Genomic DNA, 444,526 nt, shown 5'->3' on the forward strand with positions numbered 1-444,526 from the left:
CGGCGCTTCTCGATTTCGGCGAGGCGGTGATTGAGCGCCTCGATCAGCAGCGCGCGGCGCTTCGGGTTGTCGAGCAGATCGTCCTGCAGATACGGATTGCGGCGCACGACCCAGATGTCGCCGAGCAACGCATGCAGAATTCGCAAAGACTGCCCTAGTCCCGGTTCGATGCGCAAGCGAACGAGTGCGTCCCACACGGCCTCACTCAGGAGGCGAATCACGATCTCACGATCAGAAAAAGACGTGTAGTTGTACGGGATGTCTCGATACCTTGCTTTCGCGTCGACGGGCATTCTCGTGTCAGCGCACAGGCGCGCCGCGGGCACATGGACATTCATCGGGTTGAGCCAATATAGGTTTCCGGGTGCGCATGGCCTGTTCTTTTTGCCGGGTTCAATCGACGCAAGCGCATTGATTCGGATTACGCAAGAAAGGTGGTACGAATCAGATCCAGCGCAGTCTTGAGCATCATCAGTGTCGCGCCCCCGATGAACGGCGGCGCGATGATCGCCGTAGCCCCCAGGAACAGGCGGCCCGCGATTGGCAGATCGGGTTTCTTCCAGGCGATGTACACGCCAGCGGGCGGAAGAAACAGGATCGAGAGTACATAGCTGCGATAGGTAAAACCGTGCTTCGCAACGAACGCCTTGATCTTGTCCTTGAACGACATTGCCATGCCCCTTTCAGATCAGACCGAGACGGCTGACTTTTGCAACCGCCTGAGCCCGGTTCGAGACTTTCAGCTTTTCATAGACATTGGTCAGGTGGAACTTCACGGTCCGCTCCGAGACACACAGAATCTTGCCGATCTCCCAGGCGGTTTTCCCTTCGATGACCCACTTGATGACGTCCCGCTCTTTCCTGGTCAACCGGATGCCGCTCAGATCGAGCGAAGGATTGGCGACCGTTTCGCCGAGGTTGAAACCGGCATCGGACTGATCCACTTCCATGATTTTCATCGCCAGAGTTGCATGCAGATGCATCGCGATGAAGCTGACCAGTAACGCGAGATGCACCGTGACATCCGCGCATTCGAGCTGCAGCACCGTGCCGACATCTTCCGCGCTCGACACGCTGGAACGCACGCAGGCCGCGACGCCCTCGCCGCCGCGCATATGGGACGCGACGTCATCGGTAATATGACCGAGTTCGTTGAATTCGCCACGGCAATCCTGCCATTGAAAAGCATGGTCGAGCGGATTCGATATCGTGAAACAGTTCAGGTATTGCTCAAGATCGACAGCGGGGCCGCACAATGTACGGCCAGGAGAGCAATCTGCCTGATCAGTGCGCACGCCATATCGATATACCAGGCCATGCGAAATCGCCGTACTCTTGCGCTCATGCAAGATCACGCATCGGTCGAATTCAACCACCTCCCTGACTTTCTCCGTAAATCGGTCGAGCTGATCGGCCAGATCCGTCGGTCGAAGGATTTCGCTAATGATGCATGAAAGTGTTTTCAATTGATCGGTGCATTGAAGGCAAATCAAGTCACCACCTCCGGAAATTATCGTTCCGCTCCGTGTTTGTCATGATGGACCCATCCCCTCCTGTGCCGCTATCGGCGATCACTGGATCTATCGACTCATTGGAAACAGCGTCATTCTCTCGCTTTCCGCTACGACGCTGTGCAAGAGGAGGTCTTGCTGGAGACGGCACAGTATCAATCCTTACAATGACAGAACTATGTATATTGGGTCTTTCACGACGCTTCACCAATTCAGTTTGAATAAAAAAATATATCGATTATTCCACTATATGCTTTATGGATACGGTTTTCCCACTCATGACTGCGAGAAATACCGAAAAATCGAATGACTGTTCAAAAATCGGAATAGATTTCGCAATGATTACATTGAGACCGGTAATTTCGCGACGTTCATCACACGTGTAGCACAAGACAAACGAATATCTTCTTCTTATTTTTTAAATTTATTTGCCGATTCAAATAACGTGCCAGAAATCCCCTATTCAGTATCATGAAACGCGCAACGCCATCTCATTACACGTTAAATTTAATGTGCGAACCAGCAACGAATTAAGCACATATTCATATAGCGAAAATCGTTGCGACTTTGGGCCCGGTAATTACCATGCAACTCCGCCGCACGCGTCACATCGTTCAGACACTGGTGGTCAGATTGCGTGGCGATGCGCTACCGCCCGGTGGCAATTGCCGCTCGTTACCGGCAGGACGGGCCAAATAGCCGGTCGCGTAAAAGTAGTCGAAATAGACGCGCAACCAGTCGTTGGTCGGCCTGATTCCCTCACTGAGTACATCGCCCGCGAGTTGCCGCAAATGAGCGATTGCGATAGGAAGCTGGCGCCCCACGGATGGATCGGCGACCGGATTCAACTTCCTGAGAACCGGAATCAGCATCGTCAACGGATGAGTCTGATCGCGCCGTACGTGAGCGGTCAATGCCTCAAGCCAGGATTCGTAATCCATACGTTCGATGGCGAAGCCCTCGCCCTCGATGAAATCGACCAACGCATCCATCGAATTCCATTGCGGGTTGACGACATGAATGGCCTTGCCATGCACAGCTGGATGCATCGATGTCCTGACGATGAGACGGCTCACGACATCGACAGGCAGCATGTTGTCGAACCCCGTATCGCGCGGTGCCTTGCCGAACAACACGATGCCCTTGATGAGACGGCAGAACAGGTCATCCACATTCATCCGGCCGGAACGTGAATGCCCAACGATACGCGATGGTCGATAGACCGAGACAGGTAAGCCCCTTTGTGCGGCAATGGCAAGCATCTGCTCGGCCACCCACTTGCTTTGTTCATAGCCACTAGTCAGCCTGTCGTGCAATGGAACCGCCAGGACCTCGGGAATCGTCTCGGCGAAACGGTTCAACGTGCCGACTGTCGACACGTAGTGCACCGGCTTCGTCTTGTGCAGGCTGGCAAGACGCAGGACGTCCTGGGTTGCCATCACGTTGACCTGTTTAAGTGAACTGTACGGGTAAACGAAATTGACGAGTGCGCCGTTGTGATAGATCGCGTCGATATCACTCGCCAGATTCGAGAACACCTGATCGGACATGCCGAGGCGCGGCAACGCCAGGTCCCCCGGCACGGCAACGATACGCGACGTCCATGATTCGTTCCATATTCCGTGCCCTTTGAGCGCATCGACGATTCTGCGATGTCCCGACGCGGCGTCGGCCGCACGCACGACGCAATGCACGTCGGCCTGTGTGTCTTGTAGCAGTTCCTCTAGCAGATGAACGCCAAGGAAACCCGTCGCTCCGGTAAGCAGCACTTGCTGATAGGGGCAAGGACGATACGTACTCGCGAGCACGATGTCTTCGTCCAACCTGGCGTCCGCAGACAGATCGATTCCTGCTCGCCCGGTTTCCCCGCCTCCGTTCAGAATCACCGCGGCGAGTCCTGCGATGGTGGGTCTGGCCAGTAGTGTTTCCATATCGATCTTGCAGCCCAGCTTTTCCTCGATCTGGTAAAGCATCACCGTCGCTTGCAACGAGTCACCGCCAAGATCGAAGTAACTGTCCTCAACGCCAATCCTGTCGCTCTTCAGCAACGCGGACCAGATGTCGAATATCGCGGTTTCGACAGCATTGCGCGGTGCCTGCTGATCCTTGCTGACAAGCGGCGTGATCTCGCCGCGCAACAGGGACAGACGATCAAGCCCGCCCTCGCTGCGAGGCAATCTGTCGAGTTCGACGAATTCCGCAACACCAAGCCCATACAACTCACTCGCCTCACGTATACGTTCGGCATGGCCGTCAGCCCGCGCGCCGTCGTTCACGCTATAGAAGACGCTGTACTCCCAATCGCCCATGTCTGAAACACGCTCGACGATGGCCGCCTCCGACACGCCAGCGCGAGCCGCCAGTTCGCTTTCGCGTTTCACCCATTGTCCGGTCAACGTGTCGAGCGCGGCCTCGGCATTCGGCAGTTCGGTATGGCACGCCGCATCGGTCATCCATGCACGCAGTGCGGTGCGCAGTCGAATGCCATCGCGTGTCGCAATCCATGCATGGCGGTCCGGCTTGCCGTTGCTCAGCAGCAGATCGGGGACGGTGTCCCCCGCGATCGTCAGCCGACCTTGTGCGTCGATGGCGGCACGGTGCAACCGGTTGTCGAGCACTTCGACCGTCGCGCCGGCAGCAGGCACACCGGCATCGGTCGACCACCGATACCCCGAGTCGTCCTCTGCGTGTGCTATCAACGTCGAATGAACCAGCGAGTGTGCGGGCCAGCGTAGTTCGCGCATCAGCCGTGCCTTCGGTGCCAGTGCCTGAAGACGATGCGCATCGCGCCGCGTAAGCCCACATGCATCGACGATCCAGTAATCGGACTCGATCGTGCCCGCCGGGAGCACTGCAGCCGCCCGGCCAATGGATCGCGTATGCGTCGCGCTCAACGCGACGCTGTGCCAATGCCTGCCCGACGATGCCAGCGTTCCGATGAACGCCTCTTCTCTCGCGCATGTGACGTAATGCAGCGAGAGGCCCGCGCACAGGCCAGCCAGCCCTGTCCAGATCGTCGAATGGGCGAGTGGGGAATCGCACAATGCCATGTCGAACGCGGCTTGCACGGGATACGTCCGCTCAAACGATTGCGCTGCGCGGAACAACTGCGACTGGCGGTAGCGCGTCAGCCTCCATGCACCCGTATCGATCCTGACGAGCAACGCGCAGGCGCCGCACGCCGGGTTGGCTGTGGCAGGCCCAGACAGGACGTCGGGTTGATCCCGGCGATGGCCGAACGCAGGATCACGCTCATCGAACACGTTGCACTGCATGCCCTGGATTGACTCGGATCGCACGGTACTCACGCAGCCACGCACCGGTTCCGGCCCCCACGCAGATTCCGCCGCCGACACCAGCGCATCGACATCCGATTCCTGATCGGGAACGATGCATTCGATTCCATAGGCAAGACCCGATAACAGCATCACCAGACCCGCCACCGGCTCATTGCTCCGGATCAGAACGCGGTCGCCGGGAAGATAACCGAGCCCCTGCCATTGCCACATCGCGCGCACGATCCGCGAGCGCAGTGCCGCGTAACTCAGACTGGCCGACAGAGTCAATGTCGAACTGCGTGTGCACCTGATTGCCGATGCGGAAAAGGCCAGCCGGTCGGGCGTGCTGTCGGCGTGCCGCATCACCATGGCGAGCAGCGTTTCCGCGCCAGCGGGCATCTCCGCTGCCGGATCACGCCGCGGCGCGGTTTGCAGATGCAGATCGCCAACACGTTGATGCCTGGCCAGTACCATCGTTTCGAGGAGAGAGCGATACTGATCGGCCATCCGTGCGATCGCGGGGCCGTCGAAGCGCGCGGTATCGTAGGTCAGCTGGAACGTCAGCGGCTCTTGCGGCAACACGATCAGCGCGAGCGGATAGCTGGTTTCCTCGACCGCGCGCAGGTCCTCGACAGCCAGCCCGCAAGCGGCGACCATCGCCCTGAAAGCATCCTGACCGGGATAGTTCTCGAAGACATACAATGATTCGAACAGCGCGCGCCGCTCAGTGAGTTCGCTACATTGCAGCACGTCGGTCAGCGACCCATACGCATAGCGCTCGGCACGTTGCGTATCGGACTGGATTCGCCGAAGCCACTCCATCGTATCGAGTTCATCATCGAGCCGCACCCGCACGGGCAACGTGTTGATGAACAGACCGGCAGTTTTTTCCACGCCGTCTATCTCGGTCGAACGGCCCGACATCACCATGCCGTAGACGACATCATCGCTATCGCCATAAAGTCCCAGTAGAGCCGACCATGTGCCCTGGCACAGCGTGTTCAAGGTCAGACGGTTGGCGCGGCACAGCTTCGTCGCGACCGATGTCCAGTCGGCCGGCATCGCCGAAGTGATGCTTGCAAGGCGTCGCCTGCCGTCGTTTGCGGGCGCTATACGGGGCGCCATCGACGCCGCAAAACGCAACGGCGCGCGAAACCCCTTCAACGTCTCCTTCCAGTATTCGCGCGCCTGCGCCGCGTCCTGCCCGCGATGCCACGCCACGTAGTGCCGGAAGTCCGTCGACAAAGCGGGCAGTATGGTGTTCGGTTGCGCGTAAAACTGGAAGACTTCGTCGAGAAGAATCGGCATGGACCAGCCATCGAGAATCGCATGATGGTAGGTCCACAGAAAGCGAAACCCGTCGTGTCCCTGCGTCACGACAGTAAGCCGCATCAGCGGCGCCACGCTCCAGTCGAATCCCCTTCTTCGATCTTCCGCCAGCAGCGTGTCGAAACATCGTTGCTGCTCTTCAGGATTCCGGCCGCTCCAGTTCAGTGTCTCGAACGGCAACATCACGGTCCTTCTCACGACCTGCATGGGCTTTTCTTCGTTCAGTCGAATGAATAGCGTCTTCAGGACATCGTGACGATGAGTGACGGTCTCCCATGCGTGCCTGAAGCGCTCAATGTCGAGCGGGCCCTTGAGTACGCACGAGAACTGCTCGACATACACGCCCGATTCGGGATCGAGCCGCGAATGGTGCAGCATGCCGCGTTGCAGCGGCGTGAGGTAATAAATTGTATCGACGTTTTTGCTCATCGTGGATTCCTGCGTTCGGCATGCTTTCCCATGCCGCGCGCCGGGACGTTTGGCAACGGTGACCGGGATGAATCGCCGCCCTTCCTGTTAGCGCTCGAGCGCTTCGATCTCGTCCAGCAGTTCGTCCAGCCCGTCCTGGTTCACATCGAGCTGCGGCACATCGGACGGCGTCAGCCCGCCTGCACCTTCGGTACAGCAATGTCGAATCAGCATGGTCAATGCATCGCTAACCCTGCACATCAGGCAGCCGATGCTCTCGTCGATGCCGGGTGCGCCGTGAAAGCCGGATTCGATCGTGAGCCGGCCATCAGCGATATAGGCGGTCACGTCGAGCAGATGCGTACGGCGTTGCCGCGCGCTTCGGATGCCAGGCGCCGGCTTGAGCACTTCGCCATAAAATGCCGACGATCCGGCGATCTGATCCAGTTGACCAAGATAGGTGAACAGTATCGGTGAGTTCGGCAACGAAGCCAGCAATGCCTCGTCCGTACCCTGAGACTCGGACCGCGGGGCTTCGAGATAGCGCAGCGCCCCAAAGCTCGCGCCTTTGCGTGGAATCTGCCGCAGCCGCTCCTTGACGTGCTTGATGAGGCGGCCGGGATCGTCATATGGCGTCGCCTCGATGAACACCGGATAGATCGATGTGAACCAGCCGATGCTGCGGCTCAGATCGACGACATCGGCCAATGCGTCGCGCCCGTGTCCTTCCAGATCGACGAGCAGCGCATCGCTGCCGCTCCACGAACGAAAGCCCGCGTGCAAGGCGGCGATCAGCAGATCGTTGGCATCCGTACCATAGGCCTGATGGGCGGTCGTGCGGAACGCTTCCGTCAGTTCAGCGTCGAGCGTGGCGGTACAGCCTCCCGACGGCTCGTTATACGTGTGATGCACGATAGGCGCGAGACCATGACGCATCAGCGTGACTCTGGCGGGTCCCGCCAGCGCGCCGCGCACATGAGTCACGAAGCGCTGCCAGTACTGGCGATCGCTGTCCAGCACGGCACCTTTGACGAGCGCGTCCCACTGCTCGACCCACGCTTTGGTCGAACTCGTCTTCAAAGGCAGTTTCACCGCCGACTGCGCGCGCAACTGCAGGTAAATATCGCCGATATCCTGCAGCAGGATATTCCACGACACGCCGTCGATGGCGAGATGGTGTACGACGATCAGAAGGCGGCTCGCCGTCAGCGTTGCACTCTCGAGCCAGCGCACGCTCAACAGTCGGCCGCGTTCGATGTCGAGTCCCGCCTGGGCGTCGGCGATCGCCTGACTCCAGATTTCCGCACAGGGCTCGCCCTCGTTCGTCGTACACGACACGATGGCCCAATCGGGCGAGTGCGCAGGGTCATCGTCGGGGACGAACACCTGACGCCAGCCGCCTTCGCGCTCTTCGAAACGCGAGCGCAGCACGTCATGATGACGCACTACGAGCCGCAGCGCCTCCTGCATGATGGTAGGGTCCGGCGCCTCGCGCAGAGAGAGGAGCAGCGCCTGATTGAAATGTGACCGGTCCACGTCAACCTTGTCGAAGAACCATTGCGACGCGGGCCCCGGCATGACCTCACCCGTAACGCTCCCTTGCTCCGCCAGGATGCCGGGCACGGCGCTCACCACCCTCGCAAGACCGGCGATCGTCGTCTGCTCGAAGATATCCTTCGGCTTCAGATACATCCCTTCGAGCGACGCCTTCGAGACGATCACGGCCGCCAGAATCGAATCGCCGCCGAGCACGAAGAAGTCGTCGTCGATACTCACCGACGACTTGCCGAGTACTTCACACCAGATCGCCGCGAGTTTGCGTTCGATGTCGGTAGCCGCGGCGCGGTTCGCCGTAAGCGTGCGCTGCGGCGGTGGCAGCCGGCTGACATCGAGTGCGCCGTCGCGATCGAGGGGTAGCGCCTCCAGCATCACGAACGCTTCGGGATGAGTGTAGTCGGGCAGCCCCCTCTTCAAGCTGCCGCGCAGCGCACTTTCAAGCTCACCACGCACGTCATCGTCGATGGGCACCACATACGCCGTGAGCATGATCGCGTCGTCCGACTCGACCACGTGACAGACTGCTTCGCGCACTCCCTGCTGCGATGCGATGAAGCGCTCGACATCTCCGATGGCGAATGGCGCCAGCCGGTGCGTGACTACACGCCCGGACGGGTCGGCGCATACCATGTGTCCAGCGCGCCACGTGACCGTCAAGGACGTCGGGACGATGCCGGTATGCGCCAGCAGGTGTGAGAGATCGTCGTCTGTCGCGACTGAGGACCGCAGCGCGCATACCTCGCGGCTGACCAGACATAGGCGTCCGCGCTGCCGCTCGTCGGCGAGGTCCATGAACGGACCGAGTGCGACCGGCACATGAAAGGCGCCTTGTAACGACGCCAGTTGCCATTCGTCGCGAACCGGGGCGAACGCGACGGGTCCCTTCCAGGCGTCGCAATCGCACACCGGCGCAAAATACCGTGCCTTAGGTGCCGATTGGCACCGAGCCACCCATTCGAGCGTATGTGGATGATTGCCGTACGCGATTAACGCGTTCACACTCGCACGACTGTCGATGGTAAGTGACGGCAGCAGGAGCGCCGGAAACGCGAGCGCTGAAATACGGTCGTGTGCGATCAATTCGCTCAATTCCAGACGCGCCCATTCGGCTCGATCATCGCTGTCGCCGACAAGCGCGCCGATCGACACGCTTTCGGACACGCGAGCCCACCCACCCCGGCGTACGGCCCCGACCATGATCGATAGCGCGAACTGCACGGGCATGCCACGAAGCACCAGTGCGCGGCTTTGTTCGTCCATCTGAAGAAGCTGGCTCATTCCGTCGATGAAAGCGCCGACGCGGGCGGCTTCATACACGCCGCGAGCTTCGACACGCGACTGCGGCTTGACTACGTCGAGCTCATACGGATTCCAATCCGACCATCCATCGCTCGCACTGCGGCAGATTGCCTCGAAGCGCATGTGCAACGCATCGGCATCATGAGGCGACCCATCCGGCAAATGGCACGAGGCCCCTACCTCGAGCACGGCGAGCAAAGCGGCGGCAAGCTCGGCGATACTGCGCAATTGCAGGGAAACCGTACTGCCCGCTCCAATACCAAGCGTCTGCAGCCGCGACCGTACGGCATGTACCGCTTCGGATAGCTCAGCATAGGTGATCGCACGCCGGTCGAACCGCCAGGCGATCTGTTCACCTTTGCGCGATGCGTGGGTAAAGAACGACCCACATTGAAGCGACGGCGGTTTCGCCAACACGTGTGCATCCGCGATGCGCCAGCACGCCGCGTCGCGCACGGGCGGTGCCGTCATCCGGTAGTCGACAGTCCGACGCGCCGGGTCGGCGAGAATCTGCTCGACGAGACGGGCATACTGGCTCGCGAAGCGATCGATCGTCTCGTGATCGAACAGATCGGTGTTGAACGTCCACGCGGCAACGTACTCCGTGCCCATGTCCTGGACGTTCAGCGTCAGGTCGTGCGTCGCGCCGCGCGTACCTGTGCTGGATGCAGCGAGCAGTTCGCGGTAGAACGGCGCCTGGTCCCGCCGCCCGGTGTTCGCCTCGTTGCGTGCCTGGTTCCAGTTGTACATCACCTGATAGACAGGGGACCGGCTCGGATCGCGTGGCGGCCGCAACGTTTCGACCAGTAGCGGAAACGGATAGTCCTGGTGATCGAGCACGCGTAGCATCATCTCGCGCGTACGTTTGACCAGATCGCCAAACGAGTCGTCGGGGCGAACCTCGCAGGCGAGGACCACCGTGTTGACAAAATGGCCGAGCACGCTTTCGCTGCCGGGCGCGCTGCGGCCCGACGTCGGTGCGCCGATCATCAGGCGCGACTGTCCCGTGTGCAGGAACAGGAACAATTGATACACGGCAAGCAGCAGCATATAGGGCGTGACGTGCAGGCTGCGCGCGGTTTCCCTGATTTGCCTCGATACCTCCACGCTCAACGCAACGCTATGCACGCGGCCATGCTCGGTTTTGAGCGGGGTCCGGATGCGATCGGTCGCGAGATTCAGCACCGGCAGCTCGCCTTGCAGCTCGCGTTGCCAGAATCCGGCAAGCGCAGCGCCTTCATCGCCCTGCAGACGGTCGGTCTCGTGCTGCACGCAGTCCTTGTATTGCAACGCAAGGCGCGGCAGTTTCAGCGGCTGCTCCGCCGCCGGCTGCGCAATCGCCATCTGGTACAGCGTGTGCAGTTCACGGATGAGAATCTCGAGCGACCAGAAATCCGCCGCGATATGGTGGACGTTGAGCAGCAGCACGTACCGGATCGACTGCACGTCCGCGTTCGCGTCGCCATGCTCGTTGACGAGCAGCTTCATGCGGATCGGCGACACGGACAGATCGAACGGCAAGTTTGCCTCCTGGTCGATCCAGCGATGGATCGCCATGGTATCGGCGTCGAATACACGGTCGATCATGAACCGCGTGCCCGGCGCAGCGCTTACCTGCTGACGCGGTTGTCCGTCGCTCACCCGATAGACGGTACGCAGAATCGGATGCCGGGCAATCAGATAGTCGATGCAGCGTTGCAGGATCGGCAGATCGACGGCGTCATCGAGCCGCGTCGCGTACGTCACGTTATACGCGGCGCTGCCGGGATCGAGCTGATGCAACGACCACAGTGACTTCTGTGCATACGAGAGCGGGTAGCTACCCGCCGTTCCGGCGAACTGTTCGAGCAACGCAATCAGCGTCGCCTTGTGCTGTTTGAGTTCGGCGAGCAGTCCGGGCGTGACGGCGTCTCTCGGCGCCTTGTATTGCAGCTTGCCGTCCTGCGTCCATAGCTCGATGCCGCGACCGGCGAGTTCGTTGATGAAGTCGATCGAACTCATAGTTCGCCACCCTCCATTTCCACGCCAAAGGTCACTTCGCCCGATACGATATCGAGACCATCGGCCGCGGCCCGCCGCACGCGTGGCGCTTCCGGCGCGGGCGAGCCGCCGCTCATCGTGCCGATGATCGTGCGCACGATGTCGTTGAGCGTCGCGCCTTCCAGCAGCCGTCCGAACGGAATGTCGACACCGAGTTCATTGCGCAGCGCGTTACGGAATTCCGCCGCCATCAGCGAGTCGAGGCCGAGTTCGATCAACGCGATTCCAGGACTGACACGATCGCGCGCGACCTGCAACGTAGCCGCGATTTCGCCAATCAGGTGATCGCGCAACGCCGCTTCACGGTCCCCCTCGGGCAACCCTGCCAGCCGTTGAGCGAGGCTCGATGTGCCCGCCGCCGGCACTGCAGCATGGGACGGAGCATCCGCGATTTCCTTCAGTAGCGGACGCAGCGAACGGCTCGTACTACGCTTGAGCAAGGTGTCGACATCGACGCTCCAGATCTGGCTCTGGCCCTGGCGCTCGGCCATCAGCGCGTCGAGTGCCTGGAGCGCCGCGTCGGGGTCCAGCGCCTTGAGACCATAGGCTTCGATGCGCCGTAACTGCTGCGCGTCGAGTTGTTCGGCCATGCCTTTGCCGCCCCATAGCCCCCAGTTCATCACATGGCCCGACAGGCCCTCTTCGTTGCGTCCGAGACTCAGCGCATCGAGATACGCATTGGCGGCAGCGTAGGCGCATTGCCCCGGCGATCCGATACACGACACGATCGACGAGAACGACACGAAGTGATGCACAGAAAGATGGGCCGTCGCCCGATGCAGGTTTTGCGTGCCTGCGATTTTCGGCGTCAGCACTTTCATGACCGACGACATCGGCTGTGTTAATAGCAAGCCGTCTTCGAGCGCGCCGGCTGCGTGCAGGATGCCCTTGAGCGGACGAGCGGCGTCCGCTTCGATGGACTTGATCAGTTCCTCCACGTCCGCTGACGACGCGATATCCGCCGTCCGGAATTCGAGCGTCGCATCGCGCGTCTGCGCCAATTTGGCCAGCCGGCCGCGCTCCGCCTCGGCGGGCAATTGCCTGCTCACCGAGATGATCTTCGGCATCCCCTTCGCGATCAGCCATTCGATCAACCGTGTGCCAATCGCTCCACGTCCGCCCGTCACAAGCCAGGCACCGCGGGCAAGCGGTTTCATGGCCGGCGCGTTGCGCCGCACGAGACGCGGGACGAAGACCTCGTGGCCGCGCACGGCGAACTGCGTTTCGCCTGTACTGGCCGACTCGCTGATCACCGACAGCATCGCCTCGCACGATGCGGCATCCGCACCGGGCAAATCGGCGACGAGCACGCGGATGTCGCCGCTTTCGTGCATCAGACTGCGCGCCACGCCCCATGCCGCCGCCTGGGCCGGCACGACGAGCCGGTCGTGCCCCTGGATGCATTGAGCCGACTTCGTGACGAGGCACACCGTCAACGGGCGGCCCGCCCAGTCGGTGGCCTGCACCGCGCGCCAGAAATTCGCGAAACGGCGATACGCACCGGCAACCTGATCCAGTTCCTCCTCGCTCGTCGGCGTGTTCGCCGTGTCCTGGTCCGCTGACCCGTGTGGCCAGACATACAGGATGACGACGGGAGCGGGCGAACCCGCGCTCGATACGCCCTCGGAAAACGCCTTGCGAAAGCGCCGCACGGATTCGTCGTCGCCATCGGACGCGTCGGCGGACTGCCGCACGACGTGGCAATCCGCATCGACGGCGCGTAGTTGTGCGGCAATCTCATCGTCGAGCGTCTCAGCGCCGCCGACCAGCAGACAGGCCGGCAATGACAACGGGCGCGCGCGTTCAACCGCCATTGGCCGCCATGCAAGGCTATAAAGGCTCGCCTGTGAAGGCGCCGTGTTGAACTTGCGCGAATCGACGGCAATCAGTTGCAGATGCGCGATCGACGCGACGCATTGCCCCGCATCGTCGTAGAGCCAGAGGTCCGCGCTGATCAGATGACGGCGCGACTTGACGCGCACCGCGCACCAGACGGCACGCGTATCGGGTATCGGCTGACAGGCGATGCGATTGATGCCGATTGGCACATACGCGGACTTGAGCCCGGCGTCCCACAGCGAAGCCGCCACGGTCTGAAAGCAACTGTCGAGCAAGGCGGGATGGATCGAGCGCGCCGCTTTACACGCATGCGATGCATCGAGTTCGATGCGGGCCAGCGCGGCATCGTCGCCGCGCCACAGGCCGCGGATCGACCGGAAGGCGCCGTCATAGGCGAGCCCGGAACCGCGCAGCCGCTCATAGAACCGGTCCACAGGCAACACGTCCGCGCAATCGTGCTGGAATGCCGGGAGCGACGGTGTGTCGTGGTCGGCCCGTGCACTGTCCGCGACCGCCGGCAGCCAGGCCGAACAATGGTTGACCCAGTGTGGCTCCAGGTCGGCATCGATATCGTTCCGCGCGAAGATTTCGAGCTGCGCGCGCGCTGCCTTCACTGCGCCCCTCACGTTTTCCGCCGCGTGCACGACCGTGCCCAGCAGAACCGGCCGCTGACGTTCGAGCACCAGCGGATTGTCGAATGACAACTCCTGCACATGGAGCCACGGCGCCGGCGTCCCGTCGGCATCGCTGCCGGCCATGCCGCGCCGCGCCGCGTCGAGCACGATCTCGATGAACCCTGCGGCCGGAAAGACGAAACCGCCATGTACGACGTGTCCTTCAAGGAAAGGCAGATCGCTGACCGCAAGCCGATTCTCATAGCGCCGTCCATCGAGCGCCGGCAGCAACAATTGCTGACCGAGCAGGCTGTTGGGCGCCTGCGTCACCGCCGCGCGCGCGCTGCTCAATGGCCTCGCGCGATCCGCCGCCTGCCGCGAGCCGATCCAGTAGCTGCCCGACTCCAGTGGATAAGGCGGCAACGCAATCCGGCGCGGCCCGATACTCTGCGCACGCGAGCATTCGAAGGCGGCCCAATCGACACGCCGCCCCGCGGTGTACACGTGTCCGAGCGCACCGAGCAACTGCTCGCATTCGACCTCCGCATCGCCGAAACTTTGCAGCGCGCTGACCGCGCGTGCGTTTCCCTGCGCAGCACAACAGGCCTTGGCGAGACGGGTGAGCGTCTTGCCGGGTCCGATCTCGATGAAGGTCTGAACGCCATCGGCCGACAGCGTGCCGACCCCCTGGCGGAAATTCACCGTCGCGCGCACATGCTCGACCCAATACGCCGGATCGCAGTAGCGCTCAGCCTCGAAGATGCCCGACACGTTGGACACGATGCGGATACGCGGCGGCCGATAGTCGATCGAGGCTGTGATCTCGCCGAACGCGTCGAGCATCGGTTCCATCAGCGGCGAATGGAAAGCGCGCGAGATGATGAGCGCGCGTGTCGGAATGCCGTCGCGTTCGAGTTGCCGCGAGAGTTCGTCAATACCAGCGGGATCGCCCGAGACGACCACGCTGCTCGGCCCGTTGTCGGCCGCGATCTCGACGCGGCCCGTGAAAGCGCCCAGATAGCCGGCCAGCCTGGCAGCCGGTGTCAGCACGGCCAGCATCTTTCCGGGCGGCGTCATCGTCTCCATCAAATGACCGCGCACCACGACGAGCCGGCAGGCATCCGCGAGCGAAAACACGCCCGCGAGACAGGCTGCCGCGTACTCGCCGACACTATGGCCCATCAGCACGTCCGGCACGATCCCCCAATCCATCCACAGACGCGCCAGCGCCATCTCGACCGCGAACATCGCCGGCTGCGTATAGCGGGTTTCGTGAATCAACGTCTGCCTGTCGCCCCACAACACGTCGATCAGCGAGTGTTCGCCGAGCGCCTCGAAATGAGCGTCACATTCGTCGAGTACTTCGCGAAAGAGTGGGAACGTCTGATAGAGCTGCCGCGCCATGCCCGCGTACTGCGCGCCCTGCCCGGTGAACAGAAAGGCCAGCTTGCCGGGTTCGTCCGTTTGCGCGGAGCGTTCGATGACGCTTGCGTGTTCGGCCTTCGCCAATGCGTCGAGCAGTTGCTCGCGGGTGCCGGCGACGAGCGCGATACGATGCCGTTGCGTGTCGCGCCCGGCTCGCAGCGAGTGAGCGAAGTCGCCCGGCTCGACGGACGGATTCGCGCGCAGATAGGCGGTGCAACCGGCAACGGCACGAGACAACGTGTCGGACGTATGCGCCGAGATCGGAAAAATCTCCGGACACCCAGGCAACTGCTGTGCGAACGTGGCGATGCCGGGATCACGCGGGGCCGTGGCCTCGTCCGCCTCATCGTCTCGCCAGGCTTCGATGATCAGATGCGCATTGGTGCCGCTCATGCCAAACGAGCTGATCGCCGCGACACGTTTGCCCGGACGGCTCGACGGCCATACCATGTGCTGCGTGACGACCTTGATGCCGTTGCTTTGCCAGTCGACATGCGGCGTCGGCGTGTCCATGTGAAGATGCTTCGGAATCTCGCCCTTCTGCAGCGAACAGATCACCTTCATCAGCCCCGACACGGAAGCGGCTGCTTCGAGGTGCCCCATGTTCGTCTTGATGCTGCCGACGTAGAGGTCCTGCTTGCGGTTCGCATCGCGGCAATAGATATCCTGCAATGCGCGCAGTTCGATCGGATCGCCGAGCAGCGTGCCCGTGCCATGCGCCTCGACATAATCGACTTCGTCGGGCGCGACACCGGCATGGATCAGCGCGTCGCGGATCACGTCGCGCTGCGCGCGGCCATTCGGCGCCGTCATGCCATTGCTCCGGCCGTCATGATTGACCGCCGAACCGCGAATCACCGCGTGAATCGGCCGCCGCTGCGCACGCGCGTCGGACAGGCGCATCAGTGCGACGATCCCGCAGCCCTCGCCGCGCACATAACCGTTGGCCGCCGCGTCGAAGGTCTTGCAGCGGCCATCCGGCGAGAGCGCCTGAAGCTCGCACAACGCGATCGTCATTTCGGGCGACAGCATCAGGTTGACGCCACCCGCCAGCGCCACGTCGGCTTCGCGGTTGCGCAGACTCTGACAGGCCAGATGTACCGTGACGAGCGACGACGAACAGGCCGTGTCAAGTTGCAGCGTCGGGCCATGAAAGCCGAATAGATATGAAATACGCCCCGCCGCGAACGGACGCGCCGTCCCGAGCGACGTCTGCGCATAGCTGAGATCGGCGTGCGGCACCAGTTCGCTGATTCGCGCATAGTCGTCGAGCGACGAGCCGACGAACACGCCCGTCCTGTAAGCGCCAATCGCCTCGCGTGTGAAACCCGCGTCTTCGATGGCGCGCCACGAGCATTCGAGCAGCAGGCGTTGCTGCGGATCGATATGGCGCGCTTCCCGGCCGGAGATACCGAAGAACTCGGGATCGAAACGGTCGACGTCGTCGATGAAAGCGCCGTGCAGGCTGTAGCTGGTATCGTGCCGGCCGGGGCGCGGGTCGAACAGCGCGTCGGTCCAGCGCTCGGCGGGCACTTCGCTGACGGCATCGGTGCCGGCGGCGAGCACCTCCCATAGCCTGGCAGCCGAGTCGGCACCACCAGGCAGACGGCAACCCATGCCGACCACCGCGATCGGCTCATTGGCCGCTTCGCGGACCTCGTTCAGTTCGCGCCGCAACGCATCGATCTTCAGCAAGGCCTGCTTGACGGGCGTCAGTTTCGCGGCTGTAGGCTCGGTCATGATCGCACTCCCGGAATGGCGTTTCGACTTGCGCCGCGTCTAGCGGTCCAGTTCTTTCAGCAACAACGCCTCGGCCTCGGCGTCCGACAACTCCATCAGCTGTTCGGCGCTACGCCGCTCGTCCTCGCCGGTGGCGGCTGTCGCTTGCGTCGCGGGCGGCGGCGCGGGTTCGGCCGTCGCCGACGCGCCGCTTCCCGCTCCCCGCATATCCGCAAGATGCGCCGCCAGCTGTTCGACGTTCGCGCAATCCCAAAGTGCGGCGGCGTCGAATGCGACGCCCGTCGCGTGCTGCACCTTCAGCGCGAACTGCAGCGCGCTCATCGAATCGAATCCCATCTCGACCCAAGGGGTCGTGCGAGACACCTGCTCCTCGCCAATCTTCAGATGCGCGGCAACGATGCGCGCAATGCACCTCTCCAGATCACGTTTGACGAGCAGTGCTGCCGCTGCCTTGTCTTCACGACCCGTGCGCGGCGTAGGCGCTTCTCCCGGTTCGCCGCCGTCATAGCGGCCTTCAGTCCAGCTCGCGACCGTACGCAACTCGCCCTGCACGTAAGCACGGCGGCATAGAGCACGGGCGATCTTGCCGCTCGAGGTCTTTTCGATGGTCGCGGGTTCAACCAGCACGACGGCATGCGGCGTGATACCGAAGTCTTCGCCCACCACCACGATCATCTGGCGCAGCGTCGCGCGGGCATCCATCGCACGTCGCTGGGCGCGCCCAACCTCCTGCACGATGACAAGCTTCTCCTCGCCATCCACCGTCACCGACACCGCCGCGCCGCAACCGCGCCGCAACTCCGGCACCGCGTCCTGCACGCACTCCTCGACGTCCTGCGGATAGAGATTGCGGCCCCGGATGATCAGCATGTCCTTCACGCGACCGGTCACGAACAGTTCGCCATCGATAAACGCACCGAGATCGCCCGTGCGCATGAACGGCAAGCCGCCGGCCCCGGGCGGCTCATCCGGGAGCGTGGCGCGGAAGGTGTCCTGGGTGGCCTGCTGATTGCCGTAGTAGCCGATGCCGATGCCATCGCCTCGCGCCCAGATCTCGCCGACGCGGTACTGATCGGCGACGGCTGCGCCCGCGGAGTCGACGATGCGAATCTCCGTGCCTCGTCCCGTCGAGCCGCACGACACGAGGCTCTTGATATCCGCCTGTCCTGCCTGCGCACGCTCGATGACGCCCGCCGACAATTGCCTGTTGTCGACTTCAAGGTAGCGGACACCTTCGCCGTGTTTCACGCCGGTGATGAGCAGCGTGGCTTCGGCCATGCCGTAGCACGGATAGAACGCTTGCGGTGCGAAACCGTGCGGCGCAGCCGCCTCGAGAAACGTGGCCACGGTATTGCGGTTGATCGGCTCCGCGCCGCAAAAGGCCACCTTCCATGCAGAGAGGTCGAGTTGCGGCTGGGTGTCTTCCGGCAACTGCAACGCCAACGCGGCAAGCTGATAGGCGAAGTTCGGACCGCCCGACGTGTTTGCCCGATGCGCTGCGATCGCCCTCAGCCAGCGCCCCGGCTGCTGGATAAACGCGAACGGCGACATCAGGATCACGCTGGTGCCGATCGACGCGAGATGCAGCATCATCGACAGACCCATATCGTGATAGAGCGGCAGCCACGACAGCATGCGCGTCTCGCTGCTGTGCCCCATCAGGTCCGCAATCACACGCTGGTTATCGACGATGTTCGCATGCGTGATCATCACGCCCTTCGGCGTACCCGTCGAACCGGACGTGTATTGCAGAAACGCGAGATCGGAACCCGTCGGCAACGGCAATGGCGCATCCGCCGCGGGCGCGCCGGCCGTACACAGCTCCTCATAGGTAGCGAAATCGCAACCGGCGAACAGATCTTCCTTTTCGCGCAGCATCCGCAGCTTATCGATCGAGCCGACAGGAGCTACTACGAGCGATGCGCCGCTGTTTTCAACGATGGCCTGCAGCTTCTTCCACTGCGCTATCTTGCGCGGCTGCTGCGGATGGAATGCGGGCACTGCGATCATGCCCGCGGCAAGACAGCCGTAGAATGTGCAAACAAACTCGAAGCTCGTCGGAAGCAGCAGAATGACGCGCGCGCCGGCAGCGACACGGCTGCGCAAACCTGCTGCGATACACCGCATCCCCGCATTCAGATCGCTGAACGTGCTTTCGCTTTCGATCGTCTCCCCGTCGCGCAGGATCGTCAGCGCGGTGCGATCCGGTTCGCGCTCGCTCCATGCGGCGAGCGTCTCGATGATGGACGCGGGCTCGTGTGTCGTCGGAAACGGATGTGAGGTCATGAACAGTCTCTTGAATGTTGCGGGTCAGGTCTGTCGGCGTGTTGCGTTCTCGCGTTGCGCGCTCACGGCGTGGCGGCCCCGATTCATGCCTGCCGCAGAAAGGCTGCGGCGATGGCCCGCCTGTTGAGCTTCAGATTCTTCGTGCGCAAGCCGTTCTCGACGGTGAACTCGCTGCCGGTGAACACGATGTGCGTCAGTTGCCGTTGCGCCGGAAGCGTCTCGTTGACCGAAGCGACATGCGCGCGCAATGTCTGCGTGACCTCGGCATCGTCATGCCGGCGCGTCGAAATGACGACGTTCAGACCCGCGCCCTGGCCCGCCAGTACGACAGCGACCTCGACGCGCGGATCGCGGTGCAGCAGCGCCTCGATCGGCTCCGGATGAAACTTCTCGCCATTGCTCGTGACGATCGCGTCCTTCTTGCGGCCTATGACACGCAGAAAGCCCTCGTCGTCGAACTCTCCGATATCGCCCGTCGCTACCGAATTCGGCCCGACGAACGTCGTGCGCGCGTCCTCCTCCGACGCTTCGAAGTACCCCAGCGACAGCAGCGCACTGCGCGTGACGATCACCTCGCCCTCGTCCGACAGCGAGACGGAGCCTGCTTCGGCGGGTTGCCCCACGGTCCCGACGCGCACGCAGCCCGGCTTGTTCCACGCGACCATACCGGCCTCCGTGACGCCGAAGGCCTCGTAGAGTGGAATGCCGCATTCCCAGAAGAAATCGAGCGCCGTGCGCTTGATGGGGGCCATGCCGGTGATCATGTAGCGCATGTTGCCGCCCGTCAGTTCCTTCAGCCGGCGAGAAAGTGCGTCACCCTCGGCTTGCTGCGCGCCGGCACCGGCGCGTGCGAGGTTTTGCAGCGTCTCGTAGAGAATCGGCGGTGCGATCACGAACGTAGGCCGCTGCTGCTTCAGGCCGCCGAACAACAATTTGAACGGCACGGCGACGAAATCGATGCCGTGATAGAGGCAGAAGTAGTAGATCATCCGTTGCTGATAATTCGCGAACGGAAGGAACGTCAGAAAGCGATCGCCGGGCTCGACACCGAACGCTTCGAAATAGAGATTGAGCAGATTTTCCGTACCGCACCGGCCGACGATCAGGCCTTTGTTCTTGCCCGTCGTGCCCGAGCTGAACACCATCGAATGCGTGTGAGGCAAATGCTGGATCACAATAGGCGACACGCGTGGCAGGCGGCGAACCTGGTTTGCCTGACTACCCTCTGTGTCGGGCACGAAGCCGATATCAATCACACGATCGGAGCGTGGCGCATCGGCATCGAGCCAGCCAGGATCGACGGCCATGAGGGTCAACTGATACTGATCGATCGACGCCTCGCAGGATTGCGCAAGCCTGTCGTTCGGAAACGTGACGGACACGCATCCCAGTTCGATACATGCCAGATCCCAGACCATCCATGCGTAGCTACTCGGCGCCGCGATGCCGACACGGCACCCGGGGACAAGTCCCCGCGCCTTGCCGTGCTCGACCATCGCGAGCACGTCGACGAACAGATCGTGAAATGTCCTGGTGGTCTGTCCGCCCTTGTCGTCGACGAAGGTCAACGTATGGGGCTTGCCGCACAGACGACCGATAATTTCGTCGAGCCTCATGGCGTACGCTCCTCGATGAATGTCACGCGTCCAGCCGCGACGTTTCGGCCCCGGCATCGGCACCGAGCGCGTAGTATTTCTGCGCGGCGCTCTCATACATGTTCCAGAACAGACGGCAGGTGTGGCGCACCGCGAAGAGTGCTTCTTCCTGCGCCTGCGGCGTCCTGCACAGTTCCGATACGAGCTGGATGCCTTCGGCGACGTGTCCGATGTCCTCCTTCTGGTGAACCGAGAAGAACCGCGTGTCCTCCTCCGTGAGGCCATAGCAGTTCGCGAGAATCGTGTGGCGCGCGTCGCCCGCACGCGTTTCGAGGCTCTGACCCTCACTAGCGATCATCACAGCCGCCGCGCCGATGTGGTACGTGGCCTCGCCCTTGCAGTTCTCGAGGCGATAGTCGATCAGTTCGCGTGTGGCGTCCGACGGCGTCCATGCATCGCGCTCTTCGTCGCTGATGCCTTGCGCGCGAATGAAGTCTTCCATGAGTTCGACATGGTTCTTGGTCTTCGAAAAACGCCCTGTCTCTTCTTCGAACAGGTTGTATAGGAGACGCCGCTTGTGCTCCGGATACGGGCAGAGAAAATACAGATTCTCGATATATTCGAGAAAATATTTCGTGATCTGATAGCCCTCGAGCGTGATGATTTTCAGCAGGTTCCAGTTCCGCTCAGGCGTGAACAGCTCCCTGAAAATCGGATGATCGAGTGTGAGTTGTTCTTCGAGCGTCGAGCGCAATGCGCGTGCAAACGTATCCTTGTCCAATGCAACGGCTTCAGCGGCTGGCGTCATGATCGTCGTTCCCTGTCGGTTGGGGGTAATCAGACTGTAAAGCCCAATGACTGTCACCGAAACCTGTCCGTTCGGACGGTCCCGCCTCACCCTGTACGGCAGTTCAGGTTTTCAGGGCCCGGCGCAGCGGTTATAAAACAGAACGCCTGTGACCAATGGAGAAGCACATGGAAGATCACGTCAACGTGTTCGACGCGCTCACCGGATTGATCCCGCAGATCGTCGCAATCGACATAGCGCCGGCATCGATTACGCGCGACACGACGCTGACCGGCGATCTAATGCTCGATTCCATTTCGCTGCTATCGCTGATGGCTCTGACGGAAGAACGCTTCGACATCAGTTTCGCCGAGCACACGGAAGCCGTCGCGAATCTGGCGACTGTCGGCGATGCCGTCGATCTTGTCGAAACACTGCTTGCCGTCAAGGTCTGAGGTGCCTATGCCTATGTCTACCGGTATGGCAGAAGATCGCGTGCATCCGCTCGCATTTCAATTCGCACGTTATTGCGAACGCATGGCGGGCGGTGGTCGTGTGGCGGAAGGTGGCGAATCGACTGTATTCCTGACGAAGCGGGACGTCAGTGCCTTGTGCGCGCTTGCTAACGGCGCTTGCGCGGTGCAGTCCCCAACAATTCAGGCATTGTTGCGTCGAGGGCGAGCGGAACGTCTGCGGTTGGTTGTCGATGATCCCCTGCTGGCGATGCATGAAGAGTACGGGCGCTTTTTACAGATACTCGGCGTTGTATTCGGCTATGCCCCAGATACGCTTGCCGAAGCCTGTATTGTCGTACTGGCTAACGCGGTAGCGGATTGCAAGGCCACAGACTCCGACGCCGCGGATTCCAACGCGGTATGCATGCCGCTCGATGCGCTCACCGATAGCATCGCTAACCCGATCTTCGAAGTCCGCCGTCGCGCCGATGCATACTTTGAATGTGAGCCGCTCGCGCTTCCGGCGGATGACACCGGCGACATGCACCTGCTAACGGTCGAATCCGTCATGGCATGGCTCGCATCCGACGATGCATCGACACGCGTGTCTGGCGTCCACGTGCTTCGGGCGGATGCGTCGTTCACATGGCGCGCGTTGGTACAGACCGTTGCGAACGCGGCGAACGTCCCCGTGCGCGACGCCGGCAGCGAGTCCGGAACCGCAACGATCGACGCGCTCATCGAGCAGGAACGGCGCCATGTAGCCGAAACTCTTGCCCTCGACGATGGGCCGCACGAGGCACAGACCAGCAACGCGATACATGTGCACCGTCTCTCACCAGGCGGATTCGATTGGCGTAGTCTCGTGACGTATCGTGTGGCGACTCGACTCGGCTCGCATTGCCGGCGAACCGCACCGTGCTTTGGAAAACTTGCGGGGGTGCAGCGCAAATCGACTCGTACAGGTCTCAGCTATCTGCGCGTCGGAAATGGCCATTCCGCCATTCTGCTGGTCAACGCGTTTGGCCTGTCCAACGATGTCTGGCACGACTTTGCCCATGCGTTGCTCGATCGCTTCACCGTGTTTGCGATCGACGACGAAACGGAACACGAAGGCGCTTCCTTACCGCGAATCTACTATTCGACGCACGACGCCTTGCCACGCTTCACCGAAGCGGTCTCGGCCATGCTCTCCGAGGAAGGCTACGAGACCTGTCATGTGGCAAGCTGGTGCGGCGGTGCGAAGTACGCGATCGAACTGGCGCGTGCGTTACCGGACACCATCGCGTCGTTGAGTCTCTTCGCCCCCTCGTTCGCCGGCGCGGAAGATCATGTGGGCTCCGACTCGGTCTATGAGAAGAACCTGCATACGATGTGCAAACTGGTCGACCGAACGCCACAGGCCGCGCAAAGCATGGCGAAGTCGATGATCGCGCTGCTCGAGCGGCAAGCAAACGCACAAGGCGGCGACCCCCAGCCGTCCGTGTTCGAACTCGCCGATAGCGCGACCGTTCACTGGCTGCACGCGCCGTTTCTCTCCGCGTCGAACATGGTGGAATACAGCAGACAGTTGCTGAACTTTCGCACGCATCACATCGTGGCGCGTCATCCGAACGAACTTGGTGATCTGCCCGTCATGCTCGTCACCGGGAAGAACGACAGCATGACATGCTCGATTCGTGCGCATGCTATTTGCGCTGACTTGTGCCGGCCTCTGCACTTTGAACTGCACCACGCCAGTCATCACCTGATCAACCAGAACAGCGATTTGCTCGCACACCTGATGCGGGCATTCGTCGCCGATGGTCCCGCAACCGCTTCGCCGCACCCGCGGCTCTCGCGCGCGTCCACATTGAAAGCAGCACACCCGGAACACAACGAAACCGTCGTGCATGGAGAAATATGACGTGCGGGATCGTCGCTCCACACTGCCCTAACGGACAGCTACACGCAGGTTCTGCATCTCACTAGAGTGACACTATCAACCACGCCTTTGGCCGAAGCGCGACACGTTGGCGAATGGTTAGCGAATAGCACGCGCCTCGCGGTCTCTGGATTGGCGAGGAAAAAACTGCTGGCTGGAGGATTTCCCATGTACGCAAACAGTCTCGTCGAACTGATCGGTAATACGCCTTTGCTTCATCTCAGGAGCCTCTCGAACGAGCAACGGAATATTCGCGTTTTCGGCAAGCTCGAGTGCCACAACCCAGGCTATAGCGTAAAGGACCGCAGCGCGCTGCAATTGCTGCGCCAGGCCGAGCGCGATTACGGTCTGAAGCCGGGCTGGTCGATTGTCGAATCGACCTCGGGCAATATGGGCCATGCGCTCGCGATGCTGTGCGCGATTCACGGATACCGCTTTATCTGCGTGCTCGACCCGAAGACGCCGAAGGCGAATGCCAACGTCGTGCGCGCGTTTGGCGGCCAGGTCGAAATGGTGAATCAGCCCGACGAAACGGGCAGCTACCAGAAAAAGCGCATCGCCGTAGCGAAGTCGCTTGCGGCGACCACGCCGAATTGCATCAACCTCGATCAATACAACAACCCCGCAGCCATCGACGCACACTACTACTCGACGGGTCCCGAGATCGTCAACCAGTTGTCGGGCAAGGTCGACGCAGTCGTCGTGTCCGCGAGCACGGGAAGCCATCTGAGCGGCATCGCGCGTTACCTGAAGGAGCGCGATTCGGGCACCCACGTGATCGGCGTCGAACCGGAAGGCTCGGTGGTATTCGGCGGGGTGTACGTGCCGCATCTGCAGAACGGCTCGGGGCTCAGCTTCAAGCCCGGCAACATCCTCACGGATCTGGTGGACGAAACAGTCAAGGTATCGGACCGTCACGCCTTCGCCGGCTGCCATCGACTGGCGCTGGACGAAGGGCTGCTGCTGGGCGGCTCGTCGGGATCGATTGCGCACGCGGCGCGGTGCTATGTGGAACGGCTGAACGATCCGGCGAACATCGTGCTCGTGCTGCCGGACAGCGGCGTCAAATACCTCGAAACCATCTACGACGACGAGTGGCTGAGCGCACACGGACTGCATGACATTCTGCGCGATCTCGACACCGCGACGGAAGCGACCGAGGCTCACGCGCTCGCGCTCGAATCTCTCTAACACGATCCTGGCAGCCATGAACGACTCCCTGAGAACCGTCGCGGCGGATGGCGCGCATTACGCCATCGTCTTCGAAAAGGCGCGAGTGTCGCATGTCATCTACCGCTGGCCGCCGGACGTCGATGCGCGGCTCGGCGAGCAGATCGTCGAACTGATGCGCCATACGAGCCAGTCGGCACCGATCATCGGTTTTGCCGAAGCGATCAGCGATACGGAAGCCGAGCACTATCTTGTCGAATTGCGGGCGAACCTCGCCGCGCAGAAGTGCCGCCTGCTCGCGATCCTCGCGGATAACGGCACGCTGATCGGTCTGTGCACGCTGCGCCGTAATCTCAATCCGAACAATCGCCATATCACCGATCTCGCCAAAGGCATGATCCACGAAGCATTTCGCGGCGGCGGCGTCCTGCCCGCCGCCTTCGTCGAGATTGCGTTGCAATGCGAGGCTGATGGCGTGGAACTGGTCACGCTCGATGTGCGCGCCGACACGCCCGCCTATCGCGTGTGGGACCACTTCGGCTTCCAGACCTACGGTGTGCTGCCCGACTACGCTCGCGCGCAAGGCAAGACGCATGCGGGACACTTCATGATGCAGAAAGTCGCCGACCTCAAGGCACGCTCGCTCGGCATGCTTCAGGCACGCGTCGCCGATTCCCCGCGGTCCGGCGCGCAAGCGGCGTGAGCAGCATGAGCGGCACGACCTACGACGGGCTCGTCATCGATGCTCACTGTCACATCGCATCGACGCGATTCATCCCGCCTGCTTTCTTCGAAGGACTGTGCCGCAACGTCAAGGTGCGACTCGCGGCGACGGGCGTAAAGAAATCGCTGGGCGAACTGCTCGACATGTATGTGAAGCTGAGCCAGGACCATCAGGGCGATGCGCTCGTCAAGGAGATGGATTCGGCCGGCATCGCCCAAGCCGTGCTGCTGCTGCCCGACTTCACGTACGTGATGAAGAGCGAGCTGACCATCGACGAGATGTTCGCCGAGCATCACCAGATTCTCGCGCGCCACGCCGGGCGCTTTTTCGTGTTCGGCGGTGTCGATCCGCGTTGGGGCCCGGATGGGCTGGCGCTCTTCGAGAAAGGCGTCGACCGCTATGGCGTTGCCGGCCTGAAGCTGTATCCGCCTTGCGGATATAGTCCGAGCGATCGCCTGCTCTACCCCTTTTACGAGCTTTGCAACGCGCGACAGTTGCCGGTGTTGATGCACATCGGCCCGACCAGTCCGACGCTTGACTTTTCGTACTCGCATCCGGACCTGCTCGAGCGCGCCGCGATGGATTTCCCTGACGTCAATTTCATTCTCGCTCACGGCGCGATCCATCACGTCGAAGCATGCGTCAACCTGTGTGCGTACCGGCCTAACGTGTATCTCGACATCAGCGCGTTTCTCGCCTCGATGCATCCGCAAGGCTGGCGCGCCGCGCTCACCGACCTGTTCAGGATGGGCATCAATCACAAGATCCTGTTCGGCACCGACTGGCCGGTGTTCCGGAACTCGGGTGGACACCGAAAGGTCATGGACATGTTCACCGCGCAGGACGGCCCGTTGTCGGCCGTGTCGCCGCATCAGCGCGCGTGGCTGATGTCGCGTAATGCGATGCGCCTGCTTCCGGAGAAACAGCTTGCGACGATGGCGGCGTAATCGCGAAAGGCGGCGTTCAGCATCGGGAGAACACGTACGCGCTCTGGCTGCGCGGCTTGCGATCGTCCTCGCATACGGTTGGATCGCGTGCCTCGCTCACGCGCAAGACGGCCGGAACAGCGGCACTGGCACGGTGGACCTCGATCACTGGACGCCCGATGAAAAGGCACAACTGGCTGCGATGCGCTTGACGCCCGTCGCCACCATCAATATCGACCCGTCGAACCGGGTCGCCGCATTGCCCGAAGCAGCTCAACTCGGCAAACTGCTGTTCAACGATCCACGCTTTAGCCGGAACGGCGCTGTTTCGTGCGCAAGCTGTCATCACCCGGACCGGCAATTCCAGGACGGCCTGCCGCGCGCGCAGGGATTGAGCGAAGGGGTGCGCAGGACAATGCCCGTCGTCGATGTGACAGCCGGGCCGTGGTTCTTCTGGGACGGTCGCAAGGACAGCTTGTGGGCGCAGGCGCTCGGTCCACTGGAGGACCAGAAGGAGCATGGCAGCAATCGCCTGCACGACGCGCATCTGGTACAGGAGCACTATCGAACCGGCTACGAGGCCCTCTTCGGCCCGGTACCGGACCTGGGTAAGCTCCCGCAAAACGCGAGTCCACTCGGCACCGAGGCCGAAAAGGCCGCGTGGCAAAAGCTCGATAGCCAAGCGCGCACCGACATATCGCGCGTGTTCGCGAACATGGGCAAAGCGCTCGCGGCCTATGAAGCAACGTTGCGGTTTGGAGATTCGCGCGTCGATCAGTACATCGACGGAATTTCGAAGAACGATCCTAAACTGCTCGCGGCGCTCACTCCTGCCGAAAAAACCGGTCTGCATCTTTTCCTCGGCAAGGCGCAATGCGCTACCTGCCATACCGGCCCGCTACTTACCGACCATCAGTTCCACAACGCAGCCGTTCCGCCCTCCGACCCGAGACATGCAGATCAGGGTAGAGCCGCCGCGATTCAAAAAGTGCTTACCGATGAGTTCAACTGCATGGGTCCGTTCAGTGACACCAAACCCGACCAGTGCGGCGAATTGCGCTTCATTGCCAAAGACGACCCTCACATGTTAGGCGCGTTCAAGACACCGGGGCTGCGCAATGTCGCACTCCGTCCACCGTATATGCACGCCGGCCAGTTCGCAACGCTCGCAGACGTGATGCGCCACTATTCCAAACCGCCGAACGCCGTGGTTGGGACAAGCGAGCTGAAAACACTGGATCTTTCGGAGACCGAGCAACAGGATCTTATCGCCCTGCTACATGCGCTCTCCGGTCCCATCATCGAGATGCCGCCCGCGCAGTGATGCGCGGGCGGCACGCTTACGCCGCATTGGACGACCGGCGCTCCCTGATCGCGACACCCATCACCTTGACCTGTCCGCCAAACGGCAGCGCGGCGACCTGATAGATCGTGCGTGCGGGGCGTCGGCCGGCTTCGAACCGTCCGGCGAAAACTTCGTTGACCTCTGGCAGCGCACCGAGATCCGTGAATGCGATATCGACGAACACCAGATTCGCGGGCTCGAAGCCAGCAGCGTCCAGCGCGCGAAACAGATTGTCGAAGGCAAGCTGTGCTTCCTGCGCCGGCGTACCGGCGACGTAGTGGCCATCGCTATCGATCGACAACTGGCCGCTCAGATAGCACATGTCGTCGACGACGACCGCATGACTGATCGGCGAGGACCATTGCGGCAGACCTTCGCCGGACGTAACGAAATGCCTCATAGTGCGTCACTCCTTTGAGTTTGGGATTGCGATGCCTTCCAGGACATCTCGGTCCAGTACAGTTCGCCGACACCCGATGCGCCGTCGATGCAAAACAGCCGTGCACGTGCAACCGCACAATCGGCGCTCGCGACCACGGCCAGCGTCGCGCATCCGATCTTCCTGCTCAGCCCTGTCCATTGACGGCCTTCGTACCACGCACCCGGCTGCGTTTCGTCGAGGTCTTGCCAGCACGCATCCCGTGGAGGGCGACTAAAGCCTGTGCCTGCCGCCTTGAGCAGCGCTTCCTTCAAAGTCCATAGACGAAAGAATGCATCGTCGAAACACGGCTGCCGCTCGAGCCAGCGGCGCTCCCGTACATTGAATACCAACCGCGCAAGCGATGCCGCACCCAAGATCGGTCGATGCCACTCCACGTCGACGCCCACCTCGACCGCCGACACCGCAATCGCTACGCAGTCCCCGCTGTGACTCAGGTTGAAACGATAGGGAAACGGCTCAACGACTTGCGGTTTGCCGCAATTGTTGCTCGTGAAAGCAAGATCAAGCGGTGAGTCTGCGTTGCCATATCGCGCAAGCACCAGGCGCTTCAACGAATGCGCGCGTTCGTAGCGCTTGCGCGCGACAGCGGCGCTGAACCGGTCGCGCCGTTGCCGCTCGTCGTCGCTCAGGCATGACACAAGTGCCGGCGCGGACAGCGAACACCAGATGTCGAGCATGACAGTCACCTCAGAAGTAATGCTTGACGAGCACTTGCCACAGTGTCTGCTGAGGCATCGCGCCGTATTCGCTGAGGCTGCTGCCGCCATTCAGTTGCCACTGAAGCGCGACGTCGGTGCGATTGAGGTGATAGCGTGCTTCGAGCCATGTCAAACTGCTGTGATCGGCGAGATTCATACGGATGAAGCCGCTCAGATCGAGCCGCGGTATGAACGCATCCTGCCAGCGCAGCATCGCAAACACATCGTCACGCGTCGCCGGATCCTGCTGTGCGTTGGCGAGATTACGGTAAGCGAGGTACTGCTGCTGCGGGCCTTTCTGAAGCGATTCCCAGCCTGCCTTGTCGAGTGCCGCGCCGTCTCGCTGGTATTCGAGCGTCAACGACAGATTCCGCGACGTCGTACACGTCAAGCCCGTCGACATGCTCCAGCGGAACGCGACATCGCTTTCCGGCTGCCCCAGCGCACGCGCGAGGGTCGATGGGCTGCGGCCGCCGGTCCACTCGACATACCCCACACACGCGTTGTTGATCAGATGTGTGAGGTTCACACCGAACTGCGGCGAGCTCCCGGGCTTGCCGTCGCCGTAGAGCAGAAACTGCGGCGACAGATCGGCAACCATGTGCTGGCTCACGGCCATCAGCCAGCGCGTATTCTGGTTGGTTGCGCCAAGGTCGACGGAAAAGTCCGCATCATTCGGCCCGCTCGCGAGCTTCGGCGCAACCAGGGCAGTCAGCGAACCACCCGTCCACACTCGCTGGCCCCGCAGCATCACGGTGCCGAGGCGGTTCTCGCGCAGGCTGGCCGGGTCCACGGACGCGACGGAGCGCACGGCGTTGTCACGGAAATAGTCGGTCGGATTGTAGCCGGTCGCCACACCCAGGCGCATGTTGATCCGGCCGATATCGACGAGGTTCTGTCCCTCGCGTCCGACGCTTCCGCTAACGTAAAACTCCTTGACTGTATTGATCGCGCCGGGGTCACCGCTGAAGCGTTGCGGGCCATTCAGATCGAGGCGGTCCGCGAAGTTGAAGCGCCAGCCTGTCGCGAAGGCCTTTTGCACCGCCAGCTCGATGGCGAGACGCTCGGCCGTTTGCACCTGGTCGTCCGGCCGCACGGTCGCAAGACGCAAGGCCGGTTCGAGGCTGAACTGATAGTCCGCCTTGTCCACCTTCTGCGTCGGCGTGGCATCGGCCAGCTTCAGTCCGGCTTCTTCCGCATCATCCGCATGACACGTGCCGGCCAGCAGCGATAGCACGGCGAAGACGACGCACCCACGCATCATTCGGGCTGGAAGCTCGGCAGATAGTCATGCTGGAACCAGCTGTCGGGGATCTCCCGCGCGGTGAAGTCCGAGTAGCGCATAACCGTGACCAGATTCGGATTGAGCCCGTCGATGATGACGATTTCAGTCGGCCTCAGCGCGCCGAGTTGCTCCTGATAGCGTCGATAGAACGCGGTTTTCAGCAGCTTGCCGCTGTCGCTGAAAAAGCGCGCCTTGATGGGCCGCTGGCTTTCCTTGTCGATCCACATCTCGACGGAGTTGTACGTCATGTCCGGCACGCTTTCTGTGAGCGCCAGCTTGTAGGCGCGGCGCGTCTGCCGGTCGCCGTCCTGCACGTCCTCTTCGTCTTCGATGCGCGCCTTGTAGCCCTGCGCGAAATTCACTGTCACCACGTCGCCATTCGATGCCTGGCCAAGCAGGCGCTGTTGCGGCGAGATGCGGATGCTGGCCTTGCTGGTCGGATCGAAAAACCACAGGTCGTTGCCCGTCTTGAGCATCAACTTGTTCACATCGCGTGCGGGTGCCTCGAAGCGGATCAGGCTACGGAACTGGCCGCTGTTCAGATCGACGCGTGAATACGCCTGCAACGCGTTCGAATCCGTCTGCTTGCCGTCCGTGTATTGGGTCAGCGTCACGTTCAGCGAGAACGGCTGGGCGGGATTGCGGATGGCGTCGCTGGCGGCAAGGATGCCCTGCGCATCGCCCGCCACCGAGGCCGCCTGCACCGCGGACCAGACCACGGCGGCCACCGTCATGGCGACCGCGCCACGGATCACGAAACGAATCGACAACATGGGAGACTCCCTTGCGATGTGGCTTGTCAAAGGGTGTGCGGGACCGGCCCGTCCCTGAAAGGAAGGCAACGAAACAATCGGTTGAGCGCCGCGCATGCAGCGCGCGGCAAGGTTTGCGCGGCGGCTAGTAGCCCGGGTATTGCATCTGCAATGCAACCCACGCGGCGGTGCGTTTGCCGAAATCGTCGGCAACCGCCTTCAGCGATTCGTCCAGCGCCCGCAACGGCCGGCTGGAATCAGGCGCGGGCAGCATGCGGCTCGGCGCATCGATGCCCGCCACCCTGTCCGGCACGATCATGAGTCCGCGCTTCGTGCGTATCGGGTCGCGGCTTTGCGCAACCGTATAGGCGGTAGAACGAAAAGTGGTGGAATAGACGTCGGCTTGCAGCACGAGCGCAATTTCATCGACGCCCGGCTCGATCGGAATGCCGAAGTCGTCGTGCGACCAGAAGGACACGTAGTTGCCCGCGATCGTCATCATCGACGGCAAGCCGAGGTGAAAGCTCGCACTCGGAATTTCCGACGACCACGACTGCCGGCCCAGCGATTCCGCCAGTTCATCCGCGCGTTCGCGCCCCGCAATGGCCTCCACCAGCGCGAGCGATGCCGGAATCGTCGCCGTCACGCCCGTCGTGGTGACGACCTTGCCGTCGGCGATATAGCGCTTGCCCTCGACCCAGTTCGTCTTCGGGAACTTCTTGCGCAGATCGCCCATGGAGTACCAGTGCCCCGTCGCGCGACGGCCATCGAGCAGCCCCGCTCTCGCCACGACCCACACGCCGTCGCACACGCCGACGATCGTCGCCCCCTTCTTCGCCTGCTCCGCAACCCAGGATACCAACGTCGCATCGCTATCGCGGTGCACGGCCGGAACGATCACGTAGTCCGCGCCCTCGGGGACGCGCTGATCGAATTCCGCCGTCGTTTCCTTCGGTATCACGTTCATCGGCGCGGGGAACATGCGAATCGGACCGGGTTGCGTCGCAAGCGGGATGACGTCTGCCGCCCCCGAAGCCATCAGTATTCCGTACGGAACCACATAGTCCGTGAGCTCGGTGTAGTAGTTCTCGCCCACCACGACCACGACCGGACGCGAACGACCGAAGCGCGGCTGATAAGGCGGCAAACGGTCGGGCCTGGCACTCGTCGGCTTCGCCGATGCCGCAACGGCCGGATGCACGGCGGCAAACGGAGTGACGGCGATCAGCAGCATCAGCCAGAACATAACAATTCTTCGCATGGAGACCTCTTGAAAATTGCGTCACCAGGTACTTCAACCTGCATCCATCTGCTTCGACCTGGCAGGACCATCGTGCCGGGTTATCACGACGATGGCGGCAACACGACATTGAATGTCACCGCATCCGTACCCATTGGCGATCTGACCTTCAGATTGATCACCCACCATCCCGGCATGCTGAATTTCATGCCTTCCAGAAGGTAGTGCCCGGCATCGCCCTGCTGCACCACCTGAGGTTGCGTCGGCAGTCCATGTCCGTGCTGCGGCATGCCGCCGCCGACGTCGATCACCGCTCCTTGCACCAGTTGACCGGAGGGTGCGCGCAGCGTCATGCTCCACGTCTGGATCTGGTTGAGACGCACGTTCCGTTCCGGCGGTTCGAGCGCAATCACGTACTTGCCCGCGTTCGTCTGCTGCGTCAGTGCAAGATTCAGATTGGCAGGCACCTGCTGACCATACGCATTGCAAAGCAACAATGAGAGGACGAACGCCGCCAGTAACAATTTGAGCATCTTCTGCACGATTGTCCCGTCCATAAAAGAACGATTGATGAATTAAATTCCACATGCATAAAACATCCGCATCAAAACATTCGCTACGCATAACGAAGCGCATCGACGATGTTCATGCGCGACGCACGCCGTGCCGGCAGCAAGGCAGACAGTACCGACACCGCGAGCAGCCCGACTGCCGTTCCCGCAATCAGGTCGTTCTCGCCCCACACCCGGATGATCAGCGGTACGGGCGAGCGTCCCGGGGGCGTCCACGTGAGCCCGTTGTGATTGATGATGGCTGCAAGCGCGGCCGCACTCAGCACACCCAGCGATGCGCCCAGTATCCCCAGTAGTAATCCTTCGCAAAGGAACAGCCGGCGCACGCCCTCACGACGCAGTCCCATCGCCCGCAGCGTCCCGATTTCGACGGTACGCTCGAAGACTGCCATGCTCATCGTATTGCCGACGGTGAAGAGGACGATCGCGGCGATCAGCAGCGCAATGAAGCCGAACAGCGTGGCAAACATGGCAAGCGCCTGCCCATAGAACGGATTGAGTGTCATGTAGTCGACGACTTCCGTTTCTTCACCCTTGAATCTGGTGCCCAGCAGTTCTTCGATGCGTGCCTTGGCGGCAGGCAGTTCGGCTGTGTGCTTCAGTTGCACGACGATGGCCGTCGCCTTCGGTTGATCGCTACCATAGACGAGGCGCTGCGCCTGGGCCAGATGCAGGCCCACGTACATGTCGTCGTATTCTTTCACGCCCTGCTGTTCCGCCTTGACGACATGCAGTTCCGAGACGTTCGGCGCGCCGAGCGCCGTCGCGGCGAGCAGTTCGATGGTCGGATATTGCGCGGCCTTCTCCGGCACGGGTTCGGTCGCGCTGGCGAGCTGAGCGACATCCGCAGGCAGATCAGGGCCCGTGTTGTCGTGCGGCCTCGTCTGCGGCGCGCAGTTCTTGACCTCCAGCTGGCCGCACAGTTGCAACACGCGTGCGAGCCCCGTGCCGACGATCGCCGCGTCCGTATCCGTTCCCGTCAGCGCAAGCGGCGGGATAGTCACCGGAAATCGATAATCGTTCCACGCCCGCATCCGGTTCTGATCGTCGACGAGCACGCCCAGCGCGAGAGCCGTACGCGACACCCCTTCCCTGAAGTTGCCGGCGATCCCCTGCAGCTGCAACGTCGGCGTCACGACAGTCACCATCGACGCCAGCACGGGGTCGGCCTTCAGCGTATCGGCGATCTCGCGATAGTTCGCAATGCCATACGCGGCCGGATCGCCACTGCCGAACTCGTAATAGCCCTTCCGTTCGATCTGCAGGTGGCCGCCATACTTCACGTAGTCGGTCTGCAGTCCATAGGTGATGTTGCGTGTGTATCCGCCGAACAGCAGCACCGCATGCGCACCGACGATCATCGCGAGCAGGGTCGTGATCGACCGTCGCCGGTTGCGCAGCAGATTGCGCAGAGCGAGCGAAAGCGTCTTCATGCCACTGCCTCCTCTTCTTTTGCCCGCGAGACGCTGACCACGCGCCCATCGCCGATGCCGATCACGTCGTCCCCTTCGGCCAGCACCTTCGGATCGTGCGACGAGATCACGAACGAGACCTGTCGCTCGCGTTGCAGGCGGCGCATCAGACCGATGATCGCATCCCCCGTACCGCTGTCGAGATTGGCGGTAGGCTCGTCGGCCAGCACGAGATTCGGCGACGCGACCAGCGCTCGCGCAATCGCAACACGTTGCCGCTGACCGCCCGACAGTTGCCCTGGCCGGTGGCCCGCCTTGTCGGCAAGGCCCACCGCCTCGAGCAACTCCCTCACGCGCTGCGCCCGCTGCGCATCCGTCAGGCGAATGCCGGCGAGCAGCAGCGGATATTCGATGTTCTCGTGCGCCGTCAGCACCGGCAGCAGATTGAAGTTCTGGAAGACGAAGCCGAGATGCCGCGCACGAAAATCCGACAACGCATCGTCCGGCAATCTGGAGACGTCTTCATCCGCGACGACGATGCGACCGCGGTCGGGACGATCGATGCATCCAATCAGATTCAGCAGCGTCGATTTACCGCTCCCCGATGCGCCCGCTATCACCGTAAGAAGACCCGTTCGAATTTCGAGGTTGATGTCCTGCAACGCGGCGACTTTGACGGCGCCCATGAGATAGCTCTTCTCAACGGCTTCGAGTTTGACGGCGTTCATGGTCTTGGCGAATGGAAAAATTCCCAGCTCGAATGGAGTTCATCGCAGACGGATGGCGGCGACGGCCTTTACGCAGAATATCAACTTGTCCGCGAGGAAAAACCTGTTCGATGGGGCAGGCCTTTGGCGCGTCAAGTAGATTCCTTCGTCATCAAAATGTTGGAAAAAACATGTCATCGTTGCCCCATCCTCTCTACAACATGCGCATCGACGATGACAATCCGCCTCGCCACACCCGCTCCCGAAGCATATCTTCAGCCGCTTCTTATCCATCACATTCTCTATGGCGCGATCACCGCGCATGCGGATCAGCAGATCGTCTATCGCTCACATCACCGGCAGACCTATTCGGATCTTTTCAAGCGCGTTCATCGACTTGCGAACGTGCTTGCTTCGCTAGGCGTCGACGAAGGCCATACGGTCGCTTTCATGGACTGGGACAGTCATCGCTACCTCGAAGCCTATTTCGCGGTGCCAATGATGGGTGCGGTACTCCAGACGGTCAATGTCCGCCTGCCGCAGGAGCAACTGATCTGGTGTCTGCAGGATGCGAAAGCATCCGTGCTCGTAGTTCATCGGGACTTTCTGACACTCGTCAATGCGATCGCGCCTCATTTGCCGGATCTTCGTCGCTGCATCGTAATCGCGGACGGTGAAGCGTTCTCAGGGCAGAACGATGTGGGCGAATACGAGACCATGTTGGCGGCGTCCGGCACGAAATTCGACTTCCGCGAGTTTAATGAAAATGCAATCGCCACGACATTTCACACGACGGGAACGACGGGCCACCCGAAGCCTGTCAGTTTCACTCATCGCCAACTCGTGTTGCACACGCTCGCCCTCGCGACCACGCTCGCTGCGCAACCCGACAATCAGGGATTGCGACGCAATGACGTCTACATGCCGTTGACGCCGATGTTTCATGTTCACGCGTGGGGCGTACCCTTTGTCGCGACAATGCTAGGCATCAAACAGGTGTTTCCGGGTCGATACGACCCAGCACTTATGCTGAAGCTCAGACGCGATGAGAATGTGAGCTTTTCACACTGCGTACCAACGGTCCTGCAGATGATTCTTGCGGCCGCGCGGTCGGAGCAAGCCTCCGATCTTGCACCATGGACAATGCTGATTGGTGGCTCAGCGCTTACACGTGCACTACGTCAGCAAGCCGCTGACTTTGGCATCGATACGCTTGCAGGGTATGGGATGTCAGAAACTGGACCCGCAATCGCCATTGCGAGAAATGTGGAAGAACACCCAGACAAGCTGGATGCGGCGCTCCGCCGTGCCGGCTGGCCGCTACCGCTGGTGCAGGTCGATATTGTCGATCCAGAGATGAACAGTCTTCCGCATGACGGACGCAGCCAGGGCGAACTGGTGCTTCGCGCCCCCTGGCTGACGCAAAGCTATGGCACCGATGCAGCCGCAAATAAAGCGCTCTGGCTTGGTGGCTGGATGCATACGCAGGATCTGGCTTCGATCGACCTGCGTGGCACGCTCACCCTCCGCGATCGCATGAAAGATGTCATCAAGAGCGGTGGTGAATGGGTATCGTCCGTGCAACTCGAGGAGTTGATCGTCTCGCATGAGGGCGTTGCCGAGGCTGCAGTCATTGCCGTCGAGGACGAAAAGTGGGGAGAACGCCCGCTCGCTTATGTTGTGCCGAAAGTCGAGTTTTCCGGCAATGTAACGTCGGACGCCATTCAACAGCATCTCACTGCTTTCGTCGAAAATGGCACGATCAGCCGTATCGCTGTTCCCCACGACATTCGCGTCGTTGAAAGTCTCCCCAAGACCAGCGTCGGGAAAGTTGACAAGAAGGCATTGCAAAAAAATACGCTGGCAAGTGCACGCCCTGATAGACATGTAGTGGTCAACCCATCCCGGACACTGCGTTAAGTTTTTCTTCCGCGACTGCCGGCGCCAGTCCGTCGTTGAACTGATGCGGCCGTATCCAGTTGTACCGGTGCATCAGGTAGTGGCTGATATCCCGGTGTGCTTCCTGCACCGACATGTACCCCACTGACGGTAGCCATTCCGTCTTGAAGCTGCGGAACAGCCTTTCCATCGGAGAGTTGACGCTCCTATGTCAAGAAGTGCGGGCTGAATCCGCCAGGTCGGCCAGAATGAGCGGATACAGCTCTCTGACGATATAGCGCTTCAGGCAGCGGTGAATTTCCTTGTGGGACATTCCTTCCCTGGTTCGTCGCTCGACGTACGCCCGGGTCCTCGGGTCGCTGCGCATTCGCACCATGGCAATGGTCCATAGGGCGTTGTTCGCAGCACGGTCTCCAATGCATGAACGACCAGATCAACATCCGGACGTGCTGAGAACGCCCAGCCAACAACCCGACGCGTGAACAGATCGAGTACTACGGCCGGATAATGCCAACGGCCCCGCGCCCAGACATATGTGATGTCACAACACCAGACCTGATTCGGCGTACCAACATCGAATTCACGATTGAGATGGTTCGGGATATCAATCCGCTCGACCGTAGCCCGCCTGTAGTCATGGCGACCCGGCTGCTTGCAAATCAGCTCGAGCTCTTCTATCAAGCGGCTGGCCAGCGCGCTCCAGGTGGCACCGCAGATTCAGGCCATGCGTGATGACCGCTGCGCCTCGGGCTCGCCGTCACGGACGCATTGCGGTGAAGAAGTTCGCGCGAAGCAGGCACTCATCGGGCTGAAGAGACAGCGAGCAATTGACGTTACCGACATCAATCATGCTGTTCTGGAAGTCAGTGCTAAAGCAATGCAGGAACGTGGGGCGGCTGCGCCGCCCCGCCCCAAAACCATAAAAAGAAGCAAGACTAAAACCGCTCTGAACCCCGACATTTCTATTTAGCTGGAGGTACGGCATTTGAACTTAGCGGGGACAAAGGTGGTATCGTCTCCAGAGCTTCACGATCGCCACGTAGGCCAGAATCGTGACGATCAGTTCGATGACGACCATGGTCGGAATATAGAGATCGTCAGGGTCACGAATGCCAAACCAGTCCGAGGCGGCAAACCAGAATGCCAGCTGGCTTTCAGGCATTGGCATCGGGTACGTATGGACATAACGAACGGAAAGCAGAAACAGTCCGATAAATAGCGCCACTTTAAAAATGCTACGGACAAGTCGTACCATTGGCCACTACCTCGATAGTTCCATACGCGCGAATTCCTGAATTGCGGGCCGGGATAGTGAACGTGTGCAGAAGTGCGCGCCGTATCTTTTCAAAATCGGCGTAACTCGGCAAGGTGATACAGCCGAGTGAAATACCTCGACCGCCGGCCGGATGCAGCCGGAATTGACCTCGCTCTATGCCATTGATCCAGGTGAGGTCATCGATAACACCGTCGTCCCGATAGAGCGCAAACCACTCAATATGATGAGACGCCGGACCGACCCTCCCGCTCCACCAATCTTTGGCCTGTGCCACAGATCTGGATCTTAACCCGCCAGTCGGTCGATCCACGATCCAATACAACCCTGCCGGAATCGGACCTTTATCGGGAACAGCGGTACACCCACCCTTGTTCTTATAGACGTTGTCACCTGAAAACGCTTTAAATGTACCAATTTCGGGAATAGTCAATGAAGAATTATCCCCATCGATTATGAATTTTCCATAATAAGACAATTGCCGCACTCCTCTTATGTCGACAGATTCCTTAATCAGGATGCCACACAAGAGAAAGCGCAGGGCATCTTAATAATACCTTGTTGCCGATTAACATCAGACAATACGAAATTATTAAAAATCAGAAAATTCCTAATCCAACAGACAGAAAATTCCCGTATCGACCCCGCCGGTTACTCGATCGACTTTAGATTTTCAGGCAGTGGAGAGTACGTACAGAATCACCATAGGACTCGTCGGTAGCCGTGGCTGTCGAGTACCTGCTGCATGTTGGAGCCTTCCCACGAACCGGGACGGCTGTTCGTCATGGCAGCGTCCTCGGCCAGCATGGCAAGCATGCCTCGGCACAGTCATCGGACCGTGCGTCGTCTTGTCTGGGGCAGTCCGATCATGTTCTGGTGTAGTCCAGCGCAACGCCGTCAAGCTGACGTTCGGTGTTCTGCTCGAAGGTGCTGACACGTATATAGCCGACCCGTTGACCGTTCATGGACGGACGTCGGGTGAAATGTCAGCTTGAAATCCATGACGTTCCGAGTCCGGTGTCAAAGAATTGCGGAACCAGCCCCATCCTGATGTGCCCGACAGCATTTCCCTGACATCAGGATAGGTTATGCTCCAATCGGACACAGTCTGCCAGCCTGTCGTTGAGGGCGGATCACTGATGTGGGTCGGTTATTGATTGGCACGCACAGCAGCAAACTGACCTGATCGGCAGTTATCGGCGCCGCGTTACTCTTCTAAAAACTGTATCAACTCCGCTGCGAATTTTTCCGGTTCCTCGATCCAAGGCATGTGGCCACTTTCCTCGAACATCACCAGTCGAGCGTTGCCAATGCCCGCATGCAAGCGCTCCGCGACCGGCACGGGACAGATCCAGTCATGCCTACCCACCATAACCAGTGTCGGGGCGCGCACCTGATCAAGCAGGGCTGTCTGATCGCTGCCAGCCTCTTTGTCTGCTGCGTTCTGCGCCTCGAATGCATAAAGCGAGATCTGCTCGACCAGTAACTGTTCCCGAGCTAACGCAAGATTTTTTTCCGGACTCTGAAGGTATAACGGCAAAAGCTCTGCGACAAACGCTGATAGTTCAGCATCGCTCGCAAGGGGTTTGGCTTTGCCGGAAAAATGTCCGATCGCCGCCTGAACTGCGGTCTTATACCGGGGGTCCTCAGCTCTCGCTTCCAGGAATGCCTGCGTATCATTGCCCGAACTGAAGCCAAGCATTTGACTGTCAATCAGCACCAGTTTGCTGACGTGATTCTTATACCTTTCAGCGTACGAGAGTGCGATGGCTCCGGAGTTCGAATGACCCAAAAGTTGAAGAGTAGAAAGTCCTAGATACTCGCGTAGTGCCTCAAGATCATCCGCCATATCGTTGCTGCTCATCTTCATGCGATCGGCCGGGCGTCCAGACTGGCCGCTTCCCCGCGTGTCGATGAAAACCAAGCGAAATCTCTCTCGCAGGAAGTTGAAGCCCCTTTGCAAATAACCGCTACCTACTCCCCAACCCGGAGAAATCAAAAATAACAGAGGCCCTTCGCCGCACACGCGGTAGTGGAGATCGACACCGTTCAGATTGACGGTGTGGTCGCCCGAACCTAGCAAGTCTTTCAAATTGTCAGATCTTGTGTTCTGCGATGCTGTACTCATGTGTCGCTGTTCCTTGCATTTTCGATAGAGTGGTCAACTTGAGAGATTCCCAGCTGATAAATGGTTCACCTTGAACCGCTCAGAAATATCTCATTCGGAAGCCAGTTTTTGAGCGCGCACTCGTTATAACAGAAAAAAGTGCCCATCGTTGGTAGACAGGCAAGTCAACCATTTTATTCCTTGCACCAGCTAATCACGGAGGTAAAGAATTGGTGCGTTCGCCTGCTGCTGATCACCCACGCCGCGGCACTGCGCCGGCATCCTGAAAATCCGTTTCACACGTTTTTGTTTGCCCTGAGCGACGGTCGCTACTGCATCGATGCGCGCAACGGTGGCAATGCGGCACGCTGGATCAATCACCGCTGTGCCCCCAACTGCGAAGCGATCGAGGAACGTGACCGTGAGGGTGTCCTTGAGCGTGTGGACCAGATCGCTGCGAATCGTGCAGCAGAGGCAGCCGCTGCTCATCTCGACCACGATGTCTTCACGACTGTGCGCGACGAGCAGGTGGTCGAGCCCGATCTCACCGAACTCGTTGATCAGCACCAGTGCATCCGCCATTTCCGGCTGCTGCACCATCCGGTTCAGCACCGTCGTCTTGCCGCTGCCGAGAAACCCCGTCAGCAGGGTGACAGGTATCATGTCCATCGCACACTCCCCGTTTCGTTGATCCAGCGTCCCCGAATCCGGCCGTTGCGCGTTCTCCTTGGCGCCCGCGCCGGGCTGCGGGCTCATGCCGTACCTTCCGCCTCGGTTAGCAGACAGGCGTCACGGCGCTGGCGCCATGCTGGCTCGTCCATATCAACGCCGATCAGTACCTGGTCCTGATGTGTGTCGCCGACAGGCAGGCCGACGAGCCACTTCTGTTGCGCCTGGTAGCCGGAATCACGCTTCACGCCGGGAATCGATTTGGCCTTGATCTGGTTAGAAATCCCCAAAAAGTCAATCTTCGCCTTTTAGGACTGTGTGTCGTGGATTGCGCCGGCTGCTACTTGAACGTGCGCTTAAATGATGCCTTTCGATGGCATGGGGAGTTAAATATGGGTGGCAATATCGGGGTTGGAAGGATGCCTGGTTTGGTTCCCCTGCCAGAGAGCGAGACCCCGAGGACGGAGAATCCGTCCCGCTCATCCGGTATGCCGTTACCCGACACTCGGTTCATCGGGTTGAAACCGAAACCGGTGTCGGTTTCACCGATTGGCAGGGCCGGAACCTCAGGCATCGGGAGTACGCAAAGTTCCATTCGCAGCGGAGGAAAAAGCCTGAAACAACTTGATCTGCCGCTCAGCGATGTAGTGGCGTCAAGCACGCTCGTGGGACCCAAAAATGGCAGGAGCGATTGGACGATGTTTGACGGAGGGCAAGTTCAGGCGAGGTACGAGCCTGAATACAAGCTGATCCGGACTTATGTTGGGCATGCTCAAGAGGTGGTGAATATCAACCTGTCTGACGATGGGCAGAGGGTTCGTAGTATCACCGGCTATCCGCAGGTCTCTCCGGATAAATTGCAGCGCTTGGTAACCGCCGGCCTTCTGCGTCCAGATCTATTGGCTACCGTAGGCGTCTCGCAGGAACAGGTGAAAATTGCGATGGAGCGTACCGCCCATGACCAGCAAATGACCCTGCGCCTACAAACGCATAGTGTCGAAAAATTACCATCTATCGAAAAGTATTCCGGCACGAATCACAATACGAAATTTGTCGGGCAAGGCGAGGCCCATTTTCTTTCGAGTGCGAAAGCCGACGTCAACGGTTTGTACACGGCAGGCGCTACTTCTTGCGTTATTTTAATTGCCGTTTTCAAAAATGCTCTGGGAAAATCGGAGAACGTTGCGATGGCGCATGTGGATGGATACGTCACAGATCAGGCGCTTGACCAATTCTTCGGATCACTGTCTGCGTCCGGGAAAGCGGAGGTCACCCTGCTTGCCAGGAACGAGGAAGAATCTGCTAAACGTGCCATGAAGGCGGCGGACAAAGCGGGAGCAACTGTGGTCTTTGCCCATGCGGGGCACGAGTCAGGCGGCGGCTATGGTGCGGCCGTAGACCGAGACGGCCGCATTTACTTCGGTAGCAGGCTTTCTTTAAGCAAGCAGATTGCTACAAATAAGACGGAAAGAAGAATCATGAAAGGCATGATGTCCGGAGAGAAACTGCCAATTCATGAACAGTTGCCTGCCCAATTTCATGTTTAAAAGGAAATCAGAAAGCGCTCGTTTCTGTCATTTTCCGAAGTCGCTGCACTACGTACCCACACTTGCGTGCGAGTCGGAGAATGTCAGGCTGAAGCGGCCCTGTTTCGAAGTTGCATGATGGACTGCCGTGCCGTGCCATAGTCGCGTGCCAATTGCGAGACCGATTCGCCCGCTATTTTTTCAACCATCCGTGTGAATCTCAACCCGCCTTGAACACGGAAATCCTGCCCTCCCCCCGTGCGGACTTAAGGATCGTATTCCCACTGCCATAGTCTATCAAACGATACTGCAACGCTTTCCGGCTCCGCTGCAGATCTCAAGAAAAGACTAGAAACTCTGGTGGTTCGATACCGGCAATGCGGTCGAATACATGACCTGCTTTAAGGCAAAGCTCGACCGAATGTTTCGAATATTAGGTAGCCGCGATATCTCATCGATGATCAAGCGCTCCAATGCCTGAGTGTCCCGGACCAGCACACGCAGGAGGTAGTCCGCGTCTCCGGACATCAAGTAGCATTCCATCACGTTTGGTATCGCAACTACCGCCCGTTCGAATTCATCGAGCCCGTCACGACGCTGATTTTCCAGGCTTAAATGAATGAAGACATTCACATTCAGTCCCAGACTCGCGGGATCGAGCAGCGTCACACGCTGCCGGATTACGCCATGACGCTCTAGCGCTCGAACACGAGTCAGACACGGCGACGGCGAGAGGTTCACGCGGGCAGCTAACTCGACGTTAGTCAAACGTGCGTCGCGCTGTAGTTCCGCCAGAATCTTCTGATCAATTGCATCAAGTTGCATATGCACCCTATGAGACACCATTCGGACGAAAACTGGCCGGCATTCGGCGAAGTTCATTGCGCATCCAGGCAGCACGTCCGTCTGCTTGCGAGTTTCAGCTGCGTTCGGCAAGGACTGCAAGAACGTGTCAGCGCCGCAAGGAGTGACTTTCCACTCACCTGCGTATTTCATTCTAGTGTTTGGCGTTGTCCAAACTTGCAGACGATTTAACAGAACTCCGAAGGAGTGAGCTATTCGGCTCAGGCATACCTAAGGCACACATTACCGAGGGAGCAAAGAGAAGCGCGACAGTCCTAAATCCGTCGCGTCCGGGGAAATGCGTGATCGGCGCACTGCAACTGGCGATCGACGTACTTTTCAACGCTATCGACTGGCCGGGATGCGTCAGTCGTGTACCACGTCACCCGACTCCATGAGCATATCCGACAATCCCGCTCCCGCTGGCACCATCGGCCATACGTTCTCGGTCGGATCCGTAATGAAGTCCATAAAGACGGTTCGGTCCTTCATAGCCATCGATTCACGCAAAACCGGTTCGACGTCGCTCGGCCGCTCGACCCGGAATCCGACATGGCCGTAAGCGCGCGCAAGCGCTACAAAGTCAGGAAGCGCGTCAAGATACGATTGCGCGTACCGTCCCTCGTAGTACACGTGCTGGAGTTGCTTTACCATTCCAAGGTAACCGTTGTTCAAAGAGGCTACCTTTACGTTCAAACCATATTGCTTGCAGGTCGACAGCTCCTGGATGCACATCTGTATCGATCCATCTCCCGTTACGGCCACAACATCGCTCTCCGGGAAGGCTCGCTTCACACCCATCGCATAAGGGAGACCAACTCCCATGGTTCCAAGCCCGCCAGAATTAATCCAGCGTCTGGACTTGTCGAAGCCGTAAAGCTGCGCGGCCCACATTTGATGCTGACCGACGTCCGAGCACAGAAACGCGTCGCCTCCGGTGACTTCCCAAAGTTTCTCTATAACGTACTGCGGTTTGATAATCTTCGGGCCCTGTTCAAAGGCAAGACAACGCCTCGAACGCCACGTCTCCACCTGTTTCCACCATGAATCGCGCGACGTCCGGTTTACCGGCTGCCGGGTCAGAAGCTCATTGAGCGTGCGCAGGACACACTTCACGTCCCCGACGATTGGAACATCAACCTTGACTCGTTTGTCGATACTCGCCGGGTCGATATCCACATGAATGATCGTCCGCTCACCTTTAGCAAAGTCTTCCGTATTGCCGATGACGCGGTCGTCGAAGCGAGTTCCCAATGCGATCAGCACATCGCAATGCTCCATCGCCATGTTTGCCTCGTAGGTCCCATGCATCCCCGGCATGCCAACGTAGCGCCGGTCGGTTGCGGGGAAAACACCAAGCCCCATGAGCGTGGTCGTTACAGGCGCGTCTACGAGTTCAGAGAGTATGCGCAACTCCGCCTCGGCCTGCGCCGCGACGGCACCGCCACCTACATAGATGTACGGTCTGCGGGCAGAAGCAATGGCCTTAGCCGCCCGCCCAATTTGGGCCGCATGGCCCTCGGTAGCCGGCCTATACGAGCGAATCGAGACAGACTCGGGATAGACAAACGCCCCTTGCGCCAGCAGGATATCCTTCGGAATGTCGACCACGACGGGCCCTGGCCGTCCTGTTCTCGCGATGTAGAACGCCTTCTTCATCACCAGCGGAAGCTGATTCACATCCCGAACCAGAAAGTTATGCTTAACGATAGAACGGGTGATACCGACCGTGTCACACTCCTGGAATGCATCCTGCCCGATTGAGTCCGTAGGCACATTTGCGGAGACAACGACAATCGGAATCGAATCGAAGTAAGCGGTTGCGATTCCAGTCACCGCGTTTGTCACCCCCGGACCGGACGTGACAAGCGCAACCCCGACTCTCCCGGTTGCGCGAGAGAAACCATCCGCGGCATGAACCGCTGCCTGCTCGTGCCTAACAAGCAGATGGTCGATCCCGGTCGTCTCCTCGAGCGCATCATAGATCGGCAGCACCGCGCCTCCGGGGTATCCCCACACTGTATCTACCCCCTCAGCGACTAGCGCTCGAACGACCATTTTCGCGCCCGAAATGACGACGCTCTCCTCCCCTTCCGGCTTGCTTGCCTCTTCGATAAACTCCATTTCTGCTGATGCGATTTTCAAGGTGTACTCCCCTACGTAAACGACGTCACTTGAGCGTTGCTGGTCGAACAGGTTTCTCCTGAGTCGAGCGAGCAGTCGACCGGATCTGCACAGTCGCAAGCGACTGCCTCCGAAGGCCGAAGCGGCCACGAAATATCCGGAAGTTCTGGTAATCCTAGCGCAGCTGCTGCGCTCAGAAATTCCGAATTTCGTCTTCCCGGACGGCATTTTCAGCACAAACCACTGCTCATTGGGTATGTGGATTAGCACTTGTGCCGCACACTCGCGCAGCCGCACATCAAGTCTGTCCTTCGATAGCGGCAAAGCCGGCCGTAACCGACACAGACATCATTAGCCTGCCGCCAGGAAGAGGGAGTGCGAGAACCGCGTTAGATCAGCGCCTCGATCAGTCGAGGACCTCGTTTCCGCATTGCGTCCGCGAATGCATCTTCAAATGCGCGGGGTGAATCTACGCTTACCGCTTCAACACCCATACCGGTTGCGAGCCTCACCCAATCCAGTGAAGGGTTTTGCAAATCAAACATCGAAGCTGCAAGCGCCCCCTCGTTCGTTGCGCCCACTCGCTTGAGTTCGTTGCTGAGAATCTTGTAGCCACGGTTTGCGTAAATGACCGTAGTAACGTCGACCTTCTCCCGCGCCTGCGTCCAAAGCGACTGGAGGATGTACATCGCGCTGCCGTCGCCCTGAAGCGTTACGACTTTTCGGTCAGGGCACGCTATACCCGCACCTGTCGACACGGCCATCATGCTGCCGATCGCACCGCCTGTCAGATTCAGATAGTCGTGAGGCAACGCTGACGCGGTAACGCCGTAGTGCATAAACCCGGACGACAGTGACTCGTCTGCAACGATTGCGTTTTCCGGCAGATGCTTGGCCACAGCCTGCATAATCGCCTGCGCATCAAGCACATTTGCATTCTTGACGCCGATCGGCTTACGTTCCAGCACGCGTGCTGTTTCGTTGTGCGCGCCCAAGGCATGCAGAAGCGCCTCGAGTGAGGCGGGACCATCCTCGTGGGGATGCGCGAGTACCGCAAGCTGGCATCCGGCAGGCGTCAGCCAGCTCGGCTTGTCCAGATATGCAAAGAAACTGACGGGGGGTGGCGCTCCAACGAGAATCATTTGCTCCGTACCAGCAAGAACGTCGACAACTTGCTCAGCAAAGTACGGAAGACGTTCGAGCTCAATTCGTCCGGCACCGCGCTGCAGACGCGGGAAGAACGTGTCACACATAATTCGGCATCCGGTCTGCGCCGCGATCTTGCCAAGTGCTCGAAGCCCGCGATCCTGAAGAGCCTCGCCTCTGGTCAGTATTACTGTCTTCTTTCCGTTACGAAGCAGACGCGCAGCATGATCCACTGCGTTTTGAGTTGCCAATTGTCGAACCGGAGCAGGCAACGGCGGAGCGACGAAATCCGCTTCTTCCCACGCAGTATCAGCCGGAAGAATCAGCGTCGCAATTTGCCCCGCTCCTGAGCGCGCAGCGTGAACCGCGCGCGCGGCGTCGGCACCGGCCGTGCGCGAACTCGATGACGAATGTACCCAGTGGGAGACCGGCCTCGCGAAACCGATCACGTCTGATGACAGCGGCGCGTCATAACGGGCATGGGTCGCTGCATGGTCGCCGACGATATTGACGATCGGAGTCGACGCCTTACGCGCGTTGTGCAAGTTTGCCAGGCCATTTGCAAGACCGGGACCGAGATGCAGAAGCGTGCACGCCGGTTTTCCGGCCATGCGGCCGTATCCATCCGCAGCGCCTGTCACCACGCCCTCGTACAGACCAAGTACAGGATGCATGCCCTCCACTGCGTCGAGAGCTGCCACGAAGTGCATCTCAGAAGTGCCAGGATTAGCAAAGCAAACATCCACTCCGCTGGCAATGAGCGAACGCAAAAGACTTTCAGCACCATTCATATCTACTTACCCCTTGATTATCCTCGGATCTGACGGCCTACGCTGGGCGACGAAAGTGTCGCGGCGTAGTCATGGCCGGATCGTATCGACCGGGGTAAGATATAAAAATATAGTCCTACTACAATCATCTTTGTATCATGCGCAAGAATCTGGAAAACGGCGTCTTCCACGCGATGAACGCCTTTATTCGCGTGGTGCATTCCGGAAGCTTTACGGCGGCTGCAGCGCAACTGGATGTTACGACGCCGCAAATCTCGCGACTGGTTACCGAACTCGAATCGCGGCTTCAGACCAAGCTCCTGCAACGCACTACTCGCAAGCTGGTGCTTACCAGTGCGGGTGAAAAGTACTTCAAACAGGCAGAGCTGATCATGGAACTCCTGGCCGAGGCCGAGCAGATGGCTGCGGGCGCTGCGGCTCAGCCGGCGGGGCGCCTGCGCGTTCTATGCATGGCAAGCTTCGGAAATCGATATGTTGTACCGTTGGTGACGAAGTACTCCGCGCGACACCCGCTGGTGTCGATTGAATACAGTACTTCGCAGTACATGCCGGACCTGCTCTCGGAAGGTATCGACGTTAGCGTCTATCTTTCCCAGCATCTGCCCGACTCGGGCTTGATCGCCCAGCGCCTCGGCACGATCTCTGCGGTCCTGTGCGCCTCTCCAAAGTATCTGGCGACTCATGGGGTGCCCGAACATCCGCGAGACCTCGTCAATCACGCGTGCCTGCGCCTGGTCAATCCATCGCTCACCACTCACTGGAAGCTTATCAATGGAAGCGAATCATTCACCATTGATCCTGTTGGACCGATTATTGGTGATCTCCCAGAGCCCGTTGTTCACGCTGCCATTCACGGCCTCGGGATCGCTTTGCTCATGAGCCACAACATCGTGGATGCGCTGCGCAGAGGCACATTGGTACACGTTCTTCCTCAGTGGAAATCGCCTGAGATTGGAATCTATCTACTCTTTCCATCGAGAAAGTTCGTCGACGCAAAGACCCGGGAGTGGGCAGAACTTCTGAAAACCGAAATTCCGATCCTGCTTGAAAAGGATGCCGAACATATGAGCCAGGTGATGCAGTCAAACGGAACCCGTACTCAGTAATTTTTCTCCGACGTTCTATTTTTCTGGAGAACTTCTCCACAGAATTGCGATTTCGCTCTCTATTTCTCCGAGAGTCGCTCACACAAGGCACCAACCCAGACCCGTGCCGCCTTACTGAGGCACAGAGAAAAAAGCGATCCACACCCGGATCGCTTTTTTCATTCCGGATGAGCCGTTATGCCACGACAATGCGGCGGGGATCAGCGAGGGCAAGCGCCTCTGCACGATCCGCGCTGGGCGGGTAGATCCACTCCGTATTGATCTTGGTCTTCAGGGCTTTGGCTTCGGCGCCAACCAGTTTGACCTCACGTTCCCAGCCCTCGGTGTACACCGCTCCCCATGGGCCCAGGTCCAGGCACGTCACGTACTTGGGCTGGCTATACGGAATCGATGGCTCGCCAAGCAGATCGGCCGCTACGTTGTGGCCGGCGGAGCGACCCAGATTCATGGCGTGCTGGCAGGACATCTTCGCGTAATTGCCGTCGTCGTCCGTGGCGGCATAGGCGCAGTCGCCGGTGGCAAACACCCCGTCCAGGCCCTTGACCTTCAGGTTGCGGTCCACGTGCAGGCGACCGAAGTTGTCGCGTTCGGCGGGGATTTGCTGAGTCAGTTCGCTGGCTCGCGCTCCGGCGGTCCAGATCACCGTGCCGGCATCGATGCGTTCGCCGTTTTCCAGCGTGACGCCCGTGGCGTCGACAGCCGCAACACTCGAGCCCAACTTCCACGTCACGCCCAGTTCGGTCAACGCCTCAATGATTACCGGACGCGGACCGGGGCCCAGATCGGGACCGACTTCGGCGTTGCGCTCGACCATGATTACCGTGACCGCCTCATCCGCGCCCAAGACTTCACGCAGACGCGCGGGCATTTCCGCCGCGGTCTCGATTCCCGTGAAACCGGCCCCAGCCACCACGACCGTATTGCGAGCCACGCTGGCCGGACGCTCGGCCAGACTGTGCAAGTGGGTTTCAAGCACAGCCGCGTCGGCGATCTGATCGACGTTGAAGGCATGTTCTTTCAGGCCGGAAATGGGCGGGCAGAATAGACGGCTGCCGGCGGCTAGCACGAGGCGGTCATAACGGATGGTGTGATGCGAAGTGTCGGCCCCCACGCCGATGACGTTGACCTCTTGCCTGGCAACGTCGATGTTCTGCACTTTGCCCTGAACGAACTGGACGCCGACGGCTTTGAAAATCTCTTGCAGCGGCGCCTTCATTCCCAGCGGATTTTGCTCATACAGACGCGGGCGGACATGAAGTTCAGGCTCGGGCGCGACCAGCGTGATCTCTACGTCGGTACGTCCGACCTGATCGAGCAAGCGGGCCGAAGCCAGCGCGCTCCACATACCGGCGAAGCCGGCTCCAATAACAAGAATGCGTTGCGACATCTGTCGTGCTCCTGAGAAGAGTCTGCGGTGCGGGTGACCGAGAACCCGCATGGCACAAAGGTCCCAGCCATCAGGACGACATGTTCATTACCATGCCGTTAACTTAGACTATATCAGTCGCAGTTAAGGCATGCAACTGCCCGTGATCGGCTTGCCAGGGCTTCCGCGCGAAGCCCCTTACAAATAGAGAGCAGACGATCCCGCTCTCACTGAACAGGTACAAAAATGTCTTTCACCTCAATTACATCAAATTTTAGGTGAATAACCTTCAGATGCCGTTCAAACGTCCGCGAAATTCCCCCCCGGAGCCTGTCGGCAATTCGGCCTGGACGACAGTCGCATAAGACTCCGCGAGCCGGCAATGACGGACCCACTTTGCGTTGATCCTCTCCGGTTCGGGTCAGCTAGAAATATCGGGTTCCGCGAAGGTTGAGCGCCGGATAGCCTGCTTCGTCTATCAAACACAAAGTTCGTCTGGTGCACGACCGCGTTACGCCGGATCACTAGAGTGTCGTTGTGCAATGCATCGGGATCGGGATACAGCCATGAAAAGCGTGCTAACGAGATTCATCGCCTCCACCAGCGGGAGCACCCCGCCATCGGACGGCGTTCAGGAGAATCAGGACGCAGTCCGAAACAGAGTGAAAGACCGTTCCATGTCCGGGCCGCTGGCAAGTCTCTCCGGTCTTCGCAATCTGCCGACAGGTAATACGAAGACGGCTAATCGAACCAGGCTGGTGGGTGCAGACCAGGCGACGCAAAGTCCGAACCTGCCGGTGGAGTTGCTTCGTGAAATCGTCGAGAACGGTGACTCCGCAACACGAGACGCGATACGCTTTGCCAACCGTCGACTCAATGATATTGCCGAGGTTTATACCGACAGCCGCAGAATCACAGACCGCGAGCACCTCAGAAACGTTCGGGATGCGATGAACAATGGGCGTTATCCGCATACCACACACCTCGATGCGAGTGGCCTGGATATTCAGCCACCGGTGTGGACCAAGCTCAAGCCGTTTTCCAAACTTGGGACGCTACCGGCGTTCGGCATGGCCGAGAAGCTCGACGTGCAGGAAAATTCTGCTCTCGGCAGTATCGGGCTCAGGCAACTGTTGGGCAAGGGTAAAAAGATTCGCGAACTGAATGCATCCGGCACTCGCTCAGGCGACGCTGGAGCAATGAAGATTGCGAAGCTCCCTCTGTTGCAGAAGCTGATGTTTTGCAACGAAAACCTTACCCTGACCGGCGTAAAAGCGCTCGCTGCCGCCCCACAGCTGGTGGAACTCGATCTTAGCGATAGTCACGGTATCGATGACGACTGCGCGGCAGCGCTGGCCGAGAATAAGAATCTGCGAGAGTTGCTGTTGAACGGTTGCAGCATCAGTAATCTCGGCGTACAGGAACTGATGAAGAACCGTGCATTGCGAAAACTCGGCCTTGCGGAGAGCGAGCTCGACGAAAATGGATTTGCCATGCTGGCGGAGCATCCCTCGCTGGAGGAGCTTGATGTCAGCAATTCGCTGGAATCCAGCGACGCCTGTGCGATCGCGCTATCGCTCAACCCACGACTGAAAGTACTGGCGATGAGTCACGCGAATATTCAGGCCGACGGCGCCATCGCGCTGTCAGGAATGTCGGGGCTGAGCAAGGTCACCCTTTCGTCCAATATGATCGACGATCGTGGAGCACGTGCGCTGGCAGCGAACACGCAACTTCGCTACATCGATCTGCGGAACAATCCGAAAATCAGCGAGAAGGCGAAGCGCGAGATTAATGAGCAAGCCGAGACATCGGGGCGGACGATTCTGTTCTGAGTGTGGGCTGGTTCTGGTTGCGACAGGCACGATTAGAGATTTACCGTGTGCGTGTGATAAACACGGCCGCGCAGCACGACACCCTGCCAATGAATTGCTCAAAGGACGGCGCGGTGTCGCGCACCTCCGGCATCACGATGAGACACGGCCGGAATCCGCAAAAAAACTCCGCCGGATTCCGGCCCAACACTTTGACTTCAAGGTGAAGTTATTGGCCAAATCGATGCCCTTCCGCGCGTCAATATGACGCTGGTGGGACTAGCGCTGAGAGCAATAGCGATGCCTTGACCCGCCGAACCCCAGGCTGATGAGTTCGGCAAAAGGCCCATTCAACTAGACATGCTTGCAAAACCAGTCGATCTGCCTGGCAACGCTGCTTTCGAAGTGTTGCCCATCGTACATGTCGTAGTGGCCGGCAGTTTGCTCGACGTGAAGCTGCTTCGTGGTCGCCGCAACTGCGTCAAAAAGCTCGATACCGTGATTCGGCGGATTCACATCATCTTCGCCGGCGATAACAACTAGCACCGGACATGTAACGCGCACGGCATAGTCCTTTGGCTTGTAGTTCAATATCTCACGAACGGTCAGGAAGGGAATCTTGATATCCATTGCTGGATAGTTCTTCCGGTTCTCCTCGAAAAATGTTTTCGATTGCGGGTCTGTGAGTACTTTCGTAATCGGGACAAACATTTCCCTGCCGGTGCTCTGTTTCTTCTCGTGCATCCGTTCGAGCGTCGCAACGAATGCCTGCTTTTCGGCTTCGGTCATATTGCGAGTCGTCGCTTGTTCGCCGTCAGCAAAGCCAAGCTGACTAACAACGGCCTTGATGGACGGATCACTTGCGGCTGCGGCAAGCACATGGCCGCCGCCGAGCGACGTCCCCCACAGCCCGACGCGCTCGGCGTCGACATAAGGCAGTTCCCTGACAAACGCGATAACAGTACGGATATCCTCAATCTGCATCGCCGGGATAAGCCGGCCCTGTTCTCCCCCACTCGCGCCAAAGCCGCGATAGTCGAACGTAACAGCCGCATAGCCGGCGCGGGCAAAAGCTTCGGCAAATTTTGGAAGCAGCAACTCCTGGATGCCGCAAAACCCATGACACAAGATGACGACGGGTGCGGGAGTCTGCGTGTCGGGCCGACGTACGGTCACTGCAATGTCGTTAGCCGCTCGATATGAAGTAGTTTCCATATAACCTGGAAGTAGATAATGAAATAGACCAAAGCCGGAATCGTTCATGTCCGTCATGTGCGATCACATGCGAATTTCGCATTGTCGCACGTTGCCGATATAACAGCATTGACGATGACCAGATCACATTCCGCACATGTCATTTCGTGGCGGTTTTCGGGCAATTGAAATAGGAAACATGCACGCACGGTCGTCGACAAACGTGACGTCTATAAAGCCGGAGCATTCGAGTTATTCGCGGGTTAGAGCATGCGTACGGAAAGTACTCCATTCAGCATCGATCGCCGATGAAAGAAGTAATACCGGTTGCGGCATCAGGTAGACCGGCCCCTGATCTGTGCGGCGCTTGACCCTGAGCATGCCCCCAACGAGCAACGGCACATCGCCGTTTCGAACGTCTGGCTCAAGGATGGAAACCTCTCCCTGGCAAAGTCCGACATGCGTCGTCCCTGGCCAGCAGTGCGGTCCCGCGCATCAATGCTCATGTCCGAATCCGACCAGAATACGCACGCCTTTGCTTTAAAGTTCAGGCATGCGCCTCGGCCCAGACACCTGCTACCAGACGATGCTCTCGCGAGACCGCCGTTTCGACGGCTGGTTGACACGATCACGCGACGATGCACAGTTTGTCTCGTTGCAACCACGTACGAAACCGGCCGCGACCCAAGCATCGCACGCGCGTACTCGTGCCGGATTGCCTGCGAATCAGAATCCCTTTGCAACAAGAGCAACACCAACCGCAAGCCACTGTATGCCAGCCACAACCACACTCGCCCGCAGCAGCCCGACCGCGCCTTGCACCCGCTCTCCCAGCAAACGGCCTGCCTTCGCCGGAGCGATCCAGCCAAGTTCCAGCATGGCGTGATCCAATCCTCTCAGGATCGCGTCGAGGTCCGCGTCCGGCACCGCGGTTTGCTCTGCCAACGCCGCGAACAACCGGCGGTCGATCCCGATACGTATCGCGTACCACAGCGCCGCGATCCCCGACCCCGTGCTGACAACGGCCAGCAGCACGCGCACCGTCGCCGCCGGCGGCCATCCCGATGCGACCCACCAGCCCGCACCCGCCGCGCACAGCGCCGCCGCGACCGCCCACACGCCCGCATCGAGCGCGCCACGCGCGGCGGCAATCCGGAACGCCGAGGACAGGTCGCGCATCACGCCGCCCCCATCGCGCGCCGGAGATCGATCCAGTCCTGCAGCACGGCCACCCCGTCGTCCGACCATACGGCATGCGAATGAACGGCGCGCACCGCCACCAGCGCGTCGCGAGCATCGTGCAAACCGCGCCGCAGCGCGAGCCATGCAGCCGCGCACAGCACACTGCGGCCATAGCCGAGCGCGCAGCAGACAAGCACGTCGCGGCCTTCGCCATGCAGCCTTTCGAGCGCCGCGACTGCCTGCTGCAATTGCCGCGCGGTCGGGGCGACGAGATCGAGTTGCGGCGCGGCCGCATACGCGAGCGATGCGTCGGCCGCGACCCAGCCCGGCATCTCGGCCGTCAAATCGACGAGTCCTGTCAAGCCGCGCCGCCGCGCCTCGCGCGTCGTCGGCGTTCGGCCGATCGACACACGCTCGTCGATCCGCACCGGGGCCGGTTGCCGGAATGTCCACAGCCGCGAATTGACGAACGCGCCGGCAATCGTCGGCGCCAGCAGCCAGCGGATGAAAACCGGGAAACGCCCCCGCGCGTCCTTCTGGAACGCACCCGGCGCGCCGCGCCAATAAATCCATGCGACACAGGCGAGCGCCAGCGCAACCCACCCCGCGACCAAGGCCCAGCCCGGCGCACGCGGCACACAGACCATCGCAATCACAGCGACGAGGATTGCCGCAAGCGCATAGCGGCGCGCGAGCTTGCGGCTCGCCCTGTGCCGCCGGACCTCGGCCTCGGGCAGCCGGCCTGCGGCATCGCGCAGAGGAAACAGGAACAGCGCGAGGCAGCCGACGGCCGCACCGGTCGGCACGTCGATCGCGTGATGCTGATAGGTCGTCAGCACCGACACGCCGATCGCCAGGAACCACAGATGTAGCGCGCAACGCGCAAGCCTGCCGCGCAGATGCCTGGCGTAGACGGCCCACAGCACGACAAGCAGACCGATATGCAACGACGGCGCCTGGTTGTACGGCTTGTCGAAGCCCATCAGCAGCGTGAACAGCGCGCCGGCCAGGCCGCCCGCGTCGGGCCGCTCGAAACCGAAGCGCAACGGCCACGCGATAAAGCACGCGACGGAGATCAGTTGCACGGTCAGCAGCCGCTTGACGTGATCGAACAGATCGTCGCGGCGTGTCCAGAAGAAGAACGACAGCGCATACAGCAGGTCGATCGACCAGTACGGCACGATCGTCCAGGGTACGAATGGAATCGCGTGTTCCCAGCCGAACGCGAAGGTCGGCACCGACGCGCGGCGCGCGGCCAGCCAGTTCGCGAAACCGTACGTGGAAAAGAACACCGCGCCCATCGCCGCCAGCCAGCCGAGGCGCAACGCGAATGACGCGTCGCGCGGGCGGCTGGCTTGCGCGACGAGACCGCTTGCGTCGCCGCCGAGTTCGCTCATGATGCACTCATGGCGCATCGACCCGCTGCGCGAGGCTCACCGTGAAAATGCCCATCGCGTCGATTCGCTGGTCGAGCTTGCGGAAGCCCGCACGCGCGACCAGTTCGTCCATCTCGGCCTGCGAGCGGCGGCGCATGACCCACGTCGCCTCGCCACGGTGATTGTTCAATACGCGCGCGATGAATTCGAGCTGCGGATGCCACGGCTGCCCCGTATAGACGAGATAGCCGCCTGGCGGCACGGCCCGCGCCAGCCCGCGCAGCGAGCGCTCGATCATCTCGTTCGCGCCGAACAGCTCGTAGAGGCCCGACACGATCGCTAGCGTCGGGCGCGGCTCGAGCGCCGCGAGCGATGCCTCGTCGAATGCGTCGCCCGGTTCGAAACGCGCGATCGGAGCGAGGCCGCGCTGCGCGATCAGCGCGCGGCCGGCCTCGACATTCGGCGGACTGTAGTCGCGCAGCAGAATGCCGTCGGGCAGCGCGCCGTCACGTTCGGCGGCCATGGCGATCGCATCGAGCACATAACGCCCGTGTCCGGCCGCGATGTCGACGATCCGTACCGGCGTGCCATTGCCGCGTAGGCGGCCGATCGCCGCGCCGATCAGTTCCTGCAGATGCACCTTGCGCTGCCGGATACCGGCCCAGCCCGGCGAATCGAGGTACGTGCGGTCGATCAGCGCGCCGACGCCGAGCCGCCCTTGCGCGCGGTTGCGATACACGTAGTCGAGCGTCGAGCCCGAATCGAAACCGAGCCGCAGACCGAGCGCGATGCCGTCCGACAACGCGCCGCCGACCTTCAGCCCCATGCGCGTGATGGCCCAGTACGCGCGGGAGAGCGGATTCGCGGGCGGCTGGCCGAGCGCCACGTATTCGTCGTGGAATGCGCCGCGCCGGTCGGCGTCGGCGAGCGACACGCGCGGGCCCGGCGCATCGAACTCGCGCAACATGAACGCGCGTAGCGGCGAGAGCGCCTGCGCGCGATCGCGCTCGCCGAGCGTGTCGTGATAGAAGCCCGGCAGCACGATGCGTTCTTTGCACGCCGAGCCGAGCCGCTCGAAGAAACGGTCCTGCGGATCGCGATGCACGACCCAGTCGGCGCCGGAAATCAGCAGTTGCGTCGGCACGGTGATCGCCGCTGCATCGGCGACGATCCGCTTCGCGGTGTCGTGCAGATCGAGCAGCATGTTGACCGCGATCGGCCGCGTAATCAGCGGATCGGCCGTATAGCTCGCGATCCGCTCAGGATCGTGCGTGAGGAATTTCGGCTTCACGTAGCTGTTCACGTAGAACAGTCCGCGCAGCCTGTACATCAGCCGCAGACCCGGCCGTGCGAACGGCACGTAAAGCTTGATGCGAAACGCCGGCGACGCGACAGCGAGGCAGCGGATCGGCGGTGCATAGTCGTGCACCCATGTGGCCGCGAGCACGGCGCCGACGCTCTGGCCGATCACGGCCATGTCCTCGACGGCAATGCCGTACGTGTCGCGGATATGCTCGACAAACGCTTGCAGGTCGCGCACCGACGCGGCCGCGCTCGGGCTGTAGCCGCGCGCGCCGGGCGAGCGGCCGTGACCGCGTGCATCCCAGGCAAAAAAGGCGAAATCCGCCAGATCGAGTTCGTCGACGAGATGCGCGACGCGCGCCGAATGTTCGTGGCCGCGGTGCAGCAGGACGATTGCGCCGCGACAGCGCGGGCCCGTTGCGGGCCAGTGACGATAGAACAGCGTCGTGCCGTCATGAGTGGTGAAGTTGGCCTCGCGGGCAGTACGTGCGCTCATCCGCTCTCTCGTTTCGTTATTCGAATCATGTCGTGCCCCCGTTCCGGTGTCCGCGACGTCAGCCACTCAGTCGGCCGCCCACTTCGACAACCCCCGCCCGTACGCGCCGCACCGCCGTTGCGATCGACAGCACGATCAGCAGACGCCACAGCCACGCACCGACGACACCGATCGGCAAACCGACACCGAACCACAGTGCGAACGCGCCGAGCGCGAGCGCGCGGTCGCTCTTGCCGAACGGACCGTCATAGCGGCGGCTCGCGCCAACGAGCGGACCGGCGAGCCCCGCGCTTTCGACGATGACCGCCGTCAGCGCGAATAACCAGACGTCCGCGGGCGCGAATGCCGGGATCGCGAGAAAAGGCAGCACGAGCGCGACGTCGGACACGATATCGCCGAGTTCGTTAAGGTACGCACCGAGCGTGCTCTTCTGCCCGTGCTCGCGAGCGAGCATCCCGTCAATCGCATTGAGCGCCATGCGCGCGAACAGCCATAGCGGAATCAGCAGGAACAGCGCGCGGGCGAAGACGCCGAGCCCGGCAATCGCCCCGACTACAATCGAGCCGCCGGCCGCGAACAGCGTGACCTGATTGGCGGTGACGCCCCGTTCGGCGAGCGAGTCCGCGAACGGACGCAGACAGTTCTGGAATTTGGGCTTGAGTGCGTAAAGGCTCATTGGTTTTAATTCGCGGCTTTAATTGGCACGACATAATCGGAATCTGGCGCTTTTCGCGGAAACACCCGATAATCCGCTGGCCCGACCGCGTGATTCATTCGAACTGCAAACAAGCATTCATGCGCTGATGCAATGAGCCCTTATCATGCCATCGACCCGTGCATTCGCCAATCCGCCCTATGCGCGAGTCGATTCGAATCATTTTCGCAGAGCCGCGACAGGCCGCCACTCATTTGAAGAAAATTAAACCCCCGCCATTTCCCCTATTGCGCCGCATCGGCATGCCGGGATGCCGCCGGCCGCGTGGAGACCGCGGCTCCGGCCACGCACATGAACAGGGGATGCGCCGCCTATGAACATCCTGAACGTGTGGCAGCGCGATTTCCTGCTGACCCTCGTGCGACTCGTCGCAGGTGCCTATCCGGTCTGGTATCAGGCACCGCCGTCGCCAACCCAGACGATCTATTTCTCGAACCATACGAGCCACATCGATACGCTTGCGATCCTCGCCGCGCTGCCGCACGAGGTGCGCGCCGTCGTGCGGCCGGTCGCCGCGCGCGACTACTGGGACAGCGGTACGCTCAAGCGCCACATCGCGCAGAAGCTGCTGAACGTCGTGCTGATCGACCGTCACCGCGAATCGGGCGGCGACCCGCTCGATCCTGTACGCGACGCGCTCGCACAGGGGCACTCGATCATCATCTTCCCCGAGGGCACCCGCAGTGCCGACGCACTGCCGCAGCCGTTCAGGAGCGGACTGTTCCATCTCGCGAGGCAATTCCCGCATGTGGCACTTGCGCCCGTCTATCTCGAGAACCTGCAGCGCATCATGCCGAAAGGCGCGATCTGGCCTGTACCGCTGATCTGCAAGGTGCATTTTGGCGCCCGCGAGGCGCTAGCCGCTGAGGAAGACAAGGCATCCTTCCTCGCCCGCATGCGCGACGCGATCGTCGCGCTCGCGCCGCATCGGCCGGCCGGCTGAGCGCCCTTCTCCTCTTCATCCGGACTTTGAGCATGCGAACACTTTTCTGGGAACTGGTCGCGGGCGTGACAGGGCTGCTCGCCATCGCGACCTTGATCGGCGCGATACTCGGCGCGCGCGCCGGCGGCACGAGCGACACTATCGTCAACCTCAATCAGCGCATCCGCGCATGGTGGGCGATGATCGCGGTGATGGTGGTCGCGATCGGCCTCGGCAACAACGTCACCTACTTCGTGTTCGCGCTGCTGTCATACCTGACGCTGCGCGAATTCATCACGCTCACGCCGACGACCGCGAGCGACCACACGACGCTGTGCATCGCGTTCTTCGTCGCGATCCCGGTGCAGTATCTGCTGCTCGCGATCAACTGGTATGGGATGTATTCGATTTTCGTGCCGGTGCATCTGTTCTTCGCGATGTCGCTCGTCTCGGCGCTCACGCAGGACACGAGCGAATTCCTGAGCCGCAACGCGAAGATCAACTGGGCGCTAATGGTTTGCGTGTACGGCCTGAGCCACGCGCCCGCCGTGCTGATCCTCGACATTCCGCATTACGCGGGAGAGAACGCGCTGCTGCTGTTCTACTTCCTGCTCGTCGTGCAGATCAGCGACGTGCTGCAATACGTGGTCGGCAAGCTGTTCGGACGGCGCAAGATCGCACCACAGCTGTCGCCCTCGAAGACGGTCGAAGGCTTCATCGGCGGCGGCCTGCTCGCCACGCTGTGCGGCGCGGTGCTGTATCGCGTGACGCCGTTCAGCTTCGGCGCGGCGTTCGGCATCTCGCTCGCGATCGTGATCTCGGGCTTCGTCGGCGGGCTCGTGCTGTCGGCCGTCAAGCGCTCGCTCGGCACGAAGGACTGGGGCTCGATGATCGCCGGCCACGGCGGTATGCTCGATCGCGTCGATTCGATCTGCTTCGCCGCGCCGGTGTTCTTTCATCTCGTACGCTATGCCTACGCGTGACAGGCTGGGCAAGGCACTTTACCCGGCTTCCCAGAACGTCCGCCCGATGACCTCGCGTTACCCGGCCGAATGGCAGCGCTGGAAATAATCGCCGAGGCGGGAACGGTTCCGCTCCCGCCTCGACGCGGCAGTTGCACTGCGCGCAGCGGACGCGGCCTACCACCCCGCGCGTTTGAACAGACCCAGTTGGTCGACCCGAAACAGCCGCGCCGGCCGCTGGTTGCCGAGCTGGTAATCGTCGGTCGCGATCAGCACGCCCGCGTCGTCGACCGCTTCGCCGGGCTGCACGTCGCCGACCTTGATCCCGAGTCGCGAACGGAATGTCGCCCGCGTTACCGTCTCGCCGAACACCGCTTCGTAGGTATGCTGCAGCTGGGTCAGCGTGAATTTCTCCGGCAACAGCCAGCATGGCAGCGTCGAATAGCTCGACTTGTTGCGCACGCGCAGCACGGCGGCGCGGATCTGCTCCGCATGGTCGAAGGCCAGCGCGGGAAGCCGGTCCACCGGATAGAGCCCGAACACGCCCGATTCAGCCCCCGTCAGACTCTCCAGCGGCACGAGCGCGACGTAGCTGATCGCGACCGACCACCCGCGCGGGTCCCGTCCCGGGCCGGCGAACGTCTGAAGCTGCTCGATGTAGCGCGGTTCAAGCTGCGTTTTCTCGCGCAGCATGCGATACACCGCGTCTTCGAGCGAACCGTCCTCGTTCGTGTGGATATAGCCGCCCGGCAGCGCCAACGCCCCGCGGCACGGTTGCTGGCGGCGCTCGTGCAGCGCCACCAGCAATCCCTCTTCCGACAACGTCAGCAGCACCACATCGACGCTCACGTCCGGTTTTTCGTAGCCCTTTTTCATGCCCTACCCCTTGCCCTGTCCAACCTGAAAAAAGTTTAGCAAACATAGTTGCAGAAAGCGACTATGTCGGTCTATGTCTATACTTCGCAGCAAGTTAGTCGCACTTTCCAACTATGTAAGAGGCAGCGATGTTGAACATCACCGCGGTGACCACGATGCAGCACGACGCCGAGTCGTCGCTGAAGGCGCGTAATCCGGTCGGCCTGAAAGTTCTGAAATTCCCGGGCGGAGAAATGCATGTCACGGTCCAGACCGGCGTGCCGGCCGGGCAGCTCGAACTCAACGCGCATCTTCCGGATGCCGCCGCCGTCATGACGCTGCTGATGACCACCGACGCGCTGCGCCGGGCCTATCCGGACACGCCGCTCGATCTGCACCTGCCCTACGTGCCGTACGCGCGCCAGGATCGCGTGGCGAATCCCGGTGAATCGCTCAGCGCCAAGGTGTTCTGCGACCTGATCAACGCCCAGCACTATCGCCGGGTCGTCATCCAGGACCCGCACAGCGACGTGACGGCCGCGCTGCTGGACCGTGTCGTGATCGACGATCCGTTGCCGGCCCTGCGCCGTGTCGTCGAACAGGTTCTCAGGAGTCGTTCGAGCCTCGCGCTGGTCGCGCCAGACGCGGGTGCCCGCAAGCGCGTGCTGAAGCTGGCTTCACAACTCAATTCGCAGCTCGACCCGCAACTCGACCTGCCCGTCGTGTTCGCCGACAAGGTCCGCGACACCCGCACGGGCGCCATCACCGGAACCGCGATTCAGGGCGACCTGCCCGAATGCGCGCTGCTGGTGATCGACGACATCTGCGACGGCGGCCGCACCTTCACCGAACTTGCGCAGGCGCTCGATGCAAAGCAGGCCCGCAGTGCCGCGCGCAACCCGCTGTACCTGTACGTGACGCACGGCATCTTCAGCAAGGGCCTCGACGCGCTGCTGGAGCACTACGCCGCCGTCTTCACTCGCAATAACTGGACGGACGACGCCCGCGCCGTCCTGGCCTGAACCCGCACGCCATCACCCCGACCGGAGAACGATCATGAACGGACTGATTCCCTTCAATCTCGCCGACTTCTACAAGACGGGCCATCCGTCGATGTACCCGGCAGCCACGACGAAGCTCGTCGCGAACTTCACGCCGCGCTCGGCGAAGTACGCCCCCGTGCTCGAACAGTTCTACGACAACAAGGTGGTGTGGTTCGGTCTCCAGGGCTTCATCAAGGAGTTCTTTCTCGGCGTGTTCCAGCGCGAGTTCTTCGAGGCGCCGAAGGACGCGGCCATTCGCCGGTACAAGCGCCGCATGGACACCGCGCTCGGCCAGGATGCGGTGCCGGTCGAGCGCCTCGGCGCGCTGCACGATCTCGGCTATCTGCCGCTCGAACTGCGCGCGCTGCCCGAGGGCGTGCGCGTGAACATCAAGGTGCCGCCGGTGATCTTCGTCAACACGCATCCGGCGTTTCCGTGGGTCTCGACTTACTTCGAGACGCTGTTCAGTGCCGAGATCTGGAAACCGTCGACAGTCGCGACCATCGCCTTCGAATTCCGCAAGCTGCTGAGCCACTTCGCGAAGCTGACCGGAGCGCCGGAAGACTTCGTGGACTGGCAGGGCCACGACTTCTCGATGCGCGGCATGAGCGGCGTGCACGACGCCATGCGCTGCGGCGTCGGCCACCTGCTGTCGTTCACGGGCACCGACACGATCCCGGCCATCGACTATGCCGAAGACTACTACGGCGCCGACGCGGACAAGGAGCTGGTGGGCGGTTCGATCCCGGCTTCCGAGCACAGCGTCATGACGCTGCGGATTCTGGCCACGCTCAAGCGCCTGCAACGCGATCCGGCACATGCCGGACTCGACGAAAAAGCGCTGCGCCCGTTGGCCGAACGCGAGGTCATCCGCGAATTCGTCACACAGGACTATCCGGCCGGCATGGTCTCGCTGGTGAGCGATTCGTTCGACTACTGGAACGTCATGACGGTTATCGCGAAGGAGCTGAAGGAAGCGATTCTCGCCCGCCAACCGAATGCGCTCGGCCAGAGCCGCGTGGTGTTTCGCCCGGACTCCGGCGATCCGGTGCGGATCCTGGCAGGCTATCGCGACAACGAACTCGCGCGCGATGCCGACGGCGCATTCCGCAAAGCCGGCGACCGTTACATCGTGGCGGCCAACGGTCTGCACATCACGGAAGCCGAGCGCAAGGGATCGGTCGAATGCCTGTGGGACATCTACGGCGGCACGTCGACGCACAGCGGCTACCGGATGCTCAACGACAAGGTCGGCCTGATCTACGGCGACTCGATCTCGCTGACGCGCGCCTGGGACATTCTGACCCGCCTGGCCGAGAAGGGCTTCGCGTCGAGCAACGTGGTATTCGGCATCGGCTCCTACACCTACAATATGCTGTCGCGAGACACGTTCGGCTGGGCCATGAAAGCGATCTACGCCGAAGTCGGCGACGAACAGGTCGACATCTACAAGGACCCGGCCACCGACGACGGCACGAAGAAGTCGGCTCGCGGCCTGTTGCGCGTCGAGAAGGAAGGCTACGACTACGTGCTGTACGAACAGCAGACGCCCGAGCAGTTCGCCACCGGCGCGCTGACACCGGTCTTCCGGAACGGGCAACTGCTGGTGACGACCACGCTCGCCGACATCCGCGCGCGTCTCAAGGCGTCATGGACATGCGCGGAAGCGGCAGACGCGGCAGCGTAACCGTGTGACCATCTGGCGCCCGCTCTCACGGCGGGCGCCAATAGATGCGCGGGCAAAAACTGCGCAGACGGCGTCATGACGGATAGGTGTCCAACACCCTCGAACACCCGGCTCGCAGCATTGACGAGTTCATTTCAGCGCGTGTCCGGAGATGCAGAGGCAAATCCCGTTTTCCTTTAAATCTTGTATGGGACACGTACGCCAGGTTCGTCAGCAGGAAAATCCTTGGTATTGCGAGAAACCAGCAGCATTACATTCACCTGGGCCGAGGCCCATACAATTGCATCGGGCAGTCGAATCCGCCTCTGTTTACGAATCTCGACCGCCCGATTTGCGATGGCTGCGTCGAGCGCAATGACATCGAACGAGCCAAGCCATGCACGAATAGCCGCTTCATCGTCCGGTGTTGCACCAACCAGGACTTCCATCCAGGTGATCGTGCTAATCGCACGATACTCATAGCGCGCGAGTTCTTTCTTCGCCACACCTACGCCGTTGAGGTAGTCGATCAGAACGTTTGTGTCGAAAAGTGCCCTTACCATTCTGAGCGCAGTTCCTGCTGGTATTCCAGACCATCGACTTTCCTGCTTTTCCACAGACCAAAAACGTCAGCCCCGACAGCGCGCTTGTGCTGCGTGATATAGGCCTCAATCGCGTCGCGAATGACGGCGGCGCGAGGACGTTGCTCAGCGGCCACAAGCACCGCTAACTCTTCGACCTGCGCATCGGGCAAGTCAATCAGGATTCGGCTCATTACCCCCCCCGATTATTGATATACATATCATATATCAATTGAGCCTTCGCAGCAAGCGGCTTTCGCGGCTACCGAACCTCTCACCGGCACAGCAATGCCGAACACGCCGACGTACGCGGCCGCGTAAAACACAGCCACGCCCTGCCGGCAAAATTGCCCTAATCGTTGACCGACAGCACCAGTGTCGGCGCCGGAATGTCCTTGGGCGCGATTTCCTCGTTGAGCGGCACGACGGCCGTGCCGATCGCGAAGAACTCGATCACATGGCTTTCCCAACGATACGACTTCTCCTGCACGATCGTGCCGACAACGCCTTCGGCCTTCGCGTCCTGCGCTTCCTTCTGCATACGCTCGATGGCGAGTTCGCGCGCGCTGTAAAGCGCCTGGGTGAACTGTTCGAGTTCGACGTTGCGCCCGGCCTGGCGGAACGCCTGCAATACGCCCCGGTGCGCGACGTGATACACGCACGAGCCCATGACCATCTCGACCGGGCGATAGCCTGCGCCGAGCAGCGTATAGAAGTCCTGGCCGGACAGATCGGACGTGAACGGCCCGCCGTCGTGCGCCTTGAAGCCCTTCGTGTCGTGGTTATGAACCACGCCCGTGCCGATCGCGATGAATTCGAGAAGATTTTCGTCCCATTCGACATGCTTGATTTCGAGCCGCACGCCGACAATACCGTCCGCGTCCATCTCGCGCGCTTCCTCGCGCATGCGCGACATCGCGAGCTCGCGGGCGTGGTACATCGCCTGCGACAGGACCGTCATTTCCTGGTTCTGATTCCACGACGAATACTGGATGCCGACGTGGTAGATGCAGCTACCGACACACAGGCCGATAGGCTCGAAACCCGCCTTGCGCACGAGAAGAAATTCGTTGACCGAAAGATCGGACGTGAAGACGCCGGACGGATGTGCGGCAGTGCGAAGGCCCTGCAGGCGCTCCCTCACGCTCGAGGGAAGTTGGTGGCTGTAGTCGGCGACCGTGGTATTCGACATGCGCTGGCTCCTTGGTAAGGAAGACGGTGTAAAGGCGATCCGGGGCGATCCGGGACAATCAGATGCCGTCGTTGAACGAGTTGTGATGCACCGACGTCGTGCGGATCAGATCCGGGCGGTCGCTCAGGTCGAGCACCCATTCGACCGGGTGAGGGATCGTGCCGGCCGGCTCGCCGTCCACGACCGTTCCCATGACGATGTGACGCCCGAGGTAGTTGTAGCGGGTCGGGTTCTCGTACTCGCGCCGGAAGATCTGGCTGAAATTCAGTTGCGCGAGCACGCCGCGCCCCTGCCGCGCCGTGTCTTCGCGCAGGTCGCGGTGGGCATCGCGGCGGATGCGTTCCCAGAAAGACGTGGTTTGGCTCATCACGGCGTTGCGCCAGGACTGGTCGGATCGCCAGTCGAGGTTGTCGTTGCTCCATGCAAAGCGTGCGCCGACGGCAAGGCCAACGGGCACGATGCCCGCTTCGAGCAGTTGCACGAACTCGAGCGCGGGCACGGTCGAGAGGATCGGCGCGGGACTCGCCGGCAGGCCCGCGATCCGCACCGCCGTGCCGACGAGCGAGTAGTCCATGCTGCTCTCGATCGCAAGATCGAGCGAGACCATCTTCACGTCGATGACGGCGTTCGCGCCGAGCGCGGCGGCCTCGGCCTGAAGCCGATGCTGGGCGGTATTCCAGCCCTGCTTGTGCCCCTCGGTCCACGAATAGCCGTAATGCATCCAGCAGGTGGCCGCGATCGGCGCGATCATCCGGACGCCATGCGAGCGGGCCAGTGCGAGTTCGGGCGCCGTCAGCGTGGAGATCCACGGCAGCGTGCCCGCCCGGGCCTGTTCGAGACGCTCGTGCAGCAGGTTCGGCACACCTTGCGCGTCGAAGAAGGGCCGATCGTCGGGAGGTGCCTGCGTTGGGGAATTGCTGCTACCACCGCCGAACAACGAAGACCAGATTCCCATGAATAGCCTCGGTAGAAAATGGGGTAGCCGATGCGTCAGAGCGAGCGCAGCAGGTCGGCAATGCCTCGCGCCTTTTCCGTGCGCTCGTGTACCTTGGCGAGCAGGCCGGAGATCCACGTGTGCGCCTGCACCTGTCGGGTCGAAAGCGTGATGCCGCGCACGCGCTTTTCGACTTCGGTCACGATCTGCTGATTGCCGGAAAGGCGCATGCGGTAGGTTTCGTCCTCGAACGCTACGGCGAGTCCGACGACTTCCTCGGTTTTGCGGAAGAGTCCGCGACGCACGATGTCGAGCGTCGCGTGCTGCGGCAAAGCCTCGCTGACGATGCGCGCGAACCGGGACAGGAAGCCCGCGCCGTCGGCTTCGGCCCGGCGCAGCCAGGCCGCGTCGAGATCGAACGAAGTCAGGTCCGGCGCAACGGCGGCGGCAGGTGCCGCGGAGATCGCCGTGCCAGCGCCTGGCGCCGTGTCGGCCAGGCTGCGCGTGATCGCGCCGAGGTCGAGCGGTTGCGTGGCCGGGTCGATCCCGGCGCCGTCCTGGGAATCCGGGGGCTGCGCGGTCATTCGCGATGTTCCTGTAGAGAGTGGGGGCCGAGGCGATCAGGCGCCGCGGACCGGCCTCGCGAGTGCGGCTTGCTGCACGCCGCGCATGCCGGATACGAGGCGATCGCGCACGCGCACGAGTTCCTGCTCGCGCTTGCGGTCTTCATCGGCGGCATCCTGTTCGATCTTGAGCACTTCCTGCATGGTCGAAATCGTTTGCTCGGCGAGCGCGGACAGCGCCTCGAGGTTGCGATTGTCGCCCTGCAAGCTGCGGGCCGCGGAAATGGCGGCGTCGTGCGCGGCACGACCGGCGATCTCCGTGATCCGGCGATTCGCTTCGTCCAGCTTTTCCTTTTCCTGCCCACCGCGCTGCACGTCCGCCTCGACAGCCGCTTGCGAAGCGACCGCCATCAGACGCGGCAGGGTCAGCAGGATACCGCTGTTCAGTTGCGAGACGCGTGTCACTGCCGCCTTGCGATTCGAGGCGATCAGCGGAATCAGGGTCGCGGCCGACACCATGGCTTCACGCATGTCGGCCGTCTGGGCCCGGAAATTCGCGAGCGTATTGCGACGATCCATCGCGATCGCTGCGTCGCCCGACGTGTTCGAGCGCAGCGCGATCTGGCGCAGTTCCTCGGCTTCCTGCACGCCGCGATCCAGTGCGATCTGCGCGGCGGCAATGGCGATCGTCAGATTGCCCACGCCCTGGCGCACAGTCTGACTCTGATCGTCGAGCAGTTGCACGGTGGTCATCAGGTCGGCTTTCGCCTTGCGTGCCCGCGCTTCCTCGGCGTCCATCAGCGTCAGGAATTTCTTGCGGTTCTCCGCGAAGGACTGGACCGCATCGTGCGCGAGCTTGCCGAGGCCCATCACCCGGCCGAGCAAGCCGGTCGCTTTCGGCGCGATCTTGTGCGCTTCGGCCTGGAGTTCGTCGATACGCAGGATCTTGATGCCGTCGATCACGGCCGCGGCGATCTGGCCGACTTCGCCCGCATTGCCGACCGTGGTATCGGCGAGCAGTTGCCGGGAGACCTGGGCAATCGGCTGCAGCGTATGCTCGATGAAAGTCAGCGTCGAGGCCGTGTCCTCGAAACGGATCGAATCGGCAAGCTGGTGCGCGCGGGTTTGCAGTTCGGCCGGCAGGGTGCTCAGTTCGACGAGACGCTCGAAAGCCAGCATGGGCGCCGCGATTTCGGTCGACTCCGCAGTGTCGACAGGGAGACGGGATGAATCCGAACCGGATGCCGGATTCCCGGCCTCATCCGGTGTCGCGAGTGAGGCGAACGCGCTCAGATCGAGCGGCTGGGTGGTCGGCTGCTGAGGATCGCTCATGGCGAAAGTTCCTTTTGCACTGAGGCGTGGGGTCGGGATTCGCAATACCCGGCATGGTCGGTCGGCGCAGGGCGACTGTTCGCTCTGCGCCGCGCCACTGCTGCCGGCATTGCCTGCCCTGCTTCGTCTGTGCCGAACAATACACCGATTCGCCAGACTAAAGCCACTCGATGTACTCAGGAACGCGCAACCCTCATCGGTTGGGGAATAACGCCTGCTTTCTGCTTGTAAGTTGCCGACTCGCTGACATAGCGGAAATCTGCCCCGCGACAGATCGACCGCCGATAGGAAATCGCTTCTGGCACAGCCCGTTCGCCCGGTCAGACGAAGCGTAGCGTTCGCACGCGGCAAACGCTCAAACGCGCGTCAACCGAAGCCGCGCATGAGGCAAGCCTATGCCCGGCCTTCCGCGCACTCTCCGCATTGTCGAACTGGAGATGGAAAAATGCGCTAACCGGCTGGGGCGGTTCCATGCCGGGCTTGGCGATCAGATCGGCCACATCGTCGCGGATCAGCACGGCCCGTTGTTGCAGCACCTGGCATCGTGCTTCGATCGCATCCAGCGCCGCCGCACCGCCGATGGCCGCAACGATCAGCTTGCCGCCCGCGCTCTCGCGTAACGGCGAAGCCTTCCTGATCGCATACCCCGAACCGTGGCCGAGAAAGTTCGGCTCGTCTTCCACCATCGGTCGCGCGGCGGCACTGGCAAAGGCTGCCGCCATATCTTCCGGACGGTCCCACAGCAGCTCCACGAAACCGTCCACCTCGATCGCCGAACCGCCCGGGACCGTGAAGTCTTCCTCTACGTGATTCTGGATATAGCCGCGCACTTTCGGCAATCGAGCCACGGGCGCCGCGTGACGTTCCCAGTTTCGCGAGAAGCGTTCCCGGTTATCGCCAGTGCGCCGGACCAGCACCGACATGCGTTTGAACATGACGACGGCTTCCGGTCAGGCAATCGAGGCGCCGCCATCGAGCGTCACGATGGTGCCCGTCGCATAAGGCGTGCAGGCAAGCAGCAAAAGCTGGCGTGCAATATCGTCCGGTTGCGCGTGGCACCCTGCCGGATACGACGCGGCAACCTTCTCGAACATGGCGGCGCGAGCGCTTTCCGTCATTGCACTCCACATTTCCGTTGCCACGACGGCCGGCGACACAGCGTTCACTCTCACGGGCTTGAGTTCCAGCGCCAGACCCTGAACCAGGCTTTCCAGCGCTCCATTTATCGCCCCCATGAGTGCTCGTCCCGCCGCCGGGCGAGTGGCAAGAAAGCCGGCAATCACGCCGAGCGACCCGCCCGCGTGAATCCGCGCATGACGCGCGACACGATAGAAGCCCCAGAACTTCGAGTTCATCGCGGCATAGGCGGACTCCATCGGCAACTCGCGAACGGCGGCCATCGATACTTCCGACCCGGTGACGATAACGTGGTGCCAGGCTTCCTCGTTGTCGAAGAACGCGGCGACTGCCTCGTCGGCGGTGAGATCGAGCTCGCGGCCTTGAGTGCCCTCGCCGATTTTTTGCGCGGCCGCGGCAAGCTTTTCCGGCGAACGCGACGCGATGGTAACCCGCGCGCCGAGCGATCTGGCCAGCTTCGCCGTGGCGAAGCCAATACCCGACGAGCCGCCGATGACCAAAACGCGCTGCTCAGACATATCGAACATGATTGGCGATCCTATGTGTTTTGAAGTGATGCCCTTACTCCGCGAGTGTCGAAGCCACGACCCATCCTCTCGCTCGACGATTCGGTGTCGGACAGACTATACGGAAGTTACTTCCAGATTGGAAGAATATTCAAAAACTACAGGAAAGGGTTTTCCCTATCATGATCTCGCCGGGCCGGCTGGCCAGCCACTCAACCGGCAGAGATTCAGGTTTTCGCCCGCCGTGACGGATGAGGCGGTAGTCCGTTGATAACTTTACAAATTTCTGAACGCGGACAGATCGGCCAGACAAGCTCGCTACTGGGAAAACCCTGGTCGTTTTTTTACGAAAGTAACTTCCAATTTGGAAGTTACTTCCACATAATCTACCCCGAGGCTTGACGAGTGAACAAGGGGTTTTGTCGCAGGCGCGCCGATCCGGAATGGAGGCGCTTGCGGCACGCCGGCTCGCTGACGCAGCGCCATGTGGCAACCGCTCTGGCAGCACGCCGGACGATATGAGCGTCTCGCCGCCGGATCAACCGGCCTTGCAACGCATCGCTCGCGTACCCGGGCAGTGACGACGCAGCGATCCTCAAGTGTGGGTAAACCGGCTGGGCGACACCGCCATATCGCGTTGTGATCGTGACAAGCGCATCCAGGACGTCTGCGCTTTCATTACTGGAGACAAACAAGGCATGAAGACAGAGACAACACTTTCCACCGCCGCGAATCCGGCACGACGATCGCGAGCCCGCTTCGCGATTCTCGCGCTGCTCGCGATCGGCACCGTCATCAACTACCTCGATCGCACGGTGCTCGGCATCGCCGCACCGAGCCTCACGAAGGAACTTGGCCTGTCGGCCGGCGTGATGGGCATCGTGTTCTCCGCTTTCTCGTGGACCTACACGCTCTCGCAGATTCCGGCCGGCCTGCTGCTCGACCGGATCGGCGCGAAAAAGACCTATTTCCTCGCGGTCTCGGGCTGGTCGGCCTTCATCATCCTGAACGGACTCTCAGGAGGACTGATTTCGCTGATGATCTATCGCCTCGGACTCGGCGTGGCGGAATCGCCCTGCTTCTCCGCGAATAGCCGCGTGGTGGGCCACTGGTTTCCGCAGCGCGAACGCGCACGGGCAACCAGTATTTATCAGGTGGGGCAGTACATCGGCCTTGCCGTGTTCAGCCCGCTGCTGTTCTGGATCATCGAGTCATTCGGCTGGCGCGCGATGTTCGTGATCGTCGGCGCGGTCGGCCTCGCGTTCTCGGTCGTGTGGTGGCTGCGCTATCACGAGCCGCACGAGTCGCGCACGATGAACGACGCGGAGCGCGAGTACATCGGCGCGGGCGGCGGCCTGTCGACGGCTACCGACGCACAGCGGCCGTTTTCGTGGCACGACGTCGGCCGCCTGCTGCGTCGCCGTGAAATCTGGGGTGCCGCGATCGGCCAGTTCGCCGGCAACTCGACCGTGGTGTTCTTTCTCACGTGGTTTCCGACCTATCTGGTCACCGAGCGTCATATGGCGTGGCTCAAGATCGGCTTCTTCGCGATCCTGCCGTTCCTCGGCGCTTCGGCCGGCGTGCTGTTCGGCGGCTGGGTGTCCGATCTGCTGCTGCGCCGTACCGGCAACGTGAACCTCTCGCGCAAGCTGCCGATCATCACCGGCCTGCTGCTGTCGGCGTGCATCGTGGTCGCGCTCTATGTGCAGAGCGATACCGCCGTGATCGCGGTGCTGTCGCTCGCGTTTTTCGGTCAGGGCATGGGCGGGCTCGGCTGGTCGATCATTCCCGATATCGCACCGAAGCGCCTGATGGGACTTACCGGCGGCATTTTCAATTTCACTGCGAACATCGCCGGCATCGTTACGCCGATCGTGATTGGCGCGATCGTCTCACTGACCGGTTCGTTCTACTGGGGGCTGATGTTTATCGGCGCGGTGGCGATACTGGGCGCGGCGTCGTACATCTTCATTCTCGGCGATATCAAGCGGATCGAATTGCCGGACGACCATAACGTAGCAAGAAAGGCAGCATGAGTCATGGATGCGTCGAACGTCGAGACGCATCCTGATTGAATGCATTCGTATTCCGCTTGTTACTTATCGTTCCCATCTTCCGAGGGCCATGCAATGAATCGCTTTGATTACGCGCGTGAGGACACCGGCAATCTCGTGCTGCTGGAGCATCTCAACCTCACGATACCGGACCAGCGCGCCGCGACCGCGTTCTATGTCAGCGGACTTGGACTGACGCGCGATCCCTATCTGATGACCGGCGTCACCAATATGTGGATCAACGTCGGCCGCTCGCAGATTCATCTGCCGCACGGCGACGCGCAGCGTCTGCGCGGGCATGTCGGACTGATCGTGGGCGAACGCCAATCGCTCGTCGAACGCCTGAGAGCCGTGCAACCCCTGCTCGACGGCACGGCGTTCGGATGGACCGAGCGGGACGACCGCGTAGAGGTGAATTGTCCGTGGGGAAACCGCTATGACTGCCTCGACCCGGAGACGTATCGGCAGAACGCCGCCGGGCCGGCCATCGATCTCGGCATGGCCTATGTGCAACTCGATGTACCGGCGGGTTGCGCGCGCCCGATTGCAGCTTTTTATCGCGAGATGTTCAACACCCCTGTCGAGCTTCTCGATGGCGGCGGGTTGCAGCAGGCGGTCATCGCGATCGGCACGCATCAGCAACTCATCTATGCCGAAACGCTCGAGGCCAACCCCGAATACGACGGTCATCATATCCAGGTCTATGTGAGCAACTTCTCCGGGCCGTACGCACGACTTGCCGAACGCGGGCTGGTCTATGGCGAGGAACCGCATCAGTATCGCTTCGCGACGCTGATCGATCCCGAGAGCGGTGCGGACTGCTTCAAGCTCGAACATGAAGTGCGTAGCCTGCATCATCCGCTTTATGCAAGACCGCTTGTGAACCGCAATCCGGATCAAGGCAACCGGAATTATCGAAAAGGCGGCGACCGGCGCAACGGCGTGTTTTAGTAAGCGCCGCTGCCGCAGTGACCAACTGCTCTTCGCAACCGTGACCGTATCCGGCACGATCGACGCAAGTTCATCCAATACCACCGGCTCGGCTCAAACAGGCTCATCCTGCACGACATGCCGTGGCTGTCGTGCAAACCCACGGCGCCGCAAGAACGCCCTCATCGGCGCCGGCGTGTCGCCATCCTCCCCACCCTCTCGACTCCTCCCTCACCCAGCTTGGCGCCGATTCGCCGGCGCTTCAGGCGCAGACCGCCGCCACTCGCCGAAATCACGAATTCCTCTTACAAAACATCAGCTTAAATTCGCCCCGACGAAATTTCACGGATCCCCGACACCCGTCAAAAAGTCTTCTTGCGCGAAAACTTATATTTAGTATAATCGTTTTCAAGGGATGAGAAGCGCGCCGCTGGCGCGACGAAGTGCGGGTCTGCCTATCCCTATCTACATGAGGGAATGAGCGTCCATGCCGATATCGTCGTCATCCATCACCCTGGTTCGTCCGCCGGTCATCGAGTTCGGGCCGGGCTCCGTCTCGAAGGTCGGGACATGGAACGGTAGCCGTTTCAAGCGCATCCTCGTCGTCGCCGACGCCTTCAATGCCCAGCGCGTCGACGTGCTCGGTCTGAGCGGCGCGGTCACGGTTTTTGCGGATGTCCGCCCCGAGCCCGATGTCGTCAATCTGGAAGCGCTGCTGGCCGTCGCGGAAGAGGTGCGGCCGGACCTGGTGGTCGGCTTCGGCGGCGGCAGCGCCATGGACCTCGCCAAGCTCGCCGCGGTTTTGCCGGGCAGCGGTCAAGGCATCGCCGACGTAGTGGGTGTCGAGCGGGTTCCGGGCAAGCGCGCCGCGCTCGTTCAGGTGCCGACCACCGCCGGGACCGGTAGCGAGACGGGAACGCGTTCGCTGGTGACGGACCCGCTCACGCAGAACAAGCTGGCCGTGCAAAGCAACCACATGCTGGCCGACCTCGCGGTCATCGATCCCGCCTTGACCCTGACCCTTCCCCCGCAAGTGACGGCAGTGACCGGCGTCGACGCCATGGCGCATTGCGTCGAGGCATTCACGAGCCGGCGCGCGCACGTCACCATCGACATGTATGCGCTCGAAGGCGTGCGGCTCGTCGGGCGCTATCTCAAGCGGGCGGTGGCAGACGGCGCCGACATGGAGGCACGTTGCGGCCTGTCGCTGGCGTCGCTTTACGGCGGCTACTGTCTCGGTCCGGTCAATACGACTGCCGGGCACGCTGTCGCCTATCCGCTGGGGACGCGTTATCACGTCGCTCACGGCGCGGCGAACGCGCTGATCTTCCCGCACACGCTGGCCTTCAATGCCGACGCGGCGCCCGAAAAAACGGCCGCGGTCCTTGCCGCGCTAAACGCGCCGGAACGCGCCTCGGTCTTCGAGGCCGCCTATGAATTCTGCGTGGAACTCGGCTGCGAGATGAAGCTTTCGGGCTTCGCCGTGCCGCGCGACGATCTGCCCGCCATGGCGGAAGAAGCACACGCCATCCGGCGTCTGCTCGACAACAATCCACGCGACATCTCGCGTGACGACATCCTCGCCATCTACGAGGCGGCTTACTGACCAGGCTTGCTGAGCATTGCGCCACTGCGGCAAAACGCGGGGGCATATCGGCCATTTTTTAATACTTATACTAAATATAAGTAAAATATCCGTTGGAGGCGACGAAGCCGTGACGAGAACGACAGAAAAGAAACCATCCTTTATTGGCGAAATGCGCGCCGGCCGCCAGCAGATCGGCCTGCGCTCGCAGCTGTGCAGCCCGATCGCCGCCGAGGCGCTCGGCTTCAGCGGTTGCGACTACGTCTATATCGACATGGAGCATTCCCCCAACGATCTGATGTCGGTGCTGCAGCAGGCACAGGCCCTTGCGGGCACGCCAGCGCATGTCCTCGTGCGGCTTCCCAAGCTGGATTCGCTGCTGATCCAGCAGCTGCTCGATTTCGGCATCGAAAACATCGTCGTGCCGATGGTGGAGACCGTCGAGGAAGCGCAAATGGCCGTCGCGGCAACGCGCTATCCGCCGCATGGCGTGCGTAGCGTCGCCAAGGTCCATCGCGGCAACCACTACGCGGGCGGCAGCGATTATTTCGATGAAATCGATGCGCGCGTCTGCCTGATCGTCATGATCGAGACGCGGGCGGCCTTGGGCCGTATCGAAGAGATCGCAGCCGTGGACGGCGTGCACGGCGTGCTGATCGGCCCGGCCGATCTCGCCGCCGATCTCGGCCATGCGCGCGCATCCGGCCATGCCGATGTCATCGCGGCTATCACCGGCGCAATTCCGAAGATTCGCGCCGCCGGTGCGTTCGCTGGCATGTCCGCGGGCGACGGCGCCACCGGCCGGAAATGGCTGGCGGCCGGCTGCCAGTTCGTCTCGGTCGCGGGCGATATCCAGATGCTCGCCAGCCAGGCGCGGGCGATGGTCGAAGAGGCGTCGGCATGAAAGGCGCCCCCTCGCATCCGGCCGCGCCCCTGACCCTGTTCGAGAAGCTCTGGAACAGTCATGTGGTGGTCGTCTCGCCGCACGGCGAGGACCTGCTCTACGTCGATTTCAACATGATCAACGAGGGCGGCGCGTTCCTCGCGTTCGACCAGCTCCGGCTGGAAGGACGCAAGGCACGCCGGCCGACGCAGCAGATGGCCGTCACCGACCACTATCTGCCGACCATCAACCGGGCGGCCGGAACGGCCGGCATCGCCAATCCGGAAATCCGCCGCGTCGTCGAAATGCAGGCGGAAAACGCCCGAGACTTCGCCTTGCCGCATATCGACATGCATCACCGCATGCAGGGCATCATCCACGTGATCGCGCCGGAACTCGGCATCGCCCAGCCCGGCATGATGATTACCTGCAACGATTCCCACACGGCGACCAACGGCGCCTTCGGCCTGCTGGCATCGCCGATCGGCGCGTCGAACCAGTTGCGGCACGTCATCGCCACCCAGACGGTGTGGATGAGCCGCCCGAAGCCGATGCGCATCGTGATCGACGGCGAACTGCCGGACGGCGTGACGCCGAAGGACATCATTCTCAGCATCATTGCGCGCATCGGTGTGGGCGGCGCGGTCGGCCATGCCATCGAATATGCCGGCTCGACGATCCGCGCGATGTCGATGGAAGGCCGCATGACGATCTGCAACATGTCGGTCGAGGCTGGCGCCAAGATCGGACTGATCGCGCCCGACGACACCACCTTCGCCTATCTCGCAGGCCGCCCCAAGAGCCCGCAGGGTGACGCCTGGGACAAGGCGCTGGCGCACTGGCGCACGCTGCACAGCGACGAAGGCGCCGTCTTCGCCCGCGAACTGCACATCGACGTCTCGACGCTCGCACCGATGGTCAGCTGGGGAACGAGCCCGGAAGACTGTGCACCGATCGACGGGACCGTGCCCGATCCGGCGGCCATCGCCGATGCCGACCGCCGCCGCCATGTCGAGCGCGCGCTCGAATATCTCGGTCTCGCGCCGCTGACGCCGCTACAGCAGATCCGCATCGATCGCGTTTTCATCGGCTCCTGCACCAACAGCCGCATCGAGGACCTGCGCAGCGCCGCCGCGGTTCTGAAGGGCCGCCGCTGCGTCGTTCCCGGCATGGTTTCGCCCGGCTCGTCGTCGGTCAAGCGCCAGGCCGAAGCCGAGGGGCTCGACCTCATTTTCAAGGCCGCCGGCCTGGAGTGGCGCGATTCCGGCTGCTCCATGTGCAACGGCTCCAACGGCGAACTGGTCGCGCCCGGCGAACGCTCGGCCTCGACCACCAACCGCAATTTCGAAGGCCGCCAGGGCCGCGATTCCCGAACCCATATCATGAGCCCCGCGATGGTTGCCGCCGCCGCCGTCGCCGGGCACCTGGCCGATGTCCGCAGCATGGCCGTCAAGGAGATAGCGTCATGAAGCCGTTCGTGACATTGACCGCAATCGCGGCGCCCGTGGAGATCGCCAAGATCGACACCGGCATGATCCTGCCGGGACGCTACATGCGCCGGCATCGCCGCCCCGGTCACGACTACAGTGAAGCCTTCCTGCACGATCTTCGCTTCGACGAAAAAGAGCAGCCGCGGGCCGACTTTTCGCTCAACCAGCCCGCCTATCAGCACTGCGAGATTCTCGTCACGGACGCCGATTTCGGCTGCGGCTCGTCGCGCGAGGGCGCCGCTTACGCGGTGCTCGATTTCGGCCTGCGCGCGCTCATCGGACCGAGCTTCGGCGATATCTTCTACGCAAACTGTCTGCAGAACGGCGTGCTGCCGATCGTGCTGCCCTACCCGGCGATCCATGCCCTGTGGCGGCAACTGCGCGCGACGCCGGGCGCGACGATCACCATCGACCTGCCCGCGCAATCGGTCATCGCGCCGGACGGATCGACGTTCGATTTCGAGATCAACGCCCTGCGCAAGCAGCGGCTGATCGACGGCGTCGACGATATCGACGTCACCCTCGGCCATATCGAGGCCATCAGAGCCTTCGAGGAGGCACGCCAGGCCGATATGCCATGGCTGCCGACATCCGGGTGACACCGGGCGTATCGCTCATATTCAATATCAGTCCCGCGACGACGTAACACGGTCGTCTCCGGGACGAAGAGAAGGAGGAGATTCCTTTGCTTACCAATCTTGACAATTCCGCTTCCGCGTCGACGCATCCCGCCATCGTGCGGCTGAACGACGTCAGCCAGGTTTTTCCGTCGCGCGGCGGTGCCCCTGCCGTCCACGCGATGGGTCCGATCACGCTCGATCTGCGCCAGGGCGAATTCTTCTCGATCGTCGGCCCGTCCGGCTGCGGCAAGTCCACGTTTCTGGAAGTGCTGGCTGGCCTCGCGACACCGACGGGCGGCGAAGTGCTGATGGACGGCAAGCGGGTCCAGGGCAGCATTCCCGACGGCGTGGGCGTGGTCTTCCAGGAAGACGCGAGCTTCCCCTGGCTGACGGTCTGGAAGAACATCACCTTCGGCCTGAAGCGCAACGGCGTCGATCCGAAGATCGCAGCGGAACGCGCCGAGCGGGCGCTGGCGCTGACCGGTCTCACCGCATTCCGCGATTCCTATCCGGCGCAGCTGTCCGGCGGCATGCGCCAGCGCGTCTGCATCGCGCGCACGCTGGTGATGGAGCCGCGCCTCATTCTCCTCGACGAACCCTTCGCCGCCCTCGACCAGCAGACGCGATTGCTGATGGGCGACGAGGTCCTCAACCTGTGGCGGGCGACCGGGGCGACCGTCGTCCTCATCACCCATGCGCTCGACGAGGCGGCCATGCTGTCCGACCGCGTCGGCGTGATGTCGGCGCGGCCCGGCCGGTTTATCGAAATCATCGAAACGGGCTGGAGCCGCGAGCGCGACAGCCGGATCGCCTCGTCGGACAAGTTCGGCACCTTGACGGCACATCTCTGGTCGTTGCTGCGCGAGGAATCGATCCGCGCCAGCCAGTATGCGAAGGCGAAATCATGACACTCGGACGCATCAGACTACTTGTCGTCGTGCTGTGCGTCATCGCGCTCGAGATCGTCTGCCGTACGGGCCTGATCGACAGCTATACGCTCATTCCACCGAGCAAGATGGCGGTGGCGCTGTTTCACCTGCTGCGCGACGGCAGCCTGACCGCGGAGATCGTCGCGACCTTGGGCGCCGTTCTCATCGCCATCGTCGGCGCGGTGATCTTCGGCATTCTCGGGGCGGTGATCCTGCATGCCCTGCCCCGCCTGCGGCGCGCGATCGACCCGGTTCTGTCGATCTACTATTCGATCCCGATGTTCGTGTTCTATCCGTTGTTCATCGCCCTCTTCGGCCTGACGGATACGCCGAAAGTGCTGCTGGGCTTCCTGCTTGCCGTCGTTACCATGATCGCCAGCACGCTCAACGGGCTCGACCGCGTTCCCAAGGTGATGCGCAAGACGGCCAGGGTGTTTCGCCTGAGCAAATGGAGCACGGTGCGCGAGGTCATTCTTCCCTCGGCCGCCCCGCACATATTCAACGGCGTCAAGCTGGCGATCGCGCAGGCGTTCGTCGGCGTGCTCGGCGCCGAATTCATCCTGTCGACTGGCGGCCTCGGCTACCAGATCTTTTACGCGTTCCACGACTTCGACAACAACAAGATGTACGCGATCGTTCTGCTGGTGCTGATCATCGTGTCGATCGTCAATACGATCCTTCTTGGCTGGGAACGTCGCTTGCGCCAACGCAGAGGGCTCGCATGAACATCATCGGCAACTTCAATACGATCGACGGCACGGCCAGGCCCTCGATGTGGAAACAGCATCAACGTTCCTTCGACCTGCTGATGATCGCCGTGGCGTTCGTCGTGCTCTGGCAGGTTTTCTTCCAGATCGGCGGATCGGTCGCGCTTGCCTCGCCGTGGCAGGCGACGCGCACCGCCATCGCCATGCTCGGCTCGGCGGATTTCTGGGGCGACATCCGTACGACGTTCTCCGCCTTCGGCTTCTCGGTCGTCATCGAGGCGGTGCTCGGAATACTGCTCGGCGCGATCCTCGGTCTGCGGCGGCTGACCGGCGATGTGGTGGAGCCGATGATCGCCGGCCTCTATTCGATTCCGAAGCTGATGTTCTTCCCGATGATTACGCTGTTCTTCGGCATCGGCATCAGCTCGGAAGTCGCCTTCGGGGTCCTGCACGGCATCATCCCGATCATTCTTTTCACGATGAGCGCCGTGCGCAACATCAAGCCCGTCTATCTGAAAAGCGCCCGCACGATGGGCCTGTCGACGACGCAGACCCTGTTTTCCATCGCCTTGCCGGCAGCCATCCCGGAAATCTTCACGGGTTTGCGCATCGGCATTTCGGGCGCCCTGATCGGCGTGATCCTTTGCGAGATGTTCGGCTCCAGCAAGGGCGTCGGTTTTCGCCTGATGAACGCCGTGGCGAACAATGTCGTGACCGACATTTCCGCGATCACGCTGATCCTGATCGTGTTCGCCGCGGTTCTCAGCGGCGTGTTGATGAAGCTGGACGAGCGTTTGCATCACCGGATCTGAGCTAACCCAAACAGCAGAATGGAGAAGTGACAATGAAAGCAAATACAAGGAGACGCGGACTGTGGTCCGTCGTGGTCGCCGCGGCACTGACGTGCGGCGTGATGAGCACACCGGCGTCGAGCGTCGAGATCGCCGCCACGAATTACGGCAGCTCCGTCATCGGCATGCCGTGGGCGATCGCGCTGGCGAAGGGTTATTTCAAGGACGCCGGCGTCGACGTTTCAGCCGTGATCGGCTCGCCCGGCGGCAGCACCGAGGTGCGTAACCTGATCGCCGGCGATCTGCCCTACGCCGACAGCGCGCTGATTCCGACGCTGAAGGCGATCAAGAACGGCTCCGATCTCCGGATCATCAGCGACAACACCCAGACCTCGGCGCAGTTCGTCTGGCTGGTCAAGCCCAATTCCCCGATCAAGACCCTGGCCGATCTGAAGGGCAAGCGCATCTCCTTCACGACCCCGCTGAGCACGAGCCAGTCGCTGGACTTCCTGCTGGTCGAGAAAGCCGGTCTGAAGCCCTCGGATGTCAAGCTGATTTCGACGGGCGCATACGGCGCGGCGCTGACCGCGCTGCAAAACGGCGGCATCGACCTCGCGCTCGTGTCGGAGCCGACGTACACGATGAACAAAAACACGTTCAAGCCGCTCTTCTGGTCGCGCGATCTTTTTTCGGCGGTCAACACCTCGGTCGGCGTGACCTCCGTCAAGACGATCAAGGAGCATCCGGACATGCTCAGGGGCATCATCGCGGCGCGCCGGCGGGCGGTGAATTTCATCAAGACCAATCGCGATGAATCGGTAGCCATCATCGCCAAGGTCTACAAGATGGACCCCAACGTCGTGAGAGCGATGCTCGCCGAACTGGTCGACCGTCCGTCTGCCGACGGCTCGGTCTTCTTCGGCCAGGGCGACATCAACCCGAAGGGTCTCGACGCGCTTGTCGACCTCTCGCAGAAGACCGGCGACCTGAAGGAGAAAGTCGACTGGCGCGACTACGTCGACCAGAGTTTTCTGCCCGCCGACCTGCAGCGCAAGCTGAAGTAGGCCACGGCTCGACGCATCCTGAGCAGTTGAAAACATGAGAAAATCCCGGCGCGGCGGGCGACCCCGGCGCGCGGGTCCAACTGGAAGTGGAGAGCCTCGACATTGAACACCCCGAAAGTGCCGCGTTCTTCATCGACGGACGGATTGTTTGGCGACAAGATCAATTTGCATCGGCTTGCGATCTTCGTTTCGGTTGCCGAAACGGGCAGCATGAGTGCGGCGGCCGAGAAATTCGGCCTTTCGCAGCCGGCCGTTTCGCAAGCCATCGTCAAGCTCGAGGAAGCAAGCGGCATCGATCTGTTCGATCGCTCGATCCGGCCGCCGGTCCTGACACTGCGAGGGGCCGCCTTCCTCAAGCAGGCTTCCGCGGTCGTGGAAAGCATCCGGCGGCTGCAAAGCAGTTTGCGCCTCGACAACGCGGCGCAACTGCCTATCCTGCGCGTCGGCATGCTCAACAGCTTCGCCACGACCCTCGGCCCGTTCATGCTCAAGAGCCTGCAGGAAACGGCGGTGCAGTGGTTCGTGGACACCGGCTACGAAGCTTCGCGAATCATCGCGCTCCTCGATCGCCGCTGCGATTTCGTGATTACGGCCGACGATGCGCCGCCTCCGCAAGGGTTGATCGCGTTGCCGGTCTTCTCCGAGTCCTACCGCATCATCCTGCCCGACGAACCTGAGAAGGCGGACATACCGGTTCTCGAACGCATCGCCGGCATGAGCATGATCCGCTTCGGCCGCGATCCCCATATGCTGTCCAGCATCGATCGCTGGCTGGCCGCAGCCGGTATCGAGACCTCGACCCGCTATCACCTGGATACGGTCGAAGGAGCGGCGCAGATGGTCGTCTCGGGGCTCGGCTGGAGCCTGCTGCCGCCGCTCGCGTTCTTCCGTCTGATCGAGCGCGGCGACCGCATAACCTCCGTGCGCTTTCCGGGCGTTCCGATCCGCCGTACGATCGTGGTCGTCGCGCGCGAAGACGAAGGCGCAAGCATTGCCAAGCGGATACAGCAGACTGCGCTCAGTCTGATCAACGACATCTTCCTGCCGAGCCTGCGGCAAAATCAGCCTGACGCGCTCGAGGATATCGAGGTCTACGACGGCAAATGAGCGAGTCGCGCGCCGTGGTGTACGGCCCCGGCGAGGCATTGGATCGCGCGCCCGCCGCCATTGCCATTCCATCGGCCGGCCAGCGTCGCGCGAACTTCCGCGATTGAGCCGCGACCGCGCTGCCCGGCAACCTGCCCCGCTCCGGTAACTGGACCGCACGCTGTTTGTCTCTCCACAGCAAACGTGCAAACGCCCGTCAAAATCCCCTCAAATTGATCGATTCAATCATTCAAAGGGTTTTCCCTCGGTTGATTTGAGCATTTCGATCAAATAAGATGACTTAAACGGTCAATATTCGACCAGACAGGGGCCGCAACGCAACCCGAACTGACCGAATCAATCAGGCAATCTCGCTGGAAGCGATCAGGACAGGCAGGAGCATCGCGATGCCTCGTCCGTTGCACACCGCGATCGGCGCGCATGCCTGACGCAGCGTCGCCCTGCACGGTTTGCCCGACACCTCGCCCGTGTCCGCGAACAGCCGGAAGGGCTCGGCACCGAACGCACTCCGCAAGACCGCAATCGAAACTCACGACATGAACACCGCCGCCCCCCGCAACGAGCGCCTGCTGATACTCGGAGACGACCTCTCCGGCACGGCCGACTGCGCCGTGAAGTGCACGCATCATGGCCTCGCGAGCGTGGTCTGTCTGAACGCCGCGGCGACGCCCGGCATCGCGGCCACAACCGACGTACTCGCGATCGACACCGACACCCGCCGCGCCTCGCCCGCCGAGGCGGCGAGTGCAAATGCGCAGGCGTGGCGCGCACACGGCGCCGGGCGACGGCTCTACAAGAAAATCGATTCGACGCTGCGCGGCAACGTTGCGGCGGAAGTGGCCGCGCTCGCGGCCCACGCGGGCATGGCGATCGTCGCGCCCGCGCTGCCCGAGGCTGGGCGCACCACGCGCAACGGCTGTCTCCTCGTGCACGGCGTGCCCGTCGAAGCAACGGAAGTCTGGCGCAACGAAGGCATCGGCGGCACCGGCCATCTACCGTCGATGCTCACGGACGCCGGCCTGAAAGTCGCGCACATCGATCTGCAAGCCATGCGCGAAGGAGCGGCGCCGTTGCGCGCGCGTCTCGAAGCCTTGCGCGCCGCGCAGTGTCAAGCCGTGGTCTGCGACAGCGAAACCGATGCGGACCTCGCCGTGCTCGCGCAGGCCTCGGCCGCGCTCGATGGCGTGTTCTGGGTCGGCTCGGCCGGACTCGCACAAACTTTGATCGCCACGCTGGCCGACGGGAACGGGCAGCGCAGCGTCATGCCCACCACGCCCGCTGTGCCCGTCACGACCGCGCAACACCCGCGTGGTGTGCTGGTGGTCGTCGGCAGCATGTCGGGCGTCTCGCACAAACAGGTCGCCACACTGCGTGCAAACACAGGCGATACCTTCGATGTCTTCGATGTCGACGTCGTTGCGCTGCTCGATCCGCTGCACGCCGAATCGCTGACGCTGGGCACGCGCGTGGCGCACACGCTCACGCACGGCCGCCACGCGGTGATCGCATTGAGCCAGGCCGAGCGCGTGCCGGTTGCCGATGGCGAACTGCTCGCGCGCCGGCTCGCGGCGCACCTCGCCCCCGCCGCTGCACATGCCGCGGCGCTGATCGCCACGGGCGGCGAAACGGCACGCGCGCTGCTCGCCGCCATGGGCATCGCGAAGCTGCGCGTGATCGAAGAAATCGAAAACGGCGTGCCGCTCATGGCCGCCGCCGAAGCGGCTCACACGCTGCCCGTCGTCACCAAGGCGGGCGGCTTCGGGGGCCCCGATACCCTTTATCGCGCATGGCAGCGGCTCGCCGCCATGACGCAAGCGGACGCGCAAGCGCCGCGCCAACCCTGCGAAGAGGAAACCATGGACTATCGTCCCGTAATCGGCATCACGATGGGCGATGCCGCCGGCGTGGGCCCGGAAATCATCATGAAGAGCCTCGCGCACCAGTCGGTGTACGACGGCTGCCGCCCGCTCGTGATCGGCGACGCCAGGCGGCTCGTCGACGCCGGACGGCGCACGAACGTCACGCTCGAAGTGCGCCCGATCAAGGCGCCCGCCGAAGCGCGCTTCCAGCCCGGCGTGGTCGATTGCATCGACCTCGGCCTGATTCCCGAATCGATGCCCTATGGCCAGCTTTCCGCCGTCGCCGGCGACGCCGCCTATCAGTACATCGCGCGCGCGGCCGAGCTGACCTCGGCGGGCGAGCTCGACGCGATCTGCACCGCGCCGCTCAACAAGGAAGCGCTCCATGCGGGCGGCCACATCTTCCCCGGTCACACGGAAATGCTCGCGCACCTCACGGGCATCCCCGAAGTCTCGATGATGCTCGTCGCCCCCAAGCTGCGCGTGATTCACGTAACGACGCATATCGGCCTGCTCGACGCGATCCGCAAGATCGAGCCGGGCCTCGTGCAACGCACGATCGAGCGCGCGCACGAAACGCTGCTGCGCGCGGGCATCGAACAGCCGCGCATCGGCGTATGCGGCATCAACCCGCATGCCGGCGAAAACGGCCTGTTCGGCTATGGCGAGGAAGAGGAAAAGATCATGCCGGCGGTGGCCGTGCTGCGCGAGCGCGGCTGGGACGTGGAAGGCCCGCTGCCCGCCGACACGCTGTTCTTCCGCGCGGGCCGCGGCGACTTCGACGTGGTCGTGGCGATGTATCACGACCAGGGCCACGGCCCCGTGAAGGTGATGGGCCTCGAAGCCGGCGTGAACGTGACCGTGGGGCTGCCGGTGATCCGCACCTCGGTCGATCACGGCACGGCATTCGATATCGCCGGCAAGGGCGTCGCCGACGAACGCAGCATGCTCGAAGCGCTGAAGCAGGCACAAGACCTCGCCACGCGCCGCGCGGACCGCCAGTAACGGCCAGTAACGAACGGTTCGCGAACGCCGGCTTCCGGGTGTCCGGTCGATGACCGGAGTCGGCGCAACGGCAATCGGTAGAGCCGGTTTCGTGAGATCGGGCAAGGCATCAAACGGATGATCTGCCTGGGAGCGGCGCGAATTTTCGCCGCTCTCAGGGTATTTCAATTTGCATCCCTAACCGTATGGGAGGAAGCCGAAGCAATCCCCTGATGATGGTGTTGGCGTTTCAATTCTGGCGATACATGGCATCGCACTAATTAGAAATACTGGAGGAATGGAGATGAAGCAATACAACCCGCTCAAGCTCGCTGTCGCCGCCGTGGCGGTGATGACCGCAGTGCCGGCATTCGCGCAAAGCAGCGTGACGCTGTACGGTGTCGTCGATACAGGGATCGGCTATTTGAGCAACTCGAGCAGTCTGGGCGCAGTAAGCGGCGGCCGCTCGAAGGTCTACATGAATCAGGGCGTCTGGTCAGGCAGTCTGTTCGGCTTGACGGGCTCCGAAGATCTGGGCGATGGCACGAAGACCATCTTCAAGCTGGAAGGCGGCTACAACAGCGCAACGGGCGCCCAGCAGTTTGCGAACACGCTCTTCGGCCGCCAGGCCTATGTGGGACTGACGAACAATCGCTACGGTACGTTGACCGCCGGCCGTCAGTACACGTCGTATTTCCAGCTGCTTCAGCCGTACAGCTCGCCCAACTGGCTGAGCGGCGGATTCGGCGCACACCCCGGGGATATCGACGGGCTCGATAAAAGCTTCCGCATCAACAACAATTTTGTCTATACGTCGCCGAGCTTCGCGGGCCTGAAGGTGAGCGGCTCGTACGGGCTCGGCGGTGTCGCGGGTGCCACGGGCAGCGGGCAGACCTGGAGCGTCGCGGCTCAGTACGCACAGGGGCCGTTCGGCATCGCGACCGGATTCATGCGCGTCAACAATTCGACCGTGAACGGCGGTGCATGGGGCGCCAACTCCACTGCGCTCAGCGGTGGCGCGCAACCGGCGGTGTCGGCGATCAACTATGGCTATGCGACCGCGGCCAATCAGCAGCGCTTCGCCGTGACGAGCGGCTACACCTTCAGCCCGGTGTTCGATATCTCGGCTTCGTACTCCAACGTGCAGTACCTGCCCGGTATCGCGTCCGCCTTCCACGACAAGGCCATCTTCAATACGGGTGGCATCGTGCTGCACTGGAAGGCACTTCCGGCCCTCGATCTCGCAGCGGGCTATAGCTATACGGCGGCGACCAAGGCGAACGGCATCAGCGACGCGGCCAGTTATCAGCAGTTCAATCTGACGCAGTTCTATTCGTTGTCCAAGCGAACCGGTCTCTATGCGCTCGAGGCTTATCAGCGTGCGGGTGGCAAGACATTGACGCCGAATGCCGCCGGCACGAAGACCAGCATCATCGACGCGACGGCCTCGATTGGGGACGGTCAGAACAACACGCCGTCGTCGTCACGCAATCAGATAGCGATCATCCTCGGTATCGATATGAAATTCTGACGCACGATTCAGGCAGGCAGCAGGCATCCGGTCATACGCATCGCGGGATGCCTGCCTCGCAAGCCACCGGCATTCCATGCGTTAGCGACACGAGCAGCGCCGGAATGGGGATAAAGGACAAGGTAAACTACGTGCGCATCGTATTGCCCACGCCGTCTGCCTCGCCGCGCGGCGACGTCCCGAACCCAACGCCGAACATCTCATGAAAGTAGCCCGTCGCCGCGAAGCCATGCTCAAGGCCGTTCTCTCCGGCATGACCGAAGTGTCCGAGCTCTGCGAACACTTCGACATGTCGGAGGCCACCGTGCGCCGCGACCTGCGTGCGCTCGCCGACGAACGGCTCATTCTGCGCACCTATGGCGGCGCGGCTTCGGTCGGCAAGCATGCCCCCGAGGAGTCGCTCGAACAGCGCCGCCAGAGCTTTCAGGCGGAGAAGGATGCGATCGGCCACGCGGCAATGGCCCACGTGCGCCCCGGCGACACCATCTTCCTCGACAGCGGCACCACCACTGCCGCGCTCGCGCGCGCGCTCGCGCAGGCGGGCCAGCACGACATCCGCGTAGTGACGAACAACCTGCTCGCGGTTCAGGCGCTGGCGGGCAGCAGCGTGCCGCTCACGCTGATCGGCGGCGAGGTGCGCGAGCCGAGCATGAGCACCCTCGGGCCGATCGCGCAGCTCGCGCTCACGCGCGTGACAGTCGACAAGGCGTTCCTTGGCGCCGATGGCGTGGTGCCGGGTCGCGGCCTGTGCGAAGCGACGGCCGACCAGGCCTATCTCAAGGAATGCCTGATGCGCCAGGCGGCCAGCCTCTTCGTGCTCGTCACCGCCGACAAGCTCAACCGCGACAGCCAGCAACACTGGGCGCCCATCGACAAGCCGTGGACACTCATCACCAACGCGAGCGCCTCGCACGCCGGGCTGCAAGCGTTCCGCAGTCTCGCGGGGCTCACGATCGAGACGATCTCGGTGCCCGGGGAAAGCGCGCATTGAAAGACGGAGCGTTCGGCAAACTCCCGAACTGATCAATTGGTATCGGACGCGATGGGAAATCGAAATCTATTTCCACGTGCTCAAGAATAGCTGCGAAGTCGAGACGCTGCAATCGGCCGCCGTCGACCGGATTGAGCATGCGCTGGCCTTGTTCATGGTAGTGGCGTGGCGTGCGACCTACCCGATGCGTAAAGGTCGCACCTGTCCGGATCTGGACGCCACTTTGTTCTTCGATCCAGATGAAATTCGCGGCGCCCATCTGCTGGCAAAAAAGAAGATGCCGGCGACGACGCCCACCGTGAACGAGGTCGTGCGGCTGATCGCGCAAATCGGCGAGCGCCCTGGCCGAAAGAGCGACGGCGATCCCGGCGCCAAAACCATCCGGCGCGGCCTCGACAAAGTTCTCACTGCCGCTGACACGTTACGTGCGCTACGCGAAGGACTCGACTGACTTATGTATAACGCTATGCCTCTAATCCCACACAGATCGACAGCACGGATTAAGAATCGTCTGATTGCCCGCCGCCCGTCCTTGTCACTACCGTGGGCGTTTCACCAACGGAAGTAGTTGAGTAATGGCTTTTACTGGCAAGTTTGTAGTAGATAACCCGGATATATGTAAGCTTGCTATTGTGGGACTCGGCACGTTTAAAGCTTACTCCGGGAACGATCAATACAAGAATCGCGGCGGCTGTACGGATGTTCCAGACAATGGACCGATTCCGGCCGGAAAGTATTGGATCGTTGACCGACCTACAGGCGGATTCAGGTCGCAAGCATGGGCCACAGCAAAGGATATAGGAAACTCCATAATCGGGTCGCCGGTAGACCATCGGGAATGGTTCGCGCTCTATCGCGATGATGGTGTGATTGATGACGTGACCTGGATAAACGTGTAGAGCGGGGTAATTTCAGGTTGCATCCGTTTGGAGGTCGCGGTATTTCGCCAGGATGCATTACTCTGCTAAACCATGCCGATTTTATGTTTATCCGGCGCGCCCTTCTGGGAACCACTACCGTCTCCGTCCGTAATTCTGGGCTTCGTGCATATGGAGCAATTGAGGTAGTGACCTATGGCAACACTTGCCCGTAAGCTTTTCAAGGTTGCACTATTCTGCGTGCTGTTCCGCATCTCATTGGCCTACGTCCACACATACCCGATGCCTATGCCAGAAAGCCAGGGTATTGCTTGGTTGCATGCGGCAAATCGGCTCGGGATTCGCGACCCGGACGATTTATACATACCCGTTATCCTGGTAGTCAATCTGTTCGTTGCCGCATTGCTCTATATGGCGATCATGAAGCTATGGCGGCGGTATCGCTCAAAGTAGAGCCACATCATGCAAAAGCCCGGACGCTACACACCGTCCAGGCTGGTGCGGCCCTCCGTAGCGGGTGCGGTTGGCGTTACGCGGTAACTTCAAAAATGTTTTCGTTGATGTAGCGGCTAATTGCAGGTTTCAGGGTTCCGAATCCGGTACGCTTGCAAAGCGCCTCAAATTCCGTAATGTTCGCAGTCGCTATATATCGGGTGTCCAGATAGGCGCGCGCGATGATGACGGCGCAATCCTCGCCTACCTTGTCGCCGTTCGACATTTCATAACCCTTGATGATGCACAATCCGCAGCAGGCGCAAATTTTCCAGGTGTTGCGCGGAGGCGAAACCTTTTTACCCGAAAGAAAATCAACAGCGCGATCATCAAACATCCTGAGTTGGCGAATCAATTGCATGTCGTTCCCCTTGCCCGCGTACCAGTGGGCAGAATTGGAGGCGCTGGGTGGTCTGAAGCATGTCGTTATACGCAACGTGCCCGTCGTTCGGCGACGGCGGAGATAACGGCAATGACGACAACCCAAAGTCCGGCGGCACCCAGCCCTATTCGGTCGCCTACACGGATCTCAATGCAGGCGCGGGCATTAGCGGAACGCCGTGGGCCGGCGCCTCGTTCGTCGACAACATGCCGACCAAAACCAATGCGCAGACGCTGACGCAAAGCGGCTGGACAGGCCAGATCACCTACGGCGTTTCCGGTAGCCCCAAAACCTTGCAGGTCAACAATACGGCCAGCGCCAACCTGAGCCCGATCGGCATCGTCGGCAATACGTCGGTCCGCCTCTTCGATCCTGACGACGCGACCGGCACGCCGCTCGGCACGACCACCGAGCCGAATCTCGACGGCGCGTTCGAAATCTGCGCTCCGGCTCCCGCAGGCAGCATCAGCGACAACGGCTATGCGGCCACGGACATCCTGATTACCGGCAGTGCAAGCCAGGTCACGAACGTCGCCGAGCTGGCGGGCAAGAGCTTCGTGTTCAACCAGTACTGCGACCCGATCAATCAGGCCGCGCCGCAAACGCTGACGTTCGACTCCGCCGGCAATGCCAGTTTCGAGCTGTACGGGCTCGACCAATTCCGGGCCGCTGACTGCCGTGCCGATTCCCGCCGCAGCGTTCCAGAGCGCCATGACCGGCACACCCTATGGCGACGCGCAACAGGGACAGACGCTCTGGACGGTCTACCGCTTCGTGACCGCGACACAGACCGTGAAATACGTCGTTGTGGAGCGGGGATCCGCGGACGGCAACTACATCGGCATGTGGTACTGAGCCCGGGCGCATCGACGTGCCGTGCAGCCCCAGCCGGCACGACACGCCGATGCGAGCCGCTACCGCTCTGGCGCTACGCGCAGGCTGTCGTGATACTCCCGCATGTCCTGCGGCGCGAGGCCGTAAGCACGCCGGAATGCCCGCGTGAAATCCGATGCGCTTCTGAAGCCGTGCGCATAGGCGACGTCCCGCACCTGTACACCAGGCCACGCGACGAGTTCCGCGGCGGCGGCACGCAGGCGCACATGGCGGATATAGGCGCCCAGTCCCCCGTCGTGCTCAAACAGGCGATAGACCGTGGGCCGCGAAAGGCCCAGCGACTCCACGACCCGCTCGGGCGAAAGATCGTCGTCGTGCAGGTTCGTCTGCACGTAGCGGCGCGCCTGGTCGAACGCCATGGCCCGCGCGAGCGCAACCTTGCTGCCCTTCAGCCCCGCCTGTTCGCCGAACGTATCCGCGATCTGCAGCACGATCTCGCGCAGAACGCGGTAGGCGTCCCAAGGCGCCATGCGGCGTATCTGCGCGGCAAACGACAACACGCGGCCCGTCAGATAACGCACCGCGGGCAGGTGCGGCGAGAGCGCGCGTCCATGCAGGGCCGAGGGGTCGGGAAACACGTCTTGCAGCAGTTCGCCCGGCAGAAAAATCGTGACGTGCCGGCAAGGCGCGCGCCGGCACTGCACCGGCTGGTCGAGATCGACAGCGAAGATGCCGCCTTCGAGCACCGCGTCCTTGCGCTTGCCCAGATAAACGAGCTCGCTGCCGTGCGTGTCGCCCAGGAACACATGGAAGACGATACTGCGCGCGTTGTCCCGCGAGATTCGCGCGATCGTGCGGTCTTGCGTGATGCGGTCCGTGTAGCAATCGGCAAACAGGAATTCGCCCACGACGTAGCGGTCGATCCAGCCTCGAAACGGCTGCCTGTGCTCATCGCGCGTCGTCAGGAGATCGACCACGCCGATCATGCGCTCGCACCACGCCAGAAGCTGCTGCGAGGCGGGCAGCGCGGCAACGTCGAAATGCTGGTGCACGATTTCGAGCTGCCGGGCCGGGTCGAGGGTGACGGGTAGATCCTGAAAGTGTGTCTTGACGGCGGACATGGCGAAAATTCAGTGGATCAGCCGGACAAGCGGAAAAACCGCTTTGCCTGCTCATGCGTGGCAAAGCAGTCATGATAGACGCATCTGCTTTTTCAAGCGGCGGCAATCATCGCGGCGCTCGAACCCGATTACTCGCCCACCTTGAAGATCGACACCGCCGCCCGTGGCGTTTCGGCCTGATTGGCCGTCGCCGGCGCCGCGAACGCGATTTCTCCCATGATGTCTGTGCCCCCTTGAAGCGTGCCTTGTGCGGGCTTTTTGGGATGACGTTAATTCTCGTCAATTCATATTCTTCTTGGCCCCGGATCACGGCCTCATCTTCCATCATTATGCAACGCCTATCCCTGCCCGCAATTCAGGGCTTAACGCCGACGGAATAATTGAGGTTATGACGCATGACAACACTTGCCCATAGGGTATTCAAGATCGCCCTGTTCATCGGGCTCTTTCTTATTTCAGTTCGTTATATCCCGCTATCGAACGAGTGGTCGACAAGCGAAACGCGTGCATGGTTTGCCGCTTCGGATTTGCTCGGTGTCCGCGATCCCGATGACCTGTATTTCGCGGTGTGGCTGACCGTCGAACTGATCGCGGCAGTGCTTGCCTATGCGGCGATCATGAAGCTATGGCGGTGGTATCGCACGAAGTAGAAAAAGCCCCGGCAACGGGGCTTTCTTTTTGTTTTGGATAGTGCCTACGCGAGCCCCACCGCGTAGCGCGCGGGTCCACTGCCGAAGTGCACGCTCAACACCTGCCCTGTCCACTCGTACCCGGGGCCGCGATCTTCAGACCCGATGAATATGAAGACCGCCGTCGATATGAAAAGAATCGCCCGTGCTGAACGGGAAACAGCCCGACGCCAATGACGCAACGGCCTTGCCGATCTCGTCCACGGCTCCCCAGCGCGGGATCGGCGAAAAACCTTGCCGCAGCTTCTCGTCGTAATCGGCCTGCGCCACTTCCGTCATTCTGGTCTGAAAGATGCCCGGCCGCACCTCGTACACCGGTACGCCAAGCTCGCCGAGCCGCGCGGCGAACAGCTTCGTTACCGTGGTCAATGCCGACTTCGAGATGCAGTACTCCGCTCTGTTCGGCGCGATCAAAAATGCGTTCGCCGAGGAGATATTGATGATCGAACGGGCGCGCCCTTCGGCATCGGCGTCCGCCGCAAAACGGCGAGCGAGGCGTTGCGTCAGAAAGAACGTGCCACGCAGGTTGATGTTCAGCAGCCGGTCAAAGCTCTCGGGCGTGACATCGAGCAGGTCGCCGCGTTTCTCCACGCTCACGCCCGCATTGTTCACGAGGCAATCCACGCTCCCCAACGACGCCTGCACTTCGTCGAGCAGCGCGTCATGTCTGCCGAGGTCGGCGATGTTCGCCTCGAAGAAAGCCGCGCGCCGCCCCGCTGCCCGTATCGCGTTCAGCGTTTCGTCGGCGTCGCCATCGTGCTCCAGATCCGCGATGGCGATATCGAATCCGCTTGCGCAAAGCGCTCTCGCGATTGCGGCGCCGAGCCCGCGCCGGCCACCCGTAACCAGCGCAACCGGAGTCGATGAAACTTTCTTTTCGAGGGTAGGGTTCATATGCACATTGCCGGGGAAAGGATGTCTGTTCGGTACTTACGCGCTCAAGCCTTCATCGGCCAGGTACGCGCGAATGACGTCGGCGAAGTTCTCGTCACCGGCGAGACCGAGCGCATGCGCACGCGCGACGTCCCACTGGCCCGGCCAGCTCCCCACGATCTTTTCGACGCGCTCGTCGCGTTGCCAGTCGATGCGCGCCACGGCTTCGTCGCCCGCTACTTCGCGCAGCGCCGCGATCATCTCGTTCACGCTCACGGACAGGCCCGGCAGATTGATGACCGGCCGGTTGCCGAACTTCGCGCGATCGATCTCGCAACCGGCGATCAGCGCCTTGACCGCGCTCTTCGGCGACAACAGCCACAGGCGCGTTGCGCCGTCGACGGGGCACACCGAGCGCTCGCCGTTCAGCGGCTCGCGGATGATGCCGCTCGCGAACGAAGAGGCCGCCGCGTTGGGCTTGCCCGGCCGCACGCTGATGGTCGGCAGGCGCAGCACGCGGCCGTCGACGAACCCGCGACGCGAGTAATCGCACAGCAGCAACTCGGCAATCGCTTTCTGCGCGCCATACGACGACTGGGGATTGAGCGCGGTGTCGTCCTGCACTACATCGGGCAACGCGCCGCCGTACACCGCAACCGAACTCGTGAACAAGACGCGCGGTGCATGACCCGCGGCACGACACACTTCGAGCAATGCGCGCGAGGCGTCGAGGTTGATCCTCATGCCGAGATCGAAGTCCGCCTCTGCCTGGCCGCTCACGATCGCGGCGAGGTGGAAGACGGCTTCCGTGCCCGTGTCGATGTAGCGCTCCAGCACCGCGCGATCGGAGATGTCGCCGGTCACGGCTCGCACGCGCGCATCGCCGAGCAGACGGTCGTTGGTCGGGCGGGCCACGTCGAGCAGCACGACTTCCGTGATGGTCTTGCCGTTCAGCGTGTTGCCCGCGAGCAGCTGGCTCGCGAGACGCTGGCCGAGAAAGCCGGCGCCACCGGTGATAAGGATCTTCATGGGGTTCGTTCCAGGTGTGTTCGGAGGTAGGGTTGGCCGGCCAGGGCCTTCGGATACGCGGGCTTTCGTGACCGGGCGAATCAATCAGAATCAGGCGAATTCAAAAGCGGATGTAAGCATGGCGCAGAGGCGCGCAATCACAACGCGCTCAACGCTTTCGCGAAGAAATCGATCGCGCCGAAATTGCCGGACTTGAGTGCAAGCGCGAGCGGCGCATCGCCGGTATTCGCATCGATGGACTGCGTCGCCGGTACGCCGGGATCGATCTGCGGCCCGATGCGCAATGAACGCACGCCGAGCGCCTGCACGACCGCGCCCGACGTCTCGCCGCCCGCGACGACGAACTTTCGCACGCCTTCGTCGCGCAATGTGCGCGCGATGGACGCGAGTGCGTCTTCGACGAGATACCCCGCCTTCTCGACGCCGAGTTCCTTCTGTACCGCCTTCACTTCGTCCGGCGACGACGTCGCGTAGATCAGGACGGTTTCATCGTTTTTCATATGAGCACGCGCGAATTCGACGGCCTGTTCGACCACCGCCTCACCGCGCGACAACGCCAGCGGATCGATGCGAAAGCCCGGCTTCGACGCACGCCACTGCGCAACCTGTGCGTTCGTCGCTTTCGACGCACTGCCTGCCAGCACCACCGACTTGCCTTCGATCTTCGGCAGATCGGCCGCATGCTCCGCGTGCTCCAGCAGATTCGCCGCGCGGAAGTTGGCCGGCAAGCCAAGCGCGATGCCCGAACCGCCCGTAATGAGCGAAAGATCGCGGCATGCTTCTCCGAGCACGAACAGATCTTCGTCGCAAATGGCATCCGCAATCGCAACACGTACGCCGTCTTTTTTCAGCGCTTCGATGCGTGCGCGAATCGCCTCGGCACCCTGCGCGATCGTGTCGTAGCGGATCAGTCCGACCTTCGAGCGGGTCTGCCGCTGCAAGACGCGCACGAGGTTCGCATCGCCCATCGGCGTGAGCGGATGATTTTCCATTCCCGACTCGTTCAGCAGCACGTCGCCGACGAACAGATTGCCGCGAAAGATCGTGCGACCATTTTCTGGAAACGCGGGGCAAGCGATCGTGAAATCGTCTTTCAACGCATCGAGCAACGCGTCCGCGACCGGACCGATGTTGCCTTTGTCCGTCGAATCGAAGGTTGAGCAATACTTGAAGAAGAACTGCCGGCAGCCTTGAGCGCGCAGCCATTCGAGCGCTTCGAGCGACTGGCTGACCGCGGCGTCGGCCGCGATCGTACGGGACTTGAGGGCGACCACGAGCGCATCGGCCTCAAGCGGCGCGCCGCTCGCCGGCACGCCGATGGTCTGAACGGTGCGCATGCCGCCGCGCACGAGCATATTGGCGAGATCGGTCGCGCCGGTGAAATCATCGGCGATACAGCCGAGCAGTGCCTGCGCCATTATTTCGCTCCCTTCGGGACTTCCATGTCCGCAAAAATCCTGATAACCGCAAGAACCATCCTGGCCTCCAAGGCCAGCGGCAACCGCCGCGCCTCGCTGCAAACCTGTCTGCACCAAGCGAACCGACCCGGCCGGTCGTGTCGTTCGACTCATGCCGCCGGGTCGATGATGCCACTACTGATGATTACTGCTCGCCCCAACGGCCGACGACCTGCTCCTGCACGCCGAGACCCTCGACGCTCAGACGCATCACATCGCCGGGCTTGAGATACTTTTCCGGCTTCATGCCGAGCCCGACGCCCGGCGGCGTGCCCGTGGTGATGACGTCGCCCGGCTCCAGCATCACGAACTCGCTGATGTACGACACGAGCTTGCGGATCGGGAAGATCATGTCGGACGTCGACGAGTTCTGGATACGCTCGCCGTTCAATTCCAGCCACAGCGACAGGTTCTGCACGTCGCCGGCTTCGTCGCCGGTCACGAGCCACGGGCCGAGCGGGCCGAACGTCGGCGCCATCTTGCCCTTGACCCACTGCCCGCCCTGTTCGAGCTGGAACGCGCGCTCCGAGACGTCGTTGCACACACAATACCCTGCGACGTAATCGAGCGCATCCTGCTCGCTGACGTTGTGCGCGCGCTTGCCGATCACCAGTGCGATTTCCACTTCCCAGTCGGCCTTCGTCGACTTCAGCGGCAGCAGCACGCGGTCATTCGGGCCGCAGATGCAGGACGGCGCCTTGTTGAAGAGGATCGGCTCCGCGGGAATCGGCGCATTCGTTTCGATGGCGTGCTGTACGTAGTTCAGACCCACGGCAATGAAGTTGCCCGGACGCGAAATGCACGCGCCAATGCGAGGATTGCCCTCGACGACGGGCAGCGTCGCGAGATCCAGCGCGCGGATTGTCTCGACGCCGTTGTCGGCGAAGAACGCCGGATTGAAGTCGCTCACATGCGCCGACAGGTCGCGAATCTTGCCTTCCTGATCGACCAGACCGGGCTTTTCCTGCCCCGCGTTACCAAAACGTACCAGTTTCATGATGGATTTCCGTTATGCAAGGATGAACACCGATCAGCGCGACTGCCCCAGTCTGCTGATCTCGAGGGTATAGATCTGACAGGGGTCGCCTGCCGCCGAGTACTGCTGCCAGTCGACGTCGCCCAGCGCGCGCGCCGTTTCGCTCGCACCGTGTTCCGTCGTGCATTCGATCAGAAGCACACGCGATGGCACCGCGAACGCGCCGCCGCGATGTTGCGCCTCCGTCGTTTTGACGTTGCTCGCATCCGTGTCGGCGGCGAACAGGTGGGCGGCCACCACATCCGGCCGCTTCAGGATGCGCGGAAACAGCTCCTGCGCGACGAATTCGATCAGCCGCTTCGCCGCGCCCTCTTCCACGCGCAGTTGCAGCGTGATCGCATAGGCGCCGGTGCTATCGCCAGTGGAATGCTCGATCTGGCAGATCGAGCGCGCGGTATTGCGGAAATGCTTGACGTTGGCCTGCGTCGACGGCGCCGGATTGTTCAAGCGTTCGAGATAGGCGGGCCCCGTCAGCGTATCCAGATCGACGGCCTCGTAGACCGTCAGCCATTCGGGCGACGCACTCGCGCCGCGATAACGGCGGCCGCGCAGGAACCCGTCGATCGACAGGCGTTCAGGAATATGGTCCTTGTTGTGCCATTCGTAGAAGTCCGCTCGCGCCTCTTCAACGATATCGTTCCAGATGAGAACGAAGGCGGAACCCAGCAACGACATGATGGATGTCTCCGGTTGTGATGACGACGGTTAGCGGATATGGAAGAACTCGAGGATCGCGTCGATCTGTCCGGTGTGCATGTCGACACCCGTCGCGGTCGGACAGCCGTACCGGCGCGCATGAGCGATCAGCGCACTCGGGCGATCGGCCGGGCGCAGCACCACGTCGCCGACAATCACCTGACTGTCGAGCGGACCGAGGTCGACCGGCATGCCGTCGTCATCGCGCATCCCGACGATCGACGCATTGACGATCAGATCGTGGCCGGCCGCGCTCGCGTCCGCGCTGCGCACGTCGCATCCATTCGCGTCCCGCGCAAGCAGGTTCGCGAGATTCGCCGCACGCGCCGTGTCCTTGTCATAGACGGTGAGCGCCTTCACGCCCGCGTCCAGCAGTGCGCCCGCTATCGCGCTGCCCGCCCCGCCGCAGCCGATCACGAGCGCGCGCTTGCCGGCCAGCTCGTGTCCATGCGCGATCAGCCCGCGCACAAAACCCTCGCCGTCGAACATGTCGCCGAACCAGCCGCCGTCCGCTTCGCGGCGCAATGCATTGACCGCGCCCACGCGCTGCGCACGCGGATGCACACGATCGGCGATCGCGAGCGCGTCGGCCTTGAACGGCGCCGTCACGAGCACGCCGTCGAGATTGCGCAGCTTCAGCAGCGCCGGCAGCACCTCGTGAATCTCGGAAGCGGCGATGTGCACCGGCACGAGCACGGCGTCGATGCCCGCCTTCGCCAGTTCCCCGCAATAGACTTCCGGCGAGCGCACCTGCACGACCGGATCGCCGACGATGGCATAGAGGCGCGTCTTTCCTGTGATCGAAGGTAGCGTGCTCATGCGTGGCTCCCGTACCATTCGGCGACGCGCTGCGAGCGATAGCGGCGCGCCTTGCCCGACGTTTCCGCGGCGAGGCCCATGAGACCCGGCGCGAAGATGCGTGCGTCCATTTCGCGCAGATCCGTTGCCACGGGCGTGCGGAAATCCATCTGCGAGAAGATGTCGCGTTCGAGATCGACGCCCGGCGCGACTTCGATCAGCTCCAGGCCCGCTGCGCCGACCCGGAACACCGCGCGCTCGGTCACGAAGAGCGCGGTATTGCCGCGTTGATGTGCGAGCGCCGCGTTGTAGCAGATCTGTTCGAGAGAACCGACGAATTTGCGGTGCCGCCCTTCCTGCACGATCGTCGTGCGGCCGCCGTTCCACTGCACGTCGAGACCGCCCGCGGTCAGCGTGCCGCTGAAAATCACCCGCTTCGCGTTCTGGCTGATATTGATGAACCCGCCGACGCCGACGATCTTGTCGCCGAAGCGGCTGATATTGACGTTGCCATGCGCGTCGACTTCTGCGAAAGACAGGAACGCCAGATCGAGGCCGCCGCCGTCATAGAAGTCGAACTGCGAGGGCTGCTCGATCATCGCCGCGAAGTTCTGCGCGCCGCCGGAGTCGCGCCCCGTGATCGGCGCGCCGCCGATCAGCCCCTGCTCGTTCGTCAGGATGACCGAATCGAGCAGACCTTCCTCGGCCGCGACGGTCGAGAGTCCGGTCGAAATGCCCGCGCCGAGATTGCAGACCGCCGCCGGATACAGTTCCATGGCCGCGCGCCTCACAATCACCTTACGCGGCCCGAACGGCAGCGGCTTGATTTCGCTCAGCGGCACGCGCAGCTCGCCCGCGTAGCTCGGGTCGTAGTCGGTCGCGTAGGTTTGCCGCTGTTCGGATTCGACCACCACGAAGTCGACGAGAATGCCGGGAATCTTGACCTGCTTCGGCGGCAGCGTGCCGCTACGCGCCATGCGCTTCACCTGCACGATCGTGATGCCGCCCGCGCGGCGCGTGGCCTGCGCCATCGCGATCATTTCGCCGAGCACCGCTTCCTGCTCCATCGTGATGTTGCCGTCCTCGTCGGCCGTCGTGCCGCGCAGGAAAGCGACGTCGATCGGGAACGGCTTGAAGCGCAGCCACTCTTCGTTGTCGAGCGTAATCAGTTCGACGAGTTGCTCCTCGGTGCGCGGACTTTGCCGGGCGCCCTGCTGGCGCGGATCGACGAACGTGTTCAGGCCGGTCTTCGTGATCAGGCCGGGGCGGCCGCCCGCCATTTCCCGCATCAACTGGGACAGCACGCCCTGCGGCAGCGTATAGGCCTCGATGCGGTCCTGAGCGGCCATCTCCAGCAGCCCCGGCGAGTCGATCAGCGCGCTGGTGATCGCCCGCTTGAGCAGACCGTCGTGAGCGAGGTGGCTCGCGCCGAGCGCGGCGCGGTCGCCGATGCCGACGACGCTGATCGACGTGAGATCGCGCGGCTGCTGCTCGGCGAGAAAACGCCGCTCGACGGCCGCGAGCAGCGCCTCGGGGACCGCATGCCCGCCGCCCGATCCGCTGATCAGGACCGAGTCGCCTGTACGCACCAGGCTTGCCGCTTCGTCAGAAGTAATTCGTTGCATGAGAGTGTCTGCGTCCGGTTGAATTTGGAAGGCCGCCCGCGCGGCCCGGCAATCTCAATGTAACCGGTCTCATAAATATCCGCAAGAACGACCGCATTATTCCAGGGAAGACCCCTATGTTTTGCGTATTAGACGCATATTTCACTGGATAGACGTTGCGAAAAACAAAATGTAACCGGTATTATTTCTGCACCACGGCGGGTTTCCCTACCGTGCCGGCAACCCGACCGGGTGCCGCCGGCGCGCGGCACCGCCGCCCCCAGCCACGTCACAGGAGAGATCAGATGGCAATCAAAGGTGTAGAAATTGGCGACGAATACCGTTTCGCGAAGACCGTCGGCGAGACCGACGTCACATTGTTCGCGGGCCTGACGGGCGATTTCAGCGATACCCACATCAACGAGCAGTACATGCAGGAGAAATCCGCGATCGGCCGGCGCATCGCGCACGGCGCCCTGCTGGTGGGCTATATGTCGACCGCGTCCACGATCAGCATCGCGCACATCATCCACCGCACCGATCTCGACGAATTCCCCGTGTCGGCCGGCTACGACCGCATCCGCTTCATCAAGCCGGTGCTGCTCGGCGACACCGTGACCGTCATCTACCGGGTCGCGGAAATCGACGAGGTGAAGCGCCGCAGCACGGCGGACATGGAAGTCGTCAACCAGCACGGCGAGGTCGTGGCGGCGGGCCGCCACCTGATGAAGTGGGCCAGCAAGCTGTCCAACAAGAGCTAGCCCGGGGGCGCGCTGCCGCACCGCTATAATTCGGACAGACAGCGCAAACGGACCGGGAACCGGCCACGCATGGTGAAGACGAAAACGACAATGGAAGATACGGCCACCGCCCGCAAGACCCGCGTGACGAGTGTCACCCTGCGTGACGTAGCGAAATTCGCCGGCGTGTCCTCGGCTACCGTCTCGCGGATGATGAACGCACCGGAGCTCGTCTCGGACGAACTCCGGGCCCGCATCACCGCCGCGATCAATCACCTGGGGTGGGTGCCCCACGCCGCCGCGCGTGCGCTCGCCACCCAGCGCACGGCGACGATCGGCGCGGTGTTCCCGACCGTCTCCAACGAGCACTTCGCCACCGCGATCCAGGAGTTGCAGGAAGCGCTGGAATCCGCAGGCTATACGCTGCTGCTCGGCTGCTCCCAGTACGACGTCAAGCGCGAACTCAATCAGGTTCGCAACATGCTCGAGCGCGGCGTCGATGCGGTCGTGCTGGTCGGCGAATCGCATCACCCCGATCTCTACTCGCTGCTTGCGCAGCGCAAGGTCCCGTTCGTCAATACGTTTACCTTTCACAGGAACAGCGAGCACCTGTGCGTCGGCGTGGACAATCACCGGGCGTTTTTCGAATTCACCACGTATCTGCTCGGCCTCGGCCATCGGCGCTTCGCGATGCTGTCCCAAACGGCGGATTCGAACGATCGTGCGCTCGCGCGCCGGGAAGGCGTGCGCGATGCGCTCGCGGAACACGGCCTCGGCATTTCGGCGGCACATATGGTCGAAGGATTCTGGGGCGTGCGCGTCGGCCGCGAGCTGTTCTCGCGCGTGATGAGCACGCCGCAGCCGCCGACCGCCGTCATCTGCGGAAACGGCTCGTTCGCGATCGGCGCAATGCTCGAAGCGATGCAGGCCGGCTACGAGATACCGAAGCAGCTGAGCCTCGCGGGCTTCGACGACTTCGAGGTCATGTCCGAACTCCCCATTCCGATCACCACCGTGAGCGTGCCCAGCGCGCAGATCGGCCGCAGCGCCGCGCAGATGATCCTCGCAGAGCTGTCGGGCGGCGAACGCGCGCAGAGCATCGAATGCGAGGCGGAGATCATCATCCGCACCTCGTCGGGGCCGCCGCCGCGCAGCCGAAGCCCGAAGTAAGGCTTCAGGGAACGGGCCGGCCGCGGGCGGCCTCGAGAATCGCGTACCAGTCCTGCCGGTCCAGTGCGATCCGCAGCCCGTCGACGGCGGCCTGCACCGAGTCGAGCCGGCGGCTGCCGACGATCACGTACGGCGCGCCGGGCACGCGGAAAATCCACGCGTAGGCGATCGCCAGCCAGCTCGCGGCGCCATATTTCTGCTGCAAGCCGGCCATGACGCCGCGCACGCGCCGGGCCGCCTCGTCCGTCGCCGAGAACAGGCGTCCACCGCCGAGCGGCGACCAGATCATCGGCGACACCTTCGCCTGCGCGAGGACGGCGAGCATATCGCTATCCAGCGCACCGGTGGCGAACGGGGAGAATTCGATCTGGTTGGTGGCGAGCGCCGTCCTCGCGTGCAGCAGCTCGAATTGCCGCACCGAAAAATTCGACACGCCGAATGCGCGAATCTTCCCCTGCTCGACGAGCGACTGGGCGGCGAGCGCGATGTCATCCATGTTCATCAACGAATCGGGCCGATGGATCAGGAACAGGTCCAGATGGTCGGTCCCGAGCCGCCGCAACGATTGTTCGACGGCTTCGCGCAGATAGGCGGGGCTGGAATCGTAGTACTTGAGCGGGCCTTCGCCGGCCGGCGATGCGGCCGATGACGCGCCCAGCCGGATTCCCGCCTTGCTGACGATCTGCATCCGGCCGCGCAGCGACGGGTCCAGCGCCAAGGCCTCCCCAAAAAGGGACTCGACCGCCCCGCGGCCGTAGATGTCCGCATGATCGAAAGCCGTGACGCCGAGCTCGATGCAGCGGTGCATAAAATCGACGAGTTCGCCGGCGGACATGCGCCAATCGCAAACACGCCACATCCCCGCCACCACGCGTGGCATGCCGAGTTTCGCGAGTGCGTCAGTCGATTCGCCGGGCAACCGGTCTTCACTGGATTTTTCCATTTCTGTAAACGGTCTCATAAATCGGATTCAGAGTATCGGTGCGCCTTATTGTCACGTATATACCCCATGAATTCCAATGATTTAGGTGTATTCCCTGGATTCGTTGAATCGTCGTTGCCTCCTTTAATGAGACCGGTTACATTACCGACTCGATCATAGAATCCGGTTGGGTGGAGACAACATGCAATCTGAAGTTACCTTGCCCCGAAAGACCTCCAAGCGCTGGTACCGTGAAATCACGGCGTCCCAGTGGCGTGTGCTGATTGCCGCATGGGGCGTCTGGGTCAACGATGCGCTGGACTTTCTCGCCATCACCTTCGTGCTGCGCGACATCGCGCGCACCTTTGGCGTCTCTCTCGACACCGCCTCGCTGCTGCTTCTGGCAACGTACGGCGTGCGCTGGATCGGCGGCCTGCTCTTCGGCGGCCTGAGCGACCGGATCGGACGCAAAATCCCGCTTCTCATCACGCTGACATGGTTCACGGCCGGGGCCATCGCCACCGGCCTCTCGTGGAACTTCACCTCGCTGGTGGTGTTCCGGCTGCTGCTCGGCTTCGGCATGGCACCCGGCTTCTCGCTGGGCGCGGCGATGGTCGCGGAATCGTGGCCGGAGCGCTACCGGGCAATCGGCATCGGCATTCTCGATACGGGCTGGGGTGTGGGCGCGATCGGCGCCGCGCTCGCCTACGAGTTCATCTACCCGGCCTTCGGCTGGCGCGGCATGTTCTTCGTCGGCTTGCCGCCGGCGCTGCTGCTCGCGCTCTTCATCATCTTTTTCGTCCCCGAATCCGCGGCGTGGAAGGAAGGCCGGACCAAGTCCAGCACGCAGGGCCAGAAGAATCCTGTTGCCCAGCTCTTCAAACGCTATCCGGGCCGCGTCGCCTATCTCGCGCTGCTGATGTTCGTGCTGTGCTTCGGGTCGTGGCCGTTCCAGGCGCTGCTGCCCACGTATCTGCGTTCGCTGGATTTCCCCGCCGGCTTCGTCAGTTCGGTGGCCATGGCCTCCGCCGTCGGTCAGATCTTCGGCTTCGTGGCATCGGGCTTCATCGCCGAACGAGTCGGCCGGCGCCTCGCGATTGCGCTGATGATCGGCCTCGGTTCGCTATGCGTGGCCGGCGTGGTCATGACCGCCTCCAACACGCTGCTTGCGCTGGCGTGCGCCTTCCTCAGCGGATTCTTCCTCATCGGCTCGTCGGGCATCTGGGGCACGATCCTGACGGAAAACCTGCCGCGCGACGTCCGTGCCTCGGGGGTGGGCTTTCTCTACAACTTCGGCGTGATCGGCGGCGGTCTCGCACCGTTCATCGTTCTCTCGACCATGCATCGCCTGTCCCTGTCCATGGCTAACGGCATCATCGCGTTCACGATCGGCGCCGCGATTCTGGGGATGATCCTGCTGCGTTTCGCACGCGAAACGAAGGGTATCGATCTCGCGCAAATCGATATGGAAAGCTGATGAGCGTCTGGCCGACATAAGTCCCGGCCGATCCGACAGGTATCGCCACACGACAGCACACCGGGGGGAACCCAATGGCAACCTTGGAGAGCAAGGCAGGAATCCGGATCAACACCGACAGCACCGGTGCCGGCATCGTTCTCATGATTGTCACGACGGCAGTATTCGCGGCCAGCGATACGACCGTGAAAGTCATCGGCTCCACGGTTCCCCTTCTGGCGCTGCTCTGCGTGCGCTATCTGTTTCAGGTGATCGCGTTGGGCATCTGGCAGGTGCGGCGCGATCTCTCGGGACTCTTCCGCACCGGAAGCCTGCCCCTGCAGATGGCGCGCTCGTTGCTGCTGCTCAGCAATACCGCCTGCACATTCGCGGGCCTGAGGCATCTGCCGCTGCCCGTCACCACCTCGCTCGCCATGCTCGCACCGCTGATCTCCACGCTGCTGGCGGCGCTCGTCCTGAAAGACGACGTGCCGCTGCGCAAATGGGCGATGGTCGTGCTCGGCTTCATCGGCATGTTGCTGGTCGTGCGGCCGGGGAGCAGCCAGTTCACGTGGACCGTCCTGTTCCCGATCGGCGCGGCCACGAGCTTCGCCTGCTATCAGGTCGTATCGAGCCATCTGTCGCGCATCGACGATCTCAACACGACGAACTTCCTGACCGCGCTCGGCGCGACCGTGGTACTCGGCGTGTTCCTGTGGCTGGGCCGGCATGACATGCTCCCGGCGCTGGCTCGCGTGCAGCCGAAGAGCTGGCTGCTGGTCGCGCTCATGTCGAGCGTGGCGACGGCGGGTCATCTGCTCATGTTGCAGGCGCTCAAGCGCGCGCCGCTCTCGCTGCTGACGCCCTTCGCTTACGGGCAGCTGGCATTCGCGGCGGTTTTTAGCTGGCTGATATTCGGTCAGACACCGGACCTGTGGACGGCCATCGGCATGTGCGTGATCGCGGCGAGCGGCATGGGCACCGTGCTCATGCGCAAACAGAGCGCCGCGCGATGACTGCCGATCTGTTCGATGCTTCGTTTAATGCGTCGCTTAATGCTTCGTTTGACGGCAGGTTCGAGAGCCTATGCGGCAACCATTCGGCTGGTCGAGGCGACCTGACTGGAACGAATCCGCAACGGCCAGAAGGAAGCGAGTTCGGTAGCGGTTTGCAGCACCAGCGGCGCCATTTCGCCGACCCGGTCCTCCGTCATGCGCGCACTCGGCCCTGCGATGCTGACGACGCCGAGCGCCGCGCCACCGCCAGCGGGACGAATCGCCGCCGCGATCGCGCTGACCCCGGGCTCCCCTTCGTTGACCGCGAGGCCATAACCGCGGCGCTTGGTGGCCTCCAGTTCCTTCAACAAGGCATCCAGCGAGCGGATGACGTTCGGGCCATATTTTTCGGCTTCCCCGAAGCCGACACGCAGCACGTTTTCCACGGCCTGCTCGAGAGGCAATGTGGCGAGCCACACCTTGCCGGTGGCCGTCGCATGCAATGGCACCGTGTTGCTGCCGAGGGTCGGCTGATAGAGAAGCCCGCCCGTTGCGCCTTGCGCGTGCGCGACCCAGGTCAACGAAGCGCCGTCGACCACGGCCAGCCGGACGAACTCGCGCGACTGGCCGGCGAGGCGATCCACCAGCGGCTGGCAAATATCGGGGATACCTGTCGCGACGAAAAACTGCTGCCCGAGGATCGCGAGGCGCATCGTCAGCCGATAGAAGCCGGTCTCCGCATCCTGCTCGGCCCAACCCAGGTCGACCAGCGTCGCGAGCAATCGATGCGCGCCGCTTTTGGCCAACTGCAACCGCGCTGCGATTTCGCCGAGCGGCATCGCAACGGCACCATCGGCGAGCAGTTCAATGATGTCCAGGCAGCGCTCTGCGGGTATGTGAGACATATGAGTACCGGTCAAAAAGATGAATGACGCGCGGCGTGCTGACTGATGTCGATGAAGCCGACGCCTCCAACGACGGGGCCATCGGAACGGCCGATATTAACATTGCCTCGCGCACGGCCCCCGGCGAACGGGAGCCTGCGAAGCCCTGTCGAATACGGCCGACGGGTTCAGCGTTCCGCCGCCGGCGAAGGTAGTCGGCAAATCTCCAGCGAATAAACCGCGCCATCCGGGCGCACCGTTGCGCCCAGGTCTGCGAGCTTGCGTACGTCGACGAGATCGCGGGCGCTTGCAGCGGCCTGCGGCGTGGTCGTCTCGATCAGCACGACCCACGCCGGCACGTCGAATTCACGCGTGTCGGACTCGGCCGTGTTCAGGTAGCTGCCCGGCTGGTCGGCCATATACAGATGACAGGCGACCACGCTGGTCAGCGTGGCGATGCGCGGAAACACGTCCGCGCAGAAGTACTCTTTCATTGCATCCGCTTGGGCCGCGGCGACGTCCACGCGCAGCGCAAGGGCGTAGCCGCCGCTGCTCGAACCGAGCGAATGCGCGATCCGGCACACGGCTCGCGACGTGTTGCGGAAATAGCGCAGCGTATCGACCGTGGCCGGCGTCGGATTGTTGAGCCGCTCCAGATAGGTCGGCGAGACGACCACATCGAGGTCCGCCGCTTCGTACAAGGTCAGCCATTCGGGCGAATGGCCGGGGCAAATGTAGCGCCGTCCGCGACGAAATCCCGGAATGGAGAGACGCTCCGGAATATGCTCCCGGTCATGCCACGCATAGAACGGGTCGAGTCCCGACGGGTCGACGTCGTTCCAGATAAAAACAGCGCCGTCGCCGAGCATTGCGCCGCTCGTGGTTTGAACGTCCCCAAGGGGCAAGGCTGCATGCTTCAGTTCGCTCATGATGTCAACCTAGTTCAGTGATTGTTTCAGTGGCCGCTTCAGTGCCCACCGCTTCAGTGCCCACCGCTTCAGTGCCCACCGCTTCAGTGCCCAATAAAGGACGGCGAACGCTTCGCGAAAAATGCCGCGACGCCCTCATGCAAATCGTTGCTGTCGAATATCTTCTGCTGGGCTACGGTCGACATCGACAGGCTCGCATCCAGCGGCAAATCCTGCGCGGCATCGACCAGTTCCTTGGCGAGCCGGTTCGATACCGGGCCTCGGACGACGATCGTCCGCGCCATGTCATACGCGAGGTCCAGCGCCGAACCGTCGCGCGCAACGCGGTTCACAATGCCCCAGGCGAGTGCCTGATCGCAGTCGATGGTCTCGCCGCTGAACAGCATTTCCTTCGCGCGCGCCGGGCCGATCAGGCGCGTCAGCCTCACCGACCCGCTGCCGGCCAGTCCGCCCAGCCGCGACTCGGTCAGACCCATGGCGATCCCATGTCGCGCTACGCGCAGATCGCAGGCGAGAGCAAGCTCGAGCCCGCCGCCGAGGGCCGCGCCGTCGAGCGCCGCGATGGTCGGCATAGGCAAGCGCGCCAGCCGCCGCAGCACCATGTCCTCGAAAAGGATTTTGAATTCGCTGGCGTTCTCACGAAGATGAGCGAATTCCTTGATGTCGCTGCCCGCGCAAAAGGCACGTGCCTGGCCGCCGTGCAAGATCAGGCAGTGAATGTCGTGACGAGCCGAGATTTCCGACAACGCGTGGTTCAGCGCACGCAACAGTTCGTTGGTAACCAGGTTGAGCGGTCCGTGGTGAATCCCGAGCGCGGCGATCGCCCCATCCACGTCGAGAGTGACCAGTCGACTCGCGTTTTCCGTTGCAGTGTTCATGTTGTTCCGCTCATGTTGCCCTGCTCATGTTGCCCATTGAGGTGCGCAGGTTCAGGAAGCGTGCGTGCCGGCCTTCGGAACCCCAATGCCGTGCAGCACGCCCATGCGTTCGAAGTGCCCATAGATGCGGTCCACGTAGGCGGCGAATTCCGGCGCATCGCCAAGCACGATCGGTCGCGGACGCGGCAGATCCACCACGATCTCGTCCACCACTTCGCCCGGGCTCGGACTCATGACGAAGATGCGGTCCGACAGGCCGACCGCCTCTTCCACGCTATGCGTGATGAAAAGAACGGTAGGCCGGCGGCGCAGCCACAGCGCCTCCAGATCCATCCGCACCTGGAGTCTCGTCAATGCATCGAGTGCGCCGAACGGTTCATCCATGAAGATCACGGACGGGTCGTGAACCAGGGTTCTGACCAGCGAGACACGCTGACGCATGCCGCCCGACAACTGGCGCGGATACTTCTGCATCGCATGCGTCAGGCGCAACTGCTCGAAAAGCTCCTTCGCGCGCGCCTCGATTTTTTTCTTCGGCAGTCCGCGTATATCGGCCTGCAACATCACGTTCTCGAGGGCGGTGCGGAATTCGAGCAGCAGGTGATCCTGAAACGCAATGCCGACGTCGGTGATCGGTTTGGTCACGGCTTTCCCGTTGACCAGAATCTCTCCCCGGCTTTGCTTGAGCAGCCCCGCGACCATCAACATCAAGGTACTTTTTCCGCAACCCGACGGCCCCACGATCGAGATGAACTCTCCCGGGTTGACGTCGATGTTGACTTCTTTCAACGCATGAAACGGCTTGTCGCTTTCTTCGCCAAATGTTTTCGCTACTTGCCGAATGCTAATAGGCACGCCCGATTGGGCATCCGCCTCCTGCCTGTCCGCGACTTGCCTGTTCATCACGTTTGCTCCTGACTGGCCGAGGGCGACGCCGTACTGGCCGCAACGGCGGAGAGGGGAACCCTGGACACCAGCAAGGCCTTTTTGCCCTTCTGGACCACGCGGCCGTCCTGATCCACGATCTCGACGTCGAAGGTCGCGATCGCTTGCGTGGGCCGCGACTTGCTCTCGCGAAGTTCGCAGATCTGATAGTTCACGAAGATGGTGTCGCCGACGAAGATGGGATTGAGGAACTTCCATTCGCTAATGCCGAGGAAGGCAATCGCCGTTTCGCGCAGCTCGCCCGTGCGTGCCCACATCAAACCGTGCGCATAGGCGAGTCCGAGCATGCCGTGAGCGACACGGCGGCCGAACTGGCTGTTCTTTGCGTACACGTCGCTGGTGTGAAGCTCGGAGAAGTCGCCGGTGAGACCCGCGAATCCCACGAGGTCCGCATCCGTGATCGTTCGTCCGGGGCTGCGGAAATTCATGCCGACGTAGAGATCGGTGTAACGCAGTCCAATGTTCCGTTGTTCAGTCATAGTAGCCTCTGGTTTATTTGCAGGGACGCAGCGCCGAATCCGGCGGCAGGTAGTCGTTCGTGTAATAGCTCTTCGGGTCGCGTCCCTGCGGCAACAGCCCCACCTGAGACAACTGATCCTGTGTCTTCACCCACAGCGCGTCTTCCGCCTTGCCCACGTACTTCGCGCCGCCGCTGCAGAACAGCGGAGCGACGGCGGCCATCTCGGCGGTTGCCGTCTTCTCGCTCATGTTGGGAAATACCTTCTTCAACGACTTGACTGCCTTCGCCGGATCGTTGAGCGCGGTGCTCCAGCCCTTCAGGCTGGCCGCAATGAACTTCTTGACGACGTCCGGGTTTTCTTTCAGATACGTGTTATTGGCGAATATCGACGTGCTCACGGTCGGAACGCCGTAGTCGGCAAAGCGGAAGTTGTTCAATTGCGCACCCTGCGCTTCCAGTTGAATCTGGTATGAGTCGACCGAGCCCAGAATGGCGTCGACCTGGCCCTGCAGCAGAGTCGGCACCAGCGACGTAAGCGGCATGTTGACGAGATTGACATCGGATTCCTTGAGTCCGTTGGCTTTCAGGAACAACGGGAGCATCGTCGTCTGCGACGAGCCGGACGGCACGCCGACCCGTTTGCCGACCAGATCCTTGATCGATTTGATGCCCGACTTTTTCAGTGCTGACACTTCATTCGGATTGGACTGATAGAGCGTGGCGACCACTTTCATCGGCGCCCCCTTGGCAATGAGCTGGCTGACGGCGACCGCGTCGGCATAGGCGATCTGCGCCCGATTGGCGGCGACCAGTTGAGCCGTGGTGGCCGAGCCGTTGCCCTCCACCAGCGTGACGTCGAGGCCGGCGTCCTTGTAATAGCCTTCCGTCAGCGCGACCGCGAAGCCGGCGTTCGGACCGCCCGCCACCCAGTTCAACTGAAAAGTAACGGGCGTAGCTGCGGCTGCGGTGCCGGTGCTACCCATGACCAGGGCCGAGGTTACGGCTCCGGCAGCGACCAGATTGCGAATAAATCGGTTCATCGTTGTGTCTCCTTATTTTTGGATCGAACTCGGACCGTGTCCGGTTGTTGAGTCGTACTGGCTTGTGCGCCTGCTTGTGTGCCGGCTTCTGCGCTTTATTGCTTGCTGCGTTGCCACGGCGTCATGGCCCACTCCGCAACCTCGACGATGTAGTTGATGGCAATACCGATCACTGTCAGCACGGCGATGACCGCGAACGTCAAACCGATATCCATCGTGCTGGTACCGCGCAGCAGCACGTAACCCAGGCCCTTGTTCGCGCCGACGAACTCGGCGACGATGGCGGCCGTGGCGGCGATGGTCGCCGAGGTCTTGATGCCGGAGAAGATGACCGGCAGCGCGGCGGGAAGACGCAGATAGCGGAAGGTTTGCCACGAGCTGGCGCCCATCGACTTCGTCAGATACAGCAGACGGTTATCGAGAATCTGAAAACCGCTCATGCTCGCCAGCAGCAACGGGAAGAAAGTCATCAGCACGGTCAGCAGAATCTTCGATTCGATACCGAAACCGAGCCATACGAGGAACAACGGAGCAACGGCGATTTTCGGCACGAGTTGCAGGAACATCAGCGGCGGATAAACCACCTGCTTCGCGATCGGAGACAAGGCGATGACCAGCCCGAGCGGAATGGCGGTCAGAATCGTCAGTCCAAAACCCCACACGATTTCGGCAACCGTGACGAGGGAGTTGTCCCACAGCTGAGGCACTTCCTCGATCAGACGCGAGAACACCAGACCCGGCCCGGGCAAAACATAGGACGGAATATCGAAGAGCCGCACCACTGCGGCCCAGAACGCGACGATGGCGACAAACGTCAGCGGCGGCAGCAAATTCCAGCAGATGCGCTTCAGCTTGCGCATCCCTCGCGACGGCCCGGCAGTCGAATTGCCGGCGCGGGCGGATGGGTCTTCGCTGGTGCTGCTTACGCCATCGACCTGGCGCGACGATACCTTGAGTGACATGCCGTCTCCTCTCTGATGGATAGAGTGCGATGCAGGTTTAGCCGATCCCTAACCAGAGCAGCGCGACAGTTGGGATTCATGCCTGAAACATTGCGGTGTTGCGGTGCCGTGTCAGCCCATGAACAAAGATGCTATGACGTTCTTTGATTGAACTCTATTCCATCTTGAGAAAAACACATCTAGGGAATTCCACCTAAGGGAAGCCGCCGACTGTCCTGGCGGGGTGTTCAGGCGAATGTCCAGGCAGAGGTGCAGGCGGATAGACAGGCCGGTTGGGGTCTGATTTCAGGCAATTGGGGCGGGATTGTGATGGGGCGCGAGCACGCTTTGACTTTGGCGGGATATTGAGGACGGCCTCGCCTAGTATCTGATTTGTACGTAGCAAATAACGGAAATCTTCTAAAGCCGCATGCCGGATTTGCCGACATCGAACACAGGCGGCTGCATTCGAACCCCGCACGCACAGGCAATCGCGAGCTTGAATGCCAAGGGCATCGAATTTGCAACGAGCTCTTTCACGATGCCCAATGGGATAACCGATAAGGCGGAACTGATCAATACGATCGCCAATGAATTCCGTCCAACCCTCACGCGCACTGAAGACTAGGCTGCACACAAAATTGCGACCACACGCGCAACCTGGTGCCCTGTTTTTTTAAAGTGTGGAATAAATAAGAACGACCGCCGATGGTGCCGCGTCATCACACAGAAAGTCCCGCATCACCATCAGTCAGCTGCATGAAACGCGAAATAGCGGAATCCGCTCGTGGCGCCGTCTTCCGATGGTGTGATCTTCGCGCCGATTTCATCGAGAACCTGACGCGTCGAAGAGCGGTTGCTCACGAACGACCATTGCATCGGGTCGACAGATTCGCTGCCGGTCGATTCGCGCGCAGCGGACAGTGCACGGAGCATCGAGTCGCGATCGGGTGAATGGATGGCGAAACCTTCATTCGCCAACGCCGCCGTCGAGATGCCGAGAGCGGCGCATGCTCTCGCTTTCGTGTCCACGTCCTGCGCGTCGACTCTTCTTGACTGTGCCGCAAGCTCCGCGATTTCCGCATCGACAATGACGCCGTGACGCGCGAGAACACGGTTGTCCTGACTCCATGCCTCGGGCGGACAGGCCTTGCTGCCGGGATCGAGCTCGATGAATGGATTGACTTCGGCGGGATAGATCCGGCAGACGCGTGGACGCTTCGTGTACGCACCGCATCGCATGTCCGTCTGCAGAAACGGACACGCCCCTTCGAACGAAGCCACCAGGTTGACGACAATCCGGACCGGAAGCTCGCCACTGGCTGTGGCAAACGATCGCTGCCGCTTATGACGGGCGAGCAGATTATCTTCGGGTGGCTCCTCCGGCCACGGAATCGCCTCGCAGAAGAACTCGACCTCGCCACCATCGCGAAGCCAGACGATCGCTTCATCGACACTCAGTGGTAATCGCAGGTCGTGGCAACACTTTCCGCACATCGTGCAGGCGAAATGGATGGTTTGGCTCATGGCAGGGACGTTGTCGAATTCGGGCTTGTGTGTGCCATGGTAACGTTAGTTCGTTTTTTTCGCGTTTTCTGGAAGACAGGAATCTGCAGAGACGGCTTATGCAATGTGCGTAAACCGTCATGTTGTTTTGGATTGGGTAGCGAACAGATCGGCTCGGTGTCCAAATACGCAGTCACTTTCTGGTTTTGCGACCCGAGATACGTGGAGACATAAACGGCTCAACGGCTGGGCAAGCAACCTGACACGCAAGACGGTACCTGGAACCAGGCGCACTGCAACGACCGCCATCTCCCCGGCGGTTTTTTGCGATGGCGTTAATTCTCGTCAATTCGCATTTTTCTTTGCCTTGGGTCACTTCCCGATTCTCCGTTATTGAGGCAGTGTAGCGAAGGCGTCGCCCAGGCCACGCGCGCCTTGACTGAAACGCCTCTCTCAATATTAGGATGTCTTACTTGTTATGATCGAATCACGTGGCATTACTTTGATTGCAATATCAAATACACAAACTCGTGCAATGAACGCGGATAAGGGTGCGTGAAAGATGGCTTATACAGGGAAGTTTGTGGTCAATAACGAGCCTCTATCACCGCTCACTATTGTCGGCCTCGGCACATTTAAAGCGTATTCGGGCGACCATCAATATAAAAATCGCGGCGGATGTACGGCGGTACCTAACGACGGACCCATACCAGCGGGCAAATACTGGATCGTTGATCGCCCTACGGGTGGCATGCGCTCCCAGACTTACACGTGGGCTAAAGACACCTTCAATTCCGCATTCGGCACGCCATCGAATCACAATGAATGGTTCGCGCTGTATCGAGATGATGGCATCATTGATGACGTAACCTGGGTCAATGGTGTCAAACGCGGGCAGTTCCGGTTGCACCCGGCAGGCGGTCAAGGTGTTTCACTTGGCTGCATCACTCTGCCACGCCATACTGATTTTATGTTTATCCGGCAAGCACTTCTGGGCACCACTACTGTCCCCGTCCGTAATTCGGGGCTTCACGCATATGGAACGATCGAGGTAGTGACATATGGCAACACTTGTCCGTAGGGTGTTCAAGGTCGCGCTGTTTGTCAGCTTGTTCTGTCTCGCCGTGCCCTATGTTCACACGTACCCTTGGCCGATGCCGGAAAGCCAGTCGGCGATATGGTGGTGTGTGTCGCGCTGGCTTGATATCCGTGATCCCGAAGATTTGTATTTCGTGGTGTGGGTCACCATTGATCTGCTTGTAGCTGCGCTCGTGTATCTCGCGCTCATGAGGCTATGGCGGCACTATCGGGCGAAGCAGTAATCACAGCGCATGTTTCGCCCTGTATCGGAATGACGGAGTAATCGATGATGTGACATGGATCAATGGTGTCAAGCGCGGGCAGTTCCGGTTGCATCCGGCTGACGGTCAAGATGTTTTACTTGGCTGCATCACTCTGCCCGCCATACCGATTTTCTACGTGTCTGGCGCGCACTTCTGCACACCGTCACTATGCCGTCCGCAATTTTGGGTTTCATGCGTATAGAGCGATCGAGGTAATGACACATGGCAACACTTGCCCGTAGGATGTTCAAGATCGCATTGTTTTTCTGTCTATTCGTTCTTTCGGTTCGCTATGTCCGCCCGTCTCCCTATCCAATGACGGAAAGCCAGCTAGACGTCTGGTGGCGTGCTTCGGATTGGCTCGGCATCCGGGACCCCGAAGATCTTATTTTCGTGGTGTGGGTGACGATAGAACTGATCGTGGCAGTGCTTGCCTATGTGGCGATCATCAGGTTATGGCGGCACTATCGGGAAAAGCAGTAATCACAGCGCATGGTTCGCCCTGTATCGGAATAATGTGGCAATCGATGATGTGACATGGATCAATAGTGTCAAGCGCGGGCAGTTCCGGTTGCATCCGGCTGACGGTCAAGGTGTCTTACTTGGCTGTGTCACTCTGCACGCCATACCAATTTTCTGCGTGTCCGGCGCGCACTTCTGCACACCGTCACTATGCCGTCCGCAATTTTGGGTTTCATGCGTATAGAGCGATCGAGGTAATGACACATGGCAACACTTGCCCGTAGGATGTTCAAGATCGCATTGTTTTTCTGTCTATTCGTTCTTTCGGTTCGCTATGTCCGCCCGTCTCCCTATCCAATGACGGAAAGCCAGCTAGACGTCTGGTGGCGTGCTTCGGATTGGCTCGGCATCCGGGACCCCGAAGATCTTATTTTCGTGGTGTGGGTGACGATAGAACTGATCGTGGCAATGCTTACCTATGCGGCAATCATCAGGTTATGGCAACAATTTCCTCACATCCTGACCGCGCGGCGCACTACCAGCCGCCGCGCGGCCCCCATCATCAAGGCTTGAACGTATCGCCAAGCGCAACGCCTTCGCGGCGCGGATCAGTGCCGCCTTGCAGCACGGCGGACTGGCCCAGCGTGACACGCATCACCGTGTTGATGCCGCTTGCCTGCGCGGCCGTCGACACCTTATGTCCGAGCGCAGTCAGGCCTGCGATCAGCGGATCGTGCACGCCGTTATCCGACAGATCGAGATCCGGGTGTTCGCCGCCGATCGTCGTAGTCGGACTGTTGCTCGCGCCGAAGTCCATCAGGCCGGACGACTGCTGCGCGTCGAGCCCCCAGTCGAGCGTACCGACGAGCGTCTTCACCACGTATTGCGGAATCGTGCCGCCGCCCGGCGAACCGGTCGCCATCACGAAGTCGCCCCTGGAGCCGTCCGGCGCGATCTTGAACACCAGCGTCGGCGCCATCGAACTGCGCGGACGCTTGCCCGGCTGCACGCGGTTCGCGATCAGATTGCCGGCACTGTCCGTCGGGGCCGCGGAGAAGTCGGTCAACTGGTTGTTCAGCAGGAAGCCGTGCGTCATGTGGAACGAACCCATGCTCGACTCGACCGTCGTCGTCGCGGTAAGCACGCTGCCGTCGCCGTCGACGATCGTGAACTGGTTCGTGCCGTGCTCGATCTGATTGGCCGCGACACCGACCGGCACCGCGCCGAGATCGCCCGGCTGTGCGGTGCCCATACTCTTCGACATGCTGATCAATGCCGAGCGGCTCTTCAGATAGGGCTTGTTGAGCAGCGTATCCCAGGTGCCGCCCGGTAGCGGGACGAAATCGGTATCGGCAACGTACTTGTCGCGGTCGGCATACGCGAGCCGCTCGGCTTCCGTGATCAGATGCACGGCGGCAACGGTCGGCTTGCCGCCTTCGAGATCGAGCGCGGTCGGCGGCATCGATTTCAGATCGAAGTTCTCGAGAATCCCGAGCGCCGACGCAACCGCGATCCCGCCCGACGACGGCGGCGGCATCCCGCAGACCCAGTAGGCGCGATACGTCGTGCAGACAGGTTCGCGGACTTTCGCCTGATATCCGGCGAGGTCGGAGAGCGTCGTCTTGCCGGGCGTCAGCGTCGAACCGTCGGCGCCCTTCGCGACCGCGATCTTCGCGACGATATCCTGCGCGATCGGACCGGTATAGAGCGCGTTCGCGCCTGATTGCGACATCTGCGTCAGTGCGTCCGCATACGCCGGGTTCTTCAGGATCGTGCCGAGCGCCTTCGGCGAGCCGTCCGCATTCATGAAATACGCGGTCGCTTCGGCATCGCGCTTCAGGCTCGATGCGTTCGACGCGATTGCCGCGGCAAGGCGCCCGCCGATCGGAAAACCGTTCGTGGCAAGCGAAATCGCGTCGTCGAACAGGCCTTTCCACGGCAGCTTGCCATGATCGCGTTGCAGCGCTTCGATCAGGCGCGGCACGCCGATTGTGCCGATCGAGCGACCGCTCGCGCGCGCGTTGGGTTGCGGCGTCGAGTGATCGCTCGTGTCGTCGACATATTGCAGATAGTTTTCCGTCGCGGCAGCGGGCGCCGTTTCGCGGCCGTCGTAGGCCTGTAGTGTCTTGTTGCGGCCGTCGTAGTACAGCAGCACGCCGCCGGAACCGAGGCCCGTCGCCTCGGGTACCGTGAGGCCGAGCACCGCCTGCACGGCGACGGCCGCATCGGCTGCCGTGCCGCCCCGTTTCAGCACGGCGCAACCGGCCGCGCTGGCGTAAGCGTTCGAGGTCACGACCATATAGGTTTTTGCGTAGCTCGGTTTGAGTCCTGTCCGGTATCCGGACGCGGCTTCGGGAAGCGACGGATCGCCGGGCTGGTTCGAGCCGACCACGACGGTCGAGCCGTTGTTGTCGACCGCGAGGCAGCTTGTGTCGGCGGTAGGCGGCGACGTCGGAGACGGAGAGGTCGACGGCTGAGACTTCAGGTTATCGGAATCGCCGTTGCAGGCGCTCATCAAGGCAGCGGCGAACAGCACGGAAGCGTAAGGCCGGATCGTGTTGATTTTCATTGTCGAGGTTCGGCGTTGTCGTTCAGGAGATCGGAATCGAGGTGGGGCCTGCCGCTGAATGGTTTATTAAAATATTCGGAAAGGCAATTGGAATAAATCCCACTTACGGAGGGATTACAGCAATCGCCCGCGGTACCGGCCACAACCCGCCGATATCTCGTCGCCGTCCGCATCGCGGCCCTTGCCGATACCCAACGCGACCACACGCTCTGCCGGAAACAGAGGCCCGGCTACCCCGGCCTCGCGTTAACACGGACATTTCCACAAGGAATGGTTCTATTCCCGACGCTTGATGGCCGAGGGCGTTCTCCTGCTCCACACTATCCGAAGGCGGCGACGAATCTGTCGGGACGAATCTGTCATCCCCCATCACTTCGCAGGCCTTATCGAATAACAACGAACGAAGGAGACACATGAAAAAGATCGTTTTATCCGCGCTGATTGCCGGTCTGTCACCCTGTCTGTCCCATGCGCAATCCAGCGTCACGCTGTATGGCGACATCGGCGCAGGCGTGCGCTGGGTCAATAATCAGAAGGGCGGTAGCGCAGTCATGTTCAACAACAACATCCTCGCCGTGAATCGTTTCGGCCTTTACGGCAAGGAAGACCTCGGTAATGGCCTCTCTGCGATCTTCAAGCTCGAAAACGCCTTCAACAGCGGAACCGGCGCCTTGAAGAACGCCGGCGTGCTCTTCTCGCAGGCAGCGTTCGTCGGTCTTTCAAACGACTTCGGGCGGCTGACCTTCGGCCGCCAGGTCAGCGCGAGCGAGTACTTCGCCACGCTCGTCGATCCCACCGGCGGTCAGGCACAGTCGCTCGCCATCCAGCCCAACGCGCTCTACTTCTTCAACTACTTCACCGACGACACGCGCTTTAACAACACGATCAGCTATATCGGCCACGCGGGCGGCTTCCACTTTGGCGGCAGCTATTCGCCGGGCGGCGTCGCCGGCAATCTGCGCTCGGGCACCAATGTCTCCGGAACCGCCATGTACCAATGGGGGCCGGCACTCGCCGGCTTCGGCTATCAGAAGACCTGGAGCGCGACCGCGACGCAATGGGCTCAGACCTTCCACACCGGCGGCTCGCTGCAACTCGGTCCTGCGCGCCTCTACATGAGCTACGCCGATTTCAGCGTAAGCGCCGCCACCGAAGGCCAGCCCACCCGGCGCGATCATATTCCGAGCATCGGCGTCATGGTCGTGGCCACCCCCGAGCTGCAATTCACGGCGGCCGCGTACTACGACAGCGCCCGTCATCTCGCCAACGCCCAGGACGGCAGCGGGCACAAGGTCACGACCTTTGCCATCGCCGAGTACTACCTCTCGAAGCGCACCGAGCTTTACGCCGAAGCCGACTACAACGGCTTCTCCGGCGCCTATCGAACCGATGCCCTGAACATCGCGGGGCTCGGCATGCGCAGCGGCGCAAGCTCGACGACCGGCGTCACGCTCGGCCTCATGACACGGTTCTAGGTAGTTTTGCCGCGCCTTTCCTTACTCTGCACTCACACGTCACAACATGAAGATATCCACTCGCATCCCATGCATCGCCGTCGCGGTGATGCTCGCCGTGCTCAGCGACTGCGCGAGCGCCCAACCGGCTGCCGCTGAGGCCGCGCCCTCGTCCGCGACCGGCACGAAGGCCGCCGCAAGCGACGCCAAAGCCGCCAGGGCCGCGAACCGCAAGCTCGCGCACCGCGTGGAAAACGCGCTGGCGCGCACGCGCGGCCTGAACTCCGCGCGCATCATCGTGACAGTACGCGACGGACACGTCACGCTCTCCGGCGCCGTGAACTACAACGAGCAGATTACGTTCGCGGTCGAGGCCGCGCGCAAGGTTGAAGGCGTCATCGACGTCGATAACCGCATTCGCGTATCGGGCGCCTCGCTCTGACGGTCGCATCCGGCTGCGCGCCGGATGCGCCTGCACGACATCACGGCTCGACGACGTTAAAACGTCCGTCGGGCTTTTCCAGCGTCTTGAGGAACGCGCCGAACAGCGCCTTGGTGCCTTCGAGCACGATCTCGCCTTCCGCCAGAGCGGCACCGAACTGCGTCTGGCCGAGCAGAATGCGGTCGAGCGTGGCACGCGTCATGGCGATATCCAGGTCGTGGCCTTCGCGATGCGGCGTAGCCGACCAGGTCAGCGCGCCATGCTTCAGATACAGCGCATAGCACGCATCGCGGTCGGTGAAACGCCACGTCATGCGAATGTCGAGCGTCTGCGCCTTGAGGCCGTCGACCATCACGGCCAGGTAGTCGAAAAAAGCTCCATCGCTCAGCACGCGCACGAGGTCCTGGCTGCGCATGATCTGCCCAGCCCCCGCTCCCGCGCCTTCGCGCAACTCGCGCGCGCCAAGCAGGTAGGCATTGCGCCACGTCGCGGATTCCGCCTGAAAGCCCATCTGTTCGAGCGCCGCCGCGCCCAGTTCGCGCGCCTCGCGCAGCGTCGGCTGCGCGAACACGAGGCGGTTCATCACCTCGGCGACCCAGCGATACTCGCCGCGCTCGAAATCGCGGCGCGCGCGTTCGAGCATCGCCTCGGCACCCCCCATGTACTCCACGTAGCGCGGCGCGGAAAGCTCGTCCGGCAAGGCGTGCAGATGCGCCGGATTGCCGTCGTACCAGCTCAGGTAGCGCTGATAGATCGCCTTCACATTGTGCGACACCGTGCCGTAATAGCCGCGCGTATGCCATTGCGCGGCAAGCGTATCGGGCAGCGTCATCCGTTCGGCGATTTCGGCGGCGGTTCCGCCGCGATTCATCATGCGCAGCGTCTGGTCGTGCAGATACTTGTAGAGGTCGCGCTGCTGTTCGAGAAAGCGCGTGAGGCGCGCGGTGCCCCACGTGGGCCAGTGATGCTGCGCGAACACGACGTCCGCGCCGCCCGCGTAGCGTTCGAGCGCCTGATGCAGATATCGCGACCAGGCCTTCGCGTTGCGCACCTGCGCGCCGCGCAGCGGACACAGGTTGTGCAGCGTGCGCGTGCCGTTCTCCGCCACGTTCAGCGCCCGCAGTTGCGGAAAGAAGAAGTGCATTTCGGCAGGCGCCTCGCTATCGGGCGTGAGCTGGAACACGATCTCGATGCCGTCGATCGTATGTGTTTCGCTTTCCTGATGAATCAGTTGGGTCGGCTCGATGAGCGTAACGGTGCCGTTCGGCATCGTCTTGCCGAGCCCCGCGTCGATCTGGCAGCAGGCATTGCGCGCGAGCGTCTGGCCGAACTGGAATTGCGAGCGCCGCTCCATGGCCGTGCCCGCCATCACGTTTTCCGCGACGGCCTCTTCCATGAAACCCGCCGGTGCGATCACGGCGACCTCGCCCGCGCGCACGCGTGCCTCGTCGACCACGCCTTTCACGCCGCCAAAGTGATCGGTATGGCTATGGCTGTAGATCACGGCCAGAACAGGCCGGCGCGGCCGGTGCGCGTAGAAGAGTTCGAGTGCCGCCTGCGCCGTTTCGCGGCACGTGAGCGGATCGATGATGATGAGCCCCGTATCGCCTTCGATCAGCGTCATGTTCGCGAGATCGAAGCCGCGTACCTGATAAATGCGCGGCGTGACCTCGAACAGCCCATGCAGGCGATTGAGCCGCGCCTGACGCCATAGCGCGGGATGCGCCGTGGGCGGCGCGGTTGCTTCGTCGAGAAACGCATAGTCGGCCATGCTCCAGACGAGCCGGCCATAGGCATCGCGAATCTCGGCGTCGGCAAGCGTGCCGATAAAGCCGCGTTGCGCTTCTTCCATGTCGAGATCGTCGTTCGCGGGCAGAGCCTGCAACGCATTGCGATGAGCTTGCCGGGTCGCCTCGGTCGCGCGCTGCACGGGCAGATCGGCAAGCGCCGATGAAGTCGGAGTGTTTTGCATGGCGTGATGAAATGAGAGACGCGCAGGACCAGCGGCCCTGCGCCGGGGAATAACCGCGAAAGCGCCGCCGCGCTCAGGACAAAACGGCTTCGGCTTCGCGCACGGTTTGCATGGCGGCGCGCGAGCGCTGCGGGTCGAGCCAGCGCGCGCACAGCACGCCGCAGCCGATCAGCACGAGGCCGCACAGTACGCACGATTGCTCGAAACCTTGCGCCGTGGCCGTCACGCCGTGCGCGTGCTGGATCAGCACGCCCGTGAGCACGGGCGCGGCGAGTCCGGCCAGCGAGCCAATCGCGTTGCTCAACGCGAGGACCGCGCCGCGCTGACCATCCGGTGCGACTTCGCTGAGCATGGCGGGGCCGACCGAATACATCGCGAGCGTGAGCCCGCTGCTCAGCGTGAGCATCAGTACCTTCACGAGCGGCCCGAGCGCGGGCAGATACACCGCGAAGCGCAGAACACCGGCCGCCACCAGCGCAATGGCGATAAAAACGCCGCGCGACTTGCGCGACGGCACCCCCGCGCCCAGCAGATGCTGCGAGAACCACGCGAGCCCAAGGCCCATCGGCGTAGTGATCGCGACGAACAGCGCGAAAAGCCGCCCCGAATTCGCCGCGCTGAAGCCCAGTCCGGCCTGGAGATAGTGCGGCATCCACGTGAGGCTCGTGGCGAGCACCCAGTTGGCTGCGAAATGCCCGCAGAAATTGCCGGCCACGGTACGGTCGGCCAGCAGCGTGCGCCAGGGCACGCGCCGCTCGTCACGCAGGGCGCGCGGCCGTTCGAGCGGACCCTCGGCGCCGAAGAAAAACCAGCACACGCACCACACGAAGCCGAGCGCGGCCAGCACGGCGAAGTTGGCACGCCAGCCCCAGCGCGCGGTGATGACCGGTATCGCGAGGCCGGCAACGAACAGGCCCAGCGCGCTGCCCTGATAGAGCACGGCAGCGGGCAGCCCACGCTTCTGGTCCGGAAACCACTTGTAGAGCGCGTGCAGCGAAACGGGCGACGCCGGACCTTCACCGGCACCGAGCAGCACGCGCGTGACGAGCGCGACCGTCATCGAACCCGCGAAGAGCATCGGCAATTGCAGCAGCGACCACGAAAGCGCCATCAGCAGCAGGATGGCGCGCGTGGCAACGCGGTCCGCCAGCACGCCGCCCACCACGGCGGCAATCGCGAAGAGCCAGTTGAGGCTGCCGCCGATCAGCCCGAACTGCGTGGGCGTGAGGTCGAGGTCGCGCATCATCGGCACGGAGATCATGCCGAACACCACCTTGTCGAGGAAGTTCACCGTCATCAGCAACGCGAGCATGATGGCGATCGACCACGCGCGTGCGGGCCGATAGTTGTGGTTGTCTCTGCCGTATGCGGACATCCTTGTCTCCAGTCTTTTTCTCTTGCTCGCCGCCAGGCGGCAGCGCGAACCCCACGGGTTCATCCAGCCTGCTCTTTACCGCTTACGAGCCCTGCGCGCCGCCGGTATCGAGAATCGCGCGCGCAATCGTGTTGCGCTGAATCTCGCTCGTCCCTGTGAAAATGCGGAACATCCTCAGCTTGCGGAACGCCTGCTCCACCGGGTGATGACGCGTCACGCCCACGTTGCCGTGAATCTGCACTGCCTTGTCGGCAATCTCGAAGCAGCGTTCGGAAACGAACACCTTGCACGCGGCCGCCTTCATACGCAGGTCGCCGCCGGCATCCGCGAGCATGGCCGTCTGCGCAATCATGCTTTCGCAGGCCCACAGCGCGGCCGCCATATCGGCCAGCATGTGCTGGATCGCCTGAAACCTCGCAATCGGACCGCCGAACTGCCGCCGGCTGCGCGCGTAATCGAGCGACGCTTCGTACACCGAGGTCGCGAGCCCGAGCATGGTCGGGCAATGTAGCAGACGGTTCACGTTGATGCGCGACATGCCGAGCTTGAAGCCGTTACCCGCGCCGCCGAACAGGTTGGCGCGCGGCACGCGCACGTTCTCGAAGCGGATGTCCGCGTCGATATGCTGGCCCGACATCGGCACGTACGCCTGTTCGACCGTCACGCCCGGCAGATCGAGATCGACGAGTACCGCACTGATGGCGGGCGGCGTGGCCGTGGCGTCGGTCACGCACATCACGATTGCGAAGTCCGCGAACGGCGCCCCGCTGATGTAGTGCTTATGGCCGTTCACGATCAGATCGTCGCCGTCCGCCACGGCGCTCGTCGCGATGCTCTGCGCGTCCGAGCCCGAATGCGGCTCGGTCAACGCGAAGCAGGTCGACTTCTCGCCGCGGATCACCGGCATGAAGTAACGCTGCAACTGGTCCGGCGTCGCGTACTTGAGCATGTTGCCCACACGCGGCGGCCCGCCCAGATCGCCGAGCACGTGCATCGCGAGCGAGCAGCCGCTCGCCGCGAGATCGGCTTTCAGCGCGCACTGCTGCAGAATCGAAAAGCCCTTGCCGCCCAGTTGCACCGGCAGGCACGCCGAGTAATAGCCGAGTTCGGCGGAACGCCGCCACACGCGCCGCAACACGTCCTTCGGCCAGACGCTCTCCGAATCGAGACCGAGTTCGCGCTCCATCGGCTTGAGTTCATCGGTCACGAAATGGCGAATGCCCTCGCGCGTGGCGTCGAATACCGCGTCGCCTACCTGTTCGAACATCATGGGGAATCCTCAGTTGATGCGCCGCTCCGCGCCTTGCCAATACTGTTCGCGCACGATCTTGCGCGCGATCTTGCCGCTCGCGTTGCGCGGCAGTTCCGCGACGAAACTGATCGAGCGCGGCAGCTTGTAGTCGGCGAGCAGGCTGCGGCAATGCTCGACCAGCGCGTCCTGATTCGCCGTACGTTGCGGCTTGAGCACCACCGCCGCTTTCACGCCCTCGCCCCAACGCTCGTCGGGCACGCTGAACACACAGGCTTCGAGCACGTCGGGATGCTGATAGAGCACGGCCTCGACCTCGGTCGGATAAACGTTGAAGCCGCCCGAAACGATCATGTCTTTCTTGCGGTCGACCAGATACAGGTAACCGTCTTCATCGGTGCGCGCGAGATCGCCCGTCATCAGCCAGCCGTTCACGAGCACTTCGGCCGTGAGGTCGGGCGCGCCCCAGTAGCCCTTGAAAACGTCCTCGCCGCGCACCGCAATCTCGCCGACTTCGCCCGCCGCCAGCGGCCGCCCGTCTTCGCCCAGCACGCACACTTCGGTCTCGCCCATCGGCCGCCCGCACGAGGCGAGACGTTCCGGCCGCTGCGCAATCGCATACGCGTGGTCCGCAATCGTGAGACGCGTGACGCCCGAGGTCGATTCGCTCGCGCCATAGCCTTGCGAGAGAATCGGCCCGAAGCGCGCCCACGCTTCCTGAATGCGCGCGGGAGCCATCGGCGCGGCGCCATACGAGAGCGACTTCAGCGCGCTCAGGTCGGTGTGCGCGAGCGCGGGCTCGTTGAGCAGCATGTTGATCATCGCCGGCACCATGAAGACGTGCGTGACGCGTAGCCGTTCGAGATCGGCGAGAAATTGCGCGGTCTCGAATGCGTCGAACAGCACGAGCGTGGCGCCGCAATAGAGAAACGGCTGCATGAGCATGCCCGACGCGTGCGTGATCGGCCCGACGAGCGCGAGCCGGTCACCGGGGCGCGGCTGCGTGTCCATGCCAATCAGCAGCTTGCGCAGCGACGCCATGCGGTTGCCGTAGCTTTGCATCGCGGCCTTGATCTTGCCGGTCGAACCCGACGAGAAATGCAGCACGGCGAGATCGTTCGCGTGACTGGCGAAATCGGGCGCGTGCGAGGCGGCCCGGCCCAACAGCGCTTCGTAATCGACATAGCCTTCGGCGCCGCCGATGGCGATGAACGTCTCGACGCTCGCAAAGCCCAGTGTGGCGCGCGTATAGCCCGTATAACCGCGGCCCGCGATCAGCACGCGCGGCGTGCAGTTTTCCACCACGTCCGACGCTTCGGCCGTCGTAAAGCGCGGATTGAGCGCCGCTTTCACGAGACCCGTCTTGTACAGCGCGCTTTCGATCTCGACCAGTTCCGTGCAGTTGCGCGACTGCACCGCCACGCGGTCGCCGCGTCGCAGACCAAGGGCGATAAGCGCGTGCGCAAGCTGGTTCGAGCGCGCCTCGAGTTGCCGGTAAGTGAGCGGGCGGTCGCGATGGATCACGGCGGGCACGTCACCCCAGAAGGCCGCCGCGCGCCGCAGAAAATACGGAAAGCTCATTCAGGTCTCCAATGAATGTCGAGCCAGTGTGTAAGATATCGCTCATTCCCGCAATGAAGCGGTGGCTATAAACCCATAACCAAGGGGAATGGCATGGAGACACGCGATCTGGACTATCTACTGGAAGTCCGTCGCTGCGGCAGCATCGGCAAGGCCGCGGAAGCACTCGGCATGAGTCAGCCCGCGCTGACCAAAGCGATCAAGCGCATCGAGAATGAAGTGGGCCAGGCGGTGTTTCATCGCGGCCCGAACGGCGTCGCGCTCACGCCTGGCGGCGCGGTGTTCGTCGAGCGCGCGCAGCGTATCGCGCTCGAATACGAAGACGCGCTCAAGGAACTGCGCGCGATCCAGACCGGCGAGCAAGGCATTCTGCGCGTGGGCTATTCGCCCACGGTGCCCGACTCGATCGTGCTGCGCGCCTGCCGGCAGTTGATGAACGAGCGCCCGGCCGCGCGGCTGCGTCTGCGGCGGCGGCTCGCGAACGACCTGTTCACGCTGATGAAGGCCGGCGAACTGGACATGGCCGTCGCGCCCGAGCCGCCGGACATGAGCAAGGAGTTCGACACGCTGCCGCTCTTTCGCGATCGTCTGCATGTGATGGCCGACGAATCGCACCCGCTGCACCGCAAGACGCGGCTCAGGCTGCACGATCTGGCGAATGAGGAATGGTTGCTGCCGGGCATGAACATCCCGCTGCGCCGCCAGGTGAACGACGCTTTTCGCCACCAGGGATTGCCTGAACCGGCGTTGCGGGTCGAAACGGACTTCGCGATTCCCGCGCTGCTCGAACTGGTGCGCGGCTCGCGCATGCTCTGCATCGCGGGCAATGCGACGGCCAACTCGCAGAGCGGAATCTTGCCTCTGAATGTCGACGAGACCGAGTTGAATCTCGCGCGCAACGTCGGCGCGGTGTTACGCACGGGCGGCTATGTCTCGCCGCTCGCGCAGCGGCTCGTGGAGTTGCTGCAACGCGCGCGGCCGCACGCGGGCCGGCTTGTGCCGATGGAGTGAGGTTGCGCGGTCGATTGCAAGCGGATATGCGATGGCAATGCGATCGGAAAACTAGCGGTGGTCTCGTGAACTGATTGAACAGGCTGAACTGACCGGGTTGGCTGCAATACCCCCGTTATTCGCTACCCGCCCCCGGTGGCCGTGGAAGTACCAGAACCACCGAGAATCCACCAGACGGGGGCAACGCGAAATGCACGCTTCCCCCGTGAGCCTTCATCACCTCGTCGACGATCGCCAGCCCAAGCCCGGAACCCGCGCGCGTTCCCTGCCCCGTTTCGCCGAGCCGCGAAAACGGGCGCAGCGCGGCATCCCAGTTTTCCGGCGCAATGCCCGGCCCGTTATCGGTAACGGTGACGTGGAGCGTGTCACCCTGAGCGCTTATCGATACGTCGATGGTATCGGCCTTCCCGTGGAGCAAGGCATTGTGCAGCACGTTGGAGATCGCTTCCTGCAGACTGATCGCGTCCGCGGACAGCCAGATCTGCTTGCAGCCGCTCTCGAACGACACTCTCACATCGCGCTCGCCGGCCAGAGGAATGGAGCGCCCCAGTACCTCCTTGACGAGACTCACGAGTTCCACGGGCTGAAAGGGAATGACTTCGTTGCGATGAATCACCATCGCGTGATTGAGCAATTGGCCCGTGAGCCGGCCGACATCCGAGCTGGTCTTGCGCAATGCCGCGAGGCGCGCGGCAACCTGCGCGGGATTCGTTTCGCTGTCGAGCAGTTCGATCTGCGCGTCGAGTCGAGCCAGCGGCGTACGCATCTGGTGCGCCGCGTCGGCGATAAACCGCTGCATGGCGGTAATCCGCTCCGCCAGGCGCGCGATCAGCCCGTTGATCGCGCCGATGATCGCCTGCATCTCGCTCGGCGTTTCGACCGCGACGGGACGCAGGTCGGCCGGGTCCCGCGCGGCGATGATGCTCTCGATCTGCGCGAGGGGCCGCAAACCGCGCCGTATAGCAAGCGCGCTCGCCACGATGGCGAGCGCGCTCATCAGCAGGATCAGTGTCCAGACCTTGAAGCTCATTTCGTTCGTCAGTTGCTGACGCGCGTTGGTTGTCTGCGCGACGGTGACCGATGCCCAGCCCGGCGTCCGTTCTTCCGGCATATAGCGGGCTATCGTCGCGATGCGAACAGGCTTGTTCTGGTATGAGCCGTTCGCGAATACCGGACCCTGCTTCGCCGCCGCGAGATTCGCCGCGCTGTCGAGGTCCGGGTAACCGGCGACCACCATGCCGCGCGAATCGATCACCTTGTAGTACACGCTGTCGTAGCGGGACAGCGTGGACAGTGCCGCGACCGGCGGGCTCAGCGCAAGGACGCCGCCCTGAACGTAAAGGTTCTCGGCAACCTGAATCGTCGCGCCGGCGAGCAGTTGATCGTAGGCGCGCTCGGCCGCGACGCCCGCATAAAACCGGGCGATGATGGCGAGGGCCGCCGCGCCCGTCGCCACGACCAGTGCGATGAAGAGCAACGTGCGGCCGAACAGGGTCCCGGCAAACCGGTCAAAGCGTCGCAATTTGATATCCCACGCCGCGTACGGTGCGAATCTCGACGCCCGCGCCCTGGAGCTTCTTGCGCACACGGGTCACGTACTGCTCCACGGCGTTCGCACTCGGCTCCTTATCGAAGTTGAACAGCAGCGTCAGCAACTCTTCCTTGGAAAACACGCGTTGAGGACGGCTCGCGAGAATCTCGAGCAGTGCGAATTCCTGGCGCGACAAAGGGAACGGCTTTCTGTCGCACTCGGCCAGCCGGTTGGTGCGGTCGATCACGAGACTGCCGAGCCTGATGAGGTCATGCGCCTGGCCGCTACCGCGACGCAGCAGTGCCTGGACACGCGCTTCGAATTCGCGGTAGTCGAATGGCTTGACGAGGTAGTCGTCGGCCCCGAGTGCCAAACCGCTCACGCGATCGTCGATTGCCGACCTCGCGGTCAGAAGCAGCAGCGGCGTTGTATTGCCGGCCGCGCGCAGGTTGCGCAGAATCGCGAAGCCGTCGAGCGTCGGCAGCATGACGTCCAGCACGACGAGGTCGAAGGTCTCGACAGCGAGCAGGTTATTTGCGACGCCCCCGTCCATCTCAAGGTCGACCGCGTGACCCAGCCGGCTTAGCCGGCCCCGGATTGCAGCACCGATCTCCGCATCGTCTTCGACGACAAGAATGCGCATGTTGTCTTTCCGGCGCTTAGGTTCAGATTCCGGTTTTCCCGTGATTCATGGCAATTTTTCGAGCGCGGCGCCGGTATTCGACGATGACCGCACTGCCCCTTCCATGACGCGAAGACTCATATTGACGCCTTCGGCCCCGTGTCGGATCACGGGTTTTCCCCAAGGCTCGATGTCAGCATTTTCTCAGATTCAGCCGATAACCTGTACTGACCAGATAAGAATCCGATGGAGGAGACAGTTCGATGAAGCCGTCGTTGCGACGCCGTGCGCTCATCGCCGGGGGGCTTGCCGCGTCGATTGCGCCAGCGCTCGCTTTTGCGCGTCCCCGCACGGTTCGCATCTCGAAGGGTTACGGCCTGCTTTATCTGCCGCTCCTGGTGATGGAGAAGCAACGCCTTTTCGAGCGGAATGCCGCACGCCACGGTCAGCAGGCCGTCAACGTCGAATGGGTGCTGCTCGACGGCGGGAACTCGGTCGACGACGCGATGATGGCCGGCACGCTGGACTTCGCGAGCGCCGGTGCACCCGGCTTCATCGAGTTGTGGGCCCGCGCACGCGGCATACCGAATGTGGAAGTGATCGGCATATCTGGGCTATCGACAACCGCGTTGTCGCTCAACACGAACCGGCAACAGATCGTCTCATTGGGCGACTTCACCCAGGCTGACCGGATCGCCGTGCCGGGAATTCGCACGTCGCTGTCCGCAGTCGTGTTGCAGATGCTGGCGGCCAGGTTGCTCGGGGCGCAGCACTTCGCCCGGCTCGATTCCATCACCGTGAACCTGCCTCATCCCGAGGCCATGCATGCGCTGTTGCAACACGAACAGGGCATTACCGCGCACTTCACGTCGCCGCCGTTTTCGACGCTCGAACTGCGTCAGCCCGGTATTCACCAGGTCGCGGACTCGGTCGATGTGCTGGGGCCGCTGACGCTGGACGTCGTATTTTCGCCGAAGCGCCTGGTGGACGACGAACCCGCGATGGTATCGGCCTTCCTCGACGCACTGGCCGAGGCGAACCGGCTCATCCGTCAGGACCCCGGCGCTGCCGCCGCGATCTACGTCGCGGCATCGGGCCTGAAGGTGTCGAAGGAAGATGTCGTGCAAATGCTCGGTACGCCGCACACGCGCTTCTCGCTACAGCCGGATCAATTGATGGATTACGTCCAATTCCTGTCGATGGCGGGCACGATCAAGAACAAGCCTCGCGCGTGGCAGGACATGTTCGTCGCGGAGCTCGGCCAATACCCGGCCTAGCGCCCCGGCTGGCGGAGAGTCATTCGATTGCTTGTCCGCGATTTTTCGTCGATACGCGCGACATCCTTTAAGGATGCCGTATCAGTTCATCAACATGAATATCTGGAGGAATACGCGATGAACGCCAATCCGGTCACAGAACAGCGCAATACGGAGGAACAGCAGGTCATGGCAAAGATGTCCCGACATCTTCTGCCGATCCTCGTCGTCATGTTTCTGATTTCATTTATCGACAGACAGAACGTCGGGTTCGCGAAGCTGCAGATGGTTCATAGCCTCGGCATGACCGAAGCCGCATTCGGCCTCGCCTCTTCGCTGTTTTTTATCGGCTACCTGATTTTCGAAGTACCGAGCACGCTGGCGCTGCATCGTTACGGCGCCCGTATCTGGCTTGCCCGCATCATGCTGACGTGGGGCCTCATTACCGTGTTGATGGGCTTCACCACGTCCGTGCCGGTTTTTTACGGCCTGCGCTTCGTGCTCGGCATCGCCGAGGCGGGCTTCTATCCCGGCGTCATTTATTACCTGACGCTCTGGTTTCCGCAAAGCTACCGTGCCCGCGTTCTCGGTGTCTTCACGCTCGGCAGCGCGCTTGCGAACATGCTCGGCTCGCTCGTGGGCGGCCTGCTTCTGAGCCTCGACGGTGCCGCCGGCCTCGCGGGCTGGCAATGGGTATTCATCGCGACCGGGTTGCCTGCCGTGCTCGTCGGGGTTCTCGTGTTTCGCATCCTGCCCGCGTCGTATCGCGAAGCGCGCTTCCTGAACGAGCGGGAAAAGCAGGTAGTCGCCGCGGCACTCGAGCGCGAAAAGCCCGCGAACGCCGTGCACTCGCAACCGTGGAAGGCACTGCTGGACCCGCGCGTCATGCTGTTCGCCGGTACGTACATGCTGATGTCGACGTCCCTGTATGGCGTGACCTACTGGCTGCCGACAATCGTGAAATCGTTCGGCGTGTCGAACACCACGAACGGTCTTCTGAGCATGCTGCCGTGGGCGCTCGCGGTCCTGTTGCTGCTGTATCTGCCGAAGCGGCTGCGTCATGGCAAAAGTATCCTGCGCACGATCGCAATCGTCGCCGCACTCGGCTCGCTCGGTTTTCTTCTCAGCCTGCTGCTGCCCACTACACCGTTGCGCTTTATTGCGCTGGTTCTTGGCGGTGCGTGCATTCCGCTGCTTTACCCGTGCTTCTGGTCGATGCCGCCGCGCTATTTCACGGGTGCCCGCGCAGCCGCGAGCGTCGCGGCAATCAATTCGATCGGCAATCTGGGCGGCTTCTTCAGCCAGAACCTCATGCCGCTCGCCGGCAAGCTCACGGGAACAGCGTTCGGTCCGATGATCGTGCCTATCGCCTGTCTCGCGCTGCTGGGGCTCGGCGCCATCGTGGCCTGGATGCGCGCGGGTGAAGAGCAACTGGCCGTTGCAAGAGCCTGAACGAGGTTCGATGTCGAACCACGAAGCCGATACGAGCGACGACGTTGTGTCGCCTGCCATGCCGCCTCGATTTGCACGCTCGGTCCGGATACGGTGAGCGCATGCGAATCGAGGCACAATGATCGAACCCACGGGCGCCTGTGTTCCTGGTGTGACCCAGGCGTGCCCCAGGTGTGAAGGTGCGCACCACTCGCCAGCGTACGGTCGGAAAATCGCCCGACACAGTGCTGCGCACATAGCAGCCGGCGTAACGTCCGGCCGCCCGTGGCCGCTTATTCTCCCCTTCTCTCCACGCCCTGCTCTGCGCGCACGATGACGCACGCGGCGAGTCCCGTCGCTCATACCACTCGGCATCCGACGTTCACAAACGATGGTGTGCTTACTGACTGAGTGGCGCGATGAAATCCGTCCTGTGGCAGCGCATCCATATCGTCCCATGAACCGAACGTCGAGGATCGTTCTCGCGAAAGAACTTCGACAAGTTTCGGCATGCCTGGAAACATTTCAAACAGTAACCCGTAAGCATCAGGCCGATGCACCGCACCGGCCGGTGCACGTCTCGAATCTACCCTGCATAACCAAATCCCCAGCCGACGTGCCATCACATCGATCTCTTGACTGTCTCTTTATTCTGACTATGATTCACGCACTCGCATCGTGTTAAACAAGTTCAATCGAATACTTGATGCGCATGCGAGGCCGACATACGGGGGATCACTTTGACCACAGACCAGCGCAACGCAATCCACTCCCTATAGTCAGGATGGCAGATCAACTTGCCATTTCCTTACCGGATTTTTTTGACCGGCTGATGACAGCTCGCGCGTAGCCGATCCGGCGTTTGCCGATCGACGCACGACAGAACGATTCGACTGGATTTATCTGCACATAACCGTTGCGCCAATGGCTAGCCAGGCCGTCGGCTGGCTGTACGCACCTCTATGCAATAGACAGATTTTTCCCTGAACAGTGGGAGAAAGGCGTAGTAGACGTAGCTCGATCAGCATGGATTTTCGAATGGGTCATTTACTTCGCATACCTTATGGAATGAAAGCATGGCCCGAGTTCCATTCAGCGCAAGACTCTTTGGAGAAGAGAATCATGACGGACAAAGTCTTATCGTGGTTGACCCTGCACGACCCGGTATTGTTCACGGGCCCGAATGGCATTCATACGCCTGAAGTCAAGGACACGCTGCGCATGGTCGCAGCGGCAAATGGCTCCACCGAAAAGGCGCCGTCACAAGCGACGCTGACGGGTGCGGGCGCATCGGCCGCCATCGCCACGGACAAACAGGCGCAAGCGCTTCTCAAGGCGAAGGGTCCGAGCGATCCCGGCTTCCTCGACCTATGGAACCAGGACCTCGTCGGCGGCGCAATGACGCTCTCGGAAATGGCGCGCAACGCGGCCGGCTATCAGCCGCAAACGCTGACCAACGACTCGGCATCGGCCGCCGCCTATCAGGAATATCTGCGCCGGATCGGCAGCTGCCCGCTGTTCGTGCTGAAAATGTCGGACCGGCTGACCATCACGAAGCAGACCTCGGACTGGAACACACTGATCGACGCGATCGCCGACACGTTCACAGGCATCGCCAACGAAGACAAGAACTCGATCGTGTCCGGCCTCAAGCAGTTGGCGCAGGCTGCTTCGAGCACGATGGAAACGACCGAGACCGAAAACGTGTTCGTGCAGAACGCGATGAACGTCGACGGCGTCATCAGCTTCTACCTGTACAACAGTACCGTCAGCTTCTACGAGAAAAAAGGTAAGGGCTACGACACGAAGCAGAGTTCCTACGACGTGACACGCCTGCGCCTCGAGTTCCAGAGCAAGCTGTGGCCGCAATATGCAGCAGCGGTTGCAGCCAAGTACACGTCGAGCATCGACGATTGGCTCAACAGCAACGCGACCAGCACGGCCGGCACGCAGCCGATCCCGGCGCTCAACGGCTAACCGCGCGGGTCGAGCTGGCCGGATGAGTGCCTGACAGCAGCCGTTTTGCTTCATCCGGCCGGATTGCATCAAGGCGCGCGGCAGCGCGCGTACGTGAGGTTCCGTTCAGTTTCATGACGGAATCTCGCGCATTGCCCTGCCGCGCCAGCGCGATCCTCATCGAATGTTCGCGCTGTTTTCCACGCCCTCGTCGTGAAGGTGAAAACTGATGGCTGAGATCAATACCGGTATCGCCGCGTTCGAACAATGGGTCGCTCGCAACGCCCACCCTCATGCGCCCGATACGGTTCGCGACGTCGCCCGCAAAATCGCCGTGGTGTCCAGCAGCGTGTTGGCCACCCTGCCTCACATCGAGTCGCTGGTGGCGACTGCGAACGGACAGCCGGTGGTGTCGAACGGCAAGCTGGTCGGGCCGAACGCGCAGCAGGTATTGAACGCCGACCAGGCGGTTGCGCGCGCCCGCGCGTCGGGCCAGCCGCAACAACTGCAAGCCAGTCTCGCGGCCAGCCCCGCGACCGGCTGCGCGATGGCGATGAGCCTCGCGCAACGCGCCTCGGGTTTCAACCCGTCGAGTCCCGCGGCGGCCGGCAATCTCAACGGCTTTCTCGCCTACGTCGGTCAACTCCTGCAATGCCCGCTATTTTCCGCGCAACTCAAGGACGAAGTGACGCCGAACATGTCGGGTGACTGGAACTCGGTCATCAACCAGATCGTCGGGTATTACGTCGGCATCGCCGCTCAGGACCTGCAGGACATTCGCGCCGGACTCTGGTCTCTCGCACAGGCCGCGTCGAGCACGCCGTCGACCAACGAAACGCAGAACCTCTTCACGCAGAACACGCTGAATGCCGGTGCCGATTTGCAGGTGTACCTGTATCAGAGCTTCATCGACATGAGAACCGATGTTCAGCACGGCGGCAAGCATTCGCCCGATACCGTGACCAACAACGCATCGCTGCAGTTATGGCGCACCATCCTGCGCTTCGACAGCCAGCATTGGCCCGCGTACGCGCCGGTCATCATGAGCCAGACCGACGCCACGCTGCAAAGCTGGCTGAACGATACGACCACGCCGCAAGGCCCCGTTAAAGTTAACTGGAATATCTGATGAACCGTCGCCTCGAAGACTGGCGTAGCGCCGACGCGTTGCGGCCAGATGAATCCGTTTCCGCGCGCGATGCGCGCATCGCGATCGTCGGCATAGGCTGCCGGTTTCCGGGGCCCGCCATCTCGCCCGACGCCTACTGGCGCATGCTGCTGGAAAGCACGAGCGCGGTTGGCGAAGTGCCCGCCGGGCGCTGGAGCCTCGAACGCTTTTTCAACCCGGACCCGAACGTGCCGGGACGCGCCTATGTACGGCGCGCGGCGTTCCTGCAGCAACCGCTCGACCGCTTCGACGCGGCCTTCTTCGGCATCTCGCCGCGCGAGGCGATGCTGCTCGACCCGCAGCAGCGTCTGCTGCTCGAAGTCGCGGCCGAAGCACTCGACGACGGCGGCATTCCGCTCGACCGGCTGCGCGGCTCGCAGACCGGCGTCTATGTCGGCGGCTTCATGCTCGACAACCAGACGCATCTGCTCAACACCTACAACCGCGACACGATCACGACCCACACGGCGATCGGCTCGACGATGGTGATGCTGTCGAATCGCCTCTCGTATACGTTCGATCTGCGCGGTCCCAGCATGTCGATCGACACCGCGTGTTCGTCGTCGCTCGTCGCATTGCACGTCGCTTGCAGCGCGCTGCTCGCGGGCGAATGCGAAATGGCGCTGTGCGGTGGCGTCAACGTGATGCTGCGGCCCGAGTATATGGTCGCGATGTGCAAGGGCGGCTTTCTCGCGCCGGACGGCCTCAGCAAGGCGTTCGATGCAAGCGGCGACGGCTACGGCCGCGGCGAAGGCGCCGGCCTGCTGATCCTGAAGCCCTTGCATGCAGCGTTGCGCGACGGCGATCCGATCCGCGCGGTGATCGCCGGAACCGGCATCAATCAGGACGGCCGCACCGAAGGCATCACGACGCCCAACGCCGCGGCGCAAAGCGCATTGATCCGCCAGGTGCAGGCAAGCGCGGGCGTGAGTCCCGATGCGATTCAATACGTCGAGGCGCACGGCACCGGCACGCGCGCCGGCGATCGCGCCGAAAGCGGCTCGATCGGCGCGAGCATTGCGACACAACGCAACGGTCACGACGCGCTGCGCATCGGCTCGGCCAAGACCCATATCGGCCACCTCGAAGCAGCGGCCGGCATGGCCGGCGTCATCAAGACCGTGCTCGCGCTCGAACATCGGGTGATCCCGCCGAACCTGCACTTCAGCACACCGAACCCCGACATCGACTTCGCTGCGCTGCGCCTGCACGTTCCGGTCACGCCGGAACCGTGGCCCGCGCACGATGGGCCGGCCGGTGCCGCGATCAACGGCTTCGGCTACGGCGGCACCAACGCGCACGCGATTCTCTTCGAAGCGCCGCAGCGCCCGTGCGCCGTGCCGGAAGAACGGACTCGCCCCGCCGTGTTTCCGCTATCGGCCGCGAGCGAATCCGCGCTCATCGCACGAGCCCGTCAGTTCGCCGATCTGCTCGACGGTAATCCCGCCATGACGCTCAACGACATCGGCTACACCGTCGCGCGCCATCGGACGCAATACCCGCACCGCGTCGGCATCGTTGCGGATTCGCCGGACAGGCTCGCGCAGCAGTTGCGCCTGCTCGCCGACAAACAGGCCGTGGATTCGCTGACCGTCAGCGGCCCCTATACGGCACACACGCAACGCAAGGTCGCTTTCGTCTTCACGGGCATGGGCCCGCAGTTCTATGGCATGGGCGTCGAATTGCTCAAACAGGAGCCCGTCGCGCGCAGCCTGTTCGAACGTTGTGACGCAATCTGGCAGCCGCTCGCCGGCTGGTCGCTCGGCGAACTGTTCACGCACGCGAGCGGCGAGCCGATGACGGCGCCCGAGCATGCGCAAATCGGCAACCTCGTCTTGCAGTTGATGCTCACGGAAGTCGCGCGCAGCTATGGCCTGCACCCCGAGGCCGTGGTCGGCCATAGCGTCGGCGAAATCGCGGCGGCTTATGCGAGCGGCGCACTCAGCCTCGCCGATGTACTGCTGCTGACCTATCATCGCAGCCGGCTCATGCAGCGCACGGCCGGGCTCGGCAAGATGCTGGCGGTCGACCTCGGCGCGCACGAGATCGCGCCGTTCCTCAAAAGCGTCGAGGGCCGCGCGACGATCGCGGCGGTGAACAGTCCCACGTCGGTCACGGTCGCGGGCGATGCGGACGCCATCGTTCAGCTTAACGAAGTACTGACGGTCGAGCATATTTTCAGCCGCATTCTCAAGGTCGAAGTCGCGTATCACAGCCATCACATCGATCCGTTCGAGGCCGAATTCAATGCCTCGCTCGCGTCGCTCGTCGCGCATGTCCCGAGCTTGCCCGCGTATTCGACCGTGAGCGGCACGCTGCTCGACACGGCGGCTCAAACCACTGCGTACTGGTGGCAAAACGCGCGTCAGCCAGTGCGCCTCGCCGACGCGCTCGCCACGATGATTGCCGACGGCTACGACACTTTCGTCGAAGTCGGTCCGCATCCGGTTCTTGCTGTCGCGATCAATGCGTGTCTCCGGCATGCCGGCGCCGAAGGTATCAGCGTGCCGTTGCAGCGGCGCGATCAGGACAGCCGCGACACGCTGCTCGGCTGCGTCGCGCAACTCTATTGCCGTGGCGCCGCGATCGACTGGCGCGCGCATTATCCGGCGGGACAGCGCGTGGCGTTGCCCAACTATCCGTGGGATCGCGACGTGCTCTGGAGCGAGACCGAACTCTCGCGCGCGGACCGGCTCGGCAGCAACAAGGTACATCCCCTGCTCGCGCAGCGGCTGGACGAACCGCACGCGGCATGGGACGGCGAACTGGCCGCGCATCTCTACCCCTATATGCAGGACCACCAGGTTCAGGGCGAAGCGATTCTGCCGGCCGCCGCCTTCATCGAAATGGCGCTCGTTGCCAAGCGTTCGAAGGGCGAGCCCATTGCCATCGACGCATTGACGATTCATCGCTCGCTGAGCCTCGCGCATACGCCCATCGTGCGGCTGCAACTCGACGACGAAGGCTCGCGCTTCACGATTCACAGCCGTGCGCGCGACGCCGCATCGCCGTGGTCGCTCGGCGCGTCGGGACGGCTCTCGGCGATACCCGCGCCCGCGCGCAGTGCCGCGCTCGACCACACTGCGCTGGCGACCCGTTGCTCGCTGCCGGTCGATCTCGACTCGTTCTATCGCACCTTTGCCGGTCTCGGTCTGCAATACGGCCCCGCGTTTCGCTGCCTGCAAACGGTCCGCACGAATCCCGGCCGCGACGAAGCGCAAGCCAGCATCGAGATCCCCGTCGAGCATGCGGCCGATGCGATCGACTACTACGTGCATCCCGTGCTGCTAGACGGCGCACTGCAAACCCTGCTCGCGCTGAAAACGGCGGATGCGCCGACGGATCGCTCGATCTACCTGCCCGTTTCGATCGATCAGGTTCGCTTCCAGCACAAGCCGGGCACGATGGCGATCTGCCATGCGCGGCTGACGCGCGAGCCCAGCGGAGAAGCCGACGAAGTCTCCGGCGATCTGGTTCTCTACGATGCGCACGGTCAGGTGGCGGTCGAACTCTTCGGCGTGCGCGCCCGAGCCGTAAAAGTCGTGGCCGAGGCGGAATCGTCACGCGATGCGCTTCTGTACAAGACCGACTGGCGCAAGCAGACCGCCAAAACCGGCAAGGCATTTCTCACGCAACAATGGCTCATATTCAACGATGCCGGCGGAATGGGCGACGAACTGGCCGCACGGGCGCACGAACAACGCATCGCCTGCATCACCGTGACACCGGGCGAGGGTTTCCGTCAGACCGGCGACGCCAGCTATGAGGTGGCGCGCGAGTCGCGCGACGACATGGCGCGCCTGATGGCCGCACTCGCCGACCGTAAGCTCGACGCGGCAATCTATCTATGGGGACTCGACGCCGCCACCAACATGTCGGCAAGCGAATCGCGCGTCGCGACCGGCATCGTCGATACGATCGACCTGCTGCATATCGTGCAGGAATTCGAGCGCGCCCGTCCCACCGACGATCTCGCGCTCAGTATCGCCACGCTGCGCACTCAGCATGTCGTGCGCGACGAACTTCACGACGCACCGGGCCAGCACGCGCTGCTCGGCGTCGGCCGCGTTCTGACGCTTGAGCGGCCGCAGTCGCGCGTGCGCATGATCGATCTGAACAGCGCGCAGCCGCTGAGCGCGGCCGGAACGCTGCTCGGCGAACTCGTGAGCGGCAGCGACGAAACCGAAGTGGCGTTCCGCGACGGCGAACGCTACGTCGCGCGCATCGTACCCTGGCGCGAACCGCGCCGCGAACCGGCGCGCTCCACGCCGGCCACCGGCTACGCGATGCAGGCTGTCGCGCCGGCTCCGAACGCGAGCATCGTCTTCCATGAGATCGCGCGCTGCGCGCCACGCGACGGCGAAGTCGAGATTGCGTTGCAGGACTATGCAATCGACGTCTCCGATACCGGCGAACTCGACGGCCGCGCGAGCGGCATCGTCGTGACGGCGGGCCGCGAGGCCGGCGGCCTGCAAGTTGGCGACCGCGTCGCAGTGCTTGCGCCCACCTCGTCTCTCGTATCGCACGTCACAGTGCCTCATGCGTATGCGGTCCCATGCCGACCGGCGGTTGCCGCGCATCCCGCCGCGACCCGGCTCGACTGGGCGCTCGCGTGGCACGCGCTCTTCGACATCGCGCAGTTGCGTCACGGCGAGTCGGTGCTGATTCATCGCGCTGAAAGCGGCTTCGGGATCGCCGCGGCACAACTGGCGCGCTGGAAAGGCGCGACCGTGTTCGCGACTGCAGGCACGGCGGAACAATGCGACCTGCTGCGCGATTTCGGCATCGCCCATGTTTCCGATGGCCGCTCGCTGCGCTTCGTCGATGAAGTCAGCGCATGGACCTCGAACGCCGGAGTCGACGTGGTGCTGAACCGTGCATCGGGCAATCTGCGCGATCGATGCTTCGGACTGCTCGCCTCGCGCGGCAGGTTTGTCGACATCGCGAAAGCATCCAGCGCGCGGCAGCGTGCAAGCGTGCCGCCGGAGGTCTTCGAACGCGGCTTCGTCTATGTGCCGCTCGATCCCGAGCGCGTCCGCCGCGAGCAGGCCGACACATTACGCCGCGCGCTCGATACGCTGACACCGCTGCTCGACGACGCAACGTTCAAGCCTCTGCCGACCTCGGCGTTTCTTCTCACGCACGTCGACGAGGCCTGGCAGATGCTGGCCAAAGACACGCACAGCGGCAACGTCAGCATCGATTTGCGGGATCAGGTCGTCGAACTGGAAACGTGCCTGCCGCGCCCACTCGCGCATGAACAAGCCTGCTATCTCGTGACGGGCGGCTTCACCGGCCTCGGTCTCGAAACCGTCAGATGGCTCGCGATGAACGGTGCGCGCCATATCGCGGTATTGAGCCGCAGCGGTCCGCGCACGGAAGAGGCACAACGTGTGCTCGATTCGCTGCGCGATGAACAGGTACAGGTGTGGAGCGAACAACTCGACATCGCGGATGCGGCCGCCGTGCAACAGGCGATTGCGAAGATCGAACGGAATATGCCGCCGATACGCGGGGTGATCCATTCCGCCGGACTCGCCGAAGATGCCGGCATCGCCACGTTGCAGGCCGCGGCGGTCGAACGTGTGATGCAGGCCAAGGCGGTCGGCGCATGGAACCTGCATTGCGCGCTCGCGCAGTCGAAGCTCGATTTCTTCGTCTGCTATTCGTCGGTGAGCGCGGCGCTCGGCAATGCCGGCCAGCTCAACTATGCGGCGGCCAATGCGTTCCTCGACGGACTCGCGCTGTACCGGCGCGCGCAGGGTCAAGCGGGCACGAGCATCGGCTGGGGCGTCATCGGCGATGTCGGCATGGTCGCGCGCGATGCGTCGCTCGCCGGCCACCTCGACCTGCTCGGCTTGCGCGGCATGGCGTCGGCGCAGGCGCTCGCGGTTCTCGAAAGCGCGTTGCAGGAGCACTGGGGCCAGTTCGGCGCGTTCGACATCGACTGGCAACGCTGGCAGGAACGCCTCGCGGGACCACCGGCGCGGCGCCTGTCGGAAATGCTGTCGGTATCGGCCGACAATAGCCATCCCGCTGCGCCGTTCCGCCAGAACGTCGCGACGGCGGCATCGGAAGAGCGCTGGCAGAAGGTCTACGCCGAAGTCGCGGAGCGAATTTGCGGCGTGCTCAAGCTGCCCGCGAGCCGCGTCGATGCGCTCAGCAACCTGACCGATCTCGGCGTCGATTCGCTGATGGCGACCGAGATCGCACTCGTGCTCGAACGCTGCACCGGATACCGGTTCCGCGCGCTCTTTCTCGTGCGCGGCCCGACCATCGCCGAACTGTCCACGCAGATTCTCGATGACATCCTGCAAGCCTAAAGGCGTGACTCGCGACGGTGCGAATGCCGAAACACCGTCGTCGCGAGTCATGCAGACCCGGCGATGATTCACGGTCGCGTGACCGCTGAAATCGAGGGCGACTTCGTCGTGTTCATGATCGGCATGCGCATCAACCGGCTCTGGAAAATTCACCGCTGGTTACCGGTGGTGCGCGCGCTGCCGCGCATGCTGCGCGAGCTGAAGACGATGCCGGACGCAGGTCTGCTGTCGTACGAAATGTGGCCCGGACGCACTACCATCGCCGTGCAGTACTGGCGCTCGCTCGAACAACTGCGCGCCTATGCCGCGAATCCCGCAGCGAAACATCTGCCCGCGTGGCGCGCGTTCAGCCGTTTGAGCGGCACTCGCGGTGACGTCGGCATCTGGCACGAAACCTATCTCGTGACTGCCGGTTCGTTCGAGAACGTTTATGTGAACATGCCTCGGTTCGGGTTGGGGAGAGCCGGGGTGTTGAGGTCGTCGCGCAATACGTGAGGCGGGATGTGAACGTGCTTCGTGTGGTGGTCGGGCCGGGTGGGGCGCACTCGCCAGCAACTTAAGGTGCCTGAGTGTCCGAGGTTACAGGCTCAACTCCAATTCCTACGCAATTCGAGAGAAGTCGGTATGCCGCACAGCGACAACAGGCGACATACCGAACACTCGGTTAACGGATTCGAGATTCGCAGGAAACTTCAATGCCTCCTATGAGTTTCCAACGCCGCTCGATGGATGGTCATGAAATTCAGTGCACGCGTTATTGCCTATTCAGGAAGCACGACTATCAATCGGAGCCCCAATAGCCGGGGCGTTTACATTTTGCTTAAGCAGAGCCATAAACTGCTCCGGAGTGTGAGTGCCTTTGTGTGGAAGAATGCTAGCGAACGCGGCACCAAAAAACTCGTGCTTCAACGCGTCAGAATCAGATTCGAACAAGCGAATCGCAGATGCCAGGGAAGTCTCATCAATCAATTTGATCGAATCGTTTTCGGATAGATCGATGACCGCATTTAATCCCAGACTGACGCCGTCCTGGGTGTCATAATTCGAGTCATCGAAGCATTTTTCCAGATCGGAGGTAATCACATCTGAGCACTCGCTCTTAAATTTTCTGATGAGATCTGCTGCACGGTCGCGAACTTCCCGATTTCCCAGGTCTGCCGGCTCGAGGCCGTTGCTCTTATCGCCGAATACAAGCTCTACCGCTGCGGCATAGAAAGGTTTCGCTCTTGAGAGTTTTTCATTCAAGACAGATACCTCACGATTCAATTGGTCTGCCGGGACAATCTCTCTATTTACATAGAGCCCTGTAACATTAAGGAATAGATTTCCGGGTTTGGCCTGCACATCAACGATCCGCTTGGCGATCTCAGCAGCCGACGTTCCGATCTGATTACGCCCGTTTATAGCTCTCAAATTGCGCTCGTCAAGCGTATTGAACAGAGGACCACCGGGAGTGGGATTGCCGAGTTCTTCGAAAAATTCTCGCTTGGCGGTTTGTCCGATCGATTCATTCTTTTCGCACGCACCGTTAGTCTGGACAACCAGTTTTCTCCGTTGACTGTTTGCCGCGACCAGGAGTAAACCCGATTCAGTGTGCACCATCATCATGACAGCACCACTCGCATTCACGGAGTGGTTCATTGCATGTTCCAGCAGCCCTCGATTCTGTTGCGTCTGCCTCCCCGTCGGTAGAGCATCGAAGAGCGAGTCAATCACGCGCCATGTTGGGATTTTCAGCTGTCTCGCTGTGTAGTCCAGGATCGAACTGGATACAAAATCCGGGTTTTCATACACGTCACCTGGAAGCCACCCATCCTTGAGACCGACTTTCGGAAGCTCGTCGAATTTAATCGGACTGACAGGTCGAGTGGTGTGCTGGATTGCGTTCATATTTGGTACCGTGACAAGGTTCTTGTCCTTGACCAAACCGGCGAGTGGGCCATCGACGTTACGACGCGCCCGAGTCAGACTTGCCGTGGGAGGACCGCTCCGCTCAAGTGGGTCTGATAGGGCAGGGGAAACCGTAGTGCGGTTGGAAATGGAGGGTAATCTGGACATAAACGGGTAAGTTCGAGTTAAAAACGTTTTTGTACGGAAAAAATGAGTTCCGTACTCGGTGTAGGAATGCCGGCGACCAGCGGACTATCTGGGAAATGTTACATACACATCGTTTTTGCCTGAGTCGCTTTGCGAATACCGTGCACACGGCACGAAGTTAGTCCCGATGGTCGATCACATGGACCGTTTAACAGCAGGTAAACCTCGCAGGCCATTTCCGCCATGACCGCTTCGCATTTAATGAGCGGACTTCGCTTCTGTCGGGACTTTTCCAGTAGAAAGAATGAACCTAGCAGACAGTTGAAATAGCTCCTGCCATCATCATTGGAACGGAAGTGGTAAGTGTCGAAAAAAGAACGGACAACACTGAGATCGAAACTATGCGCAAAGCTGACGGCTACGGATCATGCAAAGACGGTGCTCTTCTTGCATCGCAGTTGAAGGACGGACATCTACAGGCAACACTTTGCCTACATCGAACACGGCACTTCGCGGTTCCACGCGTTGATGATGGTCGGCATGAGAATGCTTCGGCCGTGTGCCAACGCGCCAGCAATAAAGTCCAACGGCCTGCTTTCGTCCGTGACATTGGACGTCGGCATAATCACACGCAGATGACTCGGACTATTTTTACGCCGTTTCAGAGACAACAAAAGACCTCTTGTGCTGTACAGCCGTTCAACCAGCATGCGGGTTGATCGATTTTTTCATCTATGCACTCGATTGTGATTTTCCGTGAATGCTATTTATAGGTTCTCAACCTCTACTTTTAGGTTTTCAAAATGCAACGAATTACCGATCAAGTTCGCCATCTTTGGGATCATGTAAAGGGCAAGTCGTCAAATATTAATGCAAACCCGACTACCTATTCCAATCGACCTGCACGAAGCGCCTCACTAGATGGCCTGAACAATTTGCCAACGGAATTGAAATCTCACATCGCGAGCCTCGCACAACCTGAAATTCGAAATAACTTGAGACTACTCAACCACGAATGGTCGGCCATCGCGAATTATGCAACGCAAGCAGTCGTCCTCCGGGACGTCGAACATCTGACAGATGTTCTGAATAAGTATCCGATGTTGCGTGATATTGAGGCGGTTGGTCACAGGCTGGAAGAAGCGAAAGATGATGTAAAACAGGAAAGATTGACCGACAAGGAAGCGCAAGAAATTGCGAATTCAGCCGTCAACGTCACCCACCTTGATCTAGGACACAATCGGATCGGTGACGCGGGCGCGCAAGCACTGGCGACGAATCGTACGTTTACCCGTGTGAATCTTGAACGCAACGCCATCGGGAATAGCGGCGCGCAGACCTTGGCAGAAAATGACACGCTCATTGCGCTTGATTTGAGCTTCAACAACATCAAAGATGCTGGCGCGAAGGCACTAGTGAACAGTACCTCCCTCGTCTATCTTGATCTGCGTCACAACCCCATCACCCCTGAAGCAAAGGAATGGATTCGGGATAAGGCAGCTGAAAATGAGATGGAGGTCCATCTGTCGGACTAGACCTGAAAGCCGTGGCGAAATTAAATTTCGGGTCTGTCTGTGCGGGACGAACCTGTACAGCGGCAAAACGTGAGGAAAGTGTCGCGTTGCTGCTTTCCCGCCATGTAATCGTTTGCCAGGCGTTAAGGGGTAATTGCGTGGCCAGTTCCTTGACCGCGAACGGTTCATGGCCGGGCGCACGCCGCAACAATGTCGGCGGCTTGCTGCGGACCTGGATGGAAGTGGTGCCGTACCAAGCGCCCACACAGAGGTGCCCGACTGCCCCCTACCGCGTAGAACAAACCCAGTCCCGTTACGCCATCCCGGAAAACGGTTTCGTCGCCGCATCCGGCATCGGCCAGCACGATCCCCGGCGCAACGCCGGATGCTATAGCCTCGCGAAGCTGGGCCAGCGCAATCTATGGCCTGCTTTCGAAGGCCAGATCGTCTGGGGAATGCCAGCGCAGCGGGCACGTTCCCGGCCGTCAATCCATTCCCTGGAAACATACGTGTGACGTCAGGACCTCATCCACCAACAACTGTTTGAATTTCCGGCAAGTACTTTGCCATGTACTCCCCCAAAGAGAGCGGACGGGCGTCCAACATTTAATGGCATCGAGTTCACTCGCGGGGCTTTCCCTCCTGCATCCAGCAGGACTCGCGGCATCACACCGCGAGTCCCGCACCTTCAAGAGAACAATCTTTACTTCACATTCGGAAACACCGGCCAGGACGATGCCTGATCGCACAGCGACAGCTTCGGATTCTGCGCGACGATCGTCGCCGCGGGGTTCGTGTCGCCCGCCGCGCCCGCGTCGTCGCTGCCGTTGACGGTCAGGTTCAGCGTGTTCGTCGTGGCCGTGTACTTGCCCGCGCCGCTCGACGTGTTCGTCAGAATACCGCCTGTACCGTGAGCGAACGACTGGCCGATCAGGCTGACATTCGCGCCGAGGTTCAGCGTCGCATTGGCCGCCTTCGATTGCGAAGAACCGTCGGTCGAACCGATGTTCACCACGCCCTTGCTCAGGTTCGAGATGCCGAGCACAACGTCGTTATCCGCGACCACGTTATTCATGTTCAACTGAATGACGCTTTGCGTATTGGCGAAGCTCGTATCGGCATGCAGGCCGCGGAAGGTCAGATTGCCGCCGCCCGCTTTACCCGCAGCCTTGTTGGCCGGAATGTTCATCATCCGGACGTTGCTGAGGTTGATGTCGTGGAAGCTCGGAATCAACCAGCCAAGACCGGTGTACGAAATCGGATCGGCACTCGGGCCCGTGTAGTACATGTCGAACACGAGGAAGTCCTTCACCCCACGCATACATGCGCCGTCGTAGTAGATGTTGCTGACGTCGCCACCGCGCGCCTGGCCGCTCTTGATGCGCAGACCCACGATGCCCATATCCGTCGACGCATTGGTGCCGTCGTAGATATTGTCGAAGTAGTTGTCGTAGAAGTGAATGTTTCGGATACCTGCATTGGTCGGGCTGCCGATCGACAGGCCGTGACCGTTGTAGTTGTGGTTGTGCGCAACCGTAATGCCGTAGGTGCGGTTCGACGAAACGTCGCGGTTGCCGTCGATGCCCCACGCCATATTGGCCGCCGCCGAGCCGTTCTGTGCGCCGTGCGTCGCGGCCGGACGCGGGTCCTGCAGGCCGCCCTTGAACGCGACGTTGTCGTCGGACGGGCTCAGGTAGTTGTAGACGATCGCGACGTTCTTCACATAACCGTCGAAGTAGACCTGCCCCGCCGACGTCGTCGTGCTGCCCGTGCCGAGCGCAGCGTGCTCCGGCCCCGCCGCAACGCTCGGATCGACGCCATCGGTATTCTTCACGCCGGTCGAGCTGGCGTCGATCGTCGCGCCCGTGTAGAGATGCGAGTACGAACCGCTGACGCCGTCGAAGCCGTCGTTGTTCATGCCGACGCTCGCCTGATTCGCCGCGTCGGGCAGCAACGGCGTGATGATCTTGATGCCCCACACGCTCAGGCCATCCACGCCGTCGGCTTCGACGGTGAAGAAGGTGCTGTTGCGCAGCGTGATCTGATACAGCGAGAGGTTCTTCGATTGTTGCATCCAGACCATGCCGGGGTTGCCCTGGAAGCTGTACGGGCCGCCGCCGATGTCCTTGTTGCCGTGATACGAGATGTCCCACCAGCTCGCCGGTACCCAACGCGCGCAACCGGCCGTGCCGGCATTGCAGCCCCCGCCCGTGACCGTCATGCCGCCCGGCACGCTGGTCGCCTGGCGGTTCACCACATAGGTGACGGCCGGCGTGGTGAGCGTCGTCTTGCCCATCGCGGTCACGACGTCGCAAGCGGTGCCTTCGGGCGCGAGCGTGCCCGCACGGTAAGCCGCGATCGTGTTCGTGCAGCTGAACTTCGGCGTCGTGACGCCGCTGATGTTGTTGCCCGAATACGTGAACGCCTCGGTGACGCCGGTTGCCCAGCGGATCGTCGGATACTGCGACGACGAGCTGATGAGCGGCATATAGCCACGCGCGTCGAGTTGTTGCCCGAATACGTGAACGCCTCGGTGACGCCGGTTGCCCAGCGGATCGTCGGATACTGCGACGACGAGCTGATGAGCGGCATATAGCCACGCGCGTCGATCGAGCCGTTACCCATGATCGAGGTATTGACCGTATGCGTACCGCGAATCAGCGGATAGCAGTTCTGCATGCCGCTGACGCCCGCGAGCGTCGCCTGGCCCGCGTTGACAGTGCCGGCCGGTGCGGGCAGCCCGCTCGGATTGTTGATCGCGGCACCGCAGGTGATCGCGTTCGGCCGGTCTTGCGCGCTCTTGTCGTAGACCACGACGTCGCGGCTCGCGAACAGCGTGACGCCGTCGTCGATCCACAGCGTCACGCCCGACGGCAGCACGAGCGGACCGCTCAGGAACGCATTGCCCGCGCCGCCGCTGTTCCTGACCAGACGCACCGCGAATTTGGTGGCCTTGTAGGACGGATTCGAGAGTGTTTCGCTTGAGGCACCCGCGATGTTGACGAGCGGATTATTGGCCGCCTGTTGCGTGGCAGCAGCCTGCTGATCGGCCTGCACGATCTTCGCGCCGACTTCCGCGTCGACGGTTGCGCCGCATGCGTCGAGCGCGGCCTGGATGCGCGCCTGGTCCGGATTGTTTAGCGCCGTCGTCGCGCCACCATAGGTCGCGGGCGTCGGGTCCGCGCTGACCGGCAGCGAGCCGTCCGCGTTCTTGACGAGCTTGTTGCTGGCTTCGAGAACCGAGCAAACCTGGGTATCCGACGGCAATGCCGGGGAATCGGGCAGGTTCGCGTCGGCGGCGTAGCGGCCCGGCGTCCAGGCCGGGGTAGTCGGCGTGGTCGGGTTGGTGGGTGGGGGCGTCGTCGAGCTGGTGCTGGAGCTTGCAAGGCCGTTTCCATCGCCGCAACCGGCAACGGTCAGGACCAGCAGGCCGAGCACGACCAGCTCTCGGGCTGAGCGCATCTTCATGAGTCATCTCCTTGGGGTGAATCCAGTCCGTGCTCTTGTCAGACCTCTTCCGCTCCTCGTGTCGATGCCGGGAACGCAGCAGATCAGGCAGAGACGTTAGTGTTTGTTATAAGACATCGTATAAGACACAACCTAAATTCTGGGCGGCGAGCCGGTCCGCGAAAACTTCCACGGATATCGCGACACGTATGCCGACAGGGCGATACAGCCACGGGCCGAACGCCTGAAAACCGCACTGCAACAGGAATTTTCATCCTGCATGAGGCGATGTCTCGCCGCTGATTGCCTACTAGGCCAGCCGCCCGGCAATGACCGGCCTCGGCAAACTTCACGGAGCAAAGTCGTCGAGCAATGACGTAATTCATCGTACAACGTGTGCCGAATAATGCGTCAGCCGACCCGGCTCTTTCAATTACAGTAAACCCCACTCTTTCGGAGCAGGATCGCGTTGGGACGGGGTAAAGAGAGGCTGAATGGCGCGATTTTCGGACATGCCATCCGGCTTGATCGGTCGAAGTTTGTGAGGCTCATGTTGTCAGTCATATTTATCCAAAACCTGACAAATCATGAGCGCAGCGAGAGACCTTGCTGACAGATACGGACGGATCGCCCATGCGATCGTCCGCGCCGCGCAACCTCATGCCACGCGAGCACCCGACACCAGACGAACCACACAGGGCTTCTTCTGCAAGAAAGGGGGACGCTAAAGAATTTCCCCGATGCGTCGTTAATCCTTACGGCGACTTGATCGACATCTTCGGCCCCCGTTCTTTGGCAACACGCCCGCGTGCCATGCGATTTGATACCGCTGCTCAGGCGACGCATTCCAGGTGAGCCGACGTGCATCAGCACCTTACGTCAAACCACATCTCCTGAAGGGACTCCTTTTGAACCAGTTTTTCTCGACTGTCAGGTCCAAGATCATCGTGGTATTCGTGACCTGCATGGCACTCACCTTGATCATCGGCGCCTTCGGCCTGCGTGGGATATCGGCACTGAGCGAATCGCTACATGACACCTACGCCAACATCGTCATCCCGATGAACAACGTGAATGCCAGCGGCGCCGACCTGCTGCATATCCGCCTGATGCTCTGGCGCACGCTGGCGCAAAAGGACATGACGCTGGTTTCGAAGACGCGCAACTATTCCGCACAGTTGGAAAAGGACTGGAAAAGCTACTACCCGAACGGCGTGTCGAACAGCGAAGAACGTGCAGTGGCCGACAAGATGGATGGTCAGATTACCCAGTACCGCGAAGCCGTCGACAAGGAATTGCAGATCATCGAGCAAGGCTATTTCGACCAGGCGGCCAGTTGGCAGGGGCAATCCGTCACTCCGGTGGGCGACAGTCTCACCGCCCTGCTTGCGCAGGATGCGCGGATCAACGCCAACCATGCAAGAGACAACGACCGCGATGGCACGACTCGCGCCGGACAACTGAAATGGATTTCCGGCGCGCTGCTTCTCGCCGGCACCTTGTTGTCCATCGGCGCGGCGGTCTATCTGGTACGCGCCATTACGCGGCCGCTGGACCGGACCGTGCGCATCGCCGGCGACATTTCGCAAGGCCGGCTCGACGGTCAGATCACCGTGGATGTGGGCGGCGAGTTCGGCCAGTTGCTGGAAGCCATGAAGACCATGAGCCGGCAACTGGCCACCACGATCCGCGGCATTCGCGCCGGCAGCGAATCGGTAACGGTCGCTTCGGGGCAGATTGCCGCGGGCAACCAGGACCTCTCGGCACGCACCGAAGAACAGGCGGCGTCGCTCGAACAAACCGCCGCGAGCATGTCCCAACTGACCGAGACGGTCAAGCAGAACGCCGAAAACGCCCGCCAGGCCAATTCGCTCGCGGCCAATGCGCGCGAGATGACCGATGCGGGCAGCACGGCAGTCGGCACGATGGTGGCGACGATGCGGGAGATCAGTACCGACTCCGCAAAAATCGCGGAGATCACCGCGATGATCGAGGGCATCGCGTTTCAGACCAACATCCTGGCGCTGAATGCGGCAGTCGAGGCAGCCCGTGCCGGTGAGCAGGGCCGCGGCTTCGCGGTGGTCGCCGGCGAAGTGCGCTCGCTGGCGCAACGCGCGTCGGCGGCGGCCAAGGAGATCAAGGAGCTAATCGAGGCGTCGTCGGGCAAGGTTCAGCGCGGTGCGCAGCAGGCCGGCGAAGTGGGCGGAACCATGGACAAGGTCATCGAAGCGATTGGCCGGGTATCCGATATCGTGGGCGAAATCTCGGCGGCCTCGGACGAGCAAAGCAAAGGCATCGTTCAGGTACACCAGGCGATCAACCAGATCGACGAGGTGACGCAGCAAAACGCGGCACTGGTGGAAGAGGCTGCTGCTGCAGCTCAGTCGCTGCAGGAACAGGCCGGCAAGATGAAAGCCGACGTGATGTTCTTCAGGCTCGGCGAGGAAGTATCGTCGGTCCAGCAGGCTGCTTTCAAGGAGACGAGAGCCGCGCAGCCGGTGAAGCCGCAGGTGGCGAAGGTAACAGCTACGGCCCTGCCGGCACCGGTTGCGGTCGCGGCAGCCAGCAATGCGCAGGAATGGGAAAATTTTTGAGCGGCGTGAAGTGCTGCTGATGGCTTTGAAAAGAAGCCCCGTCGCCGGGGCTTTTTCTACTTCGTGCGATATCGCCGCCATAGCCTCATGATTGCCGCATGGGCAAGCGTAGTTGCGATGAGGTTCATTGCTACCGTGATCCCCAAAAATAAATCGTCGGGGTCACGGATGCCTAACCGGTTAGCGGCGTTCAACCATGCGAGCGACTGGCTTTCTGTCCACTTCACGGGATAGGGATGGACGTACGGCAGCAAAAGACCGAACAGGCCGCAGAACAGAACGACCTTGAACACCCTACGGACAAGTGTTGCCATATGTCACTACCTCGATCGTTTTATATGCGTGGAGCCCCGGATTACGCATGGGGATCGTAGCGAACGGGGCTTCCATCTACTTCGCGCGATACCGCCGCCATAGCTTCATGAGCGTCAGATACACCGCAGTGGTGACGATCAATTGAATAGTCACCCACACCACGAAATATAAATCCTCGGGATCGCGAATACCGAGCCACTCCGAAGCATTCCACCACACGAGCAACTGGCTCTCCGTCATCGGGTCGGGGTACGTATGGACATAACGAATCGCAAGAACAAACAGGCCGAGAAACAGCGCGACCTTGAAAATCCTACGGACAAGTGTTGCCATATGTCACTACCTCGATCGTTCCATACGCGTGGAGCCCCGAATTGCGCACCGGGATCGTAGCGGTGTGCAAAAGCGCACGCCGGATAATCAAAAAGTCAGTATGACGCGACAGGGTGATGCAGCCTAATGAAGTACCTTGGCCGCCTGCTGGATGTAACCGGAACTGCCCACGCTTGACCCCATTGACCCAGGTCACATCATCAATCACCCTATCATCCCGGTATAGGGCGAACCATTCAGCGTGATCGGACGGAGTCCCCTTGATGGCATTCCATGTATCTTTCGTCCATGCATAAGTCTTCGAACGGATGCCACCAGTAGGACGCGCGACGATCCAGTACTTACCAGCGGGAATCGGACCGTTATCGGGCACGGCCGTGCAGCCACCCCGATTGCGGTATTGCTTGTCACCCGAATACGCCTCAAATGTGCCGATACCCAAAAAGCTGAGCGGCGATAGAAGCTCGTTATTGACCAGAAACTTTCCCGTAAGAGCCATCTTTCACGCCTCCCTATCCACGCTTACTGCACGAGTCTGTGTATTTGATATTCCCATCAAGGCAATGTCACGTAGTGCAAACATGCTAAGTCAGACCTCCTAATATTGAGAGAAGCGTTTCAGTCAAGGCGCGCCTTGCTTGATCAACGCCTTCGCTACACTGCCCCAATAACGGAGAATCAGGAAGTGATCCAGCGCAAAGAAGAATGTGAATTGACGAGAATTAACGCCATCGCAAAAAAGCCCGCGCAAGGCGGGCTTCGTCGGGGCAGTGGGCGGCACGCTGAAGTCACCTGTCCCCGGTAGCTTGTGTGGGTACGGCGTGCGCATGTCAGCACTAGCCTCGATCCACTTCACGGCAGCCGAGCGCAGGTCGCCGCCTTTTTGCTGTTCCGGTTCGTAGCGGTTGTGTGCGGGGTTGCGATCGCGGCAGAAAACAATGTGTCGGAATGGAAAATTTTTGAGCAGCGTAAACCGCCGTCGATCGAAAAGCCATAAGCCGGATAGAGGCACGCGCCCCTATCCGGTCCATGACTTGATCCGCCCTATTGCAAGCCGCCTGAAAACACCCTATTGCGTCGTATAACCGCCATCGACCACAAGGTTTTCTCCATTGATCATGGCCGCAGCATCGCTCGCGAGATAGAGCACGGCGAAGGCGATTTCATCGGGTTGCGCGAAGCGGCCCGACGGAATCTTGCGCTTGAACTGCGCGCCGACTTCGCCGGCCCATGCGCGCCGCCCGAGTTCCGTTTCGACGACGGTCGGTGAAATCGCGTTGACGGTAATGCCGCGCGGCCCCCATTCGCCGGCCAGCACGCGGGTCATGCCGAGTAGCGCTGCTTTGCTGGCACTGTAGGCCAGATGCTTGTCGAGCCCCACGAGCGCCGCTTGCGACGCCATGTTGACGATGCGGCCCGCGCCCCGCTCCAGCATGTGCCGCCCGACCTCGCGCGTGTAGAGAAAAGGGCCCCTGAGATTGATCGCCATAGTCTGATCCCAGAGCGCCGCGCTCATGTCCTCGGCCTTCTCGATCAAGCCGATGCCCGCGTTGTTGACGAGTACGTCGATGCGTCCGAAACGGGCAATAACGTCCGCCACGATAGCTTGCGTGCGCGCTTCGTCGCTGACGTCGCCACACCATCCGGCACTGCCGTTGCCGAACGACGCCGCAACGCGTTCGACCTCGTCGCTGATGTCAACCAGCGCGACGTGCGCGCCCTGGGCCACGAACTGGGTGGCAATGGCAAGGCCGATACCCGAGGCACCGCCGGTAATCAGAACGACCTTATGGCTAAAGTCGAACGCTTGCTGAAAAGATCCGGGCATGACAAGACAACCTTTCTAGATACGGAGTACGGGGAAAAACTGGCCGGAGCAGAGACAAACCCGCAGATCAATCCGTAGATAAACCCGGCGGACAAACCCTCCGCACTCCGGCCAACGCATCACGCTTTCCTAATGCGCCGCCTCGAACTGCGCAGCGTTCGCTTTCGTCACTTCGGTCCAGGGCACCGCGTACAGTTTCGCGGTACCGTCGCCCCACGGCATGGTACTCGCGTACTGCTGCCAGATCGTCGACTGCGGCTTGTAGCTCGGCCCGATCTCGTGACGCAGCATGATATCGAGCGCGCCTTGCGCCTGCGCCTTGGCGTCCTGCCGCTCGGTCAGCACCATCTCGCCGCGGGCGATGGCCTTGATCGCATCGGTCACGCCGTCGATGCCGGCGATGGGGATCGTCTTCGGATCGATATTCGCGGCCTTCAACGCGGCAATCGCGCCGAGCGCCATTTCGTCGTTTTCGGCAATCACGCCATTGATCTGTCCAGGATGAGCCGTGATCCAGTTCTGCATCAACGTCAACGCTTCGGCACGCGACCAGTTGGCGGTCTTGCGCTCCAGCACCTTGATGCCCGGGTTCTGCTTGAGCACCTTGTCGATGCCTTCACCGCGCTGCATCGCGCCCATTTGTCCGACCGGACCTTCGAGAATCACGACGTTGCCTTTGCCGCCGAGTTTCTTCACGACCGCGCCCGCTTCGAGCTCGCCGCCGAGCACGTCGTTCGAGCCGATATACGAAACCAGTTGATCGCTCTTGACCGGGCCGTTCGATCCGACGACCGGCAGACCCGCGGCAGCGGCCTTGCGCACCACATTGCCGCCGGCAATCGAGTCGATCGGAATATAGAGCGCACCGTCGTATTTCTGCGTAATCATCGTATCGAACTGGCCGTCCTGCGTCATGTGATCGTAGCGGCCGTCGAAGACCGTCAGATTGACGAGGCCGCTCTTCACCGCGGGGTGATCCTTCAGCGCATTCACCCATAGCTGCGCATACTCGTTTCTCTGCCCATACACGGCCGCGCCGATTTTCCATGTCTTGACCGGCGCGCTTTGCGCGAACGCCGCCGCGCACGCGACACCGAGCGTAACTGCCGTGAGCCATTTTGCTGATTTCATATCGTCTCCTGGTTGTAAGTTTGCGCGAGGCAGGGCCTCAGTTGCTTTCCCGGCGCGCGGCGATATCGAGCAGAACCGCGCACACGATGACCGCGCCCTTGATGACTTGCTGGTAATACGAAGACACGCCCATCAAATCGAGTCCGTTGTTGATGACACCAATGATCAGTACGCCAAACAGCGTGCCCGCGACGCCGCCAATCCCGCCCGACAGACTCGTGCCGCCGATCACGACGGCCGCAATCGCATCGAGTTCATACCCCACCCCCGCCTGGGTCAGCGCCGAAGTCGTGCGCGCGTTGAGCACCACGCCGGCGAGTCCCGCGCAACCGCCGCAGATCGCATACACGGACAGCAGGATCAGCCGGGTCGGCACGCCACTCGCACGCGCGCTCTTTTCGTTGCCGCCGACCGCATAGACATAGCGGCCAAAGCGGGAATAGCGCAGCACGACGAGCGAGGCGGCGAACAGGGCCAGGAAGATCAGCACGGGAATCGGCACGCCGGCCACCTTCCCCTGGCCAATCAGCAGAAACGCATCGGACAGGCCGGAGATCGGCATGCCGTCGTTGTAGATCTGGGTCGCACCGCGAGCGATGCTGAGCATGCCGAGCGTGACGACGAAAGCCGGCACGCGAAAGCGGGCAATCACCAGACCGTTGAGCGCGCCGGACGCCACGCCGACCGCGACGCCCGCAACAACTGCGAGGAACGGAGCGTGCGGTGCATCGCCCGCGACGACGCTCGCCGCAACCATGCCGGCAAACGCGAGCACCGAACCGACCGACAGATCGATTCCCCCGGCGAGAATCACGAAGGTCATGCCGATGGCGAGCAGACCGTTGATCGACACCTGCTGCAGGATATTCAGCAGATTGTTGATGGTCAGAAAATACGGATTCATCGACGACAGCGCAATACAGATCGCGACAAAGGCCGCGACGATGCCGTAGCGCGACAGGTGCTTCATCGACAGGGAGCGTTGTGCAAGCATCATGATGTGGAGTCCAGATAAGTGCGGGAACAGGCAGCGCCTACGACGCGAGATGCGTCAACGCATGATGTGAAGCCTCGGCGCGTGTCAGCGTGCCGGTGATCCGGCCGCGCGCGAACACGGCGATCCGGTCGCTGACCTGCATCACCTCGTCGAGCTCCGACGACACGACAATCGCGCATCGGCCATCCGCCACGAACGTGTTGAGAAACTCGTAGATCTGCTGCTTGGTCCCTTCGTCGATACCGCGAGTCGGTTCGTCGCACAGCAGAATGCGCGGCTGCGTGAGCAGAAAACGCGCGAGAATGACTTTCTGCTGGTTGCCGCCCGAGAGTTGCTGCACGGGAATTTCAGCGGAGCTGGTGCGAATCGAGAATTGCTGGACCATCTGCGCGAGGGCGTGCCGTTCGCGTTCGGCGCGAATCCAGCCGGCTTTCGAATAGCCGCGCAGCGCCGCGAGAGAAACGTTCTCGCGCACCGAACGACAACCGACGAGACCCGTGTCCTTGCGATCCTCGGTGATAAGCGCGAGGCCGTTGCCGAGCGCATCGGCCGGCTTGTCGATGCGCACCGGTTTTCCGTCGATCAGCAGCGTGCCTTCGTCGGGCCGCGTCAGACCGAATACGGCATTGAGAAATTCGCTGCGGCCCGCGCCCATCAGCCCATAAATGCCGAGAATCTCGCCGCGCCTGACCTGCAGATCGATGCCGGTAAAACGCTTGCGCTGCGCGTAGCCGCGCGCTTCGAGCATGACCGGCGCGTCGGGCAGCGTGGTCGGGCGCTGGCTCTTCGTCACGCGCTCGCCGACGATCCCATGCACCAGATGCGCGGCGTCGATATCCGCGAGCCTCCCCGCTTCGATAAAGCCGCCGTTGCGAAAGATCGTGTATTCGGTAGCGATCGAAAATATCTCGCTCATGCGGTGCGAGACGTAGATCACGCCCACCCCGCGAGCGGTCAGCCGGTGGATCGCGTCGAAAAGGATCGCCGTTTCGGCCTCGCCGATCGCGGAAGTCGGCTCGTCCATGATCAGAATGTCGCTGTCGTAGCTGATCGCCTTGGCGATTTCGACAAGCTGGCGCTTGGCGAGACTCAAGCGTCGCAGCGGCGCCCGCACGTCGATCGAGAAACCGAGCGACTCCATCAGTTCGGCCGCGCGTTTGAAGAGGCGGCGGTAGTCGACGACGAGCCCGCCGAGCTTCATCGGTTCGCGGCCGAGAAACAGATTCTCCGCGACAGTCATGTCGAGCAACGGATTCAGCTCCTGGCTGATCATCGCAATGCCGGCCGCCAGGGAGTCCGCCGGCGACTCGAAATTGACCGGCTTGCCCTTGCAACTGATCGTGCCGCCGTCGCGCCTCAGCATGCCGGTCAGGATGTTCAGAAACGTCGACTTGCCGGCGCCGTTGCCGCCGCACAATGCGTGCACCGTGCCCGGCCGCAGTTCGAGCCGGCCGTCGCGTAGCGCCGGCACGCCGTTGAACGATTTCTGCACACCCGCGGCATGCAGCAGGTAGTGATCGTTGTCCATGTCTCCACCACGTTGCGTTTTTATACGGTGTCCCGATCGATGCCGAAAGATTCGCTGCCGCCCGCTGTGGGGTGCGTGAGGCAGCCGGTGGCTCAGCGGGCTCAGTGGATCTCAGCGGATTTCACCGGATTCACCGGGTAAAGGCGGCAGCGTTGCCTGCGTCGACGTTGAGGATGTTCCCGGTCGACTTGGCCGACAGATCGCTCGCGAAGAAGTACACGCCTTCGGCAATGTCCTCGGGCAGCACGCTGAGCTTGAGCATGCTGCGCTTGCGATAGAAGTCTTCGATGTCGTCCGTCGCGATCTTGTTGGTGGCGGCACGCTCTTCCTTCCACTTGCCGTCCCATATCTTCGAGCCGCGTATCACCGCATCGGGATTCACGACGTTGACGCGAATGCCGTGCTCGGCGCCTTCCAGCGCGAGACAACGCGCCAGATGGATTTCCGACGCCTTGGCCGTGCAATAGGCGGCCGCGCCCGCCGACGCAACGAGCCCGTTCTTGCTCGCGACAAATACGATGCTTCCGCCGACACCCTGCTCGCGCAACAGCCGATACGCGGCACGCGCGACCAGAAAATAACCGGTCGACAGAATGTTCATATTGCGATTCCAGAGTTCGAGGCTGGTATCGCCGATCGCCGCCGAGGACGCGATGCCCGCGTTCGACACCACCAGGTCGAGCCCGCCGAAACTCGCGAGAGCCGCGGCCATCGACGCCTGCACCGACGCCTCGTTCGTCACGTCGGTCACGGCGCTGGCCACCATGTCCTTGCCGAACCGCTGGCGCAGGCTTGCCTCGGCTTCGGTCAAGGCGTTCGCGTCGATGTCGGCGAGCAGCACGCACGCGCCTTCCTGCAGAAAGCGCTCGGCGGTCGCCCGGCCGATCCCGCCCGCTGCCCCGGTGACCAATGCGATGCGGCCCGCCAGGCTCTTCGGTTTAGGCATGCGTTGCAGCTTGGCCTCTTCGAGCAGCCAGTATTCGATGTCAAACGCTTCCTGTTCGGGCAGGCCGACATAGCGGTCGACGCGCTGCGCCTCGCGCATCACGTTGATCGCATTGATGTAGAACTCGCTCGCGATGCGGGCCGTGGCCTTGTCGCGCGCGAAGCTCAGCATACCCACGCCGGGGATCAGGTAGATCACCGCGTTCGGGTCGCGCATGGCCGGGCTGTTCGGACGCTTGCAGCGTTCGTAGTAGTCCCGATAGTTCTCGCGGTATTGCTCGAGCGCGACGTCGAGGCCCGCGATCACCTCGTCGAGGTTGTTGCGCTGCGGATCGAAGTCCAGCACCAGCGGATAGATCTTCGTGCGCAGAAAATGATCGGGACAGGATGTGCCGAGCGCGGCCAGCGGTGCCAGTTCCTTGCTGCACACGAATTCGAGCACTTCCGCGCGATCGTCGAAATGCCCCTGCTTGTACTGGCCGCCCGCCGCCGCGCCGCTAATCTTGCCGCGCAACGCCGGAACGAGCCGCTCGACCACGTGCAACCTCGCCTCGCTGTCGAGCGGCGCCTGCACCGCACCGCCGAAGGCCGGTTTGTCGCTGCGCGCGGCAAGCCACGCATTGGCCTGCGCGATCACGCGCACCGTGTTCTCGTAACACGCCTTCGAGGTGTCGCCCCAAGTGAAAAGACCATGGTTTTGCAGCACCAGGCCTTTGAGCCCCGGATGGTCGCGAGTGATGTTGCCGAGCTGGACACCAAGGTCGAAGCCGGGGCGTTGCCACGGCACCCAGGCAAGCTCGCCGTGAAAAATCTCGCGCGTCAGCTGCTCGCCGTTCTCGCTCGCCGCGATTGCGATCACCGCGTCCGGGTGCATGTGATCGACGTGCGCTTTCGGAATGTACGCATGCAGCGCGGTGTCGATGCTCGCGGCGCGCGGATTCAGGTTGAAGGTGCAATGCGAGGCCATCGCCACCATCTCGTCCTCGTGAGCGAGTCCGCGATAGCGCGACTTGAGCGCTTGCAGCTTGTCCATATAGAGCGTGGCAAAGCCGTCGAGCTTCATACTGCCGACGTCGCCGCCCGATCCCTTGACCCACAGGACCTGCACCGGCTGCCCGGTCAGGGGATCGGGCATGTCGATCTTGCCGGACGTATTGCCACCACCAAAATTGGTGATGCGCAAATCGCTACCCAGCAGATTGGAGCGATACAGCAAAAGCTCCGGCTCGGACATCGATGCAGCCCGCGTGTCGTCCCACAGGGAGACGATCGGGGTCGAAGCGGCAAGATCGGAAGAGGTCTTCATGGAAGCGTTGTCTCGCGGGTTTCGTGGATTGATGGAGCGCAGTTTGTCCACAAAACGCTCATTTTTCAATCGAATTCCGATCAACTTTTTGATTGTTTTGAGCGAGGGTTTTCCATTATCAGGCAATTGATGATTGTTCTGTGAGCGAATGACATAATCCGCCTGAACATGGAGAACCGGCCTTGATCAACCATACGCGGCGCAAGAAATTGCTGAAAATCCTCGCTGAGCGGGGCAGCGTGACCGTCACCGAACTCGAGGGCGCGCTCAACGCGTCCGCCGCCACCATCCGGCGCGACATCGCGGTGCTGGCAACCAGCGGACAACTCGTCAAGGTGCACGGCGGCGCGCAGCATATCGCGCCTGACAAACCGGGTGGACTGGTGGGATCGAACTTCCGGGAAAGCACGGCGGTGCATCCCGAGCGCAAGCGGGCGATCGCCCGGCGCGCGGCGCAGATGTGCCTCGATGGCGAGACCGTCATCATCAATGGCGGAAGCACCACGCACATGATGGCGGAGTATCTCGCCGAGAGTCAGCTCACCATCCTGACCAACTCGTTCCTCACGGCCCAGCAGTTGCTCACGCAGAGCCGCAACGAAATCCTGCTGCCGGGCGGCAAGGTTTATCGCGAGCAGAACGTGATCGTCAGTCCCTTCGAGAACGACGTGATTCAGAATCACTACGCGAGCAAGATGTTCATCGGCGCCGCCGCCGTCTCGCCGTTAGGACTGCTCGAAAGCGATCCGCTGCTCGTGCGCGCCGAGATCAAGCTGATGAAGCAGGCCGACGAGATCATCGTGCTCGTCGACAGTTCCAAGTTCGCGAGCCGGCGTGGCGGACTCATCGTATGCCCGCTCTCGCGCGTGAAGATGCTGATCACCGACAGCGGCGTCGCGGCGGAAACCGTGGAGATGCTGCAAGGCCAGGGCATCGACGTGATCGTGGTCGAGGCCGACCCGGTGGCATCATGAGTGCCGCGCCAGGCCGTCCGGGCGGCGGCAGGGTCGCGGTGTTCGACATCGGCAAGACCAACCTCAAACTCAGCCTGATCGACGAGAACGGTACCTCGCTTGCGGAAGCCCGCCGCGCCAATCATGCCGTGAACGCGGGCCCTTATCCGCACTTCGACGTCGGTACCATCTGGGACTGGCTGCTAGGCGAACTGGCTCGATTGCCCGGGCCGCACCGGATCGGCTCGATCATTACGACGACCCACGGCGCCACCGTTGCGCTGCTGGGCGACGCGGAACTCGCCCTACCCGTGCTCGACTACGAATTCACGGGCATAGAGGAAGTCGACGCCGCCTATGCGTCGCTGCGCGACGATTTCGATCGCACGTTTTCGCCGGCACTACCCGGCGGCCTGAATGTCGGCAAGCAACTGTACTGGCAGTCGCTGCGGTTTCCCGAGGCATTTGCGCGGACGCGCGCGATCGTGCCTTATCCGCAGTACTGGGCATGGCGTCTGTGCGGCGTGGCGGCGGGAGAAATCACCTCGTGGGGCTGTCATACCGATCTGTGGGACGTGGCGAACGGCGAACTCGCGCCGATGGTACGCAAGATGGGCTGGCAGGATCTTTTTCCGCCGCTGCGCGAGGCCGATGCGGTCCTCGGCGTATTACGGCCGGAAGTGGCCGCGCGCACCGGCCTGCCCGCCGATTGCCGCGTCGTGTGCGGCATCCACGACAGCAACGCGTCGATGGTCAAGCACGTCTATGGCGCGCAAGTTCCGCAAGCGCCGTTGAACGTCATCTCGTCGGGTACGTGGACGCTCGTAGCGGGTATCGGCGCACCGCTCTCGGTACTCGATCCACGACGTGACATGCTGGCCAACGTCGATGCGTGGGGCCGTCCGGTCGCATGCGCCCGCTTCATGGGCGGACGCGAATTCTCGATACTCAATGCGGGACACGCGAACGACTGCCGCTGGGAAGATATCGCCGCGCTCGTCGCGCGCCGAACCCTCGCGCTACCGAGCTTCGCGCCGCTGGGCGGCCCCTGGCCTGACCGGCGCGGTGAAATTCGCGGACCGCAACCGACTTCCGCACAGGAATCCTATGCACTGGCCACGCTCTACACCGCGCTGGTCGCCGACGATTGCCTCTCGCGCCTGAATAGCAGCGGAGAGATCGTGATCGAAGGCCCGTTGACGGCCAATCCCCACTTCGCCGCCCTGCTCGCGACACTGCGGCCCGCACAGGCGGTGTGGGTATCCGAAGACCGCTCAGGGACGACCGGTGGCGCCTATCTTCTGGCGTGCCGGCCCACGGCATACGACCCGCCGCGTTCGCGCGCGCGGCCCGTTGCGACGTTGCCGATGTCGGACTATGTCGCCGATTGGCGCAATGCGTTGACACACGCGCCGCACGCGCATCCTTAAGCCCGCGCTCAATACCCCGGCGCGCAACCATCCTTGCGATGCCCGGATGCGCCGGCCGCGCAGCGCCGCAAGCGGATCGGCATTCGGTAATGCCGACGGTTCAGCCGTCGGCGAGCGCTCCGTTTTCGCGTTCTGCGTGAAAACGAACTTCAGACCGGGTTCAATGCGAACCGCCCATCAAGCACCGCCGCAATGTTGTCCAAAGCAGTGAAACCCATCTGGTCGCGCGTCTCGACTGTCGCACTCGCCATGTGAGGCGAAAGGAACACGTTATCGAGACCGGCGAAGCGCGGGTCGACGTTGGGCTCGTTCCGGTAAACGTCGAGTCCCGCGCCGAACAGATGTCCCGATGTCAACGCATCGTAGAGCGCTTCTTCGTCGACCAGCGCGCCACGAGCGGCATTGACGAAAACCGCTCCCTTCGGCAGCAGGGCGAATTCTTTTTTCGTCATGATCGGCGTGCCGCTGCCAGGCACGTGCAGTGTCAGTACCTCGCAGAGCGGCAGCAATTCGTCGAGACTGCCGTAAAACGTCGCGCCATTCTCCAGCGACGGCGACGCACGCTGGATGTCCGTATAAACGACGCGCATGCCGAATCCTTGCGCGCGTCTCGCCACGGCTCGTCCGATACGGCCGAATCCGACGATCCCGAGCGTCCGTCCATGCACACACGTTCCCAACATGTCAGTCATGCCAAACGATTTCCCCCAGCCCTGGCGCATGATCCGTTCGTATTCGGACGCGCGCCGGCTCGCGGCGAGAACCAGCAGCATGGAAAAATCGGCGGTGCATTCGGTCAATGCATCGGGTGCGTTCGTCACGGCGATTCCGCGTTCGCGGGCGAACGCGACGTTCATATGATCGACACCCGCACTGGCATTCGCAATGATCCTGACGCTGGCAGGCAACTCCGCAATGTGCTCCTTCTGCAAGCCCGATTTTTTCCCGATGAGAACAGCCGGCACCTCGTGCTGCTTGCAGAAGTCGACGACCGACCACGAGTCCATATCGGCATCGGTCACGAAGGCATGAAAGTCATTGACCGCGCGACTTGCCACGGCAGTGGGAACCCTTCGGGCAACCAGGAGTTGGGGTTTGTTTTCAGACATGAGAGGTTCCTTGAGATCGATGGGTGCGCTTAGGCTACGAAAACCGATCCCCGGCGGTCAATGTTGATTGGAAGAATCAACTTGAGCGCGTCTCCATGCGTCCCTGTTTCGGCCGGCACAACACGTCCACCTCTCGAACCTCAGGAAAACCCTGATGTCAGGCCCGCCAGTCAAGACATTGGATGTTGATTCAACGAATCAAGATTGCCTCGCGCTTTGTGTCAATGCAATTCTTCTTTCGTCATCACTTCACTGACGAGGAGCATCGAGCAATGTCCGCACTGAAGAAATTCGCCGCCGTCACGGGCGCCGGCTCAGGCATCGGCCGCGCCGCCGCGCAGGCGCTGGCCGCCGCGGGATTCACCGTCGCGCTGATCGGGCGCCGGGAAGAACCGCTGCTGGAAACGCTGGAGGCCATCAGGTCCGAGGGCGGCGAGGCGCGGGTGTTTCCTGCGGACGTCACCAACGAAGCTTCCGTCGAGCATGCGTTCTCCCGTATTGCGCAGGAATTCGGCCGCCTGGACGTGCTCTTCAACAATGCCGGCCGGAACGCCGGCGCGGTTCCTCTCGAAGAATACGAACTCGATTTCTGGAGCGATGTCGTCGCGACCAATCTGACCGGCGTGTTCCTGTGTGCCCGGGCGGCATGGCGTCTGATGAAAACGCAAACGCCGCAAGGCGGAAGAATCATCAACAACGGATCGATCTCGGCGCATTCTCCTCGCCCCAATACGATCGCCTATACGGCGACGAAACACGCCGTCACCGGCATCACAAAATCGCTGGCTCTCGATGGACGCGCCTACCACATCGCTTGCGGCCAGATCGACATCGGCAACGCGGCCACGCCGCTCACCGAGCGCATGAAACGCGGCGTCCTGCAAGCCGATGGAAGCACCGCTCCCGAGGCAAGAATCGACGTCGGGCACGTTGCCGACGCCGTCGTGCAGATGGCGAGTCTTCCGCTGGAGGCCAACGTGCTGAACATGACGATCATGGCGACTGCCATGCCTTTTGTCGGCCGCGGATAACCCGGCTTCCCGCCAGATAACGACAACAACAGGCGACTGTTAAGGAGACACCGATGAAAGCGGTAGGAGAACAACCGATGTCGATTCAGGATTCGTCCGACTACGTCATCGCGGCCAAACCGTCGAAAGTCCGATACGTGGTGCTCGCGATGCTGCTCGTCGCCACCACCCTCAATTACGTCGACCGATCGGCACTCGGTATTGTGGCACCCGGCCTGTCCAAAAGTCTGTCGCTCGACAAGATGCAGATGGGCGAGCTGTTCGCCGCCTTCGGCCTCGCCTATTCCTTCGCGCTGCTGCCAGGCGGGCTGCTCGCCGACGTATTGGGCTCGCGGCTCGCCTACGCTCTTTCTCTCGTCGGCTGGTCCTTCGCTACGCTGACACAGGGTCTCGCCAACGGTTATCACATGCTGCTCGGCTCCCGGCTCACGATGGGCGCGCTCGAAGCGCCCGCCTTTCCGTCTAATGCCCGTTCGGTGACGCTGTGGTTTCCGGCCCAGGAACGCGGCTTTGCGACCAGCGTCTACGTGATGGGGCAATACATCGGAACGCCGCTTTTCACCGGGCTGCTGTTGTGGATCTCCACCACCTACGGCTGGCGCTCGGTCTTCTTCGTCACGGGCGCATGCGGTATTCTCTTCAGCCTCGTCTGGTATCGCATCTATCGCGACCCGCATCAGCACAAGACCGTCAACGCAGCGGAACTTCAATACATCAACGAAGGACGCTCGACAGGAGCGCAGAAAGCCCGCGAGAAATTCAACTGGCGCATGGCGATCCAGTTGCTGCGCTACCGGCAGATTCTCGCGATCTGCCTCGGGAAATTCTGCAATAACACCCTGCTGGTTTTCTTCACGACCTGGTTCATGACCTATCTGATCGAAGCGCGTCATATGTCGATGATCAAGGTCGGCATATTTCAGGCACTTCCATTCCTCGGTGCAACGGCAGGCATTCTCGTCGCCGGGTCGCTGTCGGATTTCTTCATCCGGCGCGGCGTGTCCGTTTCCGCGGCCCGAAAGGCGCCGCTTATCATCGGCACGCTGCTCGGTGCCTCCGTTGTCTTCGTGAACTTTGTCGAATCGAACGCCATGGTGATTGCGATCCTGACGATTGCATTCTTTGCCCAGGGGATCGGCTCGATGTCGTGGGCCGCAGTTTCGGAAATCGCGCCGCGACAGTACGTGGGCCTGACCAGCAGCATCACCAGTCTCGCGGCAAACATCGCGGGGGTGACGACGCCGCTCATGATCGGCTATATCACGCACTATACCGGCCACTTCTACTGGGCACTCAACCTGATGGGTGCCATCTGCCTGCTTGGCACGTTCTCCTATTCGATTTTTCTCGGGAAACTTTCCCGTATCGAACTTTGATCCAGAAACATCCGGTGAAATAGATCAGGTACAACGACATGATTGAATTCAAATGGGACCATCTCCAGCTCTGTTCCACCGACGCCGAAGCGACAGCTGCATGGTTTGCCCGCTGTCTGAACGCCGAAATCGTACGTCGCCCCGCAAGAGTGGATCTTCGTCTCGGCAGCATCAATCTCTTCATCACCGCACTGACGCAAGCGCACGCTGTTCAGTTGCCCGCGGGAGCCCGGAAAGAAGGCATCGATCATTTTGGCGTCACCGTGAATGATCTGGACGCGGCATTCGAACATCTGATCCACTGCGGAGCGGATATCGTCGAGCCCATCAAGCCGGTTCGGGCCGGTGTCCGGGCCTGCTTCGTGCGCGCCCCGGGCAACATCCTCGTCGAAATCCTGGAGCGCAAGCCCGCCGAGATGACTTTTACCTGAAAAGCGGTCAATATCGAAACCGCATCGATAGCGACGGCGCGCCATGTGCGAGCGCTATCGCGCGGTCTTCCCTCTCATCCACTGCATCGCGACGCATCCATTTCATGCGCAACTGGATCACCCTGACTGAAGCGGCCCGACAACTCGGCGTACAACCGCAAACGGTCTACGCGTACGTCAGTCGGGGCAGCATTGCCGTCATGCCCGATCCGCTCGATCCGAGAAAGAGTCTCTACCGGGCCGAGGACGTGCTCGGGCTCTGCCGGAAAAAACAGGTCGGGCGCAAGCGCGAAGCACTCGCTGCCGGGACGATATTCGGTGCCGAGCCTTGCATCTATAGCGGTATCACGACCTTTTCGAAGGGGCGTGCGTACTATCGCGGACACAACAGCATCCGGCTATCGGAGACGGCGACGCTCGAAGAAGTCGCCGCGATCCTGTGGAACGCGCGGCCGCCCATCTCTTTCGAGTCCGCCAGCATCCCGCTGCAAGGCGACGAGCGCGGCAGACAATGCGCGTTCATGTCGCTCGCGGCGCTGGCCGCCAACGGACACTCCACGCACGGACGTACCGACAGTGCGCTGCATGCCGAGACAGGCCGGCTGGTCGCGGTTGTCGCGCAGGCGTTCGGCGCGCAATGCGACGGCCATGCCCAATGGACCCACGAGCGGCTTGCCCTGGGCTGGCGGCAAGACGCCGCCGTGGCCGATCTGATCCGGCGAGCGCTGGTACTGATCGCCGACCACGAAATCACCAGTTCCACGTTTGCCGCGAGAATTACCGCGTCTACCGGTGCATCGCTGGCCGGGTGCCTGCTGACCGGGCTCGCCACGTTCTCCGGTCCCTTGCATGGTGATGCATCGGGGCGCGTGCGCGCGGTCTTCGACGACGTCGAAAGACTGGGCGCCGAGCACGTTGTCAGCCACCATCTGCAATCCGCGATCCCGATTCCCGGCTTCGGGCACCATCTTTATCCGGACGGCGACCCGCGAGCGCGTGCCTTGCTGGATCGGCTCGATCCGCCCAAGGAACTGGCGTCGTTCATCGACAAGGTCGTGACGCTCACGGGTCTGCAACCGACTATCGACGTCGCGCTCGCGACGTTGGCCACGCAATTTCAGCTTCCGCGCGACGCCGCATTCGGTCTGTTTGCAACCGCCCGCAGCGTCGGACTGCTCGCGCATTGCATCGAGCAGCTCAGGGTAGGCAAAGTCATCCGGCCGCGAGGACGCTATACCGGCCCGGCTCTAGAAGAAAGCAGAACGGATGGATCGGCGGAGAACGAAGACAAAACGCTCGATCCCGTCCTGCTCGACAAGAATCGGGTCTTCAAGACGATTGCCCGCTGAACGGGCCGACGTGTTCGAGATCCGCCCGAACGCCGTTCGAATCTCACCCGAAACGCGACAACGCCCAAACGGCAGCGATGCAGCCCGCGTGCCGCGGCACCTCTTCGCCCCCGCCGTCAAAATCTACGCCCCATGCCGCCCAAACCGCTCCGCCAGAAAGTCGATAAAAGCGCGGGCACGCGCCGACTGATTGCGCCGGTTCGGGTAATAGACGAACAGGTCGGCCGACGGCTGCACGAACTCGGGCAGCACCACGCGCAAGCGGCCGCTTTCGAGGTATTTCGCAAGGTCCCACTCGGAGCGCAGCAGAATGCCGTGACCATCGAGCGCCCAGCTCAGCACGATGTCGCCGTCGTTGCTCGACAGCACGCCGCGCACCTTCACCGAGTGCGGCTCGCCGTTGCGTTCGAGACGCCAGATGCCGTAGGCATCGTCGTTCTGCCGATGGACGATGCACTGATGGCTCGCGAGATCGGCCAGGCTTTCGGGCGTGCCGTGTAACTCGAGATAACGCGGCGACGCGCATAGAAAGCGCCGGTTCGCCATGATGCGGCGCGCGTTGAGTCGCTTGTCAGGCAATTCGCCGAAGCGAATCGCGAGATCGACTCCGCTTTCGACAAGATCGATCGGCCTGTCGGTCACGTCCAGTTGCACCTCGACATGCGGATAGCGCTTCGCGAACTCGGACACGAACGGCGCAATCGTCGTGCGGCCGAAGCCGAGCGTCGCGTTCACGCGCAACAAGCCGCGCGGCACCGAACGGCTCGACGATACGATGTCTTCCATCTCCCTGACTTCGGCGAGAATCCGCGTCGCGTAGTGCAGGAAGGTCTCGCCCTCGGCGGTCAGACTGACACTGCGCGTGGTGCGATTCACGAGCCGCACGCCGAGCCGCGCTTCGAGTTGCGCGAGGCGCTTGGTCGCCGCCGGCGGCGTAATGTCGAGATCGCGCGCGGCGGCCGACAGGTTGCCGTAGCGCCCGAGCAGGACGAAAAACTCGAGGTACGAGGTCAGGTCGTTTTTCACCACAGGTTAATAAAGAAGTGAATTCAGGTGAATCATAGTACCGATTCCAACGCCTAATCTAGCGCCTTGAACCGCCAGTCATTCCGAACACTGGCCGTGACATCTGGAGACATCCATGAAAATCGTAGAAATCCGCGAAAAGACCGTTCCGATCAGCTCCTCGATCCGCAACGCCTACATCGACTTCAGCAAGATGACGCTGAGTCTCGTCGCCGTGGTCACGGACGTGATCCGCGACGGCAAGCCCGTCATCGGTTACGGCTTCAACTCGAACGGCCGCTACGGCCAAGGCAAGCTGATGCGCGAGCGCTTCATTCCGCGCGTGCTCGACGCCGATCCGGCGACGCTCGTCAACGATGCCGGCGACAATCTCGACCCGCACCGTGTCTGGGCGACGATGTTCACGAACGAAAAACCGGGCGGTCACGGCGAGCGCTCAGTCGCCATCGGCACGATCGACATGGCCGTGTGGGACGCGGTCGCGAAGATCGCAGGCAAGCCCCTGTTCCAGCTGCTCGCCGACCGCTACGGCAACGGCCAGCCCGATCGCAAGGTGTTCGTCTACGCCGCGGGCGGCTACTACTATCCGGGCCAGGACCACAGCAAGCTGAAGGACGAAATGCGCAGTTATATCGACCGTGGCTATACGGTCGTGAAGAAGAAGATCGGCGGCGCGTCGCTCGACGAAGACCTGCGCCGTATCGACTCCATCCTGAGCGTACTGCAAGACGGCCAGAAACTCGCCGTCGACGCAAACGGCCGCTTCGATCTCGACACGGCGATTCAATACGCCAAGGCGCTCTCGCAATACGATCTGTTCTGGTACGAGGAAGCCGGCGATCCGCTCGACTTCGAATTGCAGGCGACGCTGCGCAACTACTACGACAAACCGATGGCGACCGGCGAGAACCTGTTTTCGATGCAGGACGCGCGCAACCTGATTCGCTACGGCGGCATGCGTGCCGATCGCGACTGGCTGCAATTCGACTGTGCGCTGAGCTATGGCCTCGTCGAATATCTGCGCACGCTCGAGATGCTGCATCAGCATGGCTGGTCCGCGAGCCGCTGCATCCCGCACGGCGGCCACCAGATGTCGCTCAACATCGCGGCGGGTCTCGGCCTCGGCGGCAACGAGTCGTATCCCGATCTGTTCCAGCCGTATGGCGGCTTCCCCGACGGCGTGAAGGTCGAGAACGGCTACATCACGATGCCCGAGTTGCCCGGCATCGGCTTCGAAGGCAAGGCCGATCTGTTCGCGGAAATGCAGAAGCTCTCGGCATAACCGCCCGGCGCATGTGCCGGCCACCGCAAGCCGGCACATGCGCACGAGCAGTCCTCTATGGAAATAACGGCGCGGACACGCTAGAGTCCCAGCAGGTTAGAGGCACGTCGCTGCTGCCTTCATGTACTGCGCCGAACGGCTTTGCAACGGTTTGGTGAACTCGGCGGCCGGCGTGCAGGCAAGGTTTTCGTCGTGTGCAAACGAACTGAATAACGCCGCATTTCCAGGGACCAACGATGACGCCATTCGAATCGCTCGCGCAGCGTAGCGCGACCGGCCGCAACGCACGCAAGAACGCCCCACGCAGCGCCCACGCTGGGATCGGCAAGGTCGATCGCGATCCGGTCCGCCTGCTGCGCGAAAGCAGCCGAGGCCGCGTCGAAGCTCTCGTGCCGCTGCGCTACGGACGCATGCTCGAATCGCCGTTCACGTTCTATCGCGGCAGCGCGATCATCCAGGCGCATGATCTCGCGGCGACCGCGAACAGCGGCTTTCACTTCCAGATTTGCGGCGACTGCCATCTGATGAATTTCGGCGGCTTCGCGACACCCGAGCGCGCGCTCGTGTTCGACATCAACGACTTCGACGAAACCGCCGTCGGTCCGTGGGAGTGGGACCTGAAGCGTCTCGCGGCGAGCCTCTATATCGCCGTCCGCCATCTCGGCCACGGCGACAAGCTCGCCGACGAAGTCGTCGCGCATTGCGTGCAAAGCTATCAGCACTGGACCGCACGCTACTCGGACATGAGTCCGCTCGAACTGTGGTACGAGCTCATCACGTTCGCGCGTCTCAAGGAAATCTCGCCGACCGAGGATGCGCGGCAACGCATCCGCAACAGCATCGCCAGAGCATCGCGCCGCACGCATGAAACGATCCTGCCGAAGCTCGCGAACCGCCGCGAAGGCATCTGGCAGATTCGCGACGTGCCGCCGACCGTGTTCCACGTGCACGGCAAGAGCACGCTCTTCACGCACGAGGACGACTGGCTCGGCCTCGGCGACTGGCGCACGTTGATGGAGCCGATCTATAAGCACTACCTGAAATCGCTCGGCACGGTGCGGCGTACGCTGCTCGATCACTTCGAGATGCACGACATGGCGTTCAAGGTCGTCGGCGTCGGCAGCGTGGGCACGCGCTGCCTGATCCTGCTGATGGTCGATCAGCACGAGAAGCCGCTCTTCATCCAGTTCAAGGAAGCGTCCACCTCGGTCGTGACGCGCTACTTCAAGGCGCCGGGGCCGAAGCATCAGGGCCAGCGCGTCGTCGATGGACAACGGCTCATGCAGGGCGCGAGCGATCCGTTCCTCGGCTGGACCACCGGCCCGTTCGGGCGCGCGATCTACGGCCGCCAGTTACGCGACATGAAGATTTCGGCCACGCTCGAACTGTTTGCGAAAGACACGTTCCGCCAATATGCGGGCATGTGCGGCTGGGTGCTCGCGCGCGCTCACGCGAAAGCGGGCGGACTCGCAACCGAAGTCGCGGCCTATCTCGGCAATGGCGATCAGATGTCCGAAGCACTCGTCGCTTATTCGCGCGCCTACGCGGATCAGGTGGAGAAAGACTACGAGGTATTCCGCGCCGCCTGCCGCAGCGGCCGGCTCGAAGCGCGCACCGACGCGGACATGGCGGCCGATTTCGTCGCGTAGGCGCACAGGCGTGCATCAGGTTTTCGGCATGCTCCTATCGCCCTCATCGTCCTCGCCGACGACGCCGAATTCGACCGCCGTCTTCACATAGAACAGATGCAGCCCCTCCGCGCGAAGCCGCTCGAATAACCGCCCGGCTTCATCGGCCGTGACCGCCATGACGACGGACAGCGGCTGATCCGCGAGCTCGAAGAAGTGCGCGGAATGAATCCGGTGATGCTGCCCGACACCCTCGCAGGCCGGAATCACGGTCGCACCGCGCAGACCGAGTTCGCCCGCCAGATGCACGAGCCAGTCGGCGAGCGGTTTGCCATGATGGCTGCGCGCCTGCTGGGTAAAGAAGGTGATCTGATAGCCGTTCATGTCGAGGCTCCCCAACCTTCAGTGCATCCGGTTTCGGGACGGGTATGAAACCAGTGTAGATGGCGGGCGGCGGCAGCGCCAGGTGGAGAAGCGCGACCGGTATGGGTAGCGTGGCTACGCGTTCCTATACGAGGCTTCGAGCGGCATACGCTGGGGGTAATGCGTGCGCCGTCCGCCATAAGCACTGCGGGGTCTTGCCCGTGAAGGCAAGACCCCGCGATGTTTTCGCGCCGTATCGACAGCGCGTGGTTGCTACGGCGAGATTACTGGCCGTACACGTCGAAATCGAAATACTTCTTCGCGATCCGGTCGTACGTGCCATCGGCGCGAATATCGGCGATCGCCTTGTCGATTTTTTCCTTCAGGTCGGTATCTTCCTTACGCAAGCCAATTGCCGTTCCGCTGCCGAGCGTTTTCGCGTCGTAAAGCGGATTGCCGGCAAATGCAAAGTCCTTGCCGCGCGGCGTACGCAGGAAGCCGATTTCGGCTTGCACCGCGTTCTGCAACGACGCGTCGATGCGCCCGGCGAGCAAGTCCGAGTACACGAGGTCCTGGTCCTGATAAGGCACGATCACGGCACCGGCGGGTTCCCAATACGTCTTCGCATACGTCTCCTGGATCGAGCCCTGTTCGACGCCGATGCGCTTGCCCTTCAGCGCTTCCGGCGTCGGCACGATCGATGAGTCCTTCTTCGCGACGAGACGCGTCGGAATGCGGAACACCTTCGACGAGAACGCGATCTGCGCCTGACGCGCGGGCGTCATCGACATGGTCGACAGCACGCCGTCGAATTTACGCCCCTTCAACCCCGGGATCATGCCGTCGAACGAGTTTTCGACCCACACGCATTTCGCGTTCAGACGACGGCAGATTTCATTGCCGAGGTCGATATCGAAACCGACGAGCTTGCCATCGGCGGCCTTCGATTCGAACGGCGGATAGCTCGCGTCGACGCCGAATCGCATGGTCGACCAGTCCTTGGCGATCGCGCTGCCGGACGAGACGGCGAGCAACGCAAGCGTCAGGGCTGCAAGCGTGGTTTTCATTTTGGCTCCTTTTACTCTTCTGAAGAAAGACGGATACGCGGCGCGCTTCACCGCGTTGGCGCACCCCGGCGCCCGGAACCCGACATTCGACCGTGATCTGCGTGGCCGCGCAAATTCATTTAGGGAATTAATTTATGCGTGGAGCGCATAGACCGTACAACAAGCCCACCCTCTCGACTCAATGCGGACTACGCACTAACCACACGAAGAAGATGCCCCCGAACAAACCCGTCACCACACCGATAGGCAGATCGTCAGGCGAGATCAGCGTACGCGCCGCCACGTCGGCCCAAACCAGCATGATCGCGCCCACGAGGGCCGACGTCGGCAAGAGCCGCGCGTGCCCTGCGCCGACCAGCCGGCGCGCCGCATGCGGCGCCACGAGGCCGACGAAGCCGATCGCGCCGCTCACCGCGACCATCCCCGCCGTGAGGAGCGAGCACACGACGAACAATTCCCGGCGCAGGCGGGTCACGTTCACGCCGAGCGTAACGGCAACGACGTCGCCGCTCATCAGCGCATCGAGTTCGCGGCGGCGGCCGATCAGCAAAATCAGGCTGATGCCGACGAGCGCCGCCGGTACGTCAAGCAGGTTCCAGCGCGCAAGCCCGAGCCCGCCGAGCATCCAGAACAGTACCGACGAGGCAGCGCGTTGATCGCCGAGATAAAGCAGCAGATTCGCGAGGGCCATCAGCACGAACGAGATCGCGACGCCGGCGAGCAGCAAGCGCTGCGCATCGACTCGCCCGCCGCGCGCGCCGCATGCGATCACGAGCGCCGTTGCCGCGAGCGCGCCGGCGAAGGCGCAAACCGGCAGTGTCAGCACGCCCCACGCCGCCCCGATCCACAACGTCGCCGCCACCGCACCGACGCTCGCACCCGCGCTCACGCCGAGCAGATGCGGATCCGCAAGCCGGTTCGAGGTCGCGGCCTGCAAGACCGCCCCCGCGACCGCGAGCGCCGCGCCGACCAATGCGCCGAGCAGCACACGCGGCACGCGGATCATCCAGACGATGGCGTCGTTCATGTCGGCCGGATGCGTGCGGCCAACAGCATGTGCGGCGATCGTGCGCATGACGTCGCCCGCCGCGATGCGTGTTGAGCCGAGGCCGACCGCGAGCACGATCGACACCGCCAGCACGATCGCGAGCAACGCGAACGGCAGCACGCGCGCGCGTCGGCCTGTCGCGCTCATCGTGAAACGCGCGGCGGGCGCGCAAAGGCTTCGGGATGCAAACCGCGCGCGATCGTCCCGATCGCTTCCGCGTTCCGCACGCCGGGCGTGGCCGCGTCATAGGGCACCACGATAAAACGCCGCTCGCGAATCGCCGCGACGTTCGCGAGCGCGGGCGACGCAAGCAGGAACGCCTCTTTCTGGGCCGCCGTCACCGCGCCATAGTCGACGATCACGATCACTTGCGGATCGCGCGCCACCACGCTTTCCCAGCTCACCTGCGCCCAGCTCTGGGCCACGTCGTCCATCACATTGCGTCCGCCTGCCGCGCGAATCAACGCGGTCGGCATCGCGAGCTTGCCGGCGGTAAAGGGCTTGTCCTCGCCGCTGTCGTAGACGAACACGCGCGGGCGATCATGCGTTCCGTTCAACGCGCGAGCGACATCGGCGATGCGTGTCTGCATGGACGCGATCACGCTTTGGGCCTGCGCATCGGCATCGAAGATCGCGCCGAGATTGCGCAGATCGTTGTAGACGTCGTCGAGCGAGGCGGCGGGACGTGGCATCACATGCCCGCACGATTCGGAGAGTTCGTAGGTCGCAATGCCGAATGGCGCGAGCGTCGCGGGCGTAATCGGGCCGCCCACGCGCATGCCGTAATTCCAGCCCGCGACATAGAGGTCGGCCTGCGCGGCCACGAGCGTTTCGAGCGACGGATAACGTTGCGCGAGTTCGGGCAGGCCGTTCAGTTCTCCCGCAAACGCGGCATCGGCGCTCTTCCAGCCGCTGATGCCCGTATAACCCGCCATATGCGATCGCACGCCGAGCGCGAGCAGCATCTCCGTGAGATTGACGTCGTTGCTCACCGCGCGCGTTGGCGCTCTGGTGAAGGTGACGTCGCGGTTGCAGCTATGCACGGTCACCGGATAGTGGCCCCCATGCGCCGCAGCACTCGCGCCCGCGAACAGCCATGCGCCAAGCACGGCGCGCAGTCGTGTCGTTTTCATCGTTGCGATCCCGTATGCGCCGCAATCAGGGTAATGCGCGGACAGTGATTGATGGGGTGGCGATCGACGAGTGCGTCAATGCCATAAACGCGCCTGAGCAGTGTCTCGGTGAGCACGGTTTCGGGGGTGCCGTACGCGACGATCTCGCCCGCATGGATGACGAACAGCCGGTCGCAGAACGCGGCGGCAAGATTGAGGTCGTGAATCGTCGCGAGCGTCGCGATCCGCTGGCGCTTCACCAGCGCGAGCAGTTCAAGCTGATGGCGCGGATCGAGATGATTGGTCGGCTCGTCGAGCATCAGCACGGCCGGCTGCTGCACGAGCGCGCGCGCAAGCAGCGCGCGTTGGCGCTCGCCGCCCGAGAGCGTCGCGAACGGCCGCGCGCGCAGATCGGCAAGACCGACGTCGTCAAGCGCACGCGCTATCCGGGCGCGGTCGTCCGGCGTTTCGCCTTCGAGCGCGCGCTTGTGCGGCATGCGTCCCATCGCGACGACCTCCTCCACGCTCAAGCCGAAGTCGTCGGGCGCATCCTGCAGCAGCACCGCGATGCGCTGCGCGCTCCAGCGTGCCGGGTGCGCCCAGACATCCTCGCCGTCGAACGTGACCGTGCCGCGCTGCGGCTTCGCGTAACGAAACGCACAGCGCAGCAGGCTCGTCTTGCCGCTGCCGTTCGGCCCGATCAGTCCGACGAATTCGCCGGGCCTGACGTCGAGGACAATCGAGCGCAGCAGCGCATGCTCGCGCCTCGCGGCATCGCCGTCGCGCGGCGACCACTCGAGTCCGTCGATACTCAATGACGACATGGTTCGCGACTCTAGAAGTTCAGCGTCGCCGTGACCCAGCCCGAACGCGGCGCGCCGAGCAGCCACTCGCCACCGTCGTTCTGCGTCGTGACCACATACGTGCGGTTCGTGAGATTGCGCAGATAGAGCGCCAGCGTGAGGTTGCGCGTGGCGCGCCACGACGCCGAGGCGTCGAACAGCGTGTAGCTAGGAATCGGCGCGGTATTCGCGTTGTCGCCATAACGGCGGCCCACGTAGTGCAGGCCCGCGCCGGCGCGCCAGCCCGGCGCGAACGCCCAGTCGAGCCACAGGTTCGCGGTCTGCTCGGGAATGTTGTACGGCACGTTGCCCGAGCGCGAGAGGCTCTGGCCATTCACGTCCTCGTTGAAGTCGTCGTAACGCGCGCGCAGCAGCGAGGCGTTTGCGTTGACCGACACCCCGCCGCCCAGTTGCAGCGCGCCGGTCCACTCGACGCCGCGCGACGACTGCTTGCCGACCTGCTGCGTGAGATCGGGATTCGACGGATCGGTGCTGAGCAGGTCGTGCTTGACGATCTGGTAGAACGCGAGCGTCCACCACGCGCGTCCGTCCAGTAACTGCTGCTTGACGCCGGCTTCCCACTGCGTGCCGCTTGCGAGCGAAAACTGACTGCTCGACTTCGAGAGCGTGACGAGCGAGCCCACGCCGTCGGCGCCCGTCGTGTACTGCGCATAGACCGAGAAATCGGGTGTCAGCGAGAACACCAGCCCCGTGCGCCAGCCGGTATGCGCAAAGGTCCGGTCAAACGACGAGGCCGGTCCGTTGACCGTCGCGAAGGTATCGCGGTGGTAGTCGAGATGGTCGTAGCGCAGACCGGAGACCCACGCGAGCCGATCCGTCAGTTCGAGCCGGTTTTCCGCGAAAACGGACGCCTGGTGCGTCGTGGTCTGGAACTGCGGCACGGTCGGGTCGGGGCTGGCGAACACGCCCGGATCGAAGCCGAATGCCGGCACGATCGAGGCGCCGTCATACGGCGAGTTGCTCGTATCGAGGAACGAAATCACATTGAAGTCCGCACCGACGACGAGCCGGTTCTGACGTCCGAGCAGCCGGCCATCGAAGGTCGCGTCGAGCGAATCGCCAACCTGCTGTTCGCGGTGCAGGATTTCGATGTAGTCGGAGCGCAGCACGTTGCCGTCGCCGAGCAGCTCGTAGCTTTCGCTGTCGTGCCAGTGGCGGTTGGTCAGCAGATAGTAAAACTGATTGCGCAGCGTGATGCCGGGCGCGGCATTCCATCGGGCGGAGAGGCGCGTCCACTGGTCGTAGTACGAGATCGACGCGTTGCCGACGTTGTAGTTCTGGCGTGCCAGTGCGGGATCGAGTGCGCCGTCCATAACGGGCACGCCGAAGTAGCGCGCGGGAAGCTGGCGGCCGTAGTCGTAATCGAGCGTGAACGACAGGCGCGGATTCACGTCGAGACGCAACGCGCCGCCGAGCGCCGTCGTGTGCGAATCGCCGCGCGGCAGCCAGCCGTTGTCGCGGTCGTCGGCGATATAGAAGCGGTACGAGAGCATCGGACCCAGCGCGCCCGTGGTGTCGAGCGCGACGCGCTTCTTGCCGTAAGTGCCGGCGCCGAGCTCGATTGTCGTCGCGTAGTCGCGCTGCGGCGCCTTCGGCACGATATTGATGACACCGCCGATACCGCCTTCTCCGTAAAGCACCGAGGCCGGTCCGCGCAACACTTCGATGCGTTCGGCCGACCACGTATCAAAGGGAAACGACACGGTGCCCGCGCCCGCGTACATGCGCACGCCGTCGTAGAGCGTCGTGACCGATTCGGGACCGCTGAAGCCGCGCACGGACAGCGACGTGCCGCCGTTGCCCGGTGCCGCGTCGGTCGCGAAACCGGCGGCCCGCGTGACGGCTTGCGTCACGTTGTTGTCGCCGCGCTCGGTCAGTTGCGTGCTGCCGATCGCTTCAACGCTTGCAGCCGTATCGAGACTCGAGAGGCCCAGGCGGCTGCCCGTCGTGAGCGGCGTCGTGAGGTCCGGAACGTTCGAGTTTGCGTTGTTCCCGGCGGTGCCGGTGACACGCACGGCGGGCAAGGTGGCCGTCTGCGGAGATGAATCGGTGGCGGGCGAGGTGCTGCTGGTATCGGCGAAAACCGGCGTCGTGTTGACGAGCCAGGTGCAGGCGATAGCGCTACGCAGGGCGAAGCGCCGCGCGCGGAAAAGCGGTGCGGATGCGTCCATTTTTTTGTGATTCGTTATTGTGATGTGGCGCGCTCGCGACGGGCGCGCGTGCGCCCGCATCGATGCGATGCGGGCGGCAAACCCGGAGAGCGGAAAACGTCGGCGGCTAGCGGATCGACGTGCGTTCAGACGTGGTGATCGACGTTGCCCGACACGCGCGGGAATGGCCGAACGATGAATGGCGGGCACCTGTGCGCCGCACGCTGACCAGTGCAGTCATGCTGATTTCTCCTGGGGTTTCGCGCCCCGCAAGTACGGTTGGAATGAGCCGATGACCAGGTCTGACTTTCGGCGCGAAGGCCGATCACAGTGGCGCGACCGCGCTGGATTTGCACCAGCTTCCGGACATGGCGGGTGGATTGTACCGGGTTGTGGTCGACGCCGTGCCGTAATAGATTTTCGCTTCGCAGGTCAAACTGTCTCCGGCACGCGAACGCCCCACTCCGGAAACGGGTCCGCATACCCGATCCATGCTTGAGGTCCATCGGCCATCTCCGCGTCCGTGAGCAGACAGGCGTCAAGCCGTTGGCGCATGCCGGGTTCGTCGATATCGATACCGATCAGTACCAGTTCCTGTCTCGCATCGCCGACCTCGGGCGTCCAGTTCGCATTGATGAAGGCAAGCGATTCGGCGTCCGTCGGCCAGTCCGCTTTCGGTACGGCGGCCCACCAGCGTCCCGCTAAACCATGGCGGCAAACCGCGCCCGCCTGCGACCAGGAACCGGCATGAGAGGGACGGCTTGCAAGCCAGAAGAATCCCTTGGAGCGGACCACGCCCGGCCATTCGCTGTTGATCAGATTCCAGAACCGCTCCGGATTCATCGGCCTGCGCGCGCGCCATACGAAGCTGCGGATTCCATACTCTTCGGTTTCCGGCGTATGTTCGCCGCGCAGTTCCTTCAGCCAGCCAGGTGCTCTGGCGGCTTCCTCGAAGTCGAACAGCTGGGTATCCAGTACCCGATCGAGCGCGACACGACCGAACGTCGACATTTCGATTTTCGCCCGCGGGTTGAGGCTGCGCAAAATCGCCGTGAGCCGTTCAAGGTCCGCCACTTTGACCAGATCCACCTTGTTCAGCACGATCACGTCGCAAAACTCGACCTGTTCGATCAGCAGATCGACAACGGTCCTGTTGTCCTCCGCGCCCAAAGATTCTCCGCGCGATTCGAGGCTATCCCGGGAACTGTAGTCACGCAGAAAATTGCATGCGTCGACGACGGTCACCATCGTGTCGAGCCGCGCGACATCGGCCAGGCTTTTGCCGTCTTCGTCGGCAAACGTAAAGGTTTCCGCAACCGGCAACGGCTCGGAAATGCCGGTCGATTCGATCACGAGCTGATCGAAGCGGCCTTCCCTCGCGAGACGGCTCACCTCCAGCAACAGATCTTCACGCAGGGTGCAGCAGATACATCCGTTGCTCATCTCCACAAGCTTCTCATCGGTTCGCGAAAGCTCGGCACCACCGTCGCGGACAAGCGCCGCATCGATGTTCACCTCGCTCATATCGTTGACGATGACAGCAACTCTGCGGCCTTCGCGGTTGTTCAGGATGTGGTTGAGCAGCGTTGTCTTGCCTGCGCCCAGAAAGCCGGAGAGAACGGTCACGGGCAATCGGTGGTCCATAGAGATGCTCCTCGTGTGTAATAGCGTCGGCCTTGCCGGTGCAAACGGCTTGCGCTGGACGTGTCGCCGGCGCAAGCCCGGGTCATGCGTTAGAACGTGCTGCGCAAACCGACCATGACGCTGCGCGCGCCTTGTGGAGCGATGTCGCGGACAACCGAACTCGCGTAGCGGATTTCCTGATTCGTCAGGTTGTCGCCACGAACATAGGCCAGCCAGTTCGTGGTGCCGACATGAAACTTGTACGTCAGGATCAGATCCAGCTTCGTGTAGCTCGTCGTCGGCAGATCATTTTCGGGTACGCGGTGTTGACCCCATGCGTGCTGTACTTCCGCGCGCGCGCCAAAGGGGCCGTACCCGTAGTCCACCGAAAAGGTGGCACGCAGCGGCGAAATGCGCGGCAACGGCTCGTCGTTGTCCATGTTTCGCGCATGCGTATAGTCGCCAACCAGTTCCACATCCACCTGATGCGCGCCTTTCTCGAACACGCGCCATTTGCCGTCGAGTTCAATGCCGTAAAATTCCGCGCGCACGCCCTTGTAGACGGCTTCGTTCAGTGCGTCGTCGGTTCCCGGCGGAACCACATTGTCATCGTCGTCAACAAGCCGTCCGGTGTTGAATTCGGTCAGGTAATTCTTGAATCGACTGTAGAAAACGCCGACGCTTCCCTTGTTCGGCCCGCTGGCAAAACGCAGCGAAAGATCCGTCGATACCGCTTTTTCTTTCTGCGCTTCGGGGTCGCCAATCAGGTATTGCCCCGTCGCGTCATGAGGCCCGTTCGCATACAGCTCGTAAAGCGCGGGAGCACGTTCGGTGTACGCAACATCGCCCGCGACCGACCAGATCGGCGAGAGCTTGTATAGCGCACCCAGTGATGCACTGACGGCATTGAAATTGCGTCCTGTCGCGCTCTCGAATTTTTCGTTGCCGGCCGCCGTCGGGTCCTGCTTCACATACTCGTAGCGGGCGCCGGCGCTGAGTTTCAGCGCATTGGTAACGTTCCATTCTTCGAGGCCGAACAGCGCGACGTTCGTTGTCTGGGTCGTGGGCACGAGCGCTTCATCGCCAAGCGCAGAAAAGGTGTTCTGGCTTATCTGCACGCCGACTACGCCTTCGAGCGGGCCTATTTTGTGGTGACGCGCCTCGATTCGAGCCTCATAGCCGTGGTTCCGGAAGGTGGTTCCCGTTTCGCCGTTATCGATTTCCTTGTGTTCGTAATCCGTGTAACCGAAGTCGAACTTCAACTGCGAGAAGGGACCTTGCAGATTACGGACCTCGGATGCGAATGCCACATGATCCTGATGCATGCGAAGCCGGACGTCGTCCTCGGCCACCGAACCGTAGTTGGCTTCATAGCCGTTGTATGACAGACCCGCGTAACCGTCCGCCCACGTGTAAGCGCCGCCCACCGCGCCGCCGGACCATCGTCCATCGCTATTCGGAATGGTGCCGTAGGCCTGTTCGGCATCGGGTCCATCGAGCACACGTTGCTGTGCCGAATGGGCATAGCCGGGAATGCGCTCGTTGCTGGTTTGCCGATCGAATGCATCGACGTGGAAAGCGAATTGACCATTGCCCCCTTCGACCTGTGCCGCGCCGGCGCGAGCACGGTTGGCTCCGCCATAGCTTGCGTCCACCTCGCCGTTGACACCCTTGACCGGCTCGCGCGGAATCCGGTTGTCGATCGTGTTCACGACACCGCCAATCGCATTGCCGCCATAAAGCAACGCCGCCGGTCCGCGCACGATTTCCACCCGCTCGATAGTCATGGGTTCCTGGGGCACCGCGTGGTCATATGACAGCGACGATGCGTCCCACGCGGCCACGCCGTTCTGCAGAATCCGGATCCGGTCCCCGTCCATCCCCCGGATGATCGGCCTCCCGACCATCGGGCCATATGTCGTGGTCGACACACCGGGCAGGCCGTTGAGGGTTTCACCGAGCGAGTTCGACTGACGAAGGGTCAGCGCGTCGCCGTACAACGCCGTAGCCGGGGCAATCAGGTCTGTGTCGCCCAGCGGATTGGCCGTCACGAATACGGGCGCGAGAGAGCCGCCCGGGATTGCACCGGCTGATGCGTCCCGTGAAACGTTGCTCGACTGGGCATGTGCAAAGGCGGCACACAAAGCGAGGGTAAGCGGAGAAAAGCGGACGAGGCGTGTCGTCGGGAGGTGGTTTTGCACGGTTTTTATGGAGTGTGGTCGAAAGCTACCAGGCATCGATACGAAACGTTATAACATAACATTACATGTCGATACCTGGCCCCCTATCCAAAAGACATCGAATCATGGTCCCTCACAGGACGACTTCGATTCCTTTTGAATTTGTGCAATGATATAACGTATCATTACATCGGTAAAGTTTGAGGAGGCAACGTGGTTAGATTCGCAAATGACTGGATTTGTTAGCCTGCCGGCAATGGACGCACTGGTGGCACGCTGCATGGCCGATGGTCACCGGCTCACCGCTTTGCGCCAGGATGTGCTCGGCCTTCTGGTGAAGCGCGGCGGCCGTGCTTCGGCATATGAACTCATTAACGAGCTGCCGGGTATTGGTCGGCACGATGCGCCCCCATCGGTGTATCGCGCGCTCCACTTTCTGATTTCCGCGGGCGTCGTGACGCGCATCGCGTCGACCAATACCTTCGTCATCGCGCCGAGGGCTCCAACGCAACATGTGGCTTTTCTCGTATGCAATACCTGTGGCGCAGTAAAGCCCGTGGATGTGGCTTGTCTCGATGGCGCGTTGACGCATGCGGCGAAAGCGGCGCAATACGAGATCACGCATCGTCATACGGAGATCAATGGGATTTGTGCCGCGTGTCGGGGGGAGTGAGGGGTGAATCGATGAGATGCTCCCTGCAATTCTGTTTGGCATGATAGAGCATCATGGCAGAAACCGGCTTGCGGTCCAATGCCGGAGAAGCTTAATCGGCTTATCGAGCAGACTGTCGACGAGCATGTTCCGTAGCTGATGGAAGGAGGTTAGCTGTCGCATTCTCAATCACGGCGCGCTTCAACTGAGCCAAGGCAGGTGGAATGTCCCGGAGCCCGGAGTGCAGGCAGAGTTCGACAGTCGGCAGAGGCGGAAGGCCGTCTTTCTCATCGAGTCGTCGTAGGGACGATGGTATTCCGGCCGCCGTTCTCAACGTGATGCCAAGACCCGCTGCCACACCTGACCAAAGACTCTGGAGGCTGGCCGTGGTATACGCCAGTCTCCAGGAAATATTTGCGCGATCAAGGGCTTCAATGCCGGCGCGACGGAAAAAACACGGCGGATTGTATAAGGCCAGGTCCAACGGACGGCCGGGACTCAGGGCAGTGTCGATTCCAACCGCTCCGATCCATGTCATTTGCAACGTGGCGAGGTGTTCAGCGTCTGAACGACTGCCATATCCCATGACCAGCACGAGATCGAGTTCCTCTCGGTCCAGTCGCTCAAGCAACACACCGTTTCGCTCGACGGCAACTTCCACACGAACCGCAGGATGTGCCTTCTTGAATTGTCCCAGAGCAACCGGAAGCCAGGTCTCTGCGAAATCGCCCGGTAGGCCGAAGCGCACGAGACCCTCAACAGAAGCCCCTCGAACGGCTCGAACAGCTTCATCGTTGAGATCCAAAATGCGGCGCGCATATGAAAGGATCAGATCGCCGGATTCCGTCAGGACCAAGCCTCGTCCTTGCCGGCGGAATAGCGGCTGTCCGACTTGTTCCTCAAGCTTGCGCATCTGCTGGCTCACGGCCGATTGCGAACGGCCTACGCGCTCAGCAGCGCGGTTCAGACTTCCCAGTTGCTGAGTCGCCAAGAGCGTCCTCAGAGCGTCCATATTGAGGTTGGGCGTAGGCACAGTTCAGTTTTTCTAAAGAGACGATGCCGAATTATTGCATTCATTACATATTCGTCCGGCTATTATCAACGGCGGCGTTTGATCGCTATGGGCAGGCCGTGAACATTGCGAGCAAGCCTCGATACAAAACGGGTTGAGAGCCAAATCACGGAGAACTGTATGAGACGCCAGATAATTCTTAAACGAGGCATTCCGGTCGCCGTTTTATCGGTGTGCCTATTGTGGACGGCTGTTGCACGAGCCGACGCAACCGCTTTCGATCCTTCACTAGTGGGCACCTGGACTTTGGTGGCAGCAGATGTCCAACATCCCGATGGCTCGCGAGCATCGGACTACGGCGCCGCCCCCAAGGGGCTGCTGCTCATCGACGCGCAGGGACATTACTCGCTGCAAATTTTCAAGGCAGAACGCCCTCAATTTGCTTCCGGCGACAAGGGAGCAGGAACACCAACCGAGTACAAAGCCGCCGTCATGGGATCGAGCACGCACTTCGGCACGATCAGCGTCGATCAGGCTGGCGGAACTTTGACTTTCCATATTCAAAACGCCTCTTTCCCCAACTGGGAGGGAGCGCAGCAAAAGCGAAGCTACGAGCTTAAAGACGGCAAGCTGAGCTACCGGGTCACTCCTCGACCGAATGGAGATATACCGATTTCGATCTGGCAACGTCTGAACTAGAAGAACGATCGAGCGCTACCGATACCTCTTTCTTGTGGCAAGTGGCATCCCGGATGGCCGCGATCGGTCAAGAAACAGCCGTTCAAGCAAAGCATCTGAGCGGCTCAAGCTCGCCGGCTACTGCGCGATGCGGTGCGGTCGGCTGTAGTAGACCCTTTGCAGCCGCTCATACCCATAGTTTCGCTACGGCGGACCCGGCGGGGCAACGGACATTCTGCGGATCGATGCTGAAGAGCTGATGTTTTTTGACTTGATCCGACGCTACCTACGGCTTCGACGCCAGAGCAGCAACAGGCTACCTATTGCGATCATCATTTCTCCAGTCCGCCGGATACCTGCGCTCAAATTCTCGTATTGACTATTGAGCCAGCCTTGCGTCAGTTTGAAGACGACTGTTCCGGAGACGACTAGCTTTGAAAGGCGTCGACCACAAAATTCCGCATGTGCAGTCGCGCCAGTTAGCCTGCTGTACGCCACCGAAACCGGCTTCAACGCCGCTTTCGTCGTCCCGGCATAACCATCGGAGTGACGGGCAACGGGCTACCTGAGTAGAACTCAGAAATCAGACGCTTGCGTCCGATTTCCGCAAATGCAAAACCGTTTATCCAGATAGCATTTTCGGTGTGTGGCTGTACGATGAGATATCGCCCTCGCATTGCGTCGGCGGTCAGGATATAGGCGCCAAGATGTCGCATTCCCAGCCCCCGCACAGTCCACCGAGGCGTCAAATGACACACCCTCGCATACTCCTCAGCGTGTGCGCGCGAGATGAACAGCGCTCCAAAGAGCTCATCCCCTTGTGCAAAGGAATAGGGTTCTTTCGTCTCAGGGTCGTACAACGTCCAGAATGGTTCGCCTTTCACCTCGGGGCCAGGCATCACAACATCGTCCAGGCGTAACGCAAGAAGTTGCCCTATGGACGGAAGCTCTTCAACCGATAGCACTTTCAGGCCATTTTCGTTGGCGGAGTCAACGGCCCCGCTTTGATAACCGTTGGCTGAAACGATGATGCCGACCAAGCCTTGGCAATCATGCACTTTCATCGCGAACGCCAGAACATCGTCCCTTTCCATAGGGCGGGTGGTGTTCTTGCATTCGATCGCAACCCGGTGCCGCACACCAGCAATTTCAAATTCGTAGTACACGTCTATCTGGTAAACACTCCCTCTTGATCCTCGCAAACTGACTCCACGCCCAACGACAGCGTTCTCAAGTTCAAGATCAAGCAAAGTCTGATAGACATTGCGGACGTGGTCTTCGAGTCCCGGCCCGTCTCCTACTTCGGGTCTCGTGGTGCTTTGTTTTAGTACAGCTATAACACCTGCCATCGAGCGTTGGTTCATGATTTACGAATAGCGCTTTAAAATTGACGGCCCAACAGGTCGTTGGGATCTCACGTGCCGGAGATCGAACTCACGGCGCGCGTTGGTCAGTCTAACGTTAGGGTTCGTGCCGTTGTCAACGAATTGAGCAGGTATCGAACAGCCGTTTGTGGCCGGGGTGTGTGAAAACGCATGTCGGATGCGGTGTTCATAAAAATCGGCCCTTCAGATCGCGCTGTAGTGGCTTGACCGCAGCTCGGGGAGGGTAAAGCGACATCAGAGGACGGAGTACTTTTGCGTTTTCACACGGCCTCGACCCGTTGCCGCCGCCAAAATCCTTTGACGTTCACGGCCGGTATGAAGCTGGGTTCGGTTACCGGAGCCGCGCCTGGCGTCTAGGCAAGGGGGCGTCTGTGTGCAAATCAGTGTGTGACTACGCGCGCGAAACCGGCTTGCAGAAGATGGACGGCTCAACGAGCGCGCGCTAAGTTTCCGCTGCGCCAGCTTGCGGCATGGCGGCACTGCGTCCGCTGTTGAGGAACGGTCCCAGGCAGGTCGCGATTGCACGCGGCCTCGCGCTCACGTCTGCCAAGACGAGCTTCGACTTCGCCGGAGGCGGGCTGCGGAATGCGCTTGATCCTCGCAATGAGATGCCGCGCTTCAGCGGATCGTTGATCCGCCATCCGGGCGTGCACCCCAGCTAGCACCTGTGCTGCGCACAGGGAAATGACACGAGCTCGCGAATCGACGACACCGGCTTTTCCCGAGGGCGGCAGTTACGCGATGCGCTAACGTGGATTAATCTGCTTGACGATATCAACCACGATGGCACGAGTCTGCCTGTCGGTAGTCGGTGCGAAGATGCCCTCCCATGCCGAAGACTTCGTGTTGTAGGAGCGCTCCCCGAATACCTGGTCAGTCTGCAGATCGCGGAAAGTCACCTTGGCTCGCATGAAGGCATTGCCTGTCATGATTCCAAATGCGATCCGGGCACCTTGCGAGACGAAGTGGTAGTCGTCGACATAGACATCAACGACTGTGCCGGCGCCGCTCCGCGCTGCCATTCCCGCCGTTTCGTCGATGAAGGTCAGTCCTGCCGGGGTCGAGGCACCTTGCATGGCTTCCCGCCATTCCGCCTGCACCCGAGGCCAGTCGGACGAGTCCGTGGCTACTTTCGATCCGGTCATACGCAGTACAACTGTATGGGTCGAAGCAGGCGGCACGACGATGCTAGCTTCTGCGGTCCTTTCACCCGACGACGAATTGTTTTGGGTTTGCAGCGTGGCCGCGCATCCGCCGAAAAGAGCTGTGCTTGCGCTGACGATAAGAATCGGAAGTAGTCGTCTCTGCATTCGGGTGTTCCGGGCAACGAAATCGATTTGTGGAATGGAATTACAGACTGTTTGTCGGCATAAGATCGCCAAACTTGACAGCATCCGCCGCTAGACAATTCTTGCGAGTGATGACCGCCGCTTCGGCTACGCGCTTCGCGCGGGACATCGCGCAAAAGCATTAACCAGAACCATGGACAGCAGTCGCCCCGTTGCTGGCGGTGGCAATGAAAGACTTCCGGCCGAAATAACACTCAAGCGGTCGTCCGAATGACAAAACCCCAGCGATGCTGAACGACGCTTCATGACCGACAGTGCGCATCCCCGACCTCGCCGGAAAACGGCCGTTGACTACCCCCGCGTCAGCGCTATAGAACGTTTTCGGACCTGGTGCTCCCGGTCACAATCTGCCGCTCATCGCGTTGGAAACCTGCCAACGGAATAGCTGCACTGCTCCGTTAGCCACCACCCGCGCCAACCCGCTCCCGCCCCATCGATCAAAACCCGAACATTGGGCTGACCGACTTTCATCCCACAGCATGTCCATCAGGACGGCGCAGTATTTCACGTAATCGTGCGAATTCATATGCGGTAACGACACGCATCGGGTTGTAATGAATCTGAATGCCTAAAGCGCCTGATATCGGGCACTGAGCAAGGGTCCCGCCGCCCGTTAGACATTCGTAATAATTATGTCATTCATGAATGTAAGACTTTGTATTGCTTTCGTAGGCAAACTTACATTCACATCAATAATGAAAACGTCCCCCAAGATTTGCTCCCTCGCTTTCGGCGCTGCCCTGCTCGCCAGTCTGGCTATCAGTGCATGCGGCGGCTCCGACGACAATGACAATGGCAACAGCCCCGCCACCGGTGCAAGCGCTCCCCAAGGCGCAAGCCAGCCGTCGGCCCCCGCTGCCAAGGCATTCTCGCTTGCACTGTTCGGCGATGTGCCCTACGGCAATCCCAATCCGACCGCGGGCGCAGCTCCCGGCGACGATCTGTACGAATTCAAGCACCTGCCGCAATACCTGTCGGCGATCGCGAGCGATAAAGATGTGAGCGTTGCGTTCCACGTCGGTGACTTGCATTCGGGCTCGGAGAACTGCACGGCAGTCTACGACCGGGCTATTCAAAGCTTCTTCTCGCAGTTCACGCTGCCCCTCGTCTATACGCCGGGTGACAACGAATGGGAAGACTGCCAGGTACCGAAGGAAATCGCCGGCTTCTACTCCGATACGGACCCGCTGCTAGGCAACGTCGCCGGAACGCCCCAGCCGAGCTACAGCACGGGCTCCAATAAGGCTGGCAATCCCGTGGATAACCTGAACCTGATTCGCCAGCTGTTCTTCCCCGCCGCGGGCTCGACATTGGGTTCGGGTACGCTCCAGGTTCACAGCCAAGCCCAGGAAGGGACAACCGATACAGACAAGCAGTTTGTCGAAAACGTATGGTGGGCGAACCAGGGCGTGGTGTTCGCTACCGTCAACATTCCGGGCGGCTCGAACAACGGGACCGACGTGTGGTTCTCGGGCAAGAAGCCGGAAACGCCGGACACGGCGAATATGACCGCGCAACAGGCGACGGAAGTCGCGAACCGTACGCAGGCGACCAAGGATTGGCTGAACAACGCATTCGACCAGGCCGAAGCACAGAAGGCAACGGCACTGGTCATCGCCGAACAGGCCGACATGTGGGACTCGGAAAACCTCGGCGACAATCCCCGTCTGTCGCAATATGCACCGTACGTGGACATCATTGCTCGCCGTACCGCTGAATTCGGCAAGCCCGTCGTGGTCATCAACGGGGACTCGCACCTGTACCAGTCCGACAATCCGCTGATGCCGAATCAGGCGTGCGTCCACGAAAACGTCAAGCCCGTTACTCAGGTCTATGACGCATCGACCCCGTTCACCGCGGCTACGCCCTGCTCGTTCGACCCCTACGTGCTGAACCCGGTGGGCACGAGTTACAACGTGCCGAACTTCCACCGCATTATCGTTCACGGTCAAACCACGCCGATGGAATGGACGAAGTTCACGTTCGATCCGACGAAGAACGCACCGAATGGCATCGATGCCTATGGTCCGTTCTCGTGGGCGCGGCAGCGGGTCACGCTGAACTAATTGCGAAGCTGACTCGCGGACGGTTTGCCTCGGCAAACCCTATCGCCGTGATGTTTGACGAAGACAAATCGGGTTCGACCAGCTGCTGCGGGCGGCTGGCATCCGTCGCTGTCGAGCGCGGCCACTGCGCTGTATTCGACAACAAGCCGGGCAAATTCACCCGGTAGCAACCGCAGCCTGAATTGCCCACCAGGCGCAGTCTGGTCTGAACCCTAAAGCCGGGTGCCTACTTGGGTGCACCCGGCTCTTTTACGCCTACACCTCAATGCGCGTTCCCTCTTTTACTCCTGTCTTTCTTGTACTTCTCCTGAGTTCAGTACTCGCCGCGTGTTCAGGTGGCGGAGATTCATCGAATGCCGGGGCACCGAATGGGGCCTCTGCGCCTTCCGGAGCGTCAACTCCCGATCACCCAACCCAGCCACCAGCGTCCCAGTTGAGCGCCAAGGCGCAGCTAGGTAAAGCTCTCTTCTTTGATCGCTCGCTATCGAAGAATGGCAATATGTCGTGCGCCTCGTGCCACGATCCGGCCTTTGCTTATGGGCCGCCCAACAATCTGGCTGTGCAGTTGGGCTCGGACGCCACACAGTCTGGAGTCCGTGCGGTTCCGAGTCTTCGCTATAAGGACATGACGCCCGCCTATTCGGATCAGGCCATGAATCCGGATGGCATTACCGGTTCGGCCCCGGGTGGCGGCTTCATGCTCGATGGGCGGGCACCGTCGTTGTCTGCTCAAGCCGCGTTCCCGCTGTTGAACCCGATTGAAATGGCGAACGCCTCCCAGTCCGCTGTGGTGACTGCGATCCAGAGCGGACCCAGTGCTGCGGCATTCAGGACCGTTTACGGTTCCGACGTATTCGCCAACGTAGAACAGGCGTTCTCCGATGCCGGCGACGCCCTGCAGGCTTTCCAGGTCGAAGATCCGAGCTTCCACCCCTATACGAGTAAATGGGATCTGGTACAGGGGCACAAGACCGGCGGCGTATTCACCGCGGCTGAGAAAAGAGGTCTCGCTCTGTTCAACAACACGGTGACCGGCGCGGGTTGCGCGGCCTGTCACTATGCCGGTGCGAACTTCGGGGGCGCCTCGGGTCTGATGACCGACTTCACGTATCAGACCCTGGGCGCCCCGCGTAATCCCGCGATCCCGGCCAACAGCAATCCCCAGTACTACGATATGGGGCTCTGCGGTCCCGATACGACGATTCACCTGCCACAGGCCGGGCAAGATGATCCGTACTGTGGGGCATTCAAAGTTCCAACCCTGCGTAACGTCACCACGCGCTCCACGTTCTTCCACAACGGCGTATTTCATTCGATCGAACAGGTACTGAACTTCTACAACACCCGGGATACGAATCCTGAATACTGGTATCCCTCGACTGGCGGTTCGGGCACACCGGTAGCGGCCCCTGGCTGGGCTCTGGTTCCCTCCTATGTGCCGGGGGCTCAAATACAGGTATTCAACGACCTGCCCCCGCAATTCCAGGGCAACGTTGATGAGGAACTGCCCATGGGACAGGGACAAACGTCTCAGGGTGGAGCAACGGCTTCGGATGGTGCATTGGCTCGTCAATTCCATTCGCAACCCCAGCTGACCCAGCAAAACATTGCCGATCTCGTGTGTTTCCTGAAAACACTCAACGACGGCTATCAGGTACCCGCTCAGGCCCCGACCTCGGGCCCGTGTGTCGACCAGGAATAAAGACCGAACAGGAAAGAGAAGTCGATGATGCGAATGAACACGCGCGCGGTACTCGCGCGGTACTCCCATTCATTCGCGAACCTGCATCCCGGCGATCGCCGGCAAACCCGCGAGTGCACGAACCAGGTCCTGCTGTCTACGATAGCCCGCCTTACCGAGTACCGCGCGTAGCTGATTGCGTGCCGTCGTAATCGTCACGCCGCACGCATTCGCATATTCGTCGAGCGAAAGTCCCTTTGCGAGGCCATGCGCGAGACGCGCCTCGGCAGCCGTCAAGCCGAACAACTGGGATAACTGACGTTCAGAAGCCGCGGCGCTGCGCTCTGCTTCGGTCACGACGATCATGAGGTCGGCGCTCGCGAGGGTGAGACCGCGCCCGGCGCCCAGCGCGCGCGGCAACGCAAGCACCGTGAGATAGCGCGTCTGCGCGCCCACGCCCACGGGTACGCTTTCGGGCTTGCCGCTCTCGCGCACGCGGCCCATCGCGCCGGAAAGCGTGTCGTTCCAGAAGCTCGCCGACTCGACGCGGCGGCCCGACACGCGCAGGACGCGCCGCGCCTTGAAGAGGGCTTCGGCGCTGCGGTTGCAGAACACGACCTCGTTGGCCGGATTGAGCACGACGATCGCCTGATCCATCGACTCGAGCGCCATTTCACCCGCGACGATCCCGGCACGCAGCGACTCGCTGCGCAGCATGAGTTTTAGCGTTTTCTGCAGATGCGGCATCAGTCGGCCGACAGCCTCGACCTGCTGCGCCGAGAACGACGGCTGGCCAACCGCGTGATTGAACACCAGGTAGATATCGAGCGCGTCTTCACGATAGACGCAGCCACCGAGGATATAGCGCATGCCGTTGGGAATCAGAAGATCCTGATAGAACTCGCTGCGATCCACGTAGCGGTTGTCGAAATAGTCCGCGCACCGGAACACGCACCCCACCGGCTGATTCAGCACCACGGCCCGGCGCGGGTCGATCTTGCCGTAGTACTCCGCATAGGCTTCGCCCGCATGCATGTATTCGGCACGCGTCATCAGGTTGACGGGCGCGCTCTGCGTACGCGCGTCCCAGCCGACCATATGCGCCAGACGGCTGCCGATCCAGTGATCGAATTCCGTCAGCGCACGGAGCAGCGCGCTCGGGTCGAGGATCGCGTCATAGAAACGCACGATCATCTCGTCCAACGTTTCCGGCTTGCCGGTCATGACTTCACGTGTTGCCATCAGCTGTCACTCGGCTTCGGATATTCTTTTTTCTGATTTGCGTTCAGTGTGCGACAGCCCCGTTTCATTCACATGATCAATTTTGATCATGCGTCCCCCGGCGCACTCCCGGGAGAATGCCACATCGACGGCCCGTAAAGAGTATTTCCTCCCAAAAGGAATGGGCAACCCGCTATTGACCGCCTGTATATGCAATAGATTGGCCGCCCATCCAAGGAAAATTCAAGGGAAATTTGCAGTGTGATTCATGGCTGTTTTACGTTTGCGGGCCGATAAAAATCGAATAGCGGAATCGCCCGGTGAAGTCATCATCGGCGGAAAAATAAAATTTCATAACTCAAATAATCGGAATCGGGATTCATCATGAAAAAGACGCTGGTTTGCATTGGGGTATGCGCAGTGTTGTCGGCTTGCGGCGGGAGTAGCGGGGGCAGTGGAAGCACCGGCAACAGTACAAGCAACGGCAGCAGCGGCGGCAACGGCTCTAGCCAATCGGGCGGGGGTTCGCAGGCAGCGCAGGCACAGCCGCTTGCCGCGCAGCAGACGTATATCGGCACGGTCAGCTTCGGCGACACGATCTCCGTGCAGATCGACGCGCCCGCCAAAGGCCAGATCACGACGACCTTCATCAATTCGCAGTTCGGGCTCGCCGGCAAGCTCGTGGGCAACTACACGCTGACGAACGGCAACTACGTCGTCACCTCGTTCGCGGCAAGCGGCACGGTGCCGGCCGCACTGGCCGCGGGCGCGAACGCCGTCGGCATGCAGTTCGCGGTCACGGCCGACAGCGGCAACCACGGCGTCCTGAGCGGCCAGCTCAGCAACGTGCCGAACGTGGCGGCAGGCAGCGGATCGCAAACGCTCTCGGGCCAGATTGCCGCATCGAACAACGGCGTCACCACGGTCGCCGGCCTCGCGGGCACCTACAGCTTCATCAAACTCTCGGGCGACTACACGGCCGCCGGCGTGCCGGTCGGCTCACAGGACGCCGACACCGGCCAGATGCAGATCAACGCCGACGGCACGTTCCGCGCGTGCCCGAGCGCCGCCTACAGCGCGAACTGCATGGACGACAGCGACGCGAGCATCGCCGACACCGGCTCGATCACCGTCGATCCCGACCAGGCCACGTATCCGGGCGCGTTCGACATGACCTTGAACGGCAAGTCGTTCGGCCGCCTCTTTGCAAGCACGAGCGGCGGCAACCTCACGCTGATGCTCGATCAGGCCGGTACGAACAGCGAGGGCACGTTCCGCACCGGTTCGTGGGTGTTCCAGACGGCGCAGGCACTGGCGAGCGGGACCTACGACGGCACGTGGCTGTGCTCGGAACCGAACACCAGCGACAACAACCAGTTGCTCGGCAACATCGTGACGAATCGCGTGACGATTGCGGGCACGACGCTCACGCCATCCGGCCAGTACGCGTCCCCGTTCACGCTGAACTTCAACGCGACGTTCAATGCGGCGTCTTCGTCCTCGACGCCCACACTGACAAACGGCGTGAACGGATTGATGGTCGGACTGCTGCGCACCACGAGCAATGGCAGCACGGTGCAGAGCGCGATGATGTTCCTGCCGGTTTCGTCGACGAACCTCTACTACCTCGACGAAGTCAACGGCAATGGCTTCTTCGTCGAAGGCCTCTGCGTCAGGCAATAGACGCATGTCGGTAGTGGGTCCCACCTCGCGCGCTCTGCGCCCGCCAGCCACCCGGCACAAGATGACGTTCGCCGATCGGGGATATCGGCGCGTGAGGATGCGGTGTCCGGCTTTCGCGTCACGCTCGATCGATTTTTACCTGTTCTTCCCGACAGCCTGACAGATCGCACCGGAGCACCACCGCGTCGAGCAACATGGCCCGAAAGGCGGCCTAGGCGCCCGCAGCCCGCTTGGCCTCCTCCTCGATTTCCATCGTGTCGAGATGCCGGTTGCCGATACGCGGATGCGCCCGGCCGCCGGTCGATGCACCCAGTACGATGACAATTTCATCCGGGCACGGCGCATCCGGAATCGACATCTCCAACGTGATGAAATGCGAGCGCGCCGAACCGTCGTGCAGGTGCTTCATCGGAATCTGCAGCGACGTTCCCAGACCTCCGCGCTTGTTCGTGAACGTCAGATAACTTTCTGCCTTCAGAGCATTCCGATATTGATTGCCGAAACGCAGATTGTGAATCACCGCCGAAGCATGTTCGATTTCGCCGGCTGCACCGACCACGGCCGCCTTACCGTATGCTTCGATCTCTTCGACTTTCAATTCGGCGAGCACCCGCTCGACCATCATGGTGCCGAGCGGACCACAGCCGGCGCGCTGCTCGGGCGAGAGATCCTCCACATAGCCGCGTCCTGCCCATGGATTGCGAATCACCGCCGCCACGCCAACCATCGTGATTGGCCGGTCGAGGTGACGGCCGCCTTCCCGACATGTCGTGTCCTTGTATACGACGACCTTGCGTACTTGAAAAGTCACGATTGCTCCTATTGGTCAATTGGAAAATGCCGTTGTTGATTCGTGCGAACAAGGGCAGCAGCGTTGCCGGGTGTCAAGCCGGATGACGCTGCAAAAAAGAATCGATTTGTAATGCGACCTGATCCGGCGCTTCGAGTAGCACGCTGTGCTTGAGGCGCGGAAAGATCACACAGGGCGCACGCAGTTGTTGCGCCATCAGCTGTGCCATGCGTGGCGTCGATCCCGCATCTGCTTCGCCCGTCATGACGATGGCGGGCAGATGCAGTTTGCTCAACTCGTCAGCCAGGTCCCCGGTTGCCAGGACCTTGTAGGCGGCGGCATAGCAAACGGGATCGTTTGCCAGGCTGCGGGCCATACGGGCCGCCACGACTTCCGGATGCGCGAGCTTGAACTCGTCCGTGAACCAGCGCGGAACCGATGCCTCCATATGTGCTCGCGCACCTTCCCTCGCGAGCGTTTCGGCGCGTGCCAACACGCGCGCTTTCTCTTCATCCGTGCGGCCGCCGACCGAACTGATGATGGTCAGCGTCCGCACCCGATCGGGATAATCGAGCGCAAAGCGCTGTGCGATCAGTCCGCCCAATGAAAAGCCGACAAGATCGAAGCATGCCCAACCGGCCTCGTCGACAATCGCGAGAAGATCCGCGGAGAACATCTCCAGCGAATACGCTCCGTGTGTCTTTACCGATTCCCCATGACCCCGCAAGTCGAATGTCAACGCTTCGACACGGGTCTGAAGACACGATAGCGTGCCTTGCCAGCTCTCCAGATCGGCACCGACGCCATGCACGAATACCACTTTACGGCCCGAGCCGCTGCGTTTGACGTTGAGACCCTCAGCATGACTCATGAATTGACCTCCCGGGTATCGGATGCCCGCCACGACACGACAACCGGCTCGCCGATCTCGAACGTACGCTGCCCCTGAACAGCGAGTTGCTCGAGAGCGACAATTTCGGTTCCCGTGGCGGTCCTGACCAGATATTTACGTGCCTGCCCAAGATAGGCGACTTCGCTCACGACCGCCGGCAGCACGTTTTCGCACGCAGGTTCATGCGAAGCGTGGTGTACGCGAATACGCTCGGGACGCACCGCAACAACGATCGATTCATCCTTTCGCGCGGCATTGGCTTCCGCGAGCCTGATGGTCGCGCCGCAAGGCAGTGCGCACCACACGCCGTCGGCGCCGATCGTCTGTATTTTTCCGTCGAAGAGATTCGATTCACCGATGAAGTCCGCGACAAAACGGGTTTTCGGCGCATCGTATAACTCGCTCGGCGTACCGATCTGGTCAATGCGGCCGTGATTGAACACCGCAATGCGATCGCTCATGACGAGCGCCTCCTCCTGATCGTGCGTCACATAGATGATCGACACACCCAGCTCCCGATGCAAGCGCATGATCTCCATTTGCATCTTCGCGCGCAGCTTCTTGTCGAGCGCCGCGAGCGGCTCGTCCATGAGCAGAAGACGAGGTTCGAACACAATGGCGCGAGCAAGCGCGACGCGCTGCTGCTGTCCACCGGACAGTTCGGACGGCAAGCGGTTGGCATGTTGAGGCAGACCGACGAGTTCGAGCACGCGTGCGACCTTTTCCTCGATCTGAGCCTTCGGCATTCGGCGAATGCTGAGCGGATAGGCGACGTTCTTCGCGACCGTCATGTGCGGAAACAGCGCATAGCTCTGGAACACCATGCCGATATTGCGCTGGTACGGTTCAAGCGGCAACAAAGGCTTTCCTGCCAGATCGATGCTGCCCGCGGACGGCTGAACGAAACCGGCAATGGACATCAACACGGTTGTCTTGCCCGAGCCTGACGGACCGAGGAACGTCAGGAGCTCGCCTTCGCGCAATTCCAGCGAGACATCGGCGATCGCCGCAGTCGATCCATAGTGCTTCTGCAAGCCGGATATCTTGAGCAGCGTTTGCTTGTCGTTGTGCTTCATTGTTCCGTGGCCTCCCCGCGACCGAAAATTGCCTCTAGCAACAGGATGAGCAGCGCGAACACAAATAGAACGGATGCCAGCGCGGCGATGGTCGGATCGACGTCGCCACGAATGTTGGACCACATCTGAACCGTCACGGGTCGCGCATCGGGCCCGCTAACGAACATCGACACCACCACTTCGTCGAAGGACACCACCAGCGAGAAGAGGAAGCTTGAGATCACGCCGGACGAAATCGATGGAAAGGTCACTCTGCGGAACGTCGTAAAGGGCCTCGCGCCGAGACTCGCGGACGCCTGCGCGATTCGCCAGTCGACCATCGCCAGTGACGACGTGATAGTCGTTAGCGCATAGGGTATGCACAAGACCGTATGCGCAACGATCAGTCCCAGGACCGTGCCGTGCAGGCCAAGCGGCCTGAACACGCTATAAAACGCGGCACCGGTAATGATTACGGGAATCACGAGAGGAGACAAAAGGATTCCGCGTATCAAAGGCGCGCCGGGCAACCCTTCCCGCCGCAGCATCAACGCGGCCCCAAGGCCCAGACACGTCGACAGCAAAGCGGCCGGTATCATGACTTCCACGCTCGTGGCGAGCGACGATGTCCAGGCCGGGTCGTTCAACGCGCGATACCATTGCAGCGAGAAGCCCGGCGGGGGAAACGAGAGAAACTGCCCCGACGAAAACGAAATCACCACGACGATCGCAATCGGCACCAGCATATACAGTGCGACGAACAAACACACAGCGCCGCGCAACGTCCGCCAGATGCAACCCGGTTTCATCGGCGTGCTCCTTTGCGGGTGGCGCCCGTCGCGCGTTTGATGATCAGGAAGATCATCGCGGTGCCGCATAGCAGGATCACGGACAGCGCCGCCGGCACGCCCCACGTGCCGATATCCGCGACCTGTTCGTCGATCAATTGCGCAACCATCATGTCGCGTAGTCCGCCGAGCAATGCGGGAGTGACGAAATAGCCGAGCGACGTAACGAATACCAGCATCGAACCGGCGACGATGCCCGGCATCGAAAGCGGGAAATACACGCGCCAGAATGTGGTGAAAGGCGAAGCACCAAGGTTTGCCGAGGCTCGCATATAAGCGTCGTCTATCTTCGACAACACATTAAAGAGCGGGAAAATCAGGAACGGCAGTTGCATCTGGACCATCGCGATGAAGAGGCCAGTGCGGTTGAAAATCAGTTCGAGCGGGTGCTCGATCAAACCGCTCGCCAGCAGCAGCGAATTGATGACGCCGTGCGGCTGCAGCAGGATCATCCACGAAAATGTCCGCACAAGCAGACTCGTCCAGAATGGGATCAGAACGACGAAGATCATCAGACGCCGGCGCCGCCCCGAAGCACGTGCAATCGTATAAGCAACCGGATAACCGAGCAGCAGCGTGAATATCGTCGTGGTCGCGCTAATCACGACGGTATTCAACAGTACTTTGGCGTACACGCTGTCGGTCGCGACCGACACGAAGTTTTGCAGCCCGACATGAGGATCGGTGACACTTTTTGCCAGAAACGACACGACCGGCCAGGCGAACATCCCCAGAACCAGCAGTACTGCGGGTACGCCCAGCCAATCACTGCGCCGCACGAGCCTCACGACAGCCGCCACGCGTTCCAGCTCGCGTCGAGGGCTTCGAGCTTGTCCTGCCACCAGGCTGCATTCAATATCACGCCCTTGGCAACATTGTCCTTCTGGGTCGCGAGCCATGGCGAGATGGCCTTGTCGATCTTCGAGAAGGCAGCGGGATTAACCGGCGAATACGCGGTGTTGTTCGAGAACATCGCCTGCGCGTCGGGCTGAATCGATCGGTTCACGAGGTGCATCGCCACATCGAGGTTTTTCGTGCCCTTCAATATGACGAGGTAGTCGACGGATTGCAGATTCTGTGCCCATTCGATCGCAATCGGCGCGCCTTTTCTCGACGCGTCGTACGCGCGGCCATTCTGGATGACGCCACAACTGACCGCGCCGTCGACAATCAGTTGCTGCGACTGCGAAGGCGTAGTCCACCACGTAATATGATCTTTGATCGTATCGAGCTTCTTGAGCGCGCGATTGACGTCGAGCGGGTAAAGCTTCGCTGGATCGACGCCATCGGCAAGCAAAGCGATTTCGAGCGTCGCATAGACGCGATTGCGGAACATCCGCTTGCCCGGGAAGCGCTTGACGTCGAACAGGTCCGCCCACGTTTTGGGGCCTTTCCCCACGCCGAAGGCCTTCGTGTTGTAGGCAACGTTGTAGCTCCATGCACAGGTGCCAATGCCGTAATCCGTCACGTACGCGGGCTCGACCATCGACTTGTTCACGATGCTGAAATCGAGCTTTTCGAAGAGGTTATGCGCGGTGCCGTTGAACAGGAACGTGTCGGTCACGTCGATCACGTTCCAGTCGGGATTCCCGCCCGCGGCGACCATCGAGCGAATCTTTGCCTCGTTGACTGGACCATCCTGAATGATCCGGGCACCGGTCTCCTTCGCGAACGGATCACAATACGACTTCTTCTGAAAGTCCTGGTAGACGCCACCCCAGCTGACGTAGACCAGTTGCTTCCCGTCGAAGCGCCCGGCTTGCGCTCGCGCCAGCGGATTCAGGAGCGCGCCTGCCGCGAGTGCGCCCACTCCCTGCAATACTCGACGGCGACGAATCGACGCTACTGCGTCTTTCGCACAGGCCCGAACCGGCGCTACGTTATCCATTTCATTCCTCACAAAAACCTCCTGGCATGGCTTGCAACGCGTAAGTTCTCGAATTATCTGGCCTCGTTGAAATGCGGAAGCACGTCCTTGCAGAACAACTCGATAGATCGCTTGACACGATCGTATGGCATGCCGAAAAAGGCGCCGTACATGAAGTAGTCGATCCCGAGTGCCTCATACGCCTTGAGTTTTTTGACGACTTCGTCCGGCGTGCCGAACATCATGTTTTCGCGCAAGGACTCAGGGGCATAGTCGGACCGATTCGACACGGTTTCATAACCGACCGGTTCGCAAAATCCATTTTTTACCTTACCGAGATTCTTCAAAAGATTCTCGAAATAGCGGCCGTAGTTAGTCAGCGATTCAACCGGCACCTGCCAGTCCTTCGCGTCTTCGTAGACCGCGGTACGGCGCAGCATCATGAGCTTCGGCCGTTTGACGCCGGGATTGTTCTCAAGCGTGGTTTCAAAACGGCTGACCAGATTCTCGACTTCCGAGAACGGTGCATGCAACGGCGTCGCCATGATCGAAAGACCGTTTTTGACCGCCCAATCGAAAGAAGCCGGATCGCGTGCCGCGCACCACATCGGCACCTCGCGCTGCAATGGCTTGGGCACCGAAGTGGCCGCGGGAAACTGAAAGTACTTGCCGTCGTGCGCGTAGTCGCCCTTCCATAGCTCCCGCACCACCGGGATGATCTCTTTCATATAGGCGACACCCTCCTGCTGCGGCATGCCGTCTTTCATGCGGTCGAATTCGTATTGATACGAGCCGCGGCCAATGCCAATTTCGAGTCTGCCGTCGGTGATGATGTCGCAAAGGGCCGCTTCCCCAGCAAGCCGGATCGGGTGCCAGTATGAAGCGGACAGTACCCCCGTACCGAGACGCGCCCGCTTGACGGTGCGCGACCACGCAGCCAGTACCTGGAACGGATTCGGAGCGATCGTCGCTTCGATCGTATGGTGTTCGGCCGTGAAGATCATGTCGAATCCACCTTCGTCGGCCAGCCCCGCCATTTCGTCGACGCGACGCCAAACCTCTCGCATCGACAGGTCTTCGGAAAAGCGATCCATGTTCAGTACAATTGAAAATTTCACTTTCGCGCCTTTTTTGACGTATCAATCCGATTGCCGCTCAGCCGCTTACGCGCATGACGAATGGATTCGGCGTATTGCCGGAATAGTCGACGACTACGCTTTTCGCACGCGAGTACTCGCGCATCGACTCGAGGCCGTAGTGCTTACCGTAGCCGCTCTCCTTGAAACCGCCCATCGGCGTGGTAAATGACGCCGCGCGATAGGTATTGACCCAGATCGTGCCCGCTTCGACATCGCGCGCAAATCGCATCGCCCTGTCTATGTCGCGAGTCCATACTCCCGCTGTCAGCCCGTAGCGCGTCGCGTTAGCCAGTCTCGCAAGGTCGCGCTCGTCTTCGAACGGCTGTATCACGCCCACTGGGCCAAATACTTCTTCCTGAACGATTTCCATCGACGGCGCGACCTGATCGAGCAGTGTGGGTTCGTAAAACCAGCCCTGATCGAGCGGCGCGGCGGCACGCTTACCCCCCGCGAGCAGGCGCGCGCCCTGCTGCGTGGCATGCGACACCATCGATCCGATCTTTTCTAGCTGGGATTTGACTGCGACCGGCCCCATCTGCGTATCGTCCATGAGTGGATCGCCGAGTTTCACGGCACGGGCTCGTTCGATAAGCGCGTCGCGGAACGCATTGAAGATGGTCCGCTGTACGTAGATCCGCGACCCCGCCACGCATGTCTGCCCGCCCGCCGCGAAGATTCCCGCAACGACGCCATCGAGTGCCCGCTCGAAGGGCGCATCGTCGAACACACAATTGGGCGACTTGCCGCCGAGCTCCAGATTGCATTGCGCAAAGTGATCCGCAGCCGCATGAGCAACCTTGCGGCCGCTCGCGGTACTGCCGGTGAACGCGACTTTCGCCACGCGGGCATCACGCGTCAATGCTTCTCCCGCACTCACGCCCAAACCCGTTACGACGTTAAAAACACCGTCGGGAATGCCCGCTTCCTTGATCAGTTCAGCCAGCGCCAAGGCAGAAGCCGACGTATGTTCGGACGGTTTGACGACTACGGTATTGCCGCAGGCCAGCGCGGGCGCGAGTGTCCAGCTCAACTGATAGAGCGGCGAATTCCATGGCACGATCACACCGACGACGCCGATCGGCTCGCGCGACGTATAGGCAAGCACGTCACGTCGATTCACCGGAATGGTGGTTCCTTCGAGCTTGTCTGCCGCGCCCGCGAAATAGTGGAATTGATCCGGCAAGATACCGATTTGCGCGCGCATTTCCTTCAGCAGCTTGCCGTTGTCGTGCACTTCGAGCCGCGCAAGACGATCGACGTTGGCGCGGATCAACTCCGCGAGCTTGCGCAGCAGGTTCGCGCGATCGGTCTGCGTGATCCCCCGCCACGCGGGATCATGCAGCGCACGTTCGGCGGCCTGAACCGCTTGCCCGACATCGTCCGCATTCGAATCGGCGATCTGATACCAGGCCTCGCCGGTGAACGGATTGAAGCTGTCGAGATAGGTCCCGCTCGCGGGTTCGTGCCACGCGCCATCGATCCAGTTGCGAGTGCGCGTGCCAGTCAGACTTTCGACACTGATCGATACCATTCAAGATCCCATATCGAGTTGATTGAAAGGTTTGAGCGCACCGTCGAGCATCGCGACCTTGCCGCCGTCGGCGCTATCCATATAGATGCCGAAGCGCGCATCGGCGCGTTCGAGGAAGTAGCGGCGCAGCATATTGCGAGTCTGGGAAGAACCGATCTGATCCCACGGCATCGTTTCCTGCGTGAACAGAGCGGCACTTTTGGTCAATTGCGGCTCATCCGCGAGTGTGCCGCGATAGACGATAAAGCTCTCGCCGGCATTCTCGAACACCGAGTAGAGGAACGACAGTTCGACCGTTGCGCCAAGTTTCGCGACAAGATCCGGCAGACCGCCCGGTGCGTGCTGGTCCGTGCCGTGTCCTGCGGTCGGGATCGTCCAGCTTCCCTTGAGCGGATCACGGACCATCAGCACCGCGTCGCCGAGATTCGCAACACAGCCGTAGTTCAACGATTTGCCGGCACCGACCGCCTTCTGTTCGAGACCGAAATCAATGTAGCTGCCGCGGCAATAGGCGAGCGGAACGCCGCCCGTATGGCCGAAATCGAGCACACGGCCGATCAGCATCGTGTGATCGCCAGCGGTGACGAACTGTTCTTTCGCGCAATCGAACCATGCGATCGCGCCTTCGAGCAGCGGTGCGCCGGTTGTGGCAACGTGCGTCGGCACACCGTGAAACTTGTCCGGAGCGCGCGACGCGAACGTATTCGAAACGTCTCGCTGCCCTGCCGCGAGAACATTCACGGCGAAGCTCGATGCCTGCTCGAATACGGGGCAGGTCGTCGCCTTGTTGTCGATACACACCAGCACCAGAGGCGGATCGAGCGACACCGAGGTGAACGAGTTGGCGGTCAGACCTCGGTAGTGGCCCTGGTCGTCGATAGCCGAAACGACGGTCACGCCCGTCACGAAGCTGCCGAAAGCTTTCCGTAGCCCTTGTACATCCAACGGGCTTGCCTCTCTCTCTTGTGACGTATTCATCGAGAATGTCTCCTTCAGTGAAAACATTCTGGGTCGTCACTTTTCGATCTGCCATCTAGGGAAAATAGTATTTTCGAGTGGCGAATTCGAGCTTTCGACGAAACGCGGCAAAGAAATGAAAGCACCTGATCGTTAACACCAATGCACGGGCACTATGAAAAGTTGAAACTGAAAATTTGTCACAGTACGATCCGCTGCATGGACAACACTTTTCCAGCTTCAATAGCCGTCAAGTCATCCCAAGCTCATTTCTCACGCCTCGCCGACATCGCGAAACTGGTCAACGAGAGCAGCGATCTAGGCACGTTGCTTGACAGCATCACCAATGCCACCTGTCGTTACACGACATGGGACATGTGTTCGATCATGAGCGTCGACGAAAACGCGGGACTGTCGGTTCTGATGGCACGCTTCGACCCGTTCCTTGTCGATCCGTCAAGCGCCTCGACGCGTTGGGAACTGGCGACCAGTCCGGTCAGGAAGGTGCTCGACGAGCAGCGTCCGCTCATCATTCCGGATGCGCAGCGCTCCGATTACTTGCATTACCAGCAAGACGCGCTGGCCCGCCACTACCACACCGTAACGATCCTGCCGCTACCGGCAACCGATCAGTACGAGCGACGGATGATCCTTGCCGTGCAGTCGCGAGAGATCCTCAACGTCGACAATGACGAACTCGCCTTCCTCAAGGCGATTGCACAGCTCGCGGCAATCGCGGTCGGCAAGGCCCAGCGTCTGCGCGAGGAAACGGTACTGTCCACGCGCGTCAAACATACGATCGATTCGGTTAGCGAACTGATGCGCCGCGTTCTGTCCGACGAAGCGCCGACCGCGGTACTGTCCGCCGTCGAATCGCTGCTCGATTGTCCGATCGCGGTGGTCGACCGGCCCGCTCAGGCCTTGATGAAAGGGCAACGCGCCGCTGATCCGCAATACGCTAACGCGCTCGCGGAGATGCTGCGAATCGAGTTGAACGACGAAGCGCAGTGGCAAGCAAAAACATCCGACGATTCGACAAGCCCCACATCCACGCCTGTGCATCGGCGCGAGGTGCTGCGCGTCGACGGCCAGCAGGCCGGCGCACTCTATCTGCTGACCGATGAAGAACGCTTCGATCCGGTGGACGAGCTGCTGATCCGGCAAGTCGCGTTTGCGCTGTCGGTCATGCTGATGCGTACAGTCATCCGCTTCAAGGAGCGCACGGAGTCCCAGTCGAAAATCCTCGACGATCTGCTCTCGGGGCGCGACCTCGACGACGACCTGCTGTCGCGGGCAGCGCATTGCGGCCTACCGCTCGGCACACCGAACCGGCTTGTGCTGATCGGCATCCGGGGAGACGCTGAAAGCGCGCGGCAAATACTGCGCGGCAATCATCGTGCGATCTCGTCCGCTCTCGCGAACGCCTGGTCCGCCAACATCACCGTTGTTCCCGCGAGAACGTTGCTGATGGCGCTCATCTCCGAAGCCGAGGGCATTCCGGAAGCGCGGCGCCGCGACCTGATGCGGCGCTCACTGGAACTCACCGACCGGCTGACCGGCAGCGCTTGCGTCATCGCGCCGGGTCCCGTATGCCATGCTCCGCATGATTACGCGCCGGCATGGCAGGCGTGCCAGCGCGCGTTCCGGCTTTCCGATCGTTTCGCACGTAGCGGTGTCGTCCACGAAGAGGACTTCGGCCCTTATGGACTCGTGTTCTCCGCGTTGTCTTCCTCGCAGGTCGACGTTTTCGTCGCCAACACGCTCGGTGCGCTCGATCAGTATGACGCCCAGAATCGCGGCGATCTGCTGAAGACACTCGAAGCTTATCTGGACTCGGGTTGCAGGCTACAAAAATGCGCTGATGAACTGAAAGTACATGTGACGACGATTCGCTATCGGATGGAGCGTATTCGTGAGGTGCTGGGCAAAGACGTCGACGACGCAGAGACTCGATTCAGCCTTGAACTCGCGTTCCGCCTGCGCCGCTTGCAACACATGTGAGTACCGGGCGTAGCCCCGCCAACGAAACCAGAACCGCGCCTACAACACGTCGTCGCGAATACACGCCTTGAAATGCAACGGCGCAATTTCGCGCAGCACCGGACGTTGTTGCGCGCATTCCGGTTTCGCGTAAATGCAGCGTGTGCGGAACACGCAGCCGCTTGGCGGCGACACCGGATCGGCCACGTCGCCTTGCAGCACGACACGCTTGCGTCTCATGTCGGGCCGGTCGTCAGGCACCGCGGAAATTAGCGCCTCGGTGTACGGATGCTTCGGCGTTTGCGTAATTGCTCTCGCCGGGCCGATCTCCATGATCTGCCCGAGGTAGACGACCGCAATACGATCCGACAGATATTCCATCACGGCAAGATCGTGCGAAATGAACAACATCGCGAGGCCCAGCCGCTGCTTCAGCTCGTCGAGCAGGCTCACGATCTGCGCCTGGATCGACACGTCGAGCGCGGAGATCGGCTCGTCGGCCACGATGAACTTCGGATTGACCGCGAGCGCCCGCGCAATGACGACACGTTGCCGCTGACCACCGGATAACGCGGTAGGACTCCGGTCCTTGTAGTCGTCGGACAGCGACACGAGATCCAGCAGTTCGCTGACGCGCCGATCGACGTCGCGTTCGGTCGCATGAATCTTTTGCACGCGCAACGGCTCGGCGATCACGTCACGAATCTTCATCCGTGGATTGATCGAGGCAAACGGGTCCTGAAAGATGATCTGCGCGCTCTTCCGGTAATCCCGCAGTCCGGCCGCGTTGAGCGCCATCACGTCCTTGCCGTCGAAGCGGATCGCACCGTCGGTCGGTTCGATCAGCCGTAACACCGAGCGGCCGATCGTCGTCTTGCCTGAACCCGATTCGCCGGCAAGGCCAAGCGTCTCGCCTGGCGCGATGTCGAACGACACGTCGTTGACCGCATGCACGTGACCGACCAGCTTCGAGAACAGGCCACGGCGAATGTCGTAGAGCTTGCGCAAATGACTGACGCTGATCAGCGGTTGCGTGGAAGTCGGCGTCATGATGGTTGTCCTTGCAATACGGGCGCGCATTGCGGTACTTGCCGCAATTCCCGCCAACGCAGGCAGCGCACCTGGCGAAGCCCGTCATCGGTCGTTTCGAGGGACGGCACCTGCGTATCGCAGCGCCCCGCGACGGCATGCTCGCAACGCTTGTGAAACGTGCAGCCGGCCGGCAGCGCGGCCGGATTGGGCGCGCCGCCCGGAATCGGCTTGATGCGATGACGCACGTCGCCAAGACGTGGACGGGAACGCATCAACGCCTGCGTGTAAGGCATCAGCGGCTGGTTGAACAGATCGCTAACCGGACCCGCCTCGACGATTTGCCCCGCGTACATCACCAGCGCGCGGTTGGCGATTTCCGCGACCAGCGAGAGGTCATGCGTGACGAACAGGATCGCCATCTGCGTTTCCTGCTGCAACTGCTTCATCCGCTCGACGATCTGCGCCTGCACGGTGACGTCGAGCGCGGTGGTCGGCTCGTCGGCGATCAGCAGCCCCGGGTGGCAGGACAGCGCAATCGCAATCATGACCCGCTGCCGCATGCCGCCCGACAGTTGATGCGGATAGCTATTCAGACATTTGGCGGGACTCGGAATGCCAAGCATCGAAACGAGCCGCAGCGCCTCGGCCGCGCGTTCCTTCGACGACATCCTGCGATGCACGCTGAGCGCTTCCTCGATCTGCGCGCCGATCGTGTACAACGGATTGAGCGACGACATCGGCTCCTGGAAGATCATGGCCGCGTCGTTGCCACGCACGCGCCGCAATTCGCGCTCGCGCAACCCGACGATATCGACGGTCTGCCCGCCCTTCTTCGCCAGATTGATCGAGCCTTTCACCGACGCGTTGCTGCCCGGATTCAGGCCGAGCAGCGCGAGGCCCGTCGTCGATTTACCGCAGCCCGATTCGCCGACGATCGCCACGATCTCGCCCTTGCCGATCGAGAACGACACGTCGCGTACGACCGTGACCGGCGGCGTATTGCGTTTGCCCGTATCGAACGATACGGACAGATGCTCGACCGAGAGAACGCGTGAATCTTCGAACGTGGTCGTCATTTGATGCTGGTTCCGATCAGGTAGAAGCCGAACACGGTCGCCGCAACCGCCGCGCCGGGCGCAAGGCTCATACCGGGATTCATCGCGAGATAGTCGAAGCCGGAGCGCACCATGGCGCCCCAGTCGGGGGTCGGCGGCGGCATGCCAAGGCCGAGAAACGACAGGCTGGCCGAAGTGAAAATCGAATACGCGACGGTCAGCGCGAACTGCGCGGCAACGATGCGCATCGTGTTCGGCCACACATGCTTGAGCATGATCCAGTCGGCGCGCGCGCCGACTGCCTTCGACGCCTCGACGAACACCGACTCGCGCAGCGCGAGCGTCTGCCCGCGCACCAGCCGCGCGATCCGCGGCCAACTGACGAAGCCGAGCACCAGCACGAGATTGAATAACGTGGGGCCCACCATCGCGGTGATGATGAGCGCGAGGATCAGACCAGGCAGCGCGATGAAAATGTCGATGATCTGCGTCGCGAACAGGTCCACGCGCCCGCCGAGATAACCCGCTACGAGCCCGACCGGAATGCCGATGATGGCGGCCATCACCGCCGCGCCGATACCGACGATCAGCGAAGATTGTCCGCCGTAAATCAGCCGCGAAAGAATGTCGCGGCCGAGCTCGTCAGTGCCGAGCAGGTTGTCCGCGCCCGGGGGCGCGAGAAACATCACGCTGCTCGCGGTCGGATCATGCGGCGCGATAAGCGGCGCACATAGCGAAATCGCGATCATGACGAGCAGGATGAACGCGCCGATCTGCACCTTGGGACGCATCAGGATTTCGCGCATGAATAGCTCCTAGTTCAGCCGGATCTGAGGATTGATCAGCGTATACACGACGTCGGCGAGCAGGTTCATCAGGATCACCGCGACGATGATGAACATGCCGATCGCGAGCATCACCGGATAATCGCGCGACAGGATCGACGTGACGAACAACTGGCCGATGCCGGGCATCGAAAAGAGCGTTTCGGTCACGACCGCTCCGCCCATCAGTTGTCCGAGACTGATGCCGATATACGTAATCACCGGCAGGATCGAATTGGGCAGAATATGGCGGAATGACACGCGGTGTTCGGACAGCCCCTTCGCCCGCGCGACACGAACGAAAAGACGTTCTCGCACCGCCTGGTATTCAGCGCGATAGACGAGCGTGAACGCGCCGAAGTAGTACGCGGCAAGCGTGATGGTCGGCAGGATCAGATGCTGGAGGTGCGTGAGAAGACCGTGGTCCCAAGGCACCCAACCCACCGACGGCAGCCAGCCGAGCTTCACGGAGAAGATGAAGATCGCGACCATGCCGAGCATGAAGTTCGGCACCGTCATGCCGATGATCGACAGCACGGTGACGAACGTGCCGATCACGCGCTGGCCGACGGTCAGGCTGCTCAGCCCCACCGAGACCACGGTTGCGAGCAGGATCGACAGCACGGCGAGTTCGACCGTGACCGGCAGCGAGCGCATCAGCATCTCGGCGACGGTCTGGTGCGTCGTGTACGAGCGCCCCAGGTCGCCGGACAAGGCGTGGCCCATCCAGCTCAGATATTGCGTGACCACGGGCCGGTCGAAACCCATCTGATGGCTCAGTTCGGCAACGGCCTGCGGGGTCGCATCCTGGCCGAGCATCAACGCGGCCGGGTTGCCGAAGAACACCGCGACGCTAAAGAACAGCAATACGGTCACGAAGATCAGATTGGGCGCGGCCCAGACGAGCCGCCTGCCTATGACTGTCAGCATAAGAGAATGTCCCTGTATGGCACCTACACATACGCGAACGCCGCTGCGCGTATGGCTGCGCCTAGCGCATCACGAACGGATCGGCGAGCGCCTCGCCCCCCACTTCGATCATCACCGCCTTCGTTTCAGTGTAGTCCTTGAGCGCGTCGATACCGGCTTCGCGACCGTAGCCGCTCTGCTTGAATCCGCCGAACGGCACATTCACGCCGGTGACGCGATAGGTGTTGATCCACAGGCGGCCCGCCTGCACCGCACGCGCGGTACGCATCGCGCGTGGAAAGTCGCGGCTGAAGATGCCGCCGGCGAAGGCATAGTCGCTATCGTTAGCGATGCCGATCGCTTCGTCGTCGGTGCGGAACTTCAGCACCGACAGCACGGGACCGAACAATTCCTGGCGCACGACCGGATAATCGCCGCGATCGCATAGCGCGATCGTCGGCTGGAAGCACTGGTTATGCGGCAGCCCCGCAACACGCTTGCCGCCGGCGACGACCTGCGCGCCCTGCTCGACCGATTGCGCGAGCAGCGTCTCGATGCGGGCGACCTGCCGCTCCGTTGCAAGCGGCCCCATGTTGGTCGAGGCCTCCATCGGGTCGCCGATCGCGATCGTCTTCACCCGTTCGACCAGACGCTCGACGAGCGCGTCGTGAATCGATTCGTGCGCGATCAGTCGCGAGCCCGCCGCGCAACTCTGTCCGCTCGCGCCGAAAATACCGGCCACGATACCGTTGACGCAACTGTCGAGATCGGCGTCGTCGAACACGATTACGGGCGACTTGCCGCCCAGTTCGAGCGAGAGCTTCGCGATGTTATGCGCGGAGTTCGGAATCAGCTTGCGTGCGGTCTCGACACCACCGGTGAAGGCGATGCGGCGCACGAGCGGATGACTCGTCAGCGTGATCGCGCACGGATTCGCGCGGCCCGATACGAAGTTGATGACGCCCGGCGGGAAGCCCACTTCATGCGCGAGCCTCGCGAGCGTGAGCAGCGGCGTCGAGGCATCTTCGGAAGCCTTGACGACGATCGTGTTGCCGGTCGCAAGCGCCGGCGCGATCTTGTAGGCGGACAATTGCAGTTGCGAATTCCACGGAATGATCGCCGCGACCACACCCACCGGCTCGTGTAGCACGAGATTGAGCATGTTCGGCGCGGACGGCGGAATGTCGCCTTGCAGCTTGTCGGCGAGACCGGCGAAATACGTATACGCACGTGCCGTGTGCGCGGCCTGCCAGGTCGTTTCCTTCAGCAGCTTGCCCGTGTCCTGCGTCTCGACATAACCGAGCCGGTCCTTGTGTTCGACGAGCTTGTCGGCGAGCTTCTGCAGCAGCGCGGCGCGTTCGTTCGGCGTCATCTTCGGCCACGGGCCGCTCGTGAACGCGCGATGCGCGGCCCGCACGGCGCGATCGACATCGGCGGCGCTCGCGTCGGGAATCGTCGCCCATGCGCGGCCGGTCCACGGATTGACGCTTTCGAAGGTGCGGCCGTCCTCGGCCTGTACGAATTCGCCGTCGATATACATCGCGAAACTTTCGGTTTGCTGATTCATTGGCATGCCTTGAGAATGTGCAGCAAATGAGGGGAAACGCGCAGCGGCTGCCTCAGTGGCTTTTCGCGCCGAGCGGACGCGTTTCGTAGGTGCCGGCGAGCGCTCGCAGTTCCTCCTCGTCGAGCTTCAGATCGAGTGCGGCGACCGCGCTCGCGACGTGCACAACCTGCGTCGCGCCGAAGATCGGCGAGATGATGCCGGGCTGTGCGAGCGCCCACGCCAGCGCGACCTGGCTCGGCTCGACACCGCGCTTCGCGGCGATCTTCGCCACGCATTCGAGCGCCGCGAAATCGCCCGGGCGGTGATAGTGCTTCAGTGTGTAGTCATCCGAATCATGTCGCGCGGTCGCGTTGCGCGCATCGCGCCGGTCCGCGCACAGGAAGCCGCGCGCGAGCGGACTGAATGGGACCAGCGCGATATCGTAGGCGCGGCAGAACGGTATCAGTTCGCGCTCGGCTTCGCGATGACAGACGTTGTACTCGCACTGCATCGACACAAACGGCGTACGTCCCATCTGTTTCGCGAGATTCACGCATTGCACGAAAGCCCAGGCGGGCATGGTCGTCGCGCCGACGTAGCGTACCTTGCCGCTCTTCACGAGATCGTCGAAGGCGACGACGAGTTCTTCGAGGTCCGTGTCCGGTTGCCAGATATGCGTTTGCAGCAGATCGACGTAATCGGTCTTCAGGCGCTTCAGCGACGCATCGACCGCGCTGAAGATGTGCTTGCGAGAGTAGCCGCGCGCATTCGGATGCGTGCCCATCGGATTACCGAGCTTGGTGGCCAGCACGATCTCGTCGCGGGATGCGTAATCCCATAGCGCATTGCCGAGCACGGTCTCGCTGGCACCCGCCGAATAGAAATCGCAGGTATCGACGAAATTGATGCCCGCCTCGACCGCCGCGCGCAGGATCGGCCGTGCTGCGTCTTCTTCGAGCACCCACTTGCGCCACCCCGGGTTGCCGATACCCATCGCGCCGAAGCCAAGGCGGGAAATGCGCAGGCTCGAGCGGCCTAATCTTGCGTACTCCATGGATGGAGGTCTCCGTATTCGCCAGATGTTGAGGTCAGTCTAGTCGAAATATTTTTTGTCAGCTAGTATCTCGTATACCAACAGATTAACGGAGACGATGCAAGTGGAAAAATATGTTTCTGCCGACGGCCTGGAGCTTGCGTACAAGATTCAGGGGTCCGGACCATTTGTCACGCTGATACACGGCATCGGCGCGGATCACGCAAGCTGGGACGCGATCGCGAGCCAGCTCGAGGCGCACTTCACGGTGCTACGCGCGGACTTGCGCGGCCACGGCGCATCGAGCCTGATCACGCGCTGCTCGCTCGATGACTTCGTCTCCGATGTCGACGCGCTGCTCGATGCTGTCGGTGTGCAAAAAACGCATCTGGTGGGCTTTTCTCTCGGCGGCCTCATCGCGCAGAAATACGCGGTGGAAAACTCGGCGCGTCTGAACCGGCTGGCGCTCATCAGCTCGGTCGCGGAGCGCACCGACGAGGAACGCGCGCGCGTGCTGAAACGCGCCGACCAGATCGACCGCGAGGGCATCGCGGCGGTCGTCGCGGCGGCGGAAGATCGCTGGTTCACGCCGGCGTTCAAGGCGGCCAACCCGCAACGCGTCGCGTACCGTCTCGAACAACTGGTGAAGAACGATCATCGGTCGTACGCGGCCGCGTATCGCGTGTTTGCGGCAGCGGATCGCGACATCGCATTCGACCGCATCAGCGTACCGACGCTCGTGATGACCGGCGAGAACGACCCCGGCTCGTCGCCACGGATGTCGCGCCTGTTACATGAGAAAATCGCCGGATCGCAGCTTCGCATCCTGCCGGAGCTGCGTCATAGCGTGCTGCTCGAAGCACCGGACCTGATTGCCGGCCTGCTGCTCGAGTTTCTGCAGCCGGAATAAAACCCAGCACGGGCCGCACATGACGGCCCGCATTCAAACATAGGGTGGAACGATGACAGAAGACGCAACGGTTGCCCAACAAGTAGGCTTGAGCGTCGCCAAAAACGAGACGATCCGCATGAAGACGCTAAACGTTCTGCGTGAAGCGATCATTGCGGGACGGCTCGCGCCGGGCCAGAAGCTGATCGAGCGCGATCTATGCGAACAGACCGGCGTCAGCCGCAGCAGTATCCGCGAGGCGTTGCGCAATCTCGAATCGGAGCGTCTGGTCGAGAGCCTCGATACCAAGGGCGTCGTGGTTGCAACTCTGACGCCCGAAATCGCCACGGAAATCTATGAAATACGGGCGGCGCTCGATTCCGAAGCGGCATTGCATTTTGCCCAGCGCGCGACCAGTGAGGACCTCGCCGAACTCGAAGACACCTTCAATGCGCTGAAGAATACGCCTGTCGAAAACGACGAGGCGTTCCTCGCCGCTTCGAATCGCTTTTACGCGATCCTCTATCAAGGCGCGCGCAACGAAACCGCCAAGCACGTCATGCAGCTTCTCGGCGCCCGCATCAGTTTGCTGCGCGCGACCACGACGCGGCGCTCGCCAGTGGAACGCCGTCACGGAACGGTCGAACTCATGGGCGAGATTTTCAAGGCGCTCAAGAAGCGCGACGGCAATGCCGCTGCCTTGACGATACGCGCGCTCATCGAGCGATCGGCGCAGTCGGCGACGGCCCTGCTCAAGGACGGGCAAGCGAATCGCTAGACACGCTCCACGCGCTGTGCCGCTGACAGCAGCACAGCGCCACCGGACCTACGCGGAGTGATGCGGCGGCGGCCCATGCCGCCTCATGCCGTGGCACTGCCGCCTTTCTCGCGCCTGCCGGTTTCAATGCGCCGCGTTCTCGCGCTCGATCTCCTGCATGTCCTGATGCCGGTCTCCGATACGCGCGTGCGGTCGTCCGGCTGTCGACGCGCCAAGCACGATCACGATCTCATCGGGATTCGGTGCGTCGGGAATGGCGAACTCCAGGGTGATGAAGTGCGAACGCGCGGCGCCGTCGTGAATGTGCTTGATCGGCACCTGCAGCGACGTGTTCAGTCCACCGCGCTTGTTGGTGAACGACAGAAAGCTCTCCGCTTCGACCGCATGGCGATAGTGATTGCCGAAGCGCAGATTGTGAATCACGGCGGACGCGTGTTCGATTTCTCCGCCTCCACCGACTACCGCGCTCTTGCCGTAGGCTTCGATCGCCTGCTTGCCGCCGATCTCTTCGAGCATGCGCGCCACCATCACCTTGCCGAGTTCGCCGCAGCCATCGCGCTGCTCCGGCGAGAGATCCTCGACGAAGCCGCGCCCGAACCACGGATTGCGAATCACCGCCGCGACGCCGACAAGCGTAACGGGCGTAGCAAGCGCCTTGTCGCCTTCAATGAAGGTCGCTTCCTTGTAGACCACGATTTTGCGAATCGAAAACGGCATCGTCATTCCTTGGGATCAGCAGCAGGTTGAGAGGCGGCGGCGAGTTCGGCCAGCACCTTGCGCGCCACGCGAAAACAGTCGACACCGACGGGGATGCCGCAATACACGGCGATCTGGATCAGCGCCGCGCGCAGTTCCTCGTGGCTCAGGCCGTTCTTGAGCGCCCCGCGCACATGCAGCTCGAACTCGTGCATCTTGCCGAGCGCGGCGATCATGCCGAGATTGAGCAGACTGCGCTCACGCGGCACGAGCGTCGGGTCGCCCCAGCACGTGCCCCAGCAATACTCCGTGACGAGCTCCTGGAACGGCCGGTTGAAATCGTCAGCACTCTTGAGCGACTGATCGACATAGGCATCGCCCAGCACATCACGACGGCGGCGTTCGCCGGTATTGAATCGTTCGATATCCAATCCTGATCTCCTCAAAACGACTGTCTTACGATCACGGTGTCGGACTCGCAGCCTGGAAGCCCGCCTGGGCCCGCGAGCGCTCCGACGAGGGCGCCCAGGTACGTGTCTCGAGTTCGTACAGGAACCTGAGGTCGGCGGTAGCGACGTCGACTCCGTGCGCATAGGCCCGTCTCAACGCACCGCTCACATCCTTGCAAACCATGCCGGAACGACGCGCCGCAAGCTCGGCGAGATCGTCTCTCGCGACGAAAGGAAATGCGATGAGTTCGAGGGCCGAGGTTCCGGCACCGGTTGCATCGGCTGCCAGCAAGGCCGCGGCGGATGGCACGTCGCCGACTTCGTGCAGCAGAACCATCAGGTCATGAATCGCGGCGCCGCCAGGATCGCTGGTCAGCGACGTTATCGCGCCGCCGCTCGTGGCAGTATAGAACCGCCATGCGCCATGCGGGTCGCCATTCGTCAATAGAAGCCCGATGCCCCGCTGCGCGGCGATCGTCGCCGTACCGGCCAGGCCGATGTGGTCCGCGAGGTGGTTCACGGTGATACGCACGGCGCCGCGCCTGCGCCTGGCAAGCCCGGTAATCAGATCGACCGCCCGGGGTCCGATATCGAGCATCGAACGGCCCGCTGCGTCGATAACGCCGCTCGTTTCGCTCGTGCGATCGAAGCGCGGTTCATCGCCCGAGAATGCTTCGAGCAACGTGGCTTCATTGCGACGCAGCGCGGCAAGCGTGTCGCCGTCGAGCACTTCGGAACAGGTCAGCACGCGCGCCATGGCTTCGACCGCGCCGAGCGGGCAACCGAACGCGCGCAGACTCCACCAGGCGACGCGCGTGATTTCCGATACCGCGGCTGAGGTGTAGGTCGGCTCGGTCATGACAGCATCTCCGTCTGGGTGGCGGGCTCGGCCGGGTAGCGCCAGTCGCGCGTCGTGCCCTCGGCGATTTCGGCCGGCAGCGGAACCCCCTGGAAGAAGACGCCTCGCACATAGCGAATCGACAGCGGCGTCGAGCATTCGATGCCGAGCGACGCGAGGAAAAAGCGGATCAGTTGCGCCGGGACAAAATCCTTGTGGATCAGGTTGTCGCGAATCTCCGCATAGGGAAGGCCATCGAGATACTGCACGCGCGACACAGCCATCTCCAGATCCGGATGTGCGAACATCAGCTCGCCGACCAGTTCATCGTCCGCGTAGCTCGCAACGACGCAGGCGAGGCGCTGCACGATGCCGATGTGATCGACGAACGATTCGTACTCCTCGCCAGGATCGAGCACGCGTTCGCCGCGCCGTTGCTCGCCGTTGTCGACGGAGTGATACCAGAAATGCTGACGCGTCTTCGACAGCAGCGTGTCGTAGCGCAGCGCCCACGCATAGTTCTTGCGCAACAGGCCGCGCAACTCGCCGACCGTCATCTCGGCGACGACGCCGCGCTCGCGCGCCGCGCCGATCACGAGGTAATCGGCGAAACGGTCCGATACGTCGGGGTACAAATCGATCAGCGCGGAGTTCAGTTGCTCCTGCGTTTCGGCATCGAATGCCGACGCGGCCTGCGCGAGATCGTTCCAGAGAGAAAAAGCCCGGGACCCATCGAGCCAGCCGACGATGGTGCGCAAGTTCGCCGCGATGACCTTGTTCGGCACGACATAATCTTCAGACTGAACCTGGACCGTGTCGCAGTACGCGGCCACACGGGCGACCAGGCTGACGAGACGCTCGCGGCTCGCCGCATCGACGGGCATCGACTTCGCGTATGCGAGGGCGGCTTCGCGCACGGCCAGCCACGTCGACACCCAATGCGGCCAACGCTGCAACGCCACGCACATGCCCTGCCCCGACGAGTTGCCGACCGCGAGATAACGCGCAACCTCTTCGGAGAGTTGCGCGGCGCGCGGATTACGCGCTCGGGCGATCGCGTTGACCAGATCGATCGACACCTGCCGAACCATGTAGAGACCGAAGAGATCCGCGAAGAAGGGATGGCACAGCGGGTGGTCGGCGGCGATGCCCTGATACGAGATCGATCCGTTGCGGCCGCTGCCCTGAAATCCGCCGTTGCGCAGCAGATAGGCCGAGGCGCTGCCGATCAGGCCCGGCTCCGGCTGATGACCGGCCACGAGTGCATCGACGACGTGATCGAAAATCCGCGCGCTGCGATTGGCCGGGGTCCAGCCGAGCACCATGGCATCCGTGCGCATCGTCTCGACGTTTTTCAGATCGAACGTGGCGAACTCGCGCTCGATGCGTGCCGCGTCCGGTGTTCCGACAAACAGTGCGCCGAACATGTCGCGATTTGCGCCATCGGAGCGGCGCCCCACCTTCTCCTTGCCGTCCCACTCGTATGCGCGCGCGATATAGGTGAAGTCGATTCCGCGTGCGCTGATGCGGTAGACGAGGCGGCCTTGCCCGTTTGCGTCCGCCTCGCAGATTTCGAGCGCAATGCGCCAACGCTCGTCGATCATGCGGCGCGCGAGCACATAGGCAAAGCTCACGCGCGACGCCTTCATCGCACCCATCAACGGACCCTGCATGATCGACTCGGCGGGCCGCATATAACCGATGATCTTCTCCGCGGCACCAGCGCCAGCCAGTTGCGTCGCGGCGGCTTCCAGAAAGGGGGGCAACTCCATCGGCATTACAAGTCCTTTCGCGTTGCTGAAATGAAGTGCTCGGCACGTTGATCGAGCGATGTCTTATTGTATACCATCTTCCAATGCGTTCCTAGTTGCCGTGTTTTAGCCAGCGCCACCGGCAATTGCCGATGGCAGATCGGCGCCGCCGACCGTGCGCATTCGCGCGCGACGGCAGGCGCCGCGCGCGAAAGGCGGCAAGGCTCAGAACTTGTGCCGGATGCCCGCGACCGCGACGACCTGCCGGTTCGTGGACGACTGCGTCGCGAAAGCGATCTGCGCGACTGCGTTGGCGCCGGTCGAGTCGTGTCCCGATGCCTGCTGATAGATGCCGACCAGGTATAGATCGGTGCGCTTCGAGAGGTTGTAATCGACGCCGAGATTGACCTGCTGATAGCGCGCGCCCGAGAGTCCGCGCAGGCTGCCCGCCGCCGTGTACGTGTACGACGCGCCGAGTTGCAGCGCGGGCGTCAACATGTACTTCGCGTTCGCTTCGATGATGTTGAATACCGCCGTGCCACGCAGCCCGTTGCTCGCGCCCGCGACCGCCAGGGTGCCGAGATTGTTGAAAGACGCGTGGCTATAGATGGCGCCGAGGGTCGCATCGCCGATCTTGTAATTCACGCCCACCGCGGCGACATCCTGCGAACCGGCGGTGGCAAGACCGGAAATCACCGGACCCGACATGTTCGAACCGGTGCTGCTGTCGTTGGCCTTATTGCCCCACAGCGAATAATTGGGGTTGCTTGCGTGCGTGTATTGGGCAGCAGCGGTCAACGGCCCCATGCTGTAGCCGGCCGCGAGCGAGTAGATCTGGTTGCGCGAGAAGTCGCCGGCCACGCCGCCGAACGAATAAGTGCCGCCGAACGAAAAGCCGCCGAAGCTCGGCGACTTGTATTTGACCGCGTTGTTCACCCGGTACGTGCCGTCGAGATTGTCCAGATCGGCCGGATGCGCGCCGAAGCCCGCGCCGCCGAGCGCCCACTGCGCGGCCGCGGTCAACGCGCCGACGTAGTCATAGCCGCTCAGATACTGACGTCCGAGCAGCACCTGCCCCCACGTCGGCGCCGCCAAGCCGACGTAGGCCTGGCGACCGAAGAGGTCGCCGTTCTGCCCGAGCGCGCCGGTCGATGAACTGAAGCCGCCTTCGAGCGTAAAGACCGCGGACAGTCCGCCGCCCAGGTCCTCGGCGCCGCGCAGGCCCCAGCGGCTACCCGATTCGCTGCCGCTCGCGAGCGCGAACTGCTGCCCGGTACGCGCGTTGTTGTTGAACATCAAACCTTCATCGACGATACCGTATAGCGTGACGCTGCTCTGCGCCATCGCCGCGCCGGAACCGCCCGCGAGAAGCAGGACTGCCAGGGAAATCTTTTTCATTTTGTCTCACCAATAGGAAGGAGCTTGGGATCACCTATGCATCATCCATCACAACATATGGATACCTAATCGATATGCAGGCGCGACGATGCCTCTCCCCACACCGGAGAGATACGTCGTCAGTCCGTCACGCCCGCCCGGCTTTGGCTCATCCGCGCGGGACCGATGCTACGATGCGCTTGCCGTACCGCGCCGCCGGACGGCGCTCCCTGCCCGCCCCGGCCTGTTCGGCGTCGCCGCGCTACGCCGGCGACTTCCACATGTTGCGGAAACGTGGAATCTCGTCGGGCAACCACACGTGGTTGTGCACGTTGTTGCGCATCGCTGCGTATTCAATCGAAAAGAACAGCGGCACGTACGGCAGATCGCGCGTGACAATCGCCTCGACCTGACCGTAGAGCCTCCTGCGCGTCGCCTGATCGGAGGCGTCGCGCGCCTGCTGCAACAGTTTGTCGACGTCAGGGTTGTGGTACTTCGTCGTGTTCTGCGCGCCGGTGCTGCCGAGCAGCAGCGGAAACAGGCCGTCCGGATCGGGACGCTGCGACCATCGGATCGGGCTGAAGTTGATGAGCCCCTGCGAGAGACGCGGGTACCAGTCGCTTTGCGCAATAGGATCGAGCCGCACCGCAATGCCGACCGCCTTCAGCTGCTCCTGAACGAGCTGGTTGATCTGCTGCATCAGCATGATCTGCGGCGTCGACAGGCTGACCGAAAGGTTGGTGACGCCCGCTTGCGCAAGCAGCGCCTTCGCCTTGGCCGGATCGTACGGATACGACTTCACCGTGGGGTCATACCACCACGCGCCCGGCGGCGCGATCGACTCGGCGATCGGCGCCTTGCCATTCATCAGTATCTCGACCATGCGTTTGCGGTCGATCGCATACGCCACCGCCTGGCGCACCAATGGGTTGTTGAACGGCGGCCGGTCGACCTGCCATTGCAGCGCGTACCAGCGGCTCGCCGGGCCCGCGTCGAGCACGATGCCGGGCTGGTTTTCGATCGGGCGGATGTCGATCGGCGATAGCGCCGAGATGTAGTCCACCTCGCCGGTGCGCAAGCGCTGCATCGCGATGATCGGATTGGACGTATCGCTGAATACGACGCGATCGAGATACGGCTTGCCGGGCTCCCAGTACTTCGGATTCCTGTCGACGCTCAGCGAGTTGCCCGGAATCCACTCCTTGAACACGAACGGGCCGGTGCCGACCGGGTGTGTCGCAAAGTCCTTGCCGTATTTTTTCATCGCCGTCGGCGACGCCATGAAGCCTTCGCGCTGCGCGAGCATGCCGAGCAACGCCGGGCTCGGCGATTTCAGATGCAGCGTGACAGTCTGCGGATCGTTCACTTCCACGCTGTCGAGAATCAGCGTCAGTTGCGGCCGCAATGGCGAGCCGACCGCGGGATCAAGCCGCCGGTCAAGATTGTCCTTGACCGCGGCGGCGTCGAACGGCGTGCCGTCATGGAACATCACGCCTTTGCGCAGATGCAGCACGAGACGCTTGCCGCCGTCGAGCGTGTCCCAGCGCTCGGCGAGTTCCGGGCCGATGGACGCGTCGGGGTTGATCGACAGCAAGGTGTTGTAGATGAGGTAGAGCGGCTGGCGCTCGGAGAAATTGACCGAAAACGTCGGATCGAGCGTCTTCGTGTCCGACGCAAACGCCACGCGCAGCGTGCCGCCGCTGACCGGTTTGGTCGAAGTATCCACGGCGGCCCGGCCGCTCTGCATGAACAGCATCCCGGCGGTGGCAGCGCTGGTGGCTGCCAGGAAGGTACGACGACGCATCGGACAGACTCCTATAGCTCAAATACCTAGCTGATCGGATGTAGAATGATCGTATTCTGTCTGACAAGCAATCGGAAAAAAATAAGTAGTTTCCATGTTGTGGTCGATACAACACCTGGCATCGCGGTGATGAGAGGGGGCTCCGCCCGATCAGGCAGGGAGATCAGCAGGAAAGCGGGACTTACACTTATGCCGGCGAAAGTTGACGCGCAAAGGCGCAGGTGTCTGCGGCCGCACCAATGCCATATGCCACGAGAAGGCAGCGCGGCGGATAACCGCGCGGTCGCAACCCCGCTCGAACTCGCGCGGCGTCCCAGCCTCGGTGGAACGCCGTCGAAATCATCGCGTTCCGCCAAATAACTCCGCTACCACGCCGCGCAACCAGCGATTGCCCGCTTCGTGATGGTACTTGGCATGCCAGTGTTGACGGACCGCAAAGCCATCGACCGCAAACGGGCATGAATGAATCGCGATGTCGTTCATCTCGGCAAGCGTTTCGCCGATGTTGCGCGGCAGCGTGGCAATCAGATCGGTCGTCCTGATGATCGAGCCCAACCCCAAAAAGCCCGGCAGTTCAAGTACGACGTCGCGGTCGATGTTCTCGCGCAGCAACGCCTGCTCCAGCAGCTGCGCCCCCGTGCCGGCCGCTATCACCACATGCCCCTCGGCACGGTATTGCCTGAGACTGAGCCGGGTCCGCACCCGCGGATGACTACGGTTCGTCAGGCAGACCCAGTCCTGGTTATACAGTTGCTGCTGGTACATCCCACCGCCGAGCCACGGCACATACCCGATCGCAAGATCGGCCTCCCCCGACTCCAATGCCCGCTCGGTGTTGCCGTCGATCCTTGCCGCTTCGAGGCGAATGCCCGGCGCCTGATCCCGCACGTACGCGAGGATTCGGGGAAGCAGCGTGACATGGCTTGCGTCGGTCATGCAGATGCGAAAGCGCCGCTTGGCGGTGGCGGGATCGAAGGCGATCTCCCATGCGGCAAACCGCCGAAGCGACTCCAAGATTTCGCGGCACGGGCCGATCAATGCATCCGCTTGCGGAGTCGGCGTCATACCGCCCGGCGTGCGGATAAACAGGGGATCGCGCAAATGATCGCGCAAGCGTCCGAGCCAGATGCTGACTGTCGGCTGGCTTTGCCCCAGTTGCTCGGCGACACGCGTCACGCTCCGCACGTCATACAGCAGGTCGAAGAGCTGAAGCAGTTTCAGATCGGGAAGCTCGGTGAGATCCATGAGGTTATTGTCGCTCGCAATATCCTCATTGTAGTCATTGCATTGCGCATGTGAACCTCGCCTCGTATCGTTGGCGGCGATTCCCATGCGCCGGGCCTCGGCGCCGAATCAATCCACTCCCAGAATCGCAGCCATCGACGCTGTGCCAGTCAATCCAGAATCAGGAGACACTCATGCAAATCAAACTGCCATCGCATGGCAGCCCCGGCGACAACGCCGCCGACGCGAAAGCTCGCAAGCAGGCGAAGAAGGCCACCGCCAGCGGCTGGATCGGCTCGGCGCTCGAGTACTACGATTTTTTCATCTACGCACAAGCCGCCGCCCTGATCTTTCCGCAGATATTCTTCCCCAAGGGCAATCCCACGATCGCGATCGTCGCTTCACTCGCGACCTATGGCGTCGGCTACGTGGCACGACCTATCGGCGCATTCGTACTCGGTCACTGGGGCGACACGCACGGCCGCAAGACGGTACTGCTGATCTGCATGTTTATGATGGGCTTCTCCACGATGGCCGTGGGTCTGCTGCCGACTTATCAATCGGTCGGCCTGCTGGCGCCCGCGCTGCTCGTCGTGCTGCGGCTGGTACAGGGTTTCGCCGTCGCGGGTGAAATTTCGGGCGCCAGTTCGATGATCATGGAGCAGGCGCCGTTCGGCCACCGTGGTTACTTCGCGAGTTTCACGCTGCAAGGCGTACAGGCGGGCCAGATTCTCGCTGCCGCCGTGTTTCTGCCGCTCGCGTACTACATGCCCGAGAATGCGCTCGTTTCATGGGGCTGGCGCATCCCCTTCCTGTTGAGCGCCGGCGTTCTCCTGGCCGGTTACATCATCCGCCGCGAGGTCGAAGAAACGGCAGCCTTCGCCAAGGAAGACGAAAGCGGCCAGGTCGCGCGCGCGCCGATTCTCGAAGCGTTCAAATATAGCTGGCCCGACATGATTCGCGTCTTCTTCATGGCGTTCATGAACGTGATTCCCGTGGTCGCGACGATCTTCGGTGCCGCCTATGCCGTTCAGCCTTCATACGGCATCGGGTTTCATCCCAGCGTGTATCTGTGGATTCCGGTGGTCGGCAATATCGTGGCGGTCATCGTCATTCCGTTCGTCGGCAATCTGTCCGATCGCATCGGGCGCAGAATGCCGATGATCTTCGGTGCCCTGTCATCCGGACTCCTGTCGTTTGCGTATCTGTACGCCATCAGCATCCACAATCTGCCGCTTGCCTTCGTCATGTCGATACTGATGTGGGGTGTCGTCTATCAGGGCTATAACGCCATCTTCCCGAGCTACTATCCCGAGCTTTTCCCGACCCGTTTCCGCGTCTCGGCGATGGCCATCGCGCAGAATCTCGGCACGACCCTCACCGCGCTGCTCCCGGCCCTTTTCGCGGCAGTGGCCCCGCCGGGGTCTCACAATGTGCCGATGCTCATCGGCTCGCTGACGTTCGGCGCGACGGTCGTTTCCGCACTGGCTGCATGGAGCGCCAGGGAGACCTATCGGGTACGGCTGCAAGACCTCGGTGACGACAACGCAGTCCCCATCCCGAAGGAACAGTATGAATGGCTCCGGCAGCAAGCGCTCACCGGACCGGAGCTCGCGAAGACGGCGGTACAAGCCCGCTAAGGGTGGATGAGACCGCTTCCGCGGTAACGCGTGGAGCGGTCTCGACGTCCGGCGCGTTGCATCCGCGCCGCCTTCGCGCACGGCACTGCCCGCGGTTGTGCAAACGTGATATGCAACGCTGCTTCGCCTCGCCGCCCTTGCCCTTGCCCTTGCCAGGAGAGATCATGCCGGCAGCGCACGACCACGCGCATGCAGGACGATCGTGCCTAGTCCACTGACGGCAATCACGATCATGCCCACGGCAGTCCAGACGCTGGGAACCCTGCCAAAGAACGCCCAGCTGAATAGCGTGGCGAAAGCAAGCTGCGCATAGCCGAATGGCGTGAGCACGGCAAGCGGCGTTCGGCGCAACGCCTGAAGCATCAATAGATGGCCGAGCGTCGAAAGAAAGCCCATCGCGAGCACCATCAGCCAGCTACCCACGGTCACTTTGCGGATTGCCGGCAAAAGGTCCGCCTGATCGACCCATAGCAGTCCCGCGAGCGCGATACTCGCGACCACGGCGGTGATGAGATTGGTGGTGATCGGGTCGCCTGCGGTCGAAAGCCGGCTCGATACGACCTGAAAACATGCGAAGGTCGTGGCTGCACCAATGGGAAATGCAACCGCCCAGCTGAATTCGCCGCTGCCCGGCTGCACGACGATCAGCATGCCGATAAAGCCCAGAACGACCATCGACCATTTGCTCTTCGTTACGTCTTCGTTGAGCAGAATGGCCGCCAGCAGCGTCGAAATCAGCGGCGCCATCATCGCCAGCGAAGTGGTGACCGGAAGCGGCAAATAGCGCAGGCCGGCAAACGTGCAGGCCGAATTGACGAGGAGAAAAAAGGCGCGCAGGAATTGCAGTTTCAGCACGCCGACCTTGCGAAAATGCCCGGCACCGCGCCGCGCCTGCCAGGCGCCGAGGGCGACGGCCTGAAAGCTGTAGCGGCCGAAAAGAAGAGCGAGTAGCGGCACCGAAGCGCCGATGGCCTTGACCACCGAATCGCTCGCGGCAAACGTGGCGGTCGTCGCGACCATCATCGCAATGCCGAACTCGGCGGTCATGGGGAACGTAATCTGGCGCTTCAATTTAATCCCTGTGATGTTGCATGCCTCGAAGCGCTTTTCGATGCATTTTTCGCTACGCCCCTCGCTGCATTTTTCGCGCGCCGGCTCGCCAGTGCTAAACGTGATGGAGCCGGCGTCGCGCGGATCAGCGTCAGTCGAGCGGCACGGTCAGCCGGTCGATCACCGCCCGTGTCTGCGGACGAACGCCGCGCCACCATTCGAACGCTTCGGCCGCCTGTTCGACCAGCATGCCGACACCATCGGCAATACCCTGCACGCCCGCCTCGCGCGCAAGCCGCAAAAACGGCGTGAGCCCTTTCCCATAGGCGAGTTCGTACGCGCCGCCAGCCGGGCTGAATACGCCGGGCGAAACAGGCGGCAAGTGACCGCCAAGACTCGCCGACGTCGCGTTCACGACGAGGTCGAACGGCTCCATCGCGTCGAGATCCCGGTAACCGCATGCGATCAACGGACAGCTCGTTGCGACTTGCGCCACCAGCGCCTCGGCCTTCACTACGTTCCGGTTCACGACGACCAGCTCCGCCGGCCGCGCCGCGATGAACGACAGCAAGGCGCCGCGCACCGCGCCGCCCGCGCCCAGTACGAGCACGCGCTTGCCCGCCATCGGCCGGTTCAGATTGACTTCGATGTCGCGCACGAGGCCGACGCCGTCGAAATTCTCGGCAACGATCCGGCCGTTTTCGAACTTCATCGCGTTCACGGCACCGGCAAGCGCCGCGCGTTCGCTGCGCTCGTCAGCCATCGCGAAGGCTTGCAGCTTGAACGGCGCGGTGACGTTCAAGCCCCTGCCGCCCGCGGCGATAAACGCCCTGACCGTTTCGGCAAACGCGCCGGCCGGCTCGAGCGGCCCTTCTATCGCCGTATAGGTGATGTCCTGCCCGGTCTCCTGCGCAAACAGGCCGTGGATCAGCGGGGATTTCGTGTGTCCGATCGGATGGCCGATCACCGCATATAAATCAGCCATCATGCAGCCCTCTTCGAAAACAGCACGCCGTCGGCCTGCATGGCGTCGATCTGCGCAGCGTCGAAACCCAGCGACTGTGCAACTTCAGCATTGTGCTGACCGAGGTCCGGGCCGACTTCGCGGATCGACGTATCGCAGTCGGAGAAACGGAACGGCAGGTTCGGCAGACGCAGTTTTCCGAAGCGCGGATGGTCCTGTTCGATCACCATGCCCCGTGCGACGATCTGCGGATCGGCAACCACCTCGTCGATACGCTGGACCTTCGCGCATGGCACGTCGACTCCGTCGAGCAGCGCCAGCACCTCGGCCACCGGCCGCGCGGCCACCCACGGCTTGACGACGGCGAGGATGTCCTCGCGATGGGCGTTGCGTCCGTTCAGCGCGTGGAATCTCGCGTCGGCACCAAAGCCGGCCGGACCGCCGTGCTGTTCGACGAGCGCAGCGAAGCGCGCCCACGAATCGTCGACCTGCGCGGCGATCACGAAATCGCCGTCGGCCGCGCGAAACACGCCATACAGCGTCGACGTCGGCATGTCGTGACCCGTCTGCTCGGGCAGCACGCCCTGCATCGTGTAGCACTGCACCGCGTATTCGTGCATCGACACCAGCGTGTCGTACAGCGCCATGTCGATATGCTGGCCGCGGCCGCTCTTCACGCGGCCGAGCAACGCGGCGTTGATCGCGGCCACCGCATGAATGCCCGTGTACATGTCACCGAGCGAAATCCGCATCAGCGGGGGCGGCTCGCCGGGATTGCCGATCATCTGCATGATGCCGCTCTTCGCCTCGGCGATCAGGCCAAAGCCCGCGCGATGCGCGTCGGGTCCTGTATGGCCGTATGCCGAGATCGAGCAGTACACGAGGCCCGGATTGCGTTCGGACAGCGCGGCATAGCCGAGGCCGAGCTTGTCCAGCGCGCCGGGTCGATAGTTTTCGATAAATACATCGGCCGAATCGCACAGGCGCCGCATGAACTCCTTGCCGCGCGCATCTTTCATATCGACGCTGACGCCGCGCTTGCCCATATTGAGCTGCAGGAAGTAGGCGCTTTGCTGGTCGTCGAGGAGGGTCGCATGCTGCCGGCCGGCGTCGCCGCTGCCGGGACGCTCGACCTTGATGACTTCGGCGCCGAGCGCCGCGAGGCAACGGCCCACATAGGGACCGGCGAGAAAGTGGCTGTAGTCGACGACGCGAATACCTTCGAGAGGACGGGCCTGCATCAGTTCGCTCCCGGGCGGCGCAGCACCATCAGGCGATGTTCGCCGCGCTGGACCACCTGGCCGTCCTGATTGATCAGCTCAGACGGTAGCACGACGATGCCCCAGTCCGGACGGCTCTTGCTCGCGCGCATGTTGCTCACGCGAAACCTGACGTGCAGGACGTCGTTGACCTTGATCGGCAGCAGGAAATCCCAGGTCCAGCCGAGCGACATGCCCGGCAGGAACCGGTAGTCGCTCTGCGTCTTCAGGCCGTCCGCAATCGACAGCCCGAACAGCCCGTGCGCGACGATCGAACCGAAGTGGCTCGCGTTCGCGTAGGCCTCGTCCACATGCACCGGCGTGTGATCGCCGGTCAGATCGGCGTAGGCGAGAATGCGTTCTTTCGTGACCGTATAGGTCGGGCTCACGCACTCGTCGCCGTCCTTCGCGTCGTCCCAGTACTTTTCGATGATCGTGCTCATGCTTTACGCCTCCGCGCGTGGATTGATCGCCAGCGCCTGCGCAACGCACGCGGCAGGTTTGGCCTGAATGAGTTCGACCGCGAGCCCGTCCGGCAAGCGCAGCCAGTTGCGTCCCTGCGGCATTTCGCCGACACCGAACGCCTGCGCCGCGGCGAGCGCGGCCTCGAGGTCCTCGCACATCACGCCGAGATGGCCGAGCCGGCCCTCGGGCCCGTCGAAGCGCGGCTCGTGAATGAACTGCAAGCCGCCGAGCGTCCAGTACTGACGCGGCGCCTCGCGCGTGCCGTCCACCTCGCGCATCGTCATGCCGAGGACTTCCTCGAAGAAGCGGATATGCCACTGGATATCCTTCACCCAGATCGCGACGTGCTCCAGATACGCTTTCGTGCCGCTCATGCCGCCGCTCCTGCTTTCTGGCGATCGGTCATGGCCCGTTCGATGCCCTTGATGCATGCCACGAGCGTCGAATTAACAGGAGTCGGCACGCCGAGACGTTGGCCCCAGCGCACGACCGCGCCGTTGATGAAGTCGATTTCGGTAACCGAACCTTTTTCCAGGCTTTGCAGCATCGAGGTCTTGAAGGCAAGCGGCAAACCTTCGGCGGCGAGCGTCCACGCCTCTTCCGCCCGGGTCATCGAAAGACGAATGCCGGCGGCCTTCGCCGCGGCCATGGCCTCTTCGATCGCGGCCAGCGCGGTCGCTTTCAGAACCAGCTCTTCGTAGAGTTGCCCATACGTCAGACCGGTAACGCCGGTGATCGCGCCGGTCGCGACGTTAATCAACAGCTTGTCCCACATCGTGCCGAGGATGTTGTCGCTGACCGTGGTCGTCAGGCCGGCGCTGTTGAACGCATCGGCGATGGCGCGGACCCGCTCCGTCACCTGGCCGTCGAGTTCGCCGATGATCGTCAGTTTTCCGCTCACGCCCGACTCGATATGTCCGGGCGCCTTCAGTACGCCGCCGACATAGGTCTTGCCCGCCAGCACACGCTCGCGGCCGACGATCTCGCTCAGCACGTCCTCATGGCCGAGGCCGTTCTGCAACGACAGGACGAGCGTGTCGGGACCGACGAGGGCGAGCGCGCCGCGCATCGCCGAATCGGTATGGAAGGACTTGACCAGTACGATAACGAGGTCCACCGGTCCGACTTCGGCGGGGTTCATCGTGGCGCGGACCTTGACGCGGCGCGAGCCATTGGCGTCGTCGACTTGCAGGCCGTCGCGGCACATGGCCTCGACGTGCGCCGCAAAGCGGTCGACCAGCCACGTCTCGTGGCCGCCTTCGGTGAGTGCGGAGCCAATGGCGCAACCTAACGCACCGGCTCCCAGAAATGCGATCTTCATGCGGGTCTCCGTGATAGTGAGACCACGATACGATTCCCGCGTCATGCGCGCAATGCAATGAAATCAATGACGTCATTGCGAACGGCAATACAGGTCGAACGGCATGACGCCTTTGCGTTCACGGCCGAGGCATAAAAAAAGGCAACGCGTCACGCGTTGCCTTCCTGATTACACCGGCAAATAGAGGTCGCAGCCCCCGCTCAACAACCCGTCTGCTTCACGCGCTCGACCGCGAGCCCGAAGGCCGGACGCAGCTTCGTGCCGACCACGTTGCCGAAAAATGCCGCGACGAGCCAGAGCCAGCCATGCAGGCTGCCCGACACGATACCGCTGAAATACGCGCCGATATTGCAGCCATACGCGAGGCGCGCGCCATAGCCGAGCAGCAGCCCGCCGACGATGGCGGCGATCAGCGAGCGCAAAGGCAGACGCCATACCGGCGCGTAGCGGCCGGCGAGCGAAGCGGCAACCATCGCGCCGATTACGATGCCGATGTCCATCACGGACTTCACGTCGTGGCTGATCGGCGCGGCCAGGGCGGCCGCGTTCGGGCCGGTGCTCCACACCGGCCAGCTTGCGACGTCGATGCCCAGCGCGGAGAACGCCTTGGCGCCCCACAGCGCGAACGCCGACGTGATGCCCCAGGGGTGGCCCGACAACGCGAGCGTCACGAAATTGAGGATCGCCAGCACGACACCACCGGCGAGCAGCGGCCACGGGCCATGCAGCCACGGCGACGCGTTCGGCGCGCGATCCACGTCGCTCACGAGATGGCCGTGACGGCGCTTCTCGATCAGCACGGTCAGCGCGGCGATCGCCGCGAACACCACGAGATTCAGCGCGATCGCCGGACCGACGCCGAGCGTCTTCACGAGCGAGATCGGCTGGAGATGCGGCAGCGCGGACCAGAACGGCATGTGCGCGGTGCCGACCACCGAGCCGACGATAAACGCGATCAGCGTGACCACCATCCGCGTGCTGCCGCCGCCGACGGTGTACAGCGTGCCGGACGCACAGCCGCCGCCGAGCTGCATGCCAACGCCGAAAATGAACGCGCCTATCACGACCGAGGTGCCGGGGGGCGACACTTCGCCGACAACCGCATGACCGAACAGCGTGCCGGCAGACAGCGCGGGGAAGAACAGCAGCACGCCGATTGCGAGCATCAGCATCTGCGCGCGCAGGCCGGCGCCGCGGCCGTCGGCGATGAAGACCCGCCATGCGGACGTGAAGCCGAACGCGGCGTGATAGAGCGTGACGCCAAGCAGCGCGCCGAGGACGTACAGCGCGGCCTGCGTCACGCTGACGGTCTGCGCGAGATAGACGGCACCGATCACGACGAGCGCAAGCGCGACGGCGAGCGGCTTCGGATTGATGTTGACGAGACGGCGGGGCGCGCCGCCGAACGGCGTGGATAGATCGGACATGATGAGCGGAGACGGACGCGCCCATCGCGTGCGCACAGCACACCGCTGGCGGGTCAACCGGGCGGTCGCTGCGCGGGCGAAAAGCCGCGACAAATCGTTTTAGAAGAAGTCCGTGAGTATACCGAAATGTCACGTTGCGGCCGGCGCACGCCACGGCGCCGCGTTCCTCGACGGCGCAACCGCGCGCGCCGCCCCATGAGCCTGAGAAGCTTGCTGCACGGGGCCTGGCGAGAATCGACGCCATTTCTGGCGGTCGCTTAATAACCCGTTGTCATAGCGACATTTCGAATCTGCCTTAAAACAGCCATGTTTCAGGGCCGATTTTTCAGAGGCAATTCCCTCCTCTTCCCCGGAAGCCGTCGTTTATTCGAGCGGCGCAACCGAAGCGCCTACAATGCGATGGCGTTCCAGTGCCTGCGCGACGAACCCGCTGCGTTTCATCTCTTCGACAAACTCGCGTAATTCCTCGGCCGCCCGTTCTCCCCGGCTCTTTGCGACGCCCATTGCCTGCCGGATCACCATGAAACGCTCGTCGAGCAAGCGCAGTCCGCTGGTTTTCGCGGCATCGGCTTCGAGTTGCTGCCTGACGCCGGCGGCCACTTCAAGCGTTTGTTCGAGGAAGGTTTGGACCACCGTGGGCGAAGTCGGCGCACGCACGATCTGCGCGGCTTTCAGTTCCCGCGTGAGGAACAGGTCGTAGGCGCTGCCCTTGCCGACCGCCACCCGGTTATGCGGATAATCGACATCGGCATTGGAGCGGATCGGCGAAGCCTCGCGTACGAGATAGACCCCTTCAATCAGCACGTACGGCGCGGTAAACGCAATGGTTTCGCCGCGCTTCGGGTCCACGGCGAAAAAGCCGAAGTCCGCGCGCTCGTCGCTGACGGCCTCCACGGACTTGCCCGCCGCGTCGAACACGACGAGTTCGAGCGGCACACCGAGGCGTTGCGCGAACGCGCGCGCGAGATCGACCGATACGCCGGCCGGCTCGCCCGACTGCGGACTCAGGTTGGCGAGAATCGGATTGCCGAGATTGATGGACGCACGCAGCGTTCCGGTGGGCGCGAATGCCTTGACGATGGCGGAATCGATATTCATAAGGTCGTGGCGGATTGAACCGTGTGTTGATCCTCCGGCGCCGAGCCGAGGATTTCCTGGATGCTCGCCAGAGCCTCCAGCGTATGCAAAAGGTGCTGGCGTAATGCTTCGGATGCCTCTTCGTTGCGCTCGCGCTCCAGCAGTTCGAGCACGTGCAGATGCTGCCTGGCATGCTCCACATAGCGCTTGCGATGCTGCATCGAACGGTACGAGATCAGCCGGCGCACCCGGTTGACACGGCGAATGGTGTCGATAAAAAAACTGTTGCCCGACGCCTCGACGAGCGATTCGTGAAAGCGCACGCCGCGCTCGTGCAACTGATCGGCGGTATCGGTTTCGATGCCGCCCGCGAGCAGATGCTTTTCGACCTCGCGGCAACGTTCGAGCACCTTGCGCTCGAGCCGGTAGCCGGGTTCGAGCAGCGCCGCCGGCTCCAGCGCGAGACGCAGCCGGTAAGACTTGAGCAGGCTGTCGGGCGTCGTGAGCATGGGCGAGAATTCCCAGCCGTAACCGGGCTTGCGCTCTGCCCAGCCCTCCTGCGCAATCCGGTTCAATAGCGCGCTCAATTGCGCGCCCGTGAGACCGTAGCGCGTGCGGATCATCTGCTCGGATACAACGTCCGGCAGTTCCCCTTTGAGGCGATCGTCGGCGATCTGGAAATAGACGCTCGTCACGATGCCGGTCCCGGCGAGACCCAGTTCGCTGACCACGTCGGCCAAGGGATCGACGAGCGGCCGCGCCACGAAGAAGCCGCGATTTTTCTCGCGCGTCAGCACGCCCTTCTCGTGCAGCAGCGCGAGCGCTTCGTTCACGGGCGAGCGCGACACGCGAAGCCGGTCGGCCAGCATCTGCGCGGGCAGATGCGCGCCGGCTTCGAGCCCTTCGTTGCTGATCAGTTCGAGTATCTGGGTGGCAATGGAGCGGTCGATCATCTCAGTCGGTCAGGTTCGCCGCGCGGGAGCTCAGTCTGCGCCCCTGCCGCGCGCGAGGTTGTTTTGCAGGATCAGCGGAATTACGCCGCCCGAACGCAGCAGCCTGCATTCGAGGCGCGTCTCCACGGCCGCGCGCACGTCGATCGCCTCGACGCGGCCGTCGGCACGCACGATACGCACGGGCACCGTGCAGCGCGGCGTGATCGTGGCGGCGTCCGCTGCGACTTCGAGCATATCACCCGGCCCGAGCGCGAGGGTGTCCGGATGGATGCCGGGCGCGAAACGCAGCGGCAGGATGCCCATGCCGATCAGATTCGAGCGATGGATGCGCTCGAAGCTCGCGGCCAGCACCGCGCGAATACCCAGGAGCCGCTGCCCCTTCGCGGCCCAGTCGCGCGACGAGCCCGTGCCGTAGCGTTCACCCGCGACGAGCACGACGGCATCGCCCGCGTCCGCATAGCGCCTGGCGGCCTCATGAATCGGCAGCACTTCGCCGCTCGGCACGTGCAGCGTGTGAGCAACCGGCATGCCGGGCTTGAGCCGGTTCACCAGCGTCTTGCTGTAGAACGCCGCACGCATCATCACTTCCCAGTTGCCGCGGCGCGAGGCGAACACGTTCAGGTCGTTGCGGTCGTCGCCGCGCGAGACGAGAAAATCGGCGACGAAGCTGTCTTTCGGAATCGCGCTCGCCGGCGAGATGTGGTCGGTCGTGATGTCGTCGCCGAGCACGAGCAACGGATACGCGCGATAGTGGCCGAGCTGGCTGCCCTGATCGATGGCCGCGAACGGCGGCCGGCGTAAAGCCGTCGACGCCGGATTCCACGGAAAGCGCGCGCCCGATGGCGCTTCGAGTTCGTGCCATGCCGGATTGCGGCTCGCCACGGCAAACGCGCGGGGGTAGTCCTCGGGGTCGGCCGCCTGCTCGACGAGCGCGGCCACCTCCTCGCGCGTCGGCCACAGATCGCGCAGCAGGACCGGCGTACCGTCGGCCGCGCATTGCACGGGCTCGCGGCTCAGGTCGGTTTCGGCATTGCCCGCAAGGGCGAACGCGACCACGAGCGGCGGCGACATGATGAAGCCGAGATCGAGATCGGGGTGAATGCGTCCCGCGAAATTGCGGTTGCCCGAGAGCACGGCGACGGGATAGATGCGGCCTTCGGCCTGCGACGCGCGCACGCTTTCGGTGAGCGGCCCCGAGTTGCCGATGCAGGTCGTGCAGCCATAGCCGACGATGTCGAAGCCCACGGCGGAAAGATCGTCGATCAGACCGGCACGTTCCAGATACGCAGCGGCGGCCGGCGATCCGGGTGCCAATGAGGTCTTGATCCACGCCGGCACCGCAAGGCCTTTCGCGCGTGCCTTGCGCGCCACGAGCCCGGCGGCGATCAGCAAGGCGGGATCGGACGTGTTCGTGCAACTCGTGATCGCCGCGATCGCCACGGGGTGACGCGGCATCGGCTCGTGCGGCGCTTTCGATCCGCCTTCCGGCTTGAAGCCGAGCTTCGCGAGCGCGGCGGGCAATGCCGAGTAATCGAGCAGATCCTGCGGGCGGCGCGGGCCGGCCACGTGCATGCCGATGCTGGCGAGATCGATGTCGATCGTGCGCGTGTAGCGCGGCGCGGCCTCGGGATCGAACCACAGGCCGGCCGCGCGCGTGAACGCCTCGACCAGTTGCATGGCTTGCGCTGTGCGATGCGTCGCGTGCAGGTATTCGAGCGTACGTGCGTCCACGGGGAAAAAGCCCGTCGATGCGCCGTACTCCGGCGCCATGTTCGCCACGACCGAGCGTTCGCCCGCGCCGAGCGTCGACACGCCCAGCCCGAAGAACTCGACGAACTCGCCCGAGACGCCGATCGCGCGCAGCCGCTGCGTGACCGTCAGCGCGAGATCGGTGGCGAGCACGCCCGGCCGCAGCGCGCCCGTGAGACGCACGCCGATCACATCGGGAATGCGCTGCATTACCGGCATGCCGAACATCACCGTCTGCGCTTCGAGGCCGCCCACGCCCCAGCCGAGCACGCCGATGCCGTTGATCATCGGCGTATGGCTGTCCGTGCCGATCAGCGTGTCGGGCACGGCCCACGGCTCGCCGTCGCGCGTGACGCGCGTCACCACCGTCGCGAGCTGCTCCAGGTTGATCGTATGCATGATCCCCGTGCCCGGCGGATGGATGCGCACGCCCGTCAAGGCCTGCGAAGCCCAGCGCAGAAAGCGGTAACGCTCCGCGTTGCGGCGCAGTTCGAGCGCGAGATTCCGCGGCGCGGCGTCGGGCTTGCCGAAGTACTCGACCGCGAGCGAATGATCGACCGACGAATCGACCGGCAACACGGGATTGAGCGCGGCGGGGTCCGCGCCCGCCTCGGCCAGCGCGTCGCGCATCGCCGCGATGTCGACCAGCGCGGGCGTGCTCGTCGTGTCGTGCATCAGCACGCGGTTGGGCTGGAACGCGATTTCGTGCTCGCTGGTGGCGCGCTCGCGCCACGCGAGGATCGCGGCGACCGCCTGAGCGCGCTCTTCGCCATCCGTATTACGAATCACGTTTTCGAGCAGCAGGCGCAGCACGACGGGCAGTTCGCGCAGCTGCGCGCCGAACATGCCGGGCAGATCGACGAAACGCAAGCTCGCGCCGCCCGCGTCGAGATGGGAGATGAGGGGGGTGTCGGTGTTTTCCATAACTGTATTTTTGCACTTCATATAGTCAAAATGCAATCCAGTGGAAACCCGCAATACGAGGCACACCGTTTTGAAACAAAAGACCCCCCTGTTTGCTTATGTCGGTTCGCGCACGACGCGCGAGCGCAACGCCCGCGGCGACGGCATCAGCGTCTATCAGGTCGAGACGCAGACCGGCGCGCTGACGCTCGTGCAGCTCGTCAAGGACCTGGTGAACCCGTCGTTCCTTGCGCTGAGCCGGAACGGCGAGCATCTCTACAGCGTGCATGGCGACATGAGCGACATCAGCGCGTTCAGCGTGGACAAGGCGAGCGGCAAGCTCACGTTCCTCAATCGCCAGAGCACCGAAGGCAACAATCCCGTGCATCTCGCAATCGATCCGGGCGGCCGCTACGTGGTCGTGTCCAATCACATCGGCGCGAGCCTCGCGGTGCTGCCCATCGCCGCCGACGGCTCGCTCGAACCGCTCACACAGCTCGTGCAGCTGGACGGCCCCATCGGTCCGCATCGCATCGAACAGAAGCAGGCGAAACCGCACTTCAATCCGTTCGCGCCGGACGGGCGCTTCGTGATCGTTCCGGACAAGGGACTCGACCGCACATTCTCGTTCCGCTTCGAAAACGGCCGGCTCACGCCCGCCGCGACACCCTTCGTCGCGGCTCGCGAGGGCGCGGGGCCGCGCCATATCGCGTTCCATCCGGATGGCCGCCATGCGTGGGTCGTCAACGAACTCGATTCGACGGTTACGGCGTATGGCTACGATGCGGCCAACGGCTCGCTCACGCCGCGGCAGGTGCTGTCGAGTCTGCCGGATACCTGCACGGGCAATAGCCGCGCGGCGGAAATCGAAGTCGATCCCACGGGCCGCTTCGTCTATGCGTCGAACCGCGGTGACGACAGCATTGCCGTGTTCGGCATTGATGCGTCGAATGGCCGGCTGCGCTTTCTGCATGCCGTCCCCACGCAAGGCAAGACGCCCCGCTTCATGACGGCCACACCCGATGGCCGCTTCATGTACGTGCTCAACGAGGACAGCGACACCATCGTCGTGTTCTCCGTCGATGCGTACTCAGGCGGCCTCGCGCCGACCGGCTTCGTTGCCTCGTCGGGCAGCCCGGTCTGCCTGGTGTTCTCGCCGCCCCACGCCTGACACACCTTTCCGATTCACGCGAAGCCTGGCGGACTCGGCCGCCAGCGGAGAAAGCCATGACAGCCAGCCCCGCAATCGACGAACACGCACTCGTACGCAAGATCACGTGGCGCATCATCCCGTTCGTTTTCATCCTCTACATCATTTCCTACATCGACCGCGCGAACATCGGCTACGCGGCATTGCAGATGAATCACGAGCTGGCGCTGACGGGCGAGGCATTCGGCTTCGCCTCGGGCATCTTCTTCATCGGCTACTTCCTGTTCGAAGTGCCGAGCAACGTCATGCTCAACCGGTTCGGCGCGCGTGTCTGGATTGCCCGCATCCTCGTGACCTGGGGCATGGTGTCCGTGGGTTCCGCGTTCGTGCAGAACGCCACGCAGCTTTATGTGCTGCGCTTTCTGCTCGGCGTGGCCGAGGCGGGATTTTTCCCCGGCATCATCGTCTATCTCACGTACTGGTTCCGGGCCAGGGAGCTCGCGACGACGGTCGCGCTCTTCACGGCCGCCATTCCGGTCTCGTACATCATCGGCGCACCGCTCAGCACATGGGTGATGGACCACGCGCAGTGGCTGAACTGGAGCGGCTGGCGCTGGATGCTCGTGCTCGAAGGCGCGCCCGCGCTGATCGGCGGCGTTCTGTGCTTCTTCTATCTGACCGACCGGCCCGCCGACGCGAAGTGGCTCAAGCCTCACGAGCGCGAATGGCTGCAGGGCGAACTCGCCAACGATCGAAAGGCCCGCCCTCACGCAAAACATTTCGGCTCGCTCAAGGCGATGACCAATCCGAAGGTGCTTTACCTGTCGTTCATCTACTTCGTCTATCAATGCGGCAGCCTCGGCGTCGGCTACTGGATGCCCCAGATCATCAAGGGATTCTCCAGAACGCTGAGCCACACGCAGATCGGCCTCATCGCCATGATTCCGTACCTTGCCGCGACGATCGCCATGGTGCTGTGGTCCAGAAGCTCGGATCGCCGCAACGAACGACGCCTGCATTCGGCGATCCCGCTCGGCGTTGCGGCGCTCGCCCTGCTGGGTGCGGGCCTCGCGACGAATCCCTATGTATCGATCGTGATGATCAGCCTGAGTCTCGCCGGACTCTACGCGTTCAAATCGCCGTTCTGGGCCCTGCCCACACTGTTCCTCAGCCGGTCTACGGCCGCGGTCTCCATTGCCGTCATCAATTCGGTGGGCAATCTGGGCGGCTTCGTTGGCCCCTTCGCCATTGGATTCATCAAGGGCACAGGAAAGAGTGCAACGCCGGGCCTGCTGTTTCTCTCGGCGCTGCTGGTCGCGTCGTTCCTGATGGCGTATTTCATTCGCATCGACGAACCCGGCACAGACGACGCGACCGGCGCGGTCCCGAATCACAGCCATTGAGTTTCCCTCGGCTAACCAGCGCGTCTGGTTCCCGGCTATTTTTGACCCGAAGACCCTTGCGAGAAATAAATCATGAATAACGCACCGAAAGCACGTCTTTTCTGCACCGCCGTCGCATTTGCGAGCCTCGTCGCCATATCGCCCGCACGGGCCGACGATAGCCCGACCATCTCGATCATGGTCGGCGGCATCTCGAAGTTCATCTACCTGCCCGCGAAGCTCGCCGATCAGCTCGGCTACTTCAAGGACGAGAAACTGAACGTCGAACTGCTGTCGCAACCGGCCGGCGTCGATGCCGAAAACGAACTGCTGTCAGGCTCCGTTCAGGCCGTCGCCAGCGCCTACGACCATACGATCGACCTGCAGAGCAAGGGCAAGGAAGTGCGATCCATCGCAACGTTCCTTCAGGTGCCGGGAGAAGTCGAAGTCGTATCGAAGGCGTCGCCGATGAAAAGCATGGCCGACGCGAAAGGCAAGACCCTGGGTGTGACGGGCCTGGGCTCGTCGACCGACTTTCTTACGCAGTACATGGCGCTCAAATACCGCATTACGTCGAAGGAGTATTCGACGCTGCCGGTTGGCGCGGACAATTCGTTCATCGCCGCCATTCAACAGCGGCGTATCGATGCGGGCATGACGACCGAGCCGACCGTGTCGAGACTGCTTCAGAAGGGCGATGCGTCGGTCATGGTCGACATGCGAACCGTCGAGGGAACGCAGAAGGCGCTCGGCGGCATCTACCCCTTTACGGGGCTATACGTTAACGCCGACTGGCTGGCATCGCACAAGCAGCAGGCGGCGGGTCTCGCGCGCGCGATCGCCCGAACCATGGTCTATATCCATACGCACTCGCCCGAAGAAATCGCCGACAAAATGCCGAAGGATTACTACGGCGGCGATAAGGCGCTCTACGTGCAGGCCCTGAAGTCGACCATGGCGATGTACACGCCCGATGGAAAGATGCCTGCGGGCGGGCCGGAAAATGTTCTCAAGATTCTGTCGACGATCAATCCGGCGATCAAAGGCAAGCATATCGATCTCAACCGGACTTATACGAACGAGTTTGTCTCGGCGGCGAAGGGATCGTGATTGGTCTTTCTCCCGGCGACGGTTGGATGCCGTGCCGGGAGTATTTTCGTGGGGGTATGGATAAACTCAGCTTCCTTAGCTGACGCATTTGATACCCAGCCCGCCCTCGAACTGAAGTCCAAGGCAACGTTTTCTACGATTCGTTGCAAGATCACGCGGCCGATTCATAGAAACCGACCGATCGGCATAACCTGTGCTGCGTGGACCAGTCACGTTGATGGCGAGGGCTACCATTGCAGGACTGCTATGCCTTGAGCCAGTCTATCAGGACCGAAATCATCGAAGTATCTTTCACGCCTTCGCAATAGATTTGCCCGTGCGGAGACTCTGAAGCCGGTTGATTGGTGCATTCTGTCACTTTGTATTGTCAACTTGATGGACAATGAGAATACAAATAGAACACGCGCTCATTGCAGACGGTGGCCGGCATGAAATACAGCGAGGTAATCGTGCTTGGCGGGCTGCTGCAGGATCAGGCCTCGCAAACCAAAAGCCATGAATGATTCCTGCCGTTACTTCTCGATGGTCGCACGACATACAAAGGGCATACAGAGGTCGTGCTTGTCCTGCAGGTGCAAAAGCTCTAGTGACCGGCGAGCGTGAATGCGTAGTAGAGCCCGACGAAGGCGGCGATCCAGATAAGCGCGATGACGAACAGCGGCGTGCGTCGGCGCTTCTCGGTCTGATCGATGACGCTCTGTAGCAGGTTGGGTTTGCGAGCGGTCTTTTGCTTGTACTCGTTGCGATATCAGTCACGATCTTCGAATGCCATGTCTTTCCCCGGGTTGGCGAAGCGGCGATTCTATCAACGTGATATTGCGCGGGCGGGCGTCTAGCGTCAGGAGCGTCCGGGCGTCAATCGGAGCTAGTGGTACGGTTGTTGGGGCGGTACTGCTTGTGGCGGTTATCGCGCGGCTCGGCGTTGCGAGATCAGCAAGGCTTGGGGGGCGGACCGCTGTTCGGGGACGCCGTGGGTGTTTGCATCTAACAGGCGTTAACAAAATGAGTTCTTCAGTTTTCGCCAACAGATGATGCAGCAGGCGATTTTCATGAAGGCTTCGTGGATAAACGCAAGGCGTTCGAAGCGGATGCGCAGTCGTCGAAAGTTGTGAAGCCATGAGATGGTGCGCTCGACAACCCAGCGGGTTTTGCCCAGTCCGCTGCCGTGCGGCTCGCCGCGTCGGGCGATTTCAGTGGCGATGCCGACTGCGTGTAGCGGACGGCGGTATTTGTCGTGATCGTAGCCCCGCTCGCCCTGAACGATGCGGGGCTTCGAAAGTGGCCGACCTCGCTTGCCGGCAATGGGCGGGATGGCGTCAACCAGCGCGTGAAGCTGGGTGACATCGTGGCGGTTGGCGCCGGTGAGAATTACCGCGAGCGGGATGCCCTGCGCCTCGGTAATGAGGTGGTGCTTTGAACCTGGTCGCGCGCGGTCGGTGGGATTCGGTCCCGTTTTTGACCTGCACCCACCGCGCGGATCGAAGAGGAGTCGACAACGACACGCGACCAGTCAATCCGGTCGGCTTCGCGTAGCTTTGCGAGCAGGACCTCGTGCAGTCGGTCCCAGACACCGGCGGCCTGCCAGTCACGCAGACGGCGCCAGCAACTCATGCCGCTGCCGCAGCCCATCTCGCGTGGCAGCAGGTCCCAGCGCAGGCCCGTCTGCAGGATGAACAGGATGCCTGTAAGCAGCGCACGATCATCGAGTGGCTTGCGCCCTGGATAACGGCTTCGCCTCGGTTTTGGTGGGGGCAGCAATGGTTCGATGAGTGCCCAAAGTTCGTCGTCGAGTATGGGTTTAGCCATCACCTTTTCGTCGTCGAAACAAGGAAAAGGTTAACAGGAATCATCGAGAGTAAACAGCCCCTTTGTTCATTTTGTTAAGGGTTCTAAGACCGGTGTGCGCATCACTACGCTGCAAAAGGGATTTGAGGCTGCCTGTAGACGCTGCGGGATTGACGACTTCCGCATTCACGATCTGCGGCACACCTTCGCCTCTTGGTTTGTGATGGATGGCGTCTCGCTATATATAGCTCGAGATTTGCCCGGTCATTCATCCGTAACAGTGACGGAGCGATATGCACATCTTTCACCGGATCAGGGACGTGTGCTGTCCAGCGGTTGGTTGCCCCATGAGGGCATCGCGTCGGGGCATGGAAAACATGCCGCATGCCCGAACAGCCGATGACTGCGAGGCGTTGCCGCCTTGGCGACCTTGACAGCTCGAATTTCGCCTCAGTTGCTTCACTTAACACAACATTACTTCGCGAATGTGTGCTTGCATCGCGTCTCTATCGGTTAAAAAGGTCGTTCAGCAGGATGCGAACGCTAATCGCTCTACGGATTAAGCCGCGCATTCGTAGTCATCTTTATCTTTTACGGAGTTACGCGATGAAAGTGCAAAGCACCACTATTCCTTCAATCTCAATCGAGTCTAACTCGAAAACGGCAATTAAGGATGCGGAAAATGCGCTTACTACAATTAAGAGAGGAACAAATGGCCGTGCGTTGCTAGATCATCTGGAAAGCTTTAGTCAAAAGGGAAATAGAGTCAAGATTTTTGTGGCTCCGCGCGGAGGAAACATGCGTAACGAAACGCGGGCCGTCGATGACATTGATTCTCCCGGGTCTGATAACAAGAACGCCATAAGGAATGCGTCCAAGTCGATTCTAGGATTTAGCGGGAAAGGGGCAAGTGCAATCGTAGAATGGAATCCGAGTAAAAGCCTGGTCCTTAGCCCATCCGGCGTGCCGATTGGACGCGAAGATAACATCGATAAGGCTTATCTGTCGCTTGGACATGAACTCGTGCACGCCTATTATATCGGCAACGGTAAATATAAAGGTGGCGGAGGGCACGAGGGTTTTCAGCCCGGCACTCGTTCTGCGGAAGAGGAACTGCGAGCAGTTGGGTTGGGTAAATGGGCCGGCGAGCCGATCAGTGAAAATGGCATTCGCGCAGACCACAAGGAAACTATGAGAACAGCGTATCCGCTTAGTCAAGACGAGAACGAGCGACTAAACGACTTTGATCCGACTGCGCGGTACAACGGATAAGCGGCCTGTTCCCGCAATAGCCTCTTGATACGCAAGCCCCCGACGACATCGGCAACCAGTCGTCGGCTTTTTGTCTTGAAGTAATGTGCGCTGCCAGAATATGCGCCCGGCGGAGACCGACAGGAGCTCTTCGCTGCAACTTATCGGACAGCCACGTTAGCTGTCGCGAGAACACACGGGGGGAACGTCCTATATGTGGGTAATCTGGGCATTGATTGCCGGTACTGCGCTCGCTTCTTTTTATGCGCTATTGCCGGATGCTCATTTAGGTGCCCCATCTCCCGATATGCCCACTGTGCTGGCTGGTGACATAGCGACTCACCGCAGCGAGCTCGAAGATTATGTGGTCGAGAGTAAACCGCCTGCAGGCGTGGTGCCGCAGGGCGTATTCGTCCACGCGGGCAACTGGAATTACACGTCGCTGCGTTGGCAAAACTACGTCAATAACGGAATCGTTGTCGTCTATCCATCGACCGGCATCGCGCGTTACCGACAGGATTTCTCGGCGCAATGCTCAGGCAGGCTCACTACTCGGTCGAAGCTGGCGCCTCACAAAACGGACAGATCGTCAATCCTCTGAATACCGGTGGTAACGTCTCACTGCCAGCCGGCATGCCCTCTCTTCCCGACGGAACTCCAGTATGGCTCGCGCAAGTCTACTGACGCGCCACGCAGCCGCGCGGCATTCTCGTCGGCACCGCGGCGTGACGCTGATCGAAACGCTCGGCGCACTGCTGATCGTTGCGCTGGTGATCGCTGGCGTCTCGACGATGATCAATAGGTCGTTGAAGGACAGTCGCGATCAGCAGGCCGCCGAGTATCAACGGCAGCTGGCGAATGCAGTGAATCAGTCAATCAATTTGAACTACGCGTCGCTTGTCTCGTCGATTCCGGTAGGAGCCACGAGTACCCCCTACTCCATTACCGATATGATGGAGAACAAGCTGGTTCCAGCCAGCTACGCGAACGCTCGCGACGCATTCGGTAAATCGTTTTGCCGGCTAGTTCAACTAGCCGGCCGCTGGGCAGATCGACGCACTTTTGATCAGCGCCGGAAGCACTGAAATTCCAGCCGTTGATCTCGATTATATCGCAGCGAACTCAGGCGTTGGTGGGGGAAAATCGGGACTGCCACACCGGTTACCGCTGTATGTGCGTATCGCGGCTGGAGCACGCCGCTGTCGAGCTGGAATACGGCGAACTGCACGGGTATGCCGGGTCACCTGGCTAATCAGCGATTCATGAGCGGGCCGAGTGGTCAGCCGGCCGATGATTTTCTGTATCGCAACGTGGTGCCGGCGCGGCCCGATCCGAATGCCATGAATGTGCCGATTGGGTTAGCTATTACTGTCGACGGTACCTCCCGCACAGGTCTCACTGACAGATCGGTCGCATTCGCGGTTGGCTCTACCGGTCATCTGCTGGTATGTCTCAGTGGAAACTGGAGTCAGGGATCGTGGGGCAGGTCCCAACAGGACCTTGCCGCCCTGTCTGTGTTACCCGCGAACGAGCTGGCGGTAGGCCAGACCCGTGTCGCATGCGACACCCAGTTGCCTTACACTTGGGACGGAACGAAGTGGGTCGCGTCTGCGATCGATAACAACGGCGTGCTGAATCTACGGACGACGGTCACTGCCGCCCCCCTGCGGCCTCGATACGACCGGAGCTGCGTAGCCGAATGCGGTGCAACTCGGCGTCACTACGACAGGCGAGATGCTGTCGTGTCAGAACGGTGTCTGGACGAGTTCGGCGTCCATCGTGCTCAACGGCTCGGATGTCGGCTGCATGTATATCATCGGCCCTGCTTCGACGCCGTACGATTACCGCAACTGCAGCGCGCCCGTCGGCACGAACTCGTGAGATACGACGTCCCAAACAACGAACAACGTTGTCTACCGAACAGTGACCTTCACGCGCAACGCACTGGTCAGTGTGACGAGCTACGCGCATATGAACTATGCGCAATGCAACACGACCCGATGGACAGGACAGCTAGCGCAGTTTCTGGCGGTGTAAGCATGTCGCTGAATCAGCCTATGCGGCCGGGCACCTATCTGGTCAGGATCATGACGAACTGGGGGATATTCTCCGGCCCGGGCATGAGCCAAGGAGCGACATGGACTTCCAACTATTGCCCCACAGGCCCGCCCAACATCGTTATCAACACCCCGCTGATGATGGGATGGAATGTGAGCACGTTGTATTGAGATGTGGCTAGGGGCATGTCGGTATGCAGCGCTACGTCAAGTGTCACGGATATATGGACTACGCGCCGGTGTAGTGGTTAACCAATCCCGGGCACTACACTAAATTGTGCGGCCCATGGACATCGTTTCACTTTCTTGAGGGCCATTTCCTTGACGTGCCTCGACCGGCGGATCCAGTTTGCCGTTGAGATGTGGAGAACGGGGTGGAATTGGTCTGAATTTGATGTGTTCGGTCATTGTGATTTAACACCGAGTGAATTCGCCTGGCAGCACGGCCGAAGGCTCATAAAAAGCCGAACACTGACGCTGCACTCTGTCCAGAAAAGCGGAGCTGTTCAAGGAATCGGCCATACCAATTATCCTGCTGTCCGAATTTGCACAGCCACCTCTATTGGGCCAGCCCCGATCTGATCGAGCGATGAGTGCGGCAGCTACGGGCGCAACATGCCCCATCAAACCAATCAGATATTGGCCCATGAAATCTATGCCAAGATCACGCATCATTACAGCCTCCTCCGCCTGACTGTGTTGACTGTGTATCTGCCAAGTGCCGGCAAGTGCCGTGGCAATCTGTTTCGGTTCACGCAATGGTGAGGGCTCGGTTCGTCAAAGAGGTATGAAGATGGAAAAAATGCCGCCGGTTTCGCTCCTGGACAAATACGTGGGCGAGGAACTCCTGCCGCTCTACACCACGACGGTGGTCGTGACTGGAGGCGTCTCCGGTCATGGCCGTGCCTCAGGTCAAGCCACAGCCGAGGACGGGGGGCTCGATGTACCGCTGCGGATGCCGCCAGCTTTGGGCGGCAATGGCGGCGGCACCAATCCGGAACAGCTCTTTGCCGCCGGCTATGCCGCGTGCTTTCACGGGGCGCTGAAGCTGATTGCCGTGAAAAAGGGCCTGAAACTGCCCGCGGACGTCGCCGTGCGGTGTTCTGTGACGATTGCGCGTGACCCCGAAGACGGGGAGTTCTGCCTGACCAGTGACCTGCGGGTGGCGCTGCCCGGCGTGCCTGAGGCGCAAGCCCTCGAACTTGTCAATGACACCATGATGACGTGTCCGTATTCGAAGCTGGCCAAACAGGGCATGGCTTCGACCGTTCAAATTTGCTGAGTACTGCGTCATGACGCCGAGTCTGATGAGTCGTCGTTTGGACCCCGCTATTTTTCGATTGCTTCAGAACGGTTATCAACACCTGGTCGGCCAGTTCCGGTCTCCGCCTGCGCAGATCAGCCGCACCGCGATGCAGTGGGTTTATTTTCATACACCGTTTGGACTGCTGGTTCGCTGCGCACAAGGCGGCCATGTCGTCCGTGGGTGCATAACCACCAGTCGCACAAGCCCTCGCACCATCTCGCATGGATTGAGCACGCAGTCAGTGAACCGACTATGGCTTGTGGGCGTCATGGTCAGTGGGATAATCGCCGCCGCCATCATCGCTGGAATGTGCGGGGTGCGGATCTGAGGTGGGGACAGCGGGCCGAACGACCCGCCTGAGAGGCGTGACGAATCTCTTACTTGTCGAAGATCAGCAAATCGGTCGCATTGGTGTCGGCGATCAAGGTGGCGATAAGTGTGGCCGGTTCGGTATTGCTGGCATTCTCACTTACGATGTGGTGTTCGCCCGGGCGTTCCGTCCAGCTTTCTCCCGCATGGTAAACCCGCGCTTCACCGCCCTCGACCTGGCTGCGGATCGCGCCGGACAGGACATAGGCCGTCACAAACGACTGCCCATGACGGTGAGGCAGGGATTTGCCGCCCGGTGCGTAAGTCACAATCAAGGTGGTCAGCGACTTGCCGGGCACGGTGGCGATCGCATATTGGTACGCCTGCTTGATAGTCTCCCCGTTGGCATTGCCAGGGGCATTGGCATGAGCATCATGCGCTTGCGCCACGACGGGGGCACCGAGTGTCATGAACGCTACAGCGGCAGCAGTAGCGGCCCGTGATCGAAAGTGTTTCATGTGGATTCTCCAGTAGGCGCGGCGACGCAGATTCCAAGCTTTAACTACGACTAAATTTATCGTTGATAAAGCGTAATGGGTTTGGTTGCATCGTGCAAGCGGAAAGGTTGACCCACGCGACAGGTTGAGCTGATAGGGGGCTAACAAGCGTACTGGACGCTGAGCCTTTTTACTGTGTCGATATCCGGAATTATTTATCGCCAAACCAGAGATTTATCGCTGCAAATCGAATCAATAGACTGGCGCGCATGGAAGCAAGGATCCTGGCCGCCCGGCCACAACCACTTGCTCATCTCAACCCAATCAAGGAGCTCGACCATGACTGACTCTCGCACGGCCCCCTATGCCATCCTATTGCTTCGCCTCGCCCTGGGCGTCATGTTCCTCGCACATGGCCTGACCAAGGTGTTGGTGTTCACCCCGGCGGGCACCGTCAAGTTCTTCGCGTCGATTGGATTCGCCGGCTGGCTCGCCTACCCCGTAATGGCGTTCGAAGTCATTGCCGGGGTGCTGCTGATTCTGGGTGTGTTTTCCCGTTGGGTCACCGCGTTGGCCACGATTCAATTGCTGGTGGCGTCCACGGTCCACTTCGGCAACGGCTGGTCGTTTACGAACCCGAATGGCGGCTGGGAATATCCGATATTTCTGGCAATTGTCGCCGCGGCGATCACTTTGCTGGGTGATGGCGCGTGTGCGCTGAAAAGCTCAACGCAACGGTAAACGCGAGCGGTCCGCTCCTGCTTTCAAGGCCACCGACATAACGGTGTCGGGCTAGTACTACTGCGTCATAAAATCGTGTGTAGTGACACAGCAATATGGGCATCTCTGAAGTCGCCTGGAGATGTCCAAGGCCAAACGCCTGCTTGAGATCCTGGTAGTCGCGCTCAATGCGCCAGCGCATTTTGGCAACCTGAACGAGATGTTCCACAGGTGTGTCTTCTGGTAATGCCGAAAAATAGTTACAGCCCGTTTTTTCTCTGAACCTGTCTGCCTCAGTACCTCAAGCCGGGAGTCGATGCCAGTCAGAGTCGATACCGGCTGATCATTGCATGGCATCACTTCCAGCATGGTGAACATAGCCGGCTTGATCTGCAGAGGATGAGCCACTGACTCGAGAGGCCATATGCGAGATCTCGCTGCAAGAGAGGGATAGGCCCATCATTCTTGCCTTCTCTCATCGCAACCTGCCGCTCAGGCGAGAAGATCCGTTCAGAAACACGACACCAGCGCACGAGTTTCCCTCGCCGTGTGGGGATCGGCCAATCAGAGGGAATAAATAAGCGTCCGCCGCCGGGAGGCGAAAAAATACGCCATCGGCTGATGGGGCCTGCTAACAAGCACCGTTAGCCGCCCGTGTCGCCAAGCGCCGCGGCAATCTGCGCGGCGGCGGTACGCAACGGTTCGACGAGATCGGGCAGTTGCTCGAACGGCACGCGCGCGCTGGGGCCTGACATGCCGATACACAGAAAATCGCGCTGCGTCGACAACGGAATCACCACCGCGCAACCGATCACACCCTGGCCGTACTCCTCGTTGCTGAAGGCCCAACCGTACTTGCGCACTTCGCGTATGTGCGCGGCGAATGCGTCGCGCTCCGTGATGGTGTTCGGCGCGAGTGCAACCAGCGGATGCGCGTCGAGCCACGCATCGAGCGCCTCGTCGCCGAGCGACGCCAGATAGAGCTTGCCAATCGACGTGCAGTGCAACGGCGCGCTACGTCCCTGCTCCAGTTGCAGCCCACTCGCGCGCCGCACCTGTACCGCGTCGATGTACAGCACCTCGCCGTTGGCGATCGTACCGATCTGGCAGTGTTCCTGAATCTGGGCAGCGAGCCGTTCGAGGATCGCATGCGGTTCATCGGCGACAACCGCCGCTTCCAGCACCTGACTACTGAGCTCGATCAGCTTCGGCCCCGGCAGCACGAGTTTCTTCGACCCGATCGCGCGCTTGAGCAAGCCGCGCTCCTCGAGGTTCCCGACCATCCGATGCACCGTCGGCGCCGGCAGCCCCGCCGCGGCACCGATCTCGGCAAGGCTCAGCGCGCGGCGCGCTCGCACGATCGCGCCGATCACGGCAAAGATGCGATCGATGGGCTGGTCGTTGGACGGCGTCATGGGCATGTACGTATTCGAAGCGGGTTAAAGAATTCGCCCTCGCGGACGGCACCCGGCATTTTAGCCTGGAGTATTTCCAGCGATGCGCCACGCGCCTTGCGGGGCGCGGTTCGGCAAGGTTTTCGACGCAGCCGTTCGCCCCTGCGCACGATCGGCTGGAACCGGTCCCTGCTGCATCGCAATTTTGAAATCGATTGACGAACCCCCGAAAAAATCTCTAATATCGGAATTGTTTATTCCGTTTTATGGAATAAACACAGACCACCCTTTGACGGCACAGGCCGAATGCATCTGTAAGGTAGACCAACATGAATCTCGAATCGACGGCCGATATCGCCTCGAACGCGCCAGCATCGGAAGCCGCGTTGTCCGCCACGGTCGGGAGGGTGGCGCGGCGGCTCATCCCGTTCCTGTGCATCCTCTATTTCTTCGCCTATCTGGATCGCTTCAACGTCGGCTTTGCCGCGCTGACGATGAACCAGGATCTCGGGTTGTCGGTCGCCACCTACGGCTTCGCGGCATCGATGTTTTTCTGGGGCTACATCCTCTTCGAAGTCCCGAGCAATCTCGTGCTCGGCAAGATCGGCGCGCGCTTCTGGATTTCGCGGATCATGATTACGTGGGGTCTGATTTCGGCGGCCACCATCTTCGTGACGGGCAGCACGAGCCTGTCGACGCTGCGCTTTCTGCTCGGTGCCGCCGAGGCGGGATTTCTGCCCGGCATTCTCGTGTATCTGACCGAGTGGTTTCCACGCGCCGACCGCGCCCGCATGATCGGCCTGTTCCAGATCGCGATGCCGCTCTCCGGCGTGCTCGGCGCACCGGTCTCGTCGCTGATCCTCGCGCATATGCATGGCGTGGCCAGTCTCGCGGGATGGAAATGGCTCTTTCTCACCCAGGGTCTGCCGTCGGTGCTGCTCGGCATCTCGTGCCTGTGGCTGTTGCCGTCGCGCCCCTCGGAAGCGAAATGGCTCGGCAATCGCGAACGCATCGAACTCGAACGCGTGCTCGACGCCGAGCGCCAGCAGACCGAAGCCGTGCGCGTCTTCTCGCTGCGCGAGGGCTTCACCAATCCGCGCGTGCTGGTGCTGGCGCTGCTGTTCTTCTGTCTCGTGTGCGGCTCGACCGGCGTCGGCTTTTTCCTGCCACTGATCGTCAAGGACTTCGGGCTGTCGACCGTACAGATCGGCGTGGTCACCGCGATTCCCTATCTGCTTGCCGTGATCGGCATGGTGTGGTGGTCCCGCCGCTCGGACATCAAGGGCAAGCGCATCGAGTACGTCGCACTCGCGGCGATTTTCGCCGCCGCGGGTTTTCTGCTCGCCGCGTTCACGCTGAAGACGCCCGTCGTCGCCGTGATCGGCCTGAGCATGGGCTGTGTCGGCATCTTCGCGAGCTTTCCGGTGTTCTGGACCTTGCCGCCGTCGTTTCTGACCGGCACGACGGCCGCCGCGTCGATCGCCTTCATCAACTCGCTCGGTAACGTCAGCGGCATCGTCGGGCCGGGCGTGATCGGCTGGACGCGCGACGTATCCGGCGGCTTCACGCTCATGCTGGGCATCCTCGCGGTATTGATGGCAATCGCCGCCGCGCTTTCCTCGGTGTTCGCCCGCATGAACGCGCGCAGCGAACCCCATCTCGCGCAACCTCATCCGAACCGCTGATTTTCCGGAGACGACTCGCATGCAAGGCTTACCCGAAATCGCGTTGATCGGCTGCGGCGGCACGATCTCGACGCTCGCCACCGATCCGCTCGACACGATCGACTATCCGGAAACAGGCGAACGGCTCGACGTGGCCGCGGTACTCGAACGCGTCCCGCTCGCGCAGCGCTTTGCGCGCATCCGCGCCGTGCCGTTCCGCGCAACCGGCTCGTCCGCATTCGGTCCCGCGGAATGGCAGGATTTGCGCGCCGCCATCGAGGCGGTCGCGCCGACCGTACAGGGCGTCGTCGTGCTGCATGGCACGGCCACGATCGAAGAAACCGCGTTCTTCCTGCATATGACGCTGCGCACCGCGACACCGGTCGTGCTGGTGGGCTCGCAGCGTCCGCTGAACGTGCTGTCCAGCGACGCCGCCATGAACCTGCTGGCCGCGCTGCGTGTGGCCGGCTCGGCCGATGTGCGCGGTCATGGCGTGCTGGTCGTGCTCAACGACGAAATCCACAGCGCGCGCGATGTCGTCAAGACGTCGAACTACCGGCTGCAGACGTTCGCGTCGCCGCTTTATGGTCCGCTCGGCTACGTCGAAGGAGACGGCGCGTATTTCGCGCGCCGCTCGCTGCGCCGTCACGCGCCGGATAGCGCACCCGCCGCATGGACGGCCGACGCGCCGCTGCCGCGCGTGGACGTCGTGTACTCGGTCGCGGGCAACGACGGCGCGCTGATCGACGCGTCGTGCGACGCGGGAGCACGCGGCATCGTGTGCGCCGGTCTCGCGCCGGGCCTGCCCTCGCCGGCCGAACGCAAGGCGCTGCTGCGCGCACGCGAGCGCGGCGTCGCCGTCGTGCAGACAAGCCGCGCACACAGCGGAATGATTCCCGCGCGACGCTGGCTCGCCGAACACGGCATCGTCGCCGGCAGCGATCTCACGCCTCAGAAATGCCGGATTCTGCTGATGCTCGGCATCGCGCTCGGCTACGACACCAGCGGATTGCGCGAACTGTTCGCCACGCACTGAGAAGACTATCCGTCGCCCCAACATGAAAGGAGAACTCATGCTGAAACTGCCCCATCACAACCGTTACGAATACAGCGCGATCAACAACCGCAAGGACTACAGCTGGCCGGGCGGCAAGCGTCTTGCGCTCTACTTCGGCATCAACATCGAACACTTCTCGTTCGGCCACGGCATGCGCCATGCGATTTCGACGCAGCAGGTGCCGCCCGATCCGCGCACGTTCAGCTGGCTCGACTACGGCAACCGCGTCGGCGTGTGGCGGCTCTTCGATCTCTTCGACGAGATGAAGCTGCCCGCGTGCCATCTGATCAACACGACCGTGTTCGATTACGCGCCGGACATTCTCGAAGCCATCAAGGCGCGCGGCGATGAAATCATCGGCCACGGGCGCACCAACGCCGAGAAGCAGGGCGACATGTGGGAAGAAGACGAGGCGCGTTTTCTCGCCTATATCCACGACAAGATCCGCACCGACAGCGGCACCGCGCCGCGCGGCTGGATGGCGCCGTGGATGTCGCAATCTCACGTCACGGCCGATCTTCTCGACGAAACCGGCTTCCGTTTCGCGATGGACTGGCCGTTCGACGACCAGCCGATCTGGATGCGCACGCGCAACGGCCGCCTGATGTCGCTGCCCTATCCGCTCGAAATCAACGACTCGCCGCAGGTCGTCGTGCAGAAGCAGACCGGCGAAGCGTTCGCCCAGTCGATCATCGATCAGTTTGACGAAATGATCGAGCAATCCGAAAAGCAGCCGCTCGTCTGCGGCATCGCGCTGCACACCATGGTGGTCGGTCAGCCGTTCCGTTTGCGTGCGTTGCGCCGCGCGTTGCAGCACATCGTCTCGCATCCCCTGTTCGACCGCGTGTGGCTCACGCGCCCCGGCGCAATCTACGACCACTGCTGTTCGCTGCCGCAAGGCACGATTCCCGGCGACGACTACCCGTGGCGCGAGGGCGCAAGAGAGGGGACGCGATGAAACTCGCCGACAAGGTCGCCATCGTCACCGGCGCGGCGTCCGGCATCGGCGCGGATGCGGCCCGCACCTTCGCGCGCGAAGGCGCGAAGGTCGCGCTCGTCGATCTGAACGGCGATGCGCTCGCGAGCGTCGAGCGCGAGATTACCGAGGCAGGCGGGGAAGCGCTCGCGATCTGCGCGAATGTCGCCGATGCCGAAGCGGTGCAAGCCGGCGTCGCACGCGTGCTGTCGCGCTGGCAGCACGTCGACGTATTGCTGACCTGTTCGGCGATCTCGCCGGGCGGACGCGTCGACGAACTGGACGAGGCGACGTGGGATCGCGTGTTCGACATCAACGTAAAGGGCTGCTTTCTATGGGCCCGCGCCGTCCTGCCGACGATGCTCGCGCGGCAGCGCGGCTCGATCGTCTTCGTCGGCTCGCAACTGGTGGCGTCGAGCGGCGGCGGCAACGCCTCGTATGTCGCGAGCAAGGGCGCGGTCGCCACACTCGCGAAGACGATGGCGGTGGACTACGCATCGCAGGGTATCCGCGTGAACGCGCTGATGCCCGGCGTGATCGACACGCCGATGTCGCGTACCTCGATCGGACGCAGCGCCGATCCGGACGCGACCCGCACGCGCTGGCAGAACCGCCATGCGATGAAGCGCTTCGGGCGCGTGGAAGAAACCTCGCGCGCGGCCCTCTTTCTCGCCAGCGACGATTCCTCGTTCACCACTGGCAGCTGGCTTTTCGTGGACGGCGGCTGGTCCGCCACCTGAGCGCACGCGGGCCGTATCCGGCCCGCGCATTGCGCAACATCAACAGTCATTGAAGGACACTTCGCATCATGGGCAAGAAACTTAGCGACGCACAGATCCAGCACTATCGCGACTTCGGCTACGTCAGCCCGGTCGACGCCTTTCCGGCCGATCAGGCCGCGAACTATCTTCAGCAACTCGAAGCATTCGAGGCAACCCGCAACCAGCAGATGGGCAAGGGCTTCAATTTCAAACCGCATCTGCTCTTTCCATGGGTGGACGAAATCGGCCGTCACCCGGCCGTGCTCGACGCCGTGGAAGACCTGATCGGCCCGGACATCCTGCTATTCAATCTCGCCGTGTGGCCCAAGAAAGCGCATGACCCGGCTTATGTGTCCTGGCATCAGGATTCGACCTACTTCGGGCTGGAGCCCAGCACGCAGGTCACGATCTGGGTCGCGCTGACCGATGCGTCGATCGAAGCGGGCTGCATGGAAGTCGTGCCCGGATCGCACAAGCTCGGCCAGCTGCATCACGGCGAAGTGCCGTCCAAAGACATTCTGTTGTCGAAAGGCCAGACGATCGACGTCGACTACGATCGCAGCAAGACCGCCTTCATGCCGGTCAAACCGGGACAATTCTCGATACACGACACCTATCTGATCCACGCATCCGGTCCGAACCAGTCGGATCACCGGCGAGTGGGGCTCGGCTTCAGCTACATCCCGACGCACGCGCGCAATGTCGGCTCAACGCGTCTGACGGCCATGCTCGTGCGCGGCGAGGACACATTCGGCTATTACGACGACGAACCGCGTCCGCGCGTGAACAACGGCGAAGCGGAGCAGGCCTTTCATCAGGAAGCGGTTGCCCGCTTCCAGCGGGGACTCGACGAGCAGGCCGCCAAGTATTGAAGCGTTAGCGCGCGGGAGTTCGTGTATCGCGCTCCCGCGGCGATCGGGCATCGTCGCCGTTAAATGCTGTGCAAGAAAACTCACCAGGAAAGGAGTAGGGACAATGTCACAGTCATTTTCGCAAGCCGCATCTACGACTGCCTCGAACCGGCTGGTCAGCGCGACCACCTCGAAGGTCGCCCGCAAGCTGGTTCCGTTCCTGCTGGTTCTGTATTTCTTTGCCTATCTCGACCGCTTCAATGTGGGCATCGCTTCGCTCACGATGAACAAGGATCTGGGTTTATCCATGGCGGCCTATGGATTTGCCGCTTCCATGTTCTTCGTGGGCTATATTCTTTTCGAGGTTCCGAGCAACATCGTTCTAGGCAAAGTCGGCGCGCGTTACTGGATCGCCCGCATCATGATTTCGTGGGGCGTGCTGTCGTCCGCCATGGTCCTCGTGCAGGGTGAGACCAGCATGGCGGTTCTGCGATTTCTGCTGGGTGTGGCCGAAGCGGGCTTTTTCCCCGGCATCGTCGTTTATCTGACGCAATGGTTCCCGAGGTCGACCCGGGCCGGAGCCCTGGGCATGTTTGCGGTGGCCATGCCATTGGCCGGCGTCGTGGGCTCGCCCATTTCCGCCGTGATCCTGAACTACACCGATCATGTGCTGGGCATGCAGGGCTGGAAATGGCTGTTCCTGCTCGAAGGCTTACCCTCGGTACTGCTTGGCATTGCCTGCCTGTGGCTGCTGCCCTCGCGGCCCGCGGACGCAAAATGGCTGAGCGCCGCCGAGCGATCCGCCCTCGAAGCGGTGCTCGAAGCCGAGCGCAAGGAAACCGAGGCCGTGCATAAGTTTTCGCTGATGGAAGGCTTCATGACCCCGCGCGTGCTGATCCTCGCATTACTGCTGTTTTGCCTGATCTGCGGCTCGTCCGGGTCCGGCTTCTTCCTTCCCCAGGTCATCAAGGATTTCGGCCTCGGTACGGTTCAGGTAGGCGTCGTGACGGCCATTCCCTATCTGCTGGCCGCTATCGCGACAGTCTGGTGGTCGCGCCAGGCGGACCGTCATCATGGGGGCATACGCTATGTGGCGATTCCTGCGGCCTTCAGCGCCGTCGGCTTCCTGATCGCGGCGACTTTCTTGCAGACGCCGTTTGTTGCCGTGATCGGTCTCAGCATGGCGTGCATGGGCATCTTCGCGACGTTCCCGGTTTTCTTCACGGTGCCCCAGACCTTCATGACCGGCCTCGCCGCCGCAGCAGCGATCGCGTTCGTCAATTCCTTCGGCAATATCAGCGGTATCGTGCTGCCCGGGTTTATCGGCTGGACACGCGACGTATCGGGTGGTTTTGCGCTGATGCTTTATATCCTGTCGGGGATTTTCGCTTTTGCCGTATTCCTGTGCTGGTGTTTCTCCGCGCTCCATCGCCGGCAGCAGGCAGCGGATCGTCAGCAAGCGCTGGCATAGCACGAGAAGAGGTCGTCCGGCGCAACCGTGTAAGCGGGTTCCCAGCCTCGGGAGAGCAAGAGAGGCTGGTCCCGGTGCAAGCTCAATAGCGCTTCGCCTGCTCGGCGTTCAGTTCCTGGAAGCGGCCCAGCGAGAACTGATGCGCCGCCTGTTCCGCTTCACCATAGTCGACCTTCGGACGCGGCTCGTCGTCGAAATTGCCGTACCTGTCTTCGCCACGCATCAGCATGGCGCTCAGCCTGACATCGCTCTTGCATCGCGACGAAGCCGGGATGTAGCTCAGCGCCATGCCGACACGCCGAAAATCGGACTCGTTCGGACCCGATGCGTGAATCAGAAACGTATCGTGCAGCGAGCACTGACCTGCCTTGACCGGCATGAATTCAGTACGAGACTTGTCGTACGGCACGTCGATGGTCTGCCCGCGCGACAGCAGAATATTGTCGGACTTGACCTCCGCGTGATGCAGCTGTCCCAGCTTATGCGAGCCCGGCACGACCTCCATGCAGCCGGACTCGATCGGCGCATCGGCCAGTGCGATCCAGACCGCAACCTGCGTGGAAGGGTCCAGCCCGAAGTAGGTCGCGTCCTGGTGCCAGCTGACGTAGGCCGGATCATGAGCATCCTTGGGCCACACCGCCATATTGAAGAGCCGGATATCAGGCCCGATCAGATCTTCCACGTAATCGAGAATGATCGGGTTATGAACAATTTCGTCGACCCAGCGAAACAGCAGATGCGGCTTGAAGTTGAAACCCTTACCTTTGCGCGGCGTGAAACCCTGCGCCTTGTTCTGCTGGTTCTGGCTGGCCTCGAATGCTTCCAGCTGATCCAGATAACCCTTCGCCTGCTCCTTGCTGAACACGTCCAGCGGATACAGGAAACCGTTGTCGTTGTATTTGTCGACCTGCGCTTGCGTTAATCCTTTCAGCATTGCCTTCTCCAAAAAAATGCCCCGTCGCGCGGGATGCACGGTGCGAGCACACTTCGTCATGACCGTTATACGGATCACTCTCCCCGACAATTTATTCCATATTTCGGAAATATTTATTCTATATTTTAAAATAAATGTCTCGGGTGTCAAGCAAACGCATTCCCTGACAGGAGACGTTGGGGGATGGGCGACGCGGGTTTCGTGGGGATGAAAGGAGAAGGTCCGGCTCGCCGCCGGGGGCTGCAACGTCCCGCCGGAGCAGGAAAAGATGGGGATCGGGAAGAACATCCGGGACAGGCGTCAGCGGATCTGGCAGAGGGTGCCGACGTGCGGAGGATGGGGCATCGATCCCGACACGCCAGCGGGCCACGAAGCGCTTCTTCGCGCCATGACCGGGTGTCGGGTTGAGGGGAGTATGAGGAGAGGCTACCGAAGCCTCTGAAGCGGAAAAACGTGCGCGAAGCTCAGGACGCCGCCTGCTCGATCACCGGCTCGCATCGAATCGGAAAATTGACCGAGTTCGCGATATAGCACTTCTGATGCGCAACATGATGCAATGCTTCCGCGAGGCTGCCGTCGTCGCCGGCTCGAATCGTCACGCGCGGGCGCAGGACGATCTGCGTGAAACGCCCCTGTTCGGGGTCGTCCATCATCGTGCCGTCCGCCTCGTCCGCATACGCCAGCACACAGACACCCGCATCCGCGCACAGATGCAGATACCACAGCTTATGGCAAGCCGAGGCCGCGGCTACCAGCAAATCTTCGGGATTCCAGCGCGCCGCGTCGCCGAGAAACGCGGCGTCGGCCGAGCCTGCGATATCGGGCTTCGCGCCCGCGCGAATCGTATGGTCACGACCATAGTCGCGATATCCCGACGTGCCGCTGCCCTTGTTGCCGGTCCAGTCGACCGTCACGCGATACGTGTGCTTACCGTAGGCCATCGTGTTCTCCTCTGAAGTCGAAGCGTTGCAGCGCTGCATGTGAGCGCCGCCCTCATCGCAAATCAGAGCATACCGTGGAACATCGGCTCGACCGGACCGGTCAGCACGACGCCACCCCGCCCGTCCCATTGCACCGTGACCGGCCCGCCGTCGCATTCCACCTCGACGGTGTCGTTCAGCAGCCCACGCCGGATACCGCCGACCGCCGCGCCGCACGCACACGAGCCCGAGCCGAGCGGAATGCCGCCGCCGCGCTCCCAGATACGCAGCCGGATGCGGTTGCGGTCGATCACCTGAACGAAGTGGACATTTGTCCGCCTGGGAAAAGCGGATGCGCTTCGATCCGCGGACCGAGCGCGCCGACGTCTACGACCGAAAGATCGTCGACGAAAAAAGTGCAATGCGGATTGCCCATGCTGCAGGCGACGGGATCGCCTTCGAGCGGCAAACGGATCGTATCCACGGCCCACGCCAGCGGAATGTCGCGCCAGTCCAGCAGCGGTGCGCCCATCTCCACCGACACACCTCGCTGCGCGTGCCGGACGCAGGTGAGCAGGCCGCGCGTCGTGCGCAGCACGACCGACGCCAGGCCGCGCTCGCGCATCAGCAGATCGGCGACGCCGCGCGTGGCGCTGCCGCAGGTGTCGAGCGCGGAGCCATCCGCATTCCAGAACACGAGGCGGGCCGCGGCATCGTCGCAATCAAGCACGACCACGAGCTGATTGAAGCCGATGCCCCGCTGCCGGCTCCCGAGTCGGCGCGCCATCTCGCCCGTGATCGGGTCGTCCTGCCCGCGCCTGTCGACGATCACGAAGTCGTCGCCGTTCGCGTGCATCTTCAGGAACGGCACCGTCATGCAAGGTTCGTCGGAGCGGGATGCCCGGCCCGCGCATCCTTCGACGGATGCCAGCCCAACTCGCGTTTCGCCTTGCCGGTCGAGACGGCGGGGTTGTCTTCGGCGATGTTGTAGATGCCGCCCTCCGATCGCTTGAGGGCGAGGCACGCGGCCCGCGCCGCATCGACGACGTGGACCGGGCTGACGCCCGTGGCCTGCTCCGCGCCCGTGCCGGGTCCGTACAGTTGCCCGTAGCGCAGCACCGTGCCGACGAGCGGCGCCGCCAGCACCTGACGCTCGAGCGAAACCACGCCGTTGATGGTGACATGACGGTCGCCCTGCGCGTCGACGTCGAGCGGAGCGGTCTCGTCGAACGGCATCGGGCCGGCGCGATACGCCCACGCGATGCTCTGGGCGACGAGGCGCGCCGCCTTCACGGCGACGGCCGCCGCGACCAGATTGCGCGTGCCCTCGTCGCGGACACGGGTGTTGCGCCCCACGGCCTCGCGCATCAGTGCCGGGTTGAGCCCCGCGGGAAGATCGGTGAGCTGGTGGATCACGCTATCGGGCACGATGCGCGCGAACGCCTCGTCGAGCGCGTGCGCGTCGAATACGTCGAGCACGACCGGCGTGGCGCCGAGCGCTTCGAGCAGCGGCGCGCGCGCCGCCTGGCGCGTGCTGCCGTACACCGCGTAACCGGCCTCGACGAGCATCGGCACCAACGCCTGGCCAATCGCTCCCGTCGCCCCCGCCACGAACACTTTCCTGCTGGCCATTCTTTTCTCCTGGCAAAACCATTTCAACGACAATCCCGCCGTCAGGGCGAGCCATGCGCGGCAAACGGCGCGCACGTAGAATTCACCGTCATACGCGCTGCGCGCCGCCTGCCGAGTATAGGATCGGACGGGCTCGCGCGTGGGCCATAAAGGATGGTGCGAATTGGGCCAACGGCTGCACCGGCTCGCCTGTTTTCCTCGCGACGGGCGCTGCGACGGTCGCCGCGTGGGTCACCGCGCGGTCACCATATAGGCAACATGGAAGGGACTGTGATCGATTTTCTGATTGAGCTGGGTCAGCACGGCACGCTGCAGCAGCGCGTCTACGAAGGCATTTATGCGGCGCTGCGCGACGGGCGTCTTCAGCCGGGACAGCGGCTGCCCGCTTCGCGCATCTGGGCCATCGAACTGGGTGTTCCGCGCAACACGATCCGCGAAGCCACCTCGGCGCTCGTGGCGGAAGGCTGGCTCGAAGCGCGCACCGGCACGGGGCTCTTCGTGCGCGACGTGCCAAGGCCGTCCGTTCGCGATGGCGAACCCGGCGCGGACACGCCGCACGACGTATCCGCTACCGCCGCGCCCGCCCGCCCCACGCCCGCGCTGTCCGCCTGGGCCGCACGGCTGCCCGCCGCGGAAGGGCTGCTGCCGGTTCACGCGCTATCGATCGACTTCCGGCTCGGGGCCGTTTCGTCGGGGGCAGAGCGGCTCTTTCGCTACCGGCGGCCAGGCGCGCTCGACGGAGACGCACGCGCCGCCCCGCTCGCCGCGTACGGCGACGCGGCCGGCGAGGCGCGTCTGCGTGAACGGCTTGCCGTCTATCTGCGCCAGTCGCGAGCGGTGCGTTGCACGGCCGACGACATCGTCATCACGAGCGGCTCGCATCAGTCGCTCGATCTGCTGTGCCGGTTGCTGCTCGACCCCGACCGCACGCTCGCGGTCGAGGACCCCGGCTATCCGGTGGCCGTGCATCTCGCGCGGCTCGCGGGCGCCGATGCGCTGCCGGTGCCGGTCGACGACGACGGCCTTGTCGTCGACGCGATTCCGGATGGCGTGGCCGGCGTCGTCTGCACGCCGAATCATCAGTTTCCGCTCGGCGTGGCGATGTCGCCGGCGCGGCGCGAACGGCTGCTCGCACGCGCCGCGCGCGCGCCGTTCTTCGTGATCGAGGACGACTACGACTGCGAGTACTATCAAGGCACCGCGCCCGCGCCGAGCCTGCAATCGTTCGACTCGCACGAACGCGTGATCTACGTGGGCTCGCTCTCGAAGATCCTGGCGCCGGGACTGCGGCTCGGCTACATCGTCGCGCCTCGCTGGTTGCGCGATCCGCTGCGGCACGCGCGCTGGATCGCCGATCGGCAAAGCTCCACCTATCTGCAGAATGCGCTGCTGACGGTCATGGCGAGCGGTGACTTCGCGACGCATCTGCATCGCATGCGCGCCGAATATGGCCGACGCCGCGCGGTTCTGCTCAGGGAACTGGAACGCACGCTCGGCGCATGGCTCAGTCCGCTGGCTTCGCGCTGCGGGATGCACGTGGCGGCACGCGTTCGCGGGCCGCAGGGTGCCGCGCCGCTATGCCGGATTGCCCGTGACGCGGGTATCGGAGTCTACGAAGGCCAACGCTTTTCGATGACGGGAGCCGCATCGGACATCATGGTCTTCGGATTTGGCAACGTGACAGAAGCGCAGATCGTCGAAGGAACTGCGAGACTCGCCCATGCGTGGCGGCAGAGCGCCTGACGTTCTCCGGGTCGTCTCCGGGTCGCCCACTCAATGACACGGCAATGTCGTTCAGATCACCTTGCAAGCGCGTGCCTGTTCGATCCGATTCGCGGTACAGATAAATTGTCCCGCTTCATTTTTTGCCTTGCCTGAAGGCAGATCAGCGTCAACCGGCGGTCGCTCGTCGAGCCATGCGATTGCGCTATTCACGTCGTATTCCTGCCGTTCGGCCAAGCTCCCGGCATGCACGCAAATACACACTTGTGAACTCTTCACGCGGCGCCGCTTCGGTTGCTTTGCCCTACGTTGTCACCTAGAATTTTCGGCAGCGCCTTTTCAAGGATCGGATGACGTGGCCTCGCACAACGGAAAACCGGTGTCGTCGTTTGTTCCTCGGGGGATGCCCGGCCTCTGGGCCGTCCTGTTCGCGATCTGGATGATCGCCAATGCGTCGCTTGCGATCGAGCCCGCGCTCGTCGGTCTTGCCATTACATGCGTCATCGCCCATGTCTTCGCCTCGTCGAGCGAAGCATGGCGCCGTCTTCGCATCAGGCCCGGCACGCTCTATCACTTCGTTGCCTATAGCGCGACGTTTCTCGTCGAACTCGTGCGCGCGAATCTCAACATGATGGCGTACGTCTACTCGCCGCGTATCGACATTCACCCCGGCATCGTCAAGGTGCGCACGCGTCTGGCGTCGCCGCTCGGCCGGCTCGCGCTGGCGAACTCGATTGCCCTGACGCCCGGTTCGCTCGTCATGGACATCCGCGACGACATCGTGTTCGTTCATTGGCTCGACGTGAAGACGACCGATATCGACTCAGCCACTCAAATACTTGTCACTCCTTTCGAACGACATCTGGAGAAAGTCTTTGGCTGAGATCATGTTGCAGATCGCCTCGGTGCTGATCTTCTTCGCGATCCTGTTCGGCGTGATCCGCCTCGTGCTCGGCAAGACGCTGATCGACCGGGTCGTCGCCATCGACATGCTCACGGTTATCTCGATCTCGCTGATCGCGCTTTACGCGCAGACCTCGGGCCGTTTCGTCTATATCGACGTCGCGCTCGTCTACGGTCTCCTGAGCTTTCTCGCGGTGCTCGCGATTGCGCGCTTTCTCGAAAGAGGGCTGTGAGCCATGTTCGACCTGCTCCTGCTGCTGATATGCGCCAGCATTCTCGCGAGCGGCCTGCTCGCGGTCTGCCTGAAAAACCTCATGGCCGCGATGGTGAGTTCGGGGCTGGCGAGCCTGTTCGCCGCGCTGGCCTTTCTGCTGCTCGCCGCGCCCGACGTCGCGATGGCAGAGGCTGCCATCGGCTCGGGGCTCGCGACCTTCATCTTTCTCTACGCGATCCGCAAAACCGGCTATCAGAAGGGCTAGCGCATGTTCGAACTGGTCGGCAGCGTGTTCATCCTCGTGGGCGCCGTCTTTCTGTTCTCCGCGGGTCTCGGCCTGCTGCGCATGCCGGACGCGTATACGCGCATCCAGGCCGGCACCAAGGCATCGACGCTCGGCAACATGCTCGTGCTGATTGGTCTCGCGTTCTATCACCCGGACTGGACGTTCCGCCTGATTCTCGTCATTTACTTCGTGCTGGTAACGAACCCGGTGTCCTCGCATGCGCTGTCGCGCGCGGCATGGCTGATCCGCACGCCGATGGCTTCGGCCACGATGATCGACGTGCTTGCCGACGAAGCCGGGCGCGCCGCAAGGGAAGCGGAATCATGATGCGTCGCGCCGCCGCCGCACTGACCGTCGTGCTGTTCGCGCTGGTGTTCTGGCGCATCGTCGGCGGCTACACGGAATGGCAGGCACTGCGCCCGCTCGCCGCGCACTATGTCATGCGCGGGCCGCTCGAACTCGGCGCGCCGAACATCGTGACCGGCATTCTGATTGCGTATCGCGGCTTCGATACGCTCGGCGAAGTCACCGTGCTGTTCATGGTCGCGGCGAGCGTCGGCGTGCTGCTGAAAGAGGAAAGCGACGCGGCCTCCACGGCCGCCGCAAGCGCAGCCACGCCCGCGCGCCGCCCTGCCGGCGAAATCGTGCGCACCGGCACCCAGGTGCTGCTGCCGATGATCCTCACCTTCGGCGCCTATGTGATCGTCAACGGTCACCTGTCGGCGGGCGGCGGCTTTCAGGGCGGCGCGATCGTCGCCTCAGGCGCGATGCTGATGCTGCTCGCGCGGCCCGGCTCGACCTTGAACGTCGCGCTGCTGGGCGTCGTCGAATCGCTCGCGGGCGTGATCTACGTAGGCGTCGGCATTCTGGGCCTCGTGCTCGCGGGCAGCTTTCTCGACACACGTTTTCTGCCGCGCGGCGAGTTCGGCGCGTTCTTCAGCGCCGGCGCGATTCCGCTGATTTCCGCGCTGCTCGGCGTCAAGGTCGGCGCGGAACTGAGCGTCATTATCGACCGGTTCAGAAGCTGAGCCGCCTTGCATGGGATCGGAGTCAAGCGCATGAGCATAGGGGTGCCGGTTTCGACCATTCTGCTGATCACGGGCTTCTGCCTCGCGTTGATCGGCCTCTGGGGCATGCTGACCCACCGCAACATTCTGCGCATCATCATCGGCTTCGCGGTGATCGATACGGGCCTGCACATCGTGATGGTCGCGACCGGCTACATCACGGGCGGCACCGCGCCGATCATCGACGCGGCGCTCAGCAAGACGAGCGCGGCGCAACATGCCATCGATCCGGTTCCGTCCGCGCTCGTCGTCACCGCGATCGTGATCGGCCTCTCGGTCACGGCCATCATGCTTGCCTTCGCGATCCGTCTTTACGCCGCCAGAAAGACGCTGTCCATCGACGCGTTCACCGAGTCGAAATGGTAGCCGCGCTCTTTCATCCGCTGCACATCTTCATTCTCGGGCTCGGCGGCGGCTTCGTCATTCCGCTGCTGTACCGGCTCGGCAAGCCGTGGCTCACGCTCGGCTTTTTCCTCGCGCTGTGCGGCATCGTGCTCGTCTCCGGCGTATCGCTTCTCGGACTGCTCGACGGCGGCGACACGATCGACGTGCTGACCGCGGGCGCGCTGCCGCCGGTCTCGATCAACCTGCGCTTCGGCCTGTGGGAAGGCTTCTTCACCTTCAGCGTCAACGTGGTCGCGCTGCTCGGCGCGCTGCATCTATGGGACCGCTTGCGCGGCAATTACGCGGCGCTGCTGCTGTATCTGATTCTCGTGATGGGTATCGACGGCATGGTGATGACCCGCGACCTGTTCAACCTGTTCGTGTTTCTCGAGATCGTCTCGATCGCCACCTATGGGCTCTTCGGTCTCGACCGCACGCACGCCGCGCTCGCGGCCGCGTTCAAGTACATCATGGCGACCGTGATCGCCTCGACGTTCTTCCTGCTCGGCACGGTGCTGCTCTACTACGTGAGCGGCACGCTCAATATCGACGATCTGCTCGCGATGCGCGCACAACTGCGCAGCCCGATCGGCACGACCGCGACGCTGCTCGTATTCGCGAGCCTCGTGATCGAACTGAAGCCGTTTCCGGCGAACGGCTGGGGGCTCGACGTCTACGAGACCGCGCCGAGCGGCGTGGCCGCAATGGTGTCGGTCGGCGTATCGGCCGGGGTGTTCTTCGCGCTGTTCAAGCTGCTGCCGCTGTTCGACGGCCAGCTCACGCTGCTCGCGGTGTCGAGCGGCGTGACCTTCCTGTTCTCGAACCTGCTCGCGTTGAAGCAAACGAAACCGCAACGCGTGCTCGGCTATTCGTCGATCGGACAGATGGCGCTCCTGATGCTCTCGCTCGCGCTGCTGCGGCAAGTCGGCGCGGATGCATCGATTCCGCTCGTCGTGGGCGGCCTTTTCGTCAACCATCTGCTGGCGAAGGCGGGCCTGTTCTGGCTGATCGGCGTGCTGCGCCAGCACGGCAACCACGCGCGGGCGATCCTCTCGCGCAGTCCGCTGCTGATCGGCCTGGTCGGGCTCTTCATGGTCGCGATCGCGGGGCTGCCGCCGTTCCCCGGCTTCTGGGCGAAGTGGGAACTCGTCATGCGCCTGACCGCCACCGGCAAGCCGTACTGGATCGTGCTGATCCTCACGGGCTCGCTGCTCGAAGCGGCTTATATGTTCCACTGGTTCGTGCGCGCGCTGAGCCCGTCCGACGAAGCGGCGACGCCCGGCCCCGAGCTCGTCGCGCTGCTGCCGCTTTTCGGCGTGGCGATCCTGCTGGGCGTGACGGGCTACACCGCCGCTGCGTTCTCGGGCGTCGCCTCGGCGTGGATCTTTTCGCCGCTCGCAGCGGGCGCGCTGTTCTATGCGGCCGACCGTCTGCCGGGACGCGTGAAGGGCGTGCTCGCGCTGATCGCCGTCGCGCTGATCGGCAGCCTGCTCGCCGAGGGCACGCGCGGCATCGCGGGGCTGTTCGCGTGGCTGCTGCTCGCCGGCAGCTTCGTGATCGCCGCGGCGAGCCTCTATCGCGACGACGTGCGCGCGGGTTTCTATCCGATGCTGATCGTTCTGCTGCTGTCGATTCCGGCGCTGCTGCGTTCGTCGACGACGCTCGAATTCTTCTATAGCTGGGAGATCGTGACGCTGTCGTCGTGCTTCCTGATCGCGAAGTGCCGGCGCGCGGGTCCGCATGTGCTGACCTTCCTGCTGTTTTCGCTGCTGTCGGCGTTTTTCCTGCTTGCGGGTTTCGCCGACGTCGCCGCCATCGACGGCAGCATCGAACTGTCCGCGCTGATCCACGCGGGACCGGAAGCGAACCGCGCGTTCGTACTGCTCGCGACCGGCTTCCTGATCAAGGCCGGCGCGATCGGCGTACACGTCTGGTTGCCGGGCGCCTACACCGAAGCGGAAGACGACGTGACCGCGATGCTCTCGGCCGTGGTCAGCAAGCTCGCGATGTTCGGCCTGCTGATCGGCACCTATCTGACGATACGCTCCGAGGTCGGCCTCGAACTCGCGCACGTGATGACATGGATCGGCATGCTCACCACGCTTGCGGGTGCGCTGATGGCGTTGCGGCAGAACGACTTCAAGCGTCTGCTCGCGTTCTCGAGCATGAGCCAGATCGGCTATATCGTCACCGCGATCGGCCTGATGAGCCACCTCGGCTGGGTCACGGCGCTGTATCTGGTCGCCAATCACATGCTCGTGAAAGGCATCCTGTTCCTCGCGCTCGCGGGCGTGATCCTGCGCACCGGCACCCACAACTTCGCCGACATCGGCGGCCTCGCGCGCGAGATGCCGCTCACGTTCGCGATGGTCGTGATCGCGCTCGTGTCGATGTCGGGCCTGCCGCCGCTGATGGGCTTCGGCGGCAAATGGCTGCTGCTGAGCGCGATGACCGACAAGGGCTGGTACGGGCTCGCCGTGTGCGGACTGATCGTCACGTGCGCCGGCTTTCTCTACATGCTGCGCCTGCTCAACGGCATCTTTCTCGGTGCGCGTTCGCCGCAACGGCCCGCGGTCCGCGAGGCGCCGGTCATGCTGCTCGTGCCGCAGTTCCTGCTGGTGGTCGGCATTGTCGTTCTGTCGTTCTTTCCGAAGCTGCTGATCGAGCCGGTCTCCGCCGCAATCGACCCGCGGTTCGCGGCGACGCTCGTGTGGGGCGGCATGTCGCTCGAAAGCATCTACGGATTCTGGAACCCGACGCCGGTCGTGATCGTCGTGCTGATCGTGTCCGCGATCGTGCTCGGACTCGGCGTGCTGTTCTATCGCAACCGGCGCGGCAACGCGCGCAATGCGCCCGATTTCTACCACTTCTATCGGCCGCTGCTGGGCCGCACGGTGCCGCCGTTCGCGCAGATGTTCTGGCGCGGCGCGGCACATTTCGCGCTCGCCGCGGCGGCCCGGATACGCCGCATCTATACCGGTAACGGACAGACTTACGCGCTTTACGTGCTGCTCTATTTTCTCGTGATCTATTTCGCGAGCACGGGGCTGACCGGGGCCCGGACGTAGTCGGGAGGTATGGCCACGCCGCGCTCGTGATCTTCATGCCGTCATCACGTGACGATCGCAACCCCGCTTATCGCCTGTTTGTTGCTTCGAAGATTGACGGTTGCAGGCCTAGCTATCTCAAAATTATTCCAGTTTTCGAAACAGTGAGTTTGTGAATTAGGTATTTACCCTAGTGTTCCGTTCCCCTAAACTGCCTTCATCGCTGCAGACAAACCAGTTCGCAGCCGAACAAGATAAATTTGGAGGTAGGTCATGAAATCGCTCATTCAAGCTGTGGTTATCGCCGCTACTCTTGCTGCTCCGGTCGCTGTTTTCGCTCAATCGAACCAGCCCGTGACCCGCGCACAAGTCCGCGAAGAGCTGATCCAGATCGAAAAGGCAGGTTACAACCCGGCACTGTCGAACCCGAATGAATATCCGGGCAACATCCAGGCTGCCGAAGCTCGCGTTGCCGCGCAAAACAGCGCAGTTGGCGGTGTGAACAGCGGTTCGTCGCAGCAAGGCCACGCAGCCCAGTAAGCCATCAGTAATCTGTCCGGTAGCCGGAAAGAAGAATGGCTGTAGCCGTACCTGTCGGAGCGCTCTGCCGTTAGTGCTTCGACCGTTTCCCCTGCTGGCCCGCCATCGCGGTTGAATGCGATGGCGGGCCAGTTCCGTTTCAGGGCGGCCTTGAACCCGCATGCCTCGCACGCCTCATTAGCAGCACCCTGTATGGCTGCGTCCTGTCACGGCTGGATGCTGGCGCCCTTGATCTGCGCAGCGGTGAAGTCGGTGGCGGCCTTCTGCAGCGCGAGCGTCTCCAACTGCTGACGCAGCATCCCCTGCGCCTGGTCGAACGCCGGAACCTGTGTCGGGCGCTTCGCGTCGAGCTTGACGATCGTCCAGACATTGCCCACCTGGAACGGCTGCGGCGTCATTCCGCCCACCGGCAACTGCGCGATGGTCTGCGCAAGCGCCACCGGCAAACCCTGCGTCCTGCCCTCGGTCACCGGCACCGGGAAACTGACCCACGGCATCTCGCCGCCGCTCTCCTTGCTCGGCGCCACGCTGTACTCTTTCGCCAGGGCCTCGAATGGCTGGCCCGCCTTCAATTTATCGACGACCTTTTTCGCGGTCGCATCGTCGCCCACGGTGATGATGCGCGGCTTGAACTCGTCCTTGCCGAGCGAAGCGACGATGGCGTCGTAACGCGCCCTCACCTGAGCGTCCGTGACCGCCTCGGGGTGAATGCTGTCCTTCAGATACAACTGGATCTCGGTGCTGACCTTCGCCGCCGCCGGCGCCTGCCGCACTTCCGGCTTCTGATCGTAGTGGGCCTTCTCCGCGTTCTGCCGCAGCACCTCGCGCGCCACCAGCCCGCTGCCGAGCAGCTGGCGCAATTGCGGTGTGTCGGGCTGCCCGGTCTTTGCCGTGACCGTCCGCACGGCGTCGTCGAGTTCGCTGCGCGCCACCGGCACGCCGTTGACGACAGCTACCGCGCCGGCGGGCAGGTTCGATGCGGGCGCATCGGCTGTATGCGTGATCTGCACCACGCCCTGGTCGATGTCGGCGACCTGTCTGCACAGACAGGCGCATTCGACATTGCAGACAGGCGGAAACAGCGAGCGACGGCGAGTGCCGTCATGATTCGCCATCGGCCGTCACCGGCGCTGATTGCACGGGTGAGTCTGGCGACAGGCTGGCAGTCCCTCGCCGCACCGCGACGAGGGTTCATGGCGCGAAGGGCTCGCGCCGTCGATATTCAAACTCGCGACAACGGCGTCACGCGGCACCCAGCAGACCACGGACCGCGAGATTGCGATACAGCGCCCGCACGCCGAACGTCCACGGTTCGATTTCCGTCGAGAGGCGCACGGTGTTGATCAGCGCGCCGAGTTGCGGCGTCGAGATCGTCACGCGATCACCGAGGTGATGCGTGAAGCCGCCGCCGGGCGCGTCGCGGTCCTTGATCGGCGAGAACATCGTGCCGAGGAACAGCATAAAACCGTCCGGATACTGGTGATGGCGGCCGCAGGTTTGCGCGACGAGGTCGGCCGGGTCGCGGCTGATCTCGCTCATATGGCTTACGCCGTCGAGCACGAAGTCGTCGTCGGCGCCTTCGACACGCAGCGACACGCTCGCGCTGCGCACCGAGTCGAGCGAGAACGTGTCGTCGAACAGACGCACGAACGGGCCGATCGCGCACGAGCCGTTGTTGTCCTTGCACTTGCCGAGCAGCAGCGCCGAGCGGCCCTCGATGTCGCGCAGGTTCACGTCGTTGCCGAGTGCCGCGCCGACGATGCCGCCGCGGCTATTCACCGCGAGCACGATCTCCGGTTCCGGGTTGTTCCACACCGACGCGGCGAGCAGGCCGACGTCCGCGCCGAAGCCAACCGCCGACATCGGCTGCGACTTGGAAAATACTTCGGCATCCGGACCAATTCCGACTTCCATGTATTGCGACCACGCATTGCGCCGTTCGAGTTCGGCCTTCAGCTTCATCGCGGCTTCCGAGCCTGGCCTGATCTTCGACAGGTCCGTGCCGATCGTCTGCGCGATCGTCTCGCGCACTTCCGTTGCCCTCGCCGGATCGCCGCCCGCCTGTTCCTCGATCACACGCTCGATCAGGCTGACCGCGAACGTGACGCCGCAGGCCTTGATCGCCTGCACGTCGCACGGCGCGAGCAAACGCACGGCCGGCACGCCGGCGCCAGCCAGATTCGCCTCGATCAGCTGCGCGACCGGCCCGAGCGATATGCCCGGCGTGCTGCGCGTAAACTGCGCGGCATCGTCGCGCTCGAACAGATCCGCGGTGGTCGGCACCGCCGCGGTGATGTCGAACACCTCGCCGCCGCGCACGACGACCACGCAGGGTCCTTCGTGCTGTTCGGTCTTGCGCCACACGCGGCCGACGAGCAACGCGTCGTTCAGGTCGCCAGGAAGAAAGCGGGAAGGGGACGTTGCGGACATGGAACGGGCTCTTTCGGATAAGTGGGGAACGGGCAAGGCCGGGCGTCGCATCGCCTGCGAAGCCCGGTCTTGTCACCTGCATGTCAATGCGAATGCCGCGGATTGCCACGCTCGGCAATCACCTTCAGATAGAGCGTTGCCGGTTCGAGACAGCCGCCGGTCGAAAGCTGGCCGACCGTCTTGCGATACAACTCCTGCCACGGCGTCTGCGCGGGCGGAATCTCGAACTGCATGGTTTCGCGGCGTCGCGCGAGTTCTGCTTCGTCGACCAGCACGTCGACGCGGCGCGAATTCAGATCGACATGAATGCGGTCGTTCGTGCGCAGCAACGCGAGGCCGCCGCCCACCGCCGCTTCCGGCGACATGTTCAGAATCGACGGACTCGCGGACGTGCCGCTCTGACGTCCGTCGCCGAGCGTCGGCAGCGAAGTGATGCCCTCGCGCACGAGCGCCGCCGGCGGTGCCATGTTGACGACCTCGGCGCTGCCCGGATAGCCGACCGTGCCCGCACCGCGAATCACGAGAATGCAACGCTCGTCGATCGCGAGCGACGGATCGTTGATGCGCGCGTGATAGTCCTCGGGACCGTCGAACACGATCGCGCGTGCCTCGAAGCTGTTTTCCGCGCCGGGCTCGCTCAGGTAGGTCTTGCGGAACGCCTCGCCGACCACCGACATCTTCATGATCGCGCTGTCGAAGAAGTTGCCCGACAGCACCATGAAGCCCGCGCCGTGCTTGAGCGGATCGTCCGTCGTCCTGATGACCTCGCGATCCGGCGTGGGCGCGGCCGCTGCGATCTCGCCCATCGTGCGGCCCGACACGGTCAGGCATTGCTCGTGCACGAGGCCGCCCTTCGCAAGCTCGCGCATCACGGCAGGCACGCCGCCGGCGCGATGGAAGCTCTCGCCGAGATATTCGCCAGCGGGCATGCAGTTGACGATCAGCGGCACCTGTTCACCGACTCGCTGCCAGTCGTCGAGACTCAGTTCGACGCCCATGTGCCGCGCGATCGCGATCAGGTGCGGCGGACAGTTGGTCGACGCACCGAGCGCCGACGCGACCACGATCGCGTTTTCAAAGGCTTGCTTCGTCATGATCCGCGACGGCCGCACATCCTCGCGCACCAGATCGACAATGCGCTTGCCGGTCACGTAGGCCATCTGGCCGCGCTCGCGGTACGCGGCCGGAATGCTCGCGCAGCCGGGCAGCGACATGCCGAGCGCTTCGGCAAGGCTGTTCATCGACAAGGCCGTGCCCATCGTGTTGCAATGGCCGATCGACGGCGAGGACGCCGTGGTCAACTCCATGAAGCCTTCGTAGTCGATCTCGCCGGCCGCGAGCAGATTGCGCGCATGCCAGATCACGGTGCCCGACCCGATGCGCTTGCCGTCGTGCCAGCCATCGAGCATCGGGCCGCCGGACAGCACGATCGCCGGCATGTCGACGGTGGCCGCCGCCATCAGGCAGGCGGGCGTGGTCTTGTCGCAGCCGGTGGTCAGCACCACGCCGTCGAGCGGGAAACCATGCAGGATTTCGACGAGGCCCAGATACGCGAGATTGCGGTCGAGCGCGGCGGTCGGCCGACGGCTCTGCTCGGCGAGCGGATGTACCGGAAATTCCATCGGAATGCCGCCCGCGTCGCGAATGCCGGCCTTCGTGCGTGCCGTGAGCTCGATGTGATGCCGGTTGCACGGCGCGAGGTCACTGCCCGTCTGCGCGATGCCGATGATCGGCCGGCCCGATTGCAGTTCTTCGCGCGTCAGACCGTAGTTCATGAAACGCTCGACGTACAGCGCCGTCATATCCGCGTGCGCGGGATCGTCGAACCATTCCTGGCTGCGCAGCCGGCGTGGGTTGGATGCTGACATGATGCTTCTCTCTGTCCTGAGGGTTACCTGGGCGTGTATAGTTACCGGTAACATATAGGTTCGCCGATGTTACGCGTGGCGTGGCATCCGAACAACCAAGGGATATCCCTGGCTGCTTATGTGGCCCTGCAAAGCGCCTCGTGATTCAGGAGCCCCGGCGATGCCGTACGGCGCCGCTACGCCTGCGGCCTGCGTACCGGCTCAGGTATTTTCAGGCGCTTTCACGCGGAATCACCGTGAAGTCGATCTTTACCGCTTTCCTATGCGGCTCGCGCCCGGCCTCGCGATCGGCCAGCGCGGCGAGCAATGTCTCGCCCGCCCGCAAGCCGATTCCGTATGCGTCCACCGACACGGTCGTCATCGTCGGCTGGCAGCACCACGACACCTCGAAGTTGCCGAAACCGGCGATGGCGATATCGTCCGGCACCGACAGCCCGCGGCGATGGCACTCCATGATTGCGCCGAACGCCGACATGTCGCTCACGCACATCACGGCCTCGGTATCGGGCCACGTTTCGAGCAAGGCACCGAGCGCCGGCGCGCCATGACTCATGGTGATCGGCGAATCGCCGAGCCGGATCACGCGCGGCGCGCCGAGCCCGAGCGCCTTCATTTCGGCGACGTAACCGCGCATCCGGTCAAGGCCGCGTCGGTCGCGTTCGCTCTCGCCCGCGATAAAACCGATGCGCCGATACCCGCGTTCATGCAGATGCCGGAGCATTGCGCGCGCCGCCGCCGAGTTCGAAAAGCCGACGGCCGTATCGATCGGATCGGCCGGCAAGTCCCACATCTCGACAACCGGGATGCCGGCGCGCTGCAACAGCATGCGCGTCGCCTCGGTATGCCGGCTGCCCGTCAGCGCGACGCAGCGCGGCTGATGACGCAGCATCGAACGCACGAGCAGTTCTTCCTGGTCGAGACGGTAGTCGGTGTCGCCGAGCAGGAGCTGCAAACCGTGCGGGCTCAACGCGGCATTGAGCCCGCGCACCGTGTCCGAGAAGTTCGAGCTCGACAGCGACGGCACCAGCACCGCGACGAACTCCGAGCGTCCCGACGACAACGCGCCCGCCGCCGCATCGGCGACGTAGCCAAGTTCGTCGATGACCTTCATGACCCGCTCGCGAGTCGTCTGCGACACGCTGCGTCCCGCGAGCACACGCGAGACGGTCATCTTCGAAACGCCCGCGCGCCGGGCAACATCGGACATGCGGGGCGGAACAGGTGGCCTGGACGTCATGGTGTGGCGCGGGGCGAGTACGCGAAAGTCACGGAACGCACATCATACCTGGCGACGCTCACCGCCGGCCCGATTCAAAACGCCCGCACTTCAAGTGCTCAAGGCTCTGGCTCGCCGGAACCGGCCTGCTCGAGCGCATTGAGTTCTTCCTCAGCATCTTCGGGCTGCCCCGCTGCGGTTTCATGTGTACGCGGCGGCGATTTGACGACCGCCGGCGGCAACCTGCCGATGCCTTCGTCGATACGTTGCAGCAGATACGGGAAGAACGGATTCGACGCGATGCGAAACATCGAGTCGAGCGTCAGAATCAAGGTGCCGCGTTCACCACGTGGCGCGAGTGTGCCGAGGTTCTCGTTGAAGTTTTCCGAGTCGTCCGGCGCAATGCCGTACAACGCATCGGTGATCGGGAACGGAATCGCGACGTGCGACAACGAGAAGATGTCCTGAGGATAATCGATGTCCAAAGGCTGCACGCGCGTTTGCACTTCGCCCGCATAGACGCTGCGCTCGATCATATGTGCCGAGTCCGGCGACGCATTGGCGATGACCGTCGTGCGATAGTTCTGCGGACCAATGCGCAGCAGCCGCGACAGCGCCGTATAAGACGCGACGCGCAGGAAAGTCCTGAAACGCACGCTGCGATTGACGTCGAACAGGACGACCTCGCTGCCGTTCTCGGGAAGCTTGTCATAGAGCAACGACATCACCGCGGGCGTGCTGACCGTGAAATCGGTCACCGACTGGAACGTGAGAATCGGCGGCAACGTAGCGAGCCGGTTCTCGCGCTCGAGCCTCGCAATCTGCTCCTGAATGACGCTCGTGAGCAGATACGACTGCCGCGCGCCATTCACCGGGAACGAGTTGTACTTGAACGGATTGAACTCCGGCACGATGCCAAGCCATGCGGCGCGCTCGAATGCCGGCAATATCGCCGGCAGTCCCGCGAGACCGGCAAAGCGCGCATAACGCGTCACGCCGATCATCGGTGAAATCAGAATGACGCGAGTCGGACGCGTAAGCGCCGGGTTCTCGATCGCATCCAGTGCATATTGCAGCGCCAGCGCGCCGCCATTCGAGAAGCCGACCAGTTCGAGCGGCTTGTCCGGGCCGATACGCCGGCGCGCTTCGCGCACTGCAAGCCGGGTGGCCGCGGCCCATTGCTGCCAGTGAACGTCGGTCAACCCGGCCGGCACGGTGCCGTGCCCCGGCAAGCGGATGCCGATCGCGACAAAACCGCGATCACGATAGTTGCGTGCGATATGCCGCAAGCTGTACGGCGAATCCGTCATGCCATGCAGCAACACCACCGCGCCAACGGGCGGCCCCGACGGTTCGAGTATGTACGAGTGATTCCAGTCGTAGGCAAAATGCGGCGGAAAGATCGGCGAGCCCTCGTAATACCGGTTCGCCGCAACGCGCTCGGACGGCTTCAGCTTTTCGACGACATTGACGCGCACGTCCTCGAAAATGCGCGCTTCCGCTTTCATATAGGCGTTCCAGTCGCCGGTGTCCATCTCTTCCGCGGTCATTTCGCGCGGCACATAGGTATGCCAGACCGACAGCGCCGGACCGCGCTGCGAGTACCATGCGCGCAGACCGAGTGCGAGTACGGCCGACAGAATCACAACCCATGCACTTATCTTGATGACCTTCAGCGACGTGCGTAGCATTCGTGTTCTCTTGATGAAGGTTGCACCGCAACGCAGACTGCTGTCCGCGTCGGACGCTGAGACCGTCGTGTCGACGGCGTTCCGGTCTGGATATCCTAAGGTCTTTTAATCATCCGTTCAAACTCTATGGCCGTTGCACGGCAGGCACTGCCGGATGATTAGCATAACGACCTGAGGTGCGCGGCGATGCCGCAAGCGCGAATGAAACAGGCCGATCAGATCGACGCGCTGCGCTATCCGGAATTCGACGCGAGGAAAACTGCACGGAATTCCCGCACTCATCGTGGGGAGGTCGTGGGGACGTCGTGGGGAAGTTGTGAAGGAGCCGATGCAACGAACACCTTTCAGCGGCATGGAAAAGATCGACTCGCCCGATGACTCGCTCAATCGGATCAAGCCATCCGGTTCATGAATAAAGTACGGGACGCGATACATGCCGCGTCCCGTACACCCCTGCTCATCGTTCCATTAGCGGCCGCGCATATTGCCGGCCACACCGCCCGCCGCACCGCCGATGATCGCGCCGGTCCAGGCATCGCCGCCCGAGATCGCCGCAATCCCCGCTCCCGCGCCGGCGCCGAGCGCGGCGCCGCTCATCGTTCCCTGCGCCTGCGGGCTCATGTCCGTGCAGCCGATCATCGCAACCAGCGTTCCGATGCTCGCGATCCATCCAAGTCGTTTCATGATCGTTCTCCTTATTGGTTTTTCTTCAGCCCGGGCACGACCATCTGGAACCAGAGGGTCTCGATCACCGGGTGCTGGATCATCGTCGGATTGGATGCGTAATAGTTGTCGAGCCCCACGCGCACGCTGTCGAGCGTCTGCCCCTGCATGCCTTTACCAAAGCGCTGCGCGATGTCGCTGGCGTTCGCCGCATTGCCGGCATAGGCGCGCTCGACTTCGATCAGATTGGCAATCCCGACGAGATAGGCTTTCTTCGCTTCCGGCGACGACTCCATCCATTGCTGACCCGTGACAATTGGAATGTTGTCCGCGCGCGCGACGTTGCTCATCACGGCCAGCGACAGGAAAGTCAGAGATAACAGCGTTCGCCATTGTGGTTTGATTGCCATTACATACTCCATGGAAATAATGTTCTCCAGCGGCCTGCCGCCGAAATATCCGCGGCATCGATCGAGTTATTTGGAAGAATGATCGGTCTCGTTCTCGTCGAATCTCCTTTTCAGGTTCACCGGGTCGGCATGGTTCATCGAATCAGGTTCAATAGAGAAATAGCTATTGCGAGACCTGAAATTCTCTCGACGAATTCAAATGGTTTGCTAACGCGCGTGCGCCTCAGGCACGCCATAGAGTCTACAGAGTTTTCTGTAATTTCCAAGCCTGCTGTCGTGCCCTTCGCGCAACAATGCTATTGAATAAATTGACGATCGAATAACGGGTAAAGGAATGCAATGCGCGTAAACACTCATCGCTTTATTGAACGAATCTTTTATATGCCGGAAGCATTACATATGAGTTTCGTCACTTTTTTGTGAAATATGATCTTCTATTTTTCCTCTCAATTTTCAATGTTTTTACATTAATCAATAAAGAGCGATTGACGTTTCAATTATTCAAATTCGATCGGTTCAGTTACGCTCGATCGCGACCTGATGGCAATAGTCTGGAATGGCTGCGAAGCAGCGAAAGAAGGGGTTGAAGCTGTTGACCGTTAGTTGCGTTAAATGTTCTATCCGCGTCACGCCGATCCGAACGGCCATATCTTCGGCATTAACAGTCTTTAGCTTGTATTTGAAAAATACAGGGTATAGACTGTACGAGTCATTTACAGGCTTTGGCCTGTTGTCACGCCGAAGCCGGCCGGAGACCTGTCGTGGACTACCCCATCAAGACGCTGAGCCAGTTGAGACCGATCCTGCAAGGCTTCAGGAAAGCCGCCGCACTCACCCAGGCCGCGATGGCCAGCCGCCTCGGCGTCACGCAGCAGACTTACGCGCAACTCGAAGCGAATCCGGCCGCCGTCAGCGTCGAACGTCTGTTCAAGGTCTTGCGGATATTGCAGGTCGATCTGAAACTCGTGCAGACCGGCGCGGCGCCAGGCGAAGCCGCCGAGGCAAGTGTCGCGCCGCCATCAACCAGCCGTGCGCCCACCCGGCGCGTCGGCGGCAAAACCACTACCACGGCAGGCATCGGCGAAAAGCGCACCACCGCAACGCCGCGCAAACAGCCAACATCGGCGGCGAAGTCCGCTCGCCCGCGAACCGCCGCGAAGAAGCCGCCCGCCAGCACGACCACGCGCCGCGCCGCGCGCGGCAATAGCGCGTCCGAACCGACGCGCGCCGCCGCGAAATCCGCAAGCACCGGCAAAAAACGCGAGGAATGGTGAGCATGGCACGCAACACACAAAGCCGCCTGAATCTGTGGATGAACGGCTTGCAGGTCGGCTATTGGGAAACGACACGCAACGGCGAGCGTTTGACGTATCTCGACGAATGGATCGACGATCCGCAAGGGCGCCCGCTCTCGCTGTCACTGCCTTTTACACCAGGCAATCAGCCATATCGCGGCCAGATCGTCGCGGACTATTTCGACAATCTGCTGCCCGACAGCGAACCGATCCGGCGCCGCATCGCCACGCGTTACCGGACCGGCAGCACCGCGCCGTTTCCATTGCTTGCCGCTCTCGGCCGCGACTGCGTCGGCGCGCTGCAGATGCTGCCGCCCGACGAAGCGCCCACCGACCTCACGAGCATCGAGGGACGCGCGCTTGGAGAAAGCGACGTCGCCGCCCTGCTGCGCGGCACGACCTCGGCGGCACCGCTCGGCCAGCACGATCCGCTCGAAGACCTGCGCCTGTCGATCGCCGGGGCGCAGGAGAAAACCGCGCTGCTTCGTCATCGCAATCGCTGGCTGCTGCCCGAAGGCAGCACGCCGACCACGCATATCTTCAAGCTGCCGCTCGGGCTCGTCGGCAACATGCGCGCCGACATGCGCACGTCGGTCGAAAACGAATGGCTCTGTTCGCACATCGTCGCCGCTTACGGCCTGCCCGTTGCCCACTGCGAAATCGCGCGCTTCGACGAAGAGAAAGCATTGATCGTCGAGCGGTTCGATCGCAGACCATCGAGCGACGCAACGTGGATCGTGCGGCTGCCGCAAGAAGACATGTGCCAGGCAACCGGCACATCGGCGCTTCATAAATACGAATCCGATGGCGGCCCGGGTATCGAGACCATCATGGAAGTACTCGCCGGCTCGTCTCGCGCCGCAACGGACCGGCGCAACTTTTTCACGACGCAGATGATTTTCTGGCTACTCGCCGCCACCGATGGCCATGCGAAGAACTTCAGCATCGCGCATCTCGCGGGCAATCGTTACGAATCGACGCCGCTTTACGACGTGCTCTCCGCGCATCCGATCATCGGTTCGGGGCCGAGCCATCTAGCCGTGCAAAGAGTGAAACTCGCGATGGCCGTTCGCGGCAAAAACGTCCACTACCTGCTCAATCAGATCCAGCGAAGACACTGGATTGCCGAAGGACAACGCACCGGTTTTTCCGCCGCGGCCGTCGAAACGATGATCGACGAACTGACCGCGCGAACCGATACGGTCATCGATGAAGTATCGTCGCAACTGCCCGACGACTTTCCGATGGACGTCGCCGATGCGGTGTTCAACGGCATGCGCCGGTTGAACAGAAAACTGGCGCAGTAGAAAAAAAGCCGGAAAAACGCATTCTTCAAATCTGCCGCGCCACGACTTCATCCACCTTCGCCGACGCGCGCCACTGAACACTCAGCAAATGCTCGCGCATGTAGCGCGCCGCCGCTTCCGCGTCGCGTGCTTTCAGCGCATTGACGATCTCCTGGTGCTGCTGCGCGAAATACTGCCGCGTCTCCTGCGCGGCCGTTTTTTCGCGGACCTCCGGTTTCACACGCATACCGTTGATGACTTCCATCAACGCAATCAGCGCGGGATTTCGCGTAGCCTGGCCAATCAGCAGATGAAAGCGGTGATCCCATTGCTGCCATTCGTCGTCGGTTTTCGCGGCAGCATTTTTACGCGCGCACTTTTCCAGCTCCTGCAGATCGTCACCGCTCGCCTTCGTCGCCGCCAGTGCGACAAGCGCCGGTTCGAACAGCAGGCGCATTTCGGCGATGTCCGCCGGACTGGTGCCGACGCGCAGCCCCCGCAGCGTAGGCGCGAACTTTAGCGGCCGGGCGCCGAGATAAGTGCCACGGCCGACGCCACGCCACACGCGGCCCGAGGCTTCCATCGACGCCAGCGCCGAGCGCAACTCGCGGCGGCTCACGCCCAGTTCTTCCGCAAGCGTCCGTTCGGGCGGCAGCGCATCGCCATCCTTCAGGCGATGCTGGGCAATGTAGTCGAGCAACGCATCCAGTACTGGCTTTTCCATTTTTTCCGAACCAATATTAATTGGTTTAAACGATATCAGAATCCCGGCGAGACCGCACGCCGTCCTTCAGGGTATTTTTTATCCGCTATACTGGCCGTGTATATCGGGTTAACACCGGGTGCAACCGGGTTGCATTAGCCTTACTCTTCTATCTTTTACAATGGAACCATTCATAATTGGTTCTATCATTGGTCCCGCTGTCGCAAAGGAGTCGCGCATGTCGTTTACAACCCGTCCGGAACTGATCGGCACCTTCGGTATGGTGTCCTCGACACATTGGCTCGCGAGCGCCTCGGCAATGGCCACCCTCGAAAAAGGCGGCAATGCGTTCGATGCCGCCGCGGCAGCCGGCTTCGTGCTGCAGATCGTCGAGCCGCATCTGAATGGTCCGGGCGGCGAACTGCCGGTCGTGTTCTATAGCGCGCGCGAAGACCGGGTGCGCGTACTGTGCGGCCAGGGCGTAACGCCCGAGCGCATGACCATCGAACGGATGCGCAACCTGGGGCTCGACGTCGTGCCGGGCACGGGTCTGCTGCCCGCCGTGGTGCCGGGCGCGTTCGGCGCATGGATGGCCATGCTGCGCGATTACGGCCAGTTGCCGCTCGAAGACGTGCTGAGCTACGCGATCGGTTACGCGGAAAACGGCTATCCGGTGCTGCCGCGCATGGCGGCGTCGATCCTTGCGATCAAGGACTTCTTCCGCACCGAATGGACCACCTCGGCCGAGCAGTGGCTGCGCAACGGCGAAGTGCCGACGCCCAACCATCTGTTCGCCAATCCCGCGATCGCAGAGACCTACAAGCGCATCCTGCGCGAAGCGAATACGCGCAGCGACCGCGCCGAACAATGCGAACGCGCGCGCGACGTGTTCTATCGCGGCTTCGTCGCCGATGCGATCGACCAGTATTTCCGTTCGACGGCCGTGCTCGACACCTCGGGCCAGCGCAATTACGGCCTGCTCGATGCAGGCGATATGGCGCGTTGGGAGCCCACCTACGAAGACCCGGTCTCGTACGACTACGCGGGCCTGCGCGTTCACAAGACCGGACCGTGGGGCCAGGGGCCGATGTTCCTGCAGCAGCTCGCGCTGCTCAAGGGTTTCGATCTCGGCGCGATGGACCCGCTCGGGCCGGACTTCGTTCATACGGTCATCGAGTGTTCGAAGCTCGCATTTGCCGATCGCGACGTGTTCTACGGCGACCCCGCGTTTTCGCATGTGCCGATGGACGTGCTGCTCAGCGACGCCTACAACGACGAGCGCCGCAAGCTCGTCGATCCGCGCCGCGCGTCGTTCGAATTCCGCCCAGGGCAACTCGGCGACAGCGAACAGCGCGCTGCGCGCATCATCGCGAATGCCGGCCGCGAACAGGCGGGCGGCTTCGGCCAGGGCGAACCGACGTTCGCGCCGCTGCCTGAACTGCGCGGCGATACGGTGCATCTCGACGTCGTCGACCGCTGGGGCAACATGGTTTCGGCCACGCCGTCCGGCGGCTGGCTGCAGGCGTCGCCGGCAGTGCCCGGCCTCGGCTTCAACGTCACGACGCGCGCGCAGATGTTCTGGATGGAAGAGGGCCTGCCTTCGTCGCTCGGTCCGGGCCGCCGTCCGCGCACCACGCTGTCGCCCACGCTCGTCACGCGCGACGGCAAGCCCTACGCGGCCTTCGGCACGCCGGGCGGCGATCAGCAGGATCAATGGTCGCTGCAGCTATTCCTCAAGCACGTGCATGGCGGCATGAACTTCCAGGCCGCCGTCGATGCGCCGTCGTTCCAGACCGCGCACTTCCCCGGCTCGTTCTATCCGCGTGCGATGCAGCTCGGCAAGATGTCCGCCGAGTCGCGCTTCCCGGAAAGCACGCTCGCCGAGTTGCGCGCGCGCGGTCACGACCTGACCGTCGCGGAACCGTGGGCGCTGGGCCGCGTGTGCGCGGTCAGCATCAGAAACGGTTTGCTGCGAGGCGCCGCCACGCCGCGTCAGATGCAAGCCTACGCAATCGGGCGATAAGCAGTCCGAAGTACAGAACGCGCGGCGCTCGCCGCGCCATTTTCATCAGCATCATCAGGAGAAGTTGCCGTGTCCGCCGTCGCCGCCCGTCTTGAAAGACTGCCGATATCGAATTTTCATCGCAGACTGCTGCTGATCGGCGGACTGGGATACATGTTCGACGGCCTCGATTCGTCGTCACTCGCCTTCCTGCTGCCGGTCGTGAGCAAGCTCTGGCAATTGACGAGCGCCCAAACCGGCCTCGTCGCGAGTAGCACCTATATCGGCTACTTCTTCGGCGCGTTCCTCTCGGGCGTGCTTGCCGACGTGATCGGCCGCCGCCGCATCATGATGAGCGCGCTCGCGATCTACTGCGTCGCGTCGCTCGCGAGTGCCACCGCACAGGACTGGCACACGTTCTTTGCATTACGCGTGGTCGCCGGTTTCGGCTCGGGTGCGGAGACCGTCGTCATCGCACCGTTCCTCGCCGAATTCGTGCCGCGGCGCTATCGCGGCATGTTCTGCGGCGCGCTGGTCGGCTTCATGTCGTTCGGCTACCTGAGCTCTTCGATTCTCGGTTTCGCCGTGGTGCGCAACTTCGCCGACGGCTGGCGTTATCTCGCGGTCATCACCGCACTGCCCGTCGTCATGCTGCTGTGGTGGCGCAGAACGCTGCCCGAATCGCCGCGCTGGCTCGAAAGCCAGGGCCGCGCGACCGAGGCAAACGACATCGTCAGCGCAATCGAAGCATGGTTCGTCGGCAAAGGCATTACGCTCGCCCCCGTGAGCGCGGCAAGCACCGCGGCCCCGCTGCCCACGGCCGCGCCCGCAAGCGGTGGCGCGTTGCACAACGTGCTCGCGCTGTGGTCGCCGCGGCTCGCGCGCACTACCGCCGTGAGCTGGCTCATGTGGTTCTCGGTGGCCTTCGCGTATTACTCGTTCTTCTCGTGGATTCCGAGCCTGCTCGTCAAGGAAGGACTCACGATCACGAAGAGCTTCGGCTATTCGATTGCGATTTACGGCGCGCAGATTCCCGGCTATTTCTCCGCTGCATGGCTCAATGAAAAGATCGGCCGCAAAGGCGTGGTCGCGTCTTACATGCTGCTTGGCGGAATTGCGGCGATCACGCTCGCGTTCTCTCACTCCGGCCTCGAGATCATGGCCGCGGGCATCGCGCTGTCGTTCTTCATGAACGGCGCTTTCGCCGGCGTCTATGCCTACACCCCGGAAGTGTTTCCGACCGCGGTGCGTACGACCGGCACCGGATCGTCGTCCTCGTTCGGCCGCATTGGCTCAGTGAGCGCGCCGATTCTGGTCGGCCTCGTTTATCCGCTATCGGGCTTCCTCGGGGTGTTCGCGATGACCACGGCGGTGCTGCTGATCGGTGCTTGCGTCGTGTTCTTCCTCGGCATCGAAACGCGCAACCGCTCGCTGGAAGACATCGAGGCCAGCGAGTTCGCAGCGGCGCCTGACGCAGCGGGCCAGCTCAAGTCTTCTTCCCGCCTGCACAGCTGAACGCACCGCCCTTTTTCGGACTCTTCCATGCAAACGATGCAAGCCAACCCGACCGAGCCTGCGCTGCGCGACACGCAGGCACTGACCATTGCCGACCTCGAACGTCTCGCGATGGCGATCCGCCTGAAAGATCAGCCGCACGAAATTTTCCGCGCGGTTCATGAGGTAGCCGCGAGCACGATAGGCTTCAGGCTGTTGACGATCATGTCGTACGACGCGCAACACCACGAAGTCGAACGCGTCTACACGAACATGCCGGACGTTTATCCGCTTGGCGGCCGCAAGAAGAAGCAAGGCACCGCCTGGGCAAAACAGATCTTGCAGGATCTCAGGCCGTTTCGCGCCGCCACCTCGCAAGGCATTCGCGAAGCGTTCGACGACCACGCGGTGATGGCCGGCATGGGCCTCGGCTCGATACTGAACATTCCCATTGCCTACGACGGTGTGTGCATCGGCACGATGAACCTGACGCACGAAGAAGGCTGGTACGCGAGCCATCACGAAAGCATGGGCCTCACGATCGGCGCTTTCCTGGCTCCCGCACTGCTCAAACAGAATGCGCAGTTCTCCGCTGGTACGGTTCATTCCTGAAAGATGCCTCGCGGCATCGCACGCGTCCCGTTTTGCGACGTGTTTGGCAAAACGGGACGCGTGCTAACGATTCGATGCCGCGCGCACCGAATCGCGCTGACCCTCAGGCGGCCATCGCCTGGCGCGAGCGGCCCGAACTGAGGTACTGGGCGATCGAGTCCTGCGTAATTTCGCCGAGGTAGCTCCCCTCGTTGTCGAGCACCGGCAACCACGACGCGGCGAACTGGTACATCTTCGACAGCACGATACGCAGGTTGTCGTCGATTGACGCCGTCGCGGGGAAGTTGCTCAGCCGGTCTCCGCACACACCTTCGGCGCCACGCGCCGCCCGGCGGGCCACGTATCCGAGCGCCCGCCCGGCTTCATCGAGCACGGTCAGGTGGCGCGTGTCGCTTTCATCCATCGTGGCAAAGGCCCGAGCCAGAGACGTGCCGGCCTGCGCGGTCTCGGGCTGCGTGGCGGCGTCGCCGGCCTTCACGAGCAGCAGGCGCTTGAGCGTGCTGTCCTGACCCACGAACTGCGCGACGAACTCGTCGGCAGGCCGCGCGAGCAGCGTGTCGGGGTGGTCGTACTGGATCAGCTGGCCGCGACGGAACACGGCAATGCGGTCGCCGAGCTGGATCGCCTCGTCGATGTCGTGACTCACCATGATCACCGTCTTGCCGAGCTGGCGCTGCATCTGGAAGAACTCGTTGCGGATCGATTCGCGGTTAATCGGATCGACTGCGCCGAACGGTTCGTCCATCAGCAGCACCGGCGGATCGGCCGCGAGCGCGCGGATCACGCCGATGCGCTGTTGCTGGCCGCCGGACAGTTCGCGCGGATAGCGCTTCAGGTATAGCTTCGGATCGAGTGCCACCATCGACATCAGTTCAGCCGCGCGCGCGGCGCAACGCTGCTTGTCCCATCCGAGCAAACGCGGCACGACCGTGATGTTCTCCTCGATGGTCATGTTCGGAAACAGGCCGATCTGCTGGATCACGTAGCCGATACGCCGGCGCAGGCTCACTTCGTCGAGGCCCGCCGTATCTTCGCCGTTGATGAGCACGCGCCCGGAAGTCGGCTCGATCAGGCGGTTGATCATCTTGAGCGTGGTCGTTTTCCCACAGCCCGACGGTCCGAGGAACACGCAGATTTCCCCTTCCGGCACCGAAAGGCTCACCGAGTCGACGGCGCGTACGGTTTGTCCATCCTTGCGCGGAAACGTCTTGGTCAGTTTGTCGAGTTCGATCATGTTTTTTGTACTCCCTTCGGTGTCAAGGCGCGTTGCAGCGCCTGCAGAATCAGGTCGGCGACAATGGCCAGAATGCTGACGAGCACCGCCCCTACCACGAGCTTCATCATGCTGCTCTGGCCGATGGCCCGCACGATCAGCGTGCCGAGGCCGCCCGCACCGATGACGGCGGCGATCGTCATCACGCCGATGTTCATCACGACCGCCGTGCGCACACCCGCCAGAATGACCGGCACCGAAAGCGGCAAATCGACGAGCCGCAGCCGCTGCCAGGCCGTCATGCCGATGCCCGTGCCCGCTTCCTTGATGCCGGCGTCCACGCTGGCAAGCGCCAGGTGCGTATTGCGCATGATCGGCAGAAGCGAATAGAGAAACACGGCCGTAATCGCAGGCAGCGCGCCGATGCCCTGCCCGAAGCGCGAGAACACCGGAATCATCAGCCCGAACAGCGCGATCGAGGGCAGCGTGAGAATCACGGTCGCGAGACCGAGCAGCGGCCCGGCGAGCCACGCGTGACGATTGATCAGGATGCCTAGCGGAACGCCCGCGACGATCGCGCAGCCGACGGCAATGCCCACGAGATTGATATGTTGCAGCGTGAGGTGCAGCAGGTCCTGCCAGTTCGATAACAGATAGTCGATTACGCTCATGCGGACTCCTTCACGGTAAGGTATGCGTGCGCAGGAACTCGGCGGCGACGTCCTGCACGGGTTTGCCGTCCAGATCGACCTCCTTGTTCATCTTCTGCAGCACGTCGTTGTTCAGCACCGCGGAGAGTGCGTTGAGCTGCTTCGCGAGTTGCGGATTGCGTTCCAGCACTTCCTTGCGCACGATCGGCACAGCGTTGTAGGGCGGAAAGAAGTGCAGATCGTCTTCGAGCGGCACAATGCCGAAGCCGTTCACGCGGCCGTCGGTCGTGTACACGAGCCCGATCGTCAACTGGTCGTTATGCAGCGCCGTATAGACGAGCCCGGGGTCCATCTGCTTGAGCTGCGCGCGCCGGAAATGCATGCCGTAGGCCGCGAGCAGCGGCTTCAGACCGTCCGGGCGATTCGCGAACTCGGCATCCATGCCGAAGACGAAGTGCTTCGATTCCGGATGCTTCGCCATGTACGCGGCAAGTTCCGAAACCGTGCGAATACCCGTGCGTTGCGCAACGCGGCCCGGCAAGCCGAGCGCATAGGTATCGTTGACCGGCGACGCGTCGAGCCAGATCAGGCCGCGCGGTTCGTCGAGCGCCTTGACGCGCTCGTACATCTGCTGCGGTGTGAGCTTTTCTTCGATCTTGTCGTAGACGAGCGCCGCCGTGCCGGTGTAATCCCACACCACGTCGAACTGTCCGTTTTCCAGCGCGCTACGCATCAGCGTGCTGCCGAGACCCGAGTGCGCCTCGACGGTGTAGCCGCGCGAGCGCAGGTATTGCGATGTGATTTCCGCGAGAACGTATTGTTCGGTGAAGTTCTTCGCGCCGAGCCGGATGGTCGACGCAAATGCCGAAGCGCACGGCGCCGCGACGAGAAGCGCGATCATGCAGGCGCTTGCGAGATGCAGAACACGGCGTATGCCGCCTTTCGTCAAACGGGAAATCATGCCACGGCTCCATGTCGAATGAGCCACTGGCGATTGCCCGCCGCGACGAGCATGTCGAGCGCGAGCGCGATCAGGGCGGTGAACGCTGCGCCCATCAGCAGCAAGGGTTGATTGTCGAGGTAGATGCCGGGGAAGATCAGCGAGCCCAGGCTATCGGCGCCGATCAGGTAAGCGAGCGGTGCGGTTCCAACGTTGATTGCAAGCGCGGTGCGCACGCCGCCGATGATGATGGGCATCGCATTCGGCAACTCGACGCGCGTGAGCGACTGCCAGCCGGTCATACCGATGCCGCGCGCCGATTCGCGCAGCGCGGCGGGCACGTTCTTCACGCCTTCGTAGGTATTGCGCGTGATCGGCAGAAGCGAGGCGAGAAACAGCGCGACGATGGCCGGCACGCTGCCGATGCCGAAAACGCCGAGCGCGATGGCCAGCACGGCCAGCGAGGGAATCGTGTTACCGACGTTGAAAATCTGCATCGCGCGTTCCGCATGCCGCCTGAATTTCGGCCGGCTGAGGATGACCCCGGCCGGCACGCCCACGAGAATCGCGAGCGCCATCGAATAACCGACGAGCAGCAGATGCTGCCCCGTGTAGTAGGCGAGATCGCCAGCCCGGCTGCGAAATGTGTCGGCACCGATGCCGAGCGCCAGTGCCGCAGCGATGGCGACGACCACAATCAGACTGCCCATGATCCGGGCGGTGCGTTGCGTCATGACGAGACTCCTCCTTGTCGATTTAGCGTGTGATGAATACGGACAGGAAAGACGCTATATCGAACGACATGAGGAAGCGGACTGCCCGGCGCATCGGCCATGCAGCAAGCCAGGCCCCCTATGGCGATTGAGCGTGATCGGGGACCTGACAAACGCTCACGCGTTCGTACAGTTGTCGCTTTCCGCCCAGCAACGCGTAGCGCGTTGGAGCACGATGCCGCCCGACGGCGGCAGAAATTGCGGCAGCACGATAGGTGCTGCGCAAGGACCGGAGGCCCTGTTTGATGCGGTGAAACCTACACGAATTGCCACTCTGGACAGGACGCGCGGTACACCATTGGATATGTCATTACGTGATGGAAACGCAGAAAAGTATAAGCAATTCGTGCAGTGACGTCTACCTTTGCAAAATTAGCGTCCGATATAGCACCCCGTCATACCGGTAAAATCGACACCTATTATCGGATCATTTTTCCAATTAAATTGGATAACGAACTAAATACAAGCGGTGTCCGTCCATTTCAGGGTTGACGGCATAAAGCCGGGTACCGCAAACTATTGCCCTTCGGCAGAAGGACTCGCGGCTTTTGCCATTCCGTTTCGTCCGGTGCGCCCTGCCCCGCAAGGCGGCCGCAACAGGGAGATGGCTGTTTGATTGGGGTAGCCGCACGCTTGATTCGTGGTCGCACGTGCCGTGTCATGATTGTCGCGTTCGCCGTTGCATCCGCATTCGTGACCAACGCATTCGCGTCGCATCCAGGGAGTGCGTCCGTGCAGGGGCCATCCACGAGCAACGGCAAATCGTCCAGGCGTCGGCCGGCGGTGACATCGCATCCATTGCGCGTGCAGCATCATATCGCCGGGCACAAGCGCAGACGCCTGCGGCACACACGACACTCTGCACACCACAGCACTGCGGGGCCACGCCTGCTCGCCCGCTGCGGTTACGACAGGCACGCGGCTCATCGGCTCCATTCGGACTCGATCTATGTCGTCGACGTCCGAACCGGAAAGACACTCCTCGCCCGCCGTGCCGACAAAGTCCGGCCCATTGCTTCGATATCCAAATTAATGACCGCAGTGGTCGCGCGCAAAACTCATCGGCCACTCGACGGCGTTCTGCAGGTCACGGCGAGTGATCGCGACATGATCAAGTTCACGGGGTCGCGGCTGTCGGTCGGCTCGCGGCTTTCGCGCCGCGATATGTACCATGTCGCCTTGATGTCTTCGGAGAACCGGGCCGCCGCAGCCTTGAGCCGCGATTTCCCGGGTGGGCGGCCCGCATTCGTGGCAGCGATGAACGACGAGGCTCGCACACTCCAGATGCGTCGCACGCAGTTCCGTGACCCGACGGGCCTGTCGCCGCATAACGTGTCGACAGCAACAGACCTGGCCCGTCTCGTTGCCGTTGCGGCGCGCGATCCGCTCATCCATCGGTTCACGACGGACCGTACTTACGTCGCCCACCCCGGCTATGGCGAACTCCGCTACGTCAACTCCAATCCGGTGGTTCGCTTCGACAACTGGCCTATCGTGTTGCAGAAAACCGGATTCGTAAACGAGGCCGGCCACTGTGTCGTGATCCATGTACTCGTACACGGCAGGCCAGAGACTATCGTATTACTCGGGGCGCCGACGCGGCAGGAGATGGTGCTCGATGCAAGCCTCATCCATCACTGGCTCACGTGTTCGCTGACCTGATCCGCCAGGCGCAGTGCATCGACTCACGTAACGAAGCGCGGACATGCGCACATGTCCGCGCGCGCAATGTCACTGCGTCATTGCGTGCCGCTGACGATCGTCGAAATAGCCCAGTTGTTCGTCGATACGAGCACATAATCCCCGTTGATCCCAAGCCATCTATGTCCGCGCGGGGGCGCCTTGAGGCCGTGCCCGCGCCAGTCGTCCATGACGAAATTGTTATGGCGGTATTCGTTCGGCACACGCTGGCCGTTGTGCCAGTCCCGATGCGGAATGGACGGCATCACCTGCTGACGGCCCGGTCCGGCCATCGGGCCACCGCCCGCGTCCGGCGGCGGTCTCGCCGCAATCGCAATCAGAGAAATACCGGAAAAAGAGAAGGCAACGAGCTGCGAGATAATGCGTCTGTTCATGGTCAAACCTCCCTGCGGGAAAAGAAAGGAATGAACTACGAAATCAGGGCTTTCTCGAAGTCGTTAAAAGTATAGTAAATAGCTTTTCGACTTCAAGCGGCCCGGCAAACCAACACGACATACATCACAACGAGAACTGAAAAGAACGCTATTCAAACGATTCGTGAGCATGGCGAAATTGCCTCAGCTCGAATCAATCGCCTTACCAGGTTTCATTCGTCTGGATACGATGACGCGGACTCCGTCGAAGCGGATGCGGATGCAGACCCCTCTGTAGCACCGGCCGCAAGACGTGGCATGCGGATACCCGCGTAGGCAATCGCAATCGTCAGCAGCGGACTCAGGAAGCAGAACACCGCGAATGGCGCGTAACTGAGTGTGGACACGCCGAGCGTCGCCGCCATATAGGCGCCGCAGCTATTCCACGGAATCAGTGCCCCGGTTGGCGTGCCCGTATCGCCGACCGCACGCGACAGCACAACCGGCTCGAAGCCGCGTCGTGCGAAAGCCGACCTGAACATGCGCGCGGGGAGCACGACCGCGATGTACTGATCGGCGGTCACGATATTCGTGGCGAGAATCGCGCCCACCAGCGAGGCCACCAGCGCGCCCGCGCTCTTCGCTTTCTGGATGACTGGCTCGATCAGACGCTCGAGTACACCGCACTTTTCGACCACACCGCCAAATGCGAGCGCGGTAATGATGAGCCAGATCGTGCTGAGCATGCTCTCCATGCCGCCACGTGTGACGAGAATGTCGAGTGCGGGATTGCCCGTCGACGCCTTGTAGCCGCTCGCGAGCGCAAGCCATACGCCTTTGACGAGTGCGAGCCACACGGGCACGTCGGACCTCGCGGCAGCAAACGCGATCACGCGTTCGGGCGCCACGCAGACCGCGAGCAAGCCGCCCGCCAGCGCGCCGAGAAAGATCGCGGTAAATGGCGGTATTTTGAAAACGGCGAGCACGATGACGAGAATCAGCGGCAGAAACAGCCACAGCGAGATAAGGAACGCGCCGCGCATCGCCTGAATCTCGGCGCTCGCGTCGAAATCGCCGGGCCGGCCGAAAAAATAGAACACGCCGAGCGAGATGACCATCGCCACCGCCGAGGTTAGGAAAACCTCGCGAAGATGCCGGTACAACTCGACACCGGCCGCGGCGGCAGCGAGATTGGCGGAGTCCGAGAGCGGCGAGGATTTGTCGCCCAGATACGCGCCCGAAATGATTGCACCCGCCGTGATCGCGGGGCTCAGTCCCATGCCTTGCGCGATGCCCATCAGTCCGATACCGATCGTGCCGGCGACGGTCCATGAACTGCCGATGCTCATCGAAACGAAACCGCAGATCGCTGCCGCCGTCACATAGAAATAGTTCGGACTTAGAAGCTTCAGCCCGTAATAGACCATGCCTACGAGCGTACCGCTCAGCGCCCATGTGCCGATCAGCGCACCCACCGCGAACAGGATGAAGATCGCACCGATGCCGGTGCTGACACTGGCAACCGCGGCTTCGCCGAGCGAAGCCAGCGTATGGCCGTGGCGCCAGCCGATGAACACCGAGATCATCGTGGCGACGACGAGCCCCACCTGATTCGGGCCGCTCGCGCCCGCGTCGCCGAACAGGTAATAGGACAGTCCCACCAGTACGACGAGGCTGGCGATCGGAATGATCGCCTCGGTCAGCGTGACCGGCTGAGGTGACCCGGGCCTTTTCATTTGAGCTCGCCCCCGTATTTGGCCGCAACCGGACAGCGGCCGCAACGAAGTTGCGTCCGCCCGGCAAGATCCGGTCGCCGTGAATGCGCTGCCGCTTGCCGCAAACGCGGCAACCGAACGATGCCTTTCCGCTTATCTGCTGGAGCGGTTAATAGTCCACCGCATCGCGAATAATCGGGCACGTCATGCAGTGACCGCCACCACGACCGCGCCCAAGCTCGGCACCGACGATCGTAATCACCTCGATGCCCTGCTTGCGCAGCAGCGTGTTCGTGTACGTGTTGCGGTCGTAGGCGTAGACGACACCGGGTGCTGCGCACACGAGGTTCGCGCCGCTGTCCCACTGCGTGCGCTCGCGCTGATAATCGCTGCCGCCCGCCTCGACAACGCGCAGCCTCTTCAAACCCAGTGCTTCGGCCACCACGTCGGTGAACGGCTGGTTCTCCGCGTGCAGTTCGACGCCGCTCGGATGGCTGCTCGGGCGATACGAGAATGTGCGCGTCTTCGCCATGAAGTCCGGCGCAACCAGCACGCAGTCGCGATCGGCGAACGTGAATACCGTGTCGAGGTGCATGGCCGCGCGAATCTTCGGCATGGCCGCAACAATCACGCGTTCGGCCGCGCCCTTTTTGAAGAGCGTGGCGGCCAGTTGGCTGATGGCCTGACGCGAGGTGCGCTCGCTCATGCCGATAAGCACCACGCCCTTGCCGATCGGCATCACGTCGCCGCCTTCGAGCGTCGCGAGACCGTGGTCCTCGGTCGGATCGCCCCACCACACGTTGACCTTGCCCGCGAAGTCCGGGTGGAACCTGTAGATCGACGTCGTGAGGATCGTCTCTTCATGCCGCGCGGGCCAGTACAGCGGATTCAACGTCACACCGCCATAGATCCAGCAGGTCGTGTCGCGCGTGTAAAGCGTGTTCGGCAACGGTGGCAGCAGATATTCGGTGCCACCCGCCGCTTCCTTTGCGACTTCGAGTGCCTTGCCGCCGTGCGCTTCCGGAAAGTCGTGCGTCGACAAACCGCCAATCAGCGTTTCGGCGAGCTTGCGATTGTCGAGCCCTTCCAGATAGCTTCTCAATTCGTCGATAAAGCCAAGGCCGACCTGATTCGGCACGACCTGGTTATCGAGAATCCACTTCTTGCCTTCGGGCACCGCCACCGTTTCCGCGAGCAGGTTGTGCATCTCCACGACTTCGACACCACGGTCGCGCATCTTCGTCACGAAGTCGAAGTGATCGCGTTTCGCGTTCTCGACCCACAGCACGTCGTCGAACAGCAATTCATCGCAATTGCTCGGCGTGAGCCTCGAATGCGCGAGCCCTGGCGCGCACACCATCACCTTGCGCAATTGCCCGACCTCGGAATGAACACCCAACTCACCTGTATTCGCCATGATGCTCTCCTGAATTCCAGTGTTGATCCGCCATGTTCGATCGAATGCCGTCAGATCGTGATCGTTCCGCTCGCAAGACCATAGATGCCGACGAGCGCGCCAAGGACTACGACGATAAAGATGATCCAGTCGGAAGTAATGAAGACGGCCTTGCTCTGCTCGCGCCTCGCCCAGATATAGAGCGCCGTTCCCGGCGCATACAGCACGGCGGACAGCAGAATGAATTTCAGCCCGCCCGCGTAAATCATGAAGACCGTATAGATCACGGCGATGGCCGCCATCACGAGGTCGCGTTTGCGCTCTTCGGGGCGCACGTCGTAGCCTTCGCCGCGATTCGAAATCATGAACCCGTACGCGGCCACGAACAGATAGGGAATCAGCGACATCGCACTGGTGAGGTTGAGCATCAGCGCGAACGCATCCCGCGAGAAGTACGTGCTGATGACGAGAAGCTGCACCACGATGTTGGTCAGCCACAGCGCGTTGGCCGGCACCTTGTTGGCATTCTCTTTCGCGAAAACGGCGGGCATGTCCTTGGTCTGTGCCGCCGTGAACAGCACTTCGGCGCAGATCAGCGACCAGGCAAGATAGGCGCCCAACACCGAAACCAGCAGGCCCACGCTCACGAAGATCGCACCCCAGTGCCCGACCACCGCTTCGAGCACCGCCGCCATCGAAGGCTGCCGCATGCCCGCGATGTCCGCGCGTTGCAGCACCGCGTACGGCAGCATCGTCACGAGCACCATCAGCGAAGTCACGACGATAAAGCCGAGGATCGTGGCCTGCCCGACGTCGGAGCGCTTCTTCGCATAACGGGAATAAACGCTCGCCCCTTCGATCCCGATGAACACGAACACGGTAACGAGCATCGTCGCTCGCACCTGCTCGAAGATATTGCCGTCGAGCCCGCCGCCGTACAGGTTCGCCTGAAACAGATCCATCCTGAAGCCGAAGATCAGGATGACGATGAAAACGAGGATCGGAATGACCTTGGCGACCGTCACGATACTGTTGATAAAGGCGGCCTGCTGGACCCCTTTCAGGATCATGAAATGGAATAGCCAGATGCCGAGCGATGCGACGACGATCGCCACCGCGGTATTGCCCTCGCCGAATACGGGAAAGAATGCGCCGAGCGTCGACTTGATCAGCACCCAGTAGGAGACGTTGCCGATACAGCTACCGATCCAGTAGCCGAATGCCGAGAGAAAGCCGGGGTAGTCGCCAAAGCCGGCTTTCGCATAGGCAAACACGCCGGCGTCCAGTTCGGGCTTTCGTTCCGCGAGCGCCTGGAACACGCGCGCCAGCATATACATGCCGGTGCCGGCAATCAGCCAGGCAATGACGGCGCCGAGCGGCCCCGTGGCATTGGCGAAAGTCCGCGGCAGGGAAAAAATCCCGGCACCGACCATGCCGCCCACGACCATGGCGGTGAGCTGCATTCTCGACATTTTTTGGGGAGTGGACGCCATTCGGATTCCTTTTTAGTTACCTTTTTAACGAGGTTGGTAATCAGATTCGAACGAAACGTTTCTCTCAGCCAATCGCGGCCGGATCGGCAACTTTACTCAGCAACCGCCACACGTGAAAAAGAATGGTCCGTCCGCTGGCTTTTGTCAATTGAGTGGCAGAGCGAATAAGGCTTCTGCTGTGCAATGTGAATAAATTATTGAGGCAATGCTTGATGCCGATGAGTGAATTGATAGCATTTTCGTGAATGCCTGTGCCATTGCCATCGATAAATCGTAATCGCGCTGCGGCTCAAGCGCGGGATCATCGGCCTGATCGAAAAATCGAGTCAAATCAACTGCATAGATTGTTCCGAAGTATGGGATACGCGGCATGAGAATGGACGCCGGCCATGCATGCGTTGCGTCGCGCAACACTTCGCATTCAATGGCGGCCAGTGAATAAAACCCTAAAAATGTGAACTCGATTCACATCGATTTTTTACAGATATGCTCCGCGCACCAGGGAAAACACGAGCCACCCCGGAAATCAAATATCGATTGCAGTGCAATAAATACTGCCATCGCCCATTTGAAAATCGATGTCATTTTTTTGCTTCTATTTCACAACCATGCTGTCCGGGCGACAATGTAATGATGCATATCGGGTACGCAGTGGATTTTCCGGCTATTGCACTGCCCGATTTACGTCCCGGATAATTTTCTCAACGTCAGTCTCGCTTCGAGACCACCGCCGACGCGGTTATGCAATGTGAGCGTCGCATCCATGGCGAGCGCAAGTTGCCGGGCAATGGCAAGACCGAGCCCCGTGCCGCCCGTTTGACGATTGCGCGACCCCTCAAGCCGGTAGAACGGCTCGAACACGGTCTCCAGCGATTCAGGCGGAATGCCCGGGCCGCGATCGAGCACCGAGACGGTTGCCTCGCCGTTGTGCAAAGCGCCGATGTCGATCTGCGCCGCGCCGCTGAACTTCAGCGCGTTATCGACCAGATTGCCGACGATGCGGCGCAATGCCTGCGGACGCAATGTCAGCGACTGGCCGAAGCTGCCCTGCAAGGACACGTCCTGACCGGCATCGACGTAATCGCAAACGAGGCTGTCGAACAGCGCATCGGGATCGATACGACGCGGCACTTCGCTCGTGCCGTGCATCGTGCGCGCATAGGTGACGCCCTCCTTCACCAGCGCTTCCATCTCCTGCAGATCCTGGCGCAGCTTGCCCGCTTCCGCTTCGTTCTCCATCACGTCGAGGCGCAGACGCATGCGCGTGATCGGCGTTTGCAGATCGTGTGAGATCGCCGCGAGAATCTGCATGCGCTCGGTCATATAGGTTGCGATTCGATCCTGCATCGCATTGAACGCGCGCGCGGCGCGTGCCACTTCCGAAGGCCCTTCTTCGGGTAGACGCTCGGCCTTCAGATCGGGGCCGAGCGTATCGGCCGCCACGGCAAGCTGATGCAGCGGACGCGTCGCGAGCCGCACCGCGAGCCAGCAGCACGCGGCAAGCACGATCAGCTGCAATATCAGTACGAGCGGCAACCAGCGCGACAGCGGCGCACCGGACATCGGCCGCAGATCGATGGTGAGCGGCATACCGTCGCTCAGCCGCAGATGAACCTGTAAACGCTCGCGGTCACCCGGCACCGCATTCACGCTCAGCGGATAACGCTTGCCGATGCCGTCGCCGATCGACTGCGCGACGCGCGCCGACAGGCTCGCATCGACCGGCACGCCGGGCACGCCCGGCCCCAGCATGAACTCGTAGCTGCGCCGCGCGAGACGCGGCAGCCACTGCGCGCGCTCGCCGGGCGGCAGATGATCGAGCAGCGCGACCGAGCTCGCGACCTCGCGCTCGATGTAGCCCATCATCACATTGGTCATCGTCTGGTCGCGTTCGGTCATCGTGAGCCAGAACGACATCGTCTGTGCGAGCGCGAGACCGACGAACAGGATCAGCGCCAGCCGCGCGAACAGCGTACGCGGACCGTGCAGCCACGCTGGCCTGCTCATTGCGGATCTCCGATCGCGGTTACCGCCGCCGAAAACACGTAGCCTTCGCTGCGCAGCGTCTTGATGTAACGCGGCTCGCGTGCGCCATCGCGCAGCCGTTGACGCAGACGGCTCACCATCAGATCGATCGAGCGGTCGAATGCATCGGCCTGGCGCCCCTGAGTGAGGTTCAGCAACTGGTCGCGCGTGAGCACGCGCTGCGGATGATCGAGAAACACGCGCAGCAGACGGTACTCGGCGCCGCTCAACGCGACCATCGTGCCTTCCGCGTCGAGCAGATGGCGCGCGGTCGTATCGAGCCGCCAGTCGCCAAAGCACAGCATCGGCGCCGATTCGGTCACTTCCATGCCGGGCGGCAGCATGCGCGTTCGGCGCAGTACCGAGCGAATCCGCGCGAGCAGTTCGCGCGCGGCGAACGGCTTGGACAGGTAATCGTCGGCGCCCATTTCAAGGCCGACGATGCGGTCGGCTTCCTCGTTGCGCGCGGTCAGCATCAGCACGGGCACCGCGCTGAACTTGCCGGCGCGCAACTCGCGGCACAGCACGAGGCCGTCTTCACCGGGCATCATCAGATCGAGCACGATCAGATCGGGCGCGCCGTTATCGAGCGCGGCGCGCATCTGCCGGCCGTTGGCCGCGAGCGAGACGCGCATGCCGTTTTTCTCGAGGTAGCCGGCGAGCAGTTCGCGGATGCCGCGGTCGTCGTCGACGATCAGTACGTGGTCGGGATTTTCCATCGCGAGATTATCTCTTGCGGCGCTTGAGCTGCACACCGTTCGCCTGAATGAACGAGCACCTGAACGGATGTGCGAGTTCGGCCGCAAGGCCGCCGGCGACGAACACCGCGATGGCAACGAAGCGTTTCACGCGCCCTCCAGCACGGAAAGGCTCGCGCCATCCGCAACGCTGGCTTCGAGCGCATAGGGATCGACACCGTCGAGGCAGCCGATATTGACGCGCCACAGTTTCGGGTCTTTACGCGTCTGATGAAACGGATAGATACCGCAATGCTTGCAGAAATAGTGCCTCGCGACCTTCGTGTTGAACTGGTAAAGCGTGAGCGACTCTTCGCCGCTCAGAATCTTCAGTTCGCCGGCGGGAAAGAGTGGCGTCATCAGCGCGCCCTTGCGGCGGCACAGGCTGCAATTGCAGCGGCCAGCCGGAACGATCGGGGTACGGACTTCGAATTTGACGGCCCCGCAATGGCAGGATCCTTGCAACAGCTCGGTGCTCATGGTGTTCTCCGTGATCGGGCGATGTTGGCGTTATAGCCTGACCCGTCGGTCGAATTATGTCGTAATGTATCTGCGCACTCAGCCGATACATAACATTGCAATAAACCTTGCCGATTGCGGCGGACTCCGCGTTTGACCTCGCCTCGCAGCGGTACCCGGCGAGCACGAATGAATGACGGATCGCGCTGGCGGATTCGATCGATCTCGCAAGACACGATCGTTACGCACGGGCATGTGAACAATTATCACAATAGCGCTATTGGGCGTAATGCCAGTGAATCAAAACGAATACGCTTGACTTTTAAGCATCGCCCACTTTCAATACGGATGTTGCAGTGCGGCGGCTCGCATTTAAAACACGCTGCATGCCGTTGAAAAGTTCACAAGTTTAGCCAGCAATTCCTTCGCCCGCCGGACATTCGGCGCCAGCTCGTGAAATGGAGCACTCCTCAACAAGGAGTCGTCTTGGCTGCAACGAAAGCTCGATCAACTCATCGCGCACCCGCTCGCATCGACCTCGCATTGCAAGGCGGCGGCTCGCACGGTGCTTTTACATGGGGCGTCCTCGACCGTCTGCTCGAAGAACCCTGGCTACAGATCGAAGGTATCTCGGGCACGTCGGCCGGCGCAATGAATGCCGCCGTGCTCGTGAGCGGTTATCAACTCGATGGCGCGGCTGGCGCACGCGCCACGCTCGAAGCGTTCTGGCGACGCGTGTCCGAGGCGGCAGTCTTCAGTCCATTTCGCCGCAGCCCGTTCGACGTGCTGATGGGCCGCTGGACGCTCGATTATTCGCCGCTTTTCATTGCGATGGATCTCGCGGCCCGCATGTTCTCGCCATACGACATGAATCCGCGCGGCGTCCATCCGCTGCAGAAGATTCTCGAAGAATCGATTGACTTCGCCCATCTGCGCGACGCACCGATCAAGCTCTTCATCACCGCGACGCGTGTGCGCACCGGTCAGGCACGCGTGTTCCGCAACGCCGACCTGTCGCCGGACGTGCTGCTCGCCTCAGGCTGTCTGCCGACGCTGTTCCAGGCGGTGCGGATCGATGGCGAGGACTACTGGGACGGCGGCTACGCGGGCAATCCGACGATCACGCCGCTGGTGCGCGAATGCACGTCGAGCGACACGCTGCTGATTCAGGTGAATCCCATCGAGCGCGATGAAACGCCGCGCACCGCGCGCGAGATCATCAGCCGCCTGAACGAAGTCGCGTTCAACGCACCGCTCATGAAGGAGCTGCGCATGATCGCGCTGCTGCGCCGCGCGGCGGACGCCGGCAGCGACGAAGGCCGCCACTGGGCGAAGATGCGCATTCACCGCATCTCGAGCGACGTGATGACGGAACTCGGCTACTCGTCGAAGCTGAACGCCGAGTGGAGTTTCCTGACGATGCTGCGCGACGAAGGACGGCTTGCCGCGCAAGCGTTCCTCGACGAGCACGGCGACTCGATCGGCGTGCGCTCTTCACTTGATCTCGACGCGTTGCTCGACGGAGTCTGACCATGGACGTCACTACCCTGTCACCGCTCGCGGTGGGTCTCGGACTGTTCGGCATGCTCGCCAGTCTCGCGCTGCTGATCGGCTTTGCGTATCGCGGCTGGACCGTGTTGCTGCTCGCGCCGTTCGCCGCGATGCTGGCCGCCGCCATTTCGGGCGAGCCGATTCTCGCGCATTGGACACAAACCTTCATGATCAGCGCCGCGCGGTTTCTCGCGCAGTTTTTCCCGCTGTTCCTGCTCGGCGCGCTGTTCGGCAAGCTCATGGAAGACAGCGGCTCGGTGAAGGCGATTGCGAGCTACATGACGGACAAACTCGGCGCGCATCGGGCGATTCTCGCCGTCGTGATGGGCGGCGCGCTCGTCACGTATGGGGGCGTGAGTCTCTTCGTCGCCTTCTTCGTGATCGCACCGATGGCGACCGCCCTCTTCCAGGCCGCCAATATTCCGCGCCGTCTGATGCCAGCCGCGATCGCGCTCGGCACGTCGACCTTCACGATGTCCGCGCTGCCCGGCACGCCTGCGATCCAGAACGCGATCCCGATGCCGTTCTTCGGCACGACGCCGTTTTCGGCGCCGGGGCTCGGCATTATCGCGAGTATCGTGATGGCAGGCTTCGGGCTCTGGTGGCTGTCTTTGCAACAGTCGCGCGCGAGAGCGGCCAACGAAGGCTTCGATGGTTCGAACGCGGCGGCTGCGCCCACCGCGAAGCCCGCGGCCGATTCGAGCCTCGTGCGCGAGCGCGCGACCGTATCGCAAAGCTTCGATCCCGGCGAAATCGGCCACGGACACGTCAGCGAAGATCAGCCGTCGTTTGGTGTCGCGATCACGCCGCTCGTGCTCGTCGTACTCACGAACTTCGTGATGAACGTGATCGTGTTGCCGCGTCTCGACGCCGACTATCTCGCGGACGCCCGCTGGGGCGAAACCTCACTTGCGGCCGTCGGTGGCGTGTGGGGCGTATGCGTCGCGCTCACCGTTGCGATCGTCGCGCTCATTCTGCTCAATCGCCGTCGCTTGCCCGCTTTGCGCGAGACCATCGACGCGGGCGCGAATGCGTCAGTGCTGCCGGTCTTGAGCGTCGGCAGTCTGGTCGGCTACGGTGCGGTGATCGCCGCACTGCCCGCGTTCGCGCTCGTGCGCGAATGGGTGCTCGGCATCGGCGGTGGTCCGCTCGTCTCGCTTGCCGTTGCAACGAATCTGCTGGCGGCGCTAACGGGCTCGGCATCGGGCGGCCTGACCATCGCACTCGATGCGCTCGGCAGCACCTATCTGCAACTGGCCGGTCAGTACGGCATCGACCCTGCACTGCTGCATCGGGTCGCGGTGATTTCGTCGGGAACGCTCGATAGTCTGCCGCACAACGGCGCAGTGGTAACGCTGCTTGCCGTGTGCGGCTCGACACATCGCGAAAGCTATCGCGACATCGTCATCGTCGGGATTCTGGGCGCGCTGCTCGCGCTCGTCGTGGTGATCGTGCTCGGAACGCTGGTTGGATCGTTCTAGAGAGAGGGGCGGCGCTCGCGCAGGTCGCGGGTTATCGATCGTCAGCGCCGCATCGCTGATGGCTCACGCGGGGCGGATGTCAGGCCGCGGCAGCCCGGGCCGCATTCATCCGGCCAAAAACGAACTGACCGAGATACCAGACCAGTTCGGTATTCGCGAAGATCGCCTCTTCCGTCACCGTCGACGGTTCCAGCTTCATACGACGCAGCATCAGCTTGCCCTCGCGCGACATCGTCCACGCGTGCATCAGTTCCTTGCGCGTCTTTGCGTCGGCGGCACTGAAGTGGTCGCGGCCTTGGCGCGAATCTTCGTTCATGCGCGTGCGCACTTCCTCTTCGCGCGTGGCGATGCTGTGCGCCACCGACTTCCTCGCCACGGTTCTGGCTTCCTGCTCCTGCGTCTCATCGGCAAGCAGTCTGGCCTGGACGTCGACCATCGTTCGCTCGGCGTCGGACATCTTCCAGTTGTCGCGCAGCGCGCGCATCAGATAGCCCGCCGGACTCTTCTTGACCTGGCCGCGTTTGATTCTGAAGCGCGTGTATTCGACCGCCTGCTGAATGCGCTCATCGGTCCACACGTCGCGATTCTCGGAAATCTCGGTGAACTGCTTGGTCGATAGCCCGAATTCGTCGGTGAGAATCTTGTACAGATGACTCGCATCGGCAAGGCTCGCGAGCACGGCATCGGCCGTGTCCTTGCGCTTGAGCAGGAAGCGGATGCGATCGATTTTCTTCGAGGTTGTCGACGCCGTCCGCGTCTCGTACGAAAGTTCGACGTCCGATACATCGTTGATCTCACGGACCGCCGGCTCGAGCCAGTCGCGCTTGAAGTACTTGAAGATAGCCGCGTTCGCGCCCATTTTGCCGGGCCAATTGCGCATCTCTTCGAGCTGAATCCAGTCCGTACGCCCCGCGGGCACGTACGGCAAAACTTTGTCGTAGATCGCGCGCGCGAGGCTGCGCGTGAACGCGGTCGAAATACGCAGACTCAGCCAGTGCGATTTCTGCGGATCGCGGATGTGAGGCACGAGCCGCGGATGGACGTCGAAACGCATTCGCCCGCGATGAAAACCGACCATGCCGATAAGTTGAACCTGGACCCAGAGATCGTCCTCGTTCGGATCGCGGTCCGCCGGCGTATTCGTCACGCGGACTTTCGCGTTCTGCGCTTCGTCGGCAATCGTGCGTAAATGCTTGAGATTGCGGCTGTCGTAACGCATCAGCCACTTGAAATAGTTAAGCTCGATGTCGTACTGATCGCGCTCCTCGGGCTCCTGCGCGACGATGAAATACGCAGCGTCGAGAAAGCGCCGCGCGGGTAGCCCCATATTGACGATTTCGGTGAAGAAGTCGTTGCGCTGATAGCCGATCTCCCGATTGGCTTCGTTGATGCGCAACCCCTGGTCGAACATGTCTTCGAACAGCGCGAGTGCCATCTGGCGTGAGGTGGCCTTCGACTTGCCCCCTTCCGGATTGTCCGCCGTCATGTTCTTCATCCACTTTTTTCGCTTCCGGGACTCTAGCACGTGGTGGTGAGCTGTCAACACACAGAACCTCACCATCAGGGCGTGGCCTCGCGGCAAGGAAGTTCGTGCTGCGGATGAGCACACAGAATCTCACCCGAGACACAACCAACCTCACCGACGGAGCGGCTCATTGTGGAGCCAGGCCTTGTATGACAGCACTTCTGGCCGATTCCGATGGCTTTGCACAACCCACCTCACCTTTGCAGTGGCAAGCGTCTGTCATGCACACCGGGCCTCACCTTGATGGGGAAAGAGCCTCACCTTCCTGCACAACAGGCCGCACCTTTACGCACATTCCACCTCACCTTTGGCACAACCCACCTCACCTTTCTGAAGTTAAGTAGTTGAATTAACTGGACATTGAAACTTCCTGTTGGTTTGTTGGTTCGTTCTTGTTTTAAAAACAACCCACCAACTGCGATTTGCAAAGCTGAAAAGAGAAATGACGCAATGCAGCAAGGTGAGGTTGATTGTGCGCGTCTGGAAAGCGCAATCTCGATTTTGGGTGATGGTGAGGTTTGTTGTGCTGCTGGGTGAGATTGAAATACCCTGGTTTGGTTATGGATCGGCTCCTTAGCCGTTGAGTTCAGGGCCATGTAGGTGAGGTTGATTGTGCGTAGGGGCTTTCGAAGCGATTCTGATCCCGTATGGTCGCGTTTCGCCCGGCAATTTCGAGGAAAGGTGAGGTCAGTTGTGCTGTAAAGGGTTCGTCAGTGAGACGCGAAAATGAGAAAATGCACAAATGACCTCACCAGACGCCAATTTTTTAGGCACGCTGAGACTTGCTCCGGGGATTTTTCGGATAAAGGTGAGGTCATTTGTGCCTCGCCGAGGTCGCTCAAATAGTCGTGTTTAGCGAGCAAGAGCGCGATCGCCTCCGAAATTGGGCTCTGAAGTGTGTCGAAGTGCGAAAAATCTGCATAAAAACAGTAATTTAAAAAGCTATTTTCAAGCATTTCCTGTATTCTGAGGTTTCTAGAATTTTATGGGAAAACCTCAGAATGGTCAGAACGAGCCAACTTCCTGCCGTAGACCGAACCGTTCACTTTGAGCAGATCAGCCAGTTTGCGGAAAAGGTCACGATTTTTACCAATGAGCTGCGTGACACGATTCTGGCTCCGCGTCCGCGAAAGACGGCTCCTGTTTTCAAGACGGGTGAGATTGCCGAGATGTGCAATATCTCTCACTCGCAGGTTCAATATCTTGCGACCAAGGGCGACGGTGAATTGCCCTCGGGCACCGCTGCCGGCACCGGTCGCACCCGCACGTTCACCCTCGAAGAAGCGCGCATCTGGGTGCAGAAAATTTCTGATATCTACCAGACTCCGCTCGTCACCCGCGTGAAGGAGCCGGACGGAAAGATCATCATTACCGCTCAGCTCAAAGGTGGGTCCGCGAAGACGACAACGACCATGTGCCTCGCTCAAGGCCTATCGTTGCGCGGCCGCAAGGTACTTGTGGTCGACCTCGATCCGCAGGCGTCACTGTCGGAACTGTGCGGACTGTATGCGGAAAAAGATGTGACACCGGAAGATACGGTGCTGCCGTACGTCTATGACCAGGATATCGAAGGGGGTCTCGAAGGCCGGGTGCAGTCGACTTACTGGGATGGCATCGATGTCATTCCGGCGCACACGGAGCTGATCGGTGCTGAGTTTCATTTGCCGGCAATGCAAAAGGTGAGGCCGGGTTTCCGGTTTTGGACAGTCCTTCGCCAGGGCCTCGAACCGCTACGGAAGAAGTACGACTACATTCTGATGGACACATCGCCGTCGCTGTCATACCTCAATCTGAATGCACTCATGGCGGCGGATGCAATGGTGATGCCGATGGTGCCGGAGAACCTCGACTTCATCAGTTCGCTGTCGTTCTGGAGACTCTTCTCGGACGTGTCGAAGAGCTTCATCAAGTACGAGAAGGACAAGAAATACGACTTCGTCTCGCTGGTGCTTTCGAGGGTCGATTACGGGCGAAACTCGTCGGCGCCCATCGTGCGTGCGTGGGCACAGAGCGCATACGAAAACTGGCTGCACTCGATTGAAGTGCCGGCGAGCTCGGTGATGAGTACGGGCGCGCTGGCGTTCTCGACGGTCTTTGACATCAGCAGCACCCACAGCGCAGCCAAGTCGCTGCAGCGTGTACGGCAGCCGCTGGTTGACTATTGCCGATGGATCGACGAAATCTATTCGGAAAAATGGAGGAACGCGCAATGAGTAATATGCGAGAACAGTTGCTGGCCAAGACGTCCGGCATTCGCAAGACCTCGGCCATCAATGAGGACGAGGTGAAGCGCAGCAATCGCACGCAGACAGCGCCCGGCCTCGCGGGCGCGCTAGCCGTTGCGCAGCTTCGGGTACAGGAGCTGGAGGCAACCGGTGTTGCATCGCAGTTGGCGGTGGCGGGAATTTTGCCCAATCCCTGGCAGCCTCGGCGGGTGTTCAACGAAGCCAAGCTTGCGGAACTCGCCGAGTCCATCCGTGAGGTTGGACTCATGCAGCCGATCGTTGTGCGTCGTGTCGCCGACGATTATCAGATTGTTGCTGGTGAGCGGCGTTGGCGAGCACACAAGATGCTCGGACTCGATACGATCAAGGCGGTGGTGGCGGACTGCTCCGACTCGGATATGGCCGTTCTGGCGATGGTCGAAAATATCAGCCGGGACGATCTGGCCGATTACGAGATCGGGGTTGCTATCCGCAGATCGGAGACGGAGTTTCCGAACCGGAAGCGACTGGCGGAGGCGATGGGTTTGTCTCGTGCAGGGCTTTACCAATTTCTTGCGTTCGACAATCTTCCGGACTTTATCAAAAAGGATCTGGATATCCAGCCGCGGCTTCTTGGTGGAACTGCGGCACAGGCGATTGCCGCGGCGATCAAAAAACACGGCGAGGATGGCATCAAGGCCGCGCGTGAAATTTGGCCGCTGCTGGTGAGAGGCGAAATGGATCAGGGCAAGATCGCCTCGGCCATTGTGGCGCTGGCCACGAGACAGACGACGTCAGGCGGAGCGAGCGGACGCAGCATCGAAAAGTTTTTCTCGGGACGGGAGCACGCAGGAAGTATCACGAAGGACATCAGCAACTTTACGATCAAGATCAAGACCGGAGTGATTACCGAGGCGCAGGAGATTCAGATACGTCAGCTTATCGGGCAGATGTTTCATGCGCAGCCCAAGACGAATTGACTAATCGTTGGTTTGTAAGAGAGAAGCCCGCCTCGTGCGGGCTTTTTTGTTGGTGGCGGGCGGGTTGTTCTGGCGGGATGGAGAGTGTCTAGAGTCTAGACACTTTGGGTGGCTGGCCGAGTGACGCCTGTGTTGTCAGGGTTGCGCGAGGGGAAAAGGCGATCTGCTGGTCTGTTTGATTGCGACTCTCTTTGTCTCGCTTTGGGGTGGGCAGCCGGTTCTCAACGGGCGTTGGCCGCTCAGGGATCGCTCGGTTGGAACGGCCGTTCAGAAAGATATTTGATCTCGATTTTTTATCACCACTTCGCTTGCTGGGACGGGAGGGAAGTATTCGATCGACACTCAAAGCGAGATTCACCGTTCCCTCGCTTGGCATCTGGGTGATCTCGTGTTTGCCGGCGATGATCCGAGCCTCGGCGCCTTTCTCGATCCGTTGATGCAGTTGGACGAGGCCATTGGCTGTCCCATCGAAGATGAGATGGTGAGCGCGTATTTAGAAGCGGCGTGTGGAACGGTCACTTTGTTGCTTATCTCGTCCGCTCGTGTTCTTTCTCATCCGGCTGCTCGGTATCGGGCGATATCTCCTAAACATAACGTGGCCCGAGGGTGGGCGCGTCGAACAGATAAGTTGGTAGCCGTTCGTCGAATAAACCCCACTTGTTGACGCGAGAGTGAACTCCGTGCGTAAGGAGTTACTTGAAGGTATTGCGTCGGCTCATTGGTGCCGCCGTATGCGCTGACATTTCTACGGGGAGAAGCAGAATGCGGGGTCTGGGTATTCCAGCTCAGATACCCGCTACTGCAGTCTGCCGAAATATTTGCTGCGTGGTCCGATCTCTACTTACGCCCTGTTTCCCTTGAGAGGCTCGTTCTCGACGGCCATCACAACGATCAGGCTCGCACAAAAAGTCGCATGGAGTTTTTCTCGCGTCCTCCGTTTGCCGTGTCATTGACGGCGTGCAGCAAAAACGGTCTGCTGACCTTCTGTCATCGGCCTCGCTCCATTGCCGTGTGCACCTTGAGGACCGATTTCACTACATGGCTTTGGCGCGTATAAACATTGGCCATCTTCCTTATATTGGGTTGTGCTCTGGGAAATGGACCCGTCGCAGAGGGCCTGTCTGGTTCGACTAATAATGAGGCGCAGATTCAGTTGTCTCTAACGATTACGGCGCCGGCGTGAACGATCCGCGGATCACGTGGAGTTTGGCCTACTGGTCTGGAGAGCGACGATCAAGCCAGCATGGAGGCTGGAACGTCCAATCAGTAGAGAACGTCCTGAATCGATATTCACGGAAGAGTTCGCTGGCTTACCGTAGGGTCGGCAAATGCGCTATCGAGGTGCCAAAAATCCTCCCTTGTCAGGGGAAGCCGGCTCAACCCATGAGGGGAAATTTCAAAGCTGCCAAGAACAATGGCGGGCTAGCATCAATGGCAACAGCCTGATAGATAGCCTTTTACAGGTCCGACAGGAACAGGATTTACGTCTTGATCCTGATGCAGCGAAGCCGACTCTTCTTCCTCTACGAAGGCCATATGGGGATCGTAGATGTTCTTAGGCCAGGTCCTGCCTACACGAGACTTGGTGCAAACAGACGCTAGCTTCATGACTGCAACAGCGTAGTCCCGCAGCACTACCCGGCATGCTATCGCGATTTACTTCCCGTTCTGAACTCCGCAGAGCTAGGGTCAATGCCTGTCGGCGATCAGCAGCCGTAAGAGGGTTACGGTAAAGATAACAGCGCAGCGATCCGGCGGTTTTCCTAGCGAATCGCCATCTCATCATTCTCAAGCCGATCGGTATAGGCGTGGGAACATATCGCTTTATCCACGGACACCACGCGACAGCATCCTTACCGAAACCCACGTGTCAGGCGAGCGAACAACAGGGAAGGGAGGTAATATAATTAGGGGCTATATCAATTGACCAGCCACAAGCAGTTAAATTGCGCAAAGCAATACCAATTTCGACAATATATGCACAAGTTTGTGATTCCCGAGCCAATTTAGCGTGTAGCCGCATCGTGAAACAATATAAAACGGCGGGAAAACCAAGCAACTCACTGTTTTATAAGCTGTTTTTAGAAATTATGAATTATGTTTCACGAAAAAAGGGCGTTTGCCAAGCGAAACGAGAGTTGTTCTCGCCGGATGGGATGTATATCGGAAATATCTAAGAAAGTATCGACGAGCCGTAGCATTCAATACGTAATTTGTAGCGAACGTCAACGCTCCATCCAACGAACTCCCACCGTTCCGCACCCATAACCGGGATCACGAAATTCAGTAGTACGCGCGCAAAAACTATCAATTTTATTTGCGGACCGACACCCGAATAATCCGTCTCACGCTCTCACCACAATGACGGTGACAGCATGTCAAAATCCACCCGCATCCAACGCGGAATCCGCCTTTACAGCGATCGGCATGAGTGCTTCCTGCGCAAGCTCGACCTCGAGGGCTACATTGCCGAAGCGGCAAAAATCGGCGCCAGTGGCATTGAAATCGTAAGCGAGCAGATGATTCCCAACGCGTCCGATGCGTTTTATGCCCAATGGCGCGAATGGAAAGCGCAGTACGGCACGACACCGGTTTGTCACGATCTCTTTCTCGACACGAAGCGCTATCCTGACCGTCGCCTCGCTGATGACGAATGCGTCACATCCATCGAGGCCGATTTGCGTCACGCGTCCAGACTCGGCTGCACGCTTCGTGCGCGTACTCGTTAGCGTATCCGCCGCATATTCTCTCGCGCTACTCGTGATCGCCGCCGTGCCACGTGCGCGTCGCGCAGGATGGAGAGCGCGATGCCGAACACGGCAGCGGGGCAGCAGGGCAGTGACGCGTCATATCGCCAACAAACAGAATCACTCTCCGTCCAGCGGACACTCGAAGCCCCCGCTCATCGAATCTGCAAATGAGCTTCGAGCGTTTGCGCCAGCACATCGATTTTCGGTGTGCGTCGCCGCGCAACCGGCCATATCAGGCTGAGCGGTAAGCCGTCGGTGGCGGCGTCCGCGAGGATTTCGACCACGCGTCCAGCCTTCAGATCGTCCCGCACCAGCCAGGTGGCGAGCTGCGCAATGCCGAGTCCCGCCCGTACGAATGCGAGTTGCGCCTCCGCGTCTCCCGCCACGATGCGGGAGCGAACGACGCGCTGGCCAATGTGCCCGTCCGCCTGAACGTACGACCATGCCGATTGCGTGCCGTCCGGCCGTCCATAGACGATGCAGTCGTGCCTTTCCAGATCGTCGATCGTCAGCGGCGCGCGGTTCCGTTCAAGATAGGCCGGTGCCGCACAGAAGATCAGTCTTTCATGGCCCATGGCGTGGTGTGCGAGCGATGACGGCAGATCCTGCGGGCCACCGATGCGCACGGCCAGATCGACGCCTTCGTCGGCCAGGTCGACGAAACGGTCCGCGAACAGCAGATGCGGCCGCACCTCCGGATACTGCGCGGCAAACCGCAGCAATACCGGCACGACACACAGCCGCCCGAACGATGCCGGCAAGGCAATGCGCACGGTGCCGACCGGCTCGCGCTTTTGCGCGGCGAGCACGGCTTCCGTCTCCGCAAGCTCGCCCAGGATGTTCGTGCATGTGGCGTAGAACGCGTGTCCCGCATCGGTGAGTGACAGGCTGCGCGTTGTCCGCTCGAACAGCACGACACCGAGCCGCTGTTCGAGCCGAGCGATGCTTTTGCTCACAGCCGAGCTCGTCAGGTTCAGTTGCTGGGCGGCGGCGGTGAAACTGCCGGCATCGGCGGCACAAACAAAAGGCACGATGCCTTTCAGACGTTCGTTCGGGAAAGTGGTCAATTGATGAAATTAATTCTCGAAAATGATGAAATATTATCCGAGATAGGAATTCATGTCTGAAGTACCCTCATCCGGTCACCAATCCGGAGAAACAGATGAGCAAGAAAGCATTGATCGTCGGCGCAAGCGGCGTAGTAGGGCGGGCCTTGGCGGAACGCCTGTTGTCGACCAGCTGGACTGTCTATGGACTGTCGCGCGGGCGCAGTGCCGCCGTGCCCGGCTGCGTGCCTGTCGTCGCGGACCTGACCGCAGCCGATTCGGTTGCCGCTGCGACGGCGGGCCTCGACGTCAGCCATGTCTTTTTCACCGCCTGGTCACGTCAGGCGACCGAGAAGGAGAACATTCGCGTCAACGGCGCGATGGTTCGCCATGTCCTCGGTTCTCTCGCGCACTCCACGAAGCTCGAACACGCTGCACTGGTGACGGGCCTCAAACACTATCTGGGTCCGTTCGAAGCCTACGCATCCGGCGCTGTCCCCGATACGCCATTTCGCGAAGTGCAGGGCCGTCAGCCGGTCGAAAATTTCTACTACGAGCAGGAAGACCGGCTTTTCGAAGCAGCAGCCCGCGACGGCTTCACCTGGAGCGTGCATCGCCCGCACACGATCATCGGGTTTGCACCGGGCAATGCCATGAACATGGGGCAGACGCTGGCCGTCTACGCAACACTGTGCCGGCATAGCGGACAACCGTTCGTCTTTCCCGGCTCCGCGGCGCAGTGGAACGGGCTGACGGACATGACCGATGCGCGTCTTCTGGCCCGCCATCTTGAATGGGCCGCCACGAGCACGGCCGCGCGCAATGAGGACTTCAACGTCGTCAATGGCGATGTGTTTCGCTGGAAGACGATGTGGGGACAACTGGCCGATTACTTCGGCATCGAAGCCGCACCGTTCGACGGTACCGTGCGGCCACTCGAAGGCCGGATGCAGGACGCGGCGCGCCAGTGGCGCGACATTGCGAACTGGCACGGACTGAAAGAGCAGAACATCGACCGGCTGGCTTCATGGTGGCACACGGACGCCGATCTCGGACGTCCGATGGAAGTCGTGACGGACATGACAAAGAGCCGCAAGGCAGGGTTCCTGGATTATCAAGGCACGCCAGATGCGTTCTTCGATCTTTTCGGACGCCTGAAGGCGGAGCGTCTCATTCCGGGTTGAGAGCTTGGTTGCCCGCCTCAACCTCGCGCGCGCATTCGGGCAACACATCCTTGAATCACACGTAAGCCGGATCGTTGTCGCGCATCATCAGCTTACTTACCGCGGATCGTCGATTCATTTCGTGCCGACAACGCGGAACGTATTGAAACCGGAATTTTCCAGCTGAAACCAGGGCGGAAAAGTTCTGTTCAGGTCGCCCGTTCCTGATTGATGCGCAAAGTAAAAAGCCGTCACCGTGAAGTCACGATGACGGCTTTCCATTCGGCCGTTGTTTTGAGTGGCGCTTCCTGTTATTGAGGCGTCGACGCCGACATGGCGGCGGTCGCGCGCTGGCGCGATTCCTGAACAGACTGATTGCGCTCGGCGCTGGCCTGACGCCGCTGTTCTCTCATTTTCGCGCGGGCCTGCGCATTCGCCGCGCGCTGTTTCTGATTAGCCTGACGCACTTCCGTCCGTTTCTGAACGATCGGGTCGCTATGCGTTGCACTGGCCGCTGCGGCGGCCGGGGCGGCAGCATCGGGCTGGGCCGGTTGCTGCGCAAATACCGATCCTGAAGCGATCGCGCCGAACACGAGCAATGCAGAGGTGATTCCAAGAATAGTACGTGACATCATTTAACTCCACCAGTTAAGACGACTAATTACATTACATACCTACCTGAAATATGTTTCTTTGACCGTGCCTCATGCGCTATGACTCATAGTCGGTGCCGTGGCGTTTCAAATTTACCGATGACATATCATGGCGGCGTTATTCGTTTCGCCGGCAGCAAAGGACATGTACGTGGCACGCAGGGGCCACTTTAACACTCTGTTCGATGCATGCAACTGGTGTGTCTCCAAAGATTGAGGAATTAATCGTTATTGAGCATGGTAAATATGAATTAGTTGTCAAATTCATGCGTACCTGACGTAATGAAATGGACCACTCGCTGCGCATGAAAGAACAATTCACTAAAAGTTGAGTGATGCCATATCGGTAAAGATAATTTATTATGGCTGCGATGATGGTTTGGGCTACTCAGGTTCGCTCGGCGAAACCTGCATGTCGAAGCCTCTTTGAAGCGAACTTTTAACCACTACGACGAGGACATTCCCGACTAGGACACAGGTTGCCTGATCGGGAGAATGGTTTGCATCGCATGCGGAGTGGGTGACATGGATGCATTGCACAACGAGAAGCATATACCGTGTGCGTGCTGATTCCACGTCAGTCCTTTTCCGGAAGAAATCGGCTTCTCCGAATGGTGGACGATGACAACCCAGGTTGAGACGAAACTGTCGTTGCCCGCATTGACCGCGATGGTCGTCGGCTCCATGGTGGGGGCGGGGATTTTCTCGCTGCCGCGCAACTTTGCGCGGGCGACCGGGCCGGCTGGCGCGATCATCGCGTGGTGCGTGGCGGGCATCGGCATGTATGCACTGGCGCGCGTTTTTCAGGCGCTGGCCGAGCGGCGTCCCGAACTCGATGCCGGCGTGTTCGCGTACGCAAGGGCGGGCTTCGGCGACTACGCGGGCTTTCTGTCCGCATTCGGCTACTGGATGGCGGGATGCTTCGGCAATGTGTCCTACTGGGTGTTGATCAAGTCGACACTCGGTGCATTCGTTCCCGCATTCGGCAACGGCAATACGGCGATTGCGATCATCGTGTCGTCGCTGGGCATATGGCTGTTTCACCTCGTGATGCTGCGCGGCGTGCAGCAGGCGACGATGATCAATACGATCGTCACCGTCGCGAAGGTGATTCCGATCGTGCTGTTCATCGGCATTCTGATCGTCTTGTGCCGCGCCGATATGTTCCGCGCGAATCTCTGGGAAGGTCATGGCGAGTTGGGAGCAGGACTCTTCTCGCAGGTGCGGGCCACGATGCTCGTTACCGTGTTCGTCTTTGTCGGCATAGAGGGCGCGAGCGTGTACTCGCGCTATGCGAGAAAGCGCGCCGACGTCGGCACCGCCACGGTCTCGGGCTTCGCGGCGGTATTGTGCCTGCTGGTTCTCGTGACGCTGCTGCCCTACGCGACATTGCCGCGTGCCGACATCGCGCTGATGCGCCAGCCCTCGATGGCCGCGGTGCTCGGTGCGCTGCTCGGTCCATTCGGTGTGGTGTTTGTCAGTGTGGGGCTGATCGTTTCGATTCTCGGCGCTTACCTCGCATGGTCGCTGATCTGTGCCGAGGTGCTGTTTGCCGCCGCGCGCATGGAGACGATGCCGCGCATCTTCTCGCGGCAGAACGAGCGCAAGCTGCCGGTCGCCGCTATCTGGCTGACCAGCAGCGTCGTGCAGATGTTCGTGATCAGCACATACTGGTCGACCGATGCATTCGCGTTGATGCTCAATCTCACGAGTTCGATGGCGCTGATTCCGTATTTTCTCGTGGCCGCGTATGGCATCAAGGCTGCGCGTCACGATCGCGAGCATAGCGAGCAACATGGCGACCGTGCTTTGAGCCGCGTGTTACGCAGGGAATATTTCATTGCGGCGTTCGCGACGTTGTATACGGCCTTTCTGCTGTTCGCGGGGGGCGCCAAATTTCTGATGCTGTCGGCGTTGCTCTATGCGCCGGGTTCGGTGCTTTACGTGCTGGCGAAACGCGAGCGTGGCCAGCGTGTGTTTTCCAAGGCTGAGTGGGTTATCTTTGCTGTCGCGGTGTGTGGCGCTGTTGGCGCGTTGGTTGGTCTTGTGTCTGGGGGCATTGTCATTTAAGACTTCGGGCTTCGCTGTCGTGATCTGCAAATGTTCACGCAATTCGGGGTACTGCGTGGCAAACCATAGCAACGGAGCGTTTCCAAACCGGCGCGCGAATTCGTCGTCGAATCGCGTATGACAGGAAAATGAATACCTAAAATTATCGCGAATATTGCAGCACTCCATCTCAAGCGCGGCAATGCTGCCGCTTCATGAATTGCGATAACTCGCGAACATCATGGACAACTGTCAACAAAAGCGGGTATAGGCCGGTCGATCTGGCGATCGCGCATCACATTGCAGGCGGGAGCTAAAACTTCTTCACGTCGCATGCAGCCAATGAATTTCTCATGGCAACACCTGGCGCGAAGCCATGGCATAAAAACGAAATTCGCCGCAACTCAACAACGACCTTAAGGTTCTCCTAAGGATGCAGCTCTCATAGTCTCTCCTCTTTCCATTCGTCCTGCGAGAGCCGGGCGATAACCGTCCCGCCCCTTTCTTCGCATCGACCGGCGACGACAGTCCTCTCCAACGGCGCGATCGCCTGCGCCGCGTTGCCATCATGTCCATGAACATTCATCGAATTCTCGAGCAGGCCGGCTTGCGGCCCACGCTTCCGCGTGTCCTCGTGCTGGAGTTTTTTCATCAGCACGCCCATGAGCATTTCAGCGCGGATCAGGTCTACAAGCGCCTGAATGGCGATACGCCGAATATGAGCCTGGGGACGCTTTATCGCGCGCTAGGTCTGCTCGTGGACAGCGGGTTGTTGAGCAGCGTTGCACTCGGCGAAGGCTGCCTGGTTTACGAGTTCAATGACGGCAAGCCGCACGATCACATCGTGTGTACCGAATGCGGCGGCATCCGCGAGTTCTTCGACGAAGAGATCGACGCGCGTCAACAGGCGGTCGCGGATCAACTCGACTTCGACGTATCGGGACGGCACCTCGTACTATTCGGCCTGTGTCCCGACTGTAGAACGGGCAAGGTGCAGATGCGCATGGTGGGCAGAAGATAGCAGAGCACATCCGACGCCACTCGTTCCGACTGGTCGCGTGCGCCGCACACCCGAGCAGAAAATAAGCAATTCGAAACATTCGATAGACGAATCGGTCCTAGCCTCGGCAACGGCGGTCCGTGTGTGCAATCGAGCGCACCCGCACGGCCGTCGTCACGGTCATCGACTCGGGTAATATCGTGCCGTTGCCGCTGGCGCATGATGAACGACGAGGGCTGTTCGTGAACGCCCAGGCCGGTGCCCGGTTGCAACGTCGCGCCCGGCAACGGGCACGAGGGCCACGGCGGTTGCATGATCGACAAATCCGGCCATGACTTCAACGATCAGACGTTGCCGATCGGTGTCGCCTGCCGGGCCATTTTTGTCGAGCAATACTCCCTGTAGTCCGACATTCGCAATGTGCTATCGCTGACTGGTGCGGCGCCGGATCGGCGGCAAGACTCTACCCATAACGATGCCGACAACGAGGAGTCACATGAAATATAAGAAGACCGTTTTGTGCTGCAGCAGCGGTGCTGTTTTCTCACACGGCTTGGGCCGACTCGTATTTTCAGCGAGTGCTGTCCGAGTGGCCGTCGATGCCATCCGCTATCCAGCAGACCGGCATTTCGCTCTATGGCGCCGTCGACATGGGCCTCAATTTCCAGAGTGTGAGCGGCAATTCGCGCTGGCAGACGCAGAGCGGCGGCGTTCACACGTCGCAATTCGGCTTGTTCGGCCGGGAAGACCTCGGTGGCGGCCTGAAGGCGGAATTCAATCTTGAAAACGGCTTCATGGCGAACAACGGCACGTTCGGCACCAGCAATACGCTGTTCGATCGCGCCGCGTGGGTTGGCCTCAATTCGGCAAGCTGGGGCGTGGTGCGCCTCGGCCTGCAGCCGACCGCGAATCTGCCGCCCTTCGTCGACCCGTTCGGCGAAGTGACGACGAATTCGGTCGTCACGTGGCTCGTGGGCAGTGCGGTGCAAACGCCGAAGGGTGTCGGCTACAACGCCGACCTCGGCCCGGGTTCGAGTCAGGTGCTCGTGCGCACAAACAACGCGGCAACGTGGACCACGCCGCGCATCATGGGTTTCGGCGCAACCTTCCTCTATGCGTTCAACGGCCAGGCCGGCGTGTCGCCGAACGCGTCGAACGAGGGCGCTGTCGCGTCGTGGACGAACGGCACATGGTATCTGGCGGCGCGTATATTCGCCCGTGCGCGCTGGTGCGTGGACGCGATGGCTGACCAACAAAACGGGCTTGCAGCCATTGCCGATTGTGCCGAAAGCACAACCCTTACCGCTGCCCGAGATCATTGCGCGCCAGGCGCGCATTGAAGTGCCGGCCACGAGGAGCGAGCGGCGCAAACCCCGCTGAGGGGTGCCCCTATGTCCTTCGTCAAGCGTTAGGGGCTGACTTGGGTTGGTAAATGGAGCCGTCGCGCAGCATGGCGAACAGGACGTCGCAGCGTCGCCGTGCCAGTGCGATGAGGGCCTGGTTATGTCGCTTTCCCTGCTGGACCTTGCGTGCGTAATAAGCCCGTGAGACGGGGTCTCTCAAGGCCGCGAAGGCAGATAGAAACAAGGCGCGTTTGAGCACCTTGTTGCCGCGCCTGGACGGATGCTCGCCACGGATGGATGAGCCTGAGCGCCAGGTAACCTGCCGAAGCAAATGCTTTGTGTGCGACCTCGGTGAGAAGTCTGGCGGCGGTCCTGACGCCGACTCCCGGCATGCTGGTCAGGACCGGCCAAAGAGGGTGAGCGAGCAGCCGTCGATGGGCACGGCCGGTGACGCCTACGACAACGCCATGTGCGAATCATTCTTCGGCACGCTCGAAGCGGAGTTGCTGTCGCGAGAACACTTTCCGACCCATTAACAGGCTCGACGTCGTCTCTTCTGGTTCCTCGAGGGCTGGTACAACGTGCGTCGCTTACATAGCAGCATCGGCTACTATTCGCCGCTCGAATTCGAAGAGTCGCACATAAAAAAACTGGGCGCTCCGACATGCAGGTTGCCCATCGTCGGGCGGCGTCATGGTCGTGACAGGCGACCCGCCGCCCGCCCGTGGACAACCTGCGACTCATCGATCAATGGAGGCCAACCACACATCGATCGAAACCGCAAATCCGTCCGTCGAAGCGGGTCAATCTCACTACCACGCCAAACAGAATTGTAGGGAGTGTGCAGCCAACAAGGTCTCGCCGGCGAGTGTCTCATGCCCTAGTGGAAGCGGTCGGTCGGCAATTGCTTGTGGATGGCACAAGTGGGCCGATCAGGCGCGTGTCGCGGAACTTCTATCATCATTCGCGAGAATGACGTTTCAGACGGGTTTTTCACTCACGGACGGCAGTGTATCGTCGACGTGCAAGCTCGACGGCGGACGCGAGACTCGTGAAGCTACGTCTCATATCGACGGCAAAGTCAGTCGCGCTTGACCTTATCCGCACGAACCTCAACTGTGCGTTCCGAGGAGATTATCGAGTTTCCGGCGAATCGTGAATGCGGCGCGCCGTCTCGTTAACGCCGTTGATACTCCGAGCGCAGGCGTCTAATGGACGTTACTGGAATATTTTGGAGTGGGAATGATTTAGACTGCTCCCAGGTCGTTCCGGGAGGTCCGGTTTTTCCTGTTTTTCCGTTAAAAAACAGAGGGTTATTGTCCGCGGCGATCCGATGGGATCCGGACAGTGCCCGGAGGAAATGTCGGTATCGGTGACGGTACCGACATTTCTTCCTCGGACGGCCTTGTCCGATACCGTCAAGTCAGTCTGACGGTATCGGTTGACGGTATACGTTCGAGGAGTCCCTATGCTCACAGACATGCAGTTGCGAGCGCTGAAGCCGGCCCAGAAGATCTACAAGGTTGCCGATCAGCGTGGGCTATATGCGGCAGTGACGCCGTCAGGCGCGGTGAGCTTCCGGTACGACTACCGGGTGAACGGTCGCCGGGAAACCCTGGTTATCGGTCGGTACGATCCATCACTTTCCGCACGGAAGCCACGCAAGCTAGACGAACTCGGATTCGGAATGGCTATTAGCCTCCCGGAAGCCCGGCTTCTACGCGACCAAGCCTACGGAGCCATCCAACGCGGAGAAAGTCCGTCACGTGCGAAAGTCGAGAAACGGGTCGAGGCGACCGAGGCGCTAACGTTCGGTAAGTGGGCGGAGAAATACTTTGTGGAGACTGCTCTTGCCGACTCAACACGAGCGATGCGCAAATCGGTATACGAGCGGAATCTCGCGTCGGAATTCGGCCGGCTGAAGTTGGAAGAGATCACGCCCGCACGACTGATGGCGCGCTGCGAGAAGATCAAGGAGAGGGGCGCCGCGGCCCCTGCCGTGCAGGCGCGCGACATCGTTCTGCAGGTCTATCGTTTCGTGCAGGCGCGAGGACTAAAGGTGGACAATCCTGCGGAGGCCATCCGCCCGTCTGCCATCGCCACCTTCAAGCCGCGTGATCGTGCACTGTCGCCCGCAGAAATCCATGTGTTTTTCAGTGCATTGGAACGGACGCCGACGATGCCTACGCTGCGTCTTGCTATCAGATTCATGCTGCTCACGCCGGTGCGCAAGTCCGAGTTCATTCTGGCGATGTGGAGTGAGATAGATTTCGACGCCGCAGTCTGGACAATTCCGAAGGAACGGATGAAGGCCGGCCGCTCTCACATTATCTATCTTAGCCAACAGGCTCTGGACATTCTGGTCGCATTCAAGACGTGCTTCGGAGCGAGTTCGTACGTGCATCCGGGCCGCTATGAGACGGCTTCCCCGATAAGTGCGGCGACCCTGAACCGTGTCATCGACAGCACGGTCAAGCTGATACGCGACGACGGGGTGGATTTTGATCCGTTCACGGTGCATGATCTGCGTCGGACGGCCAGCACACTGTTGCACGAAACAGGGTTCAACACCGACTGGATCGAGAAATGCCTCGCTCACGAACAGCGTGGCGTGCGCGCGGTCTACAACAAGGCCGAGTATGCAGAGCAGAGGAGGGAGATGCTCCAGGCGTGGGCGGATATGCTGGACGACTGGATTGCCATCAATCCAAAGATGAGCGTTCTCGCGTCGACACAGCCAGTCAAGACTCGTGAGTACATCTCTTAAGTTCGAACTTCTATGTGCTCAAGAATGTACTTGTTTGCATTCGGATCGCCATGTTTGACGCTGGGCGAATAAACAAAATTTCGGCATGGGTGGAAAATTATCCTGGGTACGTTGGATTCCTATCTATTTGGTAAAATATTTTCTGGTTCAGGAGAGGACTCGAATATAAAGTTTAAGTATTTGAAAATTAAATAAATATTTTTATTTCATATCGAAAATATACGTATTTGTATACGCAAAACAGTGGATTCTTCCGGACGATCCCGGCACTGGACTATCAAGCTCCAGCGCGTTCTGTTGGGGGAGCTGAAACCCTTGCTGGGTCGGCTTCTCAGTCTCGCCTCTATTCCCTGGTTTACTGTCCTGGTCCGTTGACTTCCTTTGTTTCGTGGGGCTGGTTGAGGCATGCCGCTGTCTTCAACAGCCCGGCGCTCAGTGCGCCAGCTATTCATCAACTGGCCTTATTGCTACCAGGAAGCACGAACTCGAAGACCGCGCCGTGGGGAACGTTGGCGCTCGCGTGAAGCTTTCCCCGATGTGCTTCGACGATCGAACGGCAGATCGACAAACCCATGCCGAGACCCCGCGTCTTCGTCGTGTAGAACGCATCGAAAACGCGCTCGGTTTCCTTCGTCGGCAGCCCGGGGCCGGTATCGCGCACGACAACCGATACGCAGTTCGGCGCATGTCCCGTCGTGCTGATCTGCAATTCGCGTGGCTTGCCGCTTGTCGTGCACATCGCCTCGATTGCATTCATGATCAGGTTGAGCATGAGTTGCTGAAGCTGTACGCGGTCGCCCAGCATGAACGGTAAGTCCGCATCGAGTGAAGTCGTGACCGAAACGCCGTTTTTCGATGCTTCGCCTTGCACCAGATCGATCACGGCGCGAACGGCCTCGTTGATATCCACCTGCTCTTGACGGAGCGGGGCCTTCTTGACCAGCTCCCTGATTCCCTCGATGATGCCGCCGGCTCGCCTGCCGGCGCTGACGATGTCATCGAGCGATTCCCTGATTTCCCCCAGGTCGGGTGGGGTGGCCTTCAGCCAATGCAGGGCCGCCGCCGCATGCGTGACGGCCGCTGTGATGGGCTGCTGGACTTCGTGAGCGATCGAGGCGGTGAGCTGGCCCATCGTCGCCACGCGGTTGGCATGTGCCAGTTCCATTTGTGCTTCGAGGTAGCGCCGCTCGTTCTCGCTCGCTTCGGCTTCAGCTCGCTTGCGCTCGGTCAGGTCAAGTACGAAGCCGATGCTTTCGTCGCCGCCTGCTTCGAGCAGCGCCATGCCGATCAGCACCGACACGCGGCTGCCGTCCTTTCTGAAATATTCTTTCTCGAATGGCGCCAGCTTGCCGGCCGTCATCAGCGTCTGAATTTTTTGCCTGTCGATCTCATGCCACTCGGGCGGCGTCAGCTCGGTCCAGCGGATGCGTCCCGCTACGAGATCGTCGCGGCAATATCCGATGATACGTAGAAAGGCGTCGTTGGCCTCGAAAATCCGGCCCGCCGTATGCCAGATCGCGATGCCGACGATATTGGCATCGATCAGGCGGCGGATGTGCGCCTCGCGTTCGGCCAGTTCCTGATACAGGCGCGCATTCTCCAGCGTGGTCGCGGCTTGCGAGGCCAGCAGCTTCAGCACTGCGATCCGGCCCGGCACGAAGACGCGAGCCGCCAGATTGTTCTCGAGGTATAGCGTGCCGACCAGCTTGGTCTGGTTGACGAGCGGCAGGCAGAGAACCGAGCGGACCCGATGCGCGCCGATATAGGCATCGGCGGCAAACGGCGCTGCTCCGGTGCACGCATCGTCGAGCAGGATGCTCTCGCGCGTGCGTACGACGTACTGGAGCACGCTCTCCGGCAGCCTCGCCGTCGTGGCGGGTTCATCGCAGAGCGTCACGACGACGGCGTCGCCGGCTACGCTTGCATGTGCGGCGATGCGCTGCTCGTCGCCGCGCGCGAGCGTCAGCACGCAGCGCTGCGCGCCCGCGTGCCCGAGCGCGATGCGCAGCAGCTTGTCGAGCAATTGCGCCAGTTCGAATTCGCCGGACATGGCTTGAGATATTCCGGTCACGATCGAAAGATCGAGGCGCTCGACCGATGTCTCGATCGCCCTCGTCGCGGCGAGCACGGGCTCGCGCGTACGAAGGTGCGGATACGTCTCTTCGAGCTGCCGCACCTTGCCGTCGGCACCCCAGTTCAGATAAGCGTCGCGTGCGCTGCGCCGGAGCATCTGCGCAAACGTTTCGAGGCCGCGCGTCGCATGAAAGCGCGCGGCCAGCTCGCAAGCGAGCGCCTCGATATGGATGAAGCCGTTCTCGCGAGCCGACCGGATGGCCCGCTCGAAGCGTTGCCGGGCGCCGGGTTCGTCTCCGTCGATGCGGGCGAGTTCGGCTCCGGCCAGTGCCGAGCGGCAGGCGAAGTTCTCGGGACAATCGGCCGACCAGGCTTCGAGTTGCCGCTGGTGTCCGGCGAGGGTGGCCCGGTGCCGCTGCCGTTCGCCGAGCGGTGCAAAGTCGAACGCGAGTGCGTGGGAGAGGGCCGCGTAAAAGTAATATTCAGCCAGTTCGAAGCTCAACGGCACGCCCCACAGGAAGCGTTGCGCCTGCGCGGCTGCCTCGACGGCTGCCTCGTGATCGCCGGCGAAGAAGCGCGCCTGCATCTTGCGCACCCAGTAGAAGCATCTTGGACTGGGCCAGCCCGGGTGCGTGGCGAATCGCTGTTCGATCCCGCGTTCGTCGAACTGGCTGTCGTCGAAGGTGCCGAATCCCGGCGTCAGGCCGCACAGTGTCCGGACCAGTTGGCGCTGCGCTTCGATGATGTCGACCAGCCCGCCGTACTGCGTCTTGCGCGCGAAGACGAGACTATGCTCCGCCTCGCGAAGCACCTCGGGCAAGGCGTCGCCTGCGGCGAGCAGGTTGGTGGTCATCTGGACGCGCGAGTACGCGCCGTAGAGGAGATTGCCGTGCCGCTCCGCGACCTGCGCCGCGCGGCGCAGCGGATCGCGTCCGGCGCGGACATGCTGCGCCCAGTGTGCCAGGCCGGCGGCGAAGGTCGTGTGCGTTCGGGCCTCGAAGCGTGTCAGTGCGCGCCGGTCGACGAGTCCGCAGGCGAGCCGGCCCAGCCGGAATGCGGTCCGGTAGTCGTTGAATCTCGCGCCCGCGGCGACGCCGAGTTGGGTATAGGCGGGGCACGACGCATCGGCATGGCCATATTCGAGGCTTAGCGCGATCGCGCGGCAGAACAGCAGCACGAACAGGTTGATGCGTTGGCCCGTCTGAAAGATGGGCGGGCCGAGCTTGATCAGGACGTGCAGCGTCGCGAGCGAGTCGGGATCGGTCATCAGCGGAAGCGCGAAGAGATCTTCATCGCTGCGCTCGCGAAGGCGCGACACGATCCGTTCGTACTCCTCTTGCGCTTCGTCGTCGGTCGGATGCGGCGACACGCCGATACCCGCGCCGCGCAGATAGTCGAGCCCGATCGCAATGGCGCGGTCGTTCCGGTCGCCGAGCGAAAAGTACAGGTCGATGCCGAGCGAGGCGACGGCGGCCCGCTCGACGTGCGTGAGCGCGTGTCCGGCAAGTTCATCGAGCCGCATCCGCGCGTCGGCCGTGGCACCGGTCAGGAAGTCGCATTCGGCGCGCAGGCTGTCGAGCGAAAAGCACAACGCATGACGGCGCGCCCAACTGTCCCCGGTCAACAGCGCTGCGCCGGCGCCGGTATAGGCACGCGCGGCGGCATAGGCCGCCGACGCCCTGGCGCGGCGTCCCGCAAGCAGATTGAGTTCGGCGAGCTGCTCGCGTTCATCCCGCGAATCGATCAGGCCGGCGCCGCGATTGAGTTGGCCGACGATGTCGAAAATGTTCTCTTCCAGTTGCGCGGGAGGCGTATGCGCGAGAAGGCAGCGCCCGATCCGCAGATGCGTGTGCGCGATCGACGGGGTGGCAATCAGCGCATAGGCGGCTTCCTGGACACGGTCGTGAGTGAACCGGTAGACACCGCCGCCGAGTTCGACCAGTTCGTTGCGCAGCGCCGGCCACAACAAATCGTGGACTTCGCACTCGGTCGCATCCAGCACGGCCGACAGCATCGCGATCGTGCAGTCGCCGCCGAGGCCGGCGAGCTGTTGCAGCGCATGCTGCGCGGGCGCCGGCAATCGTGCGAGTTTGCCGGCCATCAGATCTGCTACGTTGTCGGTGTAACCGGTGGCGTGAATCTGTCCGATGTCCCACGACCAGCACGCGGCGCGGTGATCGAAGGTCAGCAGGTTTTCCTCGGCAAGCGCATGGAGAAACTGGTTGACGAAAAACGGATTGCCACCCGTCTTCGCATGCACGAGCTGGGCGAGCGGCGCGGCCGATTCGGGATCGCGGCGAATCGTATCCGCCACCAGTTGCGTCACGTGCTCGCACGTGAGTGGGGCGAGCGCGATTTCGTCGACCCGTGTGCCGGTTTTGCGGATCATGGCGAGCTTGAGCGCGAGTGGATGATCGGCATCGACCTCGTTGTCCCGGTATGCGCCGACCAGCAGCAGGTGTCGCAGATCGGAGCTGACCAGCAGATATTCGAGCACGTCCAGCGTAGCGGCATCGAGCCACTGCAGATCATCGAGGAACAGCGCGAGCGGATGTTCCGGCCGCGCGAAGACGCCGATGAAACGCTGGAACACGAGATGCAAGCGGCTGCGTGCTTCCTCGAGAGGCAGCTCCGGCGCCGGCGGTTGTGCACCCACGATGAATTCGAGTTCAGGCACCAGTTCGACCATCAACTGGGTGTTCGGTCCCAGCGCCTTCAGCAGCGCGTCCCGCCAGGCGCTCAGCTCGGCCTCGTGCTTGCCCAGCAGCGGCCGCACGAGGCTCTGGAAAGCCTGTACGAGCGTCGAATACGGTATGTCGCTTTTGCCCCGCTCGAACTTGCCCGCGGCGAAGAGCCCGCGAGGCGGCACCCGCGCCTTGTGCAGTTCGTTGACGATCGACGACTTGCCGATGCCCGAATACCCGGTGACGAGAATCAGGGCGGGGGAGCCGTTCCGGATGACGTGATTGAATGTGCCGACGAGGCGCGTGATTTCACGCGACCGCCCGTATAGTTTTTCGGGGATCAGCAGATGGTCCGGCACGTCGCCCGCACCGGGCAGGAAGTCGTCGATACGGCCTTGCGTGTCCCATTGATCGAGGCAGCGGCACAGGTCGTGTTCGACGCCGGCGGCTGTCTGGTAGCGGTCCTCGGGCATTTTGGCCAGCAGCTTCATGATGATGCGCGAGACCGCCTCGGGAATGTGCGGCGCCCGTTCGCTCGGCGCCAGCGGCTGTCGTGCGATATGGCAGTGGAGCCACTCGATCGGATCGGTAGCGGCGAAGGGCAGCATTCCCGTCACCAGCAGGTAGAACGTGACGCCGAGCGCATAGAGGTCGCAGCGCGAATCGATCGAGCGATTCATCCGTCCTGTCTGCTCGGGTGCCATGTACGCAGGCGTGCCGGCGATGAATTCCGGCGGCTCCAGCGACTGACGCTGGCGTGGCCCCTGGGTGGCAATGCCGAAGCCCGTGAACTTCGCTTCGCCGACATGGCGATCGACCAGGATATGGGCGGGCTTGATATCCCGATGGATCAAGCCGCGCGCATGAAGTCTGCCGAGCGCGCCGGCGATACCATGGGCCAGCCGAAGGAAACGCGGCAACGACAAGGGTGCCGGTATCAATTCCAGTGGCTCGTTGCCGCAATCCTCGAGTACGAGGCAGGGCGTCCTCCGTTCGCATGTGAGCAGCAATGGGCGGGCCGCTGCGATGGGGTCGAGCACGTCCTTGAGCGCGTATTCGTGTGCGAACCGTTCTGCCAGTCGCTCAGTTGCGAAGTCCGTGGCAGGTCTTACGACGAGCACCGCGCGGCGCTCTCCATTGTCGCCTGCGCGCGATTCCCGATAGAACACGCATTCGCTGTTCTTCCAGGCGAAGCGTGGCGAATTCGATCCGAAGTTCACTTGATACGCGTCCGAAGTGGAGCCGGGTAGTTCGATCTCGCCGGGAACCCGCAGACTGCCTGGCCCGCAGGGATCGGTGCAGTCTACTATATCGGGAGGACGGTCTCCACGCCGCACTCGTCGAGCGAATCCGTTCGACCGCGACTCTTTACATCGTGGATACGCAATCTTTCCAGCGGCGCTGTTTATTCGACGCGCAATGCCGTCTACATTCTGTCCGTCGGCGCCGATGAGTACTATCCGCAATCGGCGGTATCCGAATGCCGGCTCGCGACCGCTTCCGGTCAGGCGAGCATAACCAGGGAGTCCAGAATGAAAGCCAAAGTACTCGTCCTCTACTACTCGACCTACGGCCATACCGAACATCTGGCCAACGCCATTGCCGAAGGTGCGCAGGGCGCCGGCGCGGAAGTCGCCGTCAGGCGCGTGCCGGAACTCATGCCGCTGGAGGTCGCGCAGAGGGCGGGTGCCAAGCTCGAGCAGGCCGCGCCTGTCGCGCGTCCCGAAGAACTTGTGGACTACGATGCGATCATCATCGGCAGCCCGACACGCTTTGGCCGCGTCTCGTCGCAACTGGCCAACTTCCTCGATCAGACGGGCGGCCTGTGGGCGCAAGGCAAACTGATCGGCAAGGTCGGCGGCGCGTTCGTGTCGACGGCGAGCCAGCACGGCGGGGCCGAAACCACGCTGTTCTCGATCCTGACGTCGATGATGCACCACGGCATGATCACGGTCGGCTTGCCGTACTCGTACAGCGGCCTGACGAACATGAACGAGATCACGGGTGGCGCGCCCTACGGCGCGACGACACTGGCCGGCGCGGATGGCAAGCGTCAACCGAGCGATAACGAACTGGACGGGGCACGCTTTCAGGGCCGTCATATCGCCGGGATTACGACCGCGCTGCTGCGCGGCCGCAATCAGTAACCGCGTGCGCCGGCGCGGTCACCGGCAGCAAGCGTGACGTTTTCAGGAGCAGCGAAATGCAAGCCCACCCGAATGCACGAGCCGTCGATAATTCGCACTTCGATATCCTGAGGAAACTTCAGGTGTATCTGGACGCGATTTACAGCGGCGACGTAGCGGCTTTGCAGTCCACCTTTCATCCGGCCTCGTTGCTCTTTGCCGAAGTTCGCGGGGAGATCGTGCAGAAGACGCTCGATGTATACCTGCAAGGCGTGAGATCGCGACAGAGTCCGGCTTCGCTGAACGAACCCTACGGGATGTCCGTGCTCGGCGTCGAGGTCGTCGGCAATATGGCGTCGGCCAAGGTGCGCGTGAAGATGTCGGGAAACAACTACTACGATTTCCTGTCGCTGCTGAAGGTGGACGGGCGCTGGCTGATCGTCAACAAGCTGTATACGCACATCGACGAGTAGGGGCGCGCGACCTGCCGTTTGCCAGTCCGCTCAGTCGATATGCACGCCGGTCAAGTGCTCGCTGAGTTGCCAGAGCCGCCCGGCCGCGACCGGGTCCATCGCGCGCGGCCGTACGCCACGCAGTTCAGCCGAATCGTCGGCGGGCAGGGCGGGCGCGATCTCGCAGTCGGCGCAGTAAACGCCCCCCATGCCTGCGAGCCGCGCGCTCGTCGCGCACCATAGCGTGGTGGCGGCACCTTGTTCCGGCGTTTTCTTGTTGTTCTGCGGATCGATGATCGGCTTGCCTGCCTTGTCGATGATTTCGCTCGCATCGATCAGCGCCTGCGGCATGTGGCGGATGAGCGGCGTCGCGATACCGCCGGGATGCACGGAGAACGCTCGCACGTTCTCGCGTTGTCCGATCGAGTCGAGTGCGACGGCGAACAGCGCATTGGCGGTCTTGGATTGCCCGTAGGCAACCCACGGGTCGTAGGTGCGCGCGATGAAGTTAGGATCGCGAAAGTCGATGCCCGCGCGCCGGTGGCCGTAGGAACTCAGCGCAATTACGCGGGCGCCTTGCGCGCGGCGCAAGGCCGGCCACAGCCGGCAGGTCAGCTGAAAATGACCAAGATGGTTGGCCGCGAATTGAGATTCGTAGCCGCGTGCATCGCGCAGGAGCGGCGGTGCCATGATCCCGGCGTTGTTGACGAGGAGGTGCAGCGTGTCAGTTGTCGCGAGCACGCGTTCGGCAAACCTGTCGATCGACGCCGGGTCCAGCAGGTCCATCTGTTCCAGAATCACGCCCGGCATGTCGCGCAGTGCCGCGCGGGCTTTGCTCATGTCGCGAGCCGGCACATGGATCGTTGCGCCGGCCGGGCGCAGCGCGCGGACCGTTTCGATGCCGATGCCGGAATAGCCGCCCGTGACGACCACGTGCCTGCCGCTCAGATCGACGCCCACCATCACGTCGGCGGCGGTGGAAGCGGGGCCGAACCCGGAGCCGATGGGCGCCTGCAAGGTAGTGGACATGGCGTGACTCCGTTTGTTTGACGGGCCCACTTTAGCCTGCGCCGTTCGTACGCGGAATGCTTGAAAGCGCGTGTTTTATGTGAGGGAGTTCGAATATGGCAATGGATCTTCTTTCGGACCTGCTCGATCTCGTGCGGGCGCGCTGCACGCTTGCCGGGCGGTTCGTCGCGGGCGGAAGCTGGGTGCGCCGTTTTGACCAGCTCGACGCCGTGAAGCTGTGCGCCGCCGCCGGCGGCGCCTGCTGGTTCTTCATGGAGGGAATGGCCGCCCCTGCGCGGTTCGAGCGCGGCGACGTGCTGGTGACGAACGGTTCCGCTTCGCTGATTCTGGCGAGCGAACCTCGCCTCGTAGAGCATGCGCGCGCGACGCCGCTCGCGCGGGACGACAACGGCGACTACCGGATCGGGCACGGTGCGGATTTCATGATGCTGGGCGGCATGGTGCGGATCGACGCGCGGCACCAGCGACTGCTGCGCGGCGGCCTGCCGCCCGTCATTCATGTGAGCGGCGCCCGGCGCGAGGCGGCAAGCCTCGCGTGGCTGCTCGAACAGATGGTGCTCGAAATGACGCCGCCAGCGCGTCCCGGCTGGTCTGGCGTGCTGACGGAGCTGGCACAGCTTCTTTTCGTGCAGACGCTCAGGGCGTATGTCATGCAGTCGCCGGACAGCGACGGCGGCTGGCTGCGAGCGCTGGGCGACCGGCGCCTCGCTCCCGCCATCGCCTGCATGCACGCCGATCCCGGGCGGGCATGGCGTCTCGACGAGCTTGCGCAGCAGGCCGGCATGTCGCGCACCTCGTTCGCTGTGCACTTTCGCGAGGCAATGGGCGTGCCGCCTCTCGCCTATCTGACCCATTGGCGCATGCATCTGGCCGAGCGGGCGCTGCGTGCCGGCGCATCGGTCGCGCAGGCCGCCGAGGCGATCGGCTATACGTCGGAAAGCGCGTTCAGCCATGCGTTCAAGCGCACGACCGGTATTGCGCCGGGACGCTGCCGCAGGGCAATCGACGAAGAGAGCCTGCTGTCCTGGCCGGACATGGCGGAAAGCGAGGCGGCGACCGAGTTGTAAAACCGGCTTCGGAAGAGGCCGGGCCCCGGCCATGGCCGGCCAGTCATGCGCGGCTTCGGCGCGAGGCGTTGAAGCCTTGTGTTACGCGGTGGCGCGCTTTACGGCTCGACGCTCGGCAGCACGAATCTGAACACGGCGCCATGGGGCGTACCCGTGCTGACCGAAAGCACGCCCTCGTGCGCCTCGACGATCGATCGGCAGATCGACAGCCCCATGCCGAGACCCTGCGCCTTCGTCGTGTAGAACGCATCGAAGACGTGTTCGATCTCCACGGCGGCGATGCCCGGCCCCGAATCCCGTACCGTCACCAGCACGCGATTCGACCAGAGCCGGGCCGTGCTGATGCCCAGCTCGCGCGGCGTCCAGTTCGCCGCACTCATTGCTTCGATGGCGTTAACGATCAGATTGAGCATGACCTGCTGCAACTGCACGCGGTCGCCGTGGACGGGCGGCAGGCCGTCGGCCAGCGTCGCCGAAACCGCCACGCCGCTTTTGGCCGCCTCGCCGCGTGTCAGGTCGATCATCTCGCGAATCGTCTCGTTGATATTCACGCAGCCCTTGCGTAGCGGCGCTTTTCTGATGAGCGCGCGAATCCGCTCGACGATGGCGCCGGCTCGCATTCCCGCGCTGACGATGCCATCGAGCGATTCCCTGATCTCGTCTAGGTTGGGCGGCCGCGCGTCGAGCCAGTTCAGCGCCGCGGCCGCCTCGGTCAGCGCTGCGGTAATCGGCTGCTGGACGTCGTGGGCGATCGAGGCCGTGAGTTGCCCCATCGTCGCGGCGCGGTTCGCGTGCGCGAGTTCCACATGGGCTTCCAGATAGCGCCGCTCGTGCTCGCGTGCCTGGGCTTCCGCGCGTTTGTGCTCGGTCAGGTCGAGCACGAAACCGACGCGTTCGTTGCAGTTCGATTCGAACGCCGCGACACCGATCAGCACCGACGCGCGGCTGCCGCCCCGGCACGACAGCTCTTTCTCGAAGGGCTGCAACGCGCCGGTCAGGGTGAGTTCCTGGGTTCTCTGCTGCTCGATCTCGAACCATTCGGACGAGGTCAGTTCCGGCCACCGCACGCGTCCGGAGACGAGGTCGTCGCGGTCGTATCCGACGATGCGCAGGAACGCGTCGTTGGTTTCGAGAATATGCCCTTCGGTGTCCCAGATCAGGATGCCGACGATATTGGCGTCGACGAGACGCCGGATGCGCGCTTCGCGTTCCGCCAGCACCTGGTACAGACGCGCGTTTTCCAGCGTGATCGCGGCCTGCGAGGCCAGCAGCTTCAAGATCGCGATGCGTCCCGGCACGAACACGCGTGCGGCCAGATTGTTCTCCAGGTACAGCGCGCCCGTCAGCTTGGTCTGGTTGATGAGCGGCAGACACAGCACGGAGCGGACCCGTTGTCCGGCCACATAGGGATCGGCCGCAAACGGCGGCTCGCCGAGGGCGTCGTCGAGGATCACGCTCTCGCGCGTGCGCAGCACGTACTGGAGCACGCTTTCCGGCAGCATGGCCGCGCTGGCCGGCTCGTCGCACAGCCGTACGTCGACGGTATCGCCGGCGGTGATCGCGAGTGCCGCGACGCGTTGTTCGCCGTCGCGCGCGAGCGTGAGCAGGCAGCGCTCGGCGCCGGCGTGTTCGAGCGCCATGCGCATCAGTTTGTCGAGCAGCTTCGCCAGTTCGAACTCGCCCGACACGGCCTGGGATATGCCGGTCACGGTGGCGAGATCGAGCTGCTCGATGGCCGTCTCGATCGTTCTCGGTGCGGCGGGCGCCGCTTCATTGCTTCTCAACTGCGGATATATCTGTTCGAGCTGGCGCACCTTGCCGTCGGCGCCCCAGCGCAGATAGCCATCGCGTGCGTGGCGTATGAACACCAGTGCAAACGCTTCGAGACCGCACGTCGCATAAAAGCTCGCGGCCAGTTCGCAGGCGAGCGCTTCGAGATGCACGAAGCCGTTCTCGCGCGCCGTGCGGATCGCCTGATCGTAGAGCCGTTCGGCATCGTGTTCGTGCCCATCCAGGCGGGCGATTTCCGCGCCGACGAGCGCCATGCGGCTCGCGAAATTCTGCGGACAGTGCTCCGACCATTTCGCGAGTTGACTGTGGTGTCCGGAAAGAGCCAATACGTGTTGCCGCCGCTCGTCGGCCGTGGCGCAATCGCAGGCGGCGGCCCGGGACAGTGCCGCGTAAAGATGATATTCGGCGAGCTCGAAGCTGAGCGGCAAACCCCAGAGCAGCCGTTGCGCCTGCCGGGATGCTTCGAGGGCGCCTTGATGATCGCGGCCGAAGAAACGTGCCTGCATCTTGCGAATCCAGTAGAAGCATTCGGGCGTTGCCCACCCCGAATGCTTCGACCATTGGCGTTCGAGATCGCGTTCGTCGAATTGCCCGTCGTCGAGCACACCGAACTTCGGCGTTACGCCGAGTAGCGTGCGCACCAGCTGAAGCTGGGTGGCGATGATGTCGACCACGAGGCCATACTGCGTTTTTTGCACCCGCGCGAGACCACGCTCCGCTTCGTGTCGCACGTCGGTGAGTGGATCGCCCGCGGCGAGCAGGTTGGTAATCAGCAGATGGTGCGAGTGAGCGCCGTAAAGAGCGTCGTAGTTCCGGTTCGCCGCCTCGGCCCCGAGGCGCGCCAGCTCGCGGCCCGTTGTGACGTGCTGCGTCCACGGCATAAGGTTGTTTGCGCAGAGCACGCGGGTGCCTACCTCGAAGCGTTGCAGGCCGCGCTGTTCGACAAGGTCGCAGCCGATCGTGCCGAAGCGCAAGGCGGTCCGGTAATCGCCGAAGCGCGCGCCCGCGGCGATGCCGAGCAGCACGTACGCGTAGCACGAGGCGTCGCCGTGGCCGGACTCGAGACTCAGTGCGATCGCACGGCAGGCAATCAGCACGAACAGGTTCAGCGAGCGGGGCGACTGGAAGGCCGGCGGACCGAGTCCGATCAGAACGTCGAGCGTCGCGAGCGCGTCGGGATCACGCATCAGTGGCAGCGCGACGAGTGCCTCGTTCGTGCGTGCGCCGATACACGACCGGACCCGTTCATATTCGCGTTGCGCGGCCTCGTCCGACGGGTAGCGCGGCCAGTCGATGCCGAGTCCGCGCAGATAGTCGAGCCCGACGGCGATGGCGCGTTCATCCTGGTCTCCCAGCGCATGATGCAGGTCGATGCTCAGGCGCGTTACGGCTGCGCGTTCGACGTTCGTGGCCGCGTGTGTGGCGAGCGCGTCGAGGCGCGCTTGCGCATGCGCCGTGGCGCCGGTGAGGAACTCGCACTCGGCGCGCTGGAGTTCGAGCGGGAAGCGCAGCGGGCACCGTGGCTCCCAGCCTGTGTCGGTGAGCAGCGACGCGCCGGCGCTCAGATAGGCGAGGGCGGATGCATAAGCTGTCGACGCTCGCGCGCGCTGGCCCGCGGCCAGATTGAGCGCGGCAAGCTGCGTGCGCTCTTCTTGCGAGTCGATTAGCACGGCGCCGCGGTTGAACTGGCCAACGATGTCGAAAATCACCTCGGCCTGCTGTCCAGCGGTCGTATGCGCCGCGAGGCGCCGTCCTATCCGCAGATGCGTTCGGGCGCGCAATGCGGCGGGAATCAGCGAATAAGCGGCTTCCTGGATGCGGTCGTGCGTGAACCGGTAGACGCCCGCGCGCAGCTCGATCAGTTCACGGCATACCGCCGGCCATAGCAGGCTGTGAAGCTTGTTTTCGGCACGGCCGAGCACGACGGTCAGCATCGAAACGTGGCAGCGATTGCCGACACAGGCCAACTGCCGCAGCGCGTGCCGGGTCCGCGCCGGCAGGCGGGCGAGCTTGCCGGTCATCAGGTCCGCCACGTTGTCGGTGTAGCCCGTGGCGCAGATGCGCTCGATGTCCCATGACCAGCGCGCGGCGCGATGATCGAAGCTGAGCAGTTTCTCCTCTGACAGCGCGTATAAAAACTGGCTGACGAAAAACGGATTGCCGCCCGTTTTCGTGTGCACGAGCTGCGCCAGAGGCGCGGCGTGAGCGGGCTCGCAACGCATGGTATCGGCCAGCAGCCGGGCAAGATGGCCGCGGGTGAGCGGCGCGAGCCTGATCTCGTCGAGCGCGGCGCCGGCGTTTTTCATTGCTTCGAGCTTGTGCGCGAGCGGATGGCCGGCATCGACTTCATTGTCCCGGTAGGCGCCGACCAGCAGAAGATGCCGAAGGTTCGAGCGGAGCAGCAGATGTTCGAGCACATCGAGTGTCGCCGCGTCGAGCCATTGCAGATCGTCGAGAAAGAGCACGAGAGGATGCTCGGGCCGCGCGAATACGCCGATAAAGCGCTCGAACACGCTCTGGAAGCGGCCCTGCGCCTGCCGCGGCGGCAGTTCGGGCACGGCTGGCGGTTCGCCGATGACGAGCGCGAGTTCCGGTACCAGGTCGACCATCAGGCGCGCGTCCGGTCCTAGTGCTTGCAGCATCGCGTTGCGCCAGTCGCCCAGTTCGGCTTCGCGCTGGCTCAGCAGCGGCCGTACGAGCTTCTGGAACGCCTGCGCGAGCGTCGCATACGGTATGTCGCGCTTGTATTGATCGAATTTTCCCGTGGCGAAAAGCGCGCGCTGCGGAACCAGCGTCTTGCTCAACTCGTTGACGACCGACGATTTGCCGACGCCCGCGTGGCCTATCACGAGCACCAGCGCCGGCTTACCGGCTCTGGCACCCTGCTCGAATGCGCCGACGAGCGCCTCGATCTCGCGTGCTCTTCCATACAGCTTGTCGGGGATCGCCAGGCGGTCGGGCACGTCCTGTTGGCCGGGCGGGAAATCGTCGATGCAGCCTTGCGTTTCCCATTGATGTAGACAGCGGCGCAGGTCGCGTTCAACGCCGTTCGCCGTCTGGTAGCGCTCTTCGGGCGTCTTGGCGAGCAGCTTCATGACGATGCGCGAGACCGGCTCGGGAACGTGCGGCGCCCGTTCGCTGGGCGCTACGGGTTGGCGTGCGATATGGCGGTGAATCCATTCCATCGCATCGGATGCCACGAACGGCAGTGCGCCCGTGGCGAGCAGATAAAGCGTGACGCCGACGGCGTAAAGATCGCTGCGTGCATCGACGGGACGGTTCATTCGCCCGGTCTGCTCGGGCGCCAGGTAGGCGAGTGTGCCGGTGACGAACTCGGGTGGCTCCAGCGGCAGCTTCTGTCGCGGCAGCCACGCGGCAATGCCGAGCCCGGTGAACTTCGTTGCGCCGCTCGTGGGATCGACCAGGATATGAGCCGGCTTGATGTCTTTGTGAATCAGCCCGCTCGCGTGCAGTTTCGCCAGCGCGGCGGCAATGCCGATCGCCGTGCGCAGGAAATCCGCCAGGGGCAACGGCAGACTCGCGCATTCCAGCGGCTCGTGGCCACCATCCTCGAGGATCAGGCAAGGCTGGCCGCGTTCCTGTACGAGCCGCAACGGGCGCGCTGCGGCAGCCGGATCGAGCACATCCCGGAGTGCGTATTCATGCGCGAAGCGATCCTGCAAGCCGGGTGCCGGCGACCCGGCAGCGGGCCGCACGACGAGCACGGGTCGGCACGCACCGTCGTCGTCCATGTGCCATTCGCGGCTGAATACCCGCCCGCCATCTTCCCAGGCGATGCGCGACCCATCCGATGCGGAACTCACTTGGCTGTCATCCACCGTAGACCTGCCGGCTCAGCCTGGCGGGCGGGCTCGGGCTGATTCGTGCAACGCGACAAGATAAGGCGGGGCGCTCGACGGCCGGCATGCTACGGCCCGATCGCCGATCCCCGCGGCTCGATGCCCAGCAAGCGGACCTTGCAGACCAGGTCCACCGCCGAACGCGCGGACAACTTCTGCATCGCCTGGCGCCGATGCTTTTTGACGGTGACTTCGCTGACGCGGATTATCGACGCGATCTGCTTGTTCAGCAAACCCGTGAGAACGAGCTCCACCACTTCACGTTCGCGCGGCGTAAGACTGTCATAAGCTGCGCGCAGCGGACCGAGTGCCTGCTCGGCCGAGATCCTGTCCCGATCCTTCGCGAGCGCGTGCGACACGGCATCGAGCAGGTCCTGATCGCGGTACGGCTTGGAGAGGAAGTCCGTTGCGCCAGCCTTCATCGCCCTCACGGTCATTTCGATATCGCCGTGAGCGGTGATGACCACGACGGGCATGTGCATCCCTCTGTCGTTCATCGCGGCCTGGAACTCCAGGCCGTTTTCTCCGCGCAGCCTGACATCGAGAATCATGCAGCTCGGCACACTCGGGGGCGAGCACGCGAGAAAGTCCCGACACGTAGCGAATGTCCTGGCGGAAAGCCCGACCGATCGGAACAGATTGCTGAGCGCACGGCGGATGGATTCGTCGTCGTCGATCACGTAGACGATCGGGTCCGGCGCGCTTGATATGGCAGTGGCGGATTCGTGCGAATACATGTTGAACATGCCTCTTCGAAGACGTCAGGCTCTGAGCGACATCGACCGCGGCTGACACGTCGGCATGACCCGGCGAACGGGTCGGCACGAAGCGCCGCGGCTGTCCTTATGAAAATAGGGCGGAGCGACATGATCGGTGACGGTCGCCGAGCAAGCTGCGAATGCATTGTGAACGCATTGTAATACGCTCCCCATTCGCGCGTGCCGGAACGATGCGTGCAAATAGGGAGCTTGGGCGGCAGGGCTTGCCGGTTCGAGTTCATCGGCGCGCCACATGCCGAACCTGGACGCATACCTGACGCACACCGGGGGATACTTTCGTAGCCTTTCCATTCGTCGCGGTGCGAGTTAGGTTTTGAATTGCGCCGGCGAGTCTAAGAAGTCAGACCGGGCCACCTACTTTGCAGGCAGCGATCGCATGGGCACGCAAACGAATCCGACTATTGCCATCGTGGACGACGACAGGGACGTCAGAAAAGCGCTGCGGAGCTTTCTGCGCGCAAGAGGGCGCAGCGTGCACGAGTTCGCTTCGGCAATCGAACTGCTCCAGTCGAACCGGCTCGGCGAGATCGCCTGCCTGATTACGGACGTCAGGATGCCGGGCCTGAGCGGAACGGAGTTGCACGAGCGGCTCATTGCCCTCGGTTATGTCATCCCCACCATTTTCATTACGGCGTTCCCGACCTGCAGCGTCGAGGCGATGCTCAATAGCGCAGGGGTCGTCGCTGTCTACAGCAAGCCCGTTGATCCAGGCGCCTTGTCCAATCTGCTGGCGACCATTCTCGATGTGCCTTGAGGCGGCCTTACGGTATCCGAAAGTATCCCCCCGCATCAGGCTAAGGTGTCATACCGCGTGGACGGCAAGCCGCCTACCATGCTGACAACGAACGGCAACCAGTTGGCGAAGGCCGGAGGGATGCTCAGGCATCGAGCCGAAACGCGGCGGACGGCATGCGGGCACGCTGAACGCCTGAGCGTAGTGCGAGCGAAGCAAGCCTCGAGATAGGAGGACGGTGATGGATCAGTTCAACAAATTCAGAGCGTTCGTTCTGGTCGCGGAAAAACAAAGCTTCAGCAAGGCGGCTCAGTCGCTCGGTGTGACGACCGGGGCCGTGTCGAGGATCATCCTGAGGCTTGAAAGGGACGTACATCTACGACTTTTCCATCGTACGACGCGCTCGGTGATCCTCACGGAGGAGGCGCGGCCTTACTACGAAACGTGCTGCCGCATGCTGGAGGAAATGGATGAGGCCAATCGGCGTATCACGAACGCGCGGGAAGCGGATTCTGGCAGGCTGAACCTCGTCGTGCATCCGGGGCTCGCGAGTTCGACGCTGTCGCGGCTCGTAACGAGCTACCGCGATATGTCGCCTAACGTGAGTCTGACCGTTGCCGTGCAAAATAGCGCGGTCAATCTCTCCGCCGGTCGTATCGACATGGCTATCTTCCCGTCGCACCTTATCGAGCAGCCGACCGTTATCCGGAGAACCCTGTCGATTTCTCCGGGGATGCTCGTGGCCTCGCCCGGGTATCTCGACAAATACGGCGCACCCGAGCGCGCGTGCGGCCTCGAGAAACGCTTTCTGCTGCTCAACGTGGCGTCGTCCCGACTCGGCGGCCACGCGATCCGGTTGCTCGAAGACGGCAAGCGCATCAAGATCCCGGCGAGCTCTTCGATGACCGGCGACGAGCAGTATCTGCGCGCAGCCGCGCTTGCCGGCGCGGGAATCGCCGTGCTGCCCGAGATGATGGTTCAGGACGACCTCAAGTCGGGATGCCTCGTGCCGGTCCTGCCGCACTGTTCGGTGCTGGATAGCGAAGTGGACATCTGCCTGTTTTACGCGCATCGCGACATGCTTTCCGCGCGCCTGCGGACCTTCGTGAACTTCTGCATCGAGTTTTTCCGTGTGGAAAGCGCCGTGAGCAGCGAAGGGCTGGTTGCGCCGATTGCGCCGATCGCACGACCCAATCCGCGCGAGCAGCCGATACTGGCCGCGGCATGACGGCGTGCTGCGCTGCATTCGCTCATTCGACGTTGCAACGATATAGTTTCCATGATGTAAAGAGTATTGTTCTCGCGATCGGGTTGACGGCTGCCTGCGCGAAAATGAACATGGTGATCAGGCTCCGGCGCGATGCTTCATCCGTACGCAATCGTTTTGAACAGGAAGACAAATGAGCAGCGATACTGACAATCGGGTATTAAATCGGGCATTACTGCCTTTGCTGGGAATCAGCAAGCCGATCGTGCAGGCGCCGATGGCCGGCGTAAGCACGCCCGCGCTCGCCGCGGCCGTGTCGAACGCGGGCGGGCTCGGCTCGCTGGGCGTCGGTGCGATGAATGCCGAGGGCGCGCGCAAGGCGATCAGGCAGACGCGTGAGCTGACCGACAAACCGTTCAACGTCAACGTATTCTGCCATCAGCCGGCACAGGCCGACCCCGAGCGCGAGCGCGTATGGCTGAACTGGCTTGCGCCGCAGTTCGAGAAGTACGGCGCGACGGCACCCGCATCGCTCGCGGAGATTTACACGAGCTTTGTCGAAGACGCCGCAATGCTTGAGGTCTTTCTCGAAGAGAAACCGGCCGTGGTCAGTTTCCACTTTGGCTTGCCGTCTTCGGACGTCATCGGCGAATTGAAGGGGGCGGGCATCAGGCTGCTCGGCGCGGCAACGAATCTGAACGAAGGCGCACAGGTCGCCGCATCGGGTGTCGATGCGATCGTCGCGCAAGGTATCGAGGCGGGCGGGCATCGGGGCGTCTTCGATCCCGACGCCTTGGACGATCAACTGGGCACGGTCGCGCTGACCCGGCTTCTGGTCAGGAACGTTCCGCTGCCGGTCATCGCTTCGGGCGGCATTATCGATGGAGCGGGGATTGCCGCCGTGCTTGCGCTGGGCGCGCAGGCGGCCCTGCTCGGTACGGCCTTCGTGGCCTGCCCCGAAACCTCGATCGACGACGGCTATCGGCGTACGCTGCTCAGCGATGCCGCACGCCGCACGACCTTGACCAGGGCGATTTCCGGACGTGTTGCGAGAAGCATGGTGAATCGCTTCACGGAACTGGGCAGTGACCCGGGCGCGCCGCGTGCTCCCGATTACCCGATCGCCTATGATGCCGGTAAGGCGTTGCACGCCGCCGCAAAGGCGCAGGGCGAATTCGGCTTTGGCGCGCAATGGGCCGGGCAGGCGGCCGCGCTGGCGCGCTCGCTGCCGGCCGCCGAACTGTTCGCGCAACTGGAGCGCGAGATGAAGGAAACCATCGCGCAACTGCAACGGTTTGGCGGCTAGTGAGCGAGGCGGGCATCGCGGCGGCGCGCGGTGGCTTATGTGGCGACTCATGTGGCAACTTCTGCCGCGATTCATGCTTCGGCCCATGAAAAATGCTGGCTCCCGCATTTGCGGGTAGCCAGCCTGTTCCCGCAAGACCGGCGCGTCGACGAGCGTGAGTGTCACATCGATGTTGTTGCGGGTGGCGTTCGAATACGGGCAAACGGCGTGCGCTTTCTCGATCAGCCGACGCGCCTGTTCTCGCGCCATGCCAGGCAACGACACCTTCAGCTCGACCTCGATGCCGAAGCCGTTCGGAATCAGACCCACGCCGACGCTGGCGCTGATCGAGACGTCGGCGGGAATGGCAATCCTGTCGCGTTGACCCACGAATCGTATCGCGCCGATAAAGCACGCGCTGTAGCCCGCGGCGAACAGCTGTTCCGGATTCGTTCCTTCTCCCCCCTTGCCGCCGAGTTCTTTCGGCATGCTCAGTTTGAGGTTCAAGCCGCCTTCGGGAACCACCGCGCGTCCGTCGCGGCCTCCCGTGGCAGTGGCATGGGCGGTATAGAGCACGGTATCGAGCGGCATCGCAAGCTCCTGGTGTCAAGGTTGTCCAACGGTTGTGCGGCCCGGGTCGCGAACGGTGCCGACTTCGAAGCGACTGCGTGGACCGGCTCGCGCATTGCAGGTGCGAGCGAGTCCTCACGTATTTCGGGCAGCAAGATCAGGCTGGCTTTGCGAGCACAGGTTACACACGATCGGCACGCACTGGAATCAGCCTGAGATGAACAAGTATTGATACTTGCCGTCAATAATTCGACCGGTGTATTTCAAGTAATCTACGTTCTGTCCGGAGCGGATCGATAAGCGCTGATGCAGTGATCCGTTTCAGGAAAGGGGTCAATGTCCATTCCCTTTGCAAGACAGTCAGCGAGCGGATGATCTCAATGCAGGAACCGTGAATGCGATGCGGCTCTCCGCCATTCACTGAGGAATGCGTAGTGATTGTCGTGTTAATCGGGAAACGGCGATTCGCGTCGACGGACAGGTGCTTCGAATCACGACTGGAGAACACAGCATGAATTCCCCGACCGCCCCGGGCGCGCCGGTGCGCCTGACCGGCGCAAGGTTCGCACTCGGTACATTCGCCGTGGCGCTCGCCACGTTCATGAACGTACTCGATTCGTCGATCGCGAATGTCGCGATTCCTACGCTGTCAGGCAACCTCGGCGTGTCGGTCGACGAGGGAACATGGGTCATCACACTGTTTGCGGCGGCCAATGCCGTGTCGATTCCGCTGACCGGCTGGCTCACGCAACGCATCGGTCAGGTCAAGCTGTTCGTCGGGGCCATCCTGCTGTTCGTACTGGCGTCGGCGGCGTGCGGGCTGGCGCCGAACCTGTTGACGCTGCTGGTTGCACGGGTGGTGCAGGGCGCGGTGGCGGGGCCCCTGGTGCCGTTGTCGCAGGCGTTGCTGCTGGCGTCGTTTCCGAAGGAAAAGAGTTCGAGTGCCTTATCGTTGTGGGCTATGACCGCCACGGTCGGACCGATCGCGGGACCGGCTCTTGGTGGCTGGATCACCGACAGCTATAGCTGGTCGTGGATTTTCTATATCAACGTCCCGGTGGGTCTTTTCGCCGCCGCAGTGATCTGGTCGATCTATAAGGATCGCGAGACACCGACGCGCAAGCTGCCGATCGACAAAGTCGGGCTCATCTCGCTGATCGCGTGGGTCGCGTCGCTGCAGATCATGCTCGACAAGGGTAAGGATCTCGACTGGTTCAACTCGCCGGTGATCTGGATTCTCTCGATCGTCGCGTTGGTCAGCTTTCTGTTCTTCATCATCTGGGAGCTTACCGAGGAGAAGCCGATCGTCGATTTGCGGCTCTTTGCCGAACGCAATTTCCTCGGTGGGACCATCGCCATTTCGGTGGCCTATGCGATCTTCTTCTCGAATCTGGTAATCCTGCCGCAATGGATTCAGGGGTCGCTCGGCTATCGCGCCGTGGACGCGGGACTCGTAACGGCTCCGCTGGGCATCTTCGCCGTGATCATGGCGCCCGTACTGGGCAAGATCATGCCGCGCTCCGACATGCGGGTGCTTGCAACGATGGCCTTCATCGGATTCGCGGGCGTGTTCTTCATGCGTTCGCGCTATACGACCGGCGTCGACCCCTACACGCTGGTGCTGCCGACGCTGCTGCAGGGCATCCCGACCGCGCTGTTCTTCACGCCGCTCACGGCCATCATCCTGTCGGGGCTGCCGGCCGAGAAGATTCCGGCGGCGGCGGGCCTGTCCAATTTCGTGCGCATTTTCGCCGGCGCGGTGGGCACCTCGCTGCTGAGCAACGGCTGGAACGACCGGACGATTCTCCATCATGCGCGGCTCACGGAGCAAACGAGCGTGGACAACCCGATCTTCGGCGAAGCCATCGCTCATCTGGAGACGACGCTTAATGCCAGCACGCCCAAAGCGCTGGCCTTTTACGAAGCTTCGCTCAACGCGCAAGCCACGATGCTTGGCCTGAACGACATCTTCTGGATCTCGGCCGTGATCTTTATCCTCATCATCCCGTTGATCTGGGTAACGAAACCGGCGAGAGGCGCGGGGGCGGGTGCCGCCGCTGCCGGTGGTCACTGAACCCCGAGGAGCGTGACATGAGCCATTTCTCAATCCGGCACGTCGCTATCGGCACAAGGGTGTCGAAGCTGGGCGTATCGGTACTTTTAGCGGCGATGCTGTCGGCGTGTGTCAACTATGCGGGCATCCATAGCGACAAGCAGATTGCCCGGCCGGAACAGTTCGAGACGGCGAGCAGTCTGCCGGCCGAACAGGGTCGCTGGCCGGCTGCCGATTGGGCAGACCAGTTCGGCGATGCCCAGTTGAAAGCGCTGATTGCCGAAGCACTGCAAGGCAACCCGTCGATCGACGAGGCCCGCGCGCGGGTCGTCGAGGCGCAGGCTTATAGCCAGAGCGCGAAGGCGGGCACGTTGCCGCGCGTCGACGCGGACTACTCGCTGACCCGTCAGGAATTCAGCGGCAGCACGGTGATTCCGCTGCCGTATCGAGGCGGATGGCAAACCGAAAACAAGGGTTTGCTGAGCGCTTCGTACGACCTCGATCTATGGGGTAAGAACCGCGAGGCATTCAAAGCCGCCGTGTCGCAACAGCGAGCAAGCGAGGCCGACGACGAAATGGTCAAGCTCACGCTGAGCACCGCGATCGCACGTACCTACAACGATCTCGCTCGCCTCTATGCATTGCGCGATATCGCGCAAAGGGAAGTCGAGCATCGTGAGCAGATCGACCGCATCACGGCAGCCCGTATTGCGACGGGCCTCGATACGGAAGTGGAGCGCAAGACCGCGCAGGCGAATCTGACTTCGAGCCGCGGCAGTCTCGCCGTGCTCGACGGCAACATTCTGACGACACGTTATCAACTGGCCGCGCTGATGGGCCGAGGGCCGGACCGCGGGCAGGCAATTGCGCGGCCGGCTCTCGACGCCGGCGACGCAGTGCGCCTGCCGGACAACCTGCCCGCCGATCTGTTGAGCCGGCGCCCGGACATCGTCGCGGCACGCTGGCGCGTCGATGCGATCACGCACGAGGTGAAAGAGACGAAGGCCGAGTTCTATCCGGACATCAATCTGAGCGCGGCGATCGGCTTCGACGCGTTCGGCTTCGGCGAATTTCTCAATGCCCAGAGCCGGACGATTTCGGTGGGGCCGGCGATCCATCTGCCGATCTTCGACGCGGGAGCACTGCGCGCGAAGTTGCGAGGCCGTTACGCCGAGTTCGACTACGCGGTGGCAGCCTATAACCAGACGCTGATTCATGCGCTTTCGGACGTCGCCACGCAGCTTGCGCAAATCCGTTCGAGCGACGCGCAACTGGTCGAGGCCGAGGCCACGCGGCAATCTGCCGAGGACGCCGACAAGCTCGCGATTACCCAGTACAAGGTCGGTCTTACCAACCAGTTGACCGTGCTCAATGCCGACGTTACGGCACTGAATGCCGAACAGTCCGTCGCCGATCTGAAGATGAGCCGCCGCGACCGGCAGATCGAACTGGCCGCGGCATTGGGGGGCGGATATATCGACACATCCGCCGACGCCGTGCGCAGCGAGGATATGACCGCCGGGCCGACCGAGGCCGCCATCGCCAGGCATTGAACGACACGTACGGAAATCCGTAGGGAGAAAAGAAATGAGCGAAACCGTCACGCCCAGGAGCGAGTCCGCCGATCACGGCGGCGATGACACCGGCGGCGCGCAAGCGCCCGCCGCCCGCAACAGCGGGAACGCCACGCCGCCGAGCCGCCGCAAACTGCTTGTCCTGCTCGCGGCGGCAGTCGTGATAGCGGGAGCCGCCTATGCTGCGTACTACTACACGGATGGCCGCTATCACGAATCCACCGACGACGCCTATGTCAGCGGCAATCTCGTGCAATTGACGCCGCAGGTCTCGGGCACGGTCATCGCCGTCAATGCCGACGACACGCAGATCGTGAAGGCGGGCGATCCGGTGGTCACGCTGGACCCAGCCGATGCCAGGATCGCGCTCGGGAATGCGGAAGCGGCGCTTGGTCAGACCGTGCGCCGCGTGAGCGGCCTGTACGTGAACAACGACTTCTATGCGGCGAACGTGGCGCAACGCGAATCCGACCTTGTGCGTGCCAACGACGATCTGCGTCGGCGCATGGCCGTCGCGAACACGGGCGCTGTTTCCGCCGAGGACATCGCCCATGCCCGGGATACCGTGAATGTCGCGCAGGCCGCGCTCGACGCGGCGCGTCAGCAGGCCGAAGCGAATCGCGCGCTGACCGATCGCACGACGCTCGAACAGCATCCCGACGTGCAGGCCGCCGCATCGAAAGTGCGGGACGCGTGGCTCGCCTACGCGCGCGATACGCTGCCGGCGCCGGTGACGGGCTATGTGGCGCAGCGTCACGTTCAGGTCGGCCAGCGTGTGTCGCCGGGCACGCCGTTGATGGCGGTAGTGCCGCTCGACGGCGTGTGGGTGGACGCGAACTTCAAGGAGGTCCAGCTCAGGCGCATGCGTATCGGCCAGCCTGTCACGCTGAGTGCCGACGTTTACGGTTCGAGCGTCAAGTATCACGGGCGGATCGAAGGCTTTTCTGCGGGCACGGGCAGTGCCTTCGCCACGCTGCCGGCGCAGAACGCAACGGGCAACTGGATCAAGATCGTGCAGCGTCTGCCGGTTCGCATCGAGCTCGACCCGCGCGAACTCGACGCGCATCCGCTGCGTATCGGCCTGTCGATGGACGTCGATGCCGATACGCACGACGATTCCGGCAAGGAACTGGCCGCCGCGCATAACACGACCTATAGCACGGATGTTTTCGAGCAGTACGGCGCGCAGGCCAATGACGAGATTGCGAAAATCATCAGTCAGAACGCGATCGCTTCCCGCTCCCCGCATCGGTGAAATACTGGGTGGTGTCGATGTGACGGGCGGTGCGTTTGAGCGCCGCGTCGCGAGTGCGGATCTCTGCCCGCCATCATGAACTACGTGAGTCACGTGAACCACGTGGCCCGCCCAATTGGCCGTCTTCGAGAAGATCGTGCCCTGCTTGAGCCTTTCTTCTTCGAGAAGAAACGGCTTTCTCCTGTCAGCCCGCCTCTGCCTTTTCCTCGCCGCTAATGAAGCTAGCGATCTCTTCTTCGGGAGTCGCTACGGCAAAACGGCTATATTTCTGCAACGCTGCCCAAACAATGGGGGTGACCAAATTTGTCTAGTCACATAAGGGAACGACTATGCAGCGGCAATTCGACGACGTTCTGCTCGGCAGCATCGAGCTGTTTTGCCTCGCGGCCGAAGCAGGTAGCTTTACCGCCGCCGCCAACGCGGCGGGGGTGACGCCCGCGGCCGTGAGCCGTTCGATCTCGCGTCTGGAAAAGCGCCTCGGCGTACGCCTGTTCGTGCGCTCCACGCGCAGCATCCGCCTGACCGAGGGCGGCAGGGAATACTTCGAGCAGAGCCGTGCCGCTCTCAATCAACTGGTCGAGGCCGAACGCAAGATCATGGGCGAGCAGGCGCAGCCGTCCGGCACCATCCGCATCAGCGCCCCCACGACCTATGGGCACTACCGGCTATTGCCGCTGCTGCCCAGGCTGCAGGAGAAGTTTCCGCTCCTTAAATTCGAAATCCACATAGGCAATCGCAACATCGACTTCCATGAGGAGAACTTCGATGTTGCGATCCGGTTTCGTGGGCAGCCCGACTCGACGCTGGTTTCGCGCCATCTCGAAGACGCGGGGCTGGTGGTCGTCGCGAGTCCCGCCTACTTGCAGCGGGCGGGGCTGCCACGGACGCTGGAGGATCTGGAGCAGCACGAGTGCATCCAGTTCGATCTGCCCAGCAGCGGCCGGCGGATTTCCTGGCTATTCATGGAGAGGGGAGAGGAGCGGGAGGTGCTTTCCGCGAAAGGCCACTACCTGTGCTCCGAAGACGTACTGGCTGGCGTCACGCTGGCGAGAGCCGGTGCGGGATTGTTCCAGACCTATCGCTTCGTCGCCGAGAAGGACCTGGCCGACGGCACGCTGGTTGAAGTTCTTCAGGCATTTGCGGGAAGGTCGCGCCCCATCAGTCTGATGTATCCGCATGGTCGCTTGTTGCCGTCGCGCGTACGGGTATTTGTGGAGTTTCTGATGGAGCAGGCCACGGTGCTGACGAATCGGCGCGCGGTGGGCAAGCCAGGCCGAGGCAGGGCGAAACGATAAAGGCGAAACGATAGCCGGGAACTGGTCGGGGTTTGGGTTTGGTGCGGGACCGTCGCGGCTGGAGAAGAGGCCAGCCAGTCAAATCTTATTTGTCGACCGGGTCAACAATGATGATGATTCATGTCGGCGATCCGAGGTGTCCCTGGTGCCACGAATAGGGAAAGGCGCTACGCTGCTGACCGAATACTCTGATTTGCAACTCGACATGACAGCGGGCGAGCTGTCTCGTGGGGCTCTCTGATTCATCAAAACAGATCGTGTCTGTTTGCAGCCGCGCGTCCGCTCATGGGGAGTCGATCTGATCGGTCGTAAGTCGTGCCCCCTATTGGCCGAAACAAACCGGGAGACAGAGCATGCAATTGCGGGACAATGGTCTTCGCTTTTCTTCTGTCACGATCGCACTGCACTGGATCGTCGCGATCCTGCTATTTTCGATCATCGGAATGGCGATCGTTATTTCCCGGACAGGAGATCACGCGCAACGAATGCACCTGGAGCCGTGGCAGAACCTTCTCGCCACCGTGCTGTTTCTGATCTCGATCTATCGACTGTGGGCGCGTCTGTCGTCCTTTCATCCGCTGCCGGTCGGCACGCCGAATCCGGTCGAAGTGATGGTCAGCCGTTCTGTGGCGGTTGCCCTGGCGTTGGCGATGGTGCTGCTACCTATCGCCGGCTGGCTCGAGAAGTCGGCCGCCGGAGAGGTTGTTGCGTTGCCGGGAGGGTATGTCATGCCTGCTCTTATCGAGCCTGGCCCGCAGGTGCAGCATGTCGTGGTCTTCCTGTTCAGATTGGGCGCAACCGCGTTTCTTCTCGGATTGGCGCTGCATATGTTTGGCGCGCTCAAAAATCATTTCGTTTTGAAGAATGACGCACTAAAGCGGATGCTTGGCAAACACGTGGAGCTTTGACGCCGTGAACCCGATCGAACCGCAGTTTGGCGAGCACACGGTCGAGCGCCTGTGCGGCGTGCGGTATCCTGTCTTTCTGGCCGGCATGGCCGCGCTTTCGGGGCCAGGTCTCGTCGGCGCGGTGTGTAATGCCGGCGGCATGGGAATTCTCGGTGGGTTGAGGCTGCCGCCGCTGGCGCTGCGCAAATGGATTGAGCAAACCCGGGAACTGACGGACCGGCCCTTCGGCGTGAATCTCGTTCCGCAATTCGGTGGGCCAGCCGTATTCGAGGCCCAGTTTCAGATTCTTCTCGAACAGAGGCCGAAGCTCCTGTCGCTGTTCTACGCCGAAGCCTGTGCCGCCAATATCATTCCTCGCGCCAAAGAGGCCGGCATGGTCGTCATGGTCCAGGTGGGCACGGTCGAACTCGCGCGTAAGGCAATAGCATGCGGCGCGGACATCATCACGGCGCAAGGCAGTGAAAGTGGCGGACACATGAACCGCGGCACGATCGGCTTGACGGCATTGTTGCCCGCTATCCGCGAGATCGCGCAGGGGCGGCACGTGCTGGCGGCGGGCGGCATTACGACGCGAGACGACGTACGGGTGGCGATGGCACTCGGCGCATCGGGCGTGCTCGTCGGCACGGCGTTCGTTGCGACAGAGGAATCGATTGCGCATCCGCTCTATAAGCAGAGGATCGTCGAAGCCACGGTGGACGACACGGAATACCGGACCGGATATTCGTACGGCTGGACCTACGGCACGCCGCACCGTGTGATTCCGAACCGGGACAAGTGGAACCTGCTGCGCTTCATGGGCGGTGGCGCGCGTGCAATCGATCAGCCGCGCCTTGCGCGCAAACTGTCGCTCTACGCAGGGCAGGGTGTGGGAAAGATCACGCGTATCGTGCCCGCGGCCGAGCGGGTAGCGGAGCTTGTCGCCGGATTCGCATGATTGTCGAGCGAGACGCCGTTGAATTGCACGTCCGATGCCTGAATCAGGATTCTTTCCACAAGTGAACAATTGTGTTTAGCGTTCCGTGACTTTCGCGTGGCATTTCTGTCTCTTAGACTCGATTCATCGCCAATCGTCGTAAAGGAGAACTGAAGATGAAAGCATTCGAGGACAGCACCGATGTCGGCCATTTCATTCAGGGAGAACGTGTGCGTGGCAGCGCTTCGCGCACGCAGCCTGTCTTCAATCCGGCGACGGGCACCAAAGCGCGTACGTTGCTGCTTGGCGAATCCGCCGATGTCGAAGCCGCGGTAGCGAGTGCGAAGGCCGCATTCCCCAACTGGAGCAACACGCCGCCGATCCGCCGTGCGCGTGTGCTGTTGCGCTTTCTCGAACTGATGAACCGGCACCTTGACGATCTCGCAGCGATCATCACCGCCGAGCATGGCAAAGTGTTCTCGGACGCGCAAGGCGAGGTCGCCCGCGGTATCGACGTGATCGAATTTGCCTGCGGCATTCCGCAGTTGCTCAAGGGCAACTACACCGAGCAGGTCTCCACCGGCATGGACAATTGGACCGTACGCCAGCCGCTCGGCGTCGTGGCGGGCATCACGCCGTTCAACTTCCCCTGCATGGTGCCGTGCTGGATGTTTCCGATCGCGATCGCAGCCGGCAACTGCTTCATCCTGAAGCCGAGCGAACGTGATCCGTCCGCGTCGTTGTTCATGGCCGGGCTGCTGAAGGAAGCGGGTCTGCCGGACGGCGTGTTCAACGTGGTGCAGGGTGACAAGACGGTCGTCGACGCGCTGCTCGCGCATCCGGCGGTCAAGGCCGTGAGCTTTGTCGGGTCCACGCCGATCGCGAACTACATCTACGAGACCGGTGCGAAGCGCGGCAAGCGTGTGCAGGCGCTCGGCGGCGCGAAGAACCACATGGTCGTGATGCCGGATGCCGATCTCGACAAGGCGGTCGATGCTCTGATCGGCGCTGCGTACGGGTCGGCCGGTGAGCGCTGCATGGCCGTTTCTGTCGCGGTGCTGGTTGGCGACGTGGCCGACAGGATCATTGCGCGAGTCGTCCAGCGTGTGCGCAGCCTGATCGTCAAGAACGGCATGGAGCACGATGCGCAAATGGGACCGGTGGTGACGCGCCAGGCGCTGGAGCGCATCGAGGGATACATCGAGCTCGGCGTGAAGGAGGGCGCTCAGCTCGTGGTCGATGGCCGCGGCCTGAAAGTGCCGGGCCATGAAAACGGCTTCTTCACGGGTGGCACGCTGTTCGATCACGTGACCCCCGAGATGCGTATCTACAAGGAAGAAATCTTCGGCCCGGTTCTCTCATGTGTACGTGTCAAGGATTTCGCGGAAGCCGTCGATCTGATCAACGCACATGAACTCGGTAACGGCGTGTCATGCTTTACGCGCGACGGCCATATTGCCCGCGAATTCGGGCGCCGCATCGAGATCGGCATGGTCGGCATCAACGTGCCGATTCCGGTTCCGATGGCGTGGCATGGTTTCGGTGGCTGGAAGCGCAGTCTGTTCGGCGATGCACATGCGTATGGCGAGGAAGGTGTGCGCTTCTATACGAAGCAGAAGTCGATCATGCAGCGCTGGCCGGAAAGCATCGAGAAGGGCGCGGAATTCGCGATGCCGACGGCGAAGTGACCTTCGCGGCGGCGCCAGGGGCGCAGCATGGCTGGCACGTCAGAGTGTTGCCGGTTTGTTCGGCTTGCGGATGTTCTGAACCATGAGGCATTCGGCCGGCCCCCCGCACGGGAGCTACGCACGAATCGCAGGCGGCCGGAATACTTACATCATGTATAAGCACTCGTACCAGACGTACTGTTTATCGGATTGCACGGTAGCCATAGAGTAAGCGCAAACAGGTTATGCCTGGCTGCCATGCATGCGCATGGACGGAGCGACGTGGAGTCCGATCATGAAGAACACCGGCACATTGTTTCTGATTACAGGCGTCAGCAGTGGTTTCGGCCGTGCTTTTTCCGAGGCGGCCGTGCGGGCAGGGCACCGTGTGGTGGGTACCGTGCGGCGCGAGGAAGATCGCGCCGCGTTCGAAGCGCTGCATCCGGCGGCTACCAGGGCCGTGATTCTGGACGTCCGGAATTTCGATGCGGTGAAACCCACTGTGCGAATGGTGGAAAAAGAGTGGGGGCCGATAGACGTACTGATCAACAATGCCGGCTACGGTCACGAGGGTGTGCTCGAAGAATCTCCGCTCAGCGAGCTGATTCGCCAGTTCGAAGTCAACGTATTCGGTGCGGTGGCGATGATCAAGGCCGTGTTGCCGGGCATGCGCAGCCGGCGCAGTGGTCACATTATCAACATCACGTCGATGGCGGGTCATGCGGGAATGGCCGGTATCAGCTATTACAGCGGCAGTAAATTTGCGCTTGAAGGCATTAGCGATTCCCTGGCGAAGGAAGTCAGGGATCTCGGAATCCGCGTGACCGCGGTCGCTCCGGGCTCTTTCCGTACCGACTGGGCAGGGCGCTCGATGATTCGCACCGGGCGCACTATCGCGGACTACGATGCGATATTCGATCCGGTGCGCCAGCGACGGCAGGAATATAGCGGTAGTCAGGCGGGTGATCCGGCCAAGGCAGCGCGGGCCATCCTGCATATCGTGGATGCGCCTGAACCGCCGACGCATCTGCTGCTGGGTAACGATGCCCGGCGCGTGATGGACATTCACCTGAAAACTCTGGAGCGCGAACTCGGCAAATGGCGTGCGCTGACACAATCGACCGATTTCGATTGAGCGGGCGCGGCAGGATATTGGCAGGAGATATCTGAATGAGCGAGCAGGAGCGGGTTCAGCCATTGACCGTCGGCATCGACCATATTGGCCTGACGGTTCGCAACCTCAGCATCACAGTCGGCTTTTTCGTTGATTGCCTCGGATGGACGCAAGTCGGTGCACGGCCCGACTATCCGGCCGTATTCGTCTCTGACGGGCACGTGCTGCTCACGCTATGGGAAGTCCCGCGGCAGGCGGAGCGTGTCGAGTTTGACCGCAAGACGAATGTCGGCCTGCATCACCTCGCGCTGCGCGTACACAGTGCGGTGGCACTCGATGAAATTTTCGCGCGGGTTGCCGGGTGGCCGGGCGTCGTGGTCGAATTCGCGCCGCAAAATCTTGGGCGTGGTCCGAAGCGTCACACGATGGTGTACGAGCCCAGCGGGATTCGGCTCGAGTTCGATTTCGATCCGGGTATTGCGGCGAATATTGCGGCAGGCTGAGCGACGCGAATGCCTGGCGAGATAGTGACACATGCAGTGAGTCCGACGGCCCAGCAGCAACCGGTTTCCGATCGCTGCTGGGGCTGCCGCCGTGCGATTGCCGTGGCGGCTAGGGTTTGTCGGTCTGTTGACTGACGATGCCCGTGTATCTGGCAAGGTGTCTTTCGACCTCGGGGTTCTTCTGCAATCCAGAATTCATCAAGGCCTTGATATCGTGCTGCGCAGCCGGGCGTTGAACCGAGGTAATGAACGAGTTCCACTCCGCGCTCAGTTCCTTGTCGGCAGGCAGAGAGGTTGCATTGACGGTTTGCTTGATATCGGCAATGGTCTGTTTGTCGAACGATGCGATCCGGCGCGCGAGTGCATCGACAAACTTGTCGATCTCGGCATCAGGCAGCGCACGATTGACGTAGCCATAACGCTCCGCGAGGTCCGCGGGGATGTCATTGCCGCTCAGCAGGATTTCCAGCGCACGGCCCCGGCCTACCAGGCGGGGCAGCCGCGCCATCGGGCCACCCCCGGGCGTGAAGCCGGCGCCGATTTCGAATTGCGACAGTACCGCCTTCTCGCTGCTGGCAAAGCGCATGTCGGACGCAAGCGCAAGCTCGCTGCCCACACCCGTCGCCCGGCCGCGGATCTCGGCAATCGTCACCACATTGGCCTTGCTCAGGCGCACTAGCGCGTCAGGCAGCGGGGGCAGGCCAGTAGGGCCGGCGGGCATGCTGGTAGTGGCTTCGAGCGGCGGAACGAAATCGTAGTGCGTCAGGAAGAATCCGGGTACCGCACTGTCGAATACGACGACTTTGACCTTCGGATCGTTCTCGATCTGGGTGACGACGCTAGTGAGCATCGGAATGGATTCCGGCCCGAAGATGTTGAACGGCGGATGATCGATCGTCACGCGCCAGTATTCGGGAGTGACACGTGTGATCCTGAACTCTTGAGGGGCACTGGGTTTGGTCTGGGTTGCCTCGCCAGCGGCAGCGTTGGGTTGCTGCGCGGTGGCGTCGGGTGTGCCGGCGAAAGTCAGAAGGCAGGCGAAAAGCACCGTTAGCGGATGCGTTGATCTCATGATGTCTTCTCCAATAGGAATTGAGCTTGCCGTGAATATTCGCTGCGAATCATGGTATGAACGAGAGTCGAATGATTTACGGAAAAAATGGCACGTCGAAAACTGTCCGATGGACGTTCGAACCACTTTCCGGGTTCCAATGAATTGTTATTTGGAGAAGAGTGCCGCATGTTATGCGGGCCGTCGATAATACCTTGGTGTCGAATTCAGATCGCTTCGATGCGATTCCTCGCGGTGCATTCCTCGCAGCAATGCCTTGGCATTCGTTACCGATCCGGATTTGAACAGGTTAACTATCTGTCTGTATTGTCGACAAGCGAGTCAAATATCGCGTGCTCGTTTCTTCGCGGCCGACGGCATGGGACGTTGCATCGCGCACTATTTCGAATTTGAAATTCACATTCCAGTCCGCTTCGTGGGGCGGGATGAGGAGAATCGAATGACCGGCGATAAGGATTCAGTTTTTTTACCTTGAGTCATCAGGGCGGATATCGCCGTGTCGAATGCTTGCCCAGTCCAATAGAAACCCCTTGCGATTTGAATTACGATGAATGCCGTTCCTTGGCTTGATGTTGGTGCATCGCATATGACGATGCATTGATGCCTCGGCGTACATGGAGAGGTGACGTGACCGGAATGAGAGGAGGTCTGGATACCGTGTCGTCGAATGGTTCGCAGGCCGCACCGATTGTTTTCGTCGTGGACGACGATATCTCCGTTCGGGATTCTCTGGAATTGCTGCTGCGCAGTGCGGGCTTGCGAGCGCAGATTTTCGCTTCCGCGGAGCAATTTCTGGCGTACCCGTATGTCGTTGCGCCCACCTGCCTGATACTCGACGTGTCTCTTCCCGGCGTAAACGGGTTGGATCTGCAGAAGCAGATGGCATTGGACCGGGCGGACATGCCGATCATTTTCATCACGGGCCAGGCAGACGTGCCGATGACAGTGCAGGCCATGAAGGCGGGAGCCGTCGAGTTCCTGACCAAACCATTCGACGACGGCTTGCTGTTGCAAGCCATTGAAGACGCCGTTGAGCGCAGCCGGGCCGCAATCGACAGCCAGATCGAACTGCGTGCGCTCCAGGCCGCCTACTCGACGCTCACACGCCGCGAGCGGGAAGTGATGATGCTGGTGGTTTCCGGTCTTCTGAACAAACAGATAGGCGGAGAACTCGGCATTAGCGAGATCACCGTGAAGATCCACCGCGGCAAAGTGATGCAAAAGATGGACGCGGACTCACTGCCGGAGCTGGTCAATATGGCGACGAAGCTATGCCTGAAGACTCGGCGAGCGCGTAGGCACTAGTCCTGTCCGAACCGTTGCCTCACATTGTGCCGGGCGTCACGATATCGCGAAGACAGTCTTTTGCAAAGGCATGCCATATGCTCCCGAATACCAGAAGAACGATGGGATTGGCGATCGACCTCGGCGTGGTGCTGGACGCGCTATCCGCGATGGTCTGGACTGCGCTGCCCGACGGCCGTATCGACTTCGTGAATCGAAGCTGGCTGGAATATACCGGCCATGACTGGAATCAGCCACAGGGTTGGCACTGGAAGGACGCGGTAAGTGCCGACGATCTGTCGGCATGGCTCGAACGTTGGGCCGCGATTCTGGTCACCGGAAAGCCCGGCGACATGATGGTGCGTGTACGCCGCTTCGATGGCCGGTGCCGCCTGTTTGTCATTCGAGCCAATCCGATACGCGATCCTGACGGAGAGATTGTCCGTTGGTGCGCCGTCGCCAACGATATCGAAGAACTCCAGTGTGCCAGGCAAGCGCTGAAGCGTCGCGCGCTCGACTTCCAGTTGATTGTCGACAGCATTTCCGTTCCTGTCGCGGTGACGACACCGACTGGCGAAGTCGAAGGGCTCAACCAGCTTACGCTCGATTATTTCGGAAAGTCATTGGAAGTACTCAAAGACTGGAAGAGCGATGAAGTCGTTCATCCGGAGGACTTGGCGGCAACGATTGCCGCGCAGACCGACGCGCACGTAAAAGGCGTGGCGTATAACGTCGAGAGCCGGCACCGGCGAGCGGACGGTGTTTACCGCTGGTACAACGTCCGGGGTTTTCCGTTGCGTGACCGGCAAGGCGGTATTCTTCGCTGGTTTCATCTGTTGATCGATATTGACGAGAAGAAACGGGCCGAGGAGGTCCTTCGGGTCAGCGAACGCAATCTGAACGAGATCATCAACGCGATTCCGGCGCAAGTCTGGTCGGCTCGGCTCGACGGTTCCGCCGAGTACTTCAATCAGTATTACCTTGATTATGTGGGCTGCGAGGTCTCCGAAACACGGGATTGGGGCTGGACGGCGGCGGTTCACCCGGACGATCTCCATGATCTCTCCGGGACATGGCAGTCGGTACTGGCCCGTGGTTCGCAGGGCGAGGCGCAGGCGCGGCTGAGGCGTCACGACGGGCAGTACAGATGGTTTCTGTTTCGGGTCAGCCCAATGCGGGACGGCAACGGAAACATCGTCAAATGGTACGGCATCAACACCGATATCGACGACCGTAAGCGAGCGGAGGAGGAGCTGCAGCGCAGCGAAGCATTTCTCGCCGAGGGCCAGCGTTTGACGAAGATGGGCAACTTCTCATGGCGCGTCGCGACCGGGAACATCGTCTGGTCAGAGCAGATTTACCGGATGTTCGAACTCGAATCGGGGCGGCGCGTGAGGTCCGGGTTCGTGGCTTCGCGCATCCATCCGGACGATCGAGGCGCGGTGCTGGACATCATCGAACGGGCGAGGCGGGGCGAGCGCGACCTCGAGTGCCAGCATCGACTCATGATGCCCGACCAGTCAGTGAAGTACGTGCATATGATTGCACATCGGTCTACTGATCATCCGGACAATCTGGAGTACATCGGCGCGGCGCTCGATATCACCCAGCGCCGGCTCGCCGGGGAGGCGTTCGACAAGGCGCGCTCGGAGCTTGTGCGCGTCGCGCGGATCATGAGCCTGGGGGCGCTGACTGCGTCGATAGCACACGAGGTCAATCAGCCGTTGTCGGGTATCGTCACCAACGCCAGCACCTGCCTGCGCATGCTCGGCACCGAGCCGCCGAACATGGAGGGTGCGCGCGAAACAGCTCGGCGGACCATTCGTGACGGTAATCGCGCGGCCGATGTTATCGGCCGGTTGCGTACGCTTTTCAGCAAGCGCAGCGCGACGATCGAGGCCGTCGACCTGAACGATGCCGCCCGCGAAGTGATTGCTCTGTTGCAGAGCGATCTCGACCGCGCGCGCGTGATTTTGCGCACCGAGTTTGCGGGCTCGCTTCCTTGCATCGGCGGCGACCGCGTGCAGGTACAGCAAGTGATCATGAACCTGTTGCGCAATGCCGCGGATGCGATGAGCAGCGTGGATGACCGGCCGCGATGCGTGCTGATCAGGACCGAATCCGAATCGGATGCAGCGGTCCGTCTGACCGTACGGGACTCAGGTGTCGGATTCGACCCTCGGGACGCGGAACGGCTCTTCGACACTTTTTATACAACCCGGAACGATGGCATGGGGATTGGTCTTGCGATCAGCCGCTCCATCATCGAGAGCCACCGTGGTCGCCTTTGGGCAACCCTGCCGAAGGATGGGCCAGGAGCCAGCTTCGCATTTTCCATTCCCGCCTACGGTGAGTTCTGAATGCCGGCTATTCCCGGCATCGCACAGGACCAACGCGGGATCGGAAGGCGGATCAACCCGGTTTTTTCGCCCGCTGACGGCGATATTCGAGAGCAGGCAGACCACCCCAGCCCCAGTTATCGGTATCCACTTCTTCGATAACCACAAACGTTGCCTCAAAGGGCTTGTTCAGCACGTCGAGCAGCAACTGACTCGCACCCTCGATCAACTGGGCTTTCTCTTCCGCCGTGACCGACGTGGCGCCAGGCTTCGTGCCTTCGCGGGTGACCTGAATCGTGACGATGGGCATGCTGCTCTCCTTGGCTGTGAGTGAAGTAGAGGTGCCGGGCAGCCGGCGCCTCATATGTTCAATAATGCATGGTGACGTTTAGTGCCCCGCGCTCTGGCCACCGTCGACGTGCAGGATCTCACCGGTCACGAACGGCGCGGAATCGAGGTACAGCACCGCATTGACGATGTCGCTCATTTCACCCATGTGGCCGATGGGATGCAGCGCGTCAAGTGCAGCGTGCGTTTCCGGCGCGTGCATCGGCGACTTGATAATGCCCGGCGAGACGGCGTTTGCGCGGATGCCGCGTTTCGCGTATTCGATCGCGAGCGATTTGGTGGCGGCGGAAATGCCGCCCTTGGTGAGCGACGCCAACACCGATGGTACGCCGCTGACTGCATGCTCGACGAGCGTCGTGGTGATGCTGACCACATGGCCGCTCAAGTGCTTTTCCATTTCGGCGACGGCAAGCTGCGTGATGTTGAAGAAGCCGGCAAGGTTGACGCCGGTTTTAACCGCGTAGTCTTCGGCGGTATAGCTCGTGAACGGCTTGGCGATGAAGACGCCCGCGTTGTTCACGAGCGTGTCGACACGGCCAAAACGCGCAACGGCTTCGGAAATCACGCGGCGCGCGGTGGCCGGATCGGCAATGTCGCCGGCGACCGTAACGACGTCGGGATCATCGGACGGCTTGATGGTGCGCGCGGTCGCGACCACTCGGTGACCGCGCTGACGGAAGGCCTTGACCAGTTCGGCACCGATGCCTTGCGATGCACCGGTAATGACGACGACTTTCTGCGATTCGCTCATGATGAACTCTCCTGATGATGTATTTCGGGTCGTCCGCCTGCTGGATTGGCGCTCCCGATGAGTAGGCAATTTACTGCTCTCTCCATCAAGCTCGAATACCCTGCGTGACCAAACACTTTTGCGTGGCAGTAACAGATCGGGTTCGCGGCGAACGGGTACGCCGGCAGCGTGGCGACGCGGAGATGCTGCAGAGGCCATGAGAAATGGAGCGACTGGAACGCGCGGTTGCGCTCACTCTTCGTCGTGGGTCACGCCTCGCCCAGTGCGATTTTGATTGCCGAGAGAAGTGCGTTGTCGCTGAATGGCTTGAAGAGACAATCGCATGCGCCCTGCCTAAGCAGATGGGCACGAAGCGCCTCGTCCCTGCACGCGGTAATGAAGATCACGGGTATCGCTTCGTCGCGGCGCTTCAATTTTTGCCAAAGCTCGAGGCCGGCCATGCCGGGCATCGTGACATCGAGAATCAGGCAAGCGGTTCGATCGACTGCATCCGAAAGGAGAAATGTCTCCGCCGAAGCGAATGCGACAACAGGGTAGCCGAACTCCTTCACCAGATCCGGAAGCGATTCGAGTACAGCTTCGTCATCATCGATCAACGTGACTAACGTCATGGCCCAACCTCGGGTTCGTCGAGACGGTTAACCCGTATTCAAGCTGCTCGGTCTCGCATTCGGCCGGATGAGCCACATCATCCATATCGACGAAAATAGGCACGGCTGGAAGAACAGGCGAAGAGTTCACGTTTCTCGCAAAAGCGCATTCAGCCAGCAGTTCGGCTCCTCGATATACGTGGCGAGAATCATTGCCGACGCATTCCCGGGATACCGCCCTCGATCGACGGGGCGAAATATGACGTCACCCTTGTTTATCGGAATGCCGGAGATTGCGCATAGCCCTTCTTCGTGGGCGAGGCGCATTTTCCATATCTGATATCCATAGCTGCTTCCCGTTGGATCGCGCCACGATATGACAGCGGACGTGGGAGAGGGGCGATCGAGAATCCGGATGGTGGCGTGGCTTATCTCGTTGCGCGCCGCGGGAAATCGCCGGCTTGTGGTCACGGACAACGCATTTCCTCGCGAATTCCAGTCGACATTCAGCATGAGGATGACATGTCGCCACCGGGAACTTTGGGCTTCCTGTGACGTAGCCATATCGCTATCGTCTGGGTACTCGAGCCCGTTCATATCTGTTGGCTGTGCCAGGCTACTTCCGCCGGCAGATCTATCGTTGACCATCTCAGTCTCCTCAGGTCGATTAGGTGCAGGGTGGAAACTTGCAGGAAGCCGTGTTGAAGTGTCAGTCGATTCGACAAGGTCGATCCTAGTGATCGCGTGTGGGTGAAGCAACATACCTTCGTATTGGTATAGGGGAAACCCGGTACGGCGATATCGGCGCGTGGGTAGACGTTGCCGCGGGACATGCCGCGGATCGATAGGGCTGGCCGACACCTTCGGTATCCGATCTCATACCTTGGTAGTACTTTCCTTTGCTACCTCGAACGGCTACGCTAAAGTCATGGCAGTTCGTGCTGCGGCGAATGGTCACGAAACGTCCCGCCGTTGAGATTCGCCCGGTATCGAGGCCGGCTCGTATGAGGCAATCGATAGGCTTCGAACGATTGGCGGATGTCGAACGCGTTTTTGGGCCGGCAGCGTGCAAGAGACGTTTACCTCACTCGTGGAGATAGCCAATGAAGATCCTGATGGTTTTGACTTCGCATGACCAGCTTGGCAATACCGGAAAGAAAACCGGCTTCTGGCTGGAGGAATTCGCGGCCCCGTATTACGTGTTCAAGGATGCAGGAGTCGACATCACGTTGGCGTCGCCCAAGAGCGGTCAGCCGCCGATCGACCCGAAAAGCGATGAACCGGGCAACCAGACCGTGTCAATGGAACGTTTCAAGAAAGACCCTGCCGCGCAAAAGGTGCTTGCCAGTACGGTAAAGCTCGCCGACATCAATGCGGACGACTACGATACGGTTTTCTATCCGGGGGGACATGGTCCGATGTGGGACCTGGTCAACGACGCCAATTCGATCCGGTTGATCGAACGCATTTACAACGCCGGCAAGCCGGTGGCGGCCGTCTGTCATGCCCCCGCCGTGCTGAAAAAGACGACTTTCCAGGGGCAGCCGCTCGTCAAGGGAAAGCGCGTGACGGGTTTCACCAATTCGGAGGAAGAGGCTGTGCAATTAACTCAAGTTGTGCCGTTCCTTGTGGAGGACGAACTGAAGCGGCTCGGCGGTCTCTACGAGAAGAGCGGCGACTGGAATGATTTCGTCGTGACCGACGGCCGGTTGATTACGGGTCAGAACCCTGCGTCGTCGGGTTCCGCGGCAAAGGCTCTGCTGAAACTCTTGCAGTTGTAGCGGTGAGGCGGTGCATGAGATTGGTGAATGGATGATGGTCCGATGACAAGCAGAGTTGCTGCTGGAATGGCAATCTGCAGCATTCCTGCAGGACCCGGGATGCAGTGGAGACGGACCGTCTGGTAGAAAAGATAAGCGAGCGAAGAATGGTGCCGGATATCCGACCCATTTGCGAATCCGCTACATCATATAAATTTGGCTGCATTTGACAGTGTAGTGACTATCTGTACGAGATTTGATCCTTCCCGTACGAGGAAACGAGGAAGTAAAGCCCAAATCGATCGCTCGTCATATGTCGATGGAGGAGAGGAAACTGCGCCACGTACCAGGTTCATGGCTTGTGTTAAGTATCGATTGTGGATATGCCGAGCTTTGCACTGGAGTATCGTGATGGTGCCTGAAACCGGCGCAAGCCTATCCTGCGATCCCTTGTTTTTATATTGTTTTTGATGTCCTTGCGTAAACGCTTTCGGTGAGGTCAGCCGGATATGTCTGCGCCGTAGAGTCCAGGTGTTCGTGAGCAACGCCACATAGTCTGTGAGATAAATGGATCGGGTCTGCACGCGGTACGGAACGATTCTGTGCGATAGCTCAGTAGTGGCGGACGGCTGACTGTCGCGAGTCTGCGAGGCTGGCCGATGCTGTTCGTCAATTTCATGTCCTGAGTCCGTGAGATGGGAGCTATTCCATCGGACCTTTATTTTTCTGGAGTCGGTGCCGTCGCTCTGGCGAGGTGCGGGCGACCACTTGCTAGTCTGCTGGATGCGAAAGATATTCCGTGAGGGCATCACGTACATCCGGTTGGCCCGGATGGCGATTTCTGATACGACCCGTGTCGGTGTGGCCGCGGTGACCGTCTGCGTCTGTTCGTTGGCTGTCTGAGGGACGTCCATCCGGGGGCGTTGCTCATGCACGACAGCTTAAAAATATTCCTCTTGTTCTGGTTCGATCCGCTGGATTCCGTAGCGTTCCAGTGAAGCGGCTTCGCTCAGGCAAGGGGTATTGACGGGTCTTTCCCATGTGAGCAGGATGAAATGACGGGAGTGATCTGGAGCGAGTCATGCCGGTTGCGAAGAGCTATACGCGGGCACAGTGGGATGAACTGATCCATTCTCTCGAGTCACTTCCAGTCAAGCCGGAGGCCGAGCAGCGCGTTGCTATTACCGATGCAATGAAAGAGATGCGGGCGTTGATCGGCGCCGTCAGAAAGAAGGGTTATACGCTGGAAGACATCGTTGAACATGCAAAGGGAAAGGGCGTTGAGTTCAGCGTAGGTTCTGTCAGGTACGCGTTATATCCTCCAAAAAAGAACAGGCCATCCCGGCAGTCAGCCAGCAAAGTCGCACGGAGCAATGCCGGGCCAATACATCGCTCGATAAAGATCAGTCAGGACGACGCGCCACGCGCAGACAACACCCGCGCGAATCCGAAGCAGGATGGGGAAAAAGTCGGCAACAGGCCGGGAACCATGGTGATGCGGGATGCGTTCTCATTCGAGATCGAGCCCGATACCGAGAACCTATAGAGGATTCAGATGGACACGACGACTTACCCTATCTATCTGGTCGGTGGCAGCAAGGGCGGTGTAGGAAAGAGTTTTGTCGCACTTGCCTTGGCCGACTATCTGCAACGGCATGAAATCCATGCAGCGCTCGTCGAAACCGATACCTCCAATCCGGATGTGATGAAAGCTGTTCAGGACAGGATGCGTTGTATTGCCTATAGCCTGGACGATGCAAACGGCTGGATTGGCCTGGTCAATTTCTGCGACGAGAATCGCGACGCGGTCATCGTGGTCAATACGGCCGCGCGCAGTCAGACGGGCGTCGCACAGTTCGGCGCGACGCTGGCCGGAACGTTGCGTGAGTTGCAGCGCGAACTGGTTGTGCTGTGGGTGATCAACCGGCAGCGCGACAGTCTCGAACTGCTGAATGCCTTCAGGCGGACATTTCCTGACGCGATCACGCACGTTGTGCGCAATGGGTATTTTGGTGCGCCGGAGCAGTTCTCGCTCTATCAGGTATCCCAGCTCCGTAAAATCATCGAAGCGCGGGGCCATTCGCTGGATTTTCCCGATCTGGCGGATCGGGTCGCCGATGAGCTTCGCAGTCAACGCCTGTCGATCAGTGAGGCGGCGGAAACGATGCATATTGGCGAGCGGGCGGAACTGCTGCGCTGGCGGGCACTATGCGATGCGATGTTCGAGAAGGTGACGGTGAATGCGTAACAGGCGGGCGAAGCCGCCGGATGCGCTCGCCCGTCTGTTTCTCGATGTCACGGGTGAATTGCCTGACGATGCCAGTCTCCTGCGTCTGCGGCGGATTTCTGGTGCGCTGAAGCTGCGGGACAACGATGCGTTATGGTCAGTACTCGCGGCACTCGAATACTACACGCGACTTTACGAAGCGATGCCGGACTGTATCCGCAAAGCCGGGGGCGACAGTTTCGGTGCCGTACGCCGGGAGGCCGGGGAGGCGACCGATGCGCTGATGCACCGGCATCGTGACGCGCTGGCGCGTTGCAAGGCGACGATCCAGCTGGCTGAGGACATGACCCGGGAACACGAAGCGAGGTATCAGGCCGCGCTGGCGACATTCAACGAAGCGTCGCTCGTCGCGCTCGCGGACCGGATGGCGAATCGGGTCGCAGGAATTGCCGGGAACCGGCTTGTCGGTGCGGCGGCGGTGGCGGCGCGGGAGCAGCGCAAGCGCATATTCGCGTCTGTCCTGATCGCGCACGCAGGTCTGACAGATCATGAACGGCTGGAAGCCTTCGTTGCGCAGACCGCGCAGCACGTCGATGGTGGGAATGTAGGTGTAGCGTTCCGAGCGGCTTGCATGCTTGCCGTCTGCGAAGATGGACGGGGCGGCGCGCAGAATCTGGTCGTCCGACAGGGGCGAGTCGGCACGAAGCATCGGGGAACCATAACGGAAAGAGGAAGTGAGTTGCATGACTATCTCCACAGCAAAAAGAGTTGACGTACGGGCTGTGGGATGGCCTTGGCGCTTACGCGGGAAACCTTCCCGGTGGAACTCGGGGTTGGCTTCTGCTTTTGCCTGCCACCCTGTTTCCTGCCCGTGCGACCCAGGGAGCCGGGGGCGGGGCGGTGTCAAGGAAAGAGGCGAGGGATGGTGCGGGCAACGCGGTCCCTCGCCCCTTGATGCCGGCCCGCCCCCGACTACGGTCGCGGGACAGGGCAGGAAACCGGGTGGCAGGCAAGAGGTCAGGGCACGGGTTCGACGGGAAGAACTGCGAAGCTTTGGTTATCCCTGGCGTCAGGATCCACCATTCACAACAAGAAATTTCGGATGACGAAGCGTCTCCATCGCGGCGCGTTGATGCCGGTGGCACCGGATTCGCGCCCCACGCGCGGCGCCGTCCTCGAATCCTAATCCTCGAAGTCATTAACCGTTTGCTGGAGTAAGGTGTGTTCTGTCCACTATGGGGACCAGATTTGAGGAATCGGCCTCGCGCGGATGGACGCGTACTGCGTATTGACGGGGTTGCCAATCCGTCGAGGCGATCCGGTAACTCGCCCACGTGTGTTCGGGGCGAATGTACCGGCTAATGGAAATCGAATGATACTGGCTTTCGTCATACCGGCGTATCGCGCCAGCATCGAACGTGACCCAATCGACGATTGACTGCTGTGGCCGGATGTTACCTGGCCGCCCCGCGCAGCTTGAGGGCAATGTCGAGCTTCGCAATCCAGCCGACGTCGTTGAGGCTCGCCCCAAGCAACGTCTGGATGCGTTCGATCCTGTAGTCCAGTGTGTTCGGATGAATACCCAGTGCGGTGGCCGATTGTCCGCGCCGCTGTCCTTGTTCGAAGTAGGTTTGCAGCGTCGTGACGAGTTCAGGTTCGTGGGATAGCTGTTCGAGCAGCGAGACGAGGTAGCGCCGGGCATTCGACGAGAGGCGTGCGCATTCCTCAATGAGGATGCTTGAATATGTCGCCACATGCGGCTGGCTTTGCTCTTTCGATGCGAAGTCCAATGCTCTGATCGCTTCGTCGACAGAGGCAGACCAACCCGACGCGCCTTCGTTCATCAGGCCTATGCCGATGCCACGAATCTCCCGTATCGCACCGATTATCGCGTTGGCCCGTTCAGTCGTCTGACGATCGGTTCGATTGATCGAATCGCCGCGCACGCAAGGCACCCATAGAATCATCCTGCCACGATGCCAGGCGCGCACCAGATCGTCCGGTGCGGCACTGAGATGACGGGCTGACGCAAGCGCGATGCGGTCGAGTTCCCGCTCGCGCTCGTACGAAGTGTGAGTTGAGAGGTCGATGTCGACGGCAAGCGCCACGCGTGGCGCAGTGGAGTCGATGCCAAGCGCTTCCGCGGTTTCCCGAAATCCAGCGTAATCGTCAGGCGAATGAAAGACGATGCTGTAAAGCTGATGAGACAATGCGGCCCGCCAGCGTGCCTGTTGGTACTGCTCTTCGAGATAGCTTTGAGTGATGTCCTGGGCCATGACGTCGAAGTAGTCGAAGAGGTAGGGCGAGATGCTGAACAGCAATTCGTCGACCAGCGTTCGATCGTTCTCCCCCAGCTCGATGTAGGCGCGCCAGATTTCCCGCGACCCCAGGCGGAACGCCCGCAGCACGGCCTGCAGCGGTACGCGCTGGTGAACGCGCCGGCGGCCGAACTCCTGGAAGTGTTCCATGTCGTCCGCTGATGGCAGATTGCCGGATAGAAGCGACTGAAACCACAACCTGGCCGAAAAATCGATCGATGCGGAAATATCCTTCTTGACCGATGCCGCGAGGGTCTTGTAGCCCTCCATGCCCATCAGCATTTCATAGACGCGATCAATTACGGCCGCCGGGTTCGCGGCAAGCAGCGCGGTGCGCTCACGCAAGCGTTCGCTGATCGTTGGGATGCTGACTGTCATTGTGGTATTCGTCCCTGGAGATGGGTTTGAGCCAGCGCGCGTTGGACATCGGTCAGCGATGCCCGACGGCAAGACACTATACGATAGTCACACGACGCCGGGGATGGACCGGCTATCTTCCGGCCATTGCCGACTGTCAGCAGTCAGCCAGCATGGAACGGCGCAGCTTGAACGCGATATCGAGCTTCGAAATCCAGCCGACATCATCGAGACTGGCTCCCAGCAGAGATTCGATACGTTCGATCCGGCAGTTCAGCGTGTTGGGGGGAATGCCCGGCACAAGCGCTGTTCGTCTTCGGCGCTGATTTTGCTCCAGATAGACTTCAAGCGTCGATACGAGTTTGGGCTCGCCGGATATCTGCTGCGGGAGCGAAGTCAGGTAGCGCGACGCGGTGTCGGTTTGACGGGCGCATTCGGCCATAACGATAGACGAATACAGCGAGACCTTCTTCCTGTCGTGACCTCGCGAAGTGAAATCGGGGACTTTCAGCGCTTCCTCGGCGGAGAGTGCCCAACCGCGGGCGTCTTCGTTCATCTGGCCGACTCCGATTCGCTGAACGTGCGGCAATGCGAGCCCAAGATGGAAGGCGCGGTCAGCCATGAGGCGGTCGCTCCGGGTGATGGACTTTCCCCTGCGCGCAGGGCGCCCAGATGATAAAACGCTCGCGGTGCCTGGCACGCACGAGATCGTCGGGCGCTACTTTCAGGTGCCGGGATGCGGCCAGTGCAATGCGGCCGAGCGTGTCGTCCCTTGTGCGTGAATCGATCGCTGTCATGTCGACGTCGAGTGCCAGCGGGATGCGTGGTGCGACTGAGTCGAGGCCGAGCGCTTCCGCTGTCTTGCGAAAAGACTTCGCATCATGCGGCGAATGGAAGAGGACGTTGCAGAGTAACTGACGCAGCGAGTTTCGCCAGCGCAGTGGTCTTTTCGCGTAAGCGATTGCTGATGGTCGGCATTCTCATCAAAACGATCCACCTCAGTCGTCGCAGGAGCAGGCGGACGATGCTCTTAGGGAACCGGCACTATACCCGCGCGAGCCGCGCGAAATATTCGTGGAAATCGCTTGGACATCTTGTGGATTTTCACAAAGAGCTGACCCATGCGCCGTTTGACGTCCTGTTGGGCGGGGCACGCAAGTCCTCGTAGCAGGCCGACTGTGAAAACTTCCAATGAATTTCGTTTATTTCGCCAATGCGTCGACCGAAACGCCGGTGATAAATTGGAAATCAACCGGCTGGCGAGCAGTCAGTGAGCTCGAATCATCTCGATCATCGTGGGCGTATCGCGCACGATTCATGTCGTTCTGCGGAGTGTTCAGCCTCATGGTACAGATGCCTGACCTGGAAGCTTTCGAAACGATTATCTATGAAAAGAGCGACGGGGTCGCGCTGGTCACGCTGAATCGCCCCAACGTCCTCAACGCGCTGAACCACGAGGCCATCGGCGAACTGACCATGGCATTCGAAAGCGCCCGCGCCGACATGGAGGTGCGCGGCGTCATCATCACCGGGTCAGGGGAGCGCGCGTTCATTGCAGGCGCGGATATCAGCGAACTGGCCGTCGCAACGCCGGTCGAGGCGGAGCGGCAGGCGAGCGCCGGGCAGGCCTTGCTCGATCTCGTCGAGCATCTCGGCAAGCCGGTGATTGCCGCGGTGAACGGTTTGGCGCTGGGCGGCGGGTGCGAGACCGCGCTGGCCTGCACGATCCGGCTGGCAACACCGGAGGCCAGATTCGGCCAACCTGAGATCAAGCTCGGCCTCATCCCGGGCTTTGGTGGCACGCAGCGCCTTGCACGTCTCGTCGGCAAGGGCGTGGCCCTGCAACTCATCCTCACCGGTGAAATGATTTCCGCCGAAGAAGCGCTGCGCGTCGGCCTCGTCAACGAGATCGTGGAGCCCGCGACGCTGATCGACCGCGCCCGGGCCATCCTCGCGCAGATCAATGCCAATGCGCCACTCGCCGTGGGCTATGCGATCGAGGCGGTGAATCGTGGCCTCGATGGCTCGCTCGCCGAAGGGCTGGCTCTTGAGCGGGCATTGTTTGCCCTGTGCGCAGCAACAGAAGACAAGGCAGAAGGCACAAAAGCCTTCCTCGATAAGCGGCCACCGTTATTCAAAGGCCGATAGCGATCCGCCGTTCAGACACGCGCAACGTCTCTGCCGGGCACGGCCCGCATATGAAACGGGAAGCCGACGGCGAAACCATTCTCAGGAGATGGCTTGATGACAGCCGGCAATCACATCTTTTCCGGTCTGAAGGTGCTCGATCTTGCGAGCTACATTGCCGGCCCCGCTGCAACGACGATCCTCGCCGACTTCGGCGCCGACGTGATCAAGGTCGAGCCGCCGGGCACCGGTGACGTTTACCGCTACTTCTCGGCGATGCCGCCGAACCCGACCAGCGATGTCAACTACGCGTGGCAACTGACGAACCGCAACAAGCGCAGCATTGCTGTCGACCTGAAGTCCGCCGATGCAAAAGAAGTGCTGCAACGTCTCGTGCGCTGGGCTGACGTCGTGGTCGTCAATTTTCCGCCACGCGTCAAGGCGGCGCTCAGCTGCACCTACGAAGCGCTCGCACCGTTGAATGAGAAGCTTATCTATGCCGATATCACCGGATACGGCTCCGAAGGCCCGGAAGCCGACACGCCTGGCTTTGACGTCACGGCCTATTGGGCGCGCTCGGGCCTGATGGAAGTCACGCACGACGCTGGCAGCCCGCCAACGCTGCCAATTCCGGGCATTGGCGATCACGCGACGGCGACCACACTCTACGCGGCGATCGTGACGGCGCTCTACGTGCGTGCCACCACCGGCAAGGGCAGCCACGTGTCGACATCGCTGATCGCCAACGGCATCTGGGCGGCGGCCGCGTGGGTCGAAGGTGGTCTGAACGGCGGCCACTTCTTCCCGCAGCACGATCGCAAATCGCCGCCTAATGCGCTGCTCAACCCGTATCAAACTTCCGACGGGCGATGGATTCTGCTGGTCGCCGCGCAACGCAAGGATTGGCCAGGCTTCTGTAACGCGATCGGCAAGCCCGAACTGCTCGCAGATCCGCGCTTCACCGATGACACGCGCATTGCCAATGCCGCGCAGCTCGTCGAGATTCTCGACCCGATGTTCGCGAGCCAGCCGCTCGCGCACTGGAAACAGGTGCTTGACGCGGGCCGGGTGATCTTCGGTGTCGTTCAGGTGGCGAAGGAGATCATCGAGGATCCTCAGTTGAAGGCCAACGGGATCGTCGTGCCGCTCGAACTGCCGGGCGGGATTGAAACCCGCACCGTGAGCAATCCGATTCAGGTGTTGGGTGCGCCGAAGGTGAAGCCCACAGCGGCGCCGCGACTCGGCGAACACGGCACGCAAATCCTGAAGGATCTTGGCTTCAACGAAACCGAGATCGCACGCCTGAACGATGCGGGCGCGGTCGCGCGTTTCACGGAGGAGGCGTAGGTAAGGGCATTTCGTACTGTTGATCGAATCCACCACCGTTCGGCGCGTCGCGCATCGCACGGCAACTTGAGAGCGTTCCATGACTGAAAACGAAGTGCGTGCATCCGCCTACGCGATGCCGTTGACGAGTCCCGCTTATCCCAAGGTCCCGTTCCGGTTCGTGGACCGGGAATTCGTGATCATCACGTATCGCACTGATCCGGAAGCGCTGGCGCGCGTAGTCCCGGCGCCACTCATGCCGGCCGAGCCGATCGTCAAGTACGAATTCATCAACATGCCCGACTCGAGCGGGCTCGGCTCGTACACGGAGTCCGGTCAGGTGATCCCGGTCACGTTCAACGGCCTTGCAGGCGGCTTCACGCATGCGATGTATCTCGACAGCGAGGCGGGCATCGCATCCGGCCGCGAATTGCTGGGTTTCCCCAAGGTGCTGGCGCAACCGAAGCTCGAGGTGCGCAAGGACGCGCTGGTCGGCACGCTCGATTACAACGGCGTGCGCGTCGCGACCGCGACGATGGCCTACAAATACAAGCCGCTCGATCTCGCCGAGGTCCGCAAGACGCTCGAAGCGCCTGGTTTTCTGCTGAAGATCCTGCCGGACGTCGACTGCACGCCGCGCGTCTGCGAGCTCGTCAAGTACTACGTCGAGGACCTGACGGTGAAGGGGGCGTGGACGGGTCCGGCCTCCCTCGAACTGCATCCGCACTGTTTCGCGCCCGTCGCGAAGCTCCCGGTGCTCGAGGTGCTGTCGGCCGTGCATCTGCTGACGGATCTGTCGCTCGGTAAAGCCGAGGTCGTCTACAACTACCTGGACCGGTAGTTGGACCCGCAGTCGTCCCCATTCATCAGAGCGAGACACGCCATGTCAGACAAACAGCCAGCCCACGCGCTGCCGGCACCCGACAGCGACTTTTACATGATCCATCAGATCCTGAGCGAAGCGGAACGTACGCTCCTCGGGAAGGTGCGCAGCTTCATGGAAGAGACGGTGGCGCCCGTCATCAACGAGTATTGGGCAGAAGACCGATTTCCGTTCGAGCTGATTCCCGGCATTCGCGAACTGAACATCGCGGGCGTCGGGTTCGAAGGATATGGCTGCCCGGGAGGCAGTACGTTGTTCGACGGCTTCATTGCGATGGAGCTTGCGCGGGTCGACGCTTCGATTGCGACGTTTTACGGAGTGCATAGCGGTCTCGCGATGGGATCGATCTACCTCGGCGGCTCGGAAGAGCAAAAACAGAAGTGGTTGCCGCCGATGGTGCGCCTCGAAAAGATCGGCTGCTTTGGGCTGACCGAACCGCTGGTCGGCTCAGGCGCCGGCGGCGGTCTGCTGACAACCGCAAAGCGGGAAGGCGATACGTGGGTACTCAACGGACAGAAGCGCTGGATCGGCAATTCGACCTGGTGCGATCTCTCCATCATCTGGGCCCGCGACGTCGACGACAATCAGGTCAAGGGCTTCGTCGTTGAGAACAACAGTACGCCGGGATTTTCGGTCGCGAAGATCGAGCGCAAGGTCGCGTTGCGCGTCGTGCAAAACGGTGTCATCACGCTCGAGAACTGCCGCGTGCCCGAAGAGAACCGGTTGCAGGGCGACGCGAGCTTTCGCGACACCGCCCGCGTGCTGCGCCTGACACGCCAGTATGTCGCGTGGGAATCTGTCGGTTGCAGCATGGGCGCCTACGAAAACGCGCTCAAATACGCGCAGACGCGCGAGCAGTTCGGCAAACCGATCGCCTCGTTCCAGATGGTCCAGGATCTGCTGTCGAAGATGCTCGGCAATATCACTGCCTCGCAGTGCATGGTTGTGCGTCTCGCGCAACTGCAGGACCAGGGCAAGCTGAAGGACGAGCACGCCTCGCTCGCCAAGGCATTCTGTACGGTCCGCATGCGCGAGACGGTGGGCTGGGCGCGCGAGGTACTGGGCGGCAACGGCATCGTGCTCGACTATAACGTTGCCCGCTTCATGGCCGACTCGGAAGCGCTCTATTCGTACGAAGGTACCCGTGAAATGAATTCGCTGATCGTCGGCAAGGCGATCAGTGGCTTCAGCGCGTTCGTTTGATCTTTTGGAAGCCGACTGCCATGACGAAAATAACCAAGCCAATCCAACGCGTCACCATCATCGGAACCGGTGTTATCGGCGCGAGCTGGGCCGCGCTGTTTCTCGCCAAAGGTCTGGACGTGGTCGCGACTGACATCGCCCCTGACGCACAGAAAAAGCTCGACGATTTTGTCGCGGCCGTGTGGCCCGCGCTCGAGCAACTGGGTGTGGTACCCGGCGCGTCGCCTGCGAAGCTTGGATTTACGGACAACTTCGACGAGGCCGTCGCCGGCAGCGATCTGATTCAGGAAAATGGTCCCGAACGGATCGACTTCAAGAAAGATCTCTACCGCCGTCTCGATGAGGCGCTGGCGCCGGAGACGATCATCGCGTCGAGTTCGTCAGGCCTGACGATGAGCGAGATTCAATCCGCTTGCCTGAAGCATCCCGAACGATGCGTGATCGGCCATCCGTTCAACCCGCCGCATCTGATTCCACTGGTAGAGATTGTGGGCGGCGCACAAACCTCGGAAGAGACTATTGAACGCGTCACCGAGTTTTATTGTGGCCTTGGCAAACGAACCATCCGCTTGCACAAGGAGGTTCCAGGCCACGTCGCCAATCGCTTGCAGGCAGCGCTCTTTCGTGAAGTCGTGCACCTCATCGCAGAAGGCGTCGTCAGCGTTGGCGATGCCGACGCCGCTGTTTCGTGGGGGCCAGGACTGCGTTGGGGAATCATGGGGCCGAGCCTTCTGTATCACCTCGGCGGCGGTCAAGGCGGCATCGAGCATTTCTTCGACCAGTTCACCCGGCCGCTCACGGAGTGGTGGCATGTACTCGGAACGCCGGAACTCACTCCCGAGGTGCGTGCGACCGTAATCAAGGGCGTGCACGAGGAAGTTCAGTCGCGTTCCCAGCAGGACCTCGTCGCCTATCGCGATGAAGTCCTGATGGGGTTGCTGCGCCTACGGGACAGGGAGTGATGCCTGGCGCAGGCACCCCCGTATTGCGTTCTTTCCATTAAACGGTGGTCGGCCGAGGCAGAGCCTCCGCCGGGACAACCGCGTACGAGGAAGCCGTTGATGCAGCGTTTCATATTGTTCATCGCCGTGCTGGTGGTGCTCGCCATGCGCACGGGCGTGTCCGCGTTTGCGGCCGCACCGGCAGCAGAGCCAGCACCCGACACGATGCAGGCCCGCGTGCTGGGCTGTGCAGCGTGTCACGGTGCGCACGGCGAAGGTACCGGCAACGACTATTTTCCGCGCCTCGCCGGCAAGCCCGCGGGCTATATCTATAACCAGTTGATCGCGTTTCGCGACGGCCAGCGCAAATACCCACCGATGAACTACCTGCTGGCGTATTTGCCCGATCCCTACCTCAAGCAGATCGCCGAGTATTTCGCGAGCCAGCGTCCACCGTTCCCGCAACCGGGCGCGCCAACGCTCGATGCCGCGACGCTCGCGCACGGCAAGTCGCTCGCGACTGGCGGCGAAGCGGCGCGTGGCGTGCCTGCATGCGCGAGTTGCCACGGTGCGGCACTCACGGGCATGGAGCCCGCGATCCCTGGCTTGCTGGGTCTGCACGCCGATTACCTGAGCGCACAGCTCGGTGCGTTCCGCTACGGCACGCGCCACGCGGCGAGCCCCGATTGCATGCGTGAGATCGCGACGCGTCTCTCAGACAGCGACATCACCGCGATTGCCGCGTGGCTCGCGTCGCTGCCCGCGCCCGCGAATCCGACGCCTGCCGGGGCGGGCTCGCTAAAGCTGCCGCTCGCGTGCGGCAGCATTCCCAACTAGGCGAGGCTCATCCGTGTACCACGTGCTTAGTCATCGCTACTTCAAGAGCAGGGCGTCTGTGGGATTGACCGCGCTTGCGATGCTGACGTGCGGCGTCATGTCCGGGCTCGGTGTGCCGCTTGCGCAAGCGCGAATTCCAGCGCCCGCGAACACTGACGCCGAGGTAATCGCGCGTGGCGAATACCTCGCGCGCGCTGGCGACTGCATCGCCTGCCACACGATTCCCGGCGACAAGCTTTTCGGTGGAGGGCGCCCCATGGCCACACCGTTCGGCACACTCTATTCACCCAACATTTCCTCGGATAAGGAAACGGGAATCGGCAACTGGAGCGCCGACGAGTTCTACCGGATGTTGCATGAAGGTAAGTCCAGGGACGGCGAGTTGCTGTATCCGGCGATGCCTTACGCGTCGTACACCAAGGTCACGCGCAAGGACTCCGACGCGATCTACGCCTACCTGCAATCGACGCCGCCTGTCCACCAGCCGGATCGCCCTCACGCGTTGCGCTTCCCGTTCAACCAGCGGCAATTGCTGGTGGGCTGGCGAACACTTTTCTTCAGAGTGGGGGCATACAGGCCTGACCCATCGAAATCAGTCGAATGGAACCGCGGCGCGTATCTCGTGCAAGGCCTTGGCCACTGCGCGATGTGCCACACGCAGATCAACGCGCTCGGGGGCAATACGAAGTCCAGGGAATTCCAGGGCGGATTGATTCCGATTCAGGACTGGTACGCACCCTCGCTGACCTCGAACAACGAAGCGGGTCTTGGCGAATGGAGCATCGACGATATCGTCGGTCTGCTGCATGCTGGCGTGTCGAACCGTGGCGCGGTGTATGGACCCATGTCCGAAGTCGTCTACGACAGCTTCCAGTACCTGAGCGAAGACGATGTGCGTGCGGTCGCCGTCTACCTCAAGGCGCTGCCGGAACATTCAGCGAAAGCGGGCAGCACACCATTCACGAGCGCGCAGACCGAAGAAAAGAACCGGCTCTATCCGCTCGGCAAGAAGATCTACGCCGCGCAGTGTGCGTTGTGTCATGCAGACGAGGGGCAGGGCAGGCTGCCGAACTTCCCGCCGCTCGCGAACAACCCGTCTATCCAGATGACGTCTTCCGTGAATCCGATCCGTATGGTGCTCAACGGTGGCTACGCGCCGGGCACGATGAAGAACCCCATGCCGTATGGCATGCCGCCATTCGCGCAGTCGCTCTCCGATGCGGAGATCGCGGCGGTCGTCACGTATATCCGCACCGCGTGGGGCAATCGCGGTACACCGGTTACGGAGAAAGATGTCAACACCTTGCGCTCGGTAACCCTCTTCTGAGGATGCGATGATCAATTCCCCTGTCCCCAGCAGCGGTAACGAACCGCCTGAAGTCGAGCGCGTCGACGAGATCGTGAGGCGTGGTCCGCGCGGCGCGATCGTGGTGGCCGGCATTGCAACGGCCATCGTGATCGGCATGTGGTACGCGTTCTACTTCCTCGTATTCCTGCCGTGCGGCGTCGTTCAATGAACGGCTCATTCATCTAACCAGACGGCGACATGTCGAACCCTACCGTTCCCGACTCGCACACCTCGGCCAAAGTCGCAGCAACCGTCGAGCGGCGCTGGGCGTTTCTCGCGGTGCTGCTTATCGCGAGCACCATCGCAGTCGTGATTTTCACCGGCCTGCATTGGTCGGCCATGCCGCCCTCGCGCGTCGAGACCATCGACCCCACCACGCTCAACGTGTCCGGCGAATTTATCGAGAGCAATCTGGGCAGCGCAGTGGAGCCCGACGGCTCGGTGACGCTGCGCATCGTCGCACAGCAGTACTCGTTCACGCCGCAATGCCTGCTCGTGCCGGCCGGCGTACCGATCACGTTCCGCGCGACGAGCGCGGATGTCGTACACGGCTTGCTCGTCACCCACACCAATATCAACTCGATGGTCGAACCCGGCTATATCTCTACGTTTCGCACCACCTTCGCGCAAACCGGCGATCACCTGATGCCCTGTCACGAGTATTGCGGAACAGGACACCAGGGGATGTGGGCACACGTGAAGGTCATCGACAAAAACGCGTTCATGCAAATGGCAGCCACTTCGCGGAGAATCAGTTGTGTTAAATAACCGGCGGCTCGTACTCTCGCATTTCTGGCTCGCGTTTGGCGTGTTCGGCGCCGCACTTCTGCTCGGCGCATGGCAGATGTACGTGCGCAGTCCGTTGCATCCGTGGCTGCGCGACCCCGAGATCTACTATCGCTCGGTAACCGAACACGGCACCGTGATGGGCTACGTGTTTCCGACGCTCGTCGCGATGGGCTTCGGCTACGCGGTCACCGAACTGTCGCTCAAACGCGCGCTCGTCGGGGTGCGTTGGGCGTGGATCGGATTCTGGCTGGTGGCTGCGGGCGCGGTGATGGCGTCGATTACGGTGGCGCTCGGACTTGCCTCGGTACTCTACACATTCTATCCGCCGATGATTGGTAACGTGTTCTATTACCTCGGCGTGGTGCTGGTGGTGGTGGGCTCGTGGATCTGGGTAGCGCTGATGTCGGTGAATCTCGCGGCGTGGAAACGCGGCCATCCCGGCCAGCCCGTGCCGCTGCCGATGTTCGCGACCGTAGCCGGTTCGTACCTGTGGGGCTGGACGGCAGTGGGCGCGGCCATCGAAATCATCTTCCAGATTCTGCCGGCCGCCTTCGGCTGGACGACGACGATCGACGCGGGCCTCGCGCGCGTGTTCTTCTCGTGGACGCTGCACGCCATCGTCTACTTCTGGCTGATGCCCGCGTATATCGCGTTCTACACGATCGTACCGCGCGCGATTGGCGGGCGGCTCTACAGCGATACGATGGCGCGCATCGCGTTCGTTCTGTTTCTCGTGCTGGCCATGCCGATCGGTATGCACCATCTTTTCGCCGATCCGCAGGTGGGCGCGGGCTTCAAGTTCGTGCAATCGGTCTTCACAGCGATGGTGGCAGTGCCGACGCTGCTGACGGTATTTACTATTTGCGCGTCGGTGGAGATCGCTGCGCGTTTGCGCGGTGGCAAGGGCGCCTTTGGCTGGCTGCGTGTTTTGCCGTGGGACAATCCGCAGATGCTGGCGCTCTCGCTCTCATTCGTGATGCTCGGCTTCGGCGGAGCGGGCGGGCTCATCAACATGAGCTACCAGCTCGACTCGACAATCCATAACACGCAATGGATCACCGGGCACTTCCACCTGATCTACGCAGGCGCGATCGTCATCATGTACTTCGCCATCGCCTACGATCTGTGGCCGCAGATCACGGGCCGCGCAATGACGAACTGGAAGCTCATGCGCCTGCAATTGTGGCTGTGGTTCATCGGCATGGTCATGCTGACTTTTCCGTGGCATTGGGTCGGCATTCTCGGCATGCCGCGGCGCATGGCGTACTACGACTATACGGATCCAGAGATCGCGGCGCAGGCGATCTGGGTGATGATGTCGGCGATCGGCGGCTTCATTCTCGTGCTCTCGGCGATCGTGTTCTTCGCGGTGCTGATCCAGGGACATCGCAGTCAGGCGGCGCCGCCGGAGGAATACCGCTTCAGCACTGCGGTGCACGAGCCGCGCACCGTGCCGGTGGCGCTCAACAGTTTTGCGTTATGGCTCACGCTGATGATCGCGCTCACGGTGCTCAACTACGGCTATCCAATTGCACAGTTGATGGCACGGGGCGACACCGTGCCCGTGATTCCGATTGGAGCCCAGCGATGAGCGACGAACGCCTGTTCTCATTGCGCAACCCGTGGTTCGCGGCAAGCGTTGGCGTCACCGCCGTGGTGTTCGTGTTCAGCGTGGTGGTCGGTTTCGTGTGGCTGCCATCGGTGCAGCGCGACGCGCAGTTCCAGGGGCTCTGGAATGCGATCTGCAGCGCGGCGGGCGTGCCGCAACAGTGGCTTGCCAATGATGCGCCGAATGCGTCGCAGATGCAGTTCAGCAAGGTCGAGGTGACGCCGCAATTGCTTGCGGGCGCGACGGCCTCGTCGATCGGACGGGGTGCCACGCTCGCGCTGCGCTGCACGATGTGCCATGGCGAGCGCGGCATGAGCGGAGCAAATTCGCCAAATCTGGCGGGGCAATACGCGATCGTGGTCTACAAGCAGTTGCGGGACTTCCAGAGCGGGGCGCGCACGAACGCTGTCATGTCGCCGATGACACTGAACCTCAGCGATCAGGACATGCGCGATCTGGCGGCATACTACGCGTCGCTGCCGCGTCCGGTGGCAGGCCGAGGGCTTGATCTCGCCGATGCGCCGGGAATCGTCGCGCACGGTGCGCCGCTGCGTAATATCCCGGCATGCGCGGCTTGCCATGGCGGCATCGACCACAAGGCTGGCACACCGTGGCTAGAAGGCTTGCCGGCCGCTTATACACAGGCGCAACTGCTGGCGTTTGCGTCGGGCGCACGGCATAACGATATCTCAGAACAAATGCGCAATATCGCGCGCAATATGACGCGTGACGAAATGACCGCAGCGGCCTCGTGGTACGCGGGTTCGACGCGCTGACCTTCACGCAGCAGAAGTTTCGACAATTGACTAATGGCGCAAAAAGGGGGAGCGTGATGATCTCGCATTGGGTTCGCTGTTGTCTCGATCAGTCCGGCTATCCGGGGTAACCATGTGGATCTTCCGTGTCGATGAGCCTCGTCTCGGGGGCATCCGTATCCGCGAATGGCGCCGCCGCGCTCGCAACACGATCAACCTCCTCGTCCTGCTGATGGGCGGCACGACCATCGGGTTGGTCGTCCTTGATCAGTCCAGTTCTCCTTTCCCCGACAAGTTGTTTACGGCCGTGTGGAACGGGGTCAACCTCATTACCACACTAGGCGCCTTCAGCGGGTTCAATCCACCTCAGAAGTGGTTCATGGTGCTGGCCATGTTTGCGACACTGATGATCGGAGGATTTGCGGTTTCAAAACTCACAGGCATGCTGTCGGGCGACGATGTAATGGCGTATCGGGAGAACCGGATCATGGAACGCAAGTTCGAACATCTGGCCGGTCATGTGGTGGTGGTCGGATTCCATGCGCTTGGAGAGCACGTCGCACGTCACCTGCATGAAGCGGGCGAGACCGTTCTCGTGCTCGTAGGCGACCAGGATCAGGCCCACCGGGCGGCGGATAGCGGCCACATGGTCGTGCTGGGCTCGCCCGATGCGTTCGACGACGTGCTCAAGCGTGCGCGGCTGGACAGCGCCAGGGCAATGGTCGTGACCACACCAGACGGCAATAACAATCTCGCAATCACGCTGCTGGCTCATACGCTGAGCCCTTCTCTCGCGATCGCGGTGCCTGGTGAAAACCCGCTGAGAAAAGGGCTTCTGGAAAGCGCTGGCGCATCCAATGTGATCATTGCCGATGACATCGTCGCCAAAGCGCTCGTCAGCAAGCTCACACCGGCGGTGAAGGGAGAGATATGAGAATCGCGGTTTCGACGCCTTCTGATCGGCATCCGAACTTTATACGATCCTTCCGCCGCCTGTCGCGCTGGTGGCGTATGGTGCGTCGCGGCAAGCCACATCCCGTTCGAGATTTCGACAGAGTTCGAAGATGGTGAAGCTACATGTTTTCATTGTGAGCGTTCTCTTCCTGGTGCTGACATCATGCGCCAGTCTGCCGCCGCAGAGCAGCCAATCGAAAACTCTTGCGCTGCAAAACCCGGACACCACGCGGCTCGGCGTGAGATTCTCGCGAGGCGAACAGAATCACCCCGGCGAAAGCGCGTTTCACCTGCTGCAGGACCCTGTTGACGCGATTGCTGCCCGCGTCGAGCTTGCCGAATCGGCGGACCGGACGCTCGATCTGCAGTACTACATCTGGCACGACGATCTGACCGGACGCGAACTGGCGGCGGCATTGCTTGGAGCGGCAGACCGCGGCGTACGCGTGCGCGTCCTGCTCGACGACCTCGGCACGAATGCGGATGACCAGGTCTTGCTGGCAATCAGTTCGCATCCGAACGTGAAGATAAAACTATTCAATCCGGTCGCGGATCGCCAGTTCAAATCGCTTGCTACGGCCTTTGAGTTTTCCCGGGTCAATCGGCGCATGCACAACAAGGCGATGATTGCGGACAACGAAGCCGCGATTCTTGGTGGACGCAACATCGGCGACGAATACTTTGGCGCATCGAATGTGGTGGCCTTTGGTGATCTGGATGTCCTCCTGCATGGCCAGATTATCCGCGACGTTTCCAACGCTTTCGATGAGTTCTGGAACTCCGGATCGAGCTATTCGATCGAGCAGTTGATGGGGCATGAGGCAGCGCCGTCTGCATTAAGCGATTACCGCGCGAAGATGGACGAATACATCAAGGCGGAACACGACGCGCCCTACGTCGTGGACGCGAGAGCGCGGCTTGCAAAGATACTCGAAGCGGGTGACACGAACTTTGCGTGGGGGCACGCCACACTCCTATACGACGACCCATCCAAGATCACACGTGACCCGAACGACGCGCAGGGCCACATCATGACGAAGTTCGCGGCCCTGAACCTCAAGCCCGAGCACGGGATGCTCCTCATCTCGCCTTACTTCGTGCCGGGCAAAGAAGGCGTTGCATGGATACGCGATTTAACCGAACACGGCGTGCAGGTCACGATATTGACCAACTCGCTGGCGGCGACCGATGTGGTGGCGGTGAATGCGGGATATCAGCACTATCGTGAGGATCTCCTTGCAGCGGGCGTGCATCTCTATGAGCTGAAGCCGGTTGGCTCAAGCAAGGTCAAAGCACAACGCCGCTTCTTCGGTTCTTCAAGGGCCTCGTTGCACGCGAAAACGTATGTATTCGACCGACAGACCGTTTTCATTGGTTCGATGAATCTCGATCCCCGTTCGAACCGTCTCAATACGGAGATCGGTGTGCTTTGCAACAGTCCGGCGATTGCCGGGCAGGTGGTCGACGACGTCGAGCCGAACCTGGACACCGCCGCCTGGCGAGTCGAGCAACGCACCGATGCAAACGGCAAGAGCCGGATTGTCTGGATCGATACCGCTGAGGACGGGACAGTGACGACGCTGGACTCGGAGCCGGATGTCTCATTCGCGCGGCGTGCAAGCGTCTGGTTCATGGGACTGCTACCAATCGAATCGGAGCTATGAACGTGGTGGCACGTGTTGGGTCAACCATTGTTGCACCTGAGGCAGGTTGTATCAGTGGATCATCAATCAATGTTCCCGTCGCGAAAACGATGAAACAGCGTACATGGCCCAGGTTCTCCGCTGCGTACATGCCCGTGGCATCCATGCCGCTTGGCGGTTGCGTCACCCATGGCGCACCGACATTGGCGCTCTTCGGCGCGTACTTCCCGTTCTGGCTGGTGAGCGCCGTAGCCGGCGCCGTAGGTGCCGTCGTCGCACATCGTGCGTTTGTCGCCTCAGGCTGGGTCCATGGCGTGCCATATCAACTTTCTGTATGTACGGCGATTGGGGTTGTCGTCGGGGTGTTCTTCTGGTTGTTGGGTACGGGGCAGCTATAGGATGCAACGCTCCCACGCTCACTATTGTTCGCGGCCCCATCGGCGCGGGAGGCTGACATGAAAATGGCCGGCGTCAATTCCAAGCATGTATGGAAAGGCCGCGCGATCGCTATCGTGATCGTGCTGCTTGGCGCGGCGGCGCTATGGTATGCGTACGACCGGTCGTCACGTTACCCCTCTACGGACGACGCCAGCATCGATGCAGACGTTGTCCACGTCGCGTCGCCGGTGGGTGGCCGGATCGTGCGTGTTCCTGTTGAGGAGAACCAGCGCGTCGCCAAAGGAGACGTGCTGTTCGAAATCGATCCGGTGCCGTACCGGCTCGCAGTCGCGCAGGCGCAGGCCGAGCTTGAAATGGCGCGCGCGCAACTGGCCACGCGTCACCGCACGCTGATTGGTGAGACGTCGAACGCGACGATCGCCGCTGACCAGACCCGGCGGGCCAACCACAATTACGATCTCGCTACCCGCAGCGTCGAGCGGCTGCGGCCGCTCGCAGCGCAGGGCTACGTGTCCGCGCAGCAGCTCGATCAGGCGGTGGTCGCGCAACGTGACGCAAGTGTGTCACTCACGCAAGCAAAGGTGCAGCAGCAGTCGTCTGCGCGGACGATTGGCGACGATGCCGACGCGATCGCCACCGTGCATGCGCGCGAGGCCGCGCTTGCCATCGCGCAGCGTGGGCTCGACGATACGGTGGTACGCGCGCCTTTCGATGGCTATGTCACCGGGCTTGTGATTCTTGCCGGCGAGACGGTGCTGCCGAACCAGTCCATCTTCACGCTGATTCATGCCGGCGAATGGTTTGCCGTGGCGAATTTCCGCGAGACCGCGCTTGGTGCGATCACCGTAGGTGACTGCGCGACCGTGTATTCGATGATCGACCGCAAGCAGGCGATGCGCGGCAAGGTCATCGGCATCGGCGCCGGCATCACGGACACGGACCGCGTGAATCTGCCGCGCGGCCTGCCATACGTGCAGCAGTCGGTGAACTGGGTACGCGTTGCGCAACGCTTCCCGGTTCGCGTGCGGATCGATGAACCGGACGGCAGACTGGTGCGGGTGGGCGCAAGCGCGATCGTCGAGGTCCAGCATGGCCAGTTCTGCCGATGAGCTCACCACGCCTGGGCCGCGCGAGATCGCGCGGCTGCTCGCAGCGTTTCCGGGGCGCGCGTCGATTGTCACGCGTATTGCGCTGATCTGCGCGCTGACGGTGCTCGTGACGAGCGCCTATGGAATCCCGGAAGCCTCGACGGCGGTATATATCGTGCTGTTCCTGAACCGGCCCGACCGGGTGACGAGCGTGATCACGTGTATCGCGTTGATGCTGCTCGTGACGGTGATCATCGGGATCGTGATGGTCTTCGCGATCTTCTGCATCAATGATCCGGTGCTGCGTGTGGCGAGCATGGCAGTGCTGTCGATGGGGTTCCTGTTTGCGACCTCGGCGAGCAAGCTGCGTCCGGTCGGCGCGATCGTGGCCATGATCGTCGGTTTCGGACCCGACGAGCTTGGGCTTGCCCCGCTCGGCGAAGCAGCGACGCGCGGCCTCCTGTATGCGTGGCTCTTCGTCGCCGTTCCGATTGGCGTGGCGATTGTGGTGAACCTGTTGTTTGCGCCGTCGCCGCGCCGGCTTGCCTGCGCGCAGCTTGCGAGGCGTCTGAGGCTCGCCGCCGCCTGCCTGACGGGCACCGCTGGCGAGGCCGGGCAGGCTGCCTTCGAAGCATGCGTGCGCGAAGGCGATCACCAGATCATGGCGTGGGTCAAGCTCTCGAAGCTCGAAGGGACTTCGACCGAAGCCGATTGCGCGGCGTTGCGTCAGGCAGCGGCGTCGTCGACGGCGATCCTGGTCGCGGTGGATCTCGCCATGCGCGAACCCCGCGCGCGTTTGCCCGCGGCCTACGCAGCGCGGCTTGCCGAGACGATGGAGCAGATGGCGGTGATGCTCGATGCCGGGGGCTATCCGGAGAATGTGGCAGTCGGGATACCTGAGGGTGCTGCCCTGGAGGTTGGGGCGCCGATGCCATTGCCGCCGCTCGCGGCGCTCGTGCTCGCCGATCTGCGCGCGGCACTGGAAGGCTTTGCGCAGCCGGCTTCGGCCGCGGCTGCAAGAGCCGGAGCTGATGAAGGGTCGGCGGTGTCATCTTCGGCTCCGGCTCCGTCTATGTCTTCGGCACCCGCCTCGGCCTCGGCTCATCCCGAGCATGCGCCCGCACGTAGCGGCTTCTTCGATGCCGATGCGTTCAGCAATCCCGATCACATCCGCTACGCGTTAAAGACGACCGCCGCAGCGATGTTCTGCTACGTCCTGTATCAGCAACTCGACTGGCAGGGCATTCATACCAGCTTCATCACCTGCTATATGGTGTCGCTCGGCACGACCGCCGAAACGGTGGAGAAATTGCTGCTGCGGATCATCGGCTGCCTGATCGGTGCCTTGCTTGGCACGGCAGCGCTGGTCTACGTGGTTCCACAGCTGACGTCGATTGCAGGACTGATGGCGCTGGTCTTCGCGGGCTCATGGCTGGCCGCGTGGGTCGCGGTGGGTTCGCCGCGCATTGCGTATGCGGGCATGCAGATCGCGTTCGCGTTCTACCTGTGTGTGATCCAGGGGGATGCTCCCAAGTTCGACCTGACGCTCGCACGCGACCGCGCGATTGGCATTCTGATCGGCAATGTCGTGGTGTATCTGATGTTCACACGGGTCTGGCCCGTGAGTATCGCCGGCTCGATCGATGCTGCGCTCAACAGGCTCATTGCGCAGTGGGCACGGATTGCGCGCGTTGCGGATGCAGGCACGCGCCGTACGATGGTCGCAGAGGCGCTCGCGCAGTACGGCGGCTTGCGCCAGAATCTGGGCCTGATTCACTACGAGCCATCGTGGGTGCGTCCCGCGCCCGCGTGGATCGCGAGCCGCAAGCGCGCGCTCGCGGAGCTTGGTGCGCTGGAGGGATCGCTTGCTCTCGCGACGGCCCGTGCCGGCCCGCTCGCCGATGCGCGCCTGCACGAAGTGGCAGGGCGGCTCGAGACGGACGGGCTCGCGCAGGCAGACGCCACCCATCGCAGCGCAAGTATGCAAGCGGAAGAGCCAACGCCAGCACCAACAACAGCACCAGAGCTAACGCTGCATACTGATTCCACCACTGACCGCGCCGCCGACCCACGCCTCGACGCATTGCTCAGCGTCATCGACGAGCGGTTCCGCCGGATTGCCGATGTCGCCCGCACAAGCACTGGGGACTCCATCATGAAGGAGGCGGCAACCGATGCGCGCGCTTGAACCGACGCCGTGGCTCATTGCATTGGCCGTCGCCGGACTCGCGGGATGCGCGACGTCTTCGCTGGATCTCGCGCCCACGGCGCCCGACCGTCCGTGGCAACCGCAGACGAACGCGGCCGGTGACATCGTGCCAGGCCCACCGCGCACTCATGCCGAGTCCGCACACGCGGGCTACACGCTGCCGAACAGCACCGGGCTCGCGACCGTCGAACCCGCGGCGGCGCTCGACGCGAACCATGCATACACGCTGCCCGAACTGATCGATCTCGCGGAGTCCGCGAATCCTCTCACGCGGATTGCATGGAACGATGCGCGCAATGCGGCTCTGGCGACGGGCATTGCAAAGGCAGCCTATCTGCCACAACTTGTCGCGACCGCAATGGGCGGATATCAGGCCGCTAGCGCGTCGTCGAACACGCTGATTGGCAATGTGTCGTCGAACTCCGACATTCACGGCACCGTGTCCGTGCTCGCGCTGCAATGGCTGCTGTTTGATTTCGGCGGACGCCGTGCGCGTGTCGAGGCGGCCACGCAGCTGTCAGTTGCCGCAAACATTGCGTTCACGGCCGTCCATCAGCAGGTGATACACAACGTAAGCGTTGCGTACTACGGGTACGAAGCGGCCTATACCCGACAGAAAACCGCGCAACAGGCGCTCGACAATGCGGATGGCATCGTCGCAGCAGCGCATGCACAGATGACGCGCGGCGTCGGCACGATCGTCGAAGTCGCCCAGGCCACACAGAACTGCGCGCAGGCGAATCTTGCGAAGGTGCAGGCCGATGGTGCGCTGACCGACAGCTATCTGAACCTCGTGTCTGCACTCGGCATCTCGCCGTTATCGAAGCCGACGATTGCCCCATTGCCGGCGCGCGCGCTGTCGCCGGCGCTGCATCAGTCAGTCGACGAGATTGTCGCCGATGCCATCGCGCGGCGGCCGGACGTGCAGAGTGCGTATGCGCTTGAACAGGCCAATCAGGCGAAGATCCGTGTGGCCAAGGCCGCGTTCATGCCGAAGGTGTTCATGTCCGCGACCGCGGCGTACGGCACCGGCGGCACGGCGATTACCGCGATTCCGCCGGTCGGCGATCAGGCGGCAACGGTGAACCTGAGCGGCAGCCGCCGCAGCGGCAGCGTGTTCGTCGGCGTGACGATCCCGATCTACGACGGCGGGCTGCGTTCGGCCATGCTGATGCAAGCTCGCAATGACGCGGACAGCGCGTCCGCGCAGTTGACGCGGACACGGGAGGAGGCGGTCCGACAGGTGGTCTCCGCACAGAGCGCACTCTCCACGAGCCTCGCCTCGAACGATGCCGCGAAGGCGCTGGTTGCCGCCGCACAGACCACCTATGACGCAGCGTTTGCCGCGTACCACCACGGCGTCGGCTCGATTACCGATGCGCTGCTCGCGCAGAACCAGTTGATCGCCGCTCAGAATGCCTATGCGGACAGCTACAGCGCGGCGCTGTCCGCGGCTGCGTCGTTTGCGCTCGCGACAGGGGAGATCGGCACGACAGGGGCGGGCGGCGAGCCGGACTGGTAGCGCAGCTCGATCATCGCCTTCAGCACGACCACTCGTACCATTCGCAAAGGCGGCGTTGAATCCCGACTGTTTGGACCTTTGCTTTGAACAGCTAAGGTATACAAAATAACTGCCTCGACCTGAAAGGCGACATCGGTGCAACTTTGGGCTGGATGTCCGCCTCGGCTCGAGCTGCGCCTTCCGCGCGTGCCATTCATCACTGGGCGGCGTCTGAGCTTGGTCGTCGGGCACGAGTCGGCCGAGGGCGTGTGAAAACGCATTTGTCGCCTAAACTGAGTCAACGCGTTGAGATCGGGTGACTCGTGAAGCGATTCGCTGAGGGCGATGACCGCAAACAGGTCGCACTACTTCCCGAATGCGTCGATGACTTCATCGGACAGGACAACCCAGTAAGGGTGGTAGATGCCTTCGTTGACGAACTGAACCTTGGGGAACTCGGCTTCAACGGTACCACGCCGGCGCTCACAGGCCGCCCGTCCTATCATCCGGGCATGATGCTCAAGATCTATATCTACGGGTATTTGAACCGGGTTCCGTCTAGCAGGCGTCTTGAGCGTGAATGCCAACGCAATGTCGAGTTCATGTGGCTGACAGGACGTCTGGCGCCAGACTTCAAGACGATCGCCGACTTTCGCCGCGACAACGGATCGGCTATTCGCAACGTGTGCCGTCGTTTCGTCGAACTATGTCGCGGACTGAAGCTGCTATCCAGCGACATGGTGGCAATCGACGGCAGCAAGTTCAAGGCTGTGAACAGCCGTGACAGGAACTACACGGCAGGCAAGATCGACAAGCGTCAGCAGCAGATCGAGGAAAGCGTTCAGCGATATCTCGACATGATTGAAACCGCAGACCGGACCAGCCCGACAGGCTTCGATGTGAAGACTGTTCTCCTGTACGAGAAGATCGCGCTCTTGCGTCAGCGGATGCGTGAACTCGGGCAGATCAGGGAGCAACTGAAGAAAGAACCGGACAAACAGTTGTCGCTTACTGACCCGGATTCCCGTTCCATGACCAGCGGTGGCAAGAGAACCGGCACCGTCGGCTACAACGTCCAGACGGCCGTGGATACGAAGCATCATCTGATTGTCGAGCACGAGGTGACGAATATTGGAGGTGACCACGGCCAACTCAGCAGGATAGCTCTGTCGGCGAGGAACGCGATGGGCAAGCTAAGACTGAAGGTGCTGGCTGACCGTGGCTACTTCAGTGGTCCGGACATCCGCGCGTGTGAACTGGCCGGCATCGCCACGTATGTCCCGAAACCGCTCACCTCAGCGTCGAGGAAGAAAGGGCTCTTTACCAAACGCGACTTCATCTACGTTGCCAGGAACGATGAGTATCGATGCCGCCGCCGGCGAGCGCGCAGTTCTTCGATTCAAGACCGTGGAGAACGGTATGAATCTGAACGTGTACTGGCCGAGCGCATGTCCGCGTTGCCATCTCAAGGATCGATGTTCGCCCAGCGACTATCGCCGCATCTGACGATGGGAGCACGAACATGTACTCGAAGCCATGCAGCGTCGACTCGACCGCAAGCCTGATGCAATGACCATCCGAAGAAGCACCGTTGAGCATGTATTCGGTACCCTCAAGCACTGGATGGGCGCGACGCACTTCCTGACCCGGACGCTCGGATGGGTGAGCACCGAAATAAGTCTCCAGGTATTGGCGTACAACCTGAAGCGCGTCATGAAAATACTAGGAGTTGCCGGGACAATAAAGGCGATGAGAAGGGCTGAAAGCTAAGGCCCTGAGGGGCTTTTTGCGCTTGATACGTTACGCTAGCGCGCCCCCGATCTGCCAAACTCGATTGATCGGGCTGGCAAACTCGCTTGCAGCCATCAAAAAGCAGTTTCCACACGCCCTCGGCCATTTTGAGACATTCGACTTCCACGCCTAAATTGAACTGGACGGTTCCGTGGAGCCCTCTGGCTATGGAGACAGAACCTCTTGGACTGCAGATCGGCTATTAGATAGGGACGTGACCGGGCGGCATCCTCGCTGTGGCCGCCAAGCCACCGTCATGGGCAGGCGGCTTGGCAAGGGTGACGTCCTTGTGGACTTTTCGGATGGCTCGTACGTCAACGTGCATCTCACTTGGGGGCTATCAGACGCAGGTCCATTCGCGGACAAGTACCCGGCATGGTTTACATATGGGTCGCTTGAGGAATTCGCGGCGGCAATGCTGAAGGATGCCCAAGAATCCGGTAACGGATATATTCATTTCCTGTTTCCTTGACTATAAGCAGACCGATTCCTTTCACAGAATGGAAGAAAAACCTGCCGAACAATACGGATGACACGCCTGGAACGGCCCTCGTACGATGTTGGAAAATTTATAGCCGCTGCAAGCTTCTTCATTGGAAAACGAAATCACCTGCTGCACTGCCACTGACGGCACTCATTTCCGTCACGCACTGACTCTCTCACGCAAGTGGTCGATCTCCGCTTCCAGTTCGCGAATACGCTTATCCCGTTCATCAAATGCCGCCTGAACGTCCGCTGCCTCGAAGCGTTGCGGGATGTGCTGGGGACAATTGGCATCCCACAATGAAACCTCGAAAACGATGGCTCGCTCGGCACGGGCTCGATAATCCCGAGGCGTCAGACTGGCGACCCTTTTTGCATCCTCGTCGATGTATGCCTCACCCCAGATCTTGATCCGCTGGCGGCGCGCATAGTCAATCAGGAACAGGAAAGCTTTCCGGTTGTCGGCCAGATTCCCGGTCGTGACGTACTGCTTGTTTCCGGAAAAATCAGCGAACGCGATCGTCTTCGTGTCGACGACATGCAGGAATCCAGGCGGGCCGCCACGATGCTGGATATAGGGTTGCCCATCGCCGTTTGCGGTTGAGAAGAATACGCTCGTCTGCTTTCGGATAAAGTCCGCACACTCAGACGTGATGGTGGTCTCCCACGCACCTTCCTGCTCGCGATGCGCATAGGCTTCTCGCGAACCGTAGCGCTTTTGAAACAGCTTGACGGAAGACGTGAACGCCACGTCACTGGGATATTTCCGCGAACTGCCCATTTTGCCCACCGTCCAGTTCAGTTTGCGCCGTAAAACGGATACCGCCGACGCTTATAGCCCCGGCGGTATCGACCTCAGCCCTGCGCGTTATGCCGTCCTGGCATGTACGACGGGAAAGTCGATTTCGGTTCCGGCAACTGTGTTGATGTAGTTCGTCCAGATATTGAGCGCCACGTTCAATACGATCTCGATCACGGCAGCATCGCTGTAGCCCGCAACCTTGACTGCCTGCAGGTCAGCATCCGACACGCGGCCGTGCTCGGCCGTCACCTTCTTCGCGAACAGCACAGCGGCGGCGGCCTTCGAATCGTTCGAACCACCGTTGCGGTTCGCGGTGATTTCGGCGTCGTCGAGCTTCGCGACGTTCTTCCCGAGGTACGTGTGTGCCGACAGGCAGTAATCGCAACCATTGATCTCCGCCACTGCCAACGCAATACGCTCACGCGTCTGCCCCGACAGCTCGCCTTTGCCGAGCGCACCCATCAGGCTCAGATAGCCTTCGAGTGCCGCCGGGCTGTTGCCAACCATGCGGAACAGATTCGGCACAACGCCCAGTTGCTTGCTGACGGCTTCGAGCAGACCGTGAGACGCGGCCGGAGCGTCGGCGATAGTAGCGGGGGTAGGAATATGGGACGACATCGTGACCTCTCCTTTGAGAAAGACGTTGCAGTGAACGACTGGAGATGATCTTACGGACTCCCTGATTTCAGGAGAATCCGCTAATATCGAGAATCTTTCTTCCATATGTCGAGAGGATAATGGACCGGCTCGAAGCAATGTCCATCCTGATCGAAGTCGTTGAGGCCGGGAGTCTGTCGGCCGCGGCTCGCCGGCTGGATATCCCGCTGCCGACGGTCAGCCGCAAGGTGGGCGAGCTGGAGGTCTATCTGAAAACCCGTCTGCTGAACCGGACAACGCGGCAGCTCTCTCTAACCGAGGCCGGTGCCGCGTATGTCGCATCCTGTCGCCGTATCCTTGAGGAAGTCGGAGAGGCCGAACGTACGGCGACGGGGGAATACGCCGTGCCACGAGGATATCTTGTGATTACTGCTCCCGTGGTTTTCGGGCGACTATATGTGGCACCTGTACTGGCGGACTTTCTGGTCCACTATCCCGAGATCGACGCCCGCCTGTTCCTGACGGATCGCAGCACAAACATGCTGGAAGAGCATATTGACGTTGCTGTGCGTATTGGCCCACTTCCAGACAGCACGCTCGTGGCTGTGAACGTCGGGCAATTGCGCCTGGTCGTATGCGCGAGCCCGGCTTACCTGGCGAGTCATGGGGTTCCTGCCAAACCGGACGAACTGGCGAATCATGCATGCATCGCATTCGAAGGGCTGGCATCGACTCGTGCATGGAATTTTTTTGCGGGGAAAACCGAACGTACAGTGCAAATCCGCGCGCGCCTTGTGACCAATACTGCAGAATCCGCCGTCGACACAGCAGTACTCGGCGTTGGCCTGACGCGCGTTTTGTCCTATCAGACAGAGGCGGCCGTGCGTGAAGGGAAATTACGGCTCGTACTGGAAAAGTTCGAACCACCACCACTTCCGATCAGCCTCGTACATACTGGGCAATTGCCGGTGCCGCTCAAGCTAAGGGCATTTTTAGATTTCGCACGGCCTCGACTTCAGTCTCGTCTGACTGCTCTTTAACAACTGGCTTGCAAAGCATAACTAAGTGACTCCAGGTAGCCACACGACGCAAGGGCGCACGTTTTTTGTAATATTACAATTCCATTGCGCCGACACCTAACCCCGCCATCCACCGGGCTCGCACGAGTTGCATCGGCCGGTGGCATGGGATGAGGAGGGTCACTGCCTGAGGCCCATTCGTTTATCCTGGTGCCATCGATAGACTCGGCTACCATACTGTGCAAACGAACGCGGGACGGCGCCACTTCAAGCGTGCCTCAGGGAATTCAAATAATGCGCCAGTCAAAGATCGATCTGAATCTTTTCATTGTTTTCGAAGCCATCTATCGAACGCGAAATCTCACGCGTGCGGCGGAATTGCTGTTCATCACCCAGCCCGCGGTCAGCAACGCTTTGTCGCGCATGCGCAAGACGTTCGACGATCAGCTCTTTGTGAGCACGCCGGCCGGGATGCTGCCCACACCTGTTTCCGAGAACATTATTGGCCGGGTCCGCGAGGCGCTTCAACTGCTGGACTCGAGCACCCATGCCGCTGAACGTTTCGATCCGGCGTCGTCGCAGCGGACCTTCCGGCTCAGCATGAACGACCTGACAGAGGCCATCCTGCTCCCCGCGCTGGAGGAGGTTCTGCAACGCGAGGCGCCCGGCATCCGGATCGAGAGCTACTTCACCACGCGCCGGGAAGTCCCCGAAGCGCTAGCCAACGGCGCGATCAATCTGGCGATCGATGTTCCCCTGATCGACGATCCGCATCTGGAGCAGGAACCGCTGGGCTGCGAGCGGTATGCGTGCCTGCTCCGCCGCGACCATCCATTCACGAAAAAGAAGCTGACTATCGACGACTACCTCAGACTGGGCCATGTTCATGTGTCCAGTCGCAGGCAGGGACTCGGACTTGTCGACGCGGAACTCAACAAACTGGGGCTTAGGCGGACCATCCAGACCCGGGTTCAGCATTATCTGGTGGCACCGTTGATCGCCATGCGAACCGATCTCGTCCTGACCGCGCCGCTCACGCTTCTTCGGCGGTATGACGCACGAATCTTGGCGCTGCCGTTCGATCTCCCCGAACTCGAGTCTCATGGCTACTGGCACCGAAGCGTCACGGGAGACCCGGCGCATTGCTGGCTGCGCGAACAGATTGGCCGTCTGATGGGGAAATGAGTGAGGAGTCTGCCGACCCGGCGACATTGCGCAGCCGCATCGAGTATCACGGCGTGTTATGGCTCGGCATAAAAACAATAAACTTCTGGAATGTCGCAAGGCCGGGTATTGTTCTAACCATGTTCAGACGAGGTTGGCATGGCGGAGCTCTACCTGGTACGGCATGGTCAGGCGTCGTTCGGCGCAGAAAACTATGACCAGCTATCACCTTCCGGTCGGACCCAGTCACGTTGGCTAGGAGAATACTTCGCGCAGTCGAACGTGCAGTTTGATCGCGTGGTGATTGGAACGATGCGGCGGCACGCGCAAACAGCGGACGAAATTCTCACTGAGATGAATGGCCCGCAAGCCAAGGTTGTGCAGGATGCGGATCTGAACGAGTACGACTTTCGCGCCTTGCTGTCCGTCCTTGGCGAAAGTGGCTTCGCGCCGGAGCTATCGGCAGCCAGTTCGACGAAGCACTTTTACAAGGCGCTCAAGCAGGCGCTGCAATTGTGGTCCGAGGAACGACTGCCCGGGCGACTCCCCGAAACCTGGCATCAGTTCCAGGCGCGCGTCGAGCGTGCGCGTCTGGCCATTCAGCGTATGGGCGGCAAACGGATTCCGGTGGTGAGTTCGGGTGGCCCGATTGCCGTGTTCGCCCAGCAGATTCTGCAGGCACCGGCGGCCACTGCGATCACGCTTAACCTGCAGATTCGCAATAGCAGCGTTAGCCAGTACGTCTTCAACGATAGCGCAATGTCGCTAGTCAGTTTCAACTCGCTGCCTCATCTCGAACATGGCGAGCGGCGTGAACTCATCACTTATGGTTGATCCGAATCTGGAATCTAGTGCCATCATGAATGCCCGTTTTCAATTCGACGTTGAAACACTCGCGCGTTATCTGGCATCCCACGTGCCCGGATTTTACGGGCCCATGTCCATCGAGAAGTTCGCTGGCGGGCAATCGAACCCCACGTTTCTCCTCACGGCGCAAAGGGGCCGTTACGTCCTTCGACGTCAGCCGCCAGGAGCGCTGCTCAAGTCCGCACATGCTGTCGACCGCGAATTCCGTGTGCTGACCGCCCTCAGCCACACGCCGGTTCCGGTCGCGCGGGCCTTGCACCTTTGCGAGGACCGGGACGTCATTGGCAGCATGTTCTATGTCATGAGCTTCGAAGAGGGCGAGATTTTCTGGGATCCGTCGCTGCCCGAGCTACCTGCGGGCAAACGCAGCGCTATCTACGACGCGCTGCTCGGAACAATGGCTGCTCTTCACGACGTGGATGTCGAAGCTGTTGGCCTTGCCGATTATGGCCGCGCAGGCAACTACTTCTCGCGCCAGATCGACGTCTGGACGAGGCAATATCGCGCGGCGCAGACCGATGCTCTGGAATCTGTCGAGGCACTGATCAAATGGCTGCCAGCGAACTGTCCGGCGGAAACCGGCAAGCCATCGCTCGTGCACGGCGATTTCCGTATCGACAACGTCATGTTCCAACGCGGAACCCCGCAGGTTCGTGCCGTGCTCGACTGGGAGCTTTCCACACTCGGCAATCCGCTCGCCGACCTCGCGTACTTCTGCATGTGCCTTCGACTCCCTCGCAACGGTCATATCACCGGGCTGGAAGGATTGGACCGGGTCGCATTGGAGGTGCCAGACGAGTCCGCGATCATCGAGCAGTACTGCCGCCTGCGGGAAATCGCGTCGATCGAGAACTGGAATTTCTATCTGGCGTTCAGCTTCTTCCGGCTTGCCGCCATCACGCAGGGCGTGAAGAAACGGGCTCTCGGCGGCAATGCATCGAATGACAAGGCGCGGCAGGTTGGCGAAATGGCCGGTGTGCTGGCAAGGATGGGTGCCGAGCTGATCTGACGGCGCCCGCAACTAATATAGACGTAAACATATGGAGGGTAATCGTGACTACTGATTTGTTTAACCTTGAACCGAAGGTTGCGCTGGTCACCGGTGCCAGCCGAGGTATCGGCGAGGAAATTGCCAAACTGCTCGCGGAGCAGGGCGCACATGTGATCGTATCGAGCCGCAAGCTCGAAGACTGCGAGTCCGTGGCGCGCGAAATCAGAGAGGCGGGCGGTAGCGCCGAAGCCTATCCGTGCCATGTCGGGCGCATGGACGACATTCTCGGAATCTGCCAGCATATCCGCGCGCGCCATGGCCGTCTGGACATTCTCGTCAACAACGCCGCGGCGAATCCGTATTTCGGCCATATTCTCGATACTGACCTGGCGTCGTTCGACAAGACGGTGGAGGTCAACTTGCGCGGCTACTTTTTCATGTCGGTCGAGGCGGGCAAGCTGATGCGTGAGCACGGCGGCGGCGCGATCGTCAACACGGCATCCGTCAATGCGCTTCAGCCGGGAGACAAGCAGGGCATTTACTCGATCACCAAAGCCGCGGTGGTCAACATGACGCGTGCATTCGCCAAGGAATGTGGACCGTTGGGCATCCGTGTCAATGCAATCCTGCCGGGTTTGACGAAAACGCGCTTTGCCGGGGCGTTGTTTGAAGATCAGGCCATCTACGACAACTGGATGGCGAAGATCCCGGCCCGACGCCATGCGGAGCCTCGCGAGATGGCCGGCACCGTGCTTTATCTGGTGTCCGATGCTGCGAGCTACACCAACGGAGAGTGCATCGTCGTTGACGGTGGGCTGACGATCTGATCACGCGTCGACGCGTGGCATGCGCCAACATGTCGGCGACATTCACCTGGATTCAGGAAGGACGAAATGTATTTCTCATATAGCCCGAAAGTCGAAGCGCTGCGTGAGCAGGTGCGTGCGTTCATGGACACGCATATCGTGCCACGCATCCATCAGTGGCATGAAGAGGTGAACGCAGGGCAATATCCGGTTTCCTTCATGGAAACGTTGAAGGCACAGGCGCGTGCGGAGGGTCTCTGGAATCTGTTCCTGCCGCATCTGAAGAATGACGAGCCGGGCACCCGCCTGACCAATCTCGAGTACGCACCGCTGGCCGAGATCATGGGGCGCGTGTCGTGGGCGTCCGAGGTGTTCAACTGCAATGCGCCGGACACGGGCAACATGGAACTGCTCCATATGTTCGCGACGCCCGTTCAGCGCGAGCAGTGGCTCAAGCCGCTGCTCGATGGCGAGATCCGCTCGGCGTTCGCGATGACGGAGCCAGCGGTGGCTTCGTCGGACGCGACCAATATCACCACGTCGATTCGCCGCGACGGCGACGACTACGTGATCGACGGCCGGAAATGGTTCATCACGAACGCGGCGCATCCGAATTGCCAGTTGTTTATCGTGATGGGAAAAACTGACCTGGACGCACCGAGCCACGCCCAGCAAAGCATGATTCTCGTGCCGCGCGATACGCCGGGGGTCAAGGTGATCCGCAATATCACGGTGGTCAACCACACGGCGCCGGAAGGTCACTGCGAGATCGAGTTCAAAGGCGTGCGCCTACCTCGCACGAATCTGTTCGGCGAAGAGGGCAGCGGTTTCGCGCTCGCTCAGGCGCGGCTTGGGCCGGGCCGCATTCACCATTGCATGCGGTCAATCGGTGCCGCCGAACTGGCCCTCGAACTGATGATCGAACGAGCCCAGGCGCGCACGGCATTCGGCAAGAAGCTGCACGAGCTTGGATCGGTCGCGGAAGGGATCGCGAAATCGCGCATCGAAATTGATCAGGCGCGCCTGTTCGTGCTGAAAACCGCGTGGATGATCGACAACGTGGGTGCCAAGGCGGCGCGCAAGGAAATCTCGATGATCAAGGCGCTGGTACCGGGCGTGCACGCCGCCGTTTGCGAGCGGGCGATTCAGGTATTCGGTGCGATGGGGCTGAGTCCGGATACGCCGCTGGCGGACAGCTGGACCTGGGCCCGTGCATTGCGGTTAGCTGATGGTCCGGATGAGGTGCATCTGCAGAGCATTGCACGCATGGAAATCAAGGCCCAACGTTATGAATCTGGCCGCGACAATCCCTACCTGACGACGGTGAAGTAGAACGTTCTCACGAGTCAGTGCTGACTGCATCACACACGGATCAACGCGAAGACTTGTCATCGCTAGCCGATTCAATCAGCACGGACCGCGATTCTTCCGAAGGTTTCGTGACGAGCCCGCTTTAAAAGAAATCTATCAAGCTGGACACGGAGTAGCCGGGAGACCAGAGCCGCCCCGGCTCGCCTCAAATGAGGAATTGCCATACCTGTCGATTGCGCGACCAGGGGCAGTAAGTGTGAGATGCCCGCAAGGAAGACCACGCTGCAAAGAGGTCGCGCACGGCGCCATCGAAGACCATGGAATCGATCTGCCCCGGAACCGACTGCCAATGTCATCGATGACGCACTCAGTATGACGGACGAGACGTTTTTCTGGCCGCCGGCGATGACAACTTCCATACCGTCACACATTATCTGTCTGGCGCCGATTCGATAACGGACTCTTCGATACGATCGGTTTCGGTTTCAGCTCGCTAGAAAACATACCGAATTGCGTGGTCAGGGAAGATGGGGGAGCGTGTTGCGTTGAATGCTCCACGGTAAGCTTTGCCGATCGGCCGGCGAGCGATAGAAACGATGACAGCGTTAATCATGCGCTATCCCTCGGGAAAAATTGGCTGGCTATGAAATGGCATCGAACCCTATTGTTTAGAACCACTGCTCTGGCATGTTCAGAGGGGTTGTCTCTAATGGATTAAGCACTGCAAGCCACCCAGCCACTTTGGGCATTTCCCATCCGAAGAAGTAGTCGCAGGCAGCAAGCTTGCCGCGATGAAAGTCAGCGCCGGTCGGGCCACTCTCGAGAGTTTTTGCAACAATTGCTTGATCGAGCCAAAGCCAGCCGACGACGACATGGCCAAAGGCCTCCAGGTAGGCGGCCGCATTTGCCAGTTGGAGTTCGGGGTCATCGAGCCGGTGCAATTTACTGGTTACGGTGCGGATTCGCTCCCACGCATATTCGAGTGTGCAGGCGTGACGATGCAGCGAGGCGGTCACTCGCGATCTGGACACCGTACTGGAGACTTTCCTGTCGAGAGCTGCCATAGCCGCATTTCCGTTCATACGTGTCTTTCGGCCAAGCAGGTCGAGCGCCTGAATGCCGAACGTGCCTTCGTGTATCGGATTGAGTCGGTTGTCACGATAGAACTGCTCGACGTTGTACTCTCGCGTGTAGCCATAACCGCCGTGAACCTGGATGGCAAGATCGTTGGCGACGAGACCCCATTGGGACGACCAACTCTTGACAACTGGGGTGAGCAGATCGAGTAGGCACTGCGCCTCTTCGCGGATGTTGGCGTCGTCAATCGAATGAATATCGTCACTAAGGCGAGCCGCATACAGACACAACGCGAGCGCCCCGGACACGTAAGCCTTCTGCGCTAGCAACATGCGCCGTACGTCGGCATGGCGAATGATGGGAGCTTGGGGAGACGTTGGCGATCGGTCGCTACGTGTCCGTCCCTGAAGGCGCGTTTTCGCATAATCCAAGGCGTGCAGGTAACCCGTATAGCCAATCGCTGCAGCGCTGAGGCCGACGGAGATGCGCGCCTCGTTCATCATGTGGAACATGTAAGCAAGCCCTTTTCCGGGCTCGCCAACGATTTCACCAACCGCACCAATCTCGCCTTCTGGGCGAAAGCGACCTTCGCCGAAATTCAGCACGCAGTTCACGGTGCCGCGATAACCCATCTTGTGATTGATTCCGGCGAGTACGACATCATTTCGCTCGCTGGGCAGTCCATCGAGGCCAATCAATTTACGCGGAACGGTGAAGAGCGATATGCCTTGAACCCCTGGAGGCAGCTGGCCGTCCTCATTGGGAATTTTGGCCAGAACCAGGTGGACGATGTTCTCGGAAATCTCGTGATCTCCACCAGAGATCCACATTTTGTTCCCGAACAGACGATAGCGACCGTTGCCAACTGGGACTGCACGCGTCCGAATATCGGCAAGACTCGATCCTGCCTGTGGCTCCGATAAGCACATTGTGCCAAAGCAACGGCCTTCCGACATGGCTTTGACATACGGCTCCACCCGCTCCCGCTCACCATGTGCAATGAGCAAATTTGCATTGGCAATGGTGAGAAATGGGTAGCCTGCAGTTCCCGGATTCGCGGCTAGCAAATAGGCCATGCCGGCTCGCTCTACGATGCTCGGCAAGCTCATGCCGTTCCACTCCGTGGGAAACGCGGCACTGACTAGTCCGGCGTCTGCAAATGCACGCAATGCGACACCAACCTCTGGATTGATGGTTACTCGTTCTCCATCAAATGAAGGCTCGTTGCTGTCGTTCTTTTTGTTGTGGGGCGCGAAAAGGTCGGCGGCGAGAGATTGGTAGACGTCCAGCACGGATGTGTAGTCGAATCGATCCTGACCAGAATAACGAGGGCGACGAACAAGCGAGTCGACTTGCAACCAGTCAAAAATGATGAATTCCAGGTCGCGGCGGGAGAGGATGAGTTCGCTGGTCATAGGAAACGGGTCGATGAATTTTTCGCCACTTTCAGGTGTGTCGTGAGATATGAAAATAATTAGGAATACATATTAATAAAATCATGCCGATGAATCCCGAAAATTTCACTAAATGTTACTTGTTGATCGGTATCAACCACTTCGTGATAAGTGCGGGCTTGCGATAAGCCTCGATTTCCGCAACGACACCTATTGTCAGCCGAATGCTCGTGACATTTTTCTCCACGACCTACTTCAACATAAATCGGCCACAAACTAATCACCGGTTACATCGGCAAATGCATTGATCGAAAATTGATCAATAGGGATCCATTCGGACACGCCTAGCTCTTCGTTGACTAGCGCCGATAGCTGGGATTGTGTGCGTGGAACGCCCGCATTGTGTCGAATTTCCGTCGTGTGGTCGTCCAGATTGCCGTCGGACCCGTTTAATGCCGTACTGGACTCGTCACGCATGAGAATTGGCCGTGGCGCTTGAAGCAGTGATGCGAGCCTTCTTTAATTCGAGATCGCCTTGGGCAACACCAGACGTCGGAACAGTCTCGCCGTTTCTGTTTGTCACTTCGTCGAGACGTTGAGCAAGCTGGTGAGGCACTTGTTCACCCGTCCCAAGATGGATACCGGAAGTCAATGTGATGTGTGCCGCCTCGAAGCTTCCCGCGCCGGCGCACAATACCATTCGGTTGGGTGCTTCTTCGCTCACAAGTGCTGCCACCGCGGGGCTAACAGAAGTGGGCGACAGGGTGTCGAGGACATCCGCGGACATTAGACCCTCAAGCATGCGTGTACCAGCTGTTGGAGCAAGGCAGTTCACCCGAATATTGTGCCGCTCACCTTCGATTGCCAGTGTCTGCATCAGGCCAACTAACGCCATCTTTGCAGTACCGTAGTTCGATTGCCCAAAATTGCCATACAGCCCAGATGACGATGTGGTCATCACGATGCGCCCATACTGTTGTTCTCGCATGACGTCCCATACTGCCTTGGTGCAATTCACTGATCCCATCAAGTGAACTTCGATCACCGCACGGAAATCATCGAGGGTCATCTTGCTAAAGCTCTTATCTCGCAGGATGCCGGCATTGTTTACCAGAATGTCGACATGGCCCCAGCGTGAAAGAGCTTGATCCACCATTTGCTGAACCTGTCCAGAATCGGTAACCGATGCACTGTTCGCAATCGCTTCACCACCAGCGGCTTCGATTTCGTCAACGACTCTTTCCGCGGTCGTCGCGGATTCGCCTCTACCGTTTACGTCGCTACCCAGATCATTAACCACGACCTTTGCCCCTAGCCGCGCAAGCAGCAGGGCATGTTCACGCCCGAGACCTGCGCCAGCTCCGGTCACAATCGCAACTCGATTTGTCAGATCTATTTTCATGGATCGCCTCCTTAGTAGTTTTGTCGTGGCCTGCGGACGTACCTTAGAGTTAAAGGTGCAGTACATGATGGACGACAGCACCGCAAATATTCACCCTGCTGCGAGGTGGTCATGACGACTTGGTCTCGCGATTTGCACTACAAAAGCAGACGTTTGTACAGATATGACGCGTGGCAATCTTCGAGATGACTCGGAATTTAGCCAGCGATTGTGGTCATCTTAGGATGCGAGATAAATTGAGTCAATTGTTTTTCGATCACTTGTACTGATTTTTTGTGGCGGGCGATTTAGCGTATCCTAGCTCGTCAAACGCCATCATGAACTCGAGTCGAAGGTCGCTCAGGGCTACGACGTCCGCGCCAGTTGCCAGCAAGCGAACTTGCATGCCGGTGAAGAGGCTGGCAATCAGGAGTCCATTTGCTGTCGAAGCGTTGTCATTGAACTTGGTGAGCAGTCGATGCCACGCCCGACTCCGGTCGCTGACCCACTGACCGACCATTGGTCTGAGCGCTGGTTGTCGCGCGGCTTCCACTTCGACTGCGAGCGTTGCCAGGTTGAATTCGCTGAACTGCGTAACCTCCCTTGTGAGCACAGCAGTAGTCAGGTCGGCAATTTGGTCGAGCGATGCGGAAGCCAGATCAGTTCCGTTTGCACTTTCACGGTAACGCGTCTTCGCAGCTTCATAGAGATGTTCGCGTGCTGCGTCGATCAGAGTGCTGACGGGTTTGAAGTAGTAGGGCGGAACTGCCGGTGCGACACCCGCTTTCAAGGCTACGGAACGCCCCGTCACGGCCCCGGCACCGTGAGTAGCCATCAGTTGGATGGCCGCATTTAGCAAATGTTCGCGGGTTTCTCGTCCCTTGCTGTGTTTGGTGGACTCCTTCGATGTGGTGGGCCGATCAAGCAACTGTGCTGGGCCTGGTATATCCAGGCCGGCTGAGATGCAGGCTGAAACCTCATCCGGGGTTAAGCCGAGCGACAGGATGATAAACAGCAAGCCAATGGTCTGGTCGATTGTTACCTGAACCGCACGTGGCTCTATGTCTGCTCCGAGAAGTGAGGCTATATCGGTCCAAATTTCTCTAAGCTTGGCATACCAGACTGTCGCGAGCGTGCGGGTGCTGTGGTTGCGGGCGGAAATGAGCATAATTTCGCACCAGGCAATCGAACGCAATCGGTCTCGTCCGGCTGCGTTGCGTAACAGGTTGGCAATAAACTGATTGAAGGTCGGGCGGCCAGAGGCGAGCCCTGCCTGCTGTGATGCGAAGCTCCGAAAACGCGTCATGTAATCCTCAAGGAGCACTGAAGATGCATGCTCAAGTAGATCGAATTTCGACGCATAGTGGTACGTCGTGGCTGCGAGCGAGACCTCTGCCCTCGCTGCGACATCGCGATGTGTTAGCCCGGCCTCGCCGATTTCGCCCAGCAGTTGAATAGCCGCGTGTGCGATTCGGTCCCGTGTCACCTGGGAGCGGTGTTGCTTAGGCTGTCGTGCAGATTCCGTTTTAGGAAGCATGTGGAGCGATTTCCAATTTCGCAGATATGCCATTTTGCCAAAAAACCTGGGACGATGAAGCTGTGATGCGGTGACGTGAGAGGTGTTTCCTCTGTCGACATTCAGGTCGCAGCACCTGCGTGTGAGGTTGGTCTGGCGTCGAGTTTAGCGGCTTGGTATCAAATTCGTCCTGTTCTAATGGTCGCTCTCTAACCGTTCTCGCCGATGTACGCGAGGCTCACTGGGCCGTCGTATCCCTGCAGGGAATTCATGAATTGAATACCACTCGATTCAAAAGATTAATTTCATGAAGACTCTGACACTTGATATGCTTGGCGAGCCTGATCTGGTTAGAAAGGACACCAGATATTCCTCAGAGAGAGCGGGGCATCGCAATGAACCTGCTTGATCTGACGAGGGGGGGCGCGCTTGTGGCTGCGTTAAGTCACAGAATCTGAGAGGAAGGCACGAAGCTGCCCGCAAAGCAGAGGGTGTGCGTGATCGTGTCGAATTGCAAGTCCGCCGCAGCGTGCGGCGAGGCCGAGGAACTGGCCTGCCGCGTCGCCTGGAGAAGGGCGTCGCCAGAACGTTCGAGTGCATTCGGGGCGGGCATGGGCGTTTCGACATCCTTGTCAGCAACGCGGCTGCGAATTAGTGGTGGGCCTGCTCATCTGTACCCAGATAGGTCGGCTTTAGTCACTCCTGAGTTTGGTAACTTGAAACGCGGGTCGGAAATCCTTGCGACGGCCACTACTGGTAGTTCACGATATGACATTACGGATTGGAGTTCCTCTCGAGACAACCAGCCAGGAGCGACGCGTAGCGACCGTCCCTGACGTGGTCGAGAAGCTGATCAAGCTGGGTTTTTCGGTGACCGTGCAAAGCGGCGCAGGCGCAGACGCGAACTTTAGCGATGACGACTACCGCGCTGCCGGTGCCGAGGTGGTGACTTCATCCGCCGAGCTTTGGGGGCGCAGCGAAATCGTTTTCAAGGTCCGCCCCCCGAGCAACGAGGAAGTGGCTCTGATGCGCGACGGCGGCATGCTGATCGGCTTTGTCTGGCCGGCCCAGAACCCAGAGCTGATGCAGCAATTGGCCTCCAGGCGGGCCACGGTGCTTGCCATCGATTCGCTGCCGCGGACGCTGTCGCGCGCGCAGAAGATGGACGCGCTCACGTCGATGGCTGGCGTGAGTGGCTACCGTGCCGTCATTGAGGCGGCGAATGCGTTCGGCCGCTATTTCAGCGCCCAGATCACGGCTGCGGGCAAGGTGCCTCCCGCCAAGGTCTTCATCGCCGGCGCTGGTGTGGCGGGTCTCGCGGCGATTGGCACGGCCGTGGGCCTGGGCGCGATCGTGCGCGCCAATGACACGCGCGCCGAGGTGGCCGACCAGGTCAAATCGCTAGGCGGTGAATTCGTCAAGGTCGACTACGAGGAGGAGGGTTCGGGCGGCGGTGGCTATGCCAAGGTGATGAGCGAGGGCTTCCAGCAGGCGCAACGCGCGATGTACGCGCAGCAGGCCAAAGACGCGGACATCATCATCACCACTGCGCTGATTCCCGGCAAGCCGGCGCCGAAGCTCATCACGGCCGAGATGGTGCAGTCGATGAAGTCGGGAAGCGTGATCGTCGACATGGCGGCCGAGCAGGGCGGCAACTGCGAGCTCACGGTGCCAGGCGAGGCAGTGGTGCGCCACGGCGTGACCATCGTCGGCTACACGGATCTCGCGTCGCGTCTAGCGAGGCAGTCGTCTACGCTGTATGCGACTAACCTGCTGCGCGTGGTCGAGGAGCTGTGCAAGACCAAGGACGGCACGATCAATGTCGACTTCGAAGATGACGCGATCCGGGGACTCACGGTCATCAAGGAAGGCAGCGTTACCTGGCCGCCTCCGCCGATCAAGCAGGTGGTCGCCGCACCTAAATCTCAGACTCCTCCACTCGCGGTGGCCGCGGCGAAAGGCCACGGCCACGGCCACGGCAGCGGCAGCGGCAGCGGCAGCGGCGAACCGATGTCGGCCAAAGCGCTCGCCGTCGTGTTCGGCCTCGGTGCACTAGCTTTCCTGCTGGTTGGCCAGTTTGCGCCGGCCACGTTCCTGTCGCACTTCACGGTTTTCGTGCTGGCGTGCTTCGTCGGCTACATGGTGATCTGGAACGTCACGCCGTCACTTCACACGCCGCTGATGAGCGTGACCAACGCGATCTCGTCGATTATCGCGATCGGTGCGCTGGTGCAGGTTGCGCCGCCGTTAGACGGGGCCGCGGTGGGCGGCCGGCCCTCCGGGCTGATCCTGGGCCTCGCAGTGGGCGCGCTGACGCTCACGGCCGTCAACATGTTCGGCGGTTTCGCGGTGACGCGGCGCATGCTGGCAATGTTCCGCAAATAAGGGGGCAACAACGATGACTTCCAATTTGACTAGCGTCTCCTACATCGGCGCGGCCATTCTCTTCATCCTCAGCCTTGGCGGGTTGGCCAATCCCGAAACCGCGCGCCGCGGCAACCTGCTCGGCATGATCGGCATGGTCATCGCCGTGCTGGCAACCGTACTCGGTCCACGCGTGTCGGCCGAGGGCACTCCGTACGTCGTCGCCGCGCTGGTCGTCGGGGGTACCGTCGGTCTCTTCGCCGCGAAGAAGGTGCAGATGACGCAGATGCCCGAACTGGTTGCGCTGATGCACAGTCTGGTCGGCCTGGCGGCCTGCCTAGTGGGCTTTGCCAGCTACATCGATACTTCGGTGCAGTTTATCGGCGCAGAGAAGGCCATCCACGAAGTGGAAATCTACGTCGGTATTCTGATTGGCGCCGTGACTTTCGCGGGCTCGGTCATTGCGTTCGGCAAGCTCTCAGGCAAGATCGGCGGCAAGCCGCTGCTGCTCCCGGCACGGCACTGGCTCAACCTGGCTGCGCTACTGGTGGTAATCGTGTACGGTCGCGCGTTCCTTCATGCGGAGACCATTCAGGCCGGCATGATGCCGCTTGTTGTGATGACCGTGGTTTCGCTGCTGTTCGGCGTGCACATGGTGATGGCCATCGGCGGCGCCGACATGCCCGTGGTGGTGTCGATGCTCAACAGCTACTCGGGCTGGGCGGCGGCTGCCACTGGCTTCATGCTCAGCAACGACCTGCTGATCGTGATCGGCGCTCTGGTCGGCTCGTCGGGCGCGATTCTGTCCTACATCATGTGCCGGGCGATGAACCGCAATTTCATCAGCGTGATCGCCGGCGGCTTCGGTACCGGCAGCGGCGTGTCCGCACCGGCGGGCGGCGGCGCACAACCAGCCGGCGAAGTGGTGGCGGTGAGTGCAGTGGAGTCTGCTGAGATGCTGCGCGAAGCCCGGAGCGTCATCATCGTGCCCGGTTACGGGATGGCCGTGGCACAAGCCCAGCATACAGTGTATGAACTCACCAAACTGCTCCGCGAGAAAGGCGTCGACGTGCGCTTCGCGATCCATCCGGTGGCAGGTCGCATGCCGGGCCACATGAACGTGCTGTTGGCCGAAGCGAAGGTGCCCTACAACATCGTCCTGGAGATGGACGAGATCAACACTGATTTTCCCGAGGCCGACGTGTCGATGGTTATTGGCGCAAACGACATCGTGAACCCGGCAGCGCAGGACGACCCGGCCAGCCCCATTGCCGGCATGCCGGTGCTGGAGGTGTGGAAGGCCAAGACTTCAATTGTGATGAAGCGAAGCATGGCCTCAGGCTATGCCGGAGTGGACAACCCGCTCTTCTACAAGGAGAACAATCGCATGTTGTTCGGCGATGCGAAAACGATGTTGAGCGAGATCTTCGGGGCGCTGAAGGGATGACGAGGAGCCATGCTGGAGCAGGTGCGCGATCGACGCATACGCGTTGAAGCAGGCAAGCTCCAAATCCTTCCCGCCTCTGTGAACTGATCACAGACTTGATATGACATTTCGGCGCTGATCAGTGGCAAATCTGTGCATTGCTGAATCTTCCCAGCACGGTTTGCCGCCACGAGATCGACTGACGCGCAACAATCTGGTCAGGCGCAGCGAGTCTTACGCTGCCTCCTTCGCGGTAATGTTTCCGTGTGCGAGGCGAATCGTGATGGCTCTCATCAACGCGAAAACGCGGTCTACGTCCGGCGGCTGCTTTTCGGAACCGAACATCAAGATTATCGCCCCCTCCATTTGTGCAGCGATTAGTCTCGCGCGTGCATGGCATTCGCGTGCGGTGGCTGACGCGTCTATCTCGCGCACCAGATCGACATAGATCGCTCGATAGGCCGAGTACAGTCTTCTCAGAAGGTCAAGCGTGATGTCCGAGTGCTGGGCTAACGCTAACAATTCGAATTCGAATTGACAAATCCTTGGGTCACGTGCTTCTTCAAAAGCATCGTCGACGATTTCACGCAGCCGTTCCATCGCTGGTTTGCCGGTGGGCCTGCCCATATCTGCATAGCGGTCTAGATAGGCGTTTAAGAGTGCGGTAATGGTGGAACGAAGCAGATCGTCGTGCGTTGGAAAATAGTTTTTTAGCGCAGATCGCGGAATGCCGAGTTCCTCGGCCACCCGAGCCAGCGTGAAGTTCGCGTACCCTTCTGCCGCTAGAAGATTGGCGGCAGAAGAGACGATCTCGTTGATCTTCACCTCACGTCGTTTCCCCTGGACCGTGGGCCGGTAATAGGGGGTATCTTGTCCTGCTTGTCGCAAACTCAACTCGAACAATCCATGTTTGACGTGCTCTTCAGATCCCAGGATGCTGCTATGTGTGCTGCCCTTGCCGTGTGCCTGTTGTCTGGGTGAATCGTGGAACGGGACGCTGCCTTCCAGTTCCTGCTGCGGCAAACTCGTGATCATTTTCGCGACTCGTCTTGTCAAGCGAACGAATTCTGCAAAGTCCTTATCAGAGTCTTTTCCGAAATGATTGGCTATCACCAGTCCTGCCATCTGAACGACAAGAATGGACGCGCGCACCAGCCGCTGTTCGTTGGTTAGAGTTGGATGAATGTCTGATAGCAGTTTCGCGAAGCTACTCCGATATTGGGAATGCATCTCTTCAACGAGTTTTGCCGCATAAGGCTCATGCTGGGCGAAAGCCCAAAGTTCAAGCAGGAACTTTGGCATGTCCGTTTCGTTAATGTCGTGAAAAACACGATCTACCAGCTCGGAGCAACGCCGTGTCGGGCTAACGCCGGGCTGGTTTGCGATGGCCGTGTGGTCTTTCACTATTTGGTGCACGTATATTTCCAGCGCCGCGCGCAACAATTCCTCTTTCGTTCGAAAGTAGTATTGAAGGTTTCCCAATGTGATGCCTACGCGCGCCGCGACCCCGCGAGCCCCAAATCCCGCATAGCCATCCTCCTGAAACGCTTGCTGAGCCGCAAGAATGATCTGCGCAAGGCGTAGTTCCCGGTTGCCTCGCGTGACCGGCCCGGTGTCGGACCTTGCCCCCTCAGATTCGTGAAGCGTTTCTTCTTCTGGCGCCTTTCCGTGCACGTCGGTTCTCCTTAAAACTGACAGTAGCCTGTCGAGGATTATAGGTCGCTCCGGCGGCAGGAGGAAACACCATTATGAACTTGCACGGTTGATGCGCCCTTGCACCGAGGCTGCGGGTGACATCTGCACTAGCGTGACAACCACTGTGAAAGAGCAACCCTGGAAGAGGCGCCACGCATGGCGCTCGTCGTTCGGAGAGGATGTTCTGCGAGTTGGTGTTTTCCCTGCCATCGGGTTTCTTGAATGTAGGTCATTGCGGCGCTATGATTAGGTCAAAGAGGTGTATATAGTAGGTTGTGATGTCGCAAATATTGGCTCGCCGATTCATCTAACCATGCTGACCAGGTACAGGACCTTTGGCGAGATTGCGTCTGCGAGCCAGCCGACCGTGAGACTTATCCTGACAGTCCGCACGTTGAAGTGTTCGTAATCGGACCAGCGTGGCTCTCCCATGCGATTGCGGCGAGACGTAGTGAAGTCTTTCGGTTTCCATGCAATTGAATCAGACTAATTTTTTGAGAGGTCAAGACATGAGCATCAGTAAGTTGTCCAATACAGCATCACCCGATGAAATCGCCGCTGTCCTGAGAGAGGACGGGGTTGTCTGCGTAACCGGCTTCGCATCGCCAGAAACGCTCGATGGCTTGAAAAAGGATCTGATGCCACTTCTGGACCAAATTCCGGCTGGCGACGATCCGTTTTTTCACGGTGAAAAAACTCGCCGTCTCTCGCGGCTTTTCGGACGCACGGATCACGCAGTTTCCATTGCGCTGAATCCACTGTTTCTCGAGACTGCGCGCAAGATTCTGCAGGTGAATCCGGTCAAGATCTGGCTCGGAGATCAGATGCTCGAGAGCGTGTCGGACATCCAGGTTGGCGCCACGCAGGCTATCCAGATCTGGCCTGGTCAGGGGGGGCAGCCTTTGCATCGCGATGATGCTGTTTATCTCTGGCGTCATCCGACCTTTGGGCGGGAGGCTCGCGTCAATGTGATGGTGGCGCTGACCGAATTTACCCATGAGAACGGTGCGACCCGGGTCATCCCCGGCAGCCACAAGTGGGATGATGAAAGGATGCCGAAGGTTGAGGAGACAGTTTCCGCGGAAATGAGCGCTGGCGATGCGCTCATGTGGCTTGGCTCGACATACCACGGCGGCGGCGAAAACACTTCGAATGGGCCGCGTACCGGCATCTCAATGCCCTACGATCTGTCGTTTTTGCGGCAGGAGGAGAACCAGTATCTCTCGGTTCCCATCGAGAAAGTCAAAGCCTTCCCGGAGGAAGTTCAGCGTCTTCTTGGCTGGTCGAGGGGAGAAACGTTCCTGGGTTGGATTGAACTCGGCGGCAAGATTGTGGATCCGCTTGAGTTGCTGAAGCTGGAGAGTTTCAAGGAAGTCGGCCTGATTCCGTAAATCACCACCCTAGACTTTGAGCGTCTTGACCCGTGCCGGGTTTTTAAAAAAGGATAACTAATAATTATGGAGACAACTACCAAACGGCAGTCTATCGTTCCGCCCCCGTTCCAGGTGTGGCACGACAGTTTTCATTTCACCCCGGCAACTCGCGTCGGAGACATCATCTGGGTTTCCGGTCAGGTTGGACTCACTGCTGAAATGAAGGCGGGCGAGGACATGCAGGCGCAGGCCAGGATCGCGTTCGAATCCTTGAAAGCCATTCTCGATTCAGCCGGGGCAAGCCTGGCTGACGTTGTCGAACTGACGACCTTCCATACGGACCTGCGGGGCGAAATGGAGGCGTTCCAGGCTGTCAAGGACGAGTACTTCCCGCATCGTTATCCATCGTGGACTGCGGTCGGTGTGACGCAACTGGGCCTGCCTGAGCTATACGTCGAGATTCGTGCGGTAGCAGTTGCTGGGTCTGGCGAGGGCTAAGCCCCGGCGTTTGACGGCATGAAGATAGGCATGCTCGACCCCTACGCAGACAGCTTATATCAGGTCGAGCTGCCGGCAACCTTGGCAACGTGTTCCGATAGGGACGGCACGCAAATCTGAGGCGTTGGTATCGGGAGTCCGGTAGCGGGCGATGGAATCGAAGTGATCGTGTTTCGCCTGCGAATTATGCAACCGTGATTCGAAGGCGAGAATTGAAGGGGAATCCATGATGAAGAAGTGCAGAATCGTAGTTGTGTTTGCTGCCGCGCTTGCCGCATCGTTGACGATCGGGATCGCGGTAGCGGCGGACGATCTCACGCCCGAGGGCGGAGATCGATCGGCAAGTAGCGACGGCGCCGTTCCGGCCTACGTGGGCAGGCAGCCGCCCGATCCCGGCTGGGAGTACGGGAAATATCGCGGTGATTTCTGGAAGCATCGGAATGAGAAGCTGCTCTATTCGATCGACTCCTCGAATGTCGACAAATACGCAGACAAGCTGACGCCCGGCCAGATCCAGCTTGTCAAGCAGGAAAAGGGCTATCGGATGGACGTCTATCCGTCGCACCGTGAATGCCAGTTGCCGGATTCGGTAGCACAGAACTCGAAAGCGAATCTAACCGCTGCGAAGCTCGATTCGAGCGGCGAAATGGTGCAGACAGCGATTTTCCCTAGCGTGCCGTTTCCGCAGCCAAAAAACGGTGCTGAAGCGATTCTGAACTACGTGTTGCGGTACCGGGGCGAAGGTCAGGAGTGGCCGTCGGTGGTGACGTCTGTTTCCCCACGTCCGGGTAGCAGCGACTGGATCGATGTGCTCAGCACGTCGACTGTGTATTATCCGGTGGGCAAACTGGGCAAGACCACACCGCAGGACGTTGATCAGTTCACTCAGGGCCTCTACTTCCAGATGAATTCGCCAGCCGCGCTGGCGGGACAGGCGCTTGTACAGCGCCAATACTTCGACAAGGATACGGAAACGTACTATTACTTTCCCGGACAGCGTCGGGTGAGGCGCATGCCGGCCTATACACACGACGCGCCGGCGATTGGCTTCGAGAATCAGTACCTGATTGATGAAGTCAATATGTTCTTTGGCTCGATCGACCGCTTCAACTGGCGACTCGTCGGCAAGCGCGAGATGATCGTGCCATACGACTCCTTCGGCATGTACAACTTCAACGACAAGCTGCATGACGTTGCAACGCCGAACGGCATTGCCGCCAATCATCGACGCTACGAGGTGCACCGCGTGTGGGTTGTCGAGGCGACGCTCAAACCCACCGCGCGCCACGTTGCGTCGAAGAAGGTGTTCTATCTGGACGAGGACAGCTGGCTGGCGCTCGTCGGCGAAGACTACGACGCCCAGGGCAAGCTGTGGAAGGTGCGGGAAAGTTACCCGATCCCGGTATGGGAACTGGACGGCGCCTGCGATAACGAACCGTTCGTGCAATACGATCTGATCAACGGACGTTATGTATTCGATTTATCGACTATTGGCCAGGGTAAGGACATTCATTGGTACAAGCAGATCACCGGTCCACAATTCAAGTCCGACTTCTACTCGGCGGAATCACTGAGGTCGGTCAGCGAACGCTAACGCCCTTTGATAAATGAAGAAAGCCGATGTGTGCCTTAGGTGCATGTCGGCCCCAAAAAAGACGGGACAGAGATGCGTGCCAGAGAGGTTGTACAGAAAACTGCGTGAATGTTCGCAGTTTCAGGAACTTTGACGCTAAACGTATACCGCTCAACCCTGACTGAGGCCATGAAGGATGAGGGTGGAAAACAGGCTCTCTTCGCGCGCGAAGTCGTACTGGCATAGCATTGAAATTTTTTTGTCTATTCAGATAAGTATTCCTTATTTTTTACATGGACTTGGCGAGAAACGGATCGTCGGTGGCCCGACGTGAGGCGTGGCTCACGGTACCAAATCAAGGCTGACCGATTCAACGCTTAACAACCGTACTATCAGGAGACAATCGTGGTAAAGCACCCCGTCGTCATCTATGGCGCAAGCGGTTACACTGGCATGCTGATCATGGACTGGTTGATCGACCAGAACATCCCGTTCACCGCGGTCGCGCGCAACGCGGGGCGCGCGAAGGAAATGATGGCGCAGCGCGTCGTGCGCCTCGAGTCGGCGAACTACGAGATCATTGAAGCCGAACACAACGTTGACTCACTTGTCGCTGCCTTCCGCGGCGCGAAGGTTGTGTGCAACACCGTTGGACCGTTTTCCAATTTTGGGCTTGTCGGCGTCGAAGCAGCGCTTAAAGCAGGCTGCCATCACCTGGATACCACTGGCGAGCAGATTTACATCCGCCAGGTGCGCGATCAATTTGGGGAACTGTATCGGCAGGCAGGTCTGCTCGTGTCCCCTTCGAATGCATACATGTACTCCTTCGCCGAAATTGCCGCCGAGTTGGCGCTCGAGACGCCGGGTGTCGATGCGCTCGAGACCGCCACGTTGTGTCGCGGACCGCGTGAAACGGCAGGGGTGAGCGTGGGTTCGGCAGCGACGATCTTCGAGGGCGCCCGGAACGAACAGTGTTACTTGTGGGAGAACAAGCTGCAGCCGCACGCTCCGCAAGCGTCGTTTAACGTAGTTGACCCCGCGTTCATGCAACCGGTCTTCTCGCTGCCGTGGGGCGGCACGTCGCTACCCGTCTACTTCGAGCATGATCCGCGTGTGCGTAGTTGCATTTCGTGCGTCGGTTTCTACGACAACAATGTGATGCAAGCCGTGCACGGGTTCGAGCAGAAATGGCAAGCCGAGTACAGCCATCTGCCGCGGGAACAGCAGGATGCGATTCTGAAGCAGGTCGTCGATTCGACTACGCCGACGATGCCGCCACGAGAACGTACGACGATTCAGCGCACCGTTGACTTCGCTATCGGCCGCGGACAAATGTCTTCGGTGCGTGCAACGTTGCATGGCGTCACGCCATACATCTCCACCGGCGCCATTCATGCCGCCGGTGTCGTCAAGCTACTGGACGGCGACACTGCCAAGGTCGGTTTCGCGTCCGGCTCGAAGGCGTTCGGACACCGCTACCTGCTCGGCTTCTTGGAGCAGCGGGGGTTGGCTCGCGCCACGATCTCCCAGCTGTAACCGTAATTGTCGTGCGGCCATGATCAAGTCGTCGGGCCGCAGCAGAACACACACCAGAGCACGCCCCGCAAGCCGTCTTTGGGGAGCTGCGCCGAGAATCAGTTGAGAAGGAGGGGGACTCCATGCAACTTAAGCACATTGGTATTGCTGCAGCGGTCGCGGCGGCCGGGCTGGTGGCAGCCTACCCATGGGCGGAGGCAGATCGCATTGGCATGTTCGACCTGTTCGCGAAGTCAGCGCGCACGGATGCTGGCACCGGTAGCAGGAGTAACTCCGACTCATACACGCGGGGCCACCGAACGGACTGGTCCGATGACCCATACACGGAAGGCATGGGCAGCCCCGTCATCGGCCCGCAGTTGATCCCAAGGAATATGTAAATGGCAATTATTGATTTTTTCGACCGTGGGTGGCGTATCAACCCTCACGGCATCGCTTATATCCAGGGCGAACGCAGTTTTTCGTTCCAGGAGATCGGTGAGCTTTCGTGCCGCGTCGCCAATGGGCTGATCGCTACCGGGTTCGAGAAGGAAGCGAAGGCCGCAGTCTGGGCAGACAACGACGTGATCGCCTGGGGCTGCGGACTCGGCATTTGGCGTGCCGGCATGGTGTACATCCCCGTGAACGGGCGCAACGCACCGGCCGAGAACCAGCCTGTGCTCGACGCCTTCGACTGCGAGGCGCTGTTCTTCCAGCATGCCTTCGCGCCAGCGGTCGAGGCGCTGCGTGACAGTTTGCCGAAGATCAAGCTTTGGGTGTGCATTGACAGCGATTTGCCGTGGGCGCCGTCGCTCGAAACGTGGAGCGCCGGTCAATCGTCGACCATGCCGCGCGTCGATTACGACATGGACGACATCGTCACGCTGTCGGCCACCGGGGGCACGACGGGCGCGCCTAAAGGCGTGATGAACACGCATCGCGCGTTTCAGACGTACTTCGCGCAATTCATGATCGCTTTCCCGTATGGCACGCAGCGCCCAGTGAATCTTGCCGCCGCTCCGATGACGCACACCGCCGGGATGATGTCGCTTCCGTGCACGGCGCGCGGCGGCACTGTGGTCGTGCTGCCGAAGCCGGATCCCGCACTGCTGCTGGCCGCCATCGCCAGGCACCGCGTCACCGAATTTTTCCTGCCACCGACGGTCATCTATCGCCTGCTTGATATTCCGGGCATTGAGCAGCAGGACTTCTCGTCGCTCAAGTACTTTCTCTACGGCGCCGCACCGATGTCGGTGGAAAAGCTCAAGCGCGCGATCGAGGTGTTCGGCCCGGTCATGGCCGGTGGTTATGGGCAGACCGAAGCCGCGGCATCGATTTCCAACATGGCACCGGACGAGCATTTCGTTGACGGCAAGATCGCTTCCGATGAACGGCTGTCTTCGGTGGGCCGTCCGAACCCGCTGATCCACGTCGAGATCATGAACGATTGCGGCGATATCCTGCCGCAAGGCGAGACCGGTGAAATCTGCGTGCGTGGCGACCTCATCATGAAGGGCTACCACAAGGCCCCGGACAAGACTGCCGAAACCATCATCGACGGTTGGCTGCACACCGGTGACATCGGCCACCTCGACGCCGAGGGCTACCTTCACATCACCGACCGCAAGAAGGACATGATCATCAGCGGCGGCTTCAACGTCTACCCGAGCGAAGTCGAGCAGGTCATCTGGGCACACCCGGCGGTGCAGGATTGCGCGGTGATCGGTGTACCCGACGAGAAGTGGGGCGAGGCGGTAAAGGCAGTCGTGGAACTCAATGCGGGTCAGACCGTGAGTGCCGAGACACTTGTTGCTCTGTGCAAGGAGAAGCTCGGGGGAGTCAAGGCGCCGAAGAGCGTGGACTTCGTGGCCGCGCTGCCGCGCAGCGTCATCGGCAAGGTGCTGAAGAAAGACCTGCGAGAACAGTACTGGCAAGGCCTGCAACGCAAGATCTGACGAGAGCGATAAAAGAATGAGCAACATCTACATTGCCGGTATCTCCATGACAGTGTTCGGCCGGCACTTCGAACGTAGCCTCGACGATCTGGCCGGCGAGGTACTGCGCGGCGCGTTGAAAGATGCCGGTTGCGGCGCCAACGCGATTGGCGCGGCTTACTACTCGGGCGTCACTAACGGCATGCTGCAGGGCCAGTTATCGATTCCGGGTCAGGTCGTACTCAGCAAGATCGGGATCGAAGGAATTCCGGTGTTCAATCTCGAGAATGCCTGTGCGAGCGGCAGTACCGCGGTACATCTGGCGATACAGCATCTGCGTGCAGGTGGCAGCGATGTTGCGCTGGCGCTCGGCGTAGAAAAGATGAACGTCGAGGACAAGTCGAGGACGTTCGCACTGTTCGAGACAGGCTGGGATGTGTCGAGGATCGAGGAGAACTTTGCGGCGTTGACGAAGCTGGGAGATGGCATCGTGCCGCCGCCCGGCTCGGAGTCTGACCGACCCTACAGCCGCTTTATGGCGGTTTACGCCGCGCTATGCCGGTATCACATGAAGACCTACGGCACGACGCAACGTCAGATCGCCGCGGTCTCTGCGAAGAACCACGGGCACTCGGTGCATAACCCGCTTTCACAGTTCCGAAAGACGTTTACGATCGACGAGGTACTCGCAGCGCCGCCGATCACGTATCCCATCACGTTGCCGATGTGCGCGCCTGTCACGGACGGTGCGGCCGCCGCCATCTTGTGTACCGAGGAGGGCTTGCGACGCATCGGTGCCGATCGCAGCCGCTGTATCCGGGTCGCGGCAAGCGTGCTCCGCAGCTCCACCCCTCGCCGTATCGACGAACCGGAGAAGAACATTGGCCGCCTTGCCGCGCTTCAGGCGTACGAGCAGGCTGGCCTGAGCCCCGAGGACATGGACGTGGCCGAGCTTCATGATGCTTCGGCAATGGGGGAGATCATTCAGGCCGAAAACCTCGGCTTTGTGCAACTGGGCGAAGGCGGTCCCGCTGCCGAGCGCGGCGAGTTTACGATCGGAGGGCGAATTCCGATCAACACGTCGGGCGGGCTCGAATCCAAAGGCCATCCGCTCGGCGCGACTGGTATCGGCCAACTGTTCGAGCTGGTCACTCAGCTACGCGGGGAGGCTGGCGCGCGTCAAGTGCAGGGTGCACGGCATGCGATTCAAGAAAACGGCGGCGGATTCCAGAGCATCGAAGAAGCCGCGCTTGCGATTCACATCCTGAGCAAGGATTGATGGAAACAGCGGTCGAGGTCCGGCCGCTATGTGGTTTGTGATTGTGATGCTGCAGCCGCAAATCACCGGGATCCAATATGGTCAAATCATATTCTCAAAATCTAGCTGAGCGAGCGATGAAGACGGCCTGTGCAATATGCATTTGCCCGTTATTTAAAGAAAACGGTCAGATATGGGGCACTACATTTCCAATGCTTTGAACGCTTCCTTGTGCCTTTTGGTCTTGTCCAGTTCTCTCTTGGCGCTCACAGCGACGCGCCGGATCATAGGTCACTTTGGTGTAGGCAGAACGCATTATTGTGAACTGCGGCTTTCGACTTACTCCTCTATAGAGATCGCGAAGTAAGCCGGCGCCGGCTCGTCGTCGACTTCCCTCGAGTGGAAGCGGAATGAGGTAAATGCGGACGCTCCATGCCGGTAGGGTCGTTGTGAAAGTTGGCGTTTCCCCTAGCTCATTGTTCCTTGATATTAGGTCATTGTGGCTCTATGATTAGGTCATTAAGGCGTATATGGGTGGCGCATAGTCGCCCATCCAGGACTGTTTAGCTAACTGTGGATCTTCTTCGCCAAAGAACGAGCGAAGAACCGAACCGAGGGCGCTTGGCTTGATAAAGCTAATTGGCTCATTTGTTAGGAAAATTAACTACAAGCGCTGGGTCTCCATAAATCCAGTTGGCGTGTGCCCAAGATAGGAGCATCGAAATGATTCGTCTGCACAAGTCGGTTGCGTTGCCGTTCGTCGGAATGAGCGGTTTCGAGACGCCGCTGAGCGAAGAGGAAGCCGCAATTCAGAGCACCGTTCATCGTTTCGCGCGTGACGTGCTGCGTCCTATTGGTCGGGAACTCGACCGCATGAAGCCTGAGGATGTAATCGCTGCCGGGTCGCCGTTCTGGACCGCTATTGTCGAGAGCGCAAAGCTGGGTCTTGATCCTCAGTTGATCGCCCAGTTTCCGCCGGAGGTTGCTGTCCGAATCGAGTCGCTCATCGGCGAAGAGTTGGGCTGGGGCGATCCAGGTATTGCCGTCTCGATGGGCGTGACAATGATGCCATTGTTGATGGCGCACTCAGTAGGCAATCAGGAGCTGATCGATATGTGCACGAACAAGATCGGCTGCTGGATGAACACGCAGCCGGACCGTGGTTCGGATTCCGCGATTCTGTGTCGCGGAGAGCTTGGCGCATATGGCAAACAATCGGTAGGCAACATTACTGCGAAGGTGGGAGCCGACGAGATCGTCATCAACGGGCAGTATTCGTCGTGGGTGTCGAACGGGACTGTGGCGCAGGTGGGCCTCGCTTATATGGCGGCGGACTATGGTGACGGTTTCTACGGTGCCGGCGAGCAGAGCGGCATGACCAATGGTATCGGCATGATTATTCCGTTGGATCTGCCAGGAATTTCGCGCGGCAAGCCGCTCGACAAGATCGGTCAGCGCTCGCTGCCGCAGGGTGAGATCTATTTCGATAACGTGAAGGTACCGAAGCGCTTTGCGATTGCGCTGAAGGACGAGTATCTCGGCAACCTCACTTCAGCGTGGTCGTACGCCGGTACGCACATGTGCCAGGTGTTTGTCGGCACGGCGCGTGCGGCCCTCGAGCTTGCGCTCGAGTATTGCCACGAGCGCAAGCAGGGCGGCGCGTCGCTGATTGATCATCAACTGACACAGTTCCGCATCGGCGAGATGGTGCGCCGTCTGGAGACCGCGCGTGCGATCGCGCGCCGCACCCTTGCGTTCTCGCGGATATCGCCGCGGGCCCACCCTTATGTGACCGCGATGGGTAAAGTGAGTGTGACCGAAGAAGCGATGAAGATCGTGCACGAAGCATTTCAACTGTTTGGCGCCAATGGCACGACGCGCGAATTTCCGATCGAGAAGCTGTTCCGCGACGTACGCTCGGCGCTGATCGAGGACGGTGAGAACTACATCGCGACGACGCGTCTGGGTCTGCTGGCGAGCCAGCTCTACCAGAACGGGTGGGGCAAGCAATAGGGGTCGTCGTGGATACGGTCAGGGCGGGAGATATCAGCGTCGACGTGACGTCGCGTCTGAATGCGCTGAAGGTCAGCGAGCCGCCGAGGCGCGCGCCCGGTGTGATGGTTCCTGACGTGAAGACGCTGATCGAGAGGTTGAAGGTCGAAGCGAAGGTGCTGTAAAGGGAGCGGATAGAAATGAAGATTCTGGTAATCGCCGAACATGAAAATGTATTGATAAGGATCGCTACGTTAAATGCCGTTGCAGCTGCGGCAATTGTTGCCACCCTCGTGGAAGCCGACATTCATGTGCTGGTGGCAGGTCACGATGTGGGCGATGTCGCGAATGCCGCAGCGAAGCTCCCTGGGGTTGAGAAAGTGCTTGTGGCCGACGAGCCGCAACTCGCAGACGGCCTCGCGGAGAATGTTGCTGCAACCGCGCTGAATCTTGCGGCGAGTTATTCGCACATCTTCGTGCCGGCGACTGCATATGGGAAGAATATCGCACCGCGTATTGCAGCGAAGCTTGACGCCGCCCAGATTTCGGACATCACCGCAGTTGAAAGTGCCGACACATTCGAGCGCCCGATCTACGCCGGCAATGCGATCGCGACAGTTCAATCGTCGGATCCCATCAAGGTGATCACGGTACGGTCCACGGGCTTTGACGCGGTGGCAACCGAAGGCGGCTGCGCAGCCATTGAGAAGATCGAAGCTGCGCCCGATGCTGGTGTATCGCAGTTCGTGAGCCGCGCAGTGACGAAACTCGATCGCCCGGAGCTAACGAGCGCAAAGATCATCGTGTCGGGAGGTCGCGGCCTCGGTAGCGGGGAGAACTACAAGACAGTGCTGGAGCCGCTGGCGGACAAGCTGACTGCTGCGCTTGGTGCGTCGCGTGCGGCAGTGGATGCAGGTTTCGCACCGAACGACTACCAGGTGGGTCAGACCGGCAAGATCGTCGCGCCACAGCTATACATCGCGGTCGGTATATCGGGAGCGATTCAGCACTTGGCCGGCATGAAGGATTCGAGGGTAATCGTCGCAATCAATACGGATCAGGAAGCGCCGATTTTCAGTGTGGCGGATTATGGCCTTGTCGGTGATCTGTTCAAGGTGGTGCCGGAACTGATGGTGGCGATCTGATTGAACGGGCCGGCGAATAAATTAAGAATCTGACTAGATGTTGAGGCGAAAATCATGGATCTTCGAAGTATCATTCTTTGTTTTGCTTGCCTGAGTCTGGCGGCAAGCGGATTTATTTTTGGCGCGAAATTCATTAAAAAGAAGAATTATCTTCTTGGGCTGGAGTGGTTTATTCTGGCCACATCATCGACAAATTTTCTGTTCTTTAACATAACTGGATCTCCCGCTTTATATAAAATTGCACATTTTTTTGATGCGTTTTCCAGGGGGTTCGGTGTTCCGGTTGTAGGTGTGGCGGGTTTGATGGCTGTCACGCATAATTACAAGCCGTCAGTGCGGCAGGATATTCTGTTATTTGCGATATCCATCATAGGCACAATTTTCATTGTCAATTTTGATTTTCTGACTGAACCCTTGCCTTATTTTTATTTGGTCATGTGGGGGGCGATGATGATCTACTTGTGCTGTATCGTCAAACGATTGTTTGAGATTGGCGAGGCTTTTAATGCCGTGATGTTGATGTTGGGAATTGTTTCTTCGTCGATTATTGCCGGAATATATGATTTCTATAAAATACCGGGAGAAGATACTAACGTCGTATTTAACTTCTTCACTCTTGCCTTGCTAACTTGGGCATATTTCGCAGTTGCTATTTATTACTCGTATTGTGCGTTAGAGCGTGGGCAAGGACGGTGGACGGCGGTGGCAGCATAAGCTTCACCGATATGGCACCGGGGATTTTCCGCGCAAACAACTGACGGAACGTAAGACCAGCGGACGAGCGTGGGGCGAGGGCGGGCCTTCTTGCGATGTGAATGGCCGGGATGGCTCTGGCTCCGCGGTACGGCAGGTCGTGGACGAGATCTTCGCCGCATGCGACGAAGTGAGGGTCAGCCGCGCGTCCGTCAGTGGCTGAAACAAATCCAGGATTCATTTCGACTACCTGGATCGCTCATAGCAGTCACGGAAACAACATGACAGAGAAATCGCCCCCCGATACTTCAGCCAACCTGCAGCGCAGGCAATGGCTCAAATACGCTGGTGCCACGGCTGCGGTGGGCAGTTTGGCTCTCGGCGCCAAACCGGCAAATGCCGGTACCGTTGCACTTGCGCAGAAGTCGGACGATGTTCTTGACGTCGCCATCATCGGTGCAGGGCTGGCAGGCCTGACAGCGGCGCGTGACCTGCAATTGGCGGGTTGCCAGTCGTTCGTGGTGCTGGAAGCGCGCAACCGCGTTGGTGGGCGTACGTACAACCACGACTTGGGTCACGGCGTTGTGTCCGAAGCTGGCGGCCAGTGGATCGGCCCTGGCCAGACGGCGATTGCTGACCTGACTCGCGAACTCGAAGTCGAGACGTTCCCAACTTACTACGCTGGCAAGACAGTCATTCTGGCGGGCGACGTCCGGGTGACCCAGGACCTTCATGGTACCAGCGGCGGCGACGACGCAATTGCTGCCAAACTTGACGAACTGGCGCGCGGCGTGCCGGCTGCCGCACCTTGGAAGGCCAAGAACGCAACTGAGCTCGACAAGCTGTCGTTCGGTGATTGGTTGCTGCAGCAAGGTGTGAATTCTGAGGACGGGTACTTCTTGGGTATCGCGGCAAAGCTGTCGCTTGGCGGGTCGCCGGCGCAGCTTGGGCTGTTGCAGTATCTGGCGACGATCAATAGTGCCGGAAACAGCCGCGCCCGACTCGAATCCATCAAGGACGGCGCGCAGGAAACGCGCTTCATCGGCGGTTCCCAGGTTCTCAGCATCAAGATGGCGGACCAGCTTGGTAGCAAGGTCCGGCTCTCGTGCCCCGTGCGTAAGATCACCGGCTGGGATCGCGAGATCGTTGAGTTGAACACCGATCAAGGCTTAGTGCGTGCGCGCCAGGTGGTCGTTGCGTTGAATCCGGCGCTGTGCAACCAGATCGTTTTCGATCCGCCGTTGCCCGATGGCCGTGCGCAATTGCAACAGCGTTGGCCCACGAATGCCCCAATGCGCAAGACGGTGCATGTCTATGACCGGCCATTCTGGCGCGATGACGGCCTGAATGGACAGATCTTCCAGGTCGGCGGACCAGTCTTCATGGCCTATGACAACTCCCCGCCAGATGCATCGGTTGGCGTGATCAGCGCATTCGTGGCACCGGGCTCGGTCCCCGGCGATCCCAAAGCAGCCGAGCGGATGCTGTCCGCGATCTATGCCCAGTCCTTCGGATACAAGGCGCTGCGCCCGACGCAGTTCCACGATTTCGACTGGGGCCGGGTCGATCCATGGACGTTGCAATGCATCCATCCCATACCGCCAGGCTTCTGGACGAAATGGGGCAAGTTCCTCCACCCGTCTGTGGGCCGGTTGATCTGGTCGGGAACTGAGACTGCCGACCTTTGGGCCGGCGCAATGGACGGCGCGGTGCGCTCCGGTCACCGGGCGGCACTGCAGGCGCTGGCGACCTTCGCACAACGCAGCGAGGGAGCATAAATGAAACGGACCTTGATTATCGTGGCGATCGTGGGTGCGCTCGGCGCGGGTGCACTCTACGGGCGCGACATGCTGGACGGCATGCGCTTCGAGAAAGCCATGTCCCAGATCAGTGAAGCGAACAAAGCCGACGCCGGTCCCTGGCCCCAGCCGCAAGAGACCTGCTTCTACTGTCATGGGTCGCATGGGCAGTCGCTCAACACGTGGTATCCAGCGTTGTCCGGTCAACCGCCGGTCTATGTGGCCGAACAGTTACATGCGTTTGCCACGGGGCAACGTCAGAGCCCGTATATGGCGCCGCTCGCGAAGGATCTCACCGATGCACAGATCGATGCACTGGCTGCCTACTTCGCCAGGCAAGCGCCGACTCGAAACGAGGACGTGCCAGCCGACTCGGCGCTCGAGAAGCGAGGACTGGCGCTGCTTCAAGCCGGGAGTTGTCAAGCTTGCCATGGAGCAAAGCTGATGGGCAAAGATCGGGCGCCTCGACTCGCCGGACAGGGCGAGGCCTATCTTTCGGGTCAATTGGCCGCGTTCAAGTCAGGACAACGTCATGACCCGACCGGCGCCATGAACGGCATCGTAGCAACGTTATCGAGCGAAGACATTTCCGCGGTAGCTCGCTACCTGGCCAGGGTGTCGCCGGGGCAGGATGGCATCGCTGTACGCTAGTTTGCCAGGCGATCACAGAAATGTGAAGGCTTGACTCAAGTCAAGGTCGCCAACGTCACGTCTTCTGGACGCATGGCAATTCGGATCTGTTGAAGCAACGGATTCTCCGGTCCTGAACGAGACGGGGTGCCAAGTTTTCAGGATTCCGAATGATTAGAAGTGGTGAGTCCTTTCGAGGAACGCCTGTCACGTAGATAGAGGCACTATGACAAAAATATCTTCACCCAAAGGCTCTGCCAACTTGCAGCGCAGGCAATGGCTCAAGTATGCCGGCGCTTCGGCAGCCGTCGGAACGCTCGCCATGGGAGCCCGGGAATCGTATGCCGCCGCGACCGCTCAAGGCTCAGGGGACGTTCTCGATGTCGCCATCATCGGCGCCGGGCTGGCTGGACTGACCGCTGCGCGAGACCTTCGCGGGGCAGGCTGCGAATCCTTCGTCGTCCTCGAAGCACGGGATCGTGTAGGCGGCCGGACGTACAACTACGAAGTGCCTGGTCCGGGCGGGTTCGTCTCGGAAGTCGGCGGCCAATGGATCGGGCCGGGGCAGACCGCGGTGGCGGATCTGGCGCGCGAGCTCGGGGTTGACACGTTTCCTACCTACTACGACGGAAAGACCGTCATTCTTGGCGGTGATGGACGTGTGGAGGTGGACTTGAAAGGAACCTTCGGCACGGACGAGACCATCGGCGCCAAGCTGAGTGCGTTGTCGCGTGATGTGCCTTCGGGGGCGCCCTGGACCTCACCTAGGGTTGCGGAGTTCGATAAGCTTTCAATGGGTGACTGGCTGGCAAAGCAGAACATCAAGCCTGAAGACCAGATGGGCTGGAACGGTTCGTCGATACTTTCCGGCGGTGCCATGCCTGCGAAGATGGGGCTGCTGCATTTCCTTTCCATGGTCAATTCGGCGGATTGCGACTTCTCGCAGCTCGACGAGATCAAGCACAGCGCGCAGGAAACACGGTTTATCGGCGGCTCGCAGATTCTCAGCAAGAAGATGGCGCAACAACTGGGCGACAAGGTGCGTCTGTCCACACCCGTGCGCCAGATTTCCGGTTGGGACGGCGAGGTCGTCACGCTGCACACGGACCATGGGGTGGTGCGCGCACGTAAGGTCATCATGGCCATTCATCCGGCCTTGTGCCATCAGGTGCAATTCGATCCACCCCTGCCGGAAAAGCGCGCGGCATTGCAGTGCGCCTGGCCGGGGCATTCGCCGGCGCGCAAGACGGCGACGGTCTATCGTCGCCCCTTCTGGCGCGATAAGGGCTTGAACGGTCACATTTTCCAGATGAACGGTCCAATTATCTGGGCCTTCGACAACTCGCCGCCGGGTGGCGAGATTGGCGTCATCAATGCCTTCACTATGGGTGCGCTGCTGCCTTCCGACCTGCAGGAGGCCAAGCGGATACAGACGGAAATCTATGCTCAGGCGTTGGGCAGCGAGGCTCTGACTCCCGTGGCTTACCACGACCACGATTGGGGTCGCGTTGATCCATGGACGATCACCTGCGTTTCCGCCATTCCCCCAGGCTTCTGGAGCGAGCATGGTGAAGCATTGCGCCCGTCATGTGGGAACCTGATCTGGTCGGGCACCGAAACGGCAAACATCTGGGCCGGCTACATGGATGGCGCGGTTCGCTCCGGCCATCACGGTGCGTTGCAGGCGCTCAATGCATTGCGTCGGGCGTAGGAGAACAATAGTGAAGAAAAAAATTCTGCTGGTTGCCGTTCCCGTGGTCATTGCCTTGCTACTGGTCGTTTTTGGCCGCGATTTTCTCGATCTCTATCGGCTGCAGAACCATGTTGCGAGTTCGACCAAGGCCTATCTTGCCGACGGAGGGGCATGGCCGCATCTGACCGATGTCTGTATGGGCTGCCATGGCGTGAAGGGTAATTCGCTCGCTCAGGGCTATCCGAGCCTTGCCGGGCAGCCGACGCTCTACGTAGCAACCCAACTGCGCAATTTTGCCAGCAGCCAACGGAGTGATCCGAACATGGGGCCGCTCGCGATGACTCTGGGTGCAAGCGAGATCAAGCTGGTCGCCGATTACTACGCCCGGCAGATTCCCGTCGAAAATCGCTACTTCCACCCCGATCCGCACCTGCGGGCAAAAGGCGAGCAACTGGTCAAGGCCAGTGCCTGCGTGGCATGTCATGGTGCCGCGTTGATGGGTCACGACCAGTTTCCGCGTCTCGCGGGCCAAGGGTACGACTACCTGGTGAAACAACTCAACGCCTTTGCCGACGGCGCGCGTACCGAACCCACGGGCACCATGAAGAGCCTTGCTGCGGCTATGTCGTCGGAGGACCGGGCGGCTGTCGCCAGCTATCTCGCAAGCCTCAAGCCGGACACGAAGTGAAGAATCGAAATCAATTCGCATCGGAGACTATGATGAATCAGACCTCGCGCAACGTAATGCGCTTCACGGCCTGGAGTGCCATTATCGGCGGTCTTCTTGCCTACGCGAACGTCGGGCTGTCGGCGGCGGTAACAGGCTCGGACACGGATATGGTGCTGCATGGCGCATCGATGTTGGTGCTGCCGTCAGATGCCCGTGATCTGTTCCGCTGGTGCATGGTTGCCGACACGCTCGGCTTCTATCTGCCCTTCCTCGCCATCGGTGGCTATTTCGTGCATGTATTCCGTGAGGAGCTAGGCGCGCTCGGCAACATGGTGGCGTTCGCCGTCGTGCTGTACGTCGTGGTGGGTGTGACAGGCGCGGTCATGCAGTTCGCGATCATCCATCCACTCGCACATCTGTATGCGGGTGGGGACGACGCCACGAGAAGCGCAGCGGCAGCGGTATGGACGGCGATAGCCAATGCGACTCAAAACGGATTGTGGTGGATTGAAGGTCCACTCGTGCTGTTCTGGACACCGATTGCGGCCAACCTGCTCAAGAGGGCGGGTTGGAGGGGATCGATTCTCCTGAAGATCGTCGGGTGGGCTTTCGGAGCTTTCTTCCTGTTTGGTTTTTTCCCGGAATTCGATGCACTTTCAAATGCAAGCGAGGCGGTCGTTGTACTCGTCTTGCCGCTGTGGATGCTGTGGTTCGGCTGGCAGTTGTTGCGCCGCTCGCGGACCTACACCGAAACGGTTCCGGGGTTTGCTGGGTAAGGCGCACTCCTTGCCGAGGCAGGGCGTTGAGGGCGTTTTGAAATCCAAAGCGAATTGTCGGGTCACTTTGTGCCAGGAAAACATAATTCGTAGTCCATAGTATTTTGAGGCCGCTGTGCCTTGGTGGCACGCCAATTCCACAATAGAAGAGTATTTGCATGAGAACTTCCCGCCGCATTTTATGATCGAAACCGCCAGCATCGCGACGGGGTTCGCGCTTTCGCGCCTTGCTTTTGCCGATGTGGCCAAGGTGTCGGAAGTCGATTCGACGGCGCTCGCGCTCGGTTACAGGACCGATGCGACCAAGGTCGACAAAGCAAAGTATGCGAGGTACGTGATGGGCCAGGTCTGCAGCAATTTGCGCGTTCTATCAGGGCAAACCTCAGGATGCGTTCGCCCCTTGCCCCATGTTCGGCGGTAAGCCGGTCGCGGGCAACGGTTGGTGCAGTGCCTATAGCAAAAAGGCTTGATTGCGCAGCGTTACAGCATGCCGGCATCGAATCGGACAGTAAGACATGTACTTACAGAATGGCATGACTCGCTTACGTCGACATTGGCACAGCTTGTTCCTAAGGCCGATGCGAGATGCGGAATGGAGCAAAGTCAACATATCGCTGTTCTCCTAATCGGGTTAGTTGATGGGTCGGCGATTCGTCATGGAGCCAAGCAAGGAATGCGTAAGTACCTACGTGGAATCGATACGCCGCTTGTCGAGGCTACGAATCGTATTCTGCAGGAGAGTTCTTTTGAGTCGTCGAAAGAATGACGATTGAGACGTCAACGACGTGGTCCACGGAGGCAGGAGATTACCTTGTCTTTTTCCTTTAAAAATGATCCGCCCGCTTATTAACAATCATAGGTCAGTGTTCCGTTAACAGGCGTGGCAGACATTGGGCGTCTCATGTGAACCTGTGCGACACGTTTCGCTTCCACCCTCGTGCCGGGTTTGAGCACCCGTGGTTACTGTGTCCTTGCAGGCGTTTCAGGAAACGCCACAGGAATCTGCGCTGCCGCAACTTCTTCCAACCTTCATCAAACGAGCGGTTCCAGTTTGACATGGCTGAGGACCGGTCAGCAGCTTCCAAGTGATCCCTGTTGTGACCTAATCCGTCAACCATGAATTCGTCCCTTGATGGGGAAGACTTAATCCCTTGAGAAACCGGCTATGTCCTGAAGTGGGGGCAGAGGCGTGGGAGCGTCTTCGTCAGTCAGTGTTTTCCCTATTTTTTTTGCCTTGTTGGTAGGTCGTGACGGCGCTACTATTAGGTCATTAAGGTGCAATTGATGGTCTTTGATACAACGTGTTCGGCGTGCAGAGCGTAGCCTTCAGCAGCGGCTTTCCCGTATCGAGATATAGCTATATGGATTCACGCCCCCAGTTCGATTTGGTGGCAAGGGGCAGTTAAGGTGGGGAATAACGGCCACAAGGCTAACTCGATAGCACTGGAGCTCCGAATTTGCGCGACGCGCGTGCATCGCGGGGTGGGGTGCTTGTCGGTCGGTCCAGAGTAGTTTACGAAGCAGAGTTCTGATAATACATGTAGGAATGCAAAGTTAAATGAAGCGTATCACTGATGGCCGGAGAACGGTGACACAGATTGAGTATGCGCGATTCCATCGAGCGGCATGGGTGAAAACTGCACGGCGCTCGCAATAGCGGGCCACTTGCCCAGTACGAACTGAATGACGGGCGTTACGTGTTCGACGGATCGTTCGTTGGGCAGGGCAAGGACATTTGCTGATACCAGCAGGTCGACAATCTGCGCTTGAAGTCGGACTTCTTAGCGGCGGAATCGCTGAAGTCGGTGAGCGAGCGCCGATATCTGGCGCAGGTACGAGAGGGGAGCTGCACGCGCACGACCACGCGCGCCGGCGTCAAGGGAGACGGCAGGAGACGAACATGAGAACGATGATCAATGGGAAACGTACGGCGATTTCGCTGGCCATTCTGGGCGTAGCGACCTCCAGTGCCTACGGCTATGAATTCACGACGGGGCTTAACGATCTTACCGGTTCGTGGGTGACCAACCTTACCGCAGGTGCGGCGATCCGGACCAAAAGCCCGAGTTGTTCGCTCACGGGCGATCCGAACGCGTTCGGTTGCGGCGCGGAGGCGAACGTCAACCAGTGGGGCTTCGGTGACAATGGTGACCTGAACTACCGCAAGGGCCAGCCGTTCAGCACCTACGTCAGCGCCACGAGCGAACTGCTGCTGAAGATGCCCAGCGCCGGGCTCAAGTTCATGGTCCGTGGCACGGGCATGTACGACTTTCTCGCGGGCGACACGAACCGCACACCACTCTCGAGCACCGCTTCGGCGCAGGTTGTCTACAATGCGCAACTGCTCGACCTGTGGGCCGAGAAGGATTTCACGATCAACAACGGAGCCGCTCACGTGCGACTGGGCAACCAGGTGATCAACTGGGGCGAGAGCATCTTCGCGCAGGGCGGCATCAACGCCACCAACTCGCTCGATATCCAGAAGTTGCTGATTCCGGGTTCGCAGTTGAAGCAGGCGCTGCTGCCCGCACCCATGGTGAGCTTTGCCGCGGATTTGGGCCATGGCTTCAGTACTGAGGATTACTACCAGTTCCAGTGGAATGGGAACCGTCTCCCGCCGGTCGGATCGTTCTGGTCCACCACGAACGTCCTGGGTCGCGGCGCGGAACCGCTCACGGTCAACACGAACAACTTTAACGTGGCCGGTCCCAGTGCGGGGACGATCGCCGGGGCAAACAGCGGCAACCAGGACGTGATCAACGGCATCAACACCGGGCTCGTCAATGGGGCATTTGCTGGACTGCCCGATAACGTTATCGGCATTCCGGTGAACTGGCAGGCGCCGTCAAAATACAAGCCGCAGTTCGGCCTGAAGTTCAACTATTCGCCGCGCTCGTTCGACGCGAACTTTGCGTTCTATTACGAAAACTATACCGACAAGTCACCGGTTCTTTCATCGCTGGCAAACGGAACGGGGCAGTGGTCGTATCTGGAGAACCGCCAGCTTTTTGGCGTGAGTGCGAATTTCGGGGTGGGTAACTGGGCAATCGGCACAGAATTGTCATATCGACCTCATGACGCGGTAGCGTTATCGAGCTGCTATGGCGCGGGTGGCCCGCTGGATGCGAACACCAACGGCGTAGCCGGCGTCAATTGCCAGCAATGGGCTGACAAGAAGAAATTCCAGTACGACATCAACGGCATTCTGGCCCTGACACGCAGCGAGTATCCGTTTCTCAAGCTGATCGGCGCGGATGCGGCGGCGCTGACATGGGAACTCACCTGGATCTACTACCCCGGCGTGAGTTCGAGCGGCGTCACGCGCACGGTCAACGGACAGACCGTGACGCAGGTGCCCCAGGCAGGTTATCTGCCGTGGCTGAACAATAACTCCGATGCGGGCTATCCGATCGCGATGGCACAGGGTACATCGAGTTCCGTGGGCGCGACGGTCGATTTCAACTGGACCTATGACGGCACCCTGATCCATGGCTGGCAGGTGACGCCTGGCGTGACGTTCGCCGACGCGCTTTATGGCTATACGCCAACGCTCGTCGCGAACTACCTGCAGGGCGCGAAGTCGCTGAACCTGTACGTGCTGTTCAACCAGAATCCAACCGTCTGGCAGGCGGGCATCAATTACACGTTGTTCTTCGGGGGGCACCAGACGGTCGGTCAGCCCTACGCAGATCGCAATTTCGTCGGGATGTTTGTCACCCGGAATTTCTGACAGGTTAGCCTGTGAGAGAAGGTGCACGCTGTGCGCCGTCGGAATACTTGAAGGGATAACGCCGTGCTAAATCGTCTGGTCAGTGGTCTGGAAAGATTTTTCTTCGGTCATCGTGTGAGTGTGCTCGTGGCGATCGGCGTGTTTACGGCCGTCATGGCGGTTTTCGCCGTGCAGTTGCGCATGGATGCGGGTTTCGAAAAGCAGATGCCGATTGGACACGAGTACATCCAGACGTTCCAGAAGTACCGGAACGACCTGCTCGGCGCGAACCGGATCACCGTCGTGGTGCGTGCACGCAAAGGCCCGATCTGGACGAAGGAGGGGCTCACGCGGCTGTACAGGGTGACCCAGGCCGTCACGTACCTGCCGAACGTGGACCGTATTGGCGTGCAATCGCTATGGACGCCGAACGCCTACGTGAATGAAATCACGGCTGAGGGGTTTCGTGCGGAGCCGATCATCTCCGGTACCATCACGCCCGACCAGCTCACGCCCGACATTGTTGCGAAGATCCGCCGTGCGACGACGCTCGGGGGCTATGTCGGCACGCTCGTTTCGCACAACGAAGACAGCGCGATGATCACGGCCGAGCTCAACGAGCGCGACCGTAACGGCAAGGTGCTCGACTACGTGGCGTTCAACCACCTGCTCGAGGCGCAGATCCGCAAGCCGTTCGAGGACGCCGGCTACGACATCCAGATTATCGGCTTCGCCAAACAGATTGGAGACATCGCCGATGGTGCGACCGCCGTGCTCGGCTTCTGCTGCGTCGCTCTGCTGTTGACCGCGCTCGCCGTTTACTGGTACTGCCATTCGCTTCGCTTCACGGCGCTGCTGGTTTCGTGCTCGCTGACTTCGCTGGTCTGGCAGTTCGGGACGCTGAAGCTGCTGGGTTTCGGGCTCGATCCGCTCGCGGTGCTAGTGCCATTCCTCGTGTTCGCCATTGGCGTCTCGCACGGCGTGCAGCAGGTGAATTACATCGTGCGGGAGATCGCGCACGGCAACAGCTCGTACGACGCGGCACGCCACAGCTTCAGCGGCCTGTTGATTCCGGGCGTGCTGGCGCTGGTGACGGCATTCGTGTCGTTCATCACGCTGCTGCTGATCCCGATCCCGATGGTGCGCGAGCTCGCGATCACCGCGTCGCTTGGCGTCGCGTACAAGATCGTGACGAACCTGATCCTGCTGCCGGTGGCGGCGTCGTGCTTCAACTTCACGAAGAGCTATGCCGACAACGCGCTCAGGCGTGCGCAGCAGCGCGCAAAGCCGCTGCGCGTGCTGGCGCGTGTGGCCGAGCCGAAGTTCGCGAGCCTCACGTTGGCCCTGACAGTTGTCGTGCTTGGGCTGGCTGCTTGGCAAAGCCGTGACCGCGTGATCGGCACCTTGCAGCCGGGCGCGCCCGAGCTGCGCGCGGATGCGCAGTTCAACCGCGATGCGACCTCGATCTCCTCCAGCTACGACATCGGCCTCGACTGGCTTACGGTGGCCATCGAGTCGACGGGTAAGGCCTGTGACAACCCGGCGGTGGGCCTGTACGAAGACGACTTTGCCAGCACGATGCAGTCGGAACCGGGTGTAGTGTCAGTGCAGTCTTACTCGGGAATGCTGCGCCGCTACAACCAGGGATATAACGAGGACTATCCGAAGATGAGCGTGGTGCCGATCGATCCGGAAAACTACGGAGCGGTATCGGTCGACGTCGGTCGTGTGAAGGGCTTCATGAAGGCGGACTGCTCCATGACGGCAGTACACCTGTTCCTCTCGGATCACAAGGCGACGACGATTAACCGGATTCTGGACGATGTGAAGGCATATCGCGCAGCGCATCCGTTCGCAGGCATCACGGTGAGGCTGGCTGCGGGCAATGTGGGTGTGCTGGCGGCGACCAATGAGGAAGTGGCAAAGAGCGAGCTGCCGATGATGTTGTACGTGTATGCGGCGATCCTGGTGCTGGTGTTACTGGCGTATCGCGACTGGCGTGCGATGCTGGCGTGCTGCCTGCCTCTGACGGTGGCGACCTTTATCGGCTACTGGTTCATGAAGGAGTTGCAGATCGGACTGACGGTGGCGACGCTACCGGTGATGGTGCTGGCCGTGGGGATCGGCGTGGACTATGCGTTCTATATCTACAACCGTCTGCAGGTGCATCTGGCGGGTGGCCAGAACATCGTAAAGGCGGTGCAGCACGCAATGCTGGAGGTGGGGGTGGCGACGATCTTTACGGCGATCACGCTGGCGATCGGGGTGGCGACGTGGAGCTTCTCGGCGCTGAAGTTCCAGGCCGACATGGGCAAGCTGCTCGCATTCATGTTCCTCGTCAATCTGCTGATGGCGATGACGGCGCTGCCCGCGTTGGCCTCGTTGCTGGAGCGCTGGTTTCCGCGCCGCAAGCCGGCCCGCGCGCCGGGTTTGTTCAGCCATTGACGCCTGAAGACGCAATCAAAGGAAGCAAAGCATGATCAGGACTCTTGTAACGTGCCTGGCGCTGTGCGTGAGCGCAGCGGCCTTCGCCGAGTCACAGGGCGCGGTGACGGACTGGGCGGCGAAACCCGCCCGTGCGTGGGCGGAACCGTCCCACATGATGCTGCTGGACGTGACGCATGCGGGCAAGCGCATCGTGGCCGTGGGCGAGCACGGCGTGATCGTTATTTCGGATGACGATGGAAAGACGTGGCGGCAGTCGCAGCAGGTGCCCGTTTCGGCCACGCTGTCTGCGGTGACGTTTGCCGATGCGCAGCACGGCTGGGCAGTGGGGCAGTGGGGAGTGATTCTGGCCACCAGTGACGGTGGCCAGACGTGGCAGAGGCAACGGATGGACATCTCGGTCGACCAGCCGTTGTTCTCAGTGCGCTTCACCAATGCTCAGGACGGTATCGCCGTGGGCTTGTGGTCGCTGATGCTCGCGACCCATGACGCCGGCAAGACGTGGACCAGGGTGACGGTGGCAAAGCCGCCGGGCGGAGGCAAGGCGGACCGCAACCTGTACCACATCTTCGCCGATCGACAGGGCGTGCTCTACATTACGTCAGAGCAGGGGACGGTGCTGAAGTCGACCGACGGCGGCGCGAACTGGACCTACATGGCGACGGGCGGCAAGGGTTCGTTGTGGAGCGGTGTAGCGATGCCCGATGGCCGGATCGTCGTTGGCGGCCTGCTCGGCAGCCTGTATCAAAGTAGTAATGGCGGGGCGACCTGGGTGCCGCTGAAGTCGGGAGCAAAAAGTTCGATCACCGATATCGTCGCTGCGGGCGATGGACTGATTGGAGTCGGGCTCGACGGTCTGGTGCTGAAGCAACGTGCCGATGGCTCATCGTTTGAGGTCACCCAGCGTCCGGATCGCGCGACGCTGACCGCGGCCGTGATCGATGCGGGCGGCAAGCCGGTTCTGTTTTCGCAGAATGGCGTGCTTCAAGACATGATCGCGAAGCAATGATTTCGGATCCGAATTGATGTTCCACTGGCACGACGGCAATGCAACACTTGATCGGGGGGATGCGGCCATTTTCTTGGACTGATTTACGTCGTTAATCCGAGGCTTTCACGGTACTCAATGGGACTGAGATAGCCAAGGGAGCTCTTGATCCGTTTTTCGTTGTACCAGCGAATATAGGCGTTCAGTGCTTCAACGAACTCCGCGATGGTTGTCGAACGCCAGTCCCCTGGATAGAACATCTCGGTCTTCAGCCTGCCGAAGAATCCCTCACAGGCCGCGTTGTCTGGTGAGCAGGCTTTACGCGACATGGATCGGACCAGATTAGCCTTTGCAATTCGCGACAGCCAGCCAGGCCAGCGGTAGTGGCCACCTCTATCGGAATGCACGATCGGCGTTTCATCGTCCTCGGTCACGGTCTCGATAGCCGCATCTAACATCGTATTCACGAGCGCTGCGTCGGGGCTTGTGCCAATCGACCAGCTGACTACCATGCCATCGAAGCAGTCGACCATGGGCGATAGATATACCTTCCCCGCCGGGATCTGGAACTCGGAGATATCCGTCAGCCACTTTTCGTTGGGGGTCGTAGCGTGGAAATCGCGATTGATGGTGTTATCTGGGGCCGGGCTAATTTCCCCAACATAAGAACGATACCGGCGCCGCTTGGGCCTGGCTGCGTAGAGGCCGCCTTGTTTCATGAGGCGACGCACGACCTTTTCCGATAGGAACACCCGTTGTCTGCTGAGTGCTGCTTGCACCCGACGGTAGCCGTAGGATCGGTGATTGTCCTCAAAGATCTCTGCAACAGTACGACGGACTTCTGCATATTTGTCGGTGCCCCGTATGGGTGACCGATGGTAGAAATAGGAGCTGCGCGCCAGGTCCAACCGCTCAAGCAGCTCAGTCAAACCGTATTCTTCTCTCAGGGCGTCAACCAGCGTCGTCTTCTCCCGGTTGCTCAGGAGTGGCAGGTCGACGCCCAGGTCTTTTTTTAGGAGTTCATTCGCCTTCTTCAACAGGTCGTGTTCAAGCTGCAGATTGCGAATGTCGCGCCGGAGCCCTTCGACCTGCCGCTCCAGTTCGTCCCGATCCGTCTCTGCGGGTGATCCCTTGTCGCGTTTCATGGATGCAGGGGCCTCTGGGCCGAGTAACTGGTTTTTCCAGTTGTACAGCGACACCCTGTCGACGTCCAGCTTTCGCGCCACCGCCCGTGCACTTCCTTGCCGTGTGCACAGTTCGTACACCGCAAGCCGCCTGGACGCCAATGACACGGCCGGTCGGCCTGTCTTGCCAACCGCGCATTTCCTGGTTTCCGGATAGCGCTCGCGAACCCACGCCGTCAGTATCTGGTGACAGGGATAGCCTAATGTCCTGAGGGTGAAGCTGACGCAGCACCCGTGGTTGATGTAATGCTCGAGTACCAGGTTCTTCTGTTCTTCTGAGTACTTCGGCTTTACGCGAACATACTCTTTCTGCAGATCGCCACTCTTCTCGAATTCCTCACACCACGCCTTGAGAGAATTCTTCGTCGGGTAGCCCAACTGGCGGATTGTCGCCTTGATGCGCTTCCCTAGTTTCAGGTACAGCCCGACCGCCCGAACGCGCTCTTCGTATGAATACATGGACTACCTCCAAAGTAGTCCAAGATTTTGTCCGCATCCCCTGTGGGTCAGAATTCCGTGCAAATCAACAATCTGCTGCCAATCACTGCGACCAATCCACGAAGCGATCAGCGATGCGTTTCAACCGTTGTCTTCTATTCCAGCGCGGCTCTTCCTCGAAAGGGTGCGCGACTTTGTTCGTTATTCAACTTAACAAATTTCTTGAGCAAGGTCATGAATTGATCCTGCTCATCGGGCGCGAACGAAGCGAGCATTTGACGGCGTAATTCATGTACGGCTGGGACGAGGTCATGAAGCAGGTCAGCGCCCAGTTCGGTGAGCCGCACCAGGCGAAATTTCCGATTTTTGGGGTTGACTGAGCGTTCGAGTAAACCTCGCTCCTCTAGTCGTGCCACGAGTGCCGCCGTTGTTGACGTGTCAAGGGCGCATAGGCTTGCAAGCGTATTCTGGTCAATATTGGGATGACCTTGAAGGATGCGCAAGACGGCGTACTGCACGGGGGTGACGTGCGTCCCGATCACAGCATGAAACATCGAGACGGCAATTTGTTGTGCCCGCCGTACCAAGTGGCCGGGCTGATCGTAAAGGTCGGTTGTAAGCAGATCGTCTTCGCTTATCGTGGTCATTGTTGTGTCCCCAAATTTCCAGTATCGGATCAGGGTTTAACCTGAGTCAATTGGCGTTGTACAGTGAATGATAGTGAGTATACTGATCGTCATATTGAGTGTGCTGAATATGACGATTGAACAAAGGAGAGATCGTGTTTCCGATGAATCAATGGTACGTCGCGGGATTGGCTTGGGAGATCGCCGATAAACCTCTCGCCCGGACGTTTTTGAACCAACCGGTTGTACTGTTTCGCCTGGTCGATGGCAAGGTGGTTGCGCTAGAAGATCGATGCTGTCACCGAGCGTTGCCGCTGTCATTCGGCACCGTGGAGGAAGGCGGCCTCCGATGCGGATATCACGGCTTGCTTTTCGATGGAACGGGTAAGTGTATCGAAATACCCGGTCAACCGACGATCCCGACGCGAGCGTGCGTGCGTCGATATGACGTGATCGAAAAGGACCAGATTGTCTGGATCTGGATGTCCGCTGAAGGCGGCGAGTTGCCAACGTCCGAGCCACCCTCGTACCCGTGGCATTCCGATCAGCGATATCAGTTCAAGGGTGATGCTTTCCACTATCAAGCTCCCTATCAGTTGATCCACGACAACCTGATGGACCTTAGCCATCTGGGTTACGTGCATACGCAGACGATCGGCGGCGACCCGAAGACCCATATGGAAGCGGAGATGCGGGTTGCGCAACAGGGTGAGACCGTCAAGGTTACGCGCTGGATGAGGGACTCTCGCCCTCCCAAGACGTATACCGACGCATGGCCCTTTACTGGGCAAGTGGATCGGTGGCAGGAGATCGAGTTCGATCTGACTTACCTGAAAATCTGGACGGGTGCGGCCGACGTGGGAACCGAATCTCTCGATGACGAGAGCCGAGGCGGATTTCACATGCGTGGGTTTCATGGAATTACGCCCGAAACTGAAACGTCGACGCATTACTTCTGGACGATCGCAAGCAACGAGTTTTCCTCAGAATATCCAAATCTCGAGGCGGTGTATGAGCAAACTGCACATACGTTTATGGAAGACAAGACCGTCGTGGAAGCGCAGCATCGCAGCCTAGGCCGATTTCCGAGCCATCGAAATATCGACATTCACGTTGACGCAGCGGCGAATCGCGTGAAGCGGATCGTAGACCATCTGTCCCAACAGGCTAGCGCCAACGCCTAACTGTACTCGTCCGTCGTACCGAAGTATGGTGTCTGAGTGGCTTATCCAGACTATCTTGAATATTAATTTGGATTCCTACCAAAATAATCGCTGATAGACGCGCGGTCGTTTTGTTGCCGGAGTCCAGAGCTACATGAGGATGAATGATGAGTTCCAACCGAGGTGTCGTTTATGTTGAGCCGGGGAAAGTGGAGGTGGCCAATATCGATTTCCCGAAGCTCGTTGATCCTGCCGGGCGCAAGGCGAACCATGGCGTAATCCTGCGCGTTGTGTCCACGAACATCTGTGGTTCCGATCAGCATATGGTGCGCGGACGAACTACTGCTCCGCGCGGGTTGGTGCTAGGACATGAGATCACCGGCGAGGTAATTGAACTTGGGTCCGACGTTACGACACTTTCTCTCGGTGACCTCGTCTCTGTTCCGTTCAATGTCGCATGTGGGCGTTGTCCAATGTGTAAGGGGCAAAACACCGGGGTCTGCCTCAGCGTGAATCCTGGCCGCCCAGGCGGTGCATATGGGTATGTAGACATGGGAGGGTGGATTGGTGGGCAGGCCGAATATGTCATGGTGCCGTATGCTGATTTCAATCTCCTCAAATTTCCGGATCGGGACGCTGCGCTTGCCAAGATCCGGGACCTGACGTGTCTGTCCGACATTCTGCCTACGGGGTATCACGGCGCGGTGACAGCCGGTGTGAAACCGGGGGCAACGGTGTATATCGCTGGTGCCGGTCCGGTCGGGCTTGCCGCTGCGGCGTCTGCTCGCCTGTTGGGGGCTGCTGCTGTCATCGTGGGTGATGTGAACAAGGACCGGCTTGCTCACGCACACAAGGTTGGCTTTGAAGTTGTCGATCTGTCTCAGGATGCGACCTTGCTTGAACAGGTCGAAGAGATCCTTGGTGTGCCCGAAGTCGATTGCGCCATCGATTGCGTTGGTTTTGAAGCGCGGGGGCACGGGCACAATGGCTCACAACAGGAAGCGCCAGCCACAGTGTTGAATGCGCTGATGGATGTTACCTCGGTGGCAGGCAGTATCGGCATTCCTGGCTTGTACGTGACTGACGACCCAGGTGCAGTGGACGAAGCTGCTAGACGCGGCAGCCTGTCCGTCAGGTTTGGGCTTGGTTGGGCGAAGTCGCACAGTTTCTTTACCGGCCAGACTCCTGTCATGAAATACAACCGCAATCTCATGCAAGCAATTCTCTGGGATCGGATCAACATCGCGGACGTTGTGAACGTTCAGGTGATCTCGCTCGACGACGCTCCGACCGGCTACGCACAATTCGATTCCGGTGTTCCCCGCAAGTTTGTCATTGATCCTCACGGAGTGCTGGCGGCAGCGTAAAGACGTGGAAACACGCCAATCGCTCAGTACATCGCAACGCGTTTACGAACGCGATCGACACAGGGTAGAAGGGTAGCAGGATGTTTAAAGTCAAGGTCATCAAGAAGCAGCGTGCGGCCGAGGGTATCTGCCGGTTCGAACTGGAGCGCGTGGATGGCGCTCCATTACCGCCGTTCACAGCTGGCGCACACATCGACGTGTTTATCCGTCCGGGTCTCGTTCGTCAATATTCGCTATGCAACGCTCCCCGAGAGCGTCACCAGTATGTGATCGCTGTTCTTCAGGATCCACAGTCCCGAGGTGGTTCAGTCGCGATGCACACGATCGATGAGGGAGATATCGTTGAGATCAGCGAGCCCCGCAACCATTTTTCTCTGGTCGATGGGGCCACACGCTCGGTGCTTGTCGCAGGGGGCATCGGAATTACACCTATCTTGAGCATGGTGTATCAGCTCCACGAAGATGACGCATCATTTGAACTCCACTACTGTGCGCGAGATACAGCTCGGATGGCACTACGTGACGATTTGGAAGCGCTCGGGCTTGCAGATCGCGCGCACCTTTATCTCGACGCGGAGGGAACCCGCATCAATTTCGAGCAAGTTCTCGGTCAGCCGGAGCAGGGTGCACATCTCTACGTCTGCGGCCCCTCCGGTTTCATCGCCGCGGTCCTTGATGCAGCGAAAACGTTCGGCTGGAACGCCAACAACGTGCACCGGGAACACTTTGGCCTACCGCAAACAGGTACCGATACAGGTGGCAGTCCCTTTACCGTTAGGCTGGCCAGATCTGGTGCGAGCGTGACAGTAATGCCAGAGGAATCCATTGTGAAGGCATTGGCCCGAATCGGTGTGGAGATTCCAGTCTCGTGCGAACAGGGTGTGTGCGGAACATGCCTGACCAGAGTGTTGGACGGTATCCCGGAACATCGGGACGCGTACCTGATGGAAAACGAAAAGGCAGTGAATGATCAGATCTTACCCTGCTGCTCAAGAGCGGTATCCGATGTTTTGGTGCTTGACATATAGCGGATTTTTTTGCGTAGGGAATTCGATAAAGAAAAGGAGACGGTAGTGAGCCTCGCAGAGGAAACAATAGATGTACAGCGGTTCGTGGATGAGCGACGGATTGGATTCCGGCAAATCCGATTGTTTTGTCTTTGCCTGCTGATCCTGATTCTCGATGGCTACGATACTGTCGTCGTCGGTTACGTGGCACCACAACTTCGAGCCCACTGGGGAGTACAGCCCGCGCAGCTTGGCCCGCTCTTCGGTGTAGGTCTCCTGGGCCTGACTGTAGGTTCATTCGTCTTCGGCCCGATTGCAGATCGCGTCGGGCGGCGCGTGACGCTTATCTGGTCCGTCATCCTGTTCGGCGTGGCGTCGTTTGCATCTGCGTTTGCCCCTTCGCTGATCGCATTGATAGCGTTGCGTTTCGTGACTGGTCTTGGGTTGGGCGGTGCCATGCCGAACGCCTATACGCTGGCAGTGGAGTACAGCCCAACGCGATTGCGTGCCAGTCTGGTTGCACCGATCGGCTGTGGACTAGCAGTCGGTGGTGCCGTAGCAGGTCTGTTTGCGGCGCAGGCGATTCAGGCTTACGGGTGGCCTTCGATGTTTGTGGTGGGAGGTATGCTTCCGCTCATACTGGCACCAGTGCTGGTTCGTTGGCTACCGGAATCGGTGCGATATCAGATCGCGCGAGGCACTCCAGACGTAGAGGTTCGCCAAACGATGTCTGCCGTTTTTCCGGATGTGTCGCTTCAGGGTGTGCGGCTCGTTTGCACAGAGCACGCTCCTAAGGGATTTCCGGTCACGCAACTATTTCGCGGAGGTTTAGTAAGCGGGACGTTGTTACTGTGGATCACCGCATTTGGTGCGCTACTTGTCGTCTATTTTCTGAGTAGCTGGCTGCCTGTCCTGATTCATGAATCTGGCGCATCGCTCAGCACGGCTGCCACGATGACTTCCTGCTATCTGTTCGGTAATACGTTTGGGGCCATTTTGCTGGGCTTGTTAATGGATCGTTGCAACCCGCAGCTCGTGCTGTGTGCAGCGTTTATAGCTGCGTGCGCGGCACTCGTATCTTTCGGCAATATGATTGGCGCGCCGATCCTCGCCTATCTGACGCTGTTTGTGATCGGCGTTGGCACTGGTGGAACGACCACGGGTACGAACATTCTGGCTGCCAGCTTTTATCCGACTGCTAGTCGGGCAACGGGCGTAAGTTGGACCTTGGCTTTTGGCCGCATCGGCTCCATTGTTGGAGCAACTGCTACCGGGCTGCTGGTGGCCGCGAAATGGTCGATCTCACAGATCTTTGTGGCCGCAGCTTTTCCGTTGGTGTTGGCGGCGATCGCTGTCGCTCTGCTTGGCTGGGTTCGTCGAGCAAAAGGCAATCCAACGGGCAATCAACCGACTTCGGAGCGCGTAGTTGCCGCTGACGGCCATTAAGGAAGGCGCGAGGTTGCCTTACGCCACTACTACGTTTTGATAAACAGGTCGAGGAACCAATGACTTTACCGCTTACGGTCGCCTGCTGGGATTACGATCGCACGAGTGCGCTGTTCGGCTCCACTGTCCGTATTGAAGGTTGTTCGCCGACGTTTTTTAATCTTCCAGTCGAAGAGACGTTTTTTCGTGCATTGCGCTCGAAGGAATTCGATGTGGCGGAACTTTCGTTGAGCAGTTATACGGTATTGCGTGCCAAAGGTATTTCCCCGTATGTCGCAATACCTGTATTTATGTCGCGAATGTTTCGCCACTCTGCTATCTATGTTCGTACTGGGGCGGGTATCAAGGAACCCGCCGATCTGAAGGGACGCAAGGTGGGTGTGCCGGAATATCAGTTGACGGCTCCTGTCTGGGTTAGAGGTATTCTCGAAGACGAATATGGGGTCTCGGCAGCCCACATCCACTGGTATAGCGGTGGTGTCGAGCAACCAGGCCGTCACGAGAAAGTATCCATTTCGCTACCACCCGGAGTGGAACTCGCGCCTATCCCAACTGACGAGACGCTAAGCCAGTGGCTGCTCGATGGTCGCATTGATGCATTGGTGGCTCCGCGCGCGCCTCGTCTCTTTGCCGAGGGGCATCCGTCCATCGCCCGACTCTTCCCGGACTTCAGGCGGGTAGAACAGGACTATTTCCGTCGAACCGGTATTTTTCCCATCATGCATGTACTCGGTATCCGGAACGAATTGGTCGAACAGTATCCATGGTTGCCTGCAAGTGTATTCAAAGCATTTCTTCAGGCCAAAAATCATGCGCTTAATGAGCTGTCGGAGGTGGGTGCTCTAAAAGTATCGCTTCCTTGGCTAGCAAGCGACTACACGGATGCGGTCGCAGCGATGGGGCAGGATTTTTGGCGATACGGTGTCTCCGGAAACGAGGCAACGCTTAATGCCTTCCTTCGTTATCACCACCAGCAGGGGTTGTCGCCACGACAGTTGCGAATCGACGAACTTTTTGCGCCGCAAACTCTCGAGCAGGTCTTGATCTGACTCGCGAATGAGATTCTTTTAACTCTCGGCATAGCGGTTTGCGCGATGCCAATCGAAAGACAGGTGTAGAGATGTGGATCAAAAATGCATGGTATGTAGCAGCATTCGAGAATGAGCTGTCCCGAGAATTGGTTGCTCGACAAATTATCGAGCAGAAGCTGGTGTTTTTCCGCACAGAGGCCGGCACTGCCGTTGCGCTCGAAGACCGATGCCCGCATCGAGGTATTCCTCTTTCCAAGGGTACGTTGACCGGCGACGCGGTGCGCTGCACATATCATGGTATCCGTATCGCATCGGATGGGAGCTGCGTACATATCCCCTGTCAGGCTCACATTCCGTCACAGGCGAAGGTTCGTGCTTTTCCGGTCGTGGAGCGCTTCGGGATGGTTTGGGTGTGGATGGGTGATGAGCCAGCGGACGTGGAGAAGATCCCGGATTTCCACTGGATGAAGGACGAGGAGTGGGCGGCGTGTAATGGCTATCACCTGGTTAAGGCCAATTACCAGTTCATGAACGATAACCTGCTCGATCTCTCTCACGAAGCCTACGTTCACGAACGTACGATTGGCAATGAGGCGGTAGCGGAGGCGCCTGTTACCACGACGTCGACGGACGGTGAAGTCCGCGTCCATCGGGATATTGAAAATTGCGAGCCGCCTCCGTTCTATAAGCGTGCCACTGGCTTCGAAACTAACATCAACCGCTGGCATACGACTATCTTTCGGCCGCCGGGTTTCCATGTGATCGAAAATGGCTCGTACCCCGTGACGGGAACTAAAACGGATGCTCTTGAGCGTCGAGTGATGCACCTTGTCACGCCCGAAACGCCAACTACCTCTCATTATTTTTGGGGTGTCGCTCGTCAATACCTGCGCGAAGATAGCGAGCTTACCGAATATATTCGACAGCAGTCGAGTAATACTTTCGATGAAGACGCGGAAATTCTGGAGATTCAGCAACAAGCAATGCATGGGAACGCCGCCAGCAGCTTTCCGGTTGCACTGAAGACGGACGCAGGTCCGATCCGCGCCCGGCGGATGATCCAGTCGATAATTGAAGCTGAACAACGCCGCGGGACGGCCGAGGTCTGACGAGCGAATCACCAGAAGTCCGCCTGTTCGCATCAGGCGGCTTGATTTGAACTCTGCTACTTGGTTTCAAATTGATCGGCTGCGTAGCAGAGGCCGAGCATAGTTGAAGTGCCGGTAAGATTTTTAATCTCAGATGCAGAGATATGTGCGAGTTATGGCATGGTCAAAAACTGATCATGACTATTGCATCGAAAAATAATTAAGTAATGCTTAGTATTTTTATTAAGAAGTGAAGCCGAATACGATGGCGATTTGTGAGTAACCTAAAAAAAGAAAAATCTATTAAAAAGGAGTGGAGGGCGATTTATGAAGAATGCAAAATATTGTGCAAAGATAGGAATGGTATCACTGGCTATGACTGTGCCGTTGGTGGCACATGCTCAAAGTAGCGTTACGCTTTATGGTATTCTTCAGTCAGCGGTTGATTTTAATCACTTTTCTGGAACCTCGTCAAAACCATCTTCCAACGGCGTTTTCCTGACGAACGAGAGTTCTTTTGTCGGCTTTAGAGGAACAGAGGATTTGGGTGGCGGTCTTGCGGCTACATTCAAACTCGAAACTTGGACATCTCTCGCGAACGGGCAGAGTCAGGTTCCCAACGTTTTTTTTGCCACGGAATCTTATGTTGGATTGGCGAAGAACACCCTTGGCACTCTCCAGTTTGGTCGGCAGTATACGCCGGCGCTCTGGCTCACCTACGCAGCAGATCCATTCGGTCGCGCGCAAAACGGTGCAATCTATAATCTGACGCAACAGATTCCGCCGCGCAACCCGATCCGGGGTTTTATTCCGACCCAAAATAACGCTATCCAGTACATTTCCCCGGTGCTGCTCGGGGGGCTTACGATACGGCTTATGTATGCGCCGAGTGGAAGTGCGAGTGCTCCGACCAATCTTGGAGAAATGACCTCGGCCAGCTTTGACTATCGGCATGGGCCGCTGTTCGTGGGAGGTAGTTACGAGAATGCAAGAGTTGCGGGTAGTGTGGCGAGTACAACTTTGGCGACCCTATCCAACACAACGTACACGATGGGAGCGTCCTATGACTTCAATATCGTGAAGCTCTTTGGCTACTTCCTGCAAAACAGGCTACAGACGCAAAATACGCTCGACGCGTACATGGTGGGCGTAACGATTCCGATCGGACTTTCAGTAATTAAATCGTCCTATGAATGGCGGACCATAGCACATACCGAATCGTCAGGGGCATCGGTATTAGCGGTAGGTTATTACTACCCTCTTTCGAAGAGAACGGTGCTCTTTGCGTCATACGCGCATATGCATAACAGCGCCGGCACAGCGTTCGGGCTGTGGCCTAGCGAAACTGCATATAACAGTCAAGGGCTTCCAGCAAACGGTATGGCTATCACCAGCGTCGAATTGGGGATTCAGCACCGCTTTTAGCACGAGCTTTCAGCTTGCTTGGAACGGCCCCCTGAATCACCGGACATGGTCTCCCCCTTAAAATAGCGGGTAGGCATACGACTGTGTTAATGGGATGGTCGCCCCCGCCTCCCCGGCAAGAGTACGCTATGGAGGCAATCACCAAGGGGAACCATCATGGAAGAAGTAACGCTTGTCGGAATCGATCTTGGTAAGCATTCATTCCATCTGCATGCCCAAGACCGAAAGGGCAAAGAGATCTTTCGCCGGAAGGTAACACGCCGACAACTCGTTGAGCTGTTCGTGAACTTTCCTGCGTGCACGATTGCTATGGAGGCGTGCGCCGGCGCGCATTTCATGGCTCGCACGTTGGCTGGTTTCGGCCATCAAGTCCGGCTGATTGCGCCACACCTCGTTCGGCCATTCGTCAAAAGCAATAAAAACGATTTCGCCGATGCCGAGGCGATCTGCGAAGCTGCCTCGCGCCCGTCCATGCGATTCGTTACACCTCGAACCGAACCTCAGCAGACACTTTCGGCACTCCATCGAGTTCGAGAATCATTCGTGCGTGAGCGCGTATGCACTGGAAACCAGGTTCACGGAATTCTCCTGGAATTCGGTATCAGTCTGCCGGTAGGCTGCACCGTGCTGAAGCGACTGCCAGCAATCATCGCGCAATACTCACTTCCTCCCCGCCTCGTGGTGCTGCTTGAACGGCTTCACGCCCACTACAAGTATCTCGACGAACAGATTGCGGAACTCGACAAGGATCTGGTTTGCCAGTTGGGCGAAGATGATCTCGGGCAGCGGCTTTTGACCATCCCCGGTGTCGGCCCAATCACTGCAAGCGTGCTATCAAGCGAGGTCGGAGACGGGAAACAGTACCGGAGCAGTCGAGACTTCGCTGCTTCAATTGGCCTTGTTCCGCGTCAGCACAGTACAGGTGGAAAGGCGAATCTGCTCGGCATTAGCAAGCGAGGGGACAAGAACATCAGGCGCTTGCTCGTACAGTGTGCCCGTTCTTATATGCGCGACGTCGCAAGGAGGGCTGGCCCTCTGGCGGATTGGGTACGCACGCTACTCGCTCGACGACACTCGAGCGTTGTGGCCTGTGCGCTGGCCAACAAGCTGGCGAGGATCGCATGGGCGATAGCTGCACGACACACGGTTTTCGAAACGGCTGGATACCAATTACAGAAGGGTTGAACAAACTCAATAGCGTTTTACCAACCATCTGGTTTTGCGATCGCTGGAAATTGATGACGTGAACGGCATACCGGCCTGAACGAACAACCCGATAGTCACGAAGGCTCCAAAAGCCGATGTGTTTTTTAGGATCGTCAGGCGCGACTCTCATCGTGGCGCTGAGGAAAAAACCTCAACGAAGACGCCGAATAGATTTGAGCAAGCCCGAAACATCGTTGAACCCAGCATTGCAAAAATGGGGGCGACCATAGATTCTGACTAACAACAAACAGGAAGTGATGGAAGTGTTGACGGGGCCGGAGCGCCAGCGGAGATGGTCAGCCGATGAAAAGCTGGCGATGGTGAGAGAGAGTTTCGAGCCGGGCAAGTCGGTCTCGATGGTTGCACGCCAGCATGGCGTCAATCCGAATCAGCTGTTTCACTGGCGCAAGCTGTATCAGGACGGCAGTTTGTCAGCAGTTAGCGCCGGCGAGGAAGTGGTGCCCGCTTCCGGGTTGAGCGATGCACTGAAGCAAATCAGGGAACTGCAGCGCTTGCTGGGAAAGAAAACCATGGAGAACGAGATTCTTCGTGAGGCGGTGGAGGTGGCGAAGTCGCGAAAATGGATTGCGCGCTCGCCCTCATTGCCGGGGGACGAGCAGTGAAGCGGGTCTGCGACGTTCTCGGTGTAGCGCGCTCAAACGTGGCAGCAAGGCTGGCGCGTCCGGATGACTGGCAGGATGGACGCAGCGCCAGGCAGACGGACGATGCCGGCCTGGTCGAAGAGATTCGGCTGACCGTCACTGACCTGCCGAGCTACGGATATCGCCGGGTCTGGGGCATGTTGCGCCGTGAAAGGGAGCGCCGGGGTATCGCTCCAGTGAACGCCAAACGCGTGTATCGGGTGATGCGCGTTCACAGCTTGCTGCTGCAACGCAGACCTTCGCCACCACGGCCGCAGCGTCGGCACGATGGCAAGGTCGCGGTCGCGAAGCGCAACCAGCGCTGGTGTTCTGATGGCTTTGAGTTTCACTGCGACAACGGTGAGCCATTGCGCGTGACGTTCGCTCTGGACTGCTGTGACCGTGAAGCGATGAGCTGGGCGGCGACGACAGGCGGTCACAGTGGCGATGTGGTGCGCGATGTAATGCTCGCAGCCGTCGAGAACCGATTTGGAAATGTCTTGAAGACGCCGGCTGAAATCAAGTGGCTGACAGATAACGGCTCAGGCTACACGGCGCACAGGACCAGAAGCTTCGCGTCGTCCATCGGGCTAAAGCCGTTGACCACACCGGTCTGCAGCCCGCAAAGTAACGGAATGGCGGAGCGCTTCGTAAAGACGATGAAGCGTGACTATGTCGCCTTCATGCCGAAGCCCGATGCAGCGACTGCGGCGCGCAATCTTGCCGTCGCGTTTGACCACTATAACGAACATCATCCTCACAGCGCGCTGAAGTACCGCTCGCCACGCGAGTTCAGGCGCAGGACCGATTCATCAACTCAAGTGTGAGGCGGTGTCCGGAGGTACAGGGGCAAATCCAGGGTGCGGCCCGCCAAGTAAATGTGAGGTTGACCACATAGCCGCGAGAGAATTTGCTCTAGTGTGTCTTTATAGCAAGCGCGTCGGCCAGTCGATCGCACGGCAAGCGTACAGCGAAACGTTGGCGATTGACTCCTCGTCGCGTCACGACCAACTCCGAAGCTAGCAATTTTGTCTTAGATGGCTCTATAACGTTTGTTTCAATCGTGAGGCTTGCGTTATGAAGGTTATTGTTGATGGCGGTTCACAAGATGTAAGGTCGGCTTTACCAGGAGGAATTTCTCTTCCTCCAAGTCTAATTAATATCGACGCGGGTGAACTGGGCAGACGAATCAATCAGGCGATCAAGGAGATATCAGATCCTTTGATACTCGCATCTGAAAATCTGTCCTCCGTTGAAATTGAAAAGATAACTCTTTCTCTAGCCATCACTGCAACCGGCGAAATCGCATTACTTTCTCTTCTGAAAGGCGGTTCGTCGATCCAGTCGACGATCCAGGTGACCTTGATACCGAAGAAGAAATCGCAATGAGTGATGCCAGAGAGTTCCTGTTGGAATTGGTTGCGTGGTACAAAAATGACCCTAAATATCGAGACTATTATGAGATTGTTACATCTGACAAAAAAGCCGTTTTGGAAAACATTGATAGAACCACTGCGAAGCAATTAGGTGCTCACAGTTACACAGGAAAATACCATCTACGATCACTCGGTGCGAGCGTTACATTAAAATATAAAAACTCATTTAAAAAACTATTATCTGCTTATCGCAAACATGTAGAGGAAAATATTGATGAGCTTACCGATTGGTCCTTGGGTGATCCAGAGCTTCACGCGGTTTTCACACGAATAATAGAAATTATTGTTAAAAATAATGCATTTCTCGGATCGGCTGAGAATTACTTAGACTTTTGTTTCCTGCCAGTTCCGATTCCAAATGCATGTGCCTTTCTCACTCCCATTGATCGGCGGCCGGTAATGGCTTTTCAAGAAGGCATGCCGTTATTTTTGCATAAGATGTCGAAAATAGTGAATGAAATTTGCATGAGGATGCCCGTGGAGGCGTACGATAAGATCGCCAACCAAGCGCTTTCCTCTGATCAAGCCACTGCTTCCGATGCGACACAAAAGCTAGCTGGCCTGGTCGACAAAACCGTAAGAGAAAGCGCAGATATCGGCGCCATATTTGTTACGACTGTTGCGGCACTGGTGTTCAATGGAACATTGAGCGGAACGGGGTTTATTCCAAGCAACGAGTTCACCGTAGTTCCTGGAGGGACGCTGCTACAGGGCATGGAAACATTCTTGGTCGGCCATGAAATAGCGCATATTTTCCACGGCGATTTAACGCGGAGCGAAAAGCAAGAAGAGGTAGTGATCGATGGCCATGAAACCGATCTTATTATCCCGGCTTCCGACGACGAGCTGGCGGCGGATATTCTCGGCTTGACATTACTATGGAATATCGTGGCCAAGGAAGGTCGGGATGGATGGTTCGGAGATACGAACAGCGCAATAATGCTCAGTGCGCCAGATGTATTTTTTTCTTTGTATGATATGTTATATATTTTTATCGAAGCAGCTGCTGGGTTCTCTGTCTGTGAAAGGTATGATTCCCATCCTTCGCCGATCAGGCGGAGGGAGGTCATTCGGCAGTATCGACAAGTGCTTTTTGCGAAATCTGGGGCAACTGAAACGTCCTTATCACATTTTTTGGGTTTGAAGTACGATTACGTAATTAAGTCGTTAACCTATTATTCAATATCAATTTTCAGAAATATGCTCGCTGACGGAAATAAAATCTCCCCCGTCTGGGCGCCAGAATGGAATTCTTAATTCTATTTATCCAATAATTTACTGCGCGATCGCTAAGAAGAGCGATAGACAAGTTTGATGAGCTATATCGCGGGCACGAATGAGCCTCAACAGTCACACGAGAAGCGACTGTATTCGAATCCCCGGCGGTTGTTTTGACGCATCAGAGCAGCATCTTTGCGAATACCGAAACAGTGGAAATTCGCGACGAGATGCCCCGTCGTGCGCTAGCGTGTCCTATTTCTGCGTCTCACTTATCCGTCAAGGTGATCGGTCGAACGGTAGATGAGTTTTCAAACTTGCCGTCCGGCGCTCGAATCCGACCCGAAGCATCTGTTCATCGACGATCCATTCGCGCGAATGGCCGCTGTGGTCTGATTCTGTTGAAAAACTAGTTTTCGTTGGAAACGAAGCCAGTTGGCTAAAAATCGACCTCTGAGATCGCGCTACAAACCGCTCGTAATTATCGGTCGAGGGTAAGAGGACCCCTGAAACACCGGCTGAACCCTTCTGTGAAGAGTTTATCAACAAAATCGTCTCGAAGCTGCCGGGCAGTGAGGTCAAATCGTTGTCCGCTCAGAGTCGAAACTGTGAGTTGGCGGATGCAGGAAACGCCCGTCCCCACTGCGCGACGCCTGCACGGTCAACACCCGCCACATTGCTGGCGTCCAAAAGAACCTCGTCGAACGTCGGCCTACGACGCGTCGGCGAGGACCGGGAGCGACTGGCCGTTGCACTTCGATCACAGCCATTGGCAACGAGAGGTCGCGCTGTCTGAGACCAAACTGACGTTGACTGATTAGTCGAGCCTGAACAATCCTCGAAGCCTTATGGTGCAAGGCTTTGCGCTCTGAATGGGGTTGAGGGAATTGCAGGAAGCGGGCATATTAACGCGTAATTCCTGCATTTTTTGACGAGGTGCGGATGGGTCCGAAGGCGCCTGTGACGGAGGGAGATTTCTTCCGGCAACCGCTGCGTGAACAGATCAATTTGAAGCATCCGTTGGTCGGTTTGGCCGATCTGATCAACTGGAACCGATTGGGCGCGTCGATGAGCGAGAGCTTCGTATCGCGCAAAGGGAGACCGGCCACATCCCCAAGGCTAATCGCCGGCCTACTGTACCTCCAGCATGCGTTCGACCTGTCCGACGAGGAAGTCGTCTGGCAATGGGTGGAGAATCCGTATTGGCAGGTTTTCACCGGCGAGACGTACTTGCAGACCGAAGCGCCGATTGATCCGTCGAGTCTCACGCGCTGGCGTAAGCGTCTGGGCGAAGCCGGCGTCGAAGAGTTGCTGGCCGAGACGATCGAAGCCGCCAAGCGTGCCGGTGTGATCAAGGCCTCAAGTGTGAAGCACGTGATCGTCGACACGACGGTCATGCAAAAAGCGATCGCCCATCCCACTGATTCACGCTTGCTCGAGCGGTGTCGCGAACATCTGGTGAAGGCTGCGGCGCGGCACGGATTGAAATTGCGGCAGAACTACAATCGCGAGGCCCCGCGCCTGGCCAGCCAAATCAGCCGCTACGCGCACGCCAAGCAATACAAGCGAATGAGGAAAGCTCTGCGCACGTTGCGCTCTCGCGTTGGCCGAGTCATGCGTGACGTCGAGCGTCAGCTCGATTCAGTCGCCCACACTGGGCGCAGCGCGCTGCACGAGTTGATCGGCCGCACCAAGCGAATCTTGTCGCAAAGGCAGAAGGACAAGAACAAGCTGTACGCGCTGCATGCGCCGGAAGTCGAGTGTTTGGCGAAGGGCAAGGCTCGCACGCCGTACGAGTTCGGTGTCAAAGTGTCGATCACGACGACCCACAAAGAGGGGCTCGTGGTAGGTGCCCGCTCGATGCCGGGCAACCCATACGACGGTCACACGCTGGCTGAGGCGTTGGAGCAAGCGGCGATCTTGAGCGACGTGAAGCCGGAAGTCGCCATCGTCGATCGCGGCTACAAGGGTGTTGCCGTTGAGGGTGTGAAGATCTACCACCCGGGATTGCGGCGCGGTATCACGCGCGGGCTGCGCGCGATGATCCGACGGCGAAGCGCGATCGAGCCTGCCATCGGTCACATGAAGGCGGACGGCAAACTCGATCGGAACTGGCTCAAAGGCGCACTCGGTGATGCAATTCACGCCGTCCTGTGCGGCGCCGGCCACAATCTGCGCATGATCCTCAGGAAGCTGCGGCTTCTTTGCGCCCTTGTTCTGTTCGCTTTGCTCAACCGCTCGACCACTGTCGTCTTCACGGCATGAGGGCTAACGCCGCGCAAAACGAATTATTCAGGCCGGACTGATTAGGTTTCGACTTATACACCTGAGTATTTTGTGTGACGGTATCGCGGTTCCGCCGCTGCATGTTTCGCTAACTGCAGTGAAGCGTTGGCGGCCGGGACCGCGAAACGACAACTGGCATTCGACCACATCTACGTGACGGTCTGCGGCAATGCGATGCGAAAGAAGATTGGGAAACGTGCGTACGACGGGGCTTTGTCCTTCCATGTGTCTGGCTCCCGGTCTATTGGACCTCATCGGCACTGTAGCGAGAACAGCGCATGGAATGTCATGCTAAATCACACGTCTCTTCTGTTTATCCTGCTTTCGATGTCGGCGCATGTCTGCATGAGTTGATCGAAGGGGGCAGCATCCACGAGCAATATTGAGTCGTCCAGCATGGCGGCGTAGTCCTCCGCAAGGGCTTTGCGCGCATCGTCTTCAGGGACCAGCCGTAGCCGTCCCTGTGCTGCGTTGGCGTAGTCGATGACTGTGCCATTAGCGTCTTTCTCAATGAAGAAGATGGACTTGTGTTGGGCGACCATGGTCGCGACAGCGCGATCGGCAACGACTTCGTCGAAGTGCGGACTGCGCGCAATCGCCGCCAGATCATGCCAATGCCGGGCATAGCGTTCGCCACGGATGCGGCCTTGTGCGCAGTACACATGCGCTGCAGTCGCTTTCTCCCAAAAAGTCCGCGCGAGGCTCATGACCAGCGGCGACGCTGTTGGAAACGACACCTCGGGGACATACCCGTCCATGTCGCACGTGACCGACATGATCTGATGAGGTTCTCCAGTAGCACGGGCGCCAAATTCCAGGGTGATCACCGGTGCCACGTAGCCAGTCCCCTCGGCGAGGGGAGGGTAACTCAAGAGCAGTTTGTCGTTATCCTGTCCCCCAAGCTCAACCCGTGCATTCAGCTGATCGTGTTCCAGCGATGCCTGAATGACGGGCTGGACGTTCGTTTTGATCCAGTCAGGAAGCCGGTGGCGTACGGCTTGCGTCCATTTGCTGGCTTGGCTGCGGCTGGATGGCAGTTCGCCACCGTCGTTGATCAGATCCGGTATCAGCTTGCGAATGTCGTAGGTCAGGTCAATATCTTCGGAGAAGCGATCGATGATCTTGTAGGCCTTGGACAAGGACGTACCACCTTTAAAGGTGAGATCGGCGGACAGGCTCGACTCGAAGAGCGCGCGGAGTGTCCACACGACCCACACGTCTTTTTCAAGCAGATGCGCAGGGCGCCCCGTTTGATCGCGGGCGTATTCCAGCGCTTCGCGCCGGTCGTCCGTGCTGAGACTGAAAAAGTTCTCAGCCATGCGCGGCTTCCTGACCGATCGCCTGAGCCATCCACGACGGTAAGATGGCTCGGGCGGACGTCAGCGTTTGCCATTCCGTTTCCGGAAGGGTGCGGTGCAGTGCCGCTAGAGAGCCACTGGCATGCGTCGGTCCCATCCAGGCCAGTGCGCGGATCGCGGCGCCAGCTGGCCCGTTACCCAAAGCCAGCATCCAGCAGGGGGCGTGTTTGACCAGCAACTCCGAGCGACCGAGTTTCAACTTCCGGGTACGTCCTGACGTCAGATAGACCTCCCGGGTCGGTACCTGCTGGGTCAAGCCGAGTGCATTCGCAGCACTGGCGCCGTGCGGGGCGATGGTTTCGCCGCTCAGCTCCGCCATGGCCTTTACGACCTTCTCCGACGCAGGGGCGCGCGAGCCGAACCGGCTGGAAACGGGGGCTACATAGGTTCCACGCGCTACGCGTATAAGCTTGCCGGCTTTGCTGAGGCGCGAAAACGCCTGGTCAACCGCAGCGCGGCTTCCCAGATGCAGGAATTCTTTGGGCGACAGCACGCCGCCCTCGGGGAGGGAGCGGGAGTGGAGCAGTATGGCTTCGGGGAGTGTGTTCATGGATACCTCGCATGTCAGAAATTATACTTTATTTCTGACATGCGAGCAACGCTGCCGCCGTGCATGGGGGCAGCGGGTGTTGTGGAGGGGCTACCGGGGATCTCTGCCGGTGGGTAACAAATCTTCCGCCTTTTGGCCGGTTAGCTGATGAGGATGGTGAGCAGCTAAATTGGTATCGTTGGTTGTACGCTGACGGTGCGGCACGCTCATACGAGGCGAGAATACGGCTCGTGACTCCGTCGCCCCGGCTCTGCGACAATAGGATCTCGTCGCCCCATCACGCTCACCATGAAGCATTCGGATTTCTATATCGACCTCGAATTTCTCGGTCCGGCCGGCTTCCGTTGGCGCTGCTCCGATGTCGGTACACGCACGATCGTCGCTGTGCGTCTCGAGCACGACGATCCGAACTGGTATCGCGGGCCACCGTACGTCGCGACGGAAGAGGTGTTTGACGAACGGGAGATGGAGCGTTGCCATCTCACGCCGGAGGATGCAATTCGCGCGGCAATCGAAGAGGCGGATACGTCGGGCCATCCTGGCTATCCACATGACGTCGTCAGTCACATGATGCATGCTCGCTTCGAAGGGGCAAGTTCCTACCCGAACGGGGGCGTGCTGCGCTTTGATCGGTGCGGATTCGATGGCGAGATCCTGCACCCGTACGCTGGACGCAAAGATGACGAACAATGGATCGTGCAGCTCTATCTGCCGTTCCAGCAGGCATTCCTCGAAATGTCGGAGCGGGAGTTCATCGCCTTGCCGATCGCCACGGCTGCGAATGTGCGGGAACGCGCCAATCGGCAAGCCATTTGACCAGAAAACGTCGACGACTGTGGCCTTTCGCACTCGGCCGCGAGGGACATCACACGCGGCGTCTGCTCGCCAGTGAGTCCCGCGGACGCAGGGTTGGCGACGTGTGTCGAGTTATCGCGTCATCTGTACGCTGAATCGACTAGATAGACGCCGCCTCTCGCGAAGGTTCGACTCGGTCGGTCCCGGGGGGGGCAGGGGGCCGTGCCTCAGCTGGTGCTGTATTGATGTAATTGCACCAGGCCTGCATCATTTCGCGTCGCTTCTCGAACATATCACTGCGGAAGTAGGCGGCTTCTGCCTTGTTGCTCAACGTATGCGCCAGCGCTGCTTCAGCGAGCTCGCGAGGGTAGGTGGTCATTTCGGCGCACCAGTCACGGAACGTCGACCGGAATCCGTGAACCGTCAGGTCTGAATAGCCGACCTTGCGCAGAAACTGAAGCATGGCCATGTTCGAAAGACCCGTTTCCGCTTTCCATCCTGGGAAGACAAAGTCGCTCTTGCGTGTTTTCTTCATCTGCCTCAGAAGTTCGACCGCGCGATTGGACAGGGGAACCCGGTGTTCGCGCTTTGCCTTCATCCGCGTTTTGGGAATGATCCATACTGCCTCGCGCAGATTGATCTCCTCCCAGGTGGCAGCGATGACTTCACCTGTGCGTGTCGCAGTCAGGATGGTGAACTCGAGTGCTTGCGCGGTCACGCCAGGCTGTGCCCGCAGCTCAATGACAAACGAGTGGATATCTTTGTACGGCAGGGCCGCGTGGTGTTGCTGCCGTTGTACCGATGTGGGTCGGGGCAAGAGGGTATCAAGATGATTGCGCCAGGTCGCTGGATTGTCGCCCGTACGCAGGCCGCGGGTTTTGGCCCATGCGAGCACCCGTTCCACGCGACCACGGATCCGGGATGCCGTCTCGTTTTTGCTGAGCCAGATCGGTTCAAGGATCTGGACGATATGCCGGGTATCAACGAGGGCGACATCAAGCGTGCCGATGATAGGCATCGCGTAGGTTTCGAGGGTATTTGTCCACTGGTCAACATGCTTTGGGTTTTTCCACCCAGGACTATGCATGGCGATGTACTGTTCCGCGCACTGCGCGAACGTAAGCTTGGCTGCGACAGCTGCCTGTGCCGCGATGCGGAGGGAGAAAGGATCCTCGCCGCGTCCGAGCACATGGCGCATCCCCTCGGCCTTTTGTCGGGCGGTGGCGAGAGGGACGTTCAGATAGGAACCTACAGCCGTTGCGACTCGTGGAGGTCGTGACAGGACTGGCGCTCTACCAGCCTGTCCCGACCATCGCGGCAGAGCCCGGTTACCAGAGTTCGAACGCATTCATTGCGATGTTCAGGAAAACGTCTGGAGACACGCCACAGCGCTATCTGAAACGGGGAACAGGAGAGGACGCGCACTTTACATTCATATAATTGATTATAAAGGGAGTTTTTGGTTGGCTTGAAGTGGGGTGTACTCATTGATGTACTTAATGGACGTTGGCTCATAACGGACTTAGCGAACGGTTGTGGACATGCAACGCAACGGGCGCTGACGTTTGACCGGCAGGTGGGCGAAAATCGGACGCTAGGTGAGCGTACGGCAGCACTTATCTGTCGAATGGCCGGCGTCATTGCCCCGAGAGCAAGTTCGACTTACACTGTCTATTAATGGATGTTGTACGAAAAACGTTAATGGAGGTGGCGATGAGCTTGCGAGCGTGTGATGTGGTGCCGATTAGTGAAGCGCGGGCGCGGCTGACCGAATTGGCCGACGAAGTCGTAGGCGGTGCGGAGAAGGTCCTCACCAAAAACGGCACGTCCTTTGTTGCGCTCGTCGATGCCAAGAAGCTTGACTACTACCATGCGCTGGAGGTTGAGCACGCGAACTTCGTGCTGCTCGATGAGGCGGAAGCAGGTTTGCACGAGTTGCTGGGTGGCCAAGTGGTCGGTACCGATGACTTGATGCGCGCGTTGACGACGCCGACGAAGCTGTGACGGTCCGGGCAGTTGTCGAGGCGGCGCCCAACTTCCTTGTTACGCTTGATGAAGCGCGACGTTTCCTTGTCGAGCAGGATGTGGACACGGCATCGAGACGTTTTGCGCGGCTCCAGGCGGAGCTTGTTGAGATGGTTCAGATGCTCGGTTGGTCGCCGGGATGTGGTCGTCATGTGCGGTTCCTGGCTGCGCGCTCGGCCCAGGCGAGGTTGCGCCTAGCACGCGTGCAACGCCTTGCGGCCGAGGCCGCGTTGCCGGATCTGCGTGAATTTGTCCTGGAGCAGTACGTGGTGCTCTATGCGCACTCATCGGAGCGCGTCGCGCTGTGGGAGTGTCAGAATTTCCGTGTTCAAGGCGGGTTGAAATTCACACGGATGGTCGAACGAATCGATCCTCATAAAGAATCGCGAACTGGTTCATGGCCGACTTCCAATCATGAGCGGCGCGTCCCCAG

The 444,526-nt window shown here is 61.1% G+C and carries 369 protein-coding genes, 18 pseudogenes and 1 riboswitch; of the genes and pseudogenes, 200 read left to right on the forward strand and 187 right to left on the reverse strand.

All coding sequences use genetic code 11. The features are described from left to right. From F3J19_RS02105 to F3J19_RS02145, 9 genes are all read right to left on the reverse strand, one after another. Positions 1–338, reverse strand: a 338-nt coding sequence (locus F3J19_RS02105) for a DUF3683 domain-containing protein (protein ID WP_345890993.1), incomplete at its 3' end; no start/stop codon positions are given. A gap of 83 nt (positions 339–421) precedes the next feature. Next, a complete protein-coding gene (locus F3J19_RS02110; protein ID WP_240158660.1) occupies positions 422–676 on the reverse strand; it encodes a hypothetical protein in 255 nt (84 codons plus the stop codon). Between the two features lie 7 nt (positions 677–683). Beyond that, entirely contained in the window at positions 684–1,466 is a 783-nt protein-coding gene (locus F3J19_RS02115) for a LuxR C-terminal-related transcriptional regulator (RefSeq protein ID WP_240158661.1), read from the reverse strand. 659 nt (positions 1,467–2,125) lie between these two features. Continuing rightward, positions 2,126–6,547, reverse strand: a complete 4,422-nt coding sequence (locus F3J19_RS02120) for a thioester reductase domain-containing protein (RefSeq protein ID WP_167036982.1) — start codon at positions 6,545–6,547, stop codon at positions 2,126–2,128. Positions 6,548–6,634: 87 nt separating this feature from the next. Then, positions 6,635–11,383, reverse strand: a complete 4,749-nt coding sequence (locus F3J19_RS02125) for a condensation domain-containing protein (RefSeq protein WP_167036985.1) — start codon at positions 11,381–11,383, stop codon at positions 6,635–6,637. Continuing rightward, positions 11,380–17,040 (reverse strand): type I polyketide synthase, encoded by a 5,661-nt coding sequence (locus F3J19_RS02130; RefSeq protein ID WP_167036988.1) that lies wholly within the window; start codon positions 17,038–17,040, stop codon positions 11,380–11,382. Before F3J19_RS02130 ends, F3J19_RS02125 begins: the two co-directional genes overlap by 4 nt. Before the next feature lie 39 nt (positions 17,041–17,079). Then, positions 17,080–19,326, reverse strand: a complete 2,247-nt coding sequence (locus F3J19_RS02135; protein ID WP_167036991.1) for an AMP-binding protein — start codon at positions 19,324–19,326, stop codon at positions 17,080–17,082. An 83-nt stretch (positions 19,327–19,409) separates the two neighbouring features. Continuing rightward, entirely contained in the window at positions 19,410–20,942 is a 1,533-nt protein-coding gene (locus F3J19_RS02140; RefSeq protein ID WP_167036994.1) for an AMP-binding protein, read from the reverse strand. A gap of 22 nt (positions 20,943–20,964) precedes the next feature. Continuing rightward, complete coding sequence (locus F3J19_RS02145) at positions 20,965–21,729, reverse strand: iron-containing redox enzyme family protein (RefSeq protein WP_167036997.1); 765 nt, start codon at positions 21,727–21,729, stop codon at positions 20,965–20,967. 167 nt (positions 21,730–21,896) lie between these two features. Here F3J19_RS02145 and F3J19_RS02150 point away from each other — a divergent pair, with 167 nt between their 5' ends. From F3J19_RS02150 to F3J19_RS02175, 6 genes are all read left to right on the forward strand, one after another. Continuing rightward, on the forward strand, positions 21,897–22,163 hold the full coding sequence (locus F3J19_RS02150) for a phosphopantetheine-binding protein (protein ID WP_167036999.1): 267 nt from the start codon (positions 21,897–21,899) through the stop codon (positions 22,161–22,163). 13 nt (positions 22,164–22,176) lie between these two features. Then, on the forward strand, positions 22,177–24,069 hold the full coding sequence (locus F3J19_RS02155; protein WP_167037002.1) for an alpha/beta hydrolase: 1,893 nt from the start codon (positions 22,177–22,179) through the stop codon (positions 24,067–24,069). A gap of 186 nt (positions 24,070–24,255) precedes the next feature. Next, positions 24,256–25,278: a cysteine synthase family protein gene (locus tag F3J19_RS02160; RefSeq protein ID WP_167037005.1), complete on the forward strand. Its 1,023-nt coding sequence runs from the start codon at positions 24,256–24,258 to the stop codon at positions 25,276–25,278. Between the two features lie 16 nt (positions 25,279–25,294). Next, positions 25,295–25,960, forward strand: a complete 666-nt coding sequence (locus F3J19_RS02165) for a GNAT family N-acetyltransferase (RefSeq protein WP_167037008.1) — start codon at positions 25,295–25,297, stop codon at positions 25,958–25,960. A gap of 5 nt (positions 25,961–25,965) precedes the next feature. Further along, complete coding sequence (locus tag F3J19_RS02170) at positions 25,966–26,928, forward strand: amidohydrolase family protein (protein WP_167037011.1); 963 nt, start codon at positions 25,966–25,968, stop codon at positions 26,926–26,928. 133 nt (positions 26,929–27,061) lie between these two features. Then, a complete protein-coding gene (locus F3J19_RS02175) occupies positions 27,062–28,231 on the forward strand; it encodes a cytochrome c peroxidase (RefSeq protein ID WP_345890994.1) in 1,170 nt (389 codons plus the stop codon). Between the two features lie 16 nt (positions 28,232–28,247). On the opposite strand, the gene F3J19_RS02180 is transcribed toward F3J19_RS02175, so the two are convergent. The 8 genes from F3J19_RS02180 to F3J19_RS02215 all read right to left on the reverse strand — a co-directional run bounded on the left by F3J19_RS02180 (position 28,248) and on the right by F3J19_RS02215 (position 35,381). After that, positions 28,248–28,652 (reverse strand): RidA family protein, encoded by a 405-nt coding sequence (locus tag F3J19_RS02180; protein ID WP_167037017.1) that lies wholly within the window; start codon positions 28,650–28,652, stop codon positions 28,248–28,250. Continuing rightward, entirely contained in the window at positions 28,649–29,371 is a 723-nt protein-coding gene (locus tag F3J19_RS02185) for a 4'-phosphopantetheinyl transferase superfamily protein (protein WP_167037020.1), read from the reverse strand. The genes F3J19_RS02180 and F3J19_RS02185 overlap by 4 nt, the downstream gene beginning before the upstream one ends. 10 nt (positions 29,372–29,381) lie before the next feature. Further along, on the reverse strand, positions 29,382–30,656 hold the full coding sequence (locus F3J19_RS02190) for a hypothetical protein (protein ID WP_167037023.1): 1,275 nt from the start codon (positions 30,654–30,656) through the stop codon (positions 29,382–29,384). Next, positions 30,653–31,411 carry an outer membrane lipoprotein-sorting protein gene (locus F3J19_RS02195; protein ID WP_167037942.1) on the reverse strand — a complete coding sequence of 253 codons (759 nt, stop codon included), beginning with the start codon at positions 31,409–31,411 and terminating at the stop codon, positions 30,653–30,655. The genes F3J19_RS02190 and F3J19_RS02195 overlap by 4 nt, the downstream gene beginning before the upstream one ends. 163 nt (positions 31,412–31,574) lie before the next feature. After that, positions 31,575–32,690 (reverse strand): DJ-1/PfpI family protein, encoded by a 1,116-nt coding sequence (locus F3J19_RS02200; protein ID WP_167037026.1) that lies wholly within the window; start codon positions 32,688–32,690, stop codon positions 31,575–31,577. An 83-nt stretch (positions 32,691–32,773) separates the two neighbouring features. Then, the gene (locus tag F3J19_RS02205; protein WP_240158699.1) at positions 32,774–33,202 is read right to left on the reverse strand and encodes a FixH family protein; all 429 of its coding nucleotides are present in this window, start codon (positions 33,200–33,202) and stop codon (positions 32,774–32,776) included. An 83-nt stretch (positions 33,203–33,285) separates the two neighbouring features. Next, positions 33,286–34,674: an FtsX-like permease family protein gene (locus F3J19_RS02210; RefSeq protein ID WP_167037032.1), complete on the reverse strand. Its 1,389-nt coding sequence runs from the start codon at positions 34,672–34,674 to the stop codon at positions 33,286–33,288. Next, entirely contained in the window at positions 34,671–35,381 is a 711-nt protein-coding gene (locus tag F3J19_RS02215) for an ABC transporter ATP-binding protein (RefSeq protein ID WP_167037035.1), read from the reverse strand. The genes F3J19_RS02210 and F3J19_RS02215 overlap by 4 nt, the downstream gene beginning before the upstream one ends. Positions 35,382–35,594: 213 nt before the next feature. Here F3J19_RS02215 and F3J19_RS02220 point away from each other — a divergent pair, with 213 nt between their 5' ends. Beyond that, a complete protein-coding gene (locus F3J19_RS02220) occupies positions 35,595–37,280 on the forward strand; it encodes a long-chain-fatty-acid--CoA ligase (RefSeq protein WP_167037945.1) in 1,686 nt (561 codons plus the stop codon). Here the strand turns inward: F3J19_RS02220 and F3J19_RS02225 are convergent. From F3J19_RS02225 to F3J19_RS02235, 3 pseudogenes are all read right to left on the reverse strand, one after another. After that, a pseudogene (locus F3J19_RS02225) lies at positions 37,255–37,458 on the reverse strand (integrase core domain-containing protein); the annotation flags it as partial. The gene F3J19_RS02220 and the pseudogene F3J19_RS02225 overlap by 26 nt on opposite strands. A gap of 12 nt (positions 37,459–37,470) precedes the next feature. Then, a pseudogene (locus tag F3J19_RS32490) lies at positions 37,471–37,674 on the reverse strand (IS110 family transposase); the annotation flags it as partial. Continuing rightward, positions 37,671–37,940, reverse strand: a pseudogene (locus F3J19_RS02235) (DDE-type integrase/transposase/recombinase); the annotation flags it as partial. The pseudogenes F3J19_RS32490 and F3J19_RS02235, both read right to left, overlap by 4 nt. Here F3J19_RS02235 and F3J19_RS02240 point away from each other — a divergent pair. Continuing rightward, a complete protein-coding gene (locus F3J19_RS02240) occupies positions 37,912–38,229 on the forward strand; it encodes a hypothetical protein (RefSeq protein WP_205192546.1) in 318 nt (105 codons plus the stop codon). The pseudogene F3J19_RS02235 and the gene F3J19_RS02240 overlap by 29 nt on opposite strands. A gap of 21 nt (positions 38,230–38,250) precedes the next feature. Here the strand turns inward: F3J19_RS02240 and F3J19_RS02245 are convergent, their stop codons facing one another. The 4 genes and pseudogenes from F3J19_RS02245 to F3J19_RS02260 form a co-directional block, all read right to left on the reverse strand. Next, on the reverse strand, positions 38,251–38,514 hold the full coding sequence (locus F3J19_RS02245) for a hypothetical protein (RefSeq protein ID WP_167037038.1): 264 nt from the start codon (positions 38,512–38,514) through the stop codon (positions 38,251–38,253). Further along, positions 38,495–39,010, reverse strand: a complete 516-nt coding sequence (locus F3J19_RS02250) for a DUF2778 domain-containing protein (RefSeq protein WP_167037041.1) — start codon at positions 39,008–39,010, stop codon at positions 38,495–38,497. Before F3J19_RS02250 ends, F3J19_RS02245 begins: the two co-directional genes overlap by 20 nt. Positions 39,011–39,413: 403 nt before the next feature. Next, a pseudogene (locus tag F3J19_RS02255) lies at positions 39,414–39,497 on the reverse strand (recombinase family protein); the annotation flags it as partial. 242 nt (positions 39,498–39,739) lie between these two features. Further along, the gene (locus F3J19_RS02260; RefSeq protein ID WP_167037044.1) at positions 39,740–40,660 is read right to left on the reverse strand and encodes an alpha/beta hydrolase; all 921 of its coding nucleotides are present in this window, start codon (positions 40,658–40,660) and stop codon (positions 39,740–39,742) included. A gap of 246 nt (positions 40,661–40,906) precedes the next feature. Here F3J19_RS02260 and F3J19_RS32350 point away from each other — a divergent pair. Continuing rightward, positions 40,907–41,059: pseudogene (locus F3J19_RS32350) on the forward strand (SET domain-containing protein-lysine N-methyltransferase); the annotation flags it as partial. Here the strand turns inward: F3J19_RS32350 and F3J19_RS32355 are convergent. Together F3J19_RS32355 and F3J19_RS32360 are read right to left on the reverse strand one after the other, a co-directional pair. After that, a pseudogene (locus F3J19_RS32355) lies at positions 41,027–41,308 on the reverse strand (GTP-binding protein); the annotation flags it as partial. The pseudogenes F3J19_RS32350 and F3J19_RS32355 sit on opposite strands and share 33 nt — an antisense overlap. An 83-nt stretch (positions 41,309–41,391) precedes the next feature. Then, a complete protein-coding gene (locus F3J19_RS32360; RefSeq protein ID WP_205192497.1) occupies positions 41,392–41,598 on the reverse strand; it encodes a hypothetical protein in 207 nt (68 codons plus the stop codon). Between the two features lie 102 nt (positions 41,599–41,700). Between F3J19_RS32360 and F3J19_RS02275 the strand changes: the two genes are divergently transcribed. Beyond that, complete coding sequence (locus F3J19_RS02275; protein ID WP_167037050.1) at positions 41,701–42,855, forward strand: hypothetical protein; 1,155 nt, start codon at positions 41,701–41,703, stop codon at positions 42,853–42,855. Positions 42,856–43,182: 327 nt separating this feature from the next. Here F3J19_RS02275 and F3J19_RS02280 read toward each other — a convergent pair whose 3' ends face one another. The 3 genes from F3J19_RS02280 to F3J19_RS02290 form a co-directional block, all read right to left on the reverse strand. Further along, positions 43,183–43,716 carry an Lrp/AsnC family transcriptional regulator gene (locus F3J19_RS02280; protein WP_275691485.1) on the reverse strand — a complete coding sequence of 178 codons (534 nt, stop codon included), beginning with the start codon at positions 43,714–43,716 and terminating at the stop codon, positions 43,183–43,185. Between the two features lie 327 nt (positions 43,717–44,043). Continuing rightward, positions 44,044–45,801, reverse strand: coding sequence for a biosynthetic-type acetolactate synthase large subunit (gene ilvB / locus F3J19_RS02285; protein WP_167037951.1), 1,758 nt, complete (start codon positions 45,799–45,801; stop codon positions 44,044–44,046). Between the two features lie 389 nt (positions 45,802–46,190). After that, a complete protein-coding gene (locus tag F3J19_RS02290) occupies positions 46,191–47,738 on the reverse strand; it encodes an acetolactate synthase large subunit (protein ID WP_167037052.1) in 1,548 nt (515 codons plus the stop codon). A 137-nt stretch (positions 47,739–47,875) separates the two neighbouring features. Between F3J19_RS02290 and F3J19_RS02295 the strand changes: the two genes are divergently transcribed. Continuing rightward, positions 47,876–48,844 carry a LysR family transcriptional regulator gene (locus tag F3J19_RS02295; RefSeq protein ID WP_167037055.1) on the forward strand — a complete coding sequence of 323 codons (969 nt, stop codon included), beginning with the start codon at positions 47,876–47,878 and terminating at the stop codon, positions 48,842–48,844. Positions 48,845–49,019: 175 nt separating this feature from the next. Here the strand turns inward: F3J19_RS02295 and F3J19_RS02300 are convergent, their stop codons facing one another. Further along, entirely contained in the window at positions 49,020–50,231 is a 1,212-nt protein-coding gene (locus tag F3J19_RS02300; protein WP_167037058.1) for an NAD(P)/FAD-dependent oxidoreductase, read from the reverse strand. Between the two features lie 545 nt (positions 50,232–50,776). Between F3J19_RS02300 and F3J19_RS02305 the strand changes: the two genes are divergently transcribed. Then, positions 50,777–52,045: a hypothetical protein gene (locus F3J19_RS02305; protein WP_167037061.1), complete on the forward strand. Its 1,269-nt coding sequence runs from the start codon at positions 50,777–50,779 to the stop codon at positions 52,043–52,045. A gap of 333 nt (positions 52,046–52,378) precedes the next feature. Here the strand turns inward: F3J19_RS02305 and F3J19_RS02310 are convergent, their stop codons facing one another. The 5 genes from F3J19_RS02310 to F3J19_RS02330 all read right to left on the reverse strand — a co-directional run bounded on the left by F3J19_RS02310 (position 52,379) and on the right by F3J19_RS02330 (position 58,250). Beyond that, on the reverse strand, positions 52,379–53,296 hold the full coding sequence (locus F3J19_RS02310) for an alpha/beta hydrolase (RefSeq protein WP_240158664.1): 918 nt from the start codon (positions 53,294–53,296) through the stop codon (positions 52,379–52,381). 648 nt (positions 53,297–53,944) lie between these two features. Further along, the gene (locus F3J19_RS02315; protein WP_167037064.1) at positions 53,945–54,397 is read right to left on the reverse strand and encodes a hypothetical protein; all 453 of its coding nucleotides are present in this window, start codon (positions 54,395–54,397) and stop codon (positions 53,945–53,947) included. Further along, positions 54,397–55,797 (reverse strand): phosphatase PAP2 family protein, encoded by a 1,401-nt coding sequence (locus tag F3J19_RS02320; protein WP_167037067.1) that lies wholly within the window; start codon positions 55,795–55,797, stop codon positions 54,397–54,399. Before F3J19_RS02320 ends, F3J19_RS02315 begins: the two co-directional genes overlap by 1 nt. 7 nt (positions 55,798–55,804) lie before the next feature. Beyond that, entirely contained in the window at positions 55,805–57,574 is a 1,770-nt protein-coding gene (locus tag F3J19_RS02325) for a bifunctional alpha/beta hydrolase/class I SAM-dependent methyltransferase (protein ID WP_167037070.1), read from the reverse strand. 58 nt (positions 57,575–57,632) lie between these two features. After that, complete coding sequence (locus F3J19_RS02330) at positions 57,633–58,250, reverse strand: CDP-alcohol phosphatidyltransferase family protein (RefSeq protein ID WP_167037073.1); 618 nt, start codon at positions 58,248–58,250, stop codon at positions 57,633–57,635. A 352-nt stretch (positions 58,251–58,602) separates the two neighbouring features. Between F3J19_RS02330 and F3J19_RS02335 the strand changes: the two genes are divergently transcribed. Continuing rightward, positions 58,603–59,232: a lysophospholipid acyltransferase family protein gene (locus F3J19_RS02335; protein ID WP_167037076.1), complete on the forward strand. Its 630-nt coding sequence runs from the start codon at positions 58,603–58,605 to the stop codon at positions 59,230–59,232. 32 nt (positions 59,233–59,264) lie between these two features. Further along, entirely contained in the window at positions 59,265–60,194 is a 930-nt protein-coding gene (locus F3J19_RS02340) for a phosphatidate cytidylyltransferase (RefSeq protein ID WP_167037079.1), read from the forward strand. A 156-nt stretch (positions 60,195–60,350) separates the two neighbouring features. On the opposite strand, the gene F3J19_RS02345 is transcribed toward F3J19_RS02340, so the two are convergent. Beyond that, positions 60,351–61,049 (reverse strand): NUDIX domain-containing protein, encoded by a 699-nt coding sequence (locus F3J19_RS02345; RefSeq protein WP_167037081.1) that lies wholly within the window; start codon positions 61,047–61,049, stop codon positions 60,351–60,353. Positions 61,050–61,177: 128 nt separating this feature from the next. On the opposite strand from F3J19_RS02345, the gene F3J19_RS02350 reads away from it, so the two are divergent. Both F3J19_RS02350 and F3J19_RS02355 read left to right on the forward strand, forming a co-directional pair. Further along, entirely contained in the window at positions 61,178–62,050 is an 873-nt protein-coding gene (locus tag F3J19_RS02350) for a ribose-phosphate pyrophosphokinase-like domain-containing protein (RefSeq protein ID WP_167037084.1), read from the forward strand. Between the two features lie 34 nt (positions 62,051–62,084). Beyond that, positions 62,085–63,758: a nicotinate phosphoribosyltransferase gene (locus F3J19_RS02355; RefSeq protein ID WP_167037087.1), complete on the forward strand. Its 1,674-nt coding sequence runs from the start codon at positions 62,085–62,087 to the stop codon at positions 63,756–63,758. Positions 63,759–63,934: 176 nt separating this feature from the next. On the opposite strand, the gene F3J19_RS02360 is transcribed toward F3J19_RS02355, so the two are convergent. From F3J19_RS02360 to F3J19_RS02395, 8 genes are all read right to left on the reverse strand, one after another. Next, the gene (locus F3J19_RS02360; RefSeq protein WP_167037090.1) at positions 63,935–64,300 is read right to left on the reverse strand and encodes a type II toxin-antitoxin system VapC family toxin; all 366 of its coding nucleotides are present in this window, start codon (positions 64,298–64,300) and stop codon (positions 63,935–63,937) included. Continuing rightward, a complete protein-coding gene (locus F3J19_RS02365) occupies positions 64,294–64,512 on the reverse strand; it encodes a ribbon-helix-helix protein, CopG family (protein ID WP_167037093.1) in 219 nt (72 codons plus the stop codon). The genes F3J19_RS02360 and F3J19_RS02365 overlap by 7 nt, the downstream gene beginning before the upstream one ends. Positions 64,513–64,670: 158 nt before the next feature. Next, positions 64,671–65,510 (reverse strand): heavy metal-binding domain-containing protein, encoded by an 840-nt coding sequence (locus tag F3J19_RS02370; RefSeq protein ID WP_167037096.1) that lies wholly within the window; start codon positions 65,508–65,510, stop codon positions 64,671–64,673. A 58-nt stretch (positions 65,511–65,568) separates the two neighbouring features. Further along, positions 65,569–66,465, reverse strand: a complete 897-nt coding sequence (locus F3J19_RS02375; protein WP_167037099.1) for a heavy metal-binding domain-containing protein — start codon at positions 66,463–66,465, stop codon at positions 65,569–65,571. Between the two features lie 35 nt (positions 66,466–66,500). Next, positions 66,501–67,028, reverse strand: coding sequence for a hypothetical protein (locus tag F3J19_RS02380; RefSeq protein WP_167037102.1), 528 nt, complete (start codon positions 67,026–67,028; stop codon positions 66,501–66,503). A gap of 36 nt (positions 67,029–67,064) precedes the next feature. After that, positions 67,065–68,339, reverse strand: a complete 1,275-nt coding sequence (locus F3J19_RS02385) for a toxic anion resistance protein (RefSeq protein ID WP_167037105.1) — start codon at positions 68,337–68,339, stop codon at positions 67,065–67,067. 320 nt (positions 68,340–68,659) lie between these two features. Beyond that, on the reverse strand, positions 68,660–69,262 hold the full coding sequence (locus tag F3J19_RS02390; protein WP_167037111.1) for an EthD family reductase: 603 nt from the start codon (positions 69,260–69,262) through the stop codon (positions 68,660–68,662). A 27-nt stretch (positions 69,263–69,289) separates the two neighbouring features. Continuing rightward, the gene (locus tag F3J19_RS02395; protein WP_240158666.1) at positions 69,290–69,994 is read right to left on the reverse strand and encodes an SDR family oxidoreductase; all 705 of its coding nucleotides are present in this window, start codon (positions 69,992–69,994) and stop codon (positions 69,290–69,292) included. Between the two features lie 686 nt (positions 69,995–70,680). Between F3J19_RS02395 and F3J19_RS02400 the strand changes: the two genes are divergently transcribed. The 17 genes and pseudogenes from F3J19_RS02400 (at position 70,681) to F3J19_RS02480 (ending at position 88,838) form a co-directional block, all read left to right on the forward strand. Further along, positions 70,681–72,018 (forward strand): MFS transporter, encoded by a 1,338-nt coding sequence (locus F3J19_RS02400; RefSeq protein WP_167037117.1) that lies wholly within the window; start codon positions 70,681–70,683, stop codon positions 72,016–72,018. A gap of 93 nt (positions 72,019–72,111) precedes the next feature. Further along, a complete protein-coding gene (locus tag F3J19_RS02405; RefSeq protein ID WP_167037119.1) occupies positions 72,112–72,987 on the forward strand; it encodes a glyoxalase/bleomycin resistance/dioxygenase family protein in 876 nt (291 codons plus the stop codon). 466 nt (positions 72,988–73,453) lie between these two features. Then, positions 73,454–74,572: an iron-containing alcohol dehydrogenase gene (locus F3J19_RS02410; protein ID WP_167037122.1), complete on the forward strand. Its 1,119-nt coding sequence runs from the start codon at positions 73,454–73,456 to the stop codon at positions 74,570–74,572. A 109-nt stretch (positions 74,573–74,681) separates the two neighbouring features. After that, a complete protein-coding gene (locus F3J19_RS02415) occupies positions 74,682–75,455 on the forward strand; it encodes an aldolase/citrate lyase family protein (protein WP_167037124.1) in 774 nt (257 codons plus the stop codon). After that, entirely contained in the window at positions 75,452–76,903 is a 1,452-nt protein-coding gene (gene leuC, locus F3J19_RS02420) for a 3-isopropylmalate dehydratase large subunit (RefSeq protein ID WP_167037127.1), read from the forward strand. Before F3J19_RS02415 ends, leuC begins: the two co-directional genes overlap by 4 nt. Next, positions 76,900–77,523 (forward strand): 3-isopropylmalate dehydratase small subunit, encoded by a 624-nt coding sequence (gene leuD, locus F3J19_RS02425; RefSeq protein ID WP_167037130.1) that lies wholly within the window; start codon positions 76,900–76,902, stop codon positions 77,521–77,523. Before leuC ends, leuD begins: the two co-directional genes overlap by 4 nt. A gap of 137 nt (positions 77,524–77,660) precedes the next feature. Next, positions 77,661–78,452 (forward strand): ABC transporter ATP-binding protein, encoded by a 792-nt coding sequence (locus F3J19_RS02430; RefSeq protein ID WP_345889813.1) that lies wholly within the window; start codon positions 77,661–77,663, stop codon positions 78,450–78,452. Next, on the forward strand, positions 78,449–79,198 hold the full coding sequence (locus tag F3J19_RS02435; RefSeq protein ID WP_205192499.1) for an ABC transporter permease: 750 nt from the start codon (positions 78,449–78,451) through the stop codon (positions 79,196–79,198). Before F3J19_RS02430 ends, F3J19_RS02435 begins: the two co-directional genes overlap by 4 nt. Beyond that, a complete protein-coding gene (locus F3J19_RS02440; protein ID WP_167037133.1) occupies positions 79,195–79,992 on the forward strand; it encodes an ABC transporter permease subunit in 798 nt (265 codons plus the stop codon). Before F3J19_RS02435 ends, F3J19_RS02440 begins: the two co-directional genes overlap by 4 nt. Positions 79,993–80,024: 32 nt before the next feature. Beyond that, positions 80,025–81,035, forward strand: a complete 1,011-nt coding sequence (locus F3J19_RS02445; protein WP_167037136.1) for an ABC transporter substrate-binding protein — start codon at positions 80,025–80,027, stop codon at positions 81,033–81,035. Positions 81,036–81,137: 102 nt separating this feature from the next. Then, positions 81,138–82,142 carry a LysR family transcriptional regulator gene (locus tag F3J19_RS02450; RefSeq protein ID WP_167037139.1) on the forward strand — a complete coding sequence of 335 codons (1,005 nt, stop codon included), beginning with the start codon at positions 81,138–81,140 and terminating at the stop codon, positions 82,140–82,142. Between the two features lie 536 nt (positions 82,143–82,678). Next, positions 82,679–85,006: a 4-hydroxythreonine-4-phosphate dehydrogenase PdxA gene (gene pdxA, locus F3J19_RS02455; protein WP_167037142.1), complete on the forward strand. Its 2,328-nt coding sequence runs from the start codon at positions 82,679–82,681 to the stop codon at positions 85,004–85,006. A 283-nt stretch (positions 85,007–85,289) separates the two neighbouring features. Then, positions 85,290–86,516, forward strand: a complete 1,227-nt coding sequence (locus F3J19_RS02460) for a porin (protein WP_167037145.1) — start codon at positions 85,290–85,292, stop codon at positions 86,514–86,516. 202 nt (positions 86,517–86,718) lie between these two features. After that, positions 86,719–87,507, forward strand: coding sequence for a DeoR/GlpR family DNA-binding transcription regulator (locus tag F3J19_RS02465; protein WP_167037148.1), 789 nt, complete (start codon positions 86,719–86,721; stop codon positions 87,505–87,507). Next, positions 87,503–87,958 carry an IS4 family transposase gene (locus tag F3J19_RS02470; protein ID WP_345891002.1) on the forward strand — a complete coding sequence of 152 codons (456 nt, stop codon included), beginning with the start codon at positions 87,503–87,505 and terminating at the stop codon, positions 87,956–87,958. The genes F3J19_RS02465 and F3J19_RS02470 overlap by 5 nt, the downstream gene beginning before the upstream one ends. Positions 87,959–88,082: 124 nt before the next feature. Beyond that, positions 88,083–88,600 (forward strand): annotated as a pseudogene (locus F3J19_RS02475) (DUF2778 domain-containing protein). Then, positions 88,581–88,838 (forward strand): hypothetical protein, encoded by a 258-nt coding sequence (locus F3J19_RS02480; RefSeq protein WP_167037151.1) that lies wholly within the window; start codon positions 88,581–88,583, stop codon positions 88,836–88,838. Before F3J19_RS02475 ends, F3J19_RS02480 begins: the two are co-directional and overlap by 20 nt. A 76-nt stretch (positions 88,839–88,914) precedes the next feature. Here F3J19_RS02480 and F3J19_RS02485 read toward each other — a convergent pair whose 3' ends face one another. Both F3J19_RS02485 and F3J19_RS02490 read right to left on the reverse strand, forming a co-directional pair. After that, positions 88,915–89,238 (reverse strand): hypothetical protein, encoded by a 324-nt coding sequence (locus F3J19_RS02485; RefSeq protein ID WP_167037154.1) that lies wholly within the window; start codon positions 89,236–89,238, stop codon positions 88,915–88,917. Between the two features lie 65 nt (positions 89,239–89,303). Next, a complete protein-coding gene (locus F3J19_RS02490) occupies positions 89,304–89,972 on the reverse strand; it encodes a hypothetical protein (RefSeq protein ID WP_167037157.1) in 669 nt (222 codons plus the stop codon). Here F3J19_RS02490 and F3J19_RS02495 point away from each other — a divergent pair. Then, the gene (locus F3J19_RS02495) at positions 89,971–90,114 is read left to right on the forward strand and encodes a hypothetical protein (RefSeq protein ID WP_167037160.1); all 144 of its coding nucleotides are present in this window, start codon (positions 89,971–89,973) and stop codon (positions 90,112–90,114) included. The genes F3J19_RS02490 and F3J19_RS02495 overlap by 2 nt on opposite strands. 59 nt (positions 90,115–90,173) lie before the next feature. On the opposite strand, the gene F3J19_RS02500 is transcribed toward F3J19_RS02495, so the two are convergent. Next, positions 90,174–91,214, reverse strand: coding sequence for an AraC family transcriptional regulator (locus F3J19_RS02500; protein ID WP_167037163.1), 1,041 nt, complete (start codon positions 91,212–91,214; stop codon positions 90,174–90,176). A 395-nt stretch (positions 91,215–91,609) separates the two neighbouring features. Between F3J19_RS02500 and F3J19_RS02505 the strand changes: the two genes are divergently transcribed. Next, the gene (locus F3J19_RS02505; protein ID WP_167037166.1) at positions 91,610–91,864 is read left to right on the forward strand and encodes a hypothetical protein; all 255 of its coding nucleotides are present in this window, start codon (positions 91,610–91,612) and stop codon (positions 91,862–91,864) included. A gap of 135 nt (positions 91,865–91,999) precedes the next feature. Here F3J19_RS02505 and F3J19_RS02510 read toward each other — a convergent pair whose 3' ends face one another. From F3J19_RS02510 to F3J19_RS02540, 7 genes are all read right to left on the reverse strand, one after another. Further along, a complete protein-coding gene (locus F3J19_RS02510) occupies positions 92,000–92,797 on the reverse strand; it encodes a 3-ketoacyl-ACP reductase (RefSeq protein WP_167037169.1) in 798 nt (265 codons plus the stop codon). 36 nt (positions 92,798–92,833) lie between these two features. Further along, a complete protein-coding gene (denD, locus tag F3J19_RS02515; protein ID WP_167037172.1) occupies positions 92,834–93,805 on the reverse strand; it encodes a D-erythronate dehydrogenase in 972 nt (323 codons plus the stop codon). A 137-nt stretch (positions 93,806–93,942) separates the two neighbouring features. Beyond that, the gene (otnK, locus tag F3J19_RS02520; protein ID WP_167037175.1) at positions 93,943–95,223 is read right to left on the reverse strand and encodes a 3-oxo-tetronate kinase; all 1,281 of its coding nucleotides are present in this window, start codon (positions 95,221–95,223) and stop codon (positions 93,943–93,945) included. A gap of 184 nt (positions 95,224–95,407) precedes the next feature. Further along, a complete protein-coding gene (locus F3J19_RS02525) occupies positions 95,408–96,259 on the reverse strand; it encodes a fumarylacetoacetate hydrolase family protein (RefSeq protein ID WP_167037177.1) in 852 nt (283 codons plus the stop codon). Between the two features lie 33 nt (positions 96,260–96,292). Continuing rightward, positions 96,293–96,973, reverse strand: coding sequence for a DUF4286 family protein (locus F3J19_RS02530; protein ID WP_167037180.1), 681 nt, complete (start codon positions 96,971–96,973; stop codon positions 96,293–96,295). Between the two features lie 30 nt (positions 96,974–97,003). Further along, positions 97,004–97,813: a ThiF family adenylyltransferase gene (locus tag F3J19_RS02535; RefSeq protein WP_167037183.1), complete on the reverse strand. Its 810-nt coding sequence runs from the start codon at positions 97,811–97,813 to the stop codon at positions 97,004–97,006. After that, positions 97,810–99,417, reverse strand: a complete 1,608-nt coding sequence (locus tag F3J19_RS02540; protein ID WP_167037186.1) for a CoA-transferase — start codon at positions 99,415–99,417, stop codon at positions 97,810–97,812. The genes F3J19_RS02535 and F3J19_RS02540 overlap by 4 nt, the downstream gene beginning before the upstream one ends. A 284-nt stretch (positions 99,418–99,701) precedes the next feature. Between F3J19_RS02540 and F3J19_RS02545 the strand changes: the two genes are divergently transcribed. Together F3J19_RS02545 and F3J19_RS02550 are read left to right on the forward strand one after the other, a co-directional pair. Continuing rightward, the gene (locus F3J19_RS02545; RefSeq protein ID WP_167037189.1) at positions 99,702–100,157 is read left to right on the forward strand and encodes a MaoC/PaaZ C-terminal domain-containing protein; all 456 of its coding nucleotides are present in this window, start codon (positions 99,702–99,704) and stop codon (positions 100,155–100,157) included. Positions 100,158–100,247: 90 nt separating this feature from the next. After that, the gene (locus tag F3J19_RS02550; protein WP_240158669.1) at positions 100,248–101,306 is read left to right on the forward strand and encodes a LacI family DNA-binding transcriptional regulator; all 1,059 of its coding nucleotides are present in this window, start codon (positions 100,248–100,250) and stop codon (positions 101,304–101,306) included. A 4-nt stretch (positions 101,307–101,310) separates the two neighbouring features. On the opposite strand, the gene F3J19_RS02555 is transcribed toward F3J19_RS02550, so the two are convergent. Further along, a complete protein-coding gene (locus F3J19_RS02555; protein WP_345889815.1) occupies positions 101,311–102,267 on the reverse strand; it encodes an aldo/keto reductase in 957 nt (318 codons plus the stop codon). 163 nt (positions 102,268–102,430) lie between these two features. On the opposite strand from F3J19_RS02555, the gene F3J19_RS02560 reads away from it, so the two are divergent. Together F3J19_RS02560 and F3J19_RS02565 are read left to right on the forward strand one after the other, a co-directional pair. Further along, complete coding sequence (locus tag F3J19_RS02560) at positions 102,431–103,705, forward strand: MFS transporter (protein ID WP_167037198.1); 1,275 nt, start codon at positions 102,431–102,433, stop codon at positions 103,703–103,705. Positions 103,706–103,779: 74 nt separating this feature from the next. Beyond that, complete coding sequence (locus F3J19_RS02565) at positions 103,780–104,700, forward strand: DMT family transporter (RefSeq protein ID WP_167037202.1); 921 nt, start codon at positions 103,780–103,782, stop codon at positions 104,698–104,700. A gap of 68 nt (positions 104,701–104,768) precedes the next feature. On the opposite strand, the gene F3J19_RS02570 is transcribed toward F3J19_RS02565, so the two are convergent. The 8 genes from F3J19_RS02570 to F3J19_RS02605 form a co-directional block, all read right to left on the reverse strand. Then, complete coding sequence (locus F3J19_RS02570; protein WP_167037205.1) at positions 104,769–105,584, reverse strand: IclR family transcriptional regulator; 816 nt, start codon at positions 105,582–105,584, stop codon at positions 104,769–104,771. A gap of 167 nt (positions 105,585–105,751) precedes the next feature. Further along, entirely contained in the window at positions 105,752–106,492 is a 741-nt protein-coding gene (locus F3J19_RS02575) for a hypothetical protein (RefSeq protein ID WP_167037208.1), read from the reverse strand. A gap of 83 nt (positions 106,493–106,575) precedes the next feature. Continuing rightward, positions 106,576–107,370, reverse strand: a complete 795-nt coding sequence (locus F3J19_RS02580) for an enoyl-CoA hydratase-related protein (RefSeq protein ID WP_167037211.1) — start codon at positions 107,368–107,370, stop codon at positions 106,576–106,578. Positions 107,371–107,421: 51 nt separating this feature from the next. Beyond that, on the reverse strand, positions 107,422–108,273 hold the full coding sequence (locus F3J19_RS02585) for an ABC transporter ATP-binding protein (protein ID WP_205192501.1): 852 nt from the start codon (positions 108,271–108,273) through the stop codon (positions 107,422–107,424). After that, positions 108,273–108,794 carry a MaoC/PaaZ C-terminal domain-containing protein gene (locus F3J19_RS02590; RefSeq protein WP_240158674.1) on the reverse strand — a complete coding sequence of 174 codons (522 nt, stop codon included), beginning with the start codon at positions 108,792–108,794 and terminating at the stop codon, positions 108,273–108,275. The genes F3J19_RS02585 and F3J19_RS02590 overlap by 1 nt, the downstream gene beginning before the upstream one ends. Before the next feature lie 13 nt (positions 108,795–108,807). Continuing rightward, positions 108,808–109,815, reverse strand: a complete 1,008-nt coding sequence (locus tag F3J19_RS02595) for an ABC transporter substrate-binding protein (protein ID WP_167037214.1) — start codon at positions 109,813–109,815, stop codon at positions 108,808–108,810. 95 nt (positions 109,816–109,910) lie between these two features. Then, positions 109,911–110,777, reverse strand: a complete 867-nt coding sequence (locus F3J19_RS02600; RefSeq protein WP_167037217.1) for an ABC transporter permease — start codon at positions 110,775–110,777, stop codon at positions 109,911–109,913. 726 nt (positions 110,778–111,503) lie between these two features. After that, positions 111,504–112,283, reverse strand: a complete 780-nt coding sequence (locus tag F3J19_RS02605; RefSeq protein ID WP_167037220.1) for a YkgJ family cysteine cluster protein — start codon at positions 112,281–112,283, stop codon at positions 111,504–111,506. 541 nt (positions 112,284–112,824) lie between these two features. On the opposite strand from F3J19_RS02605, the gene F3J19_RS02610 reads away from it, so the two are divergent. From F3J19_RS02610 to F3J19_RS02635, 6 genes are read left to right on the forward strand one after another with little or no spacing between them, the layout of a single operon-like run. Next, the gene (locus F3J19_RS02610; protein WP_167037223.1) at positions 112,825–113,343 is read left to right on the forward strand and encodes a DUF2778 domain-containing protein; all 519 of its coding nucleotides are present in this window, start codon (positions 112,825–112,827) and stop codon (positions 113,341–113,343) included. Continuing rightward, complete coding sequence (locus F3J19_RS02615; RefSeq protein WP_167037226.1) at positions 113,324–113,584, forward strand: hypothetical protein; 261 nt, start codon at positions 113,324–113,326, stop codon at positions 113,582–113,584. Before F3J19_RS02610 ends, F3J19_RS02615 begins: the two co-directional genes overlap by 20 nt. A gap of 49 nt (positions 113,585–113,633) precedes the next feature. Next, on the forward strand, positions 113,634–113,807 hold the full coding sequence (locus F3J19_RS33050) for a hypothetical protein (RefSeq protein ID WP_345889816.1): 174 nt from the start codon (positions 113,634–113,636) through the stop codon (positions 113,805–113,807). A 20-nt stretch (positions 113,808–113,827) separates the two neighbouring features. Continuing rightward, positions 113,828–114,088, forward strand: coding sequence for a hypothetical protein (locus tag F3J19_RS02625; protein ID WP_167037229.1), 261 nt, complete (start codon positions 113,828–113,830; stop codon positions 114,086–114,088). Further along, positions 114,042–114,311 (forward strand): tlde1 domain-containing protein, encoded by a 270-nt coding sequence (locus F3J19_RS02630; protein WP_167037232.1) that lies wholly within the window; start codon positions 114,042–114,044, stop codon positions 114,309–114,311. Before F3J19_RS02625 ends, F3J19_RS02630 begins: the two co-directional genes overlap by 47 nt. Before the next feature lie 20 nt (positions 114,312–114,331). Further along, positions 114,332–114,640, forward strand: coding sequence for a hypothetical protein (locus F3J19_RS02635; protein WP_205192503.1), 309 nt, complete (start codon positions 114,332–114,334; stop codon positions 114,638–114,640). On the opposite strand, the gene F3J19_RS02640 is transcribed toward F3J19_RS02635, so the two are convergent. Next, on the reverse strand, positions 114,630–116,636 hold the full coding sequence (locus F3J19_RS02640; RefSeq protein ID WP_167037235.1) for a gamma-glutamyltransferase family protein: 2,007 nt from the start codon (positions 116,634–116,636) through the stop codon (positions 114,630–114,632). The two genes, F3J19_RS02635 and F3J19_RS02640, sit on opposite strands and share 11 nt — an antisense overlap. Positions 116,637–117,049: 413 nt before the next feature. Here F3J19_RS02640 and F3J19_RS02645 point away from each other — a divergent pair, with 413 nt between their 5' ends. Continuing rightward, positions 117,050–118,111 carry a porin gene (locus tag F3J19_RS02645; RefSeq protein ID WP_167037238.1) on the forward strand — a complete coding sequence of 354 codons (1,062 nt, stop codon included), beginning with the start codon at positions 117,050–117,052 and terminating at the stop codon, positions 118,109–118,111. A gap of 46 nt (positions 118,112–118,157) precedes the next feature. After that, a complete protein-coding gene (locus F3J19_RS02650) occupies positions 118,158–118,532 on the forward strand; it encodes a BON domain-containing protein (protein ID WP_240158677.1) in 375 nt (124 codons plus the stop codon). Between the two features lie 40 nt (positions 118,533–118,572). Here F3J19_RS02650 and F3J19_RS02655 read toward each other — a convergent pair whose 3' ends face one another. The 4 genes from F3J19_RS02655 to F3J19_RS02670 all read right to left on the reverse strand — a co-directional run bounded on the left by F3J19_RS02655 (position 118,573) and on the right by F3J19_RS02670 (position 124,709). After that, positions 118,573–120,504: an alkyl sulfatase dimerization domain-containing protein gene (locus F3J19_RS02655; protein ID WP_205192505.1), complete on the reverse strand. Its 1,932-nt coding sequence runs from the start codon at positions 120,502–120,504 to the stop codon at positions 118,573–118,575. Positions 120,505–120,577: 73 nt separating this feature from the next. Further along, positions 120,578–121,879 (reverse strand): MFS transporter, encoded by a 1,302-nt coding sequence (locus F3J19_RS02660; RefSeq protein WP_167037241.1) that lies wholly within the window; start codon positions 121,877–121,879, stop codon positions 120,578–120,580. Between the two features lie 82 nt (positions 121,880–121,961). Beyond that, positions 121,962–123,146, reverse strand: a complete 1,185-nt coding sequence (locus F3J19_RS02665) for an acyl-CoA dehydrogenase family protein (protein ID WP_167037979.1) — start codon at positions 123,144–123,146, stop codon at positions 121,962–121,964. Positions 123,147–123,158: 12 nt separating this feature from the next. Then, positions 123,159–124,709: an AMP-binding protein gene (locus F3J19_RS02670; RefSeq protein ID WP_167037243.1), complete on the reverse strand. Its 1,551-nt coding sequence runs from the start codon at positions 124,707–124,709 to the stop codon at positions 123,159–123,161. 93 nt (positions 124,710–124,802) lie between these two features. Here F3J19_RS02670 and F3J19_RS02675 point away from each other — a divergent pair, with 93 nt between their 5' ends. After that, on the forward strand, positions 124,803–125,720 hold the full coding sequence (locus F3J19_RS02675) for a LysR family transcriptional regulator (protein WP_167037246.1): 918 nt from the start codon (positions 124,803–124,805) through the stop codon (positions 125,718–125,720). A gap of 115 nt (positions 125,721–125,835) precedes the next feature. On the opposite strand, the gene F3J19_RS02680 is transcribed toward F3J19_RS02675, so the two are convergent. Both F3J19_RS02680 and F3J19_RS02685 read right to left on the reverse strand, forming a co-directional pair. Then, positions 125,836–127,242 (reverse strand): sensor histidine kinase, encoded by a 1,407-nt coding sequence (locus tag F3J19_RS02680; RefSeq protein ID WP_167037249.1) that lies wholly within the window; start codon positions 127,240–127,242, stop codon positions 125,836–125,838. After that, the gene (locus F3J19_RS02685; RefSeq protein ID WP_167037252.1) at positions 127,229–127,894 is read right to left on the reverse strand and encodes a response regulator transcription factor; all 666 of its coding nucleotides are present in this window, start codon (positions 127,892–127,894) and stop codon (positions 127,229–127,231) included. The genes F3J19_RS02680 and F3J19_RS02685 overlap by 14 nt, the downstream gene beginning before the upstream one ends. A gap of 242 nt (positions 127,895–128,136) precedes the next feature. Between F3J19_RS02685 and F3J19_RS02690 the strand changes: the two genes are divergently transcribed. The 6 genes from F3J19_RS02690 to F3J19_RS02715 all read left to right on the forward strand — a co-directional run bounded on the left by F3J19_RS02690 (position 128,137) and on the right by F3J19_RS02715 (position 140,502). Further along, complete coding sequence (locus F3J19_RS02690) at positions 128,137–129,150, forward strand: ABC transporter substrate-binding protein (RefSeq protein ID WP_167037255.1); 1,014 nt, start codon at positions 128,137–128,139, stop codon at positions 129,148–129,150. 27 nt (positions 129,151–129,177) lie between these two features. Next, positions 129,178–130,581 carry an MFS transporter gene (locus tag F3J19_RS02695; protein WP_345890995.1) on the forward strand — a complete coding sequence of 468 codons (1,404 nt, stop codon included), beginning with the start codon at positions 129,178–129,180 and terminating at the stop codon, positions 130,579–130,581. A 1,101-nt stretch (positions 130,582–131,682) separates the two neighbouring features. Further along, positions 131,683–132,537 (forward strand): hypothetical protein, encoded by an 855-nt coding sequence (locus tag F3J19_RS02700; protein WP_167037261.1) that lies wholly within the window; start codon positions 131,683–131,685, stop codon positions 132,535–132,537. A 208-nt stretch (positions 132,538–132,745) separates the two neighbouring features. Next, positions 132,746–133,645 carry a hypothetical protein gene (locus F3J19_RS02705; RefSeq protein WP_167037264.1) on the forward strand — a complete coding sequence of 300 codons (900 nt, stop codon included), beginning with the start codon at positions 132,746–132,748 and terminating at the stop codon, positions 133,643–133,645. After that, positions 133,645–140,007, forward strand: a complete 6,363-nt coding sequence (locus F3J19_RS02710) for a type I polyketide synthase (protein ID WP_167037266.1) — start codon at positions 133,645–133,647, stop codon at positions 140,005–140,007. The genes F3J19_RS02705 and F3J19_RS02710 overlap by 1 nt, the downstream gene beginning before the upstream one ends. A 63-nt stretch (positions 140,008–140,070) precedes the next feature. Then, entirely contained in the window at positions 140,071–140,502 is a 432-nt protein-coding gene (locus F3J19_RS02715; protein WP_167037269.1) for a DUF4188 domain-containing protein, read from the forward strand. 270 nt (positions 140,503–140,772) lie between these two features. Here F3J19_RS02715 and F3J19_RS02720 read toward each other — a convergent pair whose 3' ends face one another. Next, a complete protein-coding gene (locus tag F3J19_RS02720; RefSeq protein ID WP_167037272.1) occupies positions 140,773–141,897 on the reverse strand; it encodes an NUDIX hydrolase in 1,125 nt (374 codons plus the stop codon). A 950-nt stretch (positions 141,898–142,847) separates the two neighbouring features. On the opposite strand from F3J19_RS02720, the gene F3J19_RS02725 reads away from it, so the two are divergent. After that, positions 142,848–143,579, forward strand: a complete 732-nt coding sequence (locus F3J19_RS02725) for a hypothetical protein (RefSeq protein ID WP_167037275.1) — start codon at positions 142,848–142,850, stop codon at positions 143,577–143,579. Positions 143,580–143,619: 40 nt separating this feature from the next. Here F3J19_RS02725 and F3J19_RS02730 read toward each other — a convergent pair. From F3J19_RS02730 to F3J19_RS32495, 3 genes and pseudogenes are all read right to left on the reverse strand, one after another. Beyond that, positions 143,620–144,066: pseudogene (locus F3J19_RS02730) on the reverse strand (transposase); the annotation flags it as partial. A 195-nt stretch (positions 144,067–144,261) separates the two neighbouring features. Then, positions 144,262–145,854: a glycosyl hydrolase family 28 protein gene (locus F3J19_RS02735; protein ID WP_345891003.1), complete on the reverse strand. Its 1,593-nt coding sequence runs from the start codon at positions 145,852–145,854 to the stop codon at positions 144,262–144,264. Between the two features lie 5 nt (positions 145,855–145,859). After that, the gene (locus tag F3J19_RS32495; protein WP_240158680.1) at positions 145,860–147,026 is read right to left on the reverse strand and encodes a hypothetical protein; all 1,167 of its coding nucleotides are present in this window, start codon (positions 147,024–147,026) and stop codon (positions 145,860–145,862) included. A gap of 887 nt (positions 147,027–147,913) precedes the next feature. On the opposite strand from F3J19_RS32495, the gene F3J19_RS02740 reads away from it, so the two are divergent. Beyond that, a complete protein-coding gene (locus tag F3J19_RS02740) occupies positions 147,914–149,599 on the forward strand; it encodes a methyl-accepting chemotaxis protein (protein WP_240158683.1) in 1,686 nt (561 codons plus the stop codon). A 56-nt stretch (positions 149,600–149,655) separates the two neighbouring features. Here F3J19_RS02740 and F3J19_RS02745 read toward each other — a convergent pair whose 3' ends face one another. From F3J19_RS02745 to F3J19_RS02785, 9 genes are all read right to left on the reverse strand, one after another. Next, complete coding sequence (locus tag F3J19_RS02745; protein WP_167037278.1) at positions 149,656–149,913, reverse strand: hypothetical protein; 258 nt, start codon at positions 149,911–149,913, stop codon at positions 149,656–149,658. Positions 149,914–149,989: 76 nt separating this feature from the next. Then, positions 149,990–150,247: a hypothetical protein gene (locus F3J19_RS02750; protein WP_167037281.1), complete on the reverse strand. Its 258-nt coding sequence runs from the start codon at positions 150,245–150,247 to the stop codon at positions 149,990–149,992. Then, on the reverse strand, positions 150,228–150,746 hold the full coding sequence (locus tag F3J19_RS02755; RefSeq protein ID WP_167037283.1) for a DUF2778 domain-containing protein: 519 nt from the start codon (positions 150,744–150,746) through the stop codon (positions 150,228–150,230). The genes F3J19_RS02750 and F3J19_RS02755 overlap by 20 nt, the downstream gene beginning before the upstream one ends. A 123-nt stretch (positions 150,747–150,869) precedes the next feature. Continuing rightward, a complete protein-coding gene (locus F3J19_RS02760; RefSeq protein WP_167037286.1) occupies positions 150,870–151,259 on the reverse strand; it encodes a hypothetical protein in 390 nt (129 codons plus the stop codon). Positions 151,260–151,316: 57 nt separating this feature from the next. After that, complete coding sequence (locus F3J19_RS02765; RefSeq protein WP_167037289.1) at positions 151,317–152,075, reverse strand: SDR family oxidoreductase; 759 nt, start codon at positions 152,073–152,075, stop codon at positions 151,317–151,319. Positions 152,076–152,204: 129 nt separating this feature from the next. Then, positions 152,205–153,206, reverse strand: a complete 1,002-nt coding sequence (locus F3J19_RS02770) for a substrate-binding domain-containing protein (RefSeq protein WP_167037292.1) — start codon at positions 153,204–153,206, stop codon at positions 152,205–152,207. 37 nt (positions 153,207–153,243) lie between these two features. Beyond that, positions 153,244–154,203, reverse strand: coding sequence for an ABC transporter permease (locus tag F3J19_RS02775; RefSeq protein ID WP_167037294.1), 960 nt, complete (start codon positions 154,201–154,203; stop codon positions 153,244–153,246). A gap of 37 nt (positions 154,204–154,240) precedes the next feature. Further along, a complete protein-coding gene (locus F3J19_RS02780) occupies positions 154,241–155,731 on the reverse strand; it encodes a sugar ABC transporter ATP-binding protein (protein ID WP_167037297.1) in 1,491 nt (496 codons plus the stop codon). Between the two features lie 130 nt (positions 155,732–155,861). Further along, on the reverse strand, positions 155,862–157,982 hold the full coding sequence (locus F3J19_RS02785; RefSeq protein WP_167037300.1) for a bifunctional rhamnulose-1-phosphate aldolase/short-chain dehydrogenase: 2,121 nt from the start codon (positions 157,980–157,982) through the stop codon (positions 155,862–155,864). Between the two features lie 182 nt (positions 157,983–158,164). Between F3J19_RS02785 and F3J19_RS02790 the strand changes: the two genes are divergently transcribed. Both F3J19_RS02790 and F3J19_RS02795 read left to right on the forward strand, forming a co-directional pair. Next, positions 158,165–158,956: a DeoR/GlpR family DNA-binding transcription regulator gene (locus tag F3J19_RS02790; RefSeq protein WP_167037303.1), complete on the forward strand. Its 792-nt coding sequence runs from the start codon at positions 158,165–158,167 to the stop codon at positions 158,954–158,956. Next, positions 158,953–160,365 carry an FGGY family carbohydrate kinase gene (locus tag F3J19_RS02795; protein WP_167037305.1) on the forward strand — a complete coding sequence of 471 codons (1,413 nt, stop codon included), beginning with the start codon at positions 158,953–158,955 and terminating at the stop codon, positions 160,363–160,365. The genes F3J19_RS02790 and F3J19_RS02795 overlap by 4 nt, the downstream gene beginning before the upstream one ends. Positions 160,366–160,514: 149 nt before the next feature. On the opposite strand, the gene F3J19_RS02800 is transcribed toward F3J19_RS02795, so the two are convergent. Then, positions 160,515–161,474 (reverse strand): D-glycerate dehydrogenase, encoded by a 960-nt coding sequence (locus tag F3J19_RS02800; RefSeq protein ID WP_167037308.1) that lies wholly within the window; start codon positions 161,472–161,474, stop codon positions 160,515–160,517. A 272-nt stretch (positions 161,475–161,746) separates the two neighbouring features. On the opposite strand from F3J19_RS02800, the gene F3J19_RS02805 reads away from it, so the two are divergent. The 4 genes from F3J19_RS02805 (at position 161,747) to F3J19_RS02820 (ending at position 165,661) form a co-directional block, all read left to right on the forward strand. Beyond that, the gene (locus tag F3J19_RS02805) at positions 161,747–162,505 is read left to right on the forward strand and encodes an SDR family oxidoreductase (protein WP_167037311.1); all 759 of its coding nucleotides are present in this window, start codon (positions 161,747–161,749) and stop codon (positions 162,503–162,505) included. Positions 162,506–162,558: 53 nt separating this feature from the next. Continuing rightward, positions 162,559–163,881 (forward strand): MFS transporter, encoded by a 1,323-nt coding sequence (locus F3J19_RS02810; RefSeq protein WP_167037313.1) that lies wholly within the window; start codon positions 162,559–162,561, stop codon positions 163,879–163,881. Positions 163,882–163,919: 38 nt separating this feature from the next. Continuing rightward, positions 163,920–164,312: a VOC family protein gene (locus F3J19_RS02815; protein WP_167037316.1), complete on the forward strand. Its 393-nt coding sequence runs from the start codon at positions 163,920–163,922 to the stop codon at positions 164,310–164,312. Between the two features lie 104 nt (positions 164,313–164,416). Next, positions 164,417–165,661: a citrate/2-methylcitrate synthase gene (locus tag F3J19_RS02820; RefSeq protein ID WP_167037319.1), complete on the forward strand. Its 1,245-nt coding sequence runs from the start codon at positions 164,417–164,419 to the stop codon at positions 165,659–165,661. Between the two features lie 123 nt (positions 165,662–165,784). Here F3J19_RS02820 and F3J19_RS02825 read toward each other — a convergent pair whose 3' ends face one another. Further along, the gene (locus F3J19_RS02825; protein WP_167037322.1) at positions 165,785–166,687 is read right to left on the reverse strand and encodes a LysR substrate-binding domain-containing protein; all 903 of its coding nucleotides are present in this window, start codon (positions 166,685–166,687) and stop codon (positions 165,785–165,787) included. A 115-nt stretch (positions 166,688–166,802) separates the two neighbouring features. Between F3J19_RS02825 and F3J19_RS02830 the strand changes: the two genes are divergently transcribed. Then, complete coding sequence (locus tag F3J19_RS02830) at positions 166,803–167,969, forward strand: mandelate racemase/muconate lactonizing enzyme family protein (RefSeq protein WP_167037325.1); 1,167 nt, start codon at positions 166,803–166,805, stop codon at positions 167,967–167,969. Positions 167,970–168,205: 236 nt separating this feature from the next. Continuing rightward, positions 168,206–169,618, forward strand: coding sequence for a DUF2252 domain-containing protein (locus F3J19_RS02835; RefSeq protein ID WP_167037328.1), 1,413 nt, complete (start codon positions 168,206–168,208; stop codon positions 169,616–169,618). A gap of 15 nt (positions 169,619–169,633) precedes the next feature. Here F3J19_RS02835 and F3J19_RS02840 read toward each other — a convergent pair whose 3' ends face one another. The 8 genes from F3J19_RS02840 to F3J19_RS02875 form a co-directional block, all read right to left on the reverse strand. Then, positions 169,634–169,981, reverse strand: a complete 348-nt coding sequence (locus F3J19_RS02840) for a DUF190 domain-containing protein (protein WP_167037331.1) — start codon at positions 169,979–169,981, stop codon at positions 169,634–169,636. A 263-nt stretch (positions 169,982–170,244) separates the two neighbouring features. Beyond that, a complete protein-coding gene (locus tag F3J19_RS02845) occupies positions 170,245–171,027 on the reverse strand; it encodes an ABC transporter substrate-binding protein (protein WP_167037333.1) in 783 nt (260 codons plus the stop codon). A 178-nt stretch (positions 171,028–171,205) separates the two neighbouring features. Further along, a complete protein-coding gene (locus F3J19_RS02850; RefSeq protein ID WP_167037336.1) occupies positions 171,206–172,222 on the reverse strand; it encodes an iron ABC transporter permease in 1,017 nt (338 codons plus the stop codon). Then, the gene (locus tag F3J19_RS02855) at positions 172,219–173,208 is read right to left on the reverse strand and encodes an ABC transporter substrate-binding protein (RefSeq protein WP_167037338.1); all 990 of its coding nucleotides are present in this window, start codon (positions 173,206–173,208) and stop codon (positions 172,219–172,221) included. Before F3J19_RS02855 ends, F3J19_RS02850 begins: the two co-directional genes overlap by 4 nt. Beyond that, entirely contained in the window at positions 173,205–174,011 is an 807-nt protein-coding gene (locus tag F3J19_RS02860; RefSeq protein ID WP_167037340.1) for an ABC transporter ATP-binding protein, read from the reverse strand. The genes F3J19_RS02855 and F3J19_RS02860 overlap by 4 nt, the downstream gene beginning before the upstream one ends. 11 nt (positions 174,012–174,022) lie before the next feature. Then, on the reverse strand, positions 174,023–176,221 hold the full coding sequence (locus F3J19_RS02865; protein ID WP_240158685.1) for a TonB-dependent receptor: 2,199 nt from the start codon (positions 176,219–176,221) through the stop codon (positions 174,023–174,025). Positions 176,222–176,500: 279 nt separating this feature from the next. Continuing rightward, positions 176,501–176,564, reverse strand: a riboswitch (cobalamin riboswitch). 68 nt (positions 176,565–176,632) lie between these two features. Beyond that, positions 176,633–177,844, reverse strand: coding sequence for a zinc metallochaperone GTPase ZigA (zigA, locus tag F3J19_RS02870; protein ID WP_167037346.1), 1,212 nt, complete (start codon positions 177,842–177,844; stop codon positions 176,633–176,635). Positions 177,845–177,933: 89 nt separating this feature from the next. Further along, positions 177,934–180,060, reverse strand: a complete 2,127-nt coding sequence (locus tag F3J19_RS02875) for a TonB-dependent receptor (RefSeq protein WP_167037348.1) — start codon at positions 180,058–180,060, stop codon at positions 177,934–177,936. 172 nt (positions 180,061–180,232) lie between these two features. On the opposite strand from F3J19_RS02875, the gene F3J19_RS02880 reads away from it, so the two are divergent. Then, positions 180,233–180,676 (forward strand): Fur family transcriptional regulator, encoded by a 444-nt coding sequence (locus tag F3J19_RS02880; RefSeq protein ID WP_167037352.1) that lies wholly within the window; start codon positions 180,233–180,235, stop codon positions 180,674–180,676. A gap of 100 nt (positions 180,677–180,776) precedes the next feature. On the opposite strand, the gene F3J19_RS02885 is transcribed toward F3J19_RS02880, so the two are convergent. Further along, positions 180,777–181,667: a LysR substrate-binding domain-containing protein gene (locus F3J19_RS02885; protein ID WP_167037985.1), complete on the reverse strand. Its 891-nt coding sequence runs from the start codon at positions 181,665–181,667 to the stop codon at positions 180,777–180,779. A 180-nt stretch (positions 181,668–181,847) separates the two neighbouring features. Between F3J19_RS02885 and F3J19_RS02890 the strand changes: the two genes are divergently transcribed. Then, positions 181,848–182,366 (forward strand): lipocalin-like domain-containing protein, encoded by a 519-nt coding sequence (locus F3J19_RS02890; RefSeq protein WP_167037355.1) that lies wholly within the window; start codon positions 181,848–181,850, stop codon positions 182,364–182,366. Between the two features lie 488 nt (positions 182,367–182,854). On the opposite strand, the gene F3J19_RS02895 is transcribed toward F3J19_RS02890, so the two are convergent. Together F3J19_RS02895 and F3J19_RS02900 are read right to left on the reverse strand one after the other, a co-directional pair. Then, positions 182,855–183,709, reverse strand: coding sequence for a restriction endonuclease (locus tag F3J19_RS02895; RefSeq protein ID WP_345890996.1), 855 nt, complete (start codon positions 183,707–183,709; stop codon positions 182,855–182,857). A gap of 767 nt (positions 183,710–184,476) precedes the next feature. Beyond that, a complete protein-coding gene (locus F3J19_RS02900; protein ID WP_167037361.1) occupies positions 184,477–185,040 on the reverse strand; it encodes a hypothetical protein in 564 nt (187 codons plus the stop codon). A 671-nt stretch (positions 185,041–185,711) separates the two neighbouring features. Between F3J19_RS02900 and F3J19_RS02905 the strand changes: the two genes are divergently transcribed. Both F3J19_RS02905 and F3J19_RS02910 read left to right on the forward strand, forming a co-directional pair. Beyond that, positions 185,712–187,145: a hypothetical protein gene (locus tag F3J19_RS02905; protein WP_167037364.1), complete on the forward strand. Its 1,434-nt coding sequence runs from the start codon at positions 185,712–185,714 to the stop codon at positions 187,143–187,145. Positions 187,146–187,410: 265 nt separating this feature from the next. Continuing rightward, a complete protein-coding gene (locus tag F3J19_RS02910; RefSeq protein ID WP_167037366.1) occupies positions 187,411–188,847 on the forward strand; it encodes a cytochrome c peroxidase in 1,437 nt (478 codons plus the stop codon). Positions 188,848–188,916: 69 nt separating this feature from the next. Here F3J19_RS02910 and F3J19_RS02915 read toward each other — a convergent pair whose 3' ends face one another. Beyond that, a complete protein-coding gene (locus F3J19_RS02915) occupies positions 188,917–190,068 on the reverse strand; it encodes a hypothetical protein (RefSeq protein WP_167037369.1) in 1,152 nt (383 codons plus the stop codon). A gap of 363 nt (positions 190,069–190,431) precedes the next feature. On the opposite strand from F3J19_RS02915, the gene F3J19_RS02920 reads away from it, so the two are divergent. Beyond that, positions 190,432–191,730, forward strand: coding sequence for a hypothetical protein (locus F3J19_RS02920; protein ID WP_167037372.1), 1,299 nt, complete (start codon positions 190,432–190,434; stop codon positions 191,728–191,730). Positions 191,731–191,941: 211 nt separating this feature from the next. Here F3J19_RS02920 and F3J19_RS02925 read toward each other — a convergent pair whose 3' ends face one another. The 9 genes from F3J19_RS02925 to F3J19_RS02965 all read right to left on the reverse strand — a co-directional run bounded on the left by F3J19_RS02925 (position 191,942) and on the right by F3J19_RS02965 (position 200,830). Continuing rightward, the gene (locus tag F3J19_RS02925; protein WP_167037374.1) at positions 191,942–192,541 is read right to left on the reverse strand and encodes an amino acid synthesis family protein; all 600 of its coding nucleotides are present in this window, start codon (positions 192,539–192,541) and stop codon (positions 191,942–191,944) included. A 73-nt stretch (positions 192,542–192,614) separates the two neighbouring features. Further along, on the reverse strand, positions 192,615–193,391 hold the full coding sequence (locus tag F3J19_RS02930) for an alpha/beta hydrolase (protein WP_167037377.1): 777 nt from the start codon (positions 193,389–193,391) through the stop codon (positions 192,615–192,617). Beyond that, positions 193,388–194,488, reverse strand: coding sequence for an ABC transporter ATP-binding protein (locus F3J19_RS02935; RefSeq protein ID WP_167037988.1), 1,101 nt, complete (start codon positions 194,486–194,488; stop codon positions 193,388–193,390). The genes F3J19_RS02930 and F3J19_RS02935 overlap by 4 nt, the downstream gene beginning before the upstream one ends. Next, complete coding sequence (locus F3J19_RS32500) at positions 194,485–195,276, reverse strand: ABC transporter permease (RefSeq protein WP_167037380.1); 792 nt, start codon at positions 195,274–195,276, stop codon at positions 194,485–194,487. The genes F3J19_RS02935 and F3J19_RS32500 overlap by 4 nt, the downstream gene beginning before the upstream one ends. Next, positions 195,273–196,214: an ABC transporter permease gene (locus F3J19_RS02945; RefSeq protein ID WP_167037383.1), complete on the reverse strand. Its 942-nt coding sequence runs from the start codon at positions 196,212–196,214 to the stop codon at positions 195,273–195,275. Before F3J19_RS02945 ends, F3J19_RS32500 begins: the two co-directional genes overlap by 4 nt. After that, positions 196,100–197,203 (reverse strand): ABC transporter substrate-binding protein, encoded by a 1,104-nt coding sequence (locus F3J19_RS02950; protein ID WP_167037386.1) that lies wholly within the window; start codon positions 197,201–197,203, stop codon positions 196,100–196,102. The genes F3J19_RS02945 and F3J19_RS02950 overlap by 115 nt, the downstream gene beginning before the upstream one ends. Positions 197,204–197,256: 53 nt before the next feature. Beyond that, entirely contained in the window at positions 197,257–198,300 is a 1,044-nt protein-coding gene (locus F3J19_RS02955; RefSeq protein WP_167037389.1) for an LLM class flavin-dependent oxidoreductase, read from the reverse strand. A 37-nt stretch (positions 198,301–198,337) separates the two neighbouring features. Beyond that, a complete protein-coding gene (locus F3J19_RS02960; protein ID WP_167037392.1) occupies positions 198,338–199,852 on the reverse strand; it encodes an aldehyde dehydrogenase in 1,515 nt (504 codons plus the stop codon). Continuing rightward, positions 199,853–200,830, reverse strand: a complete 978-nt coding sequence (locus F3J19_RS02965; protein WP_167037395.1) for a flavin reductase — start codon at positions 200,828–200,830, stop codon at positions 199,853–199,855. A gap of 198 nt (positions 200,831–201,028) precedes the next feature. On the opposite strand from F3J19_RS02965, the gene F3J19_RS02970 reads away from it, so the two are divergent. After that, on the forward strand, positions 201,029–202,810 hold the full coding sequence (locus tag F3J19_RS02970; RefSeq protein WP_167037398.1) for a helix-turn-helix domain-containing protein: 1,782 nt from the start codon (positions 201,029–201,031) through the stop codon (positions 202,808–202,810). A 39-nt stretch (positions 202,811–202,849) separates the two neighbouring features. On the opposite strand, the gene F3J19_RS02975 is transcribed toward F3J19_RS02970, so the two are convergent. The 6 genes from F3J19_RS02975 to F3J19_RS03000 all read right to left on the reverse strand — a co-directional run bounded on the left by F3J19_RS02975 (position 202,850) and on the right by F3J19_RS03000 (position 209,209). Further along, positions 202,850–203,839: an ABC transporter ATP-binding protein gene (locus tag F3J19_RS02975; RefSeq protein WP_167037401.1), complete on the reverse strand. Its 990-nt coding sequence runs from the start codon at positions 203,837–203,839 to the stop codon at positions 202,850–202,852. Continuing rightward, complete coding sequence (locus F3J19_RS02980) at positions 203,836–204,897, reverse strand: ABC transporter ATP-binding protein (RefSeq protein ID WP_167037404.1); 1,062 nt, start codon at positions 204,895–204,897, stop codon at positions 203,836–203,838. The genes F3J19_RS02975 and F3J19_RS02980 overlap by 4 nt, the downstream gene beginning before the upstream one ends. Further along, on the reverse strand, positions 204,894–205,682 hold the full coding sequence (locus tag F3J19_RS02985; RefSeq protein ID WP_167037407.1) for an ABC transporter permease: 789 nt from the start codon (positions 205,680–205,682) through the stop codon (positions 204,894–204,896). Before F3J19_RS02985 ends, F3J19_RS02980 begins: the two co-directional genes overlap by 4 nt. 9 nt (positions 205,683–205,691) lie before the next feature. Beyond that, positions 205,692–206,630 (reverse strand): ABC transporter permease, encoded by a 939-nt coding sequence (locus F3J19_RS02990; protein ID WP_167037410.1) that lies wholly within the window; start codon positions 206,628–206,630, stop codon positions 205,692–205,694. Between the two features lie 61 nt (positions 206,631–206,691). Next, a complete protein-coding gene (locus tag F3J19_RS02995; protein ID WP_167037413.1) occupies positions 206,692–208,176 on the reverse strand; it encodes an aldehyde dehydrogenase in 1,485 nt (494 codons plus the stop codon). Positions 208,177–208,228: 52 nt separating this feature from the next. Continuing rightward, positions 208,229–209,209 carry an aldo/keto reductase gene (locus F3J19_RS03000; RefSeq protein WP_167037416.1) on the reverse strand — a complete coding sequence of 327 codons (981 nt, stop codon included), beginning with the start codon at positions 209,207–209,209 and terminating at the stop codon, positions 208,229–208,231. Between the two features lie 97 nt (positions 209,210–209,306). Between F3J19_RS03000 and F3J19_RS03005 the strand changes: the two genes are divergently transcribed. Beyond that, the gene (locus tag F3J19_RS03005; protein ID WP_167037419.1) at positions 209,307–210,098 is read left to right on the forward strand and encodes an alpha/beta fold hydrolase; all 792 of its coding nucleotides are present in this window, start codon (positions 209,307–209,309) and stop codon (positions 210,096–210,098) included. A gap of 118 nt (positions 210,099–210,216) precedes the next feature. Beyond that, positions 210,217–210,855, forward strand: a complete 639-nt coding sequence (locus tag F3J19_RS03010; RefSeq protein ID WP_167037422.1) for a GntR family transcriptional regulator — start codon at positions 210,217–210,219, stop codon at positions 210,853–210,855. Positions 210,856–210,978: 123 nt separating this feature from the next. Here the strand turns inward: F3J19_RS03010 and F3J19_RS03015 are convergent, their stop codons facing one another. The 7 genes from F3J19_RS03015 to F3J19_RS03045 form a co-directional block, all read right to left on the reverse strand. Continuing rightward, positions 210,979–211,572, reverse strand: coding sequence for an amino acid synthesis family protein (locus tag F3J19_RS03015; protein WP_167037425.1), 594 nt, complete (start codon positions 211,570–211,572; stop codon positions 210,979–210,981). A 2-nt stretch (positions 211,573–211,574) separates the two neighbouring features. Further along, on the reverse strand, positions 211,575–211,982 hold the full coding sequence (locus tag F3J19_RS03020; RefSeq protein WP_167037428.1) for a carboxymuconolactone decarboxylase family protein: 408 nt from the start codon (positions 211,980–211,982) through the stop codon (positions 211,575–211,577). Between the two features lie 31 nt (positions 211,983–212,013). After that, the gene (locus tag F3J19_RS03025; protein ID WP_167037431.1) at positions 212,014–212,859 is read right to left on the reverse strand and encodes a hypothetical protein; all 846 of its coding nucleotides are present in this window, start codon (positions 212,857–212,859) and stop codon (positions 212,014–212,016) included. Beyond that, positions 212,856–214,610 (reverse strand): hypothetical protein, encoded by a 1,755-nt coding sequence (locus tag F3J19_RS03030; protein ID WP_167037433.1) that lies wholly within the window; start codon positions 214,608–214,610, stop codon positions 212,856–212,858. Before F3J19_RS03030 ends, F3J19_RS03025 begins: the two co-directional genes overlap by 4 nt. A 204-nt stretch (positions 214,611–214,814) precedes the next feature. Next, positions 214,815–215,987, reverse strand: a complete 1,173-nt coding sequence (locus tag F3J19_RS03035; protein WP_167037436.1) for a porin — start codon at positions 215,985–215,987, stop codon at positions 214,815–214,817. Positions 215,988–216,228: 241 nt separating this feature from the next. Further along, positions 216,229–217,770, reverse strand: a complete 1,542-nt coding sequence (locus tag F3J19_RS03040) for an ABC transporter substrate-binding protein (protein ID WP_167037439.1) — start codon at positions 217,768–217,770, stop codon at positions 216,229–216,231. A 339-nt stretch (positions 217,771–218,109) separates the two neighbouring features. Continuing rightward, the gene (locus F3J19_RS03045) at positions 218,110–219,015 is read right to left on the reverse strand and encodes a LysR family transcriptional regulator (protein ID WP_167037991.1); all 906 of its coding nucleotides are present in this window, start codon (positions 219,013–219,015) and stop codon (positions 218,110–218,112) included. Positions 219,016–219,188: 173 nt separating this feature from the next. On the opposite strand from F3J19_RS03045, the gene F3J19_RS03050 reads away from it, so the two are divergent. After that, the gene (locus tag F3J19_RS03050; RefSeq protein WP_167037442.1) at positions 219,189–220,634 is read left to right on the forward strand and encodes an MFS transporter; all 1,446 of its coding nucleotides are present in this window, start codon (positions 219,189–219,191) and stop codon (positions 220,632–220,634) included. A gap of 162 nt (positions 220,635–220,796) precedes the next feature. Here the strand turns inward: F3J19_RS03050 and F3J19_RS03055 are convergent, their stop codons facing one another. The 10 genes from F3J19_RS03055 to acnA all read right to left on the reverse strand — a co-directional run bounded on the left by F3J19_RS03055 (position 220,797) and on the right by acnA (position 231,823). Then, positions 220,797–221,705 (reverse strand): DMT family transporter, encoded by a 909-nt coding sequence (locus F3J19_RS03055; RefSeq protein ID WP_345890997.1) that lies wholly within the window; start codon positions 221,703–221,705, stop codon positions 220,797–220,799. Positions 221,706–221,835: 130 nt separating this feature from the next. Next, positions 221,836–222,669: a shikimate dehydrogenase gene (aroE, locus tag F3J19_RS03060; protein WP_167037998.1), complete on the reverse strand. Its 834-nt coding sequence runs from the start codon at positions 222,667–222,669 to the stop codon at positions 221,836–221,838. Further along, complete coding sequence (locus F3J19_RS03065; protein ID WP_167037445.1) at positions 222,669–223,889, reverse strand: CoA transferase; 1,221 nt, start codon at positions 223,887–223,889, stop codon at positions 222,669–222,671. Before F3J19_RS03065 ends, aroE begins: the two co-directional genes overlap by 1 nt. Further along, positions 223,889–224,350, reverse strand: a complete 462-nt coding sequence (locus tag F3J19_RS03070) for a MaoC family dehydratase (protein ID WP_167037448.1) — start codon at positions 224,348–224,350, stop codon at positions 223,889–223,891. The genes F3J19_RS03065 and F3J19_RS03070 overlap by 1 nt, the downstream gene beginning before the upstream one ends. Before the next feature lie 3 nt (positions 224,351–224,353). Further along, positions 224,354–224,746, reverse strand: a complete 393-nt coding sequence (locus tag F3J19_RS03075) for a VOC family protein (protein ID WP_167037450.1) — start codon at positions 224,744–224,746, stop codon at positions 224,354–224,356. Next, entirely contained in the window at positions 224,743–225,693 is a 951-nt protein-coding gene (locus F3J19_RS03080; protein ID WP_167037453.1) for a ketopantoate reductase family protein, read from the reverse strand. Before F3J19_RS03080 ends, F3J19_RS03075 begins: the two co-directional genes overlap by 4 nt. Before the next feature lie 200 nt (positions 225,694–225,893). Beyond that, positions 225,894–227,120, reverse strand: coding sequence for a YeeE/YedE family protein (locus F3J19_RS03085; RefSeq protein ID WP_167037456.1), 1,227 nt, complete (start codon positions 227,118–227,120; stop codon positions 225,894–225,896). A gap of 363 nt (positions 227,121–227,483) precedes the next feature. Further along, positions 227,484–228,218 carry an ABC transporter substrate-binding protein gene (locus F3J19_RS03090; protein ID WP_167037459.1) on the reverse strand — a complete coding sequence of 245 codons (735 nt, stop codon included), beginning with the start codon at positions 228,216–228,218 and terminating at the stop codon, positions 227,484–227,486. Then, positions 228,215–229,150, reverse strand: coding sequence for a GntR family transcriptional regulator (locus tag F3J19_RS03095; protein WP_167037462.1), 936 nt, complete (start codon positions 229,148–229,150; stop codon positions 228,215–228,217). Before F3J19_RS03095 ends, F3J19_RS03090 begins: the two co-directional genes overlap by 4 nt. Positions 229,151–229,180: 30 nt before the next feature. Beyond that, positions 229,181–231,823 (reverse strand): aconitate hydratase AcnA, encoded by a 2,643-nt coding sequence (acnA, locus tag F3J19_RS03100; RefSeq protein ID WP_167037464.1) that lies wholly within the window; start codon positions 231,821–231,823, stop codon positions 229,181–229,183. A gap of 40 nt (positions 231,824–231,863) precedes the next feature. On the opposite strand from acnA, the gene F3J19_RS03105 reads away from it, so the two are divergent. The 3 genes from F3J19_RS03105 to F3J19_RS03115 all read left to right on the forward strand — a co-directional run bounded on the left by F3J19_RS03105 (position 231,864) and on the right by F3J19_RS03115 (position 235,444). Next, positions 231,864–232,973 carry a lactonase family protein gene (locus F3J19_RS03105; protein WP_345889820.1) on the forward strand — a complete coding sequence of 370 codons (1,110 nt, stop codon included), beginning with the start codon at positions 231,864–231,866 and terminating at the stop codon, positions 232,971–232,973. Between the two features lie 56 nt (positions 232,974–233,029). Then, complete coding sequence (locus tag F3J19_RS03110) at positions 233,030–234,355, forward strand: MFS transporter (RefSeq protein WP_167037467.1); 1,326 nt, start codon at positions 233,030–233,032, stop codon at positions 234,353–234,355. 72 nt (positions 234,356–234,427) lie between these two features. Continuing rightward, entirely contained in the window at positions 234,428–235,444 is a 1,017-nt protein-coding gene (locus F3J19_RS03115; RefSeq protein WP_167037470.1) for an ABC transporter substrate-binding protein, read from the forward strand. A 994-nt stretch (positions 235,445–236,438) separates the two neighbouring features. On the opposite strand, the gene F3J19_RS03120 is transcribed toward F3J19_RS03115, so the two are convergent. After that, a protein-coding gene (locus tag F3J19_RS03120) for an IS5 family transposase (protein ID WP_205192509.1) occupies positions 236,439–237,250 on the reverse strand; the annotation gives its coding sequence in 2 pieces (ribosomal slippage) (positions 236,439–236,902 and positions 236,902–237,250; 813 coding nt in all). 94 nt (positions 237,251–237,344) lie between these two features. On the opposite strand from F3J19_RS03120, the gene F3J19_RS03125 reads away from it, so the two are divergent. From F3J19_RS03125 to F3J19_RS03155, 7 genes are all read left to right on the forward strand, one after another. Then, positions 237,345–237,632, forward strand: a complete 288-nt coding sequence (locus F3J19_RS03125; RefSeq protein ID WP_167037476.1) for a site-specific integrase — start codon at positions 237,345–237,347, stop codon at positions 237,630–237,632. Between the two features lie 203 nt (positions 237,633–237,835). Beyond that, positions 237,836–238,501, forward strand: coding sequence for a XopG/HopH/AvrPtoH family type III secretion system effector (xopG, locus tag F3J19_RS03130; RefSeq protein ID WP_167037479.1), 666 nt, complete (start codon positions 237,836–237,838; stop codon positions 238,499–238,501). 193 nt (positions 238,502–238,694) lie between these two features. Next, positions 238,695–239,081 carry a hypothetical protein gene (locus F3J19_RS03135; protein WP_167037482.1) on the forward strand — a complete coding sequence of 129 codons (387 nt, stop codon included), beginning with the start codon at positions 238,695–238,697 and terminating at the stop codon, positions 239,079–239,081. Between the two features lie 61 nt (positions 239,082–239,142). Continuing rightward, positions 239,143–239,565, forward strand: a complete 423-nt coding sequence (locus tag F3J19_RS03140) for a prepilin-type N-terminal cleavage/methylation domain-containing protein (protein WP_275692047.1) — start codon at positions 239,143–239,145, stop codon at positions 239,563–239,565. A 649-nt stretch (positions 239,566–240,214) separates the two neighbouring features. Further along, positions 240,215–240,361: a hypothetical protein gene (locus F3J19_RS03145; protein WP_167037488.1), complete on the forward strand. Its 147-nt coding sequence runs from the start codon at positions 240,215–240,217 to the stop codon at positions 240,359–240,361. Between the two features lie 158 nt (positions 240,362–240,519). After that, a complete protein-coding gene (locus F3J19_RS03150) occupies positions 240,520–240,708 on the forward strand; it encodes a hypothetical protein (RefSeq protein WP_167037491.1) in 189 nt (62 codons plus the stop codon). Positions 240,709–241,324: 616 nt separating this feature from the next. Next, on the forward strand, positions 241,325–241,819 hold the full coding sequence (locus F3J19_RS03155) for an Ohr family peroxiredoxin (RefSeq protein ID WP_167037494.1): 495 nt from the start codon (positions 241,325–241,327) through the stop codon (positions 241,817–241,819). Between the two features lie 401 nt (positions 241,820–242,220). Here the strand turns inward: F3J19_RS03155 and F3J19_RS03160 are convergent, their stop codons facing one another. After that, the gene (locus F3J19_RS03160) at positions 242,221–242,670 is read right to left on the reverse strand and encodes a cupin domain-containing protein (protein ID WP_167037497.1); all 450 of its coding nucleotides are present in this window, start codon (positions 242,668–242,670) and stop codon (positions 242,221–242,223) included. A gap of 318 nt (positions 242,671–242,988) precedes the next feature. On the opposite strand from F3J19_RS03160, the gene F3J19_RS03165 reads away from it, so the two are divergent. After that, on the forward strand, positions 242,989–243,390 hold the full coding sequence (locus tag F3J19_RS03165; protein WP_167037500.1) for a DoxX family protein: 402 nt from the start codon (positions 242,989–242,991) through the stop codon (positions 243,388–243,390). 115 nt (positions 243,391–243,505) lie between these two features. Here F3J19_RS03165 and F3J19_RS03170 read toward each other — a convergent pair. Beyond that, positions 243,506–243,628, reverse strand: a pseudogene (locus tag F3J19_RS03170) (transposase); the annotation flags it as partial. Between the two features lie 385 nt (positions 243,629–244,013). Next, positions 244,014–244,784, reverse strand: coding sequence for an IclR family transcriptional regulator (locus F3J19_RS03175; protein ID WP_167037503.1), 771 nt, complete (start codon positions 244,782–244,784; stop codon positions 244,014–244,016). 308 nt (positions 244,785–245,092) lie between these two features. On the opposite strand from F3J19_RS03175, the gene F3J19_RS03180 reads away from it, so the two are divergent. The 6 genes from F3J19_RS03180 to F3J19_RS03205 all read left to right on the forward strand — a co-directional run bounded on the left by F3J19_RS03180 (position 245,093) and on the right by F3J19_RS03205 (position 251,543). Continuing rightward, positions 245,093–246,448, forward strand: coding sequence for an MFS transporter (locus F3J19_RS03180; RefSeq protein ID WP_167037506.1), 1,356 nt, complete (start codon positions 245,093–245,095; stop codon positions 246,446–246,448). A 19-nt stretch (positions 246,449–246,467) separates the two neighbouring features. Next, positions 246,468–247,463: an asparaginase gene (locus F3J19_RS03185; RefSeq protein ID WP_167037509.1), complete on the forward strand. Its 996-nt coding sequence runs from the start codon at positions 246,468–246,470 to the stop codon at positions 247,461–247,463. A gap of 37 nt (positions 247,464–247,500) precedes the next feature. Beyond that, a complete protein-coding gene (locus F3J19_RS03190; RefSeq protein WP_167037512.1) occupies positions 247,501–248,442 on the forward strand; it encodes a polysaccharide deacetylase family protein in 942 nt (313 codons plus the stop codon). Beyond that, on the forward strand, positions 248,439–249,200 hold the full coding sequence (locus tag F3J19_RS03195) for a glucose 1-dehydrogenase (RefSeq protein ID WP_167037515.1): 762 nt from the start codon (positions 248,439–248,441) through the stop codon (positions 249,198–249,200). Before F3J19_RS03190 ends, F3J19_RS03195 begins: the two co-directional genes overlap by 4 nt. Before the next feature lie 68 nt (positions 249,201–249,268). Continuing rightward, on the forward strand, positions 249,269–250,093 hold the full coding sequence (locus tag F3J19_RS03200) for a phytanoyl-CoA dioxygenase family protein (RefSeq protein ID WP_167037518.1): 825 nt from the start codon (positions 249,269–249,271) through the stop codon (positions 250,091–250,093). Between the two features lie 103 nt (positions 250,094–250,196). Then, the gene (locus F3J19_RS03205; protein ID WP_167037521.1) at positions 250,197–251,543 is read left to right on the forward strand and encodes an MFS transporter; all 1,347 of its coding nucleotides are present in this window, start codon (positions 250,197–250,199) and stop codon (positions 251,541–251,543) included. 82 nt (positions 251,544–251,625) lie between these two features. Here the strand turns inward: F3J19_RS03205 and F3J19_RS03210 are convergent, their stop codons facing one another. The 4 genes and pseudogenes from F3J19_RS03210 to F3J19_RS03225 form a co-directional block, all read right to left on the reverse strand. Beyond that, positions 251,626–252,477, reverse strand: coding sequence for a phytanoyl-CoA dioxygenase family protein (locus tag F3J19_RS03210; RefSeq protein WP_167037524.1), 852 nt, complete (start codon positions 252,475–252,477; stop codon positions 251,626–251,628). A gap of 464 nt (positions 252,478–252,941) precedes the next feature. After that, positions 252,942–253,418 (reverse strand): OsmC family protein, encoded by a 477-nt coding sequence (locus F3J19_RS03215; protein ID WP_167037528.1) that lies wholly within the window; start codon positions 253,416–253,418, stop codon positions 252,942–252,944. Positions 253,419–253,480: 62 nt separating this feature from the next. Beyond that, positions 253,481–254,274 (reverse strand): annotated as a pseudogene (dapF, locus tag F3J19_RS03220) (diaminopimelate epimerase). Then, positions 254,271–255,029, reverse strand: a complete 759-nt coding sequence (locus tag F3J19_RS03225; RefSeq protein ID WP_167037531.1) for an NAD(P)-dependent oxidoreductase — start codon at positions 255,027–255,029, stop codon at positions 254,271–254,273. The pseudogene dapF and the gene F3J19_RS03225 overlap by 4 nt, the downstream one beginning before the upstream one ends. A gap of 270 nt (positions 255,030–255,299) precedes the next feature. Between F3J19_RS03225 and F3J19_RS03230 the strand changes: the two genes are divergently transcribed. The 9 genes from F3J19_RS03230 (at position 255,300) to F3J19_RS03270 (ending at position 263,192) form a co-directional block, all read left to right on the forward strand. After that, positions 255,300–256,772 carry a PLP-dependent aminotransferase family protein gene (locus F3J19_RS03230; protein WP_167037534.1) on the forward strand — a complete coding sequence of 491 codons (1,473 nt, stop codon included), beginning with the start codon at positions 255,300–255,302 and terminating at the stop codon, positions 256,770–256,772. A 334-nt stretch (positions 256,773–257,106) separates the two neighbouring features. Beyond that, positions 257,107–257,634, forward strand: coding sequence for a Na+/H+ antiporter subunit E (locus tag F3J19_RS03235; protein WP_167037537.1), 528 nt, complete (start codon positions 257,107–257,109; stop codon positions 257,632–257,634). Next, positions 257,627–257,887: a monovalent cation/H+ antiporter complex subunit F gene (locus F3J19_RS03240; RefSeq protein WP_167037540.1), complete on the forward strand. Its 261-nt coding sequence runs from the start codon at positions 257,627–257,629 to the stop codon at positions 257,885–257,887. The genes F3J19_RS03235 and F3J19_RS03240 overlap by 8 nt, the downstream gene beginning before the upstream one ends. A 3-nt stretch (positions 257,888–257,890) precedes the next feature. Continuing rightward, a complete protein-coding gene (locus F3J19_RS03245; RefSeq protein WP_167037545.1) occupies positions 257,891–258,133 on the forward strand; it encodes a hydrogenase subunit MbhD domain-containing protein in 243 nt (80 codons plus the stop codon). A gap of 3 nt (positions 258,134–258,136) precedes the next feature. Then, positions 258,137–258,481, forward strand: a complete 345-nt coding sequence (gene mnhG / locus F3J19_RS03250; RefSeq protein WP_167037548.1) for a monovalent cation/H(+) antiporter subunit G — start codon at positions 258,137–258,139, stop codon at positions 258,479–258,481. Beyond that, entirely contained in the window at positions 258,478–259,182 is a 705-nt protein-coding gene (mbhE, locus tag F3J19_RS03255) for a hydrogen gas-evolving membrane-bound hydrogenase subunit E (protein ID WP_167037550.1), read from the forward strand. The genes mnhG and mbhE overlap by 4 nt, the downstream gene beginning before the upstream one ends. A gap of 30 nt (positions 259,183–259,212) precedes the next feature. Further along, the gene (locus F3J19_RS03260; protein WP_167037553.1) at positions 259,213–259,587 is read left to right on the forward strand and encodes a cation:proton antiporter subunit C; all 375 of its coding nucleotides are present in this window, start codon (positions 259,213–259,215) and stop codon (positions 259,585–259,587) included. Beyond that, the gene (locus tag F3J19_RS03265; protein WP_167037556.1) at positions 259,581–262,673 is read left to right on the forward strand and encodes a proton-conducting transporter membrane subunit; all 3,093 of its coding nucleotides are present in this window, start codon (positions 259,581–259,583) and stop codon (positions 262,671–262,673) included. The genes F3J19_RS03260 and F3J19_RS03265 overlap by 7 nt, the downstream gene beginning before the upstream one ends. A 252-nt stretch (positions 262,674–262,925) precedes the next feature. Next, positions 262,926–263,192 (forward strand): DUF4148 domain-containing protein, encoded by a 267-nt coding sequence (locus tag F3J19_RS03270; RefSeq protein ID WP_167037559.1) that lies wholly within the window; start codon positions 262,926–262,928, stop codon positions 263,190–263,192. Between the two features lie 206 nt (positions 263,193–263,398). On the opposite strand, the gene F3J19_RS03275 is transcribed toward F3J19_RS03270, so the two are convergent. The 7 genes from F3J19_RS03275 to F3J19_RS03305 form a co-directional block, all read right to left on the reverse strand. Then, positions 263,399–264,307 (reverse strand): peptidyl-prolyl cis-trans isomerase, encoded by a 909-nt coding sequence (locus tag F3J19_RS03275; RefSeq protein ID WP_167037562.1) that lies wholly within the window; start codon positions 264,305–264,307, stop codon positions 263,399–263,401. Between the two features lie 127 nt (positions 264,308–264,434). Next, on the reverse strand, positions 264,435–265,622 hold the full coding sequence (locus F3J19_RS03280) for a fumarylacetoacetate hydrolase family protein (RefSeq protein WP_167037565.1): 1,188 nt from the start codon (positions 265,620–265,622) through the stop codon (positions 264,435–264,437). 83 nt (positions 265,623–265,705) lie between these two features. Next, the gene (locus tag F3J19_RS03285) at positions 265,706–267,490 is read right to left on the reverse strand and encodes an IlvD/Edd family dehydratase (RefSeq protein WP_167037568.1); all 1,785 of its coding nucleotides are present in this window, start codon (positions 267,488–267,490) and stop codon (positions 265,706–265,708) included. A gap of 211 nt (positions 267,491–267,701) precedes the next feature. Next, positions 267,702–268,697 carry a LacI family DNA-binding transcriptional regulator gene (locus F3J19_RS03290; protein WP_167037571.1) on the reverse strand — a complete coding sequence of 332 codons (996 nt, stop codon included), beginning with the start codon at positions 268,695–268,697 and terminating at the stop codon, positions 267,702–267,704. A gap of 128 nt (positions 268,698–268,825) precedes the next feature. Next, positions 268,826–270,397, reverse strand: a complete 1,572-nt coding sequence (locus F3J19_RS03295; RefSeq protein WP_167037574.1) for an alpha/beta hydrolase — start codon at positions 270,395–270,397, stop codon at positions 268,826–268,828. 468 nt (positions 270,398–270,865) lie between these two features. Beyond that, a complete protein-coding gene (locus tag F3J19_RS03300; RefSeq protein ID WP_167037577.1) occupies positions 270,866–271,081 on the reverse strand; it encodes a YMGG-like glycine zipper-containing protein in 216 nt (71 codons plus the stop codon). An 11-nt stretch (positions 271,082–271,092) separates the two neighbouring features. Beyond that, positions 271,093–271,470: a hypothetical protein gene (locus F3J19_RS03305; protein ID WP_167037580.1), complete on the reverse strand. Its 378-nt coding sequence runs from the start codon at positions 271,468–271,470 to the stop codon at positions 271,093–271,095. Between the two features lie 761 nt (positions 271,471–272,231). On the opposite strand from F3J19_RS03305, the gene F3J19_RS03310 reads away from it, so the two are divergent. After that, entirely contained in the window at positions 272,232–272,744 is a 513-nt protein-coding gene (locus F3J19_RS03310) for a helix-turn-helix transcriptional regulator (RefSeq protein ID WP_167037583.1), read from the forward strand. Positions 272,745–272,746: 2 nt separating this feature from the next. After that, positions 272,747–274,072 (forward strand): type II toxin-antitoxin system HipA family toxin, encoded by a 1,326-nt coding sequence (locus F3J19_RS03315; RefSeq protein ID WP_167037586.1) that lies wholly within the window; start codon positions 272,747–272,749, stop codon positions 274,070–274,072. Between the two features lie 25 nt (positions 274,073–274,097). Here F3J19_RS03315 and F3J19_RS03320 read toward each other — a convergent pair whose 3' ends face one another. After that, positions 274,098–274,775: an FCD domain-containing protein gene (locus F3J19_RS03320; protein WP_167037589.1), complete on the reverse strand. Its 678-nt coding sequence runs from the start codon at positions 274,773–274,775 to the stop codon at positions 274,098–274,100. 217 nt (positions 274,776–274,992) lie between these two features. Between F3J19_RS03320 and F3J19_RS03325 the strand changes: the two genes are divergently transcribed. From F3J19_RS03325 to F3J19_RS03335, 3 genes are all read left to right on the forward strand, one after another. Next, on the forward strand, positions 274,993–276,777 hold the full coding sequence (locus F3J19_RS03325; protein WP_167037592.1) for a gamma-glutamyltransferase family protein: 1,785 nt from the start codon (positions 274,993–274,995) through the stop codon (positions 276,775–276,777). Between the two features lie 69 nt (positions 276,778–276,846). Continuing rightward, the gene (locus F3J19_RS03330; protein WP_167037596.1) at positions 276,847–278,271 is read left to right on the forward strand and encodes an MFS transporter; all 1,425 of its coding nucleotides are present in this window, start codon (positions 276,847–276,849) and stop codon (positions 278,269–278,271) included. A 27-nt stretch (positions 278,272–278,298) separates the two neighbouring features. Then, the gene (locus tag F3J19_RS03335) at positions 278,299–278,862 is read left to right on the forward strand and encodes a GAF domain-containing protein (protein WP_167037599.1); all 564 of its coding nucleotides are present in this window, start codon (positions 278,299–278,301) and stop codon (positions 278,860–278,862) included. Between the two features lie 103 nt (positions 278,863–278,965). On the opposite strand, the gene F3J19_RS03340 is transcribed toward F3J19_RS03335, so the two are convergent. Genes F3J19_RS03340 through F3J19_RS03355 form a run of 4 tightly spaced genes read right to left on the reverse strand, consistent with a single transcriptional unit; the run spans position 278,966 to position 282,399 of the window. Continuing rightward, the gene (locus F3J19_RS03340) at positions 278,966–280,096 is read right to left on the reverse strand and encodes an ABC transporter ATP-binding protein (RefSeq protein ID WP_167037602.1); all 1,131 of its coding nucleotides are present in this window, start codon (positions 280,094–280,096) and stop codon (positions 278,966–278,968) included. Further along, positions 280,093–280,746: an ABC transporter permease gene (locus tag F3J19_RS03345; RefSeq protein WP_167037605.1), complete on the reverse strand. Its 654-nt coding sequence runs from the start codon at positions 280,744–280,746 to the stop codon at positions 280,093–280,095. Before F3J19_RS03345 ends, F3J19_RS03340 begins: the two co-directional genes overlap by 4 nt. A 10-nt stretch (positions 280,747–280,756) precedes the next feature. Continuing rightward, positions 280,757–281,626 (reverse strand): glycine betaine ABC transporter substrate-binding protein, encoded by an 870-nt coding sequence (locus F3J19_RS03350; RefSeq protein ID WP_205192535.1) that lies wholly within the window; start codon positions 281,624–281,626, stop codon positions 280,757–280,759. Positions 281,627–281,682: 56 nt separating this feature from the next. Further along, positions 281,683–282,399 carry an ABC transporter permease gene (locus F3J19_RS03355; RefSeq protein ID WP_167037611.1) on the reverse strand — a complete coding sequence of 239 codons (717 nt, stop codon included), beginning with the start codon at positions 282,397–282,399 and terminating at the stop codon, positions 281,683–281,685. A gap of 651 nt (positions 282,400–283,050) precedes the next feature. On the opposite strand from F3J19_RS03355, the gene F3J19_RS03360 reads away from it, so the two are divergent. Then, positions 283,051–284,100 (forward strand): serine hydrolase, encoded by a 1,050-nt coding sequence (locus F3J19_RS03360; RefSeq protein WP_205192515.1) that lies wholly within the window; start codon positions 283,051–283,053, stop codon positions 284,098–284,100. Between the two features lie 77 nt (positions 284,101–284,177). On the opposite strand, the gene F3J19_RS03365 is transcribed toward F3J19_RS03360, so the two are convergent. The 9 genes from F3J19_RS03365 to F3J19_RS03400 form a co-directional block, all read right to left on the reverse strand. Next, positions 284,178–284,513 (reverse strand): RcnB family protein, encoded by a 336-nt coding sequence (locus tag F3J19_RS03365; protein ID WP_167037617.1) that lies wholly within the window; start codon positions 284,511–284,513, stop codon positions 284,178–284,180. Between the two features lie 212 nt (positions 284,514–284,725). Next, positions 284,726–286,228 carry a Na+/H+ antiporter NhaC family protein gene (locus F3J19_RS03370; protein WP_167037620.1) on the reverse strand — a complete coding sequence of 501 codons (1,503 nt, stop codon included), beginning with the start codon at positions 286,226–286,228 and terminating at the stop codon, positions 284,726–284,728. Positions 286,229–286,376: 148 nt separating this feature from the next. After that, a complete protein-coding gene (arcA, locus tag F3J19_RS03375; protein WP_167037623.1) occupies positions 286,377–287,624 on the reverse strand; it encodes an arginine deiminase in 1,248 nt (415 codons plus the stop codon). A gap of 50 nt (positions 287,625–287,674) precedes the next feature. After that, entirely contained in the window at positions 287,675–289,096 is a 1,422-nt protein-coding gene (locus F3J19_RS03380; RefSeq protein WP_167037626.1) for a basic amino acid/polyamine antiporter, read from the reverse strand. Positions 289,097–289,240: 144 nt separating this feature from the next. Beyond that, entirely contained in the window at positions 289,241–289,468 is a 228-nt protein-coding gene (locus F3J19_RS03385) for a hypothetical protein (protein WP_167037628.1), read from the reverse strand. Between the two features lie 309 nt (positions 289,469–289,777). Then, entirely contained in the window at positions 289,778–291,103 is a 1,326-nt protein-coding gene (locus F3J19_RS03390) for a HAMP domain-containing sensor histidine kinase (RefSeq protein WP_167037631.1), read from the reverse strand. Then, complete coding sequence (locus F3J19_RS03395; RefSeq protein ID WP_167037634.1) at positions 291,100–291,840, reverse strand: response regulator; 741 nt, start codon at positions 291,838–291,840, stop codon at positions 291,100–291,102. Before F3J19_RS03395 ends, F3J19_RS03390 begins: the two co-directional genes overlap by 4 nt. Before the next feature lie 7 nt (positions 291,841–291,847). After that, positions 291,848–291,970, reverse strand: coding sequence for a hypothetical protein (locus tag F3J19_RS32940; protein WP_345889821.1), 123 nt, complete (start codon positions 291,968–291,970; stop codon positions 291,848–291,850). Then, positions 291,967–292,338 carry a GFA family protein gene (locus F3J19_RS03400; protein WP_167037636.1) on the reverse strand — a complete coding sequence of 124 codons (372 nt, stop codon included), beginning with the start codon at positions 292,336–292,338 and terminating at the stop codon, positions 291,967–291,969. The genes F3J19_RS32940 and F3J19_RS03400 overlap by 4 nt, the downstream gene beginning before the upstream one ends. 465 nt (positions 292,339–292,803) lie before the next feature. Here F3J19_RS03400 and F3J19_RS03405 point away from each other — a divergent pair, with 465 nt between their 5' ends. Both F3J19_RS03405 and F3J19_RS03410 read left to right on the forward strand, forming a co-directional pair. Continuing rightward, a complete protein-coding gene (locus tag F3J19_RS03405) occupies positions 292,804–293,847 on the forward strand; it encodes a patatin-like phospholipase family protein (RefSeq protein WP_205192517.1) in 1,044 nt (347 codons plus the stop codon). A gap of 2 nt (positions 293,848–293,849) precedes the next feature. Further along, on the forward strand, positions 293,850–295,349 hold the full coding sequence (locus F3J19_RS03410) for a GntP family permease (RefSeq protein ID WP_167037639.1): 1,500 nt from the start codon (positions 293,850–293,852) through the stop codon (positions 295,347–295,349). Positions 295,350–295,428: 79 nt separating this feature from the next. Here the strand turns inward: F3J19_RS03410 and F3J19_RS03415 are convergent, their stop codons facing one another. Beyond that, positions 295,429–296,835 carry a replication initiation protein gene (locus F3J19_RS03415; protein WP_167038007.1) on the reverse strand — a complete coding sequence of 469 codons (1,407 nt, stop codon included), beginning with the start codon at positions 296,833–296,835 and terminating at the stop codon, positions 295,429–295,431. Between the two features lie 1,040 nt (positions 296,836–297,875). On the opposite strand from F3J19_RS03415, the gene F3J19_RS03420 reads away from it, so the two are divergent. The 3 genes from F3J19_RS03420 (at position 297,876) to F3J19_RS03430 (ending at position 302,787) form a co-directional block, all read left to right on the forward strand. Further along, on the forward strand, positions 297,876–299,087 hold the full coding sequence (locus F3J19_RS03420; protein ID WP_167037642.1) for an AAA family ATPase: 1,212 nt from the start codon (positions 297,876–297,878) through the stop codon (positions 299,085–299,087). Next, positions 299,084–300,058, forward strand: coding sequence for a ParB/RepB/Spo0J family partition protein (locus F3J19_RS03425; RefSeq protein ID WP_167037646.1), 975 nt, complete (start codon positions 299,084–299,086; stop codon positions 300,056–300,058). Before F3J19_RS03420 ends, F3J19_RS03425 begins: the two co-directional genes overlap by 4 nt. 2,375 nt (positions 300,059–302,433) lie before the next feature. Then, on the forward strand, positions 302,434–302,787 hold the full coding sequence (locus F3J19_RS03430) for a hypothetical protein (RefSeq protein ID WP_167037651.1): 354 nt from the start codon (positions 302,434–302,436) through the stop codon (positions 302,785–302,787). A 173-nt stretch (positions 302,788–302,960) separates the two neighbouring features. Here the strand turns inward: F3J19_RS03430 and F3J19_RS03435 are convergent, their stop codons facing one another. Then, a complete protein-coding gene (locus F3J19_RS03435) occupies positions 302,961–303,875 on the reverse strand; it encodes a LysR family transcriptional regulator (protein WP_167037654.1) in 915 nt (304 codons plus the stop codon). Between the two features lie 95 nt (positions 303,876–303,970). Here F3J19_RS03435 and F3J19_RS03440 point away from each other — a divergent pair, with 95 nt between their 5' ends. Then, positions 303,971–305,038 carry an SDR family oxidoreductase gene (locus F3J19_RS03440; RefSeq protein WP_167037657.1) on the forward strand — a complete coding sequence of 356 codons (1,068 nt, stop codon included), beginning with the start codon at positions 303,971–303,973 and terminating at the stop codon, positions 305,036–305,038. 290 nt (positions 305,039–305,328) lie between these two features. On the opposite strand, the gene F3J19_RS03445 is transcribed toward F3J19_RS03440, so the two are convergent. Next, positions 305,329–305,610, reverse strand: coding sequence for a hypothetical protein (locus tag F3J19_RS03445; RefSeq protein ID WP_345889822.1), 282 nt, complete (start codon positions 305,608–305,610; stop codon positions 305,329–305,331). A 681-nt stretch (positions 305,611–306,291) separates the two neighbouring features. Here F3J19_RS03445 and F3J19_RS03450 point away from each other — a divergent pair. The 3 genes from F3J19_RS03450 (at position 306,292) to F3J19_RS03460 (ending at position 310,059) form a co-directional block, all read left to right on the forward strand. Next, positions 306,292–307,740, forward strand: a complete 1,449-nt coding sequence (locus tag F3J19_RS03450; RefSeq protein WP_167037659.1) for a basic amino acid/polyamine antiporter — start codon at positions 306,292–306,294, stop codon at positions 307,738–307,740. Positions 307,741–308,287: 547 nt separating this feature from the next. Then, positions 308,288–308,740, forward strand: a complete 453-nt coding sequence (locus F3J19_RS03455; protein ID WP_167037661.1) for a Fur family transcriptional regulator — start codon at positions 308,288–308,290, stop codon at positions 308,738–308,740. A gap of 512 nt (positions 308,741–309,252) precedes the next feature. Beyond that, positions 309,253–310,059 carry a porin gene (locus F3J19_RS03460; RefSeq protein WP_345890998.1) on the forward strand — a complete coding sequence of 269 codons (807 nt, stop codon included), beginning with the start codon at positions 309,253–309,255 and terminating at the stop codon, positions 310,057–310,059. Positions 310,060–310,120: 61 nt separating this feature from the next. Here F3J19_RS03460 and F3J19_RS03465 read toward each other — a convergent pair. Beyond that, a pseudogene (locus F3J19_RS03465) lies at positions 310,121–310,490 on the reverse strand (transposase); the annotation flags it as partial. Here F3J19_RS03465 and F3J19_RS03470 point away from each other — a divergent pair. Both F3J19_RS03470 and F3J19_RS03475 read left to right on the forward strand, forming a co-directional pair. Beyond that, entirely contained in the window at positions 310,479–310,598 is a 120-nt protein-coding gene (locus F3J19_RS03470; protein ID WP_167037664.1) for an integrase core domain-containing protein, read from the forward strand. The pseudogene F3J19_RS03465 and the gene F3J19_RS03470 overlap by 12 nt on opposite strands. A 932-nt stretch (positions 310,599–311,530) precedes the next feature. After that, positions 311,531–312,829, forward strand: coding sequence for a site-specific integrase (locus tag F3J19_RS03475; RefSeq protein ID WP_167037667.1), 1,299 nt, complete (start codon positions 311,531–311,533; stop codon positions 312,827–312,829). 451 nt (positions 312,830–313,280) lie between these two features. On the opposite strand, the gene F3J19_RS03480 is transcribed toward F3J19_RS03475, so the two are convergent. After that, positions 313,281–318,806, reverse strand: a complete 5,526-nt coding sequence (locus F3J19_RS03480; RefSeq protein WP_345890999.1) for an AAA family ATPase — start codon at positions 318,804–318,806, stop codon at positions 313,281–313,283. Between the two features lie 312 nt (positions 318,807–319,118). Between F3J19_RS03480 and wrbA the strand changes: the two genes are divergently transcribed. Beyond that, positions 319,119–319,733 (forward strand): NAD(P)H:quinone oxidoreductase, encoded by a 615-nt coding sequence (gene wrbA, locus F3J19_RS03485; RefSeq protein WP_167037672.1) that lies wholly within the window; start codon positions 319,119–319,121, stop codon positions 319,731–319,733. Between the two features lie 56 nt (positions 319,734–319,789). Beyond that, on the forward strand, positions 319,790–320,185 hold the full coding sequence (locus F3J19_RS03490) for a nuclear transport factor 2 family protein (RefSeq protein WP_167037674.1): 396 nt from the start codon (positions 319,790–319,792) through the stop codon (positions 320,183–320,185). 30 nt (positions 320,186–320,215) lie between these two features. Here the strand turns inward: F3J19_RS03490 and F3J19_RS03495 are convergent, their stop codons facing one another. After that, positions 320,216–321,193 (reverse strand): oxidoreductase, encoded by a 978-nt coding sequence (locus F3J19_RS03495; RefSeq protein ID WP_167037676.1) that lies wholly within the window; start codon positions 321,191–321,193, stop codon positions 320,216–320,218. A gap of 101 nt (positions 321,194–321,294) precedes the next feature. Between F3J19_RS03495 and F3J19_RS03500 the strand changes: the two genes are divergently transcribed. Beyond that, the gene (locus F3J19_RS03500) at positions 321,295–322,260 is read left to right on the forward strand and encodes an AraC family transcriptional regulator (protein ID WP_167037679.1); all 966 of its coding nucleotides are present in this window, start codon (positions 321,295–321,297) and stop codon (positions 322,258–322,260) included. Positions 322,261–322,358: 98 nt separating this feature from the next. Here F3J19_RS03500 and F3J19_RS03505 read toward each other — a convergent pair whose 3' ends face one another. Together F3J19_RS03505 and F3J19_RS03510 are read right to left on the reverse strand one after the other, a co-directional pair. Next, a complete protein-coding gene (locus F3J19_RS03505; protein WP_345891000.1) occupies positions 322,359–327,875 on the reverse strand; it encodes an AAA family ATPase in 5,517 nt (1,838 codons plus the stop codon). A gap of 104 nt (positions 327,876–327,979) precedes the next feature. Then, positions 327,980–328,648, reverse strand: coding sequence for a response regulator (locus F3J19_RS03510; protein ID WP_167037682.1), 669 nt, complete (start codon positions 328,646–328,648; stop codon positions 327,980–327,982). A 418-nt stretch (positions 328,649–329,066) separates the two neighbouring features. Between F3J19_RS03510 and F3J19_RS03515 the strand changes: the two genes are divergently transcribed. The 4 genes and pseudogenes from F3J19_RS03515 to F3J19_RS03525 all read left to right on the forward strand — a co-directional run bounded on the left by F3J19_RS03515 (position 329,067) and on the right by F3J19_RS03525 (position 331,936). Next, complete coding sequence (locus F3J19_RS03515; RefSeq protein ID WP_167037686.1) at positions 329,067–329,444, forward strand: response regulator; 378 nt, start codon at positions 329,067–329,069, stop codon at positions 329,442–329,444. A 220-nt stretch (positions 329,445–329,664) separates the two neighbouring features. Next, positions 329,665–329,841 (forward strand): annotated as a pseudogene (locus F3J19_RS32505) (LysR family transcriptional regulator); the annotation flags it as partial. Positions 329,842–329,889: 48 nt separating this feature from the next. Then, complete coding sequence (locus tag F3J19_RS03520; protein ID WP_240158721.1) at positions 329,890–330,651, forward strand: LysR substrate-binding domain-containing protein; 762 nt, start codon at positions 329,890–329,892, stop codon at positions 330,649–330,651. Positions 330,652–330,823: 172 nt separating this feature from the next. Then, a complete protein-coding gene (locus tag F3J19_RS03525) occupies positions 330,824–331,936 on the forward strand; it encodes a nitronate monooxygenase (protein ID WP_167037692.1) in 1,113 nt (370 codons plus the stop codon). A gap of 147 nt (positions 331,937–332,083) precedes the next feature. Here F3J19_RS03525 and F3J19_RS03530 read toward each other — a convergent pair. Continuing rightward, positions 332,084–332,506, reverse strand: a pseudogene (locus F3J19_RS03530) (organic hydroperoxide resistance protein); the annotation flags it as partial. A gap of 490 nt (positions 332,507–332,996) precedes the next feature. On the opposite strand from F3J19_RS03530, the gene F3J19_RS03535 reads away from it, so the two are divergent. The 9 genes from F3J19_RS03535 (at position 332,997) to F3J19_RS03575 (ending at position 343,770) form a co-directional block, all read left to right on the forward strand. After that, a complete protein-coding gene (locus tag F3J19_RS03535; RefSeq protein WP_167037695.1) occupies positions 332,997–334,559 on the forward strand; it encodes a DHA2 family efflux MFS transporter permease subunit in 1,563 nt (520 codons plus the stop codon). Positions 334,560–334,576: 17 nt separating this feature from the next. Further along, complete coding sequence (locus tag F3J19_RS03540) at positions 334,577–336,091, forward strand: efflux transporter outer membrane subunit (RefSeq protein ID WP_167037698.1); 1,515 nt, start codon at positions 334,577–334,579, stop codon at positions 336,089–336,091. Between the two features lie 34 nt (positions 336,092–336,125). After that, positions 336,126–337,367, forward strand: a complete 1,242-nt coding sequence (locus F3J19_RS03545) for an HlyD family efflux transporter periplasmic adaptor subunit (protein WP_167037701.1) — start codon at positions 336,126–336,128, stop codon at positions 337,365–337,367. A 329-nt stretch (positions 337,368–337,696) separates the two neighbouring features. After that, complete coding sequence (locus tag F3J19_RS03550) at positions 337,697–338,662, forward strand: LysR family transcriptional regulator (RefSeq protein WP_167037705.1); 966 nt, start codon at positions 337,697–337,699, stop codon at positions 338,660–338,662. Positions 338,663–339,015: 353 nt separating this feature from the next. Further along, positions 339,016–339,570, forward strand: coding sequence for a cytochrome b/b6 domain-containing protein (locus F3J19_RS03555; RefSeq protein ID WP_167037708.1), 555 nt, complete (start codon positions 339,016–339,018; stop codon positions 339,568–339,570). 4 nt (positions 339,571–339,574) lie between these two features. Then, a complete protein-coding gene (locus tag F3J19_RS03560) occupies positions 339,575–340,507 on the forward strand; it encodes a nitronate monooxygenase (protein WP_345889826.1) in 933 nt (310 codons plus the stop codon). Between the two features lie 155 nt (positions 340,508–340,662). Next, positions 340,663–342,174 carry a CoA-acylating methylmalonate-semialdehyde dehydrogenase gene (locus tag F3J19_RS03565; protein WP_167037711.1) on the forward strand — a complete coding sequence of 504 codons (1,512 nt, stop codon included), beginning with the start codon at positions 340,663–340,665 and terminating at the stop codon, positions 342,172–342,174. Positions 342,175–342,448: 274 nt separating this feature from the next. Beyond that, positions 342,449–343,288 carry an oxidoreductase gene (locus F3J19_RS03570; protein ID WP_167037714.1) on the forward strand — a complete coding sequence of 280 codons (840 nt, stop codon included), beginning with the start codon at positions 342,449–342,451 and terminating at the stop codon, positions 343,286–343,288. Positions 343,289–343,323: 35 nt separating this feature from the next. Next, complete coding sequence (locus tag F3J19_RS03575) at positions 343,324–343,770, forward strand: VOC family protein (protein WP_167037717.1); 447 nt, start codon at positions 343,324–343,326, stop codon at positions 343,768–343,770. Positions 343,771–343,879: 109 nt separating this feature from the next. On the opposite strand, the gene F3J19_RS03580 is transcribed toward F3J19_RS03575, so the two are convergent. Then, a complete protein-coding gene (locus F3J19_RS03580; RefSeq protein WP_167037724.1) occupies positions 343,880–344,842 on the reverse strand; it encodes an enoyl-CoA hydratase/isomerase family protein in 963 nt (320 codons plus the stop codon). Between the two features lie 636 nt (positions 344,843–345,478). Between F3J19_RS03580 and F3J19_RS03585 the strand changes: the two genes are divergently transcribed. Beyond that, a complete protein-coding gene (locus tag F3J19_RS03585; RefSeq protein WP_167038019.1) occupies positions 345,479–346,147 on the forward strand; it encodes a response regulator in 669 nt (222 codons plus the stop codon). Between the two features lie 101 nt (positions 346,148–346,248). Beyond that, positions 346,249–348,486 carry a PAS domain S-box protein gene (locus F3J19_RS03590; protein WP_167037727.1) on the forward strand — a complete coding sequence of 746 codons (2,238 nt, stop codon included), beginning with the start codon at positions 346,249–346,251 and terminating at the stop codon, positions 348,484–348,486. A 52-nt stretch (positions 348,487–348,538) separates the two neighbouring features. Here the strand turns inward: F3J19_RS03590 and F3J19_RS03595 are convergent, their stop codons facing one another. From F3J19_RS03595 to F3J19_RS03610, 4 genes are all read right to left on the reverse strand, one after another. Further along, positions 348,539–348,775 (reverse strand): 4-oxalocrotonate tautomerase family protein, encoded by a 237-nt coding sequence (locus F3J19_RS03595; protein WP_167037730.1) that lies wholly within the window; start codon positions 348,773–348,775, stop codon positions 348,539–348,541. A 78-nt stretch (positions 348,776–348,853) separates the two neighbouring features. Then, a complete protein-coding gene (locus F3J19_RS03600) occupies positions 348,854–349,564 on the reverse strand; it encodes an SDR family oxidoreductase (RefSeq protein WP_167037733.1) in 711 nt (236 codons plus the stop codon). A 248-nt stretch (positions 349,565–349,812) separates the two neighbouring features. Further along, entirely contained in the window at positions 349,813–350,175 is a 363-nt protein-coding gene (locus tag F3J19_RS03605) for a response regulator (RefSeq protein WP_167037737.1), read from the reverse strand. A gap of 126 nt (positions 350,176–350,301) precedes the next feature. Continuing rightward, a complete protein-coding gene (locus tag F3J19_RS03610; protein ID WP_167037740.1) occupies positions 350,302–350,718 on the reverse strand; it encodes a DUF3331 domain-containing protein in 417 nt (138 codons plus the stop codon). Between the two features lie 539 nt (positions 350,719–351,257). Between F3J19_RS03610 and F3J19_RS03615 the strand changes: the two genes are divergently transcribed. The 4 genes and pseudogenes from F3J19_RS03615 to F3J19_RS32510 all read left to right on the forward strand — a co-directional run. Further along, a complete protein-coding gene (locus F3J19_RS03615) occupies positions 351,258–351,935 on the forward strand; it encodes a type 1 glutamine amidotransferase domain-containing protein (RefSeq protein ID WP_167037743.1) in 678 nt (225 codons plus the stop codon). Positions 351,936–352,995: 1,060 nt separating this feature from the next. Further along, a complete protein-coding gene (locus F3J19_RS03620; protein ID WP_167037746.1) occupies positions 352,996–353,460 on the forward strand; it encodes a hypothetical protein in 465 nt (154 codons plus the stop codon). A 9-nt stretch (positions 353,461–353,469) separates the two neighbouring features. Then, positions 353,470–354,162, forward strand: coding sequence for a P-loop NTPase (locus tag F3J19_RS03625; RefSeq protein ID WP_167037749.1), 693 nt, complete (start codon positions 353,470–353,472; stop codon positions 354,160–354,162). Continuing rightward, a pseudogene (locus F3J19_RS32510) lies at positions 354,155–354,661 on the forward strand (hypothetical protein); the annotation flags it as partial. The gene F3J19_RS03625 and the pseudogene F3J19_RS32510, both read left to right, overlap by 8 nt. Here F3J19_RS32510 and F3J19_RS03630 read toward each other — a convergent pair. Beyond that, positions 354,647–354,886: pseudogene (locus F3J19_RS03630) on the reverse strand (DUF932 domain-containing protein); the annotation flags it as partial. The pseudogenes F3J19_RS32510 and F3J19_RS03630 overlap by 15 nt on opposite strands. Positions 354,887–355,411: 525 nt before the next feature. Here F3J19_RS03630 and F3J19_RS03635 point away from each other — a divergent pair. Continuing rightward, on the forward strand, positions 355,412–355,579 hold the full coding sequence (locus F3J19_RS03635) for a DUF3331 domain-containing protein (protein ID WP_240158692.1): 168 nt from the start codon (positions 355,412–355,414) through the stop codon (positions 355,577–355,579). 16 nt (positions 355,580–355,595) lie between these two features. On the opposite strand, the gene F3J19_RS03640 is transcribed toward F3J19_RS03635, so the two are convergent. Both F3J19_RS03640 and F3J19_RS03645 read right to left on the reverse strand, forming a co-directional pair. Further along, entirely contained in the window at positions 355,596–356,837 is a 1,242-nt protein-coding gene (locus F3J19_RS03640; RefSeq protein ID WP_167037752.1) for a helix-turn-helix domain-containing protein, read from the reverse strand. A 136-nt stretch (positions 356,838–356,973) separates the two neighbouring features. Then, a complete protein-coding gene (locus F3J19_RS03645) occupies positions 356,974–357,438 on the reverse strand; it encodes a helix-turn-helix domain-containing protein (protein ID WP_167037755.1) in 465 nt (154 codons plus the stop codon). A gap of 569 nt (positions 357,439–358,007) precedes the next feature. Between F3J19_RS03645 and F3J19_RS03650 the strand changes: the two genes are divergently transcribed. The 18 genes and pseudogenes from F3J19_RS03650 (at position 358,008) to F3J19_RS03730 (ending at position 378,198) form a co-directional block, all read left to right on the forward strand. Next, positions 358,008–358,964 carry an enoyl-CoA hydratase-related protein gene (locus tag F3J19_RS03650; RefSeq protein ID WP_240158693.1) on the forward strand — a complete coding sequence of 319 codons (957 nt, stop codon included), beginning with the start codon at positions 358,008–358,010 and terminating at the stop codon, positions 358,962–358,964. A 96-nt stretch (positions 358,965–359,060) separates the two neighbouring features. After that, positions 359,061–360,290, forward strand: a complete 1,230-nt coding sequence (locus F3J19_RS03655; RefSeq protein WP_167037759.1) for a CoA transferase — start codon at positions 359,061–359,063, stop codon at positions 360,288–360,290. A 79-nt stretch (positions 360,291–360,369) separates the two neighbouring features. Next, the gene (locus F3J19_RS03660; protein WP_167037762.1) at positions 360,370–361,110 is read left to right on the forward strand and encodes an acetoacetate decarboxylase; all 741 of its coding nucleotides are present in this window, start codon (positions 360,370–360,372) and stop codon (positions 361,108–361,110) included. A 42-nt stretch (positions 361,111–361,152) separates the two neighbouring features. Further along, positions 361,153–362,355, forward strand: a complete 1,203-nt coding sequence (locus tag F3J19_RS03665; protein ID WP_167037765.1) for an acyl-CoA dehydrogenase family protein — start codon at positions 361,153–361,155, stop codon at positions 362,353–362,355. 29 nt (positions 362,356–362,384) lie between these two features. Beyond that, positions 362,385–363,317, forward strand: coding sequence for a 3-hydroxyacyl-CoA dehydrogenase NAD-binding domain-containing protein (locus F3J19_RS03670; RefSeq protein ID WP_205998908.1), 933 nt, complete (start codon positions 362,385–362,387; stop codon positions 363,315–363,317). A 144-nt stretch (positions 363,318–363,461) separates the two neighbouring features. Then, positions 363,462–364,133, forward strand: coding sequence for a c-type cytochrome (locus F3J19_RS03675; RefSeq protein WP_240158722.1), 672 nt, complete (start codon positions 363,462–363,464; stop codon positions 364,131–364,133). Between the two features lie 97 nt (positions 364,134–364,230). Further along, complete coding sequence (locus F3J19_RS03680; RefSeq protein ID WP_240158694.1) at positions 364,231–365,460, forward strand: cytochrome c; 1,230 nt, start codon at positions 364,231–364,233, stop codon at positions 365,458–365,460. A 7-nt stretch (positions 365,461–365,467) separates the two neighbouring features. Then, positions 365,468–365,650, forward strand: a complete 183-nt coding sequence (locus F3J19_RS03685; protein WP_167037771.1) for a hypothetical protein — start codon at positions 365,468–365,470, stop codon at positions 365,648–365,650. Between the two features lie 29 nt (positions 365,651–365,679). Beyond that, positions 365,680–366,249: a cytochrome C oxidase subunit II gene (locus F3J19_RS03690; RefSeq protein ID WP_167037774.1), complete on the forward strand. Its 570-nt coding sequence runs from the start codon at positions 365,680–365,682 to the stop codon at positions 366,247–366,249. Then, positions 366,239–367,861: a b(o/a)3-type cytochrome-c oxidase subunit 1 gene (locus tag F3J19_RS03695; protein WP_167037776.1), complete on the forward strand. Its 1,623-nt coding sequence runs from the start codon at positions 366,239–366,241 to the stop codon at positions 367,859–367,861. The genes F3J19_RS03690 and F3J19_RS03695 overlap by 11 nt, the downstream gene beginning before the upstream one ends. Continuing rightward, a complete protein-coding gene (locus F3J19_RS03700; RefSeq protein ID WP_167037778.1) occupies positions 367,858–368,655 on the forward strand; it encodes a c-type cytochrome in 798 nt (265 codons plus the stop codon). Before F3J19_RS03695 ends, F3J19_RS03700 begins: the two co-directional genes overlap by 4 nt. A gap of 112 nt (positions 368,656–368,767) precedes the next feature. Beyond that, positions 368,768–369,568 (forward strand): NAD(P)-binding protein, encoded by an 801-nt coding sequence (locus F3J19_RS03705; protein ID WP_205192519.1) that lies wholly within the window; start codon positions 368,768–368,770, stop codon positions 369,566–369,568. Positions 369,569–369,698: 130 nt separating this feature from the next. Beyond that, complete coding sequence (locus F3J19_RS03710) at positions 369,699–371,252, forward strand: phospholipase D family protein (protein ID WP_167037780.1); 1,554 nt, start codon at positions 369,699–369,701, stop codon at positions 371,250–371,252. A gap of 89 nt (positions 371,253–371,341) precedes the next feature. Beyond that, the gene (locus F3J19_RS32515; RefSeq protein ID WP_240158724.1) at positions 371,342–371,629 is read left to right on the forward strand and encodes a hypothetical protein; all 288 of its coding nucleotides are present in this window, start codon (positions 371,342–371,344) and stop codon (positions 371,627–371,629) included. Between the two features lie 57 nt (positions 371,630–371,686). Beyond that, on the forward strand, positions 371,687–372,739 hold the full coding sequence (gene mdtN, locus F3J19_RS03715; protein WP_167037782.1) for a multidrug transporter subunit MdtN: 1,053 nt from the start codon (positions 371,687–371,689) through the stop codon (positions 372,737–372,739). Beyond that, positions 372,720–374,906: an FUSC family protein gene (locus tag F3J19_RS03720; RefSeq protein ID WP_167037784.1), complete on the forward strand. Its 2,187-nt coding sequence runs from the start codon at positions 372,720–372,722 to the stop codon at positions 374,904–374,906. The genes mdtN and F3J19_RS03720 overlap by 20 nt, the downstream gene beginning before the upstream one ends. Beyond that, entirely contained in the window at positions 374,893–376,449 is a 1,557-nt protein-coding gene (locus F3J19_RS03725) for a TolC family protein (protein WP_167037786.1), read from the forward strand. The genes F3J19_RS03720 and F3J19_RS03725 overlap by 14 nt, the downstream gene beginning before the upstream one ends. Positions 376,450–376,751: 302 nt before the next feature. Next, positions 376,752–378,198, forward strand: a pseudogene (locus F3J19_RS03730) (IS1182 family transposase). Between the two features lie 664 nt (positions 378,199–378,862). Here F3J19_RS03730 and F3J19_RS03735 read toward each other — a convergent pair. Next, positions 378,863–379,453 (reverse strand): pyridoxamine 5'-phosphate oxidase family protein, encoded by a 591-nt coding sequence (locus F3J19_RS03735; RefSeq protein ID WP_345891001.1) that lies wholly within the window; start codon positions 379,451–379,453, stop codon positions 378,863–378,865. 117 nt (positions 379,454–379,570) lie between these two features. Further along, entirely contained in the window at positions 379,571–380,122 is a 552-nt protein-coding gene (locus tag F3J19_RS03740) for a carboxymuconolactone decarboxylase family protein (RefSeq protein WP_167037790.1), read from the reverse strand. A 119-nt stretch (positions 380,123–380,241) separates the two neighbouring features. On the opposite strand from F3J19_RS03740, the gene F3J19_RS03745 reads away from it, so the two are divergent. The 6 genes from F3J19_RS03745 (at position 380,242) to F3J19_RS03770 (ending at position 386,280) form a co-directional block, all read left to right on the forward strand. Next, positions 380,242–381,141, forward strand: coding sequence for a LysR family transcriptional regulator (locus F3J19_RS03745; protein ID WP_167037792.1), 900 nt, complete (start codon positions 380,242–380,244; stop codon positions 381,139–381,141). Positions 381,142–381,414: 273 nt separating this feature from the next. Beyond that, positions 381,415–382,305: a LysR family transcriptional regulator gene (locus F3J19_RS03750; protein ID WP_167037794.1), complete on the forward strand. Its 891-nt coding sequence runs from the start codon at positions 381,415–381,417 to the stop codon at positions 382,303–382,305. A gap of 138 nt (positions 382,306–382,443) precedes the next feature. Next, positions 382,444–383,118: a histidine phosphatase family protein gene (locus F3J19_RS03755; protein WP_167037796.1), complete on the forward strand. Its 675-nt coding sequence runs from the start codon at positions 382,444–382,446 to the stop codon at positions 383,116–383,118. A gap of 25 nt (positions 383,119–383,143) precedes the next feature. Beyond that, positions 383,144–384,160, forward strand: coding sequence for a phosphotransferase (locus tag F3J19_RS03760; RefSeq protein ID WP_167037799.1), 1,017 nt, complete (start codon positions 383,144–383,146; stop codon positions 384,158–384,160). A gap of 44 nt (positions 384,161–384,204) precedes the next feature. Beyond that, positions 384,205–384,969, forward strand: coding sequence for an SDR family oxidoreductase (locus F3J19_RS03765; protein ID WP_167037802.1), 765 nt, complete (start codon positions 384,205–384,207; stop codon positions 384,967–384,969). Positions 384,970–385,035: 66 nt separating this feature from the next. Next, entirely contained in the window at positions 385,036–386,280 is a 1,245-nt protein-coding gene (locus F3J19_RS03770) for an acyl-CoA dehydrogenase family protein (RefSeq protein ID WP_167037805.1), read from the forward strand. Between the two features lie 647 nt (positions 386,281–386,927). Here F3J19_RS03770 and F3J19_RS03775 read toward each other — a convergent pair. From F3J19_RS03775 to F3J19_RS03790, 4 genes are all read right to left on the reverse strand, one after another. Further along, positions 386,928–388,751, reverse strand: a complete 1,824-nt coding sequence (locus F3J19_RS03775; RefSeq protein ID WP_167037808.1) for an acyl-CoA dehydrogenase — start codon at positions 388,749–388,751, stop codon at positions 386,928–386,930. 448 nt (positions 388,752–389,199) lie between these two features. Next, entirely contained in the window at positions 389,200–390,132 is a 933-nt protein-coding gene (locus F3J19_RS03780) for an SDR family NAD(P)-dependent oxidoreductase (RefSeq protein WP_167037811.1), read from the reverse strand. Between the two features lie 256 nt (positions 390,133–390,388). Then, positions 390,389–391,648 (reverse strand): TetR family transcriptional regulator, encoded by a 1,260-nt coding sequence (locus tag F3J19_RS03785; RefSeq protein ID WP_167037814.1) that lies wholly within the window; start codon positions 391,646–391,648, stop codon positions 390,389–390,391. A gap of 424 nt (positions 391,649–392,072) precedes the next feature. Beyond that, complete coding sequence (locus F3J19_RS03790; protein ID WP_167037817.1) at positions 392,073–392,240, reverse strand: hypothetical protein; 168 nt, start codon at positions 392,238–392,240, stop codon at positions 392,073–392,075. 155 nt (positions 392,241–392,395) lie between these two features. Between F3J19_RS03790 and F3J19_RS03795 the strand changes: the two genes are divergently transcribed. Together F3J19_RS03795 and pntB are read left to right on the forward strand one after the other, a co-directional pair. After that, the gene (locus F3J19_RS03795; protein WP_167037820.1) at positions 392,396–394,012 is read left to right on the forward strand and encodes a Re/Si-specific NAD(P)(+) transhydrogenase subunit alpha; all 1,617 of its coding nucleotides are present in this window, start codon (positions 392,396–392,398) and stop codon (positions 394,010–394,012) included. Between the two features lie 13 nt (positions 394,013–394,025). Then, positions 394,026–395,438: a Re/Si-specific NAD(P)(+) transhydrogenase subunit beta gene (gene pntB / locus F3J19_RS03800; RefSeq protein WP_167037824.1), complete on the forward strand. Its 1,413-nt coding sequence runs from the start codon at positions 394,026–394,028 to the stop codon at positions 395,436–395,438. 213 nt (positions 395,439–395,651) lie between these two features. On the opposite strand, the gene F3J19_RS03805 is transcribed toward pntB, so the two are convergent. After that, a complete protein-coding gene (locus F3J19_RS03805; protein WP_167037827.1) occupies positions 395,652–397,091 on the reverse strand; it encodes a TetR/AcrR family transcriptional regulator in 1,440 nt (479 codons plus the stop codon). A 530-nt stretch (positions 397,092–397,621) separates the two neighbouring features. Between F3J19_RS03805 and F3J19_RS03810 the strand changes: the two genes are divergently transcribed. The 20 genes and pseudogenes from F3J19_RS03810 to F3J19_RS03905 all read left to right on the forward strand — a co-directional run bounded on the left by F3J19_RS03810 (position 397,622) and on the right by F3J19_RS03905 (position 421,824). Then, positions 397,622–398,503, forward strand: coding sequence for a phytanoyl-CoA dioxygenase family protein (locus tag F3J19_RS03810; RefSeq protein WP_167037830.1), 882 nt, complete (start codon positions 397,622–397,624; stop codon positions 398,501–398,503). 66 nt (positions 398,504–398,569) lie between these two features. After that, the gene (locus F3J19_RS03815) at positions 398,570–398,983 is read left to right on the forward strand and encodes a RidA family protein (protein ID WP_167037833.1); all 414 of its coding nucleotides are present in this window, start codon (positions 398,570–398,572) and stop codon (positions 398,981–398,983) included. 226 nt (positions 398,984–399,209) lie between these two features. Beyond that, complete coding sequence (locus F3J19_RS03820) at positions 399,210–400,577, forward strand: DUF1329 domain-containing protein (protein WP_167037836.1); 1,368 nt, start codon at positions 399,210–399,212, stop codon at positions 400,575–400,577. 384 nt (positions 400,578–400,961) lie between these two features. Next, positions 400,962–402,092, forward strand: a complete 1,131-nt coding sequence (locus F3J19_RS33055) for a DUF5938 domain-containing protein (RefSeq protein ID WP_167037839.1) — start codon at positions 400,962–400,964, stop codon at positions 402,090–402,092. A gap of 122 nt (positions 402,093–402,214) precedes the next feature. Next, positions 402,215–402,472 carry a hypothetical protein gene (locus tag F3J19_RS03830; RefSeq protein ID WP_167037842.1) on the forward strand — a complete coding sequence of 86 codons (258 nt, stop codon included), beginning with the start codon at positions 402,215–402,217 and terminating at the stop codon, positions 402,470–402,472. Then, complete coding sequence (locus F3J19_RS03835) at positions 402,473–404,026, forward strand: AMP-binding protein (protein WP_167037845.1); 1,554 nt, start codon at positions 402,473–402,475, stop codon at positions 404,024–404,026. Positions 404,027–404,042: 16 nt separating this feature from the next. Then, entirely contained in the window at positions 404,043–405,284 is a 1,242-nt protein-coding gene (locus tag F3J19_RS03840) for a thiolase family protein (RefSeq protein ID WP_167037848.1), read from the forward strand. 702 nt (positions 405,285–405,986) lie between these two features. Then, the gene (locus F3J19_RS03845) at positions 405,987–407,276 is read left to right on the forward strand and encodes an acyl-CoA dehydrogenase family protein (RefSeq protein WP_167037851.1); all 1,290 of its coding nucleotides are present in this window, start codon (positions 405,987–405,989) and stop codon (positions 407,274–407,276) included. A gap of 8 nt (positions 407,277–407,284) precedes the next feature. Continuing rightward, positions 407,285–407,440: pseudogene (locus F3J19_RS03850) on the forward strand (electron transfer flavoprotein subunit beta/FixA family protein); the annotation flags it as partial. A gap of 15 nt (positions 407,441–407,455) precedes the next feature. After that, positions 407,456–408,400 carry an electron transfer flavoprotein subunit alpha/FixB family protein gene (locus tag F3J19_RS03855; protein ID WP_167037856.1) on the forward strand — a complete coding sequence of 315 codons (945 nt, stop codon included), beginning with the start codon at positions 407,456–407,458 and terminating at the stop codon, positions 408,398–408,400. 54 nt (positions 408,401–408,454) lie between these two features. Continuing rightward, complete coding sequence (locus F3J19_RS03860) at positions 408,455–409,114, forward strand: hypothetical protein (protein WP_167037859.1); 660 nt, start codon at positions 408,455–408,457, stop codon at positions 409,112–409,114. Between the two features lie 260 nt (positions 409,115–409,374). Beyond that, on the forward strand, positions 409,375–410,871 hold the full coding sequence (locus F3J19_RS03865) for an FAD-dependent oxidoreductase (protein WP_167037862.1): 1,497 nt from the start codon (positions 409,375–409,377) through the stop codon (positions 410,869–410,871). Continuing rightward, a complete protein-coding gene (locus F3J19_RS03870) occupies positions 410,872–411,543 on the forward strand; it encodes a c-type cytochrome (protein ID WP_167037865.1) in 672 nt (223 codons plus the stop codon). Between the two features lie 205 nt (positions 411,544–411,748). After that, on the forward strand, positions 411,749–413,233 hold the full coding sequence (locus tag F3J19_RS03875) for an FAD-dependent oxidoreductase (RefSeq protein ID WP_167037868.1): 1,485 nt from the start codon (positions 411,749–411,751) through the stop codon (positions 413,231–413,233). 10 nt (positions 413,234–413,243) lie between these two features. After that, complete coding sequence (locus F3J19_RS03880) at positions 413,244–413,903, forward strand: c-type cytochrome (protein ID WP_206001058.1); 660 nt, start codon at positions 413,244–413,246, stop codon at positions 413,901–413,903. A gap of 29 nt (positions 413,904–413,932) precedes the next feature. Further along, positions 413,933–414,661, forward strand: a complete 729-nt coding sequence (locus F3J19_RS03885) for a hypothetical protein (protein WP_167037875.1) — start codon at positions 413,933–413,935, stop codon at positions 414,659–414,661. A 181-nt stretch (positions 414,662–414,842) separates the two neighbouring features. Then, a pseudogene (locus tag F3J19_RS03890) lies at positions 414,843–415,131 on the forward strand (high-potential iron-sulfur protein). A 1,430-nt stretch (positions 415,132–416,561) separates the two neighbouring features. Continuing rightward, the gene (locus F3J19_RS03895; RefSeq protein ID WP_167037879.1) at positions 416,562–418,391 is read left to right on the forward strand and encodes a DUF1302 domain-containing protein; all 1,830 of its coding nucleotides are present in this window, start codon (positions 416,562–416,564) and stop codon (positions 418,389–418,391) included. A 63-nt stretch (positions 418,392–418,454) separates the two neighbouring features. Beyond that, entirely contained in the window at positions 418,455–420,815 is a 2,361-nt protein-coding gene (locus F3J19_RS03900; RefSeq protein ID WP_167037882.1) for an efflux RND transporter permease subunit, read from the forward strand. A gap of 31 nt (positions 420,816–420,846) precedes the next feature. Next, positions 420,847–421,824, forward strand: coding sequence for a YCF48-related protein (locus F3J19_RS03905; protein WP_167037885.1), 978 nt, complete (start codon positions 420,847–420,849; stop codon positions 421,822–421,824). A gap of 83 nt (positions 421,825–421,907) precedes the next feature. Here F3J19_RS03905 and F3J19_RS03910 read toward each other — a convergent pair whose 3' ends face one another. Together F3J19_RS03910 and F3J19_RS03915 are read right to left on the reverse strand one after the other, a co-directional pair. Then, on the reverse strand, positions 421,908–423,446 hold the full coding sequence (locus tag F3J19_RS03910; RefSeq protein WP_167037888.1) for an IS3 family transposase: 1,539 nt from the start codon (positions 423,444–423,446) through the stop codon (positions 421,908–421,910). A 134-nt stretch (positions 423,447–423,580) separates the two neighbouring features. Beyond that, positions 423,581–424,072: a MarR family transcriptional regulator gene (locus F3J19_RS03915; RefSeq protein WP_167037890.1), complete on the reverse strand. Its 492-nt coding sequence runs from the start codon at positions 424,070–424,072 to the stop codon at positions 423,581–423,583. 143 nt (positions 424,073–424,215) lie between these two features. Between F3J19_RS03915 and F3J19_RS03920 the strand changes: the two genes are divergently transcribed. From F3J19_RS03920 to F3J19_RS03975, 12 genes are all read left to right on the forward strand, one after another. After that, positions 424,216–425,235, forward strand: a complete 1,020-nt coding sequence (locus F3J19_RS03920; protein WP_167038030.1) for an aromatic ring-hydroxylating dioxygenase subunit alpha — start codon at positions 424,216–424,218, stop codon at positions 425,233–425,235. A gap of 146 nt (positions 425,236–425,381) precedes the next feature. Next, complete coding sequence (gene fdhA, locus F3J19_RS03925) at positions 425,382–426,581, forward strand: formaldehyde dehydrogenase, glutathione-independent (protein WP_167038033.1); 1,200 nt, start codon at positions 425,382–425,384, stop codon at positions 426,579–426,581. Positions 426,582–426,661: 80 nt separating this feature from the next. After that, positions 426,662–427,609, forward strand: a complete 948-nt coding sequence (locus F3J19_RS03930; protein WP_167037893.1) for a PDR/VanB family oxidoreductase — start codon at positions 426,662–426,664, stop codon at positions 427,607–427,609. 45 nt (positions 427,610–427,654) lie between these two features. Beyond that, positions 427,655–429,034, forward strand: coding sequence for an MFS transporter (locus F3J19_RS03935; RefSeq protein ID WP_167037896.1), 1,380 nt, complete (start codon positions 427,655–427,657; stop codon positions 429,032–429,034). Between the two features lie 59 nt (positions 429,035–429,093). Further along, complete coding sequence (locus F3J19_RS03940; protein ID WP_167037899.1) at positions 429,094–430,083, forward strand: ABC transporter substrate-binding protein; 990 nt, start codon at positions 429,094–429,096, stop codon at positions 430,081–430,083. Between the two features lie 71 nt (positions 430,084–430,154). Further along, positions 430,155–431,174, forward strand: a complete 1,020-nt coding sequence (locus F3J19_RS03945) for an aromatic ring-hydroxylating dioxygenase subunit alpha (protein WP_167037902.1) — start codon at positions 430,155–430,157, stop codon at positions 431,172–431,174. Positions 431,175–431,480: 306 nt separating this feature from the next. After that, positions 431,481–432,578, forward strand: coding sequence for a porin (locus F3J19_RS03950; RefSeq protein WP_167037905.1), 1,098 nt, complete (start codon positions 431,481–431,483; stop codon positions 432,576–432,578). A gap of 156 nt (positions 432,579–432,734) precedes the next feature. After that, the gene (locus tag F3J19_RS03955; protein ID WP_167037908.1) at positions 432,735–433,763 is read left to right on the forward strand and encodes an IS110 family transposase; all 1,029 of its coding nucleotides are present in this window, start codon (positions 432,735–432,737) and stop codon (positions 433,761–433,763) included. A 278-nt stretch (positions 433,764–434,041) separates the two neighbouring features. Beyond that, positions 434,042–435,252, forward strand: a protein-coding gene (locus F3J19_RS03960; RefSeq protein ID WP_167037911.1) for an IS3 family transposase whose coding sequence is annotated in 2 segments (ribosomal slippage) — positions 434,042–434,348 and positions 434,348–435,252 — 1,212 coding nt in all. Because the reading frame shifts where the segments join, the coding sequence is not laid out codon by codon here. A gap of 250 nt (positions 435,253–435,502) precedes the next feature. Beyond that, the gene (locus F3J19_RS03965; protein ID WP_167037914.1) at positions 435,503–435,814 is read left to right on the forward strand and encodes a hypothetical protein; all 312 of its coding nucleotides are present in this window, start codon (positions 435,503–435,505) and stop codon (positions 435,812–435,814) included. Continuing rightward, complete coding sequence (locus F3J19_RS03970) at positions 435,811–437,118, forward strand: hypothetical protein (RefSeq protein ID WP_167037917.1); 1,308 nt, start codon at positions 435,811–435,813, stop codon at positions 437,116–437,118. The genes F3J19_RS03965 and F3J19_RS03970 overlap by 4 nt, the downstream gene beginning before the upstream one ends. A gap of 903 nt (positions 437,119–438,021) precedes the next feature. Then, positions 438,022–439,344 (forward strand): IS5 family transposase, encoded by a 1,323-nt coding sequence (locus tag F3J19_RS03975; RefSeq protein WP_167037920.1) that lies wholly within the window; start codon positions 438,022–438,024, stop codon positions 439,342–439,344. Positions 439,345–439,661: 317 nt separating this feature from the next. On the opposite strand, the gene F3J19_RS03980 is transcribed toward F3J19_RS03975, so the two are convergent. Then, entirely contained in the window at positions 439,662–440,684 is a 1,023-nt protein-coding gene (locus F3J19_RS03980) for a nucleotidyl transferase AbiEii/AbiGii toxin family protein (RefSeq protein ID WP_167037924.1), read from the reverse strand. After that, positions 440,677–441,273 (reverse strand): DUF6088 family protein, encoded by a 597-nt coding sequence (locus tag F3J19_RS03985; RefSeq protein WP_167037927.1) that lies wholly within the window; start codon positions 441,271–441,273, stop codon positions 440,677–440,679. Before F3J19_RS03985 ends, F3J19_RS03980 begins: the two co-directional genes overlap by 8 nt. Before the next feature lie 288 nt (positions 441,274–441,561). On the opposite strand from F3J19_RS03985, the gene F3J19_RS03990 reads away from it, so the two are divergent. Beyond that, positions 441,562–442,089 carry a hypothetical protein gene (locus F3J19_RS03990; protein WP_167037930.1) on the forward strand — a complete coding sequence of 176 codons (528 nt, stop codon included), beginning with the start codon at positions 441,562–441,564 and terminating at the stop codon, positions 442,087–442,089. 139 nt (positions 442,090–442,228) lie between these two features. On the opposite strand, the gene F3J19_RS03995 is transcribed toward F3J19_RS03990, so the two are convergent. Further along, on the reverse strand, positions 442,229–443,266 hold the full coding sequence (locus F3J19_RS03995) for a site-specific integrase (protein ID WP_167037933.1): 1,038 nt from the start codon (positions 443,264–443,266) through the stop codon (positions 442,229–442,231). A 503-nt stretch (positions 443,267–443,769) separates the two neighbouring features. Here F3J19_RS03995 and F3J19_RS04000 point away from each other — a divergent pair. Beyond that, complete coding sequence (locus tag F3J19_RS04000; protein WP_240158695.1) at positions 443,770–444,072, forward strand: type II toxin-antitoxin system prevent-host-death family antitoxin; 303 nt, start codon at positions 443,770–443,772, stop codon at positions 444,070–444,072. Then, a partial coding sequence (locus F3J19_RS04005) for a hypothetical protein (protein ID WP_167037936.1) occupies positions 444,069–444,526 on the forward strand: 458 nt, incomplete at its 3' end. The genes F3J19_RS04000 and F3J19_RS04005, both read left to right, overlap by 4 nt.

The organism is Burkholderia sp. Ax-1724 (assembly GCF_011752995.1).
Taxonomy (GTDB): Bacteria; Pseudomonadota; Gammaproteobacteria; order Burkholderiales; family Burkholderiaceae; genus Paraburkholderia.

Excerpts from the sequence above, each read along its gene's own strand:
- F3J19_RS02110 (WP_240158660.1), bottom strand. The coding sequence starts at position 676 with ATGGCAATGTCGTTCAAGGACAAGATCAAGGCGTTCGTTGCGAAGCAC.
- F3J19_RS02120 (WP_167036982.1), bottom strand. The coding sequence starts at position 6,547 with ATGAGCAAAAACGTCGATACAATTTATTACCTCACGCCGCTGCAACGC.
- F3J19_RS02125 (WP_167036985.1), bottom strand. The coding sequence starts at position 11,383 with ATGAGTTCGATCGACTTCATCAACGAACTCGCCGGTCGCGGCATCGAG.
- F3J19_RS02130 (WP_167036988.1), bottom strand. The coding sequence starts at position 17,040 with ATGACCGAGCCTACAGCCGCGAAACTGACGCCCGTCAAGCAGGCCTTG.
- F3J19_RS02135 (WP_167036991.1), bottom strand. The coding sequence starts at position 19,326 with ATGACCTCACATCCGTTTCCGACGACACACGAGCCCGCGTCCATCATC.
- F3J19_RS02140 (WP_167036994.1), bottom strand. The coding sequence starts at position 20,942 with ATGAGGCTCGACGAAATTATCGGTCGTCTGTGCGGCAAGCCCCATACG.
- F3J19_RS02145 (WP_167036997.1), bottom strand. The coding sequence starts at position 21,729 with ATGACGCCAGCCGCTGAAGCCGTTGCATTGGACAAGGATACGTTTGCA.
- F3J19_RS02150 (WP_167036999.1), top strand. The coding sequence starts at position 21,897 with ATGGAAGATCACGTCAACGTGTTCGACGCGCTCACCGGATTGATCCCG.
- F3J19_RS02155 (WP_167037002.1), top strand. The coding sequence starts at position 22,177 with ATGTCTACCGGTATGGCAGAAGATCGCGTGCATCCGCTCGCATTTCAA.
- F3J19_RS02160 (WP_167037005.1), top strand. The coding sequence starts at position 24,256 with ATGTACGCAAACAGTCTCGTCGAACTGATCGGTAATACGCCTTTGCTT.
- F3J19_RS02165 (WP_167037008.1), top strand. The coding sequence starts at position 25,295 with ATGAACGACTCCCTGAGAACCGTCGCGGCGGATGGCGCGCATTACGCC.
- F3J19_RS02170 (WP_167037011.1), top strand. The coding sequence starts at position 25,966 with ATGAGCGGCACGACCTACGACGGGCTCGTCATCGATGCTCACTGTCAC.
- F3J19_RS02180 (WP_167037017.1), bottom strand. The coding sequence starts at position 28,652 with ATGAGGCATTTCGTTACGTCCGGCGAAGGTCTGCCGCAATGGTCCTCG.
- F3J19_RS02185 (WP_167037020.1), bottom strand. The coding sequence starts at position 29,371 with ATGCTCGACATCTGGTGTTCGCTGTCCGCGCCGGCACTTGTGTCATGC.
- F3J19_RS02190 (WP_167037023.1), bottom strand. The coding sequence starts at position 30,656 with ATGATGCGTGGGTGCGTCGTCTTCGCCGTGCTATCGCTGCTGGCCGGC.
- F3J19_RS02195 (WP_167037942.1), bottom strand. The coding sequence starts at position 31,411 with ATGACGGTGGCCGCCGTGGTCTGGTCCGCGGTGCAGGCGGCCTCGGTG.
- F3J19_RS02200 (WP_167037026.1), bottom strand. The coding sequence starts at position 32,690 with ATGCGAAGAATTGTTATGTTCTGGCTGATGCTGCTGATCGCCGTCACT.
- F3J19_RS02205 (WP_240158699.1), bottom strand. The coding sequence starts at position 33,202 with ATGCTCAAATTGTTACTGGCGGCGTTCGTCCTCTCATTGTTGCTTTGC.
- F3J19_RS02210 (WP_167037032.1), bottom strand. The coding sequence starts at position 34,674 with ATGAAGACGCTTTCGCTCGCTCTGCGCAATCTGCTGCGCAACCGGCGA.
- F3J19_RS02215 (WP_167037035.1), bottom strand. The coding sequence starts at position 35,381 with ATGAACGCCGTCAAACTCGAAGCCGTTGAGAAGAGCTATCTCATGGGC.
- F3J19_RS02220 (WP_167037945.1), top strand. The coding sequence starts at position 35,595 with ATGACAATCCGCCTCGCCACACCCGCTCCCGAAGCATATCTTCAGCCG.
- F3J19_RS02245 (WP_167037038.1), bottom strand. The coding sequence starts at position 38,514 with ATGGTACGACTTGTCCGTAGCATTTTTAAAGTGGCGCTATTTATCGGA.
- F3J19_RS02260 (WP_167037044.1), bottom strand. The coding sequence starts at position 40,660 with ATGAGTACAGCATCGCAGAACACAAGATCTGACAATTTGAAAGACTTG.
- F3J19_RS02275 (WP_167037050.1), top strand. The coding sequence starts at position 41,701 with ATGGGTGGCAATATCGGGGTTGGAAGGATGCCTGGTTTGGTTCCCCTG.
- F3J19_RS02280 (WP_275691485.1), bottom strand. The coding sequence starts at position 43,716 with ATGAACTTCGCCGAATGCCGGCCAGTTTTCGTCCGAATGGTGTCTCAT.
- ilvB (WP_167037951.1), bottom strand. The coding sequence starts at position 45,801 with ATGGAGTTTATCGAAGAGGCAAGCAAGCCGGAAGGGGAGGAGAGCGTC.
- F3J19_RS02290 (WP_167037052.1), bottom strand. The coding sequence starts at position 47,738 with ATGAATGGTGCTGAAAGTCTTTTGCGTTCGCTCATTGCCAGCGGAGTG.
- F3J19_RS02295 (WP_167037055.1), top strand. The coding sequence starts at position 47,876 with ATGCGCAAGAATCTGGAAAACGGCGTCTTCCACGCGATGAACGCCTTT.
- F3J19_RS02300 (WP_167037058.1), bottom strand. The coding sequence starts at position 50,231 with ATGTCGCAACGCATTCTTGTTATTGGAGCCGGCTTCGCCGGTATGTGG.
- F3J19_RS02305 (WP_167037061.1), top strand. The coding sequence starts at position 50,777 with ATGAAAAGCGTGCTAACGAGATTCATCGCCTCCACCAGCGGGAGCACC.
- F3J19_RS02310 (WP_240158664.1), bottom strand. The coding sequence starts at position 53,296 with ATGACGGACATGAACGATTCCGGCTTTGGTCTATTTCATTATCTACTT.
- F3J19_RS02315 (WP_167037064.1), bottom strand. The coding sequence starts at position 54,397 with ATGCGCGACCTGTCCTCGGCGTTCCGGATTGCCGCCGCGCGTGGCGCG.
- F3J19_RS02320 (WP_167037067.1), bottom strand. The coding sequence starts at position 55,797 with ATGAGCGAACTCGGCGGCGACGCAAGCGGTCTCGTCGCGCAAGCCAGC.
- F3J19_RS02325 (WP_167037070.1), bottom strand. The coding sequence starts at position 57,574 with ATGAGCGCACGTACTGCCCGCGAGGCCAACTTCACCACTCATGACGGC.
- F3J19_RS02330 (WP_167037073.1), bottom strand. The coding sequence starts at position 58,250 with ATGAGCCTTTACGCACTCAAGCCCAAATTCCAGAACTGTCTGCGTCCG.
- F3J19_RS02335 (WP_167037076.1), top strand. The coding sequence starts at position 58,603 with ATGAACATCCTGAACGTGTGGCAGCGCGATTTCCTGCTGACCCTCGTG.
- F3J19_RS02340 (WP_167037079.1), top strand. The coding sequence starts at position 59,265 with ATGCGAACACTTTTCTGGGAACTGGTCGCGGGCGTGACAGGGCTGCTC.
- F3J19_RS02345 (WP_167037081.1), bottom strand. The coding sequence starts at position 61,049 with ATGAAAAAGGGCTACGAAAAACCGGACGTGAGCGTCGATGTGGTGCTG.
- F3J19_RS02350 (WP_167037084.1), top strand. The coding sequence starts at position 61,178 with ATGTTGAACATCACCGCGGTGACCACGATGCAGCACGACGCCGAGTCG.
- F3J19_RS02355 (WP_167037087.1), top strand. The coding sequence starts at position 62,085 with ATGAACGGACTGATTCCCTTCAATCTCGCCGACTTCTACAAGACGGGC.
- F3J19_RS02360 (WP_167037090.1), bottom strand. The coding sequence starts at position 64,300 with ATGGTAAGGGCACTTTTCGACACAAACGTTCTGATCGACTACCTCAAC.
- F3J19_RS02365 (WP_167037093.1), bottom strand. The coding sequence starts at position 64,512 with ATGAGCCGAATCCTGATTGACTTGCCCGATGCGCAGGTCGAAGAGTTA.
- F3J19_RS02370 (WP_167037096.1), bottom strand. The coding sequence starts at position 65,510 with ATGTCGAATACCACGGTCGCCGACTACAGCCACCAACTTCCCTCGAGC.
- F3J19_RS02375 (WP_167037099.1), bottom strand. The coding sequence starts at position 66,465 with ATGGGAATCTGGTCTTCGTTGTTCGGCGGTGGTAGCAGCAATTCCCCA.
- F3J19_RS02380 (WP_167037102.1), bottom strand. The coding sequence starts at position 67,028 with ATGACCGCGCAGCCCCCGGATTCCCAGGACGGCGCCGGGATCGACCCG.
- F3J19_RS02385 (WP_167037105.1), bottom strand. The coding sequence starts at position 68,339 with ATGAGCGATCCTCAGCAGCCGACCACCCAGCCGCTCGATCTGAGCGCG.
- F3J19_RS02390 (WP_167037111.1), bottom strand. The coding sequence starts at position 69,262 with ATGTCGGTGCTGGTCCGGCGCACTGGCGATAACCGGGAACGCTTCTCG.
- F3J19_RS02395 (WP_240158666.1), bottom strand. The coding sequence starts at position 69,994 with ATGTCTGAGCAGCGCGTTTTGGTCATCGGCGGCTCGTCGGGTATTGGC.
- F3J19_RS02400 (WP_167037117.1), top strand. The coding sequence starts at position 70,681 with ATGAAGACAGAGACAACACTTTCCACCGCCGCGAATCCGGCACGACGA.
- F3J19_RS02405 (WP_167037119.1), top strand. The coding sequence starts at position 72,112 with ATGAATCGCTTTGATTACGCGCGTGAGGACACCGGCAATCTCGTGCTG.
- F3J19_RS02410 (WP_167037122.1), top strand. The coding sequence starts at position 73,454 with ATGCCGATATCGTCGTCATCCATCACCCTGGTTCGTCCGCCGGTCATC.
- leuC (WP_167037127.1), top strand. The coding sequence starts at position 75,452 with ATGAAAGGCGCCCCCTCGCATCCGGCCGCGCCCCTGACCCTGTTCGAG.
- leuD (WP_167037130.1), top strand. The coding sequence starts at position 76,900 with ATGAAGCCGTTCGTGACATTGACCGCAATCGCGGCGCCCGTGGAGATC.
- F3J19_RS02435 (WP_205192499.1), top strand. The coding sequence starts at position 78,449 with ATGACACTCGGACGCATCAGACTACTTGTCGTCGTGCTGTGCGTCATC.
- F3J19_RS02440 (WP_167037133.1), top strand. The coding sequence starts at position 79,195 with ATGAACATCATCGGCAACTTCAATACGATCGACGGCACGGCCAGGCCC.
- F3J19_RS02445 (WP_167037136.1), top strand. The coding sequence starts at position 80,025 with ATGAAAGCAAATACAAGGAGACGCGGACTGTGGTCCGTCGTGGTCGCC.
- pdxA (WP_167037142.1), top strand. The coding sequence starts at position 82,679 with ATGAACACCGCCGCCCCCCGCAACGAGCGCCTGCTGATACTCGGAGAC.
- F3J19_RS02460 (WP_167037145.1), top strand. The coding sequence starts at position 85,290 with ATGAAGCAATACAACCCGCTCAAGCTCGCTGTCGCCGCCGTGGCGGTG.
- F3J19_RS02465 (WP_167037148.1), top strand. The coding sequence starts at position 86,719 with ATGAAAGTAGCCCGTCGCCGCGAAGCCATGCTCAAGGCCGTTCTCTCC.
- F3J19_RS02480 (WP_167037151.1), top strand. The coding sequence starts at position 88,581 with ATGGCAACACTTGCCCGTAAGCTTTTCAAGGTTGCACTATTCTGCGTG.
- F3J19_RS02485 (WP_167037154.1), bottom strand. The coding sequence starts at position 89,238 with ATGCAATTGATTCGCCAACTCAGGATGTTTGATGATCGCGCTGTTGAT.
- F3J19_RS02495 (WP_167037160.1), top strand. The coding sequence starts at position 89,971 with ATGACCGGCACACCCTATGGCGACGCGCAACAGGGACAGACGCTCTGG.
- F3J19_RS02490 (WP_167037157.1), bottom strand. The coding sequence starts at position 89,972 with ATGGCGCTCTGGAACGCTGCGGCGGGAATCGGCACGGCAGTCAGCGGC.
- F3J19_RS02500 (WP_167037163.1), bottom strand. The coding sequence starts at position 91,214 with ATGTCCGCCGTCAAGACACACTTTCAGGATCTACCCGTCACCCTCGAC.
- F3J19_RS02505 (WP_167037166.1), top strand. The coding sequence starts at position 91,610 with ATGACAACACTTGCCCATAGGGTATTCAAGATCGCCCTGTTCATCGGG.
- F3J19_RS02510 (WP_167037169.1), bottom strand. The coding sequence starts at position 92,797 with ATGAACCCTACCCTCGAAAAGAAAGTTTCATCGACTCCGGTTGCGCTG.
- denD (WP_167037172.1), bottom strand. The coding sequence starts at position 93,805 with ATGAAGATCCTTATCACCGGTGGCGCCGGCTTTCTCGGCCAGCGTCTC.
- otnK (WP_167037175.1), bottom strand. The coding sequence starts at position 95,223 with ATGGCGCAGGCACTGCTCGGCTGTATCGCCGATGATTTCACCGGCGCG.
- F3J19_RS02525 (WP_167037177.1), bottom strand. The coding sequence starts at position 96,259 with ATGAAACTGGTACGTTTTGGTAACGCGGGGCAGGAAAAGCCCGGTCTG.
- F3J19_RS02530 (WP_167037180.1), bottom strand. The coding sequence starts at position 96,973 with ATGTCGTTGCTGGGTTCCGCCTTCGTTCTCATCTGGAACGATATCGTT.
- F3J19_RS02535 (WP_167037183.1), bottom strand. The coding sequence starts at position 97,813 with ATGAGCACGCTACCTTCGATCACAGGAAAGACGCGCCTCTATGCCATC.
- F3J19_RS02540 (WP_167037186.1), bottom strand. The coding sequence starts at position 99,417 with ATGCAACGAATTACTTCTGACGAAGCGGCAAGCCTGGTGCGTACAGGC.
- F3J19_RS02545 (WP_167037189.1), top strand. The coding sequence starts at position 99,702 with ATGGCAATCAAAGGTGTAGAAATTGGCGACGAATACCGTTTCGCGAAG.
- F3J19_RS02550 (WP_240158669.1), top strand. The coding sequence starts at position 100,248 with ATGGAAGATACGGCCACCGCCCGCAAGACCCGCGTGACGAGTGTCACC.
- F3J19_RS02555 (WP_345889815.1), bottom strand. The coding sequence starts at position 102,267 with ATGAGACCGTTTACAGAAATGGAAAAATCCAGTGAAGACCGGTTGCCC.
- F3J19_RS02560 (WP_167037198.1), top strand. The coding sequence starts at position 102,431 with ATGCAATCTGAAGTTACCTTGCCCCGAAAGACCTCCAAGCGCTGGTAC.
- F3J19_RS02565 (WP_167037202.1), top strand. The coding sequence starts at position 103,780 with ATGGCAACCTTGGAGAGCAAGGCAGGAATCCGGATCAACACCGACAGC.
- F3J19_RS02570 (WP_167037205.1), bottom strand. The coding sequence starts at position 105,584 with ATGTCTCACATACCCGCAGAGCGCTGCCTGGACATCATTGAACTGCTC.
- F3J19_RS02575 (WP_167037208.1), bottom strand. The coding sequence starts at position 106,492 with ATGAGCGAACTGAAGCATGCAGCCTTGCCCCTTGGGGACGTTCAAACC.
- F3J19_RS02580 (WP_167037211.1), bottom strand. The coding sequence starts at position 107,370 with ATGAACACTGCAACGGAAAACGCGAGTCGACTGGTCACTCTCGACGTG.
- F3J19_RS02585 (WP_205192501.1), bottom strand. The coding sequence starts at position 108,273 with ATGAACAGGCAAGTCGCGGACAGGCAGGAGGCGGATGCCCAATCGGGC.
- F3J19_RS02590 (WP_240158674.1), bottom strand. The coding sequence starts at position 108,794 with ATGACTGAACAACGGAACATTGGACTGCGTTACACCGATCTCTACGTC.
- F3J19_RS02595 (WP_167037214.1), bottom strand. The coding sequence starts at position 109,815 with ATGAACCGATTTATTCGCAATCTGGTCGCTGCCGGAGCCGTAACCTCG.
- F3J19_RS02600 (WP_167037217.1), bottom strand. The coding sequence starts at position 110,777 with ATGTCACTCAAGGTATCGTCGCGCCAGGTCGATGGCGTAAGCAGCACC.
- F3J19_RS02605 (WP_167037220.1), bottom strand. The coding sequence starts at position 112,283 with ATGAGCCAAACCATCCATTTCGCCTGCACGATGTGCGGAAAGTGTTGC.
- F3J19_RS02610 (WP_167037223.1), top strand. The coding sequence starts at position 112,825 with ATGGCTTATACAGGGAAGTTTGTGGTCAATAACGAGCCTCTATCACCG.
- F3J19_RS02615 (WP_167037226.1), top strand. The coding sequence starts at position 113,324 with ATGGCAACACTTGTCCGTAGGGTGTTCAAGGTCGCGCTGTTTGTCAGC.
- F3J19_RS02625 (WP_167037229.1), top strand. The coding sequence starts at position 113,828 with ATGGCAACACTTGCCCGTAGGATGTTCAAGATCGCATTGTTTTTCTGT.
- F3J19_RS02630 (WP_167037232.1), top strand. The coding sequence starts at position 114,042 with ATGTGGCGATCATCAGGTTATGGCGGCACTATCGGGAAAAGCAGTAAT.
- F3J19_RS02635 (WP_205192503.1), top strand. The coding sequence starts at position 114,332 with ATGGCAACACTTGCCCGTAGGATGTTCAAGATCGCATTGTTTTTCTGT.
- F3J19_RS02640 (WP_167037235.1), bottom strand. The coding sequence starts at position 116,636 with ATGAAAATCAACACGATCCGGCCTTACGCTTCCGTGCTGTTCGCCGCT.
- F3J19_RS02645 (WP_167037238.1), top strand. The coding sequence starts at position 117,050 with ATGAAAAAGATCGTTTTATCCGCGCTGATTGCCGGTCTGTCACCCTGT.
- F3J19_RS02650 (WP_240158677.1), top strand. The coding sequence starts at position 118,158 with ATGAAGATATCCACTCGCATCCCATGCATCGCCGTCGCGGTGATGCTC.
- F3J19_RS02655 (WP_205192505.1), bottom strand. The coding sequence starts at position 120,504 with ATGCAAAACACTCCGACTTCATCGGCGCTTGCCGATCTGCCCGTGCAG.
- F3J19_RS02660 (WP_167037241.1), bottom strand. The coding sequence starts at position 121,879 with ATGTCCGCATACGGCAGAGACAACCACAACTATCGGCCCGCACGCGCG.
- F3J19_RS02665 (WP_167037979.1), bottom strand. The coding sequence starts at position 123,146 with ATGTTCGAACAGGTAGGCGACGCGGTATTCGACGCCACGCGCGAGGGC.
- F3J19_RS02670 (WP_167037243.1), bottom strand. The coding sequence starts at position 124,709 with ATGAGCTTTCCGTATTTTCTGCGGCGCGCGGCGGCCTTCTGGGGTGAC.
- F3J19_RS02675 (WP_167037246.1), top strand. The coding sequence starts at position 124,803 with ATGGAGACACGCGATCTGGACTATCTACTGGAAGTCCGTCGCTGCGGC.
- F3J19_RS02685 (WP_167037252.1), bottom strand. The coding sequence starts at position 127,894 with ATGCGCATTCTTGTCGTCGAAGACGATGCGGAGATCGGTGCTGCAATC.
- F3J19_RS02690 (WP_167037255.1), top strand. The coding sequence starts at position 128,137 with ATGAAGCCGTCGTTGCGACGCCGTGCGCTCATCGCCGGGGGGCTTGCC.
- F3J19_RS02700 (WP_167037261.1), top strand. The coding sequence starts at position 131,683 with ATGACGGACAAAGTCTTATCGTGGTTGACCCTGCACGACCCGGTATTG.
- F3J19_RS02705 (WP_167037264.1), top strand. The coding sequence starts at position 132,746 with ATGGCTGAGATCAATACCGGTATCGCCGCGTTCGAACAATGGGTCGCT.
- F3J19_RS02710 (WP_167037266.1), top strand. The coding sequence starts at position 133,645 with ATGAACCGTCGCCTCGAAGACTGGCGTAGCGCCGACGCGTTGCGGCCA.
- F3J19_RS02715 (WP_167037269.1), top strand. The coding sequence starts at position 140,071 with ATGATTCACGGTCGCGTGACCGCTGAAATCGAGGGCGACTTCGTCGTG.
- F3J19_RS02720 (WP_167037272.1), bottom strand. The coding sequence starts at position 141,897 with ATGAACGCAATCCAGCACACCACTCGACCTGTCAGTCCGATTAAATTC.
- F3J19_RS02725 (WP_167037275.1), top strand. The coding sequence starts at position 142,848 with ATGCAACGAATTACCGATCAAGTTCGCCATCTTTGGGATCATGTAAAG.
- F3J19_RS02735 (WP_345891003.1), bottom strand. The coding sequence starts at position 145,854 with ATGGGCAAGACGACGCTCACCACGCCGGCCGTCACCTATGTGGTGAAC.
- F3J19_RS32495 (WP_240158680.1), bottom strand. The coding sequence starts at position 147,026 with ATGAAGATGCGCTCAGCCCGAGAGCTGGTCGTGCTCGGCCTGCTGGTC.
- F3J19_RS02745 (WP_167037278.1), bottom strand. The coding sequence starts at position 149,913 with ATGGCAACACTTGTCCGTAGGGTGTTCAAGGTCGTTCTGTTCTGCGGC.
- F3J19_RS02750 (WP_167037281.1), bottom strand. The coding sequence starts at position 150,247 with ATGGCAACACTTGTCCGTAGGATTTTCAAGGTCGCGCTGTTTCTCGGC.
- F3J19_RS02755 (WP_167037283.1), bottom strand. The coding sequence starts at position 150,746 with ATGGCTCTTACGGGAAAGTTTCTGGTCAATAACGAGCTTCTATCGCCG.
- F3J19_RS02765 (WP_167037289.1), bottom strand. The coding sequence starts at position 152,075 with ATGCCCGGATCTTTTCAGCAAGCGTTCGACTTTAGCCATAAGGTCGTT.
- F3J19_RS02770 (WP_167037292.1), bottom strand. The coding sequence starts at position 153,206 with ATGAAATCAGCAAAATGGCTCACGGCAGTTACGCTCGGTGTCGCGTGC.
- F3J19_RS02775 (WP_167037294.1), bottom strand. The coding sequence starts at position 154,203 with ATGATGCTTGCACAACGCTCCCTGTCGATGAAGCACCTGTCGCGCTAC.
- F3J19_RS02780 (WP_167037297.1), bottom strand. The coding sequence starts at position 155,731 with ATGGACAACGATCACTACCTGCTGCATGCCGCGGGTGTGCAGAAATCG.
- F3J19_RS02785 (WP_167037300.1), bottom strand. The coding sequence starts at position 157,982 with ATGAAGACCTCTTCCGATCTTGCCGCTTCGACCCCGATCGTCTCCCTG.
- F3J19_RS02795 (WP_167037305.1), top strand. The coding sequence starts at position 158,953 with ATGAGTGCCGCGCCAGGCCGTCCGGGCGGCGGCAGGGTCGCGGTGTTC.
- F3J19_RS02800 (WP_167037308.1), bottom strand. The coding sequence starts at position 161,474 with ATGTCTGAAAACAAACCCCAACTCCTGGTTGCCCGAAGGGTTCCCACT.
- F3J19_RS02805 (WP_167037311.1), top strand. The coding sequence starts at position 161,747 with ATGTCCGCACTGAAGAAATTCGCCGCCGTCACGGGCGCCGGCTCAGGC.
- F3J19_RS02810 (WP_167037313.1), top strand. The coding sequence starts at position 162,559 with ATGAAAGCGGTAGGAGAACAACCGATGTCGATTCAGGATTCGTCCGAC.
- F3J19_RS02815 (WP_167037316.1), top strand. The coding sequence starts at position 163,920 with ATGATTGAATTCAAATGGGACCATCTCCAGCTCTGTTCCACCGACGCC.
- F3J19_RS02820 (WP_167037319.1), top strand. The coding sequence starts at position 164,417 with ATGCGCAACTGGATCACCCTGACTGAAGCGGCCCGACAACTCGGCGTA.
- F3J19_RS02830 (WP_167037325.1), top strand. The coding sequence starts at position 166,803 with ATGAAAATCGTAGAAATCCGCGAAAAGACCGTTCCGATCAGCTCCTCG.
- F3J19_RS02835 (WP_167037328.1), top strand. The coding sequence starts at position 168,206 with ATGACGCCATTCGAATCGCTCGCGCAGCGTAGCGCGACCGGCCGCAAC.
- F3J19_RS02840 (WP_167037331.1), bottom strand. The coding sequence starts at position 169,981 with ATGAACGGCTATCAGATCACCTTCTTTACCCAGCAGGCGCGCAGCCAT.
- F3J19_RS02845 (WP_167037333.1), bottom strand. The coding sequence starts at position 171,027 with ATGAAAACCACGCTTGCAGCCCTGACGCTTGCGTTGCTCGCCGTCTCG.
- F3J19_RS02850 (WP_167037336.1), bottom strand. The coding sequence starts at position 172,222 with ATGAGCGCGACAGGCCGACGCGCGCGCGTGCTGCCGTTCGCGTTGCTC.
- F3J19_RS02855 (WP_167037338.1), bottom strand. The coding sequence starts at position 173,208 with ATGAAAACGACACGACTGCGCGCCGTGCTTGGCGCATGGCTGTTCGCG.
- F3J19_RS02860 (WP_167037340.1), bottom strand. The coding sequence starts at position 174,011 with ATGTCGTCATTGAGTATCGACGGACTCGAGTGGTCGCCGCGCGACGGC.
- F3J19_RS02865 (WP_240158685.1), bottom strand. The coding sequence starts at position 176,221 with ATGGACGCATCCGCACCGCTTTTCCGCGCGCGGCGCTTCGCCCTGCGT.
- zigA (WP_167037346.1), bottom strand. The coding sequence starts at position 177,844 with ATGGACCACCGATTGCCCGTGACCGTTCTCTCCGGCTTTCTGGGCGCA.
- F3J19_RS02875 (WP_167037348.1), bottom strand. The coding sequence starts at position 180,060 with ATGCCTGGTAGCTTTCGACCACACTCCATAAAAACCGTGCAAAACCAC.
- F3J19_RS02880 (WP_167037352.1), top strand. The coding sequence starts at position 180,233 with ATGACTGGATTTGTTAGCCTGCCGGCAATGGACGCACTGGTGGCACGC.
- F3J19_RS02885 (WP_167037985.1), bottom strand. The coding sequence starts at position 181,667 with ATGGACGCTCTGAGGACGCTCTTGGCGACTCAGCAACTGGGAAGTCTG.
- F3J19_RS02890 (WP_167037355.1), top strand. The coding sequence starts at position 181,848 with ATGAGACGCCAGATAATTCTTAAACGAGGCATTCCGGTCGCCGTTTTA.
- F3J19_RS02895 (WP_345890996.1), bottom strand. The coding sequence starts at position 183,709 with ATGAACCAACGCTCGATGGCAGGTGTTATAGCTGTACTAAAACAAAGC.
- F3J19_RS02900 (WP_167037361.1), bottom strand. The coding sequence starts at position 185,040 with ATGCAGAGACGACTACTTCCGATTCTTATCGTCAGCGCAAGCACAGCT.
- F3J19_RS02905 (WP_167037364.1), top strand. The coding sequence starts at position 185,712 with ATGTCATTCATGAATGTAAGACTTTGTATTGCTTTCGTAGGCAAACTT.
- F3J19_RS02910 (WP_167037366.1), top strand. The coding sequence starts at position 187,411 with ATGCGCGTTCCCTCTTTTACTCCTGTCTTTCTTGTACTTCTCCTGAGT.
- F3J19_RS02915 (WP_167037369.1), bottom strand. The coding sequence starts at position 190,068 with ATGGCAACACGTGAAGTCATGACCGGCAAGCCGGAAACGTTGGACGAG.
- F3J19_RS02920 (WP_167037372.1), top strand. The coding sequence starts at position 190,432 with ATGAAAAAGACGCTGGTTTGCATTGGGGTATGCGCAGTGTTGTCGGCT.
- F3J19_RS02930 (WP_167037377.1), bottom strand. The coding sequence starts at position 193,391 with ATGAGTCATGCTGAGGGTCTCAACGTCAAACGCAGCGGCTCGGGCCGT.
- F3J19_RS02935 (WP_167037988.1), bottom strand. The coding sequence starts at position 194,488 with ATGAAGCACAACGACAAGCAAACGCTGCTCAAGATATCCGGCTTGCAG.
- F3J19_RS32500 (WP_167037380.1), bottom strand. The coding sequence starts at position 195,276 with ATGAAACCGGGTTGCATCTGGCGGACGTTGCGCGGCGCTGTGTGTTTG.
- F3J19_RS02945 (WP_167037383.1), bottom strand. The coding sequence starts at position 196,214 with ATGGCTCGCGACCCAGAAGGACAATGTTGCCAAGGGCGTGATATTGAA.
- F3J19_RS02950 (WP_167037386.1), bottom strand. The coding sequence starts at position 197,203 with ATGGATAACGTAGCGCCGGTTCGGGCCTGTGCGAAAGACGCAGTAGCG.
- F3J19_RS02960 (WP_167037392.1), bottom strand. The coding sequence starts at position 199,852 with ATGGTATCGATCAGTGTCGAAAGTCTGACTGGCACGCGCACTCGCAAC.
- F3J19_RS02965 (WP_167037395.1), bottom strand. The coding sequence starts at position 200,830 with ATGAATACGTCACAAGAGAGAGAGGCAAGCCCGTTGGATGTACAAGGG.
- F3J19_RS02970 (WP_167037398.1), top strand. The coding sequence starts at position 201,029 with ATGGACAACACTTTTCCAGCTTCAATAGCCGTCAAGTCATCCCAAGCT.
- F3J19_RS02975 (WP_167037401.1), bottom strand. The coding sequence starts at position 203,839 with ATGACGCCGACTTCCACGCAACCGCTGATCAGCGTCAGTCATTTGCGC.
- F3J19_RS02980 (WP_167037404.1), bottom strand. The coding sequence starts at position 204,897 with ATGACGACCACGTTCGAAGATTCACGCGTTCTCTCGGTCGAGCATCTG.
- F3J19_RS02985 (WP_167037407.1), bottom strand. The coding sequence starts at position 205,682 with ATGCGCGAAATCCTGATGCGTCCCAAGGTGCAGATCGGCGCGTTCATC.
- F3J19_RS02990 (WP_167037410.1), bottom strand. The coding sequence starts at position 206,630 with ATGCTGACAGTCATAGGCAGGCGGCTCGTCTGGGCCGCGCCCAATCTG.
- F3J19_RS02995 (WP_167037413.1), bottom strand. The coding sequence starts at position 208,176 with ATGAATCAGCAAACCGAAAGTTTCGCGATGTATATCGACGGCGAATTC.
- F3J19_RS03000 (WP_167037416.1), bottom strand. The coding sequence starts at position 209,209 with ATGGAGTACGCAAGATTAGGCCGCTCGAGCCTGCGCATTTCCCGCCTT.
- F3J19_RS03005 (WP_167037419.1), top strand. The coding sequence starts at position 209,307 with ATGCAAGTGGAAAAATATGTTTCTGCCGACGGCCTGGAGCTTGCGTAC.
- F3J19_RS03010 (WP_167037422.1), top strand. The coding sequence starts at position 210,217 with ATGAAGACGCTAAACGTTCTGCGTGAAGCGATCATTGCGGGACGGCTC.
- F3J19_RS03015 (WP_167037425.1), bottom strand. The coding sequence starts at position 211,572 with ATGCCGTTTTCGATTCGCAAAATCGTGGTCTACAAGGAAGCGACCTTC.
- F3J19_RS03025 (WP_167037431.1), bottom strand. The coding sequence starts at position 212,859 with ATGACCGAGCCGACCTACACCTCAGCCGCGGTATCGGAAATCACGCGC.
- F3J19_RS03030 (WP_167037433.1), bottom strand. The coding sequence starts at position 214,610 with ATGGAGTTGCCCCCCTTTCTGGAAGCCGCCGCGACGCAACTGGCTGGC.
- F3J19_RS03035 (WP_167037436.1), bottom strand. The coding sequence starts at position 215,987 with ATGAAAAAGATTTCCCTGGCAGTCCTGCTTCTCGCGGGCGGTTCCGGC.
- F3J19_RS03040 (WP_167037439.1), bottom strand. The coding sequence starts at position 217,770 with ATGCGTCGTCGTACCTTCCTGGCAGCCACCAGCGCTGCCACCGCCGGG.
- F3J19_RS03045 (WP_167037991.1), bottom strand. The coding sequence starts at position 219,015 with ATGGATCTCACCGAGCTTCCCGATCTGAAACTGCTTCAGCTCTTCGAC.
- F3J19_RS03050 (WP_167037442.1), top strand. The coding sequence starts at position 219,189 with ATGCAAATCAAACTGCCATCGCATGGCAGCCCCGGCGACAACGCCGCC.
- aroE (WP_167037998.1), bottom strand. The coding sequence starts at position 222,669 with ATGGCTGATTTATATGCGGTGATCGGCCATCCGATCGGACACACGAAA.
- F3J19_RS03065 (WP_167037445.1), bottom strand. The coding sequence starts at position 223,889 with ATGCAGGCCCGTCCTCTCGAAGGTATTCGCGTCGTCGACTACAGCCAC.
- F3J19_RS03070 (WP_167037448.1), bottom strand. The coding sequence starts at position 224,350 with ATGAGCACGATCATCGAAAAGTACTGGGACGACGCGAAGGACGGCGAC.
- F3J19_RS03075 (WP_167037450.1), bottom strand. The coding sequence starts at position 224,746 with ATGAGCGGCACGAAAGCGTATCTGGAGCACGTCGCGATCTGGGTGAAG.
- F3J19_RS03080 (WP_167037453.1), bottom strand. The coding sequence starts at position 225,693 with ATGAAGATCGCATTTCTGGGAGCCGGTGCGTTAGGTTGCGCCATTGGC.
- F3J19_RS03085 (WP_167037456.1), bottom strand. The coding sequence starts at position 227,120 with ATGTCCGATCTATCCACGCCGTTCGGCGGCGCGCCCCGCCGTCTCGTC.
- F3J19_RS03090 (WP_167037459.1), bottom strand. The coding sequence starts at position 228,218 with ATGAATATCGATTCCGCCATCGTCAAGGCATTCGCGCCCACCGGAACG.
- F3J19_RS03095 (WP_167037462.1), bottom strand. The coding sequence starts at position 229,150 with ATGATCGACCGCTCCATTGCCACCCAGATACTCGAACTGATCAGCAAC.
- acnA (WP_167037464.1), bottom strand. The coding sequence starts at position 231,823 with ATGGAAAACACCGACACCCCCCTCATCTCCCATCTCGACGCGGGCGGC.
- F3J19_RS03110 (WP_167037467.1), top strand. The coding sequence starts at position 233,030 with ATGACAGCCAGCCCCGCAATCGACGAACACGCACTCGTACGCAAGATC.
- F3J19_RS03115 (WP_167037470.1), top strand. The coding sequence starts at position 234,428 with ATGAATAACGCACCGAAAGCACGTCTTTTCTGCACCGCCGTCGCATTT.
- xopG (WP_167037479.1), top strand. The coding sequence starts at position 237,836 with ATGAAAGTGCAAAGCACCACTATTCCTTCAATCTCAATCGAGTCTAAC.
- F3J19_RS03135 (WP_167037482.1), top strand. The coding sequence starts at position 238,695 with ATGTGGGTAATCTGGGCATTGATTGCCGGTACTGCGCTCGCTTCTTTT.
- F3J19_RS03140 (WP_275692047.1), top strand. The coding sequence starts at position 239,143 with ATGGCTCGCGCAAGTCTACTGACGCGCCACGCAGCCGCGCGGCATTCT.
- F3J19_RS03145 (WP_167037488.1), top strand. The coding sequence starts at position 240,215 with ATGCTGTCGTGTCAGAACGGTGTCTGGACGAGTTCGGCGTCCATCGTG.
- F3J19_RS03150 (WP_167037491.1), top strand. The coding sequence starts at position 240,520 with ATGTCGCTGAATCAGCCTATGCGGCCGGGCACCTATCTGGTCAGGATC.
- F3J19_RS03155 (WP_167037494.1), top strand. The coding sequence starts at position 241,325 with ATGAAGATGGAAAAAATGCCGCCGGTTTCGCTCCTGGACAAATACGTG.
- F3J19_RS03160 (WP_167037497.1), bottom strand. The coding sequence starts at position 242,670 with ATGAAACACTTTCGATCACGGGCCGCTACTGCTGCCGCTGTAGCGTTC.
- F3J19_RS03165 (WP_167037500.1), top strand. The coding sequence starts at position 242,989 with ATGACTGACTCTCGCACGGCCCCCTATGCCATCCTATTGCTTCGCCTC.
- F3J19_RS03175 (WP_167037503.1), bottom strand. The coding sequence starts at position 244,784 with ATGACGCCGTCCAACGACCAGCCCATCGATCGCATCTTTGCCGTGATC.
- F3J19_RS03180 (WP_167037506.1), top strand. The coding sequence starts at position 245,093 with ATGAATCTCGAATCGACGGCCGATATCGCCTCGAACGCGCCAGCATCG.
- F3J19_RS03185 (WP_167037509.1), top strand. The coding sequence starts at position 246,468 with ATGCAAGGCTTACCCGAAATCGCGTTGATCGGCTGCGGCGGCACGATC.
- F3J19_RS03190 (WP_167037512.1), top strand. The coding sequence starts at position 247,501 with ATGCTGAAACTGCCCCATCACAACCGTTACGAATACAGCGCGATCAAC.
- F3J19_RS03195 (WP_167037515.1), top strand. The coding sequence starts at position 248,439 with ATGAAACTCGCCGACAAGGTCGCCATCGTCACCGGCGCGGCGTCCGGC.
- F3J19_RS03200 (WP_167037518.1), top strand. The coding sequence starts at position 249,269 with ATGGGCAAGAAACTTAGCGACGCACAGATCCAGCACTATCGCGACTTC.
- F3J19_RS03205 (WP_167037521.1), top strand. The coding sequence starts at position 250,197 with ATGTCACAGTCATTTTCGCAAGCCGCATCTACGACTGCCTCGAACCGG.
- F3J19_RS03210 (WP_167037524.1), bottom strand. The coding sequence starts at position 252,477 with ATGCTGAAAGGATTAACGCAAGCGCAGGTCGACAAATACAACGACAAC.
- F3J19_RS03215 (WP_167037528.1), bottom strand. The coding sequence starts at position 253,418 with ATGGCCTACGGTAAGCACACGTATCGCGTGACGGTCGACTGGACCGGC.
- F3J19_RS03225 (WP_167037531.1), bottom strand. The coding sequence starts at position 255,029 with ATGGCCAGCAGGAAAGTGTTCGTGGCGGGGGCGACGGGAGCGATTGGC.
- F3J19_RS03245 (WP_167037545.1), top strand. The coding sequence starts at position 257,891 with ATGTTCGACCTGCTCCTGCTGCTGATATGCGCCAGCATTCTCGCGAGC.
- mnhG (WP_167037548.1), top strand. The coding sequence starts at position 258,137 with ATGTTCGAACTGGTCGGCAGCGTGTTCATCCTCGTGGGCGCCGTCTTT.
- mbhE (WP_167037550.1), top strand. The coding sequence starts at position 258,478 with ATGATGCGTCGCGCCGCCGCCGCACTGACCGTCGTGCTGTTCGCGCTG.
- F3J19_RS03260 (WP_167037553.1), top strand. The coding sequence starts at position 259,213 with ATGAGCATAGGGGTGCCGGTTTCGACCATTCTGCTGATCACGGGCTTC.
- F3J19_RS03265 (WP_167037556.1), top strand. The coding sequence starts at position 259,581 with ATGGTAGCCGCGCTCTTTCATCCGCTGCACATCTTCATTCTCGGGCTC.
- F3J19_RS03270 (WP_167037559.1), top strand. The coding sequence starts at position 262,926 with ATGAAATCGCTCATTCAAGCTGTGGTTATCGCCGCTACTCTTGCTGCT.
- F3J19_RS03275 (WP_167037562.1), bottom strand. The coding sequence starts at position 264,307 with ATGGCGAATCATGACGGCACTCGCCGTCGCTCGCTGTTTCCGCCTGTC.
- F3J19_RS03280 (WP_167037565.1), bottom strand. The coding sequence starts at position 265,622 with ATGTCCGCAACGTCCCCTTCCCGCTTTCTTCCTGGCGACCTGAACGAC.
- F3J19_RS03285 (WP_167037568.1), bottom strand. The coding sequence starts at position 267,490 with ATGTCAGCATCCAACCCACGCCGGCTGCGCAGCCAGGAATGGTTCGAC.
- F3J19_RS03290 (WP_167037571.1), bottom strand. The coding sequence starts at position 268,697 with ATGTCCGATGTTGCCCGGCGCGCGGGCGTTTCGAAGATGACCGTCTCG.
- F3J19_RS03295 (WP_167037574.1), bottom strand. The coding sequence starts at position 270,397 with ATGCTACGCACGTCGCTGAAGGTCATCAAGATAAGTGCATGGGTTGTG.
- F3J19_RS03300 (WP_167037577.1), bottom strand. The coding sequence starts at position 271,081 with ATGAAACGACTTGGATGGATCGCGAGCATCGGAACGCTGGTTGCGATG.
- F3J19_RS03305 (WP_167037580.1), bottom strand. The coding sequence starts at position 271,470 with ATGGCAATCAAACCACAATGGCGAACGCTGTTATCTCTGACTTTCCTG.
- F3J19_RS03315 (WP_167037586.1), top strand. The coding sequence starts at position 272,747 with ATGGCACGCAACACACAAAGCCGCCTGAATCTGTGGATGAACGGCTTG.
- F3J19_RS03320 (WP_167037589.1), bottom strand. The coding sequence starts at position 274,775 with ATGGAAAAGCCAGTACTGGATGCGTTGCTCGACTACATTGCCCAGCAT.
- F3J19_RS03325 (WP_167037592.1), top strand. The coding sequence starts at position 274,993 with ATGTCGTTTACAACCCGTCCGGAACTGATCGGCACCTTCGGTATGGTG.
- F3J19_RS03335 (WP_167037599.1), top strand. The coding sequence starts at position 278,299 with ATGCAAACGATGCAAGCCAACCCGACCGAGCCTGCGCTGCGCGACACG.
- F3J19_RS03340 (WP_167037602.1), bottom strand. The coding sequence starts at position 280,096 with ATGATCGAACTCGACAAACTGACCAAGACGTTTCCGCGCAAGGATGGA.
- F3J19_RS03345 (WP_167037605.1), bottom strand. The coding sequence starts at position 280,746 with ATGAGCGTAATCGACTATCTGTTATCGAACTGGCAGGACCTGCTGCAC.
- F3J19_RS03350 (WP_205192535.1), bottom strand. The coding sequence starts at position 281,626 with ATGATCGCGCTTCTCGTCGCGGCGCCGTGCGCTTCGGCATTTGCGTCG.
- F3J19_RS03355 (WP_167037611.1), bottom strand. The coding sequence starts at position 282,399 with ATGACGCAACGCACCGCCCGGATCATGGGCAGTCTGATTGTGGTCGTC.
- F3J19_RS03365 (WP_167037617.1), bottom strand. The coding sequence starts at position 284,513 with ATGAACAGACGCATTATCTCGCAGCTCGTTGCCTTCTCTTTTTCCGGT.
- F3J19_RS03370 (WP_167037620.1), bottom strand. The coding sequence starts at position 286,228 with ATGAAAAGGCCCGGGTCACCTCAGCCGGTCACGCTGACCGAGGCGATC.
- arcA (WP_167037623.1), bottom strand. The coding sequence starts at position 287,624 with ATGGCGAATACAGGTGAGTTGGGTGTTCATTCCGAGGTCGGGCAATTG.
- F3J19_RS03380 (WP_167037626.1), bottom strand. The coding sequence starts at position 289,096 with ATGGCGTCCACTCCCCAAAAAATGTCGAGAATGCAGCTCACCGCCATG.
- F3J19_RS03385 (WP_167037628.1), bottom strand. The coding sequence starts at position 289,468 with ATGCCGCGTATCCCATACTTCGGAACAATCTATGCAGTTGATTTGACT.
- F3J19_RS03390 (WP_167037631.1), bottom strand. The coding sequence starts at position 291,103 with ATGAGCAGGCCAGCGTGGCTGCACGGTCCGCGTACGCTGTTCGCGCGG.
- F3J19_RS03395 (WP_167037634.1), bottom strand. The coding sequence starts at position 291,840 with ATGGAAAATCCCGACCACGTACTGATCGTCGACGACGACCGCGGCATC.
- F3J19_RS03400 (WP_167037636.1), bottom strand. The coding sequence starts at position 292,338 with ATGAGCACCGAGCTGTTGCAAGGATCCTGCCATTGCGGGGCCGTCAAA.
- F3J19_RS03410 (WP_167037639.1), top strand. The coding sequence starts at position 293,850 with ATGGACGTCACTACCCTGTCACCGCTCGCGGTGGGTCTCGGACTGTTC.
- F3J19_RS03415 (WP_167038007.1), bottom strand. The coding sequence starts at position 296,835 with ATGACGGCGGACAATCCGGAAGGGGGCAAGTCGAAGGCCACCTCACGC.
- F3J19_RS03420 (WP_167037642.1), top strand. The coding sequence starts at position 297,876 with ATGGTCAGAACGAGCCAACTTCCTGCCGTAGACCGAACCGTTCACTTT.
- F3J19_RS03425 (WP_167037646.1), top strand. The coding sequence starts at position 299,084 with ATGAGTAATATGCGAGAACAGTTGCTGGCCAAGACGTCCGGCATTCGC.
- F3J19_RS03430 (WP_167037651.1), top strand. The coding sequence starts at position 302,434 with ATGTCAAAATCCACCCGCATCCAACGCGGAATCCGCCTTTACAGCGAT.
- F3J19_RS03440 (WP_167037657.1), top strand. The coding sequence starts at position 303,971 with ATGAGCAAGAAAGCATTGATCGTCGGCGCAAGCGGCGTAGTAGGGCGG.
- F3J19_RS03450 (WP_167037659.1), top strand. The coding sequence starts at position 306,292 with ATGACAACCCAGGTTGAGACGAAACTGTCGTTGCCCGCATTGACCGCG.
- F3J19_RS03455 (WP_167037661.1), top strand. The coding sequence starts at position 308,288 with ATGTCCATGAACATTCATCGAATTCTCGAGCAGGCCGGCTTGCGGCCC.
- F3J19_RS03475 (WP_167037667.1), top strand. The coding sequence starts at position 311,531 with ATGCTCACAGACATGCAGTTGCGAGCGCTGAAGCCGGCCCAGAAGATC.
- wrbA (WP_167037672.1), top strand. The coding sequence starts at position 319,119 with ATGAAAGCCAAAGTACTCGTCCTCTACTACTCGACCTACGGCCATACC.
- F3J19_RS03490 (WP_167037674.1), top strand. The coding sequence starts at position 319,790 with ATGCAAGCCCACCCGAATGCACGAGCCGTCGATAATTCGCACTTCGAT.
- F3J19_RS03495 (WP_167037676.1), bottom strand. The coding sequence starts at position 321,193 with ATGTCCACTACCTTGCAGGCGCCCATCGGCTCCGGGTTCGGCCCCGCT.
- F3J19_RS03500 (WP_167037679.1), top strand. The coding sequence starts at position 321,295 with ATGGATCTTCTTTCGGACCTGCTCGATCTCGTGCGGGCGCGCTGCACG.
- F3J19_RS03510 (WP_167037682.1), bottom strand. The coding sequence starts at position 328,648 with ATGTATTCGCACGAATCCGCCACTGCCATATCAAGCGCGCCGGACCCG.
- F3J19_RS03515 (WP_167037686.1), top strand. The coding sequence starts at position 329,067 with ATGGGCACGCAAACGAATCCGACTATTGCCATCGTGGACGACGACAGG.
- F3J19_RS03520 (WP_240158721.1), top strand. The coding sequence starts at position 329,890 with ATGGATGAGGCCAATCGGCGTATCACGAACGCGCGGGAAGCGGATTCT.
- F3J19_RS03525 (WP_167037692.1), top strand. The coding sequence starts at position 330,824 with ATGAGCAGCGATACTGACAATCGGGTATTAAATCGGGCATTACTGCCT.
- F3J19_RS03535 (WP_167037695.1), top strand. The coding sequence starts at position 332,997 with ATGAATTCCCCGACCGCCCCGGGCGCGCCGGTGCGCCTGACCGGCGCA.
- F3J19_RS03540 (WP_167037698.1), top strand. The coding sequence starts at position 334,577 with ATGAGCCATTTCTCAATCCGGCACGTCGCTATCGGCACAAGGGTGTCG.
- F3J19_RS03545 (WP_167037701.1), top strand. The coding sequence starts at position 336,126 with ATGAGCGAAACCGTCACGCCCAGGAGCGAGTCCGCCGATCACGGCGGC.
- F3J19_RS03550 (WP_167037705.1), top strand. The coding sequence starts at position 337,697 with ATGCAGCGGCAATTCGACGACGTTCTGCTCGGCAGCATCGAGCTGTTT.
- F3J19_RS03555 (WP_167037708.1), top strand. The coding sequence starts at position 339,016 with ATGCAATTGCGGGACAATGGTCTTCGCTTTTCTTCTGTCACGATCGCA.
- F3J19_RS03565 (WP_167037711.1), top strand. The coding sequence starts at position 340,663 with ATGAAAGCATTCGAGGACAGCACCGATGTCGGCCATTTCATTCAGGGA.
- F3J19_RS03570 (WP_167037714.1), top strand. The coding sequence starts at position 342,449 with ATGAAGAACACCGGCACATTGTTTCTGATTACAGGCGTCAGCAGTGGT.
- F3J19_RS03575 (WP_167037717.1), top strand. The coding sequence starts at position 343,324 with ATGAGCGAGCAGGAGCGGGTTCAGCCATTGACCGTCGGCATCGACCAT.
- F3J19_RS03580 (WP_167037724.1), bottom strand. The coding sequence starts at position 344,842 with ATGAGATCAACGCATCCGCTAACGGTGCTTTTCGCCTGCCTTCTGACT.
- F3J19_RS03585 (WP_167038019.1), top strand. The coding sequence starts at position 345,479 with ATGAGAGGAGGTCTGGATACCGTGTCGTCGAATGGTTCGCAGGCCGCA.
- F3J19_RS03590 (WP_167037727.1), top strand. The coding sequence starts at position 346,249 with ATGGGATTGGCGATCGACCTCGGCGTGGTGCTGGACGCGCTATCCGCG.
- F3J19_RS03595 (WP_167037730.1), bottom strand. The coding sequence starts at position 348,775 with ATGCCCATCGTCACGATTCAGGTCACCCGCGAAGGCACGAAGCCTGGC.
- F3J19_RS03600 (WP_167037733.1), bottom strand. The coding sequence starts at position 349,564 with ATGAGCGAATCGCAGAAAGTCGTCGTCATTACCGGTGCATCGCAAGGC.
- F3J19_RS03605 (WP_167037737.1), bottom strand. The coding sequence starts at position 350,175 with ATGACGTTAGTCACGTTGATCGATGATGACGAAGCTGTACTCGAATCG.
- F3J19_RS03610 (WP_167037740.1), bottom strand. The coding sequence starts at position 350,718 with ATGGCTACGTCACAGGAAGCCCAAAGTTCCCGGTGGCGACATGTCATC.
- F3J19_RS03615 (WP_167037743.1), top strand. The coding sequence starts at position 351,258 with ATGAAGATCCTGATGGTTTTGACTTCGCATGACCAGCTTGGCAATACC.
- F3J19_RS03620 (WP_167037746.1), top strand. The coding sequence starts at position 352,996 with ATGCCGGTTGCGAAGAGCTATACGCGGGCACAGTGGGATGAACTGATC.
- F3J19_RS03625 (WP_167037749.1), top strand. The coding sequence starts at position 353,470 with ATGGACACGACGACTTACCCTATCTATCTGGTCGGTGGCAGCAAGGGC.
- F3J19_RS03635 (WP_240158692.1), top strand. The coding sequence starts at position 355,412 with ATGGACGCGTACTGCGTATTGACGGGGTTGCCAATCCGTCGAGGCGAT.
- F3J19_RS03640 (WP_167037752.1), bottom strand. The coding sequence starts at position 356,837 with ATGACAGTCAGCATCCCAACGATCAGCGAACGCTTGCGTGAGCGCACC.
- F3J19_RS03645 (WP_167037755.1), bottom strand. The coding sequence starts at position 357,438 with ATGGCTGACCGCGCCTTCCATCTTGGGCTCGCATTGCCGCACGTTCAG.
- F3J19_RS03650 (WP_240158693.1), top strand. The coding sequence starts at position 358,008 with ATGAATTTCGTTTATTTCGCCAATGCGTCGACCGAAACGCCGGTGATA.
- F3J19_RS03655 (WP_167037759.1), top strand. The coding sequence starts at position 359,061 with ATGACAGCCGGCAATCACATCTTTTCCGGTCTGAAGGTGCTCGATCTT.
- F3J19_RS03660 (WP_167037762.1), top strand. The coding sequence starts at position 360,370 with ATGACTGAAAACGAAGTGCGTGCATCCGCCTACGCGATGCCGTTGACG.
- F3J19_RS03665 (WP_167037765.1), top strand. The coding sequence starts at position 361,153 with ATGTCAGACAAACAGCCAGCCCACGCGCTGCCGGCACCCGACAGCGAC.
- F3J19_RS03675 (WP_240158722.1), top strand. The coding sequence starts at position 363,462 with ATGCGCACGGGCGTGTCCGCGTTTGCGGCCGCACCGGCAGCAGAGCCA.
- F3J19_RS03680 (WP_240158694.1), top strand. The coding sequence starts at position 364,231 with ATGTCCGGGCTCGGTGTGCCGCTTGCGCAAGCGCGAATTCCAGCGCCC.
- F3J19_RS03685 (WP_167037771.1), top strand. The coding sequence starts at position 365,468 with ATGATCAATTCCCCTGTCCCCAGCAGCGGTAACGAACCGCCTGAAGTC.
- F3J19_RS03690 (WP_167037774.1), top strand. The coding sequence starts at position 365,680 with ATGTCGAACCCTACCGTTCCCGACTCGCACACCTCGGCCAAAGTCGCA.
- F3J19_RS03700 (WP_167037778.1), top strand. The coding sequence starts at position 367,858 with ATGAGCGACGAACGCCTGTTCTCATTGCGCAACCCGTGGTTCGCGGCA.
- F3J19_RS03705 (WP_205192519.1), top strand. The coding sequence starts at position 368,768 with ATGTGGATCTTCCGTGTCGATGAGCCTCGTCTCGGGGGCATCCGTATC.
- F3J19_RS03710 (WP_167037780.1), top strand. The coding sequence starts at position 369,699 with ATGGTGAAGCTACATGTTTTCATTGTGAGCGTTCTCTTCCTGGTGCTG.
- F3J19_RS32515 (WP_240158724.1), top strand. The coding sequence starts at position 371,342 with ATGAAACAGCGTACATGGCCCAGGTTCTCCGCTGCGTACATGCCCGTG.
- mdtN (WP_167037782.1), top strand. The coding sequence starts at position 371,687 with ATGAAAATGGCCGGCGTCAATTCCAAGCATGTATGGAAAGGCCGCGCG.
- F3J19_RS03720 (WP_167037784.1), top strand. The coding sequence starts at position 372,720 with ATGGCCAGTTCTGCCGATGAGCTCACCACGCCTGGGCCGCGCGAGATC.
- F3J19_RS03725 (WP_167037786.1), top strand. The coding sequence starts at position 374,893 with ATGCGCGCGCTTGAACCGACGCCGTGGCTCATTGCATTGGCCGTCGCC.
- F3J19_RS03740 (WP_167037790.1), bottom strand. The coding sequence starts at position 380,122 with ATGTCGTCCCATATTCCTACCCCCGCTACTATCGCCGACGCTCCGGCC.
- F3J19_RS03745 (WP_167037792.1), top strand. The coding sequence starts at position 380,242 with ATGGACCGGCTCGAAGCAATGTCCATCCTGATCGAAGTCGTTGAGGCC.
- F3J19_RS03750 (WP_167037794.1), top strand. The coding sequence starts at position 381,415 with ATGCGCCAGTCAAAGATCGATCTGAATCTTTTCATTGTTTTCGAAGCC.
- F3J19_RS03755 (WP_167037796.1), top strand. The coding sequence starts at position 382,444 with ATGGCGGAGCTCTACCTGGTACGGCATGGTCAGGCGTCGTTCGGCGCA.
- F3J19_RS03760 (WP_167037799.1), top strand. The coding sequence starts at position 383,144 with ATGAATGCCCGTTTTCAATTCGACGTTGAAACACTCGCGCGTTATCTG.
- F3J19_RS03770 (WP_167037805.1), top strand. The coding sequence starts at position 385,036 with ATGTATTTCTCATATAGCCCGAAAGTCGAAGCGCTGCGTGAGCAGGTG.
- F3J19_RS03775 (WP_167037808.1), bottom strand. The coding sequence starts at position 388,751 with ATGACCAGCGAACTCATCCTCTCCCGCCGCGACCTGGAATTCATCATT.
- F3J19_RS03780 (WP_167037811.1), bottom strand. The coding sequence starts at position 390,132 with ATGAAAATAGATCTGACAAATCGAGTTGCGATTGTGACCGGAGCTGGC.
- F3J19_RS03785 (WP_167037814.1), bottom strand. The coding sequence starts at position 391,648 with ATGCTTCCTAAAACGGAATCTGCACGACAGCCTAAGCAACACCGCTCC.
- F3J19_RS03790 (WP_167037817.1), bottom strand. The coding sequence starts at position 392,240 with ATGCCCGCCCCGAATGCACTCGAACGTTCTGGCGACGCCCTTCTCCAG.
- F3J19_RS03795 (WP_167037820.1), top strand. The coding sequence starts at position 392,396 with ATGACATTACGGATTGGAGTTCCTCTCGAGACAACCAGCCAGGAGCGA.
- pntB (WP_167037824.1), top strand. The coding sequence starts at position 394,026 with ATGACTTCCAATTTGACTAGCGTCTCCTACATCGGCGCGGCCATTCTC.
- F3J19_RS03810 (WP_167037830.1), top strand. The coding sequence starts at position 397,622 with ATGAGCATCAGTAAGTTGTCCAATACAGCATCACCCGATGAAATCGCC.
- F3J19_RS03815 (WP_167037833.1), top strand. The coding sequence starts at position 398,570 with ATGGAGACAACTACCAAACGGCAGTCTATCGTTCCGCCCCCGTTCCAG.
- F3J19_RS03820 (WP_167037836.1), top strand. The coding sequence starts at position 399,210 with ATGATGAAGAAGTGCAGAATCGTAGTTGTGTTTGCTGCCGCGCTTGCC.
- F3J19_RS03830 (WP_167037842.1), top strand. The coding sequence starts at position 402,215 with ATGCAACTTAAGCACATTGGTATTGCTGCAGCGGTCGCGGCGGCCGGG.
- F3J19_RS03835 (WP_167037845.1), top strand. The coding sequence starts at position 402,473 with ATGGCAATTATTGATTTTTTCGACCGTGGGTGGCGTATCAACCCTCAC.
- F3J19_RS03840 (WP_167037848.1), top strand. The coding sequence starts at position 404,043 with ATGAGCAACATCTACATTGCCGGTATCTCCATGACAGTGTTCGGCCGG.
- F3J19_RS03845 (WP_167037851.1), top strand. The coding sequence starts at position 405,987 with ATGATTCGTCTGCACAAGTCGGTTGCGTTGCCGTTCGTCGGAATGAGC.
- F3J19_RS03855 (WP_167037856.1), top strand. The coding sequence starts at position 407,456 with ATGAAGATTCTGGTAATCGCCGAACATGAAAATGTATTGATAAGGATC.
- F3J19_RS03860 (WP_167037859.1), top strand. The coding sequence starts at position 408,455 with ATGGATCTTCGAAGTATCATTCTTTGTTTTGCTTGCCTGAGTCTGGCG.
- F3J19_RS03865 (WP_167037862.1), top strand. The coding sequence starts at position 409,375 with ATGACAGAGAAATCGCCCCCCGATACTTCAGCCAACCTGCAGCGCAGG.
- F3J19_RS03870 (WP_167037865.1), top strand. The coding sequence starts at position 410,872 with ATGAAACGGACCTTGATTATCGTGGCGATCGTGGGTGCGCTCGGCGCG.
- F3J19_RS03875 (WP_167037868.1), top strand. The coding sequence starts at position 411,749 with ATGACAAAAATATCTTCACCCAAAGGCTCTGCCAACTTGCAGCGCAGG.
- F3J19_RS03885 (WP_167037875.1), top strand. The coding sequence starts at position 413,933 with ATGATGAATCAGACCTCGCGCAACGTAATGCGCTTCACGGCCTGGAGT.
- F3J19_RS03895 (WP_167037879.1), top strand. The coding sequence starts at position 416,562 with ATGAGAACGATGATCAATGGGAAACGTACGGCGATTTCGCTGGCCATT.
- F3J19_RS03905 (WP_167037885.1), top strand. The coding sequence starts at position 420,847 with ATGATCAGGACTCTTGTAACGTGCCTGGCGCTGTGCGTGAGCGCAGCG.
- F3J19_RS03910 (WP_167037888.1), bottom strand. The coding sequence starts at position 423,446 with ATGTATTCATACGAAGAGCGCGTTCGGGCGGTCGGGCTGTACCTGAAA.
- F3J19_RS03915 (WP_167037890.1), bottom strand. The coding sequence starts at position 424,072 with ATGACCACGATAAGCGAAGACGATCTGCTTACAACCGACCTTTACGAT.
- F3J19_RS03920 (WP_167038030.1), top strand. The coding sequence starts at position 424,216 with ATGAATCAATGGTACGTCGCGGGATTGGCTTGGGAGATCGCCGATAAA.
- fdhA (WP_167038033.1), top strand. The coding sequence starts at position 425,382 with ATGAGTTCCAACCGAGGTGTCGTTTATGTTGAGCCGGGGAAAGTGGAG.
- F3J19_RS03930 (WP_167037893.1), top strand. The coding sequence starts at position 426,662 with ATGTTTAAAGTCAAGGTCATCAAGAAGCAGCGTGCGGCCGAGGGTATC.
- F3J19_RS03940 (WP_167037899.1), top strand. The coding sequence starts at position 429,094 with ATGACTTTACCGCTTACGGTCGCCTGCTGGGATTACGATCGCACGAGT.
- F3J19_RS03945 (WP_167037902.1), top strand. The coding sequence starts at position 430,155 with ATGTGGATCAAAAATGCATGGTATGTAGCAGCATTCGAGAATGAGCTG.
- F3J19_RS03950 (WP_167037905.1), top strand. The coding sequence starts at position 431,481 with ATGAAGAATGCAAAATATTGTGCAAAGATAGGAATGGTATCACTGGCT.
- F3J19_RS03955 (WP_167037908.1), top strand. The coding sequence starts at position 432,735 with ATGGAAGAAGTAACGCTTGTCGGAATCGATCTTGGTAAGCATTCATTC.
- F3J19_RS03965 (WP_167037914.1), top strand. The coding sequence starts at position 435,503 with ATGAAGGTTATTGTTGATGGCGGTTCACAAGATGTAAGGTCGGCTTTA.
- F3J19_RS03970 (WP_167037917.1), top strand. The coding sequence starts at position 435,811 with ATGAGTGATGCCAGAGAGTTCCTGTTGGAATTGGTTGCGTGGTACAAA.
- F3J19_RS03975 (WP_167037920.1), top strand. The coding sequence starts at position 438,022 with ATGGGTCCGAAGGCGCCTGTGACGGAGGGAGATTTCTTCCGGCAACCG.
- F3J19_RS03980 (WP_167037924.1), bottom strand. The coding sequence starts at position 440,684 with ATGGCTGAGAACTTTTTCAGTCTCAGCACGGACGACCGGCGCGAAGCG.
- F3J19_RS03985 (WP_167037927.1), bottom strand. The coding sequence starts at position 441,273 with ATGAACACACTCCCCGAAGCCATACTGCTCCACTCCCGCTCCCTCCCC.
- F3J19_RS03990 (WP_167037930.1), top strand. The coding sequence starts at position 441,562 with ATGAAGCATTCGGATTTCTATATCGACCTCGAATTTCTCGGTCCGGCC.
- F3J19_RS03995 (WP_167037933.1), bottom strand. The coding sequence starts at position 443,266 with ATGCGCCATGTGCTCGGACGCGGCGAGGATCCTTTCTCCCTCCGCATC.
- F3J19_RS04000 (WP_240158695.1), top strand. The coding sequence starts at position 443,770 with ATGGAGGTGGCGATGAGCTTGCGAGCGTGTGATGTGGTGCCGATTAGT.